This window comes from Adhaeribacter arboris (assembly GCF_003023845.1).
Lineage (GTDB): Bacteria > Bacteroidota > Bacteroidia > Cytophagales > Hymenobacteraceae > Adhaeribacter > Adhaeribacter arboris.
On record NZ_PYFT01000001.1, the window covers coordinates 3,508,658 to 3,970,030 of the forward strand.

Below are 461,373 nucleotides of genomic sequence, written 5' to 3' on the forward strand. Positions count from 1 at the left end.
CTCATTATACACTTTCAATTCTCTAGTTCCAGAGATTTACAAACGTATTTAATATATATTCATTAAGTAGAATATATAAGCAATATATTTATAATTTTTTCAATAAATAATATATTTATAACCTATTACATCATAGAAACAGTTCTAAATAGACTTAAGTGTTGATTTCTCCCTAATGTGAGTTAGAATAATTACGTTAAATACAATGCGGTTATAACAGAACAATCAAATTAACTCTTTATTTCAAAACTGGCCGAACGGCTTCGGCCCAAATACGATAACCTGCGGCTGTCATGTGCAAGCTATCCGCCCGATAAAGCTCTGGATTAAACTTACCCGATGAAAGCAGCATTCGGCTATATACATCTACATAATTAGAATGTTTTTGCTTGGCGAGGTATTTCTGAATGAGGTGGTTCGTTTGGTTAATAACGGGCAATAAATTCTTCCGGGAAGGGCTGGGTTTAATAGAGATAAAGGTTACGTAGGCTTTTCGGTTATTACTCCGAATTTTTTGAAACAGAGCTTTAAAGTCGGTTAACACTTGGTCGGGTGTTTTACCGGCGGCCAAGTCGTTATCACCGACGTAAATCACTACTTGTTTCGGATGGTAGGGTAAAATCAATCGGTCGGCGAAATGCAGCACTTCAAAAGTTTGAGAGCCGCCAAATCCCCGGTTTAAGACTTTTTTATCCGGAAAATCCTGATTCAACGTTTCCCAAAGGCGGATAGACGAGCTACCCGTAAACACAATAGATTTGCGCGGCGGCGGACTTACTTTATCTTGCTGCTCCAAAGCAGAAATTTCTTTTTCCCATTGCTGAAAGTTCTGCGCCCAAAGAGAACTGACTGGCAGAAGTAAACAAAAAGTGAAAGCAACATAACAATTTTTCAGGGAATTCATAAAAGCAGGTATTCTTTAGCAAGTCTTATTTATTCAGGCTTCGGTCGGAAGATTTATTTACTAATAATTTAGTTTCTAATACAATGGTTTGCGGAGTAAAATCTTCGGGTTCTACTTGAATTTGCTCTAAAAACAAGCGAGCCGCCGATCGTCCCATTTCTACCGGGTACTGCATAACCGTAGTTAATGCCGGATCTAGAATAGAAGAAGTAGCTTCGTTGCCAAAACCCACTAACGCAATATCCTGCGGTATACGTAAGCCAGCCGCTTTTATCGCCAGCATGGCTCCAATTGCCACCCGATCGCTAATAGCAAAAATTCCGTCGGGCCGGTTTTCTGATTGTAACCAGTCATTGGTAGCGTCTATCGATTTCTGTCTATCAAAATCAACGTGTTTAATGAAACTTTCATCTACCGGAATATTATTTTGGCGCAAAGCATCGAGGTAGCCGTTTTTACGATTTGCCGTAATTTGTAACTTTTCCGGTCCGGCCAGGTGCGCGATTCGTTTGCAACCTACCGCTACCAAGTGGTTAACGGCCGCCAGCGCTCCCTGGTAATCATCCACAATTACTTTTGAGGCTTCAATATCATCGCGTACCCGGTCGAATAAAATTAAAGGAATACCTTTTCTCCGGAGCATTTTAAAATGTTCGGTGCTAACTGTACTGCCCGACACCGATACAATTAAACCGGCCACCCGGCTCGAAAGTAAGGCTTGAATATTATTAACTTCGGTTTGCTCCGATTCATTCGATTGGCAAATCATAACGTTGTAACCCGCCGCCGAAGCCACCTCCTGAATACCACTGATAGCCGAAGCAAAAAACTGTACCGCCACGTCCGGAATAATGACGCCCAGAATATTGGTGCGACTTTTTACCAAACTTAAAGCAATGGAATTAGGCTGATAATCTAACTCAGCGGCTAAATCTAACACCGCTTTTTTAGTATCCGCATTAATATCCGTTGAACCTCGTAAAGCCCTGGAAACTGTAGAAACCGATATATTTAACTGCTGCGCAATATCTTTAATAGTAACCGGCCTGTTCTTCATACATCATGAGCTTTGTTCTGAGGTCAGAAATCCAAGATTCACTCCTCACAAAAATGAACAAAATTTTGTATAAAAAACAAACTTGTTACGGATAATAACACTAGTTACCAGCAAAAGCAGAATTAATCTTACCCTTAATAATTGTCCGGGAAAGATACAAAAGCTATTCTTCCGACGGACTATTCTGTGGCAACGGAATGCGATCCAGCATACAAGCAGTAGCCGCAGGCAGTTCACTTACCCGCATAATCATCAAACCATCCAGAGCGTTCGAAAATTTAGGGTCGATGTTGAAGCCAATAATACGGGCATTCTGTTTTAGGTACCGCTTCAACAAAATGGGCAAACCCATGTGCTTAGGCTCTATTTCGGCAATTAAGTCGTCGAGACAATGCAAAGTTTGGATATTTTTTTGCAGCAAGGTTTCCGGGTAATATTTAGAGAACCGGTATCTGAACTTCTTGCGGGGTTTTATAAATTGTGCTAGATCGGCATCGTAAAAATGATGGGTGATAAAATCAACCATAAGAGCTTTGGAAACCCGGGAAAAATGATTACTAATACTTACCGGCCCTAGAATATACTGGTAGCTTAATTTACCATTCAGGTACGTAGAAATACCCTTCCAGAGCAACAGTAAAGGCAATGTTTTTTTCTGATACTCCGGCCGGATAAACGACCGCCCTAATTCTATCGACTGTTTGAGAATAGGAATAAATTCGGGCTGCATTTTAAACAGAGAATGCAGGTAAAAGCCTTTTTTTCCATGTTTCCGATATAATTCTTTTCCTTTTCCTAACCGATACGCCCCTACAATTAGCTGAGCTTGGTGATCGAACAAGAATAAGTGATGATAATGCGCATCGTACTGGTCCAAGTCGGTTTCGTGGTTCGTACCCTCGCCTACCTGCCGGAAAGTAAGCTCCCGCAAACGTCCGATTTCGCGCATCACGCAGGGCATTTCCTCTTGCCTGGCCATATAAACGGCGTACTGATGATGCCTTAACAAACAACTAGCAGATTTTAAGTTTTTTATATCGTTTAGAATAGCCGCCCTATCCGTTTCTAACAGCACCGGTTTAGGCACAATCGCGTATTTGAATATGGCTGGTACCGATGGCCGGAAAAACGAAGAACCTAAGGCATACGTTTTAGCGCGCAGGTAAGCCAGTACATCGGCATTAGGTAAACCGTGTAAGGTATCATACGGTACTGGCTTTCCAATCCGGATTTTAATACAAACGCCTTGCTTATTAAATAATTCGGCGGGTAAACGGACTGTCCGCAATAAGGGATGAAGTAACCCTAATAAATTAAAAGAAAGACTATTACTTCCGGAAAAGTAAACGGGCAAAACCGGTACTTTGGCCATGCTGATTAGCCGGCCTACGGCAGGTTGCCAAACTGGATCGCTTATTTTATAATCTTCGTCGGCCTGTACACTCGATACTTCTCCGCCCGGAAAAATACCCAATGCGCTATCATTATGAATTAAATCTATTGCTTTCCGCAAACCAGGTACATTATCCTGATCGTGGGTTTTAAAGGGATTTACCGGAATAAAATAATCCTCGATATTGGTGATTTTCTGCAGTACCTTATTCGCCAGAATCTTAAAATCGGGCCGTACACTGGCCAATATTTTTAAAAGAATAAGGCCATCAATACCGCCGTAAGGATGATTGGCAATAGCAATAAAAGCGCCGTGTGCCGGTATATTTTGCAATTCTTTCGCGTCTACTTCAAACTGAATGCCCAGTTGCGCCAAAACACCATCGATGAACTCTAAACCATTTAAATTTTGAGTGGTCGCATAAACAGCATTAAGCTGATGTAGTTTTAGTACACGCATAAGCAGAGGCGTTAAAAACCTAGTATTGGTTTTATTTAATTTAGCGGCCTGAGCAAAATCGGATGCTGAGATGATATCCATAGTTGAGATAAGGGTAGCCGCAACTTCACTATTTTAATACCAGTGTAATGATTTTAAAACAGAACCGACTTCAGCAAATATGGAAATGCAATATTACTTTTACATTAAGCCCATATTATATAATAGTTAATACCACAACGTTTTGTGGTAAAAACAAGAAGCAATGTATTTATAGATTTGAATTATTTTTATTTGACACTAATAAAAAAGGAGCCCCATCGTGCTCCTTTTTTATTAGTATGTCATTAACCGGCAAGTGTTAAAATGCCAAAAATCTTAATTAATTATTACTTTTCGAATTTCACTAAATTCTTCGGCTTCTATTTTTACGTAATATAAACCACTCGCGAATTTACTTAAATCTAATACTTTAGTAGTTTTGTCTTCCGTTTCGTAAAAGTTTTCGCGCAGAACAACATTACCAATTACATTTAACACGCGCAGTTCGGCACGCTGCCCTTTAAACCCAGATAGCTCTAAAAAAACTTTGCCCGTACTAGGATTAGGAAAAATCATTATATCCTTATCTAATTCCTTAGTTGCTGGAGTGGGAGCCGCAACCATCTTCGCCGTTTCTAAATCAGGTACTTTAACTTGCGCCCCAATGTTCAGGCAGAGCAACCAAGCACCAAACAAAAGTATAATTCTTTTCATATATTTTACTTAGCAAAACCAATCTAAATGAATATCTCTACTTTGTGAAGTAACGCATTGTAAATAAATTAGTTTTTGTATTTTAGCCAGTATTACTTGCTTAAATTCTGAAAATAAGCTTGTACTTAAAAAAGTCAGGTTAAATTACAATCAAGTACTTTGAAAAATATAATTATTATTGGAGGCGGGCTGGCCGGATTAATTACCAGTCTCCAATTACAACTGACGGGTGCCCATATTACCTTAGTTGAGCGGAAACAATATCCGTTTCACCGGGTATGCGGCGAATATATTTCGAACGAAGTAAAACCATTTTTAAACCAAATGGGCGTTGATTTAGAAGCGCTCCGGCCAGCTAATATTAATCAGTTTTTACTTAGTTCACCGGCGGGTAAAACGCTGACAGCTCCCTTAGATTTAGGTGGTTTTGGCGTGAGCCGGTATTGTTTTGACGAGTACTTATATCAACTGGCGCAAGCCCGGGGGTGCAGTTTATTCTGAATACCAGTGTTACCGATGTTACATTTACCGACGATCAGTTTACCGTGTCGTTATCCAATAATCAAAAACTTACTGCTGATTTAGTTATTGGAGCGTACGGCAAGCGGGCCAACCTCGACCGGCAATTGCAACGTTCTTTTTTCCAAAAACGGTCACCGTACTTGGCCGTTAAATATCATATTCGTACCGATTTTCCGCGCAATTTAATCGCGTTACATAATTTTAATGATGGCTACGCCGGATTATCGGCCATCGAAAACGGGAAATATTGTTTTTGTTATCTTACCACCCGGTCTAACCTGAAAAAGCATGGTACTATTGCGCAAATGGAAAAAGCCGTGTTGCAGCAAAATCCATTTTTAAAGCGGGTGTTTCACGAAAGTGATTTTTTGTACGAACAGCCCGAAGTAATTAACGAAATATCTTTTGCGCCGAAAAGCTGTCTGGAAAATCATATTTTAATGTGCGGTGATGCTGCCGGTCTGATTACTCCTTTATGCGGCAACGGAATGGCCATGGCTATTCACGGAGCCAAAATAATAAGTGAGCAGGTTACGCATTATTTGCAGGGCCGCTACTCACGTTTGCAATTAGAACAGGCTTATAGCCACCACTGGCAAAAGCAATTCACTACCCGGTTGCAAGTAGGCCGATTCATACAAGGTTTATTCGGGCGCCCTCTATTATCCGAAGCAACAGTAGCCTTATTACGACCACTACCCCAAGCAGTACAATTTTTAATGAAAAACACGCACGGCAAAGCCTTTAATTAAATTTTTATTTCTGACAAGTCAAGTATTAAAACAATTTCCCGTTTTTTTGCTTATACTACCACGATGAATAGCTTTATCTGTGCGATAGGTACCGCTACGCCCCCCCACAAAATAGCGCAAATGCAAACAGCCGAATTTATGGCTGAAGCTTTGCAATTATCTGCGGATGAAAACCGTAAATTAAAGGCTTTATACCGGGTAACGGGCATTGCGCACCGGTATACCGTATTACCCGACTTTGCTACTACCAATGGTCAATTCACCTTTTTCCCGAATACTCCCGATTTAGAACCTTTTCCGACGGTGCAGCAACGCATGGCAATGTACCAGCAAGAAGCACTACCGCTTTCGGTGGCAGCGGTAGAGGATTGTCTCGTTCAGATAAAACAATTTGACAGAAGTTCCATTACGCATTTAATTACCGTTTCCTGTACGGGCATGTATGCGCCCGGTTTAGATATTGATTTGATACAAGCGTTAAATTTGCCTTCTACTACCCAACGGACCTCGGTCAATTTTATGGGATGTTATGCGGCTTTTAACGCTTTAAAAGTAGCAGATGCTTTTTGCCAAACCGATTCGCAAGCCCGGGTTTTAGTGGTATGTACCGAGTTGTGTACGCTTCATTTTCAGAAATACCGGGAGTATGATCATTTAGTGTCTAACGCTATTTTCGGCGATGGCTCGGCAGCTGTTCTGGTACAAAGCCAACCTTTACCTAAACACATTAATATAGGCTTAGCAGCGTTTCATTGTGAGTTAATTCCTGCTGGCAAAAAAGAAATGGCTTGGCACATTGCCAATCACGGATTTGAGATGACCTTGTCTTCGTACGTACCTGACCTAATCCGGCAAGGAATTAAATGTCTTACGGAACGCTTATTGCAAAATCTAGATTTAGAGTTATCTTCGGTAAATTTATTTGCGATTCATCCGGGCGGACGAAAAATTCTGGAGGCTATTGAAAAAGCCTTAGCTTTACAGCCTGAACATAATTGTTTTGCCTACGAAGTTTTGCGCGATTATGGCAATATGTCGTCGGCTACCGTACTATTTGTTATAAAAGCAATATTGCAGACCCTCTCCCCGGCTAATCATCATCAGCCGATACTGAGTTTTGCTTTTGGTCCTGGATTAACTTTAGAATCAATGCTTTTAAGAGTGCACTATGTTTAAGAACCGTTCTACAACTCCTGAGTTAATGGATGATCCAAAGGTAGATGGATCGGCTTTACGGCGAAACTTAGAAGAGCTGGAATTTATTAATAAATGGCTGGGCGGTAACGAAGTGGTAACTCAGGCTCTAAATACTTTATGGGACAAAGGTCAAATTAGTTCGGAACTGCAAAACACCTTAACTATTGCCGACTTAGGCTGCGGCGGCGGTGATATCTTGCGGGAAGTAGCCGATTGGGCTTTTGAAAAAAATATTAATGCTACTTTAACGGGAGTAGATGCCAACTCAGTAATGATTAAATATGCGCAGCAAAAATGCGCTGGATTATCTAATACTTATTTTTTACAGTCCGATGTTTTTGATTCTGAATTTAGAGAAAACCAATACGATATTGTTATCTGTAGTTTATTCTGCCATCATTTTACCGATGCGCAATTACAGCAATTACTCCAACAACTAAAGCAACAAGCCCGGTTAGCCATTATTATTAACGACATACATCGGCACCCCTTCGCCTATTATTCTATAAAGTGGCTTACCTATTTCTTTTCCCGTTCTTATCTGGTAAAAAATGATGCTCCTCTTTCGGTACTCCGGGCTTTCCGGCGACCGGAACTAATTCAATTATTTAAAGCTTCCGGATTTTTCAAGTACCAATTACGTTGGCAATGGGCTTTTAGGTGGCAAGCGATTCTATACCCTAATCATTAACGCACCTGCCCATAATATTTTCTCTAAATTTTTATTCCTATAATTTTGCTTATTGCCGGGTTGCTTTGTAAGCTTAAAAGTTTGTCGTTAAATCAAAAAAATAAATATTGAGCCAGCCGAAAGGTATTGGTGTGTGCTTCCACAATAGTAGCAATCCGTTCGGAATATCCGCCGCCCATACTAACGGCTACCGGAATCTGGTTTTGTTTACAAGTTTCTAAAACGTAACGATCGCGCATTTTGCAACCTTGCATACTTACTTTTAAACGACCGAGCTTATCTGTATCTAAAATATCTACTCCGGCCTGGTAAAAAATAAAGTCAGGTTTTACCTGATCTAAAAGCCACGGAAGGTGTTGGTATAGTTGCTGCAGGTAAGCAGTGTCTTCTATACCGTCGGGTAATGGTACATCTAGGTCGGATTGTTCTTTGTGCAAAGGGTAATTATGACCACCGTGCATGCTAAAAGTAAATACCCGCGGTTCTGACCGGAAAATTTGTGCCGTTCCGTTGCCTTGGTGTACGTCCAAATCCACAATCAGAATTTGCTTGGCTAATTGCTGTTCCAATAAATAGTTAGCGGCTATTGCCATATCGTTTAAAAGACAAAAACCTTCTCCGCGGTCCGTAAAGGCATGGTGCGTACCACCAGCTACATTCATGGCAATTCCATATTGCAGAGCAAAAAGGGCCGCCTGCACCGTACCGTTCATAATTACAACTTCGCGGTTTACTAATTCCTGGCTCAACGGAAAACCGGTCTTCCGGATTTCCGTTGGCGTTAATTGTAAATTCCTCAGGCGTTCCCAGTATTCAGGATCATGCGTAGTAAGAATAATGCTTTCTGGCAGCGGATCTGGCCGAAATAAATTACCTGATTCGATAGTTCCTTCGTGCAATAACTGCTCGGGCAATAAATCGTACTTAAGCATCGGAAAACGATGACCCGGTGGCAAAGCATGGGCATATTGTTCTGTCCAAGCGATTTTCAGCATTAGTAAAACAAATTTTGGAACTTTAATAAAAAAACTTTTTCAATAACGTATTTTAAAGACTTCTGGCCCACAAATTGTTTATAAGCATAATCTATTATTTAAGCCATTAGATTTAATACAAGCCCTGTAATTTATTGTTTAAGTACTTAAGCAATCTGCTAAGATTTGCGTGCAACTCTTAATTAGATAGTAATGCTATACTCATTTAAATACAATTATGCTAGCTTATATTAATTTAATCAGAATCTAATATAACTTATAAAATATTAGCTGATTTAATGGCTCTAAATAGACTTTATTACCTAATTATACAATTTATTTGTATACAAATTAAATGTACTAGTTACTTAATAAAGTGCTAATATATAGTAAAAATTAAATGTTTTGATATTCTAACTACAAAATCTTTACATATTGTAAAACTTATACTTTCTTATTTACATGAACCAATTTTACGATCCGGAAGAATATTTTTTGGTTGCCGATCTTTCCACCAGAAAACTTTATTTAGTACATACCATTTATAAATTATTATTTAAGCAAAATCGTGCTGGCGATTTAATTTCTTGTTATTTATATGAAGGGCAGGGCGTGATTGCCAGCAACACCCGGGAACATATCTTACGGGAAAACTTGCATATAGCTAAGGAAATAATGCCAAAGCAAAAGCAACAGAAAGAGCAAAAACAACAAAAGCAGCACCGGGAATATATGTACGCTAACTTATAATTACCTGGGCACCCCAAGAATAATCGTAAAAATTTTACATGTAACTAATTCTTGCCAAATAAGAGCAACTTTAAAATGGTTGCTCTTTACCTTGGAACTTAACTCGCTCAGGTAAACGTAAAATCTGCATCAGGTTAGTTTTAAATACCATCTAAGAATTGTAAAGTAATTCCTTTACTTGCTCTAAGCAACAAATAAGTCTTATCCAGTTTTTTAAATCGTTCTAAACATTTTAGTAAAAACTTTTTATCTTTTATTTTATATATTAATTAATTTAAATATATTTAAAACAAAATACTAAATCTAAAATCATGGGTTCCTTGTTAATTTGCTTTACGGTAACATACGTTATTTATTATAATTTAAATTATGGTAAATGGTCCGTTAATAATAAGCCAAAGCCTTTATCAACTAAATTAACACCCCAAGTGAAGGCTCTATACCAGGAACTATCAGCAGCAGGAATGCAGGCAAAACTTGAGAAGTATATTAGCCAGGAGCATATCATGACAATATCTATTCCAGAGCACAAAGTAACAATTGAAATAGACGGTAAAAAGAATATAAATAATGATTTTCTTTCTGATCTTCAGAGAACTCATTACTCCCTGGTAAACGGTTATTATACTATAAGAATACCAAACTCTTATATAAAAAGTAATTTTCCTCAGGCCGTAAATTATATTAACCGGATTATTACTTATAATGAAAAGGCTATAGAAGAAAAGAATGCGCACTTATTGGATTACTCTTTATTATTAGAAAGAGCAAGCTAACAGAATAGTAAGCAGATTTTTATTTTTTGTTGGATTAAAATAAATTATAACTATCTCAGAATCACTCTCACCAGCTTATTCGATTTCTCGGGAATGTTCATAATCCTGGAAGTCGTCCAAGTTTCTATAGCCGGGTAATTGCTTTTCCTTCGGAATCACCATCCAACCTTCCGGAAGAAAAGGTGCTGGCTCAATAGCATTTTCGGTTAACCATTGAGAATGTTGCTCTTCAGGAATATCTTTCAGACTTATAGCTTTAAACTCGTCGTAAGTTAGTTTACTTCCTTCCATTAAAAAATTTTATTGGTTAGCTTTTAAGGGGAATATAATAATTATTTGCACAAGGTGGAGTTAGTATACACTAAGGATTGTTAAATTTCCTTTTTCTTCTTTTCCGATGTCTTCTCCAGAAATACCATTGATCATTATCTAACGGGCTGAAAAAATGCTCGGGTTTTAAATAAAACCATAAGGCACAAACAGCTAGTCCTACCAGTATTACTAACCACTGCATCGCTAGTCCTTCTTTTTCTTAGCTTCTAGTCCGTGTTTAGTCGGCATAAACTTCCGACCGTGCCTTTCTGCACTATTCTCTAAAGCAATTAAGGTTATAACAACAAAAATAACCACTACTGCTAAAAAGACCCAAACCGTGGTTCTATGCAGCTTTAAACTAGGTCTTTTAATAGCCATGGCACTGTTATGAATGTATACTATTCTATTTAATCAGTTATTTACTCCTACAACAGGCTACCTACCCCGCAATACCTACTCCTCTAAAACGTGGATATTAATTTTAATACGGTAAAATAAACAAGAACTTATCTAAATTTCCCTAAATCTGTTGAAGGTTAAGCTTGTATGAAGAAGTACGATTACAGTATAAGCAAGTTGCAAGGTCTGAACTAGTTGACCAACACCGCATCAATTGTACTAATAAACCTTTCAGGCTACCTAGTTAGAAATTAAAATTCAGGTCAAAGGTTTTTCAAGCTTAAAGTTAAAAATGCATTTCAGCAAATTATATTAGCGAAGCTCTAATTACCCATTTTTGATAACCAATTTCTTTATAGCTTAGCCCCGGAACCTTGCATTATAAACGATTAACCTTACACCTATCTCTTAACCAATAATCAAACTTTACCCCTTCTCCGCAATATTACCTTTATTCATTTTTGCCAAGAAGCCAGGAACTGGCAGAATCTAAATCTAAAAAGAATTCCAGGTTAAATCCCAGATTAGGCTTAGCAATCTCGCCAGAGTTATCTAAAATAGGTTGCCTATCTGTCATCATCAACGTTTCTGGCTGCAGTACTATGGCAAACTTCAGAAGCTTTCCTCCTTTTAGTAGAGGCCGCATTTTAGCATACATCCAGTATTGATCGGCCATGTACAGGTATTGGACTTTACGAGAATCAGTTAACCAAAACTTTGTTTTATATTCTAAAGCAATCATAATGGCTTGGCGATAGCCTTGCCGATAAGTTTCGCTAGTAGGGTGTTGCAACCAAGTAAGCCGTAGTAAAGAAGTTTCGGTATTTACACCTATTTTAAGTTTTTCATCCTCAAAAACCAAAAGCGTTGTAGAAGTATCGGTCATAGTTATTGCGCTATAAATTGTTTATTGTTTTAATGGTAATTAGTCAAGCAAATACTAGTTATAATTGTTTTAACTTGAAAATTTGTTACTCTATTATTAGGTTATTCAGTTAAAAACTCGAAGAAAAATCCTGTATAAAACTTGGTTAAATGATGAAAGCAGGGATTTATGGGTAGTATTTGCTATCATCCCGCTGATAACTATAAAAATAAAAAAGCACCCTTTAAGAGGATGCCTTATTAGAAAAAGTGAGGCGTACTGGGTTCGAACCAGTGACCTCTACCCTGTCAAGGTAGCGCTCTGAACCAACTGAGCTAACACCCCATTGGGGTAAGCAAAACTACATAATTTTAGCAGATTTACAATAAAGCAATTTAGGTATCCTAAACTTTCTTAGTCGGCGCAGCATTTTTAAACACCTGCGTAATTTCAGCAATTCGTTTCTGAAAACCTTCGGGTTGATGTTCTACTTCGTTTACCTGAATGGCCGCCAACATTTCCAGCACCTCCGCAGAATGCTCCGTAGAACGCCCCGTTGTACTACTCACATACCGCATAGTAGTCCAAAGCAACGATTTCAGATGCGTTCGGGTCTCGTTATACATAGAAGCTTCGATAACAATACTAGTTTCATCGAAATGAACCAGTTGCGTTTGAATTATAATATTTTCTCCTAAGTCCGCCGGGCGCAAATAGGCAATTTGATGATTCGTAACTACCCAATTGGCCTGGTATTTTTTAGAAAGCTCTAGCAAATTTAAAGCGTAATAGTAGCGTGTATGCTCTTCGCGCGTGTTTAAAAAGTAATCAAAGTACCGGACGTTATTTAAATGCCCCAGTACGTCACAATCCTGAAATCGGACAAAGAGTTTCGTTTCAGGTGATTTAACTATATTTTCAACACTGATTTTCATAGAGGTAAAGTACGTATAAGAGCTTAACTAGATCAGAATTTAAAGGCAAAATAAAAGATCATTATAAACTTGGTTTATATTCTGTCTACAATCAGGCCAGGCAAGTTTTGTTTTACGCTGATACCCTTAGCTTTTAGGTACTTCTTACATTAGGAAAGTTCTGTTTCCGCTTGCCGGGCTTCCACCTCAAATTTGTTCTGATAGTAACCAACTTTAATAGATTCAACTAAATAAAGCCAGAGAAATTTAAAGAAGCCGTACTGCTGGAACTGCCGGATATGACAGCACTCGTGCGCCAACCAAGCCTTATTTTTCAAAAATACCTCTTTTGTTACCCCGCTCAGGTGAATAGATTTACCTAACACCATAGCCACATTATCCGACTTTAAAACCATCCGGGCAACACGGGCGAAACTAGAATTCTCAACAATTTTATAATCCACTGAAAGGCACAATTAAGGGATAAATCCAAAATATGCTAATTATTTAATAGTGTATGAAAACAATAAATATATAGTAAATATTATAGTAGGATTGCACGAAAATAAGAAAATTATCTCCGCAGTATTTGGTAGTTTAAGATTTATGGCTAGTTTTAACCTATAGAAGTAAGGAAATAAACAAATTCTATACTACTTTTTTAGTTTTAAGGTTTCAAAATCAACCGTTTATTAAAAAAATATTTTTTTTGTTTACTAATTAGCGCTAAACGTATTGTATCACTTTAAACCGATTAGATGAAAAACATTATTTTAGGAAGTTGTGCTGTTGCAGCTATGAGTTTGTCCTTTTTCTTCGAACAAGTTCCAACTGATAAAAATGCTAAATTAACTGCAATCGAAACTGCCTCAGTTCTGCCATTAAATCTACCTACTGCCCCCACTATTACACCTGCCATTAATTTTAGAGATACTCTTTACTACAATTATTACGCGCAAACTTTAGGAGTAAAATTAAATTATTCCGAAGATAAACAATTACTGGCTACCGTAGCCGATTGGTTAGGAACGCCTTACCGCAGCGGAGCTGCCTCTAAAAAAGGCACGGATTGTTCCGGGTTTGTTACAAAAGTATACCAAGAAGTTTATGGGATTAAGTTGACACATAGTTCTCGTTCTATGTTTCAGAGTGTAGAACGAATTAAAAAATCAGCGATTAAAGCCGGCGATTTGGTTTTTTTCCGGCGGGGACCAGGAAAACCTATTTACCACGTTGGTATTTACCTGAACAACAATAAATTTATTCATTCGGCCAGTAATGGCGGCGTAATGGTATCTTCTTTAAACCAGGCTTATTATGCCCGTAATTATTATGCGGCCGGTCGGGTGAACATGTAATAAATAGTTTTGCTGAAACGGCCCGGGCGGCAGATACAAACTTAGTATCTGCCGCCCGGGCCGTTTTTATTTAGCACTTATTTAAATTTTGAGCTACCTTTAATAAGTTATCCGTTCTGTTGTTTTGCTTCGTTTAAGTATTAAGTTTGAATTTTCAATTTTAAACTTAATACCTTTTCAAAATTCAAAAATTAATCGGTTTTATTATTTTATAACTATTTCTGCGTATACCAGTATAAAAAAGGCACGTAAAATAAATGTAAAGTAGTGCAAGTATTAACTTATTAAATCGAACGAACTAGTTGACTGATAGCACAAATTATTTTAACTGCAACCTATTTAGTTTCAACAAATAAAACTATGGAAAATCAAATGAATACTGGTCAGAAAATTTCTGAATCAACTATTTTTAAAAACATTTTATCTAAAGCCGAAGAATATTTAAAAAAACCGCTCCGGGTAAAAAAACTTCTGAACGATGCTTACGCAAAAGCCAGCCAGAAAAAAGATGTAGGTACTATTGCGCACGAAGTTTGGGAAAGTCTTCAGATATTATCGCGCATGATTAAAGCTGCGGTTACCGGCGAGTATACCGGCATTCCGACGAGTACCTTAGTGGGAGGCATTGCGGTGTTGCTTTACTTTTTATCGCCTATTGATTTTGTACCGGATTTTATACCGGTGCTGGGCCTTTTAGATGATGCGGCTTTGTTAGCCTGGTTTATGACCAGCATAAAATCTGAAATGGATAAATTTGAAGAATGGGAAAAAGGAAACCAGGCGCAAACCATTCAGAACGCGATGATGAGCAGTAATCAACCGGTAGACACTTCTGCTAATTCGCCTAAGTACAGTTCCACTTATAGTAATACCGATACCGACAATCGGTCTTTTAGCGGTAGCCAGGCTACCGGAGGAGAAATTAACTCTTCCCCGCAAAAACGGAACGAAGATGGTACGCTTAAAAACGATGATGAAAAACTGGTAGTAAAAGATTTTGCTGCCCACGATTTACCTACTGAAAGCAATACTCCGGACGATTCCGCTATCAGAGTTCCCTCGGCAGGAATTGGTGAACCCAACGTGCGAGCTGCCACTACTGATAGTACCCGTTTGCCCAACTCCAACGACGACGACCGGAAAGCGGGAGGCAACGTGCGCTAACCTAAAGAATTTAAAAAATATTTTAAAACCACTTCCTGAACCGAAGTGGTTTTTTTTGTTTCTGATTAGAAACGAGTTCCGACCTTTTAGCTGGAACTTTACTTGTCTTTTTGGGCAGGTTATGTAACTTTGGTAACTAACCATCCTAATAATTGTGCCGTCTTCAAAACCACCTATTTCATCCGTTCGAGTTCATGTAGAAGAAATTGGTACCGTTTTATTCGAACGTAGCGCCAAAGCAAAACGCATTAGTATTCGTATTAAACCTTTAGAGGGAGTGCGGGTAGCCATGCCTCCCTGCGTAAGTTTTGAAAAAGCCCAGGAGTTTTTACTCAGCAAAAAAGAATGGATAAAACACCACCTGCAAAACATAAAAACTCAGGAAAATAAACGCACCATTTACAATCAACAATCGTCTTTCCGCACGTTTAATCACACGTTGCACTTACAAGCAGTACCGGCCAGTTTCCGTCTTAAAGCCCGGATTACGGATAACACCTTACTGGTAACGTACCCGGCGCATAAATCAGAAGAAGAGGAAGAAGTACAGCAATTTATCCGGCAAGCCATAGAAGCCACTTATCGCCTGGAAGCTAAGGCGTATTTACCTGGTCGGGTAGCTTTTTTTGCCCGCAAGTTTGGATTTACCTACAACAAAGTAGTTATAAAAAATACCAGCACCCGTTGGGGCAGTTGCTCCGCCGTAAATAACATAAATTTAAATCTTCACCTGATGCGGCTACCAGAACCTTTGCGCGATTACGTAATTCTACACGAACTAGCCCATACCGTTGAAAAAAACCACGGCCCTCGTTTCTGGGCCTTGCTCGACCGGATCAGTGGCAATGCCCGCTACTTAGACAAACAAATGAAAAACTACCGGGTAGCTATCTTTTAAGCCGGTTTCAAACTATTTCTTGCCTTGGTTATTATTCGACCTAAAAGTCAGGTTAGTACTATAACTACATTCAAATAGGGCTATCTTAATTGGCTTTTAACACCTTCCTGTCCAAACTAAAAGCTTTCTCCTGAATGCTCGATTCTTTAACTTGTAGTGGTACTTGTTGGAAATAAATAGCTGCGCTAGTCCGCAATAATTAGAAAAAGCCGCTGGATCAGCTGCAGCCAAGTTAATCCGGCAAATTCTGGTCGAAAAAGGTGCTGCTAGCATAATTTTGGTTACTGGCACCAGTCAGTTCGAAACTTTGAGTCAATTAATTACCGGGCCGGGTATAGACTGGAGCCAAATAACTAAGCTCCACCTGGATGAGTACATTGGCTTATCCGAATTGTCACCGGCCCGTTTCCGCAAATACCTGAAAGAACGTTTTATAGCCCAAGTTCTTGAATTAAAAACTGCTAACCTGGTAAATGGGGAAGCTGACCCGCAAGCAGAATGTGAACGATTAGGAAATTTAATCCGGAATAACTTGGCGGAGGTAACTTTAATTAGAATTAGAGAAAATAGGTATATTGCTTTTAATGGCCCACCCGCCGATATGGAAACAGATCAGTCCTACCTTATTATATAACTAGATGAGCTTTGCCGCCGGCAACAATTTGGCGAAGGCTGGTTTAAGTCTATGGACGAGGTTCCTCAGCAAGCCATTAGTATGTCGGTAAAGCAAATTATGAAATCGAAATACATTATTTGCTCCGTAGCCGATATCCGGAAAGCAGAAGCCGTTTAGCAATGTATATCCTGCCTCCATTCTGCCAAACCATCCGGATTGTAAACTTTTTCTGGATCGGGCATCGGCAGCTCTGCTTATCTAACAAAGCCGGAAAATCCGGAACAGGCCAGTTAGTTTATCATTAGAAAAGAGTAACTTTAGAATAAAGATTTACAGTCATCTCAACCCTCCATGCAAGAAAATTATAATAGGCGAAAGTTTATAAAATCGGCAACGGCAGCCGGCCTTAGTCTAGGATTCGGATTAAAAACTACATCTGGCTTAAGTTTAGATAATATCGTTCCGAAAGGAAAAAGAGTTGGAATTATTGGTTTAGATACCTCGCACAGTACCGCTTTTACCAAAGCACTGAACAGCCCAAATGCTAAGCCCGAGTTTGAGGGTTACCGGGTAGTTGCCGCCTACCCGAAAGGCAGTAACGATATAGAATCGAGTACCAAACGCATACCGGAATACACCGAAGAAGTTAAAAAATACAACGTTAAAATTGTTGATTCCATTAAAAAACTGTTGCAGGAAGTGGATGTTGTGCTGCTGGAAACCAACGACGGCCGGCCACATCTGGAGCAAGTCCTTCCCGTTCTGAAAGCTGGTAAACGAGTATTTATTGATAAACCGATTGCAGGTTCTTTAAAGGATACTGTTGCCATTTTTGAAGCCGCCAAACAATATAAAGTACCGGTTTTTTCTTCGTCTTCTTTACGGTACTTAGCCAGTGCGCAGGAAGTAGTGCAAGGCAAAATCGGGAAAGTTTTGGGGGCCGATACGTACAGCCCGGCAACTTTAGAAAAAACGCATCCGGATTTATTCTGGTACGGCATTCACGGCGTAGAAACCCTTTTTACCGTTATGGGTACCGGCTGCAAAAGCGTAGTTCGCTACTCTACCGATAGTACCGAATTAGTAGTAGGCACCTGGCAGGACAACCGGATCGGAACTTTCCGGGGTACCCGCACTGGTACCCACGATTACGGCGGCACCGTTTTCGGCGAAAAAGGCAATGTAGCGCTGGGTCCTTACGCCGGCTACGATGGTTTATTGGTTCAGATTATTAAATTCTTCCAGACCGGCCAAGCTCCGGTAACACCCGAAGAAACCATAGAAATTTACGCTTTCATGGAATCGGCCGACGAAAGCAAGCGTCAGGGAGGGCAGTCCGTTACTTTAGAGAGTGTACTGCAAAAAGCAAGAGCGGTTAAAGGTTAAAATCAACCTTTTAGGTGGAGATTTTACTATTTAGTTCTGGCAAATTATATAACTAGTGAGAGCATGTTTAAATTTTAATGTGTGTTGATTCATCCATTTAAGCCTTTTTAGAAATGTTACTAAAATTTAAGCTCTATTAGGGAGATTTATGAAAATATAATCATCAACAAAAATTAACTTACTTCTGATTATCAGCAAGTTAAAAATTTAAACATGCTCTGAAATACATATTAACATTAACTATTTTCTTTACTCCATTTTTCTGTTTTCCGCAAGAAATCTTTATTGAGGAAAAAGCACTGGACTTCTACTTTAAAAATAATCATGAAAAGGGAATCAAATTAAGTCAACAGGAAAATTTAAAACTAAAACAACCCATTTATTGGAGGAGACATTATATCAGATTATTTAATTTGTAAAAAAAATAGTGCAGAAGATACAGCCGAAGCAAACCTTTATCGCAAATCCTATGTGCATTTAATAGAAAGGTATAAGGCATCAGAAATAAACATCCCAAAGATTGACTCAGCGGAAATAAAAACTTTGGAGGTGGATCTACGAGAACCAATTAAAAAGGTAGAAAAGCTAAAACACCAAAAATTAAGAGGCGGCCCGATTGGATTATTTAGAAAAATAACCGGTAAAATATTTGGTGAGCCTTTTAATTTATACTTATATCGATACATTGAATTTGAAGGTAGCTATTATGCTTTTATAGCAATTATTAAGAAAGATGCGGAATACAGTCTTGATTATTGGTTTAAATTATCGAAAGAAAAAGAAGTAATTAATTGGTGTCAAGGTGGTTGGATACAATAAAAACTTACCACAACATAATCTAAAAAAGCATTTTAGCCACGTATCATAGTACAAGTATCATGTTTAAAGAAGAACCCAGTATGAAGAGCACGCGTCGAATATTCCTTAAAAATGCTGTTACCGGAGCGGCAGCCGTTTCTTTTGGGGGCGTTTTGCCTGGTTTTAGCACCAGGAGTTACGGAAACATACTAGGTGCCAATGAGCGCATTAAAGTAGCCACTATGGGGGTTAATTCTCGGGGACTAGCCGTAGCCAGCAATTTTGCCCGGCAAGAAAACTGCGAAGTACTCTATATTTCGGACGTAGATTCCCGGGCAGCCGCTAAATGTATGGCCGCCGTAGAACCCATTCAGAAAAAACGACCAAAAGCTGCTCCCGATTTCAGAAAAGCTCTTGAAGATAAAAACCTGGATGCTTTAGTTGTAACTGCCCCCGACCATTGGCATACCCCGGCGGCTATTCTGGCTTGTAAAGCGGGCAAGCACGTTTACCTCGAAAAACCGGCCAGCCATAATCCCAACGAAGGTGAAATGGTAGTGGAAGCCGCCAAAAAATACAACCGGGTCATTCAATTAGGTAACCAACGGCGGTCTTGGCCCAATGTGGTAGCGGCCATTAAAGAATTACATGCCGGATTAATCGGCCGGCCGTATTTTGCCAAAAGCTGGTACACCAATAACCGTCCTTCCATTGGCAAAGGTAAAGAAGTGCCGGTGCCTTCGTGGCTGAACTATGAATTATGGCAGGGACCAGCTCCGCGTCAACCTTACCGCGATAATTTAATTCACTACAACTGGCATTGGTTCTGGAACTGGGGTACCGGCGAATCTTTGAATAACGGCACCCATATGGTAGATTTAGCCCGCTGGGGCTTAGGCGTGGAGTATCCTACCCGGGTTACCTCCGCTGGTGGCCGCTACCGGTACCAGGACGATTGGCAAACCCCCGATACGCAGGTGATTACCCTGGAGTTTAACAACCAAACCAGCATGGTTTGGGAAGGCCGCAGCTGTAACGGCCGTACTATTGAAGGCAATAGTGCTGGGGTAATGTTTTACGGCGATAACGGCTCTTTATTAATTGAAAGCGGCAACTCGTACATTATTTACGATTTGCAGAATAAAGTGGTGAAAGAAGTAAAGAACAACATGGAAATTGATGCCCGCAACCTGGCCGACCCTGCTCAGGAATTAGATGCATTTCATATCCGCAACTTTTTTGATGGTATCCGGCAAGGCACCAAAGTTAATTCCGATATCCTGAGTGGGCATCAGAGTACTTTATTGGTTCAGTTAGGTAATATAGCCCTGCGGTCGGGTCATACTTTAAACATTAACCCGGAAAATGGCCACATTCTGAATGATAACGAAGCCATGAAGTTCTGGAGCCGCGAGTACCAACCCGGCTGGGAACCGAAGGTATAGTACATTTACCAGTTATCATTTACCATTTACCAGTTTATTTTCCTTAACCGAAGAAATTAAGAGTCACCCCTATTATATATAAAAATTTAATAAAGTATAATCCATAACAACGGTAGCTATTCAAAACAGATAGCAGTTTAGCTAGGGAGAACCTGCAAAGGTTCCGGTGCTTTAGCATTCCGACGTGTAGGGACGTACGGGGCACTTTCCCACCAGAGGAAGCATAGACCCGCCCGGAAGAACCAACCGAGGCTCGCCGGTGCTGGCAAACCGGTTCCAGTTCAAACAAGATAGCACTTGAGCCTGGAAACGGGAACCGGCTCCATAGATAAACCGCCCCAAGTACGACTTTTATAGTTCAAGATAGTATTATTATCAGGTTAGAGCATGTTTAAACAAAAGCAAACTAGATATACGTGCTTTTAGATTAAAATTTACGCAGAAAAGATTCAACCTTACATTTTCACTTGGTTCGAAATTGTTTCTTTATATTCTAAACCTTTCGTTATTTGTATATTTAAACACACACTTTACTAAACAAAAAATCCAGGTAGTACATCTACTACCTGGATTTTGTTTAGTAAAACAAGGAAATAATAATGAAGTGTACTCCCTTCTGGAAATTAAGCTAACTTGGCTCGCGTAGAGAAAACAGATACGCATAATCCCATAATGGCTATTATAAAGAAGGATACGCGTAAACTAGTAGCTCCGGCCACTAAACCGATAAGGGGCGGCCCCATTAAGAAACCTAAAAAACCAATGGTAGAAACCGCGGCTAAGGCGACGCCTGGTGATAATACTTTTGATTTACCCGCCGCACTATATACTAACGGTATTACCGAAGAAACCCCGGCGCCTACCAGTAAAAATCCTGCCATAGCTGTTATTAAATTTGGCAGAAGCACCGCTAATAATAAACCAATAGCAATTAAAATTCCGCTCAGTTGCAAAGTGCGTTTCAAGCCAAACTTACCAGTAAACCAATCGGCCACAAATCTACCCGAAGCCATAGTGGCCATAAACGCAGTGTAACCGGCTCCCACCCAGGCGGCATCGGCTTGCACCACTTTTTTGAAATAAACGCCGCTCCAGTCGAACATAGCGCCTTCACAAATCATGGAACAAAAAGCAATAACCCCCAGCATCAGCAAAGATTTATCCGGTTTAGCAAAAATCGGCTGGTCGGCTTGGCGGTTTGGGTCTTCGGCGATAGTAAAACGGGTACTTATAAGAGCGGCTAATATTACAAAAATGGTAACGGCTAAAAAATGCTGAACCGGCACTATACCGGCACCAATCATCAGGGTACCAATAGCTGCCCCAGAAAAGCCGGCTAAGCTCCACATACCATGAAACATGCCCATAATTGGCTTTTTATACATCGCCTCTACGCCAACGGCTTGTGTATTTACGCCGATATTTAAAAAGTTACCGCCAAATCCGAACAACAATAAGTAGCTAATTAGTTGAAAAGTATTCTGGGCCATACCCAGCGTAATTAAAGTTAAACTATATAAAAACACCCCTAAGGTAACTACTTTTTTACTGCCAAATTTGGCAACTAGCCAGCCTGATACCGGCAACGATATCATGGAACCAACGGGAATAGCTAATAAAACGGCGCCCAATTGGCTCTCATTTAAACCAAGGGTTTGTTGTATAGTCGGAATACGGGAAGCCCAGCTGGCAAAGCACAAACCTTGCAGAAAGAATAAGGTACTTACTGCCCAACGGTGCACTTTCTTCGAAACGGGAAGGCTGGTGGGTAAACTAAGAGAAATCATACTAAAAAATTAAATTAAAAAAACACTCATATTCGTAATTAGCTTTGGTCTAACAATTTCTATTCCAAATCTAAAAAACGATTGTAAAAAATTCTAGCAAATAATATTTTTAATAAATTATATTTAAATATTAGCCATTTACGTTGCAATAATTACAAAGTTACAGGTTTTTTATTAATAAATTATTAAAATAGATGCTTTGTGATTCCTAGCGAAACAATGATATTCCAATAAAGAAGTTTACCCTATTAATATTTATAAGATTAAATTATTCACCATCAGGCTACTAGATAAATTTTAAAAGATAAACTTCATTTATTATTTAGGCTAAAATCAACCGCGCCAGGTATTGGTCTTGCTCATCTTCGTACTGAATAATGGTAAGCCAGCCTTCTTCGCCGGCTATTGTTGCCAGAGTGTCCTGGTCGATGTATAACCATTTAAACCACTCTCCTTTTACCTGGCGGTATTCGTATTGGTAGGTTATTTCGCCGTAGTATTGCTCTTGGTCCGGCAGGTTACCTTCGTAGAGGTAAGTAATATCCGACGAGTCGAATACCAGCTGCCCATTGGGGTTAAGTATTGTTTTGGCGTGCTGTAAAAATAGCCGTAAACCAGCTATATCGCCTACCAGGCCAATTCCATTCATGAGTAAAAGCAGCGTATCGTATTTATCGCCGGAATAAGAAAAAATATCCTGATTAATGATTTTTTTTACGCCCCGCTGCCGCATTATGTCCGCCGCCTGCGACGAAATTTCCAGAGCTGTTACCTCTAAATCTAATTCTTGCAACGCCAAGGCATGACTGCCCACTCCGGCCCCAATATCCAGTACTTTACCGTAGCAGCAATTCAGAGCTTCCAGTTCTACCTCCGACATTTCTTCTTCGTCCCGGAAAAAAATATCCAGGGGCATGACTTCGGGTTCGCCGTAACTAGTGTGCAAGACAAGTTTTTGGGTAAAATTATCGGTATAAAAGTCCCGCAGTGCTTCGCCAAATACATCCATTTTAGTAGGATTTAAAATTTTGAGGGGCAAAAGTAATCTTTCTCAGGCTGGCCGCCAAGTTCATTTCAAAATCATCCGCTGTTATTTGATTCATAATAATTCCATAAACAGAATTAAGCTACTGTTTTTAAGAAATACCATTTAAAACAAGTATCTTTAAGAAAAAGCTTATTAAGCGGGTATTATTTAAAAGGCGACATACAAATGGCCATTAAACTTTAAAAACATGGACTTGATTACCGTTTTAATTCTGGTTTTTATTGGCTTGGTGCTCTTATTGGTGGAGCTAATTTTTCTGCCGGGTACCACTCTGATTGGTATTTTAGGTTTTCTGGTATTAGCCGGCGGGGTTTGGCTGGGATATGAGAAAATGGGAGTTGCCAATGGTCATGTTATTTTAAGTGTAGCGTTGGTTTTGAGTATTGCTATTGTATTTTTTAGTTTTAAGGCCGATGTATGGTCGAAGTTTGCCTTAAAAGATGTAAACCACAGCCGGGTAAACGAAAACGTAAAACCCCAATTGCAGGAAGGCGACACTGGCCGCACCTTATCTGCACTCCGGCCTTCGGGCACGGCCATGTTCCAGGACCAGCATTACGAAGTGCATACGAACGGCGAATTCCTGAATGCCGGTACACCCGTAATTATTACCCGCATTAATCATCATAAAGTAATTGTAAAACAAGCGAGTTAGCTATTAGGCACTAGTATCTAGACGCTAGATATTAGACTTTTTCTTAAGAAAACTAGATGAAAAAGCAGTAAGCAAAAGAAAATAGTCTTTTAGTTATTTTTATTTTATCATTAATTCCTTGGGGAATATTTCTATTTTATTTTAAAAACTACAACATTTCAGAAAGATCAACTGATTGGGCAGACTTTGGATCTTATATAGGAGGAACTGTAACAGCCTTAACAGTTCCTATTACATTTGCTTTATTATTAAGAACCTATAAAAGTCAAAAAGAAGTTGAACGTATCTCAAAACTGACATTTAGAAACCAGAAATTTGAAAAAAGACTCTTCGAACTATTAAAAGTCTTTAATGAATTTAGATTTAATCAATTAAGTATATGGACAAAAGAAGGTGATAAAGAAAAAGAATATTATAATGGTTTAAGATTTTTCATACAAAAACGAAGACTTGTACAAACAAGCATAATTGTATTAGGTTTTGATAATGCTGTTAGTAGATCAATTGAGTCTGCCAACCTTAGCTTTGAATTTTATTTTAGAAGTCTTGAAAATATTATTATTACTTTAGAAGAGATAGATGAAGAAAGCCCTGAAGAAAAAGACAAGCTACTTTTGATGATCGTTAACACCTTAACAAATGATGAGAAATTTTTTATTAAAAATTTTCATAGTTATCAAAAATTCGCCCACTTCAACTATTTAAAAGAATATCAGGACCAGTTAACAGAGAATATACTTTTTTTAATTACAAGGAAGGATAAACAACTCCTAACATATAAATACTTATGGCTCTTTCACCAGCAACCAACAATTAACAACCAACAACTAAAACATGGAGTTATCGCCTATTTTTCTTCTTGCCGGTGGGTTTATATTGCTACTGGTTTTTCTGTATTTCGTACCGATTAACCTGTGGATTACGGCCTTATTTTCGGGCGTGAAGATTAATTTATTTGAATTAGTTTTTATGCGCATCCGCAAAGTGCCGCCCAGTCTGATTGTCAATTCTTTAATTACCGCCACCAAAGCGGGTTTACAAATTACCGGCAGCGAACTGGAAACCCACTATTTAGCTGGTGGCAACGTACCCACCGTTATTAAAGCCCTTATCTCAGCAGATAAAGCCAATATTCCGCTTACGTTTAAGCAAGCCACCGCCATTGATTTGGCTGGCCGCGATGTATTTGAGGCGGTTACTACTTCGGTAAACCCCAAGGTTATTAATACGCCCAACGTAGCCGCCGTGGCCCAGGACGGTATTCAGTTAATTGCCAAAGCCCGCGTTACTGTACGCGCCAATATTGCGCAGTTAGTAGGGGGTGCCGGCGAAGAAACGATTCTGGCCCGGGTGGGCGAAGGTATTGTAACCTCCATTGGTTCCTCTTTATCGCACAAAGAAGTACTCGAAAATCCCGATAAAATTTCAAAATTAGTTTTACAAAAGGGTTTGGATGCCGGTACCGCTTACGAAATTTTATCCATTGATATTGCCGACGTGGACATTGGCGAAAACATTGGCGCTAAACTGCAAATTGACCAGGCCAACGCCGATTTAAAAGTAGCCGAAGCCCGCGCCGAAGAACGCCGGGCCATGGCGGTAGCGGTAGAACAGGAAATGCGCGCCCGCACCCAGGAAGCCAAAGCCTTGGTAGTGCAGGCCGAAGCCGAAATTCCCAAAGCCATGGCCGAAGCTTTCCGGTCGGGTAACCTGGGCATTATGGATTATTACAAAATGCGCAACATCCAGGCCGATACCGATATGCGCGACTCCATTGCGAACCCGAACTCAGGGAACCCGGGTCATCGTGCTGGCCGCGACGAAACAAAATTATCTTGATAAACCAAAACCCGCCAGGTTTTGAAAACGGGCGGGTTTGTATCACTCCGGTCATGAACATTGCCCCTTTAGACCTGATCTTATTACTCGGCAGTTTGCAGGGAATTATTTTGTTCTTTCTGCTGTGGTATAACCCCAAAGGACCACGATTACCCAATAAATTACTAGCCTGGCTGATGGGCTTAATGGGTTTAGCCAGTTTTGCCGTGGGCGTTCCGGTAGCCAATATGTGGATTAGTCATGCGCTGGATTTGCTTCCGTTTATTGTAACCATGCCTATGGGGCCGATTATTTACTTCTACGCGAAGGCTTTGTTGAACCCGGAGTTCCGGATCGGTCGCCGGGGAAAATGGCATTTTTACCCCATTATTATTGATTTTGGGTCGCAACTCATCGGCTGGACTTTCCTATTCGGTATTTTACTAGGGGTATTTAATCCGCAGAATAATTTATCTTGGGCCAACGCCATGGATGCCTACGATACCTACTCGGATATTCCGCGCTGGCTATCCCTTACAACTTACCTGTGGCTCACGCACCGATTGCTTTCGCGCCAGACCAAAACCGAAGCGACCCTGCCCGAAGAACAACAGCACCACATTGGCTGGCTCAAACCGTTGGTACGCGCTTTCTTTATTTTCCAGTTTATCTGGCTGCTGTATTTAATTCCGTACATTATTCCGGCTACCCGCAATGGCTTACTCGATACGTTTGGCTGGTACCCGATTTACATTCCGATTGCCATTTTAATTTATTGGATTGGCTTCCGGGGATATTTTCATACCCAGAAAAACTTCACCCAGAATTACCGGAAAGTTCCGGCTACGCTTTTACCCGAAGAAACCGCCAACGGAACCATTCAATTTTTAAAAAAAGCCATGGCTACCGACCAGCTTTTCCTGGACCCGGAGCTAACCGTAGAAAAAGTAAGTCGGCACGTGGGCATTCCCGCTAAAATTATTTCGGCGGTGCTGAATCAACATTTGCAAAAAAGCTTTAACACCTTCGTGAACGGGTACCGGGTAGCCGAAGTTAAAAAACGCTTGCTCGACCCGGTGAATCAATCGTCCACGTTGGTAGGTATTGCCTTCGATTGCGGTTTTAATTCGCAGGCTACTTTTCAGCGGGCTTTCCGGAGCGAAACCAACCAATCGCCCAAAGAATTTATTGCGGAACAGCTCCAAAATTTAAAAATTAACGCTCAAATCCGGATTTGAGTTGATTTACTATTCCTGATTCGCGTGTATTGCTTTCAAAGCAGTTCACCGCATCATGAAAAAGATTTACTACCCTTCTGTTCTAATTCTTATTTTCTTTCTTCACCAAACCTTCTCCACCTACGCGCAGGAAACAACCCTTACGCTTTCGGGCAGCATTGTAAACGGCGAAACCAACGCGCCGATTCCGTTTGCCAGCGTCGGGATTGGCCAGAGTGGTATCGGCACTAGTTCAAATCAGGAAGGTAAGTTTACGATTAAAATTCCTGCTTCGCAGCAACAAGATACCCTGCGCGTCACTTACGTGGGCTATTCGGTTTTCCGGCAGGCAATCCTCAACATCAAAAATCAGCCTTTACTCATACAATTAAAACCGGCTAGTATAACCTTAACCGAAGTAGTCATTAACGGAAAACGAAAAACTGCCCTGGACATTCTGCACGAAGCAATTGCCGCTATCCCGGTAAATTACGATACCACTTCGGTGCAACTCACGGCTTTTTACCGCGAAGACGTAAAACTCGAAGATTACCCGATTTCGTACAGCGAGTCGGTGTTGGAGGTGCGGAAACCGCCTTACCACACATTAACGGAACAAGAACAAGTAAAAATTATTAAAGGGCGCAAAAAACCTTACGACCATTCCCGTTTAAGGCTGCACGGCTATTTAGATATGCCCAACGGTGCGCATCGTTTACTACGCGATGATTTTGTGAAATACCAACTGGGAGGAGGCGAATTTTCTTTTGTGGGGAAACATCATATGAAGGCATATGAATATAAACTCCGCGGAATTGTACCGGAAGGCGACCGGCAGGTGTATGTTATTCAGCTAATTCCGCGCAAAAATGCCCGCAAAGCCCACGTGGCAGGCAACCTTTACATAGATGTGAACACCCTGGCGTTTACCAAGGCCGAGTGGATTATGACGCAGCGAGGAATTGATTTTGATAATAATCGTAATTTTTTGTTAAAACAGTTGAGTTATAAAGTAGCCAAACTCAGCCACAAATTAACTTATTTAAAAGAAACCACTACTTACAGCAATTACAACAACAAGTGGTACCTGAAAGATAAGCACCGCCATTACGAAATGCGGGTAAACAGTAAATCACGCGGCATCGAAAACAAACTCTGGACAGCCAATACAGATATTACAATCACTAATATTGGAGCTAAAAACATTCCCCCTTTTACGGAAGGCGACATTTATCAATCGGAAGCGTCTATAAGTGGATTAATTAATAACGACAACGACCCCAATTTTTGGGAAAATTACAATATTGTAGAACCAGCCGCTGATTCTGTTTTTATGAAGATGCCGGAAGTAAAATCCCTTGAAAAACCGGTAAATAATGCGCCCATCAAAGTTTCGAACCGCGCCACCGGTTTTACCCGGGCCGATACCTTGCGGGGCAAACTCACTCCTCAGCGCAGCTACGATGTTACTTTTTACCACCTGGATGTAGCCGTAAATATTCCGAATAAATCCATCAGCGGGAGCAACAAAATCCGGTTCCGGGTAACCGATCCCTTGAATAAAATGCAAGTAGATTTATACGCCAATATGACTATCCACTCCGTAAAATACCGCGGACAAGAGTTGAGCTATACCCGGGAATTTGACGCCGTCTTTATTCAGTTGCCGGAAACGTTACCTTCTAATTCGCAGCACGAAATAGAAATTACTTATTCCGGCGCCCCGCAAGTACCCAATTTTAATATTTCTATGCACGGTGGCTTTTTGTGGGAGCAAGACCGCAACGGCAACCCGTGGGTACAGGTAGTCTGCCAGGGCTCCGGGGCCAGTTTGTGGTGGCCCAACAAAGACCACCTCTCCGACGAACCCGACAGCATGCGCCTCAGCGTAACCGTGCCCAGTAACTTAACCGAAATCTCGAACGGCCGCTTGCTCCGGAAAGTACCGCTGGCCAATAACCAAACCCGTTACGACTGGTACGTGAGTTACCCCATTAACAATTACAACGTTACTCTAAACATTGGTCAATACAAGCACCTGCAAGATACTTACGTTACCAATGATACTTTAACGCTGGATTACTACGCTAAACCCGAACACCTGGATAAAGCGCGCTGGTTATTTAACCAGGTTAAACCCATGCTGGCAACGCTGGAAAAACATTACGGCAAATACCCCTTCCCCCGCGATGGCTTTACTTTACTGGAATCGCTGCACCCCATGGAACACCAAAGCGCGGTTACCTTCGGCAAATTGCCCGATGGTGAACTGGATTCAGTGAATACCATGAAATTAGTCTGGCACGAGGTTTCGCATGAGTGGTGGGGTAACAACGTAAGTTGTAAAGATTTGGCCGATATGTGGCTGCACGAAGCCTTTGCTACTTACACCGAAGGCTTATTCTTTAAGACACAATTTGGAGAAGATACGGAATTGGGTTATGCTCAAAGTTTGCAGGAGCGAGCCGTAAACAAAGAACCAATTATTGGCGAGTACGACGTAAATCACATTTTTTACAACACCGAAGATATGTACAGCAAAGGTGCTTTAATGTTGCGAACCTTCCGAAACGTACTGGCTAACGACAATCTTTGGTTTAGTATTCTGAGGGGTATCCAGCAGGAGTTTAAATATCAAACCGTTACTTCCGCGGATATTATCCGGTACATTAACCAGCAAACCCAGAGGGATTACAGTTACTTTTTCAACCAATATTTGAAACACCCAGCCATTCCTACTTTACAAATAAAATTTGGTCAGCAAGGCCAAACCTTGGTGCTGCACTACAAATGGAATACCGATGTTGCTGATTTTAAAATGCCCATAAAAGTTACCAAACTTCCGGGTAAATATAGCTTCATTTATCCTACCACGGCCTGGCAAACCCTGCGTTTACCCAACGTTTCGCCGGAAGATTTTGAAGTAGACCAAAACCGGTTTTATGTAAATGTGACGCAGGAAGATTTTGATTGAACTATTTATCTTTACCTCATTGCATTTTAAAAAATGTTTTAGTTACAGGATAGTTTTTTAATTATGAAAGTACCTGTAAGTGTTTATATTGAAGCGGCTTAAGCTAAAAACGTAAATACTAAAATTTACCTTTTACATGATTTATTCCTTAAAAACCAATTGGTTGGCTTTATTGGGGGCTATACTTTTTATAAGTTTACTTGTACTTTCCTGCCCCGCTACTAAGGCGCAATCCTATCCCATTAAACCTACTGCCAGCGAGAATAGCGTTGGGCAAACCGCCAATATCCAAGCTTTCGAAAATAAGTTAGGAGCCCTGCACCAACAATACCACATTCCGGGTATGTCGCTAGGGATCGTGCATAATAAAAAGCTAGTTTGGAGAAAAGGTTTGGGCTATGCAGATGTGGAGCAAAAAATTATTCCCGACGAAAATACGGTATACCAAATTGCTTCGCTCACCAAAACCTTTGGTTCTGTTATTTTAATGCAGTTAGTAGAAGCCGGAAAAGTTAGTTTAGATGACCCGATTGCTAAATACGGTATTAATCTGGGTGGCCGCTGGGGAAGCGATGAAAGAATTAAGGTAAAGCATTTGCTCACCCATACCGCTATGGGAAACACTTGGAATGGATTTAAACCCGGCTATATTTTTCGGTATAATGGTAACTGGTACCATGAACTGGGTAAAGTGATTGAAAATGGGTCGGGAGAGCCATTCGGTAGATTATTAATGCAGAATATCATCTTACCTCTAAACCTAAAAAACACGGTACCGAGTACGGATGACAGTGCTAATTTTAACTTGACCGGATACAATAGAAACGTATTCATCAGGAAGGTGGCCAAGCCCTATGATTGGCAGAAAAAACGCTTCGTTCCGGTTCAGTTTACGTATGGTTTTGGCCCAGCCGCCGGTTTAATGAGTACTGTTTCGGATTTAGCCACTTACTCCACGGCTATAGACGAACAAAAATTTCTAAATTCGGCTACCTGGCAGCAAATTTTTACTCCTTTTGTAACGCCTAAAGGCAAAACCATTCAGTACGGTTTGGGTTGGTACGTAACGTATTATAAAGGCCTGAAATTATTATGGCATACCGGTTGGTGGACCGGTTACTCGGCTTTATTGGTAAAAATTCCGGCGAAAGATTTAACTTTTATTGCGCTGGCCAACTCTCAGGATTTGAGCCGGCCTTTTTACCACATCATCCACCCGCTCCCCATAATTGGCGTATTTAATCCGCTGCGCAAGAACTTAAATAATGACCTTACGGCCTCCAATTTCGCCAAAGCTTTTCTCGATCATTTTGCCTTGCTATAAGCAGCATTTTTTAAATAATTAGTAAATTCCTTATCAAACAGGTATTCAAACATGATAAACTCAAAGTTTCTTTCCGGATGCCATTAGAGCCATCCGGAAAGAAACAAGAATTAAGCAACTTCTACCGAAACAGCATTAATGGAAAAAGTATAAGAAATAGCAGCTGTTTTATTTAAAATAGCCGATACGGAACAATATTTATCCGTGGATAAATCAATGGCCCGCTTTACTTTTTGTTCGTCCAGATTACCCGATAAAGCATAATGAATGCGGATGTTGGTGAAAACCGATGGGGTGGCATTCGGTTCCCGGTCGCCGTCGATGTGAATCCGGAAATCGGTTATTTCCTGCTTTTGCTTCTTTAAAATCAATATAATATCAATGGCACTGCAACCGCCCAAACCCATCAGCAGCATTTCCATGGGACGGGCGCCGGCATTATGCCCGCCCACATCAGGGTTAGCATCTATGTTTACGGGTACACCTGCCGCACCTACGGCTTCAAAATGGAAGGCGTTATCCACGCGCTTTAATTCAACTTTCATTTTTTAGAAATTAGTATTAAGACAAAGGTATTAAGTACCAGGTATCAAGTAGTAGGATTTTTAATTTACGGTTGTGATTTACGGTTATTAATTTACAAGATAGATAAAACAGCTTTTATATTATTACTTAATACTTGATACCTGTTACTTACTACCTAATACCTGCTACTTTTTTACCGGCGGTTCCATTACGGTGCCGCAGTTTTTACAAGTCCGGTGTTCCTCATTGGCGAAAAAATTATTCATGACAACGGGTAACTGTTGCACAATATCGGTAACTACTAAGTATTCTTCGTAGAGTTTATTGCCACAATTTTCGCAAAACCACAGAAACCCATCCTGCTCGCCTTCGCGGCGATACCGTTCCATTACCAGGCCCACGGTATTAGCCGGGCGACGCGGTGAGTGTGGGGTACCACCGGGCAGTAAAAATATTTCACCTTCCCGGATGGGAATATCTACGGATTTGCCGTCTTCAATTACTTTAAGCACAATATCACCCTCCAGTTGGTAAAAAAATTCTTCACCCTCGTTGTAGTGGTAGTCTTTCCGGGCGTTGGGGCCACCTACCACCATTACAATAAAGTCTTTGTTATCTTTAAATACCTGGGCATTACCAACCGGCGGTTTTAACAAATGCCGGTGTTCTTCAATCCAGGTATGAAAATTTAGTGGTCTGATCATAGTTTTTGCTGATTGTTGTTTAAGCTATGGATAGTTTACGAAAAAATTGTTACTAGTAAACTACTAAGATACTAGCCGATTTTAAACAATAACAATTAAACAAGCTATTTGGATTAACGGCAATTTAATATTGCCGGATAGAGTAATATGTTAAATTATTTAATTTATTGCGTCCAGTATTATTAGGTTGATATTCGCTTATTTAAGCAAATATTTAGTAGCATTAAAAACCATTTACTTTAACTCCTTCCTTTATGGTATTCGAAACAGTTCCAATCCATCCTTTTTATATTATTGGCATTTCCGTTAGAACTACGAACCAAAACGGCCAGGCCCAAGCAGATATCGGTGAACTATGGGGCAGGTTCCTCAGCCAGAATCTTATTAGCCAAATTCCAAACAAAGAAAGCAATGTTATTTATTGCGTTTACACGGATTATGAAAGCGATTATCAAGGACCTTACACTACAATTTTAGGTTGCCGGGTAAGTTCTCTGGAGGCTATTCCTCCCGGATTTACGGGCATTACAATTCCGGCGGCTACTTACCAGGTTTATACGTCGCAGGGAAAATTACCCGAGTGCGTGGGACAAACCTGGAATTACATCTGGCAAAACGCGCAAAATCGTAAATATTCCGCTGATTTCGACGTCTATGACTCTCAATCCCAAACCCCGGAATCAGCCACTGTAAAAACTTACCTTTCCGTTAATTAACAGCTAGCAAATTTAAAAAATACTACGTATACCTGGCCATGGATTTAAATTTAAGTCAAAAACAAGCGATTGTGTGCGGTAGCACGCAAGGCATTGGAAAAGCTATTGCTTTAGAACTGGTGCAAATGGGAGCTTCCGTTACTTTAATAGCCCGCAATGAAACGAAATTACAAGAAGTTCTGCAGGAACTCGACCAAACTGCTGGTCAGCAGCACGATTATGTTTGCGCTGATTTTTCGAACCCAGATGATTTAGCCACGAAGATTCAGGCGTATGTAGCCACTAAACCCGCCGTACATATTTTAATTAATAACACCGGTGGTCCCAGCGGCGGACCGACTATTGATGCCGCTTTAGATGAATTTAAACAAGCTTTTTCCAACCATTTAATTTGTAATCATATCCTGGTCAAGGCGGTAGCGCCGCTCATGAAACAAGCCCAATACGGCCGAATTATAAATATTATTTCTACTTCCGTTAAACAACCCTTGCCGGGTTTAGGAGTTTCTAATACTATTAGGGGAGCGGTAGCGAACTGGGCGAAAACCCTTTCGCTGGAGTTAGCACAATTTGGAATTACCGTCAATAATGTTTTACCCGGAGCTACTGTTACCAGCCGACATACTTCGCTTATCCAAGCCAAGTCGCAGAAAACCGGGCAAAGTATTGAACAAATTGAATCGGAAATGCTGGCCAGTATTCCGGCTAAACGATTTGGCAGTTCTGCGGAAGTTGCAGCAGCGGCGGCTTTCTTAGCTAGTCCGGCTGCGGCTTACATTAATGGAATTAATATTCCGGTTGATGGCGGCAGAACCGGAAATCTGTAACAATTAACTTATCTAAGTGAAATTCAGGCATCAATATTAAACTTACTTTATGTTCCGCTACTACTTGGAGCCTTTTCAAGTCTCCAGATTTTGGTGCTATCTAATTTGAACCGTAACCCGTTTGCCTCCGGCCGGCGAGCACCGTTTGGCTCTTCCGGGCGGGTCTAAGCTTCCTTTCCTCGTTCCTCGGAGTGCTCGCGCACCGGAACCTTAGAAGGCCCTCACTAACTAAATTGGTGTCATTTATTCTTAGCCAATGTTTGATGTTTATTCTTCCTACTTCAGGAAATTTCAAAACTTCCGAATTTTCATTTTAGCGAACTAGGAACATGCCTTTTGACCCGACTAAACAGGAAAGTCCCCCTTTGAAGGGGGTAGGGGGAGGATAAGGATTAGCTGATTAAAACAGTAACTAATATAATAGCCAATAATCAAAGTTAATAGTAACCAATCAAGCTTATTATCAGAAAGGTTTACGGGTGTTTTTTCTTAAACAGAATCGCCTGCTCGTCTTCGTAGATGATTTTAAAATCAGGATTTTGCCGAAGTTGGGTTATTTTATCACTATAAGCTTCGGGCGAAAGAGGATACGTTCCTTCTTTGGTAGTTTTAACCAGAGCAATATATTCGGCATCGCGGATTATGGGGAAATGATAAAGTTTCTCTCTTTCTACTAATCGGGGCGTAAGGCAAGAAGAGGCACTTAGCGGTACCCCGTCCGGAATTAGTCGTAAAATAGAATGTAGCTTTTTGCGGTTGAAAAGGGAGCGATAATGCATGGGCCGTTGAAACTGCACCAGCGGTTTTATAAACCATTTTGATTTTCGTTTTACCAAAGTAACGCTGGTAGCTGCTAAGGTTAACAACAAAAACAGCAACAAGAATCTCTTTTGAATAACGGGCTTAAACCGGGTAGAAGCTTCGAAAGTAGCTAAGGCTAGTACCGGGGCAAACTCAATGGAATACTGATAATTAATGCCCCATAAAGTAAAATCATGCGTTAATAATTTCTGGGCGAAAACCGGCAACAATAAAAACAAATACCAAGGCCGGAAAAGCAGGGATATTCCTCCGGAAAGTAAAATCATACCGTATAATTCAACTTTAATATTATTGAATTCCGGATTGCCCGTGGTATTTAAGAATATGTGCGAGAATATTACTTGCGGATGTTGCAAAATGTATTGAACAATAGAGCCAATAGAGTTACCTAAATGTTGGTACCGGATTAACTGAGCAAACTGATGATGGGTAGTATTTAATTCCGGCATAATTACCGAAGTAACTACGATAAAATAGAAGGTGGTAATAATGGCCAAAGTTATAGCAACCTTTCGAGCAGATTTATCAGAGAAGTATTTACCCAGGCAGGCTACCGCTATAAAAATCCCCCATAACGCCATATTTTCTTTACTAATAACCAGTAATCCATAGAACACCGTAGCCACCAAATATTTTTTCTGGTTAAAGTAATGTAAAAACCAGGGCAGAAACATGGCTCCTACTACATTATCGTGGTAATCAAAAGCTAGGGCCGAGTAAATGCCCCACATTGAGTAAAATTGGGCAGTTATGAATAACGGAATAGTAGGGTGGGAAGAACGATGCCGGCAAAAAACGTATACCCCCACACCACCGAACAAAACCGCAGCAATTTGCACGATTAATAAGGTGTAAGAACCCAAAAACCAGTATAAAGGAGAAAACAGAATGGGTAATAAAGCAAAGTGAGATCCCAGAAAATTCATGGGAGCCGCATCTAGCAACAACGTGGAGTAATTTACCCGAAAGTGGGCGTAATCATAAACAGCCTGATTTACCAAACCCAAATCGAGCGCATAAGTCCGGAAATTATAATGATTTACCAACGAAATAAGCCCGTATATTATCCCGAATACAATAAGGAGAATTATTAAAATTTTGTGGCTTTTAAATGCCGGAGCAATCATTATTTACAACTAGGCTAGGAATAGATGAAATTAAAATTGAGTAAAGATAAGATTTGAAATTAGACTTTAACTTCTAAAATAACCACTATCCAAACCATTGTTCATGCAGCATAACAAAAAAGCCATTCCGGGAACAAGATTAAAAATTGTTCCCAAAATGGCTTCTATGCTAGTACAGAATTGAAATTTAAAAAAACTCCTGTTTTCTCTTACAAGTTCTTCAATAGAAAATCAGTCATCAGAGTGTATAAATGCAGGCGCGTATTGCCGCCGGAAATGCCGTGGTTGCGGTTGGGATAATAAAACGAATCGAACTGTTTATTGGCTTTAATCAAAGCATCTTCCATGGCTACGGCATTTTGAAAATGCACGTTGTCGTCGCCGGTGCCGTGGATGAGCAGGTACTTGCCTTTTAATTTGGTGGCGTGGGTTACCGGTGAGTTCTCGTCGTACCCGGCGGCGTTTTCCTGGGGTCGTTTGAGGTAACGCTCGGTATAAATATTATCGTAGTAACGCCAGTTGGTAACGGGAGCTACGGCAATACCGGCTTTAAAATAATCGGCGCCTTTGGTTAAAGCCAGCGACGACATGTACCCGCCGTAGCTCCAGCCCCAGATACCAATTCGGCTTTTATCGACGTACGGCAAACTCCCAAAATACTTGGCACTTTCTATTTGGTCAATGGTTTCGTAATGGCCTAGATTGGCATAAGTTATTTTCCGGAAAGCGGCTCCTCGACCACCGGTACCCCGGTTATCGACGCAAGCCACCATATACCCTTGCTGCGCCAGCATTTGAAACCAGAAATAATTACCGCTGTTCCAGGAATCCAGCACCTGCTGACTACCCGGCCCGCCGTACACAAATAGCAATAACGGATATTTTTTAGTTGGATCGAAGTTGTTGGGTTTTATGGTATATCCATTCAGTTTCACGTTTTCGCTGGTGTTAAACGATATAAACTGTAAGGGCGATAGATCAAACTGTTTTAAAACATTAACCAATTGCGTGTTTTCTTCGAGGTTTTTTACCAGTTTACCACTGGGAGCAGTGTGTAAACTTACTACCGGCGGGGTATTAGCCGTACTGTGGTAATCAAGATAATACGTAAAATCCGGACTCATGCTTATCCGGTGCGTACCTTTCGTTTCGGTTAACCTTTTTTTATTGCCTCCTTTCAGGTTTACGCTGTATAACTGCTTTTCCATCGGCGATACTTCGGCCGCTAAATAATAGACTAGGCCTTGCTTCTCATCGATTCCTACCACATCGGTTACATCCCAATTACCTTTGGTTAATTGCTGTTGTTGTTTGCCTTGCAAATCATACAAATACAAGTGGTTGTAACCATCCTTGTCGCTGGAGATAATAAATTGCTTGCCATTTTTTAAATATTTTAAATCGTCGGTTATTTCAATGTAAGCTTTATCCGTCAGGCGTAGCGCTACAGAAGTTTTGCCGGTGTTTACGTTGGCGTGGAGTATTTCCAGGGTATTTTGCAGGCGGTTCATGCGCTGAATCCAAAGCAAATCTTTGGTTTCGGTCCAGCCAATGCGGGGAATGTAAATATCGGTTTCCGTACCAATATCCTGGCGGGTAGTTTTGCCGGTATTTAAATCCACCACCGAAATAGTTACCACGGAGTTAGCTTCGCCGGCTTTGGGATATTTAAAGGTATAGTCCTGCGGGTACAAGGGTCCCCACATTTGCAAAGTGTATTGTTTTACCTGGCTTTCGTCGAAAGTATAAAAAGCAATTTTAGCTCCGTCCGGCGACCAGAAAAAGGCTTTCGCAAAACTAAATTCTTCTTCGTACACCCAATCGGTACCGCCATTTATAATTTTATTGCGCTCGCCGCTAGTGGTAATTTGCTTTTCCTGGTTGCTGGCTAAATCCACGTAAAACAAGTTATTATCGCGCACAAAAGCTACCCGGCTGCCGTCCGGCGAAAAAGTAGCAAACAATTGTTTTCCTTTAGTGCTTAAAGGCCGGAGGGTTTTCGTTTTCACGTCGTACACGTAATACTGCGAACGCGAGGAATGCCGGTAAATAGGTTCGGTTTCGGTGGCAAACAATATTTTCTGCTCATCCGCACTAAAAGTGTATTCTTCAAAATCGATGGGTTTGGCACTACCCGCCACCTTTAAATCCTGACCGGCTACTACGGTGGCTATTGGCTGGCCGGTGGTAAGGTTATAACGTATAATATCGGTAGCATTGGTTTGATCATTAGCTACCATGGAGGTATAGTAACGACCATCTTTGGCCCAATCTACGCCGCTTACGGTTTTGGCAGCAAAGGTATTTTTCTGCCAGATATCCTCTAACGTAATTTTTTGTTTTTGTTGGGCCAGGGCCGTGAAGAAGTACCAACTGGCAAAAAAGGTAAGAAGTAGGCTTTTACTAAATTTATTTCGCATAATGAATCTAAAATTCTTAACTCAAAGGTATTTATTTTGACTGAGAAAATGCGAACTCAACAGCTAATAGGAATTACAAAACAATAGCCATTATAAATAATAGATAAGTAAGTATCGACATCCAATACAGAATCCGTAATTTTGATTTGTTCTATCAAAGAATACATTTCTCCTGGTACTTACATGAAAACACTTAATTCGGCGTTTACTCCACTTATTCTATCTCTCTTAATTTTTTTAGCTACTGCATGCAATAACGATCCGGACTCACCCTCTGTTTTACAATTGGTTTCCAGTACGGGGCAAAATTACGTAACGGAAAACCGGACCTTAGCTGGAGGTACTCCCGTAATTACAGGGGTATATGCGCAAGTGCCCGCGGCCGATCAAAATCTAAGCAATTTTAAAGTAAAATTTAACCACGATAGCACCGGAATAAGGCCTTCTGTAATTTATCTGGATTCAACCCTGGCACCTGAAACAAAGTCTTTTGCCATGTTAGTGTCTTATGTACCGCGTAACCAGGTAAACAAAGAAATTTGGGAATTTATTGTTACCGATAGCCAGGGAAAAGAATACAAAAAAACAATTCGTTTAAAAACCACGTCCTCCAACACAAATAAATCTGGTATCTATACTTATGCGAATGTACTATTAAGTCGAATTAAGAACCCCCGCACTTCTTTAGATTCTATTGGTTTCGTTGGTTTTGCTTTTGCTTCTGGTACTTCTTATCCGGCTTACGCGTTAAAACAACCAAATTCCCATATTGATTTGTTTTTTAATAATAATGGCACCTCCAAACCTAGTTTAAGTTTAAATACCACTAAAAATGACTCGCTGCGTTTAACTAATTTAACTAGCCCTCAATTTGATGGCATTACTAGTGTTAGTGGCTTAACTTCGTCGTATTCGGTTATTGATAAACCTTATTCCACCATCGAAAACTTACAGGTCGACCAAGTACTGGCTTATAAAACTTTGAGTAATAAAATAGGATTACTCCGCATCAAAACGGTTACCAGAACGCTTGACTCCTTAATATTTGATGTAAAAGTGGAGAAATAAACTACTGGACTGGTCAATATTAATTTTTTCAGGAGTAGCTACTAATAAAAAAGCGCGACTCCGATAACCGGAAACCGCGCTTTTGATAAAAAGAGTTGATCTTAAAAATTAAATCCTAAAGTAAACAAAACACTATTCGTGGTATTTTTAGTAGTAACTACTGGCTGCAGATTATCTACCAACGAATAAGGCGAATACACACTATTGTATTGCGCGTTTACGACAGCTATATCAAAAAAGTGATTATCCTGTTTAATTCCAACTCCGGCCGTAATATAACGTTTATCGCGGTCGTAATCGCTACTTTTGTAGGGATCGCCGTACAAAGCGTACCCGGCACGCAACCGGAAAATATTATACCGATACTCTCCCCCAACCCGGAAGTTAAGCGCGGATTGATACGTATTTTTTATAATATCATTCTTACCCGAAAAAGAATCGCCGCCATCGTTACTATCAAAGCGAGCGCCGCCATAATTGACGTACTCTACATCAGCTGATAAAAAGCCGTGTTTGCCGGCAAAAAAGGCTACTCCACCATTCGCCCGCAAGGGTGTGGTTAAATTATATTCATAATCGCCGGGAGTCATTTGCGCATCGTAATTACCCGGTGTAGTTCCGCCAAAAGTAGTTGACATAGAAGTTGTATACTGGTCGCGTAAGGTATAGAATGTTGGAGTTTGCACAGAAACTCCAATTCGTACCGCATCAATGGGTCGTGCAATAATACCTACTTTTAAATTTACGCCCGATCCAGTAGTAGTAAACTCGTCAGTTAAAGTTAAATCCTGAAAGTCGGTTTGCGGATCGGCATCTACTTCCCGGTAGATCCGCTTCTGATTATAGCGCAATGTAGTAAGACCTACTGACGCACCCAGGTAAATCTTATCGCGGTAACTGGCCCCATACGCAAAATCCCATTGGTTTTGCGCACCTTTGCTACTCACCGTTTCATTCTGAATGACATTACCCTGCGACTCGACGTATATTTCTTCGCGCAAAGGTGAGTTAGGATTGTTCGGTTCAGTCGGTATCTTATTTACGCCAATCAAGTACGTAGCATACCCCAATCCTTCCAAAGAATAAATACCATCATCGTACTCCTGGTCTAAATTTGCTTCGGTGCGATTATTGGCAATTGCCGTTTCCCCTAAAGATTGCACCAGCGATTCAGTTTGATTTACGGGACCCGAATAACTAAAGCGATTCTGAAAATTATTTAAACGGGTTAAACCAATGCCAAAAGCGCCCGAACGCCAGTCACTTTCATCGGTATCCGATTTACGTTTGGTAAAAACTATACCTAAGCTGGGGATATTAATAATATTGCGCTGATCCGTGGAGCTGCTGCGGCCATTCAAGCTGCTCTCAGTACCAGATAAACTAATTCCGGGGGTAAAAGAAACCTCAGAACGACGATACAATCCCAAACCGGCCGGGTTGGTTGATAAGGTTGAAATATCTGCTCCTAAGGCAGTTTGGGCACCAGCCATGCCTTGTATTCGGGCGGAGCCGCCAAAATCCTGGCGGGAATATCGGAGGGCATCGACCTCGTTTTGGGCCGATACCTTTCCTACCCAGCTTAAAAACACTAAGCTGGTAACCAATAATTTATATGTTTTCATGTGTGAACCTAAAGAAAATTAATTTCGTCTGGGCCGGCCACCACCACTGCTGCTTCCGCCACTATTACCTCCATTGTTTGAAGGAAAGGAAGAAGAACGGCTAGGCTGACTCCAGGAGTCGTTGCGTTGCGGGGAAGGATTCTCATAACGACGAGGCGCTTCGTAACGCGGTGTGGTTTCAAACGTCCGCGGCTGCGATTCAATAACACGCTGTGGACGATTCTGACGTTGAGATTCTGTCGGGAAGCTAGGCCGAGCAGGAGCGCCTTCGTTGGTCGTAATATTACCCTCGTAACGCCGTACCGGACGAGTAGACGGACGGTAGCCTAAATCGGTATTATTAGGGCTGGTTGTAACTCGGGCCGGTTGTCCGGGATTAGAATTAGTATAATTGCTTCCATCCGTTGGGCTAACTACCGGCGTACGTACCCCACGTACCGAGCGACCTGGAGTTACCGCATCGGGAGTGCTAACCCTACCAGGGTTACCGGTATTAGGAGCAACTATGCCACCCCCATTAACAATGCGCGCTGGCCGGCCACCCGGATTGTCTGCTACCCGGTTACCGCCCGTATTAGGAGCTATTCGTCCGCCATTATTGTTCCGGTCGGTAGGCACTACACTCCGCTCTGTACGCGGACCATAATTCCGGGACCGGAAGTTTGGATAACGATCATAATTGCCGCTATTGGCATAGTAACCATTATAGAAGCCGTTATAAAAACCATTGCGGTAACCAGAATTGAAACCACCGTAAGGATTATAAAATCCACTATAGCCACCATAGAATGGGGAATAGAAAGGACTACCCCAACCTAGATTTAAAGATAAACCTGTATAGAACCCCGGACGGTAGAAACCTGGTGAATAAGAGAATGGATCATAAAACGGATTGTACGCGTAAAAGCTGGAACCGTACCAGTACGGATCGGTATACGCAAAATCGTAATACGACATACCCCGATACGGAGCATTAAACCGGCGGATGCGCGAAGCATACGTATAATCTTCAGAATAATAATCGTAATCGCTGTATGAATCGCCGTTGTTGCTACTGTTATTTCGGGCAGTACCGGAATACTCCGGATTGGCTACTTCGTCCGTATTCGCATTTGCTTCAGTAGAAACATTGTTTTCGGGAGCAGTAGCCGCTGGTTTGCTGGCAAAAACAGTTTTATCCGTTGAGGCATAATACAAATCATCGGTTTCAGTAGATGACTGAATGGCAGTCGGACCGCTACAGCCTGCCAAAAGGAGGGCTACTAACGGCACCAAAGATATTTTGTTTGCGTATTTCATGGCCTTGAAAGTATAATTCTTTGAAAGATAAATTTAAGCAGCTCCTGTTAAGGGTTGGCTTTATTATAATTTAACGTAATTTTGAGCAGATTTGATATATTATTTTATTAGTCAAATCTCGTACCAATTAACTACGAATTTTCCAATACAAATATAAAGAAAATTACAAAAAAATGAGCAAAAGCTTACCAAAAAGAAGTGAAGATTATTCCCTGTGGTACAATGAGTTAGTAAAACGTGCTGGCTTGGCGGAGAACTCCCCGGTACGCGGCTGCATGGTGATTAAACCGTATGGATATGCTATCTGGGAAAAGATGCAGCGCATCCTCGATGACATGTTTAAAAAAACCGGTCATTCGAATGCTTATTTCCCATTGTTTATTCCAAAATCTTTCTTCAGCAGGGAAGCTAGCCACGTAGAAGGCTTTGCGAAAGAATGTGCCGTTATTACGCATTACCGCCTGAAAAATGCGGAAGATGGCAGCGGCATTATCGTTGATCCGGAAGCGAAGTTAGAAGAAGAATTAATTGTTAGGCCCACTTCCGAGACTGTTATCTGGAACACGTATAAAGGCTGGATTCAATCTTACCGCGACTTACCGTTATTAATAAACCAATGGGCCAATGTAGTTCGTTGGGAAATGCGCACTCGTTTATTTTTACGTACTTCCGAGTTTCTGTGGCAGGAAGGTCATACCGCTCACGCTACCGCCGAAGAAGCTATTGCCGAAACGGAACAAATGTTGGAAGTATACGCTACTTTCGCCGAAAAATACATGGCGGTGCCCGTAGTAAAAGGCATAAAAAGCCCTAATGAACGCTTTGCCGGTGCGCTGGAAACGTATTGCATTGAAGCCTTGATGCAAGATGGCAAAGCTTTACAGGCAGGTACGTCTCATTTTCTGGGACAAAACTTTGCAAAAGCTTTTGATGTGAAATTTGCCACTAAAGATGGTGGTTTAGAATACGTTTGGGGTACCTCCTGGGGCGTAAGTACCCGTTTAATGGGCGCGCTGATTATGGCCCATTCCGACGATGATGGCTTGGTACTTCCGCCTTTGCTGGCTCCTACGCAAGTAGTGATTATACCAGTATTTTTCAACGAAACCCAATTAGCTCAAATCACGGAAAAAGCCAAACTAATTAAACAAGCTTTGGAAGCCCGGAACATTTCGGTAAAGTTTGATGACCGCGACACGCAAAAACCCGGTTGGAAGTTTGCGGAATACGAATTACAGGGTGTACCCGTGCGGATTGCTATTGGCGCCCGTGACTTAGAGAATGGTACCGCCGAAGTTGCCCGGCGCGATACTAAGACAAAAACTACATTATCACTCGAAAACCTGGATGCGCGAGTAGCGGATTTATTGCAGGAAATTCAAGAAAATATTTACCAGAAAGCGTACCAGTTCCGGGCTAATAATATTACTAAAGCAGATACTTACGAAGAGTTTAAAAATGTGCTTGATACCAAAGGTGGCTTTGTATTAGCGCACTGGGACGGCTCTCCGGAAACCGAAGAACGCATTAAAGAAGAAACCAAAGCTACTATCCGGTGCATTGCTTTAGATGCTGAACCAGAAGAAGGTAAATGCATTTTAACCGGCCGGCCTTCATCCCGTCGCGTACATTTTGCGCGGGCATATTAACTTTAGACACTGGTATCAAGACACAAGTATCAAGATTTTACTTTAAAAATAAACCCGGTAGTTTAAAACTATTGGGTTTATTTTAATCATTTTGCAATTGCCACATTCATCACCAGTTTAGTAAAGTTAATGGCTATTGGTAATAGTTTGCCCGTCTTTTGCTTCTACCTCTAAAATAGTAAGCTACGCTCATTCATTAAAAAAACATCACCTTAAAAGCGAATTGAAGCTAATTTGGCCTGCTAAATTTTTAAAGTGGAGGTTGTAAACCATTTCAATTATTGCTTCCTTTTGCATTGCTTGTATATTTGAGTTTTCCGAGAATTAACAGCAGCAAATTATGACTCTTTCTCAACACGCCCCGATCACGGTGGCTTTAGCTTCTTATGGCATGTCTGGTATGGTTTTTCACGCTCCCTTGCTGGCAGCTAACCCCCACTTTAAACTCACCAAAGTATTGGAACGTAGCAGCGAAAAATCTAAAATTCGTTATCCAGAAGTAGAAGTAGTAAAAGATTTTCCGGCGCTTTTAGAAGATGAGTTGCTAGAATTAATCATAATCAACACGCCGAACGCGCTGCATTTTGAAATGGGCCAGCAAGCTTTACTCGCCGGCAAGCACGTGGTAATGGAAAAGCCTTTTACCGTTACTACCCAGGAAGCCCAAGAATTAACGGCATTAGCCAAAGAAAGAAACCGGATTATAACGGTATTCCAGAACCGGCGTTGGGACGGCGATTTTAAAACGGTGCAGCAAGTGGTGGAGCAGAAACTGCTGGGTAAATTGGTTTATTACGAAGCCCATTACGACCGTTTCCGGAACTACGTGGAAGCCAATACCTGGAAAGAAGAAACCGGCCCGGGCTCCGGCTTACTTTATAATTTAGGCTCGCACATGATTGATCAGGCTTTGGTTTTATTTGGTCGTCCGCAAGCTGTAACGGCCCACATTGGCACGCAACGCCCCGGCGGCAAAATCGATGACTTTTACGATATTACGTTGCACTACCCGGATGTAACCGCTAGTGTAAAATCCAGTTATTTGGTGCGGGAACCCGGCCCGCGGTATATTTTGCACGGCACCGAAGGTTCATTTCTCAAACACGGCCTTGATCCGCAGGAAGAAGCGTTAAAAGCCGGCCAGCTACCAATGGGCCCTACCTGGGGACAGGAACCCGCAACTGAATGGGGCAAGTTAAATACGCAACTCCAAGGGCTGCACTTTACCGGCACCATTGAAACTTTACCCGGCTCGTACCCTACTTTTTACGAAAACGTTTACCAGGCTATCCGGGAAGGCCAGGAATTAAATGTAAAACCCGAAGAAGCCGCTTTAGGTATTCACCTGATTGAATTGGCCCAGCAAAGCAGCGCTGAGAAACGGACGGTTGTAGTTTAGAAAGTTGAAAGGGTGCAGCATAAATAATTTCTAATGCGAGCGTCCTCGCTCGTATTGCTCATCGTCCGGCCTCTGGCCGCTAGTAATTTTTATTTTTGTCAGAAAGCGTTTCTGTCAGATTCATCCTGAATGATAGACGCGAGAAAGAAAGCTCGCGCAAGACAAAGGATTAAGATAAATCAAAACTAACAACAAAGCCACAATTTTATACCAAGCTCCGCAGTCGATCAGCGGCAGTTTCAGGGGTAATATCGCGTTGCGGGTTGCCGAGCATTTCGTAGCCTACCATAAATTTCTTAATAGTGGCCGAACGCAGGAGCGGTGGATAAAAATGCATGTGAAAATGCCAACCCGGATGTTCCTGGCCATCGGTGGGAGTTTGATGAATACCGGCTGAGTACGGAAATGAAATGTTAAATACCTTATCGTAAATTACTGTTAGTTTCTTAATGCTATCCGCAAAAGCATCTTTTTCGGCTTCGGTTATTTGGCTTAAACTACCGAAATGCCTTTTACTGATAATCATGGTTTCGAAGGGCCAAACTGCCCAAAAAGGCACTAACACTGCAAAGTGCTCGTTTTCTACCACAATCCGTTTCTTTTCTTCCAGCTCAATGGCCAAGTAATCGCTGAGCAAGCTGCGGTTATTTTCGGTAAAATAATTTTGCTGTTGCACTAATTCTTTGACCGGTTCAACGGGTATGGAACTCTGCGCCCAAATTTGTCCGTGCGGGTGCGGGTTGCTACAACCCATGATGATGCCTTTATTCTCAAAAATCTGCACGTAATTGATAAAATCCAGCTGGCCCAGTTCTTCGTATTCACGCTGCCATAAATCTACTACTTTACGAATATCCGCTACTTCCATATCGGGTAAGGTAAGGTCATGACGCGGTGAAAAACAGATTACCTTACAAATACCACGTTCACTTTCTGCCTGTAGCAAGCCGCCTTTCGCAAAGCTTCCCGCCGGGGTACTTTCTTGCAAAGCCCCAAAATCGTTATGAAACACAAACGTTGCGGTATAAGACGGATTTTTTTGGCCTCCTGCTCGTTCATTACCAGGACATAAATAACAAGTAGGGTCATATTCCGGACGGGTTTCCTTTTCTACTTCTTCCTGCTGTCCTTGCCAGGGTCGTTTAGCCCGGTGTGGCGATACCAACACCCATTCGCCGGTTAAGGCATTATATCTACGATGCGGATGTTCCGCTAAATCAAAAGCCATAATATTATTTTTAGTCGATGGTCTTTTTCTTTAGTCCATAGTCCACAGACAATAGACCACAGCTTTTTCTTTTAAATTGCTTTGAAATTTCAACTACCTGGAGAATAGCCCTCTTCTGCTGAGAAGGTTTATAGTGGCAAAGCTAAACTACTGGTTAGGTTCCTGATAGTTATTTTCTAGTAATAGCTAAAAGAAAAGCAAACAGATAAACCTTTCTAAGTAAATAAAGGCTCAATTACTAACTACTGCCTTATTCCTCAGCTTTCAATACTTTTAACCTTCTAACCTGCAACTTATAACTTTAAACCTTCTAACTTTTCAACCAAACCCGTACCATCTACAATTTCGGCAACGTAGGTTTTTAAGGTAATGTTAAATTGTTGCTGATAAGCATCGGTCATTTTTTGCGTGAATGCCTCTAAGCCACTTAGTTTCACTAGGTTTATAGTACAACCGCCAAAACCGCCACCCATCATGCGGGCACCTAATACTGCTTCGTCCTGGCGAGCTAAGTCGGCTAAAAAATCGAGCTCGGGGCAGCTTACTTCGTAGTCGTGCTGCAAACCTTGGTGCGAGGCAAACATTTTTTGGCCGAAAGCTGCTAAATCGCTGTTTTCTAAATCCAAACAAGCGGCTTCCACGCGGTTATTTTCCTGTACCACGTAGCGGCAACGTTTATAAATAGTAGGGTCAAACTCTTGCTCGTGGGTAGCGAGCATTTCTTCGGTAACATCCCGCAAACTCTGCACTTCAGGATGATGTTTCTGCAACAATGCCACCCCTGCTTCGCATTCCTGCCGGCGGGTGTTGTATTCCGACGAAGCCAGGGCATGTTTTACCTGAGTATCACAGAGCACAATGCGGTAATCAGAAATATCAAAAGGATAATACTGGTATGCCAGCGATCGGCAGTCGAGTTTTACCACATGGTTTTTCTGGCCAAAAGTGTTCGCAAACTGATCCATGATGCCACTCATTACGCCGGCAAACTCGTGTTCGGCTTTTTGTCCCATTTTTACCAGATCAAATTTATCAATGTTGAGCTGAAAAATATGATTTAAGCCAAAAGCCAACCCGCATTCTACCGCTGCTGACGAAGACAAACCGGCTCCTATTGGAATGTTGCCGCCAAATACTACATCAAAACCAGGCAATGGATAACCAGCTTTTTGTATCTGCGCAATTACGCCCAGCAGGTAATTCGCCCAATCAATATCTGATTTCTTTACCTGATTTAAACTAAACTCCGCGTGTTCGTTTAAGTCGAAGGAATACACCCGGCAAGTATTGCTATTATTCGGCGCTACGGCAAAATAAATTTCTTTATTGATGGCGGCTGGCAACACAAAACCGTTGTTATAATCGGTATGCTCGCCAATTAAATTTACCCGACCCGGTGAGCGTACTACCACCGGTTGAGGCCCGTAGAATTCCTTAAATTTGGCAACGATATCGTGGATCATAGTTTTATTCTTTGATAATTCTATAAGTGAGTTAAGTCACGAGAATGGTAAAAAGGAAACAGGCTTACATTACCCTATTACTCCTGCGTATTATTCCGCACCGAAAATTTATAAACGGTAGATTGCTTAAAAGTTTCACCCGGTTTTAAAATAGTAGAAGGGAAATTCGGCTGATTTGGAGAATCCGGAAAATGTTGCGTTTCCAGGCAAAATCCGTAGTGCTTTTTGTATACTTCTCCTTGATGGCCGGTTAAAGAACCATCTAAGAAATTACCGGAATAAAATTGAATGCCTGGCTGCGTGGTATATACCTCTAATTGCCGGCCGGTTTGAGGCTCGTTTACCATAGCAGCCAATCCTAATTCCTCATTCTGGCTATTGGTGAGCACATAATTGTGATCGTAGCCACCCGTTACCTGATTAATCCGGGAACCAATGGTATGCGGCGAAGAAAAATCCATGGCAGTGCCAGCCACTAAAGGCAGCTCACCGGTAGGAATTAAATTTTCATCTACAATCGTGTATCGCTCGGCGTAAAGCACCACCTCGTGGTTGAGCGCATCCTCGGCCTGACCGGCCGCTAAATTAAAATAACTATGATTAGTTAAATTAATAGGCGTAGCTTTATCGGTAGTAGCCTCGTAATCTATTTTCAGTTCGTTATTGTTGGTGAGCGAATACGTAACCAAAACGGTTAAATTGCCGGGATAACCTTCTTCCCCATCCTTACTGGTATAGGTTAATTCTAGCGCATTCTGCTCCGATAGTTCAGTAACAGTCCAAACCTGCTTATCAAATCCCTTCAGGCCGCCGTGCAAATGGTTAGGTCCATTATTAATAGCTAAAGTATATTCTTTACCATCCAAGGTAAATTTACCTTTGGCAATTCGGTTAGCGCATCGTCCCGCTACTGCCCCGAAATAAGGATGCTCCGCCAGGTAACCCTCCAGGTTATCGAAGCCTAATACTACTTCGCCGGCTTGCCCATTTTTATCGGGTGTTTGAATGGAAGTAATAATAGCCCCGTAATTAATAATTCGGATGGTTATACCATTTTGGTTGGTAAGGGTGTACCGATTTATTTGAGTACCTTCTGGAGTTTTACCAAAGACTTCTTTTTTCATAGTAGCATTATGTTGTTTCACGTACTTAGTGGCTGGCTTTTGGATTAGGAACTTCCCTGGCGCAACTTACTAATCCGGATACGCCAAAGTTGCCTAAATGAAGCAGGATAATCAATAAATTTTAAAGATTTTGCTTTTGCTAAAACAAAAAGTAGGTTTAAAATTCAAGAATTATAAGACTTTTAGCTATGATAGCATTTAACCCGCATTTTTGACCACGTTACCGGATGAATACTCTTGAATTTAATTCCTCAGGAAAAAGTAAAGTTAAATTTTAGAGCAATTTTTTAATTGGTTGTTATAGGGGAAACAGTAACTTCTATCCGCTTAAATAAGTAAGTTTAAAAATAGTAAAATAAAAAGGCCGATAACCCTATGTTACCGGCCTTTTTGCTTACCTAAAGTTTCTATTAACTTTTCTTAGCGGCAGGTTTAGTTGCGGCACCCGCTGGCGCTAACGACAGAATATATTTTACCATTTCGGTAGCATCTGCTTTTGAGATTTGGGGGTGCGGTGCCATTGGAATATCACCCCAGCTGCCGGCTCCACCTTTAATAATTTTTTCGGGCAGCTTGGTTAAGGCTGTTTTATCGGTTTTATATTTTTTGGCAATATCTTTAAAAGCGGGGCCTACTACTTTTACTTCTAACTGATGACAGGCATTACAATCACTTTTATCCATCAGGGCTTTCCCTTTTAAGTTAGCCGAGCCTTGTACCGGTGCGCCAGTTACAGCGTAAGCCGCCGACGAAGCTAATAGCGCTATGGCTAAAGCAGCAGTTTTAAAATAATTGGTTACTTTTTTCATTTTAATTTTTACGTGTATAGAGGTATTAAATTTAAACTTTTAGATAGAACCAATTTAAGTTGGTTGGCATTTATTTAATCAGAAGAATAACCGGCAATTTCTCTTTCCATAAAAAATAGAGCGCTCCTCTTATCTTTTAAAATAATTAACCATTCCATAATATATACCGCTAAGCTTAAAAGTGGTTACATTATTCATTGGTGATGCTGTAAGTAACAACTTTTATACCTTTTTTTCAAATATTTCTCTATTCCGTTTTCTTTTTACGTCTATTTTTTAGTTTCTTTCCATGAGGCAGGTTGAGCGCATGCTGGTTAAATCCAGGACTTGTAGAGGCAGGATATTTTGCTCTGATTTCGCGGTAAGGAACTATTACTAGAAAATACCGTTTAGCATTATTTTAGAAGCATTTAAAAATTTACTTTATTTATAAATTGCATTTTTACTATATTAAAGTAGCAATTTATAACCCGCTAAATCCATTAATCTGTGGTTGAAGTAGCCTAAAACTATACCTTACTTGACTAATCTATTTGTTTAGGACAACCTAAATTGTTTATTATCAATAGTTTTATAATAAGCTCTTATTTACTTTATTTGTTTGTGGTTTTGTAAAATAGAGCAAAATTTTTGCTTAATCAAATACCCACTATTATTTTTCCAAGAACTATTCTAAGCCTATGAATCGCAAGCTTACCTTGTTTTTGTTACTTTTAATTTCGTCTGTAACAGTTAAAGCGCAAATAACAATCAATCAAACCATTACCCATGCTCAAAATCAAACCAAACTTTTATTGCAGCAAGTAGATCAGGCTCAAACTCCCGTCCAGCCCGATTTATTACTACCCCGTTCTCTTACCCCCACCAACGAATTAAAACTTATTCCCACCAAAGACTGGACTAGTGGCTTTTTTCCGGGCAATCTATGGTTTTTGTATGAACATACGCATGACCCTTATTGGCTAAACCAGGCTCAATCTTTTACTTCGCTGCTGGCTCCGGAGCAATTTAATACCGAAACCCACGATGTTGGTTTTAAGATATACAGCAGTTATGGGACGGGCTATCGTTTAACCCAAACGGCCTCATACCGTAATGTTATTATTCAGGCAGCTAAATCACTGGCTACTCGCTTTAACCCCAAGGTAGGCTGCATACAATCCTGGAATTCCTCCAATAAATGGCCTTTCCCGGTTATTATCGATAACATGATGAATCTGGAACTGCTTTTTGCCGCTACCCGCCTGACCGGAGACTCTACTTTCTACCGCATTGCGGATAGCCATGCCAGCACTACGCTCAAGAATCATTTCCGGGCAGATTACAGCTCCTGGCACGTAGTAGATTACGACCCTTTAACCGGGCAAGTTCGCCAGAAAAACACCCATCAGGGGTACAGTGACCAATCGGCCTGGGCCCGCGGCCAAGCCTGGGGATTATACGGTTATACGATGTGCTACCGCGAAACCAAGAACCAAGCTTACTTAACTCAAGCGGAGAGAATTGCCTCTTTTATTTTAAATCATCCCCGTTTACCCGCCGACTTAGTACCCTATTGGGATTTTGATGCACCACTTATTCCGAATGAGCCCCGCGATGCTTCCGCCGCCGCAATAATGGCCTCGGCTCTTTACGAATTAAGTACCTATAGTTCGCAAGGAACCGTTTATCGGGCCGCCGCAGATAAAATTTTAAGTAGTCTGGCAAATTTGTATGCCTCTCCGGCGGGGGAAAACCGGGGTTTTATTCTGCAGCACAGTACTGGCCACAAACCCGCTCAAAGCGAGATGGATGTACCTTTAGTTTACGCGGATTATTACTACCTGGAAGCTTTACTGCGCAAGAAAGAAACGAATATTACCCCTCAATTAAGCGCTATCAGCAATCGAACTATAACTGCTGGCCAGAATTTAAGCTTTACCGCTACAACAACCGATGCTAATGCTAACCAAGTTAAAACCTATTCTTTAGTAAATGCTCCCGCAGGAGCCACCATTGATCCGGTTACAGGAGCTTTTAGCTGGACACCTACCCAGGCGGGAACTTTTACATTTTTCGTGCAGGTAACCGATAATGGCTCGCCAATTTTATCGGATGTACAACCGGTTACGATTATTGTTACCCCTCTTCCAACTTATACTTTAACAGTAACTACCATAGGCAGCGGGACCGTAACAAAAAGCCCTAACCAGGCAAGCTACCCGAGTGGCAGTACGGTTACTTTAACCGCTACTCCTGCTTCAGGTTTTCAGTTTACCGGTTGGAGCAATGATGCAGCAGGAACTACAAATCCGCTCACGGTAAGCGTGACTGGCAATAAAACTATTGTGGCTCAATTTACAGCAGTGGCCGGTCAGCAAGTAGCCAGCTTTAATTTAATGAATGCCGAAACGAATCAGCCATTAGGCACCATTACGAACAATGCCGTTTTGAACCTGGCTAACTTACCCGGCAACTTAAATATTCAGGCCATTACCAATCCTACTGCGGTAGGTAGCGTGGTATTTAACTTAAGCGGCTCGCAATCCACTACCAGAACCGAAACGGGTGCGCCGTACGCTTTATTCGGCGATGTGAACGGTAACTACAACAATTGGGTACCCACACCCGGAAATTACACCTTAAGAGCCACTCCTTATACCTTAGGCAGTGGGGGCGGTGGTGCTGGTACGCCCCTCACTATTAATTTCAGCGTAGTCGATCAAGCGCTTGCTCTGTATAGCCTGAATGTTTCGGCTACGAATGGTACGGTAACAAAAAGCCCGAATCAAACCAGCTATGCTGCTGGTACCAATGTTCAATTAACGGCAAACCCGACAAATGGCTATAAATTTAGTAGCTGGAGCGGCGATGTTACTGGCACTAACAACCCGCTCCCGGTAAGTATGACCGGTAATAAAAATATTACGGCTAATTTTACCCCGGTAACAACTGACCAGCAATTAGCAAGTTTTACTTTGATGAATGCAAGTACCGACCAACCTATCCGAAATCTGGTTTCCGGCGATGTCATTGACGTGAGTATTTTGAAAAGTTTAAACATTCGGGCTAATACTAATCCTAGTACGGTAGGCAGCGTGGTATTTAATTTAAGTGGTACGCAATCCACTTCTAGAACCGAAACGGGTGCGCCGTATGCTTTGTTCGGCGATTCGGGTGGCAATTATAATAGCTGGACGCCCACATCCGGAAATTATACCCTTACGGCAACGCCTTACTCGGCAGCTAGCGGCGGGGGTACGGCTGGTATCCCGTTAACCATTCAATTCAGCGTGATAAGTGGTGCGGCTTCTAGTGCTCTTTCGCAGGTAACCGCTTATCCTACTCCTACCAGCAACGGACACATTCAGGTAAACCAGAAAGCTCTGTGGGAAGGTAAAATAAGGTACATTCTTCGATCAGCAACGGGTAATCAAATATATACTGGCGAAATCAACTTAACGGAACCGACCAATACCTTAAAATTTGATTTTTCAGGTCAAATGGCGGCGAGTGGGGTTTATTATCTACAACTTGTAGCAGATAGGCAAAAAAGTAGTCTGGTATTAATGCGGCTATAGCTATAGTAGCAGAACGCTTCTCATGGCACTATAAAAGGCTAGCCTGTAATCCTTATCATTAATTTAGGAATTAAGAAAGAATAATACGCTGCTTACTTTTTACTGGGTGCCTTTCTGGCTAATTTTTAAAATACGGGGGCTTCTTGCGGGGTAACGGTTGGCTGCCCGGTTTCTATAACGGGCCAGTTACGTTGCCATTTAATTTTATCGAGCAGCATTACTCTGCCGGTCTTCGGGTTATCTTTTCTGAACCCGTGATACAGCATCCAGGTTTGGCCAATTTTATCCTGAATAATATCGCCATTATGCCCGGGCCCCACAAAGCCTATAGAACCGGTATTTTTTTGCAGCAACCGGGTACCGCCATTATCCAGCAGTGACTTGCCTTTTTTATCCTGGTAAGGTCCTTTAAATTTTTTAGCGCGGCCTACTTTTACTTCGTAGGTACTTTTTTCGCCTTCGCAGCAGGTGCCCGTTGAGCCTAAATAGTAATAAAATTTACCTTTTTTATAAATAAGCGAGCCTTCGTAAGCGGCACCCGCCAACTGAAATTTTTCGCCTACTATCTTAGTGCCCTCTTCGGATAGCTGAACCCCATAAATCCCGTGAAAGCTGCCCCAAATTAAATAGGGAACACCTTTATCTTCGAAGAAAAAAGCATCAATAGAATTATCTACTCCTATCTCCTTACTTAAAAATAATTTACCATAATCAGTGAAAGGTCCTTCGGGTTTGTCGGCTACCGCTACCCCAATTCCGGGATTCGGATCGCCCCAGGTAGAAAAAGAATAATACAGGAAATACTTGCCTTTAAAATAAACGGCATCCGGAGCCCAGATTCCGCCTTGCTCTTTCCAATCTGGTTTTTTAGCTAAGGCCGGGCCAACTACTTCCCAGTGTATTAAATCTTTAGAACGCAGAATGGGAATGACAAAAGGCCCTCCCAAATTATCTCTGCGCCAATCAGCTTGGGTAGAGTAAGCATAGTAATACCCATCTGTTGCCTGCACTAAATTGGGATCGGGAAAATCGTGATTAAAAACCGGGTTCTGGTAAGTTGCTTTTGGATTAGCGTTGGTAGCCGCTCCAGACTGCGCGCAAATTACTTCCGGCTTTAATAAAAAGCCTAAAATAAAGGCAACCAGTAAAAGCAAAGATTTAAAGAATAACGAATGCTGCATAGGAAAAGAGTTTTTACTTTTTATTCATACCATACCAGAAACCGTTTGGTAGCTTTTTACTCACCGGATGGTTTTGCGATGGGCGTGGCGGTAGACAAAGGAGTCCCAAAATTAGGCGTACCATCGGTTTTCCAGGTAAATTTCTGAATGCGGGTACTGCGGCCGCTGCACTCGCCATTAGCCACTGATTTGGCATGATATACAATCCAGTCTTCTTTCCCGTCCGGCGATTTCGTGAAGCTGTTATGGCCTGGGCCGAATACGTTGTTTTCTTTGGAGGCTTTAAAAACCGGCTCTGGAGATTTCTGCCAGGCAGTTTTGGATAATAAATCTCTATTATCGGTAGCAGTAAGCATGCCCAAAGCATAGTTATCATCCCAGCAAGCGCTAGCCGAATAAATAATGTGGATGGCACCTTTCTTCCCTTTTAAAAACTGTGGGCCTTCCAGAATTTCGCGTTCCTTAAACTTTTCCCAGTTAAAAGTGGGTTTGGCAATTTCTACCTGCTTTTCACTGATAGTCCAGGGATTTTTCATTCCAGCAATAAACAAACGGCTCTGTGGCCCTACGTACGCTGAGTACATAAAATATCTTTTGCCGCGGTGCTCAAACACCGAGCCATCTAAGCCAGAATAGGTGGTGTTTACTTTGCCTTTATCTAACCAGGTGCCCGCTAAGGGATCTTTCGCCGCATTTTCTAATACAAATACATAACGCGTTTTATCGCCCGGATTTTCCTTGTCGGTGGCAGTATAATAAATGTACCACTTCCCATCTAAGAAATGAATTTCCGGAGCCCATATATCCCGGCTATTTGGCCCGGAGGCAGGTGGTGTCCAGACAATTTTAGGACTAGCCTGTTTAATTCCGCTTAGGGTTTTGGATTTCCAAATAGAGAGTTTATTTCCTCCCGTCGACATAAAGTAATAATTGCCATCAGTATGCTTATAAACCCAGGGGTCGGGCCCTTCCACCACCAGTGGGTTAATAAACGTTTTTTCCTGAGCGAAAGCAGTTATAACGCTAAACTGCCCCCCAAGAATTACCTGAAGCAAGAAAAGGAAGCTTACTTTATTCAAGTTTTTCATGTATGAGATGTAGAATTTTCGGGTAAATCAAGGATAAGACAGTAAACTTACACTTGCTTCTCGCTCATCCTAATTACTTTCATTAATCTTATGAATGCTGTAAAAAAGTTTTTATACTTTCTACCGGCTTTATTTTAAAACTTATTACAGATTAGTTTATTAATTTAAATTCAGGTACAGGAAAGCTGCTACACAAGCTCCTAACACAGGGCCGGCAATTGGAACCCAGGCATAACGCCAGTCGCTGTGGCATTTATTTTTAATGGGAACAAGCGCGTGCACAATACGAGGGCCTAAATCACGGGCCGGATTAATGGCGTAACCCGTAGGTCCGCCCAAACTTAAGCCAATGCCCCAAACTAGAAAAGCAACTGGAATAGCTCCTAAAGACCCCATGCCAATGGGTGTTTTTTCCGGCCCTAGTTCGGGATTAGTTACGTAAAAAATCACAAAAATTAAAACAAAAGTACCCACTGCTTCGCTGAAAAGATTGGCCCACGGATGTCGGAAAGCCGGACTGGTACTAAATACGGCGAGTTGCAGCAAGGGATCTTCGGTATCATCAAAGTGCCTTTTGTAGAGCAGCCACACCAGCAAAGCTCCTAGCATAGCGCCCAATAGCTGCGCCAGCATAAATAAACCTACCTGATCCCAGCTAAACTTACCGGCAATAGCCAAAGCTAGCGTAACCACCGGGTTTAAATGAGCACCACTATACGGGGCCGACACCACCACGCCGGTGAAAACTGCTAAAGCCCAGCCAGTTGTAATTACCAGCCATCCACTGTTGTATCCCTTGGTACCTTTTAATAATACGTTGGCCACTACGCCATCACCTAATAAAATCACAAACATGGTTCCGATTAATTCCGCCGTAAATGGGGTCATGCTATTTTGTTTTGGGGTATAAAATCTTCTTGTTAAATTATTATGGTTTAGTTTTTATTCACGGACATTATTTTTCACTATCTCACTTCAATAATGTTTCTATTTCTGATTTTCATACTGATTATTGTGAGTTCTATAATATTTTTTATAGGTTCAGTTGTAAAAGATAAATGTTGAAAATAGCAGGATTACAAGTGCGATGAAAACTAAGAACATTTTTGTATTTAGCATCTTCATCGACCAGAATATCAAACTTAAAAGCAAAGCGCTTAAGTGGATCAGGAAGATTCCGATACCTAAAATACCGAGTGATTCTCTCTGACCAGAAAATCGTATGGTAATCAATCCTAAAGCTAAGAAAACGATGATCGACAAGACAATACCTATTTTATTTTTAAATTTCCTCTAGACTTATTTGCTAGAAAATGCAAGCAAGTACTCATAAGCTTCGGAAACTTTAAAAATGGCCGTCATGGCCATCGTCTTCGGCCCAGGCTTTCGCTGCTTTAATGGCTCGGTTCCAACCTTTTACAAGCTCAGTAGAATAAAAACCTGGTGCCGGGTCAAAGCGCCGCTCTACTTGCCATTGTTGCTGAATATCGTTTATGCCCGCCCAAAAGCCAACCGCCAGCCCAGCCAGGTAAGCCGCTCCACTGGCAGTTACTTCGGTAATTTCGGGGCGAACTACCTGCGCTCCTAAAATATCTGCCTGAAACTGCATCAGTAAATTATTAACCGTGGCCCCGCCATCTACGCGTAATTCGGAGATTTTTACACTAGCATCGGCCTCCATAGCTTTTAATACTTCGCGGGTTTGAAAAGCAATGCTTTCCAGAGCCGCCCGGGCCAGGTGGGCCGACGTGGTACCGCGCGTCACCCCAACGATAGTGCCGCGTGCGTGTTGATTCCAGTGAGGAGCCCCCAAACCGGCAAAAGCCGGAACCATGTACACACCTTCACTATTTGGTACAGTACTGGCTAAATCCTCCACTTCCGCCGAAGTAGAAATAAGGCCCAATCCATCGCGCAACCATTGCACTACCGCCCCAGCAATAAAAATACTACCTTCTAAAGCATAATTTACCTGCCCGTTAATTTTCCAGGCAATGGTGGTAACCAATTTATGCGTAGAAATAATCGGTTTGGCGCCAATATTCATGAGCATAAAACAACCGGTGCCGTAAGTATTTTTAACCATACCGGGTTGCGTACACATTTGGCCAAATAATGCCGCTTGTTGGTCGCCGGCAATTCCGGCAATCGGAATACGGGTAGCAAACATAGCCGCACTGGTCTCGCCTACTACTTCGCTCGACGATTTTACTTCGGGCAACATACTGGCGGGTATTTGAAATAAATCTAGTAGCTCTTCGTCCCAGGAAAGCGTATGAATATTATACAAAAGGGTACGCGAGGCATTAGTTACATCTGTTACGTGTACCTGACGGCCCGTCATGTTCCAGATTAACCAGGAATCGATGGTACCAAATGCCAACTGACCCGCATCTGCTTTTTCGCGGGCACCGGGCACATTGGCCAGAATCCAATAAATTTTAGTAGCCGAAAAATAAGCATCAATCACCAGTCCGGTTTTTTGCCGGATCAATTCTTCGTAACCCCGTAATTTTAGGTCGTCGCAAAATTCTGCTGTGCGCCGATCCTGCCAGACAATGGCATTGTACAGTACTTTACCGGTTTGGCGGTCCCAAACCACCGTGGTCTCCCGTTGGTTGGTAATACCGATAGCGGCAATATTCGCAGCCTGTAAACCAGCTTTTGAAATGGCTTCGGCAGCTACTCCCACCTGCGTCGACCATATTTCACTAGGGTCGTGCTCTACCCAACCAGGCTGGGGATAAATCTGATTGAACTCTTTTTGGGCGAGAGATATAATGCGACCCTGCCGACTAAATACAATGGCGCGAGAACTGGTAGTACCTTGGTCAAAGGCTAAAATAAATTCTTTCATAAAAAGTGTTATAGCATTAAAGACACAAGTATCAAGATGTTAGACATAAGACTTAATGCATAAGAAAAACTTGATTCCAAACCTTTATCAAATATTCTTTTAATTCATTAGCCACCTAAACAGAAGCGTAGCTTTTTACTAAAAGTCTATGTTTATTCCATTACTTCCATTGAATTCAATTCCGGACCACCCCCGTGATTTCCCGATCCAGCCGCAATAAATATTTTACCCTGGTAAATTATTGCTTGCGTGCCATGTCGGCCCGTTTGCATAGGAGTTAATTTTTGCCAGGTATTTGTTTTCACATCAAAAGCTTCCGTTTCGTTGTGCGATACTTGCTGTGGGCTTTCGCCACCAATAATGACCACCTTACTGCCCAAAGGAACGGCGGTACAACCAGCTCGCTGTGTCGGAATATGTTGCGATGCGGGAGCAGTACGCCACTTATTCGTTTTAAAATCAAAAACATCTACCTGGGCAATTGTTGTATTCAGTACCGAATCAACTCGAGCCGTAGAGCGACGGCCCCCAGCAACGACTAACTGGTTATCGGCTACGGCTATTGAAACGTGGTCGCGGGTGCGAGGGGCATCAGGCAACTTTCGCCAGGTATTGGTAGCGGGATTGTATTCATCGAACCAGCTTACCTGCCCATCCCAATGACCATCGGTAATGCCGCATACCACGTAAATCTTGTTCTGGTACACGGTTACCCCGGCCGAACCGCGCCGCCGGTCCGCCGGAATTTCGGGTCCTTCGCGCCAGGCATCTTGCTTGGGATTGTAGATATAAATGCGGGGAATGGGGGTTTCGTGCGGATAGCCCCCAGTAAAAGCGCCTACTACATAGATTTCGTCTTTAAAAGTTACTGCCTGAAAATGGCTCATCTCCAAGGGTGGGGCGGCTCGTTTTTCCCACCGGTTAGTTTTGGTATCGTATCGCTCTACGGGTTTTATCTGCCTGCCACCCAGCAGGTAAAAGGAATCACCCACACGGGCAAAGGCGTTTTCGTGCCGGGGCAAAGGCAAGTTTTCGGGGGTAACTGCTTTCCAGGTCGCCAGTATTTTGCCGTAAAAGCTAAAGCAGACCAGACTGATAAGCAATAATCCGGAAACCACGGTAATTTTCTTTTTCATAGGAATAAGGCTGAGCCAATTAGTCAAACAGTTGTTAGAATTTATTTCAGAAAAATGAATAAAAATATTGGAAAAGCATAATGTAAATAGAAATTGATGAAAATATTTTGGAGTAGAAGCTGAAAGTATCAAAAGCAAGCCGAAGAAGGATTTTGCAGGAACACAAGCATTATGCCTTAGAATCCGCTTACGGATAAATAGATTATCAGCATTTATAAAAAGAGGATCTAGCACTCGTTACACAATGCCATTTATAGCTGGATACTCCCAGTGTAATTCCGAAGCACCGCTATCGAATCACGCTGCATCTGAATTTTCATCTTCGGGCAAATGCTGGGGCAGGAAGAAAAAAAGAAGACGCCTACATAAATTTTTTGGGCAAAAGTTAGATCCGTAACTTGCTGATTATCCTGGTTAATAAAACTAAAAGCAATGTAGAATCGCCGGGGTAGCCTTGTCTAACACGCTTGTTACAACTTATAACAGGTAAGTAACTTGTTGAAAAAAGCTGCTTTAAAGCATTTAGAGGCATTTTTTATCGGTAACATTTTAAACATGCTCCTTACTGTGGGGCACAAACAGACAACCAAGCCTGCTTGCATAAGGGATTAAAAAGCAATAGGTCTGAAATGAAAAATCCCTTATAAAGAGGGGCTGGCAAGTATTTTAATAATTTACCTGGCGCGCTGTTCGGGCCAAGTGCATATTATTTAACAAACCTCTGGTCAGGCAAACTCCTATATCCTTAACCGGAACAAGCAAGCTTTCTAACACCAATCAGAATGTACAAGGTAACAAGTGCGAACAGGTTTTATTATTTTGTGTATGATAGTTAAAACAAACATTAAGAATTTTGTGCAAAAAAATAACCCGCACGTTTCACCTGCGGGTTATCACACCTAATTTCTTTTTATATTAAATAACTTCATGGGCAGGTTCCATCTCTGGCTCCATTTCTAGAACCGGTTCTTGCCGTTCTTTTTTACGGCTTAATCTCTTTTTCAAGTAATAATAAATACCCGAAGCAGCAGCTGCTACTACTTTCCAAAATTTCAGCAACAACGCAAAGAAACCAACTTTCGCCAATACTTTACCGGCAATTAAACCACCAATCCCGTATTGGGCTACTTCATCTATATCCGGATTAAAGTCGCCGTATTGATTACCAGAGGTAAAATTTACGGCCGCCAACAAACCCGGAATATTCTTCTTAACGGTAGGCAAAACGTTTACTGGAGCAATTACATTAAGTAGTAAATAACCTTTCCGGCCTAATACTCGAACATTGTAGTTTAAAGTATTGGCTTCCTCTTCACCAAATTTTACTTCTTTTGCCCAATGTAGTTTATGGTTTTGCGCATCGTAAAAAGGAGCGCTTGCCCAGCCTACCAACTCCACTGGGGGGTAACCTGCTTGTACTCGTTCCGGATTAGAATCACGGGTATCTTGCTGCATTTCTTTTAATAAATCCGAATAATTTAAATCCTGAGCATCATCGTCTTTAATATATCCTTCTTCGGAATAACTAATTTCCACGGCATAAGTGTTCTCGGTTAGCGGTGAATCGTGCTCCGGAAAAAGCATGCCCAGGGTAGAACTATCCGGCGGATTTCCCCATAACTGATTGAGCACATATTGGCTTTGCTTGGCATTCAGGAATTTGTAGCCTTTGGGTACTTGTAACTTAGCCAGATTTTCCCCCAACGTAATGGTACCCGTTTCGTAAGTGAAAGATTTTTCGAGCTGCTCCCGTTTGATAGCCGTTGAGTCTAGAGTTTGCGCCCCTACTTGAGCCGGTAAAAGTACAATTAGCCAAAGAAAAGTTCTTCGGAGTAAAAAGTGTTTCATGAAATTACTTTATTTTGCTTAATGCTTAATATTATTTTTTACAAATATATAAAAAATTAAATATATTGTATACTGGTACTTGTATCCTGCTAAGAATTTTTAGTTATTCTTCCTAGATAATCATCTTAACGCTTCCCTAGATTAAGATATACCACAACTTCTTTCTCTTAGCGGATACTATCGGCTACTATAAAATAAATTGTCCCTGATTGCCCAATATAATTCCTTAGCCAAAAAGTATGAAAACTATTTACTAGTTAAGGGGTTATTTTACCATGAAAGTTTTGGTAACCGGAGCAACAGGCTACATTGGCAAACGATTGGTCTATTATTTACTAAGCCAAGGGTATGAGGTATATGCTACCGTGCGCGACCGCAATCGCTTTCCCGTACCGGAAAATATTCAGCGCCATACAGAGATACTCGAAGCCGACTTTCTGGAAGTAGCCAGTTTAAAATGCTTACCGCGCGAGGTAGATATTGCTTTTTACCTCATTCACTCGATGAGCGCCTCTTACCAGCACTTTAATGATTTGGAAGCGAAAACCGCCCGTAATTTTGCGCATTATATTAAAACTACTACCTGCCGGCAAATTATTTACCTGGGCGGTATTGCGAACGATTCGGAGCTATCGCGGCATTTAAACTCGCGTAAGCACGTAGAAGAAATATTGGCTACTGCCGGAATACCGGTTACCATACTGCGAGCTGCCATTATAATTGGTTCGGGTAGCGCTTCCTTCGAAATAATCCGGGATTTGGTGGAGAAATTACCGGTAATGATTGCGCCCAAGTGGTTGAAGTCGCGTTGCCAGCCCATTGGCATTCGAAATGTAATTGAATATTTAACCGGTGTTATAGATAAGCCGGAAACGTATAATAAGGTATTTGATATTGGCGGCTCCGAAATTTTAACTTACAAGCAAATGCTGGCTATTTTTGCTCAAGTACGCGGACTGAAACGCTGGATTATTTCGGTACCGGTGCTTTCTCCTAAGTTGTCGTCGTACTGGCTTTATTTTGTTACCGCTACTTCTTTTGCCTTAGCGCGTAGTTTGGTCGATTCCATGAAAAATGAGGTAATCTGCCGTAATCTGGGCATTGCTCAAATTGTGCCGCTATCCTTAATGACGTATAAAGAATCGGTAGAGTTAGCTTTTAATCGCATAGATCAAAACGAAGTGGCTTCCAGTTGGAAAGATTCTTTTTCGAATAGCGATAATCCATTAAAAGTAACCGACTTTATTCAGGTGCCGGAAGAAGGCTGCTTTAAAGACCAACGGGATTTTGTATTTGACCGTTCGCCGGAAGCGGTGGTAAACAATATTTTCCGGATTGGTGGCTTACGGGGTTGGTATTATTTAAACAGCTTATGGCGGCTGCGCGGTTTTATCGATAAGTTATTCGGGGGAGTAGGCTTGCGACGGGGCCGCACCAACCTCGCTACTTTAAACCCCGGCGATGCGCTCGACTTTTGGCGCGTGCTGTACGCAGATAAAGCCGAAAAACGCCTGCTCCTGTACGCCGAAATGAAATTACCCGGCGAAGCCTGGCTCGAATTTAAAATTACTAACCAAAACCAGCAGAACCATTTAATTCAAACGGCTACCTTCCGGCCAAAAGGCATTTTAGGCCGCTTGTACTGGTACGCGGTGCTACCTTTTCATCATTTTATTTTTAACGGCATGGCCCGTAATATTATTCATTTTGGCGAGTAAGCAGGAAGTAATTTTAGGTTACTATTTTGATGTAATAGTATTCTGGCATATGCCCCTTAAATCTAAGAGAACACTACCCGGTACGGAATGAAATGTAACTGTTTAGTTTTACTAGTAACGTTTAGGCTAAAAAGCATTAAAATGCTTTTTAGCTTGTGTTGGGCAAAGTTGTTATTTTATTCCTGTCGCTTTTATTACTTCGTATAAACTTTTCGTAAAATCAGTAAACATAAAAGCCCCCAATGCGTTTCCCACGCTTCCTAATCCGCCTTGTCCAAAAGATAAAGCTCCGGTTCTTTTTAACTTTTCTATTGTTAGTTCTAATGAAGTTTTATCAATCTTGAGAGAAGCCCATCCTTCAACTCCATAAATATCTCTCGTTCTAAATTCAGAATCAAAATCCCAGTAGAATTCAGTATTAACTTTCGGTGAGTTTTCAATCAACTCAATAAAATTAATTAAGTCTATATCATTCATTTGCCTAAGGCTCTCAATGATGATTAAGTCCAATTGATTTAGTTCTTTTTTGTCTTTTATAGTAGCACCTGCTATAGTTCCTTAAATCGAAGAGCATTTAATAGATTTTGCTTGAATTCCATTTTCGATGATTTCTGAAACAAATTGGATGTTTTCACTCTTACTAAAGTAATTTTCTAATTTAGTAATTTCATCTTTATCTATTTCATATCCATTTGAGAGAGAGTTAGCGTAATTAGTAAGGAAAGCTTTTAAAGCAATTCTTCTCCTTAAAGATGCAATGGACAAAAATGCTTTAACAGGACTGGCTAAATCTCCTAAAGTATCTGTGTAATCCTTAATTGGTTCGATTGCTTTGTCGATAAGATTATCTAATTCAGGTAACTTTTCAATAGCTGATTTAGTCATTCTTATTATTTCTGCACCTGAATTATTCATTTTTCAATTTTTGCCCAACTTGCGCATATCCGTTATTATTACGTTTAGCCAACATACATCTGTTATATAAACGTAAGTAACAATATAAAGGGCGCTACGAATAGTCAATTTTAAATTAAAAACCGGTATTACCCGGTTCTTTAATTTTATAGCTCTTAAATTAATAAATAAAGTGGAGCAGTTCTGATACCTAGAGCAATGCTCTACAACTTGGCACTAAAAAAACTTTTCATAGCTTTTCGGTTTTCAGCTAAGCTTCTATCTTACCTTTATATAAATTCCAAACGGGAAATATTAAATCGTAATTATTCCAATTTAAGTTGCCATCAGCAATCTCGAACCTGGCAAATTTACTTTCATCTAAACATTTTTTTATCGATGGATGCAGGGCCTTGAATAAGAAAGGTTTAAAATCAACTAATGTTTCCGTGCTATCATTAAATCGCATTCTTATCGCATAATCAGTAAGGTATTTAGCCGATTCAATTTTTAAATCTTGTCTTTCATTTTGGTTATAATTAACCCAGATTCTCATTTTAGTCGTCTGGTTATTTTGCAAAAATAACTCACTGGTTAATCACACTTACTACTTTTCCGCCGCGGCCGGTGCGGCTAAATGCCCGTAGTTTTACGGTTCCGGTTTCGGTGATAGGTTCCCGGTAAATTCGGCTCCGGAAGGTAGGATCGGTGCCATCGGTAGTATACCGGATGGTTAGTCCCGGCAGTTGTATATTGGCGCTTACCTGGCCGTTCTGCACCACGGCCCCCACGGGAGGTAAGCGGTACTGGTACCCGCCGCTGAAATAATCTAAACGAGGAAGTTCGCGTTTACCTAAAATATTCGCAAACCGCGACCAGGCTTGTTGGTACAAAGCTTCGCTTTTAGTCGTATCTTTTTCTATTGCCCAGTCCGGGTCGGGTGCCCAAGCCCGCTCCGCCAAACCTAACAACTTCGGCAATAGCATGTATTCCATTCGCTCCGGGCTAATTACCGTTTCGGACCAGAGCAAACCTTGAATACCCACAATATTGTTTTTACCAAAATCCGTGAGCCTTTCCTTTCCCACAAACATGGATTTAGGTAAGGGATTGCTAAATTTATCCTTGGTGGTATTTTTATAATAATTATACGGAATAAATTTAAATGGCTTATCTACATCAACAAAGCTGCCCCAGTAAAAACCTGGTTCCTCAAACGTCTTATCGTAAGCCATATCAAAGTACTGATGCGTTACATTGGAAAGGACAACTTTATAACCCGCATTTGCCAAACGATAGGCTAAATCTTCAGACCCGCCCCCCAAAACGTTATTCCAGACATCTACGTGAATATTTTCGTTGACAAAATCCGGATTAGGAATATAATGCTTTTGCCCTTCAATTTCGGTTTTACGCATAGCCACTTCTTCCCAGCCCGATAAGTACAGGTTGCGTAATTTTAAGATTTCATTTACTTTCCGGAAGTAGTAATACCACATATCATCTACGGAAGTGAAGCGTTCATCTTCCTGCAGTAATTTTTGCACTACCGGCGATTTTACCCAAACGCCGGCCGGAACTTCGTCGCCCCCAAAATGAATGGTTTGCAAGGGAGCGCCGGCCTCCTGGTACATATCCCGGACCTCATCCACCACTTTTTCCAGAAAATTATACACCGAAGGCATAGCCACATTAATCACATTGTCGTTCCAGTTTTGCACCGAACGGTAATCTGATTTATCATTTACGTCGCGCAGCAGGTATCTTTCGGCATCTTCTTTCTTACCCGCTGCCATTAGCCGGGCATAACGGACATCCATGGCTTTAATGGCGGCGCGGGCGTGGCCGGGAGTTTCAATTTCCGGAATTACTTTTATGTTGCGGTCGCGGGCATATTTTAAAATTTGAATAAAATCGGAGCGGGTATAAAATCCCGAACCGGGTGCATTGTTTCCTTCCGGACCAGACCCGTAAGAGGGCGGCAGATTAGTACGACTATCTAACGTATGCGCCCGCTTGGCCCCTATTTCGGTTAATTCGGGTATGGGTACAATTTCCACGCGCCAACCTTCATCATCGTTTAAATGGAAATGCAGTACGTTGAGTTTATACAAAGCCATTAAGTCGAGTAACTTAAAAACTTGCTTTTTCGGTTGAAAATTCCGGGCCACATCCAACATTACCGCCCGGTGATCGAAGCGTGGGTAATCCGATACTTCTACGCCGGGCACATTTACACTTTTAAGCTTTAACTCCCAGGCATTAGCCGGCAGCAAAGTTTTTAAAGATTGCATGCCGTAAAACATACCCGCCGGAGTAGCTGCCGTTATGGTAATTTCCTGAGCTGTTACCCGCAGATCATACGCTTCCGGACCTAAATCTTCTTTCTTCACCAACCGGATCGCTTTTCCGGAACCATTACTTTTAAATTCTATTTTCTTTCCAAAAATTGCGGCTAAATCTTCGGCGAGCATTTCTGCCTCCGGGTAATAATCGGTAGCAGTTATAATGGGAATATCAGAGGTTAACGTAAACGAAGCACTTGTTTCCCGGTAACTTACGGGGGTAGGAAATATCTTAGGTAGATTATCGGGAGCAATGTCCTGGATAATTTTATTTTGTTGGTAAAGCACACCGGGTTTAACCAAGGTAATAACCGGGCTGCCAGGGGTTGTACTTGGTTGGGCAGCGGCAGGCACTTTCACCTTTACCGGACTCAGGGCCAAACCTTTTTGGGGAGTTTTATCCCAAACCAGGTAAAATCCCGATGGCGCATCCGTTAGGTTCAGAGCGGCGCCGGTAGTAATAAAGGAGATCCGGAGGGAAGCCCCTTTAGTCATTCTTTTAAAATCTGCCCGGGGCGTTATTTGAAACAAATCGCCGTTCAGGTGCTGTAAGGTAACGGCTCCTCTTACTGAACCCGGAATAATAGAACGATTAAAATTGAAGTAGATCTTCCAGCCGGTAGCCGGCAATGCTTCCGAAGCTCCGTTGTTTAAAGTTATCGTGGATAAAAATTGGGCTTTGTTTTGGTAATTATTCTCGTTTACCTCCCAGCTGACTAAAAGATTTTTGGCATTAAAAGCCGGCGCCTGGCTCCAGGCAGTTAGCGTAATACAAAGCATAGCCGCCGACACGACTAGGAATAATTTGAACTGCTGATTGAGGAATAAAAACATTTTTAGAAACGATAAACTGAACGAAGTAGCAAAATTACAAAATTTTACTTCTATACTTCTATAAAATTAAAAGTCCTACCGGTAGGTACAGGTAGGACTTTTGAATCGAAAAAAAGCCAAATCCTTTTCCATAATCGGCTTACGAGTAGTAAAAGGCAAGCTTACTCATTACTCGTATTTAGGTTTATTCTTTTTTTCCTGCTTTTCGGCTCGCTTCTCTTTTTCGGTTTTAGCAGGTTTTTTCTTTACTTCTTTTTTGGCGTCTTGTGCTTTTCCCATGATTATAAAGTTTAAATTTTATTGAACTACTTATTTATTCTTTAACTTTTATTGCGTTTAAAAGTTACTTTAAAACCGAAGTACGTCCGTATCAGGAGGTGTGTAACCCAGTTGCCGGCTCATCCAAACTACTTGCCCTTTGTGGTGGCACTCGTGGGTAATAACGTGGGTAAAAAGCGCCAGCGGTGTTACTTGCATCGTTGTTTTTCGCCAGGGTATTTCGCCGGTAACTGGCTCCAACCATTTCTCTTCAAAATGTTGCAAAAACTTTTCGGTTAAACTGTTTACTTCCTGAAAAATCCGGCGTACTTCGTTCAGGTTAGTTACAAAAAGCGGCTTCATAAAGGGCAGTTCCTGAGCTTGGGCAAAATTGCCTAACCAGAACTGGTACGTATTAGCCGTATGTACCAGTAAACTACGAATACTGCTCCCGCCAAAAGCCGGAAGTTCCTCAGTAAAGTGGGCTGGTGTAAATGTATCGCCGTAGCTAAACAACGCGGCCCGGGCACTTTGTATTAATTTATACTGCTGCTGTAAAAGGTCCATTTAGCGGCTGTTTTAGAGGCAGAATATAAAATATTTGTATTTACCGCTGTTTTAATTGAATATATTTCTTAACGCTAAGTTACAAATCTTTATTATAAATAAAATAGAAGCTTGGTTAAAGTGCTAAACTTCAATTACCAGAAGATGGAATAATAATAGTTACTTCTTTTTGCGGGATAATTTTTATCTTCGCCTTCTACCCTATTATTTAAAACAGCTTTTATGAAATATTTATTCTTCTTTTGTTTAGCGAGTCTGCTCTATGTAAACACAAATACCGCGTTCGCGCAAACAGCTGCGGCAAAGGCCCAACCGGTTACCTGGCTTAACCACGTAGCGCTTCACGTGAAAAACCTACAAACAACAACTGCTTTCTACGAAAATTTTTTACAGCTTAAAAAAATACCCGAACCTTTTAAAGATGGCTTACACACCTGGTTTAGTGTCGGCGAAAAATCGCATCTGCATTTAATCCAGGGCAAGCCCCACGAAACTCTTTACGACAAAAGCGAGCATTTATGCTTTAGCGTCGCCTCAGTCGAAGATTTTATCAGTCGTTTGAATAAAGCTAATATTAAATTCGAAAACTGGTTGGGTAAACCCCAGGAATATACCCTCCGTACCGACGGCGTAAAGCAAGTTTATTTTCAGGACCCGGATGGCCATTGGATTGAAGTAAACGATGCCAAAGAGTAAGTAGTTACTCGTTGTTCGTTGTTCGGGTAATAGAATAACGAACAACGAACAACTACTTATGATCGCTGTGGCCTAAGGATTTATCAGGCGCAATAACATCCCGAATAAGTTGTTTTAATTCTTTAGCTTCCGGAAACCGGCCGGCTTCTTTCCGCGAAAAAATTAATTCTCCATTCAGACGAATATCTAAAACTCCACCGGTTCCGGGTACCAAAGCCACTTCCCCCATTTCTAATTCAAAAGTGGTTAAAACTTCTTGTGCCAGCCAGGCTGCCCGTAAAAGCCAACGGCATTGCGTACAATAATTAATTTCCAGACGAGGTAGTGGCATATCTTCTTTTAATTTTAATATCTCTTATTCTACGTTCAAGAGCAACTGGCCGATGAAAAGGTTTTTAATTTCAAATTTCTATGTGTCCGTTGAATTTTTCTTAAGAACTGTGGAAGTTACTCATTCCAGATTAAAACTTGAATGGCGGTTATCTGTTATTGCTACACTCAAATAGGGTATATTTGTTAATGCAAATTTGAAATTCGAATTATTTACTAAAAATTAAAATATGGAATCCTTAAAAGGCAAAATTGCTCTGGTTACCGGAGCTGGTAAAGGCATAGGCCGGGCAATAGCTATTGCTTTAGCAAAAGAAGGCGTGCACGTTGGCTTAATGGCTCGTACCTCCAGCCAATTACAAGATACGGCCAATGCCATTCAAGGCCTGGGGGTTAAAACTTCCGTGGTAGTTGCCGATGTAGCTAATATAAATGCCGTAAATGCCGCCGTTGCTCAGATACAGAAAACTCTCGGACCAATTGACATTCTGATTAACAATGCCGGAATTGGCACCTTCGGTAAATTTTTAGAACTGGAACCAGCCGAATGGGAAAAAATTATTCAGGTAAACTTAATGGGCGTGTATTATATGACGCGTGCGGTTTTACCCGCTATGATTGAACGCCAAACCGGCGATATTATTAACATTTCTTCTACGGCGGGCCAGCGGGGAGCAGCCGGTACCAGCGCTTACAGTGCTTCTAAATTTGCCGTAATGGGTTTAACCGAGTCGTTAATGCAAGAAGTTCGCAAACACAACATCCGGGTGAGTGCTTTAACTCCCAGTACTGTAGCCACTGAACTAGCAATTGCAAATAAACTAACCGACGGTAATCCCGATAAAGTAATGCAACCCGAAGATTTAGCCGAATTAATCATTGCCCAGCTTAAGCTCAATCGCCGAGTATTTATTAAAGAAGCCGGTATGTGGTCTACTAATCCTTAATGTAAAAAGCGGCTCGAATAATTAAATTGAGCCGCTTTTTAATTGAAAGTTATCCTATTTTTTATCTGTTGCCGGCAAGCGGTCGCTCATTTGCCGTTCCACCATCCAACCCGGATATCTTCTTTCCGGCTGACTTACCGCATTTAATTCTTCCAACTCGGCTGCCGATAAATTAAAGGATGTAGAATGAATATTAGAGGTAAGCTGGTCCGGAGTTTTAGCGCCGATAATGGTACTGGTAACACCCTTTTGCTGCCGAACCCAAGCCAATGCTATTTCAGCCGCCGAAACATTATAATCCTGCCCTAACCTTATTAAAACATCAATTATATTATAGGCTTTACCTTTATCAATTACCGGAAAGTCAAAAGTATCGCGCCGCGACTGGCCGCCGGTATTGGTTTGGTCACGGGTAAATTTACCCGACAAGAAACCACCGGCCAACGGACTCCAAGGCATAAATCCTAAGCGTTGGTCTTGGGCCAGAGGCAATAGTTCTTGTTCTACGTCGCGGTTAGCGGCGGCATAAAAATACTGCATCCCCACAAACTCGTGCCAACCATGCTGCTTGGCAATACCTAAAGCTTTCATGACCAGCCAGGCCGGCCAGTTACACACGCCTACGTACCGCACTTTCCCGCTTGTTACTACATCGTGCAGGCTATGTACTATCTGCTCTATTGATGTAGCTGCATCTACGCCGTGCACATACAGTAAATCTATATGGTCCATTTGCAGCCGCTGTAAACTTTCTTCTACGGATTGAAAAATATGATACCGCGATAAACCCACCTGGTTAACGCCGGCGCTCATCCGGCCGCGAACTTTGGTAGCAATAAATAATTCGTTGCGGGAAAGCCCAGCTTGCTTTAGCCCTTGTCCGAGAATCTGCTCCGATTGCCCGAACGAATACACGTTAGCGGTATCCATAAAATTAATCCCGGCATCCACCGCCGTTTTAAGTAGTTCATTGGCTTCGTCCTGGGTTTGCCGCCCGATGGCTTCCCAGTAACCTTGGCCGCCAAAAGTCATGGTACCAAAACACAGTTCAGAAACTAACACCCCGGTATTACCTAATAAATTATATTTCATAGTTTATCGTTTTTGAAGTGAATGAAAACAAATATCAAATAAACGTTTGCAGCAACGCAAATTTTTACCTGTTATCTTTTTATAAAGTTCTGTTGGGCAACTGATTTTACCGAAACTACCCCCGATGATATTTACCCTAACCCGTTAGTAAATAAGCATTTTCAGCGCAAAATGTTTTTCGTAAAGTGTACCTAATTCTGAAAATGCGCAACAAGCCTTTCTATAAAAAAAGCCGGCGGAAAAATCCGACCGGCTTGGAACAAAAACAAAGAAAAATTTTAAAATAAATTAAGCTTCCATCTCCGATAAGGCGGGATAGTCTACGTAACCATTAGCGCCACCCGCATAAAAAGTATTTTTGTCGGGGGTAGCTAAATCAGCGTTTTGCGCAAACCGCTCGGGCAAATCCGGATTGGAAATAAATGGTACGCCAAAAGCTACCAGATCCGCTAAACTTTCGGTAATTATCTGATTACCTTTTTCCTGGTTAAACCCTTTGTTGATAATAAGAGTGCCCTTATACAAAGGCCGGAAGTGTTTTGCTATTTCGGCTACGGCGTAAGGCACGTTATCTACGGGTACAAACGGCTCCGATAAATGCAGGTAAGCCAGGTTATACTCGTTTAAACGGTTTACAATGTATTCGAAAGTTGGAATTGTTTCTTCATCTACCGTAATGCCACTCATGCCGTGTAAGGAAGGATTAAGCCGTATGCCTACGCGGGTTAGATCAATTACTTCTTTTAGGGCATCTAAGGTTTCGAACAGAAAACGAGCCCGGTTTTCAATGGAGCCGCCGTATTGGTCAGTACGCTGGTTCGAAACTTTATTAAAAAACTGCTGAAACAAATATCCGTTACTAGCGTGCAGTTCTACCCCATCGAAACCAGCTTTTAAAGCATTAGCGGCAGCCTTTTTAAAATCCTGCACAATGGCTTGTACTTCGTGGGTTTCTAAAGCGCGTGGGGTAACCGTATCTTTAAAACCCAGGGGAGTAAATGATTTATCGTTCGGGTTAATGGCGGAAGGAGCAACCGGCAATTCGCCATTATGGAAATCGGGGTGCGAGATACGACCTACGTGCCATAACTGAGCAAATATTTTTCCTTCTTTCGCGTGCACGGCTTCTGTTACCTGCTGCCAGCCTTTTACCTGGGCTTCGGAGTAAATACCCGGCGTATTAATATAGCCAACCCCTTGCGGGCTTACCTGGGTACCTTCCGAAATTATTAAACCAGCGGAAGCCCGCTGGGCATAGTATTGAGCCGCTAAAGCGGTAGCTGCATTTTCAGGATTATCGGCCCGGCTACGGGTCATGGGAGCCATTACTACCCGATTTTTTAAAGTTAATGAACCTAATTGGTACGAAGTTAAAAGCGGTTGTTTTTCCATTTTTGTTTTATTTTAATTATAAATTGCTACATTATTTGTATATACAAGTATTACGGCAAAAAAAATTTACTCTCTGGCTTTATCTAACAATTGGCCCAGAACGGTAGCTTCTTCCGGAGAAATAGCAGGGAATAATTCTTCAAAAGGTGGCACCTTTTCTTCCATCTGTTTGAGTAAGGTCAAACCTGCTTCTGTTATGGTGATATCAATTTTCCGGCGGTTAGCCGTACATTGACAACGAGCTACTAGTTTTTTCTCGAGTAATTTATCTACCAAGCGAGTAGCGTTACTCATCCGGTCCAGCATGCGCTCTTGAATATCGCCCAGGGAACAAGGATGAGGATGTTGACCACGCAGAATACTTAATACGTTATGCTGCTGCGGCGAAATCCCGTACGAACGCATCATACACAACAACCGTTTCTGTACGTAATTACCCGTAAACATAATGTTTACCATCATCCGGTGGTGCGGTGATTGAAAGCTTTTCTGTTTTATTTCCTCCTCCAATTTCACGACGGCAGCTTATTCTTATTTAATTTCAGCTCAAAAGTAGAACTTATATTTGTATATACAACAATTGTAGCCACAATGTTTTGCATTGGGGAAAATATTTTTAAAAATTTATCCATTTCATATTTACTGAAATAAAAAATTTGCTATCATACTTGGTATACTTAACTGAAAAGTTTGGTGTTCTTGGTAAGTGGATACTGCCGATATCCATCCAGATAGAAAAACAATAGCTCCCGTTCAGAGTAAAAATATATTACATGACAACCTTCGCGGACAAAGTAATTCAATTTAATGCCTCCCTAGAATTTACCGGTCAGTTACCCGTGGGTATTACTATTCTGAATCCATTTAAAGCAGACAAGACTATCATGCCGGTGGTTACAGAGTTTTACCAAAAGTTTTATAACGACACGCATGCGCGACACATGATTTTAGGAATAAACCCAGGCCGGTTTGGCGGCGGCGTTACCGGAGTGCCCTTTACGGATTCGAAGCGGCTAAAACAAGAATGCGGAATCTCTTACTCCGGCAAAGAAACGCATGAACCTTCGTCGGTGTTTGTTTACGATGTTATTCAAGCTTATGGCGGGCCTACTGCGTTTTACCAAAAATTTTATATTAACTCTATTTGTCCGTTGGGCTTTACCGCTCCCGGTAAAAATGGTACTGAGGTAAATTATAATTACTACGATAACTCAGAACTTACCAAGGCGGTTCACGACTTTATTGTGCAAAGCATCCGAAAACAGTTGGATTTTGGCATTAAAACCGATGTGTGTTTTTGTTTTGGCACGGGTAAAAACGAAAAATTTCTCCGGCAACTCAACCAAAAGTATCAGTTTTTTGAAACTATAGTACCCCTGGAACATCCGCGCTTTGTGATGCAATACAAAATTAAATCTAAACAATTTTACATGGATAAATATCTCCTCGCTTTCTATCAGGCAAACTAGATCGCGTTTTGTAAACTTGTGTGTACTCGTTTCCCTAGACAGGTTCTAAAGGAGAAGCAAACCTGTCAGGTTTCAGCCACCATTAAGGCAATTTCTTTATCTGATTGGGTATTACTTAAAACGTAAATCTTTGATAATCAAACTTTACAATGCTACTTTAACTTTGTTCTTAACTGAGCCTAGTTATAAATTTGACTTAATAAAAAGGCCCGTAATCATTTTTACGAGCCTTTTTATTTAAAAAACAATCTTACCAAAGCCTATCTTCCCGAATAGATATTAAACATTTTTCAGCCATTCTCTTGCTACGGGCAAAGAGTAAAAAATATTAATTCGGTTTTTAATAGGCAGGCTAGTAGCTTCTAGAGTTTGTTCCATAGAGTACTGACTATAAGGATTAGGCGATTGTACCCAGGCTAAGTACTTTAAGCCCGCTTCAATTAATTGCGGCAGCAGTTCTTCGGCAGCATAAGAACAGGCATCTAACCACGGACCTTGTACTTGCTGGTTATTATTTAAGATTTTAGCACACTGCTTTTCTTTAAGAAACTGCAAAAGTATCTGTCCATTCCGTTGAACATTATGTAAGTTCAGAGCCCCCATCCATTCAACATAAAGCCAATGAATTTCGGCTTCGTACCAGATTTGGATAGAATCCGATTTATATAATAATTCCTGTGGAATAGCCGTGTTACTACCACGAATAGTATCTAATAAAACAACCATAAGTATAGAATTTAGAGCGTAGATATTTTGTAAGTTATTGGATAAAACTGAAAAAGTCAATTCCTCCTTATTGAATAAAATATATATTATCTTAAATAAAGTATATGCATTATAGTATATACCCATCTAGTATAGCAAATACAAATTTTTTCTATTTACTTCATTTTAAACAATATAGTTCTCTTTATAGACTAATTTCTGTTTCTAATCCACTACAAATAGTATCAGGTGTATTTTACGTAAAATAAATTATGAGTTTAGTACTAAAAAAGCGAAAATTTGAATTGCATTAAGTTAATGACGCGGATTTTTTCATTCTACCGATTAAACTCAAGCCGGGGTGAAGGTTTTATTTACAGCTAAATCTTCGCGGAACGAAAATTCAGAAATGATAAATTAAAACTAGGACTAGATACTTACCCCGTTTCACTTCAGCTATACTACTTACTCTAAAAGTATTTTGTTAGGCATCAGATTTTAAAATTCTTGAGTTCCTGTAAATAAAAATCCCCGCCATCGCCTACCCAGGCAATGACGGGGATTTTATAATTTATAATTATCGGTGTAATAATACTTTTTGCTGGAAATTTTTTGTAGGGGTAACTACCCGCACGAAATAAATACCGGCTACTAACGGCTGAGACGGCTGCCAAGTAAAATTTTGTTGTTCGGCTGCCTGTATTTCGCCTTGGTAAAGTGTTTTTACTACTTGCCCCTGACCATTATAAATTTGCACTTGCACCGCTTGGGTTTTTTCTAAGGTAAAGCTAATCGTTATTTTATCCGCAAAGGGGTTGGGGTAAGCCGTTAAACCAATCGGCAAATTCGAAACTTCTGTGGGGCTAGCCATTCGGGCGGCAATTACCTGATCACTATCTAAGGTTGGAGAGCCCGCTATTGAAGTATCTTTTATTTTAATCATCCAATAATCACTGCCGCCCTGATTATTCTGAGTTCTATCGCCACTAAGTCCCGAATCAGAACGTCCAGCCAGTAAATAGTCGCCATCCGCTGTAATAAGTACATTGCGAAGTTCTTCGGCTCCACGGCCGCCTACCCGGCGATCCCATTGCTTACCGCCCCCGCTCGTCACTTTTACTATCCAGTAATCGGTACCGCCCTGGCTTTCCTGACTTTTATCGCCACTCACGCCCGAAGCAGATTTACCAGCTAACAGGAAACCACCATCCGCTGTTCGCACAATCGAGCGTAGCTCTTCGTCGTTGCTGCCGCCAAAACGCTTGTCCCAAAGTTTAGCCCCGCTGCTGCTTAGTTTCAGCATCCAGAAATCTTTACCACCCTGGCTTTCCTGACTTTTGTCGCCTTCATTGCCCGAGGTACTGTAACCGGCAACAAAAAACTCGCCGGTAGAATAACGACCTATAGAGAAAAGATGATCGTCGTTGCTACCGCCGAAACGCTGATCCCAAAGTTGATTTCCGTCCGCATCGGTACGTACCAGCCAGAAATCTTCTCCACCCCGGCTCAATTGACTTTTATCGCCACTTTGTCCGGAGGCAGAGGCACCGCCCAGCAAGAAACCGCCATCATTGGTAATCAGAAAATTTTCCAGATTATCGGCTAAATTTCCACCGTAGCGTTTATCCCACATTTTATTACCGGCATTGTTCAGTTTTATTAACCAATAATCGGTACCACCTTGGCTAGCCTGGCTTTTATCGCCACCGGCCGGCGAATTGCTGGAGCCGGCCAATATGTATTCTCCGGATGGCAATTGCGTAACCTTGCGCAACTCATCATAGCCGCTGCCCCCAAAACGTTTATCCCATTGTTTCACGCCGGCACTCGATATTTTTACAATCCAGTAATCGCGATCGCCGCGGCTGCTTTGGCTCTTATCGCCGTCTGCACCCGACAAAGAACTACCCGCCAGCAAATAGCCGCCGTCGTGCGTTTGAATGAGGCGATTTAAATAATCGTGCCCGGTACCGCCATAACGCTGGTCCCAAACTTTTTTGCCGTTGGCATCTGTTTTTATTATCCAGAAATCGTTACCGCCGCGGCTATCCTGGGTTTTGTCACCGGTTTGCCCCGAAATAGAGTATCCTGCTATTAAGTAACCCCCATCGGTAGTTTTAATTACTTCCGAAAACGCTTCTGTGTCGGAGCCGCCATAAGCTACATCCCATTCGGTATTCGCTACTGGTTTGCCAATGGTAATGGTATAATCTTCGGTTTCGCCGTATTCAAAAGCTTCGCAGAACTGATCGCTTTTTATAACGGTATTGTATTGGGCCCGAACGCGCATTCGCCGCGCTCCCGGAGTTACTTTGGCCGGAATAGTTATTTTACCGGTATACGTTACGCCTACTATTGCTGTGGGAGATTGATAAATAAACTCGCCGGCATCGCTAAAGTCGTTGTTATTATTATAATCAATCCAGACCCCAAAACCTTCCGGATAATCGGCGCCGGATTTTAAACTCAGATTATACGTCTGACCGGCACTTACCGTAGTAGTGAAGGTACCAGTTGCCGGATAAGTGATGTACCCATTGACTTGTCCGTTACAACCCGAACTATTGTTTACCAGAGTATTAAATTTAATATTATCAATGTAATCGCCGTCGCGGCAACCTTTCGTAACTACCGGAGTGCAGTAGTTGGATTGCAAACTACCCGAAATACTATATTCCCCCAGAGAGCTGTAATCAGAATTCGCCCCGAGCTTACCTCTAACCCCTGTCACGTACAGATAATACGTTCCCGGGGATAAAGTAGGGGTTAACGAAGCCGACATATCATCCGATTCGGCGGTAGCAACAGTAATACCCGCGCTGTTTTTAAGCGTTAGCAAAATATCCAAATTAGGATAATCCGGCGAAGGATTCACATTAAGGGTAATAGCCCCGCTGCCAGCGGTAAAAGAAAAAACATCTACGTCGGCCTGGGTCGTAATAAGGCCTTTGTTGTTCGTGGCTAATACAACGCCCGAGCTATTTACTACTAACGGACGAGCGTTGGCGCTCGTATTGCTATAATCGTCGGAGCGGTAACCAAAGCCATTCTGGGTGGTAATTATTTTAAGATCATTTTCCTGATTATTTGCCTGCGGGTATTCGCCTTTACTCCATTGTACCTGCTCAACGTAATAACCGACACCCATAATGGGAGCCCAGGATTCCTGACCAGCGAAATATTCTTCATGCTGGCTATTTTCTAAGGTCCGGCCATCGTGGCTTAACCCTAAGGTATGGCCGGCTTCGTGCGAACCAGCTTCGCCGGCGCCTTTTATCCCGCTATTAAATACCCAGCAAGGAGTATCATCGCCCCAGGTATAGGAACCTACGTAAGCTACTCCGCCGTAACCCGGGCCGGCATCATCAGTTGGAGTAAAGATTACCCGCATCCGGCGGTTGGCAGGGGCGTTTTTGTAAACGGTTAAGCTGGTGGTTACATTTACGGCAAACGGCCGGAAATCTTCGCTGATTAACTTATAAACTTCTACTATCTCAGCTTCGGATAAATCAGCCGGTTTAGCATTGATCTCATTACCAGCGTTCCAGTAAATACTGTTTACTTTTTCTCCGTCAAAATCAAGGTATATTACTGCTTTCGCACCCGGTAAACTTTGCATGTTCGGAACAGCAAGTGCGGCATTAATAGTCGGGCTTGGGGCAGGAGCAGCTTTACCTTTGGCGGGCACGTAATCTAAACAAAGAACTTTATCAATATTTACTTCCTGCAGATAAACTTCGCCGGAAACAGAAGAGTATTGGTAGGCTTTTTTCTGATCTTTCAAAATAACATATCCCGACAAGGCCGCGCCTTCGGCTTTCAGGAAGAAGTAATTATTTTTCCCGTTATTTGCCTGACCCAGAAATATTTCGCGGGCACCTTCTTTTCGGTTGTTTTTCACGGTAAGCACGAGCGGCGCTTGCCCCGGAATAGCATAACTAATTTTACCTGTACTACCCGTACTACCGGCAGCATTGGTTTTATTGAGGTTTGCTTTATAAGCAGCCATTACATTAGATACCTTGCCTAAATAAAGGCTTTTGTTGTTTTGAGCCCGGAGGCAAAAAGTACTCCCTAAACAGAATACTAACAGGAGTAAAGACTTGTAAAAAGTAGTCATAAAAACTTTAAATCATTTATAGTACTGTAAAAATTTTATTCATAATATTTGAAAAAAGTCTGCCAACACAAGTTGCACCAATACCTTTACAACAAACAATTAAGAAGTTCGGAGAGGAGTAATAGTTAAAATCTGCTAAAATTATAATGTTAACAAAGGCGAAGCAGACACTACAATTTAGGCTTTCTCAAGCATTAACTTTCAACTACAGATAAAACTACCGGCATTGGTTAAGAAGAGCAAAAGCTACCTCGCCAAAAAAACTACTCAAAACTTTGGCGAGCAAAGTATTTACATTCCCTCAAAGATACAAGTTGCCCTTAGCATCCGCAATACTTTTAATCATTTACCAATTACCATTTACCAGTTACCAAATGATATGTCTTAAACCTTTTTTACTTAAATCTGATAATTGATAATTGGTAATTGGTAAATGATTCTTACACTTTCACGCGTTTACCGGCAGCATACGCCGACGGCAATTCGTTAAACTCTTGTTTAAAATATTTAGTAAAGTACTTTGGGTTATTAAAACCTACTTCGTACGCCACTTCGGCTACCGTAAGCTGGCTTTCGGTTAGCAACTGAGCCGCCCGTTTCAAGCGTACCGTCCGGATAAATTCAAGGGGCGCTTTCCCCGTTAAAGCCAATAACTTTTTATACAGATATACCCGGCTCATCCCTAACTCCCGGCTAAGGTCTTCCACCGAAAAGTCCGGATTGGCTATATTTTGCTCGGTAAAAGCAATTGCTTTTTTAATTAATTTTTCATCGAGGGGTGTAATGGCAATGTCCTGCGGCTTCACCTCCATTTTATGTTGCAGAGCCTCCCGGAAAGCCACTTGTTGCGCAATTAAATACTTAAGCCGCGAAAGCAATATTTCAAAATTAAAAGGTTTGGTAATATAATCGCTGGCACCCGTTTCATACCCCAATAATTTCTGCTCTTCGGTGGCATTGGCGGTTAGTAAAATAACCGGAATCGCGGCCGTACGCGGATCTTTTTTTAATTTTCGGCTGAAGGCAATGCCGTCCATCTCGGGCATCAGGATATCGCTCACTATTAAATCGGGAACTAGGGTAATGGCCTGTTGCCAGCCTTGTTTACCATTAGTTGCTTCAACCACCTGGTAAAAGACACTCAGGTTATCTTTTAAATAAAACCGGAAATCTTCGTTATCTTCCACTAATAATATAACGGGTTTCTTAGCGGAACTCTTAGTAGAACCATTAACTTTTTCCACGGGAATAGGAGCCGGTAAAGCGCGCATCTCGCTAACGGCCAAATTAATTTCCGGGGCGGGAAGAACCGCTGGTACAACCGGTAACATTATCGTAAATAAGGTACCTTCGCCGGAAGTACTTTGCACGGTAATTTCCCCCTCGTGTAACTTCACAAACTCTTTCGTAATAGCCAAACCAATGCCACTGCCCTGGTTTACCATGGAGCCGGGTATATCGCTCTGGAAAAACCGCTTAAATACTTTTTCCTGATCTTCCGGCGGAATGCCAATACCCGTATCTTTTACTTGAATGACCAGGTTTTTACGGCTTGAGTCGGTTGTAAAATCGGCCACACTTACTTCTACCGAAACTTTTCCTCCCTCTGGCGTAAATTTAAAGGCATTGGAGAGCAGGTTAAATAAAATCTTTTCCATTTTATCCGGGTCTACATTCGTTACCAAGTGCTCTACGGCGGCGTAAAAAGTAAACTGAATGTTTTTATTTTCGGATATATCCGAAAACGAGAAAGCAATTTCACGAATAAAAGGAATGACATCTATGGGAGATGCGTGTAAAGCAATTTCCTGCACCTCCATTTTGCGAAAGTCGAGCAATTGATTCACCAGGTTCAGCAAGCGGCGGGCATTCCGGTAAACCAGTTTTAATTGAATTATCTTTTCGGCATCAGCACTAGCTTCTTTTAGCATTTTCTCCAAAGGCGCCAGAATCAGCGTTAGTGGCGTACGAAATTCATGGCTGATATTCGTAAAGAACCGGATCTTAAGCATATCTAGCTCCTGGCGGCGATGCGCTTCCTGCCGTTCGTGGGCCAGTTTATATTTAAGCCGTTCCTGCGTCTGCACTATCCGGCGGGCTATTAATAAAGCGGCCAGAAATAAAATTATATAAAAAGCAAAAGCCCAGTTAGTTTTCCAGAAGGGCGGCAGAATTGTTATGCGCAAAGTGGCTCCGGCTTCGTTCCATACTCCATCATTGTTAGAAGCCTTTACCCGGAAGACGTAAGTACCCGGATCCAGGTTGGTAAAGACAGCCTTACGCACCTCGTTATCCACACTAAGCCATTGGTCGTTAAATCCTTCGAGTTTGTAAGCGTATTTATTTTTTTCAGGTTGCAGGAAATTAAGGGCCGCAAAAGCAATCGAAAACATGTTTTCGTGGTGACGTAAAGTAATTTCTTTTGCTTGATTGATATTTTCCTGTAATAATACGCGTCCGTTAAGCGTATCGCCAGCCGCGATTGTTTGATTAAATATTTGAAAATCGGTTAATATTACCGGGGGAACTTGTCTGTTTACTTCTAACTTGCCCGGATGAAAAATATTAAACCCATTACTGCCGCCAAACAACAGGTCGCCGGACCGGGTTTTTAAAAAAGCATTATTATTAAAAGCTTGGTCCTGTAATCCATCAGATACATCGTAATTTTTAAACTGAAGAGTAATATCTGCCGCTGAAGAACCTGGCTGTACTGTTACATTCGAAATACCATTTTGGGTTGCCAACCACATGGTATGCTGATTATCTTCTACAATACCCTGAATAGAATTATCCGGTAATCCATCTTCTTTCCGGAATACGCGGAAAGTATTTTTTTTTCTATCTAATACGTTTAAGCCTTCGTTGGTACCCATCCAGAGGAGTCCCCGGCTGTCTTCCATAACGGTGATAACGTTGTTGTTGCTTAAACCCTGCGCATTATTATTGTTGTTGACGTAATGAACAAACTCCCCCGTTTTATGATCTAGTTTATCTACTCCGTAAGCAGTACCAATCCATAAATTACCGGCTTTGTCTTCTATAATGGAAGAAATATAATCGGAATGGACCGACTTAGGTGCTCCCATGCGATAATGCCGGAATAGTTCCTTTTTTCGATCGAATAGTTCTAACCCGCCGCCCAAAGTACCTACCCACAAATTATTCCGCGAATCTTCAAAAATTTCCCACACCCGATCGTCCGAAATGCTATTTGAATCTTTGGGATTATGCCGGTAATGAGTAAAGGTGGTACCATCGAACTTATCCAGACCGCCGTAATACGTACCAATCCATAAATTTTGCTGTTTATCGAGGTATAAGCCTACAATTACGTTGTTAGTAAGGCTATTCGCATTTTTAGGGTCATGCAGAAACTGTTGAAAACGATTACGCGCCCGATCGAAGTAAAGTAAACCGCCCCCGTTGGTACCCATAAAAATGTTACCCCGGGCATCTTCTACAAACCGGTTTATATCGTTATAAGGCAAGCTATTGGGGTTAGCTGCCTGGTAGCGGTACACCGGAAATTTAATATTATTAGGATGATAATAGCTAATACCGGCTTTATAAGTACCCACCCAGATAATATCGGCCTTGTTGCGGTAAAGAGAATAAATGCTATTCTGGCTAATACTACTTTCATCATCGGGGTTTTGCAGCAAGTACTCCACTGTTCCATGCTTCTTATCAATAATGTTCACGCCGCCATGGTCCGTGCCAATCCAGATTTTGCCGTCGGAGCCTTGCACCACACTCCGCACCAGATCATTATTTAATTTAAGGTTTTTCGATTCGCGGCTGTAATGTTGAAATAATTTAGTGGCGGAATTGAAATAAAAATACCCAAGGGCTGTTCTTCCTGGTATATCCATAAATCGCCGGCATCATCGGCAAAAAGCCGGAAATCTGGTCCGGTTACCGCTTGTTGCTGGCCTAAATTACGGCTACTAAACATTACCTGCCAGGTTTTGCTACTTCTTTTTTCCAGCATGCCATCGCGGTATATCAGCCAAAAATCATTGTTTTTATCCTGCACCAAATCGGACACAGAAGCAGAATGCAAAGTATTGGTTAGCTTTTGAGTTGATTTGGTGCGGGAAGTATATTTAAATAAACCTTGGGTAGCATGCATAAACCAGAAATTGCCGGTTTTATCTTTTACTACCTGGGTAATAGCTGAATCGGGTAAGGCATACCTTTGTAACCAACGAGTGGTATTCGGGTAGAAAGATTCGGTTAAAGGATTGTAAATTGTTAAACCGCTCCGGGTAATTACCCATAATTTTTCTTCTGGTCCGGTAAAAAGCCCGGTTATATAATTATCGCGCAGAGAGGTGGCATGCCGGACGTCGTGCCGGAAAGTTTTAAACGTATACCCATCGTAGCGGTTCAGACCAGTCATAGTACCAAACCACATAAATCCTTGGGTATCTTCTAAAATACAATTTATCTGGTTGTTCGATAAACCTTTATCGTTATCCAGACGAACGAACTTATACCGGTCTGGTTGAGCAGACAGCCGGATAAGATTAAAAATAAAAAGATAAAAAACAGGAAAATCCTAAATTTCATTGTGAATGTACGGTGCAGGCTCAAGGAGCGGTTTCTCGCGCCTTGCTATTAGTAACTTCCTTACTAATCTAATTTAATTATAAGCAAGTTATCATTGAAACGTTAATGGAACCGGGAAAGTGCACGCACGGCTTATATCATTTCCAGCACTTTATTTTCTAAAGATTTCTGGAGATAAACTGTTGTGGCTAGAGAAAGAGGGTTTATTTTAATTTTTCCAGTTCCTGGCGCGTTACTTTAAATACCGTACCGTGCCGCACTCCCGCCGGAAAGTTTATCTTCCCGGAAATATCTGTCCATTTTTTTAAATCCGGCGACGTAACTGCGCCCATTTTGCCTTCGGTATATTTATCAAAATAAACAATCCAATTAATTCCTAATTTTAGAGCAGTTGGTCCTTCGGCCCAGTATTTACCGGTTATAGGCGGTCCGGCGGCCATATAGGGTCCAACTAGGTTTTTGCTTGTGGCTATCCGAATATTTTTCTGCGGCGGTTCGCGGGTTTCGTCTTTCAGAAACATAAGGTATTGGCTTTGGTTTGGGACAATCGTAGCATCGATAACGTTAAAGCCGGGTTCGTATAATAGTTTAGTAGGGCTAAATTTTTTAAAGTCGGCAGTGGTGGTATAGTACATCCGGTGATTATAACTGTTTTCTTCTTTAGATTGCGTTTCCGGATACAGGCCGGTAATGGTAGTGGCCCAATAGATAAGATATACTTTTTGTTTTTTATCGTAGGTTATTTCGGGTGCCCAGCTATTACGCGCGCCTGCTTCGTGTTCCATTACGGGAATATACTGCTGCTCTGACCAATGAATTAAATCCAGCGAGTTCGCGTAACCAATTCCTTTGGCATTCCAACTTACCGTCCAGACCATGTGAAATAAATTATCCGGACCTTTAATAATGCAGGGATCGCGCAAGAGTTTATCTTGACTAACCTGAGGTTTAAGAAATAAACTATCGTTTTTTAAAGGAGACCAATTTAAACCATCGGTGCTGGCAGCCAGGTGCAAGCCATCGCCATTCCCTTTGAAATAAGCAAAAAGTAAAGCTTCGTTTTTTCCGGGCTCCTGAGCTTGCCCCCGAAAAGGAGCCACCAGAGAGAGAACAAAACAAACTATTTGGATTCGTATCAGGATTTTATAGAAGGCAGCCATCTAACAGATTTAGGTAAACGGCAAAATATAAATTATTTATTAGATTTAACAATTGCGGTACCCGCAACTATTTGGTTCCCGCTACGGCCAGTGTACTTACTTTATTATTTACCTTATTTACTACCCACTTGCCAACTTGCAAACCTTGTAAACGGCCGTTATCAATGGCATCGCGAAAGTGAATGCCCCCGTAAAAACGCGAAATACCTGCCTCCTCCGCTGCTTGCTGAAAAGATTTAAATTCCCGGGCCGGTAAACCAAACCGCACTTCCACGGTATCCTTATATTTAAAATTATCTCCCAAGTAGTGCGTTAAAACTACCGCCGCCGCCGATGAAATAGTAGAATGGCCACTTAAGTATTCCGGGAAAGGCGGGGTTTGCAGGAGCGGCTTCCACCGAGGGTCAATATATTTGCGGATAGCGGTCTCCGGACGAATACGGTTACTGCGGAATTTCTCGTCCCAGCACGAAATAAAACCATCCATTAACGAAACAGAAACTAAAGTATTTATTTGCATAGCCTTGGCAAAAGGCACTTTCGCCTGTTGGCAGGCAATACCCGTAATACCTAACCAATGTGCCCCCGGCGATATTTTCTTCATTCCTACCAGCATGTGCCCATTGTCTTGCAAAGCAAAAGGATTACAGTCCCAGAAAGCGGCGATTTCCTGGTGCTCTTTGGGTAATTGAACACCTTCCTGGTAACTTTCCTGCATCAATTTATAGAACTCAGATGCTTTATCTTTGGAAAATGCTACCGGTGGCGCCGGTTTAAACTGAATGCAGGTATCTAAGGTAAACGACCGCACGGTATTAAAATAAGGCTCTACCGGGGCAAAATAGCCGGGCGGAGTCGGATACCAGGTTCCTTCCTGGTTAGCAGGCGTGTAGCGCGGATAATTACTGATGCGGTTGTATTTGTCGGCTTTAGCGTAAGCGAGAATACTTTTACTAATAGCTTGAGCGTACGCCAACGAAGGACTAATTACTTCTTCGGAAACACCCGCGTTCCGGCAAGAATCTAAAAATTGCTGCTCATATTTCTCTAATAAGGTGCCGGAAGGTTGCATTTTTTTAGCAGTCTCCATCATCGCCAATAAGGCACTTAGCTGATAAGAATAACCCGAAACTTGCGGCTTTTCTATTTTAGGATATTTGTTTAAAACACCGTACATGCTCCGGCTCGTACTATCGTTTTGAGCCACCACCTCATAACCGGCCAGACAGGCATAAGAAAAAAAACGGGCAGCTAAAGGCGGATTCGTTACGTCATGTACCATTATATCCGTCATCTTGGACAACACCTGGCTTATTTGCTGGCTTTTGAACGAACCCTCCGACTTTTTACGGCCGCAAGCCATTATTACCATCAGGCTAAAAAGAAAACTTAAAATTTTCTTCATGTATTATTTTAATTTATAAGCTTTAACTGGTTGCTGATTTATTCCTACCAATAAAGTATTTTTCACGGCTATCATACTCCGCACATCCCCTTTCAGCTGAAGCCCGGATTTAGTTTGAGGTACATAGGAAAACTGCCCTTTACCGTTACCCTGCAAAAGCACCCCGTAGTTAGCATCGGCTTTACCAAACCGAAGCCGCGCCTGGTTCTGATTGCCGGCCAGCAGCACATCTAATTGACCGTCGTGGTTATAATCCAGTGCGCTCAGGGCATGCACGGGGGCGTATTGCGCTTCTAAGGGTAGTGGCACTACTTGCATTTTATTTTGATTATTACTCAGAAATAAGCTTGTTCCCAACCAATTAGCAGACAACTTTTTAGCTCCCTGTAGTTCTTCTTTTGTAAAGATATCGGATAATCCGGCATCGGCGTAACTTTTATAATCCGGGAAACGGGTGCGCATCGTACTTATTTGGTCGAGCAGTTCGTCGCGGCTCACGTACGGATAACTTTTGCCTTGCATGTACAGGCACAGAATAGGGTCAACCGAGCCGTTATCGTCGAAATCTTTGTAAATTAAATCAGCTGGTTGTTTGTCGCTAACCTTGCATTGACTATTTAAACCCAAATTACCAATAAGCAAATCAGGTTGATTATCCTGGTTAAAATCTCCTACCAGTAATTTGTTCCACCAACCGCTGTAAGACTTGGCAAAGTAAGCAGAAGTGCTATTGGTTAGCTTATTGCCGGTGTTGCTGAAAACAGTTACGGGCAGCCACTCGCCAATTACTACTAGTTCCTGCTTTTTATCTTGGTTTAAATCTACCCAGGCTGCGTCGGAAACCATACCGATACGTTCCAGTTGAGGTGCCAGATTCCTGGTTTGATCCGTAAATTGTCCGTGGCCATTGTTAATTAACACGTAGCTGCGAGGCGCTTCTGGGTAGCGACCCGGAATAACTCTTCCGCCCACAAATAAATCTATGGCTCCGTCATTATTTATATCGCTGGCCCGCACACAACTGGTACTCGTAAGCATTACCGGCAAAGCAGTGGCGCTTTTCGTGAAATTACCCTGACCATCGCCTAAATAAAGCCGATCCTGCAGCAAAGGGTCGTCGGGCAGGAAATTGCCGTAACCGCCGCTGCACACGTATAAGTCTAAATTTTTATCCTGGTTTACGTCCACAAAAATGGCATCCACGTCTTCGCTGGCTTTATCCGCCACAAAAGCAGGATTAACTTTCGGCAAAAATTTGCCATTTTTCTGCTGCAAGAATAACTGACTGGCCTGCCTGGCACTACCACCGGCAAACACATCCTCTAAGCCATCGTTGTTTACATCTGCTTTTACCAAACAAGGCCCGTCGAAGGACAAAGGATTGACCAGCAGTGGTTGGCGCTTAAAATCGTTAATAGCATTGGGTTGATGCGCAAAAGCAAGGGTGGTTTTTGTTGGCGTGAAAACGGGAGATATATTTTTCTGCACGGGTTTGTATTGGTTATTAGCTGCCTTCTCGTTTAAGGTTACAGTTTGGTCTGCTTTTACCTTCCGTAGAATTTGCTGTTTCCCATTTGGCCAAACCACTCGCAACGAATCCACCATAGCGGAACTACCAAGTCCCACATGCATCACCGGCGATACGCTCGATTGAAAGCCGCGGGTAAGCATTTGCTCCAGGTATTGTTGCTTACCTGCCGCGTACACCATAATCTTAGCCCCAATCCCAAAAGTGTTTTTACCCGCACCTTGCAGGTTTATTCTTAAATAATGGTTTTTCAGGTATTTTTCAGCATGATTTTGATAGATAAAGGCCGGCTGGTTAAGGTTGTTGACAACTAAATCTAAGTCGCCGTCATTATCCAGGTCGGCGTAGGCTGCTCCGTTGCTGTTAGAAGGTTTCGTAATTCCCCAGGCTTGGCTCTGGTTCCGAAACTGCGCTCCACCCGTATTCTGAAACACGTAGTTAACTACGTTAGAGGAAGGCATGCTTTTTATTAGCGCCATCATTTCCGGTTCGCTTACCTTGCCCCCTTTTAGTTGCAAATAACCGCCCCGGTACTTCATAAAATCCATATTGGTAAAATCGCGCAGGAAACCGTTGGTAATGTACATATCCTTCCAGCCATCGTTGTCATAATCAGCAATTAAGGGAGCCCAGCTCCAATCGGTATTAGAAATGCCACTTAACTGCCCCACTTCGCTGAAGGTACCATCGCCATTATTTAACTGTAACATGTTGCGCATGTACTGGTAATAAAAGCCCGCACGCGCATTAATAGCAAACTTCTCGTAATTATCCGGGGCAAATAATAGTTTCTGCCGCCGGTTATCTTCCGGCAACATATCCAGGGTTAAAATATCCGGGCGGGCATCGTTGTTAATATCCGCCACATCGTTACCCATGGAGTAAATGGGAATGTGCCCGAGGCTGGATTTTAATTTATCCGTAAAGGTACCGTTTCCGTTATTATAATAAAGGTAATCGGGCGCGGAGTAATCGTTCGAAATGTAGATATCCGGCCAGCCATCACTATTCATATCGCCAATTCCTGCGCCCAAACCATACGTGAACGCCGATTTAGCCAAGCCTACGCGGTCCGATACGTCTTCGAAATGCCCTTGGTTATTTTTATACAGCTTAACCCGCATGTTCGGCTCTGGTTTTTTTAAAATTTCGGCAATGCTTACTTCGTCCAGGTTGTTGAATATAACCGGATTATGGTTCAACAGAAACATATCCAGGTCGTTGTCGCGATCGTAATCAAAAAAACTGGCATTGGTGCTGTAGGACGAGTCGGCTAGTCCGTATTGGTGGGCTTGTTCCAGAAATTGCGGGTTTCCTTGTTTATTAACTCCCTGGTTGATAAATAACTGATTTACCCGGGCTTCGGATGGCAAGTGGCCGGAGTAACAAACATAAATATCTAATAATTTATCGCCATTTACATCGGCCATAGTTACCCCGGTTTTCCAGGCATTTAACCGCCCGATCACCCCTGCAAACTCGGCCACTTCGGTAAACTGCAGGTTACCTTGGTTTAGGTACAAGCGATTGGGAGTCATGTTGCTAGTGAAATAAATATCCTGTAGCCCATCGTTATTTACGTCGCCCACGGCTACCCCTCCCCCGTTGTAGAAATATTGGTACATGAGCACGTTGCCGTACATGCTTTCCGTTAGGGTATTTGTAAAATTTACCTTTGTTTTTTCGGGAGGCAATAAGGTAAATAAGGTGTTTTTAGGAGTATCTTCCGGCTGATTGGCAGAAAGCTTCTTTTCTGCTTTTCTACAACCACTAAATAAAATAATTCCTGCACCCAGCAGTAAAAACGCGCAACGGCTCAGCAAAGTATTCAAAAATTTAAAAAAATGAATATACAAAGATATTAGGCTCCTAACCAATAAAATACTTTTTTGAGTGAATTAATTCCCTCTGAGATTTATATAAAAATACCCTTAGCTTACCTGAGTAGACCAAGGGCATTATACCAAACAAAACAGTTTATTAGTCTCTTTTTACTTGTTTGCTGCTGTATAACCCATCTGATTTTGTAAAGCTTCTAAAGCTGAAACTAGATAGACGAACGGCGAATTCCAGTTAATGGCAATTTCGTTAGAAGCATAAGAGCAATCCTGGTCCAGGTACACTTCATCCGGCGAAGTAGCGGCATAACCTGGACATTTATCTTGTTCTTTCGCGCGGGCATTGGTGCCGCCGGAAAGTAAACCAGGCACAGGTTCTTCAATACCATCCGCGATGGAAGGCCGGTGGTGCGGGTGCAGGGTAGACTTTTCGCCGAAACCCGTTAAAAAGGAATATCCCACGGCATTGCGACCCAGCAAATAATCCAGGTTTCCTAGTGCTCCCTGCAAATATTTTTTATTGTTTGCCAACTTATAGGCTTGAATAAGAGCAATGCCTTGGTTTGCTGCTACCGCACTGCTGCCCCAGATGTAATCTTTTTCGGATTTACCCATTACCGTGCGGTACGTTCTTTCGGCGGTGCCTGCCAGCAAATCATCCGCAAACTGAATTATTTGCTTTTTAATACCCGGTAAATCTTTCTGCGCTGCAGGCGTTAAATTTTTACCATTACGAGCCAGAGTGTAATAACCTAACGTTTTAACCTGCGCCCACGAAGGCAAAACTAGCTCATTAGCCGTATTAATTTTTGCCGCGGTATAATAGTTATCTTTTTTGGTTGTTACATATAATTCAGCTCCTGCCCAGGTCCACTCGTCGCTTACGTTACGGTCGCCGTAGGTTCCCGTAGTAATTTTGGGGTCAAATTGTTTGTTTATACTTTCTTGTTCGTATAGTATATTCGGATTTTTCTGGGACCACTCCCAGGCTTTCACGGCGGCATTCAGGCAAGAATCCGAAAGGCCCGGAAAATCGCGGTTAAAGTTTTTATAAACCCGGCTGGCCTGAGCCATAACAGCCGCAAAGTCCAGAGCAGCAGCGGTGCTTTTTTGCACCACGTAGCGCGGTTTAACGGCTTTGTCCGGCATTATCATGCCATCGAAAGCGGCATTAGTAAGTTTATGGTAGACGCCTCCATCGTTTGGGTCCTGCATGGTTAGCATCCAGCGTAAATTCCACAACACCTCATCCAGAATATCCGGAACTTGATTTGCACTTTCCGGAATAGTAAGTTTCTGCGCTTTAAAGTATTCCGGGAAATCTTCGTACGCGGCTAACAAGGTTCCCATGGTAATCCCGCTGTTTACAATATACTTATTGTAATCGCCGGCATCGTACCAACCCCGCGGGGCAGAAATCATTGTTCCGGCTGGTCTTTGGGCGGAAGCTGCCGATGGATGAATAAGTACCTGGTTATCCGTGGTAGCATGACCCGCCGGGCGGTGCCATTTACCCGCGTATTTTTCGGGTAAATCCGTAGATACTCTTTGGTAATAAAACCCTTTCAAAGAAGCGGCGGCGGCTTTATGCACATCGCGCTGGATCTGGAAAGGATAAGAGGTACCTATACCTGGTATTTCAACTACGTAAGTCCCATTTGTTTTAAACGAGCTAAAGTCAGCTATACGGATAGGTTTCTGCGAAAATTCGTTTGGTTTGCTGGCCGTTAGCTTACCGGTAAAAACAATCTTTTTTCCGTCAGAAGTTTTCACGTAAAATGTACTTTCTTTTGGTTCGCCTACTACTACGGCTAATTTTTCAACGGATGGATAAAAGCCCACCTGGTTTAATTGAATAGTATTTACGGGCTGTTGGGCTTGTGCACAAAATACCATAACTACCAGAAAAGCACTGTATAAGGATTTAGAGAAAAAATGCATGCTGTTACAATAATCAAGTTTAACTAAATTACTACTTTTTACTTTTTAATGATTTTAATAGTGCGGCTTTGGGTTTTACTCCAGGTGGAAAACAGGTAGGTACCGGGTACTAAATTTTTACTAAGGGTACAATCTCCGGTACAGAACCCAGCTTCTATCTGATGACCTGTTAGCGTATAAATTTTGTAATGAAAGGCGCTGGGCGCTTGTACCCGTAAATTTTTACTAAACGGATTAGGGGCGTATTGTAAAGTCATTTTATTTTTATCTTCCTGTAGGCCGGTTACTACAAAGTAAAAACAAAAAAGTAGAGTCTATTTACAAGAATGAAATCATAGAGGTTTTAAATTAATCCTTAATCTAAGCTCAAAAAGCAAGGCTAATTTTTTGAGAGTACTGTGCCCTGTTGCTCGCTCAACTATTCTTCATATAAATTATCTTGATTTTTTATAGGTGATAAGTTTAATAGCTGCTCATTTTATTTTCAAAGAGCAAAATTTTCTTTAAAGCAGTCGCAAGCGCTTTCTTGCTTTAACTATTGCTTCCAAACTTTTACAGTTTCTAATTTATTAACCACTACCAGGTACATTCCGGCAGGTATGTTCGCGAAGGAAACTACCGCATCTTTCCCCTTTCCTTCTTCTCTTTTCATACAAGCCCCTAGTAAATTGTAGATTTCGATTGTTTTAATGGTTCTATCCGCTTTAATAAATAAATTATCCCGAATGGAAGTAGGATAAGCTATAAAAGACGAGTTTGCTTTTATTCCATCAAAAATACCCGTTACCAGATCCTGGCGCACGTAGGTTTTTAAATCGGGCATTTCATCCAAGGTAATAACATAGTCGTGGGCAAACATTTTTTTCCATAAATCCAGCGAATTATACCGGCTGTCGCGCGTATAGTTACCGTACCAAGGCATATACCACGACCAGGCCGCTCCATCTTTTACTAAATTATCCACGTCCGGAAAAGAACCGACTTCGCTTAATGTCACCATTTTTTTGCCGCCGTAGCGGTTATTCATATCGCTAAATTCCAAGGTTTGCGAACTATGGTCCCCGTCTTTGTAAATATCCCGCCCGACAATATCTACGTACTCCTCCCCTGGGTACCAGTCCTCGTCGTTTGGTTCACGGGTCCAAACCCAAATCAAGTTTCGTAAACCATGATAGTTTACCATCCGGTCGTACATTAGGCGCCACAAAGTTTTTAACGGGGCTCCACCTTTAGCTCCCCACCAAAACCAACCACCCGCTGCTTCGTGCAAGGGCCGCCAGATTACCGGTACGTTCTGGTCTTGTAGTTCTTTCAGCAAGCCGGCGATATAATCGATGTCTGCCAGCATCGCCTTATATTCCGCTGAATTTACATCGGAAACTTTTGAGATATCAAAATCAGTACCTTCCGGTTTAGATGAGGATTTGGTATAAAATTCTTCTGTTTTCCGGGAAGGGTCGCGCCAGTGCCACATGAGAGCCGGAATGCCATTCCGGTTGTACCAGGTCTTAGCATCGTTAATGGGGGTTTTGCTATCGTACCAGCTATACCCGCGTCCGCTATGCATAAAATCAATTCCCAATAAGGCCGGCTCTTTGCCCGTATTTTCCTTTAACCAAGTTGCTTCATCCAGGCTGTTCAGGGTCATTACGCCGGAGATAATCTTATCACCATAATTATCCAATAAGAAATCGTATAAAGATTTGGCTTGAGGAATAGGATTGGCCGTTACTAAGATTTGATTTAATTGAAACCGGCTAGTTGCACTTACTTCTTCCAATTCCAGGTAATCGATGTTAATCCAGCCCCAGGATTTAACAATTTTTACCTGGTGCTGGCCACTCGTTAACTTCTGAGCTCCTACCAGGCGCAAAGTAGTAAACTGGGTTTGCGCTATCGAAAAGTCTAAAGTATTATCATCAATACTAAATTTATTTATTTTACTTCCTCCGGTAGAAGCGGCTACAATGGAGATATTGTAGAAACCTTCTTTGGTAATGGGTACGGTAAAAGTAAGATTTCCTTCGCTTTGGGCTACGTAAAAGCCGCCGGAACAAGTGGTACAGGCTTGCTTAGTTGCACCACCCGTTAAGGTTGCATTTTCGGCTTCAAATTTTTGGGCGTAAAGCTGTGAAGCGAACAATAAAGGCAGTATAATAACGAGAAGATTCCGGTAAATCCTTTTCATAGAAATTCTAAACCTGGCTTTACGATGTAAAATACTTATTTAATTAAACAGGGCACTTTTCAATTTATGTAAGGCTAACCCATAAATTTTTAAGAGTTATATACTTTAGTTTTACCTGCAGCAACTTTAAACAAGAGAAAGAATTTAGACGGATAAGAATAACTTATATTGGATAGAAAATAGCCGAAAAAAGCTAAAAATAGTTAAACAATAAGTTTTGTTGATATTCTATAAACTAAAAAGGAAGAGCGTTATCTCTCTTCCTTTTTAGTTTACATGAAGTTAGTATTACCGCAATCCTAAGTCGTCTATATAAACAGTGTTAGGATTTTCACCATAATTTTTGATGTATACTTCTGCCACTCCGCCAGAAACATCGCCTAAAGCACTAATTGGAATTTCAACTAGTTTATATTCACCTAACTTAACGTCGAAGGGAGCATCACTGGAAGAAGTACCGGCAGCATTTTTAACCTGAACGGCTAAACGGCAATCTTTGGTACCGCCACGTACATAAAGAACCAAATGCGTAAATCCATTGAACGCATTAGCGTTTTTTGGGTGAAGTTGCAAGGCACCATAGGCATCGTTAAAGCTTAATTTAATGGCTTTTGACCCTCTGCTCACTTGCTCTGCATTTTCTAAATCCTGAGTAGTGGTTCCCCAACCACCCCATTTTTCCCAATCTGTACTCAGAGCTTCCTCAAAGATGAACTTAGCTATATTGGGGCCGGTATCACCTTTTATTTGCACTTCTTTATTGGTAATTACATCGAAATTGCGGTGCGTAGTTAATTTTAAGGCACCTTTTTTCGCATTGGCCGGAACAGCTACCACCATTTTAGTAGCTGATTGACTTACAAAGGTAGACGTAGCAATACCACCGCCAAATGTAATAGTTTTAACCAGGTCCAGATTAGTACCATTAACCGTTAGATTTGCGCCAATCTCCACGGGAGTAGGCGCTACACTGGTAATAGCGGGCAAAATAATGTCGAGTTCAATAGGTGTAGTAACTTCCACCAAAGAAGGTACCACTAAGGTAAGTATTCCTTTTTTAGCATTATCTGGTACAGTTATTACTAGCTCTGTTGCGTTTTGGCTCACAAAACTAGTGACCTTCGCCTCTCCTACTGCCGTGAAAATTACTTCTTTTACTAAGTCCAGATCAGTACCGGTAAGTGTTACATTTTCTCCGTGTTTTAAAGGATTAGGCGCTAGGGCTGTTACTTTTGGCAGAGTAACGATAAGTTCCTGCTCCGGTGTTATTACTAATGGTTCGGTACCACCTGTAATAAAAGTTAAAACACCATTTTTAGCGTCCATGGGCACTGTAAGAGTAAGCTCTGTCAAAGTTTGATTTACAAACGTGGTAATAGTATCTTTACTATCACCAAATATTACTCCTTCTACCCAGTTTAGTTTATTACCAGTAACAGTGATGTTCGCCCCCGGTCTGGCCTCTTGCGTAAAAGAGGTAATAGAAACAGGAACCTCAAAATTCAACACCGTTTTAGAGGTTACATCACCCGCAGAGCTTTTAAGTACTACTTTACCCGCCGTTGCTTCATCCGGCACTACTAAGGTAATCAATTCGGAAGTCTGGTTAACAAACTGCGCTTTAGGAACAGTTACTCTGGGTAACTCTATTGCTTCTACTTTATCCAGGTTTAAACCTATAAATTGAATTTGCTCGCCGTGTTTGGCTCCAGTTGGCCCAAAGCTTAGTAACGCTATTTGTCCGTTATTAGGGCTGCTTTCATCTTCATCGTCGCAGGCGGTTAGCAGTCCGAGAGATAGCACCCAACATACCAGGAATACTAATTTCTTATTTAAAAAATATTTCATATTTAACTACTCTAAAAAGCTTAAGGATTTACATTAGGAACTACCCGCACATTGTCCATAGCAAAGTTGCCGGTAAACGCATTGGGGCCACTAAAGAATAAGGATACTCCATAACCGGTTGGCGTATAAGCAAAACTTCCGTTTGCTTTCCAGAAATCTTCCCAAGGAATAGTAACCGTTTCCCATTGTCCTTTGGTATCAATATTTGGGGTCCAAGTATACCGTTTCGTATTCCGGTCCGTTCCCATATCACCCGGTCCCATATGCATCAGGAAGGATGCACCGGAGAAAAGTTCCAGCGTGTTTAATTCAAATTTTAGGCTGTAGTTCTTCGGATTCGTAAAGGCTTCTTCCGGAATGTTGCGGGTTTCCAAACGAACATCACTATCTGTTGGGCCCACGTATAATTCGTACCAGCTCCATTCTCCCAGTTTTTGGTTCATCCGGAGAAATTTATTATTAACAGGCGGTATAGCTGGATCAGAATCTTTAATATTACCCGCCCCGGTCCATAAACCTCCGGTTGTATTATCAAAACCCAGGATAATGTTCCGGTTATCGCGGAACCAGAAGTTTGATTCCGTGGTACCAAAATTAGTAGTAATAGTAATAGGTCCGGGTTGCGCGCCCTCCGGAACTTTCACCTGAATCATATCATCTTCCAAATTTTCGATTACGCCTTCTACCCCGCCGGTAAAAGTAATTTTAACAGGAGCGTAAAAATAGTTACCCCGAATGGTGGCAATACCGCCTGTTGGCACGTATTCACTTAACATATAAGAAACTACCGGTTCGCTCACATCTACCGTAAACGGATGCTCCAGTACTTCGCCATTCGCAAATACAATCCGCATTTTATTGGTTATTTCCTTTGGCAACAAGGCAGGCACTCGGGTAATAATACTGGTGTTTGTAATAAAAGTAGGTACCAATTCTGTTTGCTGGTCATTAATCCAGAGTTCACGGGCTTGACCCAGATTTTGTCCCATGATGGCAATCATTTGGCTCTGACCAGCTTTCACAATCAGAGAATCAGAAGCTTCGGGGCGAGTAACCCGCACATAACTAATCATGGGTTTGCCACCATTCACCAGCTCATCGTCGTCAGAGCAACTTGTTAGTACTCCTCCCGTTACTAAGGCAACAAAAAGGAATAACCATAACTTTATTTGAGATTTCATATAATTCTTTACTTACTTAATGTTAAACTATTCTCCAAAAACGTAATCAACGGCCGGTTGGGTTAAATTAGGCGCCTGACTAATTTCTACCGACGGAATTTGCAAATAGAAATTACCTGAATTCACCACCGCATTTCTATCGGTAAACCAAGCCGTTTTAGTAAAGGTCCAGCCGGTAGGATTTGGGAAACGGTCCGGCTTGGCTACAAAACCTCCTCTATCCTGATTATTGATAATGGCGTAAGCTTTTTCTGGGTTATAATAATGAATCCGAACTAAATCGTACCAGGTCATTCCCTCCATCGCAAACTCTTTTGCCCGTTCTTCTAAAACATCATCTTTATAAACCGTTGGATCGGCGCTCCAGGTGCGGTTCATCCGGATCGGACCAACAATATTCGGCAAACCGGCTCTATTCCGGATAACATTAAAGTAACCAACGGCGGTAGGATCGGTAGTTGATTCATTGTTACCAACGGCGGCCTCTACATAAATCAGGTACATTTCGGCTAAGCGGAGCATGTAATTATTATGCGGGTAACGTTGCTGGGTAGCCGGTACGCCGTTTAAATCGTTACCTACTACATATTTTTTTATGAAAACAGAGCCTAAGTCTGCGGTGCCTGGGTCCGGAACGGTTAATACATCCCCGGCTTTATTCGGGCCGAAAGCTCTTTTAACCTTTATTTCCGGGTACACGGCTCCGGGTAACATGTAAGAAGCTTTTAACCGCTGATCTGTTGTAAAGCCAGGTTTAACCCCATCATCTTCCGGACCCGGGGAAGTACCCCGGTCAATTAACCCATCGTATAAGCTAAGCATCCAATAAGTAGCCCCAAAACTACCACCCCAACCATCGTTATTTACCGCTATTTCGGCGAAAGGAGTAATCTGCGAAGTCTGGGTATTGGAAGCATCGTAATTATTAGTGGTAGCCCATTCTAATTCAAACAAAGACTCACTATTATTATCGTAAGGGTATTTGAACAAATTTTCGTAAGGCCGTACCAGTTGCTTACCGCTCATTTTTATAACCCGGTCGGCGTATTCTTTGGCTTTATCTAATAATGCCTGGTCCCGGTTACCACCCGATTGGCCTACGCCCGCCCGGGTCAGGTAAGTACGGGCCAGCATTCCTTCCGCTGACCATTTGGTTAATCTGCCTGCTTCTGCCACAGTTAATGGTAAATTTTCAGCGGCAAAGAGGTAATCCCGGGTAATGAACTCCCATATACTGGGTATAGTATTCCGTACGATATCGGCATTATTCATTTCCTCGATATTATTCGTGATAATGGGCACTTCGCCAAAATTCATTACCAGGTAGGTATAAGCCGTAGCGCGCATAAAACGCGCCTCCGCGATAGCCTGGTTTTTTACCGCTTCGCTCACCTCCGGACCAGCTAACCGGTTAATGTTATAGATTGCCATGTTGGATTGGCCGATCACATTATAGAAGGCCTGGTACGCATCGAGACTTGATTGGGTAACTCCGGAAGTCCGGAATAAAACGTTTTCTCTAACACCGGTAGTACCCCACGGATACCAGGTAGTACCGCCCCGGACATCGCCTAAGTGAAACGAAGCTTGGTCGTGGTAACTTTTCCAAACGACATTGTACAACGGCGCTGTAGAAGCTAAAACCTGGGCATCGGTATTATAGAACGTGTCAGAGGTTAAAGTATCTAGCGGCGGTCTTTCTAAAAAATCATCGGAACAACCGGAAAATAGGGCAAGGGCCACCAAGGCTCCGGCGAAAATATATTTATGAATCATTGTTATTTTAAGTTTTAAAAATCAATACCGAAATTGAAAGAATAAATAGGAGTAAGCGGATACCGGCCGGTATCTACCCCAATAGGAGCCGTATCATTGCCGATGTTGGGCCCTACATAGGTACCTACTTCCGGGTCGTAGCCCGTATATTTAGTGAAGGTGTACAAGTTTTGAGCGCTAATACCAAACCGGGCTCCTTTTACAAACTTTTGTCTGGCAATGAGCGACGTCGGCAGGTTATAATTGACAGATATGTTTTTAACCCGTACAAATGAACCGTCTTCTACGTATTTAGTAGTATGGCGTCCGTAGTTGTTATTCACACTACCAGTCATCCGGGGAATATTGGTACCCGGATTTTCGAGGGTACCATCAGCCGTAACCCGCGCATAATCTAACGTTTCCAAAAACATATTTTGACCTAAGTTGATGTTATTCGGATTCGAATTGCGCATGCGTACATAGTTGTAAACATCATTCCCGAAAGTGCCGGTTAATAATATACTTAAATCAATGCCTTTGTAAGAGAAAGTATTAGTTAATCCCCCAAAATACGTCGGCCACGGGCTGCCAATATTGGTCTGGTCAGCGGCAGTAATTACGCCGTCACCGTTTAAATCCCGGTATTTTACATCTCCAACCCAAACCTGGTTAGCGGCTACCGGCAGTGGCTTACCGTTGTTATCCGCCGGACGAGGGCTGTTAGTAACTTCTTCTACGGTCTGGAAAATGCCGTCTTCGACGTAGCCAAAAAAGTACCAAGGCGTAGTACCTACTTCGGAACGCTGCGACCACTGCGGCGATATGTACCAAGATGGCGCATTGCGGGCAATAGAACTGCTCTCGGTGTAAAGCTTGGTTATTTTCGGTTTAAAATGCGAAATGTTCAGGTTGGTTTCCCAACGGAAATCGCCTTTATTAATGTTGGTTGAATTAAAGGTAAAGCTCCAGCCCTTATTTTGCAGAGCGCCCACGTTTACCGTAGGCGCCAGAATAGAACCCGCGCCAGTAGTACCCATGTACCAAGGTAAGGAACTCAGAATAATTAAGTTATCAGTATTTTTAACATAGTAGTCCGCTTCTATCTGGAAACGATTCTCCAAAAATCCTAAATTAATACCGATGTTATTAGTCTTAGTCTCTTCCCATTGGAAATTTTCGTTCGGATAGTTGGCCGGTAAAAATCCGTTACCCCATTCGGTAGGGTATAAATTTAATCTGGCGTAGATAGGACCGCTGTTGCCTTGGCTACCCGTTAAACCGGTTTCGACCCGTAATCGCACATCACTAATGGCCGGAATATTAAAAAAAGATTCTTCCGATACTCTCCAAGCAGCTGATACCGATGGGAAATAACCCCATTTGTTGCCAGCCCCAAAGTTACCGGAACCATCGGCCCGGAAATTTGCCTGTAGGATATACCGGTCGCCAAAGTTGTAATTAATCCGGCCCAAGTACGATTCCATGCCCCAGCTATTTTGACCACCCCCGTTGGTTTGGTTCGCATCGCCGCCCGCATTTAAATCAATAATTTCGTTCGTCGGGAAATTTCTTCTACCGGCAACAGTAGCGCGGTAAGTAGATTCCTGCGCTTCGTGCGAACCCATTACAGTAAACCGGTGCTTCCCAATAGTCCGGGTGTATTGCAACAACTGGTTCCAGTTCCAGTAAGAGCTAAATTCATCTCGCACCGTTAAAGTAGATACCCCATTCCGTTGAAAACCAAATTCATAGGTAGGAACGAAGTTGTTACCATTAGAAAAGCCAAAATCTCCGTTAAAAGAAGTCCGGAACTCTAATCCTTCGGTAATGTTTACGGTAGCGTTTAAGCCACCCAGAATACGGCGTCTTCTAATATCGTTGGTAACTAAGTTAGCTAAGCCAATCGGGTTAGGCGGGCTAAACTGTTCCGCGTTGTTCGCACTTCCATCCGGATTTGGCCTGGTCTGGCCGCCGCCGAAAGTACCATTAATGTTTCTAACCGGTACGGCCGGCGAAAGCTGAATAGCATTATTAATAATATCGGATTGGGTAGTGGAAATTTGCTCGTTGGTTTGCGCAAAACTTAAGTTAGCGCCTAAATTAAGCCATTTACGCGCCTTATTATCTAAATTTAATCGAAAAGAGCCCCGGTCAAAGCCGGAACCCATCGCTACCCCTTCCTGATCGAGGTATTCGCCGGATAAATAATAGGTTGTTTTTTCACCACCACCGCTTAAGCTAAGCTGGTGTTTATTCATGGGAGCATTGTTAAATAACTCTTTTTGCCAGTTGGTGCCGGCCCCCAGAATAGTAGGATCTAAAAAGTCTTCGCGAACGGATCCCCCATTTAGAGCTTTGTATTCATTATCCATGCGGGCATATTCCCGCAAATTCATAATGGACAGCTCCTTGGGCGGGGTTTGTAAACTATACAAATACGAATAATTAATTTTTACATCACCCGATTTGCCTCGTTTGGTAGTAATTAACACTACCCCGTTGGTAGCCCGGGAACCATAAATTGCCGTGGCCGAAGGCCCTTGCAAAATATCCATGGTTTCAATGTCTGCCGGGTTCAGACTGGACAAGGGATTACTGCCGGAAGTAGAAGTAGAGCCTTGAATTTGTACCCCATCAATCACGTAAAGAGGTTCGTTGGTACCGTTAATCGAGTTTATACCCCGGATATTTACGGAAATACCTCCTCCCGGTGCACCGGTATTCTGAGTAACATATACCCCGGGCGCCCGACCTTGGATAGCTTGCTCTATTGTAGTATTAACCGTTTTTTCAATGGCTTTCGAACTAATAGTTGTTTGAGCACCCGGCACGTCGGCTTTTCGTAACTCCCCGTAACCGGTAACTACTACCTCGTTTAAAACTTTTTGATCTTCTCTTAGGATTACATTGATGGTAGTCTTGTTACCAACTGCAATTTCCTGACTAGTAAATCCTATGTAAGAAACTACTAGTACATCATTATCAGCCGCTTGAATGGTAAATTTACCATTCACATCAGAAGCAATCCCGTTATTAGTTCCTTTAACCAATATACTAACACCCGGTAACCCTTGGTTGTCGACTGCTGAAGTTACGGTTCCGGTTACACTGCGTTTTCCATTACTTGCAGTTTGGCCAAAGCTGGTAAATACCGGCATTAACATTATAAGAAGTGATAATGTCAATGTTTGCCAAGCCGTTACAGAAGTACATTTTGGATTACACAATAGGTAATCCCCGTATTGGTACTTGTTTTTCATCATAAAATAGTTAATTAAAAATAATTTGGTTTAATGTAGAGTTGTTCATTTTAGAGCAGCTCCTAAGTCTGACTTAGAAGGTTGTTTAATAGTCCAAAGTTTATTTATATGTTTTAGAGTTAAGGATAGAAGTAATTGTTAATGAAAGTTCCGATCCAACAAGTCAACTAAATCAAACAACATATCCGATAAGTTGAGCAACATTCCAATATTTAAAAAGTGATAAAGAGTAACATACCATTGGTATAAACGCGTTTTTATAAGGAAACGCGTTTATAAATTTACCTAAGCTCCCCTTTACAGAAGACTACTAAATGTTTCCAATATGGTTACAGAATGTTAACCTGAGAGGCAGAAATGTTTCTTATGAGGCTATACTTGGTTAATAAGCTGGCTTAAATCGCTATCGCAAAAGCAATAAACGGTTTAAAGTTCATGAAAGAAGACTTTGTATCTTTTACAATATCCAAAAAATAGATCTTATACTTAAATACCCTACTCGCTAATTCTTCATTAACAAACCAAATGTTTCATTAGAAAATACTTAAGCAAATAGGATTTTCAATAAATAAAATACAACGCTTAATTCCATGATTTTACCGAGGCAAATTTCTAGAAATAGTACAATTAACAGAAAATTATTGTACGCTATGTAAATCTTAACAAAATATTTTACAAGCCTATAATTTGCCATTCGTGCGAGCCTTACAAATTTATGCTTCGGCTGGCATTTACAATTATGAGGAATAAAACTCCATTATTGCAGATGCGACCAGGCTTATTTGAAAAAGGGTGAATCGGGAAGAAATTATAAAATAGAGCTGCCCCCTTACCTATCACAATTAAATGAACGCAAGTCGGATGATTAATTTCCCGGTTTAAAAATTACTGGATACTTTATAACCTGAATATTTAATTCAAACAAGTTTTTTGATAGAGTAAACGTAATTAATTAGTATATTTAATTATGCCAACAGCGGTGAACCGTACCTTAGATGCCTACTTTAATAAGTATGCCGAAAGCCACGAGAACAAGGTAAATAAGCTTATTCACTGGATATGCGTGCCCTTGATCGTCTTCAGTTTGCTAGGCTTGGTATGGTCTATTCCTTTCCCTCAACTTAGCTTTTTAGGCGCCGCTCAACGGTATCTAAACTGGGCTACTTTTTTAATTGCTTTTTCTATTATCTATTACTTCCGCTTATCCGTTCCGCTGACCTTAGTCATGTTGGTGATACTAGCTTTGTTTTCGGCTGTTATTATTACCCTGGAAAAACTCCATCGGTTAAACGGCTGGCCACCTCTTTGGCAATTCTGCTTGTATGTCTTTTTTTTGTCTTGGATCGGTCAGTTTATCGGGCATAAAATAGAAGGCAAGAAACCTTCTTTTCTCGACGACTTAAAATTCCTGCTCATTGGCCCTATCTGGCTGCTGCATTTTATTTTTAAAAAAATTGGCGTAAGGTACTAACCAATTCCTGCATCTCTCATAACTTAATTTACCTCCTTCACTCCTAGCCCGGATTGGTTGCTACTTAAGTCGCGGTGCAACTGATTTTCGCCTTTTTTATCTTATAAACTCCTACCAGAAAAGTTTTAGCCGGGGATTTTTCTAATTAAGATCTTGATAGCAAAAAGAAGATAATTTATGGCTTATTCTTAAGCTGAAATGAACTTCCCGTTAGCCTAAAAATGCAAGCCATTCACCTTTCTATTTGCTACCACTCACACCTAAAACCAGCTCAAACAGCTTTAAATGCGCATTTAGCCTGAATTTGTTCTTTAATATTGCGGAAAAAATCTGTAAAAAAAATGCAAACATTAAGTCAGCGAATATTGGTATTAGGCTTGAGTTATCTGGTTAGTACTTCTGTTTTCGCGCAAAAAATTCTTCTGGAAAAGGTTAGCTATTCAGCTAAATTAACGTTTCAAGCGTACGGATTTCCTTTCAAAAATCTGGGCAGCAGTTTTAAAAATATCGGCGGCGCCATCGGGATAGATTATGCTTACAATAAGGCCCGAAATTTACAACAATCCTTTACCTTAGGATACCAAAGCCATAGGCAACACGAAGCGGGTTATTATATAAACACGCAATTTTTTTACCGGCCGCATTTATTTAATATTCTGGAACCGGCTGTAGGCCTGGGTATTGGCCGGTTAATTACGGTAGCTAATTCCAGGAATGCCTTTTACGAAATAGAGAATAATACCTGGAAGAAAAGTAAGCAACAAACTCAAGGACATTGGCAAACTCCTATAAGCCTTAACTTAGGTTTCCGGACACACTTGGCTAATGGCACAATGGTTACGCCATTTGTAGGCTACGATGCTACTCCCATTATTAAATACAACCATTCGTTCGTGGCACTTCCTTACTCCCAGATTAGTGTGGGTACTCGCATCAATTTTTTAAAATAATTCCGAAAAGTTTATTCCTCATGAAATCCGTTAAAATATTACTATTAGCATTTACTATTTTCAGTTTTAGCAGTTGCGAGAAAGAAGCTTTTGAACAGGCAATTTCAAAGGCAGTTTATTCTCAGCCTTTTAAGACGGATCATTCTAAAGCAGCAGCTATTCAAGCTATTATTGATGAATATACCCGCAAAGGATTACCTGGTATTGTTGTGGCTATTAAAGATGCCGAAGGGGTTTGGGAAGGTACTAGTGGCTATGCCCAAATAGAATCTAATACCAAACTCACTCCCGGCTTTGTGCATGCCGGAGCCAGCTTAACCAAAATGTATGCGGCAACTGCCGTAATGCAATTATACGAACAGCATTTAATTGACCTAGATAAATCTATTACCCAGTACTTGCCAGCCACTATTACTTCTAAAATAACTCAATCAGAGGCTATTACGGTTCGTATGCTGCTGAATCATACTTCGGGCATTCCGGATTATTTAGAAAACAACGATAATTTTAAATTAAAATGGTTTAATAATCTCGCCAAAGGCTGGACTACCGAAGAAGCACTAGCCGAAGCTTACCATAAACCTTTCTTATTTGTGCCGGGCACTCAGTTTAGTTATGCCAATATAAATTATGTGCTTTTATCGCTTCTGATAGAACACGTAACTGGCCAACGAGAAGGGGATTACCTGAAAGAACACATTTTAAACAAATTAAACCTGCAGCATACCTTTTACAAAGTGCAACCCGATTATTTAAGTAAGCTAGCCATGCCTAATTATTACTTAGACCGGTACGGCGATGGCCGCTTACAAAATGCCACCTCTATTGCAAAGGCAGAAATCAGGAGCGAACTGGGCGACGGTGGTTTAGTAGCTACAGGTATCGACTTTGTTACTTTTATGGATGCCCTGGCAAATGGCCGGATTGTATCGCAACAGTCTCTTGCTGCCATGAAAACCTTTAACCAAGGGGAATATGGTTTAGGTTTGCAAAATGGTTTTAACTACAAAAACAAATTTCAATACGGCCATATTGGGTCAGTATTGGGCGGAGCGGCCATGATGCTCTACTTCGAAGAGCAAAAAACAGCCTTGTACGTTGGTAGTAACGTGGATGTAAGTTTTGAAGTCGGCAAATCGCTGTTTTTGTACCATGAAATGAAAAACAAAGTCAGCGAATACATTGCCTCTATGGAGTAAATCTGAACGTTAATTCAGGCGGAAAGAAGGGCAGTAATTGTTGTAAATGAAGCAAGATTAAACGGTTACTTCCCGCATCCAAGCCTGAAACTCCGGCGAACGCCGCCGGCTAACGTATACTTCTTCTTTAAAAGTAGGTTCCAAGTGCAGTAACAAACGGCCGGTTCCGTCCGAGGAGAATTTTTTTACCGCGTTCATGTGGGTTAACATCTGGCGATTTAGCCGGAAAAAAGATTTCTCGGGTAAAGAATTTTCAAAATACTCCAAGGTTTCGTCCATGGCGTAATCTTTACCGGCAAAGGTGCGCAAAAAGGTAAGATCTTTTGCTTTGTAAAAGTAAGCCACCTCTTGTAGCGGCACCGGAACTAATGCCTTGCCCTGATAAGCCATTATATTACGAACTGCTGGTTCTGGTTTTTCTTCGGAAGTTTCTATTATCCGCTGCAAAGCCTGCAATTTTGCTTCATACACTTGCCTTATATACAAAAGCGCGTACAAAAGATGAATCGACAAAAAAATTAAAAATGAAACCGGCACGTCGGTTACAAAAAGAATGGTAATATCAAACTCCGGGGTGCGCTGGGGCTTAATAATAAATTCGTTATACACAAACGAAACCATAGTCACCAACAGCAAAGAAACACCTATCCCCAGAAAAAATTGCAAAACAAAGCGCTCGGTAGGCTTGGTTAACCAGGAATACTGTTTATCTAATTGTACAAAAACCCAACGATTATACTGCCATAGTAAACCCAAAACCAAAATACTCACGCCTAAATCTATGTAATATGTAGGGGAGCGAAGTAAGGTAATGAGAGGAGAAGGCTCGCCGATATGCCGGAATATCAATCCCAGAAAGGGAATGGCAATTAACCGGATTTTTTTATCGGGATAAATTACTTGCATAAATTAAAAAGCAGTAGAGTAAAATAACAGCTTCCCAAAAATAAAACTTTTTGTTTATAATTATCTGGAACTGCTAATATTAAGCGGAAAACCACCAACGAAGCTAATAGAAGTTACAAATTGTGCTCCGGTTAGCCCGGGAATACTTTGGTTCTTTCGCGCGTAAATAATGGGCAAAGAGGCTTCGGCCCGGATATTTTTTAACCTTAGAGCTAACAAGAGTTCTCCTCCCATATGAACCGTACTTTTGCTTAACAAAAATTGCTTTCTTAATTGCTCTACTTCGGTAGTATGTCGCCCAATATCGCCCTGAATACTTCTTAAAATTAAATTGGTGCCAAATCGAATAGAATAACCTTTCTGTCGTCTTAGTTCCTGGGGTACAAATTCATGAAATAAACCAGTTCTTAAATAAAGTACGGATACATTGGTTGATTTACTGGTTCTTTCTATACCAGTAGAATCTTTGGTGTAGGCGGCCCAGATTTGATTAGAAGCCGAGGCACTCACTTCAATACCATCAATGTGAAATTTAATTTTCTCGCGGGTAGATAGGCTATCCCATTTAGCGGTGGAGATGGTACCCCGATCAAAATACCACAACGAGTTAATAGTAGTAGCTTGTCCGGAACCAGCCGGCACTAATACATATCGGCCGAATAACCGGTTATCCGTTATAATATTGTTTTGCATCAGCGCCGAAATAGTATCTACCGTAGAAGCTACGTTTACTTTGGCATCTAATTGTAGTTCCAGCCCCGTTTTCCATATCCGCCAGAACAAAACTCCTAAGCCGGTATTTGCCGCTATTCCTTTGCTGTTTTTATCGTTGTTATAGGCTAATTGAATATCACCGGTTCCAACAAAATAAATTTCAGTAATACCATCCTTTCGGTTAGTAGTATCCTTTTCCATATTTAATCGGTAGTTCTCAAAAGCAAACTGAGCCTTAGTTCTAGTGGTGAAGAAAGCCAGAAAAGAAAGCAGGAAAGTTAATTTGTAAATAGTATTCATACAGGCTGATTTTAAGATTTACAACGAAAGGTATTATTTATCCATGGATAGCATCCTGGGTAACGCAGGATACTCTTCCATACATTACTGCAGCAGATTTTGTCCGCAACAATCCTGTTCCTCTCTGCTGGTAAGCCAATAACTACAAACCAAATATTTACAACTAATAAACCTAAGTAATCTAAAATTTTATTACCCTAAGCAGCCCTACTTTTCAAAGAACAACTTTATAAATATTGTTCTACAAAAGCAACTTAAAATACTATAGTTTCTTTTTTATGAAACAAGAAAAGCCAATAGATAAAATCTTAGAATCTGGATTTTTAAAATAAAAAAGCCACTCGTTGGAGTGGCTTTAAATAACTTATAATTTTATAAGGAGTAGTTTACCTAACAAACTTAACTACCAACTGCTTATCAACTTTCAGCAGAACTATTGTTGAGTTTAAGTATCATGCTTTTAGGTTTGCCTGCCATTTAAATAAAATTAGGTAAGTCAAGGCGTTTGGTAATGCGGTAAGCAGCATTCATTAAACCTACGTGGCTGTAAGCTTGCGGGAAATTACCCCATTGGCTGCCAGTGGTAGCATCTACGTCTTCGCTGAGTAAACCTAAATGATTCGTATAAGCCAGCAATCTTTCAAATTCGCGGGCTGCATCCTGCAGACGGCCTACACAAGCCAGCGACTCTACGTACCAAAAAGAACAAATCAGGAAAGTAGTTTCCGGAATACCAAAATCATCCTGGTGGCGGTAGCGGTAAAACAAGCCATTTGGCGTTTTCAATTCCTGCTCCAGGTTGCGCAAATGCGAATGAGCTCTTTCAGAATTTGGATCGAGGTAGCCCATCATTATTAATTGCATGGTACTGGCATCCAAATGCGGCGAACCAATGGCATTGGTGTACACTCCCCGTACCGGATCGTAACAAGCTTCAATTTTACTGGCGGCTTCGTTCATCAGGCGCTCGGCCATTTGCGCCATTTCCTGGTTTTGCAGGTAATTGGCTATTTTTAAGGCCGCTTTGCTACCCGCCCAGTGAAACAAGTAGGTGTAACAATGGTACTGCGCAAAATTACGGAACTCCCACAACCCGGCATCGGGCATATCCATGGTGCGCTGAATGTGGTATAAAGTTTTGTAAATAAGTTTTTCCGATTCTACCCGTTCTTCCCCGATAAATCGGCGGTCGACGTACAAAGGCAGCAAAGCTACCAGAACCTGGCCGTACACATCGTTCTGAATGTGGGTATAGGCATCATTCCCAATACGAACCGGTTTGTTGCCCAAATAGCCATCTAAGTGGTGCAGCTCCTTCTCTATTAGGTCAGTGCCGGTACTTATAGAATAAAGCGGTTGAAATTTATCTTTTGCTTTGGCCGAGACGTTGGCAATGTAATGGAAATACCGTTCCAGTTCCTCAAAGTGACCAATGTTATTAAAAGCCGTAAGAATATAATACGTATCCCGCATCCAGCAAAAACGATAATCCCAGTTGCGGGTACTGTGAGGAGCTTCCGGCAAACTGGTAGTAGTGGCCGCAATAATAGCTCCGGTATCTTCGTATTGGTGCAGTTTTAAAGCTAAGGCCGAACGAATAACTTGAGTTTGATAAAAATTACTGATACTAGTATTCTTTACCCAATTGCGCCAGTATTTAATGGTATTAGTCAGGAAAACTTCGGCGGTACTTTCCAAAGGAGCTTCCAACGGGGCGCCATAAGTTATTACCAAATATTTGGTTTCGTTTAAGACAAAGTATTCCTTATCCAGAATGTAGCTCAAAGAAATATTGGTGGTTAAACGCATTTCCTCTTCTAATCCCAAAAAAGCAATGTGGTTACTGCTGCGGCGCTGATCTAATTTTTGCGCTCCGTATTGTCCAACCGGTTCGCAGCATACTTTCACCCGGGGCGAACCAGTTAAAGGTTCTAATTTACGAATGAACATGAGCGGCTTGTAATAACGATCGTACTGCGAAAAGCGCGGCGCAAAGTCGGTTACCCGGTAACGGCCATCTTCATTTTCTATTTCGGTGCACAGCACGTTCGTATTTTCAATATAATACTGATAACTGTTGTAAGAAGAGGTGCTGGGCTGGATGCTAAAATCACCACCTTTCTTTTCATCGAGCAAATTGCCAAATACAAAGCTCGAATCAAAACGAGGCCAACACAGCCAGGCTACACTGGCATCTTTCCGGATGAGGGCCAGGTAAGCACAGTTACCAATAAGGCCCATGTCATAAGTATGTTTCTGCTGCATCAGGATAGTTTATATAGTTTTTTAAATACCAATAGGTCAGAAATGGGCGCACCACCCAATTTGCTTATAATTTTGACTGATACGCAGGTTAGCCAACAGTCGTTCAGAAATGATGAAAATGAAAGAAATAGAACACCCCGTTTTTACGTACTTACTTCTATAAAACTAAATAGCAATTAAGAGTAAACATTTAATTATGAAGCCTTTTAGAATTTAAACTCGTGTTCTATATCTTTTCAGTGGAATTTAAAAGATTTAAATATCCATCCGGAAGAAGTATCCACTTTTGGGATAGCTTGTTCTTCCGGACAGATATTTTAACGATAAAATTTAATTTAAATAAACGTAGAGCTGTTTAAGTTTTCTCACGAATAAGTTTGGGGATTAGACGGATCTTCGGTTAGTTCCGGACAGAATGTCTCTTTGGAACTACCCAGCGATTGCAACAAATTCCGGACGTCTTTTACGGAACCTAAATGAAACTGCGCTACTGACCTTTGCGATCCAACCTTTATGGTAAAAGTACCCCGGGGCATCAACCGGAACATATCTTCGTCGGTCCGGTCGTCGCCGATGGCCATAATAAAATCCGAAGGATACATTTCGAGCCAGCGAGTGGCGGCCAAACCTTTATTTACTTCTAAATTTTTAATTTCTACAATTTTGTTTCCTTCCATTACCTGGAGGTTAATATTAGAAGCAATGTAACCCAAGTGATGTATTAAATCGCGGGACCGCAACTTACCTAAGCCACTAGGCACGCGCCGGTAATGCCATACCAAAGAATAATCTTTTTCTTCGATAAAAGAACCGGCCGTCCGGTTCACGTAAGCCTCCATGATGGGCCGCACCTCCCGTTTCCAATCGTTTTTTAAGGTAAGAATGGTTTCCCAGTTTACTTCCCGGCGTTTCAGCCACACGCCGTGTTCGGCAATTAAATCTACGGGTAAGTGTCCGAGCCAATTTTCTAAGGTTTGCCGGTCGCGGCCACTGATAATAACCACCCGGTTGCAATTATCGGCGGTAAGCTGCTCTAAAATAGTAAGCAATTCCTGGTCAGGGCCGGCTTTACGCGGATCTTTCGTAAACGGCGCCAGGGTACCATCGTAATCGAGAAAAATCAGGCGCGGAGTTTTTTTCCGGTATTGCTGCTTTAAGTTATCAAGAGCTTCTCCCGTTAAAGGATCGGTAGTGTAAGATTGTTGTTTGATTTTTACGTAACTCAAGCGGTCCATAAATACTTTTACCCATTGGTGAATATCATACGTTTTAATTAAGGCTTGCATCGCACTCATTTGCGTGATCTGCTCTTCTTCCGGCAAGATCAGTGCTTCGTGTATGGCCTCGGCCATCTGGCCTATGTTATTAGGATTTATCTGGATAGCATCGGCTAACTCTTGCGCGGCGCCAGCCATTTCGCTCAAAATTAAAACGCCTTTCTGGTCGTACTTAGAAGCAATGTATTCTTTACTCACCAGGTTCATGCCATCGCGCATTGGGGTAACCAAACCCACATCGGCTAAGCGGTAAAAGGCCGATATTTCGGGCAAAGGAAAAGACCGGTAAAAATACTGAATCGGATTCCAGCTAATGGTACGATGCGAACTGTTTATCCGCCCTACTAATTCATCTATTTCTTCTTTCAGGCGTTTGTATTTCTCAACGGTATCCCGCGAAGGCACCACAATCATAACGAGCGATACTTTTTCCTTAAACTCGGGATAACGTTTTAAGAACATCTCAAAGGCATACAAACGATTCGGAATACCTTTAGAATAATCCAGCCGGTCGATGGATATAATAATGCGGGGCGTGCCTATCGCCGTCCGATATTTTTCCGCTATCCGAATGGTTTCCTCCTCAGATGCCAACGTAGCGTATTTTTCGTAATCAATCCCCATCGGGAAAGCATCTATCAACACGGCTCGCTGGCCGGTATCAATTAACCCATGTAAGTTAGCGAAGCCTAATAAACGATTGGTCGAACTCAAAAAATGGCGCATGTCGTCGTAGGTATGAAAACCAATTAGGTCGGCTCCCAGCATACCTTCTATAATCTCCCGTCGCCAGGGCAGTAACCGAAATATTTCGAAGGAGGGAAACGGAATATGTTGAAAAAACCCGATACTCACGCCGGGGAGCTTTTCCCGGATAAGTTGAGGCACTAAAAGTAACTGGTAATCATGCACCCAAATGGTATCTTCGGGTTGAGCGAACTTTAGAACTTCATCGCAGAATTTCTGATTTACCGCCACGTAGGCTTCCCAGAGCTGCTGCTCGTAAATGGCATACTGGCTGAAATAATGAAAAGTAGGCCATAGGGTTTCGTTACTAAAGCCTTCGTAGTATTCCTTCACTTCGGTTTCGGTCAGAAATACCGGTTGCATGTTTTCCTTTAACAAAGCTCCTCTAACATATTCCTGGTCTTGTTCTTCTTCTAAAACTAAGCCCGGCCAGCCCACCCATAAATTATCCCCTTGTTTATACACCGAGCCTAAGCCCGTGGCTAAGCCGCCTTCACTTGGCTCCAAAGTAATACCTTCTTCTTTTTTCTGTGCTTTTAACGGAAGCCGGTTAGATACAATAATAATTCGTGACATAAGTTTGTTTCGCCTTTTTATCTGATTAACCATCTTATAAAATAAAGCATAACATCTTCTTTATTTCATAAGCATCTACATAGGAATAGCCAAAGCTTTATCCTATATGAATAGTAGACCTTATACGCAGCAAACAAATATTGGCCTTAATTTAACGTAAACTTCATTTTCAATTTTGCGCTTCTATAACTACGAGTTGTTTACAAATAGAGCAACGGCTCATTTCCTTTTGGCGATAAGCAGTTGGCTTAAAAAAGAAGCAGACCGATTAAACCCGAAAGCATGTACTCTGACATACAACTCCGAAGATGTGATTCTCTTCATCCCTAGAAAGAATTTTTACTACCAGTTTCGGAAGGTAGAAACTTAGAAAAGCAACATCCGGGAACAGCTACTTACTCTAGTAACTATAAGTTGCACTTAAAATCGTTAGGCAGCTATTTTCAATTTCTGTGACACGTAGAGCCGTTCCGGTAAGTCCGGCGTAATTACCAGTAAAAACAAACTGGCTACTCGCGTTTCCAGCGGAAAAATTGCGCATAATTTGCGCATTCTCCCATCATTGTTACTCTGTAATGGTAGCCAGCAGCAGGATATCCGTAGCATCTGAGCGTTTAGAAATAGTGGCCGCGGGCAGTTCTTTTCGTAGCCAAATAGTAAATGTAGCCTGATCGGTAACTTGCACCCGGTAACGTTGCCCGGTATTTGGAGGAACTGCCTGCCGCAGAACCGGGGCCAGTTTTGGCGGATTACTTTTTACCGCCGGAGGAAAAACTTGTTGGGCCAGGCCGCTACCCGGTCAAATAAGTAAAAATAAAAGTAGCCAGCTATTCTGCTTGCGGCAATCCTTACTCCCACAAACTGTATTCCTAAATCTAAACCCCCAATTTTAATTTCTGAAGTACCTTATTCAAATATAAAGTAGGGGTGCGTAACAACCTCTTATAACCGCATACCTTTTGCGTAAGATACGGCTCCTTATAGAAAAAGTCGTGTGTTAAAGAAAATGCCTGATATTTTAGCTAATTTTTGCGGATTGAGTATTCACGCGGGTAGATTTTACCAGTGTCTTTCTGTTCTTTTTTTATAATGGTTGGCAAACGGGACAGAAATACGTGGTTCGGCCACCCACTTTTATAATTTCCAAGGGAGTACCGTGCCGGGGACAGATTTGCCGTTCGGAAGCAGTAGTTAGAACCGTATCGTCCCACCCGCGGGCATGAATCAGAAATAGTTTCGGGAAAGTCTGGTAAACTGCTTCGTGTTCGATGGCCGTTTGTAAAACTAATTGGATAGCCTGGTGTAGTTGTTTAAATTCCCGCGAACTTAGTGTATTTGCCGGTTTGGCCGGGTGTATCTTTGCTTGAAATAATACTTCATCGGCAATCCAGTTACCAATCCCCGCCAGTATTTTCTGATCCAGCAACAAAGGTTTTATGGGCGCTTTGCGTTTCTCTAAACTAGTTTGCAATTGTGGTAACGTAATATCCAGAGCATCGGGGCCTAAACCTTTCCTTTGTTGGTATTCTTCCACTGAAGTTGCCAAACCAATTCGTCCGAATTTACGCGAATCGATAAAAGCCAGCCGGAACCCGTTACTGAAATAAAAAACAACCCGGGCAAACCGGGGGGTGTCTTCTTCGTTGCGGTAATAAGCCAAATCGCCAGTCATTCCAAAATGCAGCACCAAAATTTTACCCGAATTTAAAGTAATTAAAAAATGCTTCCCGATGCGGTGCGTACCGATAAACTGAGTTCCTTTTAAGGCTTGAAGTATGGTATCGTAATCCGTAGTTAGTTGGCGACGCGGATCTTCGGCTTTTAGATCTACTACCGTTTGGCCAAGCGCTGTTTCTTCAAAATAACGACGATAAGTTTCTACTTCGGGCAGTTCGGGCATAAAAATTTTTTATTAAATAACCGTGCGGGTTCTAATAAGTTTTCTGGTTTTTCATGAAAATTCCCCTCCTAAGCGTTAGGGTGGTTAATTATGTATCAGAACAGTCCCCCTTTGAAGGAGGTTGGGGATGATTTTATTTTTACTTCTTTCCGTTGAGACTGTGCCAGTCTCAACGGAAAGCAGCGCTGATGCAGCTTCTACGGTCCGTGTTTTGCCTCGTGGCCGGCGGGCCTCGTTTGACTCTCTCGGGCCTTCTAGACTTCCTTTCCTCCTTCGTCGGAATGCCTCGTTCCTCGGCACCGGAATTCTAGAAGGCCCTCTAGAGCCAAACTGGTGTCAGTTATTCTTTGCTCTTGCTTTTACCAAATTTTGCTTCATTTATAACAATTCTATTCATATTTTTTGTAGAGAAGCTTGGTTCATTTAAATAATGAATCAGAAAAGCGAAAGATAAAATTAAGTAAAAAGCTAATCCAGAAACCGGACGGTGATGAAGCTGTTGGTGTTACGGCCTTGATCGTCGAGGCAGGAGATTTTGTAACGGCCGGCTTTTTCGGGAGTAAAAAACAAATTTCGATTAGCAGCGGCGGCCTGGAATAATTTATCATTGATGTACCAGTATACTTGTTTTACCTCGTTGTGGGCATTACAGTGCAGCATGAGTTTTTGCTTTTCGGCGCTTTCCAGTAAATACTCCATATCCGGAGCCGGAGCCGTAATGACCGGGGCAAACTCACTGAAAATGCGCGGACATTGGGGATTATGCGCCGGAATTTTCGCGTACGGAATATGCTCAGCTTCGTAAAAAGTAAGTATTTCGGGCGCATAATTGGGGTACCATTTTCGGAGATAGCCACTCTCGGGCAAGCAAGTAGTACAATACGCAAATTTCTCATCTACGGAAATAGTTACTTCTTTCAAATGTTCGCATTTCTTAACCGGCGAAATGCCGGGTAAGTACGCATCCAATACGCGGTCGGGGCAAAAATCATTAGCGGGTTGGCCACTGACCAGGCAAACGCTGCGCCGGGCTAAGTTAGCGGGAGCCGTAAACCAGTCGTTACTGGAATTATAGTCGATGGTATTAAAAATATCAAATAAAAGCGGGGTCGCTGAGTCCGTGCCATTGAGTTCCGGTACGCCTTCCCCGGAAAAATTTCCTACCCATACACCCACCGTATATTTTTTATTATAGCCAATACTCCAGGCATCTTTGCGGCCGTAGGAAGTACCCGTTTTCCAGGCTATTTTGGGTAAATGGCCGCTATTCTGAAAATTATGTGGTAAATCGGGACGCTGCAATTGGGTTAAAATCTGGTTGACAATGTAACTGGCCGCCGGCGATATTACCTGGCGTTTAAAATTTAATTTTTCGGTTTGCAACCACCGCAAAGGTGTGTACCTACCCTGATTAGCCAATGCCGCATACAAAGCCGTTAATTCTTCGAGCTTTACCCCGCAACCACCCAGTATTAACGACAAACCCAATTGGTTACCGTCTTTTTTAATCTGGGTAAACTCAGCTTGTTTTAGTTTGTCTACAAATGCAGGTACCCCAACCTGGTCGAGAATTTTTACCGCCGGAATATTCAGAGAAGTAGCCAGTGCGTATTCCATGGTGATATTCCCGTTGTAATTACCAAAATAATTTTCGGGTCGGTAGCCGGCGTAATCCACGGGCACATCGCTGATAACCGTGCGCGGAGTAATGAATCCTTTATCGAAAGCAACGGCGTACAAAAACGGCTTTAAAGTACTACCCGGCGATCGGATGGCCCGTACGCCATCTACTTGCCCCCCGTATTCACTGTCGGAAAAATCAGCGGAACCTAAGTACGCTTCCACGGCTTTGGTTTGATTATTAATTACCAGCACCGAAGCATTGCGGATATTTTTAGTACGTAGTTGCGGCAAGTAATTATAGGCGAGTTGGCTTACTTTTTCCTGAATAGTACGATTAAGATTGGTTTTTAGAATAGCTTGATTAGGATACTGCCGTAACAAACGGTAAGCAAATTGGGGCGCTACCTGCGGCGCTTCGGTGCGAACGGCCACTAAGGGTTCGTTTATAGCATCCGTTAGTTCTTTTTCCGGAAACGCTTTTTGCCGGGCAAAATACCGGAGCCACTTGTTCCGGAAAGCAACAATGCGGTTGTTTTGTAACCCAATGCGCAGCGACGAAGGTTTATTCGGGATAACAGTTAAAGTAATTGCTTGCGCCAGATTCAACTCTTGCGGCGATTGCTGAAAATATAAAACGGAAGCGGCTTTTACCCCTTCAATGTTTCCTCCGAAGGGCACCAGATTCAAGTATAAAGTTAGGATTTCGTCTTTGCTGTAAAGCCACTCCAGCTGCAAAGCCCGGAACAATTCTATTACCTTATTTTTGAGCGTTCTTTCTTTAGGATACAGCAAACGCGCCACCTGCATGGTAATGGTAGAAGCACCCGAAGTAGTTTTACCCGAAACAACATTGTTTGCTAGTGCTCGCCCCAGGGCCATCGGGTTTATTCCGGGATGATAGTAGAAATAACGATCTTCTTTCAGCAGGATAGCTTTTTTCAGCAAAGAATTAATTTCGCTGGTTTGCAATTGCATGCGCCATTTATCATCCGGACTCAGAAAAGCATTTATTACGCTGCCATCGCTAGCGGTAATTACCGGCGAATACGCCATTTGAACCCGCAAGGGAAACAGAACATTCAGGAGTAAAAAAATTCCGATTAAACCCGCCAGCGCACCAGCAAACCATTGTAACCAAACCGCAATTTTTCCGGGTTTAAATAGTAAATGAATAATACGAGAATTGATAAATCGGGCTATATTCCGCCACATGTTGCTTCTAACCAGTTTATAAAAAAACGAGGCGTTACTTCAATTATTACGGATAAGTAGGCAAGTAACTTTACGCACTTACCAGTTAGTTTTTAATATACTTAGTATTTACTTAAAAAGTAATCTGGGAAGCTATTACCACCTGCTCGAGTTACCTTAAGTATACTCCCTGAATATTTTGCCTAAGATAAAAATTGTAACAATTAAAAGAAGTTCCGCTGGTGCGAGTGTCCTCACTCGTGTCTACTATCCGGGAGGCCTCTAGCCGGGCGAACGGATAAACTTATAATAAAACCAATTAAATCAAATTCCTAGCGGCCAAAGGCCGGACGATAAACATCACGAGCGAGGACGCTCGCGATAGAATTTTATTACCTTAATTTATCTACTCTGGGCGCTAAGTTAGTTGTTTATATTCCACTCCTATATACACCAGCCTTACTCCATTCATTTTTTATAAAGATAATTTTTTCGTGCTATTTATGCAGAGTTCGGGTAAATACTTATCTTCCTTTTTAACTCTGGTAAAACATGAAAAAATCAGTTGTTTATTTCTTTCTCAGCGCGCTTACTCTGGCGAATTTACCTTTACTAAACGTAAATGCTCAGGAAAATTTTAATTACGACGAAGCAAAAGTAGGCACCTATCTACTACCGTCTCTCCTGCAAACTCCCGACGGGAAAAAAATAACCTCATCTACCCAATGGAACAATCTGCAGCGGCCCGCGCTTTTAAAGTTATTTGCGGATAATGTATACGGCCGATTACCGGGTAAACCCCGAGGCTTGCATTTTAAAGTAAATCTCGAAGATAAAGCCGCCCTGGGTGGCAAAGCTATTCTAAAACAAATTACGATTTACTTTACCCCTGCCGACACCGGAGCGAGCATGGACGTGTTGCTGTATTTACCGAAACAAGTTAAAGGCCCGGTGCCCGTGTTTGCGGGTCTTAATTTTAAAGGTAACCACACGGTGCATACCGATCCGCAGATTAAAATTACGAAACGCTGGGTAGCCGATGATAAAAATGCCGGCATTACAGGTAACCGGGCCAACGAAAATACTCGAGGCTTGCAGGCCAGCCGTTGGGTAGTAGAAGAAATAATAGCGCGTGGTTATGGTTTAGCGACTGCTTATTACGGCGACCTGGAACCCGACCACCCCGAAGGTTGGCAAACCGGCATTCGGAGCCAGCTAAGTAAATCCTTACAAATTCAGCCCAACGAGTGGGGAGCGATTGGCGCCTGGGCCTGGGGCATGAGCCGCATGATGGATTATTTCGAAACCGACCCAGCTATAAACGCTAAAAAAGTAGCTTTACAGGGGCATTCCCGCATTGGCAAGGCCGCTCTTTGGGCCGGAGCCAACGACACGCGTTTTGCCATGGTAATTTCTAACGAATCCGGTGAAGGTGGGGCCGCTTTGGCGCGCCGTTGGTACGGCGAAACGGTTGCCCGGTTAAATTCCGCTTTTCCGCATTGGTTCAGTCCTAATTACAAGAAATTCAACGACAAACCAAATGAGCTTCCGGTAGACCAACATCAGTTATTAGCTCTAATCGCACCCCGCCCTTTGTATGTTGCCAGCGCTCAGGAAGACCAATGGTCGGACCCGAAAGGTGAGTTTTTGAGCGCCCAAGCAGCCTTACCAGCTTATCAGTTATTTGCTAAGAAGGTAATCCATCAAAATGAAATGCCCGGCTTAAATCAGCCCGTCGGGGAAACTGTTCGTTATCACAACCGCAGCGGCAAACACGATGTTACCCTTTATGATTGGCAGCAATACCTAGACTTCGCCGATAAGCATTTTGGTAATAAGCAGTAATTAGAACAGATAAATTTTATTTTTTAAATATGGAAAGCTCCCCGACTTGGATAAGGAGGGGTTGGGGGTGGTAAATTCCAGAACATATTTCCTCCCAATGGCTCTCTGCCCCTGCTAGCAGTTTCTAGTAGTAGATGCCTTTTCTAGTTTCATCCAGAAAGGCACGGAAGTAGCTTCCGCGCCATTAGAATATTTAGTGTAAGACAATGCAGTTAGATTACCTATTTTAAAACTATTAAACCTATATCTATAAAAACTCCCATTCCTTAAAAGTGGCGGCTTGTCCTTGGTAAGTACCGGTACCATCGTACATATTCCAGAGAATAGCCTTTTTGATGATGAACCGTTTGCCGGTACTGGAAATACGCACGCCGTTGTAGTTAGAGATAAAACCTTTTTGTCTGGCTTCCTCCAGCATTGCTTGTCTTTCGGCTACCGCCACGGGTTCAGCCGATAAGCGGGATGGTAGTTGCGTAAAATCGGACCAGGACATTTCCCAAAGGTGCTGGGCCATTTGGTTAGCGTAATTAAATAGGGGGTCAGGTTGTGTGCCGTGCGATAATAGTACAAAAGGAGCAGCATATAAATTTTGCGCCAGTTCTTCAGCAGTAAAACGTCCTTTCAAAAGCGTTTGTCCGGTAACCCGCTTAAAAGAGTGAGCTAATAAGGCGCTGTGCTGAATAAGAATATCGCTCCGTGAAGTCATTTTAGCTAGTTATGCTTTTGGCTATTTGCGCCAGAAAATTAAGTAATTCGACGGATGATTGAAAAATAGTGCGGCAATATTGCGTGGAAACGCTTAACATTGCCGTCAGTTAATTTAGTGCGAATATGTTATGGCGCTCTCTTACCGCAGAATAATTGTAAAAATAGGTTCGAACGTACTCACCCAGGAAAACGGCATGCCCGACACCGCCCGCATGCAACACCTGGTAGAGCAAATAACGCAATTAAAAAAACAAGGCAAAGAGGTAATTGTCGTATCGTCCGGGGCAGTAGCTTCGGGGCGGAGTTTAATTAAAGTTTCGGAGAAAGCCGATGCTGTGACCAGCCGGCAGTTGCTGGCCGCGGTGGGCCAAGTAAAACTCATTAATACGTACTCCGAGCTTTTCAGCCAACACGAACTGGTTTGCGCGCAGGTGCTCGTTACCAAAGAAGATTTCCGCGATCGCCAGCATTACCTCAACATGAAAAACTGTTTTCAGGTATTGCTGCAAAATAATGTTATTCCGATTGTAAACGAGAATGATGTAATATCGGTAACCGAACTCATGTTTACGGATAATGACGAACTGGCCGGTTTAATTGCCTCTATGCTTAACGCCGATGCGTTAATTATTCTGAGCAACGTCAACGGTATTTACAACGGCGATCCCAAAAATCCCGAATCACAAGTAATTACGGAAGTTAAACCGGAGGCAACTGGTTTTGGCGCTTTTGTTACAGCCCAACGGTCGCAGTTTGGCCGGGGCGGCATGCTTACCAAAAGCCACATGGCCCACAAAGTGGCCCAACTGGGTATTGCCGTGCACATTGCAAACGGCAAAACAGAAGATATTTTGCCAAAAGTTTTGCGCGAAGAAGTGGTAAATACCCGCTTTCTGCCGAGTAAAACTACTTCCGGCCGTAAGAAATGGATTGCTCATTCCGAGAATTACGCCAAAGGAGCCGTGCAAATGAATGCCGGTGCTAAAGCTGCCCTTACCTCCGCCAAGGCTACCAGTTTACTCCCCATTGGCATTATTAAAATTTTGGGTGAATTTCAGAAAGGAGATATTATTAAACTGCTCGATGAAAACCAGAAATTGATCGGCCAGGGAATTGCCGAATATGGCTCAGAAAAAGCCCATGAACGACTCGGCCAACAAAACCAAAAACCGCTGGTACACTACGATTACCTATTTTTAAATGCGGAAATTGGGTAAATAACCATAATAAAACCTTTAGGTTATTACTTTTCCTTAATTTCGATTGCAGGATAAAATAACCTAGACCTTTTTAAAACAAGTGAAAAAATAACCGGCAGTAACTAAGAGAAACAGACACCAGTTTGGGCGAGGCGGGCCTTTAGCGAATCCGGTCCCGACAGGTGTTGGGATACCGCAGCGCAGCGAGGAAAGAGCGGCAGCCCGAATGACCAAACGAGGCCCGCCGGCCACGAGGCAATCAGGTTACGGCTCAAACAAGATAGCACCAGAGCCTGGAGACTGGAAAAGGCTCCACAGAAAAGCAGTTGTTAAAAAATATAGTACCATCATAATGTACCTTAAAACAAATTCATCATTTGTTTTATTTCAAATACCATGACCTTACAAGACACCTTTAAAAATACCCAAAAAGCCAGTCAGAACCTGGGGCTATTACCAGCCGAAAAAATTAATACCATTCTGCTAGACTTAGCCGATGCGGCCGTTGCCCAAACGCCTTTCATCCTCACCGAAAACGAGAAAGATTTGGCCCGCATGGATATAAACGATCCCAAGTACGATCGGCTGAAACTAACCGCTGCCCGCCTGGAAGATATTGCCCAAGACCTCCGCAATGTAGCCGGTTTACCCTCTCCGCTTGGTCATATTTTGTTGCAGAAAGACTTACCGAATGGTCTGGAAATATCCAAAATAAGTGTGCCTCTAGGCGTAATTGGCATTATTTACGAAGCCCGGCCTAACGTAACTTTCGATGTGTTTTCGCTGTGCCTGAAAACCGGTAATGCCTGTATTTTAAAAGGGGGCAGCGATGCCGCCGCTTCTAACGCGGCTATTTTATCGGTTATTCACCAGGTATTATCCCAGCACCAGGTAGATACCAATATAGTAGCTTTGCTGCCGACCGACCGCCAGGCTACCGAAGCTTTGCTGCAAGCCCGCGGGTACGTAGATGTACTTATTCCCCGGGGCAGTCAGGCTTTAATTGATTTTGTGCGGCAAAATGCCAAAATACCGGTAATTGAAACCGGGGCAGGTATTGTGCATACTTTCTTTGATGAAACCGGCAACCTCGAAAGAGGCAAAGCCATTATTGCCAATGCCAAAACCCGCCGGGTAAGCGTTTGCAACGCCTTAGATTGCCTGCTGGTTCACCAAAACCGCTTAAACGATTTGCCCGCCTTAACCGCTCCGCTGGCCGAGAAGCAAGTAGAAATTTTTGCCGATGAAGCGGCCTACGCGGTATTAAAAGAAAATTACCCAACGGAATTACTCAAACCGGCCCAGGAAGAACATTTTGGCACCGAGTTTCTGTCGTTAAAACTAGCTTTGAAAACCGTTACTAATTTAGAGGAAGCCTTGGCCCACATTGCCGCTTATTCTTCTAAACACAGCGAAGCCATTATTTCGGAGGATGCCGCGAATGTGGCGCAGTTTTTAAACAGCGTAGATGCTGCCGCGGTATACGCCAATACCTCAACGGCCTTTACCGACGGAGCCCAGTTTGGCTTGGGTGCCGAAATTGGCATTAGTACCCAAAAACTGCACGCCCGCGGCCCTATGGGTTTAGAAGAACTCACCAGCTACAAATGGGTAGTAAAAGGTAATGGCCAAATAAGGGCGTAAGGAAAATAAAGGCCTTTTGGGTAGAGCAGTAGCGCTGGATAAATGGTAAAGTCTATACAAAAATTTATGCAACTGTATGACGTATTTTGTATTGTTGCTGCGTCGACCATACAAAAAAGCGTAGGGCGCATTTTGTATGGTCGTATTCTTAAATTCTATGCAATAAATTGCTTCTAATTCTCCATTTGCATAAAATCGGGTAAATACATGCGGCAATACAACTTTTTGCCAGTATTTAAAACATGCGTATATTTAAGAGTTAGCAGCAACAATATGACGACATTGAAAAAGAAAATATTAGCATTGATATTTGCAGTTTTCAGTCTGACGGCTTGCAACAATTCAAACAGACAGAACAATCTTGTAAATGAAACTTCAACGGTTGACACTTTAGCGAATACTAAAGAAGGTTCAAATGTAAATGCCATCGACACTGTTTCCTACGACTACTCTTACTTCCCTATTGACAGCCTTTTTACGACCAAAGTTTTGACAGTTGGAACGTTTCACGATGACGAAGTTTGGGAAAGTGCAGACAAAGAAAAATGGTTCGGACTTTTTAAAAGAAAAGCAGGTTTTTACCTTCAAGAAACTAAACTGAAAACAAAAAGAGTTTATGACCAAATCGTGGACGAGAATGAAAATGAAAAAACTGGTTGGGGAGTTCAAACAATGAATAAAGACACTTCAATTATTTTAATTGAGGCTTCAAAATTTTTGACACCTCATAGTGTTCAACAAGCTATTTTATCAAAAGAACAAGTATTTCCTGGCGACACTTTACGAATTAACTATTTAGGTATTGACTATAAAATATTTGCGACAGGACGAAAAAAGAAAGTGCAAGACGACCCAGAATGGTTTGATGTTTGGAATTACAAACTTTATTTGACAGCTAAAATCAAAGGACAACAAAAAACAAGCCTTCTTGCTGCCCAACCTAATTTTGACGACCAAATGATAAACATAATTTTTGCAGGCGACATTGACGGGGACGGAATTTTAGATTTCATAATTGATACTTCAAGACATTACAATGCAACAAGTCCGACAATTTATTTGTCAACACCTGCTGACAATGGAGAAGTAGTAAAACCAATTGGAGGACATACAAGTGTTGGATGCTGAAAGAATTGCTGCTGCTAACATGGTATTGCCGAAAGCGGGGCTGAACGGCTTCGATTGAACTTTTTTACTATATTTAAACTGTGGTATTTCTGTTGAGCGTCAGTGCTAAAACTCCCCGCCTTCGGCAATACCCGAAACGTTGTAGGCAATTTTTATGGACGACACACTCAATAATTTTAAAGTTACAGACAGACAAACTTTCATTAAGTTCCTTGACTTATTGCGTCAAGACTATTTGAATAATCCTGACAGTTGGGAAAACAAAACACTGCCTGACTTTTTAGAATCGTTAAGTAATTATGCAGAAGATATTCAGGGCTACTATGACAATATGAAATAAGACGTAAATGCTGACCAACCAAACTGGCAAACTTTCGCCGACATTTTTAAAGGTGCGACAATCTACGAGTGAAATAATAACAATATGCGGACAGATGACCTGATAATCGTGAAAGCAAAAACTACAATGAAGACGACAGCAGAAGGTGGCAGACAACACGGCTTCAAATCAGGTTATAGACCTAACCATGTACTTGAACTTCCAGACGATTTACGAAACTTAACAACTTATATTGGCGACATTCAATTTGACGACCAAGAATTAATAGAACCTGGTGAAACCAAAATTGTGACAGTTAGATTTTTAAAAATGCCGCAAGTTGAAAAATATATTAAGGTTGGACAAAAATGGTACATCAATGAGGCTGCAAGGAAATTAGGCTTCGGAGAAATTTTGGAGGTCTAAAACTGCTTACAACATTGGGTTTTATGCAAGTTGGGCATGACCAGCAAACATCAGCCAATTGCAAATCCAAGCTGCGGTTCGGGCTGGACAAATTACTTTCATTAATACCAATGTGCTGAGGGAACACTTACTTTCGGTACTTTGCCAAGGTTCGTTTCTCACCTTAGGCAGAAAGGACTAATAGCTCATCTAATATATCTTAATCCGGTTAAATATTTAAAAAGGTCCTTTCGCATTTATTCTATCCGCGTGCAGGGCGGCTCCTGGCATTTCCCCACGAGTATCTTTCGCCGGCAAAGGCTGCCCAGTTTCGCGGTGATACCAGTCAGGAGTAAGTTTTTCCGGGGCAGTATCGCAGGTTTGTTTTTGCCATTGCTGGAGGATGCTTTTTAAAGAACTAAATTGTTTCGCGTAAGCCGGGTTGTTTATTTCATTATGCTGCTGCAAAGAATCCGGGGCATTTACAAAAAATTCTTCCGCTGGTCGGGGTTTTACCAGGGCTTCGTTTTGCAAGGGGGTTAAAGTACCTTTTGTTTTTGCCAGTTTCAGGGCCTTACTCGCCGGGCTTTGATTCGCGTCAATAGGTCCGCCATTATTAAATTCGGGCCTTAAGTTTAGTATGTACAGAAAATCTTTACTGCGTACGGCGCGTTCGTACGCTTCGTAGTCGTGCCAGTTGTGCTCCGCAAAAATATAGTTCCGGAAGGCAGCTTGCGGGTGATCGAGCAATTTCACAAAGCTTTTACCTTGGATAGTTGGCGACGAAGGCGCCCCCGCCAGTGCGAATAAAGTAGGCGCAATATCTATACTGCTTACCAGGGCCTCTACTTCTACTCCTTTGTTTTTGATTGCCGCGGGCCATTTCATCAGAAATGGGCTTTTAATGCCCCGGTCATACAAAAGAGTTTTACTACCCGGAAAAGGCCGGCCATTATCCGCCATAAAAATAATAATGGTATTCTGCGCTACCCCTTGTCGCTGGAGCTCTTTTTCCAATTCGCCCAGGTAATAATCAATCCGGCTGATTTCATTGTAATAAGAAGCTAAATCCTGGCGTGTTTCTTTGGTATCTACCAAGGTGGGCGGAATGGTAACTTCCGTATCCGGGTTATGCGGTTGCCGGAAATTATCTGCCGACCATTCGCGGTGCGCATCAAAAGGAGCGAGCCACAAAAAGAAAGGCTTCTTTTTGGGCCGGTTTCGTAGTAAGTTCAGCCATTGTTCTTCGCCACCAGGCCCGTTCATTTGCTCACCAGCCAGCAAGGTATCGTAAGCCCGACGGCTAACGGGTCCTTCGTGCCATTTACCGGCCTGGGCGGTGTAATAACCCGCCTTTCGGAGTTGCTCCGGGAATAGCGTTAAATGCGCGGGTACCGGTGAATGCAATTCGGCGGCACCGGTATTATGCGGGTAGCGCCCGGTTAAAACACTCACCCGGCTCGGGCTGCAAGAGCTCGACGTAACGTACATATTCCGAAATTTTAAACCGTCTTTCGCCAGCTTATTCAGGTTAGGAGTCCGGATTTTAGAATTACCGTAGGCGCCGATATCTTCCGGACTAATATCATCGCCAATAATGAAAACAATATTGGGTTTGGCTGGTAGTTTTTTTGCTTGAGCCGGTAAGAAACAAAATAAAATATGGCTTATCAGTACTATCCATTTTTTCATAATTGTAAACTAGCTTTCATCTTTCCTACTCCGGGCAAGAACATGAAAATTAAAATGTTGAAAGTACCTTTTAAATAAAAGTTTATTTTTAATTTATTAATTAATCCCGAAAACAATCTATAACCAATAGCAGCTTTTCCTTAATTTTTTCTTTCCTTAACACGAAATCTTATATATGCATAAGATTATTTAATACATGTATATTTTTTTAACCTGAGGCTCCCATATACTTTACTATTATGAAACAACTTCTACTTTCGCTATTTATTTTCCAGCTGTTTGCCTTTCTAAATTCTGCATCCGCTCAAGCCGTGGACCCGTGGGTGATAAAGGCCGATAAGATTGAACCGGCAAATTATTATGGCATAACGGTAGCCAACGGCATGATTGGGATTGTATCGTCGCCGGAGCCGTTTAAAGTAAAAGATGTGGTGCTGGCCGGGGCTTACGATTTATATGGCCGCGGCCGGGTAAGTAATTTCCTGCGCAGTTTTAATTTGCTGAACATGTATTTAGACATCGATGGCCGCCGTATAGATGCCAAAAGCGCGACGAACCTAAAGCAAGAGTTAAACATGCGCGAGTCAAAATTTACGACCACCTTTGATTACGCCGATAAAGCTACCGTTACTTACACCTATTATTCGCTGCGGCATTTGCCGTTTACGGTTTTAATGGATATTAGCATTAGGGCCAAGAAAAATATTAGCTTTACCGGTAGTAGCGTTATGGAAGCGCCCGACGCCTTAAAAGAAGCACAAAATTATTATAACGAAATCGACCGACCCCACGTGGTTATCAGTTTATTAACTTCTGAAGCCAAAAGCCCGACCGGTAAGTTACTTATGGCTGCCAGCAATACTTTTCTGTTCTCGGAACCCCACGGTCAGGAACCGCGCGTCATTCATGAAATGTGGGACAATAATCTACATCTAATGAAATTTACCCGGCAGTTGAAAGCCGGACAAACCTACACTTTTTCTGTGGCCGGCTCGTCTATTACTTCGGCCCACCACGACGACCCTCTGAACGAAGCCGAGCGTTTAACTATTTACGCCAAACTGGAAGGCCGCGACCGATTATTACAATTTCATAAAAAAGCCTGGGACGAACTCTGGAGCAGTGATATTAAAATAGAAGGCGACCCGCAATCGCAGCAGGATGTGCATAGCATGTTGTACCATTTGTATTCTTTTGTGCGCGAAAATACGGCGCTCTCTCCTTCGCCGATGGGTTTGAGTGGTTTAGGCTATAACGGGCACGTATTCTGGGATACCGAAATCTGGATGTACCCGGCTTTACTGGTCATGCACCCGGAATTAGGCAAAAGTATGGTGGAGTACCGTTTCCAGCGCTTGGAAGCCGCTAAACGCAATGCTTTTTCCAAAGGCTTTAAAGGCGCCATGTTCCCGTGGGAAAGTGCTGATACTGGCGTAGAAGAAACACCGGTTTGGGCATTAAGCGGCCCGTTCGAGCACCATATTACCGCTGATGTAGCCCTTGCCGCTTGGAATTATTACTTAGTAACCCAGGATAAACAATGGTTGCGCGAAAAAGGCTGGCCCATTTTAAAAGAAACCGCCGATTTCTGGGCAAGTCGGGTAGAACGAAATGGCCCCGGCAAATACGACATTAAAAACGTAGTAGCCGCCGACGAATGGGCCGAGAATGTAGATAATAATGCTTTTACCAACGCCGCCGCCAAGGCCAATTTGCAATATAGTACGCAAGCGGCTCAGTTACTGGGTCTCACTCCTAACCCCGATTGGCTGCACGTGGCCCAAAATATTCCGATTTTAAAAATGGAAAATGGCGTTACTCGGGAACACGCTACCTATAAGGGAGAGGGCATTAAACAAGCTGACGTCAACTTACTGGCTTATCCGCTTAAAGAAATAACTAACCCCGAGCAAATCAAAAAAGACTTAGCTTATTACGAAACCCGCGTACCTAATGAGGGCACTCCCGCTATGACGCAAGGCGTATTTGCCTTATTGTACGCCCGTGTGGGTAATGCCGACAAAGCTTATCATTGGTTTAAAGATGCCTATCTGCCAAACTTAAATCCGCCTTTCCGGGTAATTGCCGAAACCAAAGGCGGCACCAATCCTTATTTTGCCACCGGGGCCGGCGGTATTTTACAAGCGGTTATTATGGGCTTTGGCGGGGTAGAAATTACGCCGGAAGGAATAAAGCAAGTAAGATCGGTATTACCCAAAAACTGGAAGAGTTTGACAATAACGGGTGTTGGTCCGGAAAAGAAGACGTTTTCGGTGAAGTAAAAGTGCTACAGGATGGAAATTTTGCAGATGTACTAAGTGCTATTTGTCTTTGGAGCCGGTTCCCGTCTCCATTCTACTGTGCTGATGCGGTTTGAAAAGTAACCAGTTTGCCTCGTGACCGGCGGGCCTCGTCGGTGCACTCGGACGGGCTACTTTTCCTTTTCTCCTTTCGTCGAAATGCCTGATGGCACCGGAAAACTAGCAGGTCCTCGTTGCACCGACTGCTGTCTGTTCTGCTAACCTCCGCTTTTAGGAATTCTATTTTTTTGTTAACTTTTTGTTTCCTTATTATAGCGGCAATGTATACTTAAAAAATCTAAGTTATCTTTCCTTCTTTCGTCTGAATTCAAAAGCTCCAGAATTTTAGAAGGCAACATAGTTAAACGGGTGTCGTTTTTCTTAACTAACCGGTTCTACTAGATAGTTCTACTAAATAACAGCTTGAAAATAAAGTAAGCTTATGGATAATAATTTTAGGTTAAAAGTTCCCCTCCTAAGCTTAGGAGGGGCAGGGGTGGTTGATTTTTAAAGACAGCATCCTATACCTTATTATGTTCTAGTTCTTATTTTTAATAGAACCAGGTAGCTACGCATTATTTATTGAGTATTTCCATTATTCTGCCTTGTTCCGGAGAATCGTTTTTCTGCATTTTGATAGTAAATTTTATCAACTACTTCCCGGGGTACCTTTAAGCCGGTAAAGGTACCTTCTATGCTGGGTACGCTCATATTTTCGTCCGAAGTAAAAAATTTCCAGTCGCGCGACCAAGTTTCGTGGGCTTGTTTTCTGATCTCAGCTGAGCTTTTATCTTTATTAAAAACCAAATCCGTGGCGTAAATCAACCGGTCCTGGTATTTAATAAAGAAATCGCGGACTTTTTGCCGCTCTTTTACCGCTTGGTATTGGAAGTGCGGAATCCGGGCCGCCATATCTACGGCCATATTCGGAAACTTATCCAGGCGCTTTGCCAGTTCGTCCACGCTCCATTCCAGGCTGCCTAAGTGAGCGCCTACAAAAGTTACATCCGGATGTTTTGTCACCATGTGGTCTCGGGCCTGAATGTGCTGCTCGTAAGAAGGATATTCCGGGTGCCGGTACATGTGGTACTGCGGATGCTCCCGGTAATAATTTTTATCTCCGTTAACCGTCATTTTTTCCAGGGGTAACCAGCAGTTACGGGGCTCGCCTAAATGAGCAATGAGCGTTTTTTTATTTTGGGTGATATAATCAACAATGGGGTCAAACTGCGGATTGTCGACCATTACAAACTTGTTCTTATTATCTTTTAACTCCATGCCGATATTTTTCCAAAATTTAACGGCAACGGCGCCTTTGGCAAAAGAATCTTTTAAATAGGCGATGGTTTTATTCTGCCAATCGGGAGCATTAAAATTCTGCACCGAGATAGTAGTAGCATAGGCAATTCGTTCCGGGAAAGCTTTCACGTGGATTAAGGCTAACTGTTGCTGTTCGGCAATTTCGGGATAGTGCGGCGCATCTACATTAATCGTCAGCAGCCGGAAATTATCTTCTTCCGCTTGTTTTATCAAAGCAGGGTCGGTGGTATTGATGTGCACGTGCGTATCAAACTTTTTCACCGATTTAAAATCATCTAAAGCATAATAAGTCTCAGGAGTGGTTTGTTTAGTAGTTGTTGCGGCTGCTGTTGCGGCTGCGTTTTGCTTTTTTGGCGAGCAAGCCTGTAAAAAAATTAAAAATAAAAAAGTTAGCAGACTCCAGTAACGGGTATTCTTTTTCATGGGCTTATAAGTAAACAGGTACTATTTGGCAGAGAGTGGTTATAAGAAATCAATATAAAAAAGAAGCCAGATATTTACTAAGGTTCGAAGGCAAATTGGGAATGAACTTGCCCAAACCAAGGTTCATTTATGTAATTTTAGAGATGCCTGCATCCTTCTTTTACAGAAAACAGCGTATAAATAAAGTTGTGTGTTAAAATAAATAGTTTCGTACTTAAATATAAATGTAGTTTTGTACGCCATGAAAGCAATAATTTTAATTTTTAGCTTTTTACTGGCTTCTTCTCCATTTGTCCAAAAGCCAGTTTACGCGCAATCAAAAACCAAAGCCTTTTCTTTAATAGGTGAGTGGGAAAGAACCGATAATCTAACCGAAGGCAACAGCAGCAAATTAATTTTTTACCCCGACGGAAAGCTGAACATCTTAAATAAAAAACGCTCCGAAATGCGGTTAGTCCGGTATCGCCTACTTTCTGAAAAGGAGCCTCTGAAAGGAGAAATTTTATTAGTGCCATTTGGCGAAGGTCAACCCCAGGATAGGATTCCTTTCACCGTTACATTTACCGACTCTCAAAGTATCAACTTTACTTACCTGCCGGGCAATATTCTTCAGACGCTTCTATTTAAAAAGGTGAAAGATATTGAACAAGGCATTGTGCCGCTGTCCGATTAAGCCTATCAGAATCTTTTGGCAGATTTTCTTTGCTCGCCAATCAGGCAACTACTGGCAGCAAAGATTCTGGGTAAAACCCGTAAGTTCTTGACCTACTAAATATCGGCGGGCTTTTACTTCAACCGCCATTGCATTTTGGGATGTTGCTTATTCTTTCTTCGGTAAATAATTGTTCAGGTTAAAAGTATTTAAATCTCGGCAGTAACTCCTATATTGGCCGTTATATCCACTCCATAAAAAATATACTTTATGAAAAACAAACAGGTAAAAATGAGTTTGTTCGTGCTTGCCCTGGCAGCAGCGGGTTGCAACCAAAACGCCAAAACTGATACCGCCACTTCCACTGAAACCGCCACTCCAACTGACTCCGCTGCTACCGATTCAGCGGCTACGGCCAGCGCTTCTAAGCCGGAGGTAGATTTGTTCGATGGCAAATCGCTGGCCGGCTGGCACGGTTTTAACAAAACCGGCGAAGTAAAAAACTGGACCGTGCAGGACGGGGCGCTGGTTTGTATGGGAGCCGCGAAAGATGCGCACGGCGGCGATTTAGTATCGGATAAACAATACAGTAATTTTGAATTAAGCTGGGAATGGAAAGTGGATAAAGGCAGTAATAGCGGGGTAATGTATCATGTAATCGAAGATAAGAAGTATCAATCGCCGTACGAAACCGGCCCCGAATACCAGGTAATGGATGACATCGGCTTCCCGGAAAAACTGGAAAATTGGCAACTGGCTGGCGCCGATTACGCCATTGCCCCCGCCAACGAAAAGAAAAAACTGAAACCCGTGGGCGAATGGAACAGCAGCAAAATTATTTATAACAACGGCCACGTGGAACATTGGCTGAACGGCGAAAAAATTGTAGAGTTTGACCGCAACAGCGAGTTCTGGAAAAAACAACGCGCCGAAGGCAAATGGAAAGACTATCCGGACTACGCAAAAGCAACTACCGGTTTTATCGCCCTGCAAGACCACGGCAACAAAGCGTATTACCGCAACATAAAAATTAAGGAGTTATAAGTTATAGATTTAAAATTTGCCTAAGTCGGTCTTACGCTGGTCGGAATTTTATAAAGATTTCCGACCAGCGTATTTTTATTTAAAGGGTATTGTTTATAGTTAATAGTTAGCAGTTATTTTATAATGACCGATATTACAATTAAAAAACGGATGATTATTACGACAGTTATTTGTGTCACTTATCTCCTACTGACAATTTTTTACCATCATATTGATAAGCATCTAACTGGGCCAGTTTTTATTATCCTGACACTTCTCATTCCGACAACTTTTGTTGCCATTGTAGTTTACACCATCAGCGGAATAATTAAAGTTTTTAATAACAGACAAAATTTAACTTTAAGGCTGTGCTTGCCTACAGTCATTCTCTTGGTCACTTTAACGTATACTATTTTTAGTCCTTACCGGCTTGACTCAGAAATATTAGAAAGTAAAGTAGCAATTAGAGCTTGTTACGAAGGGACACAAAATCAAGCATACATCAAGTTCCGAAAAGACAAATCGTTTGAATTAAATTGGACCGGTGTTTTCGGCTAGGATGAATGGCGGACTGAGCAATGGAGCCAAAAGGGGGATACGTTATTTCTAAAATATGACGGTAAAGAGGTTAAACAACTTGGCGACACAATTTTAATGGCAAATGGTTACTTAAACCCAATTGGCAAGTCAGTTGACACGTCAAAATATGCACGACCCATGTTTTACCTTGGATATTGCAGACACGAAAATTAGGATAGCTAGCAAGCAGCAAAGAAAAACTACTTCTAACCGCACTTAAAATGCATTAAAGTGCTTTTTAGTTACCTACCTTATCCTGCCACTGCCGGAATATCGGCCAGATCATAAAAAATAAGTTTTCCTTTTGCCTGCCCAACCGTTACCATTTCATCCGCCCCCGCCGATGAACCGCCAATCCGCAACACGGCATCGCACTTACCCAGTAAGCGAATGGCTACCGGGTGAAAGATAGCATTAAATACTTCGTCGCCGGTTTGTTTGGAGCCGGCCGCTTCTACTAGCGGTAAAGCAAACCACTCCCCTAGCACCGGCAGGTGCCCGCGTTGGTAAAGCTCCAGGGCTACGCTGGTCATGTGCTGCACGTTGGCGGCTATTTTGGCGGGTTCATCGTTGGTGCCGGAGCGGTACGGACCGGCCACTAATATTAATAAAGGTTTTTCGGTTTTCATGCGAGCAAGTTTTCGAGTTTGGCGTATTGCAGCAGCATTATGGTTTTAGCGTCTTTTATTTCGCCGGTTTTTATCATTTGCAGGGCTTCGTCTAAAGGTAATTCCAGCACCTCAATGTTTTCCTGTTCGTGATCTACGCCGCCGCCTTCGTTTACTTTCATGTCCTTGGCGTATTCGGCCACGAAGAAATACAGGATTTCGGTTACGGAGCCCGGCGACATGTACGCTTCAAAAATCTTGCGCACTTCCGATACTTTATAACCCGTTTCTTCTTCGGTTTCCCGCTTAATGCAATCTTCGGCGTTGTCTTTGTCCAGCAAGCCGGCGCAGGCTTCAATGAGCATACCCGTAGGATTGCCGTTTACGTAGGTGGGTAACCGAAACTGCCGGGTTAAGATCACTGTTTTCTGGGCTTTATTGTACAATAAAATTGTAGCGCCATTGCCCCGGTCGTAGGCTTCGCGGCTTTGGGTTTGCCACTTACCTTCATCGGTTAAGTACTCGTAGGTAACTTTGCGTAGGGTATACCAATTATCGGACAATACTTCGGTTTGCCGGATTTTTATCTTTTCATTCATAATTTAAGTGGATTGAAATTGCTGATTATTATGCCTTTACCAATAGTGCAGCAAATTACAGATTTTTAATAACATCTACTTGGTTCGACTGAACAGCATACGCCTTTAAATTGGCTTTGATATGAAAAATAAAACACCCATCGAAACAGTCCGGAATTATAAAACTAAAATTAATACAGGGTTCAGCTAGAATTTTTGTTTTTCCAGACATTGATTCCTAAACTTGTAGAGCTCTATTTTTTAAGGTAAAAGATAGACTAACTGGTTTTAGGAGCGGTTTACCTAGTGAGTTAGGAAACTAAAACGTTAGAAAATCAAATAAAAAACACCCCTGAAAATGCGTAATAAAACTTTATTCCTGTTATTAAGTCTTTTCCTATTTAGCAACACTGTCTTGCTGGCGCAAAAAAAACTAAAAACCGAAAATGTTATTTTAATTACTTTGGATGGCTTTCGGTGGCGCGAACTGTTTAATGGCGCGGATGCGGATTTAATTTCGGAAAAGGATTTTGTATCCGATGAAAAAGCTTTAAAAAGCAAGTTCTGGGACGATGATGCGCTCGTTCGACGCAAAAAATTACTGCCTTTTATCTGGACTACCATGGCTACCGAAGGCCAGATTTATGGCAATCGGCAACACAATAATAAGGTGAACGTGGATAATAAACACCGGTTTTCCTATCCTGGTTATAACGAAATCCTGACGGGTTTTGCCGACGATCGCCGGGTAGATAGTAACGATAAAAAAGACAACCCTAACAAAACCATCCTGGAATTTATTAACCAGCAGAAAGGGTTCCGGAAGAAAGTAGCGGCTTTTGGCTCCTGGGATGTTTTCCCGTATATCTTAAACGTAAAACGGTCGGGTTTGCCGGTGAATGCCGGTTTTGATACCGCCAGTGGACCGCATCTTTCCCAGCGCGAAAAGTTCCTGAACCGGTTACAAGCCGAAGTTCCCAGCCCGTGGTCGAGTGTGCGCTTAGATGCTTTTACGCATCATTACGCCCTGGAATACCTTAAAAAAGCGTCGCCGCGGGTTCTTTATATGGCTTACGGCGAAACCGACGATTTTGCGCACAACGGCAACTACGAAGCCTACTTAAAATCGGCACACCAAACCGATGCCTTTATGAAAGATCTTTGGACTTGGTTGCAGCGCACCCCGAAATACCGCAACAAAACCACTCTCATCATTACTACCGATCACGGCCGGGGAAATACCAGAAAATCCTGGCAAGAACATGGCTCGAACGTAGGAGAAGCCGATGAAACCTGGTTTATGGCGCTAGGACCGGATACCGAGGCCCTCGGGGAAGTAAAACAACCTGCCCAGTACTATACCAAACAACTTGCCCAAACCATTACCACTTTATTAGGTCTTTCTTACACTTCTGATCACCCGGCTGGAGAACCCGTAAAAACCGTTATTAATCAGTAAAGAAAAATAACTAGGTTTTGTATTTTGAGTTAGTTTATTCCTATTTCTTCTATGATTTCAATTTTAGATAAAAGCTTTAGTGCCTACCATCAACCGAAAGTAGCTTTACCTTTTATGGACTACTTTAAAGAAAATCTTTAACAGTGAATGACATTAACCTTCTTGTTACCAGATAAATATAAATTTACGGGTAAAGCTAAATAGTGAACAGATAAATTTCTTACTTATATTTTAGGGTAGGTTTATTAAAATAATTAAATAATTACTCTATTTTTCAAATCTTTATTTAAAAAATAGAGTAAAAGGATAAAACGCGAAACAACTAAAATATGGCATTATTTCTCTTGTGGAGCATTCCTTTTTTAGGTTTATTAATTTGTCTTTATTTAGCTGCGTATTATTACATTTATCAGGAAAAGTTAAAAAAGAAAAAGCGTCATCTTGCTAAGACCCAAAAGGCGAAGAGTTATAAAATAGCGGTAGATAAAACTTTTTCGACCGGAAGTCTTTCTCTTCCGGAACATGAACCAAGATAATTTTTAGTAGCTTGTAAACAAAAAACCGTACAGGTAGCTTCACTTTCCGGACCTGTAATAAGCAAAACCTAAAGTCATTTTATTTAGGTTCAGTACTACTCGTCGCCTTTTCTTTATACGAAATAGGTTAAAAAAAACAGTTAGCCGGTACGAACAAAAGTTCTTTCCGGCCAACTGTTTTATCTCTACTTTAACTTACGGTTTCTGTTTAAAATTTCGGAATTATCCTTTTTATAAACTATATCTTTTACTAGCACTTACGCTTTTGCGGTTTGTACTTAGGCATTTTGTTATTCATTGGAAAAGAGCATAGCAAAGGTTTTGCTGTTTCTACCTTCGTTTCGTAAGCATTAAAAATAAAATTTTAATAATATTAAGCATATTATATATCTAATTTTAATAATATTCGTATATTCGTTTGAACTTAATGCTTAATACTATGCTTTCTACCTTTTCTATAACTGTAATTTTGATTTTACCGGCTGTACTTTTAACCATCGCAGTAGTAGCCTCTGATATTCTAAGTAGCCGGATGAAGTAAACCAACTTTACCTTTTACACTTATTTTAACGCCTCGTTAACTAGCACCTGCCTTGGGTATTTCGTTTGTTCGACGATAGTCTGATTTTTCCTAACTAGTTACCTATACAATTAGGCAAAACGGCTGACTGGTTTTTCTGCTCTTTACACCATCCAACTTAATGGAAGTAACTACAACAAAAACCCTGTTACCAGGAAAGTAACAGGGTTTTTAAAATCTTAACCAAAAAGATTATTCGTAAATTTTAGCTTTATTCCCGCCTGAAAATCCTTGATGGTTTTAAATATTTCAATAATAGTTACTTGTTCGATTTTGGTGAGGCTCCGGACGTCCATGTAATTTTCGGGTTCCGTTTTGTCGCGGATAATCTGATTGGCCTGTTTTTTCAGGCGAACACTCATCAGGTAGTAATACGACTGAATAAGTTCTAAATACTGCGTATCGGAAAAGATGCCTTTCTCTTTTAAAGCAGCCAGGCGTTCCCCGGTATTAGTTACAAAAATCCGGTTCTGCAAAGCGTATACCCGTACCAAATCCACAATAGGGGTCATGGCTTTTTTAATGTTAAAAACTTCTTGACTACCTACAGTAAACGTTCTGATGTTCCGAAAGAAGGTAAGAGGCGGTTCGTATTGCAGCGCGTTGTTGGCCATATGAAAAAAGAGCTTCTCATTGGGTTTTTGTAGTTCCTGGTCTAAGAAAGCTTGCAGTTCGTCCATAATGGCTTTTTCGCCGTACAGATAGCGGCAATCAAAGAAAGTGGAGAAATTCATAACCGTTTCGGGTACAATCTCCTGCATCCAGCTTTCGTAATTGCGTTTCCAGTGCGATAATGAATGCGTCCATTTCGGATTTTTTGCCATAAAGCCGCCTGAACAATAACTAAAACCAATCTGATTTAGGCGTTCCGAAATTAAATCGGCAAATTTTAAAAAATATTCGCGTACCAGTTCGCGCTGCTCATTGGCTTTGTCTTCGTAGATAATGGCATTATCCTGGTCGGTTTTTAGAGTTTGTTCTTTCCGGCCTTCGCTGCCTAACACCATAAATACAAACTTAGCCGGTGGTGTGCCCAGTTCATCCAGTACTCCTTGAATTACTTTTAATGCGATAGAATCGGCAACGGTAGTAATTACCTGGTTTACAATTTCGGCGTTAACCCCTCTGCTGAGTAGTTGCGTAACTATTTCCGGCACCTTTTGCCATTTACTTTTTAACTCATCTAACGACAAGGCTAGTTTTACCGACTGAATGAACATAAAAGGCGATTGGGCCTGTTCACTTAATAAGCGGTTCCGGCTCAGAAAACCCTTAAATTTCCCGTTTTGCTCCACCAGTAAATAGCGGATGTTTGTCTGAAACATCAACAAGATGGCTTCATAGATATAAGCCTGCGCATTAATTGTAACAATGGGATTGTCCATAACCGTACGAATGGGTTGCCCGGCATCTGCTTGCTTAGCTACCACGTTATCGCGCAAAGTAATATCGGTAACAAAACCAATAATTTTTCCGGGTTCTTCTTCTACAAACGAGCAACTGACTTTATATTCCGCCATTATTTGGGCTACCTGGTAGATGGGCGTTTGGCTGGGACAAGCCACTATTTCGCGGTACTCCAGACTTTCGATTTTGCGGGAATATAATTGTTCGGAAGCAATGTAACTTTCCTCGAAAGTGGCCGGTTGTTTGGCAAAATGCGCAAACTCATCGTTCAGCATGCGCTTGCCGTAATCGGTCGTAAAAAAATGGAAAAAAGCATCGTAGGCCTGGCAGAGCGCCCGAAAATCGCGGCGGTGCAGAAAATAAACAGTGGTTCCCTTTTTGGCAATAACCGTCCGGAGCGATTTGCGGCGATTAAGCAGCACCGAAATACCGCCGTAGCAATAACCCGCGTGGTGGTATTCGATTAAACGTTTATTCTGGGTACTATCGTAGAAGAAAGATTCGTATTCGCCGGCCGCAATAATATCCACCCCGCGCATTTTACTTGTTTCCTGAAGATAAACCGTCGTATCTTTGGTATATTTTATTTCTTCCAGCAAGTCAACTACCCCCCACAATACCTCGTCGGGCAAAAGATTAAAGGGCACTGCGGTTTTAAGAAATTGAAATCGATCCGTCATAACCAATAATAAAGTAAAAGAACCAATAAGAACAAGATAAAACCAACAATACCGTACTTTGCTTTTTTGGGCGAAATTTTAATCTCCTGACTAGCTGGTATGCGGGGTTGATTTATTTCCTGCTGCAGAATTTTTTCCAGGTCAATTTCGTATCTTTTTACCAATTCAAAAAAACAATCGGCCGTCGCCCGCGCATCTACCAGGGCATTATGCTGCTGTTCCAAGGAATTATTAAAAAGTATGTGGTATAAGTCGCCGAGTCGCAGGTATTTTATACGAGGATTCCGCACATAATGTGTAGTTGCCTCCATAGTACAAAAGGTAGGCAAATTATCTATTGGGTTCTCTAACCCTGTCCGGTAAAAATCAGCTCCTAAAACCAAGGCGTCAAACTTCATAAAATGGCCCACCACCAACGGTTGGTATTGCTGCAGGTCTTTGGCCAGAAGGGTTAAAATCTTTTTCCGGCTCTCGCCTTGCTCACGTAAAAATTCGTGGGTAATGCCATGCACTCTAAAAGCCGAAGGAGTAATCTGGAAATCGTCTTCGTGGACGTAATGATTTTCAAATTTTAGTTGCTGACCATCGCGGGTATAAATTAACCAGGATACCTGCACGGCATACGGCCAGTTACCAGCCAACGAAAAGGGGGCATTCCAATTTTTCGGCAGTCCGGAAGCTTCGGTATCAATAAATAGTATGTATTCTCTCACCCCGGAATTTTAAACTGAATTCTCCCACTTTGCTTTTGCAAATATCTTTACTAATCTCTATTACCTAGTACTTTGGTTTTGTTTTATTTGTTAAGTCAGTTCCCGGTTTCAGTCAATGTTTTCAGGTTAAGTTAATCAGGTACAAAAGTCCCCTTCGGAGGGGGTAGGATTTTCATTTTTGTTACTCTGCTATTACTTGGAGCCGGTTCCCGCCTCCAGGCTGTGGTATTAACTACTGTGACAAGTCTCTATTTGCCTCGTGGCCAGCGGGCTTCGTTTGGCTCTCTGGAGCGGTTTAGCGAACCTTGGCTCACCCCGTTGCGCCATGCCTCCTACGTCGGCACCGGAACGCTAAAAGGCACTCCGCAGCCAAACTGGTAACAGTTACTTTAATTACCAGCTATTCAGAAGCAATTTGTTTGTATGTCGGCTCTCCGTTTTTAGAACTGGGTAAAAGTATAAAATTTGGTTAAGCGGTTAATACATGTTTCACTTGTTTTTTTCTGGCGTACTCACTGGGTGCCATTCCAACTACAGTATCATGGGGTCGTTTATGGTTGTAATCCTCTAACCAAGTAGAAGTAATTTCCCGGACTTCCTGGAGGTTGTCCAACAAGTAAGCATCCAGTACATGCCGGCGGAAAGTACCATTAAACCGTTCTACAAAAGCATTTTGGGTCGGCTTGCCGGGTTGGATATACGCAAATTCAATGCCCTGTATCTGGCTCCATTCCGGCATTAAGCTGGCGATAAACTCGGGTCTATTATCTCTCCGGATGCGTTTTGGTTTTTCCCGGCGCTGGATTAAATGATTGAGCACCCAAACTACCCGGTTGCTCTTCAACGAAAAATCTACCTCCATTTTGCCGCAAATGGCCCCGTAGAAAGTCGCATCTACCCTCTCGTTCGACCACTTAAATAAGTGATATTGCAACCTAAACTAATTTTGAAAAATGAGAAAGATAATTTCATTTATGCACATATCGCTGGACGGTTTTGTGGCAGGACCGAACGGAGAAATGAACTGGATAAAAGTGGATGAAGAAATTTTTGATCATGTGGGCAAGCGGATAAGCGAAGGCGACACTGCCTTATATGGTCGGGTAACTCATCAAATGATGGAAAATTACTGGCCTACCGCAGGAGATGAGCCAGACGCGAGCAAGCACGACATCGAACATTCAAAGTGGTATAACAAAGTTCACAAAGTTGTTTTATCAAGAACAATGCAAGACGCGGATTTGACGAACACAACAATTATTAGCGACAACCTTTCGGAGAGAATAAATAAAATGAAACAACAGGAAGGTAAAGAAATCTTACTTTTTGGTAGCCCAACCGCAACCCATTCCCTTATGCAACAGAACCTAATTGATGGCTACTGGCTATTTGTTAATCCAATTATTCTCGGTCAAGGCATTCCGTTGTTTGTAGACATCAAAGACAAAATAAAACTTAAACTATTGACGACAAAGCCATTTACTTCCGGAGTAACTGAACTGAACTACACCGTAGATAGACAATAAAAACGCCCCGCGAACCGCATTTTGCCAAAAACGGGGCAGAAGTAGATAATTTAATAGTTGAGCTTTTAATAAATTGAATTGCCGCTTGACAGTTTGAGCTTATAAGCCTCGCCTTCAGCAAGCCGCAAAATGTTAGCGGCCATTGTAGGATGGTCGCTAATAACCAACAATGAATGATAGATATGAGAAAGCTAATTTCAGCCATTAATATGACACTGGACGGGTTTTGCGATCATACGGCAATAACTCCTGATGACGAAATACATCAACATTATGCGGAACTAATAACTGGCGCAGATGCGATTCTTTACGGCAGAATAACATATGAGCTTATGCAATTCTGGCAACCTCTGGTAAAAAATCCTTCTGGTGAAAAATCAATGGATGACTTTGCCGTAGCTATGGACAAAATTCCAAAGATTGTTTTTTCCCATACGCTGCATAATGTTGATTGGGAAAGTGCTAGAATAGCAAAGCAAGATTTAAAAGAAGAAGTTTCAGAACTCAAACAACAAGCGGGTAAAGACATTTTAGTTGGCAGCAGAAGTTTAATTATGCAGCTAATGAAACTTAATTTAATTGATGAATTTCAACTTTGTGTTCACCCTGTTATAGCGGGAGCAGGTTTGCCATTATTTGAGAATATAAACGATAGAACTATTATTAAACTCATAAAGACTAAAACCTTTAAAGGTGGTGCCGTAATCCATTACTATGAACCGAAAAAAGAATAAAAAACGCTGCCTTACAATGAAGAATTACTTTAATATAAAAATAACAAAGCCTCTAAATTGTATAAGTTTAATACCTTACAATTTTACCGCCTGTACAATACCGTAAACGCCAATAGCCAGAATAGTTATGCAGCTTAGCCAAAAGGCAGCGTCGTACCAGATGGTGGGTTTTAAATTGCTGGGCAAGCGACGGTAACGGAAATAAATAGCCGCATACACTACCAATAAAAGTAATATCGAAGTCATAAATCCGCCCAGCAGAATCATGCTCATGGGCAGTTTAATAAAAAGAAAAAGCAGGCACCAACTTATCGGAAACACCCAGGCCAATACCGCGATTGCTTTTTTGCGGGTAACATAATCCGTAAAAGAAATCCAACCCAACTGCCCGAAAGCATCGGAGAAGATACGCGTAAAACTGGCGGCGGCCGTAAACATGGTCGAGTACAAAACCATAAAAGCACTGATCATAAATATTGTTTCGGCCCAGGGGCCCAGGGTTTTGGTGTACATGCCGGATAAAACTTTTACCATGGCGTAACCTTCGGGTACCAGCCCCTGGTTATGCAGCACCGCCGCTCCCAAAATGTAAAAGGCGGCCGTTACTACGGTATATATTACCATCGCTAAAAAAGCATCATAATACATAATTCTTATCCAGCCGCGGGCTCTTTTTTCCCATTCCGGGTTATTTTGCCGAGGACCGGTAAAGCCGGCGTAACCTTTCTCGATGCACCAGTAATTGTAGTACATAATCTCGTCGCTGCCTACCCCGGTAATGCCAAAGGCCGCAATAGCTACGGCTACGGTACTGGGTGGCAGCTTAAATTGTAATCCTTCCTGAATATCCGACCACGAAATGGCATAAGGCGTATACTGCAGAAAAAACACCGAAGCCAGGGTAAAAACGGTAAAAAACACCATCATTACCAGCGAAAATTGCTCGACTACCTTGTAGTACCCTTTGTAAACCAGCAGAGCGGTAATTAAAGTGATGAGAATAGCCCAAACAGGAATGCTGATAAATGGCGCTACCATGTTTAAAGTTATGGCCACGCCGCCCACAATGCCTCCCACTTGCAAAAGCTTGAACAGTTGAATAAATAACCATAACCAAATACTCCAGTTAGCCTGACCTATTTTAAAGCCGGGCAATTTGTTTAACGAAGTCATGGAAGTTTCGCCGGAGTGGATAACGTGCTTGCCCCACTCTAGCTGGAGCGCTACTTTTACTAAACAACTTAAAATAATTACCCAAAACGTAACAAAACCCGCTTGCGCTCCGAGTGCCGTAGTCGCAATCAATTCCCCGGAACCCACAATAGCTGCCGAAAGCACGAATCCAGGCCCTAAATGCCGTATAATTCCTTTTAAAGAAACGGGAGGCTCCTGAATATTTCGGTCGGCAATAACGTATGGGTCCTGGAACTCCGGCTGTTTTTCGGAGGGTGTGCCTTCTACTTTAAGGGTTTGCATAAGGGTAGGCTTTTATGTTAACCGCTTAAATTAAGATTTTATCTGGTATGAAGTATATATTTTGGGTGTTTAAAATGTAAATCTTTGGAGCCTTTTCAAGTCTCCATACTGCGGTGCTGATGCGTTTGACAAGTAGCCTGTTTGCCTCCTGGCCGGCAGGCCTCGTTTGGCTCTTTCGGGCGGTCTAAGCTTCCTTTTTCCTCCTTCGTCGGAATGCTAAAGCACCGGAACCTTAGAAGGCCCTCGATAGCCAAACAGGTGAAGTTTACTAATAGCTACGGCTTTTACCAGTAATCGTGTTCCTTAATAAAGTTATTTTAACGAAGAGCAATAGAAAAATAGCAGACTTGATTTTACCCTTTTGAAGTCTTTATACCAAATCGCCTAAACTAACTGCCATAGTGAAGAAGATTAAACCCAGCGGGTTTTGGAAACCCGCCGGGTTTAGTGCTTTTAAGGCAACCTTATGGAAGATAGCTAATACTATTTGGTATTATTTCCTAAAATGAAAACGGCTCCACTGTTGGAGCGGAGCCATTTTTGAGCATGATTCTATTATCAAATAGATTACTACCTCTGGAGAAATAAAAATTTAAATTTAAGCAATCAGGAAAGTAATTAGGTCCTGGTTTAATCTTTCTTTGTGGGTGTAAAAAAGGCCATGGGGAGCGCCTTCGTAGACAACATATTGAGCCGCCGGAATCATTACAGCGGTGCGATGGCCACTGGCTTCAATGGGTACGGTTTTATCGTCGTCGCCGTGAATGATTAAGGTTGGTACCGTAATAGCTTGTAGGTCGCTTCTAAAATCGGTTTGACTAAAAGCCAGGGCGCATTGCTCCGTAGCTCGCGGCGAGGCTACTGCGGCCAGCATGCGGTAATAGTCCAGCAAAGGCGTACTCACCGGGTGATTTACTAGGTTTACCCCGAAGAATTTCTTCCCAAAATCATCTAAAAAGTCAATCCGGTCTTTTTTCAGGCCCTCCAGAATTTCAGCAAAAACGCTTTGGTCCACTCCGTCGGGGTTATCTTCCGTTTTACCCAGGAAAGGGGTAACCGCTGATATTAGTACAATTTTAGATACCCGGGTACTACCATAACGGCTTAAATAACGCACTACTTCGCCCCCGCCCATGGAAAAGCCTACCAGTGCTACATCGGTTAAATCTAATTCTTCCATCAAAGAATTTAAATCGCTGGCTAAGGTATCGTAATCGTAACCGCTCCAGGGCTTTTCGGAATGGCCGAAACCCCGCCGGTCGTATTTAATTACTCGTAAGCCGGCTTGTACCAAATCGCTTACCTGGTATTCCCACATTTCTTTACTTAATGGCCAGCCATGAATTAAAATAACGGGTCGGCCGCTGCCGTAATCAGCATACGCTAAGTTTACTTCCTGGCCGGAAACGGCATCTGTCTTCGAAATAAATTTCATAGTTTGTTTTAGTTGGTTAAAGCAATATGGTAGAAACCAGAAAAGCAAAGTTTTGTTCCGCACAATTTTTAGCTACTAATTAAATAGTGATTGTTTCAGCGGTTATGGCTAATCGCATTAAATTATTCTGTATTATTATGGTCGAAAAATAATTAACCGAACTCTTTTTACTTTTTTTTCCTCTTTTCGTTTTATGAGAAAAATTCACCTTTTACTGCTTTATCTTTTTACCACCTTTACTTCTTACAGTCAGGCTACTAAACCGGAGGTCGCCATTATTCCGGAACCGGTCTCCCTGAAAATAAATACCGGTCAGTTTGTATTACCGCGCAACGTAGTCATTGCCGCCAGTGCGCACCCTCAGTTGAAAAGTACGGTTGCTTTTCTGCGGGAGCGTTTATCGGTGCCCACCGGCCGCAACGTTACCGTGAGTAAACCTTCTACTACCGCTACTATCCGTTTAATTTTACTGCCAACCCCCGATAATAGTATCGGGAAAGAAGGCTATCATTTAGCAGTTACGCCGCAGAATATCGTGATTAGAGCCAACCAGCCGGCGGGTTTATTTTACGGGGCGCAAACGCTGGTGCAGTTATTTCCGAATGAGATTGAAAGCGCCGAATTAGTAAAAAAAACCAGCTGGCTGGTTCCCTGCGTGGAAGTTACGGATTACCCCCGGTTTGGCTGGCGCGGCTTAATGTTCGATGTGTCGCGGCATTTCTTTACCAAGCAAGAAGTAAAACAATACATTGATGACATGGTGCGCTATAAATACAATTTGCTGCACCTGCATTTAACCGACGACGAAGGCTGGCGGATAGAAATTAAAAGCTTACCTAAATTAACCCAGGTAGGCGCCTGGAATGTAAAAAAAGAAGGTTATTTCGGCAATTTCTCTCCCCCACAACCCAACGAGCCGCGTACTTACGGCGGTTTTTATACCCAAGCCGACATTAAAGAATTGGTGCTATACGCGAAAGAACGTTTCGTAAATATTCTGCCGGAAATAGACGTACCGGGGCATAGCCTGGCGGCCGTAGTTTCTTATCCGGAGTTATCCTGCACGCCCGGCGTGGAAAATTACCGGGTGCGCTCCGGCGAACAAATTATGGACTGGTCGCACGGGGCGCCGCCCATTGCTTTGGTAGATAATACCTTGTGCCCGGCTAACGAAAAAGTATACGAGTTTCTGGATAAAGTAATTACTGAGGTAGCCCAACTTTTTCCGTTTGAATACATTCACGTAGGCGGCGACGAAACGCCGCAGAATTTTTGGGAGAAAAGCGATGCCATTAAAAGCCTGATGAAAAAAGAAAATTTAAAAAACCTGCACGAAGTACAAGGCTATTTTGAAAGAAGGCTGGAAAAAATAGTACTCTCCAAAGGTAAAAAGTTTATGGGCTGGGACGAAATTCTGGAAGGTGGCTTGGCGCCAAGTGCCGCCGTAATGAGCTGGCGCGGCATGAAAGGCGGCATTCAGGCGGCCCGCCTGAAACACGAAGTAGTCATGAGCCCAACGGACTTTGCTTACATTGATTACATGCAGGGCGATGTCAGCATTGAACCGCGCATTTACGCCACGCTTCGCTTAAGTAAAGCTTACCAGTTTGAGCCTATGCCCGACAGCGTAGACGCCCAGTACATTAAAGGCGGTCAGGCTAATTTATGGACCGAACAGGTGTACAACATGCGCCACGCCCAGTACATGACCTGGCCCCGGGGTTTTGCCATTGCCGAATCGTTGTGGTCACCGAAAGAAAGTAAAGACTGGAAAGATTTCATTAACCGGGTAGAAAACCACTTTAATCGCTTTAAAATTGCCGAAAAAAATTACGCTCCCAGCATGTACGAGCCTATTTTTAACGTTACTAAAACACCGGATAATAATGTAAAAATTGCTTTAAGCACCGAGATAGAAGGGTTAGACATTTACTATACTTTTGATAATTCGTTCCCCGACCGGTTTTACCCGAAATATACCGAAGCCCTGGTACCGCCTAAAGATGCCGTTATGCTGAAGGTGGTAACGTATCGGGGAAAGGAACCGGTAGGTCGCCTTATTACCATGCCGGTTACAGAATGGAAAGCCCGCGCTGGCATAAAGTAGTTTTTTAACGCGATTTCTTCAAATTTTTAAACACCTCTGTGTTAGCTTCTTCTGGAAGGCCTAATCCAGAGGTGTTTTTGTATAAGGCTATTTTGAAACGATAGCTAAATTAACTTTTTTTGTCCTTAGTTTTTAACCTAAAGCTTAAACCTAATTGAGCTGCCTGGTTATGGCTTTGTTTAGGCAAATACGTATTTCCCTGCGCATCCGTAACCTCGTATTGCAGAATTGTACTAAAACCATAAGTGTACCGGAGATCAGCACTTAGTTTAGCGTTTAGGTTGTACCTGAAACCGGCAGTAAGTCCCATATCAAGGCCATTATATCTTAAAATGTGCTTCATATTATGTGCCTTTCCCCCATCTTCCCTGTTGAGCGGAACTATTAATAAACTAAATTCCGGGCCAAGAAATACGGCTGTTTTGCTGTTAAGTTGATAGCCAAGTAGCAAGGGGAGGGTAAGATAGTTATAAATGAGCGTTCCATTAATTCGGCTAGTTTCACTGGCAAAAGGTAGGGTAAGCGTATCGGAATACCTCCCTCCTTTTAGGGTGTAAAATAATTCTGTGCGTAAAAAGACCTTAGGCGAAAAGGTAGATTCTTTCCAGACACCCAGATGATAACCTAACCGATTTTTGATTTTTAAAGTGTAGGCTTCGTTTACCTCCAGGCGGGTTACATTAATTCCTGCCTTTACGCCAAAATTTTTCTGGCTATAGCAAACCGGTGAAATCAGGAAAAACAAGCACGCAATAAAAATTACTTTTCTCATAAACTTAATTCGCGTAAAGATTTATATAAAGTTAGAAGCCGCTAAACGGTTGTAAATCTTACTAAGCTAAAGCCTAAGCCAGAAGTTACTGGTTTAATAGCCTTAAAATAATTAAAAAGTAGAGTGAGGATAAAAGTACCACTTGGGCCAGGTTATAATGGATAACCTTCTTGGATGATGGTTCTTAATATTGCTATAACGCCGGAACTTAATTTTATTTTGTTGGTTAGCAGAGATTTTTTAAATTTTTCAAAATTCTAGCCGTTTATTATCACAACTTTGATTAGGAATGAAAAAAGTGAGAAAACTTTCAGGTAGTTAGCACGTGCAGAAACTCAGCATGAACTAGGCCCGTGAGCCATACTTGGTTCTCGGATAAATAAAATACAAGTCCAGCAGCGTGCATGGCAGCGGCATCTACTTGTAAAATTACGGGCTTGCCGTGCCGTTGGCCTACGGTTAAGGCGGTGCTTTTATCCGGAGAAAGATGCACCTGATGCCGGTTTCTTTTTTGAATTCCTTCCGCCAGAATCGAAGCTAGATTTTTCTCGCTGGTGCCGTGGTAAAGTACAGCGGGCGGGGTTTGCGGCGGATAGCCCAGTTTTATCTCCACGGAATGCCCTTGATGGGCCCGGATTTTAGTTTTATCGGGGTTAAAAGCAAACCGCTTTTTATTATTGTTGGCTACCACAAAATCCAGAATTTCAAACGAAAGCCTACTGCCGCTTTTATTTACCTGCTGGATGAGGGTAGCTACATCCGTCCAACCGTTTTCGTCTAAAGTTATATTTATCTTTTCGGGCTGATGCCGCAGCACCAAACTCAAAAACTTACTTATCCGCGTTATTTCTTTCTCCGGCAGCATACGCACGAGTTCTTGTTTATTTTATGTAAGCAAATTTTTGAAAGCTAAAAATCCGGTGGCCACTTTCCTCGGCTGGAAATTACCTAATTACCATTTGATGATAGAAATTACAGGCATTAGTTTATAATCTTACCACTGTAGAGAATCCTTCCCAAAAAATACAATTCTAAAAAACCTCTGTTAGATGGGTACGCCAATCTTTCGACTAAATAGTTAATAAGCAGATAATTCGCCCAAATACTTTCTATCATTCAGGAATTAAGTAGAATAATATAGTTTACCTGCAATAAACCTGAACTACTCGTGGCACATTGTTCCTAAATAATTAGACTTCAAGCATTTAACTTTGTATATTTAGGTTCCTTCCTTTCCTTAACTCTTAACCTAAAATGAAAAGCGTATACTTTTTACTCGGATTAACCCTGTTGAACCTGGCGGTATATGCTCAAAACGGAAACAGCCAGCGTGGATTAAACAGTGGGGTTAAAATTAATTTTAATTACGTTGGCGCTACGGAACTTCAAACTATTATGAATCGCTACACCGCGAAAGATTTGCCGGGTATCGCTCTTGCAGTGTATAAAGAAGGACAAGAATGGTGGTCCGGAGCCAGCGGCTTTGCCCGGGTAGAATCTAAAACGCCCATGACCATTCAGAACCTGCAATACCTGCAGAGTGTAACAAAAACCTACATGGCGGTGGCCGCTCTAAAATTATCTGAAGAAGGTAAACTAAACCTGGATGCCGTTATTTCCAAATACCTCCCTCAAGAATATAATCATCTGATAAAAAATATCGACCAAATTACCGTGCGGATGCTGCTGAATCATACTTCGGGCATTGCCGAATACAACTCCGACCCGGAATATACGGCCGCCGTTATTTTGCATCCCACCGAAATACTGCCCATGGAAGAGGTAATTAGATGCCTCGCCAACGAAGAGCCGCAATTTGCTCCGGGCACTCACTACCGCTACACCAATACCAATTATTTTCTGCTCACCGTTATCGCCGACGTTATTACGGGTAACCATGCCCAATACCTAGAAGAAAAGATTTTTAAGCCGCTGCAATTACATAATACTTTTTACCGCAGTAGTCCGGGTTACCTTAAGTATCCGCTTTTACCGGATTGCTACTGGGATATCCTGAATAGTGGGCGACCGGCGAACATAACCCCTATGCAAGTAGCCAACGTAGCCGCCCTAAGAGGCGATGATGGTATAGTAGCCACGCCAATTGATGCAATTAAATTTCTGAAAGGGCTCGTGGAAGGCAAATTAATAAAAGCCGCTTCGTTGGCCCAAATGCAGCAGTGGGTAAAGAATGATGCTGGTAAACCCGCTTACGGTATGGGACTGCATTACATCGAAGAAGGGGGTATAATTGGCTTCGGGCACGGCGGCGGGGGCTTGGGAGCTGGTTGTTTATTGTTATACGTACCGGCCAAAAAGACTTACGTTTTTCTGGCTACCAATATCGGCTTAGTTATCGATGGGCCAGTAGGCCTAAAAGTTAATGATATGAAAAATGAGGTTCTGGCCGTAGTTCTTCGGTAAGGTATTTCCTTTCTTATTTTACTAGAATAATAGCGTGATACTAATTTATAAATGACTTATTGAAATCGGGTTAAAAGATGACGAAAGAAAACAACACTGCAAAGGAACAAGCGCCAAATCCAACCTCTCTCCCTGATAGTACAGAAGAGCCAGCCAAAGGGGAAAATCCGGATAAAAACCTTACTCTCCCTCCTTCAACGGAAAAATATCAGCCTCCCCCCGAACTTTCTACTTCTCTTGATTTATCTACAACAGCCACTACTCCTGAACAAAATTCAACTGCTCTAAAACCAGAAAATACGCCACAGGAAACTACCCCTCCTAAACCGGATAATTATATGGATGCGCATCATTCCCACCATATCCATCACGATAAAAAATGGAAAGATTATTTGTTTGAATTTTTAATGCTTTTCCTGGCTGTTACCGCTGGCTTTTTTGTAGAAAATCAGAGAGAACACTACATTGAAAATAAACGGGCCACGCAATTTTCGAAACAATTATTGGCCGATTTGCGCTTAGATTCTTTATTTTTTGAAACCCGGGAAAAAGATTTGCAATCGAAGCAAGCCGGCCATGACCAATTGCTGCGCCTGCTTACCCAGAAACCCGATGCTACAGATAAAGAAATTCTGGAAACCTTACTCCCCATTACATTCGCTTACGACTTACCGGTTACTACCACCACGTATAACCAAATGAAATCGTCCGGCTCTTTGCGCTACATTAAAAACCCCGCCTTAACCGCCAGCCTGCAAAATTACTACGATGTTTTACTGCCCCGTTGCAACCGATTAACCGAAGCCTCTCTTGCTTATTTCACCGAATACATTAATCCCTTTTATTTAAAGCATATCCGCATTCAGGATTATGATCCGTTTAATGATTCCTTGATTACCACGCACCCCGTAATCCTAAATCGGAGCAAGCAAACCGACCAGGAACTGGCCAATATTATGGGAAGTTTCCGGTCGTTGTTAAAAATTCAGGAAATAACCATGAATGATCCGGCCCTCAAGAAAATTAAAGAAACCATGACTTTATTAAAAGAAGAATACCATCTTAAATAAAACCCGTGGTTTTCTGCAGCTGTTACCCAGCCTTACGTATGGCAGTGCTCTAAAAAATAGCAAACCTTACTCTTTATATAAACCTTAATAGTATTATAATTACTTATCGGTAAGCCCTTAACTTTTCTTGATTTCGTAAAACTTACTATTACTTTTACTAGAGCAAATAAATGCTTATATTTAACGAAGTCGCATTTACTACGATTTGTACTATCAAGAAAGATGCTATACGGATTGCTGTATAATTACTAAATTGTTTAAGAGCCATGGGTCAGCAGATCCCTCCGTCTGTAGTCTTACCCGACCCGGTGAAATTAGATTTCCGGGCCTGGCTTGGAACAACTTACCAGTTCGAATGGAAAAACCCGGGTAACTTAAAGTGGATGGAATCTATTAGTGATTGGTTTTACGCCCTGCCTTACCTGCTGCAATCCGGAGTATACCGGGCTTATTTGCGGGATTCCGGTATTAGAGCCTACACTAAGTTCGACGTTAAATCGCAGACCTGGGAAGCTTGTGTGGGTATTAACGGAGAACGCCGGGCAGACTCGGATAAAGATCATGATACGGCTGAAGTACTAGCTATTAACGAAGGCCTTGCTCTACGTAACCTGCAGCTAGCCAATTCTTCTACGCACTAGTCACGTACAGATACTTTTATTTGTATAAACTCCATTCTTTCCGTTTATCCATTTAGCTAAGCAGGAATTAAAAACAGGAGGTTCCTCTAATAGTCACCAATGACTTGTGCCTGATACAGGTTACCGGAAGTAGCCCGGTTAACACCGCAAGGTATAGGGTAACTGTTACTGGCGGCTATTGGAAAACGTACCGGAACAGAATGCTTTTAAATTACAGCACTTGCTTTCTGTTTAAGTTTAGCCGGAAACAGAGTATTTTTTACTCCAGGTAAATTTCTCCCTGTAAATACAATTTTGCCTGGCCACTAATTTCAACGCGGTCGTTTAAATGTTTGCATTGCAAATAACCTTTGCGCTCGGATAGCTGAATGGCCGTTAATTCTGATTTGCCCAATTCTCCGGCCCAATAGGGCGTTAAAGTGGTATGCGCCGAACCGGTTACCGGATCTTCGTTTATTCCCGATTGCGGACCAAAAAATCGGGACACAAAATCAACTTCATTACCTTTAGCCGTGATAATTACACCCCGGGCGTTTAATTTAGAAATTGCCCCCAGCTGAGGAGTGATGTTCCTTATTTGCTCTTCGGTATCGAACACGAGTAAATAATCAGTTTTCCCTTTAAAAGCGAAGCTGGGTTTAAGATCAAAGCCGGCGGTTATTTCTTCCGTTAATTCTATTGGCGCTACTAAATCGGTCGGAAAATTTAAGGTGAGTACTTCCCCGTTTCGGGTAACTGATAAAGGTCCGCTGCGAGGAGAATAAAAGTGTACTATATCTCCCGGGTGATTTTCGTGGTGAAATAAAACATAAGCCGTCGCTAAAGTAGCATGCCCGCACAGGTCTACTTCCACGGTTGGCGTGAACCACCGGAGGTGGTACTCCCCATCTTGCTTCACGTAAAAGGCCGTTTCGGCCAGATTATTTTCGTTCGCAATTTTCTGCATTAATTCGTCGCTCAGCCATTCTTCCAAGGGGCAAACTGCCGCCGGATTTCCCGAAAAAACTTTGTCGGTAAACGCATCTACCTGATATATTTTCTGTTTCATTGCTTGCTTTTATGTATTAGAATGAATGACTAAACTTTTCTGCTAAAAAATTAAATTCAGGAAAGAGCAAATATAAAATTATCCTAAATGAATCCATCTCTCTGCGTTTATCTGTTCCAGAAAATATTCGTCGTGCGATACTACCAGCAAGGTTCCCTGATAATCGTTAATGGCGGCGGTTAAAATTTTAGTGTTTTGAATATCTAAATTATTGGTGGGCTCGTCCAGCACAATTATGTCCGGGGCTTTATTACTGATGGTGAGGCAGCACAGCATAAGGCGCATTTTCTCCCCGCCGCTTAGGTCCCGGCCATACTTTTCCCAATCATCTTTGGTAAACAAAAAGCGGTTAAGCCGTACTTTTATTTCGTGCTCCTGTAAGCCCGAGGAATTAAATTGCTGGGCCTGCTCGTAAATTTTTAATTGGTTGTTAATCAGGGAATAATCCTGATCGATGTGCACTGCTTTATTGTCGGCTCTTTGCACGGTACCGGTTTGGGGTTCGATTTCCCCTAAAACAATCCGGATTAACGTAGTTTTGCCGGAGCCGTTCATGCCTTTAAGAGCAATGCGCTCCCCGCTGGTAATCTGAAAAGTTAAGGCTTCCGGCCAAAGCTTTGCTTGCCCATAGCTGTAGTTAATTTCCCGGGCACTAAATAGAATTTTGCCTTTGTGCAGGCCAGATTGATCAAAGCCGAATTTTATTTTGTCGGTATCGGGCAATTTTTGGCGCAGCTCGTGCAATTCCTGCGAAATAGCTCCCACTTTTTCCGCGTGAATTCCTTTTAGCCGCGACGTGCTGTTTTCCGCGTTGTTTTTCATGATGTTCATCATGATTTTGGGCATACCGGCTTTTTCCTGCTTTTTCTTGCCCCGAACGTCCAGTTTTTGTTCTTGTTCGGCGGTTTTCCGTTCCAGCTCTTTGGCTTTGCGCAAAGCTTTTTCTTTGCTGCGTACTTCTTGGTTCAGAGACTCGCTTTCAGTGGCTTTCTGTTCGGCGTAAAAACTGTAATTGCCCCCGTACAGGGTTATGCCGCGTTTGCTTAATTCTAATACCATACCGAGCAGGTTCAGCAATTTCCGGTCGTGGCTCACTACCAGCATGGTGCTGGAGCTGGATCGAATAAATTGATACAATAAGCTCCGTCCGGCGGTATCCAGGTGGTTACTGGGTTCGTCGAGTAAAACCAGTTCGGGTTGATGAATGGAAATACCGGCCAGGAAAACCTTGGTTTTTTGCCCGCCGCTCAGGGTATGCAGGGCCTGGTTTAAATTTAAATGGGTCAGACCCCAATAAGCCAAGGCTTCGTTGCAACGTTCTTCCAGGTTCCAGTCGTCGTTTAATAAGGTCAGGTTGGTTTCGGTTATATTTCCCGCCAGAATCTGGTAAAAAGCGTTTAGCTTTTCTTCTATCTGCAGCGCCTGAGCAACTGTAAGGTAATTATATTGCCCGAGAAGCTGGGGAACGTAATACGGCATGGCGCCGGTTTGCACTGTGCCGCCGGAAGGGAGTAAAACTCCCGCAATAATTTTTAGTAAGGTAGATTTACCCGCCCCGTTATTCCCAATTAAGGCGGCTTTCTCGGGTTTATTTAAGGTAAGATTTATGTTATCGAACAATAAATCTTTATTCGGATGACTATAAATGAGGTTTTGAATAGTAAGCATTATTTCTTCCTTTAAAAAATTGAGTAATCCAGCCAACCTTCAAGCGGTTGCCCTATCTATTTTTCCGGAAAGAAATTTTATCTCACATAAAGAAGTGTATCAGGCTTATGCCGGCAAATTTAAGAAAATTTAAAAAACTAACTATTCAGAAGTGGACAAGTTAACCGAGCAAGTAGCATATACTCAATAAACGTTATTAAGCCAGAACAGCAAGCGTTTAAAAAATAAAAAAATGCTGTCGGAACTAAATACTTGTTAGGTATTACCAGCAACATTTTGCTTATAGCGTTGGGGAGCAATCCGCCGGTCCTGAATAAATGAGTCATTCGAAAATCACATAAGGCTACTCCTTAATGCCTTTTGGTCTTATTCCATTTACTCAGACGCTAACCAGCTACGGCTATACAACGGGGAAGGCCGAAAGCTGTTATTTATGCCTTGTTTGGCGGCTGGTGTAGTTATTTGCCCGGATATAACGTTTTTAAAAGATTATTCAGTTTATCAAAATTCTCTTCGTTTTTTTCAAGAGCAAAACGTTTGATCTTGTTACACTCTTCCACTGAATCGAAGATCATTCGAAAGGTTACTCTGGTCCTTTCACTTTCCATTTCTTCGAAGGTTGCACCAACGTGGAAAAGTGGTTGTGTGAGCCGTTTCCAGTATATTAAATTTGGTTCATCTATTTGAATAAATTCACATTCATTTTTATAGTTGCCTTTTTCCGGACCATGCATGACAAACTTCCAGCGACCTCCCGGCCGAAAATCAAATATTTCAAAAGTGTTTGAAAAACCGTTGGGTCCCCACCAAACTTTCAGTTGGTCAGGATTGGACCAAGCCGTGTAAACTCTCTCTTTAGGAAAGTCTAAAGCTCTTACAGTAACTATTTCTTGGTCAGGTTTTGGTGATGCAATCATTTGTTCTATTTAGTTTGCTAATTTCTTTTGCTTATGGCCTCGTATAAACAACGTGCCAGGCTGTTGGCCGAAGGGTGACGTTTATACAATGTTAGCTATCGTATTTTTATAGTGCTTCTGCAATCCTTTTTATCCATTGTTTGCCAAAGACTCTCAACACTAGGATTGGCCTTCTTTCTGCCTTTCCGTCCAGATACCACCATTCCGTATATAAATCTATGTAAAACCCGCTACTATAGTCAAGAAGGTAAAGGTAAATGCTATCCCCGTCCAAGTCGATTAACTTCTGGAAGTTCATTAGAACGAAGTCCGTCTTCACCCTCAATACTGCTATGTCTGACCATTTTGACAGTATTAAATAGTTTTCTTCTTCTAAATCTTTGGCAAAAACCTGCAAAATCTTAAATAGCTCATCCGCTTTTTGCTGCGGGAAGCTAATATTAAGGTAATTAAAGTCAAAGTCAGTGCTGTTTATTGATATTCTGTGGTTATCGATTTCTTCCAGCGTCAGAACATTATTTTCTGTTAAATCTTTGTTGGCTATAATTGAAGTCTGTTGTAGAAGGGACGGAAGTTGATTCTTCCTTTCTTGTTGACGCCTCAAAAGCTTAACCCGTTCTTTTCTTTCTTCTTTATCATCCATTATCTAATTCAATATGGTAGCTAACTTGTTTGTATCCGTCATTATGACGTATATATCACCAATATATTAGTAAAAACTTACTAATTATACCTTTGAGCCGAATACTACCCGAGTACAACACGGTTCCTCTTTTTCAGAAAACAATTAATTAAATAGCTTAGTCTTTATGTTTCCTTCAGCGGGGTAAACCAGGCAACTAGATTTCCCACTTATTTCATTGAAATCACAAACTGTTATAAACGCTGCTGCGGTAACAATTTTTCAGTGGCAAGGTTGAGGTTGTAAAATTTCATTACTATCAGTTAACCGTAAAGTTTATGAAAGGTGCTATTTTCAATTTAAGTAGTAAGCCTGCATTTGGCCTAACCAGTAATGGATTTAGAGATTATTTTCCGTTTCTTAAACCTCCATAAATTTCTGGCATTTTATCACCTTAGGTCTTTTTAACGGATGGCCTGATTGGTTCTATTAAAAAAATTTAAGTTCTTTAATAAGTTGGTTGGTAATGTTGTAACGTTTTGGGCGTGAGCAGATAAAATTTTTAATAATATATTAGTTATTAAATGTTGAATTACTTGTCTGTATAATTATCTTAGTGTAGTTTTGCAACTAGAATGACAAAGGCAGTACTTAAATATCTCCTAAGCCTGGGTATACTCTTGTTGAGCGTATATGGTCAGTTGTATGCCCATACCTTTCAGGAGTGTATTTGCCATTCTTCTAAAAGAACCCTGCTAAAGTCTGAGCATGCCAGTTTTGGCACCGTGCAAAATAGCCAGACGAAAATCATTAAAGCTACCTTTTCCGGTACCGAAAACGAAAACTGTAAATTAGTTGCTTCGGAAATTGAGGAAGAGAAACATGAATGGACTTCTCTCAAAAAGTTTTTAGCGAACAGTAACTACTTTACCACTCTTTTTTACACCCTGGCATTCGGCTATTCCGGCCTCTTCCTAAAAAACCACTTACCGTCCTGTAAGCATTCTATTTATTTCTCTGCTTATAAGTGGTATCTCCTATTCCGGGTTATCCGGATATGATCTTAAATTTCTCCTGTAGGCAAATCCAAATTGCCTAACCTTTTCTAATCCTATTATTTTTATTATCAAATATTCTAGCATTAAGCTAAAGAGAATATGCATGTGTATTGTGTTGCATAACTCTAAAATAGTATTAATCAAACCTTTCGTTTAAAAATCTAAATTATCATGAAGAGAATTCTCATGCTCTTGAGCTTGTGTGCCTTATTCTGTCATACAAGTTGTGAATCAAAAAAGGAAGAAAAAGAAGAGAAAACTAAATTTTTAGTTACCAGCCCTCTAAAAAAAGATACCTTAATCACTAAGGAATACGTCAGTCAAATCCGCGCCATCAGTCACATTGAAATAAGAGCTTTGGAAAAGGGCTACTTACAGAAGATTTTTGTAGACGAAGGCCAGTCGGTAAAAAAAGGGCAGCTCATGTTCCAAATTATGCCGGTTATGTACCAGGCGGAACTGCAGAAAGCCCAGGCAGAAGCCAGTTTCGCGGAAATCGAATACCAAAACACCAGTAAGCTGGCCCAAAGCAATATAGTGGCTCCCAATGAACTCGCTATGGCGAAAGCTAAATTAAACAAAGCCAAAGCGGAAGTATCTTTAGCCCAGGTTCATTTAGGATTTACGCAAATTAAAGCTCCTTTTGATGGTATCATGGACCATTTCCAGGTGAGACTGGGTAGTTTGGTAGACGAGGGCGATTTGCTTACCACTTTATCCGACAACAGTAAAATGTGGGTATATTTTAATGTACCGGAAGCCGAGTACCTGGATTATAAAACCACCCAGAAAAAGAATAACATCACGAAGGTAAAGCTCCAAATGGCCAATCAGCAGGTGTTTGAATATCCGGGCGAAGTGCAAACTATTGAAGCAGATTTTAATAACGAAACTGGGAATATTGCTTTCCGGGCCACCTTCCCCAACCCCAAAGGCCTGTTACGGCACGGCGAAACAGGTAATGTAATAATGGCGGTGCCAATGAAAAATGCGTTGTTAATTCCGCAAAAAGCCACTTTCGAAGTTCTGGAGAAAAAGTATGTGTATGTTTTAGATAAAAACAACGTGATCCGGTCAAGGGAAATTACCACTGCGGCAGAATTGCCGCACATTTATGTGGTTCAGAAGGGTCTGGCAGAAACGGATAAAATCTTATTGGAAGGTTTACGCCTGGTTCGGGAGAACGAAAAAATAGAAACCAAATTCGTAGAGCCTCAGGCTGCCCTATCGCAATTAGAGTTATATGCGGAATAATAAATTATCCTAAAAAGCAGAAGACATGTTTAGTAAGTTCATACATAGACCCGTATTTGCGATTATAATATCGGTCATTATTGTTTTTGTGGGTGGCTTGGCTATCAAGCAATTACCTATTTCCCAATTTCCGGATATTGCTCCCACCACCGTCAATATCTTTATTGCTTACCCCGGATCCAGTGCCGATGTACTGGTAAAATCTACACTGATTACCCTGGAACAGGCTATTAACGGGGTAGAAGGTATGCGGTATATTGCGACGGATGCCACCAGTGCCGGTGAAGCTACTCTCCGCATCATTTTTGAACCGGGAACTAACCCCAACGATGCGGTTATTCGAGTCAAGACCAGGGTGGACCAGGTAATGCCGCTCTTGCCCGAATTAGTACAACGGGAAGGGGTGGTGATTACCCCCATCCAGCCGAGTATGTTGATGTACGTTAACCTCTATTCCAAGACCAAGAGTATAGACGAAAAATTCTTATTCAACTACGCTACCGTTAAAATGATCCCGGAAATACAGCGGACCAAAGGGGTAGCCCGGGCCCAAATATTGGGTAGCCGCCGGTACGCCATGCGCGTTTGGCTAAACCCGGACCGGATGCGGGCCTATAAAATATCGGTGGAAGAAGTAATGGAGGCTTTAGGCGAGCAAAGTATTATCGGGCGTCCGGGCCGGTTAGGCCAAAGCTCCGGTATAGCTGCTCAGTCCCTGGAATATGTGCTCACCTACAAAGGCCGGTACAACAAACCGGAAGAGTATGAAAGTATTATTATCCGGGCCAATGCCGAAGGGGAAAGCATCCACCTAAAGGATATTGCCACGGTAGAGCTGGGAAGTGAGTTTTTTGATATTTATTCTAACCTCGATGGCCAACCTTCGGCCGCTATTGTGTTAAAGCAGAACTACGGCAGTAATGCCAGCGATGTAATTGCCGAAGTAAAAGCCAAGCTGGAGGACATGAAAACTTCCTTTCCTCCGGGCATGGATTATAAAATTAGCTATGACGTTTCTCAATTTCTGGATGCATCTATCGAGCAGGTAATTGATACGTTGCGCGATGCGTTTATTTTGGTGGCCATTGTAGTTTTTATATTCCTGGGCGATTGGCGCTCTACCCTAATCCCGATTCTGGCGGTGCCGGTATCCTTAATCGGGGCGTTTTTTGTTATTCAGTTTTTTGGGCTATCTATCAACCTGATTACTTTATTCGCGCTGGTACTGGCCATTGGTATCGTAGTAGATAATGCGATTGTGGTAGTGGAGGCGGTACACGCCAAAATGGAAGAAAAGCATCTTTCGCCTTATAAAGCTACCGTAGAAGTACTGCGGGAAATTGGGGGTGCTATTATCGCCATTACATTGGTTATGACGGCGGTATTTGTGCCGTTGGTATTCATGACCGGCCCGGTGGGTATATTCTACCGGCAGTTCTCTATTACTATGGCCAGTTCCATTGTTATTTCAGCCGTGATCGCGCTTACGCTTACCCCGGTATTGTGCGCCATGTTATTAAAAAATAACCATGGTAAACCCAAAAAGACGAACCTACTATCCAGAGCGCTTGATGGTTTTAATAGTTGGTTTGAAAGACTTACCGGAAGGTACGTGAACCTTTTAAGATCAATCGTGAGCAGAAGATGGCTTACTTTCGGTATTTTACTGGCATTTGGAGTAGGAATATTCTACGAGAATAAAATTTTACCGGCAGGATTTATTCCGAATGAAGACCAAGGAACTATCTATGCCATTATCCAGACCCCACCCGGTTCTACCCTCGAAAAAACCAACCAGGTGTCGCAAAGACTGCAGAAAATCTGCGAAGAAATTGATGGGGTAGAATCGGTATCTTCTTTGGCCGGTTACGAGATTATGACCGAAGGACGGGGATCCAATGCCGGTACTTGTCTGATTAACCTGAAAAGCTGGTCGGATCGGAAACATACCGTGAAAGAAATCATGGAAGAATTAGAGGAGAAATCGAAAGGCCTGGGGGCTGTGGTAGAATTCTTTGAACCACCAGCCATCCCGGGTTTTGGTTCTTCCGGCGGTTTTTCTATGCGTTTACTGGATAAAAATACCGATACCGACTACCACGAGTTTGATAAAATAAATCAACAATTCATGGATAATCTGCGCAAGCGGCCAGAGCTTACGGGCTTGTTCACCTTTTTCGCCGCTAATTATCCGCAATACGATTTAGAGATTGACAATAATCTGGCGATGCAAAAAGGAGTATCTATCGGCAAAGCGATGGAAAACCTTAATATTTTAATTGGTAGTACCTACGAACAAGGGTTTATTAAATTTAACCAGTTTTTCAAAGTGTACGTGCAGTCCGATCCTAAATTCAGAAGGCTCCCGACTGACCTTTTAAACCTTTTTGTTAAAAATGACCACGGCGATATGGTGCCCTATTCGGCGTTTATGAAGCTTAAAAAAACGCAGGGCCCCAACGAAGTTACCCGTTTTAATTTGTACAACTCAGCTGCTATTCAGGGCCTTCCGGCCGGGGGGTATACTACGGCCGATGCCATACAAGCCATTCAGGAGGTTGCCGCTAAGACATTACCTAAAGGATACGACATTGCCTGGGAAGGTCTTTCTTACGACGAATCCATCCGGGGGAATGAGTCGCTGTATGTATTTATTGTGGTATTGCTGTTTGTCTACTTTGTGTTGGCAGCTCAGTACGAGAGCTTTATTATTCCGTTTGCGGTAGTGCTGTCGCTGCCGGTGGGAGTATTTGGTTCGTTTTTGTTGCTGAAATTAATGGGGCTGGAAAATAACATTTATGCCCAGATCGGACTCATTATGTTGGTTGGTTTATTGGGTAAAAATGCCGTGTTGATTGTAGAATTTGCCGTTCAGAAGCGCCAGCAAGGAGCCACCATACTCAACGCTGCCATAGAAGGGGCTAAGGTACGTTTCCGTCCTATCTTAATGACCTCTTTTGCCTTTGTGGCCGGGTTGATTCCGTTGATTAGTGCTACCGGTGCCGGCGCCATTGGTAACCGCACCATTGGAGCTTCTGCTCTGGGTGGTATGTTATTCGGAACCATTTTCGGGGTTATCATTATCCCGGGATTGTACTACATATTCGCCCGAATGGCAGATGGCCGTCATTTGATTAAAGATGAACACGAAACGCCTTTAACCGAAGAGTATGTTTATGTCATTGACAGTGTTGCCCAAGTTGAAGAAAGTGAAAACCATGTATAAGAAAAGTATATTAAAATGGGTGGGGTTAGCTTTCGTTTCCCTAACCTACACAGCTTGTAGTTTGCCGAATTTGGTTCAAAGAACAGCAAACACGGCGGTACCTGCGACTTTTAACAACTCACAGGATACCACCAATACGGCAAAAATGAAGTGGAAAGAATTTTTTACCGATCCCAACCTGACGGCCCTGATTGATACTGCCCTGCAGCATAACCAGGAGTTGAATATTACTTTACAGGAAATTCAGATTGCCCAAAATGAAGTAAGGGCCAGAAAGGGAGAGTATTTACCTTTTGTTGGTTTAAGAGGCGGAGCCGGCGTGGATAAAGTAGCCAGATACACCAACATAGGCGCTATGGAAGCGACCACCGACATTAAACCGGAAAAAGAAATACCGGAGCCACTACCGGATTTTATGGTAGGAGCCTATGCTACCTGGGAGGTGGATATCTGGCATAAGCTGCACAATGCCAAAAGAGCCGCCTTAAGCCGGTACCTGTCTAGTGTGGAAGGGAAAAATTTTATGGTTACCAACCTGATTGCCGAAATTGCTAATTCTTACTTTGAATTATTGGCTCTCGATAATCAGTTGGCGATTGTAAAACAGAACATTGAGATTCAAAACAATGCCCTGCAAATTGTGAAACTGCAGAAAGAAGCAACCCGGGTTACGGAGTTAGCCGTCCGCCGGTTTCAGGCCCAGGTACTCAACACCCAAAGCCTGCAGTACAACATTCAACAAAGAATCACCGAAACCGAAAACAGAATTAACTTTCTGGTGGGCCGTTACCCGCAGCCCGTTCAAAGGAACAACCAAGCTTTTGATAATTTAATACCGAAACCCATACAGGCCGGTATTCCAGCACAGTTATTATCTAACCGGCCGGACATTAAACAGGCCGAACTGGAATTGGCCGCTGCCAAGTTAGATGTAAAAGTGGCGAAAGCCATGTTTTATCCTTCATTAGGTATTTCGGCGGGCATTGGTTACCAGGCATTTAATCCAACATATTTGCTAAAACCTGAATCGTTGCTGTATACGCTTGCCGGAGATTTGGCGGCTCCCTTGGTTAATAAAAATGCGATTAAATCCGTTTTTAATAGCGCTAACGCCAAACAGATACAGGCGGTGTACAACTATGAGCGTACTATTTTAAACGCGAACATGGAGGTGGCTAATCAACTGGCAAAAATCAGTAATCTGGAAAAAAGCTTTAATTTAAAATCGCAGGAAGTGGAGGCTCTAACTCAATCCATTGATATTTCTAATAACCTTTTCCGCTCGGCCCGCGCCGATTATATGGAAGTATTACTCACCCAACGGGATGCCTTGGAATCCAGATTTGATCTGGTAGAAACCAGAATGCAGCAAATGAATGCGATGGTAGATATTTACCGGGCATTAGGCGGCGGCTGGAATTAAACACTTCACTTACCAATTAATTAATAAGTTTGTTATAAAAAGAGAATCAGCTCCATAAATAAAAAAAGCCAGCTTACAAATATGTAAGCTGGCTTTTTTTATTTCTCTGTTCTAACCTTTTTCCATTCTTTACGGCTTAATGGCAACTTGAGTCTCGAGACTCCGGTGAATAATAAATTTAATAAATTGTTGACACTACCATTTTACGGAACCTTTTTGGTAGTTGCTTTCCTGTAATCCAGTTCCGGGTGGTTGGTAATGTAGCTCCATTCATCCGGCAAAAGCTCAAACCATTCGCTGTCTGGAAAAGATTGTTTTTCGTCCGTTAAAGTAATTTGAGAGTAAAATCCACCGTCGAAGGGGGTACGCCAGTATTTTAACTGATTTTTATCCGGCACTTGAAAACTTTTCACATATTGCACTTTTAAGCCAGCTTCCTGCAACCGGGTGTACCAAGGCCAGTCTGTTTCCGAAGGTGGAGGCAAACTTATTTGGAGCAAGCCTCCACCCGCCTGAATGTATCGTTCCAATTCGGTACGTTGCCGGTAATTCAGAAGTCTATTCGCTGGGTTAATAAATACCAGCGCACTGTATTTTTTTAAATATTGCTCGGAGAATTTAGCGTTGATCTGGGTAGTATCCAGGGTATATTTATTTTCTTTTGCTACTTTTTGTAATGCCTGAATGCGCGCAATTGACAGAGTTGGGTCCGACTCGTTTTTCGCATACACGAGCAAAAGCTTTTTAGGAGCCGGCTTTGTTACCGTTTGCAGTAAGGAAAAGAAAGATAAAAAAATTAAAATCCGGTACATGTTTCAACTATTTCGGTGCGACGGATTTTGAATAGCACAATAGAGCAAACTCCAAATTAGAAGCAGGACAATCTCTGCACTAATAACCGGGCAAATAAATAACGTAATATTACTTACCTGCCGCTTCTTGCCGGGTTTTTTGGAAAAACAACATATGATAGGGCAACGCATTGCCCCAGTAAGGCCAGGTATGCGCCCCAGGTCGTTCAATATATTCATGAGGCACTTTTTCAATTACTAAACGCCGGTGTAATTCACGGTTACTTTCAATCAAAAAATCATCTACACCACAATCAAATAGTATTTTAACCGGACTGGCTTTTAGCTGCGGAACCATATTTACCACGGAGTTCTGAACAAATTTTTCGTAATTCTGTGTCTTTGGTCCCAGCAAACTTTCCATACTCTTCATTAAATCACCACCTTGAATAGAGGCAATATCCAAAGCTCCGCTCATACTAGCCGCGGCTAAGTATAAATCGGGGTGGCGGGCCGATAAATACAAGGCACCGTGGCCTCCCATACTTAAACCCGAAATAAACCGTCCTTCGCGTGAAGTTAGAGTACGGTATTTATTTTGAACTTCCTGCACCAGTTCTTCTGTAATAAAAGTTTCGTACTGACTGGTTTTATCCAACGGGCTATCCAGGTACCAACTGCTAAATCCCCCATCCGGAGTAACAATAATCATCTGGTATTGGTCCGCAAGATTTGTTAACACCGTTTTATCCGGCACTTTGGTCAACCAATCCCGGAAATCTCCACTGTAGCCATGAAGTAGATAAAGCACCGGATAAATAGTTTTCTTTTGCTTTTTATAACTCTCAGGCACTACTATACCGGCGTGAAGCTTCGTGTTCATGGCGACACTGTTAATTTCTAAGGTATCTACTTTAGCAGCTTGGGCAGTATAAAAAGTAAACAGGGTAAAAAATAAAAGCAGGTATTTGGTAAGCATAAGGAGATAAAATTTAAGAAATAAGCATCAAAATGATTTAACTATAAGGATATATTATAAAAAGCCGGTAAATTTTAAAATCTACCGGCTTTTTAGTTATGATAATGTAATAAGCAGACTTATTTCGGTAACACTTTCATGGTGCCTTGCATGGAGTAAAAATGGCCAGGTACGGAGCATTCGTAATTGTAGTTACCGGGTTTTTCGGGCGCAATAAAGTAAATGGTTTCCGTGGACTGCGGCTGCAATAGGTTGGTATGGTACAACACTTTATTTGTAGACGGAATATAATTCTTTTGTTGGCCTTCCAGGCCTAACTTCATTGCTAAGGTACCTACTTCAATGGCTGTTCCGGGCAGAACTACCACAAAATTATGCAGCATGTCGTCGTCGTTCTGAAATACCACTCGTATTTTGCTACCGGCTTTTACCTGAAACTGCGACGGTTCAAATTTAAGTCCGGGCTTCGTGCCCATGTTAATGGTGTAATCCGCGGTACCATTCCAAGCGGCGGGCATTTCGGTTACGCGCTTGGCCATTTTAGTTCCGGCTGTTGTATTAGCCGAAGTTGATTCGGTGGCGCTGGCTTTGGTGGTTGTTTTTGTACTACCTGCTGCTTTACTTGCGGAGGCCATCATGGCTGCATGGTCGTGAGCGGGAGCAGCTGCCCGAGCAATATTCAGCTTTTCGCCGTCTGGTAAATTATTTAAGGTGTAATAACCTACATTATGCAGTAAGGGCTGACCCGTAGCAGAACGAACGCCATCGGTATTAATTTCGTGAATATAGCCTAAGCGTAAATCATCTACTACCAAACGTGCTTTCATCCCGTCCGGCGAAACCACTACTCCCCGAATAGAACATTCCTTGTTGTTGATTACGGGACTGCCGTAGGTAGCGTGGTATTTATAGTTAAAACCGGTTACTTTGTAAGAAGTTAAAGCAGCAGCTATAGCTTTATCTACGGGTTGAGTAAACTCAATTTCAAAACCATCGGGCATGGCGTGAATAGTTTTCATTTCGAAAGGTGTTCTACCAGTCCAGACTAAACGTTGCAGACTGAATAATTCTTTACCCGTCGAAGACCATCCACGGCTGGTCATACCCACGAACATAGAACCATCGTGGCCCCATACCTGCCGCAAAATACCCGACGAAAATCCTTCCCGAAAGCCGAAAGCAACGCCCTGGTACTCACCTTTTACTTTTTCCAAGTCAACGCGCATAATTTTGCTTTGGCCCTGGTCACCCACAAATATTTGATTCTGGAACGGACCGAATTTACCGTTGGTGTTATCATTTAAGAAGGCAGAGGTAGAAATACCAAAAATCCCGTGCGGCATCCAAATAGCGGGCGCTTTTAATTCCGGTACCCGCTTGGCTACATCGTATAAAGGCTCCCCGGTATTAGGTACATCCTGTGGTTTTAATTTTAATGGTGAACCGGGCAAACCGGACCAGTTTAAACTTTCTGCATTGCCTAAAAAGTCACCTTTTTCTACGTGCGAAATACGACCAGAACCTACCCAGTCCCCTTGGTTTTCGGTATAGAAGAAGTCGCCGGCCGCATTAAAACCGTAACCAGCCGGGGAACGCATACCGGCCGCAAAGGGAGTCATTTTACCATCCGGAGTAATTTCTAAAGTCCAACCGCGCCAAGGAACCAAACTCACCCCGTGGCCTAAACTATTGCTCCAGCCTACGTTAAGGGTAACTAGCATATTGCCGTTGGGCAAAAAGGTAGGGCCATAGGAATACTCGTGGTAATTACCGGATAAAGGCCAGGAATATATTTTATCGTAAGAATCCGCTTTGCCATCCCCGTCGGCATCGCGTAAACGGGTTAGTTCACTGCGTTGAGTTACATAAATATCGCCGTCTTTGTAAGCCAGACCTAACGGCTCATGCAAACCTTGCGCGAAGCGCTTGTAAGTAGGCCGGTCCTCCCCGGAAACAGTGGGGTTCGATACTATCCAGACTTCGCCGCGGCGGGTACAAACTGCTAAGCTGCCATCGGGTAAAGTAGCCATACCACCTACTTCCAGAATTACATCTTCCGGAACCGGCAGTGAAATTAAGGTATAATAATCGTCTTCTTTCGCCGGAGCGGCCTCTACTTTGGTTAAGCCTTTAGGAGCCGGAGCCGGTTGTTTACTGCCGGTAGCTGGATTTACCTTGGTTTGCGCCCAGCCGGTATTTTGTAAAAATAAAAGTCCCGCTGCTACCAAGGTAGCTTTGACTACATAGTTTATTTTATTTATTCTTTTCATGATGTTCTTAATCTTTTTAAACTACTGTTCAGTCAATCATAACCTAACGAGTTGTTCCACCTAAAATAAGCTGCACACAGAAATTTATAACTGTGGACTATCGTTTATCGACCATAGACTAAACACTACCACACAATAGCATATTTTACTACGCCAGTTGCCTCTTTCGCTTTCACCGGTAGCAACATTTCTTCGGTGTTCTGGGCAGTTTTCCGGATTACCGGTTTTTCTTTGTCGATTAGCTGAACAAAATACTCTTTATCGCCGATAGCGTAAAGGCCATTTGGTAGTTTGGTAATGGTGCTGCCTTCGGCTACCCGACACCAGATAGCTTGTTTTTCCTGACCGGGTGTTACGGTAAAAGTATGCGTTAATTTGCGGCCGTTATCTTCTGGTTCTAAAGTTTCCCGAATAGTGGCATTACCTAAAGTATATTTAAAAACCGGACGACCGGCTTTGCTTATATCATACCCTAAATTATTATACGCCGCATTCGAGTCCGGCCAAGCCGCATTTTGATCAGCTAAAAAAGTGAGCGAAGGTTTAGCCGGAAATGGAGTTACACTGCCCATTGGAACTTCTAATTGGGTTTCGCCGCGACCGTACCACATTGGCGTAGTTTCCAGAAAATTGCCGCGCCAAACTTGCAAAAACTGTCCCCGGCTCACATCAACGGCGTAATTCGCGCCGCCCGGCTCACCCACGGATAGCACGTGCGTTCTCTTTTTACCCATATGCTCCAGAAAACCCCGTTGCATAACTGGTTCGTCTTCTACGGCTACAGTAATGGCTCCTACTGGTTCCACCACCTTTAAGGGAGATTTCAGAGTAGTCAGGGCCACACCCGGGCCACTCACCGAAAGAATAATATCGTTGCGGCGAGCATACCAGTACGAAGAGCTCTTAAAGTAAAATAATGTAAGCGGGTATGTACCAGCCGCTAGTTTTACAGTACCAGTCGCCACTCCGGTCTTACCAGTTACGGTTAATACTTTCTTATCGCCAATGGTTAATTCGCCGGCACCGTTAATGTAGTTTGGATTGGTATCCATGGGAATCCAGGCCAGATTTAAATTAAAATTATAATCGCCGGATGTTGGTACCTGAATGGTACCGGTAATTTTGCCGGCAAACTGGTCGCGGGTAGCGGGAGCGAGATGTGCCAGCACATCTATATCCATTTCAGCGGTGGGTGCCTGGGTGGTAAAATCGGTTAAGGCTTTGATATTGTCGTAAGAGGTTAATTTCAGGTCAATTAATTTAACTTCTTCGGTGCCGTATGATTGGTATTTAATATTGCGGATAGCCACCGCGCCGTGGTCGCCCTGAATCATAAGTGGACCTAAGGGTTTTTCGTCTTCGAAAGCGGCGGCCCGGGTTGGGCCGGTTACTTCAATGTTCTTCTGCACCAAAACGCCGTTTTGATACACTTCCACAAAGCGGGCATTTTCAATTTTTTGTCCTTGGGCGTTAAAACGAGGAGCTCGGAATATAATTCTATAATGCTGCCATAGTCCGGGGGCTTTGCTTACGTTTACCAAAGGGGGATGGCCTTCGTATCCTTCGCGGCCAGGGCCACGTTTTTCGTCCCAGCGTTGGTAAATAGCACCGGCATCCGAATATTTCGGGTCTTTCTCTCCCCAGGAATCAAACATTTGCACCTCGTAGCGGCCTTGCAGGTAAACGCCCGCATTAGAGCCTTTGGCCATCATAAAGTCCAGTTCCAGTTCTATATCGCCGTGCTCCATGGTAGTAAACAAGTGGCCATTGTTACTTTTGCCGGGGGTGTTCACCAGAATGCCAGTTCCAGCGGTTGTTTTGCCATTCCCCCCTTTTATTGGATCAAAAAATACATCCTTCGCCAGTTTCCAGTTATTACTTACCGGTTTAAAGGCACTTAAGTCCGTTAAAGCAATGGGAGTTAAAGTTGCGGCATTAGTACTGGTCTGGGCAGTTCCTTCGTACTGCCACCATAAGGAGCACAAAAGAGGAAGAATGATTTTTAAATTAATTTTAAATTTCATGCGATAAAGTAAAGAGAATAAAATGGTTAGTATTTACAAATATAGTTATTGTTTTTATAACAATAAGGCTAAATTCTGGATTAGTAGTGCCTGTTAATATAAGATTATGTTGGCATAGCCTCTGCTATAGCTTTATTTATTATTAAGTTGTTGCATTACTCAATTTCTGTTCTTTTTGTCTTAACACAAAGTAAGAGGGCCCCTTCCCTCAGAACCCAAAAAACGCAAGACGATTTTCAACTCACTGGCGCTCAAACACAAAATCGTCAGGTTTTACACCTGGAACGGTTCACTGTTAGATAGCCGTTATTGGTAATCTTAAATCACATCCAGCATCTAGTATCTAGATACTTGTGTCTAATTTCTTACTCATTAAATGTAATAGCCGATAAGGCGGCAAGTTTATCATTAGGCTTTTCGCGTTTTACAATAATAAAATACAAGTCGTGCTTACCGGTGATAGGCTTGTCTAAGGTGCCAGTAACTTGTTTAGGCCCTTTACCGCCACCATTCGCCTGGAAAGTTGTTCGGCTAATAACAGGACCCGCAAAGGAACCAATGCGCAATTCTATCTCGCCGTTTTTATCCGGGGCCGAATAGTCGTAGGTAAACCCTTTGATATTGGTTAAATCGGTGTTTTTGAGTAAAATAAATGCCTTATGGTCGCCGGTACTCAAATTGTTGCCGAACCGCCGGAAACCGGTATACCCATCGGCATCAATGCTTCTTACTTTGGCGTTGCGCAACGTTACTACCTCCGTGCCAGTAAGCGGACCTACGGCTTTACCACCTTTATCGGTGTAAGTAGCTAGTAAAGTGTACATTCCTCGCGGTTCGGTTTCTTTGTGTTCTTTTAAGGCAACGGTACCTTTAGCCGGCAAGTTAATTTTTTGTTTTTTAGCATCGGTGAGCGAGAAAATGTAATTCACCATTTCCTGCGCATCTTTCTCGGCAATTTGCGGGTGAGCGCTCATGACGTGCTCCGTTCCCCAGTTACCCCCGCCGCCCGCAATGATTTTCTTAGCTAATAGCTCTACCGCCCCGCTTTGCTTCTTATAACGAGTTGCCACGGCTACAAAAGCGGGTCCCACCGAAACTTTATCAATAGTATGACAGGCTTTACAATCACTATTGGTAATCAGCGTTTTACCTAGCGAATTTGTTTCGATGGTAGTAACTACCTGGTGCCCCGCACTTGGTTCTTTGTTGGAAGTACTAGGTTCCGGATTGTAATCGAAATACACTTTTAAGTTTTTAGGATCAATGGTTTTATCTTCTTTATCCTTTATTTGAACGTTGTATGTAAAAGGCTTATTCTCCCAGTAAAAAGATTTGTTGCCGGTGGTGGCAATCGTTACTTCCGGCGACGCATTACCTACTTTTACTATTATTGTATCCGTAGAAGATAAGCCGGAATTATCTGTAACTTTTAAAACTGTCTGGTAAATACCCGGCTCTTTGTAAGTGTATGTTGGATTAGGGGAAGTAGCGCCAACTGTTTTGCCGTCGAACAGCCATTGGTAGGTTAACTTATCGTTATCGTCCAGGTCGCGGGTACCCCGGCTAGCAAACTTTACCCGGAGCGGTGCCGGGCCGGTTACTTCCGTTAACTCTGGTCCCATGCGTGGGTCGGAAGTTAAGTAAGAACGGGCACTGGCCTGCGCCATTGCTATAGAATCCGTGGCGTACGCTTTCGCAATAGGTGGTCGGTTACTAGTATTATATTCAATTTTTACCAACCGAGCGTCTTCGTTATCAGCGCCATAAACCGAGCCATATTCAAGCATATACATCACCCCATCTTTGCCAAAAGCTAAATCAATTGGTCGCCGGAAATCGCCGTTTAAAGCCATAAAAGGTTCAGCCCGGACAAAATTTTCGTTGGCATCAAATCGTAAGGCCATTACCCAATTGCGCATCCAGTCCATCACGAATAAAGTACCATCGTAAAACTCTGGAAACTTAGATTTAGAAGTTGAATTTTTATCGTAAGTGTAAAATTCTCCGGCCATGGCGCTACGGCCGCCAATGCCTAATTCCGGAAACTCTTTGGAAGCATCGTAGGGGTACCAAATCATGGCCGGTACTGCCGGAGGTAATTTATTTAACCCGGTATTATTAGGAGAGTTATTGATGGGAGCTTTAGCATCGTAGAGTGCTCCGGCTTTTTTAGTGGCAAAATTCCATTCGGGATAGGCAATACTGTTACCCACAAAATAAGGCCAACCATAATTACCTGCTTTTTTGGCCTGATTAAATTCATCATAGCCTTTCGGGCCGCGCAAACTATCTACCCCGGCATCCGGACCAATTTCTCCCCAGTACAAAACCGAAGTTTTTGGATTTAAAGCAATCCGGTACGGATTACGGCAACCCATTACGTAAATCTCGGGCTTGGTTTTAGGCGTTCCTTTTGCAAATAAATTTCCTTCCGGAATAGTATAGGAACCATCCGGCTCCGGATGAATGCGCAATATTTTACCTTTAAAATCATTCGTATTAGAAGCCGAACGCTGAGCATCTTCGCTGTAATGCTCCGGCTCGGGCCTTTCATCAATAGGCGCATAACCCAAAGACGGGAAAGGAGTAGTTCCATCACCAGTAGATAAATACAAATTACCTTCTTTATCCCAGGCCAGAGAACCACCGTGGTGGGCACCGCTTTTTTCCTGCACCGGCACTTGCAACAATACTTTTTCCGAACCAGCATCCAGGGTATTATCGGGTTTTAAAGTAAACCGGGACAAATGAAACAAGTACGGCTCCTCGGCTTTTGGTGGGCTATAGTACACGTATAGCTGTTTGTTAGTAGCAAAATTAGGATCTAAAGTTAAACCAATTAAACCGGTACCGCCTTTCTGCACTACCTCAAATTTATGGACCTGGTTTAGCTGCTTGGTTTGAGGATCGTAAACCGATAACTTACCCGCAAATTCCGTAAAAAACACCCGACCATCTGGTGCTACGGCCAGTTCCATGGGTACCGCTAAGTCGTTTACCAAAATGGTTTTTACAAAACGGTTTTCCTCGGGCACTACCACGGCGTATGATTTAGTATAATCCAATGGCTTGCCATTGCCCATCGCGTATTTAATACCGCCCAGTAAATGATGTAAGAATAAAGGATCACTGTAACTTTCGGGAGTATGGCCACAGCCGGTATAAAAAGCTCGACCGCCATCGAACTCGTGGTACCAAATAATTGGGTGATTGGCGCCATTAGTACCACCTTCGTAAGAATTTTCGTCGAGTGAAGCCAACACTTTAATTCCCGGGTAAAAAGAACGGTAATTATACCACTCGTCGGTTCGTTCCCACTTATCGGGCAAACCGGTAGTAGCTAGGTGGGTTTTATCGGTTACTTCTACAATGGCTTTGCGCTCACCTGGCTGCAGCGGATGACTGGAAAAATGGGCGCCCATTAATTTATCGTACCAGGGCCATTCGTATTCAGTATCTGCGGCGGAGTGGATACCCAAATAACCACCACCCGCCTGAATATAGCGCTCGAAAGCGGCTTGTTGTTCAGGGTTGAGTACGTTTCCGGTAGTACAGTTAAAAATTACGGCTTGATACTGTTTTAAACTATCATCGGTGAAATAAGCGGCGTTACGGGTGGTATCAACCCGCCAGTTATTTTCTATTCCCATTTTATAAATAGCCTTGTTGGCGTATGGGATAGAAGTATGCTTCCAACCCATAGTTTTTGAAAACACTAAAACACGGGCTGGTTGTTTAAGCTGACTTGCCGTTTGCTTTTTACCGTTTAAACAGGAATACAATCCTAAGCTTACAAGCAATACACTAAGTAAGCCAAGCCAATGCCGGCGGATAGTTGTAAAATTGATCATGCTGATAAATGCTGTTCCAGATGAAATTTTGAAATTCTTAAATGTACTATTTTTTAAGGAATTTTAGCTAGTACTTTTATTCAAATAAAACCACGAAAAAAGAATGACCTGAATTATTGCAGTTAAATTATTTCAATTACAACTTACCCTTAAAATACCAGTACTAAAGCCAATAACTAATTACATTTTACTAACTCCACATGAAAATTCTAACAGCCGCTCAGACGCGTGCGGCCGATGCTTTTACGGTGAAGCAGGAAAATATTCCTTCCCTTACTTTAATGGAGCGGGCAGCACGCGCATTTGTCGGCTGGTTCGAAAATAAATTTTCAGCCAGTCCGGCTCAGCCAATTTTAATTTTTTGTGGACCTGGTAATAATGGTGGGGATGGCTTAGCCATTGCGCGGCTTTTGTACCAACATAATTATTTAGTGCGGGTTTATATTTTACCCACTACTAACTCGTATGCCCCTGATTTTACCGCTAATCTGGAACGTTTATCCGAAGAAATTAAAAAAATGTATTTGCATCAGCTAGCTGATCTACCAAATTCTCTAGATAATGCTATTGTAGTGGATGCACTTTTTGGTACAGGTCTCAACCGCCCGCTTACCGGTTTCATTGCCGAGCTTATTGAGCAAATAAATAAGAGTTCCGCCACTGTAATAGCGGTAGATATACCTTCCGGATTATTTACCGATGCTCCTAATGCAGCGACAGACAGAATTATACAAGCTGATTATACTTTGTCATTTGAGTTACCGAAACTGGCTTTTCTTTTACCTGCTAATGCGCCTTATGTAGGTGAATGGGCCATAGCACCAATTGGCTTAAACGCCAACTTTATTGCAGAAACAGAGTCATCTTATTTTTTTATTTCTCCGGATGTGCCAGTTGCTATTTTAAAACCTCGTCCGAAGTATGCGCATAAAGGCACGTTTGGTCACGCTTTGCTTATTAGTGGGAGTTACGGTAAAATGGGGGCTACCGTATTATCGGCGCGAGCTTGTTTGCGGAGCGGCGTAGGCTTACTTACCGTGCATTGCCCAGCAGTTGGCTATACTATTTTACAAACGGCAGTACCAGAAGCCATGACCTTAACCGATACAGAAAATAATTTTATTTCCCAATTACCAGATTTAAGTACTTATACTGCTATTGGCATTGGACCGGGCTTAGGTAAAAACCCAGCCACTCGCCAAATGGTAAAACAATTATTAGCTACTGCCCGTGTGCCACTCGTAATAGATGCTGATGCCTTAAATATAATGGCTGAAGATGAGAGTTTGAAAAACGCTTTACTTCCCGATAGCATTTTAACCCCGCATCCTAAAGAATTTGAACGCTTAGCCGGTTCAGCCGAAAACGATTATCACCGCTTAGAATTATTGAAAGAATTTTGTCAGAAACATACGTGTTATGTAGTTTTAAAAGGAGCACATACTTGCATTGGTACTCCGGCGGGCACCTGTTATTTTAATAGCACTGGTAATCCGGGGATGGCTACTGGTGGCACCGGCGATGTATTAACCGGCATTATTACCGCTTTAGTGGCGCAACAATATTCTGCTTTGGATGCTTGTATTTTAGGAGTTTACCTCCACGGCTTAGCCGGTGATTTAGCTAAGATTGAAAATGGCGAACAAGCTTTATTAGCATCAGATATTATCCAATACTTGGGCAAATCGTTTTTAAAAGGCTCTTACTTAGATTGACATTCCGTATTTATTCTTCCTGAACCTAGCCATTAGATGGCGATAGTTGCGGCCAGATAAACGAGTAAAAACTGCAGCAACATCATACCATCCGCCAAAATCAGGAAATAATAATCGTTGCGTTTCTCGTGGCTGAACCATACCACCATTGCTGCTATCGCTGCTGATAATTCTAAGTTGAATAGCATGAGTCCGCTTTCTGTAAACCAGGTAAGTTCCGCAAAAATTAATAAGAGAACTAAAGAAAGAATTTTGGTGAACCGCACTCCAACTAAACCCGGAAAGGTAAGCGTACGGGCAAGCCGGTCTTTTTCAAAATCGCGAATATCGAATAACAAGGTAAGAGCAAACAAAAAGAAAAAACGCCGCAGCAACAGTAAAACATTTTCTGTAGATAAAATCGATATGTTCCCAGCTAGTAAAGGTAATATAACTGTTACGCAACTCCAGACATAAGCCACTAGAAACACTTTTACTAAAGGCACATTTCGTAGCGGCATGTACATTCCGTTTTTCTGCGGAATAATTCTGGAAGAGTATAAAATTGAAATAGCTACTAAGTGGGCTATAAACCAAATGTGATGCGTTTGTCCGTGCCGGGCAAATAAGTACAAGGAGCTTAAACCAGCAATGCTCATACAAAATAATAGAATTGGCCGGTTTCGGGTCAACCAATTCTTTCGCTCAGAAATGAGTACGTTCTGGTTAAATTTATATGGTAGCAAGCCATCTAAATTATAAATAAAAAAAGTAGCTAAAAATGCCAATTCCGCTAACCATAACCTTACCGGAAGTTGTAACAACAAGTACGTTTGCCACACTAATCCGAAAGCGCATGCCGCAATGAAAGTATTACTGAACAAAATACAACGCCCTACGTCCCGGAAAAAAGATTGCATTCGCAGTTTTATAAAAGTAAAAATTAGCTAAAAATAAGGGGAATTGACGATTTTAAGATTGACTCGTTTTCTGCACGTAAGTATTACTGAAATAATGGATGATGCGCTAAGCAAACTTATTTGTTTTTAAAGGTGCAAAAATAAAAACCGGTTATTCTGAAGAACAACCGGTTTTACGTAAAATACTGTGTATTTCTAATTTTGGTAAAAAATATAAGCACATCAAGTATAAACTCTAATCTAACTTTTAAGCTTATAGCTTTTATAACTATCCCTTCACAAATTATCTTTCGGTAAGCTCCGGTTTATTCCGGAAGGTTGTATTGTATAATTCAATGCTTTTATTAATAATTTCGTAGGCTTGCTCTCTTCCTAAAAATTGCTCTACCACAACTTCTTTGTTTTCCAGTTTTTTGTAATCTTCAAAAAAGCGACGAATTTCTAGCAGGGTATGAGGTGGTAATTCCGAAATATCATTTATGTGGTTTACCGACATATCATTTTTAGCTACCGCAATGACTTTATCATCTTCTTCGTTGTTATCAATCATTTGCATTACCCCAATTACTTTTGCTTCAATAATGCACATCGGGTGTACATCAATGGAACAAATTACCAGGATATCCAGAGGGTCACTATCGTCGCAATAAGTTTGCGGAATAAAACCATAGTTTGCCGGGTAATGAACCGAGGAAAACAATACACGGTCCAGTTTCAACAGACCGCTTTCTTTATCGAGTTCGTATTTAGCTTTCGAGCCTTTCGGAATCTCGATAATTCCGGTAACTACTGCTGGCGCGTTTTCGCCATACTTTACACTATGCCAGGGGTTATTTTTTCTTGTCATTTATAATCTTCTTTTAAATAGTAAATTTTCGTACAAAATTTCGTAAAAGTACGACTTATCGCGGATTGGTTTACTATTTCAACATACAACTTCAGTATCGTTCAATTTTTTAATAGCGTAAAATCAGTAACAATGGTTACTTAATATGAGCGCTCTATTCGAAATTGACAGTTGATGAATGAATATGGGTCAGATAAAACGCAGGAATTTATTCGGCTAAAGATAATTCCTTTTTATTACCCTGTTCTAAATTGTTGTAAGGCCGGAGATAATAAACCAAAATAACTTACTTTTATAACTTTAAACCATAAAAAAGCATTACAAAAGTTGGTTTAACAACTTTATCTAAAATGTAAGTTTTGCTCTTTTCGCATGAATTTAAAAGAAATTATATTAGTATTTATTGGAGGTGGCTCTGGTAGTCTGGTTCGTTATAGTTTAAGTAAACTTATCACTACTATCTACCCTACTTTATTTCCGTTAGCTACTTTGGTAATTAATAGTTTAGCCAGCTTAATTTTAGGTTTGTTTTTAGGTTTAACTTTTAAATCATTTCAGAACTCTGATCTTAAACTATTAGTTGCAGTAGGTTTTTGCGGTGGGTTTAGTACCTTTTCTACTTTCAGTAACGAAACCCTGATTTTATTTCGGATAGGTCAAAGCCAAATGGCTGTACTCAATATTATCCTAAGTTTAGTTATTTGTATTGGAGCAACTTATTTGGGCTATCTTCTTACTGAATAATAAAATAAAGATTATATAAAGAACTTTTCAGCTATTTAAATTGACCTATTAAGTTGAATTCTTATTAAGTTCAAGGGTCTAACCTTTATAAATGAAAAAGGCTCCAATATGCTGAAGCCTTTTTCATTATAAGAAATAGTTCTCTATATCACCTGCTTGCGGCTAATGCTTCTGCACCACCTACAATCTCCAGAATTTCCGTTGTAATAGCCGCTTGACGAGAACGGTTATACGTTAACTTTAACTGCTTTAATAATTCACCGGCATTATCCGTTGCCTTATCCATGGCCGTCATACGGGCACCGTGTTCTGAAGCGTTTGACTCCAATATTGCTTTATAAAACTGAATTTTAAGTGATTTTGGAATTAACTCCTCAATAATCTGCTCTTTGGATGGCTCAAAAATATAATCAGTATTTGTTGTAACGGCAGAAGTTGATGTAGCCGAGGCTTGCTCCTGAATAGGTAAAAATTGCTCTACCCGGATTATCTGAGTGGCTACGTTTTTAAATTCATTATACACTATATCCACCTGGTCGTACTCACCCGCCTGGAAAGCATTCATGGCATATTCTGCTGCTACCCGCACTGTATCAAATGATAGCTGAGTAAAAACATGCGTATAATTACCAATTAGCTTAGAGCCTCGCTTCGTTAAATAATCATGACCACGCTTACCAATAGCTAAAAATTCTACTCGGCCTGCGGCCATTTGCCGGCTATAACGCTCCTCTATTAAATTATTTACTGCTTTAAGAACATTACTGTTAAAGGCGCCGGCTAATCCCCGGTCAGAAGTAACTACAACAACTAATACACGATTAATTTCCCGTTGTTCTGCATACACATTCGCCGTTGAATCATTGGTTAACCGGGATAAATTAGTTAAGATGCTGCTTAATCGCTGGGCATAAGGCCGCATCCGGATAATATTGTCCTGAGCCCGGCGCAACTTAGCCGCCGCCACCATTTTCATGGCTTTGGTAATTTGTTGGGTCGAGGTTACGGAAGTTATTCGGCTACGTACTTCTTTTAAACTGGCCATTTAGTTTGTATAATTTTGAAAAGATAAAAACACAAATGTGAAAAATTCTTGATTTGCCTCTATCTTACTTTTATTAGAAAAAGTGTTTACCAGCATATAACTAGTAAACACTTTTTTACCTTATTACTTTCTATATCTGGATGATACTTCTTTCGCTACTTGTTTAATAGCACTGATAGCAGTATCCTCTAACTTACCTACACGCAATAAATCCAAGGCATCTTTGTGATTCAATTCCATACTGCGCAAGAATTCTTGTTCAAAGTTTCTTACTTCATTTACCGGAACATCGTCAATTAAACCGTTGGTGCAGCAATAAATAATGGCTACTTGTTGCGCTACTGGCACTGGGGAGAACTGTGGCTGCTTTAATACTTCCAGGTTCCGACGACCACGTTCAATCGTTAACTTAGTAGAAGCATCCAAATCTGAACCAAATTTAGCAAATGCCTCCAATTCCCGGAACTGAGCTTGATCCAGTTTTAGAGTACCGGCCACTTTCTTCATTGACTTGATCTGAGCGTTACCTCCTACCCGTGATACCGAAATACCTACGTTAATGGCCGGACGAATACCAGAGTTAAATAAGTTAGTTTCCAAGAATATTTGACCATCTGTAATTGAAATTACGTTGGTTGGGATGTAAGCCGAAACGTCACCTGCTTGGGTTTCAATTAATGGTAAAGCGGTTAATGATCCCCCTCCTTTTACCAAATGCTTAATAGAATCTGGCAAGTCATTCATATTACGGGCAATCTCGTCGGATGCGTTAATTTTTGCGGCCCGCTCTAACAAACGAGAGTGCAAATAGAACACATCACCTGGGTAAGCTTCCCGTCCTGGAGGACGACGTAACAATAAAGAAACTTCCCGGTAAGCCACTGCTTGCTTCGACAAATCGTCATAAACAACCAAAGCTGGACGACCCGTATCGCGGAAGAATTCACCAATAGCTGCTCCGGTAAAAGGAGCGAAAAACTGCATTGGTGCCGGATCGGATGCCGAAGCAGATACCACAATAGTGTAATCCATTGCACCACCTTGCGTAAGAGCATTTACTACCTGCGCTACCGTAGATGCTTTCTGACCTACTGCCACGTAAATACAATAAACCGGCTCGCCACGCTGATAGAATTCTTTTTGATTGATAATAGTATCAATAGCTACGGCAGATTTACCTGTTTGACGGTCACCAATGATTAACTCGCGCTGTCCACGTCCGATCGGAATCATGGAATCAATCGCTTTAATACCGGTTTGCATCGGCTCATTTACCGGCTGACGATAAATTACCCCAGGAGCTTTTCTTTCCAGCGGCATGTCGTACAAAGGACCAGCAATAGGGCCTTTACCATCTATCGGCTGACCTAAAGTATTCACTACGCGACCCACCATAGCATCGCCTACCTGAATACTGGCAATTTTATTAGTGCGTTTTACTGTCGCACCTTCTTTTATTTCGCTATAGTCGCCGAGCATTACGGCTCCTACATTATCTTCTTCTAAATTTAAAACGAGAGCTTGCAGACCATTGGCAAATTCCAATAACTCACCGGACTGGGCTTTAGATAAGCCGTAAATACGAGCAACCCCGTCCCCTACCTGCAATACTGTTCCTACTTCCTCTAATTCGGCTTCGGTGCGGAAATTGGATAACTGTTCTCTTAATATCGCTGATACCTCATCAGGTCTAACTTCTGCCATAATTATAATTTACTAGTGTAAGAATTATCTTTTAATTGATTTTTTAAGCGCAACAAGCTGGCACGAATAGAATCATCCATCTGTATATCGCCAATACGTAAAATATATCCGCCAATTATAGCTGGGTCTACTATTTCATCCAGTACAACTGAATTCATACCGGTACGATTAATTACTATTCGCTTAAACTCCTCCTGCAAAACTGGAGTAAGTGGAGTAGCCGTAGTAATTTGCGCTTTTTGTACTTTTTTTAACAAATTATACTGGGCTAAAAATTCCGTGGCCATACTACTAAGTACAGCTTCCCGGTTTTTTTCAGTAATAATGGTAAAAAACGATAAAGTTAAATCACTTACTTTACCTTTAAATATTGCTTTTAATACCGCTAATTTTTTATCATGCTTCACAATAGGGTTCCGAAGCATTAAACCTAAATCACGGCTAGAGGCTACTGTTTTCGAAAAAAGTAGCATATCCTGGTAAATATCTTCTAATACACCTTTTTCTTGTGCTAACTCAATTAATGATTTAGCATAACGCGAAGCAATTCTATAGTCGGACATAATTAATTTATAATGGTAAGTTATTAGCTGCTGGGTGTAGTTAAACTAGGTCTAGCAACTAACAATTGGTAACTGCCAACTAATTTAGTTTTATATCTTTTAAATAATCTTGTACTAAAGCCTGCTGGGTGCCCGCATCGCGTAGTTCGTGTTTTAAGATACGCTCGGCAATTTCAATAGAAACACTAGCTGCTACATTTTTCACCTCTGCTAAAGCAGATTTTTTCTCGTTTTCGATTTCTTCTTTAGCTTGCGTAAAAATGCGATTACTTTCAGCCGCCGCCCGATTTTTGGCATCTTCCACTATCGCCCGGCCATTATCGGCTGCTTCTTTTAAAATGCGATCACGTTCGATACGGGCTTCCTGCAATAATTTTTCGTTGTCTGCCTTTAATGCCTGCATTTCTAACTTGGCTCTTTCGGCCATGCTAAGAGCTGATTCAATTGATTGTTCCCGTTCGCGCAAAGAGGCCATGATTGGCCGCCAGGCAAATTTAGAAAGCAAAAACAGAACAAGAATAAAAGTAATGGTCTGCCAAAAAATAAGTCCGATACCAGGGGTTACTAATTCCATGTGGTAATAAAAAATTTTAAAATAGTGGTTTAAACCAAAAAACTACAATTTCACTTTATGGCATATAATTTAAGTCCTTGTTGCACTAATCATTCAATTTCCAGCTGCCCGCGCTAAAAGGCATGCCCTAAGAGCCGGACAGCCGGAAATAAAAGGTTTTAACCTTTGAATGAAATAAGCAGACAAACTACCACACCAAACAGAGCCACCCCTTCAATAAGAGCGGCGGCGATAATCATCGCTGTTTGAATACGAGCAGTAGCTTCTGGCTGACGCGCGATAGATTCCATGGCGGAGCCACCAATTCTACCAATACCTAAACCGGCACCTAAAGCAACTAAACCAGCACCAATACCGGCACCCATAATTGCTAAACCCGTACCTTCGGAAAGGCCTTGTACAACTTGAAGCAATAATGCTAACAACATAGAGATAAATTATATAGTGAAAAAAAGTAAAAAAATTCTTATTAATGTGCGCCGTGTCCCATGTCATCGGCGTGGTCGTGCTCTTCCACAGCTCCACCAAAATACATAGACGTTAGCAAGGTAAATACATAGGCTTGTAACAAGGCTACGAATAACTCCAGAAAGTTCATGAATATGGCAAATGCTACGCTTATGGGGCCAATAGCAAAGCTTTTAAATATGAATATGAGAGAAAACAAGCTTAAAATAATAATGTGCCCCGCGGTGATATTAGCAAATAACCGGACCATTAAAGAGAAAGGCTTTGTTAAAATACCTACCAGTTCAATCGGAATCATAATCGGCAATAAAGCAACCGGCACCCCAGGGGTTTTAAAAATGTGCGCCCAATAAGCTTTATTAGAACTAAATAAGGTAATAACTAACGTAAATACAGCCAGAACTAAAGTAACAGCTATATTACCAGTTAAGTTAGCTCCGCCTGGCATTAAGCCTAACAAGTTATTAAACCAGATAAAAAAGAAAATGGTAAGCAAATAAGGCAAGTACCGCTCGTATTTAGGACCAATATTAGGTTTAGCAATGTCGTCGCGGATAAATATTATAATTGGTTCAAAAAAAGACTGGATACCACGAGGCGCTTTACCCCGGTTAGATTTATAACGACCTGCTACGGTAAAGAAAATTCCTAACAGCAAGGCAACACTCAAAAATAAAGAAGCCACATTTTTGGTGATGGAGAAATCCAAAGGTCCAACGTGCTTTTCTTTTCCATCGGCAGTGGCTTGCGTTAAAGGTTCACCTTCTTCGTTTGCGTAATAAATATGGCCATGCTCCATCACATAGCCCTTGTAGGGTACTATCTGATGATGCTCGTTATAAAAATTGCTGGATGAAAATACCTCTAAACCATTTTTACCGTACACAATCACCGGCAAATGCACCACAAAGTTATCCGCGAAATGCCAGGAGTAATCATCGGTAATGTGATGGGTAATCATACTACCCGGGTCAAAATTAGTTTCTTCGTGCGCGGGTTCAGCCGCAGTAGCAGCAAAAGTAAAGAAGGAAAAGAGTAAAATAAGTAACTTATTCATCAAGAGTGCTTTATGTAAGAACCCATTAAAATTGATTATGGATTATAGCTGCGTTTTTGAATTTCGGCGCAAGTTAGTCAGAATGTGATAAATTTCAAACCCAGTATAAATAAAATAAAGTAAAAAGAAATTTAAGGTAAATTGTAATTCCCGCTCGGTAGCAAAGTATACATATACAAAGATAACTCCCATACACATTAGCACCCGGAATAAAGTAGACCCGAGATAGTACATTTGAAAATTGCCCGGATCATTTTTACTACCTGCATTTACTATATAATAAGTAAATCCTGTAACTATCAGGAAGAAAAGCATGATGTACCAGATATACGGATGAACCCAATTGTATCCTTGTAGGTAAACCAGAACGCCTAAAATCAAACCGATAACTCCGGTAATTAAAATCAAACTTTTAAAAAAAGGCATAATACTGATTACATATTTTTATGATTGCAAAACCGAGCTTTAAAGATTAAAAGTTAAATCTGGGTACTGCAACCTGAAATTATTAAATACAAACACTTTTTAATTTCTTGTCCGGATAACTTTATGAATATTCTGCCTATAGCAAATAAAAGCTTACTTCATTACCGAAACAATAATTTTATAAATAGAGCCAATTACTCCTAAAAGCATAAAAACAATAGTAAACCATGGATTTTTATTGCTTACATAAGCGTCTAGCCGCATTCCGGCGTAGGCAGCTATTCCTAATACCAAGAGCATCTGGAAAGCTAGGCCAGAGTATTTGAGGTACGATTGCAATTTTCCTTTCTCTGGATCGGAAGTTTTTCGAAAATCGTCTGGCATCATAGAACAAAGGACTTCCTCAAAAGTACAACTTAATTTTATTAATTTCCGGAAACTACCTAACCGGTTTAGTGGTTTATTTTGACAATTTTCTAAAGTAGTTTCTCTAATAATGCGGTAGCCTGTATTAAACGTTAAAATTGTTTAATTTTAACGTTTAACCATGGGCGTTCGAAACAATCCATAAATTGCCGTTAAAATGGCTAAATACTTTTTACGGGATGAATTATGTTTGGATAGTCAGAAAAATCGTTATAAAAAAAACACCTAAAATCAGTTCCTTATTTACCTTTGTTATTCATACTCTTTGCGCCTTGAAGAAAAAACAGCTAAATATTCTTTTTTTATTTGTCCTTGCCTTTTCTTTTTGGCAATGTGCCAGCAGCGAAAAGTCCGGGTTGCTGGGCCAAGTTTATCATAATACTACTGCTCAATACAATGCTTATTATTTAGGTAGCGAACGTTTAACCGCCGCGGAAGCTAAACTTACCACCGCTACCATCGATGATTATAATCAAATTTTAACCTTTTTCCCTAGTACGGATACAAGTATTACTTCTCCATTTCGGCCAGAAATGGAAGAGGTTATTAAAAAGGCTTCGTTTGCCATTAAAAAGCACCCTAAAAGCCGTTGGACCGGCGATAGCTATATTTTGGTTGGTAAAGCGCGGTATTACATGGGCGACTATGACGAAGCCATTAGAACCTTCCGGTTTGTTAATACTGGTACCAAAAAAGACCAAGTTCGTTTTCGATCGCAAGTATGGTTGATGCGTTGTTTTATAGCACAGCGGGATTTTGAAAGTGCCGATGCCGTATCTGATTTACTTAAAAAAGTTAGACTAAATAAAAACAATGCGGTTCATTTGTTTTTGAACCGCGCCGATTATTACCTATTACAAAAAGATACCAGTTTAGCCATTACCAACCTGAAACTGGCTATCCCTATAATGAGGAACAAAGATTACCAAGCTCGGGCACGTTTTATTCTGGCGCAGCTATATCAGAAAACCAATAATAATAAGCAGGCCTACGAAGTATACTCAAAAATTTTAAAAAAGAATCCACCTTATGAACTGGGTTTCCATAGCAAATTAAATTTGGGTCAGGTAACCGAATTATCAGATCCGAACGATAAAGCACGCATTGAAAAATATTATACCAAATTACTCAAGGATTCTAAGAATGTTGATTTCAGAGATAAAATCTACTACGAAATGGCGCAGTTCGCGCTTAAACAAAAGCAATACGAACCGGCACTGGATAATTTAAAGAAATCTACGAAAGCTTCTGGTAACGAAATCCAAAAAGCCTATTCTTATTTACTGGCAGGTAAAATTTACTACGAAAACCTACAAAAATTTTCTTTGGCGGCGGCTTATTACGACAGCGCGGTACAGGTTATGCCACCTAATAGCGTTGAATACTTAGCTGCCTCCGAGCGGCGTGATATACTAAAAGAATTTTCTACTCATTTTACTACTATTCAAACGCAGGATAGCCTCCAAGCTTTAGCCCGGCTCGATTCCGCTAGTTTAAATAAGCGAATCAATGCTATTTTGGAAATGGCTGCTAAAAAAGCCCAGCAAGCGCAGCAAGACCAACAACGCCAGCAAAATAATGGTGGCCAACCCCGAAGCCCATTCAACTTAATTCCTGGTCAAAATGGGCAAACCAACAGACCGGGAGGCTTTAATACTAATTCTGGCGGAACCTGGTATTTTGATAATCCCACTTCTGTAGCCAGGGCACGGGCTGAATTTACGCAACGTTGGGGCAACCGCCAATTGCAGGATAATTGGCGGGTTTCAGATAAGGAAGCCTCCGCCGTTGCTCAAAATCCTAATAATCTTATTGGCATAGATTCAACCGGAGTTAGCCCCGACTCAGCAACTGCTATTAACCCGAAAGCTGCCCGGCAGGATTTATTACAAAATATTCCAATTGGAGCAGAGCGAATGAAAGCTTCTAACAATCAAGTGGAAGAAGCCATGTTTAGCTTAGCGGGTATTTATCAGCAACAACTAAATGAGCCAACCCGAGCCGCTGAAACGTACGAAAAGCTTTTACAACGTTTCCCTGCTACTAAACATAAGTCGGAAGTATATTATAGTTTGTATTTGATTAACCATGAACAAAAGAATGAGCGGGCTAAAACGTACGCTGATTTAGTAAAACGGGAATTTCCGGGCAGCAAATACGCCAAGCTTATCGACCAGCCGGATTATTTACAACAAGTTTCGGCCAACAACCAAAAAGCGCGGCAATTATATGATTCTGCATTTGTTAATTACCATCGCGAACAGTATCCCGTAGCTATTACTTTAATAAACCAGGTACAAAAACAATATCCGGATAGTGAATTATCCGATCGAGCTGCTTTTTTACAAGTTCTAATTACAGGCCGCACCCAAAAGCCGGCGGTTTTTAAAACAGCGGTACGGCAATTCATGGAACAGTATCCCTCCAGTACGCTGCTACCTAAAGCCGAGGAAATATTAACTTCGTTTGAAGCTTATGAAAGCGGACAATTATCGGAAGCAGAATTTAACAAAACTCACCCTAAAAAAACAATTGAGCCCTTTGCTCCTGAAGCACAAGCAGTGGCGGAGCAAACGGAAGAGCCCCCCGTTTCGACGGAAGCAGAAGTGCAACCTAACCGCAGAAGGCGGCCGCGAAAAGAAGTGGTTCCCGAGGTAACATCGGAACCTTCCGATCCAGAAATAACTAACGACTCAACTGCTACTGATCCGGTTGCGGTTGCGCAGGAACCTGTTGCTGATCAGGATACAACCCAAGCAGACCAGCAACAAGAATCTTCCGTAGAACCTGCGTCAAATACGCCAAAGCCAGAAACTTCTCCTGCAGGTACGGTTAGCTCGCCCACAACCACTGCTGCTCCAGTTGCCGCCGCGCCTGTTTATGCTACTAATTTAGCTTTACCGCACGTAGTGGTTATTGCGTATCCTAAAACCCACCCGGCATTTAAGAATGTTTACACTAAAATGATTAATTACAACGCTAAGTATAATCAGATTGATAAACTAAGTATTGATTCCGCTACTTTCAGCGGCGCTACTAACATTTTAGTAATTAAAGAATTTGGTACTGGTAAAAAGGCGGTTAATTACGCCACTAAACAAAAAGCTCCCCAATCACCGTTAAGTAAGATCAGAGGAATAGAATTTACTACCTTTGCTATTTCTTCCGAAAATTTACCAATTCTGTTAAAAGAAGGGAAACTGGAAGATTATCTTACTTTCTACAAAAACAATTATTTTTAATACATGGCTTCGCCTAAATCGAGTAACTATTATCCCAAAATTATTTCGGCAATCTGGTTAGTATTTGTGGCCGGTTTACTGGCACTGATATTATACGTTTACGCTGTTAGTATTAATTTTTTAAACTTGTTCGGCGAGTTACCGGACTTTCGCGCCTTAGAAAACCCTAGAAGTATTTTAGCCTCGGAAGTTTACTCCGAAGACAACGTACTAATGGGCAAGTATTTTCTGGAGAACCGCTCCCCGGTATATGATAGACGCGATTTATCGCAGAATTTAATAGACGCGCTGATTGCGACCGAAGACATCCGTTTTGAAGAACATTCCGGCATTGATTTTAAGGGTTCTTTTGCGGTAATCTATTATAAACTTACCGGTAAACAAGACCGGGGTTCCAGTACCCTTACGCAGCAGTTAGCCCGCAACTTATTTCGTACCCGCACCGATTTAAATAAAGGATTATTAAGTTCTGTGCCGGGTCTGCGGATGCTCATTATTAAAACCAAAGAATGGATTATGGCTATCCGGCTGGAGCGTTCTTATTCAAAAAGAGAAGTACTACTCATGTATTTAAATACCGTTGACTTTGGCTCAGGGGCATTTGGGATAAAATCGGCGGCTAAAACTTTTTTTAACAAAGCTCCTAAGGATTTAAAGCTCGAAGAATCGGCGGTATTAGTGGGTTTACTGAAAGGTCCTTCTTATTTCAGCCCGGTAAAAAATCCGCAACGCTCATTGGCACGTCGCAATACAGTTATTGACCAAATGCAGAAATACGGCTTTATTCAGCCGGAAGAAGCGGAGCAGGCAAAAAATACTCAAATTGCGCTTAATTACCACGTCGAAAACCAGAATACCGGAATGGCTCCGTATTTTCGGACGGAATTAGGCAAGTTTTTGCTGCGCTGGTGCAAAGAGAATGGATATAACCTGTATGAGGATGGTCTGAAAATCTATACTACCATTGATTCGCGTATGCAGCGTTACGCCGAACAAGCCGTGCAGGAACACATGAGTAAACAGCAAAAATTATTTACCAGTTACTGGAAAGGCCGCCAACCTTGGACGAACAAGGATGGAACTACCATTAAAGGATTCCTGGAAACTCAAATTAAATTAACCGACCGCTACAAGAGCCTTGATAGTCGTTTTGAAGGCAACCAAGATTCGATTAATTACTATCTGCACAAAAAAATACCCATGAAAGTATTTACCTGGGAAGCTCCCGGGGAAAAAGAAGTAAAGATGAGTCCTTTGGATTCATTGGCTTACTATAAACGCTTTCTAAATACGGGTTTTATGGCCATGAACCCGCTTAACGGACACATTAAAGCGTGGGTAGGCGGTAATAATTATAAATACTTTAAGTACGATCACGTGAAGCAAGGCCGCCGTCAACCTGGTTCTACGTTTAAACCAGTGGTTTACTTAGCTGCTATTGATAATGGCTACTCGCCTTGCTACGAAGTAATGGATGTTCCGGTAACATTTGCCAGCTCAGACGGACAACCACCCTATACTCCGGATAATGACGATAAAGTTTTTTCTGGCCGTTCTTTTAACTTGCGCGAAGCTTTAGCTTTTTCCAAGAATACCGTTACCGCTCATTTAGTACAAAAGCTTACTCCTCAAAAAATAGTAGATTATGCGAAGCGTCTCGGATTCTCTTCGGAAATTGATCCGGTGCCCGCAGTAGGTTTCGGTACGAGCGACGTATCCTTGTACGAAATGTGCGGCGCGTACGGCACCTTTGTTAATAATGGAAAATGGACCGAACCGGTTTATTTAACTCGCATTGAAGATAAGAACGGTAATTTACTCTTGAATTTTGTAACGAAATCCCGGGATGTTATTAGCGAAGAAACTGCCTATTTAATGGTGCATTTACTTAAGGGCGGAACCGAAATAAAAGGCGGTACCTCTTACTACGGTTTACGCTTCCGGCATAAACTTAAAAATGAAATCGGGGCTAAAACTGGTACCACCAGTAATTTTTCTGATGCCTGGTTCATGGCCATCACTCCTGATTTAGTTTGTGGCGTTTGGGTAGGCGGCGAAAACCGTAGTATTCACTTCCGGAGTGCGGCTTACGGACAAGGTAATAAACTGGCCTTGCCCGCCTATGGTTTGTTTATGCAAAAAGTACTTGCCGATAAGAGTGTGCCTATTAATACTGGCCCTTTTCCGAAACCTACTGCGCCTCTTTCAGTAGAAATTGATTGTGCCAAATACAATAATGCCGGTATTGCCAGCGATTCTGTTAACCAGGAGCAAATGCTTAATCCGGACATAAAGCTGGATGAAGGAATCTAAACGCTCGATTTTAGATACTTGCTATTATATTTTCTTTATCAAGCCTGATAAATTTGGTTTGAAGAGTGCTGCTTTTTTGGCTTTGCTTTTATTATAAAAGGCAAACACGTAAATTAAAATTCAGCCTCAAGTGTTTATAATCTAAAGAAGTATGCCTGCGGACGAATTAATACGAGAGAAGATAAAGCACTTGCCTAACCGGCCAGGTATTTACAAATTTTTCGATGAGAAAGAAGAAATTATTTACGTTGGGAAAGCCGTGGATATCCGGAAACGGGTAAGCAGCTACTTTAATAAATCTACTCAGCACAATAAGAAAACCCAAAAATTAGTTTCCCACATCCGTAATATTCAATTTACTATTGTAGATACGGAAGGAGATGCCTTTCTGCTCGAAAACAATTTAATTAAACAATATCAGCCTAAGTATAATATTTTACTTAAGGATGGTAAAACGTATCCGTTTATCTGCATTACTAATGAGCGTTTTCCTCGGGTAATTAGTACGCGTAATAAAATCAATGATGGTTCTAAATATTATGGCCCTTATGCCAGCGTAACCAATATGAACGTGGTACTAGAAATGATTCGGGCCTTATATCCGCTACGTACCTGTACCTATAATTTATCGCCGGAAAACATAGAACGGGGTAAGTTTAAAGTTTGCCTGGAATACCACATTGGTAATTGCAAAGGTCCTTGCGAAAATCTCTACGACGAAGAATCATATAACCAGCATATTTTACAAATCCGCAGTATTTTATCGGGCAATTTAGGCATTGCTAAAACTTATTTTAAAGATAAAATGCTTGCGGCCGCCCAGGAAACGCAGTACGAACTGGCTCATAGCTATAAGCAGAAATTAGATGTACTAGAAGACTTTCAGGCTAAATCGACGGTGGTAAGTAATACGCTTACTAATATTGATGTCTTTACTATTTCTTCGAACGAAAAATGCGCCTTTATTAATTACTTAAAAGTAATGAACGGAGCCATTATTCAAACACAATCGCTGGAAATAACCAAAAAGCTCGACGAAACAGATGCGGAAATCTTGGCTACCATTATCATACAGTTGCGCCACGATTTTGAAAGCGAATCGAAAGAAATACTCACCAACGTTGAACTGGAATTGCCCTTAGATAACGTAACTATTACGGTTCCACAAATCGGTGATAAGCGCAAATTATTAAATCTATCGCTTAAAAATGTGCTTTACCTGCGCAAGGAAAAGGAAAGTATGACAGAAAAGTCTAAGGATACGAATGAGGTGCGGATTATGGAAACCCTTAAAAAGATTTGCGCCTTACCGAGCTGCCTAAACACATTGAATGTTTTGATAATTCCAATATTCAGGGTACAACCCCGGTGGCTTCTATGGTTTGTTTCCGGAATGCCAAGCCCAGCAAAAGAGATTATCGGCACTTTCACATAAAAACGGTAATTGGTCCGGACGATTTTGCCTCTATGTACGAGATTGTAACGCGGCGCTACCGTCGTTTGCTTAATGAGGGTACTCCTTTGCCCCAATTAATTGTAATTGATGGGGGTAAGGGTCAGTTAGGTATGGCGGTAAAAGCCTTAAAAGATTTAGGCATTTATAATAAAGTTGCTGTAATAAGTATTGCGAAGCGCCTGGAAGAAATATTTTATCCGGGAGACACTTTACCCCTTTATATTGATAAAAAATCGGAATCTTTACGTTTGCTGCAACGTATTCGCAACGAAGCCCACCGTTTCGGTATAACTTTTCATCGCGATCGTCGGGATGCGGGCACTTTAAAAACAGAAATCACCGACATTAAAGGTTTAGGGCCAACTACCGCCCAAAAATTACTCTTAAAATATAAGTCGGTGAAAAAAATAAAAGAATTATCCGAAACGGAACTAGAAGCAGAAATTGGTAAGGCTAAGACTAAAATTTTACTCGATTATTTTAATCAGGAAAGTAACGCTTAATTTTTATAATTAAAAATATAATTTGTTTAAGATACCAAAGCCAAGTAATTCTTACCGAAAATATTTAAATAAAAAATACTATTCTCTGCTTTAACTGTTTTATTAATACAGCGTAGCTTATAATTGAAAACGGAGCATGGTATTCGAAAAATTCATAATTAAATTACGCTCTTTTCTCCGCCAGGAATATTTTGACCCAGATGTTCTACGAGCCTTACTGGTTACCAGTGGTTTGCTGGTTCCGCTGGTAGTTTCACACGCTCTTGAAGTTCCTGCTTACGGTAGTTTTGCCGCCATAACTGCCCAGTTACTTCTTAGCGCTAGAATACAGACAACTTATCCCCGGGAAGCATTTATTCTTGTTTTCAGCCTTATTTTTATCAGTTTAGCTCCCTTCATTGGCACCTTAGTAGGTAATAATATTTGGTGGGCAGTCATAGCTATGGCTCTTATTGCCGGAATATCCTCGCTAGCAAAAGAACTGGGCACCCACGGACAATCACTAAGTTTGTGTGCCGTTATTGTATTTTTACTTTCTTTAAGTGGCCCTCATGAGCTGGAAACTGGCTTATACCGGATGGTAGCTACTTGGTGTGGTGGTATTTGGGCGTCAATGGTTATTCTGTTTTTCTGGCCGTTCCGCCCTGATTTGCCCTACTACACCAATTTAGCTTTACCTTGGGAGTTAAGTGGCAATTTAGCTGCCTTGTTAGCCAATAGTACCAGTAAGGCATTAGAAGAGAAGATTCAGAAGAAAGAAATAGCACTTCGGAATGCTATCAATAATGTTTTACCCTTTCTTCGTAAAAATAACCGTCGCTTTTTTTATATTCGCCGCGATCTACTTAAAACTGTAAGGGCATCTTCGCGTCTTGGTGCGACCATGTTGGCTATGTTTACCAACCTGGAAACTATATACCGGCAAAACCTTAGTGGGCCTTGGTTAACTGATTTACAAATATGTTTTACCAATGCATCCAAAGCAGCAAAAGCAGTAGCCAATGTCTTAGTTATAGGTCGTAAAAAAGATATTGAACATCTAAAAAACTGCATAAGCCAATTAGTGCTCACTACCCAACAATTAGAGCAACACCTTGATACAAATGACCTGGATATAGTAATCCGATTAGATTTGCACCGAATTTTAATTTTATTTCAGTCAGCTATTCATTATTTAGAGGATGCTCATCTGTTACTTAACCGAATAGAAGAAAAGAAGGCAAATTCTCCTGATGAATTAATACCAGTACGTTTCCAACCTTTATCTAAGCTACTCTCCATTCACCGGCTTTTCAATTTTCGTAAAGTGCCGCTTAGGCACACCTTGAGACTTATGTTACTCACTTCCTTATCTATAGGATTATTTTATGGTTTTGAAATACCTCGGGGATATTGGATTGCTCTAACCATTATGGTGGTTCTACAACCGGACTATGGAACGACCCAGCAGAAAGCCTTGCAACGTGTAACGGGTACAACTATCGGTGCTGCGATAAGTACTTTGCTACTTATTCAGCCACTTAATACCAGTTATTACATATTGCTTATTGCTATTTTCTGCTTCGCGTTCATTTATCTGCAGCAACGCAACTATACTATATCGGTTGTTTTTGTTACCATGATGTTGGTTGCTATGTTTGAAGTTTCGGGGGCTATTGATTGGCATTATGCCGCTTATCGTTTATTCGCTACCAGTTTAGGCGGGATTTTAGCTATAATGGGAGCGTTTTTACTTTGGCCGGATTGGGAACGTTCGCAGGTGCGCAGCATTTTAGCAAAAGGTTTTTTAGCTAACCGAGATTTGCTTTTACAATTGCAACACGAACTTACGGCTCAAACCGGCTTTCATGCCCGCATTATTGCCGATCGTAGAAAAGCGGAAATTGCTAACCTCTCCATTGCCGATTCTGTTGTCCGTTTACAATTAGAGCCCGGCACCAAAAAACAGAAGCTCCAGATAGCGCAAAATATTAGTTTTCATAATAAACGTTTAACCCGAGAACTTACTTCCTTCGCTGCACTTTTACCTAGTATGGATACCAATGAGTCTTACGCGGAACTTATTCTAATTCTTGAACAGTATTCTCAATTAATAACCGATTATGCCGAATATTTAAAAACAGAACTACTTTTTACTAATTCTATTCCAGCAGAACCACCATTTCCCGATGTGAAAAGCACTCTGAAACTTTCGCCTAGTCATGTAGTATCTACTAAAACTAGAGATCAACTGCATATGAATACTGGTACTCTTAAAGAAGAACTTATACACGAACAGGTAAATAAAATAGCACTTACAATTCATGATTTAGGGAAATCTGTTCAAGCTTTAAATGCTTTAAAGAATATCTGATAAAACAAAAAAGGAGGCAATTGCCTCCTTTTTTGTTTTATCAGATAGAAAACTTAGTAACTCCACAAGCTTGATTCCCATTCTATCAGTTCTTCTAATGCTTTTTGAGAAGCTAGCAAACCTTTTTGAGAACCTTCATTTATTGTAGCTAAATCATCATCGGTCGCATTTGACACTTTCTTGATATACGAGCTAAATAACCTTAAATCAAAAGCATCCGCTAAATTTTTATGTTGCGCATCATTCTGTTCGTTATACCAGATAGCATCATTGGGATGCGCCCGGAAAACCTTCACTAAATCACTGTACTTGAAAGAAGCAATTCGCTCTTCTACCCCTTTGATAGAGTATTTAACCGGTATTACCAAAGTAATAGCCTGAATGTCGTAATACATACGAGAGCGTTTCTTATCAAAAACAATGTTTTCTTTCATTTCAAGCTGATAAAGCTCTTTCGGAAAAAATTCATTCAAATTGGCTGCTGGAGCAGCGGCAGCTGCTCCTTTTTTACCTTTGTTATTTAATTTAGCGAAAACATCATCTTCTTCCGCTGCCGGAGCATTACCAAATATTTTCTTTTCCTCTTCCGACATGGCATCGCCACTTTCATCCGGCTTCGTTAATTTAACACTAAAATCATTACCAGACAAAGGAGTAGTTAACGAGTCATTTTTATAAGGCACTAATTCCCCACGCTTTACGGCATCAATAATTACCTTAGTAATTTCTTTATTCACCGAAAACATTGGTTTATTTTGCTTTTCGCGTAAATCCAGGCCCCGCCAAACTACTTTTTTATACATTAAATCCGTTTCTGGTATTGGCCTGGCGGAAGCATTACCACTTGTTACAGTAGTGGATGGCTGATCTGCTCCCCCATTTGCTGAACCACCAGCCGCTGATTGCTGGTTTCCCTGTGAGGCAGCCGGTTTAGTTTTAGTCGGAGTACCGGTACCAGAAGCTTTTGGAAGCGCAGGTTGTGTTTGAGCAGGTTTCGTAGAAGTACCTGTTGCTTTTTTTTGTTGAGCATAGGCACTCACTGATATACCAACACTCAAAACCAATATCAGAAGCTTATTCATATTTTATAAATTAATTCAATGCGATAACAAATGATTTAGCACCTACTGGCACATCCTCAAACTGATCTTTGTAATTAGCACGTTTTAAATCTTTTACTGTTACAATTAATCGGTCTCCAGGTCTGGCCTGAGCTGCCATAGAAGTTATATTTGCTGATTTACTACTAAATTGTTGTTCAGCCACAATGTTTCTGCCACGGGCTAAAGTTACTTCAAATTCCGTTACCCGGAAGCGAGCATCTTGCGGTAACATATTTTTAAAACTTTCTTCTGCAATTGCTTCTACTGAGATTTGTCTTGGGCCAGGAGCAGGCAACCCTCTTTTTTCATCAATCGGGCGACCATTTGCTAAGCAAACAATATCCGGACGAGGAACCGGGCGTACTTGGAACGTTTGGTTACCAATAGCTGCTCCACCACTGCTCACGTTTAAGGTTACTTGGCGGGCTGTTGGTAAAACCATTACTTCTCCTTTTTTAGTTCCTTTAGAAACTTGGGCTCCAGAGGCAGTGAAAGATGGATCATACAAAGCGCCTAAAGCGGGCACCTGTACATCTAATTTATTACCGCAGTTTAAGTAAAGAGCTTGTACCGAAGCTGATTGAATAGACATTACGGGTTTAGCCACTGTATACTCACCAGAAACATTAAAAGTAGTATCCCGGCCATTCTGAGCCATTTTAATCTGACCTCTCCAGGTTTTCTTGGCATTGCCATCTTTATCGTAAGCTCCAGCTGAGGCTAAAAACTCAACTTTACCCCGACCATTCTCTACTTTCACTGGCCGGCCTTCAAAAAACATACGCGGCGTAATAGCACTGGAAGTAGCTGCAATAAACATTTCGGCTGAATATTTGGTACCAGCAGCTACTGTGTTAGACGCAGCGCTGTAATTCCCAAAAATATTATCAAATTTAATTATATCGGCCCCTACCCGGCTAGCTAATTCTTGCAAAACGTCAGCTTCATACTTCAGAATTTCTGTTTCTTTTTGAGCCAGAACGGCTAAAGCAGCGGTTAAAGGTGTTGCTTCAAAATTTAACTCGGCAAAATCTTTACTACGCTGAATCCGGTCTCTTTTAGCAACAGGATCATCTTTTGCATCCACAGCCAATTGTGGTATATTGGGGTTATAAACCCGCATCTCATTCGCATACTTATTCAACCGGTCTTTTAACTCGTAAGCCTTTCCTTTGCCTTTGTTAGCACCAATCATATAAGTAGCTACTGCATCTTCTGCACTAGGGTCTTTGTAGTTGTTCTCGGCATCAGTGCCACCGGCTCTTCTGATTAATTCAGTGCGTAAACCTTCTACATAATTAATGATTTCGGTGGTTTTAGCCCGTACATTTGATGCTTGGTCTAATACTTTCTTATCATTAGGACGGTTTCCGCCTTTTGCTACAGTGCTTTCAATCGATTTCCGGACACCATCGTTATCAGCTTTGGTTTTGTTGTTAACAGTCATTAAACTGTCGTCCAGAAATTTAAATTTTAAAATGATAGCAGAACTTACTTGTAACGCTAATAGCGCTGTAAGTACCAAGTACATCATACCAATAAGTTTCTGCCTTGGGGTTTCTTTTGCTCCAGCCATTTCTTATATTAAACTATTTCTTTCGGATTGTTAATTTAAGATTAAATAAATTTATAGTTGGATCAGCATTAAGAACGCATAGCATTTAACATATTACCATACACGTTATTTAAAGAATGCAGGTTTTTAGTTAAGGTGCCTACCTCGTTTTTAAACTGTTCCGTATCTTTAGAAGCATCCGTAAGGTTTTGCATGGCTACGGTTAAACTACCATAGAACCTGTTCATTGACTTCAGGTGGTTATTGGCGTCCTGCAATTCCATTTCGTAAACTGCATTTAAGGCGCCTAAATTTTTAGTAATGTTTTGCACTTGTTCGTGGTACTCCCGGGTGTTAGAAGTAGCACTTGTCATTTGCTTAATGGCATCAACAGTAGTAGCATAAGCTTCGTTAATTTTTTCCAGAGAGCCGGCAGCTGTTCTTACTTTAGTTGTATACTCTTTTGTGGCAACAGTAGCATCGCTTAAATCAGCCATTTGAGCAGTGGTTTCGCTTAAACGGTTCAACCCTTGACCCAAAGTACTAATAGTAGCAGGAGTAACATTAGCATCCCGTAACATTTTATCTAGGTCACCGGTAACAGATGGTGCATTAGGAATTAGAGCAGCTTTCGGGCCGGTATAATCATCTGCTAATTGCGGATAAACACGGGTCCAGTCTACATCATGACTTTGTGGTTGAAAGGCACTCAAGAAGAAAATTATGGCCTCGGTTAAAAGACCTACGGTGAGCATTGCGCCCGCTCCTTCCCAGTGTTGAATCTTAAAAAGAGCTCCTACAATTACAACTGCGGCACCAATACCGTATACTTTTGGCATTATCACATCGAATAGGAAATTGCCACCTTTAGCTTTACTCATTTTGTTTTGATAATTTGTTTTTGTGGATGATTAATTAACTAGTTAATTTAAAATTGAATAAGTGGTTTTATAAATTTTGTAGGTAATACATTAATTATTTAGTACGCTGACGATCCCCTAACATGATCATGGAGTTACGAAACCCAATGTAAGAGCGGGCAGAATCTTCAAATTCAAAGTTTCGAGTACCTGTTTCGAGGAAGTAAGCAACATCTTTCCAAGAGCCGCCTCTTACAACTTTACGTGGTTCATTATCATTATTATACACCGGGTTTAAATCCCATACTACCGGTACCGAAGCATCATAATAAGCATCGGCGCACCATTCGGCTACGTTACCTGCCATATCGTATAAACCAAAATCGTTCGGAAAATATTGCCCTACGGGTCCGGTATAAGAATAACCATCACTATAGTAGTCGCCCCGACCGGGTTTGAAGTTAGCTAACATACAACCTTTCGCATTCCGCAAGTAAGGACCACCCCACGGATAAGTAACCATATCCCTGCCACCCCGGGCAGCGTACTCCCATTCTGCTTCGGATGGTAACCGGAAATCGGGCATTGCTGCCTGACCATCTTCCACTAAGAAAGCATTTTTACGTTTGGTACGCCAGTCAGAAAAATATTTGGCTGCATTCCAATCTACTCCCACCACCGGGTAATTATCAAAAGCCGGGTGCGTATAGTAATACTGCATCATAGGATCGCCCATTGAATAAGTAAAATCCCGCATCCAAACAGTCGTATCCGGATATAGTTGGGTCATTACAAATTCTTCACCCAATACATCTAATGAATCTTCCCGGATAGCGTTTACAAATTCGCGATATTCGTTGTTAGTTATCTCGGTTTCATCCATGTAAAACCCCCGAATGGTTACTTGTTTATTTAAATTAGACATAGTAGCTGCAATATCCTGATCGGTTTGCCCCATGTGAAAAGTTCCACCTGGGCATGGCACCATCCCATAAGGAACTTCCTGCGGATTAAATTCAGGGCGATCTTGTACCCCTATTACGTCTCCTTCAGGTCCGCCGCGCATACCACAGCCGCCTAAAACTATTACTGATACAGCAATAAAAGACAATTTTAGAAATTTATTCATAACGAAGGTAAAAAAAGAAGTAATATCAAATATAACTATTACAATTTTAGTACTTGGCAAAGGTACTGAAGAGAAATATCAAAAACAATACCTATTATTTAGTATTTCTCCAATTTTTCAACGTACAAGCAAAGTATTTATTACAAAGACGTTAATTTATTTATCTTACTGATAACCACATTTTTAATATTCAAGTTTATAATCTCAGATTTTTTTGTATATATCCTAGAAACTATACCTTGGAGTTTTAATTATTGGTTTTATAATATTCGCAGGCCGGGGAATCGAGTACGAAAGAATTATTTCGTGCGAAGTAAGTGCTTTTGCCTCAGGATTAAAAGTTGTTAAATCAAAGGCGTATCCTAACTGCAAAGCATTATTTCTGAGTAAATATATTCCTGCCATACCAGTAACCGCTTCCTGGTGTCGATATCCAACACCAGCATAGTACTTTTCGTTCAAAATAGCTCTACCTCCTGCTTCTACCGACAACTTATTTAAATCATATTTTATAATAGCTGTTGGCACTACAGTTACGGACGGAGAAACGGTGAGGTAATATCCCGCTGTAAAATAAGCGTGATTGCGTGCCGTAAACAAACCAAAACCGGCTGTTTCATTGCGGGCACTATCTTCGAATTTAAATTTTGATTGCAGCAAATTATTTATCCCTCCGCCAATATACAATTTTGACGACTGATACCAGACTCCGGCACCAATATCATATTTACTATCTGAACTGTTCTCCGGAACACTTGGATCATCCGGATCGTTCGGTCGATAATTACCTTTTTTTATGTTGGTTAAATTTCCTTGTATACCAATACTAATTTTACCGGCACCTGCTTTAAAGTGTGCTGAATAAGCTAACGAGGCACTACTGGATTCTGTTGCCCCCAATCGATCATTAGTAGCATAAAGTCCTATTCCACCGCCTAAAAACCGAACCGGAAGAGAAATAGAAACTAACCCAGTTTTAGGCGCTCCACCTCCATCAAAGCTCGCTTGATATCCGGCCCATTGGTAACGGTAAAGCATATTTATTTCTGTTTTATCTGTAATGCCGGCATAAGCAGGGCTCAGATACATCCCATTAAAGCTGTAATGACTAAATTGGGGTTGTTGCTGCGCAAAAGCACCTATGCGAACAGTAAATAAAATTATTAAAACGTAGAAATATTTCCTCATAGTACGGTTTACAGATAAATCAGGTATACAGGATACCGTTTGAAATTACAGCATCCAACCAAAAATAGATAAAAATATAATGCAAAAACAAAGCAACACAAAATCATAACGATTTTTTGCTCGCTTCTTATATTTTCAACTGTACGTTTTTTTACTAAAGAAAGGCTATTTTTTACCGGCTTGTTTTTGAATGTATAATTCAATCGCTCCCGTCATAGAAGGAGCATTAGGCATAGGAGCAACAATATCTAGTTCTAGATTAGCATCCAGAACAGCCTGCGCTGTGGTGGGACCAAAGGCAGCAATGCGAGTGTTATTTTGCTTAAAATCCGGGAAGTTAATAAATAAGGAGCTAATTCCGGATGGACTAAAAAAGGCAATACAATCGTATTTCACTTCGGCCAAATCAGATAAATCGGCCGGAACGGTTTTATAAATAACTGCCTCAGTAAAATTAAAATTATTAGCCCGCATAAACTCCGGGATATCATCTTTGCGGATATTAGAGCAAGGATATAGGAATTTCTCGTTTTTATGCTTTTTAATAACCTCAAATAAATCAGAAGCCGTTTTTTCGCCGGTAAATAATTTCCGTTTACGGAGAACTATATATTTCTGCAAATAATAAGCGGTTTGCTCAGAAATACAGAAGTACTTCATTTCGGCGGGCATTTCAATTTTACTCTCCGCACAAATCCGAAAGAAATGGTCAACGGCGTTGCGACTAGTAAAAATAATAGCAGTATGCTCGAGAATATTAACTTTATCTTTGCGGAATTCTTTATAAGGTACCGGTTCTACTTGAATGAATTCGCGGAAGTCAACCTTAATACCATATTTTTGGGCTAATGTTAAATATGGTGAATTATCGTTGGTTGGTTTCGGCTGGGTAACTAAAATACTTTTAATTTTGATGGAATGTTTATCAGTACCCGGCTTTTCTGTACTCTCGGCCATAAATTACTCCTATTAAGCTAATATATTTTAAGGTAGTTTGTAGTAAAAACAGCTTATTAATAGGTAAAAACAATCAACTTAATAAGTATAATAAGCGGTATCACTTCAGTGGCGCAAATGTACGAAAACAAATGAAGATTACGAAGAGAGACTTTTTTATTTAGCGTGTAAAATATTCTTAAAACCGTAAATACCAGAATACTGGCCACCGCTATATTCGAAACTAGTAACACGGCCTTTGAATTAACTGTATTAAGCCCTAAGTAGAGCAACATTATCACCGGAAAAAATAAACCCATAAACAATATGGTACGCAGAAACTCCCGGTATTGCGTTAATACCAATGACTTTAAGCCAAATATTACTCCCATCACCCGCAGAAATATATACTTCAACAAAATAAAAATGAAAATCAAAAAAGTATAGAAGAAAATCTTAGAGGTAATATCCGCTTCAGAAACTAAAAACAAGCGATTAAATATCACATTATTTTGCACATTAGTATGGATAGCAACAATTACTAGGGCAAAAGACAAGGAAAAAGAAAGCACAAATAAAATGCTCGACCAACTACTAATTGGTTTAGCCAGAAAGCCTTCATCCAGAGCTGTTCGACGTAAAAAAGTATTTAACCGGAATATACTGTAAAAATCGGCGGTGTAATTGGTGCGCAGGCTACCGTAAATAAAGCCTATTAAGAGCAAAAAAATAATAAACACGTTTTGATTAGGCAGGTTTTTCGGTTTGATCGCTAATCCGGCACTTACAGGCTTTATATCAATTTGAATGTTGGAAGCTTCTTCCGGGGTGAGTACAGCATTCCGAAACGTTTGGTAATTTAACAATCCTAGTGGATGCCAGATGCACAATAGATAACGATGCTGAGTATCCGGATTCGCTATTAATTTAGCTAAATCCAACTCGTAACTGGCAACCGAATCGGCGGTAAATATTAGCTGATTATCCACAAATACACATAAATCCTGGCGAGCGGTAAAAGAAACTCTGAAGGGTTGGCCCGGCCGAATGCTTATCCATTGGTATAAGGCATTGACGGGTCCGTGGTAATCGGGTAAATAAAGGGTAAGACGATTTTGATTGGGTTTAAAAACCAGCCAGTCGGAAGTTAACTGATTTTTGTTTTTCAGGTTAATACTTCGTCCATCCTGCGCAAGTAAATTGCCAGGCTGCAGGAACATCCACAATACTAACCCGCTAATAAAAGCCTGATGTAATCCGTTAAGCTGAAATACGAGCCGGGCTTTTAGTTTTATATACACCTAAAATAAAACTTAACAGAACCGAAAAAAATACCAGCGAGCTTAACAGGTACAAGTTACCCATCTCATCGAGCAGGACAACGTAACCGATAACTGCAAGGTTAATGAAACCTAAAATAAGTACCGTATTTATTTGCCGAAATCCCATGGCCAATAACCGGTGGTGAATATGATTTTTATCGGGCGAAAACGGCGATATCCCTTTTGAGATCCGAATAATGAAAACGCGTACTGTATCAAACAAAGGCACAAACAAAATACCCAAGGTAATGGCCGGCGATGAATTTACGACTCGCATTTCAATGAATTGAATGGCAAGTACAGATATAATAAACCCACAAAGCAGAGAACCAGTATCGCCCATAAAAATGGTTGCCTTATGAAAATTATAGCGTAGAAATCCTAAAATACCTCCTATCAGGCAAACGGCCACAAAAGCGTAATTACTATTGTACATAAAAAAGAACCAACCAAACGTACTGGTTATAATTAATACAATAGTGCCCGCTAATCCATCTAAACCATCAATTAAATTAATGGCGTTGGTAATTCCTACAATCATTACAAAAGTAAAAGCGAAGCTAACTCCTATCGGCAACACATCAATGCTAAATATACCCTGGAAACTGGTAATCCGGATATCAGCCATTACCATTACAATACCACTGGCCAGTAATTGTACTGCAAATTTTTTAAAAGGTGAGATAGTTACTAAGTCATCTTTTAAGCCAATAAAGAAAAGGATTATACAACCAGCTAAGAGTTGCTGTACACCATTGCTCAAATCTCCGAATATAGTTAAAGCCGACATAAAACCGGCAAATACCGCTAAACCACCCAAACGAGGAGTTAAAGATTCGTGTACGGTCCGAAGATTGGGTTGATCCAGAATATTCTTTAAATGCGCGACATAAATAATAGAAGGAACGGCAAATAAAGCAATCAGAAACGACCAACTAAAAGAAAGCAACAATGGGATCATAAAGTGTTTGCAAAAAGTAATATTATTACTTTTAGAATATTTAATCTTAAAGTTTGCGGTAAAAGTTAGTTAAATTATACAAAAATCAGGCTAACAGCATTCAAAACTATCCTTTTATTACCTGCTATTAGTTAAGGCATTAAATTAACTATGTAAAACTCCCTTTCGGCCGAGTAGAGGTATATAGATAAGATTATCTTCCACGATAGAGTCTGGTACAAAAACGAATTTTTTATCGTAAATCTTTCGGCCGATGTAGTAACTGACCCAGTATTCATTATAAATATGAAAAATGGCAGGATCAATAGGCTCAATCTTGGCGTAGCTTTTCGGTTGTATTTGTTCAAACATATGCCGAAGAATAGAAGTTTTTATTTCTTCGCCTTTATACTCCCCGTAGCCCTTTGAAGAAACTAATACATTGTCGAGGTAAACATTGTTCTGATTTATCAGATAAACGTTCCAAACCGGTACATTTATTTCGTTTGGTTCATTAACAACGGCGATGGAAACTCCTTCTACCGGATCAAAATTGATATCTTCTCTCATGAGACAATATATGGCAGGTGGCCCCAAAAAGTTGTGCAAAATAGAACACCAGTTTTTCCTCTACTTCCGCTATTGAAACTGTTCTACCCAGTTCCTGCTGCATAGAGGTAACTGCTTTATCCGGGATACCGCAAGGTATAATATGATTAAAATAACTTAAATCGGTATTTACGTTTAAGGCTAAACCATGCATGGTTACCCATCGGCTACACTTAACTCCCATAGCGCATATTTTTCGGGAATTTTTCTGTTTTTCAAAATCAAGCCACACGCCGGTTAATCCGGCAATCCGGCCGGCCACAATGCCAAAATCTTTTAAAGTTAAAATAACAGCTTCCTCTAAAAACCGCAGGTATTGATGAATATCCGTAAAAAAATTATCTAGATCCAGAATGGGATAAGCTACTAATTGTCCCGGTCCATGATATGTTATATCACCGCCCCGGTTTATTTTGTAAAACTGTGCCTGATAATCGTATAAACCTTGCTCATTAAGCAACAGGTGGCTCTCTTTCCCGCTTTTACCTAAAGTATATACATGCGGGTGCTGACACAATAGTAAGTAATTGGGAGTGGTTCGGTGTTCCGATGGCGCAAGGTTCCGGTTAGCTGTTTTAATAGCAATTGTATCGGCAAATAATCTTTCCTGATAATCCCAGGCTTGCTGGTAATCAATAGTGCCCAACGAAATTAGCGCAACTTCTTTATTCATCACAGGTTTACCAGATTATTAATAAGTAATGCAATTCAATTAGCTTGTTTCAAAATTCCTGAAAATTGCAACTAACTATTTAACCTCAGATTAACTAAGAATATTCGTTTATAACAATACTATCTGCACCAGAATGAGAATAGTAGTTTTTACTAATAGCTACCATCCTTCTGGTATTTAACAATTCACCATTACTTAAAAGTTTATTTTCTGGATTGATGCAAGCTTCTTCTACCAGTTTTAAACTATAGCTTCATCTACAATCAGCTTTCGAAAAATTGATTGCACATGTTTTTATAAGCGTTTATAAGGCCATTGGTAGAACTATCGTGCGAGGTAACCTCTTCGGTATTTTGTAATTCCGGCAGAACCTTTTTTGCCAGTTGTTTACCTAATTCCACGCCCCACTGATCAAAACTAAATATATTCCAGATAACGCCTTGCACAAATATTTTATGCTCGTACATAGCAATTAAACTACCCAGCGTACGTGGATCAAGTATCTTAAATAAGATAGAATTTGTTGGTTTATTGCCTGAAAATACCTTTACCGGTGCTAATTCTTTTATTTCATCCTCATTTAAGCCTTCATTTTTTAACTCTTCTATTACTTCCTGCAAGGTTTTGCCATTCATTAAGGCCTCTGTTTGCGCAAAGAAGTTAGATAACAATTTCACGTGATGATCGCCGGTAGGATTGTGGCTAATAGCCGGAGCTAAAAAATCGCAGGGAATAATTTGGGTGCCTTGGTGAATAAGTTGATAAAAAGCATGTTGCCCGTTTGTACCAGGTTCTCCCCAGATAACCGGTCCGGTTTGGTAAGTTACCCGGTCGCCATTACGGTCAACGGACTTACCATTGCTTTCCATGTTTCCCTGCTGAAAATAGGCCGGAAAGCGGTGCATGTATTGATCGTAAGGTAAAATTGCTTCGGTTTGAGCCCCAAAAAAGTTAATATACCAAATGCTAATTAAGGCTAGCAGTACCGGAATGTTTTTCTCAAAATGCGTCATCCGGAAATGCTTGTCCATGGTGTGGGCACCTTCCAGTAATTGAATGTAATTTTCGTAACCAATGGCACAGGCAATAGATAAACCAATAGACGACCAAAGCGAGTAACGTCCTCCTACCCAATCCCAGAAAACAAACATATTTTCTTCGGCTATCCCAAACTCTTTAACGGCTTTCAGGTTAGTAGAAATAGCCACAAAATGTTTGGCTACTTCAGCGGCACTAGGCGCATGCTCTAAAAACCAGCTTTTAGCAGTTTCGGCATTCGTCATCGTTTCTTGAGTGGTAAAGGTTTTAGAAGCAATCATGAATAGGGTAGTTTCCGAGTCTACTTGCTTCAGTGTTTCCACTATGTGCGTTCCATCTATGTTCGAGACAAAATGCACTTGCAAATGGGGCTTCTGATAAGGCTTAAGTGCTTCTGTTACCATGTAAGGACCTAAATCAGAACCGCCAATACCAATGTTTACTATATGCGTAATGGGTTTACCCGTGTAACCTAACCACTGACCGGAGATTACTTTATCTGAAAAGATTTTTATTTGCTCCAGTACATGATTTATTTCGGGCATTACATCTTCGCCATCTTCGTAAATCGGCTCGTTCGAACGGTTACGCAAAGCGATGTGCAGTACCGCGCGGTTCTCGCGCAGATTTATTTTATCGCCGCTAAACATTTGCTCAATAGCATCTTTTAACTGTGCCTCGTTGGCTAACTCCAATAACGTTTCTAATGTCTGATCATTGATAATATTTTTTGAAAAATCAAATAATATTTCTTCAAATTGTAACGAGAATTTAGAAAAACGACTGGGATCTACGGCAAACATATCTATCATGTGATTATCTTTCATGATAGTGTAGTGCTGCTCTAGTTTTCTCCAAGCATTAGTGGTAACCGGATTAATGTTCTGTAGCATAACGTTTATAGTTTGACCTTGGGCGAAATTAATAACATTCGCTAAAAGAAAGGTTAGGAAAAATTAAAATATTAGTATTTATTATTTAATTTCTGTTAAAAGATAAGATTTCTGAAGCAAGCGAGCGTACATGGCAGAACATAACCGTACCGGCGAAACCGGCGAAAAAATGGCCGCTACTTATTTAATAGAACAAGGCTTTACTATTTTGGCTCAAAATTATCGTTACCGACGGGCCGAAATTGATATTATTGCTCAAAAAGCAACCCTGTTACTATTTGTGGAAGTTAAAACGCGTACGAGCAACCACCATGGTTTCCCGGAAGAAGCTATCACCCAAAAGAAAATAGATTTGTTTTTATTGGCTGCCGAAGAATTTATTCACCAACTAAACTGGCAATACGAGATTCGGTTTGATATTATTGCTATCAGTGGCTGCCCGCCCGCACCTTTTCAAATTCATCATATTGAGGATGCATTTCATTAGTCGATAGTCATTAGACCATAGACCACAGTCCACAGACTATCAGGTAAATAGAAATCTTAAAACTGGCAACTTACAAATAAGAATTAATCTAATAACTTTCTAACTATTAACTAAAAACTATCAACTGTGGACCGTGGTCTATGGTCTATCGACTAACCTACATTTTCGGCCGTTTATCGAACTTGCCTTTTTCGTAGATAACAGTGCCGTGCCGATCGTATTCTTTAATTACATACGCTTCAAATGGCTCATCATCGGCTGACTCGGGATACTGGTATTCAAAATGTTTCCGGTTCCGGAAATCATAAAATTCTATCCAAATGCCTACTTTTTTGCCTTTCTCGTACTGACCTTCCCAAGCTAATAAGCCATTTTGGTGAAACATTACGTAATCGCCTTCCACCTTATTATTTACGTAAGGAATTACTTCCTTCATTTTCTTCTGGCCGGCATCGTAGTAATTAATAACGGCATCGCGCGGAAAACCTTTCTCGAAATGCGATTTACTTAGCAGAATACCATCTTTGTTGTACGACTCCCAACGCAAATGCCGGGTACCAATGTAAAAATAACCTTCGGCTACTACCTTCCCTCCTACCATTTTCTTGTAAGGTCCATGCACAATACGGGCTCTTTTTGGGTCGATGGTACGCGCTTTGAAAATGCGGTGACGTTTGGTATCGTAATAGTATTTGGCTGGAGCGTATACACTTGGTTCGATATACTCCTTCAGATACGAAAACTTTTCTACCGTCGCTCTATTTCCTTTACCGGATTTTACATATCCTCTGCGAACAGGATAACCCAGAAATTCATTTTTTTTCCGTTTGTGTTTCTTGCGCTTTTTGGTGCCTAGTTGTACTGTATCCGGAACAGGAGTAGTAGCCAAGGAAGGGCTAGTCGTATCAATAGCCGCGGTAGTTACTGGTTCCATTATTTTTCTTTTAAATAAACCAGTTTTAGGAGCTGCTAAAGGTGCCGTTTCGGCATCTACGTTATAATTGCGTTTGCTGCAACTAGTAGTTTCTATTATTAAAAACAGACCTACTAATCCCAGACATAATTTAAATCGGCGCATTAGTAAATAGCTAGATAAAGAAGACTTCTCCATCAGAAAACAATAATCACAAATTTTAAACCCATATTACTTTGGAGGAAAGACCGCATTAACTTAAACAGAATTTCTTTTTTAACGATTCTAACATTTAATTTCTTATCCGCCAACACTTAAATTCTATTCGTATCGTATAGTAGATAAGGCATTATTTACTAAAACAAATTGTACCTGTTCTCCTTTATAATTATTTAATTTCTCAGTAAAGAACTTTTATTTCCTTGTAAATTACTAAATATCCGAAATGTAATTATTTTATCCAGCCTAATTGATAGATTAATATTCCGTTAAAACAGATTAAATTATTCTAAATGCATGTAACTTTGTCGTGTTAACTACTGTTATTGTGAGTCCGTTCCGCAAAATTACCGTTTACTTTATGCTCCTGCTCTTCTGCCGGATCATGATCCCCGACGAGTTAATTCTGGCCTTGCACGCGCATCAGCATACTATTCATAAGCAAACCGCTAAAACCAACGCGGTAAAACTAGAGCAAAAACATACGCATTGCCCTACGGAGCATTTATTTAACACTTCTTTTTATTTCACCCAAACTCCTTTGCGGGTGCAAATAGTTTCCTTACCCATAACTTACCGGGTAGCATTTGCTTCTGTATGGAAGTTTACCTTCCCCAATACACAGCCCCATCGCGGTCCGCCGGTAGCTTAATTTATCTATTTTGCCTTCTTCGCGCCTGCTATCTTTTAATAGCAGTTTCATTCATTGATAAGATAAATTATGTCCAATTCATTTGCCGGTAGGCTCTTTTTCGGGCAAACCGTCGATTTTACCATACTTTTATGACAAAGCTCTTTATATATATATTTTTTGTTTTAGGAACAGTACCCGCTCTGGCTCAAAATACTTTATCCGGTAAAGTTGTGGACCAGGCTACTCAGGAGCCTTTAATTGGCGCTACCGTTTACCTGCCAGACCTTAGAAAAGGCGCTGCTACTAATGAGGTGGGTAGTTTTCAAATCAGGAATTTACCGCGTGGTCGGTTTTTGGTGCAAATCAGTTATGTAGGATACGTAAGTGCCGCGCGTACTATTACCCTTAATGGCGCCACCACACTTGATTTTCCGCTGGCTGCTTCCGCTACCGAAATAAATACCGTTGTTATTACAGGCGTATCAGCTTCCACGGAAATGCGTCGTAATCCAGTACCTACATCCGTTATAGAGGCAGCTCAACTTCGGCAGCGCTCCACCAGTAATATTATTGATGCTATTGCGCATGCCCCCGGCATTTCTCAAATTTCTACGGGAGCAGCTATTTCCAAACCGGTAATCCGGGGACTAAGCGCCAACCGCGTTGTAACGCTTAACAATGGCATGCGGCAAGAAGGGCAACAATGGGGCGATGAACACGGCATTGAAATCGACGAAGCATCCGTGGACCGGGCCGAGATTGTAAAAGGGCCGGGCAGCATTATGTACGGCTCCGATGCCATGGCTGGGGTGATTAACTTTCTGGCTGCCGATCCTGTAGAAGATGGCCGTATAGTAGGCAGTGTAAGTGCTGGTTATCAGACTAACAATCGATTGCAGGCTTATTCTTTATTTAACGCGGGTAATATAAATGGCTTTAACTGGCAGGCTCGTTTAAGTAGCAAGCAGGCCGGAAATTACCGCAACCGTTACGATGGACCCGTATATAACTCCGGCTTTAACGAATTAAATGCTAGCGGTTACATTGGCTTGAATAAAAGCTGGGGATTTTCACACTTAAACTTCAGTACATTTAATCAAGAAGTTGGTTTGGTAGAAGGGGAACGCGATGCCAATGGTAATTTCCTAAAATTAGTGCCTGCGTCTGATACCAGTTTTACAGAACAGGCTGTTACACCAGCCGACCTTAAAGGATACCACTTAGATATTCCAAAACAAAGCATTAACCATCGTCGGGTTGCTTCACAAAATAATTTTATTATTGGTGCTTCGCGACTAAACGTGAACGTAGACTGGCAGCAAAATTTACGCAAAGAATACGGCAACATTTTAAACGAGAGCGAAAAGTCTTTATTCTTCGATTTGCAAACTATTAGCTACGATGCCAAATATTTCCTACCCGAGATGCACGGCTGGGAAACCACTTTTGGTGTAAGCGGCATGCAGCAGCGAAACAAAAATAAAGGAGTTGAATTTTTAATTCCAGAATACCAGATGCGCGATGCCGGAGTATTTGGTTTTACCCGGAAAACAATTGGTGCTTTAAATGTAAGCGGCGGCTTGCGCCTGGACGAACGTTGGCTTACTGCCGATGCGCTTTATTTAAACGAACAAGACGTACCTGTATCTAACCCCTCTGATGCCACTACCACAAAATTTGCTGGCTTTAAAACCCGTTTCTCTAATATATCCGGTAGCATAGGTAGTACTTATGCCTTCTCCGAAAAAGTATCTGCTAAAGTAAATACTGCCCGGGGTTTTCGGGCTCCCAACATTTCAGAATTAGCGGCTAACGGTATTCACGAAGGTACTATCCGCTACGAAGTAGGCAATCCTGACTTAAATCCGGAAACCAGCTTTCAGGTAGATGTTGGCCTTAACGTAAACACCGAACATATAACATTGGACATAAGCGGCTTTCATAATTCTGTGCAACAATACATTTTTGCTCAAAAGCTGGAAAGCAAGTTAGGCGGCGACTCGCTCAGTGGCGACCCTAACGATTTGGCCTCTACTTTTAAATATGTACAAGGTAATGCCCAGCTAGTAGGTGGCGAGATAAGCCTGGATATACATCCGCATCCACTCGATTGGCTACATTTTGAAAATTCTTTCTCGCTGGTACGCGCCCATCAGGCGAACCAACCTGATTCTACCCGTAATCTACCTTTTATCCCTGCTCCCCGTTTGCAGTCTGAAATACGTGTTAACTTTAAGAAAGCCGGTCAACTGTTTCGTAATGTATATGCCCGCCTGGAGTTAGAACATAATTTCCGGCAGAACCGTTTTTACAGCGCCTTTGGCACTGAAACCGCAACTTCTGCTTATTCGCTGGTAAATGGTGGCTTAGGTACTGATATTACCAATGGTAAGCGTAAATTAGCTACCTTTTATATTACAGCCAGCAATCTGTTTGACGTAGCCTACCAAAACCATTTAAGTCGGTTAAAATACGCTGCTCTGAACGAGGCTACCGGCCGACGGGGAGTGTATAATATGGGGCGTAACTTTGGGGTCCGTTTAGTAATTCCCGTTACTTTTACCAGTCACCGTTAGTATTTGCACTCCGTCTATAATTTTGACGGAATTATAGATGGGGTAAATCTTCTTAATAGAACTTACAGTTTCTCTACAAGGTCATAAAATAAAAAAGCAGCCCAAGAGGCTGCTCCTTTATAGTATACTTATTGGTTGTTGTTACAATTTAAGTAGTCCTTTAAAGATACAAAATATTCTTTAAATTCCCGAAAATTTCAGCCTTAAAAACCACATTGCAGCGGCCAAAATTTTAAAAAATCAAAATAATAGAAGTTGTTTTAAGGTTCTTTTTAATCTTTCTTTAATGATATAGCTAAAAATATTTAGCATCATTTTCCTTATTTTATTTAAAACAATCTCTTTCGATTATCTTGATGTACAAATATAAAGCAATTTAATCTTCTTGAATTTAGATTTTCGGTGAGTACCAGCTTTCGCCAGTTTAATAAACATCTCCACACGCCGAATGATTATTTATATATATTTATTCTCTAATAAAAAATCAGCCGCCAGCTGTCTTTATTTTTCCGAACGTATGAAACGTAAATTCATTATTTTTACGTATGATTTTATATAATGTAACCATAAACATAGATAACACTGTTGCTGAGGATTGGCTAACGTGGATGAAGGAAGTGCATATACCCGAGGTAATGGCTACCACTTATTTTATCAAGTATCAAATTTGTAAAATGCTCACGGAGTACGAAGATAATGGCGGCACTACTTACGCCGTACAATACTTTGCCCGCCACTTGGCCGATTTAGAAGAATTTCAACGTGATTTTGAAACAGAGTTGCAAGAGAAACACCACGCCCGCTACCTGAATAAATATGTTACGTTTCATTCTATTCTGGAAATAATGGATTGTTGAATGATTGGATTGTTAAATAATTTTAATATTATATTGTTATTGTAACTTAGAGTATTGGTTGAAGTAAAAGCTTTCAATAATCTAAGGAAGCTTTTACTTCACCTGAAATATTAACTTTAATTTCATCAGGTTTATCTATATTAACTGCCGGTTGAGATGAAAGCATTAATAATCTAGCTATTCAACAATTTAACCATCACCGGCTATATAGGCCGCTATTTGTTCAGCGGTCATGTTGCAGTTAATCCATTCACTATCGAGATTAGCGTTTAGTTTGCGGTAGAATCGAATAGCCGGTTCATTCCATTCCAGTACCTGCCATTTCAAACGTTTTACTTTAAGTTCTAAAGCCCGGCGAGCAAAAGCGTCGAACAACTTTTTACCTACTCCGTAGCGGCGGTAAGCCTCGGTTATCACTAAATCTTCTAGGTATAACATCCGGCCTTTCCAGGTAGAATACGCCATGTAATATAAACAAAGGCCAATTACTGTATCATTAGCTTCTGCCACAATAAATTCAAATACAGGATTAGACCCAAAACCATCTTCCTGCATGTCCGCAAGGGTATTGGTTACTTCATGGGGAGCTTTCTCATAAACGGCTAACTCTTGAATTAAAGCATAAACCTGCGGCAAATCGGCTGGAGTACCCCGACGGATGGAAATATTCATTAAAAAGAAAATTCGTTCGAAGCGGCAAGTTAAATTTTTAGCTCGAATAAGAAAAATAATGAACTAAGAGGTGGAGGTGCTAGTGCCAAAAGCCATTTTTCATCAGGCACATCTTTTTAATAGGGACTACAATGTTATTGAAATTTCACTGCTACCATTTCCGGCGGTAAACAGATGAATGCTCCGGTGCGGCTAGTATATAAATAAGTACTCCAAATAAGGATACGGTTAAACTTATTTGATCATCGGGCAAGTTATATATCCGCATAAAAATGCCACCTACCACCAGCAGGCCAGCGAATACATTTACCAGAGTAGCGGTGAGTTTCATAGGCGCAAATTTAACTTACCTAAATATATAGGTAAGTTAATAAAAAATAAATAATGCGCAAATAAATATTAGAAAATTTACACCTTTTTACCTGAATACGGATTTATCCCCATATTATAATAAATAAACGACCAAGTATCGGCGGCTTCGTTTATGAGCAAAGACGTAGCTTTACCCGCACCGTGACCCGCATTCACATCTACCCGAATTAAGTACGGATTGGGGCCGGCACCTTTCTCTTGCAGCGTAGCCATGTATTTAAAAGAGTGCGCCGGCACTACCCGGTCGTCGTGGTCGGCGGTAGTAACCAGCGTAGCCGGATAACTCACTCCTTCTTTAATGTTATGCAGCGGCGAGATAGCTAGTAAGTTTTTAAACTGTTCGGGGTTGTCGCTGGAGCCATACTCTTCTACCCAAGCCCAGCCAATGGTAAATTTATGAAACCGCAGCATATCCATAACCCCAACCGCCGGTATGGCTACTTTAAATAATTCCGGACGTTGATTACTAACGGCTCCCACCAGTAAACCTCCATTTGAGCCCCCGGCAATAGCTAGTCGGGATGGGCTGGTATATTTTTCGTTAATTAAATATTCCGCTGCTGCGATAAAATCGTCGAATACGTTTTGCTTGTTGGGTGTCATACCGGCTTTGTGCCAATCTTCGCCGAACTCGCCGCCGCCCCGGATATTCGGTATAGCCAATACCCCATTGTTTTCGAGCCATAACATTCGCGAAATGCTAAAGGCAGGCAGGATAGAAACATTAAATCCGCCGTAAGCATACAAGTACGTGGGGTTTTTACCATCTAGGATTAAGCCTTTTTTATGCACAATAAACATGGGAATTTTGGTACCATCCTTACTCGTATAAAATATCTGTTTGGTTTCGTAATTATCCATCTGCACAGCTACCTGGGGCTTCCGGTATAACTCCGATTTATTGGTAGCCACTGTGTAGCGGTAAATAGTACTGGGATAAGTGAAAGAATTAAAAGTGTAAAAAATATCTTTATCGGTTTTCTTGCCTCTAAAGCCGGTTACGGTACCCAAGGTAGGTAATTTTACCTGACTCAGTAATTTACCTTTGGTATCGTATACCAATAAATGGCTGGAAGCATTTCGCATGTAGGTAACCAACAATTTATTATTTACCAGTGATACTTCGTCCATTACATCCTCTGACTCCGGAATAACTATTTTCCAGTTGTCGGGCTGGGGTTTCTCCGGATCAATCAGTACTAACTGATAATGCGGCGCATTTTTATTCGTGCGTACCAATAACTTATCGCCTAAATTTTCTACTAAAACATATTCGGCTTCAAAATTATTGACTAGAGGTTCTATTTGGGCTTTTTCTTTCGTGAGGTCTTTGTAAAATAAGGAATTAAAAGAACTGGCCCCTTCGGAGACACTCATTATTAAAAATCGTTCATCTTCGGTAGTCTGAGCAAAAAATGTACGGTTGGAATGTCCTTTATCTTCGTAAATTAACAGGTCCTCGGCTTGCGGCGTACCTACTTTATGGTAGTACACTTTTTGGTTTTCGTTTTTATTGGCCATTTTAGAACCCGTTTTTGGCTCGTCGTAACGGCTATAAAAAAAGCCATCTTTAAACCAAGCAGCATCCGAAAACTTAATCCATTGCAAAGAATCATCAAGCTTTTTGCGGGTAGCGGTTTCCATTACGTAAAAGGTATTCCAGTCAGAACCGCCGCCCGAAGTTCCGTAGGCCATGTAATCCCCGTTAGCCGAAAAACTTATGGCGCTGATGGCCGTGGTACCATCTTCAGAAAATTTATTGGGGTCCAGAAAAACAGTGGGGATGCCTTTCAGACCTTCCTGCACGTAGAGTACTTTCTGATTTTGTAAGCCGTTATTCTTAAAGAAATAATATTTACCTCCTTCTTTAAACGGAGCCTCAAACCTCGGGTAATTCCAGATTTTAGTTAATCGTTGTTTAATTTTCTGCCGGAACGGGATTTTAGCTAAGTACCCAAAAGTAAGTTCGTTTTGGGCTTCTACCCATTCTTTTACCACTTTCGCCGTATCGTTTTCCAGCCACCGGTACGGATCCGCTACTGTTGTACCATGATACATATCTACCTGATTTACTTTAGCGGAAACGGTATGCGGAAAGCTTAATTTGCGCATGGGCTCACCAATTTCCTGCACGGGAGTTTCAGTAACCATTTCGGTTTTTATATTTTGGTTATTATTTTCGGAAGATTTACAGGCAATCAGCAAGCTAAGTCCGCTAGCAATTACCATTAAGGTTATTTTATTCATATTACGCCAATCGAAAATACGACTACTTTAAGGTAACGAAAAATCAAAAGAATTAGTAATGGCCACCCTTGATTTACCAGCATAAATTACCGCATTACTTTTATTACGTTATGGTGTTACCTTACCTACGTAAACCTTTACTCAGGCAGTTCTATATTAAATAATTTGCTACTTAGTTGCAGTTACGGTACGACGCTCTATTTTCCCGATTTTAGGAATTACCTGAATTAAAAAGCGTTTATTATCGTATTCGCGGGAGCCTTTGTACCGGCCGGTACCGTAAAAACCACTGCCCGCAATAATTACTTCAAAACGTTTTTCGTCGAAAGTAATGTTACGGCTCTGCCAAAGGTTAAGTAGCGCCAAGGCCCGGTTATAACTGAGTTGGTACCCATAATCGCGTTGCCGGATATGAAAGTTGGGATTATACGGGTCGCGGGCGGCCATCCCTTCTATAATTACCAGGTATTTTACGCCGTGGTCTTGTTTTATATCGTCGATTATTTTTTTCAGGGTAAGACCGGCGGCGTATAAATCTTTCTTGTCTGATTCTTTAATTACCCAGCTATTTGGGTCAAATTTAGTTTGCACTTTTAATTCGTGCCGCTTATTTACCGGGTCGAACCGGAAATATTTTCCTTCCAGACCTTTTAAAGCGGCTTCAATTTCCCGGATTTTATTAAGTTGCTCTACCTGCACGAGCAGTTCGCTTTCTTTATCCTTGAAAAGTTTATAGCTGAGCACAAATAACACGAGCATCACGATGAACAAACTCGTCATCAAGTCTACGTAACTCGGCCAGAAAAAATCTTCTTTATTCGTATTCAAAAATGTTGGAAAGTTAAATGTGTTTGCAGAGGTTAATTAAATACGTTTCTGATAGGCTTCAAAAATTTTTCAAATTCACTTAAACATTTTATCCATCAGTTTTTTAAGCATTCCGGGTTGCGTTACTTTGTCGAGGTTTTGGTTCATGTGTTCGAGTTGGCGTAACAGGCGAGCTTGCGTTTCGGCATCGCGGTCCATTTTCTGAAGCAACGTGCGTTGGGTTTGGTTTATTTCGCGGCTTAGCTCGTCTTGCTGCGTGTTCAACTTTTTAAATGGCTCCAGGTACTGCACCACTCTTTCGTAAATATTGTCCCGGTTCAAGGCTTCAAAATGATTCGACCAGCGTTCGTAAGCATTTTGCGCATCCTGCTCCAGGTAACGCATGCGGGCATCCATCAGCTCGGTTAAACGGCCGGCGGCTTGGTCGAAGTATTGTTCTATTTTCGCGGAAATATCAGCCATTTCTTTTTCGTGGGTGCCAAAAAAATCGAGTTGTTTTTGAATTAAATTATCGTGCTGACCAATGTATTGCCCTACATTATTTATTCCCCGTTCAAAACCAGTTAAGCGCTCCAAGATACTTTGCACGGAAGCAGCCGCACCGGCTCCGGCTTCTAAAGATTGGTTTAAAGCTTGTTGGTAGCCCAGGAACTTCTGAAACTCTTCGGTGCTTTGGGTAACTTTATCGAAAACTTGCAAACTGGCCTTCGCCATTTGGTCGTAACCAATTTCTTCGAGCTTTTGCAGGAAATTTTTCTGAACTTCAATGTTGGCGGTAATACCCGCAATAATAGGTTTAAAATCGGCTACTTTATCCAGAAACTCCCGGTTAAAGGCATCCAGTACGGCTTTTAAGCTGCTCAAACTACCCGCCATATCCGAATGCAAACGGGGCAGCAGTTGGGCTTGCAAAAAAGTATAATAATCGTTCTGGTGGCGGTCTCTTATAAAGCGGGCGTTTTTAAATAAAGTATTTCCCCATAAAGTGAGCAGCAAGCCAAAAAACGAACCCACCATGGCCACAACTACTCCGGTAATAAAAGTTTGAATGGCCTCGTTGGTAACACCACCCCCCAGAATTATGCCCGATAAACCAAAAATTACGCCCAGAAAGGTACCTAGTAAACCCACGTACAGCGGCGTAGCTACTATCGCGTTAATTTCCTTTTCTAATACTTCCGATTGCCTTTCCGAAATATCTTTGAGGATATTGAAATCAGCCGCCGCACCTTTGTTATTGCGTAAGTAATTGTTTGTATCGTTTAAAATCTCCAAGAACTCCCGCGAGCAATTCCCAGCCGCTATTAAGTCAAGTTCTATTTCAGGGGCAGTATTTCTTTTCCGTTCCGGAAGTGGAGGGCCCGATGTTTCAGGTTCAGTTTTAAGACCAACAAATTCAATCTCGTTATCCGTAGCCAGATTAACCAGGCGAATGTAAGGAATGTAATAAGTTTCGGAGTTAGAGGCAAAACCATCGTAAACTGTCCGACGTATTTCTACCTGTTCCCCGCGGTTATTCAAATTTGTTACCCGGTGTATTTCCGAGGGTGTATGCAGAAACAAAAACTTCTTACCCTGTTCCAGTAATTGCAACTTTTCGGCTTGAGCCGGGAGCAAATTATTTTTAACCTCTTGAGCAGTATTCCCGCTAGCATTCAAAAATTCTTTACTAATCCATAACTGTTTTTTATCCGGATAAAGAGAGACCACGCGGTTAATTTTCTGCCGGTTTTGTAAAAAAACATAACCTTGAAAACAAACAATCCCGATAATAATGGCAGCCTCTAAAAGTATTTCGAACATAATTGGCGTATTCGTCTAAAAAACAATTAACCGACACAGTGGCCGGTTAATTTGGTAATAAGTATTTCTACGTTTCCTAAATTTAATAAATTTTGAACTTTCGAATTAGGGGTAAGTAGTGGTTTCAATTCCTAACTGAAAACAAAGCGCATTTAAAATTTCTGCTTGTTTACTGAGGTTGGTTACTCTATTATACTCTAAAGATAATCGTTGCTTATCTAAGGTTCTTGTTTGGTGACATAATACAACAGAGTCGTTGGGTAAACCGTACTCATTCTTCGCTAATAATACTTCGTTTGGGTAAATATGTCGACCGGCTTTTCTAGTAGTTAAAGGTAGAACGTTTACGATATTTAATAAATCATTAGTACTGTCATCGCTGATAATCAAAACCGGCCGTGACTTACCTTGTTCGGAACCTATTACCGTATCTAAGCTATCCCGGTAAATTCCCCAGCGTTTAACAATCATATTGTTTCCGAGTCAATAAAATTAAAATCTTCTTTAACTTCTTGAATATCGGCCAGAAACAATGGGTCGTTGGTAGCTTGTTTCAAAAGCAGTAGTTTTTCATTTACTTCATCAATATCATCATCAATTATAACTAATACCCGCCTCTTATTACTAAAACTCTCCGGCAGATTAATTATAAGTTGATTATTTGACACATCATATATTTGTTTAAGCTTCATATTACCAAAGCCTTTATGTATTCAAACGAAGTTTTTAATCAGAAGTAGTTATAGCCTAACTAACGAGCTTCCATTAATCACCTAATTCTTTTATTCTACTTACTCAAAATGTATCTGCGCTTTGCGGTCAATCTTCCAGAAGCCGTTTACCTGCGTTAAAACGCCGGGTTCATCATTTACAATGCGGGTAGCATTGGTGTTATTCATTTGGTACGTACAAGCATCTTTTAAAGATAAATAAGCACTCTCAATGGCGCTGCGGTGTACATTGGTATTGGTTACAATCCGGAACATGGCGCGGTTCGGGTCTTTCCGGCTAATGCGAATTTCGTAAATGCTATCGTGCTGCGGTGTATCGTATAAGTCTTGCTCGTGAAAACCACCATTTACCGGAATACGGGCGTATTTACTTTGTGGCTTGTCGGTGGGAGGCGGCGTATGATTAGCAGCTGTTACCAATTCTTCAATGCCTTGCGGTTCTACTCTAGGTTGCTGGCTTACATTAGCTTGGGAGGCAGGTGGCACAACCGCAGCCGCCTTAACTGGTTGCGACGAGATTGGCGCTGGTGTTGGAGCAGCCTGTAAATTTTCGCGTTCTTTCGCCATTGCCCGATTAATTAAGTTTTCGACAGCAGCCATGGTAATTTTGCCCGCTCCATCAGAGCCAACCCGGCCTGGCAAATTAACCATTTGAGCTAAATTATCAATATCAATGCGCCGTTGGTCGATGCGTTTGCTTTGTTTTTTAATTTCTTTGTTGAGCAGGTAAATCAAAACCAGGTTGATTAAGCCTAAAGCAATGGCAAGGATAGTCATAGAGTTGGTTCCAGTTATAGTAGTATTTTCTTCCCGTTTAGCAAGAGAACTTAGCTTTTCCTCGGCGGTAGCATCCGTCGTGGTGCCATCGGGGTCGGTAAAAGTTTCTTGCTGCTGTGCACTATCAGGGTTCTGTAAGGCAGCATCCTGCACAATAGGAGCGCCCGTGGCAGCCGGGGCGCCGTAATCCGCCGCAATTTGCTGTAATTGTTTATGTAAATCCTCGAGTTTACGCCGGCGTTTAATGTCATTCATGCGCTGGTCATTGTTCCGTAGTCGAGCGTAAATACTTTTTACAAGCGTATTTAACTGGGCTTTTGGGTCTTTGGGTAATTTGTAGAAACCACCATCTTCAATGGGTTTATACAGTTTAGAATAGATGGAAGAATTAGCATCTTCTTTCTTTATCAAATTTACAAATTCATTCATACTGGACACATTCGCAAATTGACCGGCATTCGTCAAATTTGCATCGCGATAAACAAAATCGGCTGTTTCCGTCCAGATGTCCAGCTTAGCCAGTTCCATTTCGGATTGCGCCCAACCAGCAGGCGCTACTCCTAAAAATAGCCAGATAATTAAAATGGCAAGCTTATTCTTCATTGTACTTTATTTTAAAATTCTCCGCAAAGATAAGGCTTAAAGGTTTTTGCATTCTGATTCCCTCCAAAAAGAACTGCCGAACCCTAACTTTTAAGGCATGTTTATCTTTTTAAGTCTCCGGATTTAATACTTAAACCACTGCTTTACTGGCATAATGGCGTTCGTACAAATCACGCGAAAGTTGATACAAAGTTTGCTTAAACGAATAAAAAAACAGCGTTTCGGCTAGTACTTCGTCGGTGCGCAGAGTTTGGTGGGTTTGGTTCAGGCCAATGCTTAAACTGTCTTCCACTTCGTTTTGCAGGTACGGCAACAAGAAATTCGGATCGATTTGTACGCCCAAATCCGGCAGCATCGACGTTATTTCAGGGTCTTGCAGCGCCAGCTTTAAGTAAGCCTTCGCGTTTTCTACCACCGATTGCCGCATGGATGAATCAATTTGCTCGGTGGTGATAAAATTACTCCGGATGTCCTGTAGCTCCTGATCACCCACTAATTTCACTTCCTGGATATGCTCGTAATCGGCTTGCTGCGCCGAGCCTTGGAAAAGTACGCCACCATTGGCAGTAGCTTCTTTCGGGTTATTGGCCAGAATAATTTTAAAATTTTGCTTCGGTTCTTTACCAGTTACTTTGCGCAGAATGGTTTTAGTTAAGCGCTCCACCACTAGCATATTCGAGCCGCCGCTGAGTAATTTTATGTATAAACTACCTTTACCGCTAAAACAAAAATACCGGGGTGTTTCCATTTCCAGGTGCTTAATTAACTGCGCTACGTGGTAGATGATACTCGTGTAGTGCAGGTAAAAAATAATCCGCAGATGCCGGGCTTTCATTAGTTGGTGACTGAATTTTAGCTCGTTGTCGTAGCTAAAGAGCAAACTTACTACATCCGCCGACCGGAACTGGTCGTTGTTCACAGCCAATTCAAAGGCGGTGCGGGCTTCCTGCTCCGAGCCGGAAATGGGTACATTGCGGCTTTCCTGGCGGTATAGTTGCAAAAAGCCGTTGTGTTTCCCGCTGCCGTGCAAACGACTATAGCCTTCGCCCCACAAATCATCGCCGGCAAACCGGAACGAGGTGCTGTACGCGGGTTGCTGGCCTTTCAGGAATAATAAATCGGTAGTTCCGCCTCCTATATCAATGTTTACCACGTTTTCGTCGCGGTTGGGCACAACCTGGTTGGTGGCGGTGAGGTAATAATAAGGCGCTACCGATTCGGTAAGCGATACAGTAAACTCCGTAGTTTTAAAAATATCCTGGTAGGCTTCGTCCCATTTTTGTTTAAACTGGTTCAGCGAGAATAAATCGAAACTCAGCGGTCGGAACCAAATTAGGCGGGTATTTTCGATGATACCGTTGTTAAGCGCTACTTTGTGCTTGATAAGGTACAATAACTCCCGGAAGAACGCTTCTACCCGCGCTTCGCCCTGCGTATCTAGTTCCAATGACCATTTTAAATTGGTTTCGTAACGAGCCTGCTGTACCATCGATACTTCGGCGTTAATGGCAAAACCAATATTAATGTTGCCCAGTACATTTTTCGGTTCATTCGGGAAATTAGGGGTTTCACAAGTAGCCGTACGAATTGGGAATTCAAAAATACCGCCCTGCTCCCCGATAAACGACGGTACAAACTCGCGGTTCTGAATAAGCAATACCGGAAATAATTCGCCAAAACCAGCGCGGTAACGTTCGTACACCGTTTTATTTACATCCGCCGATGGACTGTTGAGCAACACCACCTGCATATCGTTCTGGCCGATGGTAAAAGTTTTCGGGTGCGCTCCTTGCGCGTTATTATAAGCGACGTGCGTGTTGGTGGTACCAAAATCAACGGAAAAAGTAAAATTTTGGGTGCCGCGGTCCAGTTCCGTCCACTTCGGTACAATCAAACCTTTCACCTCCTGCCCTTGCGGGCAAACTAATTCCACATAATCAAAATGGGTATGTTTTACTTCGTAATAAGTAGAACCAGCTCCAACCGAAGTTTTACTGGTGCGTTCGGTTCTAGTAGCACTGCGGCTACCTCCTTGCCCCTCAATGCGGTGGTTGCCTACGTAAAAACGCAGGTCGTAACTTTTATTCACCAACGAGGGGGCGGTATCATCGTCCACGAGCATTATTTTGTACAAATCGTTATGCTGCGGTTGGTTGCGCATTTTGTAGAACGGGAATATTCCCAAACCTACTTTCGCCCGGATAATGGCACCTTTTTCCGGAATTTCCCGCCCAAACTCGTCTTTTACGTTCTGCGGATTCTGGTAATAGCTACGCTCATAGGTTACAAACTGTCCATTCTGCACCGGTATTTTCAGGCTTACCTTTACGTGGTTAATGTCGATGGTAAACGTCAGAAATTCGTACAGGTCGCGGACTTCAAAATAATCGAAGAAAGTACGTTTTATCGGCAGCAGGTACGGAAATTTGTGCTTGACGCGGGTATCAGCCCCGTAGCTATAAGCAATTTGTCCCACCTGAAAACGGTCGGTATTTACTTCGTAAGGCAGTTCTACCAAGTATTCTTCTAAAAAATCACCGATGGTGAGGAACGGATATTTGTATTTTTTACCCGGTAACACGCGGTTTTCGAGCGGTAATGGGTCAGCCCAAGGTACAGTGGTAGCGTTATCCCAGCGCTGCCCGTTAATATAATTGGCTTCAATTTTTAAATTTGGCTTCAGCACAATCGGCAAAGTACCCGGGTTCGGAACCCCCGGACTTATCCGTACGAATAAATCGCTGTTAATTTCGATGCGATTGGAACGGGTAGGCAAAGCCGCGTTTTTTACCAATACCGGGTTTCCATTAACATCGGCCAACGGAATATATTGCGCCTCAAAGCTGGGCTGCGACACTTCCCCCCGCAACTCCATAGCATTAAACCGTTCGATTTGCAAGTTGGCAAACACACTGCCGCAGAAGTATTTGCTCCGCAGTTCCGGTTTTACCATAAACAGGCCATACACAAAATCCTGAAAAGCCTTATCCCGCTCGTGTAGCAACACAATATGTTTATCGAAATAATGCCCCCGCGCCTGCGGCCGCTCTATATCAAGAGGCTGCACGGTAGGTGCAGTAAAAAACAAAGTAAACGGTGAGGTACCACCAATTAAACGCTCCGCCGCTTCGCCATTAGGTAAATGGTATTCGTAGTAAATCAGGTATAAATCGGAAAAACCAGTAAAGCGGTCATCATTTAGAAATAGCCGCAGCGTATCGCCCAAAATTTTAGTAGCTGGGCTGTTCCGTAAGACTTGCAACTCACTATCAATATTCCAGCGACGAAGGATAATTTTTTTACCGGCCTGGGCATACTGATGGTAATTAAAAATTAGCTCGAACAAATCCCAATAATGGGATACCAACTCGTGGTAAATCGAGTGCCGGTTCCCGCTTTTATCGGTATTCACAAAATCGAACGCCGTCTCGAACAAATGCATCCTCGCAAACGGGGTCGGGATGGAGGTAACAATTTTACTAGCTTTCGCCCCCGTCGGGTCGGTAATATCGTTGAGTTCAATGTGCGTAATCGGCGAAGATTGCTGCCAGCCTTCTATTTGCTGTTTTCCTTTATCGTGCAAGCGCAGTACTTTCGGCATATGTTTTAGTTTTAGTCCATAGTCCACGGTCAATAGACCACGGATGTAATTGTTAATTAGTTGAATTGGTAAATGGTACTTGGTAAATGTTAAGAAAGCTCCCCTCCTGTTTTAGGAGGGGTTGGGGGTGGTAAACTGGGCAGTAATTTCTGCTAAAACACCTTCCAATTGCTCAAACACTTCCTTGTTCTCAAACCGTAGCACCTTTATATGTAAATTTTTTAAAAACTTTGTTCTGTCCTCATCCCGTTCATAACCATTTTCAGTGAAATGATCTCTTCCATCTAATTCAATCGCAAGCTTCTCTTGCGGGCAATAGAAATCAAGTATGTAATTACCAACACTGTGTTGTCTTCTGAATTTACGTCCTATTTGGCTATTCTTTAAATGTTTCCATAACTCGGCTTCAGCAGGAGTTAAGTTGCTGCGGTTTTGTTGACGCAGATTTTTTAAGTTTTGCTGGTTATGAATACGTTCTTGCATCTTCAACTGCTTTTGTCAACCACCCCTAACCCCTCCTTATCCAAGGAGGGGAATTTTGTTAATCTTCATTTTAAACATTTTAACAAATAACTACTTGCATAAAATATACTTCTTTGTGAATTCAGTATGGATATAGGCTCCCCTCCTTGGATAAGGAGGGGCAGGGGTGGTTGATTTTTAGCTATCCATTGTTATATCTGTGTAATCAATTTATATAGTCGTAACCTACCCTTAAACTGTCTTCACTTTCTCCGTAAACGCTTTTTCGGTTACGCGGTCGAAGAGTTGGATGAATTTTCGGAAGCGATCGCGTTCGGGTATTTGCTTTTCGGCGGCGTCGAGTTCGTTGCGGAAGAATCCATGACTAATGCCTTTGTCGAATATATTCCATGATTTAGTAATAATTTCTTTACCCCGGATGAGTTGGTTAAAGTCGTCGGTGCTCAGGTTAAAAGGGGCGAAGCTGCGCTGGTTACTGTTAAGTTCGCGGAGCCAGTTCAGAAAGCCGTAATCCGGGCTGTTAATAATTTTATCTAAATCTTTAAATAAACTGTCCTTGCCGAGTAAATTCTGCAGTTCCAGGTTTTTATAATAAGGCGAATCTTTGTCGTCTTTTAACAGGCTGTTAAAATATTTGGCGAAATACAGAAATCGGCTCAAGCTTCCGGCAATCTTTTCTTTCGACTCAGGAGCCAAATGGCCAAATTGTACCTCACGGGTATCTTCGGTAAAGCCGTATTCGTGGTAGAGAGTGCCCGAACTAAAATCGGCGGCATTATAATCCATAAAATCCAACACTGCCATGGCACTGAGTAACTCTACTAAATGCGCTTTGTTTTGCTGACTGCTGCCGCCCGGCTGGTTCTGGTACGGAGCATCGGGCGTATCGGCAATATAATACAAGGCCTCCAATCCTTTCAGGTGATGCTCATAATAAGAAAGTGCCGCGCGGGTTTTGGTTATGAAGGTATTGGAGTCGATGACGCTGCCGTCTTCGGCTTGTAAGGCAAAATAAGGCAGCACGGTAATAGCCCCGGTTAAAGCATCCTGAATATAGCCCGCATTGGCCAAAGGTGCTTGCTGGTCTTTCAGGTTTTTGAGCAGCAACGGAAAACCGGCGGCCCCGGTACCGCCAAAAATAGAGCTGATAAAAAAAATACGGTCACCTTTCTGGAAATTCTTGGCGAAATATTGAATCTCAGGCGAATCTACAATTTTATTCAAAACCACGCTGCCTACGTTCGGGCTGCCCCGGAAACCAATGGTCAGCGGACTTTCCAGGTTATCGTCGGTAAACAGTAATTCAATCACACTTTTCGTACCCGGCGATAAGGAATTATAATGGATGTAATCGCGGAATCGCTGGTTAATGCCGCCAAAATCGTACACAAAGGTATCCTGTACTACGCCGTCGGTATCGTTGGCAATGTTGGATAAAGTACTAATGTCCGTTTTAAAAAAACCTTTGTCGCGCAAGCCCAAGTGTTTCTGAATGCGCTTGTACGTTTTTAGAAGCTCTACCGTACGGTTCATGTCACCGTTCTGCGCGTCCGGGTCAATGATGATGGGCACCACGCGTTCACAGTTTTTAATTTCGACCCCGGCCGCCAGCAACATGGTCAGCGACCGGATTACCCGCGAACCCGTGCCGCCAATACCGAATATGAATAATTTTGCCATTATTTAGATGTTAGATATTGGATGTTAGATAGTAGACTTTCAAGCCTCATCTAATCATCAATACACGCTTATTTTAAATTCCTCCCTGCTATAAGCCGGACTTTCTTATTCTTATTTCTATTTTATCGCGAGCACGCCTCGCTCGTGCTACTTATCGTCTGGCCTCTGGCCGGTAGGCTATTTACTAAATTGCTTTTATTAACTGTTTATCGGTTCGCCCGGCCGGAGGCCTCCCAGATAGTAGACACGAGCGAAGACGCTCGCGCCAGCAGGTAGTAACTTATTAATTGGTAACAACTTTTAAACTTTCCAACCTTACAACTTTATAACCTTTCAACCTTCAAACCTTTCAACTTTCCAACCAACCTAAAACCTAACCGGAGTGGTGCTGGCTCCCCGGGACCAGCGCCGAAGTAAGAACGAAAAAATCAGGTAAAATAAGGCCCCGTACAAGGCATTTACGGCCGCAAAATTATAAACATAGTCGCCTTCTACTTCTTTGCCGTGGGCGTAATTTACGGCGTAAGCAAAACCAATAACGGCGCTAATAACCATAAACAACACCCAATGCCAAGCCTTCCGGAAAAACGCAATCGGTAGCCAATGATTAATGACGTAGTAAAAAATCAGCATCATGGCTAAGGCCGACAGCACCGTTACTAACCCGACCGTCGGGAAAATCTCGTTCCAGTAAACAGGCCGGGATTGCGGCGGCTGCGGCGCCGATAAAAATAATTGATAAATAAATTTAAAAAATCCGGGTAGCATATTTTTAGCTTATATAAAATCAACATTTAGAAAATCAGCAATAAATAATGTATTCTCAAAATAAAGAAAAACTTACTTCTCTTTTTTAGCCTGAATAGTAGCCGTAAAAATATTTTTATTACCTACCTCATAGGCTCGTTCCACACCCGCTACAATACCGGCTAATTGAAAGGTTTTGGCGCCTTCGTTGTTCATTTGGCTATCGTCGGTGGTGGTGCGGTTTTGCACCCAGGCTGGCCGCTGATTTTGTAAAATTAATTGCATCTCTATTTCGGGAGCAGCCATTTTGGTGAGCTTTACTTTAATGAAATGCGAGTACGGTTTTAAAGGATTGCTATTCTGGCCGGCAACTCCTTTCTGGCTTCTAAATTGAGCGGCCGTGTACAAACCGGTAATTTGAGCATCGGAGTTTTCGGCTTCTAATTTTAAGTTCTTTTTTAAATAAGCTTCGTTGGTATAGGAGGCGGGCAATTCCGTTAAATTTAAACCTACTACCATTTCGAGCGGTGTTTTCAGGTCGCTGACGATAATTTCGTGGCAGGCGTTATCCTTACTGTTGCAGTACCAGTTGCCCACGGGTAAATATTTATCCAGCACCGAATATGCCGGTGCCGGAAATTCAAAACCAATGTGTAGTTCGTCGGCAAACTTACCGGCCATTAACTGGCGGTTAAATACCTGTACTTGCTCCGGTTTACCTATCACCCACAAGTAATAAGGTACTTCGTTGGGGCAGCAATTAGGAATAGTTTTGCGGTTAGTTTTTACCGCCGGGTAAAAGGTGCCTTTAAAATCGGAAGTGGCGCTAAAAATAGAAACGGCCTGGCCTTGTTGCTGCGCTTTCGCAATTACCTGGTAAATATCGGTGGTAACAAAATTAACGGCCTGGCCATTAGCCGGCGCATAAATAAAATCCGAAATAAACACGTTAACCCCGTTTGGCGGACTGTAATTGGAAATAATAGAATCTAGCATTACCGGAATAGTGCTGCTGCTGGCCGTTGCTTCTAAACCGTAGCGCAAATGCTTCGATACCTGGTTATAATTGGCCGGGGTTATTTTTTCGCTTACTTCGTAGAATTGCTTCTTTCCTAGTTGATTATTTTGCTGCACGGTAGCCAGTAAAGCATCCAGGGTTTCCTGAAACTGGGTAATCTGTCCCCCGTTGCTCGCCGGCATAAAACCTTTCATGCTCCCCGATATTTCCAAAAACACATTCACTTGGCCCACCTTAGTGGCAGTTGCACCTGCGGCTTTGGGTTTAGTTGTTCCGGTTTCTTCAACAGTTTCATTTCCTGAGGTAGTAGTTTCTTTTTTAGCATCATCCCCACAGGCACTTAAACTTAGTAATACCAGAAAGACAAACGTCCGAATTAATTCTTTAAAAATTTGCCAGCTACTATTCGACGACATGGACTGAGTTTAAGATTATTGGATTACCGATAAAAATAAGGTACCTGTTTACGCACTAACGAATATAGGTGTTCTGATATTTTTTGAAGGCAACAGGAAAACAAAAAAAGAAAATTTGCTTTCTTCCTCTAATACAGTTAAAAGTTAGAACTACCCATAAGTAACGCTAAATGTAAAGGTTTTTACTTACTTCCTGCATATTTCCCTTCCTTCCAGGTTCTCCGACAACCCACCACTAAAGGTAACCTATATAACTGCTACCGATTAAATTCGTACGATGTATTGCCGGATAACAAGCGCCCTATTGCAAATAAATAACGGGTAACGGCAATTCAATTATTTTTAATTACTATTGTTTAATAAAAATACTCGGAACCGAAATTAAACTAGAAAAAACTATGAAACGATTATTGCTTTACTTCTTTGGCTTCATCATTCTGGCTTCTCAAACTTCGTGCGGCTACAACGAAATGGTAGCCAAAGATGAGAATGTGGCCGCAAAATGGGCCCAGGTACAAAACGCTTACCAGCGCCGCGCCGACTTAGTACCTAACCTGGTGAATACGGTAAAAGGCGCCGCTAATTTCGAGCAAAAAACCTTAACCGACGTTATTGAAGCGCGTTCCCGCGCCACGAGTATTCAGCTAAGTCCGGAGAACCTGACACCGGAAAATATTCAGAAATTTCAGGAAGCGCAAGGTCAATTAAGTGGTTCTTTGTCGCGGTTACTAGCTACCGTCGAGAGTTATCCTCAGCTAAAAGCCAACCAAAACTTTTTAGAGTTGCAGGCACAGCTAGAAGGCACCGAAAACCGAATCTCCGTGGAACGCATGAATTTTAACAACTCCGTGCAGGACTATAATACCTACATCCGGTCGTTTCCGCGCAACTTTTTTGCCGGCTGGTTTGGCTTCGAACGTAAAACACCTTTCGCCGCCGACCCTAACGCCCAACGCGCTCCTACGGTTACTTTTTAGGAGTTGAAAGGTTGGAAAGTTAAAAAGTTAGAAGGTTATAAAGTTGAAACTCATAGCTTAAAAGGTTTTAGTTGGCAGTAAATAAGGTATATACTGCCAACTTTTTCATCGATAAAAATGATTTAAACAGTAACTTTCTTCTCCAACTTTCCAACCTTCTAACTTTTTAACTTTCCAACTCACCATGAAAGATACCATTACGGCGGAAGACGAGGCTCGGATTGTGGCGGCCATTGCCGAAGCGGAAAAAAATACTTCCGGCGAAATCCGCGTACACATCGAAAATACGTGCCAAGGCAATGTGCTCGACCGGGCCACCCAGGTATTTGCACATTTGCACATGCATCAAACCAAATTGCGTAACGGGGTTTTGTTTTACGTAGCGCTTAAAAGTCGGCAGTTTGCGGTACTCGGCGATGCGGGTATTAACGCGCGGGTTCCTCCTAATTTCTGGCAGGAAATAACGGCTTTGGTTGTTCAGCATTTTAAGGAAGGGCGCTACGCCGAAGGGTTAAGTAAAGGCGTTTTAATGGCCGGCGAACAGCTAAAAGTTTATTTTCCTTATTCCGGCGATGCCACCGACACCAACGAATTACAAAATGATATTTCTTTCGGGAAAGATTGAATTAAAGTATCCGGTAGTAAGTAGCAGGAATCAGAATTAAAATTTTGGCTGAATTTTGCTCGCTACTAACTCTTGCTACTGGATACCTGCTACTTGATACCCATTATGAAAAAATACTTTTTTCTGTTTTTATATCTTTTTAGCTTCTACCTGGCCCAAAGTCAGGACAATGCCGGTATTCCGCCCCGGCCCAATCCACCGCGTTTGGTAAACGATTTGGCTGGCATTCTGAGCCCGGACGAAGTACAGGCGCTGGAGCAAAAACTAAATAACTACAACGATACTACCTCTACTCAGATTGCCGTAGTTACGGTTAAGTCTATTGGCCCCTACGAAGTGAATGACTTTTCTGTAAAATTGGCTCAAAGTTGGGGGATCGGCCAACAAGGCAAGAATAACGGCATTTTAATTCTGACTTCCTTAAACGATCGCAAAGTTTATATCACCACTGGCTATGGCATGGAAGCGCTATTACCCGATGCGCTGGCGAAACGTATTACCGAGTACACTCTAAAACCTAATTACAAAGCGGGCAATTATTACCAAGGCCTCGACGAAGCTACTAATTTAATTATCGATATTTTTAGCGGCCAGTATAAAGGCGATCCTCGCAGCAGCGGCGATGATAGCGGCTCTGGTTTACCGTTTTGGCTCATTATAGGCGTTTTAGCGATAATTATTATCATTAGTTTACGCCGACGGGGTGGCGGCGGTGGCCGGGGTGGTGGCATGCGTACTTTAGGGGGAGGTGGTTTCTTTCCACCGGTTATATTTGGTGATTTTTCTTCCGGACGTGGACCATTTGGCGGTGGCTTTGGGGGAGGTGGCGGCGGTGGTGGCGGATTCGGCGGTTTTGGCGGAGGTTCCTTCGGCGGCGGCGGAGCTGGCAGCGATTGGTAAAAATATAATTACCTCAACTGAATAGTCTAAAAAAAGAGAATCCCGTTACCTATTGCGATATTATTCAGAATACAATCTTTTCACTTAAAAGAAGAGAAGTAAAGGTGGTTGTTTCACTAGGAAATTTATTGATAAAAGGTAATGCCTTTTAAAACAAGTACCTCATTTTACCCATTAATTAAATGCCTACTATTTTAAAAACGTATGGATTGCGCTTTTTCTTTTTTAGCAACGAAACCACAGATTTGCCGCACATTCACGTAGAAAAAAACAATGCCTACGCTATGTATTATTTATCGCCCGTCGAGCATGCTACTTCTTATGCCTTTAACGCCAAAGATTTAAGCCAGATTCGGGCCTTAGTACAGCAGCACCAAACTTTATTTTTAACGAAGTGGAATGAATTTAACAGCCAATAAAAAAATTTTGGTTACTGCTAACCAGGTTTGGTTTACGGAAGATAAGCTGTACGTATTACTCAACGACGGCCGGGAATTGGGCATTCCACTGGAATGGTTTCCCAAGTTGAGCAGCTGCTCTGAGGCAGACCGCCAAAAATACCGGCTTATTGGCAACGGCATTGGCATTTGCTGGGAAGGCATTGACGAAGATTTATCGGTGCTAGCTTTGTTGTAAGCAACTGTAGCAAACCTTGAACTATCTCCTGCGGTTATTCTTAATTTTTGCGCTGGTATTTATCTGGTCGGCTATTCAGCCGAAAGATTATTTTACCTGGTTGCTCGAAGTATTCCCGGCTATTCTCGGCGTATTGGTGCTATTTTTCACGCGCAAAACTTTTCCGCTGACCCGGCTAACGTACTGGCTTATTTTACTGCATGGCTGCATTTTACTAGTAGGTGGCCATTATACCTACGCCGAGGTGCCGCTCTTTAACTGGCTAAAAGAAGTACTCCATCAAACCCGGAATAACTACGATAAAGTAGGCCATTTTGCGCAAAGTTTTGTACCCGCTCTAATTGCCCGCGAAATCCTGATTCGCAAGCAGGTTATTTACCGCCCCAATTGGTTACCGTTTCTAGTGCTTACTATTTGCGTTTTTATTAGTGTTTTGTACGAGTTCTTGGAATGGCTGGTAGCCGAGCTTTCCGGCGAGTCGGCAGATGCATTTTTAGGAGCGCAAGGTTATGTTTGGGATACCCAATCGGATATGCTTTTTGCCACGTTAGGCGCTATTCTAGCTTTCATAACTTTAAGTAAACTTCACGATAAACAGCTGACCAATTTCAAATAAAAGTAAAGAAGCTGCGGCAATTTAATGAAAACATGAGATGGGGGTACAGTTTAAAAATGAAAGCAATTTTACCTTAACATTATTTCTAGTAGGATTAGTAATAATCCCCTGCATAGCTCTTTAAGGTATTCTGGTTTTACTTTGACCAAATGGTACCGTTAAACCTAAAAACGGGATAGCGATAAAAGTATCTATATCGGAGCCAGCCGGAATAACTAAGCCGAAATCCAGCCCCACTCGTTTAATAATCCGACGCCCACCTAGTGTTATTAAGCCAATGGAACCATCGCCGGTACCAATCAAATAATTTTCGGTTAATAGATAACCCCGGTTGCCGGTCCGAAGCATACCATTTAACGTAAAAGTAGGAGCAGTAGCCCAATCGCCGGCAGCATAGCCGTACCCTAAACCCAAACTTATATTCTTATCGCGGGAGCCGAAAGTAGAAATGCCGTACACAATACCAAACCCCTCCGAGTCTTCTCCCAATACCGAACCTACCAATGCTCCGGCTCCCACGTTAAACTTATCTTTAACTACCGGAAAAGAAACTTTTGGCAATAACCAAACTGGGGTTGAGGTACCAAACAAAAACAACGGCACGGTACCTGCTCCAATCGAAATATTATTCGTAATGCCCACGCTTATCTGGTTCACAAAAACCAACACGTTCTGATAATAACCTTCGCCTCGTTTTAATCCGTAGCCATTCGGCGCGAATAAATAACGCGTACTTTGCGGATTTTCGAACCAGTAATTTCCATTTTTCAACTTCGCTGCGGTTATAACGGTCAGGCTTTTAATATCCGGCCGTGGAATTCGGATAACACCAAGTTTAGCGGTTTTTAACTGAATAGATCCGGTATCTTCCGCTACTATATTACCGATATACTCATTCCCGTCGCTTGTTTCTACCCGGTAAATCGCGGTAGTATCGGGAGTTGTTTGCGCCAAAGCCTGGTTGGCAGTAATTCCCAAGAGCAGCAACCAAAAGCTAATGAATACTATTTTTAAATGGCGCCTCATAAATACTTTACTATTTAAAAACTTACGGAAATTAGCAGAAAAGAAACCGTTAAAGGCTAAAATGCTTCACCCAATGGTATGGGTAAACATCTGGCAATTAAAAAGTAGTATTAATATATCAAACTATTTATAATTTATAATCAAAACTAACCAAGACTTTAGCGTTATAACAAAAGTTGCAGACAGCAAAGCTTCTATCTTTATTTTAGCAAAGTTTTCAATCCTTTATTCTCATAAAATAATCATCGTTCCGGCCTTCAATAAACCAAATCAGAGAAATATAAAAATGGCATTTTTGTCAACCACTACGCCGGATTAGCGTTTTATAAGTACGTTTTCGATGTATCATTATTAAGATAACTTAGCTTTGAACAGAAGAGAAGAAGAGCCATATCAGCCAGGAAGACAGGAATACCGCAACGATAGTAATCGGCGGGACGACAGTAATTACCGGGGAGCTTACCGGTTTGAGGACCATCGTACTGCCCACGACGATTACCAGCCCTACCCGGATAACGCCAATAATAATCGCAGCCGCGGCCAAAATTACGCCGATGAACGTGAAAACCGCAGTCGGGCCGATCAGCATAATACCAGAGGTCACTCAAACAATTATGGTAACATGGGCAGTTACGGCGGTGCCCAAGGCTGGCAAGAAGAGCACGGCCGTGGTCAGGCTCCTAATCGCCAACTATATGGTGCTTACCGCGACCAAAATAGCTACTCCAGCAATGAGGGCCCTAACCGCAATAACTACCACGATCAGCAACACCGCGGCAACTGGCGCGATTACCAAGATGACCAGAACCGTCGCCGGGAAGACGATAGCCGTTATGAAATTTATGATTCGGGTCAAAGTCAGTATAACCGGGGCAATTACGGCAAGCCTAGCGGCGGCTCCGTTAGCCAGCATCCTAACCAACGTACGCACATCGACGATCCGCGGGAGAACTTATGGCTCCCGGCAACGGCCCCGATACCGCCAGGGCTCTGGAAACGACCAGGAACATAATGTCGGCAACGAAATGGATTATACCAATGTGGCGGGTTCTTTAAGCAATGGTTACGATGGTTACCGTGGTCCCGCCGAACCACTATTACGGCACTACGATCCTATGAGTGGACGAACTCGGGAACAAGATAATTCTCGCCGGAATCGGCCAAACGAAAGAGGCTTTAATCGATAAAATTTAAAAAATAGACATAAAAGAAGGCTACCCGACGGTGGCCTTCTTTGTTAGGTTTAAGGGTTCTTTTTGCAAAAGCTGCAAGCCCAATAGTAATGTTTGGTGCACAGCAAAAGCAAATACATTATTGATCGAACCGGAAACCAGCTCCGAAAGAAAACAATAAAAGTTCTTCGCGCGAATGCTGTAACAACATCGAGAAAGCAAAGCGCTCTGCTATTGGTGCCACGTAAAAGCCCCATCCATACCCGTCGTGCCAGTTACCAGCACTTTTGCCCTGGTACCACACCCGGCCCCGATCAAAAAAAACAATTCCGCCGTACTTGAAAGGCAAAAAGGCATTCTCAACCTCGCCCAAGTGAAAACGTAATTCGGTGTTCAGGTAAAGGCTGGCATCGCCGGCAAAGCGGTTGATAACGTAGCCCCGCAAATTAGGGCGCATTCCTAAAGTAGTGTACTTATAGTAAGGCAAATTCTGTCCGTAGTTCCTGCCGCCGCCCAGCCGTAAAGCTAGTGTAACCGGTAAAACCACCTTGCCCGTGCCGTAATAATCTATAAAACCTTCCGTTAAGCCAAAGGCTTTACCGTTGTTTTGGGTGGGTTTATACGTGTTATGGCGCACAAAAAGGCGCAGGCCTCGTTCGGTAAAAACCAGTTTATCGCGTAAATCCAGCACAAAATCAGAATTAAAACCAATTAATTGCTGCTGAGTAGTATTTATCAATGGGAACCCTGCTTCGGGCTTATCTAAAAAAGAATTATCCCGGTAATTAGTAGTAAGTCTTTCAAATAAAGGTCCAATCCTAAAGTAACTTTTTTGAAAAAACTGGCGCTGCAGAAATACCGCCGACATAATACCGCCGTAACGCGCTTTGTAGAATTTATCGTCGTAAAGTTCTTCGTTTTTCCGGGTATCGTTGCCTAAGCCAAAGAAATCGTAAGTCCGGAAATAATAGCCTAAATCAAGGTAAGCGCCTAAATCCCACTGTTTCCAAACGTGGCGCCATAGTGTATTAGTGGTTAGTTGCCGGTTGCCAAACTGAGTAGCCCGGACGTTAAAAGCGTAAATGGCGCTAAAATCTTTTTTCCGGAAGTGCTGCTGTTTATACGTAATCCCGAAGGCCAGCCCTACCCCATCGCTCTGGTTGTAAATAATGCTACCATTCGGACTAAAAGTATTATATGCAAAAGAAGTAGGACTATAAAAATTTACGTCCGGAGCATTGGAAGTTAAGTTGCGGGCTTCCGGCCCTAAGTCTAGTTTCGTATTGGTACTATCATACACCAGGGTATATCGCCGGTAATTTTTAACCGCCGATACATCGCGGATACTATCCTGACCGTTGCCGCCAATAATCCGGACCCGGATACTGGCATCGGCCTGGCCGCTAACATCTACTACATCTTCCCCATCTAAGCCGTATAAGCGAATTTCTTTAGTTTCGTTCCGGAAGAAAGTCCGATCGAAGAAGGAAGTACCCTGCGGTAAGTTTGTTTCTTTATCTTTTTAAAAATTTGTACCCGCACCTGGGCTTCGGGCAGGCGCTCTACCTTAAAGTACTCATTTTTATTGGAACCCACTATATCTACGTATTGAGCCAGCTGTTCGTAATACTCCTGCAACACAAGGGGTAAACGTGTTCGGCGTGCTTTTAAGGTAGCGCTTATTTCCTTTCCTTCCTGAGCGGCAATTTCGGGGGGAAGTTCGGCAATGGCTTTATCGATAACCGCATCAGTAAAGGTTTGCTGAAGATATTGCGCCAGGTTAATCCAATCTTGGCGATTAAGGGAGATGAGTAGAAAACGATCGAGGTAACGAGCCGGCCAGGTAAGACTCCGCAGACCGCTTAATTCCTTGTCAAAGTTTTGAATATTGGGTAAAGCCCATTTTCGGTCTGCTAACCAGGGAATGATTCCGTCCCAGCGGGAAAAAGCATGATCGCGGTCCCGCGGAATAGGCCGGTATACAGTTTGCGAATCCGTTTGAAAGCCCGCCCATCGCCAATTATCCGGTTGACGGCCCCAATCGCCGATGAAAATATCAAAAGCCCGGGCTTTGCCATAGCCTAGGGCATCTATCCGGTTATTATTGTCCTGGTACAGTGCCTGGTATAAATTAAAACTATTTTTCACGTTGGTCGATCCGGCAAAACCAGGCTGCTCGCTCCGGGCATCTCCTGGTCGCTCTTCCAGCAGGCCAAACATTTCCTGGTAATTTTTGCGGAATGGCCCTAAGGCCCGGTCGTCGGCGAGGACAAATAATTTAGGCTGCGCATGTAAGATGTCCGTGGAGTCTAGCAAGCTGCTTACTACTAAGGCCCCGTAGGGCTGCTCGGTAGGAGTAATCTGGCGCAGCACGTCCGTCACAATGGTATTACGCAGTTCGATAGGGATAGTACCAATGGGATCTTTATCCACCGACCGGAAAACAAACTGCCGGCCATCAGCCGCTTTTAATCGCAGCGAAGTAGTTTGTCCGCCTCCTGTTTTTTCCGGACGGAGTTTTTCTTTGGTTCGGCTCAAATACAGCAAGGGCACCTGCACGGGTTGGGTCCAGCTTTTGCGGTATAAATGCCCAAAAAATTTAACTTTCAATCCTCTGGCAGCGTACTGCGGACCGGCAATTAAGGTTGCTTTATTACCATTGGTCGTTACTTCTTCGGTGGTTACCGGCTCCGGAACTTCGGGTTTTACGCATGGCCCTACCTGCTTATTTACCGGAATATTTTTAACCGGAGCAGGATCGCAGGCCGATTGAAAAAGGGTTTGTTCGGCTACGGCTACGGTTGTACCTGGTTTGGCAAATTGGTAAAAAGTAGTGGTTACTTTCCCGTTTTTGTAAATTGTTAGTTTCACGTAACCATTTATGGCTTGGTTAAAAAGACTTGCCGGGTTTTTAGCCACAAACCTTTTTTGAGAAAAGCTACCGGAAACAATATGATAATTACTATCGAGCGTATTTAGTTGGAGCGAATAATCGTGAGCAGCGGCATAAATAAGCTGATCGTGTATTTGAAAAACCCGGTTTAAGTTGGTAATAAAATTCTGATAACCGGGATTCGACATGTCGCGCGGCACACCTACATTTTGCCGGTAAGAGGCGTACAAACTGCCTAAACCAGGCAAGGGCAACCAATTAAGAACTTTAAACCGGGTGTCGGAAAAAGGGAATAAATGTTTTTTCAGCGACATGTGTCCGCCGTAGTAGCCGTTAGATAATATGGGGTGGTGCCCTACAATTAAAATTTGTCGACCATTCGCGTTTTCAATGGCGTCTTCTAATGCTTCCAGAAATTCGGAATCCGATAATACGCCACAATCAGTATCCGGCTCGGCGGGTTTCCGGTAAGGGTGCATCCACCATTGGGAGTTAATGGCGATCAAACGTAAATTACTGCCTATGTCCTTTACCTCTGGTCCGGGACATCCCCTCCCGGGGAAGAGTACCTGGGCGCGGGTCTGGTGGGTTTTAATGTAATTTTCCAGCCGTCGTACATCGTCCAAGCCTTCTTTACCGGAGTTATCCCAATCTTTGTCGCCGGGCACCAAGTAAAGGTTTCCCCGGGTTTTGGTTAGTTGCAGCAACTGGTCTATTTTCCGGTTAGCGCCCAGGTTCACTCTTTTACCCATTCCCCGGTTAGCGGCAATATCGCCTAAATGCACGATGGTAAACGGGTGGTGCTCTGCTTGCAAAGCTTGTTGAAAAGCCCGTAAATGGTTAGGAGCAATGATAGTGGTAGCGGTATTGCCCAACAAGTACACCACTTGCGCAATAGAATCGGGTGCCTGAGCCATTACCTGCCGGGAAATTCCCCAACTGAGTAATCCTAACAGGAGTATTTTTTTCAGCATATTATATTTTGCGGGTGGCTTAGAGGGTAGCTAACTAATATTTTCGTTATTTAGGAAATCAGCAATCGTCTAAATTTTGGTTGCTTTCATACTTTTTAGCTCCAGTAAATCTTTGTCTCCCGTTAATAAGTAATCTGCTTTACCGTCTACGGCAAGTGAAAGTAAAAAATTATCTTTACTGTCGCGGCATTCTTCTACGCTGGAAGTAATGGTAATTAATTCAGCATGGATACCAAGAACTTCGATTAATAGCTGAACATCCTTTTGTTTAAAGAACTTCTTAAATTTGGGACGTTGCGTAACTTGCAGGAATTCATCTACAAGCTCCTGACTAAATAATAATTGCACTTTTTCCGTAGCAATTAAATTATCGATGTTATTAAAACTCTTGGTAATGAGAAAGCTAATCCAAAGATTGGTATCTATGATAATCCTCTTTGGCTTATTGACCATAACGCTTGCTTCGAACTACTTCTACTTCTTTGGTTATTTCTTCTAAGCTGGGAGCCTGGTTAGATTTATTTCTTGATTTTTCAAGAACTTCCGTAAAGCTATTCTTCTTTTCATTGTCGATAGCAATAAGATTTAAGTCAGCCAAGTTTTTTAAAATTCGTAAAGCTTTAGGGTTTAATATTTCTACTCTTAATCTTTCCATAATCTAAATATACGAAATAGTGGTGTAGCTCCGATACGTCTCTTACAAGTACACGTAACGTATGAATTAAAAAAACACGGCTTTAAGCCAGTAACTTACCGTAATCCGCATTCTGCTTACTGTTATGGCTGGCAATTTTATTTTAAAGCAAACCCAGATGTTAGCATTTTCGTGTATATCTGCTCGGAATCTACTTCCATTCTATACGGAATTTGCATACCTAATAGATACACAATACCTTTATAGCATGAGCGAACGAAGCAAAAAATTATTTCTCCTGGATGCCATGGCCTTGATTTTTCGGGCCCATTTCGCGTTTAGTAAAAACCCGCGCATTAATTCTAAAGGCATGAACACCGGGGCCGCCCTGGGCTTTACCAATACTTTATTCGAAGTCTTGTCGAAAGAAAAACCGACGCACATTGGGGTAGCCATTGACGGACCAACCAAAACCTTTCGGCACGATAATTTTGTGGAATACAAGGCCAACCGGCAAGCCATGCCCGAGGATATTGGGATAGCTATTCCGTACGTAAAAAAAATAATCGAAGCCTTTAATATACCCTTGTTATTAATTCCCGGTTACGAAGCCGACGATGTAATTGGCACGCTTTCCTGCAAAGCCGAAAAAGCCGACTTCGACGTGTACATGATGAGTCCGGATAAAGATTTCTGCCAATTGGTAACCGACCACGTGTATTTATACAAACCGGCTTTTTTAGGCAATGGCGTGGATATTTTGGACGTAAAAAAAGTTTGCGAGCGCTGGGAAATCAGCAATGTAAAACAAGTAATTGATATTTTAGGTTTGCAGGGCGATGCGGTCGATAACATACCCGGAATTCCGGGCATTGGCGAAAAAACCGCCAAATCACTCATCCAAAAATACGGTTCCGTCGAGAATCTTATCGCCAACGCCGACGAATTAAAAGGCAAACAACGCGAAAACATCCTTCAGTACGCCGAACAAGGTTTACTTTCGAAAGAACTCGCTACCATTCATTTAGATGTACCCATCGACTTCGACGAGAGCCTTTTTGAATACCGCGGGCCGGATGTGGAAAAACTGCGGGCTTTGTTCGATGAGTTAGAATTCCGGCAATTAGCAACGCGGATTTTAGGTACTCCTTCTCCTACGGCTGCTAAGGCTCCTGCGGCTAAAGCCACTTTGGTAAAAGGTAAAAAATCGGACCAGCAGTCGTCGCTTTTTGAGGAAATGGACGAATTATTTACGGGTAATGGCACCGATACAATCGAGGAAGTAAAACCACCAACCGCCCGGAAGAATATTACCAGCACCTTGCACGAGTACCACTTAATTAACACGCCGGAACTGCGCGCCAGCCTGGTTTCTTACCTGGAAAAACAAAAAGAATTCTCGTTCGATACCGAGACCAACAGCATTGATGCGATTACGGCTAAATTAATTGGTATGTCGTTCTGCTACCTTCCCGGCGAGGCGTATTACGTACCGGTGCCATTAGATAACGAAACCGAAAAGCAAGCTATTCTAAACCAATTCCGGGGCGTGCTGGAAAACGAGAAAATTAGCAAAATCGGCCAAAACATTAAGTACGATATCCTGGTAATGAAGAGCCACGGTGTTGCCGTAAAAGGCCAATTATTCGATACTATGCTCGCGCATTATTTACTGGAACCGGATATGCGCCACAACATGGATTTGCTCGCCGAAACGTATCTGCATTATACGCCTATTTCTATTACCGAGCTCATTGGCAAAAGAGGCAAAAAGCAGATGAACATGAGCGACCTAAGTCCGGAAGAAATTTACGAGTACGCCTGCGAAGATGCCGATATTACCTTGCAACTAAAGAATTATTTTGCTCCGCTTTTAGAAAAAAACAAAGTCCGCAAATTATTCGACGAAGTAGAAAATCCCCTTATTCCGGTTTTAGCTACTATTGAGTACGAAGGCATTTCCATTGATGGCAACGCCATGGCGGAATCGTCGAAAGAACTGGCCGGTTATATTGCTGACCTGGAAAAGCAAATTTACGCTATTGCCGGCACTACTTTTAACATTGGCTCCCCCAAACAACTCGGCGAAATTTTATTTGAAAAATTAAATTTAACCGGCGATAAAACGAAAAAAACCAAAACCGGCCAGCACGCTACCGGCGAAGAAATATTATCGAAATTGGCCGGACAACACGAAATTGCGCAGTTAATTCTAGACCACCGGCAGCTCACCAAATTAAAGTCCACGTACATCGATGCCTTGCCCCAGTTAATTTGTGCCCGCGATGGCCGCGTGCATACTTCGTTTAATCAGGCCGTAGCCGCTACGGGCCGCTTGAGTTCCACTAACCCGAACCTGCAGAATATTCCTATCCGGACGGAAAAAGGCCGGGAAATCCGGAAAGCGTTTGTACCCCGCGATAGCAGCCATGCACTGGTGTCCGCGGATTATTCGCAAATTGAACTACGCATTATGGCCGATTTTAGCGGCGACGCCACCATGAAAGAAGCCTTCCAGAAAGGTTTAGATATTCACGCTTCTACCGCGGCTAAGGTGTACCACGTAGGTTTAAACGAAGTGGACCCGGAAATGCGCCGCAAAGCCAAGACCATTAATTTCGGAATTATCTACGGTATTTCGGCCTTTGGTTTAGCCGAACGTTTGCGTATTCCGCGCCGCGAAGCGGTAGAAATTATTGATGCTTACTGGCAGGAATTTCCGGCGGTAAAACAATACATGGACAGCGCCATTAACAGCGCCCGGGAAAAAGAATACGCCGAAACCAAACTGGGTCGCCGCCGCTATTTGCGGGATATTAACTCTCGCAACGCCAATATCCGGGGTTACGCCGAGCGAAATGCCATAAATGCTCCTATCCAGGGCACCGCTGCGGACATTATCAAAATTGCCATGATTAACATTCATAACTGGATAGAAGCCGAAAAACTACAAACCCGCATGGTGCTGCAAGTACACGACGAATTGGTTTTTGATGCGCCCAAAGAGGAACTAGAAATTATACGGCCTAAGATTGAAGAATTAATGAAAAATGCTCTGGCGTTGAGTGTTCCTATGGAAGTAGGTATGGGAGTAGGTGATAACTGGTTAGCGGCTCACTAGATTTAACCTTATCTTTATTTGAATATGGCAAGATGTAAATTAAGAAAGCTTCTAATTATTTGCTAGTGGAGCCTTTTCCAGTCTCCAGGCTGCGGTGCTGATGCGATTTGACAAGTACCCTGTTTACCTCGTGGCCGGCGGGCCTCGTTTGGCTCTTCCGGCTGGTCTAAGCTTCTTTTGTTCGTCCCTCACAATGCCTCGTACCTCGGCACCAGAACCTGAGAAGGCCCTCCATATCCAAACTGATGTCGTTTATTCTTAGCTAACTGATTCTTAAGATTTAAAATAATTGAATTTATAAATACTTCATTCTCATTTTCTGAGAGTAGCACAACAGTTCACAAGTAATTTAGAAACACTAGTTCATTCTTCCAACTTCTTCCTTTTCTCAGCAATGCACAATAGTTTAAATCAAAAAAGCAGACCATCTGGTCTGCTTTTCTTTTATTATGTCTTTTCGTTTTACTTACGCTACATCGCAAATTTTAACACCTTGGTTCAGGGAAGCAATGACATCGGTTCGTTTGGGAATAAATTCCTGGGCTACAAAACCTTTAAACCCAATATCGACAATGGCTTTCATAATGGCCGGGTAATTTAACTCCTGCGTTTCATCTATTTCGTTGCGGCCGGGTACGCCGCCGGTGTGGTAATGCGAAATATATTCGTGGTGCTTTTTAATGGTGGCGATTACGTCGCCTTCCATAATCTGCATGTGGTAAATATCGTAAAGCAGTTTAAAGCGGTCAGAACCTACCAGTTTGCACAATCCTACGCCCCACTCGGTATGGTCGCACATATAATCTTTGTGGTTTACCTTGCTGTTGAGCAATTCCATTACTACGGTTACCTTGTACTTTTCGGCGGTAGGCATCAAACGTTTTAAACCAACGGCACAATTTTTCATTCCTTCTTCATCCGACATTCCCCGGCGGTTACCCGAGAAACAGATAATTTGGTTGTAACCCGCCGCGGCTACTTTCGGAATAACTTCTTCATAGCTTTTTACCAGTTCGTCGTGCAGTTTAAGGTCGTTAAAGCCTTGTTCAATACCTTTACCGGCACCATTGGGTAAAGCACAGGTTAAACCGTGTTTCTTGAGAGTGGGCCAATCATCAGGGCCTAGCAACTCAATCGATTTAAGCCCTATTTTTTTAGCTTCCTGGCAGAATTGGTCGAGCGGCACTTTGTCGTAGCACCATTTACACACCGAGTGGTTGATTTTACCTTTTAATTCGTTTCCCATAGCTTGTTCGGCCGCAGCCACCCGGGCAGCTAACGTAGAGCCAACTGTTACGAATGCGGCACTACCAGCAATTTTTTTTAACGCTGCGCGCCGAGAAGATGCTTTTTTCATACTAGTAACAATAATATTTAGGAGTGAAATTCTTTACCGGCGAAAATACCAGACGGATTTGCCGATACGCAATGTAGAAAATACTTTGCTTAAAACTCCTATACTTATTTAGATATTTATTATTGGTTCCGGTAACAGATAAAACACAAGCGCTACCCTTAGGTTCATCCAAAAAATCTAAAACAGTTTTAGGTAAGCAACTATAAACAAACTATTTATAATTGCTTACTTAGAGCATGTTTCCGTTAGCGGACAGAATAAATTTAGAGTTTTATTTCGACTAATAGTCTGAATTATAGAAGTTAATAAAACAAACAACGAACAACTATTCGCCCACCATTACTTAATAGAACTGTTAATCTACTGTAACTCTTCCGTCATCCTTTTAATTGTATTCGGTAGGTTCAGTAACTACTTAAAATACATTTCGCCAAAGTTGATTAAATAGTATAATTCCTTTATATTACTCAGCAATCATTCCTAGCTAATTATGGCCTTAACGCAAACCCATCCTGTAACCGACGCTCCGGAGTTAAAACCTGTTTCTGCGGCACAAACTTCTCCTAACCGGTTAGTATCCATTGATATTTTACGCGCCCTAACCATGGTGCTCATGATATTTGTCAATGACCTTTGGTCGTTGACAAATATTCTGGCCTGGTTAGAACACGTTCCTCGCGGAGTAGATGGAATGGGATTGGCTGATACTATTTTCCCCGCTTTTTTATTTATTGTAGGAATGTCGCTGCCCTTAGCAATCGCTAACCGGAAATCTAAAGGCGATACTAATTCTACTTTGGTTTGGCACATTATAGCCCGTACCATAGGATTGCTGGTTATGGGTTTATTTTTGGTAAACGGAGAATATATTAATGCCGGTGCAACGGGCATGCCCCGCGTAGTGTGGTACACTCTTTCCTGTATTTCTTTTATTCTTATCTGGAACATTTATCCTGCCGCAATTAAAACTCAAATGGCTAGAATTTTACAAGCTGCCGGAGTAGCGATATTGTTAGTACTGGCATTTTTGTACCGAGGCGGAGAAGATGCGGAAGCCACTAACCGTTTCTCTATTTATTGGTGGGGCATTTTGGGGTTAATTGGCTGGTCGTACTTCACCAGTGCACTTATTACTTTATTTGCCGGTAAAAGAACGGCGATAATTGTGGCTGCCTGGGTTGTATTTTGCGGATTAAGTATGGTGGCCGCTGCTAAATTAATGCCGGAGAGTAGCTTACTGCAACTTCTGCCTAGTCCTATTCTGGGTGGTACTCTGGTTGCGTTAACGCTGGGTGGCGTACTAACCACTTTGCTCTTTCAGTACCTGCAAAAACAAAATTCTCCGGGTAAAATAACCCTGGCTTTTTTAGCTATTGCTTTAGGTTTAATTTTGCTCGGGTTTTACACCCGCACTTTCTGGATTATTGCTAAATTAGGGGCTACTCCGCCTTGGTTATTTATTTGTAGCGCTTTAACTATTCTTACTTTTTTAGCCATTTACTGGATAGCCGATGTTCGCGGCAAAGCCCGCTGGTTTGGGTTTATTAAGCCCGCCGGTACCGACACGTTATTGTGCTACTTAATGCCCTACTTTGCTTATGCCGGAGTACAGTTTTTAAATATTCATTGGCCCACCTTTATGCTTACCGGAGGAGTTGGCCTTTTAAAATCTTTCGGGTTTGCTTTGTTATGCGTTTGGGTAGCCGGCTTACTCAGTCGTAAAGGTATCCGGTTGAAACTTTAGCTACTACTTTTTTAATTTTGGCCGGTTGTTCACCCCGGCCTTGCCTTCGTGTGTCTATATTTTAGTATCCATACTGCTGCTTAACCTGTTTTCTATCCTATTTTTCTAAAACAAATTATTAAGCATGAAAAACTACGCTTGTAGCCTGCTATTTCTTTGGTTAAGTTTATTTATAATGCAAACTCCGGCCCTGGCTCAACAAAAATTAGATACGTTGCTGGTTGTCCGGGGATTTTGTATCGGCGCTCCTAAACCCCAAGGCGTAGATGCATTTGTTACTTTTATCAACGAAGAACTGGCTCCCCGCAAAGTAAATACGCTTATTCTACGAGTGGATTTTAATTATCAATACGAAAGCCATCCGGAATTGCGCGATACGGTTGCTTTATCCAAAGCCGACGTGAAAAAGCTGGTAAATGCCTGCAAAACCAATAACATCCGGATTATTCCTCAAATTAATTTACTGGGCCATCAATCCTGGGCCAATAATACCTATAATTTATTGCGGGTGTACCCTACTTTCGACGAAACGCCCCACGTAAAAATGCCGGTTAAATACGAATGGCCGAACCCGGATAATTTATATTGTAAAAGCTACTGTCCGCTGCACCCGGGAGTACACCCGGTGGTATTTGCCTTGGTTGACGAGATTACGGAAGTTTTTGAAACGGATGCTTTTCACGCCGGCATGGATGAGGTTTTTTACCTTGGCGATGATAAATGCCCGCGTTGCTCCGGGCGCGACAAAGCCGAACTTTTTGCCGGAGAAGTGCAGAAAATCCTCGACCACCTGGCGCAAAATAAAAAAGAATTATGGATTTGGGGCGACCGCTTACTAGACGGCAAAACGACGGGCATGGGCATTTGGGAAGCTAGTTTTAACAACACGCACCGGGCAATTGATTTGATTCCGAAAGACGTAGTAATTTGCGACTGGCACTACGAACGCCCCGACCAAACCGCTGTTTATTTTGCCATGAAAGGTTTGCGGGTAATTACCTGCCCCTGGCGGCAGCCCAATGTAGCTTTGGCCCAGGTAGATGACATGCTAAAATTCCGGGCAGCGGCCACTAGAGAAATGAAAGACCGCTACCAGGGTATGATGCAAACCGTTTGGTCAGGAGCCGAGGCATTTCTGGATGGTTTTTACGGCCGCAAAATAGATACCGAAGCCGGCGAAAATACGCCTTGGAATACCTTTCGGACGATGTATGCTAAAATTATTGACTTAAATGCACCCACTAAAAAAGAACGAAAAGCGAAAAAGAAAAAGCAGGTTAGTTAGTAGGGTTACTATTATTCATTCCTCCTAAGTACCTAAACATTAGCTTAATCTTGTCCGAATACACATTAACCTAGGAACAAAGTAAGTAAAGGTTTCAAGAAATGATATTATAGCTAGGCAAAGGTATTTTCCTCCCCCTACCCCCTCCAAAGGGGGACTTTTCACTAATAGTTCTTTTCTTAACCTATTTTATTCACAGTGTACTCATTTTTGATTATTGGAGATTATCGTTTAAAATATAGGGGCCACCGGTTTCGCCCCAACCCCACTTCGGCATTGGGGCATCATAATCCATTGGATTCTCGGTTAGATGAGAATTAATTACGGCAAGGCGAGTTCCCCATTCTATATAACCCACAAACGCAGAACGAAATTCAGGATCACTTTTTAGACCAACTTCATCTGCCGATTGCAATAAAAGCTGGACCCAACGTTGCCGCTTTTGTTCGGTCAACATTTTGCCAATATGGTGTCCGATCATGGCGGCGTGGCTTCCACCGTCTTCAACGGTATAAAGTTTATCGCCGCCAAAAACTTCAGCTACAAAATGGGAAACGTGTTTTACATGCTCCGAAGACATATTTTTAAACACTTCCCCCAATAAGTTATCTTTCAAAACTTTGTCGTAGAATGTGGTAAACAAAGTTTCAAAGGTTTGAATATCGCCTGCCCATTCGTATAAAGTTGGTATATTCTGCATTTTTTCTGTTTATAAGAATTGGTAAAATGACGCACAACTATTTTATAGGCGAAGTGTAATTGCTTTTTATATTATGAATGGTCTGCAATAACCCCTCGGTATAGGTATCACTTCCCAATTGCCAGAACATAATGCCGCCCAACTTTTTATCCAGCACATATTTTGTTTTAAGTTCCATGGAGCGTTTATCATCGTAAGTAAAAAACAGCTTTTTGGCAGGGTTATATAAGTAAGGCGCTTTGGCAGTCTCATCCCAAAAAGATACATATCCACTATCGGCTGGTAATTGAGTGGCAAGATCTTTAAAGTCTACGGCGCCTTTAAACTTACCGGGTTGAGAAAGGCCATTATTTACATTTTCTACGTTTTGGAACATTCTTCCGTAAAAAGCAGCTCCTACTATTAGCTGTTCCCGGGGTATACCTAAGTTAATCAGATAATTTACCGCAAAGTCTGTGGAGCTTTCCTGATTGGGGGTAGAATACAAACCTGTATGGTGGCCGGTAACCTTAGAATAGCCATTTATCAGGTCGTAGGTCATCAGGTTTACGTAATCTACCTGGCGCATTACTTTCTTCCATTCAACGGCCTTATCCAGAAATTCCTTAAAACCACCTGCCGCAAAGCTCAACTCATAATTAGAGCCCAGTTTTCTTAGGGTTTTTACCAGCTTGGTAAAATTCTGTTTATCGGCTGGGGTATATTTATGACCCGGGAAGCCTTCTACTGCCGGATATTCCCAATCCAAATCTAACCCATCGGTACCAAAATATTGGTGGAGTTCTTTAATAGATTGGGCAAATTCTTTTCTTCCTTTTTTAGTAGAAAAAACACTAGAGCAGGTTTCGCAACCGCCCCAACCACCTAAGGATACAATTACTTTTAACTGCGGATTTTTCTTTTTTAAGGATACCATTTTTTGAATAGTAGCGGTATCCTGAGCGCTTCTCACTTTAAAGCGGTTGCCTTCTAAGTGGCCAAAGCAAAAAATAATATGCGTCATTTGGTTAACATCATAATTATCTAACTCGGCCGGGCTACCCGCATAATAAGCCAGTACCCGCATGTTATTGGTTGACTGTCCAAAACCAACACTAGTGATTAGGCACAGCATCAGTACAGGTAAAAGCTTTCTTGTAGCAATATTCTTCATCCTATTTTAATAAGTACTTAAATAAATATAATTCCCCATTCAGGGGAGAGAAAACAAAGATATTTTTAATGTCTAAACCGGACAAAGCATTCAATTCCTCAATTTGGCCTACCCAATTTAAAAACTTTTATAATAAGCTTGCTATAATGCATTTGATAACTCAGCAGGGTTGGTATTTGGGAGAGCCTGGTAGAACACAAAAGTACCTTTGTCATCTTTTTCTGGCTGAACTTCTTTCTCCTTTGTGCCTTGTTTCACCTTTATGGTTTTCCAATCGGTGGGCACGTAGGTTTTTAAGGTAAGCGGCAAGTCATACAGATTCTTATCCAGGGAGTGCGTTAAATTAACAATAATAACGTTTTCTTTTTGCTGGCCTTGTACTTTGGCGTTCATTCGTTGCCGCATGTACTTGGTAACATCGGCAAAAGTAGCTACCCATAGTTTATCTTCCCGGGCTTTCATGTACCTGAAATATTCGTCGAGTAAGGTGGCGGGCAAGGCTTCCCAACCAATACCCTCTACCCCGTGGATTACCAGCACCAGCCAATTATTATCGTGCGCGGCGACGGTATCTACCCAGGATTTCATTAAAGGCAAAGGCGTTTTAGTAGTAGCGCCCCGTTGCCATTGCACATACTCTTTTTTAAAATTACCCGGCTGTTCATCGCTGCTGCGGTTTATTTCGGCTAAGAAGGGTTCGGGCATGCGGTTTCTTAAAGCGGGATATATTTTTTTAGCGTATTCCACTACCCGTTCGTTTTCGGTTCCGTAAGGTCCTTCGGCGGAAAATGTATATTTAGGGCCCAGTTGTTTTAAAATATCTTCCTTACTCTTTTCCAGTTCATATAACAGATTAGGCTCATCTAAAGCGGCCAAACGCGGGTGCGTAACCGTATGACTGGCAAACTCATGGCCTTGGGCGGCATAACTCCGGATTTTATCCCAGGTAACTCCCCGGGCTTCAGCTACTTCTTTATTAGCGAGGTAACCGGGTTTAAAGGCACCTGCTCTTACTTTTTTATAAACTTCATCCATTACCTTATAAGCTTCTTCTGGTTTACCGGCATCTACCAGGGCGCCCGCCTGGGTATGATAATCGATAGTTCCCTGGTAGCCTAAAAAGCCAACGGCCGAGGCTCTTTCGAAAAAGTTTTCTTTGTTAGTAGGCTGCGTAGCCGTTTCGGCGATTATTTCTTTTACCGACCGGCCAATAAATCGGCCCTGGTACTGAGAACCTGGTATTTGCCCGGTAATAATAAAAAAGGTAGCCGGAAAACCCAGTTGGTTCATTATCGGTAAAGCTTTGGCAAACTGGTTGGTAGAGCCATCGTCGTAGGTAAGCGAAACCGCGGCTTTTTTGCCGTATTGCCACTTGGTAATTTCGGTTTTCCCTATAATTTCTTCCTTACGGTTACAGGCAATAACTATCGAAACAATAACTGTTAATAAAACAAATCTTTTCAGCATATTCAGAATGAATGGTGAAACAAAATGGGTTTAAATTTAAGGCAATACCCGGTGGATAGTGGAGATTAGATATTCTTTCGGGTCGCGAAAATATTCCCAGAAAAATATTCCGGCTAAGTTATTTTTTTGGATGTACTTACACTTTTGCTTAATAGATTTTTCGTCGTCGTAGGTAATAAATATTTTACTATCCGAATTAAACAAATAAGGCGCTTTGGCTTTCCGGTCCCAGTAACGCTTATAACCCTGTTGGTTAATTAGGGCATCTTTAATATCGGAATAGCCACCGCCTTGGGTTGATTTTACACGGGGCTGGTTTAAACCTCTGTTCTTGGTGCTGCCGGCTTCCCAACCTTTCCCGTAAAAAGCAGCGCCTAAACCTAACTTGTGCGCCGGAACGCCAGCGGCTATAAAATTTTTAACGGATTGATCGGCCGATGAACCCGGTACCTCGCTTTTAGCCGGGTACAAATTGGTATGGTGCCCAACGGTATTGTTTTTACCGGAGTAGTCGTAAGTCATTAAATAAATATAATCGAGGTATTGCTGCACCTTATCCATTTCGGTGTTTTGAATGAAGGATTTAGACCCACCTACAGCCGCCGTTAATTCGTAGTGCTTACCGGTTTCGGTTTCGAACTTATCCAGTTCTTCCCGCACGGCTTTAAACATTAAGGTATAGTTCTGTTTATCCTCGGGCCGGAAAATATTCCCTTCTTCGCCTTTCATGGCGGGGTATTCCCAATCAATATCTACCCCATCCAATTTATACTGTCGGATTATATCTACGCTGGTGCGGGCAAATAAAGCGCGGGAAGTGGGCGTTAAAACGGCATCCGAAAAAAAATCGCTCCAGCCCCAACCGCCAATGGATATTAAAATTTTTAAGTTTGGATTTTTAAGTTTCAGCGCATTCAGCTTCCGGAAATTAATGGAATCGGTAGCCAGATTGGTGAGCACTGCCATGCTGTCTTGGCAGTTCACAAAGGCGTAAATAATGTGCGTTAATTTTTCGGCGTCAATTTCCTCGGCGGCTACTAAACCGCGGAAACCTCCCACATAACCCGTTACCACGTACTTTTTGGGCTTGGGTGTTTCTGTTAATTTGGGATTAGCGAAAACGGTTACAAAAGTAAAAAAAGCCAGACAAACTAAGCGGAGTTGTTTATTTATCATAACTAATGAAGTAATCTGCTAGCGTGAATCTTAAATGTAATTACATAAAAGGTAATAGGCACTATTCGTCCTATTTTTCGGCCTTTTAAAATTTGTTGATGAAAGTAACATAGGTATTTAGCCTACTTTCTTCATCGGCATCAAACGGCGTGGCAATCTTTTGCAGTCAATCTTTTTACCTGCCTTTTAAATGAGCGTGGCGGGCAAGGATGAGCAATTGATTTAATTAACACTTTTAAATATAAACTTATTATTAATAAAGACACCAATCCTGTAAAACCGGGCTACTTAGTCAAGTTCTTTTTCTGGTTAGCACTAATATTTTAGTTGCGTTTTCTTAAGAAATATGTAGCAAAAACAAGTTAGTCGGATGAGTAATCTGAGCAAATCGTTTGGGCTAATTTTAGAATCTTAGATTATTCTATTATATTAAAACTTCTATTTACTTGGTTAAAAGTTTATATGTACCCCTTCGTCCTGAAAAATTTAAAAAAACTCACCTATTCCTCTTTATTCTTTATCGGTTTAGCTGTTTTACTTATTCTAGGAAGTTGCGCTCCCAAGAAAAAACAAAGTAGTTTGGTCTGGGATAAAAACCTCTATACCATTGGTTCGCAATCGTCGCCGCGAGCCGAAGATTTAAATAAGGACGGCATTTTGGATATTGTAATGGGTGGAGGGAAAAACGAATTTCAGCAAAGTGACCAAGGCGTATTGGCTCTGAATGGCAAAACCGGTGAGGTATTGTGGCAACAGGAATCCCCGGATCAGGTATACGGCTCCGCTACTTTTTATGATATTTCCGGGGATGGGATAAAAGATATTTTTATTGGCGGAAGATCCCCCAACTTAAAGGCGCTGGATGGGAAAACCGGTAAAGTTATCTGGAAGTACCAATACCAGTACGAGAAAGATCCAGTATTACGCTATGCCCGTTTTAATTTTTATAATATTGCCTTAGTTCCTGACCAAAATAAAGATGGTTCACCGGATTTACTGGTCCTTAATGGCGGTAATGCCCAAGCAAAACCTAATTCCGAAGCGGATCGGTTTCCGGGGGTATTAATGGTGATGGATGCGAAAACGGGGTTGGTTTTAGCTGCCGACACCATGCCCGACGGCAAAGAATCGTATATGTCGCCACTGTGCTTTAAACAGCCCGATAGCCCGGATTACAACATTATTTTTGGTACCGGCGGCGAAACCATTCCGGGTAGTTTGTATACCGCGAAGCTCTCCGATTTAATGGCCCGGAAATTAAGCCGAGCCAAAGTACTCGCTTCGGAGCAAGGCCACGGCTTTATTGCCCCTCCCGTTTTAGCCGACATAACCCAGGATGGGAATTACGATATTGTAGCCATTTCGCACGGCAGCAGCATTTTTGCCATTGATGGAAAAAACCAGCAACAATTATGGAAACAAAATATTCCTGGTACCGAATCGAGTAATAGTTTTGCGGTAGGCTATTTCACCGACGATGCTATTCCGGATTTTTTCACTTTCGTAAGTAAAGGCGCTTGGCCCGCTAACACCGGCACGATGCAAATTTTACTGGATGGCAAACACGGGAGAATAACTTACCAGAATTCTTTAGGTTGTTCCGGATTTTCTTCGCCGGTAGTTTATGATTTAAACAACGATGGCCAGGACGAAGTAATTATCAGCATCAACGAATACGATTGTTCGCGCGATTTAATTAATCAAGCTTCTTTCCCGATAGAAAACAAACTTTTAGCCATTAACTTTAAAGACAAATCCATTAATACCATTGATCAAACCAAAGGCTTTAAAAATATTTTCTCCACTCCCTGGATTGGCGATATGGATAATGACGGCTACCTGGATATTGTCCATTGTCAGTACTTCAGTCATTCCGATATTCTCTCTTTTTTGGGTATGCGGGTGAAACGCATTGATACGCCCATTAAAATCAAAGAAAAACCTTTGTGGGGTTCTTACATGGGTTCTGACGGCAACGGCTTGTTTTCGGCGGTTCGGTAGGTGATGATAAACAAGTAGTAGGTGGTAGGTTTTAAGTTTTACGTTGAATCTGTTTCGGATTTCAAATTATTAAGAGAAAATTCCCTTTCTCAAGAACAATAAGCTTCTTTTAAGGTAAATGGTTACAACAAAGTCGGACTAAATTGAAAATTTAAATTTACTCCTGCGTAAAAAAGCCATTACCTTCGTTCTTATTCTTATAAGTATTCCTACTTCTGCAAAGCACCATGAAATTACACTACCGCGATTTAGGTCAGGGTACTCCGTTCGTAATCTTACACGGTTTATTTGGTATTTCGGATAACTGGCAAACCTTAGCTAAATACTGGAGTCAGAAATACCACGTGTACTTACTCGATTTGCGTAACCACGGCCGTTCGCCGCAAAGCACCGATTTTAATTACGACTTAATGGTCGAAGATTTATCCGAATTTATAACGGAACATAACTTAGTTAATCCGGTTATTATGGGCCATTCCATGGGTGGTAAGGTTGCCATGAACTTTGCTCTTAGTCATCCCAATCAGGTGAGTAAGTTAATAGTGGTGGACATTGCGCCCCGCCCCTACCCGGTACACCACCAGGATATCATTAACGGCTTAAATGCCATTGATATTAGCACCATGACCAGCCGCACCGAAGCGGAAACGGCTTTGGAACCTTACATTCCGGAAACCGATGTCCGCTTATTCCTGCTGAAGAATTTGTACCGCAAAGAAGATAATTCGTTTGGCTGGCGCATGAATTTAGCCGCCATTGAGCGTAACATTGCAGAAGTTGGCCGCGAAACTATTGCGGATGTTCCTTTTACCAAGCCTACTTTATTTGTAAAAGGAGGCAATTCCCGCTACATTCAGGAAAAAGATGTACCCTCCATTCAACGATTATTCCCGAACGTACAACTTGTTACCATCGAGAATGTTGGCCACTGGGTACACGCCGAAGCGCCCGAAAAGTTTTACCAGTTGGTTGTAGATTTTATCGGTTAATTACATGGCTGCTTCTGGTACCGTTTACCTCATTCCCACCGTTCTCGCTGAAGATACCGCGACAGCCGTCATCCCGGCCCAGGTAGCCCAATGCATTTCCGGATTGTCGTACTTTATCGTGGAAAATGCCCGTACGGCCCGGCGTTACATTAAAACCATGGCTCCGGAGAAAGTGATTGAATTGTTGCAGATTATGGTAATTGATAAAAATTCTTCGGAAGCCGAGGTTAAAAAAGCTTTAGATCCGATTTTAAAAGGGCAAAACGCCGGTATTATTTCGGAAGCCGGCTGCCCCGGCGTAGCTGATCCGGGTGCTGAAGTAGTGAAATTGGCGCATCGCGCCGGAATAAAAGTGGTGCCTTTAGTGGGTCCATCGTCGATATTAATGGCTTTGATGAGCTCGGGCTTTAATGGGCAGTCGTTTGCCTTTCACGGGTATTTGCCCATTGAAAAAAAGACCGGGTGCAAGCCATCCTAAATTTAGAAAAAGAAATGCTGCAGCGCGACCAAACGCAAATTTTCATGGAAACGCCTTACCGCAATAACCAAATGCTCACTGATTTATTGCAACAACTTCATCCTACTACCCGCCTTTGCATCGCCGCCAATATTACCGGTCCGAACGAATTTATTAAAACCAATACCATCGCCAACTGGCAAGGCCACTTACCCGATATTCATAAGCAGCCCACGATTTTTTTAATTTACCGCCCGTAGTTTACTATTTTTGGTAATGCCCATCTGCCGCTGGTTATTCTTTTTTCTGATTTGGTTTATACCGGTTTTTAGCTCTGCCTACCCGCAAGTGGCACGTAAAAAACTGCCCTTGCAACGCTATGAATACAGCCACCCCCAAATGGGCACCATTTTCCGGATTGTTCTTTATGCTCGTTCCGTACCCCAAGCTCAGGCGGCCGCCCAAGCCGCTTTTAACCGCGTAGATCAACTAAACCAAATAATGAGCGACTATATTCCGGATAGCGAACTGAATCAGCTTTCGGCTTCGGCAGGTACTGGTAAAGAGGTAAAACTAAGTCCGGATTTATGGCAGGTATTGCAAATATCGCAAGAAGTTGCCCGAAAAACGCAGGGTGCTTTTGATGTAACGGTAGGCCCATTGGTGCAACTTTGGCGCCGTTCCCGCCGACAGCAGCAACTACCCAGCCCGGAAGTTCTGGCTAAAGCAAAAGCCGCAACCGGCTACCAACATCTGCATTTAAATAAGAAAAATCAGACAGCAAAATTACTGGTATCGGGTATGCAATTGGATTTAGGCGCTATTGGCAAAGGCTACGCCGTAGATGAAGCCATGGAAGTGCTGCGGCAAAAAGGGATAAAAATAGCGCTCGTGGATGGCGGAGGAAATATCCGGGTAAGTAAAGCTCCACCGGGTACCAAAGGCTGGGTGCTTGATTTAAGCATTAGCAACGAAACCGACCACATTGGCGGAAAACAAATTTATTTGAAACACGGCGGAGTGGCTACTTCCGGTGATTTATACCAATTTGTAGAATTAAACGGCTTGCGCTACTCGCACATTATCAATCCTTTTACCGGTTTAGGCCTTACCGATCAGCGTCGGGTAACTATTGTGGCTAAAAACGGCACCAATGCCGACTGGCTCTCCACCGCCTTAAGTGTATTGCCCATAAAGCAAGCCCTGACTTTAGCTAACCGCACTCCTAAAGCGGGTGCTGCTATTGTGAGTAACATTAATGGCACTACTCAGCAGCAATCGCGCCGCTTCCGGCAATTGAAATGGGTAAAGTAATACAGGCAGCTGCATGGAAAAGACCTAAATAGAACGGATTTCCTGTTTCTTTCATTTCTACTTTCCCTACTCTCTCTAAAATTTATTCTAATTAAAATAGTATTCTCAAATACCCGGTAACAACTTATCTATTAGCCGGATATAAGAGTAAACTTTTAAAAGGAAAATACCTATACCCAGATGTAGAATAACGTTGTTATGAAAAAAGAATTTATCCCGCAGACACCTAAAATATTACTAAGATCCCACTCTCTTCTAAAAAAGTATCACCAAAAAGTACAACTAAATTGAAGAAGTAAGAATACCTTTTTAATTCCCTAATTTACCTTCCTATAGCTTAAAAATACCCAATTTTAGGTATAGGACAAAGGCTATCAACTGCTTACATTTACTAGTTTCCTGGCTGGTTTCTTCAAAGGTGAGGTTCAGGTATGTTTTTTCAAGGTCTTTCATTTTTACACTCATTCGTATTTTTTACACTTTCTCATTTATGAAAATACATGTATCTCTTGGTTACCCGATTCAATTGAATCGGGTATTTAATAATTGGTGGATTTACCTTTGTCCATGCTTTTTGCTGCATTTTACTTTCCCCACCCAAACATTCGCTCAGAATAAAGTTTGGGATAAAACATTGGGAGGAGAAAAACTAGAAATATTAACCGTAGTAAAACAAACCAGCGACGGCGGCTATATCTTGGGGGGTAGCTCCGCCTCCGGAATTAGTGGAGATAAATCGGAGCCTAATAAAGGTGAAAAGGATGAATTTGGCGCTTACCCAAATGATTACTGGGTAGTAAAATTAAACGCTGATGGTTCCAAGGCTTGGGACAAAACTATTGGCGGGAGGGAAGAAGATGTTTTAAATTCCATTCAATTGACCAGTGATGGCGGTTATCTGCTGGGGGGCACTTCCACTTCCGGCGTTAGCGGCAACAAAAAGGATATTAATTATGGCGCCTCCGATTACTGGCTGGTGAAATTAGATGCGAAGGGAAACAAGCTCTGGGATAAAAGTTACGGCGGTAAAGGTTCCGATAATTTAGTCTCGCTGCAGCCAAGCAGCGACGGTGGTTATCTCTTAGGAGGTTCTTCTACTTCTGGCATTAACGGCAATAAAACCCATCCCAAAATAGGCCGCAGTGATTTCTGGATCGTGAAGTTACAGGCCGATGGCACTATGATTTGGGACAGAACCTTTGGCGGCACGAACGATGATTTTCTTAGCACTTTTGTAAGTACTCCGGATGGGGGCTGTTTACTCTCTGGTCAGATTTATGAAATAGGTACTAAATTGATTAAAGTTAAAGCCGATGGCTCTCAAGATTGGGAAAAAACAGTAGGATACCCCGAAATAATTGCTTTACAAACAATTAAGGAGGGAGGATTTATAGCGGGCTATTCAGTAAGTACTTCTTCCGCATCTTTTAATTACGGAATACGGAAATTAAAATCGGATGGCACTCCGGTTTGGGAGAAAAGTTTTGGCGGTAATGATTCTGATTATTTAAAGTTCCTGCAGGTTACTACGGACGGTGGTTATATCTTGGGAGGCACTTCTTATTCGGATAGCAGTGGCGTAAAAACGGAGCATAAAAGAGGCACTTGTCTGGGTGAAAATTTCTTCCTGTCATCTTGTGGCACGGATTACTGGGTACTAAAATTAAACGCGGATGGCACGCAAGAATGGGACCGGACCATTGGCAGTGAAGAGTACGATGATTTAACCTTTTTGCAGCAAACCAAAGAAGGGGGCTATATTCTGGGGGGTACCGCTTCCTCTGGTAGTAGTTACGACAAAACCCAAACTAGTAGAGGGAGTAACGATTACTGGGTAGTACAACTGGATAATACTGTTCGGCAGAATCAAACAATAACCTTTGCTCCTATTGTATTAACGAAAATCGTAGGTGATGCGCCTTTTGCTTTAGAAGCCAAAGCTAGCTCCGGCCTGCCGATTGCTTTTCGGGTATTATCCGGACCCGCTACCGTAAAAGGCAATATAGTAACTCTTACCGGGGTGGGGGAAGTTCGCGTGCAAGCCTATCAGGCGGGTAATGCCACGTATAATTCAGCGGCTACCGACCAAACTTTTGTCGTAGATGAACGCAAGTATATTACCAAACAATGGGACAAAACCTACGGTGGCTTTAACCAAGAGACGCTTTCGGCTTTAATCCCCACTCCGGATGGCGGTTACCTGGCAGGTGGTTATTCTAACTCGGGTAATACCGGAGATAAAAGTAGCCCTGGTAAAGGACGAAATGATTATTGGCTAACCAAACTAAATAATCAGGGACAAAAGGAATGGGATAAAGCTTATGGCGGAAATAATGGAGATAGCCTAATGGCACTTGTTGCTACCCCTGACGGCGGTTTTTTACTCGGCGGTACTTCCTATTCCGGCAAAAGTGGCGACAAGAGCCAGGAAATCAGGGGTTCCGGGCAAGGAATATACGGACATGGAGATTACTGGCTGGTGAAGATAGATGCCCAAGGCACCAAGCTCTGGGACAAAACTTACGGTGGCAATGCCGCCGATGAATTGATGGCCTTAATGACTACCCCCGACGGCGGTTTCTTACTCGGAGGCACTTCGTATTCCGGTAAAAGCGGGGATAAGAGTCAGGCCAGTAAAGATACCGAGCAAGAAGCTTACTTAAGAGGAGACTACTGGCTAGTAAAAGTAGACGCGAAGGGCACCAAGCTTTGGGATAAAACTTTCGGCGGGGGTGGTTCGGATAAGCTAATGGCCCTAGTAGTTGCTCCGGAAGGAGGCTACTTAGTAGGAGGTTCATCAACTTCTGGAATATCCGGGGATAAAAGTGAGGTTAACCGCAGTCTGGAAGATTATTGGGTAGTGCGTTTAAAAGAAGATGGCAGTAAAATATGGGATAAAACCTTGGGCGGCCTACCGGAAACCGTTTACTATGATGAGTGTAATGAAAATTGCGAGATGAAGGTAGGACGTTCCATCTTAACGGCTTTAGTGGCTACCCCAGACGGAAGCTTCTTATTAGGTGGTTATTCCAACGCGGAGAAGGGAGCCGATAAAACGGACGGCAATTTGGTTGGCTCTTACAGTTCTTCTATATTAAATGATTATTGGATAGTAAAAATAGATAGTAAAGGCAAGAAAATGTGGGACAAAACTTACGGCGGCATTTTTTCGGAAAAAGTATTAGATTATGATATCGGCACATATTTTACCGGTAATTCCCAGCTTAGCTCTATTATTGCTACCCCGGATGGCAATTACTTACTTGCCGGCACCTCAGATTCGGATAAAGGCCGCGATAGGAGTGAAAATGCCCGGGGAGGCGGCGAACTCTATATTTACCTTTTCCGGGGAGAAATTCCGGACGACTACCGCATTGGACGAAGAAGCGAAAGAGACTATTGGGTAGTGAAGATAGATGAAGAAGGTACAAAAAAATGGGATAGAACTATCGGCAGCCGCGATTTTGATGTACTCAAGGCCGTTGTACCAACGGCGGATGGCAGCTATGTTTTAGGCGGTACTTCTAACGGCTTAATTGGGGGAGATAAAACAGAAGCCACCCGCGATACTACCCAATTTGCGGCTGGCGCGAGCACCGACTTCTGGCTCGTAAAAGTAAAAGACGAAACTTCCACCCCATCGGCTGTCTGGAATATGCGATACGGGGGTACGGGAACTGATAATTTTACGGTTGCAATCCCCACTTCCGATGGCGGTTACTTAGCGGGTGGTTATACGAACTCAGGTTCAAGCAAAGATAAAAGCCAGACCAACCAGGGTAAGAACGATTATTGGATTGTGAAGAGTGACCAGAACGGCAAAAAGCTCTGGGATAAACGCTACGGTGGCTCCGGGGATGATTACCTGAACCGCGTTATTCCAACTCAGGATGGGGGTTACTTATTGGCCGGTTCTTCGCTTTCCGGTAAAAACGGGGATAAATCGGACGCTAACTTGGGTGAGCGGGACTACTGGGTAGTAAAAGTAGACGCTGCAGGCAATAAACAATGGGATAAAACTTTTGGAGGTACGGGTTACGATGAACTTAAGAAAGTAATTCAGCTCGCATCCGGCGAGTACGTACTGGGAGGCTACAGTAACTCGCCCGTGAGTGGCGACAAAAGCCAGGCCAGCCAGGGCGATCACGATTATTGGCTGGTGAAAATTAGCGCAAACGGAGCCAAAATCTGGGACAAAACCTATGGGGGCAACCAGGCAGAAACGCTTAGTAGTTTCACCCCGACCAGCGATGGTGGCTTTTTACTTACTGGCAGCTCGCTCTCCGGGGCAAGTGGAAATAAAAGCCAGCCTAGCCAGGGCAGCAGTGATTATTGGATCGTAAAAACAGATAAAGACGGCAATTTACTTTGGGATAAAACGTACGGCGGCAGCGACCAGGACGAAGTGTATTCGGTAGCTTGGAATGGCAAGGAGTACTTAATCTCTGGTACCAGTTCTTCGGGGAAATCGGGCGACAAGACCCAGTCCAGTCAGGGTGGAAAAGATTACTGGGTAATAAAATTAGATGAAAAAGGCACGAAGCTGTGGGATAGAACTTTTGGCGGTAACCAGGACGATGAGCTAAGAGCCAGTACCTTCACCACGGAAGGCCATTACGTGTTAGCGGGTAAATCTTACTCCGAAGGAAGCGGAGATAAAAGCCAGCCTGGTCAGGGTTTAAGCGATTACTGGGTAGTGCAAATAGAGGAAGACGGGGATAAAGTAGCCGACCAGCGTTTTGGCGGCAGTAGCCAGGAAGAACTGCGCACCGTATTTCAAACCAATGATGGCGGCCTATTACTTGGGGGTCGGTCCGATTCAGGCGTAAGCGGCGATAGAACGCAGCCTAGCCAGGGAGGCACGGATTACTGGTTGGTGAAAATAGCGCCTATAACCACTTCCATAATAGCCGCCAGAATTACTACTCCGGCAACAGAGCCAGTGGTTTCGCTGGAACAGTTAAGAGCTTATCCAAATCCATTCTCCGCGCAAGTAACTATTCGCTTTGCTTTACCCGAAACGCAAACCGCACAGGTAAAAGTATACGATAGTCAAGGGAGAGAAATAGCTACTTTATTTAGAGCAACAGCGCAAGCGCACCAAATATACCAGATAGAATGGCGCGCTTATAATAATGTTAGTGGTATGTATCTGTTGCAATTGCAAACCCCTACCAAGCGTTATCAGCAAAAACTTTTGCTAGCTAGGTAACCTAAACTAGTATAAAATCAGAAAGTCGGATAATATATTTCTATCCGACTTTCTGATTTTATACAGGGTAAATTATTTCTTTAAACAGACTGCGTCAATAGCAAAATTTGTTCTCTAGTATACCTACTTGAAATCTGCCGTTACCGGTAAGCAAGAATACAAACCTCACTGATGAATAAAAAATTAACTAATGGGCACCTTGCGCAGAATGGCTTCGATAAAATCTTTGGTTTTAATATCGTCGGCTTCGGCTTCGTAGTTTAAAATAATGCGGTGGTTTAATACGTCGGAGGCTACCTCTTTAATATCTTCCGGTAATACATAGTCGCGGTCATCGAAAAAAGCCACTGCTTTAGCCGCTAAATTTAAAGCAATACTCGCTCTTGGCGACACGCCAAACTGAATGTAATCAGCAAACTCGTTCAGGTCGTACTCGGCAGGACGGCGCGTAGCAAATACCAGTTCAATAATGTACTTTTCAAGCACTTCCGAAATTTGCACCTGATTAATCTCATTGCGAATAGCAAAAATATCTTCTTTGGTTAGAATAGTGTTAACCACGCCGGCAAACGACATATTGGCCATACGGCGCATTACTTCCAGTTCATCCGATTTTTTGAGGTAATTGACGTACACCTTCATCATAAACCGGTCTACCTGTGCCTCGGGCAAAGGATAAGTTCCTTCGTGCTCCACCGGGTTTTGCGTAGCCAGTACTAAAAAAGGCAGATCCAGTTTAAAAGTATGATCGCCAATAGTTACCTGCTTTTCCTGCATGGCTTCGAGCAGCGCCGATTGCACCTTAGCCGGCGAACGGTTTACCTCATCGGCCAAAATCAAATTGGCAAAAATAGGCCCTTTTTTTACTTCAAACGCCGAAGCGTTTTGGTTATAAATCATGGTTCCGATCAGGTCGGATGGTAGTAAATCGGGCGTAAACTGGATGCGCTGAAAATTTAGATGCAGCACGCGGCTAAGCGTGTTTATCGTAAGTGTTTTGGCTAAACCCGGTACTCCTTCGAGTAAAATATGGCCGCCGGTAAATAAACCAATCAGTAGGCGGTTTACCATGTATTGCTGACCCACCACCACTTTGCCTACTTCGGCAAAAACCTGCTTAATCTTATTCTGATGTTCCTGGATGCGCTCCTGGTAGGATATCTGCGATTCAATTTCCATTACAATACAATAACTGTTTTATGCTTTAACGATGAAACAGAAGTTCGTTGTGTTTCTTTTATTATTTTTTAAAGATAAAGTAAACGGCCAGAACCATAAATATAAAGCCAACAGCGTGGTTCCAAGCCAATTTATCCGTCCGAAAAATAAAGACCGTTATTAAAGTAAATACGAGTAAAGAAATTACCTCCTGAATAATTTTTAATTCGAACATGGAAAACGGCCCTCCATTTTCTTCGAACCCAATTTTATTAGCCGGTACCTGAAACACATATTCAAATAAAGCCAATCCCCAACTAATTAAAATTACGGCTACCAAGCCCATCTGCTGCAACCAGCTTATTTTCTTAAACTGCAAGTGCCCGTACCAGGCAAACGTCATGAATATATTAGAAAATAGCAGTAAAACAACGGTGTAAATACCTTTCCAAGCCATAGAATTTAAATAATTTTTAAAATTACATAAAAGGACCGGAATATCAGGAAACTTAACCCGGGGTTTTTGACCAGTAATGCTTACTCCTACCCGCAAGAATTAGGATAAAGTTATCCCACAGGTAAGCAACTGCTCCTAGAAGTACTAAGGGCAGAACTTAAACATTTAAACTTACAAACAACAATAAAAACCAATGTTCAGCACTATTTAAATTTTATATTATAAATTTTATATACTAAAATATATAATTGGTAATATATTTGCTATTTTTATAGCGAAATCAATATACTTATATGGTTGAGGCAGTTCAAAGCTTGTTACACATGCGAGAAATAAAGAAAACAGCTTTCCAAGCGGCCACTACTAATTACCGACAAAATCTATATTCTAACAATAAAATTAAAAGCGTTATTCCTGGTCTAATATATATTCTGGATATTTCCTGCAATAGAAATACCTACTGTAGCCACGGAGTAACCCAAATTTTGGGTTATTCGGTGGCAGATAGTATGGCTATGGACAACAGTTTCCCGCTAAGTATTATTCATCCCGCGGATAAAGTACTATTACAGGAATACCGCCAGAGACTAATAACAATACCCGGCGAAGAAGCTTTTGAATTAGAATGCCGGGTGCAGCATAAAAACGGTAATTGGCAACGGTTGCTTACCCAAGAAAGTATTTTCAGCCGGCACGAAGACGGCACGGTACGGGAAATAATTGGCTCCGCGCAAGTGCTTGACCTAGCCGATGAATTTCTTCAAGAAGAAAATACAATCCGAGCGAAAGCTTCGCACAACGATGAATTATACCGCCTCATCTCCGAAAACTTAACGGATCTCATCAGCCTGCACTACCCAAATGGAACCGCTATTTATTATTCACCCAGTTGTAAAGATTTGCTGGGCTATGAGGCCGAGGAACTGGTACGCATAAAACCCTCTAATTTAATTCATCCGGATGAGGCAGTACAGGTAAAACATGCTATTGAAGAGGCTCTGCTTACCGGTAAAACTACCATCCACACGCAATACCGCATTCGTAAAAAAACCGGCGAGTACATTTGGTTCGAAAGTACTACCAAAGCCATAAAAGATGAATCTGGTCAGGTAATTCGTTTACAGAGTTCTTCGCGGGACATTACCGAAAGAAAAAAAGCGGAAGTAGCCTTAGAAAAAAGCGAAAGAAAATACCGCGACCTGGTATTATACAGCCAGGTTATTATTTATACCCATACGCTGGATGGCACTATCTTATCCACAAACCCTATTTTACAGAACTTACTGGGGTACTCTGAATTTGAATTAATTGGCTTACCCTTTACCGAGCTTCTGCGCGGCCGCGAGCGCCTCCGTTATCAGGAATATTTAAAAGACATTCAACAAAACAATAAAGTAGTAGGCGTAATTACCGTGCTGGACAAAAAAGGCCGGCCCAAGCACCTGCTTTACCATAACATAAAAGTAAACGAGCCCGAAGTAGAACCTTACGTTATTGCCTTTGCTCAGGATATTACGGAACGTTTAGAAGCTGAAAACGAGCTGAAAAAAGCTAAAATTAAAGCAGAGCAATCCGCTAAATCAAAAGAGCTTTTTCTGGCTAATATGAGCCACGAAATCCGTACGCCCATGAACGGTATATTAGGAATGGCCGCCTTGCTGAAGAAAACTGACCTGAATGATACCCAGCAAAACTACTTAAAATTAATTAAGGAGTCAGCCCAAAACCTGCTCGTTATTATTAACGACGTGCTGGATGTCGCCAAAATTGAATCAGGTAAACTTAAATTAGAAAAAATACCTTTTAACGTCAACGAAATCCTGCAATCGGCGCATCAATCGCTTACTTACAAAGCCGAAGAAAAAGATATTTTATTGCGGCTTAAACCTTTATCCTTGGCCACTCCTTTGGTTGCCGGCGACCCCTACCGCCTTACTCAAATCTTGATTAATCTGCTTAGCAATGCCATAAAGTTCACGGAAGAGGGAAAAGTAGAATTAGCGGCTGAGATAGTTAAAGAAACAATTTTTGATTACACGCTTTGCTTTTCTGTTACAGATACCGGTATTGGCATTCCGGTCAATAAACTAGATAAAATTTTCGAAAGTTTTGTGCAGGCCAACAGCGATACTACCCGGAAATACGGTGGCACGGGTTTAGGTCTTTCTATTTGCAAAAACTTAGTAGAGTTACAAGGAGGACGCATCTGGGTAAAAAGTAAACCCCGTCAGGGCACCACTTTTACTTTCGAACTTACTTATCCCAAAGCACACCTGGCAGAAGATTTAAACAATATTGCACCTTCAAATAATGACTATACTAGTCTGCAATCTTTAAAAATATTACTGGCGGAAGATAATGCTATCAATAGATTTATGGCCGAATCTATTTTAATTAATTGGGGAGTACAGCTGTCTATTGCCAATAACGGAAAAGAGGCCGTTAAATTGCACCAGGAGCATACCTTCGACATAATTTTAATGGATATTCAAATGCCCGAAATGGGAGGTGTGGAAGCAACCCGCATTATTCGGCAAATGCCAGATCCGGTTAAGGCGCAAATTCCTATTATTGCCCTTACCGCTAATGCTTTAAAAGGCGATAGCGATACCTACCTAAAAGCCGGCATGAATGATTATATGTCGAAGCCGTACGAAGAAGAAAAATTATTTTATAAAATATCCCAAAACGTTCACCCGAATAAGCCTATTATGAAATTACCGGATGATCCTGCCAAAGATGATGCGGTTCCTAACCTACCTGCAAAAAATCTTTACAGCCTGGAAATGGTGCAAAAATTAGCCAAAGGCGACCATAGTTTCACCAATCAGATGATTGACATGTTTGTGACTCTGATTCCGGAAGCTATCCAGAACATGAAGGCGCACGTTACCGCCGGCGAATGGCATCAGTTAAGTCAGGTGGCCCATAGCATCAAGCCAGCAATAGATACCCTCCTGATTACCTCTATTCAAGAGCAATTACTTAAAGTGGAACTAGATGCCAAGAACGCTCAAAACGTAGCGGATTTGCCGCAACTCGTTGCCAACATCTCTCATACCTTACAGGCAGTTATTATTCATTTAAAAGAAGAATTTAAAAGTTAAAATTAACGTAAGTAAAAACTCCTTGCTCGCTGACCAGCGTTCCTGATTAATGCCCGTGAGCCGAGGCTTCGGTTTGCGAGGTTACCTGAAGTTGTTTCACTTTGCCTTGCTCCCAGGCATTAGCCCCCGGCACGGGTTTTGGCATAGGAATATCGGCCCTTTGTTCCCGTTTTTGCTTATTATTTACTTTAAACCGGGCATCGCGGTCGGTGAGTAGTTTTGGATGTAACTGGCCATCTTTGGTAAAACCCATCATAATTTGCGGAATGCCCATGGGCAACTCTAAATCCCGGTCGGTGTGCCAGGTATGAATTACTTTGCCGTAGGTAGATACAATCTGTTCCATTAATTCGTGTTCCGCTACATCGGGTATGCCAGGAGCAATTAGTTCGCCGGATTTTACCTCGTAGGCGTGGCTGTGCCATAATTCCCGTTCCGCCATAGGTAGGGTTTTAAAGAGTTTTTCGGAAACAATATATTCTACGCCCATTATTTTTGCATTTTCGCCATTGCCATCGAACATGACACACTGGGTTAAATCTTCGTTTATTTTAGTACAGTAATGGTGAGCTTCCATCTGACCTTTTAAATTACCGTTGTAAAAATGAAACCCATCCAGGTACATATTCATTCTTTTCAAAGGGGTTTTATCTTGCAGTACATCGGCGCCCGTTTCCAGTATCTTAGTTTTCGGCGTTTTCTCCTGACCCGGGGATTTTACATACGAACTGGTATTTTCGCCGCCGCAACTCAGCAGCCAGCATACAGGTGCTATTAAAATAAATTTTGCAACTCTCATAAGCAACGGGCTTTTACTTCTTGTTTCAGCTAATCGGTTTGGTTAATAAAATTTAACGGTTGTTTGCTAACCAAGTTTATCTACCCTCTATTAATTTTATTTAATGAGAACTTATACGGATAGGGAAATCCGTAGAAAATCAAAAACTTGTTTCTTCTTAATCAGTAAGTAAAGTGCTTGTTAGTTGATGATTAAGAAAGAATATGAAAGATTTTGTAATAGCAATTCACGGTGGAGCAGAAAATAAAACTCGTCGGGATATTGGTCCTGATATGGAAGCCGCTTACCGCCGGAGTTTGGAAGAAGCCTTGCTAGCCGGATGGTCAATTTTGAATGATGGAGGATCTGCGGTAGATGCGGTAGAAGCCGCCGTAAAGGTTATGGAAAATAATTATTTGTTTAATGCGGGTAAAGGAGGGGCTTATACCGAAAAGTACAAAAACCAGTTTGATGCTTCAATTATGTGCGGCAAAACTTTAAAGGCTGGTACCGTTGCGGGAGTACATCGGGTAAAAAATCCTATCACTTTGGCCAAAACTATAAAAGATAAATCGAAGCATGTGTTTTTAACCAGTGATGGTGCCGAAGAATTTGCGCTGGAACATCATTTAGAATTTAAGCCGGCGGAATATTTCCGGACTAAAAAGCAATTGGATGAACTAGAAGAAACTAAGAAAGAAGAAAAGGTAAAGGAATTTGATACCGTAGGTGCCGTAGCTCTCGATAAAAACGGGAACCTGGCCGCGGCTACTTCTACTGGTGGGTTGGTGAATCAGCATAATGGCCGGGTAGGCGACACTCCTATTATTGGCAGCGGCACCTACGCGAATAATGAAGTATGCGCCATTTCCTGTACCGGCGATGGCGAAGGTATTATGCGGGCAGTAGTTGGGCACGAGGTGTACGCTTTGGTAAAATATCAGAAATTACCTATTCAGGAAGCTTGCGAGCGGGCAGCTACTGTTTACAAAGATAAAATTGAAGGTGATAAAAATTTGATTGCTCTCGACCCACAAGGGAATGTTGGTATTTATTACGAAACCGACTTAATGTTCCGGGCTTATAAGAAAGGGCAGCAACCACATACCGTTGCCATTTGGGAAGATTAAATTATCATTCAGAAGTCTTACAGAACGGAATAAGCTTTTGGAGCAAACTTTAAAGTTATTTTTCCCTGTTTATAGAGTTTATTAGTGGCTATATTGATTTAATGAGAAGAATCTATTTTTACTAACCTACCCGAATATACTTTACTGTTTACCGCAATGTGATAATAGTATAAACCAGAACTCGTTGGTTGGCCTTGGCTAGTGAGCCCATTCCAAGGTAACACATATGTTCCTGCCAAGAACTTAGCCGGTGCTATTTCATAAATTTTCTGGCCCATTTCCGAATAAATACTTATCTGAACGATCGCTGATTCAGCTAAAGTAAGTCCAAAGCTGCTGCTACGGCTAAAAGGATTGGGGTAAGTTGTTACCTGTGTTGGTACTATTTGTATTGATTCGGCCACCATGCTCTTACTGGCAAGTGGTGGTGCTGGGGCGACGGAAACGGCGGATGAAGTTACTTTAAAAGGCAAATCGCTGGTAGCCTGCCCGCCACCGGTTAGTAGAATACGAACTGAACCGGTAACTGCTTTTTCCGGCACAGTCACTTTTATAAAAATTCCATAATAAACTTTAACGTTTGATGCCGGCACACCATTAAAAAAAACATTTTTTACGGTAGTTAAATGAGTACCCATAATAAGAACAGTAGAACCTATGGCCCCCTCATTGGGCGCCATTGCCAGAATGCTCGGTTGTACTACTGTAAATAAATGAGAGCTGGTAGTTTTTCCGGCTATTGTTTCTACTTCTATGTAACCCGAACTTGCTGAGCCTGGCACAACCGCTTTTATGTAAGAATTATTAATTACTTGATAGGTAGCTTTAACGCCATTAAACCGGACAAAACGTGTAAACTGCAAATGGTTGCCCTTTATAGTAACTGTAGTTCCAGGTAAACCTTGTTCGGGAGTAAAAGAAGTAATTTGCGGAGGAAGTACTACTTGAACGAGCCAATAATCGACAAAGCCTTTTGTACTTTCGCTTTTACTCCCACTTTTGTCGGAGTCTGAATAGCCAGCAAGTAGGTAACCCCCAGGTGCGGGAACCACGCTCCGCAGATAATCGTACTGTTGCCCGCCAAAGCTTTTGTCCCAAATTTTTTGACCCAGATTATTTACTTTTAGCAGCCAATAATCTGACCCTCCTTGGCTGACTTCACTTTTTTGTCCGCTGATACCGGAGTTAGAAAAACCACCTATTATAAATGTACCATCCGATAACGGTAAAATATCCGTCAGTTCATCGTTATTGCTACCTCCTAAAGTCCGATCCCATAACTGTTGGCCATTCTCATCAATCTTAATTACCCATTGGTCGGCACCGCCCCGGCTAGAGCCGTGTTTATCGCCACCGGAGCCGGATAACGAAGTACCCCCTAGTAAGTAACCGCCGCCAGCCGCTTTTACTATTGTTTGCAGATTATCAACATTACTCGAGCCAAAAGTTCGATCCCATTGTTTAATGCCGGTGCTGGTTATTTTTACAATCCAATAATCATCTTTACCGCGGGTGCGGTTTTGTTTATCGCCGCTGATACCGGAGTTAGAAGTTCCCCCGAGTAGATAACCGCCATCTGACGTAGCTACTATTGTTTGCAGATTGTCGTACCCTTTTCCTCCATAAGTTTGGTCCCATAAAGGGTTCCCGGTTGCATCCATCCTTACTATCCAATAATCAGCACTCCCTCGACTACCACCGTGCTTGTCGCCGCTCATCGCCGACGACGACGTACCACCCAGTAGGAAACCGCCATCGGGGGTTTTTACGGCGGCACGAAGATTATCGTATTTATCTCCCCCAAAGGTTCGGTCCCAAAGTTTATTTCCACTAGTATCTAACTTTACTACCCAAAAATCGGCTACCCCTCGCAATGCATCACTTTTATCGTCACCCGTTTCCGAATCAGAAGTACCTGCCAGTAAATAGCCATCGGAAGTAGCAACCAAGGCGGCTAAGTCATCGCCTTCAGTTCCGCCGATAGTTTTATCCCACTTTTTCTTACCGCTTTCATCTATCTTTACTACCCAATAATCGATGCTGCCTTTGCCAGGTTCACTTTTGTCGCCGCCTTTCTCTGAATCACTATACCCCCCTAGTAAATAGCCCCCATCGGGGGTGGGCACCATATCTTGCAATAATGACGAGCCGTGGGTTATCGGATTACTACTGTCGTAGGGCACATAGGTTTTCGTGCCCCCGTAGGTTTTATCCCATTGTTTTATTTGCCCTGCTACTTTAAAGGTAAACGTATTTAAGAGCAAGTATAGCAACCAACATAAGTGTTTGCCGGAGATTGTGTACTCGAAATAATTTTTACTAGCAGGCCAAATTAATTTCATAGCAGATTTTAAAATAAAACTAGTGCCCAATACATGCAACATTACTTCGAATTACACTCGTAATCAAATATAAGGTATTACTAATTAATATCTTATAGAAAATAATTAGTAATACCTTTAGAATAAAACGCTGCGAAATCAGAAAAATAAGCGAAATAGAAGGTCTTCTTATTTACCCCATCCAGATAGAGTGTCTCTGGCAAATAAATGCAATCAGATAGGAAAAGTATTTTAGTTAAACTGAACTTGATATATAAGCGACTGCCTTACAGAACGAATAACTTGTCGTTGTAACTTCTCTAACTTACACCCTCATTCCTACGTTAGAAAGAGGCGAACATCAACCCTAAAACGAATGGAACAAGAACAAACAACTTTGCTGAAGGATTATTCGCTAGAAGAGCGTGGCGCTTACCTGGGAGCTTTGGCTACTATTGCCTCCGCTGACGGCAACGCGAGTGCCGAGGAATTAGAATTTTTAAAAATGATGGCCGAAGCCGCCGAGTTACCGGATAACTTGCAGCAGGAGATTACGCAAATCGCTCAAAGTCCCTCAAAGATAAGCTTGCAAAAATGCCTGGATACTTTAAAACAAAGTAATCTACGGTTCTCGTTTGTAACGGATATCATTAGTTTTGCCAAATCCGACGGGCAATATTCGCCGGAAGAACAACAACGCATTCAGGATATTTCAAATTATCTGGGCATCGATCAAAAACAGTTTAGTATTTTAGACCAGTTTGTGGATAAAGCCAACGATGCCAAACAACAAGGCGAAGACCCTACCTCACAAGCTTTTATGCACAAGAGTGGCTTTGGCGACATGTTTAAAAACGTAGGCATTTCCCCGCAAATGGTAACCGGGATGTTGGGTATTCTGGCTCCGATTGTTATTAGCCGGATGATGAGTGGCGGCCGGCGACAGTACGGCGGTGGTATGATGGGCGGCTTGGGTGGCGGCTTACTGGGAGGTTTACTAGGTGGCGGCATGGGTATGGGCGGCGGCATGTACAACAGCGGCGGTGGCCTGGGCTCCATTATTTCGATCTTGGGCGGTTTAAATGGTCGTCGCGGTTACGGCGGTATGGGCAGCGGTGGCTTAGGTGGTTTGCTCGGTGGCATTTTAGGCGGTGGCCGGCGGGGCTGGTAAATACAACCGGCAGCCCGTAAAAAAATTTTTATTAATCTTGCTTTATTTATCAATCTACAGTTCTACATTTCCGGAGCCAGGGATTTAGGGGTTGGGCTGGATTCATTATTTAAAGTGTATAAAATATACATACAAATAAGCAGTACAATTCCGCAGCTAAATCCCAGCACCGGCGCTGGTAGCGCCAGCAAGGCCCAACCACTAATGTACGACCCGATCACCTCGCTTAAATTAATAAAAGCCATATATGCCGTAAACTGAGAACCGGCCGTATATTCTGTACAGAGTGTCATGAGAATAGGAAAGGCGGCTACACTGAACAGCGGATCAGCTAAATTCCAGAATAGCAGGCCGGAGATGGTGAAAGGCCGGATATCCCACAAAAAAGCCAATAAATTAAAAATAATTAAAAAAGCCGCCAGCACGGCCATTACTTTCACTTGTAGTTTTTTCGGACCCAGCCAATCGGCTAAAATACCACCGCCCAACACTACGCTAAGGGTTATTAAGCTCCCCCAGCCGCCCTGTAACACCGAAACATCTTGGTCGGGCCAGTGCAGCACTTGAATCAGGTGAAAAGCAAACGAGCGGATAAAAATACTAAAGCATAAGTACACCACGAATATAACTCCAAAAGTCCGTAAACTAGTGGTGGCCGTTAGATTGCGCCATAAATATTGAAATACAATCTTTAATTTCGGATTCTCTTCGGAGCTTACTTTTTTTGCTTGATTCCTTCGGGTGGGTAATAACTGGTCGCCAGGTTCTAATTTAATAAAGAAGGTAAACACGGTAAACAGCAGCAACAAACCCGATTGAACCAGCACCGCTGCTCTAAAACCAAACTGATGCATGATATAAGCTAAAGCGGCCGCACCAAAAGAAATTCCCAGCAGCAAGCCGCCCCGCATACAAGCGTTTAACCGCCCCCGCTCCGCAAACGGAACTACCGAAATCGCCATGGCATCTACGCTCGCATCCTGCACCGAAGCAAACAAACTGTGCGTAAAAAATACCAAGCCTAAAAGCGAAAGTTGCGTTAAGGGTTCAGTAACGAGTAATAGGGTAAGGGAGGCCAGAAAAGCCGCTAACTGGGTAAGCACTACCCATTGCTTGCGGTGCCCGATTACAGAATACTGATACCGGTCGATGATTGGTCCCCAAAAAAATTGAATAATCCAGGGTATACCTACAATACTGACAAACGTACCAATACTCGCCGGATTAACGCCCCGGCCATTTAAATAATTAGCAATGGCCGTAAGAGCAAAACCCGAAGGAATACCCTGCATGACATATAAATAGAAAAAAGTACTATACCGCATGCGGGCACTTTGGCTTAAAGCAGGTAAAGGCATTAATAGCGCTTTGGGGTTTAAAAACAGCTTCGTCTCTACCTGAGATCAACAACTATGGCGGCACTTTGTTTTACGTACTTTTATAAGTTTTTCTGAAGCATTTTTTTTTACGGATGCTTCATCTATTATTCTAAGGTAGTGATTGGTTGTTCGTTGTTTAGTGAATAAACTTGTATCCTTCTACGTATTAACTTAAAGTAAACATTGGTTATTCAGGAAGTAGTTGTCTGCAGTTTTGCTTCAATCAGTTCGAGTATTTATAGTGCATCCATTATTGATTTTAAAAAAACCGCCGCTACAAGCGCCTTCTTTGTCAGCGTTTATAACGACGGTTTCCTTCGCATTCGTTGATTCACCGGAACATTATTCTTTCATAAACTTCAGAATTTGGTGTCCTTGTTCGGTTTGCAATTGTAATAAATACAACCCTGCCTGGAGTGATGCCACATTTATTTGCAATTTATCCCGGCCTAACTGTTCATGCGCGTTTAGTAATACTTCCCGACCTGTGGCATCTACTACGGCTGTTTGCAGCTTATCTGCCGGAGCCGTAAGTTGCACGGTTAAATTAGTTTTAACCGGATTAGGATACAAACTAGTTACTAGCTCGCCTTCTTCCGCTGGTTCTACTTCCATTTCCAGGCGTTCGGCTCCGGCAACGGGTACCACTTCAATGGCAGCGACACACGCTTTATCCACAGTGGAGGTAAATCTTAGATTTAAGGTACCATCAGAAACGTTAATGGTTTTGGAAACAATAAGCGCTCTTTTTGCTCCCCCCGCAGCGGTATAAATATCGTAGTTGCTTAACCAACTGGCTCCTTCGGCGGTTACGTTAAATTTACGCTGCCCGGCAGCTGTATGAAAAATTTCCGCAAAATGCAGTTTCACGGTATACGAGCCATTACTTACCGGAATGTTGTATTGGAAGCTTCCTCCGTTGTTAGTAGCCCGGCGATTATCCTGATAAAGCGCGTCATTGGTGGTATTGGCAATGGCCGCAGCCGTAGTAGAAACACTCGTGGTGCCACTAAAGTAGTTATCCGCACTAAAACTACCCAAAGAAGTAGCAACCGCACTGCCGCCCGTATTCAGGCGCACTGTGCTAGCCGTACCAACATTAATGGTAACAGTTTTGGAAGTAGAACTCTGGCAACCCCAGATTACCCGGAAATTAAACGAGTCGGTACCCGTAAAACCAGGGTCAGGCGTGTAGACGCGGTTAGCATTGGAGCCGGTTAAAGTGCCGTGTTGGGGTTGAGCCGCCACTTTAAAGGTAAGCGGAGTACCGCCTGAACCGGTAAGCGTGATGGCTTTGGGCGTATTAACGGCAGTAGTTACGTTTTGAGCATTGGCAACAGGGTTAGCTTTCTGGATAATTAAATTGCCTAAGGGTACACTGCCATCGGTAGCTGGGTTTAAATGGCGCAGCACATTAAAAGTGCCACCCGTACTAATTCTAAAAATAGTTCCTCCTCCGTTCATACCGCCTTCGCTAGTCATACCGTACAACCTACCATCGGTACCTTGCACTAAGTCTCCCCGTGGGTTACCGCCATCCGTGGCTAAATCAAAATCACGCAGCACAATGTACGGGTTGCCGCTCGGCGCTATTTTAAAAATGACGCCCCGACCCGTCGCTCCGCCACCTTGGGTCATCCCATAAAAGTTACCGTCGCTGCCTTGTATCAGGCTATTGTTATAAGAATATCCTCCATTCGTATTATCTAAGTTTTTAATTACGGTAAGCGTACCAGTGGGTGTAATTTTAAAAATGGTGCCGTAGCCTATTGTACCTCCCTGGTAGGTTATACCATAAAAGTTATTATCCTTCCCGCGCACCAGGCTGCCAAACGGCGAACCACCCGTAGTAGCAAAATCCAGGTGACGCAATACCGTAAAAACACTGCCCGAAGTTGTTATTTTAAAAATAGTACCGTAGCCATTTGTACCGCCATATGAAGCTGTTCCGTATAAATTACCATCGGTGCCCCGCACCAAGCTGGCACTGGGATAGGCGCCATCGTTTGTATAATCCAAGTTCCAGAGTACGGTTAGGGTACCGCCAGGGGAAATTTTGAAAATTGTACCGTAGCCGTACGTTCCGCCCACTTGGCTAGTGCCATAAAAATTACCATCCGGCGCTTGCACTAAACTGCCCTGGGGATTGCTGCCCGTAGTAGTAGCATCCAAAGATTTGATAGTAGAAAAAGTACCCGTGCAAAACTTAAATACCGTGCCGTAATCATTAATACCACCCAGACCAGTCATCCCGTAGAAATTACCATCAGCGGCCTGAACAACGCTAGCAACTGGTTGAATGCCCTGTCCCGTTTCAGGAAATTTCACGAGCACCGATAAGGTACCGCCAGGCGTTATTTTAAAAATAGTACCCAACCCGCTGCCATCACTGCCGCCGAAAGAAGTCATACCGTAGAAATTACCATCGGTACTGTTGCGCACTAAACTACCTTGTGGGTTACCCCCGGTAACCGTTTCATCTAAATTTTTGAGCACCGTATAAGTGCCGCCGGGAGTCATTTTAAATACGGTTCCATAACCTACACTACCCCCTGATTGCATCATACCATAAAAATTGCCGTCAGGCTGTTGCGTTAAACTGCCTTTGGGATAACTACCTTGCGTCGTATAATCCAGATTTTTGAGTACGGTAAACGTACCGCCGGGAGTCATTTTAAATATAGTACCGTACCCGAAGGTCCCGCCCTGGTAGATCATCCCATAAAAGTTGCCGTCCGCCGCTTTTATTAAATTGTTCCGGTTTGGATAGCCTCCGTCGGTGGAATAATCTAAATGCCGCCGGACCGTATAAGTGCCGGCCGGGGTAATTCGGAAGATCGTGCCATAGCCGTAGATTCCACCCGTTAAAGTCATGCCGTAAAAGTTACCATCGCCCCCCAGCACTAAATCACCTTGCGGGTAAGCGCCATCTGCTGAGCTATTTAAGTGACGCAGAACAGTATAGGTTCCGGTTGGCGTAATACGAAAGATAGTGCCGTAATTATTAGCACCGCCCGTGCCGGTCATGCCGTAAAAGTTGTTATCGGTACCTTTAATTAAGCTGCCGTATGGATGCGCCCCGTCGGCTGTGTAATCTAAATCGTGCAGAACAGTATAAGTGCCGGTTTGGGTTATTTTAAAAATGGTGCCGTTGCCAGAACTACCCCCCTCGTAGGTCATTCCATAAAAATTACCATCCGGCGCCTGAAATAAACTACCAAAGGGCCTACTGCCCTCGCTGGTACCGTTAAAAGAATGCAGTACCGTAAGGTCGCCGGCAGCAGTCATTTTAAACACCGTGCCAAAACCAAATCCGCCGCCCGAAGTCATCCCGTAGAAATTACCGTCCGAAGCTTTAATTAAATCGCCGTAAGGCTCACTACCCGAACGGGCAAACTCCCGGTGGATGGTATAACCGGTACCATCGCTTTTCATGGTAAAAGCAGTACCCCCCTGCAGCTTACCGCCCGAAGATGTTAATCCTACCAGAACATCCTGCGCTCGGGTATCCAGTACCGATAAAATAAAAAAGGAAGTAAGCAGCCAAATCCAAACCCGGCAAAATTGTAAGGAAGGCGAAACCAGGCGTTTAAGTAACGGGGGAGTAATAGAAAATGAATTTCCGTGGATAGGTAAAAGTAAGTCTTTTTTCATGATGGAATAGTTTAGAGTTGGTTAAGGTTGGAGGTGTGTTTTTACAGTAAAAAGCGAAACATCTTCGCTGCGCAGAATAGCATTGGCTAGATTAAGAAAATAGGCCTACAGCTTAATTACAGGTAATAGAAATGATTTACTTATATCAGTACACTACCAGTGCCTCTCTCTGCCCCAGCATTCATAATTAGAAATTGAACACAAGCGTAAAAGCGGTAGATAATAGCATTTTCTGTAAATGCAGCAGGAACCAGCTACTATTGAATCATAATTCAGTAGATGATAACACTATTGCTACTTTAAACCAATAAGTAACTATTTTGCCAGTATAACACCCTTATTGGGCCAGCTTAATACCGATATGGAAGAGAAACACATAACACACTGACGATCAAAAGGTAGGCATTAATTTTACCCAACGCAATACTTATTTTTAAGTATTTTTATTTGGGCTGGTAACTTAATTAGGTAAGAGCTTATTACTTATTAGAGCATTTTAGTTTTTGAAGTAAATAAAGGAGCCTGCTCCTGGAATACCTTAATCCCGATATTCTAGGAGCAGGCTCCTTTATTTCATGTATTCCCGAATACGGCCTTTTTTGGAATGCCGATGCCTGTTACTCTTTTCTAAACTTAAGCATTTGGCAGCCTTGCCGAGTTTGTATCTGCAATAAATACATACCCGCTGGAAGTAGCGCTACCTGTATTTTCAGTTTATCCCGGTCTATTACTTGATGGGAATTGTGCAGCACTTCTCTGCCCCTTACATCTAAAACAGCGGTTAACAAGTTATCAGTCGGAGTATTCAGTTGCACGATTAAATTAGTTTGAACCGGATTGGGATACAGCCTCGAAACTAAATAACTTACATCTGTTTCGTCATTTTGAGATCGACGTTCCGGCCCAGCTACCGGCAATACTTCCATCGCCGACACACACGCTTTATCTACCGTAGAAACAAAATTTACATTTAGTATACCATCGGCTACATCTATGTTCTTGGTCGCAATTACCGCTTTGCGGGCTCCTCCCGCCACGGCTACAATATCGTAATTGGTTAACCAACTCACTCCTTCGGCCATAACGTTAAACTTACGACTACCGGTTGTATTATAATAAATTTCTGCAAAGTGCAGCTTTACCGTATATAAACCGTTTGCTACCGGAATAGCGTACTGGAAACTACCTCCGGCCACACTCGCCCGACGATTGTTCTGATATAATACATCATCAGTGGTGTTGGCAATGGACGAAGCTGTAGTAGAAACGTTGGTGACACCGCTAAAGTAATTATCGGCAGTAAAGCTGCCCAGCGAAGTATTTAACGTTTCTCCTCCAGCATTGATTCGTATCGTACTAGCTACCGGCGTGCCCACCTGAATGCTGACGGTTTTAGTAGTAGAACTTTGGCAACCCCAGCTTACCCGGTAACTGAACGCATCCGTACCAGTAAAACCAGCATTAGGCGTGTAGGTGCGCTTGGCACCGGAACCACTTAACGAACCATTTTTGGGTTGGGAAACAATCTCGTAGACTAACGGACTGCTACCGCTACCTTTTAAAGTAATTGGTTTTAGTGTATTCACGGTTGTAGTTACACTTTGCGCATATGCCATGGGATTTGTCTTCTGGATAATCAAACTACCTATTGGCCCCCTTCCATCAGTAAAAGGATTTAAATGCCGCAAAACGGTAATATCACCAGAAGAAATCATTTTAAAAATGGTACCTGCGCCATATTTTCCACCCCGAAAATTAAGTCCGTAGAAGGAACCATCACCACCTTGAACTAAACTACCCATAGAATTAAAACCTGTAGAAGTAACATCAAAATTTTGTAAAATAGTAAAATCGCCGGCAGAGTTAATTTTAAAAATTGTACCGCGATTATTTTTTCCTCCATTTTCCGTCATACCATATAAGTTTCCGTCCGTAGCTTGTAGTAAACTTCCTAATGGCTGTCCACCATCCAAACTCTTGTTCAAATGCCGCAAAACGGTAAAACTACCGGTTAAAGAAACTTTAAATATGGTACCGGCCTCATAGTTACCACCACCCGAAGCCAAGCCGTATAAATTTCCATCCTTTCCTTGAATGAGATTACCTTCTGGGTAGGTGCCGTCAGCAGATTCCAAATTTCGAACGATAGAAAACATACCAACCGATGTAATTTTATAAATAATACCAAATCCCTTCACTCCGCCGCGGTTAGTCATGCCATAATAGTTACCATCCGAGGCCTGAATTAAACTACGAGGATTATAACCAGTATTTTCTGTATTAAAATGGTGCAAAACGGTAAGCCGACCTGATTGGCTCAATTTATAAATGGTACCCCAACCATTTTGCCCACCTGAGGCAGTAGTGCCATAGAAATTACCCTCTTTATCTTGGATCACACTGCTTAATGGACCACCACCGGTAGTTTTACTTTCGAAGGAGAAAAAAGTACGATAACTGCCATCGGTACAAAGCTTGAAAATTGTACCCGAGCTATAAGTTCCACCAAATTGAGTAGTGCCGTAATAAAAACCGTCTTTCGCCTGAATTAAGGTGGCTTGCGGGTAAGTATCTTTGGTAGAATCAGGTAAGCGAGCTAAAACTGTATATGCGCCTGCCAAGTTCACTTTAAATATAGTTCCTTTACCGAAAGTAGTACCACCTGCTGAGGTCATGCCGTACAAATAACCATCGTTGTTTTTATAAAAACTGCCAAACGAATTGGCCCCGTCTTCATTATTTCTTAAATGACGAATAACCATTAATTCACCAGTTGGCGTGACTTTAAAAATAGTGCCATCGCCGTAAAAGCCCCCATAGAAAGTAATGCCGTAGAAATTACCATCATTTTCCAAAGTTAAATTGCCGTATGGTCCGCCGCCTGTTGCTCTGAAATCAAAATTTTTAATAACTGTAAAAACACCTGCGGAAGAAATTTTAAAAACGGTACCAGCATTATTATAACCACCGGAAGAAGTCATACCGTAGAAATAACCATCTTTTCCTTTAGTTAAGCTGCCATGAGTGGCATAACCATCAGTAAAACTAAAATCATGCAGAACAGTTAGAATGCCCGTAGTAGTTATTTTAATGATAGTACCCAGTTTACCAGTACTATTGCCGTAACTAGTCATACCATAAAAAGTACCATCCTCTCCTTCAATCAAGTTACCTTCCGGATAACCACCTGTACTCGTATTTTCTAAGTTATGTAAAACAGTATACGTACCGGCGGGCGTAATTTTAAAGATAGTACCCTGCAAGTAAATGCCCCCCGAATAGGTCATGCCATAAAAATTACCGTCGCGACCTTTGGTCAGGCTACCCCGTGGGTACGCCCCGTCCGTTGCAAACTCTAAATGACGCAAAACGGTAAGTTTGCCAGTTGGTGTAATCTTAAAAATGGTACCGGAATTGTTAATTCCGCCGTTCTTCGTCATGCCGTAAAAATTACCATCATTTCCAACTACTAAGCTGCCTTGCGGGTGAACTCCATCTTCCGGAAGCAGATAGTGAAGAACAGTTATAACTCCACTTGTTGTCATTTTAAAGATAATGCCATTATCAGAAATACCACCCTCCGGAGTCATGCCGTACAAGTTGCCCTCTGCTCCCTTAATTAAATCGCCATGCGGACTATGACCCGTTTTCACAAAATTTCGATGAACTTTAAAATTCTCTCCAGTAGTATTAATACTAAAAGCGGTTCCTCCTCCGGTTGGCCCATCACCGGCAGTTAACCCCAACAAAATATCCTGGGCATTTAAGTTGGAAAAAGGGAGCAAACATCCCAGAGCAATAAGTAAGCTCCGCCTTATCATTTTTAAACAAAAAGCAGAAAAATTTAAGTTTTTAATCCGAGTTATTCCTTTTGTCTGAAAAAGAGAAAGCGTTACGAAAAAGGGTAAAGTTTTAGGCATAAATAAGCAGATCAAAAATTTAGCAGTATTCAGAAAGTAAATAGAAACAGATATAAAATGTAGTTAAATATACAGCTACTTCAAAGGTGTTTACAAATTTATCTAAATATATTATTATTCTACTATTTCGTGAGTTGCTTTTTTGATTCTCCGAAGGCTAAACCGCACCGAGAAAAATTTTGCCGGTTCTCTTTATTCTTTTATATTTAATTTACCAGTTAAGTAATCCGCCTTATCGGGTATGGATTAAAACCGGCGGATGTTATTACTTCTTAAAAACCGAATGAAAAAATTTCTACTTCCAGCCCTGGTGCTGGGTATTACCGGATGCTTAACGAGCCGGATGCTACCGGAAAACTCCCCGGCCACTGCTTCGGGGCGCAATTGGCGCGAGTACCTCGGCGGGCCCGACCGCAACCATTATTCCACTTTAAAACAAATTACCGCCGAAAATGTAGCTAACTTAAAGGTAGCTTGGGAGTACCATACCCTTGACTCGGGCCAGATTCAGTGTAATCCTATTATTGTGGATGGCGTCCTCTACGGCATGACGGCTACTACCCAACCTTTTGCCGTGGATGCAGCTACGGGGCAAGAACGCTGGAAATTAAAACCTAACGCCGAAACCAACGGGTTAAGCACCAGCCGGGGAGTAACGTATTGGGAAAGTGGCGACGATAAGCGCATTTTATATACCAACGGTCCTTGGCTCTACGCTTTAGATGCCCGTACCGGCAAGGCTATTCCGTCTTTCGGCGAAAACGGCCGTACCAGCCTGAAAGCAGGGTTGGGCGAAACCGCAAAAGATAAGTTCGTGATTTCGAATACACCGGGTACTGTTTACCAGGATTTAATAATTATGCCCATGCGCTTATCCGAAGGCGCCGACGCCGCTTTAGGTCATATTCAAGCGTTTGATATCCGGACGGGTAAATTGGCTTGGGTTTTCCGAACCATCCCGCAACCCGGGGAGTTTGGCTATGAAACCTGGCCGCCTGATACGTATAAAAACACCGATGTGGGTGCCGGCAATAACTGGTCGGGCATGTCCGTAGATCGGGAACGCGGTATTTTGTACGTACCAACGGGCTCGGCTGCTTTTGATTTTTACGGCGGCAACCGCAAAGGTCAGAACCTATTTGCCAACTGCTTATTGGCCCTGGATGCTAAAACCGGCAAACGACTCTGGCATTTTCAATTGGTGCACCACGATGTGCTGGACCGCGATCCCCCGGCGCCGCCCAACTTAATTACCGTAAAACAAAATGGCAAAAAAATCGATGCGGTGGCGCAGGTTACCAAGCAAGGCTACATTTTTGTATTTGACCGCGTAACCGGCCAGCCTTTGTTCCCGATTGAAGAACGACCCGTACCCACCACCGACGTAGCCGAAGAACAAACTTGGCCTACTCAGCCCTTCCCTACCAAGCCGGCACCTTATGCCCGGCAATCGCTTACCGAAGCCGATCTGAACCCCTACGCCGAAAATTTAGAAGAATTAAAAACTACTCTGAAAGCCTCCAGAAGCGAAGCCGGACCTTTTACCCCGTTGAGTAAACGAGGAACCATTATTTTCCCGGGGCTGGATGGTGGAGCAGAATGGGGTGGCACCGCCGCGGACCCCGATGGCATTCTGTATATAAACAGTAATGAGATGGCCTGGCTGCTGGCTTTAAAATCAACGGCACCCGATGCGAGTTTAGCTAGCCTGAGTTCCGGCGAACGGCTTTATGCCACCAATTGTACTGCTTGCCACGGTACCGAGCGAAAGGGCAATCCGGCAAGTGGCTATCCAGCTTTAGTAGATATTCAAAAGCACCGCACTACCGATTACGTAACTACTGTGGTTTCAAAAGGAAAAGGAATGATGCCCGCGTTTACTAAGTTTTCGGCCGAAGAGAAAAAAGCCCTCGTATCTTTTCTGTTCGGGACGGAGAAAATAGAGCCGGGCATTACCAAACTGAAAGAACCAGGTTTAGAAAATAAAAAAGGAATGCCCGATGTACCTTACCGTATTTCCGGTTACACCAAGTTCTTAGACAAAAAAGGTTACCCGGCTATTAGTCCACCTTGGGGAACATTGAATGCCATTGACATGAACACCGGCGAATATCTTTGGAAAATACCTTACGGCGAAACGCCCGAATTAGCGGCCAAAGGTTTGCCGCAAACCGGCTCCGAAAGCTACGGTGGCCCGGTAGTAACGGCTAGCGGCTTGCTGTTTATTGCCGGGACCAAAGACAAAAAATTCCGGGCGTACGATAAGAAAAATGGCAAATTGCTTTGGGAAACCACCTTACCAGCCGCCGCATTTGCTACACCTAGCACGTACGAAGTAAACGGAAAACAGTATATCGTTTTAGCCTGTGGCGGTACCAAACTGGGTGCTCCTAAAGGCGATAGCTACGTAGCTTTTGCCTTGCCGGATAAGTAGCAGATTAAATTTAATAAACAAGAAAGTTAAGAAACAGGGCAGCTTAGTTTTTTATCTACACTGTTTGATTTACTTAGTAAATAAATGAAATAAAAAAGGTGAACCCGTAAGTTCACCTTTTTTATTTTTTGGCTACATCCTTAATTTAACGAGTAGCCAAGGTTTTTGTTTGAGGTAGTGGTTTGGCATTTAAGTACGATAACTCGGAGTATACCACGTATCCTACTTTATCATTTACCCTTACCAAAGCCCAATGTGTATTCCATTTCTTAATTAATTCTACCCGGTCAGCCGTAGTAATGGTTTCGATAATGGGAGTAGAAGTACCAGGTTGCATAAACATTTTAATGTTTTCGTATCGGGCTTGCACAACCATTACAGGATTTTTGTTGTCGGCCATCGCGAAACCTAGTTGGGCGATCAGCACAAGGGAAAGGAAAATCTTTTTCATAGTTTTATTTTGTTAGAGTGCGTTTTTTTGTCTTTTCTTTTGATAATCAGTCACTTTGTGAATTGATTTCGTTAATAGGATTTGCAACGGTTATGCCAGAATTAAAAAAACTAGAAAAAGGCCCTAAAAATGCTATTTAAGAGGTTTTTACACTAGTTCATTGTTCGTTTCCGGACGAAACTGTTCGTTTTACTGTCCGGTTATAGCACAATTTGGAAATGCTATTTGAAAATAAATTCCTGTATTAGTAATATTCCTTTTAACACTAAGTAATACTTCACGTAATGAAGTAACTACCCCCACCATATGGAAGAATACTTCGAAATACCGGTAACTTATAAAGGCGAGCAGCTTTCCTTTACTTCCCGACTCTTACTAACTGGCTACACGCACAAAATTGAAGTCGAAGCAGATGGTCAGTTACTCTTATTTGAACCGGATGAAGACCAGAATTACCGTGCTCTGGTGGACGAAGCTCAAGTGAAGAGTTTCAAAATAGATTTAGGATTGCTAAAAGCCATTGCGGAGGTAATTGAATCTACCCGCAAATAAGGGTATGTTTATAAGTAGGATTGCGCTCTTGAAGGTAGAAAAATACCGCGGGTGAAATATACCAGGAGAATTTAAAAAAAATCTAAAGAGTATAGTACTTCAGATGATAAAGGGTTGAAAACGCATAAAATAAAAAAGGTGAACCCGTAAGTTCACCTTTTCTTTTGCTGATAGCCCAATACTCTGTTTAACGAGTAGCTAAGGTTAACGAGTAGCCAAAGCTCTTGACTGTGGCTGCGATTTCAGATTAGTTAATTCCGAAAACAACACGTAACCTACTTTGTCATTCACTTTAACTAAAGCCCAGTGATTATTCCATTTCCGAATCAACTCTACCCGGTCGGCAATAGTAATGGTTTCGATAATGGGAGTGGAAGTACCGGCTTGCTGGAACATTTTTACATTATTGTTCCGAACCTGAACAGCCATTGTAGGAGTTTTGTTGTCGGCCATTGCAAAACCTAATTGAGCGAACAGCACGAGGGAAAGAACAAGCTTTTTCATAGTTTTATTTCTTAAATTTTAGTTTTTCTTTTTGATAATCAGGTGGTTTAAAATTGATCTCGTAAAACAGTTTTGCAACGGTTGTGCCAGGATTCTAAAAACCGGAAATAGGGCCTAAAAACGCCGTTTGCTAGGATTTTATTTAAAAAAGCTGTTCGTTTTCGGACGAAACTGTCCGTTTTACTGTTCGATTCTAGCACAATTCGCAAAACTTTGGTAAGGCAATCCGTTAAATCCTATTTGTTTGAAGAGGTTTAATGCCGAGCGATCAAAAAAGAATTCTTTCCCGAACCGAAATATTTCAAGTTTTTGCTCCAGATTTATTTTTTTAGATAAATTAACCAGATAAATTGAACAAACAGTTTAATAAAACCTTCCTGAACCAAGACTAAGGTGAATGTAGCATAAAGCACTTATCCGGTTAAAACAAAACAGCCGCTCCTTAAGGAGCGGCTGTTTTGTTTTAACCGGATAACACGATATTACTGACTTATTTTATTAAAATGACTAACAATCAACACCAAGTCACGGGCGTTATCATAATCTAATTTATTCGCCGAAATAAAGGCTTTCATTTCTTTATTTTTCTTGGCAAAAATATCTTCCAGGTCGCGTTTGGGCTTACGTAACGCAATAATATTATTGTCGGGAGTGTGCAAGTAAAATAACTCCTGCACTTGCTCTACGTAACGCGAGTAATTGCCGTAACCGTAAGGATCGTAATACCGTCCGTAGCCGGCGTACATGGGTCCCGTATTCATGTTGCGGCGCACAATGGTTTCGCGTTTTACCAAACTGTAATTGCCTTCGTTTAATTGCTCAAAAAAAGCGGGCGCTTTGTAATCGCTGTAATCATTTCCCCGGTTCCACATGTAAGGTTTAAACGTTTGCGAAAAACGACCATCCGACACAGTAAAACTAGCTACGTTTACCGGTGCAAATGCCTGAATAGAACCATCTTTTAACGTAACGCGCACAATATCTTCCGTTCGATGATAGGCTAGAGGGCCACTCAAGGTGTCGCCGGAAGTTAAAACTACCCGCCCTTTCGGCCATTCCTGCGTATCCACTCGCTGCGCTTGAGCAGGAGCATGTATCATGGATAAACTTACTAATATTAAAATGCCAAAAATTGATTTTGTTGTTTTCAACATAGCCTCTTTTCGTTACAACCAACTATATTCTATTACTCTATTATAACGTTTTTTTATCAAAATATGGCATTTAAGCGCTATAATTTTTATTAAAATTTGAATATGTATAAGATAGAAAGTTTTGAAAAGAATTGAATTAGTTCAGGGAATTATATTACGAAAATGTTTAAAGCCTTCTCCATTTTATTATAAGCCGATAGAAGTAGTATACCAAATAAGAGAAATGCTTATAAAATAATAAGGCGCTTACTGTTTTGCTTTGTAATATTTCTTTTCAGCGGCTTTAGAAGTGAAAAAAGTAATGGGTAAATAATAGTTGGCTGAAACTTTATTGCCATTCTTGGTAGCAGGCGACCATAGATTATTGGATAAGGTAACAATTCGGATGGCTTCTTGATCTAAATCCGGACGTAAAGATTTAGCCACTTCGATGTTACTTAAATTTCCGTCCTTTCTTACGACAAATTTTACCACTACTAAGCCACTGATGTTATCTGCTAAAGCCTGCTTTGGGTAAATCGTATTATTTTTAATAAACTTACTTAACTCGTTTATTCCGCCCTTAAACTCAGGTTGTTTTTCCATCTTTTCCTCCACCCTCATCTGTGTAGAGTCGTTCTCTAGTACGCTATTTTGACTAAAAGCAAATGGGCAGATTAGATTAAATACAAAAACAACAAGTATTTTTTTCATTTTAAAAGATTACCTATCTACCCGGAAATAATTAACCACTTTTGTAGTAGTTTAAATACCTTCCGGCAAACTATCGTTCAGCTTTTCTAGTAATTGATCCGTAGAAACAGAATCAGTTTTGGGAGCGGAATAACGCGGCGTCGGGCAATAATAATCTTTCCGGATTTTTACGGTAGGTTTCGGGAAACGGCCCATTTTGTAGCCCAGTTCTTTTTCTTTGTAGAGTTTTTCCATAAACAAGCCGTAAATGGGCAAGGCCGTCTTAGAACCTTCGCCGGTAGAAGAGGTCCGGAAGTGGATGCTGCGATCTTCGCCGCCTACCCATACGCCCGAAACTAAATCCCGGGTAATACCCATGTACCAGCCGTCGGAGTAATTAGAAGTAGTACCGGTTTTGCCGCCAATTTCGTTGCCGTTTTTCCAGAGGTCGTATTCCCATAAAGCCTGCGAGGTACCACCTGGTTCTTCCATACCGCCTTTAAGCATGTGCACCATTAAAAAAGCTGTTTCCTCGCTAATAACCTTTTTTTGCTTAGGGCTGAACTGGTGAATCACGTTGCCATTCCGGTCTTCAATGCGGGTAACAAACATAGGATCGCTCCGGAAACCGTTATTCACGAAAGTAGCGTACGCACTTACCATATCGTATACCGATACGTCGCCCCCCGAACCTAAACCAATGGAAGGTACGGCTTGCAGGGGCGTAGTAATCCCTAATTTATGGGCATATTGCGCTACTTTATCCCAACCCACTTGCTCGGTTAACTGAGCCGTAACCGAATTTACCGACCGAGCCATGGCTTGGCGTAATGTCATGTTAATACCGGTATACGAACGAGTTACGTTATCGGGCTGCCACTCCATGGGTTTGCCGTTTTCCACGTATTTTATGGTAATCCGCTGGTCGCGAATGCGGTCACAGGGCGAATATCCGTTATCGAGGGCAGTTAAATAAACGAAAGGTTTAAACGTAGAACCGGCCTGGCGTTTAGCTTGCCGCACGTGGTCGTATTTAAAATATTTAAAATTAATGCCGCCCACCCAGGTTTTGATTTGCCCGGTAAAAGGGTCCATGGTCATCATGCCGGCGTGCAGGAAATGCTTGTAATGGCGCAATGAATCTAAGGGGCTTAAGGTAGTATCTTTCTCGCCTTGCCAGGTAAATACGGTCATCTTGCGCGGCGTATTCATTAGCTTGTTAATCTTGGCCTGATCGTTCCCATAAAGCTTTTTTAGTTTATGGTAATATTCGGTGCGCTGGGCAATGGTCTGAATGAAGTTAGGAATTTCGTTATGTTTCTCGTCCGTCCAAGGGTTTTTGCCTTTCCAGTGCCGGTAAAACTTTTTCTGCAGATCGCGCATTTTTTCTTCTACGGCGGCTTCGGCTAAGGCTTGCATACGCGAATCAATGGTAGTGTAAATTTTTAAACCGCTGGTATAAATATCGTATTTCTCGTAACCCGCTTTTTTATTTTCTTCTTCGCACCACTTTTTCACGAAATCGTTTACCGCGCCTTTAAAATAAGTAGCGGGCCCTTCGTAATGTTTTTCTACTTTATACTTTAAAGTAATAGGTAAAGCTTTTAGAGAATCGGCTGCCGCCTTAGTTACAATGCGGTATTTCGCCATTTTATCAATCACAAAATTACGTTTAGCCAGCGCATTTTTTGGATTAAATTTAGGACTGTACCGCGAAGGCGCATTTACCAAGCCTACCATCATCGCCGCTTCTTCGGGTTTTAAACTATCCGGCGAGGTGCTGAAAAACGTTTTAGCGGCTACTTTTATCCCGTAAGAATTAGAGCCAAAATCTACCGTATTCAGGTACATGGTTAAAATCTCTTCTTTGGTGTAATTGCGCTCGAGCTGCACCGCCAAGGTCCACTCTTTGGTTTTACTGATAAGCGTGTTGAGTACCGGAATATGCCCCAGAGCTCCTTGCGAATCGTCGGTGCGGGTTTTATAAAGATTTTTGGCTAATTGTTGCGTAATAGTACTACCACCTCGTTTCTCGCCGCGCAAAGTAAAATAAAAAACTGAACCGAGCGCCTGCGGGTCGATGCCGGAATGCTGATAAAAGCGTACGTCTTCGGTGGCTACCAGCGCTTTAATAAGAATCGGGGAAATTTTGGCGTAAGGTACCGGACTGCGGTTTTCGGTAAAATATTTACCAATCAATAAGCCATCGGCGGTGTACAATTCCGAAGCAATTTCGCTGCTGGGGTTTTCTAATTTTTCCAGGCCCGGCGAAGAACCGAATAAATACAGAAAATTAACCGAAACAAATACGACGTAAATAATCAGGAAAGCCAAACCTACCAGAAAACCTCGCCAAAGAAAATTGACACTCTTTTGATATATAGATCTTTGTTGCTTTTCAGCCATTCTATCCAAACAAAATCAACAATAAGAACCTCTTTTACCCTCGCGGAAAAATCGGACGTAAATATACTCTATCCAGCTTACATAAACGGACTTGGGCTAAAAAATAATGCACCAACTGCCCTTTTTACCGTACGCACCTGCCCAACCAACGATTAGTTTCATTAAAAAAGTTCTTGTTTTCCTTCCATTTACTTGGTCCTATTTAGTACTCCGGCCTCTATCTTGCCGGTTATAGCGAGCGTAAAAACCTTTGCATAAAAGCTTTGAAAGGCACATTTTATATGTTTTACTTATGTTAGTAGCGCAAATTTTTGATATACTTTTCACCCGATTTAGAAGTTATTAGAGGCAAGTAGTACTAAAAATGAGTTACTGTTGCTGGTACATTTTTTCGCAGAGGCTTTTTAAGTTTAACAACGACCTACCCAAAAATAGCTTCATCCGGCGGCGCATGTAAAAGTAGAAAAAGCGGTTTTTTACTACCCGGCTGTAATGAAATTTAATAGAAAGCTCCGTATGCTGCGAATCGACTACGGTCAGGTAAAAAAACAGAAGTGCGTTGGGAAATACCCGAAAATTATAAATTTTTTCTACGTACTCAATGTAATCTTCCCCAATAAAACTTTGTACTGTTTGAATATCAATCTGGCCGCGGTTCAGGTTACATTTATAGGCCATACCCATGCGGTTCGCCTTGGTAGTATCGTAGTACACGTTGGTCATTCCTTTTACCCAGGCAGGCTTCAGCCGGAAATTACTAATAATCCGCAGCACAAAGCGGGCTGGTGCCTTAATAGTAACGCTACTCGAAAAAGTATTTGGATATTTTTTACTACTATCCAAGCTGCGATGATTGGTAACCAGTAAGCGCAAGGGAGTTAAGTACGCGTACCGATACTGGATTTCGCCGAGGTGCTCGTAGTGCGTGGAGCCGGTCCGGAGTTGGGTCCAGTTGCTGAAGCTTTGCCGGATGGCTTCTTCGGTTTGCGTTTGTAAGAAACTTTCCGATAGCAGCACGTATTCGTTGCTGTCCACATTATTTTTTAACAGCCGGTGCGCAATAATTACGTCTTTCCCCATTAATTTTATGTGATCGCGAATTAAAGTAACGCTCAACTGACCATAGTGCACAACTACTTTTAAGGTAAGGCTGCTGCCCGCTAAAGAAGCACTCAGCGACGAGCCCCGGTCGCGCTCCACAATTCGGAGGTAATTCTGGAAATCAAGAAAAATTTGTTTGCATTGGTTTATTACTTCCTGCACAGAAGGCGGCGGACCGGGCCGGTAAAACAAAACGGCATCGCCCTGAATTTCGCTCAGCTTCATATCCAGGATATTCGCCTCAATAATAATTTCGAGTAAATCGGCGATGAGCGTGCGGCTTTGCTGAATACCGGTTTCGTTCACAAATTTGGTAAACCCACTAATATCCGGAATAAAAATCAGGGCGGGCTGGGTGTCGTCATCATCACTGTAAGCGTCCGGCGTAGCGGCGGTAGTGCTTCTTTTGTCTAACAAACCCATCTTGTATCGTAACTATCAGGCGATTAAATTTTGGTTAAGATTACCGGATAAACGGTAAGCCGGCTGGCAAGCCAGTTAAAGTAAAGCAATTTATTTTTATGCCCGTCGGCAACCAAGGTTTCCTTGCCAGAAATGCTTTCGTCTATTACACGGAGGCAAGGTAATAAGGGTTTCTTTAACCGGATAATTTATAGCGTTTATCTGGGTTTGTATAACGCGATATTTCCGCTAAATTTGCAAACTGCCCATTTATTCAGGTCTCATAGTTCAACGGATAGAATAGAAGTTTCCTAAACTTTTGATCCCAGTTCGATTCTGGGTGGGACCACTTAAAAGCCCCTTCATTATTACATGGAGGGGCTTTTTTATTTTCTTCGGAGATGTTTTAAACACCAAGCAAAAATATTAAGATCTTTTTAGACAAATATATTTAACTAATATTAAAAGGTCGATCCCCAAATGTAAAAAGGAGTGATACTTACTTAAGTGCACGTATTAGCATAACATAAAATACCAGATGTTATCCTACTATAAATACAGGTAAGAACCAGGTAAGTAAACCTAGCAATACTTATAGTAAAAGGAAATAGGGCCACAAGTGACCAGACAGCAACCAGCTGGAGTTAACTACTTTTAAAGGTTATGCTGTGTTAACGTCTGTATTTTTTCCGTTGTCAAACAGCTACATTTCATTAAAGATAGCAAGCTGACAGGTTATCTACCGCCAACATAGCTTAATACAATGTCGGCGATGTGGTGTTTTGTAGCAGGTAATTTACATGGTGAACAATTTAAGTATTAAATTGCCTGAGATGATGGTCGCTATGTTTATACGCTATGCGACCGGCTTGCTCGGGGTTAGTTTTCCAAAAAAGGGATGGACAAATCCGGAATTTTCCTTTAATGCATGTTCCGCCATAAGCTTAATCCATTCAGCCTTTGCAGCCGCGACATCGCCGTTACCGCTGATTTTAAAAGACGGAACAGTCGGCAAATTGGGTTTCAAAGGTTCATCTTTTAGTATATCTTTCAGGGCCATTTTACCAAACAGGTGCCCAAGAAACGATTGCCGGTATTGCTTTTTGCCCAGCAACATTTCTTCCCATAAAATGCCATGTTTCAGCATTTGATAAACATTCATTTTGCCCCATTGAGCTTTGCTATTTTCATTAAGGGTATTAATTCGGTTAATTAATTCTTCTCTGGTAGTTTCATCCAATATAGACTTCATAACGCAATTTGTTATAAATAATACACGGCTGGTGTTACTGATTAAGTTAAATGCTGTGCGATAACCATAAAGCGAGTAGTTGATTACGCCGAATTTAATTAGGCAGTTTTTATTCATTTAATTTGGCATCTTGCTCTTATCCAGGTAAAGCACGTTCCATTTATGCCCATCTAAATCGGTGAAAACACAACCATACATCCATCCTTGCATTTCCTTAGGTTTATGGTTACTGCTGCCACCAGCGGCAATTGCTTTCTTTGCTAATTCATCTACTTCTTCTTTGCTTTCTACTCCCAGGGAAAGTAATACTTCGTTTCCCTTGTCGGCTGAAGCAATATTACTGTTGGTAAAGCCTTTAAAAGTTGGTTCATCAAAAAGCATGACCACCACATTTTTTTGCCCAATTAATAAGCAAGCAGAATGGTCGGTATTACCCTGTTGTTGGTTAAAGGTAAATCCAAGTTGGGTGAAAAATTCTTTTGATTGAGCAAGGTTTTTTACTGGCAGGTTAATCCAAAGATCGGTCATCATTTTTATTGTTCTTAAGTAATTTAAATCGTAGGCAAACCTACCATCAATAAGCGAATATCAAACGGTGTAACAGCGACTAATTAAGGGGGAAATGCGACAACTAGCAGGTAGCACCAGTTCACCCGTAAAATTTTACTAATTTTGGGCAAAAGAATTAGCAACCTCATTATTTTCTCTGAAAATCAATTTATACAATAATATAAAAAGCCCTGCTTCAGCGGTTTAGTTTCGGCACCGATTATTGTTTTCAGATGTTGGTGCTAGTGTATTAGACACTGCCGGCACATAGCAGGCAATAGGCCGCCATGACGGAAAATACGTTGATTCAATTATAAAACTACTCCACTTGCAAGGTATCTTCGCTACTTTTAGTGAAAATTTCGAACAACTTTTAAAATATAGGTACTCGCACAGAATTAGTACAGAGAATTATTTTTATAACTATCCTGAATTCTTGTAGTTTATCACTCCAACAACGAACAACTGATAACCAACAACTACATTCGCATGTATTTTTCCAACCAAGATATTCAATTACGCCGGCAGAAACTTGCCTCTAAGTGGGATTCCTTGTTAAAGCCAGATGAAGCAGTACTGGTATACTCCGGTGAACCCCTTGCGAAGCCAGGCGGATTAGACCAAACCTACCCTTTTTTACCGCACCCGGCTTATTATTGGCTTACCGGCAGGCGCCGGGAAGAAGAAGTAATACTTTATAACAAAAATGAAGGCTGGTTAGAATTTCAGAAAGCAATTCCGGCGGAAGAAGCAGTTTGGGAAGGAGCTAGAAAAGACCTTTTAGTTTCCGGACCCGGGTATAATTTACTCGAATTAGGTAGCTTTCTAGAAAAAAATAAGTTCTCCCAGATTTATAAATTAGGCCAGGTTGCTGGTGTTGCCGGTAAAGCTTTTGATTTGCGGACCGCCTTAGACCAAACCCGACGGGTAAAGGACAGTTCAGAAATTAAACTTATTAAGCATTTAGCTCAAATAGCTACTTACGGTTATCAGAAAATTCAGGAAGCTGTGCATCCGGGAATTACCGAAAAAGAAATCCAGATTGTATACGAAGGCGAAATTTTAAGACGCGGCGCCCATACTGTTCCCTACGACACCATTATTGGAAGCGGAACAAATTCGGCGATTCTGCACGCTTTACCCACTCAAAAAAATGTTCAGGAAAATGAGTTTGTATTGGTAGATGCCGGCTGCGATATCTATGATTATTGCGTGGATATAACCCGCATGTTTCCATCGTCCGGAAAAATTTCTTCTCAACACCGCGCATTGTACCAATTAGTTTTAAAAGCCCACCATGAATGTATGGCTATGTCTAAACCGGGAGTATTCTGGCGCGATGTACATAACCACGCTGCCAAGGTAATAACGGAAGGTTTGTTACAATTCGGAATTTTAAAGGGTAATTTAAGCACGTTGCTGGAGAAAGAAGTTGTTTCTGTTTTCTTCCCGCACGGCTTAGGGCATTTGGTTGGCTTACGGGTGCGCGATACTGGTCAGGAAGAAAACGTAAACCCTAAAACTTACTTTGGTGCCCGGCTACGGGTAGATATTGAACTGGAGGAAAACCATTTGATTACCGTTGAACCAGGGTGTTATTTTATACAAGCGTTATTAGAAAACCCCACTATTAAAAGCAAATACTCGGACGATATTGCCTGGAACGAAGTAGAAAAGTGGAAACACATTGGTGGCGTACGGATGGAAGATAATATCCTGATAACCCGGGAAGGTAATGACAATTTAACCATCGGGGTGCCTAAGAGTACGGAATTTTAGACTAATTACGGTTCATTTTTATTACCAGTGAGGTAAGGAAATAGAAATACGTTATTAAAAAAATATCCTGCCCTTTAATGCTTTTGGCATTAAAGGGCAGGATAAATAAGTAATTGTAAATAATTGGTTTTACGCACCTAGTGGGAAGTTAAATACAAAACCGGTACCATCGGGAGTAATGCCATCAATGCGCACCATCCGGCTACGGGTCGATCCAATGGCTGCATCCAGATCGGCTAAGCTGTTTACGGGCCGGCCATTAATGCTGGTAATTATGGTACCTTTCGGAATGCCGGCGGAATCGAAAAAGCCGCCGCTTTGTACTTCGGTAATAATTACGCCGGAACGTAACCGGTACCGCTCTTTAATATTGGCCGGAATGGGGGCAAAGGCAGCTCCCAATTTGCTTTGCAGACCCGCCGCCCCATTGTTGCTGGCTATTTCCCGGTTTGCTTCTTCGCCCTTTAAAGTTATGCTGGCAGTGTTCGTACGACCGCCGCGTAAATAGGTAACTTCTACTTTATCTCCCGGACGATGCCGGGCAATTCTTTCCGAAAATTCAGCGGATGAAGCAACTTTTACTCCATCAATACTCTGAATAATATCACCGGCTTTTATTCCGGCCGCTGCGGCTCCGCTGCCGGATTGAATTCCGGTTATATACACTCCTTTAATGGAAGCCGGGTCAATGCCTTGTTCCCGCAAAATCTGATCTTCTACGGCCGGAGCCGGGAAACTTACGCCCAAATAGCCGCGTTTTACTTCGCCGTATTTCCGGAAGTCGCTGACCACTTTTTTCACCAAATTCACGGGTATGGCAAACCCATAACCGGCGTAACTTCCGGTTTGGGAAGCTATAGCCGCGTTAATACCTACTAATTGTCCGGTGGCATTTATTAAAGCGCCGCCACTGTTACCCGGATTAATGGCGGCATCGGTTTGAATAAAAGATTCGATAGCCGAGTTATTAGCCGCTTGCCTTCCACTGAAACCTTCCTGACTTTGGCGATTCAGAATACCGATACTCCGGCCTTTGGCACTCACAATACCGGCGGTAACCGTAGAATTAAGCGATAAGGGATACCCTACCGCCAATACCCACTCTCCTACCTGTACTTCGTCGGAATTACCGAGTTCTACTATTGGCAAATTAGCGGCATCCACTTTTACTAAAGCCAAGTCAGTGCTGGGGTCCCGGCCAATTAATTTAGCCTTGTACGAACGTTTATCCGGTAAAACAACCTCTATTTGCGAAGCATCTTCTATCACGTGATTATTCGTAACAATATACCCATCCGGAGTAATGAGCACTCCGGAACCGGAAGCCATAGCGGGCGCCGTAGATTGGGGAGAACCAAAAAAGTCTTCTAAAGGGTTACCGCTTCCACTTCTGGTACTGGCATACGTGGTTTTAATATGCACCACGGCCGGCGAAACCGCACTGGCGGCCTGCACAAAATTGGGGTTAACGGCCGGTGCTGCATTTCCATTCACCGAATAATTGGTTAGTCGAACGGGCTGTTCTTCTGATGAGTAATAATAAGGACTTTCTCTCTTGTCCAGGTATTTGAATCCTGCTACCGCTAAAACAGCGGAAATAAGTGCAGTTATCAAAATAAGGCCTGCTGTCTTCATGATAATTAAATAATAAGAGACGAATTTTAATTATAACTTTAGTTAATACACGAATAAGCTTATTTGCTTCAAAAATATAAATAAGAAGGTTTTTAGAAAAGCTTGCCGTTCCTGTTTTTAAGTACTGACGTGTCCGGAAAAAGTTTGTTAATTTTAATCTATAATTTCCTTTTAAGTAGTTGTACGGAGTTGTGTTAAGCCAAGTCTTTCGTTAATGATAACGGATTAGGTCTGGATAGCTATTCATTTTAAATTCGATTGTTCTTAACTTTCCTGACGGTTTAATTATACTAAAAATTCAAGATAAAGGTCAATCCTTATTGACAGTCCAAAATTCTATTCTTTATTCCTATTGCAAATTTAATGAGTACAAAAATTTATTTAACTCCTCGTTCGGTTACCACGATTTAAATGAATCGGATAGGTAAAAAATTAATTTACGATAAGCTTTAAGAAAATTAAAAAACAAAGTTTTGAAGTCAAAAAACTACTTACTCCTTCTGTTTTTACATTCCGGGGTAATTACCATCCGGAATTATTCAAATAACATTTAAAACTTCTTTTCCCTAATTATTTCAGGCCCTAGTAGCAGGCTTGCCCTGAAAAGCTAATTTTTGAAAAAGACTTTGTACCTACTCTTTAAAAAATAAATTGCCCTGATCTGATTTTTACCAGTATGGATACTCCTTATTATTCGCTTGACTTTGCCAAGAAAATTAGTTTTAGGAAATTAAAATTTTGGGCAATGAAAATAAAACGTGAACAGAAATAAAAATAACTTTTACAGGCAATGTTTATTTATAGCAGACGATAAAATTGCTTTTAAGTATTCGGACAGAAATAAATTAAAATATTTTGTTCTGCCGGAGGAATTTATACAGTTACGTAGCCAAGTAATTTCCTTTTTAAAGGATATAATATTGTTTGTCTTCTTGCAACTATTTATGGCCGGTTACTTAGTTAAAACACCCCAATATCTTTCAAAAATTTATAGACTTCCTTCACTAGTTCAAAGACAGCGCTTAAAAAAGCAATAGCTTTAATACCAGTAAGGATTATTTCTCTCCAATATGCAGAAGGCTTTTCTCGAGTTTTTCTAGTTTTCATGACACAACAACCTGTTTAGATAACTATATACGGGAATATGGTGCTAATATATTTGGTAAAAATCAACAATTTTTCCACAATTCAAAGATAAAAACTAATATTTTTAGTTTAATAAATAATAACATACCCCTATTTAAATAAATTCTAAAAAATTTAGTTAAATTCTACTAAAATATAAAAGATATAAAAGCCGCCCGTTTCATCACTCATCAAAAATAAAAGCCAGTTAGCAGGGCGACTAGCTGGCTTTAGTTAGGGTAGTTATTAATCTTATTACTTAATCAAAAGCACTTTTTGCTGGTAGTGTTGCGTTGGGGTTTGTAGCTGCAGGAGGTACATACCGACGGCTTGCAACGAGGCTTGCCACTTTACCCGGTAAGGTTGTTTGCCTTGCGCTTCTCCCTGAAACAAAGTTGCTATTTGCCTGCCTTGAAGATCATATACTCCAAGACTTGTTAGTTGCGTGTGCTCCAAAGTAAAGCTTACCGTTAGCTGTTCTTTGGCCGGATTAGGAGCCACCCAAAACCGGCTGTTCTCAGGTTGGAGAATTGGCTCGATTACGGCTACTGCTTCTCGGGCCTTATCAGCAGTACTGCTCAGCGGCGCTACCTTTACCAGCCAGTAATCGGCTCCGCCTTGACTGGGCTGGGTTCGGTCGCCGCTTACTCCCGAATCAGACTTCCCGCCTAAGAGCAATCCCCCATCTTTCGTCTGAAATATGGTGCGTAACTCTTCCGTGCCACTGCCGCCAAACCGCTGGTCAGCTACTTTCTCCCCGTTTTCATCTGCTTCTACTATCCAGTAATCACTACTGCCCTGGCTGGCTTGGCTCTTGTCCCCACCGATTCCAGAGTTCGAGAATCCGGCTAAAATGTAATGCCCGCCCACCGCATACTCACTAAACCGTAGTTCATCGTCCTGGTTGCCTCCGAAAGTTTTATCCCAGAGCTTCGTACCTTTGGCATCTAGCTTCACTAACCAGTAGTCTTTCCCGCCCCTACTTGCCTGGCTCTTATCGCCCCTTTTCCCCGAAGTACTCGTGCCCGCCACAAACAAGTTAGTGCCGTTGCTCCTTCCCAAAGTGTATACTTCTTCCTGCCCGTTTCCGCCCAAGGTTTTCTCCCATAGTAAGTTGCCTTTTTGATCAATTTGTACCAGCCAGTAGTCGCTTCCTCCCTGGCTGACCTGGCTTTTATCGCCGCTGATGCCGGAGTAAGAACTACCTGCCAGCAAAAAGCCTCCGCCCTGTGTATCGCTGAAGCTACCCAGCTTTTCTTCCAGGTTGCCGCCGTATTGTTTATCCCAGAGCTTTTCGCCGGTGCTGCTAATTTTAATGATCCAGTAATCGCTACTGCCCCAACTCACCTGACTTTTATCGCCGCTTTTGGGGGAACTGCTGTTTCCTCCCAGCACGTACTCCCCGGAAGGTAGTTGCAGCACTTTCCGAAGATTATCCGCACTCGAGCCGCCAAAAGTTTTATCCCATTGTTTGTTACCTTGCTTGTCTACTTTTACGATCCAGTAATCCCAATTTCCCCTACTAGCTTCCGTTTTATCGCCACTTTTTCCCGAAAGCGAACTACCACCGAGTAAATACCCGCCGTCTTTGGTGGGATAGACCCGATTGAGAAAATCATCTTCGCGGCCGCCGTAGCGTTTGTCCCAGAGTTTTTTGCCGTTCTTATCACTTTTCACGATCCAGTAATCGTAATTACCTTGGCTCGGCTGGCTTACCTCGCCGCCCACGCCGGAGTTAGTGTAACCGCCACTTAAGTATCCTCCATCCGAAGTTTTGATAACCGAAGTGAGATTATCGTTACCCGAGCCGCCGTAGCGCCTATCCCATTGCGCCATAAACGGCAGCGCTTCTTTTATTTTTATTATCCAATAATCCATAAAGCCTCTACTACCTTCACTTTTGTCTCCCCCCGTTTCTGACCAGGAATTTCCGCCTAACAAGTAACTACCATCCGGAGCTGTTATCAGGGAATACAATGCATCGGTACCAGTACCGCCAATGGTTTTATCCCAGAGCTTATTGCCGGTACTGTTTAGTTTAATTACCCAGAAATCAGAAGCACCCCGGCTCAACTGGCTTTTATCGCCGCTTATTTTTGAATCAGACTCGCCGCCCAGTAAGTAACCCCCATCCCGAGTAGTTATAAGAGTATTTAGTTTATCTCTGCCGTTTCCTCCGTAAGTTTTATCCCACAGTTTATTTCCTTTTTCATCAATCTGCAATATCCAATAATCTTTGCCCCCATAGCTGTGCTGCGTTTTATCACTACTTATTTTTGAGTCCGAAGAACCACTTAACAAATAGCCTCCGCTGGCTAGCTCCAGCAGGCCATCCAGTTCATCTATGCCGGTGCCACCAAAGGTTTTATCCCAGATTTTATTGCCAGTACCATCTGTTTTTACCACCCAATAATCTGCCGTTGATTGGCCTTTATTGGCTTCCGACTTATCCCCGCTTTTTCCTGAATTGGAAAAACCGCCTAGCAAATAACCGCCATCGTGGGTAGAAATAATAGTGGTTAGATTATCATCGAGAGCACCGCCTAATGTTTTATCCCATTGTTTATCACCAGTACCATCTATCTTTACCAACCAGTAGTCGCGCGAACGGTCCCCTTGGTTCGTTTCTGTTTTATCGCCCTCATTATCCGAGTTAGAAGAACCACCTAATAAATAGCCTCCATCGGCGGTAGGAATAATTGTAGTAAGAAATTCGGAAAAAGTACTACCAAAGGTTTTATCCCACAATTTATTACCATTGGCATCTATTTTTACAATCCAATAGTCAGTAGATCCGGAGTAACCTTTATTTGGTTGGGTTTTATCGCCATTTTTGCCGGTATTGGAAAAGCCGCCCAGCAAATAACCGCCGTCGGGGGTAGCGATCGAGCTGACTAAATTTTCAATACCATTTCCGCCAAAGCGCTTATCCCAGAGCTTTATGCCTTTACTGTCTGTCTTGAGTACCCAGAAGTCACTACGGCCCCGACTAGCTTGGCTTTTATCACCACTAGTTTCCGAATCCGAATCTCCCGCTAATAAATAACCACCTTCCGGAGTAGCCACTATGGTTTCAAAGTAATCGTAAAAATTACCCCCGTAACGTTTGTCCCAGAGTTTAGAAATAGAAGAATTATTCTCTACCAGAAAAGTGCGGTAAACATCAACGGCCGGAAAATAGCTATTATCCCCGGCTTGTGAAGCTTTAATGGTAACCGTACCCGTTCCGGTGAGAGTTAGAATAGTATCTTTAAGAGTAGCCGGTCCGGAAACAATGCTCAAATTAACGGGTAACTTTGAACTAGAGGAGACGGAAAGCGGGAAAGATTTGTCCTGTAGGGTTTTATTCAGGACTGGTTCAAAGGTGATGCCTTGCCATTTTTTGCCACTTTCCTGTAGGTTTACCATCCAATAATCGTACTCTCTTTCGGGTTCACTTTTTTCCCCGCTCTTAGCTGACCCGGAAGTTCCTGCCAGTAAGTAACCCTCCGGAGACTTGGCTAAGCCGACTAATTCATCATTTAAATCGCCCCCAACGGTTTTGTCCCAGCCTCTGTTACCGTTTTCGTCCATTTTTATAACCCAATAATCAACGGTCTGGTAATTTTCTCTACCCCGATTAACTTCTAACTTATCGCCTCCTTTACCAGAAAACGACCAACCGCCCAGCAAATAGCCATAACCCGGGATAGGTAATAGGGAAGTAAGTTGTTCGTTATTATCGCCCCCGAAGGTTTTATCCCATACTTTTTTGCCGCTAGCATTTATTTTCACCACCCAATAATCGGTACTACCCTGGCGACCAGCTTCCGTTTTGTCGCCGCTAATACTCGAACCAGAGGAACCGCCCAGCAAATAACCGCCATCCGGGGTAGGCACCATAGCATTTAAGTTATCGTGCTGTTGGCCGCCGAAAGTTTTGTCCCAAATTTTAGTGCCATTGGCATTTATCTTCACGACCCAGTAATCAGGAGTGTCGTAAGCTCCTCTATTAACTGTACCTCTGTTGTTTTCACTCTTATCGCCACTAATTTTAGAGAAAGAATGCCCGCCCAGTAAATAACCGCCATCGGGAGTAGTAACCATCGATAATAACTCGTCTTCATCGTTGCCGCCGTAAGTCTTATCCCAGAGTTTATTTCCTTTACCATCCACTTTTATCACCCAGTAGTCAATCCAACCCTTATTGGCCGACGTCTTATCGCCACTTATGCCGCTGGCTTGCGAAGAACCGCCTAACAAGTAACCGCCGTCGGGGGTAGCTACCAGGGTTTTTAATTTATCAAAATCCTCGCTGCCAAAGGTTTTATCCCACTGCTTAGTGCCACTGGCATTAATTTTTACCACCCAGTAATCGTAAGTGCCGCTACCGCGGTTTGCTTCACTTTTCTCGCCGCTTTTATCCGAAGAAGACCAGCCACCCAACAAATAACCACCATCCGGAGTAGCTATCATTGTTTGTAATTCATCCTGGCCGCTTCCGCCGAAACTTTTATCCCATTCCTTTATTCCGTTTTTATCTGTCTTTATTATCCAATAATCCGTTGCTCCTCTTCTGCTCGTACTCTTTTCGCCGCTTTTTCCGGACCAGGAAGTACCGCCCAGTAAATAACCCCCATCAGTGGTTGCCGCCAAGGCCTTCAGTTCATCAGACTGAAATCCGCCCAAAGTATTATCCCAAATCTTATCTTGCGCATTAACCACACGTAAAAAGCTACTCCACCATACTAGAAAGGCTAGCAGCCACCGAGAAGAAACAAAATTCAATAATTTTGAACAATGGGTAGAAAAAGGGGCTTTCATCTAATTAGGTTTTAAGAAACAAAGGAATAAATTGCAGTAACGGGATATATTTAGCTAATCGAAACTTTACATTAACCAACCAAATAGCAGGAGTAAGTAGTAAGTAATTAAAAGAAGGTGCAGGTTTATTTTAATTACCCTATAAATTAAGAAATTTCTGGAATTAATCTAAGTATTTTTGTTTAAATATCCAGGAGCATTAACCCGTGAGAAGGCTTTCCATAAAGTGGGTATTATACAACTGACGTCAGCCGGGCGAGCACGTTATTATCAGATGTACTGGGACTATCGACTTTAAAAAATTAAAAATTTTTAGAGTTGACCGGCATCTTTGCCGGCTAATTTTTCTTTATTAATTAACCTTATTTAGTTAAAAGTAATTTCTGCTGCTACTGATTAGCCGTTCGCCATTACAGTAAATGAATATCCGCTGATAGACGCCTAGCTTGTCCCGCTACTTGGTAGGTTTGCCTGGCTTTAGTTCTCCCTGAAACAAGGTAATAATTTCTCTTTTAACCACAATGGAGATAGCTTTAATGCAACTTTCACCAGCCAATAATCTAACCCTTCCTGATTATCTTGCGTCTTATACCAAATCGTACTATTGGTTTCCATAAAGTACGATTTGGGATTATTAAGCAGTTTACCTATTCTACCTTAAAAATCAGCAGACAACAATAATGTTACTTTAATAAGTATTACCGGCTACATCTGGCATTATAGTACTACTTTTAAACTTTTACATTTTACTGTTTTTACCGGCAAATTTTTGATATTCAGCATTCACCTGGTCGTCGGTGAGAGTATTGCCGGAATGAATAATCAGGCGGTGGTGGAAAGTTATTGATTTACCGGCCGGTAGCTTAAAGTTTAGTTCTTCTTTACCGTCGCTTAAGGCTTTTTGGCCTAGCGGGTTAGCCGCGAACAAACCATAGCCCCGGGCGTGCCAATACGTAGGAAAACCAACATTCTGTGGATTATCCAGCATTACCACGGATATAGGTTCCTGGTTGATTTTTCCCGTCAGGTTTACCCATCGGCCGCGCGTGCCCCATACGGCATCACCTTCTTTGCCTTCGGAGCTGCGGTATTTTCCGGTTACTCCTTCGTTATTTAATTTGGCCACCGGAGTAGCTTTGCCACTGGCATCGGTAAATACTTCTGGTTTATCGGATGGGTGCTCCAGTTCCCGGGCCAACCCGAGGCCAATTACGCCTTCTTTGTTATCTTTAAAAGTTACATCTTCCTTTAGAGCAGTAAGGGTGGTAATGCGATCGATGTAGCGATCATTGTTTTTCCCGCTGAACACAAAACGGGTATCTTCGCGCAGCAGGTTGGTACCATCCGGTTTTTGCCAGTCCATGGTTACGGCAAGTTCGGCCTGATTTTCTCCATTGGTCATTTTTGTTACTTTCCGGTGCTTAATGGTACCGTAGCCGTTTTTTTTATCCGCTTCTATAGCCGTGGAATTATTCCAGAAATCCAAACCGTTTACATCGCCGTAATTAAACCACAAACCCACGTGGTGCGGATGATCTACGCGCTCACCCAGCCTCGGATCGTAAGGCCAGCCGCGGGTTATAAGGGTACCTTTGGAAGTCCGCAAGGGATACAAAACCGGCTTCATTAAATCATCCGGGTAAAAATAAGACGTAAACGGCTTCCCATCAACCAGAACATCTACCCGCTTATTTTTCTCATCAGCTACCAGGGTAAATCTCTGGTTTTTAGATTTAGTTGAGTTTTGAGATTTCACATTAAAATTTACACCGAAAAGCAGAACGGTTAAAAACCCAATTGACAATAACAGAAAAAAGATTTTTTGTTTCATGGTTAACGTACTAGTAATTGAGAGGCATTATTCTTCATAAAGTAAGCGGTTGCAAGAAAAAGGGATGATAAAACTCTCGTATTACCATCCCTTCTTACGGTGAATCAATTAAAAAGAATTTAACTAGTGTTCAGTAAATTATAATATAACGAGTTGTTTAACCTAAAACAAGCTGATACGCAAATAATCAAACCTTTGGACTATCGTCTATCGACTACGGACTAAATACTAGCTAATAGTTAAATCTTGTTTGGCATCGTCGAAAGTAATTTTTTTACCGGTAGTTAAAGCCGCATAGGTCATTTGGTTAGCTACCGAGTGGTTGTAACCGGCCCTAACCGAAGCATTCGGGGTTTTACGGCTTCTTACGCATTCCATCCAGTTGCGCATGTGCAACGAAGTCATGGGGTCACCGCCGGTATTCGCCGCCGTTTCCATCTTAGCCGCGTTGGGCAAGGTAAATTCTTGCAGCAAGTTGGCTTTCATACCCATTTCGTCGGCCATTTTCTGGGTTAAACCACCTTCCGAAGTTATTTTGTTCGTATCCAGATTCATCATACCGCCGTTGGAGTAATACAATTCTTTGGTGCCGCCCGCCCCGTTATGGAACCGCGACGAGAACACCACCTGGAAGCCTCTGCTCATATCGTCTTTCGGACCATAATCAAACACGGCGGTCATGGTATCGGCATTTTTACGACCATCTTTCCACATGTAAATACCACCATTAGCCGATACGCTCCGTGGGTGTTCTAAACCGGTAAACCAATGCACCGTATCAATCTGGTGCGACATCCACTGGCCGGGAATACCGGTTGAATACGGATAAAATAAACGGAATTCCAAATACTTCCGCGGATCCCAAGCTTCTTTCGGCCGGTTCATCAGGAAGCGATCCCAATCGGTATCTTCTTTGCGGATTTCTTTGGTAAGCGGTACCCGCCAACGGCCGGGTTGGTTTACGTTCCAGCACATTTCTACCATAGTAATATCGCCGAATTTACCCGAGCGGATAAACTCGTTAGCAGCAATATAATTGGGTGCACTCCTACGCTGCGAGCCAATCTGCACAATTTTATCTGATTCTTCTACTGCTTTTAAAATGGCGCGAGCATCTTCCATGCTTTCCGCCATGGGCTTTTCGATGTAAGCATCCCGGCCCGCTTTTACGGCCTCTACGCCCATTAAAGCGTGCTGAAAATCGGCGGTAGAAATAATTACGGCATCAATATTTTTATTGGCGTATAACTCATCGTTGTTCCGGTATTTCTTTATTTTCATCCCGGCTTTTTCTTTTATAAAAGCTTCGGCTTCGTCGCGACGCCGGTTCCAGATATCCGATACCGCTACAAAATCGAAGTTCATTTCTTTTTGATGGTCCAGGAAAGAAGGAACCAGGGAGCTGCGGAACCGGTTCGAAAAACCAACAATACCCACGTTCACGCGGTCGTTAGCGCCCAAAATGCGGCCGTAACTTTTGGCACTGATGCCCATAGCGGCTACACTAAGGGTACCTAATGCAGCTTTTTTAATAAAATCTCGCCGGGAGTTTTCGTTATAATTTTCCATTATTCATTAAAGTTTGATAGCACTATTTAATATATCTGCCGATTAAAGCGTTCTGATTTTGATGTTCCGGTAATACACCGTATTGCCGTGATCTTGCAGTAAAATACGACCTTGGGCGGCTTCCCCGAAATTAGGGTAATCTTTGTATTTGCTTTGCGCTACCAGGGCGCGGTACTCCGGACTGGCACGGGTATATTCTACTACTTTGGTGCCGTTGAGCCAATGTTCCACATGGTTATTCTTGGATACAATGCGAACCTGGTTCCATTCGCCGATAGGTTTTGCTTTTTTATTCTCGGCCGGAATTAGATCGTACAACGACCCAATGGTTCGGTTTCCGTTTTTACCCATTTTAGCATCTGGATGGCGGTCATCGTCTAAAATCTGATACTCCAGGCCAATGGCAGAACCCGGATGCGGCGGTTCTTTTTCGGTAACAAAATACTTGACGCCGCTATTGGCGCCTTCGGTAAGTTTGGCCTCGAGGGTTAGTTCAAAATTGCCATACTCTTGATTGGTTACAATATCGCCACCGTTCCGAGATTCAGCTCCATCCGATTGCAGCACCACTAATTCACCCTTTTCAATTTGCCAGCCTTGGGTGGGGAAAGCATCTTTGTGCGCCCCGCGCCAACCATTAGTCGTTTTGCCATCGAAGAGCAATTGCCAGCCTTGTTTTTTTTCAGTGGCCGTTAGCGTGTTTACCGGCTGATTTTTCGCTAAATTTTTACTTGCGTTTTCTTGGGCCAAACCAGTACCCCAAAAGCTGAAAACAACAAAACCAGTAAGAATACATTTTTTCAACTCCTTCATTATTAATTATTCTGTTATACTTAAGTTAATGAAAATCAGATGCTAAACTTCAACTGATTTTTCAAATAATTTCGGCTTATCTGGCCACTTTCCAGGGGAGTGCGGTTTTTCTCGGGCACGGCATCGAGCTCAATAATGGCGTACCCTTTAAAATTAACTTCTTTTAAGGCGGCAAAAACTTCGGGGAAGTTTACCCGGCCCTGCCCTAATTCCACGAACTGATAAGCCTTACTCGGATCTAAAGCATTTTTATCGCGCACATCTTTAATATGTAAGGCTTTCAAGCGTTTTTGGTATTGCCGAATGGCCTTAGCCGGATCACCGCCGCCTTGCTGGTAATGCGCTACATCCAATAAAAAACTTACGTATTTCGGATCAGCATTTTTCAGAATTACTTCTACTTCTCCCGGCGTTTCGCCGAGTTGGTGCATGTGGTTGTGGTAAGTAGTTTCTATGCCCAGTGGTTGTGTGCGCTTGCCTACTTCCGTGAGCAACCGGCCATATTTTACTAAATCTTCTTCCGTAGGAGCACCGCTTTTTGGCCGCGACGAATTGGTTACCTGAATAAATTTATCGCCTAAGGCTTTCACAAACTTAGCGTGCGTTACGTGCTTGCTGATTTCGGTTTCGTCGTTACCAGTATCAATATTGGCGTTGCCGCTCGAAAACATGGCCAGTTCTAATTTAGCCTCGTCTAAGAGCTTTTTAAGTTCCGCCGGCTTTTGGCCGTATTCCGAATAGGCATTTGCCCGTAACTGAATACCGGTAAAGCCCAATTGGGAGATTTCTTTAATAGCCTGTACATCCTTGCCGCCCCAGGTAATAGCCGAATAACCAAACTTAATTCCGGATGCCGCCAAACCAGCCGCAAAAGCTTGCGGCGAATTCACTACAAGGGAAATGGCAGCCGTACCAAGACCAAAACGACTTAAAAACTGGCGGCGATTTACTTTTTCTGACATGCTATTTAGTTGAACACTTCTGATAATTTATCTAAAAATTAAAAATTTAGATAAACTGGTAAAAACACATCCTCATAAGCTTTAAAACTGAAAATACGAAACTTACGCTTCTTAAACTTATATTATTTTACCGGCACATACTAGTAAAAAAGTAATAAATTTTTCGGTAACGTTTCCGTTAATGTTATCGGAATACGAAAACAGAACCTTATTTGGTAAAACTGCTGGCTCTGTTTTCGTAATAATAACTATTTGCTTAATAACCCGGATTTTGCGGGAAAGAAGCGGCGCCGCCTTCGGTTCGGTCAATCTGGTCGTTTGGTATCGGACGCAGCACATGGAACGGCTGAATATTGGGAGCACCATCCGGATTATATTTTTTAACCCGATCCACGAGCGTACCGGTTCTTACCAAATCAAACCAGCGGTCCATTTCTCCCAATAGTTCGCGAGCCCGCTCATCTAAAATAAAATCCATATTCAGTTGGTCGGCCGTTATTTCCATTTCTAATTCTTTACCCGGTATAGCCGCCCGCCGCCGCACCGCGTTTATATGTTGTACGGCTTCGTCGATGTTGCCAATTTTATACAGTGCTTCCGCCGCAATAAGGTACGTTTCCGCTAAACGGGCCACCATAAAGTCGCGGGAACCGGGTTCGTGTTGTACGGAAGGCCGCAGTGGATCTAAAAATTTACTTAAAGAAGGAAAATACCGGTAATTTCCCGGAGCTAATACCGCCGTCCGATCAATGATTTCATAATTTTTAGATGCTTTAAATTCAGGCGAAATATCAGTGGGAGCTACCCAAATAGCGGTATCGCCTAATTTCATCCCGGGAGCCAAAGTAGCTGGATTATTCGCGTAAAACACTTGTTTAAAGGAGCCATTATAGCGCGAATCTTTGGTGCGATCAAATAAGTCGAGGGTGTACAAGGTAGGCTTAAACCGTTTAAACGGACGACCATTGGCGATATCGCGCTGCGTTCCTTTATGACCGGCATCGTACTCCATCAGAAAGTAAAGGTGCCCGCTGTTACCCGTACCGTTGGTTATTAAATCCTGGGTATATTGCACGGCCCAGATAACTTCGGAGTGCTGCTGGTTTCCCTGATCAAATACGGCCGTAAAAGTAGGTAATAAAGCAAAATCATAATTAGAAATAACGCCTTTTGCCAACTCTGCTGCCCTTTGGTTATCATCCGGTTTAGCGGCATCCGGGATGCTTGCCCGCGTTAACAGTACTTTAGCCAGCAAGTGTTCCGCGGCGGGCTTCGTTGCGCGACCGTAATCGTTTTGTTTGGCCGGCAATACCGCAATGGCACTTTCCAGATCGGATACAATTACATCATACACATCTTTTACCGGCGAGCGGCTGGCGGTGGTCTGCACTTGGGTGTTTTCTTTTAATGCCAGGTGTAAAGGACCGTAGGTTTGTACCAGTACAAAATAATAATGAGCCCGCAAGAATCTGGCTTCGGCTACCCGAACCGCTTTGAGAGTTTCATCTATTTGAATATTAGGAGCCCGGTCGATTACCGTATTAGTAGTATTAATAGCCCGGTAAAAATCATTCCATAGGTCCCGGATATAATCTACCTGCGAATTTAAATTAGGGGTATAATCGTTTACGTATTTGTAATCGCCATCGGCCCCTTTGGTATACGTATCGGTGCCGAAAACCGTGAGCGTAAAACCTCGTTGGGTTCCGTACCACGTCCGTAAAGGTTCGTACGATGCTTTAACCGCATCCTCAAAACCGGCCGTTGTTAGATAATAATCCGGGGTAACATTAGATACTACTTGTTCGTCCAGAACATCTTTACAGGCTTGGCTAAAAAAAGCCAGGCTGCCTATTAAAAATAATAATTTTTTCATAAAATAAATGCTTTCGGTAACTTAAAATTTAGCGTTTAACCCAAACATAATCAGTCGGGCGGATGGCGTTCCAATACTAATCAGGTTCGATTGTTCCCGGTCGTTGCTGCGCCCCCGGGCTTGTTCGGGATCCAGATTATTGCCATAATTAGAGAAGATAAAAGGATTTTGCGCACTGGCATACACCCGTAAAGAGGACATTTTAAATTTATTACTGATTGCAGTGGGTATATTATACCCTAAGCTTATATTTCTAACTTTTGTGAAAGAGCCATCAAAATAAGACATGGTCGTATTATATAAGGGGCGCTCCTGGTTCTGATTAGGCCGTGGATAGGCATTGGTCGGGTTGTTCGGGGTCCAGTAGTCCACGTCCATATTGTTGTAACGGCCCGCTAAGAAATTCAGGTTATTGTATAAATCACTTTGGATCATACTACCTTGGCGGGTAAAAATAAAGAAAGAAAAGTCTATTCCTTTATAGCTGAAACGGTTGGTAATACCGCCGGACCAATCCGGAATATCGGAGCCTAATATTACCCGGTCTAAAGCATTAATAGCGCCATCGTTATTCTGATCTTTTACTTTTATCTCGCCGGGCGCCTGCTTGTACAATAGAGCTTGATCCTTTTCATTGGTTTGCCAAATTCCTAATTTTTCATAATCATAATAAACGGTTAAGGGTTGACCAATAAAGTACAAGCTGCCTACATCGTCTTTTTTGGCGTTATAGATTTCTACAATTTGTTCTTTGTTGGAATTAAAGTTTATATCGGTGGTCCATTTAAAACCATTTCCTCCCATGTCCACATTTACCGTAGAAATTGCTATCTCTATTCCGGAATTTTTGCTTTTCCCTACGTTCTGCAGTACACTGCCATAACCACTGGTGAAAGGCAGGTATCTGAGCATCAGCAAATCAAAGGTATTCTGCTGATATACCTCAATTGAGCCCGATACTCGGTTATTGATAAAACCAAAATCTAAGCCCACGTTAGCGGTAGCGGTAGTTTCCCAGCGTAAATCAGGATTTACCAAAGTCCGGGGAGAATACCCAAAAGCGCCGGTAGTACCAAAAGCATAAGTAGTCCGGTTTAAAGAACCTTGGGTAGCATAAGCTCCTATCCCTTGATTTCCGGTAAGGCCATAGCTGGCTCTTAACTTTAAATTATCGATAAAGGCAATACTTTTGATGAAAGGCTCTTCACTAATGCGCCAGCCAATAGCCGCCGATGGAAAGAAACCGTATTTTTTAGTACTTCCGAACAATCCAGTTTCGCCGGCAAATTTAGAAGAACCATCAATCCGGGTAGTTAAAGTTAAGAGATATTTATCCTGGAAGCCGTAATTTACCCGACCCATATAAGATAATAAACCACTTTCGTTCAGATCGCTGTCTATTCCTTCTATATTGGGCGCATGCGACAATTTATAAAATAATTGACTAGCAGAAGTTAAACCACTTGCCTTAATCTGATAAAATTCGCGACGTTCTTTTTGGATGGAAAATAACCCGGTAATATTTAAATCGTGAGCCTCATTAAACTTTTTGCTGTAGTTCAAGATATTCTCCAGGGTATAAGAGAACAAATAATTATTATCGTTCTGAGCGAATGGAGTACCGCCCGAACGAGCATTGGTAAGACTTGCTATAAACTGACCACTTCTACGAGCCGAGTAATCCGGCCCGAAATTTAAACGGTACGATAAGCCTTTCGCAATTTGGTACTCGCCAAATAAGCTGGCAAAAATACGGCCCCGACGGTTTTCATTAATAACGGCATTGGGTAGTACTTCTAACAAAGGATTCGTTTGAGCGCCATCCGATGTATTCCGGAAAAGGAGTTTCCCGTTTGCATCATACGGCGAGCCCAATGGATTTTCGCGCAGCGTAACGCCAAAAGGATTTGGGCCGATATTTAACTTACCCAAGCTTCCCATCATGGTTACGCCAAATTTTAACTTATCGCTGATCTGCTGATCCAAGGAAATCCGAATATTGTCGCGGGTAAAATCCTGCCCGATGGTTACTCCTTTCTCAAAGAAATGATTAAATGAAACAGAATAACGCGTTTTCTCGGTACCACCCGAGATACCTAATTGGTGGCTTTGCTGCGTACCGGTACGGGTAATGTAATCCTGGTAATTAGTTGAGCGGCCTTGTGCAATACCGGCTAATTCTACTGCATCAAATATAAGTTTGTCGGCTGCCGGATCGGCCGGCCCGGCAGGATATCTACCAACTGTCCGGCGCGATTCCCGTTTGTATTCGGCAAACTCCGGCCCGTTCATTACATCATACTGGTTAATAATTTTATTTACTCCAAAATACCCATCATAGGTAATATTTACTTTTCCGGGAACTCCCCTTTTGGTGGTAATAATTACTACTCCATTGGCGCCCCTGGAACCATAAATAGCCGTGGAAGAAGCATCTTTTAATACCTCCATCGATTCAATATCCTGCGGATTGATATCGTTAATATCGCCAGAAAGCGGAATACCATCTACCACATAAAGCGGATCATTACCCGCATTAAACGAACGGCGGCCACGGATACGCACGTTTACGCCTCCTCCCGGGCTATTGCCCTGGCTTAAAACTTCTACCCCAGCCGCTCTTCCTTGCAAAGCTTGCTGCGGGTTGGTAATAGGCAGTTCCGATATTTCTTTGGCTGAAACAGAAGAAATGGCGCCGGTTACCTGGCTCTTCTTTTGCGTACCATAGCCCACTACCACTACTTCCTGTAAAGCTTTGGTATCGTCGGCAAGGGTAATGTTTACGGTTCCCGGACCAGTTATTTCTTTCTCTTGGGTAGTGTAACCAATAAAAGAAAACACCAGCGTAGCTGCTTTTTCCGGCACATTTAAGGAGTACGTTCCATCGGGAGCAGTAGTAGCGCCAACAGTTGTACCTTTTACCAAAACTGTTACCCCTGGCAAAGCCTCGCCATTGGCGGTAGTTACTTTACCAGTTACCTGCCAATCAAACACAGATACTTTTGTAGTGCTGCTAATAGATTTAAGCTTGGGCGAGTAGCTACTTGCTAATAAAGGTTTAGCATAAGCTTTGAGCGAAGCCGTGGAACTTATTAGTAAAATGCAAATTAATAAGTTGTTTTTAAGAGTAAAATATTTCATACTGACAATTATTAAGATTGTAACTTTTCTAAAAAACCAGATTACAAGAAATTAAATCAAATGTAGTGTTGACAGACAAACACTGAATCTAAAGAAGAGTTTAACTAAATAATTGGCACTTAAAACCAACATTTGTTAAAAATTACATAATACAGCAGCTGAAAGAAATTTAAAACTAGCTAAAATTAAAATTTGCCTTATTTGCAGCTTAACTTCGATGCTACTAGCATATATGGTCATTTTAAGATTAGGCTATAACAATCATACAAAATTTATAAATAATTATCAAGCAATTAAATACCGAAAAAATAATATTTTTCGCGCAAACGTTACCGACAACGTTATCACTAAAAAGTATTTTTATAAAATCTTGAAAAATGAGGACTATTCAAGAAATTTATTGATAAAGACTAAGGCAATAAAGTTTTCTCTAAATAGTTTTACTAGTGTAGAAATTTAGTTTTACTAGTGTAGAAATTATTTATGTTCCGGAATCCGGAATGGATAGTATAAGCGCTGCCTTCAGAAAAGATAATAATGAATAAGGCGAGATTCGGGCCAGCAGTAATTAAATTGTAAACTCTAGTATGCTTGAACTTTGTTTAGTAAAGTATTTTTTTAAATAATCCCCCCGAAATTTAATTTTAAACAGAGTGGACCATTGTAACTATTTACGCTTTAATAACGGATAGTTAATTCTTCGGGTGATTCTGTTCCTACTTCCGGAATGAAATAGCCACCAATTATAATACCGGTTCGCGGTTTACGGGTAAAACAATTACCTACTACGTCCGTCAGGATAAGAGCATCCGCAGAAAGCCCCGCATCTTTTTTCATCGGCCGGAGGTCACGATAAATAAAAGCCTTACATACTTCGAAAACTTTTAAGTACGAAACTTTGGTCATAAAATAATGCTGTTTCCTTAATTTACCCAGTAGCAGCTGAGCTTTACAGTACAATAGTAACAGCTATTTTATGCTTCAAAAAAGAAAATATACTAGTATCGGTAACATGCATCTGCGTTCTTCTTTTTCCTGTATTATTTTTTACAACTAGCTGCAACATGAAAATTACTTCTTAAAAATATCAGCACAAATACTTTATAATCAATCAGTTGAGTTCAATCCAATACTTTTATTTATTATTATTCCTGTTTCCAAAATAATTTTTCCCCGGAACAAAAAACCAGTATTTATAACATATTTATTTTAATTATTACGGGTAGGGCTCATCCATTTTAAGACCCGCTGAGCTATTACCTGTAGAGACAGAATGGTACAACATAGCGTAAATGCCGGGAAAAACAATAACCACCAGGCTTCCGAATTTGCTTTAATGCCCTTTATCATTCTTCCCCAACTAGCAACATCCGCCGGAATACCTACTTCTAAAAAAGAAAGAGTGGCTTCCAGACTCATTAAGTTACCTAAACCAAAAGCCACGGCTACCACAACGGGCGGTAAAGCATTGGGTAAAGCTTCCCGGAAAAGAATGCGGCTTTCGGATAAACCGGCAACCCGGGCCGCCTGAACATAAGGTAATTCCTTTACTTGCAACAGCTCGCTCCGCACTAAACGGGCAATACTCGCCCAGTAAGTAAGCGTAGCTAGTAAAACAATATTCCGTAACGCGGGCTGAGTAAAAGCCACCAAACACATAATAAGTAACAACCGCGGAACGGATCCTATCACCTCTATAGTTTTAAGAACTATTTGATCAAGAGGCAAAGTTATTTGTCTTTTTAAACCAAGCCTTTTTAATACTTTCACTAAAAGCCAGCCGCAGAAACTTAAAAAAACAAAAATTAACAGCGCATTGCCTAATTTCCCTAAAACTGACCTGGAACCACTTTGGAAGGCGTGTACCCAATGAAATTGTTGGATATAAAAACCGTAATAAATTGCTAAAAACAATAAAACTAGACTGACTATAAAGGAAATCAAGGAAATGCGAAAGCCAGTATCGCCCCAAAACCCAGCTAAACTACCTAAGGTTATTCCAATAAGAGTAGCCAACGCCATAGCAGGTACACTCACAAGTAACGCTGTTTGAGCCCCTACTACCAAATTAGCCAAAACATCTCGCCCTAACTGATCGGTGCCTAACCAATGAATGGTTTCCTGGCCCACCATTTTAGAAAAGCTAAAAGGCGGATAATATACTTGCGCTAAATTTATTTTATTGGGGTCGGGCAGCCAGCCTGCTGGCAGACCAAATAAAACAGTTAGTAAAAAAATAAGTAAATATCCCGTTGCCAGTTTTTCCTGCCAATGCCATTTTACCGTTCGCCTTGGTTTTGTATTTTCTTTAATTTTACTCATGACGGTACCCGTATGCGTGGGTCGGCCAGGAAGTAGAAGCCATCGGCCAAAATGTTTGCACTTATTTTTATAAAGCCTAAGTAAAGCACTATTCCCATTAACACCGGAAAATCGCGGGCCAGTACTGTCTCCACCAGCAAACGGCCCATGCCCGGAATGGAAAAAATATTTTCTATTACGGCTGACCCCGTTACTAAAGCCGGCAGAAAGCCGGTGAAAAGAGTAATAACGGGCAGCAAAGCATTACGCAACACGTGCCGCCTTAGAACCACACTTTCCGAAAGCCCCTTGGCTTTGGCCGTTAAAATAAATTCGCGATTTTGTAATTGCTGCACTGCCTGATGTATTTGACCCGTAACGTAAGGTAAATTAGCTATGGTTAAACTTATTACAGGTAGAGCCAAGTAGGGTAGCTGGTAAATCCAGGTTACATAAGAGGGCGTTTCAGAGGCAACAATCCTTCCGGAACCATAAGGCGGAAAAATATTAAAATAAGCATCGCTCGCCAATAAAGTAAGCAGCGCCAAAGCCATTATAAAAAGCGGCACGCTATCTAAGGCGTACAAGATGCCTAATGTAAACCGGCGCCACTTATTCTGACTCGCTTTATTTAACCAAATGCTTATTTCAAAAGCCAAGAAAAATAATAACCCTAAACTTAAAACGGTGATAAAAAAGGTATTGGAAAACGCTTCGGCAATCTTATCATTAACCGAAATCTGATCACGACAGGAAACTCCTAAATCGCCCAGAATAAAGGCTTTGAGCCACAAATAATACTGATTGTTGCTCCCATGCCAGGTAAGAGCAGGAATTAGAGCCCGGACGGGTTGTGCCTGAATATTTTTTAACTGGTGCTGCGCGAAAGTAAGCTGGCGAATAAAATGAGTTGGTAATTGTTGGCGTTTTGCTTGCCGTTCTACTTGTTCTAAAGTTTGCTGCATTTGCTTTGCTTCCGTTAGCGTAAAAACGGATTCGAGTTGCTGCTTAAGTTCTTGCTTATTGGTTAGGGCTGTCTCCGGCATTAGCTGGAGGCGCTTTTGCAAAGTGGTAAGAGCCTGGTAAAATGCTGCTATTGCCGCCCAATTACCGGATGTTAGAACGAAAGATTTTAAAAACAAGCGGTGTGATTCTGGTTGTACCCGGAATAAAGTATCTGGTTCCGCCGAAGAACGGAGCGAGAAGTAAAAAAGAGGAACAATTGGTTCCAAATTGTTGGAGCTACGGGCCGGCTCCAACCGGCTAAAGGTTTGGCCAATTTCGCCTTGCTGCCAATCCTGACAAGTACCCGAAACGGTTTTGCTTAATAAAAAAACTAAGGAACATATTATCCAGAGGGTAGGCAGTACCAATAACAAACGTTTAAGTACATACCGCAGCATTGCTTAATTGCTTTTTAAAGTAAAAGCGCTAATATCATAACCGGGTTTAACCGCCGAAACTTTTAAATTAGTGAAGTGCTTATGAATAGCCAGTCGGTCGATATTAAAGTAAAGGAAAATAAGATTACTTTCTTCGTGCATTACTTCCTGGAATTTACGCAGCAATTTAGCCCGTTGGGTATTATCTTTGGTTTGACTAATAGCTTCAATTAACTTATCGCTCTGGGTAGTACCAAAACCAGTAAAATTAAGTCCGCCGGGAACAGCGCTTTCTGAGTGCAGAATGGGTTTATAATTAAAGGCTCCCGGGTTCCCCATAGAGTAGCGTATAGTTACTTCAAAATCCTGGGCTCTTAGCTTATTACTTAATAAAACGCTTTCCAGGGGCTCAATAGTTACCGGAATATGAATTTTAGCGGCCGCTTCCTGAAAAATTACAGCAATATTCTCAAACTCATTATTGCCCGCCCGGTAATTAAATTTAATGGCTAGAGGAATTACCTGACCATTTATTTGCTTTTGCCAGCCATTGTTTTTTTGTTGCCAACCGGCAAGTCGCAGCAAATGTTCCGCTTCTTGTAAGTTTAGGGAATACGGCTGAATGCTATCATTGTAAAATTGTTTGTCGATGGGGTTTACTATTCCAACGGTAGGCTTCGCAAAATTATGCTGGGTTATAGTAATTATTTTAGGAATATCGAGCAAATGCGCTAATGCTTGGCGCGTGCGCTTATCCGCAAACTTCTTGTTACGGCCATTTATGCCGATATAGGTGAAATCGTAAGTAGCAGGAGTAAACAGAGCGTATCTTTCTAAAAAAGATTTATCTCGTTTTAATTTTACAAAGTTAGTGGGAGGTATTCCGGAGAAAACATCTAACTGGCCATTATTTAGTGCTACTAAAGCCGAGTAATTTTCAGGAATAATTTGGAAGTTAATATTGGCAGGCTGCGCCGTAATATAAGATAGTTGAGGCTTCAGACGAGTTGCCCACCAGTTTTCTTTTTGCTTTAGTCGTACGTATTGCCCGGTTTTCCAATCTACCAGTTCGTAGCCACCACTCCCTTTTAAAAATTGTTTATCTCTGGTAAATCGGGCACTGTTAAACCAATCCGCAAAGGTTTTTATTTTAGGGTGATTGCTAAGTGAATCATACTGGTTTATTAAATCCGGCACCGAAAATTCGTCTAAAAGATGCTGCGGATCAACCAGATGGACAGGAAGTATTGCAAAATCACCCGTTTCCCAACCCATTTCGGGCACATACCCCTCGCATTCAATTGTAAATTTTCGGGGATCCCGCGGGTCCAACTTTATATCCTGAACATAATCCAGGGCTATTCGCAATTTATTATTTTTTACCAGTGGGGCTTTAATAACTTTTAACGTAAAAGCTACATCGCGGCCAGTAATTGGATTCTGATCGTCCCAAACAGCTTCTTTACGTAGTTGGTAAGTAAAGTACGACTTACCTTTTTCCTGCCGCACTGCCGGTAGCTTTTCTACCAGTAGCGGTTTCAGTTGTTGGTCTTGTAAATCTATCGTTAAAAGCGACTGGTACAGTAAAGCTATAATTTGCACCGCATTTGCCGAACTAAACCCAATGGGGTTTAAAGTTTCCGGATCGGCTACGGCTCTAACCACTACCTCTTCCTTTTTATTAGCAGGCTGGCAAGCGTTAAAAAAAAATAAAAGTAGTAGAAAAAAGAAAAGCTTCTTAGCGCTCATCGAACAATGCTATTAACTTATTTGAAGTTAAACAAAACTAAAATAAGTTAGCAATAAATCTACTACCCGGAGTAAAATATAAGCTTATAATGCTTACACTTCCTGTTTACCATGTATTTATTACTGTATTATATATTTATTTACGGCGTACCAGCACCTCATCAATAACATAGATTATTAAATAAGTTTAAGGGATGAATTAAATAGAAAGAGGAGCTTGTCCTTATTCTAACTTTATCCTTGCTGATTTTTAATTAGGTAGCCGTTAGTTTCTGTCGTCCCAGCCGGAAGTACCAATATTAGTAGAAACAGTAGGAGCCGAAGATGCTTTAATTGCAGGATTGTTAGTAGAAGTTGGGGCAGTTGGGGCAGAACCGCTGGTTAAAACAGATACTTGAATAAGGGCGGCGATTAATAATTCTAACATGATTTTATGGCTTTAAATTGTTTTACAAGTTTGGTTATTTTGTTGAAACAAAGTTGGCACATAAAATAGGACTAGAAAAGGAAAAAGTGCCATTAAACATAACAATTAAAATTCCAAGGAAGCATATAAATAAACACATATAATTATTTATATATCTTTAATTGGAATAAATGGCTCAAGATTGCTTTACAAAGATTTTACTAATTATTTTGCTATAAGTAACAAAAACAAGACAATTACACTATACAAATATCTAACTAATTGTTCGATTTATAAAGGAATATTTATGGCAAAAAGTAACGCCACTTTTTTGCGGTTTATAAATCATTTCCTATTATTGGTAATGATTTAAATACACTTTTTAGTAGTTTTTCTGATGGAGGATTTGCGTAGATTAGTTAGAATAGTAACAAACCGGGGACAAAAAAATTTCCCTTTGTTAGAAATAAAAAGTAAATCTAAGAACAAGGAAGTAGATTTATTTATTAAAATTAAAACAAATCAATGCGAAACCGATCAGCAGGCAGCTGCATTAATGTATAATGCGCAACCAAATGATCCTCGCATAAAGATGCTAAAATCCAGGCTGCGCAAAAAATTATTAAACCACTTATTTTTCTTAGATTTTACCGATCAGAGCTTAAAAATTTCGCATCGCTACGAACAGCAAAGTCTTACCTTATTGTACCAGGCCCGGACTTTAATGAACGAAGGCGAAAATATTACCTCTGCCGGTCTTCTACGCTCCGCTTTGGATTTGGCGCAAGAAGCAGAGTTTACCTCCATTATAATTGACTGTTACCAATTACTGCTGGAAAATTATTCGTTAAGCTCTTCCAGTAAGGATTTTTATAAAATCAAGAATATTCTGGCCAAATACCGTAGTTTAGCGACTTTAGAGCACGATGCCGCTGACTTATATTATACCTCCCGTTTAGAATTAAATAAGTCCGTTTCGGCGAAGAATAAGTATTTAGAAAAACTGAAAGATGTGGTACAGAAATTAGAAGAACTCTGGAAAAAAACGTATTCGGCTAATATTTTTGACTACTACTATAAACTTAGTATCTCTTTACACGAACTAACCGGCAACTTTGCCGAAATCCTTAAAACAACGGCTCTTTCCGAAGATCTTTTACAGAAAGGCAAAATTAATAAAAAACGCTTCGACGACCGGTATAATAAGTTTATCAACGTGTATGCTTATTTACGGGTAAAGGAGTACGAGAAAGGCCTCCAGGCTGCGGCTTCGTTCGTTCAGGTTTTTAATCGCTCTACTAACAATTGGTTTGCTTTCATGGAAAATTATTTTCTGCTGGCCATGCATGCCGGAGAATATGGGCAGGCTTCTAAGTTGTACGCCGAGGTAACGCGAAATACATTTTTTAAAAAAATTTCCCGTTCAGCGCAGGAACGTTGGTCGCTGTACGGCACCTATCTTTATTTTGTAAATCCTTCGGATGAATTATTAAAACAATCTAATTATCGGCGTTTAATGTCGCAGGTACCCGAATACAGTAAGGATAAGCAAGGCTTTAATGTTGCAATTTTGATTTTGCAGTACATGTATTTTGTGCGGGCTCAAGATATCGACGCATTAGGTTACCGAATTGAATCGCTTAAAAAGTACGCTGACCGCCACTTATCGCACCTTAGTAAACGCAACTTGCTGTTTTTTAAAATGCTGGTTTTGCTGGTAAAAGAAGACCTGGATTATACGCAAGCGAAAAAGAAAGCCGAACGTTTGTTACAATTGCTTAAAACTACACCCGTTCCCGGTGATGCTTACGCCGAAATTGAAATTATTCCGTACGAGCATCTTTGGGCATTGATTTTAGAAATGTTAAAGGAATAATTTACGAGTTAACCGCAGAGCAGATCTGTTATTTAGTTACTATTCGACGGCTGCTGATTGGCATTTACCAAAGCTTCCATTTTAGGTTTGCCAATTACTTTATAAGGGCCTTGCCCTTTCAGGATAGCCACATACTTATTTCTATCCGATAGTACTTTAATGGCTTCTTTTACGTCCGCATCGGTTTTAAAAGAAGCTTCTAAGCGGCCTTTCTGAAAATAATAACGCGATACAATTTCGTTTTCTATAATTTCTTTTATTTCGTCTTGGCAACGGCTTAAATCATCTTTTTTATTCCGGACTAATTTACTTTTCAGGGCGTTGTATTCTAATTTAATATCCTCGAAATACTTTTCCTTTTCCGCAATGCTTTTAAGTTCTTCTAAGTTCTTTTCGCTCTTGGTCGTATAATTATAATCTTTGTCGGCTAGGTACTTAGTAAATTCCTGGTAATCCGCATTGTTGAGGGTAAAGGAGCGCGCCGACGGAATAGAAGCATGGGTCATGCGGTAGTGGGTAGCATAATCAAAATGTAACGACTTGCTAATGAGGCTATACGCAATGTTGTGGTAGCTTTTTTCTTTGGTAACTAAATCTGGGTAAATACCATTGCCATCGTAAACAGAGCGGCCATTGGCGGTTTTATATTCGGCCATTAACGAATCTGATACTCGGCGAACGCTGCCATCGGGATTGCGGTGCGCATAATCAAGCGCCTGGATGCACCGTCCGCTGGGAGTATAATATTTGGCTACCGTTACTTTTAACAGTGAATTATAAGGTAAATTAATGGTTTGCTGTACCAGGCCTTTCCCAAAAGTACGATTACCAATAATAGTACCCCGATCCAAATCCTGAATAGCCCCGGCTACAATTTCCGAGGCGGAGGCAGAGCCCCGATCCACAAGTACCACCAACGGAATTAACGGATCTACCGGCGACAGGGTAGCCTGGTAAATGATATCTTTGTCTTTTATTTTGGCTTTTTGCGTTACTATTTTCTTTCCTTTCTCTACAAACAAATTCACAATGTCCACCGACTCCTGCACAATTCCACCCCCGTTACCCCGTAAATCTAGTACCAAGGCATTTATTTGGTGCTGTCGTTTTAAGTTTTGGAAAGATTGTTTTACCTCCTGAGCGGAATTTTCTAAAAATTTATCGAGCTTAATGTACCCAATACTATCTTGCAGCAAGCCCGCGTAGGATACATTACTAAAGGTTATTACTTCCCGCAAAACTGTTTTTTCTAATGGCTGTTTTTCGCCGTAACGCTTTATAGTAAGTTTAACGGGAGTATCCTTTTGCCCTTTTAACATTTCGCTAACAGCGCTACTCCCCCGACCTTTCACCGGAACTCCGTTAATGGTTACTATTTCATCGCCGGCCCGGATATCGGCCCGTTGAGCCGAAAAGCCTTCGTAAGGTTCTGATACGATAATTTTATCTTTTCGGGTAAACACCGATATGCCAATACCCGCGTACTGCTTACTCACGTAATTCATTTTAAAATCTTCGATGTCAGCTTCTGGAATGTATTCGGTGTACGGGTCCAGGGAGGCTAGCATGGCATCAATGCCTTCGCGTACTAAGTCGGCGGGGTTCACTTCATCTACGTAATGGCTATTTAACTGCCGGTAGATAGAGGCAAAAGTATCCAGGTTTTTCGCTATTTCGAAGTACCGATCGGTGAATCCAAAAGAAAATGCCAGTAAGAATAAGATCAGACAACTATAAACAACCTTATGGTACGGAGAGAATACATATTTTTTCATAACCCGAACAAATGCCGCAGCATAAATAAAAACAACCCTGGTGTAAAGAGTGATTTTACAGATAAAAAACGAAGGTAAAACAGATACGCTTAAAATTACACGATTTTGTTTAAAAGTGTCTTTTTTACCTTTATTAACTTATTGTTATCTTTCTTATATAGACACCCAATTGGCTCATTTATACCCTACTCTTAAAGCATTTTTTTACAAGTCACTTAAAGACTTAGTTCTGAAAATTATATAACCTACTAAAAATAAGCAATTTACTGAAAAAATAGAGGCTAAAAACAATCCTTCCTGAGCAATAGCTATTTATTTGCTTGCGTTCGACAACTCTTCCAGTTTATACCCAACTCCGTGAATAGTAGAAATGCGCAGCGATTGGTCAGGGCGTAAATACTTGCGAAGTTTGGAAATAAAAACATCCATGCTCCGGGCTACAAAATAGCCGTTGTCTTCCCAAATGGTTTTTAAAATAAGCTCGCGTTTCACAATCGTATTCAATTGCAAGCACAGCATCCGGAGCACATCTGCTTCTTTTTGCGTGAGTTGTAGTTTCTGGTTTTGTACCCACAACAAAAGATTAGGATAATCGAGCCGGCTCTGGCCAAAAGTAATAATAGTATTGGGGATAGGTGAAATAAAGGTACGTTTCAGAATGGCTTTCAGGCGTAGATTTAATTCTTCCAGGCGGAATGGTTTGGTAAGATAATCATCGGCGCCTAAGCGTAAGCCGTGAATCCGGTCGTCGGGCTGCGATTTTGCCGTAAGAAAAATAAGCGGAACCGAAGTATTTATTTTCCGGATTTCCTGCGCCAGGGTAAAGCCATCGACAACGGGCAACATTACATCCAGAATACATAAATCAAAAGTTTGCTGCCCAAATACCCGCAATCCGGTAAGGCCATCGGCACACAACTGCACTGCGTAACCTTCGCTTTCCAGGTTATCCTGCACCAGAAAACCCAGGTTTTCGTCGTCTTCTACCAGTAATATGCGTACCAATTTGTTTAGTCGTAAATATTTCTCTATTAAGCGGTAATTGTGCTTAAGCTCTAAACGGTAAATAAAGCTCAAAGCAGCTACCTTGGTTCTCCTGACTTTTTACCCGAATAGATCCCTGGTGGGCTTGAATAATAGTTTTAACATAGCTTAACCCCAGGCCAAAACCGCGTACATTGTGAATGTTTCCGGTAGGCACCCGGTAAAAAGTATCGAAAATAAACCGTTGCACTTCTTTCCGGATACCCTGGCCTTTATCGGCAATGGAAATTAGAATACCCTGCTGGTAGTTGCGGGTCGAAACCTGGATATTGGGAGTTTGCGGAGAATATTTCTCGGCGTTATCGAGTAAGTTATACAAAGCATTGGTCAGATGCTGGCTGTCGGCTTCAATGGTAGCTTTTTCGGCGTTTAAATAACAGGTAATCTGGCCCGAACGTTTTTGTAACCGCAAGCTAAGGCGTTGCAAACTATCTGCGAGTAACTGGTGCACGTTGATACTGGTTTTGGTAAGACGCATGGCTTTTTTATCTAACTCAGCCATTTGCAGTACCTGTTCTACCTGTGATTTTAAGCGCTCGTTTTCCTGAAAAATAATCTGGTGGTAACGTTGGGATTTAGCCGCTGGCAAGTTAGAATCGGCTTTTCTTAAAATTTCGCTGGCAATGGCAATATTGGTAATAGGGGTTTGCAGTTCATGGGTCATGTTATTAATGAAATCGGCTTTTAATTCGGATAGTCGTTTTTCCTGCAGAATAGAATAAAGGATATAAGCAAAAAATAGTATAACTACCAGTAGCGCCAAAGTAGAGTAAACCCATAACTGCATTTCGCTGAGGATGTGCGTAGTTCTAGTGGGGAAAACTACCACAAAATTGTAATAACCATTCGGGGCTGCCTGGATAGTATTTTTGAGGAAAGCTTCTGTTTTAGTTACTTTTATGGTTGCCGGCACGTAATTTCCAAAAACCAAGGTATCATCTTCGGCATTTAAAATGCCATACTCATAAGGAATACTTAAATGCCGGCGGGCAAATTCCTGGCGAAGTAAAGTATCCAGTTCCTGCGCTTTTATCGGCGCATTTACTTCGGCCAGAAAAAAACTGGAAGTCAGGTGTTTAACCGGTTTAGCTGTTTCTACCGGGTTGGCTTTTGCCAGTAATTGCTGCACCGTTTGGCTCATGGCTACCTGCACCGCCAGATTAAATTCTTTTTCTTCGGATTTAAAAGCTTTATTTAACCATAGCAGCTGCACGGTTAGCAAACCTCCTAAAGCTACCGTAGCCAGTATAATAATCATCCTGATTTTTCTGCGGCTCATACATTTCAATTTTTATTATTCAATAAAATAGCTCCCGTAGCGAATAAAGGAAAATAAGCTAGTAATACCAGCAGTGCCGTTGCAGCAAATTTCAGAACTAAGCCATCTACTTTCATAACTACCAATTAGTTAGACTACCTAACAGCGCTATTTTTCTCCATTTCTCATCAAAAATAAACGATAAAACCAGATTCTGATTTTTTTTAACATTTCATTAACATCTTTTTACAAATCATTAACCTGGGTGCTTGCTTTTGCCGGGTATGTTTGCCGGAACAAGATAAATACTAAAGCACATGCAACCGGCAATTTTATTCGGCAAACGCAATTACCTGATTTTACTAGTAGGGCTAAGCATTTTGGTTTTGGGTTTTATACTCATGTGCCTGGATGATAAACCCTATGGATTTGGTGTGTTAGGTTTAACCATTGGTCCTGCCTTAGTTGTAATTGGTTTACTTATTCCGTTTGGTTCTATTCTGCTTGGAAATAGAAATGCTGAAAAGAAAACTGATAAAACCCGCTTTGATAAAATCAATTACGGGGTAGGTTGGCTCGTATTTACTTTAAGCTTGGGAGTTTATTTTTTCACTCTGGAACCTACGGCCAGCTTTTGGGATTGCGGCGAATTTATTGCGGCGGCTTACAAGTTGCAGGTACCGCACGCTCCCGGAGCACCTTTGTTCTTGCTTTTAGGCCGAATGTTTTCTTTACTAGCTTTAGGAGAGGTAGCCAAAGTAGCTTTTTGGATAAACAGCATTTCGGCTTTGGCCAGCGCCTTTACCGTTCTGTTTTTGTTCTGGACCATTACTATCTTAACCAGAAAAGCAGTCTTAAAATTAGGTACCACTCCTACCAACTGGCAAATATTTTTAATTATTAGCAGCGGCGTTATTGGTTCTTTCAGTTTTGCTTTTTCCGATTCGTTCTGGTTTTCAGCCGTCGAAGCGGAGGTATATGCCTTATCCTCTTTCTTTACCGCTTTTGTGGTTTGGGCCATGCTGAAATGGGAAAGCAGTTCTTCTTCGGCAGTGGGTTACCGTTGGCTCTTGCTGATTGCCTATATGATGGGGCTTTCCATCGGGGTACACTTATTAAATCTACTCGCTATTCCGGCCATGGCTTTTATCTACTATTACCGACATTATTCTTTTACCTGGCGAGGAGCTACAATTACTTTTGTTATTAGTCTGCTGCTGATTGGTGTATTTATGGCCGGCATCATCACGGGTTTACCTACTTTAGCCGGCGCTTTCGAGTTGTTTTTTGTTAATTCAATTGGCTTACCCTTTCGGAGCGGATTATTAATTTTTGGGTTGCTATTTGTGAGTCTGCTGTTGTACGGCTTACGCCGGGCGCATCAGAAACAAAAACCAGTAGGTCAACTGCTACTTCTGAGTTTTATTTTTATCCTGGTAGGCTATTCTTCTTACCTGATTATTCCTATTCGCTCCAACTACAATCCTTTACTCGACGAAAATAATCCAGAAGATATTATTAGTTTCATTGCCTATCTCAAACGGGAACAATACGAACAACGTCCTTTATTCTACGGACCACAATACGCCACCGAGTTAATCGACCAGAAACAAGGCAAACCCGAATATGTAAAAGGAAGAAATCGCTACGAAGTGGCCGATTATAAAATTGTACCGGTTTACGACCCCAAAGGCTTGCAGCTTTTGCCCCGGCTCTACAGCAAAGAACCCAGCCATTTAAACGAATACCAGAAGTGGGTAGCCATTGATAAAAATAATCCGCCTACTTTCCGGCAAAACATATTGTACCTGTTGCGTTACCAGTTAGGCCACATGTACGGCCGGTATTTTCTGTGGAATTTTGTGGGTCGCGACAGCGATATTCAGCATGCAGGCGTGAACTGGCCCTGGAAAAGCAACCAGCCACTACCTCATCGTATTGCCACAAATAAAGCCCAAAATGCTTACTATGCCTTACCCTTACTTTTAGGACTTCTCGGTTTTTGGTACCATTACCGCCGCCAGCGGAAAGATGCAACCATGGTGGGCTTATTGTTTCTATTTACCGGGGCCGCCATTGCTTTTTACCTTAATCAACCACCCATTGAACCTCGGGAGCGGGATTACGCTTTTGTGGGTTCGTTTTATGCCTTTGCTATTTGGATTGGTCTGGGCGTACCGGCACTGGCGCAGGTTTTTCAGCGAATAAGTAAATCTTTACTGGTTCCGGTTACCGTAGCGGTCGGTTTAAGCCTGTTGGTACCCATTCTTCTCTTCCAACAAAACTGGGACGACCACGACCGCTCCGACCGGTATTTTGCCACGGATATGGCTCATAACATTCTTTCTTCCTGCGCACCAAATGCCATATTATTTACGAACGGCGATAACGATACTTTCCCGCTGTGGTACGCCCAGGAAGTAGAAGGTTTCCGGACGGATGTGCGCGTTATTGTATTGAGTTACTTGAACACCGATTGGTATATTAGTCAGATGAAGCGGCCTGCCTATACCTCGGCTCCCTTGCCTATTTCGCTGGAAAAAGAACAGTACCAGTTTAGCACTAACAGCTATTTACCTTACGTTGCCCAACCGCAAGTTGCCGCCGGTATGGATGTAACCCAATTCATTTCCCTGGTAAAGCAAAACCACCCCGCCTTGCAAGTTCAGGCCCAGGATGGACGAATGTTTTTATCCTTTCCGACCAAAAAATTCTTTTTACCGGTTAATAAAGCGGCCGTATTGCCAAAAGGCATTGTTCCGGCAAACCGCAAGGCGCAGGTAGTTGACCAAATAACTTGGGAAATTTCGCCAAATGGAATGGAGAAAAAGCAATTAATAATTTTTGATATTCTGGCCTCTAACAATTGGCAGCGCCCGGTTTATTTTTCTTCGACGCTGAACCAGGACGATTTTATGTACTTTAAACCTTACCTGCAAAACGAAGGCATGACTTACCGCTTGCTCCCCGCTTTAAATCCTAATCCGGGTCCGGAGCCTTACGTAGCCAAAGAGATTATGTACCAAAACCTGATGCAGAAATTCCGGTGGCGTAATTTACAAAACCCGCGTATTTTTTACGACGAAACTTACCAGGCCACTATTGTTACGAATTACCGCCAGCAATTTTACGCTTTAGCCGAAGCTTATTTTATAGCTGGTGATGCTGTTCAAGCCCGGAATATTATTAATCGTTGCTTAACCGTTTTGCCCGACCAATCCTTGCCTTACGATTACCAAACGGTACAATTAGCCGAATTACTGGCGAAAACCGGTGAAAAAGAAAAAAGCGAAGCCATCCGGGATACAATTACCCAGCGGGCTACTCAGGCACTACAATATTATTTAACCGATAACAATTCTGTATTTACCCGCGAAATTCAAATAAACCTGCTCACTTTGCAACAACTAACGGTAACAGCCCAAAACCTGAACCAAAAGCAAAAAGCAGCTGAACTGGAGAATTTGTTTATGACGTATTATAACCGATTATGAGAGATTTGAAAAGTAGAAGAAATTACACTAATTCCTTTTTAAATTTTTATTACTTATATTTTGACTAACGATAGATAATTTCCAATTTTCCTCTTTTATAAAATTTCTTACTTTAACTCAGTATACTAATATAATTTTCTGATCAAAAGTATAAATGCTAATGGTTATATAAGCCCAGAGCGCAGCAAACCTATCTACTCAGAATCTTAACCTCAGTGCGGCGGTTAATTTGGTGTTCGAGTTCGGAGCAGGCAACGCCGTCTTTACAACCGTTGAGCAATTGGGTTTCGCCGTAGCCTTTGGCAATTAAACGGCTGGAATCTATACCGCGGGAAATAATGTAATTCACGGCCGCTTCGGCGCGCAATTGGGATAATTTCTTATTGTACTCTCCGGTTTGGCGACTATCCGTATGGGAGCCTAATTCAATCCGGATGGTAGGGTTATCCTGTAAAATGCGCACCAGTTTATCTAATTCCGGCTTGGCTTCGGGTCGGATGTCGTACTTATCAAAATCGTAGTAAATATTTTCCAGAATAATAGTGGTATTGAGCGTGTTCCGATCCAAAACAACGCTTAATTTTACTTGATCTACTTCCGGTGGACAATCGGGAGTGAGGTCGGTAGTTTTAACTAAATAGCCTTCTTTACTGGCTTGTAGTGCGTAGGCAAGACCGGATTTAACCGGAAAAGTGAAATTACCTTGAGCATCTGAATAGATATTGCTTGCCGTGGTATCACCCGGCAGATACAAACGAAGTCGCGCTCCTGCTACCGGCTTTTCCGTGAACTCTCCTTTTGTCTGCAGAACCCGTTCAATAACTCTACCGGCTAACAAACACGGCGAACGCACCCGTTTAAAAGCGTAGATGTCGTCGGTGCCATTGTCGCTGTTGCGATTAGAAGATAAAAAACCGGCTTCTTTCGTTTCGTCGAAGACTATCCCAAAATCGTCGGCAGAAGAGTTAAGCGGATATTTTAGATTTTTTACATTTTTCCAGGTAGCGCCTTTTCCTTCGGCCGAGAAAATATCCAGACCACCCATTCCTATATGTCCTTCGGAAGAAAAATACAGCTTATTGGGTGCCGCTACCACCGGGAACACTTCTTTACCGGCCGTATTAATTTCTTTACCTGCATTAACCGGCTTACTCCAGGAGCCATCTACTTGCCGCGCGCAATAATATATATCCGTGTCGCCAAACCCTCCCGGCATATCCGATACAAAATAAAGCAGGTCGCCATCCGGGGAAATAGCCGGATGCCCGACCGAATAAGCACTAGCTTTGTTATGAGCAAATGGTTTTGGTTCGCCCCAATTTTCACCCTGTTTTTGGGATATATAAATCTCGAGACGATTGACAGTAGGTTTGGGCGCATCAAACTTCACCCAGCTAAACGGATCGGTATTCCCATTTTTAATTTCGGTTTTTACCTGATTAATGCGGGTAAAATACAAGGTTTGCCCATCCGGAGAAAAAGCGGCCGAACCATTATGATATTGGTTATTAATGGGCGATCCCAAAGCTATTGGCGTCCCAAACTGCCCATTGATTTGTTTAGGAGCCCAATAAATTTTAGGATAGGGATTGCCCGTCCAACCAGAAACTTTCTTGCTCTTAGCCGTTGGCCGGTCAGAGGTGAATACCAGGCTATTTTGAAATAAAGCCGGGCTAAAATCAGAATTTTTAGAATTAATATTTTCTGCTTTTTGCAATTCGTATGGCTCCGGCTTTACCAGCCATTGCTGGGCACTATCGCAACCAGCGGCAAGTTGGCTCGCCAGATTTGCATGTGCCGGAACTCGTTGGGCAAATTGTTCATACCACTGCCGAGCACGATCGTATTTACCGTTTTTGCGCGCCGCATCTGCTGCGTATCTCAGGGCTTCAGGGTCAAAATCCGGAAATTGAATTACCCGGGTGTACCATTGTTCGGCTTCTTTGGAATTATTTAATTGGCGGTAGCAATCAGCAATCCGTTGAGTGAGGTATAAATTGGAGTTTTGGTCTTTTACTATTTTTTGGTACGCAGGTAAAGCTAAGGCATACTGAAACCGGTTAAACAAAGCGTCTGCTTCTTTTATAGACATTTTTTGTGCTCGTACCGGGTTATGAACCCAGACAAACAGGATATAACAAGTTAAAGTAATTCTGAAATATAGGTTCATGTAAGCTGTCCTGTTCAAGCACCGGACTAATGATTAAAAATAACGGATACTCTGCGTTCTGCGTTCCTCTTTCTGGAAAAAGTAAAAACCTAATGAAAGTTCGTGTCCGGCATAATCTCGTAGAGTAGTTAAGGTAAAATCGTGCGCATAGCCTACTTTAATTTTTTCGGTAAGGTAAATTTCAGCGGCCAGCGCCCAGGCATTAGCTACGTCCAAATTTTGATAATTGTTTTTAAAGAGCTTAGTACCAGTTCGATAAGATCCACCCAACCAAATACGATCGCCGATTAACATAAATGCATTTACATCAAGGTTCGTCGGGCTTTTAAAATCTTCTTTAATTAAAAAACTGGGTTTAAAAGTAAGCCAATCGTTTAACGGGATGATATAACCGGAAGAAAGATAAAAATGCCGGGCCGGGGTAACTATAAAATCATTTTTAAACCGGATTAGGTTAGAAGCCGACAAACCCGCGTAAAAACGGTCGGTATTAAAGAATAAACCAGCTCTGGTATCCGGCAAAACAGTACTAACCTTAGTAGTAGGAATAGTAGGATCATAATTCTGGTCGTTAGGGTGTAATTGGGTACCGTCGGTATAATATTGCGAAATTCCCGCCGCAATGCCTAAAGCAATACGGGCATTCTCGCTGATACTTACCCGGAAAGCAGAATTAGCTAAGGCGCTTTTTTGGCCCTGAGCTCCAATTTTGTCGTTGATTAAGAGCAAACCTAAACCTACTTTTTGATTGGCTATTGCTCCGTCTACACTAATGGTTTGAGTACTGGGCGCTCCCTCCAAGCCTACCCATTGCGTGCGGTAAATACCATTTACATTAATGATACCTTTGCTGCCCGCATAAGCCGGATTTATACCTAACCCGTTAAAGATGTACTGAGTATATTGGGCATTTTGCTGCGCCCAGACGCCATTGCTTGCCAACCAAGCAGTTATTATAAGTAAAATTTTCCGCATGATTTAAGTAATTTTAAACTGAATTTCCGCTATTCTTTTAATTATTACTGTTTTATCAAAAAAAGGTATAACCCGGAAAGAGCAAAATCATGAGCCGTTTTTTATTTCTTTCCGGGCTATAAACTTAGTTTTAGCGCATAATCATGACGTAACCTTTTTGGGTGGTATAAGCACCATCGCAGATTTTTACCTTTAATATGTAGTAGTAGGTTCCATCCGTTAAATTGCCGCCATTCCAATTATTCTGATACGATTTTGTTTTATACACTTCGCTGCCCCAGCGATTTATCAGTACAATTTCATTTTCCGAATAATTTTGAATATTGGTAATGGTCCAGGTATCGTTTACACCATCTCCGTTTGGCGAAAACACGTTTGCTACCTGTAAATTACTGAGACCTAAGTTAGGATTAACGGTTAAGCTAGTAAGCGCACTCGTGCAGGTGCTGGTTTGCGTCGCAACTTTTATTATTCCTTCTTTACTTCCTTCCGGAGCTCGCACTTTAATACGCACAGTTCCCTGGCCTTCGGTAATATTCCAGCCTTCTGGCACTAACCAGTTATAACCCGTAGCTCCTACTACCGCATCAATTGAATAGACTAAGCCCGTACAAGCCGAGCTTTCGTCTTTTATAGATAATGGAGCAGTAGGCGCCGAACTAATGGAAACCAGTAAAGTACTGGGAATACTGCTTGCACAAGAATTAAATGCCACAACTGAAATTGTTCCCGCTGTTGATCCTGCTGTTACCGTAATTTTATTTGTATTTTCTCCGGCCATTATTTTCCATCCAGCGGGTAAGCTCCAGGTATAACCGGTCGCCCCGCTTACGGCGGCTACGGAATAAGTTAGTTCCGTTTGGTTAGCACAAACAACCGCGGGACCCGCAATAGAATCAACAGGCACTTCCGCTGAACTACCTGGATGAACTGTTATAGTAGAAGCATCGCTAATTCCACAGCCATTAATAGCTTGTACAGAAATAGTAGCCGGTTGCGCCCCAACTGTTACCTGAATACTGGTTGTACCCTGACCACCCGTAATCACCCAATCAGTTGCTGCTTCTAAATTCCAACGGTAAGCTATTGCTCCCGGAACGGGTTCAATGGTATACGTAATATTTTGCTGCCCACTGCAAATTAAGGCTTTACTATCGCCGCCAATTACACCGGGCACCAAGGCGGTCTCCAAAGCGGCAGTAACAGCTAAAGTACCCGTTAGTCCATTTCCGCAAGCAGTAGCAACTGTTACTTCTACATTACCGGACTCCTGACCGGCGGTTACCCGAATGATGTTGGTTCCTTGCCCGGATTCAATTTGCCAATCTTGCGGCACTTTCCAATTATAACTCTCCGCCCCATTTACGGCTGCAACTTGGTAAATTTGACTGGAACTACCAGCACACTGCTCCCGGGTGCCAATGATTCGCAGAGGTTCAGTAGGCAAGCTGACCAGGTTCACCGCAAAAGAACTTGCCGGACCGGACCCGCAACCATTAACTGCTTTTACAGTTATGTTGCCACTCTTAGAGCCAGCTTGTATGGTTATATCAGTTGTTCCCTGACCCGAAATTATACGCCAACCATCTGCCTCTGGCACCTCCCAAATATAGCTGGCCGCACCACTCACCGCATCGATAGAATAGTTTAAATTTGTTTCTCCGGCGCAAACCTGCTGGTCGCCGCTGATAGTTCCCGCAGCAACAGCAGCTTCGTTGGTAACAATTACCGCTAAACTAGTGGCGCTTGCCGCTGCTCCGCAACCATTTCTAGGCAGAACGGAGATAGTACCCGAATTGGTTTTGGCATTCACTCGTATGCTGGATGTTCCTTGACCGGCGGTAATTTCCCAACCACTTGGCACCGTCCAAACGTAATTAGAGACATTAGGCACAGGTGTTACGTTGTAAATTAAATCTGTTTGATTCCGGCAAACATTAGAGCTTCCCGTTATTTCTCCTAAAACAATTGGTTCTGAAGAGCTGGGAGTAATCGTTAAAGTAGTCGGATCACTTTCAAAGCAATCGTTTTTTGCTTTAACTGATAAAGCGCCCCCAGAGGTAGAAGTAGTTACGGTAATTTCGGCGGTTCCGGCTCCCGCGGTAATAGTCCAACCCTCGGGCAATTCCCAGAGGTAACCAGTTGCGCCGGGCACAGCCGTTGCCGTATATTTAATTCCGGTGCTGCCATTACATGGAATGGTTTCACCTGTGATAGCCGTTGGAGCAGCAGGTTTAGAAGTAACGGAAACTGGTAGCGGCACACTGGCAGGTCCAGGTCCGCAATTATTATAAGCTACCACGTAAATAATACCGCTCTTAGCGCCGGCGGTTACCGTTATAGTATTAGTAGTTTGACCAGCGGTAATTATCCAGCCTTCCGGTACTGTCCAGTTGTAGATCGTAACTCCTGGTATAGCGGCTACAGAATAGCTAAGATTGGCTTCATTAACGCATACCGTGCTTTTACCAGCGGTTATATTACCGGGCGAAGAAGGCCGGCTAGTAGATGGCACCACTTTTTTCTGGCTCGCCAAAGAGCTTTCACCGCAGATATTTTTGGATTTAACCGTAATAAAACCTTCGGTGGCTCCTGCTTTTACCGTTATTTGCGTTGTTCCCTGTCCCGCCGTAATTGACCAGCCAGTAGGCACGGTCCAGACGTAAGAAGTTGCTCCAGAAACTGTTTTAATTGAATAACGAAGATTAATGCTGCCCGCACAAACGTTAGTATTACCGGTAATAGCTCCAGGTACCAACGGTGGGGTTTTAATTGGAGTAACAAGTATAGTCCGGACTTCGCTGTTACCGCAGTTGTTCGTTGCTGTTACGGAAATATTTACAAGTTCGCTACCGGCAGTTACCGTAATAGTTTTCTGGTCCGGACTAACGGCGGTAATTTCCCATTCTGCGGCTGGTTGGCCATTTACTCCCAAAATCTGCCAATTATAACCACTGGCTCCGGTTACCTGCGTTACAGTAAACGTTAATCCGGAAGTGCCTGCACAAGGCGCTATAGAAGCTGCCTGAATACTTGTTGGCGCTGTTAATTTAATTTGGGGAGTAATATTTAAAGATTGTTCCTGACTAGAACCACACGCGTTGCTTAAACTAACACTTAGTGTACCTCCGCCAGGTTTTATCAGCACCGAAACCGAATCGCGGGTTGTATTCCCGACTAATTCCAGATTACCAGTTACTTTCCAGGCAAAAGAAGTGGCCCCCGTAGCATTTACCCGATACGTTACCGTTGTACTACTACACGGCGTAAGTAAACCAGTAATTGGCCCCGAAGAGATTACGCCAACAGCATTTACCACAATTGCAATTGCCTCGGAAGTGCCACAATTATTTACGGCCGCTACAGTAATGGTACCTTGCGTATTAACGGCCGCTACCGGAGCTATTACCTGAATTTGGTTAGTTCCTTGTCCGGTTAAAGTCCAACCAGCTGGCACTGTCCAATTGTACCGGTCACTGGCCGCACCCGTAACGGTAAATAAAGTACTTTGCGAACCAACGCAAACGGAACTTGGCCCTGTAATGGCAGTCGGCTTAGCCGGATTGCCTAAGCTTGGCTTTATTCGTAATGTTCTGGCTGGGCTAGTACCACAAGAATTCTTCGCTCTTACTGAAATAATTACTTCTTCCTGACCAGCTTTTACTCTTATCTGCGGAGTATTTTGCCCAGTTACAATTTCCCAACCTCCATTATCCGTTGAATCGCCGGGAGTACCAACAACCCATTCATAAGCTGAGGCATTAGCTACTGGGTCTATTTGGTAGGTAAAATAAGTTTCTGTATCACGAATGCAGGGGTTAAGGCCATTGGGATCTGCTGTTGTAATTGAGCCCGGTGCTAAAGTAATTAAAGTGGTAGCGGCAACTTCTAAGGTACTTGGTTCACTATCGCCGCACCCATTATTTACCGTTACAGAAATTATACCCTCCGATGCTACGGGATTGCCGGGCGTACTAACGGGCAGTTCTACCGTAATAGAGTTAGCAGGGGGTTCGCCATCAGCAGTAGGGAGAATTTTCCAACCAGACGGAACAATCCAAGTATACGATTGTACCCCGGGAATAGCAACTACACTAAAAACACTGGTGTTGCTGCCAACACATACTTGAGCAGGCCCTGTGATTTCGCCGGGGTTAGAAATTTTAGCACAAATAGCCGGAACTATACTAGCAGAATTATTTTCAAAATTATCGTCGGTTACCGTACCTAATATCGTGGCGGTATTCCCGATACCTCCGGGATTTTTAATTCTTACTTTAAGGGTAAGCGTAATAACTTCCCCATTTTTAAATTCACTCGTAGTCCATTGAAAGATCCGGGAATCTCTATTAAAAGTAAAAGTATTTACTTGTTTTCCGGCAATAGAACTACGCGCGGTAGCTCCAATGTAATCCAGATCTATATCTAATTGGTCTACAATTTTTACATTATAATCGTTAATCGGGCCATAGTTACGGGCTACAATAGTAAAGGTAACTTCTTCCCCAACAGAGTAAGGATTGACACCATTCTGCCCTAAACTTTTTGTTTTAGTAATCCCTAAATCGGTAGATGTAGTAACCGGATTATTTTTATTCAGAACGACTTTACTTTCTAAAGATAGCAAACGCCCCCCATTAACAACGGCATCTTTCCCGAGCCGGATGGAGTTTTTTGCCAAAATACTGCCCGCCATATTGCTTCTGGTTCCAATATTAACCGTATCGGCTACCTGCCAGAAAATATTCATGCGCCGGGCATTATTTAATAATTTTATGGTTGTACTGGCCGCCGTTAACAAACCTCCCCTAACCTGAAAAATAAACACGGCATTAGGATCGTTGGCAGCATCCAGGTTTATAGTACCGCTAAGGGTAGTCGTATTATCAAATGTATATACCCCTGGACCTAAAATCTGACCGCTCAGGCTAGTACCTGTAAGATTTTTACCCGGTGTAGTAGCTAAATCGTTAATGTTAGCATAGGCTCTTTGCAAATCTTCCTGGGCCTTCTGCGCCGTAGCATCACCCGAATATTGCGTGCCGTTAATCATACCCGCAGTAAACCCTTGAATGATATTTCCTGGCCATACGCCAACATTACCACTTACTTTAGTAGCATCTTTGTTATAAATACCCGTACCAGCTAAAATAGTAAAATCAGCAGCAGTACCCAAGTTAGGTTTTGTTTGAGCGCTACTAGAAACAGATAAGCCGATGAATAAGAAAAATAAAAGTATAATTTTTTTCATTTCATCCTTCCAAAAAACAAAATATATGGCTGATCTTTCATTAATCAACTTAAAAATAAATACAATTTCAATATTTACAAATCTATTCAAATAGTTTGTTTATTAATAACAATTATTAAATAAAAAACTGATTTTAAACCAAATAGAAGAACTTGCAATAAAAATATTAGCAGTATTAGTTAAAAACAACAACTACAATACTTTATTTATATACCTGTATAATACAACCAACTAGATTCAGGGCAAATTCAATTTAAGTAAAATTATTTTTGTAATTATTTTTATATTAATATTAAAATAATTAATATGTTTTATTAAGCAGGTCCTTACAGCAGTAACTGTTTGAGTAAGCTATAAAACACACTCGTTCGAGTTTGATTTTAAAAAAATTCCGTTTAACAGAATACGATGGCATTTAGCAGGAACACTCCACTATATTGAATATGCAGGAAAGATTTTGTTTTGATTCAAAATGAAAAAAATCACCAAGGCTGAAAAAAACTTATCTATTTAGGGAAATTCTTTATTTAAGACTATTTAAGGCGCACAAATAGATTCAAGATGAGTTAAAACCAACCGGAACGCTACAGGAAGATTACCAGAAACACCTTGCTGTTTATAAATCTACAAGGTAAGGTGCAGCGTTGCGGCGGTTTGTTCAATTAATTGACGGGCATATTCTTTTTTAACTTCTAAGGGCTTGCCATCCGTGTACTCATTTACCATACCAGGGGATAAAATCATATTTACGACATTTTCCCCTACCTCTTGGGCAATGTGTGCCTGCACCGCCTGAATTCGCTGCCGTCGCAGCATGGCTTCATCGGCTCCTACTAAGGGTTCAGGTCGCCGGGAACGGAAAGGACGTTGGTGCGTGAGTTGCAATTGTTCTGCTGCTTGCTCCGCTTTATCCAACACATAACGGTATTCCTTAAAGGTATGATTATCTTTTAGCTGCCCCATTAAACCTTTGGTATTTTGCCAGCTTCTAAAATCGGTAACCGGCTGTAAGGCAAGCGCTACTAATGTTTCGTTGGCGATAACCATTGCCGGTGGTCGGTTGTACTGTTGGGCTATTTGATTTCGAAATTCAAATAATTGCTTTAATAAAAATTGTTGAAAATAAGTTAATCGTTCCGAGCCTTTTAATTTTAAGTGCCGGTCCGATTGCTCTTTAATTTCTAAATCTTCCAACAACCGGCATTCTTCGGCGAGCCAACGTCCACGGCCTAAAGCTACTAATTCCTGCCAAAGTACATCTTTTAATTCGTGCAGGTGCAGCACATCCGTAGCCGCATACGTAAGCTGGTCCTCGGAAAGCGGCCGGGTATTCCAGTTACTTACCTGGTTAGTTTTATCTACTTCAATCCCAAAAAGTACCTGCAAAATATTGGCGTACGACGTGCGCAGATGATTCAATAACCGGGCTGCTATTTCAGTATCAAAAATTCCCCGTGGCCGGCAACCCAGTTTTTTTAAAAGTAATATATCATTTGTGGAGGAATGAATAATTTTCGTAATACTAGGATCGTCCACCAATTCCCACAAAGGTTCCAGGTTTTTAATTGTAAAAGGATCGATTAAATAACATTGCTCCCGATCGGCAATTTGCACCAAGCATAAGTTTAAACCGTATGTGTAGCGGTTATCGTCAAATTCTAAATCTAACGCTAGTTCCCGCGACTGAGCTAATTGCGTAACGGCCGCCAAAAAATTGGTTTGAGTAGAAATATAAGAAAAATAACGGCCAGTCGACCACAGAGCCTGCCTCATACTTACGGGTTTATCATAACAAGCAGCAATTTACAATTATAATACGTAAGGCAAATTTTAGCTACTATTTACAATACATCTTTTAAGATTTCCCAAGTATTTTTTGCCAGAATCTGCTGCCCCTTAGCCGTTGGGTGCACGCCATCGCCCTGATTCAGGCTGCGCTCACCGGCTACGCCCTCAAGTAAAAACGGAATAAAAGCAAGATTATTTTTTTCGGCCAGTTGCCGGAAAACCACCCGGAACTGAGCCGCGTAAGCCCCACCCATGCTCGGGGGAATTTCCATACCGGCCAATACAATTTTAACCTCCGGATATTTAGCTTTTACCTTATCAATAATGGCCTGTAAGTTTTCTTTCGTGGATTGCGGAGGAATGCCGCGCAGCCCGTCATTCGCGCCCAGTTCCAGCACAAACACATCTACTGGTTGTTTTAAAATCCAGTCGATGCGGTTTTTACCACCCGCTGTAGTTTCTCCGCTTAAGCCGGCATTAATAACTTTATAAGGTAAATTGAGGGAATCTATTTTCTTTTGAATAAGAGCTGGAAAAGCTTCTGAAGGTTGCAAGCCGTAACCGGCCGTTAAACTATTACCAAAAAATAAAATTGTCTTCATAACCACAGGTTTCTTCTCATCCGGAGCAGTTGATTGTTGCACAACAGCTTTTGTGTCTTCGGGGTTGCCTGAATTACAGCCAACTGCCACTAGTACGAAAAAAGAAGCAAAAAGAAAGTTTAAATAAGTGCGCACAGGTATTTATTTTTAATTTATTTCCTTAAATTCTTAAACATGTACAACCGTTTACTGGTTTTTCCGGAGGCATGTTAGCATGTATAAACTTTGCTAATTACGCTAAAAATAATTCCTTGGCTAGCTGTATTCCCGAAACAAGCGTAAGTAGTAGTTAAAAAATATCTTTCAATCTATATGCGAACGATTTTTTAATCGTTTCAGAAATAATTATTTAATCAGAAATTATAAACTGTGGCTATATTACGCGTGGAGCAACTCGGTAAATCTTACCGGAGTGGCGGTAAAGAACTTACCGTTTTACATAATATTTCCTTTACCCTTAACGCGGGTGATACCTTTGCTATTGTTGGACCATCGGGCAGTGGTAAAACTACGTTATTGGGTTTATGCGCCGGCTTAGACGCCGCTACTACCGGTTCGGTGGAATTAAATGGCATCCGGCTGGAACGCCTTTCCGAAGACGAGCGGGCGCAGGTTCGCAATCAGTACGTCGGGTTTATTTTTCAGAATTTTCAGCTGATTCCTACCCTAACAGCCCTGGAAAATGTAATGGTACCATTGGAACTGCGGGGGGAAAAACAGGTAGGCAAACAAGCATTAGAACTACTCGAACGCGTAGGGTTGCAACATCGGCACCATCATTATCCAACCCAACTTTCCGGGGGCGAGCAGCAGCGGGTAGCTTTGGCCCGGGCTTTCTCCAATCAACCGAAAATTTTGTTCGCCGACGAACCAACGGGTAATCTCGACGCGGAAACCAGCGAAAAAGTAGTCAACTTGCTCTTTGATCTTAACCGGGAACGGGGAACAACCTTGGTACTGGTAACCCACGACCTGGAACTAGCGGGTAAAACCCAGCGCCTCATCCGGATAAAAGGCGGCCACGTTATCTCGGATTCCGTTATGGCTTGAGCTTGGAATCAGGTAATAAGATTCATAAACCAAGTTATCTTTAATCAGAAAGTTTAGAATATAACATGGCTCTTGATTTTTATCAACTGAATAACAAGGAGTATTTCTTTGCACTGGAAGACAAAGAACTTCAAGATTTAGGGGAAATACTCCAGGAGTTTCGATATCGTACGGGCTTTGTTATAGACCAGTATAGCGATTATAAGCTGACCATAGAAAATCAAGCAGCTATCATTAAAATTATTGATGATTATATTGATAAAACAGATTTAAATAAGAATAAATCTAAAATATTCGCACGAAAAAAAGAATGAATTACTGTTGAAAGGTGATTAAGCAAATCATCATTAAAAATTCTCGCCTACTAGCTACCTAATACCTGATACTTCACCAACATGGATAGAACTCTTATAAAACCAACACTGCAACCAAAATGGCTTTTAACAATGGCCTGGCGCGATAGTCGCCGAAACCGTTCGCGGTTGTTGCTCTTTGTTTCGTCTATTATTTTAGGAATTGCGGCTTTGGTAGCTATTCAATCGTTCAGTGAAAATCTTCGCGACGATATTGACGATCAGGCCAAAACCTTACTAGGTGCTGATTTAGGTATTTACACGAACCAACCCGTAACTAAGACTATGCAGAAAACCTTGCATAATTTAGGCGGACGTCAGGCTCGGGAATACTACTTTGCTTCCATGATTTTGTTTCCTAAAAACAGCGGTAGCCGTCTGGTTCAGATTCGGGCCTTGCAAGGAGATTATCCATTTTACGGAGCTATCGAAACTACTCCGGCGGCAGCTAGTCGCACCTTTCGGAATGGCCGGAATGCTTTAGTAGACAAAACGGTATTATTGCAATTTAATGCACGTCCGGGTGATTCCGTTAAAATCGGGAACCTTACCTTCCGGATTGTTGGAGAATTAAATAAAATACCTGGCCAGGCAGGCATTGCTGCCAGCATGGCCCCAGCCGTTTATATCCCGATGCAATATTTAAATCAAACGGGTTTAATGCAAAAAGGCAGTCGCATTAATTACCGATTTTACTATCAATTTCCACCGCAAACAGATGTAGAAAAGCTGGTAAAAGGAATTGAGCCCCGACTTGAAAAAGACGGACTAAGTTACGAAACCATTGCTTCTAAAAAAGAAAATACCGGCAAAGCCTTTAGCGACTTAACCCGCTTTTTAACCTTAGTAGGGTTTATTGCCCTTTTATTAGGTTGTGTAGGGGTAGCAAGTTCCGTGCATATTTACATTAAAGAAAAAATTCAGACCATCGCTATTTTGCGTTGTTTGGGAACCCAAAGCCGACAAGCATTCTTTATTTACCTGATCCAGATTCTGGCCATGGGTTTATTGGGTTCGATTATCGGAGTAATGGCAGGCACCTTAGTACAACGTGTTTTGCCGGTCGTTTTAGCTGATTTTTTGCCCGTAGCTATAACCGTAAGTATTTCCTGGAAAGCTATTTTATTAGGTATTGGTACGGGGCTTTTTATCTCTCTTTTATTTGCTTTGCTGCCGTTGGTTTCTATCCGGAACATATCTCCCCTTAATACCTTACGGATTTCATTTGAAACAGAAAAACTACAATCGGATCCTTGGCGATGGGCAGTTTATGCCTTAATTATTCTTTTCATTTTAAGTTTTGCTGCCTTGCAGATGGATACCTGGAGACAGGCGGCTTACTTTACCGGGGGTTTAGCAGTGGCTTTTTTGGTATTGGCTGGTATGGCGAGTTTGCTTACCTGGCTCGTACGCAGATTTTTTCCCGTATCGTGGAGTTATTTGTGGCGACAAAGCATTGCCAATTTATACCGGCCAAACAACCAGACTTTAATTTTAATTGTAGCCATCGGTTTGGGTACGGGCTTAATTGCCACACTGTTTTTCGTTCAGAACTTGCTTATCGGTCAGGTAACCCTTTCAGGTAGCGGCAACCAACCTAATATGGTATTGTTTGATATCCAGACGAGCCAGAAAGACCAGGTAGCGGCTTTAGCGCGCCAATATAAATTACCCCTGATGCAACAGGTACCGATTGTAACCATGCGCCTGGTGCAAGTAAATGGCCACACCGATGAAGAAGTGAGAAAAGATAGCACCTTAGATATACCGAAAGGGGCTTTTACCCGGGAGTATCGGGTTACTTACCGCGATACCCTGATTAGTTCCGAGAAAATTAGTAAAGGTCAATGGCACGGTACCGCAACAAGCCTGGAGGATACTATTTACGTTTCGCTGGATGAGAATTTTGCTGAACGAATGAAATTAAAGCTAGGCGACACATTATTATTTAACGTGCAAGGTGCCCCGATACAAACCGTAGTGGGCAGTTTCCGAAAAGTAGATTGGAACCGCATTCAAAGTAATTTCCTAGTTTTATTCCCGACGGGGATTCTGGAAGAAGCACCGCAGTTTCATGTGATCGCCACGCAGGTACGCTCTAATAAAAACTCTGCTGATTTTCAGCGAGCTTTAGTAACCAGGTTTCCTAATGTATCGGTGATTGATTTGGCCCTGATTCTTACCACACTGGATGATATTTTAAGCAAAATTGCTTTTGTAATCCGGTTTATGGCCGGATTTAGTATTGCAACTGGTATATTGGTGCTAATCGGATCGGTTTTGATCAGCAAATTTCAACGGGTACAAGAAAGCGTTCTGCTACGTACTTTAGGAGCCAGCAGTCGGCAGATATTACTTATTACCGCTCTGGAGTATTTCTTTTTAGGAGCTTTAGCTGCTGCTACCGGTTTAACTCTGGCAATTGGAGGAAGTTGGGCCTTAGCTTATTACTCTTTTGAGATTCCTTTTGCGCCAGCCTGGTTACCGGTTATAATTTTATTTACTGCAGTTACTCTCCTAACCGTTATTATTGGTTTGTTGAACAGCCGCAGTATTTTAAACCGGCCACCATTAGAAGTATTGCGTAGCGAAGTAGTTTAGTTTCAGCTTACCCAAAAATTGGTTTGGTTATTACTAACGTCATAATTTCTGTTAGTAATTCATCCGCATTAATTGGTTTAGAAATAAAAGTATTTGCCCCCAACAATAAAGATTTAACGTGCTCCTGCCGGTCACTGGGGCTGGTAACTACAATAATAGGAATATTGCTTTTTTCCCCCATATTTTCCCGGATATGTTTAGTTGCGGTGTAGCCATCCATCTCCGGCATATTTACATCCATCAGAATAAGATCATAATGCTGCATGGCAAGTTTTTCAACGGCTTCTTTACCGGTTTCTACTATATCTAAAGCAAAACCAAAATCCTCCACTACTTTTTTTATCATCAACTGATTAAGTTTGTTATCCTCGGCCAGCAGAATCTGTAACTCATTCATTATTATCCGGTTTGTATTTTGTATTATTAATTATTTACAAAGATAGTTGTATAAATAACTCTTGGTTATGGATAGCTAGATTATAAGAAATCTTAATATAGATATCCAATTCTTTTCCCGTTTATATACAAAATATTCTACCTTACTATAAATTTTATTATCATACAAACACAAAAGAAATAGCAGAAAAATCCAAATTATACCATCTAAATTTTTCAATATTAATAATGCTCAAAAACGTAATATTTGCTCGCTATGCCTTGCAACTAATTACTTAACCTCTTACCTTAGGCAATTGGCAAAGATTATATGTTCTTTTTATTACTGTAACTATTTACTATGAAATATACCCGTAACGATTTTCTGAAAGCAGCTGGTTTAGGCTTAGCGGCTAGTATGACCCCTGTTTCTTTTCATAAACTTGCGGCACAAATTCCGGGTAATCCAAAACCCGAACGCTTGAAATTAGGCTTAGCCTCTTACACTTTACATAAATTTAGCCTCGACGAGACCATTAAAATTTTGCAACGCTTAGAGTTGAAAGAAGTATCGTTAAAAGATATGCATTTACCATTCGATGCCTCGCCCACTCAGTTGCAGGAAATGACGGCAAAAGTTAAGCAGGCGGGTATTAATCTGTACGGCGTGGGGGTTGTTTACATGAAATCGGAGCAGGAAATAGATCGGGCATTTACCTACGCCAAAAATGCCGGCGTAAAAATGATTGTGGGTGTACCTAACCACGAGTTATTACCTTACACCGAAAAAAAGGTAAAAGAATACGACATACGCGTTGCTATTCATAACCACGGTCCCGGAGACAAAGTGTACCCCAGCCCGGAAAGTGTGTACGAAAAGATAAGAAATCTGGATAAACGTATTGGCTTGTGCATTGACATTGGCCACACCCAACGTATTGGTTTAGACCCGATAAAAGACACCCTGCGCTTTGCCGATCGCTTGTATGATATTCATATAAAAGACGTTACAGGCAGCACTGAGAAAGATACGCCTACCGAAATTGGACGTGGTGTAATTGATATCCCTGGTTTTCTGAGAGCCTTGCTAAAAATTAAATATGCCGGCAGTGTATCCATCGAATACGAGAAAAATGCCGACGATCCTGTTCCAGGTTTAGCAGAGTCGGTTGGATATACCAGAGGCGTGCTGCGGTTAGTATAACAAGGAAGTGCCGTATCATTTTCTAAGCTAAATTTCCTTTTTAAAAATTGGGCTACAGCAGGCAGTTGGTGAAGCAAATAGAAAGAGGATTGCCAATTAAGCGGGCACTTTATTTAAAAAAATATACTAATTGTACTCTGTTTAAACCTAGTTCTTTTTGAAAGCAGAAATATAATTTAACTTTCAATAAGGTTACTTTATACCGTTAACTTTTCCGGCCATTTCAGGTAAAATACGTTTAAGGCTTGGATATACTTTACTAGTTACCAAGCTACTATTTTTATGCTGAAAGGGATGGTAATTACAGGAGCGGTTGTAGTAAGTATTGTACTCATTTTATTAGGGGTTATTTATAGCTTGCAGGATCGGCTTATTTTCTTTCCCGAAAAGTTACCGCGCGATTATGTATTCCCGTTTAATAATCCCTTTCAGGAAGTATTTCTAGAAACTTTGGATGGAGCAGAGATTCATGCTTTGCACTTCCGGGCTAAAGAACCCAAAGGTGTAATTTTATATTTTCATGGTAATGCGGGCAACTTGCGTAGTTGGGGTTACTTAGCGGAAGAGTATTTAGCTTATAACTACGATGTATTTATGGTGGATTACCGGGGTTTTGGAAAAAGCACCGGAATTCGTACCGAAGCCGCTTTGCACCAGGATGCCCAATTAGCTTACCAGCATGTAGTTAAGGAATATCCCGAAAATAAAATAATAGTCTTTGGGCGTTCTATCGGCACTGGAATGGCTGTACCAGTGGCCGCCCGGAATAAACCCAAATGCTTATTACTAGAAACTCCTTTTTATAATTTTGCCGATGTAGCGAAAACGCATTACTCGTTTCTGCCGGTTACTTTATTATTAAAATACAGCTTCCGGTCGGATGAGTGGATTCAAAAAGTAAATTGCCCCATTTATATTTTTCATGGCACCGCGGATAAGGTAGTACTCTACTCTTCCGGAGAAAAATTAGCCCAGGTGGCCGATTCTGCTAAAACAAGGCTTATCACCATCCCAAATAGCGGGCATAACGATCTAAGCAATTTCCACCAGTATCGGCAAGCGCTACAAACCATTCTACAATAAAAAAATAGCTTAAGCGCCATAAGCACCTAAGCTATCAGATAAACTCTGTATGAAATATTGCTACGTACTACGGTACACGTAAAACGCTAAATTATAAAATGATAAAACTCCGGCCGGTTATTAATGTACTCGCAATTGAAGTTGCGTTCAGCCATCCGCTGCACCAAGGCATCAAAGTCGGTGCGGTTTTTCAATTCGATACCAACTAAAGCTGGTCCTTTCTCGCGGCTGTTCTTTTTGGTGTATTCAAAGTGCGTAATATCATCGGTAGGGCCTAAAATATAATTTACAAATTCTTTCAAAGCCCCGGCACGTTGCGGAAAGTTGACGATAAAGTAATGCTTCAGGCCTTCGTACAACAGTGAGCGCTCTTTAATTTCTTCGGTGCGGGTAATATCGTTATTTCCCCCACTCACTATGCACACTACTGTTTTACCAATAATTTGCTCTTGCAGAAAATCCAAAGCGGCAATACTTAACGCTCCAGCTGGCTCTACCACCATAGCTTCTTCGTTGTAAAGCTGCAGAATAGTTGAACAAACTTTACCTTCCGGCACCGTTATTACTTCATCCAGGTTTTCTTGGCAAATTTGTAGCGTTAAATCTCCTACTGCTTTTACGGCAGCGCCATCCACAAATTTATCAATGTGCTCCAGCGTTATTTTTTTACCCGCTTCAATGGATTTTTGCATGGCAGGAGCACCTTCCGGCTCAATACCAATAAGAGTAGTTTTCGGACTTACTTCCCGAAAATAACTGGAGACACCAGCGGCTAAACCACCGCCACCAATTGGTAATAAAAGTACATCTACCGGTTCATTTATGGTTTCCAGTATTTCCAAACCAACCGTACCTTGGCCGGCAATAACTTGCGGATCGTCGAAAGGGTGAATAAAGACAGTATTATTTTTATTCGAGAACTCTAATGCCTGGAGGTAAGAATCATCGAAAGTATCGCCGGTGAGAACTATCTCTACATGTTCTTTCCCGAACAATTGTACTTGCTTTAATTTTTGCTGCGGCGTAGTTACCGGCATAAAAATATGGCCTTTAATGCCCATTTTGTGGCACGAATACGCTACCCCTTGTGCATGATTACCCGCACTGGCACATACAATACCATTTATTAATTGCTCCGGCGCTAAACTCCTAATTTTATTATAAGCACCCCGCAGTTTATAGGATCGCACTACCTGTAAATCTTCGCGCTTCAGGTAAATATTAGCCTGATATTTCTCCGATAAATTTATGCTTCGCAGCAAAGGAGTATGGTTCACCACATTTTGCAACCGGGCAGCAGCTATTCTAACCTCTTCGGCGCTAACCAGAGTTGCCTTTTCTACCTCAACTTCTTCTTCCGACATGATATTATTTAGTTGTTTGTTGTTCGTTGCTCGTTATTCGTTTAAATAAAGACCCGGTAACAACATTACTAATGCTAAGAAGTATATTCATCAACACTACTAATTGCTATTTCTGATCCTAGCCACGAACAACGAGTAACTAACAACTACTATTAATTATTCTGTGGGCGCAGTTTCCGAACCTGGGCACCGGCTTGCCACATTTCTGAATTGCGCAGTTCCGCTAATTCTGCATCCAGTTTCTCGCGGTAATCTGGCTGACTGTTGGTATCAATTGAGCGTTGAGCTTCCTTACCAGTTGCTACACTTTCGTATAATTCTTCGAAAACGGGCGTTACGGCATCACGGAATTTGTTTTTCCAATCCAAGGCTCCTCGTTGCGCAGTAGTAGAGCAGTTAGCATACATCCAGTCCATACCATTTTCGGCTACCAGCAAAATCAAACTTTCAGTTAATTCTTCTACGGTTTCGTTGAATGATTCAGAAGGTGAATGACCTTTTTTGCGTAGCAGGTTATATTGTGCTTCCAGAATACCAGCTAAAGCTCCCATTAAAGTACCGCGCTCACCGGTTAAATCAGAATATACTTCTTTTTTGAAATCAGTTTCGAATAAATAACCAGAACCTACGCCAATACCCAAAGCAATTACTTTTTCGCGGGCTTTACCCGTAGCGTCCTGAAAAATAGCGAAGCTGGAGTTTAAACCTTTACCTTCCAGAAACATGCGGCGCAAACTGGTACCAGAACCTTTGGGAGCTACCAGAATTACATCTACATCAGTTGGTGGAATAATACCGGTACGCTCTTTAAAAGTAACCCCGAAACCATGCGAGAAATACAAGGTTTTACCTGGCTTTAAATGGCTTTTTACCATTGGCCAAGCGGCAATCTGGCCGGCATCCGAAAGTAAGAATTGCAGAATAGTACCACGTTCACAGGCTTCTTCCAGTTCGAATAAAGTTTCGCCGGGTACCCAGCCATCATTCACAGCTTTATCCCAGGTTTTGGAATCCTTTCGCTGACCAACAATTACGTTGAAGCCATTATCGCGCAGGTTTAACGCCTGTCCGGGACCTTGCACGCCATAACCGAGTACCGCAATTGTTTCATTTTTTAAAATTTCTCTTGCTTGCTCCAAAGGAAATTCTTCCCGGGTTACAACACTTTCTTCGGTTCCGCCAAAATTGATTTTTGCCATTGTTTTTAAATAGTTTATGTTAGTTTTTAGTCGATAGTCCATGGTCCATAGACCACAGTGTGCTGTTCTTAATAATTAATTATTATCACTGATAGATTTTTATTATGCTCTTTTTAAATGAAAACGAGAAACGATTATAGTTTTATAGTATTCTTAGTCCTATAATTTTATATAAAAATTATGGACCATCGTCCGTGGACTATGGACTATAAACTATAAATAAGCTTCTTCCTGTTCGCGCAGGTAAGTGCTCAGGTCTTTCATGTGTTTGGTGATAGCAATACGGCCACTGCGGGTAAATTGCAGGATACCAAAAGGCGCTAGCTTCTCAAACAAGGCCCGGGTTTCTTCGCTGTGGCCCGTTTTTTCAATAATAATGTAATGCGGATCTACCGTAAGAATTCGCGCATTGCTGTCCCGGACAATACCTTCTACCTGGCTACCATTAATCATCGAACTCATCGGGATTTTATACATCGCGATTTCCTGAAAAATGGTTTCTTCTTCCGGATAAAACGAAGCCCGCAGCACATCTACCTGCTTCGCAATTTGTTTTACGAGCTTTTCTACCTGGGCGTAAGTAGTTTTAATAATGATAGTGTAGCGATACACATTTTTTACTTCAGATTCTGAGACGGTGATACTTTCAATATTAATGTGCCGTCGGGTAAAAACGATGGTGATGCGGTTAAGTAGACCTACTTTATTTTCGGTAAAAGCAAATATGGTGTACGTTTTTTCTTCGCCTAAATCTATCTGGTAATCTTCTATCGCCATTGTTGTTGGTAAATACTAAATGCTGTGTTCGTTTATTTTCTTGCCTGACAATCTGTTTTATAATCTTCCTTCAAATTTCTTGCTGCCGAGAGACTTGCCAATTTTATATTATGGCTCTCTTCTCCGGAGAGAAGGAGCCAGGAGAAGAGGAACTATGATAACCGAATATTAGATACGGAATCGCCGGCGGGTACCATCGGGAATACGTTATCTTCTTTTTCCACTACTACTTCTAACACATAAGGCCCTTCGTGGTCGAGCATGGCTTGGATAGAACTTTCTAAAGTCTCGCGTTGCGTTACTTTATTGGCAGTTATACCATAAGCTTTAGCAATACCTACAAAATCAGGGTTTACCATTTCCGTAAAAGAATACCGTTTCTGGTGGAACAGTTGCTGCCATTGACGCACCATACCCAGGAAGTTGTTATTTAAAATTAACACCTTCACTCCAATCTGGTACTGAAAAATACAGCCTAACTCTTGCAAGGTCATCTGGAAACCACCATCGCCAATTACCGCAATTACTTGCCGGTCCGGGGCACCCACTTTGGCACCCATAGCGGCTGGCAAACAAAAGCCCATGGTACCTAAACCACCCGAAGTAATGTTGCTGCGGCGGGTATCTTTAAAATTATAATAACGCATAGCTACCATCTGGTGCTGCCCTACGTCAGTTACAATTACAGCTTTGCCTTCTGATAATTCGGAAACCAAATGCATAACTTCCGCCATTTTTAATTTTCCTTCAGTAGGCAATATTTCGGGTGCAATTACTTTTTCGTATTCTATTTTAGCACAATCTCTAAATTTCTGCAGCCAGGCTTCGTGCTTGTTCTCGTTAATTAAAGGCAATAATGCTTGTAAAGCGACTTTTGCATCGGCGTTAACGGCTACATCTGCCCGTACATTCTTGTTTATTTCGGCCGGGTCAATTTCTATGTGAATAATTTTGGCTTGTCGGGCATAGCACTTTAAATCGCCAGTTACCCGGTCATCGAAGCGCATGCCAACAGCAATGAGTACGTCGCACTCGTTCGTTAATAAATTTGGCCCGTAATTACCATGCATGCCCAACATACCCACATTAAGCGGATGGTCAGTAGGCAAACCCGCTAACCCAAGAATGGTCCAGGCAGCCGGAATACCAGCTTTTTCAATAAATGCTTTTAAGTCTTCCTGCGCGTTTGATAATAAAACACCTTGTCCCCAAAGTACATAGGGTTTTTTGGCATTATTAATTAATTCGGCCGCTGCTGCAATAGCTTTTTCATTAAGCTTAGGTACCGGATAATAGCTCGAAATGCGCTTACATTTCTTATATTCAAACTCGAACTTGGCATTCTGAGCATCCTTGGTAATATCAATTAAAACCGGACCAGGTCGGCCAGAAGTAGCAATGTAAAAAGCCTTAGCGATAGCTTCGGGTATTTCATCTGCTCGGGTAACCTGGTAATTCCATTTTGTTACCGGCATGGTAACACCCAGTACATCCGTTTCCTGAAAAGCATCTGTACCCAGCAAGTGGGAAGCTACCTGACCGGTAATGCACACCAAAGGAGTAGAGTCAATCTGGGCATCGGCAATACCCGTAATTAAATTAGTAGCGCCCGGACCAGATGTAGCAAAACAAACTCCTGGTTTACCAGTAATACGGGCGTAACCTTGAGCGGCATGTGCACCACCTTGTTCGTGACGCACTAAATGATGTTTTAGTTGATCTGCAAAGTCGTATAGGGCATCATAAATGGGCATAATGGCTCCGCCCGGATATCCGAATATAGTATCGACACCTTCTTCGAGCAAGGACAGCAGAAGCCCCTGAGCTCCGGTTACCATTTTCTTTTCCGTTATTATTACCTTTTCCTTTTCTGATGCCTCGGCTACTAATGCGTTCATGACTTTTAGACTTTAGAATTTGGATTTATCTCTTTGGTTTATATTACTATATAAGCCATTTTTAATGCAAAAAATTTCACTATTCTTTAATTTCCGTTGAGTAAAACGGAATAAGTTTTTTTTATCTATCCGTTACACAACCTTCGGAGGCCGACGAAACAGATTTAGCGTATTTATATAATATACCGGAGGTTTTCCGTAACGGTCGTGGCTGCCAAGCTGCTTTGCGTTTAGCAATTTCTTCGTCGGTTAAAGCCACTTCCAGTTTATTATTCACGGCATCAATAATAATTTTGTCACCATCCTGTAATAAAGCAATGGTACCGCCTTCCTGGGCTTCCGGGGTAATATGGCCTACTACAAAACCATGGGTACCGCCTGAGAAACGGCCATCCGTAATTAACGCCACCGATTTACCTAAACCTGCACCCATTATTAAAGAAGTAGGCTTCAGCATCTCCGGCATACCTGGGCCACCTTTCGGACCTTCGTACCGGATAACAATTACATCACCTTCTTTTACTTTACCCGCTAAAATACCGTCATTCGCTTCAAACTCTCCGTCGAATACTTTGGCGGTGCCTTCAAAACGCTCACCTTCCTTACCGGTAATTTTGGCTACCGCTCCTTGCTCCGCTAAGTTACCGTATAAAATACGCAGGTGACCTGTTTCTTTGATAGGATTACTAAGAGGCATAATAACATCCTGGCCAGGAGTTAAACCCGGCAAGTCAGCTAAATTTTCAGCTATGGTTTTGCCAGTTACGGTTAAGCAGTCGCCGTGGAGCAATCCTTCTTTCAGTAACATTTTCATTACTGCCGGTATGCCACCCACTTTATGCACAGCTTCCATGTGGTATTTCCCGCTTGGTTTCATATCGCCTAATAGCGGGGTTTTATTGCTGATGCGCTGAAAATCGTCGATGGTAATATCTACCCCCAAAGTATTGGCAATAGCTAATAAGTGTAATACTGCATTGGTAGAACCACCTAATACCGTAATTACCACCATAGCATTTTCAAAAGCCTTTTTGGTTAAGATATCTTTAGGCTTGATATCTTTTTCGAGCAGTTGGCGAATAGCAATACCCGCCTGAATACATTCTTCGCTTTTTTCGGGGCTAACAGCCGGATTAGAAGAACTATAAGGCAAGCTCATACCCATGGCTTCAATCGCCGACGACATGGTATTGGCCGTATACATACCCCCACAAGCTCCAGCGCCGGGGCAAGCATGTTCAATGACGCCTTTAAAATCTTCCGGCGAAATGGTACCGGCATATTTTTCACCTAATGCTTCGAACGCTGATACAATGTCTAATTTCTTATCGGTGAACTTACCCGCTGCATCGCAATAATTACCTGGAGCAATAGTACCCCCGTAAACCAGAATGGCCGGCCGGTTTAGCCGGGCAAAACCAATCATAGCGCCCGGCATATTCTTATCGCAACCTACAACGGCAATAACCCCGTCGTAGCTTTGGGCGTTTACTACGGTTTCAATAGAGTCAGCAATAATATCGCGGGAAGGCAAAGAATAGCGCATGCCGGGGGTTCCCATGGAAATTCCATCGCTAACGCCAATGGCATGAAATATTAAACCAATTACATCTTCGGTGCTGTTCGTACCTTTCTTTACCAGTTGGGCCAGGTCGTTGAGGTGCATATTACACGGGTTGCCCTCAAAACCAGTACTCACAATACCAATCTGAGCTTTTTTCAGGTCATCGTCGCTTAAGCCAATGGCGTGCAACATAGCCTGCGCCGCTGGGTTAGTTTCTTCCTGGGTAACGAGGTAACTGTAACGGTTTAATTTAGTACTCATTTTTTTAGTTAAAAAGTTAAAAGTTGAAAGGTTAGAAGGTTGTTACCAAACGGCAACATTACCTTTCTTTTAAAACAAATAAATTTTTAATAATTGAAATTTATCGTTCCGCCAAGCATGAATATTTTCGGCATTACGGTAAAAAAAAGCGCCACTCTTGTTGAAGGAATGGCGCTGATTATATTTTATCAAAACAGATTACACCATCCATCGTTTAGCGTCGATAATGACGCTAAAAATAATTCGGCTCAATACAGAAGATGTAAATAACATATGTTTCTCTTTCGGATAACAGTGTTGCTTAAAGCGTCGCTAATGTAAAGAACAATTTTTAAAAACCAAAAATTAAGATTTCAATTTTGTTTGAATATTTCAAACTTGGTTTAGAAATTATAAAATCAAAAACGTTATTTCTTAGAATATTTTCAGTAAAAAAGCATTAAAAAGATAATCGTTGATAATTATTAAATAATTAGCCTTCATTTTTGCAAAACAATAAAAAGTGAAACAAAAAACTGCATTACTCAATTTGGTTATAGCTGATTATCAGATAATAATATTATATTTTTACTATTAATTACTTCTTTTTAGATGCCAACCCTATCCGGAACAGGAAATTTTAGTCCTTTATTCTACTATTTACTTATTAAATGTTAGATAAGACTTAATAAAATAGGTAAGTAACTGAAAGTTTTATTCATTTTGTTTTGAGATTTTGAAAATTATCGAGTTTCTTTCGCCGCGCAAAATTTTAAGGTTATTCAGGTAAGTACGAAAATCTTAAATCTATGCCACCCTAATATGGCGCAGTAAGTGTCGTTTCAGGAAAATATAATCTGTTTTTATTTTAAGTTTCACATGATAGTTTTAAAGTTTGGTGGGTCTTCGGTGAGCACTCCGGAGAATATTTTAAAAGTACTGGCGGTGGTAAAATCGCATTCGTCGGTGCATGAGTTAGCAGTGGTGGTTTCTGCTTTTGGTGGGGTTACGGATAGCTTAATTAATACGAGCCGGTTAGCTGAGAAAGGTGATTTAGCTTATAAACAAGAACTCAAAAAACTGGAAGAACGCCACTTGGCTGCCGTTAAAGAACTTATCCACGCTACCCGCCAAAGCGCTATTATTGCCAACGTAAAGTTTTTATTGAACGAGCTCGAAGATATTCTGCAAGGTGTATTTCTGGTAAAAGAACTGAGCTTAAAAACCCTGGATTTTATTTCGAGTTTTGGGGAGCGTTTATCGTCGTACCTCATTGCGGAAGCATTTAAAGAAAACGGTTTACCTGCCTTCGCTGCCGATTACCGGCAGTTGATTGTTACCGACCGAACTTACGGTAATGCCAAAGTACAGTTCGAAGTAACCAATGCTCGCATTAAACAATATTTAACCAACAATCGCGAGTTACCGGTTATCCCGGGTTTTGTAGCTACTACCGAACATGGTGAAACCACTACTTTGGGCCGGGGCGGCTCCGACTATACGGCTGCTATCGTGGCTGCCGCTCTGGACTCGGCTAGTTTAGAAATCTGGACCGATGTAAACGGCATGATGACTGCTGACCCACGCCGGGTAAAAAACGCTATTCCGATTGAGGAGTTATCGTACGAAGAAGCCTTAGAGTTATCTTACTTTGGGGCAAAAATTATTTATCCGCCTACCATTCAGCCGGCATTAAGTAAAAAAATTCCGATTCGGTTAAAAAACACGTTCGAACCGGATGCGCCCGGTACGCTTATTTCCCAAAATCCGCGGAAGAGCGAAGCCCCGGTAAAAGGGATTGCTTCCATCGAAAATATCTCTTTGCTTACTATTTCGGGCAGCGGTATGGTGGGTGCCAGTGGTATTGCCATGCGTTTTTTTGGCGCCTTAGCCACCCAAAAGATAAACGTAATTTTAATTACCCAAGCCTCCTCGGAGCACTCCATTAGCGTAGGTATTAACCAGCGCGACGCTACCCGGGCCCAACTGGCAATTGAACAAGAGTTTCAACTGGAAATGCAGGCTGGCATTGTGGATAAAGTAAATATCCAGAACGATTTAGCGATTTTGGCTTTAGTAGGTCTGAATATGAAAAACACTCCCGGTATTGCTGGTAAATTATTTAGTTCGCTGGGCCGTAATGGTATTAATATTATTGCCATTGCTCAAGGCACTTCTGAGCTTAATATTTCCTGCGTTATCCAGAAAAAAGACGAAGAAAAAGCTTTAAATACTATTCACGAAGCTTTCTTCCTTTCGGATATAAAAACCTTACATTTATTTGTGGTGGGTACCGGTACCGTGGGCGCTACTTTGCTCAAACAAATTAAGAACCAAGCCCCTAACCTTTACAAAACCTTATCTATCGATATTAAACTGATTGGCCTTACCAACAGCAAAAAAGCGGTATTTAACGAGGCGGGAATTCCTTGGCCGAATTGGGAAGAAGTTTTTGAAAATAATAGCCGGGAGTCGAATATAGAAGTATTTGTCGAGCGTATGGCCGAGCTTAACTTACCGAATGCCATATTTGTGGATTGCACCGCTAATCCGGAAGTAGCCGCCACTTATAAATTTTTGTTGGAACGAAGTATTTCCATTGTAACGCCGAATAAAATTGCGGCTTCGAGTAATTACCATACGTACAAAGAATTAAAGAGCCTGGCGGCGAAGCGCGGGGTAAAATATTTGTACGAAACTAACGTAGGGGCTGGCTTACCAATTATTAGCACCTTAAACGATTTAATCCGGAGCGGCGATAAGGTTCTCAAAATTGAAGGTATTTTCTCGGGAACGATGAATTACCTGTTTAATACCGTAAGTGCGGACAAAAAGCTGAGTACCGTGGTGCAGGAAGCCATGGATTTAGGTTACGCCGAACCTGACCCGCGCATTGACTTAAGCGGCAAAGATGTGGCCCGTAAAATTATGATTCTGGCCCGCGAAACGGGTGATAATTTAGAATTGGAGGATGTGCACATTAATCCGTTTTTACCAACCAATTGTTTACAAGACTCCCCAATGGACGAATTCTGGCAAAACCTGCGTTCGTACGAAGACACCTTCGAAACACAACGAGCTGAAGTAGAAAAACAAAACAAAGGCTACCGCTTAGTAGCGTCCTGGGAAGATGGTAAAGCCCGCATAGAACTGCGCGAAGTAGATAAAAGCCATCCGTTTTACTCTGTTTCTGGTTCTGATAATATTATCTTATTTACCACCGAACGCTACAAAATGCAGCCACTGATTGTGAAAGGTTCCGGGGCCGGTGCCGAAGTAACCGCCGCCGGTGTATTTGCCGATATTATCCGGATTGCAAGTTAGGTATTAGTCCATGGTCGATGGTCCATAGTCCATCGACCATGATAAAAAATATATAAAGATTTGTCTGTGGACTATGGACCATGGACTATCGACTAATCTATGAGTAACAGTATTAAAATATTTTCCCCGGCCACCGTTGCGAACGTGGCCTGTGGATTCGACATATTGGGATTTGCGCTCGACCATCCGGGCGATGAAATTCAGGTAAGTTTAAAAGATTCACCGGGTATTACGGTATTAAATCAAACCAAGGACACGGTTTTCCCGGCAGACGTTAATAAAAATACAGCGGTAGTTTCGTTGCAAGCTTATTTATCGCACATGGGTTCGGAACAAGGGTTTGAAATTACTTTTACCAAAAAAATTAAACCCGGCAGTGGTATTGGTTCCAGTTCGGCCAGCGCTGCGGCTAGTGTTTTTGCGGCTAACGAATTATTAGGCAATCCTATCAACAAGGAAAACCTGGTACAATTTGCCATGCAGGGCGAAAAAGCCGCTTGTGGCGTAGCGCACGCCGATAACGTAGCTCCTGCTCTGCTGGGAGGATTTGTGCTGGTTCGCTCCTACGACCCACTGGATATTATTTCTATCCCTTACCCGGAAGAGTTATACTGTACTATTATTCATCCACAAATAGAGGTAAAAACCGAAGATGCCCGCAAAATTTTACGCCAGGGAATTTCGCTGAAAGACGCCGTGAAACAATGGGGCAACGTAGGTGGCTTAATTGCTGGTTTAATGAAAGGTGATTACGCACTTATAGGCCGTTCGCTGGAAGATGCTATTATCGAACCTATTCGTTCTATTTTAATTCCGGGGTATGATGCCGTGAAAGAAGCTGCTTTAGAAGCAGGCGCTTTGGGTTGCTGCATTTCTGGTTCCGGTCCCAGCATGTTCGCCTTAAGTCGTTCTTTAGAAGAAGCAACTCAGATTGCCGCCGCTATGAAAAAAGCCTTTACTCACTACGAAATTGATAATATCGATTATGTATCTAAGGTAAACAGCCAAGGGCCAAAGGTTATTTAGTTGCTGGTTGTTCGTTGTTGGTTATTAGCTAACTTAATCTATAATGTTATGACATATGGAGAATTATTAAGTACCGAAAACTGGCATCTTAAACGAAATAATATTATTAGACGAGATAAGGCTAAATGTACAATATGCGCTAATTTTAGATTATATGATAAAAAGGAATTTGGTTTAGTAAGTGGTATTTCATCATTTAATAAAGGCACTAAACTTTATATTGAATCAAAGTTTAGAGAGGAATTCTTTGTATTCACTTCTAAAAGAAATATTGAGCCTAGCGCAACAATAATAGTCTATGAATACTTACTAAAAGAAGATAAGATAATCAGCTTGATAATTCACAAGTAACATTAGATAAGGATTTTGTATCAATAATAGCTTTAGGCTATTTTAAGGAGGATAATCAAACTGTGTACTTCTTTGATAATAATGTAGATGACGATGTAAAAGCATGTTTTTTAATAAAAGATTTTAATACTATTGATTACAACTCTTTAAAAAATTTGGAAATTATACACATTAAAGGGTTACATGTCCATCATAAGTATTACCAAGATGAATTACTTCCTTGGGAGTATCCAAATGATGCTTTAACAACATTATGTTGGCATTGTCATAAAGAATTACATGAAAATGGGAAATTAAGGTGGTTAGATAAGAATGGCTTAGAAAAAGGCGTTTTAACTAATTGTTCCCGTTGTCATGGTGCGGGAGTGTTCCCCGAATATAAACACGTTAATAGTGGCATTTGCTTTCAATGTCACGGAGCAAAGTATAAAGAATTGGCTTAAATCATTTAAAGCTAACCTACATGAGCACCTTTAGCATAAGAGAACAATTGATAGAAATAGTAAACAAGCTGTTTGTATACACCGACTCCCGGGAATGGCAGAAGATTCAAGAAGAAATTTTTGCCAAAAAAGTTCTGTTTGATATGTCATCATTAGGAGCCGGAGACCCGGCGGAGAAAACATCACAGGAAATTTGCGCTATGTGGAATACCGGCTTTCAGGGAATTGATGCGATTCATCACCAGAGCGGCAACTTTTTAGTAACCGCTACGGAGAATACCGCCACCGTATTTTGTTATGCTATTGCCAACCATTATAAGGAAGCTGCCACGTAAGGCAAAACCCGCGAATTTGTCGGGAGTTACGATATAGGTTTATCTTTAACCGGAAATGGTTGGCGGATTACTGCTTTTAAATATACCGTAAAGTATACCAGCGGAAATGCTTCTTTCGAGTAGAAAGAAATTTTCCAACACTACGACCTTCCGAAAAACTAATAATAAAAATTGATTAAATATTACCTGTGGCCCATTGACTGTGGTCCGTGGACTAAAAACTAGAAATATGTCTTATTACAGTACCAATCAGCAAACCCCGCACGTCAGTTTGCGCGAAGCCGTTACCAAAGGTTTAGCCGATGATAACGGTCTTTTTATGCCTTTAATTATTCCGGAATTGCCGCATAGCTATTTCGAAATTATTCAGGAAAAATCATTACCCGAAATTGCCCTGGATGTATCGGCCACGTTGCTGCGGGGCCAGATTGAAAGAGGTATATTGCAGGAAATTGTGGAAGAAAGTTTGAACTTCCCGATTCCGGTGGTGCCGGTGCACGGCCGCATTCATACCCTGGAATTATTTCACGGACCAACCTCCGCGTTTAAAGATGTGGGCGCCCGGTTTATGGCCCGTTTGCTGGCGCACTTTGTAAAAAACAGCGATAAAGAATTAACTATTTTGGTAGCTACTTCCGGCGATACCGGTAGTGCGGTGGCTAATGGATTTTTAGGGGTACCCGGTATTAAGGTAGTTATTTTATATCCGCACGGTAAGGTCAGCGACATTCAGGAGAAACAATTAACTACTCTGGGCCAAAATATAACGGCTTTAGAAATTGACGGCACTTTTGATGATTGCCAGCGTTTGGTAAAACAAGCATTCCTCGACCAGGAACTGAACCAGCGCATGCAGTTAACCTCGGCTAACTCTATTAACATTGCCCGACTTATTCCGCAATCGTTTTATTATTTTCACGCGTATGCCCAGGTAAAACACTTGAGCGAACGAGTAATATTTGCTACCCCTAGCGGTAATTTCGGCAACTTAACCGGTGGTTTATTGGCTAAACGCATGGGTTTGCCGGTAGCTAAATTTATTGCGGCCACTAACATTAACGACATTGTACCAGAATTTTTAACCAGCGGTATTTTTAATCCGAGGGCTTCTACCCAAACTATTTCCAACGCGATGGATGTAGGCAACCCAAGTAACTTTGTGCGTTTGATGGAATTATACAACCAGTCTGGTGATGCTTTGCGCGAAGATGTAATTGGTTACCGTTTTACCGATGAGCAAACCAAAATGCTGATGCGCGAAGTTTACGAAAACTACGGCTATATTCTGGACCCGCACGGCGCTATTGGCTACGGGGCTATCCGCGATTACCTGGCCACTGACCCAGAGGCTATTGGTTTATTCCTGGAAACCGCACATCCGGCCAAATTTATGGATGTGGTAGAAGACGTAATTGGGCAAAAAGTAATAATCCCGGAAAATCTGCAAGCCGTTATGCAAAAAACGAAGCAATCTACCCGCATGGGTAATAAGTATGAAGACCTAAAAGCCTGGTTACTAGCCCAAGCTTAAGAAAGATTTTAATTTAATTTTGCTCTATGACAAGTAGCTTAAAAATCTTCTCTTGTCTTTATGCCTTGTTTTCTTTTTGGCCATGAGAGAAGGGCAAGGAATAAGACAACTTTCCTGAAGATTATAAATTTTACAAAAACTCAGCGAATAAATTTAAATTTTTCAACGAACCAGAAAGAGTAAATTATTTTTACTAGGTGCGCTTGGATATTTTTAAAAAATTTCCCCATCTTTAGTGAACGGCTTTATTTAAGAATTACGGAAGAGGAGTAAGAAAGCAACAGACCAGCCGTTTAGCAGAATAAAACTGGTTCGTCCAGCGGTATTTTCTGCAATAAAAATTCCTGGCCCTACTGGAATTTCCCGGCACGGCAGGTAAAGTCTGGCAACGTGCCGGCTTTTTGTTGTTTGGATACATTTAATCATTTTCTACCATGAGCGACAAGGTCCATATTTTCGACACGACGTTACGCGACGGCGAGCAGGTTCCCGGCTGCCAGTTAAATACTAAAGAAAAAATTGAAGTAGCGAAGGCCCTGGAAGAACTAGGCGTAGACATTATTGAAGCGGGTTTTCCCATTTCCAGTCCCGGTGATTTTACTTCTATTATTGAAATATCAAAAGCAGTTTCGGAGCCGGTAATTTGCGCGCTAACCCGGGCGAAAAAAGAAGATATTGACTGCGCCGTAGAATCGCTGAAGCATGCCAAACGTAAACGCATCCATACGGGTATCGGCGCTTCGGATATGCATATTCAATACAAATTTAATACCTCGCGCGAAGATGTACTGGAACGGGGGGTGTGGGCGGTAAAATACGCCAAGCAATTTGTAGAAGATATTGAATTTTACGCCGAAGATGCTGGTCGGGCTGATTTACCTTTCCTGGCCCAAATGATTGAAGAAGTAATTGCTGCCGGTGCTACCGTAGTCAATATTCCGGATACTACCGGCTATTGCTTACCCTGGGATTATGGCGCTAAAATTAAATACCTGAAAGAAAACGTAAAAAATATTGATAAAGCCATTATTTCGGTGCATTGCCACAACGATTTAGGTTTAGCTACGGCCAACTCTATTGCCGGAGTAATTAACGGTGCCCGCCAAATTGAGTGTACTATTAACGGTATTGGCGAACGCGCTGGTAACACCTCTCTGGAAGAAGTGGTTATGATTATGAAAAGCCACAAAGAACTGGAATTACTAAACCGTATTAACACACCGCGTATTTACCCGACCAGCCGTTTAGTATCGCGCTTAATGCGTATGCGCGTACAGCCAAATAAGGCTATAGTGGGCGATAACGCATTTGCGCACTCTTCCGGTATCCACCAGGACGGCTTTCTGAAACACCGCGAAACGTACGAGGTAATTGACCCGCACGATGTAGGGGTAGCTGATTCCTCTATTGTGTTAACCGCTCGTAGTGGCCGGGCAGCTTTAAAGCATCGCTTAGAAAATCTGGGTTATTTTGTGTCGAAAGAAGACATTGACGAAATATATCCTGATTACCTAATTATGGCCGACGAGCTGAAAGTTATTCAGGATGAGCATTTAACGGTACTTTTTCAAAAATTGGAAACTAAACGGGAACAAGCCACTGTTAAAACCAACAGCTAATTTCACAGATGAGTATCTCCGATAAGAAAACTTTATTCCAAAAAATCTGGGATGCCCACGTGGTAACCAGTATTCCGGACGGCCCCGATGTATTATACATCGACCGCCATTTGGTGCACGAAGTAACCAGTCCGCAAGCTTTTGCCGGTTTGGAGAAAAGAGGGATTGGCGTATTCCGGACCCAAAATACCGTTGCTACCGCCGACCATAACGTACCTACCATTAACCAGCATCTGCCTATTGTAGAGCCGCTGAGTAAATTTCAGGTAGATAAACTAACGGAGAACTGCGCTAAATTTGGCGTGAACCTGTATGGCTTAGGTCATCCATTCCAAGGTATTGTACACGTTATTGGTCCGGAATTGGGTATTACCTTACCCGGTATGACGATGGTATGCGGCGATAGCCATACTTCTACGCACGGCGCTTTTGGTACTATTGCTTTTGGTATTGGTACCAGCGAGGTGGAGCAGGTTTTAGCCACGCAATGCCTGATGCAGAACAAACCCAAAACCATGCGCATCAACATGGAAGGTGAACTGACAAAGGGCGTACTATCCAAAGATATAATCTTATACATTATTTCGAAGCTCACGATGGGTGGTGCTACCGGTTATTTTGTAGAATATGCTGGTTCGGCCATTCGCAGCCTGAGCATGGAGGCCCGGATGACCATCTGCAACATGAGCATTGAAATGGGTGCCCGGGGTGGTTTAATTGCGCCGGACGATACTACTTTTGAGTATATCCGGGGTCGTGAATTTGCGCCTAAAGGCGATAAGTTTGAAGAAGCCGTAGCTTACTGGCGCACTCTTTATACTGACGAAGGTGCTACTTTTGATGTAGAATATACCTACGATGCCGCTGATATTGCCCCCATGATTACTTATGGCACTAACCCAGGTATGGGTATTAAAATTGACGAAACTGTACCCACGCTGGCCGATATTAAAGAAGAAAGCAACCGTACTTCTTTCGATAAATCTTTGGCTTATATGGGTTTGCATCCTGGCGAATCGTTACTGGGCAAGGAAATAAATTACGTATTTATCGGCTCCTGCACCAACTCGCGCATCGAAGACTTACGTCTGGTAGCCAAATTTGTAAAGGGCAAACACAAAGCACCTAATATTAACGCTTTGATTGTACCAGGCTCGAAACAAGTAGAACAACAAGCCCGCGAAGAAGGCATTGATGTAATTTTCAGGGAAGCCGGTTTTGAGTTACGTGAACCAGGCTGCTCTGCTTGCCTGGGCATGAACGAAGACAAAGTTCCGAAAGGCGAATACTGTATTTCTACTTCTAACCGTAACTTCGAAGGCCGCCAGGGACCTGGTGCCCGTACGTTACTGGCTAGTCCGCTTACGGCGGCGGCTACAGCTATTGCGGGTAAAATAACGGATGTTCGGGAATTAATTTAAAGGCTGCGACTCATGGAAAAATTTGTAAAAATAACTTCAACTGCAGTTCCCTTACCGATTGAAGACATTGACACCGACCAGATTATTCCGGCCCGGTTCCTGAAAGCCACTACCCGCGATGGTTTCGGCGATAACTTATTTCGCGACTGGCGTTACGATAACCAAAATAACCCAAAATCGGACTTTGTACTAAACAATCCGCAGTATAATGGTAAGATATTGGTAGCCGGTAAAAACTTTGGTTGCGGCTCTAGCCGCGAGCACGCGGCCTGGGCCATTAACGATTACGGTTTTAAAGTAGTTATTTCCAGCTTTTTCGCCGATATCTTCAAAGGCAACGCTCTGAACAATGGTTTGTTACCTGTGCAGGTGTCTGAGGATTTCCTAGCCAATGTTTTTGCGCATATTTTCGAAAATAAAGATACTCAACTGGAAGTAGACCTGGAAACCCAAACCGTACGGATTGTCGGGACTGACATAGTAGAGAAATTTGATATTAACCAGTATAAAAAAACCTGTCTGATTAATGGTTATGATGATATCGATTACCTTTTAAGCCTGAAAGATAAAATTGAAGCCTACGAGAAAACCAGTAAATACTTAAGCCTGGTAGATTTAAAGCAAGAAGTAGAAGCGTAAAATTTAAAAGTTTACTTACAGTACAAAGCCAGTTCTGCGGAACTGGCTTTTTTGTTGACTGATAGCAGAAACTAGCGGCTAGGCCGGCAGTATTTTATTACCCGTTAAGCGACCGTGAAAAAGAAGTTTTACATTGGCTTGTCAATGGCTACAACTACAAAATGGTGGTCACCCAACTTTTTATTTCTTTGGAAACCGTACGGATCCACGTAAAAAAATTTACGAAAAACTACAAGTCAACTCTAAATCAGAAGCGGTAACTAAAGCTTTTAAGGATAATATTCTTTAATATTTACGCAAAAGCCGTTTCGGGCGGGTATAAACAGCGGCACTAACTCGTATCACTGTACTTACCTGTATCACTGTACTACTTGGCAGCTTTGGTGTAGTTCTATTCTTTAACTAACCGTTTCATTATTTAACCATTTATCCTCTTTGATTCTTGTCTCAGTCTTCTTTTCCTACTACCGCTAGATAGACTCAAACCAATCACCCTTATAAATCGTTTATCCTGGTAAACTAATATTAAATAATAGCAACAATCCAGACGTAGCTGTTAGTCGGCAGCAAAGAGTAATGAATACCTGTTTAGCCGTGGAGGGCCTTTAAGGCCCTTATGCAAAGCCTTATTTTAGAAGTAAGAAATAAGAAACAGTCGCTTTTTTGCTTCTAGAAACTACGATTAGTACGCCAAAACAGAAATAAAAAAGAAGCTAGAAAAGCCGTAGCTAAAAAGAACAGATACCAGTCGGGACAACGAGGACCTGCTAGTTTTCCGGTGGCATAGCCATTCTGACGATAGGAGGAAAGGAAAAGTAGCCCGTCCGAGTGTCCCGACGAGGCCCGCCGGCCACGAGGCAAACAGGTTACTTCTCAAACCGTATTAGCACCAGACCCTGGAAACTTAAAAAGGCTTCACGAAACAAAACTTAATTTAAAATAACCCTAGGTTATCCTCGTTAAAAAACAGAGCACCTAACCAGAAAAATTCACATTATTAAAGAGAGCCATGAAGAAGTTGCGAATACTAATTAGCCTGAGTTTACTTATTAGCCTACTAAGCTGCGAAGTAAATAAATCAGATGATAACACTCCCGATCCTAACGTAATCGTTCCGGCTCCAGCTGATTATACCCTGGCAGAAGCCTTTCCGACCCTTCGGTTTGAAATGCCCGTAGAATTAACCAGTCCCGCAGATGAAACAAATCGAATCTTTGTAGTTTCGCAGAAGGGTAAAATTCATGTATTCCCTAACCAGGAAACAGTTGCTAATGCGCCGGTATTTCTGGACTTAAGTACGAAAATAGTTTCCGGCGGCGAACGGGGCTTACTCGGGTTAGCCTTCCATCCGGATTTTAAAACCAATGGCTACTTCTACGTGAACTATACGCGCGGCAACCCTCTGGAAACGGTAATATCCCAGTTTAAAGTAAGTGCTGCCGACCCGAACATAGCCGACCCGAACAGCGAACAAGTTTTGTTAACCTACGCGCAACCTTACGATAACCACAACGGCGGTAAAATTGCCTTTGGTAACGATGGCTATTTATACATTGCTTCCGGCGACGGCGGCAGTGGCGGTGACCCGCAAAATAACGCTCAGAACCGCCAAAAGCTATTAGGCAAAATTCTACGAATTGATGTGAACGCGACTTCCGGCAACCTACCCTACGCTATTCCCGCCGACAATCCCTATAAAGGCAACACTGAAGGTTTTCGGGAAGAAATCTATGCGTATGGTTTGCGAAATCCCTGGCGTTTCAGTTTCGACCGGCCAACGGGAACCTTGTGGGCCGGCGATGTAGGGCAAAATAACATAGAAGAAATCTCCATTATTAAAAAAGGCGGGAATTACGGCTGGAAAATCCGGGAAGGTAATACTTGTTACGGAGCGGCTACTTGCGACTCAACCGGCCTGGAAGAGCCTATCTGGAGCTACCCGCAAAATACCGAAAACGGGCGCTCCATAACGGGTGGCTTTGTTTGCCGCGACAAAAATTTAACCGGCCTAGAGGGAAAATATATTTACGGTGATTATGTATCGGGGAATATCTGGGCTTTAACTTTTGATAACAATACGGCGGTTAAAAATGAATTAATTACGAAAGTTGCGGATGGCATTTCTTCCTTTGGCGAAGATAGTCAGCAAGGGCTTTACGTGGTAGGGCATGCCAACGGTAAAATCTATAAGTTTACCAAGAAAATGTAAAGAAACCTTAACCGTAAAAAAGTTATACCCTCTTTGGGCTAGTATAAACTTTAAGTTAGTATAAAAAAGGAAAGTGCCGGTTTTTAAATTGGCGCTTTCCTTTTTTATACCTAGTTTTTTCATTCTTTCTAGCTGAAAACCTTTTGGCCTTAATTTCTAATTAGGCCAGGCACTAATTACTATTATCTGTTCTGATGTATAGTTTATTTATTTCTTCACATTCATAGCATTTAGCAAAAAGTTCTGTACGAGATAGTTAAAAACTCTTACTTGTTACTATAAAACAGTAATATTCTTGCCTTATTAACGTTTTTTTGGATAGCTGAGCTAAAGTACAGTAAAACTTCTTTGAATTTCTTCTTAATTTTGCCGGCAGCATTCGGAATAAGTTTTACCAGAACCTATCTTATTCTGCGAATGTTTTAATCTACTATATAGTATTTAATATCAGAAAGTGCTTTTTTAATTATGATATATCCGATTACGGCTTACGGTGACCCGGTTTTACGCTCCAAAACCAAAGAAATTACAGATGATTACTCGGACCTGAAAAAACTGGTAACCGATATGTATGATACAATGTACCATGCCCATGGAGTAGGCTTGGCTGCTCCCCAGATTAGTAAAGGTCTGCGTTTATTTGTTATTGATTCGGCGCCGTTTGAAGAAGATGAAGAGAAGAAAAAATTAGCCGTGAAACAAGCCTTTATTAATCCGCAAATTTTAGAAGAAAACGGCGACGAATGGGCTTTTGAAGAAGGGTGTTTAAGTATTCCGGGCATCCGGGAAGACGTTATCCGGCCGGCGAATGTCATTATCCGGTATTTTGATGAAGATTGGAATAAACACGAAAAAACCTTTAACGGCATGGTAGCCCGCATTATCCAGCACGAATACGACCACATTGAAGGCGTTTTATTTACCGACCATTTATCCGGTTTCCGGAAACGGCTGCTAAAAAGTAAGCTTACCAAAATAAGCAAAGGCGACGTAGATGCCGATTACGTGATGCGCTTTTACAACGGCAAAAAACTTTAAATTTTACTCCGGCCAAAACCATTTTAGTAACCACTCCATTTCTATCATTCTGAAAGTATTTATTTATTTTAAATCTCGCTTTGATCAGGTTCTTTTTGAATGACGTAAGAGAAAGTTTTTTATTATTGCTGTATAAGCACTTCGACGCAATTAGTGTAGACTATAATTTGTTATAAATTCTTAATTTTCGAAAGCTTACCCATCGAGCAACAAGCCACTACTAACGAATAACCACTTATTGAAATTTAACTATTAGTATCAGTAACTTGCCGGGGAATAGGTTGTAATCTTCTGTCGGATAAAGAATAGCAGTGCCCTTCTACGAGTAAGTGCATAACCAAATGCTCCACCGCAATAGGTGAACCGTAGGCTACTTCATCAATATTGCAATACTCAATCTGGCTGCCGTCGATAATGGTTACTACGCCCGGCCCGAATACCTCTACCAGATCACCTTCTTTAATAATAACCCCGGTTTCCTCGCCGAGCCCAATGCCGATATAATCCGGCCATTTAGCAATGGCCACCGCTAAGCGGCCAAACCGGCCCCGTTCCGTAAAATGCGAATCAATGTATACTTTCTGCACGAACGATAAGCCGGAACAAGTTTTCGTTTCTCCTTTTACTAACGAATTTGAACCATAGCCTTCGTAAATCATGCGATTTGAAATAGCACTAGCCCCAGCGCTGGTACCGGCAATTACAATTTCTTCTTCGCGGTAACGCTGCTGCATTATTCGTTGCACCTCGGTATCCAGCAAAAACTGGTTAATGCGGCGCTGGTCACCGCCGGTAAAAAAGAATACATCCGCCCGGCGAATCCGTTCTAAATACTCCGGCTTATCGGCTTCGTTCTCTTCATCAATGTGCATTACATTCGCATTTTTTAAGCCTAACTCCACAAATGCTTCCTGATACGCTACGCCTGATTCCTGAGGAGAAGGAGCAGCGGTAGTAATTACTTCCACTACTGAACGGGCGTGGCAATAGTCGGCCCGGATGAGTTGCAGCAAGCCATCATCGTCGCCGCCGCCAAGAGCAATTAAAGTACCTTTGGGTTTTACCATGCGCTATTTTTCTAAAAATTCCTAAGAAACCTTTTTTGCATACTTGTTCCGGGAGCAACAGGTTATCTATAGCTGCAAAATATAGTTCAAGAAATTTTAGTTCTGATTATCAACTAGCTTACGGACAGTATTTAGGGAGAAATCAGCATTGGTTTGCTTACTGCCAATCCTTGTATGCCCACTAATTATTATAGGCATAAACACTTATTAATACCAGAGAAAATTACTTTACTAGAGCCTTGTTCACCGGTGTAGGACTATTAAAAAGATCACTGTTTACATTCTGACTCACCACAATATCTTTCATATTCATTTTTTCGTCGCCGCGGCCGGAAGAAATCATTATTTTGCCGTACTTCTGATAATTTGTCCAAGGCCGGGTAAATCCAGGTTTTTCGTCGGTAGCATTCTTAAAATAAGACCACTCCGTAACCAGACCTGATTTTTTATCGACGGCTATAATGTAGCGGTTATTCGTGGTAACGCCCACGTTTTGAAAAGTAAGTTCTATTAAATCGGCATCGGCGCCGGCTTGGGTTTTTCCTTCACCTTTATATTTAAGCGTAACGCCATTATCCCGGAGCTTAAACGGCATGAGAAACCAATACGAATTGTTTGCCCAAACGGCATATTGCTTATTCAATATTTCCTGGCGTTTCGCTTCATCGGCCAACACTTTACCTTTACTATAAACGGTTCCTTGTTTGATATTTAAATCCGAAATAACTACCAAGGTATCTTTTTCATAGCGAAACTTATTTTCGTATTTATCCCAGATGTGGTATTGATCCCGCCAGCTCCAGGCAATAAACCGGGTGTTGTTCCAATTCTTTGCGCCCCCCATATTTTTAATTACTTTGTCGGCAAGCGTAATGGCTTGGTCGTCGGAACCATTGTTCGGGTTTTGGGCCATTATAAAGCCGGGTAGTAAAAGAAAGACTCCGATGAGGTAAAACCAGTTGTTCGTTTTCTGAAGCATATAGTTGAAGCGTTTTATTTCAGAACTTTTAACCGAATAAAGATAGAAAAACGAATGGGAAATCGAGCATTAGAGTATTCCCTCTTTTATGAACACTAAGTATTTACCTTCACTCCGGAACACTTCTGTTCTTATTTATACTTCAGATGTAATGGAAAAGGCTTTCTTTTTCATAATAGAGGAACAAAAATTAACCCAAGTAGCGTGGCTTGCGTAAGGGTGCAAGGATAAGGTAAGCCCTCAGAAGGAAAAAATGTTCCGTTAAATGTTTTTTGAAATAAATAAAACAATTAACGGCCATTTAACTTTAGGGTGGATAAAAGGGCAAAGCCGACTCATTGATTTGAATAATTTATTTTTTACTAAAATGGCAAAATATACTTTTAAAGATATACTGGATATAGGTAAGCATTCAGTATCAGAGTTCATGGAGAATAATTCTTTCCGATTAGCCGCTGCTCTGTCCTATAACACTATTTTTGCTTTACCACCTTTGTTATTGATTATTATAACTGCGGCCAGCACCTTTTTAGGCGATGTAGATTGGTCGGGTAAATTGGCGCTTCAAATTCAGGGAATGATTGGAAAAGACGGTGCCGCCGAAGTACAGAATATGGTGAATAATATTAACCGGAACGATGCGAAAGGGATTATGGGAGCGGTTGGTATTGCGGCGCTTATTTTTACAGCTACAACTTTTTTCATAACGCTGCAAGATTCCCTTAATACCATCTGGAACGTAAAAGCCAAGCCCAAAAACAATATTATGAAAGTAGTAAAGGACCGGTTTTTATCTTTCGGATTAATAATAAGTATATCCATACTTATGTTAATATCTTTTGTAATAAGCGCTGTTTTAACTATTATGATGGATTTTCTGACCCGGTTCCTTCCGGATGTAGCGGTTATTGTGATGCAGTTGGTTGATATTGCTTTTTCAACGGGTTTTATTACCTGCTTATTTGCGTTAACTTTTAAATACTTACCCGATGCTGTTATCCGGTGGAAAGATGTTTGGGTAGGTTCATTTTTAACGGCGCTGCTTTTTGTATTGGGCAAATATTTAATCGGCTTTTATTTAGGAAATAGCGATGTTGCTTCGGCTTATGGGGCAGCTGGTTCGGTTATTATTATATTGGTTTGGATTTATTATTCTTCGTTGATCATCTTTTTTGGCGCTGAGTTTACCCAGGAGTACGCCAACCGATTTGGTGAAAGGGTACGCCCTAAATCGCATGCCGTTGAAGTAGAACTCCGGGAAGTAACGCACGAAGATAGCTACGACAGCCAAGCCGGACGGCCACCGGCTCAAGGCCGCTTTCGCAAAGAATAGAGCATTGTAATTAAACAAAACTACTTTTACTTTAGAAAAAAGGAAACCCGGTTTAAACCGGGTTTCCTTTTTTTATGCTTGCTATATTTCATTTACCGGCAGAGGCGGTTAAACAACTACTCATAAAAAACTCTTTACCAGAACGCACCTAAATATCCCACTATTTTTAAAGCACCCAATTTACAATCCATATAATAGCTTCTAAAAAGTGCGTATTCAGCTTGTTTTAAAATTAATATAAAATTCATTATATAAAAAGCAACAAATATATACTTTTTAAAATAATTGGCATGATTATTCTTGCTTTAGCCTTGTATTATCAGGTTTTCTGTTGATGAAAGATAAAGACCTTCCATTTAAGTTTTAACATAAAATTTATTAGCTCTCCTACTCCATAAATTACTTATTCGTTATAGCCTATGTTATGTAAACCTTTACACGATTTAACCAGAAATAATTTTTATTCCACTTTAGTAGGTCTAATTAGTCTTTTCTGTTCTCTTTTAGCTTTTTTGCCTTCTGGTCAGGCTCAAAATGTAGACCCGAATTTTAAACCATCGGTATACAGCAAGTATGAAATGGATGGGCAAATTTTGGCAAGTGCGCTACAAACTGCTGATCGTAAGCTGATCATTTCCGGTGATTTTACGGTAATTGATGGTTCCAGCCGAAAGTCATTAGCCCGTTTAAATGCTGATGGCAGCCTGGATTTAAGTTTTAATCCGGGTACTAGTGTGAATGATAATATTTATTCTATTGCCTTGCAACCTGACGGTAAAATTCTTATTGGTGGTTTATTCACCGAATACAATGGCCGGCTGCAAAATAAAATAGCCCGCTTAAATAAAAATGGCACCTTAGATACTACTTTTCATTCAGGTCAAGCGGCGGCAAATAATTTTGCTATTGGTACCGGCCCTGATAACTACATTAATGCCATTGAACTGCAAGCCGATGGTAAAATTATAGTAGGTGGCTATTTTACTACTACAAATGGCTTTTACTTAAGCAAAATTGCCCGCCTTAACCCCGATGGTACTATTGATACTACTTTTAACCCCGGTTACGGCGTAAACAATACGGTAAATACCGTGGCAGTGCAGCCAGATGGTAAAATAATAATTGGTGGTTCTTTTACGGCTGTAAACAAGATTAGCCGTGTCCGGATTGCCCGTCTTAATTCCGACGGAAGTTTAGATACTTCCTTTGATGTGGGTATGGAAGTAAGTTCCGATGCTACTACCAAATTAGATAAAGTAGTGCTGCAGCCGGATGGCAAAGTATTAATTGCCGGAGATTTTGTTTCGGTAAAAGGTTCGCCGCAGCGTTATTTTGCCCGCATTAACGCCGATGGCAGCTTAGATCCTGAATTTAACGCAGGTAGTGGTGCCGATGGTGTGGTAAACTATCTACTCCAGCAACCCGATGGTAAAATAGTGCTGGCCGGCGAATTTACTACCATTAACAATACTTCCAGCCAGCATATTGCCCGGTTAAACCCGGATGGTACCATAGATGGGAGCTTTAATCCAGGTACCGGGGCTGATGGTAAAATCGTTACGTTGGCTTTATTTCCGGATGGCAGCATTGCAGCGGCTGGCAGCTTTACTTCTTATTCCGATGTAGAATGCCAGAATATAGTGCAGGTAACTTCGGTGGGAAAACTGAATACGCAGTACAACATCGCTAAAGGTAATCGCAGTAAAGTAAAAACCATGTTAATTCAACCGGATGGGAAAGTACTTATTGGGGGCAACTTTGCTACGGTAACGGGATTCTCTCGTAATTTTGTGGCCCGGTTAAACTCGAACGGTACTTTAGATAGATCTTTTAATGCTGGCAAAGGACCTAATGATTTTGTGAATGCTTTGGCTTTACAAGCGGATGGTAAAGTAATAGTAGCTGGTAATTTTATTGCCGTTAACGACGACAGCAGTTATACTTACCTTGCCCGATATAATGCTAACGGTAGCTTGGATAACACATTTTCTCCCCAGATAGATGCGGTAATTGAAGCAGTGGCTGTACAACCCGACGGCCGTATTTTAATTGGTGGCAATTTCACGAAGGTAAATAATCAAACCCGGTCCCGGATTGCGCGCTTAAATGCTGATGGCTCTCTGGACGAAAGCTTCACGTTTGCTACCGGAATAAATAATGCTGTAACCGCTATCCTAGTGGATGCTGACGGTAAAATTGTGATAGGTGGTACTTTTACCAAGGTAAATAATAGCAACCGCAAATACCTCGCTCGTCTTTCTTCGGATGGGCATCTGGATGCAGATTTTTATTCCGGTACTGGTCCGGATGGTGCCGTGAAAGCTCTGGTACAGCAACCCGATGGTAAAATCATCTTTGCCGGATTATTTTCTAATTTTAATGGGGAGAGTAAGAAAAATATTGCCCGTTTAAATACTGATGGCTCCCTGGATGCTACTTTTAATACTAAAACCGGTATTAATAATGCCATTTATACTGTATTACTCCGTTCGGATGGCCGGATAATGGTAGGTGGTATGTTTACCGAGGTGGATGGCGTGGTTAGGAACCGTGTGGCCCGGTTAAAAGCTAATGGCAACCTGGATCCTACTTTTGATCCGCGGGTAAAAAGTAATATTGGCACTAATCGGGAAGTAAATACTTTGGCTCTTCTGCCCGATAATCGCCTGTTATTAGGTGGATACTTCACTTCTATTGCAGGAAAAGGCCGTACCCGAATTGCAATGCTATCGGCAAAAGCATCCCAAATGATCAATATGCCTGTTATAGAAAGCATGACAGAACAAAGCAACCCTTTAACTATCACCGCCACTGCTTCATCCGGTTTAACCGTAAATTTAGCAGTAGTTTCCGGTCCGGCCGTTATAGAAGGAAATACATTAGTAGTTACGGGCCCGGGTGAAGTTAAAGTGAAAGCCACTCAACCCGGTAACGAGGATTTTGAAGCTGCCCCAGCAGTGGAACGTTCTTTCTGCGTAAGCCCAGCCAAACCATCTATTACCGTAAATGAAAATGTATTTACTTCCAGCAGTGATACGGGTAATCAATGGTATTATAATGGGGAACCTATTGCTAATGCTACTGGTAAAACTTATACTGCCACAAAAGCAGGAGGATACACAGTTGTAGTAGCTGCTGGCAGTTGTGCTTCCGTAGCTGCGGATGGTCAGACTATAAGTGAAGAATTATTAGAAGAGTTAAAACCTATTACGGCTCTTACGGCTTATCCAAATCCTGCAACCAATTATTTAAAGTTAAAAGGCAGCAACATCGGACCTGGACAAATAGCTATAACTTTTTACGATGCCGCTGGCCGTAGAGTAGGACAAGAACAAGTTGTAAGCTCTACTAAAAATTTAAATTTAACTGTATCGGTGGCACATTTACCCCGCGGATACATGATTTTACAAGTAATTACCCCCAATGGAGTTATTCGCACGCCGTTTGTATTAAAGTAAATTACCTAAACCAAAAAGAAAAGCCGCTCATCATGAATCTGATGGGCGGCTTTTCTTTTTTGGCTTAAATCCTGAATTATAGGACATACTGCAAACCACGAAAACAACTAACTATTTAGGGCAAAATTTATTCTTTTAAGCTTGCAACCAAACCATCTTCAGATGGGTCATTTATCTGAAAACCTGTTTTTTGTAAAAATCCTGAATTACCATAATTCAATCATTAAGTTCTTAGTCAAGCTGGTTTACCATGCTACTATTATCCTGAAAATGGATGTATACAGGATTATCTTTTTTTACTACTGGTTACGGATTATTGAACCATTGTTGTTGATCAGTTAAGGCGCCTTACTCCTTTTGTATTATTGTAATTTTCTGCAGATGTTGAAACGTTATCTACTTTCCCTGATTTTTAGCCAACCTACTATATATGGTTTGTTTATTCTGGCTACTTGGCTCTTAGCTGGTTGTACCGACCAATGCGAAGGCACTTACACGTACAAAGTATACGAACCTGTTTACCAAACCCGGGCTGAATTGTTGGCGACAATTGGTTCCCGGCCGGCTGAACCGCTCCAAAATACAGGCAAAATTTACGCCATAGGTGACTATATTTTAGTGAATGAGGTAAACAGAGGCATCCATGTAATTGATAACAGTAACCCCAGCAAACCGCAAAATAGTAGCTTTATTTCTATACCCGGTAATGTAGATATGGCTGTCCGGAACCAGGTGCTGTACGCCGATGCTGCTTCTGATTTAGTAGTTTTTGATTTTAGTAACCCTATTACCGTAAAACTTAAAAAACACATAGAAAATGTTTTTGAACCTGCCCCAATCTTTTCCTCTTCGGGAGCTATAATACCCCTTGATCCAAGTAAAGGTTTGATAATTGATTATAAGGAGAGAGTAATAACGGAAAAGCGCAAGTGTGATGAGATAGTGCCAAATAACAATGTATTAGTGAACGATGGTGCGGTAAACTTCCTGAACAATAATGTAAAATCTAACTACACCAGCGGTTCCACAGGGCAAGGAGGCTCTATGGCTCGATTTACCATTAATGGTAATTACCTCTATACAGTAGGTTCCAGTAAAATGGATATTTTTAACCTAGCCGATCCCGGTAATCCACAGAAGGGAACTCCGGTCATTTTGGGCGGTGGCATTGAGACTATTTTCCCGTATCAAAATAAGTTATTTATTGGTTCAAACGCTGGTATGCTTATTTATAGTCTGGCAAACCCTGCTATTCCTACTTATCTTGGTAGCTACTCGCATCTAAAAGCTTGCGACCCCGTGGTAGTAGAAGGGAATTACGCCTACGTTACCTTACGCACCAACACTACCAATTGGTGCGGCAGCACAAATACCAACCAATTAGATGTAGTAGATATAAGTAATACGGCAATGCCTCAAATCCGGAAAACGTATCCAATGCAAAACCCCCACGGACTGGGTATTGATAAAAGCACGCTATTTATTTGTGAAGGCAGTTACGGCTTGAAAGTGTTTGATGCTAGTAACCCAGATAAAATAACCGCAAATCAATTAAGTTATCTGAAAGATTGGCATGCTTTTGATGTAGTTCCTTTAGGCAAAAATTTGCTGGTTGTAGGCGAAGATGGTTTCCGGCAATACGAGTATTCTGACCCAAAAAATTTAAAGTTTTTGAGCAAGATTTCAGTAGTAAAAAAATAATTATTTAAAGCTTTGTATTCCTAAAATACTGCTACTAATGTAAACAAAAGGCCTAAATTGACGATAATTAGTTTTAATCAATTACAAATAAATACTAAACATTTAATAATAAATTAACAATTTAATTATAAATTATTTATAAATATTTGTTTTTTATTGCGTCAATTTAATATCTTTGCATCCACTCAGAAGTACAGAAAACCTCAGAAGTTAGATTTCAGATTTATAAAGATTTTGCTTTACTTGTTCACTGTTCAAATGAAAGCGCCTGGTAAAATTACCAGGCGTTTCCTTTTATATAAAGCTAGAGAATTCTAAATTAAACTGCTTGTTCTTCTTTAGTAGCTAATTGCCCGCAGGCAGCATCTATATCTTTACCCCGACTGCGGCGCACATTCACTTGTACACCTCTATCGGCCAGATAATACACAAACTTAGATAAATGGTCGTCGTCGGTATTTTTAAACAAGGCCGCTGCAATAGGATTGTATTCGATAATATTTACTTTACACGGAATGACTTTCGTAAAGCGATATAATTCTTCGGCATCTGCTAAGGTATCGTTAAAGTTTTCGAACACGATATACTCGTAAGTAACTTTCCGGCCGGTAACTTGATGATAATATTGAAGCGCTTCCGTTAACGCAGCCAGCGAATTGGTTTCGTTTATCGGCATTATTTCGTTGCGTTTTGTATCGTTAGCCGCGTGTAAGGACAAAGCTAAATTAGCTTTAATATCATCATCGGCCATTTTTTTGATCATTTTGGCAATCCCCGCGGTACTTACGGTTATCCGCCGGGCAGCCATATTCAAACCATCTGCCGATGAAGTAATCCGGTCAACAGCTTTCATTACGTTGGCATAATTGAGTAATGGTTCACCCATACCCATAAATACAATATTCGTTAATGGAATACCGTATGCATCCAAACTCTGTTGATTAATTAATACTACCTGATCGTAAATTTCGGCGGCCTCCAGATTACGTTTACGCTCCATGTAGCCGGTAGCGCAAAATTTACAGGTTAACGAGCAACCAACCTGGCTCGATACGCAAGCGGTTTTCCGCTCGTCGTGCGGTATTAAAACGCCCTCAACTATATTACCATCATACAATTGAAAAGCAGATTTAATAGTACCATCCTTGCTGCGCTGTTGTTTAGCTACCCGCACCGTATTAATGGCAAAATAAGCATCTAATTTTTCGCGCAGAGGCAACGAGATATTGTTCATCTCACTAAACGACCGGGCAGCATGCTTCCAAAGCCATTCGTACACTTGTTTGGCCCGAAAAGGTTTTTCGCCGTTTTCGGTAAACCAATTTTTAAGTTCGTCCAGCGAAAGTTTACGGATATCGTTCTTTTTACTCGTGGTTATCATGCTACAAAAATATAAAATATATCAGGCTTTTACTCAAAAGGTTGTAATTGCCAATTTAAAACAACTATCCAACCAAACGCTTTTACCCGATATATAAGCCAAACAAAACCCGGAAGCCAATAGTTGCAGGCGCAAATTTGTTTTCGGTTAAACTAAAATATAAACAGAAACTCCCTTGCCAGCAATTAGAAAACTTCCATTCTAGCTCGTACTTCCGTCGATACCGACATTACCTTACGGGTAGTATAGTTAAAGCACAGCATACCAGTTTTAGCGTACGCGATAGGTTTACTATTTTGGTTCGTTACGTGGTATATTAAATCAAAGCCGTATTTTGTAAAGTCACGAGGAGCTATTTGCACGATAAGCGTATCGCCTAGGAAACCTTCGCCTTTATATTCAATGGCTACATCGGCCATAATTAAAAAACTGCCGCCAATTGCTAATTCAGAATAACCCATTGATTGCAGGTATTGTAGCCGGGCATCGTGCAGAATACTTAATAAAGCATCGTTTCCCAGATGTCCGCCGTAGTTAATGTCCGAAACCCGTACCTTTATTTCGGTTAAAAAGGAGTACGTAGGGGGTAAATCAATTTTTATTCTGGCCATGGTGTTAGTTGCAAGTTGCAGGTTGCAAGTTATAAGTTGCAGGCTGAAAAAGCAGATAGTTAATTGAGGTTTAACGATTGAAAATTATCCAGTAAAACTAATTTGAGTAAGAACCAAGCGCCTTTTATTGTAGCTACACAACTTAAAACTCATAATAGATAACCTGTAACTTGCAACCTATCACTAACTCCATGAAAACAGAGATCCGGCTCACGAAAGATGGTTCTGTTACCTTATACGTACCAGAATTAAACGAGCATTATCATTCTATAAACGGGGCTTTACAGGAATCGATGCACGTATTTATCCGGGCCGGTTTAGAATATGCCTGGCAAAACCAATCGGAAGTAAGCATTCTGGAAGTAGGTTTTGGTACGGGTTTAAATGCCTTACTTACTTTAGAGCAAACGTTGCTAAATTCTAAAAAAGTTTATTACCATACCCTGGAAAAGTATCCCTTAGCGCCGGATTTGATAAAACAAATGCATTTTGAGCAATTTATCTTTAATGTTCCCTTATTACATTTTTTACCCGTATTACATACTTCTCCCTGGAACGAACCTGTAATTATTACCCCCGATTTTACCCTTTTAAAATCGGAAGCCGACCTGCGGCCCTACCTTTTGCCACCTAACCGTTATACAATTATTTATTTCGATGCTTTTGCTCCCGAAAAGCAGCCCGACCTCTGGACAGATGAAATTTTTAAAAAACTATATGCTGCCTTAAAAACTAATGGTTGCCTGGTAAGTTATTGCGCGAAGGGCAGTTTTAAACGCAGTTTAAAAGCCGCTGGCTTTACCGTAGAAGCATTAGCTGGTCCCGCCGGAAAACGCGAAATGACCCGGGCTTTAAAAAATAACTTTTCTTAAAACAAGTTTCCAGCTTCTAATAACTCTAAAACTTGTACCACTACTATCCGTTTGATACGAGAAATTAACGTATACCTGTTACCCGCTCGTCCTGGCATTTCACCTAAAAAAACATAACTATGTCTAAGAATAAAAATAAACCGCAGAAAGGAAATAAGAAGAAAAAAGGTAAAAATAAAGTTTCTGATCTAATCGCCGATGCCATTGCTGATTTAGTCCGCAAGAGCACAAAAAAAATCATTAAATCGTTAGAGAAGAAAGGCAGTAATTTGGCAGGTGCGTTAACTCCGGCTATCTTAAAAATATACAATGGAGGCGAAACCGCACTGAAAGAAAAAGCTTCTTCCGGACAAGAAGCGCAACCCGACAAAGAATGATCAACGGATAAAAAGCCCTGAGTTAAAAAATAAAAAGCTATTTTACGGAAAGTTATAACCTTATAATTTTCTGCTGAAACGCGACTTGTTGGTTTTTACCGGAAGCTTATTATTTTATCCTTTGAAACAACCATATTTCTATACAACCGTTTATCCATCTAATTAAAATTGTTCTAGTTATAGAGGTATCATTCAACAAAATAAAGCTATGCCAAGCACTAAAAAAAACCAAAAAGATTCAGAATCTATTTTACCGGAGGCAGTAACCAAAATGGTAAAAAAGTTACCCAAACGGCCGAAGAGTTAATAGACAAAATAACCCCGAATACGACTAAAAATACTCCTACTCGCAAAACACCCGCTCCCCAAAAAACAAGTAGTACTAAAACCAGCACTACTGCCAAATCAGTGGAAACAGCTCCCACCGCTAAAAAGTCGGCTGCTGGCAAAACAAAGGCCGAACCTAAAGCAAAAACCAGTAAAACAACCGTTAAGAAATCGGCTGCTATCGAATAATTAACTACCTAAAGTCTCTTTATATCATAAACAAAAGGAAAAGACATTTTAAGTGAGATTATGATATAGCTTTGGCAAACTTTAAATAAAGCAGAGAAAAGATAGTTTATAAAAACCGAAGCTTTAATTCGGGCGTGGGTACTAAGCAACTTTCCTGTTTCCCAAACCATCGGTACCGGTTCTTGGCCAGACCTACGTATAGAAGATCGCGTATAAAAGCAGGCAAAATAATAGCCGCGTAAAGTAATGACCACCCCCCGTTTAAATGGCGCAAAATACGTAACGCCGCGGTAGAACGGGTATAATAGGTGCTGCCCTCGACTAAAACTACCGTATCAAGCGCATAGTTATGGAACTGAACTTGCTGCAAAATCTCACGCCCAACTTCCGACTGCAATGCTGCAAATCGAAAGTAGCTTTGGTGGTCGTGCCGAATAACAAATTGCACAAATCCATTGCATAAATTACAAACGCCATCGAACAAGATAATGGCAGGTGGGTAAGCAGGCATATTCTTTAATTTAGCTGGTTTTGCTTACGAATATAAATTTTTCTGGTTTGTATAAAGCAGGTTACCAGTTATTAAGTTTAACAAAATTTACTTTACCCTCGTATCTTAGTTTCTATGAGGGTTACCTTTTAAATAAAACCAGTATTAATGGTTTAGTTAGCCTGAGTACAATTTTTTTTTATGAATTGTTAACCTTAAAAGAATACCAAACGTATAGCAGGCAACTAATAAAATTATATTTACTACTAAAAATTATAACATTAGTTAAAGTAAAACTATGAAAAAGACGTATTTAAGCATTTTAGCAGCAGCTTTTGTAGCAACAACCACCTTTACTTCTTGCTCAAGCACTAACACCGACTCAGGTACTTCAACCGGTACTTCTACCACCGATGATGCTACCGGAACTACTTCTGGTACCACTTCCGGCACAACCAGCGGCACTACCGATGGTAGCACTACTGGCACCACAGCTGGAGGAACTACTGCTGGAACTACCAGCGGTACTACTGATGGTACAACTACTTCTGGTACAACCAGTGGTACTACCACAACCGGAACAACTAGTGGCACTACTTCCGGTACTACAAGTGGCACCACATCTGGTACTACTGCCGGTGGAACTACTGCTGGTACCACTTCTGGAACTACCAGCGGTACTACAGCTGGTGGAACTACTGCTGGAACTACAACCGGAGGCACTACTGCAGGAGGTACTACTTCTGGCGGCACCACTACAAGTGGTTCTACAACCGGCAATTAATTTATAATAAATAAATCTGCGAAAGCAAGGAAAGGCATAAACCACTTTGGTTTTTGCCTTTTTTCTTTTTAAGTATTGAAGCAAATCAGTCTTCTCTTACATGCACTATCTTTTACTTTATTTAAAAAAAGTTTTTACGGTAGATGTCCGAGCGCTCGCTCTTATGCGCATTGGCGTTGGATTTGTTTTATTACTTGATTTAGGAATACGCGCCACCGACTTGGAAGCCCATTATGCCAATATGGGTGTTTTGCCGCTGTATGTGCTTTTTCAGAATATCTGGGATCCTTATTTTATCTCGCTTCATACCATTAGCGGTTTGTGGCAAGTACAGGCGGTGTTGTTTTTAATAGCCGCCCTGTTTGCTTTTTTATTGTTGATTGGTTATCGTACCCGTTTAGTAACTATAATTTCCTGGTTTTTACTATTATCTCTGCAGAATCGTAATTTACTTATTGGACAAGCCGGCGATGACTTGCTGCGCATGATTTTATTTTGGGCTATTTTTTTACCTTGGGGTCGATTTTATAGCCTGGATGCCCAAAGAGCTAACAATCCGCATCCAGATAAATTACATTTTGGTGCCGCTTCGGCGGCGTTTGTGGTGCAGATTATGCTGGTTTACGTGTGTACCGCTTTACTTAAAAACTCCCCCGAATGGCACACTACCGGTACAGCATTGTACTATGCTCTTAGTCTGGACCAAGTATTAATGCCGGGAGGTAAACTTATTTATCCTTACTCCGACTTACTCCAATTTTTAACGCTCACCACGTACCACATCGAGCTATATCTACCTTTTGTTTTGCTGATACCGGTTTATACCTCTTTTTTCCGGATTTTGGTAGTAGGTGTTTTAACGGGCTTTCATTTAGGCATTAGTATTACCCTTTTCGTAGGATTATTTTACCTGATTAATCTGGTTTCCTTCCTGGGTTTATTACCTGCGCCGGCCATGAATTGGTTCGATGCGAAGGTATTACCATACATTCAAAATTTAGGTTACCATTTGCGGCGGTTTTCTTTTAAAATTCCGAGCCCGATTCAGGTACGATTTAACTGGCCGTTTTCTAGTGCTGGCAAAGAAGGATTAATCGCTATAAAAGAAGGATTAGTTATCTCCATTTTGCTTTATGTAATCTGGTGGAACCTGGCCGATGTACCTCAAATAAATCGGTCACTTCCCACCAACGCTCGTTGGCCTGGTATGCTACTGCGGGTAGATCAACATTGGGGAATGTTTGCGCCCGAAGTTTTTAAAGATGATGGCTGGTATATTCTGGAAGGCGTAACTGCCACTAACAAACGAATCGACCTAAACCGGAATGGTCAACCAGAAACGGAAAGAAAACCAGAATCGGTAGTGGCTTTATTTAAAAACGACCGTTGGCGCAAATACGGAGAAAACTTTTTATTCGTAAATAATACTTTTATGCGGCCTTATTTTTGTCATTATCGTCTTCGCATCTGGAACGAAGCTCATCATCCGGAAGATAGAGTGCAAGAACTGCGGGTTATTTACATGAAAGAACGTACCTTACCCAATTACCAACCCGTAAAACCTAAGCGCGAAGTGCTGTGCATTTGCCGGCCGTAATTAGTAAATGCGAGTTTTAAGGTAATCTTCCAAAATCCAGATGTAATCGGTTTTTGAATAGCTACGTATATTAGAGATACTTAGTAATCTTATACGTTCCACTTACTTAAAAATAAAACTATGCCAAGAGGAGATAAATCAGCCTACACCGATAAACAAAAGAGGCGGGCAGAACACATTGAGGAGAGCTATGAAAAACGAGGAATTAGCGAAGAAGAAGCAGAAAAACGAGCCTGGGCAACTGTAAACAAACAAGATCACGGCGGCAAGAAAAGTGGCTCCGGACGCGGTGCTAGTAAAAGCAAATAAAGCGAATTTATAAATTTACATTTTATTAAATCTACTTGGAGCGAAGAACCCGGGCTATAAAACCAGATTCTTCGCTTTTATTTTGCTTTACATTGCCCAGTCATCGGGTAAACGGTGCTTTCTATTAACACTGCTAATGGCCTGAGCCGTGGCTGCGGTAACCAGGCCACCTAAAAGGTACCAGGCTACGGTCATGGCTTTTGTTTGGGGAGTGCGTCCACTTGGTTCTTCGCCCAAACCCATTGGGCCGGGCAAAACTACTCCTCCAATACCCGCCAGGGAACCTAACAATACACCTTTCACCCATGGTTGCTGACCGTTCGCGCCTAAGGCGTAATACAAGGTATTGGAAACTAAATCTCCTACAATCGACAAATTAAACAATTGGTTTGCTTCGGGCGGTTGCTCATCCATTTTATACATGCCTTTCGCAATGGCACGCATACCCAATACATCCATTCGGGGAGCGTTAGGAATAAAACGTCGGGCTGTTTCATGAATAAGCGTTACAGCAACTGCGCCAGCTAAGCCACTACCCAATGCCTGCCAAATGCTATTCTGGCTGCGGTTTTTATGCTTTTGTTTTTTTAATCTGGTTTTCATAGTTTCTTTTGGTTATGCGTAAGAAGTACGGAGTAGAATATACCTTTTACGTTTATTATAAATAAAGCCGTAAATTTTTAAATAATAAACTATACAGTATCTGTACAGCCTCAATCTGCTTTTTGAATTCAAAGTCAGGGTTTTAAGCCTTAACCAATTCCTAGAATAATCCTCAGCACAATATCAAAAGTAGCATTCTTACTAAAAATTAGGTGATACCCGAGGCGCACCATAGCTATTGCTAAACAAAATACTAGTATACCCCGGATACTCATTTGCCACCCATTTATTGCATTAGAGTCCGGACCTATAATATGGCGCAAGGTTTCTTCCATGTATCTTCTAGCGTTGTATACCGATTTAATGAACGATACGCACTTGGTAAAGTTATAAAATGCAAGTTGTTAGAAGCAAAAAACGATTTAAAAATTCGTAGCTAAAATGGTGATTAGCTTATCCGACACGGGCAGAGCAGTAAATCTTTTTATAAAAAAAGTTATTTTTAAAACAGTATAAAAACAAAAACGCCTGGCATTTTAAATACCAAGCGTTTCGATATTTGTTTTATTAGTATGTACGGGTAGAGTGAATTACGTTCCGGAAGTTCAGACCAGAACGTCTGGAAAGATACGCAGCACCTAATACTAGCAGCGCTCCACCTACTACTTTTTGGGTAGTGCTTAAGCCCTTTACTTTGCTAGCTGCAACAGTACCAAATTGCTTTAGTTGATCGGGTACTTTATTAAAATCAATGTTTTTTAAGTAAGAAGTAGCATTACCTAAAATGTTATTTACATTGGCGCTATCTGAAGGCTGATTTACATTATTTGTGTTATTTTCCATAGTTGTAAAATTTAAAGTTGAGTGTAAATTTATGGCTATCCGTTTTATCTATAATTGGTTTTAAAAGATTAGCCGGAATGATTTTATCGGAAAACAGCTCGTTTTGTTACATAATCGTTCAACTTTATTTATGTAGTCTAATAAGTAATATTTTTACTTACCTAGTTTAATCGGGTTGCGGTAAATAGCCAAGTTGCTGTCGCATTAAAAAACAATTGCTAAATTGCCAGCTTATTTTCCAGGTTAACCTTACCATGACGTACGCCGATTTTGTAAAAAATATTTCGTTCCGTTTTATCAAACCTACCACTAAACAGCCTATTGGTTTTGGTACTTTAAAGCGTACCTTACCTAAGTTCGGCCTTTCGTTGGATGTACTTAATACGGTACTGCCCGAAAATCACGCCGAAATGAAAGAAAGACTAAAAACGGTCTGCAAAATCCCGCGCATGTCTACGTTTGCCGTAGGTGCCATGATTAACCGGGGGGTGGCCGAAATGAAACCCGGCGAAGCGTTCGTGAATGTAGGGGTCTGGAATGGTTTTACTTTTTTATCGGGAGTGGCGCATAATCCTACCAAAACCTGTATTGGCGTAGATAATTTTTCGCAGTTTGGCGGCCCGCGCGAAGCTTTCCTGAAACGGTTCAACGCCCTTAAAAGTACCAACCACCATTTTTTCGATATGGATTACCTGGAGTATTTTAACCGGCTCCATACCACCAATATCGGCTTTTATATTTACGACGGCGACCACAAATACGAGGACCAACTGAAAGGCTTGCAAGTAGCCGAACCTTACTTTTCGGATAACTGCCTGATTTTAGTAGACGACACTAATTGGCCGGATCCGCGCCAGGCTACCTACGATTTTATAGAAACCAGCGCAAATAAATACCAGGTTTTACTGGATGTAAAAACTTACCGCAATGGCCATATTACCTACCATAATGGTATTATCTTGTTTCAACGGGTAGGCAAAAAGTAAAGCCTTACCTTTAAATATTTTATAAATCCAGCTCCATCTGAATATCAGCGCGTTTGTATTCGCTGGGGGTGCAGGGAACTTGCCGGAAACCCATTTTCTGATATACGTGCAAAGCCGGAACCAACGAGCGATGACTTAATAAAATCAGTTTTTTTGCTCCCATTTCCCGGGCTTTGTCAATGGCAGCAGCTACTAGTTGCTGGCCTATCTTTTTTCCTTGCATAGTTGGCGTAACCGCCATTTTACCCAGCTCGTACTCCGTATCGTTCATTTTTAACAAGGCACAGGTGCCTACCGTCTGTCCCTCGTACCGAGCCATTAAAATAGCCCCGCCTTTGGCCAGAATATAACTCTCCGGATTATTTAAAATTTGATTATCAATGTCTTCGAGCGTGAAATACTTAGTAATCCATTCGTGGTTCAACGCCCGGAAACTGCTCCTGTCAGTTGGAGTATAAGAATCAATCTGAAGCATAATTTTTTACTTAACTTAAAACGCGTACAAATCTGCCAGCACATCATTTTCATTTACTTTCCGCTCTTCCGTTGGGCTATCAAAAACAATAATGGCGTGGTGCGGGTCGTAAACCGTTAACCCTTCGGCTTTGTCCTGACCAGTTGTATCACTACTGCCGTGAGGCACCTCAAACAAACGCATTAAATCTTTGCGATGCGTTATGGTCTGGCCGGTTTGCCGTAAAGCCTGAGGCCAACGGTACAAGGCAATGGTTCCGTCCAAATCCATAGAAGGGCCAGCCAAAATTAAAAGATCCTCGCCGGATACACTTAATTCCCGGATTCCCATGCCTTCCAGGTGCAAAAAATGTTTTATATACAGCTCTCCTTTTGGCCCAACAGGTTTTAACTCAAAATAACCTTCGTGCGTATCCTGCACGGCCACTTCGAAAATAATAGCCCAGCCCCGCAATACGGGTCCGCGCAAACCAATAAAAATGCGTTCGCCGTGTACGGCCAAACCTTCAATATCAAAGCCATTATCTTTACCGGGAATTTTCAGAAAATCCTGCACGTGGATGTCATGGGTAAGTGCTTCCAGCAATTGGTTAGATCCCGCGTGATTACCGATTAACTGAGCTGCCGTTAACATAAATTGATGTTCGTACGGATGCGTCGAATGCTTGGCTAAACTAATTTCGCCGGTATTTTTATGGCGGATTAAAGGAATACGGGCGAGTAAATAGCGGTTAGGATCGGTTTTGAGTTTAGCCAAGCGTTTAATCTGGTCGTCCGAATCCTGGCTTTTTTTAGGTTTGCGCCGGGCTAAACTGTGCGAGCCCACTAACCACAAGTAATGTTCTTCTGACGCGATGCCTTCGATATCAATTTCGTTATTGGTACCTGCGGGTAGTTTCAGGAACTGACTCAAATCAAAAGAATGATGCTCGCCAAAAGTATCTTCGTTTATTTTTTTCAGGCGTTCCAGAGTACAGCGTTCATCGCAACTCACCCACAGGTAATCACCAGTCCGTAATATTGTAGACAATCCTTCGCGTACGTGTTTGCCGTCGGCATTTAAACTTAGCTCCGGATTAAATTGCAAGGTTACTGTACTTTTTTTCATAGCCGTACTTTAATTAAAAATGTTTTTTGCCCAAATTGTGGGTTTTGTATTTGAAGCAAATTGGCTTCAAATCTAATAACTTAAAAATTATAAAACATTTAAAACGGAAAAGCTCCTGCTGGCAGGAGCTTTTCCGTTTTAAAACTAAGAAGTACGCTTAATTTTTTCACAAACTGCAGCCGGATGAATTCAATGCCAATATGCGCTTCCAACATATCAATACCGGCCGACAAATTTTCTAGCGGCACCTGGTATTCCAGCACAGTTAGCGGCTTGGTTGTATTTTGTTCTTTACTTTTCTCTTATCTTAAGCAATACTACTTTGAGTACGCTTAACTATTCTTTTTTTCGGTCTTTTCCGGGGCTTCCGGCTCCTTTACTTTTATTTTGTTATCCTTCGAAACACCCGAAACAACTTCAATGTTAATACCATCCGAAATGCCGGTTTTAACCAGTTGCTTTTTGAATTGTTGCGGACCGGTTTCTATTTCCACGTAAGTACTATCCTTACCTTTGCCAAATTGCAATAAGCTTTCTTTTAGAGCCAATACGTTTTCTTTCTGGTCGAGCACAATATCGGCATTCGCGCTGTAACCGGCCCGGATAAAGTCTTTGGGGTCTAACAATACTTTGGCGCGTACCTGAAATTTAATGGCGCCTTCTTCGGTAACTCCTTTGGGCGCAATGTACTCCAGTTTGGCTTTAAAGGTACGGTCTTCAATAGCGCCAATGGTTAAGTTCAGGTTCATACCTTCCCGTACTTTGCCTACTTCCGACTCGTCAATTTTTCCTTCAAAAATCAAATCTTTCATATCGGCCACAGTAGCAATGGAGGTACCTTCGTTGAAGTTATTACGCTCAATTACCGAGGTTCCTACTTTTACCGGCACATCGAGCAGCATGCCACTAATGGTAGAGTACACTAAGGTAGAACCGCCGCCGGTTCGTTGGGAAGCACCTTTTAAAGCAATTTGCAGGTTATTCTCGGCGGAGGTAAGAGCCTCTTTTTTCAGGCTGGCATCCAAGCGAATGCGATTAAACTCTTGTTCGGCAATTACTTTCTGGTCAAATAACTGTTGCTGCCGGGCTAGTTCGCGTTGCGCTTCGGCGTAATTAATGCGAGCGGTTTGCAAAGTTGACTGGGCGTTGTTCACGTTGGCTACGTTGGGCACAATTTTTATTTTTGCCAATAATTGACCAGCTTTTACAATCTGACCAGCTTCTACATACAACTGCTCCACAATACCTGAAACCTGCGATTTTACCTGCACTTCTTTACGCGGCACAATAGAACCGGTAGCTACCGTTTTTTTAACAATATTGGTGTAAAAAGGCTTTTCGGTTTTATAAACTATCGGATCGGTATTTGCTTTTTTGTAAAAGTAATAACCCAGCCAGCCCGAAAGCCCCAGAAAAACTACTACCACTAAACCTAAAAATACTTTTTTCATATATTAGATACTAGATGTTAGATATTAGATTGATGGTAGAGTAAATAGTCATGCTACCATCAACCACCCCCTCCTTATCCAAGGCGGGGAACTTATAGTATTTTGAAATCTACTTTTCAACCTTTCAACTTTCCAACCTGCAACTTGTAACCTGTAACTATCTCACTCATCGCGCAAAGCTTCCACCGGATTTACCCGGGCGGCTTTGGTAGCGGGAATCAAACCGGCTAGCGCACCGGAAAATACCAATAGTAGCACCGCTGTAAGGGCAATTGGTACGTTTACTTCGGGATTGGAGAAATAGCCCGCATCTACGTTCAGGCGCGTCATGAGGTAGTCAATTAAAGCAATTATGCCGGTACCGGCAATTAAACCTAACCAACCCGCCACGCTGGTAATAACAATAGATTCCTGAATAATTAAACTGATAATAGACCAAGGCGTTGCTCCCAAAGATTTTCGAATACCAATTTCTTTGGTGCGCTCTTTTACCACAATCAGCATAATATTACCTACCCCAATAATGCCCGCGATAATGGTACCGATGCTCACAATCCAGCTAAAAGTAGCAATGCCGGTAAACAAACCTTGTATGTCTTGAAATTCTTTCTCGATATTGGCGGAGCCAAAAGCCTTTAGATCATCGGGAGCCACAGAATGCCGTTTCATGAGCATTTGCTTTACTTTATCTTCCACCAAGGCAGCGGGTACGCCGGGTTTTGGCGTCATAGCAAAGTAACCTACTTCGTTTACTTTATTATAGGTTTGCTGCAAGGTAGTAAGCGGCAGAAAAATCGTTTGAGCATCCTGGGTTAATTCTTCGCCTTTACCCACTCCCCGGAAAATTCCGACAATCTGAAAATAAATGCCTTTAATCCGGATGTATTGCCCAATCGGGTTTTCGTCTTTCCCAAACAGCACCTCTACAATGCGTTCTCCTACCACGGCTATTTTGCGTTTTTCCCGCATGTCAATATCATTTAGAAAACGCCCTTTTAGAATATGCATGGGCTTTACTTCCCGAAAATCAGGGTTATCGCCGCGTACTGTAAACGAAGAGCTTTTAGTCAGACGGTTTACCGTAAACGTACCATCCAGTTCGTTGCTGGGCGCAATTATGGCTACTTCCGGCACTTCGGTCATTACCGCAGCCATATCGTCGTTGGTAAGCTGAATAAACCGGCCCGCTTTTAATCCTTTGTAAGGCACCGCCGTACGCTGCGTCCAGACGAAAACAGTATTTTTGGCAATATTGAAATCTTTAATCACGCCATTTTCCAGACCTTTGCCGGCTCCTAGCAAAACAATTAGCATAAATATTCCCCAGAACACGCCAAAAGCTGTTAAGCCCGTCCGCAGTTTATGTTTGCGCACTGTCGCGTAAATCTCCGCCCATTTATCTATGTCAATCATAGTTGTTAGTTGCTGGTTATTAGTTGCTAGCTGAAGAAAAACAAGCTAAACCTTAAGGCTAATGAAATATTTAATAAAGCCATGTAGCAATTTTTTACATTCTGTTACCAAGGCTAAAGATTCATTTAATGTATTTTCATCTACATAATTTAAATCGAAAGAGATAAATAGTTGCGTTTCTAGTTCATACAGGGAACCCCGAGCGATATAAAAGAATTGAATAGAATCTTTAGCGGAACTCCTACCACAGCCTTCAGCAATGTTAGACGGGATTGAAACTGCACTTCTTCTTAACTGGCTCGTTAAGGCAAATATTTCTTCTTTCGGGAAAGTAGCAGTTAATCGATAAATCAATCCGGCTAATTTTCTACTTTTCTGCCAAACTTCTAATTCCGTGTATGATTTCATATTTTTAATTATTCAGAAAACTAACAACCAGCAACTAACAACCAACAACTAATCCGCTCGAAGGGCCTCAATGGGTTTAATGTGGGCGGCTTTTAGGGCGGGGACTAAACCGGCTAAAGCACCGGCTAAAACCAGCAAAATAGTAGCGGAAATAGCTACCCCCAAGTCTACTTCGGGATGCGCGAAGAAAGGCAGTTCTACTCCGTTAGATTCGAGTAAATACCGGATAATATCCAAAAGTCCGGCTCCGGCCAGTAAACCTAAATAACCCGAGAACGCCGTAATGACGATAGATTCTTGCAGGATAAGACTTACAATGGAGAAAGGAGTAGCGCCTAAGGCTTTGCGCACCCCAATTTCGCGGGTTCGTTCTTTCACGATAATCAGCATGATGTTGCTTACGCCCACAATACCGGCAATGAGCGTACCGATACCCACAATCCAGACGAAAATTTCAATGCCCCGGAACAAGCCGTTTATTTGGTTCAGTTCCGTTTCGTTGTTATTCACGTATAAGGCCATGGAATCATCGGTGGAGAATTTGTGGCGTTTAGCCAATACTTTTTTTACTTTATCCTCAATTTGCTTGGCCGGTATTCCATTCTGCCCCACCATCGCCATTACCTGTACCTGGTTGGGTTGGTTAAACGTTATTTGCAGCGTAGAAAACGGAATGTAGGCTCGTTCTTCGCGGCGGGCGCCATCGTTTCCCTTAATATTAAAAATACCTACCACCTTGAAATATATGCCCCGGATATTTACGTATTCGCCAATGGCATTCTGGTCACCGAAAAGTACTTTTTTAGCTGCTTCGCCGAGTATTACTACTTTGCGTTTCTCCTTAGCATCCATAGCATTTAATAACCGACCTTTATTCAAACGTTCGCCGTTGAGTAGCAGAAAATCGTCGGTAGAACCGAAAACCTGGTACGAGCCATTTTGCTTTTTGTAATTGATTGTAAATTCCCCAAATAGCCGGTTACGCGGAGCAATAATTTTGATATTATTTACTTCCCGCATAATCGCCGTAAGATCATCGTTCGTAAACTTTATTTCCCGGCCCGGCGCTAACCCTTGGTGAGCGACCGAAGTGCGGCCGGTAAAAAAGAAAATGCTATTTTTAGCGCCCTCGCCAAACCGGTTATAAATACCATTCTGTAATCCTTTACCCATGCCCAGCAACAATACCAGCATAAAAATGCCCCAGAATACGCCAAAGGCCGTCAGGAAAGAACGCAGTTTATTCTTGCGTAATGTGCCTAATATTTCCTGCCATTTATCAAGGTCGAACATGCTTTTAGTCCATAGTCCACAGACCATCGTCTATGGCGGTTAAATAGTTATTAGTTGCTGGTTATTGGTTGGTAGATGCTAATTGCAATTGGCAAATGGTAACTGGTAACTGCTAACTGGTAATTGGTACATGAACCGGTTCGTTTACAATCAAGCCGTCTTTTAACCGAATGATGCGGCTGGTTTGGGCGGCAATATCGTTTTCGTGGGTGACAATAATGACGGTGATGCCTTCGCGGTTTACTTCTTTAAAAAGTTCCATTACTTCATAGGAAGTTTGTGTATCGAGGGCTCCGGTGGGTTCATCGGCTAAAATTAATTTGGGCTTGCTGATAAGCGCCCGGGCAATGGCTACCCGCTGGCGCTGCCCGCCCGATAATTCATTCGGCGAATGCTCGGCCCAATCGAGTAAACCTACCCGCTCCAGGTATTCCAAGGCTAGTTTGTTACGTTCCCGGCGGCCAACTTTTTGGTAGTAAAGCGGCAAGGCAACGTTTTCCATCGCATTTTTAAAAGAAAGCAGGTTAAACGACTGAAAAACAAATCCTAAAAATCTGTTGCGGTAATAGGCAGCTTTGGTTTGCGACAAATTACGAATGTGCGCACCGGCTAAGTAATAATCACCGGCATCATAATCATCCAGAATACCCAGAATATTGAGCAGCGTAGATTTACCGGAGCCCGAAGAACCCATAATCGAAACCAGTTCTCCTTCCTCGATGGTAGTGTCAATACCCTTTAATACGTGCAGTTTGTTATGACCGACAGCGTAGTATTTATGAATATTCTGCAGTTTAATCATAACTGTTTTGCACGAGGCGTAGCTTAGGCCTAAAATTAAGGCATTGATATATAAAACGTTAACTTACTGGCAAAATAATACATTTAGCTGCAAAAGATAAATGTATCTGATATTTTACCTATTAAGCCGTAATAGACAGATGCGGTTTTAAGATTAAGAGTTGCCTCCTACAAAAGTAATTTTACTTAAATTTAAGTTTTCTAATAAAAGTAAGGATAAAAGAACTGCTCTTCAGGACAAAACTACTTATTACGTTGTTAATTGATTCCTTTTACAGAACAAGAGGTTAGATGCTGCTGCCACTTACAATAATTTCTATACTGATTTAAATATAAGATACAGGATCATACATTTATCCATAAAAAAGTAATTGCTTTTTATTACAATCTCATTTTAGCTCCATAAAAAAGCCATCTACTGAAAAAGTTGATGGCTTTTTTATGGAGCTAAAATGGGGTTAAGTTCAGTTGGTGGAGTATAGGAAGTACCTGCAACCTACCCAGTTGAACGTATCTCCTTAAATATGAATTGGCCGATTTTCTGATGCGGCTAAGCAAGCTTCTTTCATAGCTTCGGTGTAAGTAGGATGCGCGTGGCTCATACGAGCTACATCTTCGGCGGAAGCCCGGAACTCCATGGCCACTACCGCTTCGGCAATTAAATCGGCAATGCGCGGGCCAATCATGTGTACACCCAGAATTTCGTCGGTTTCCTTATCGGCCAGTACTTTCACAAAACCATCCGTATCCATCGAGGCTTTCGCTCGCCCGGAGGCTTTAAACGGAAAGGAACCAGATTTGTAAGCCCGGCCTTGTTCTTTTAGTTGTTCCTCGGTAAAGCCTACCCCGGCAACTTCCGGCCAGGTATACACCACTCCCGGAATCAGGTTGTAATTGATATGCGGCTTTTGACCGACAATTTGTTCAGCTACTAATACGCCTTCTTCTTCGGCTTTATGGGCCAGCATGGCGCCCCGAATAACATCGCCGATCGCGTAAATTCCCGGCACATTGGTTCGTAAATGGTCATCCACCGCAATCATACCGCGCTCGCCCATTTGCACCCCGGCATTTTCTAAGCCTAGTCCTTCGGTATACGGCTTACGGCCAATTGACACTAAGCAATAATCGCCTTCGAAAGTAACGGTTTCGCCTTTGGGATTTTGGGCGGTTACGGTAACCCCTTCGCCGGTGTTAGTAGCGCCGGTTACTTTGTGTTGGAAGTAAAAATCAAAACCTAAAGTCTTCTTAAGCACCCGCTGCAATTCTTTACCCAAGGATTTATCCATAGTAGGAATAATGCTGTCGAGGAACTCAATAACAGTTATTTTAGCACCTAAGCGTGCGTACACCGAACCTAATTCTAAACCAATTACCCCGCCACCGATTATGACCATGTGCTTCGGTACTTCTTTCAGTTCCAAGGCTTCGGTAGAGGTAATAATGCGTTGCTTATCTACCGGAATAAAAGGTAGTACCGTGGGTTTAGAACCAGTGGCAATAATAGTGTTGGTCGTTTCAATTTCCTGGGAAGTGCCATCCTGGGCGGTAATTTTAATCCGGTTTTTATCCACGAAAGAACCCAAACCGAAATACGTATCGATTTTGTTCTTTTTCATCAGATAGGTAATGCCATCGTTGTTCGATTTTACCACTTCGGCTTTGCGCTTTATCATTTGTTCCAGATTTACCTTTAGGTTATCCAGTTCAATGCCGTGGGTTTTAAACGTATGCGCCGCATTATGAAAATGCTCCGAAGAATCCAGCAAAGCTTTCGACGGGATACAGCCTACGTTTAAGCAAGTGCCACCTAACACGTTATATTTTTCAATAATCGCGGTTTTCAGGCCAACTTGCGCACATCGTATAGCGGCCACATATCCCCCGGGACCCGAGCCAATCACTACAACATCGTATTTCACGTCTTGTTTAGTTAAAAGTTGAAAGTTAAGAGTTAAGAGTTATTCTTCTTTGAGGTTAGAATGCTGCTGCTTAACATTTTTTGTAATTCCAAACAATCTGCATAAATACTTTTATAACCATCATCATCCAAATAATTAGCATCTTTTAATAACCGTAGCCAATAACTTGTTTCTCTGGTTTCCTTTAAAGAGATGTGTAGTTTATGTATAAAATCAGCTTTAGATTGTGCGGCTACTGCCTCCTCCACATTTGCGCCGATAGAAGTACCACTACGCAGTAATTGTTTGGCTAAAATATATTCCTTTTTTTGTTCTTTTAAGTGCTGATATAACTTAACTATTCGTAAAGCAAACTGATAAGATTTCTGTGCTACCAAGCTATCAGCCATAAGTTTAGTTAAGTGTTAAAAGTTGAAAGTTAAAATTTGCTACGCAGAAAATTTAAAAGTATTTGAATCAACTCATAACTTTTAACTTACTAATAGGCGTTACACGCCTATTAGTAGACGCATTGGGTCTTCCAGCAACTCTTTCACGCGCACCAGGAAGCTTACCGATTCACGTCCGTCGATGATGCGGTGATCGTAGGATAGGGCGACGTACATCATGGGGCGGATAACTACCTGGTCGTTAATGGCGATGGGCCGGTTCACAATATTATGCATACCCAGAATGGCTGATTGCGGGGCATTTATAATGGGGGTAGACATCATAGAACCGAAGACACCGCCGTTGGTAATAGTAAAGGTACCCCCGGTCATCTCTTCGATGGATATTTTGTTTTCGCGGGCTTTTTTAGCTAAACGAACTACTTCTTTCTCGATACCATCCAGCGATAAACTCTCCGCGTTGCGAATTACGGGTACTACCAAACCTTTCGGAGCGGACACCGCAATGGAAATATCGCAGAAATCATTATATACTAGTTCGTTTTCTTCGATTTGAGCGTTCACGGCGGGCCATTCCTGCAAGGCTACGGTACAAGCCTTCACGAAGAACGACATAAAGCCCAGGTTCACTTCAAATTTTTCCTTGAACTTGTCTTTGTACTTTGCCCGGATGTCCATAATTGGCTTCATATCCACCTCATTAAAGGTAGTAAGCATAGCCGTTTCGTTTTTCACGGCTACCAGGCGACGAGCCACTGTTTTCCGCAAACTCGACATTCGTTCGCGGCGCTGGTTACGGCTTCCCGGAGCAGCCACTGGTCCAGATGCTGTTTGTGGTGCCGTTGGCGCAGCTGCTGGGACTGGTGGCGGTGCAGGAGCAGCCGGTTTAGTCTGAGCTCCTACAGCATCTTCTTTCGTAATGCGGCCATCTCTTCCGGAGCCTACCACATCCGTCACGTTAATACCTTTTTCGGCGAGTATTTTACCGGCAGCTGGTGAGGGAGTGCCACTGGCATACGTTTGAGCGCCTCCATTGGTAGCAGCGGCCGCTTGCGCGGGCTGAGGTGCGGCAGCTGGTGCAGAAGTAGCAGGTGCGCCGGAAACAGCTCCGGTAGTACTTTCAATGGTACAAATTACGGCGCCTACTGGTACGGTTGCTCCTTCCTGAGCCACAATGTGTAAGGTTCCAGCAACTTCGGCGGGTAGTTCAAAAGTAGCTTTATCGGATTCTAATTCGCAGATAACTTCATCGAGAGCCACTAATTCGCCATCTTTTTTGAGCCACTTGGCAATAGTTACCTCCGTAATAGATTCACCTACAGTTGGAATTTTGATTTCTTTTGTCCCACCCTTGGCAGTAACTGCCGCATTGCCGGCTTGCGGATTATTATTCGTTGACACTGGATTGTAAGAACTCTCAGCTACTGGTGCTTTCTCGGCAGCAGGTGTGCCTTGCGGGTCGGTAATAGTTTGGGCTTCTGCCGGCTGCGATTCTGCTACTGCTCCACCATAACCAGAGCCACTGCCTTTACTTTCAGCGGTAGTGCCAGCAGCAGCAGGGCCGGTACCATTACTGCTAGCACCATCCTCAATGCTGCACAGTACTGTACCAATCGGAATGGTTTCGCCTTCGCCTACTTTTATCCGTAGTATTCCGGCTCCTTCAGCGGGCAGTTCAAAGGTAGCTTTATCAGACTCCAGTTCACAAATAACTTCGTCCATAGCTACCTGGTCACCGTCTTTTTTCAGCCATTTGGCAATAGTTACTTCGGTTATCGACTCGCCCACCACGGGCACTTTTACTTCCAATGACATATTTTTAGAGTTATGAGTTAAAAGTTATGAGTTATGAGTTAAAATTATAAAAATTTAGAGTTGATGCAGGTTAAAAGCAGCTAAGATTTACACTTAATTTACTTTTAGCCTACATCAACTCATAACTTTTAACTCATAACTCTAAACTATATCGCGAATGCTTTTTCGACGAGTTCGCGTTGTTCTTTGTTATGGATTTTAAGGTAACCGGTAGCCGGCGACGAACTTGCCTTGCGGGCAATAAAGTCCTGCAGAATATTTTTAAGCCGCAAGGCCCGCAAAATATACGCCCAATAACCCATATTCGAAGGTTCTTCCTGGGCCCAGTAAACTTTCGGATTATTGTATTTACTTAATTCCGCTTCCAGTTGCGGATGCGGGAAAGGATGTAATTGCTCTATCCGGATAACCGCTACATCTTTCCGGTTGTTTTTCTGCTGTTCGTCGAATAAATCGTAATAGAATTTGCCAGAACACAAAATAACCTTTTTCACTTCTTTGGCTTCGGCGTACGTATCACCAATTACTTCTTTAAAAGAACCGGAAGTAAAATCAGATAATGGCGAAACAGCTAAGGGGTGACGCAGCATTGATTTCGGCGCCATGTTAATTAACGGTTTCCGGAAGGGCAATGCTAATTGCCGGCGCAATACGTGGAAGAAGTTAGCCGGTAAAGTAATGTTGGTGACAAAAATATTGTATTCAGCCGCTAGCTGTAAAAATCTTTCCGGCCGGGCATTGGAGTGTTCCGGTCCCTGGCCTTCGTAACCGTGCGGTAATAACATTACCACGCCGTTCATGCGTTGCCATTTTGATTCGGATGGCGTAATAAACTGGTCAATCATTACCTGGGCCCCGTTGGCAAAGTCCCCGAATTGAGCTTCCCAAATAGCTAAGGCATTGGGGTTAGCCATAGCATAGCCAAATTCAAAACCTAACGCCCCAAATTCCGAAAGCAGGGAATTATAAATACGCATTTTCTCCTGCTTCTCGTCGATGTAGTTCAAACTATTATAACCTTGGCTCGTTTCAGCGTCGTGCAATACCGCATGCCGGTGCGAGAAGGTTCCACGCTGCACATCCTGACCACCCAAACGTACAATTTTATTCTCCAGCAACAACGAACCGTAAGCTAACAATTCAGCCGCCGCCCAGTTTAAAGTCTGGGTAGTGAAAAACATCTCCTGGCGTTCTTTCAGGAGTTTTTCTATTTGCTTTAAGGGTTTAAAACCTTCCGGAATAGTAGAAAGCGCTTTTCCAACTTTTTCTACCACTTCCTGGCTAATACTGGTATCCGGTGATTGGTCAAAATCTTCGGGTTTAGACCGGCGCAGTACCTGCCATTCTTTTTCCAGCACCTGGTAATTGTACGGCAACGGCTTTTGTTTCACCAGGTTCAAGCGGTCTTGTAGTAAATCACGGAACTCTTTGTCCATATTTTCGGCCAGTTGCGCGTCTACTTCGCCCCGGTTAATTAATACTTTATTGTAGATTTCCCGTGGGTTCGGATGCTTGGAAATCAGGTTATATAACTGCGGTTGCGTGAATTTAGGCTCATCGCTCTCGTTATGACCATGACGACGGTAACAAACCATATCTACAAAAATATCGGCGTGGAACCGCTGGCGGTATTCGGTAGCTACCTGTACGGCATAAACTACAGCCTCGGGGTCGTCACCATTCACGTGCAGTACCGGAGCATCAATAATTTTCGCCACATCCGTAGAGTAAATTGATGAGCGGGCATCCTCAAAATCGGTAGTAAAGCCAACCTGGTTATTAATTACAAAGTGAATAGTACCCCCCGTTTTATAACCTTCCAACTGCGACATTTGCGTCACTTCGTATACAATGCCTTGTCCTGCTAAAGCTGCATCCCCATGAATTAAAATAGGTAATATTTTGTGGTAATCGTTATTGTACATGCTATCGATTTTAGCCCGTACAAAACCTTCTACCACTGGGTTTACTGCTTCTAAGTGCGAGGGGTTAGGCGCTAATTTCAGGTTTACTTTTTTACCCGAAGCAGTAGTTACCTCACTGGAATAACCCATGTGGTATTTTACGTCGCCATCGCCCATAGTTAAATCCGGCACGGCGGTACCTTCAAACTCGCTAAAGATTTGTTCGTAGGTTTTACCTAAGGTGTTCGCCAACACGTTTAAACGGCCGCGGTGAGCCATCCCGATCATTACTTCCTCTACGCCCAATTCCGAGGCTTTATCGATAATAGCATCTAAAGCCGGAATAGTAGTTTCGCCACCTTCCAGAGAGAAACGCTTTTGGCCTAAGAATTTGGTATGCAAAAAGTTTTCGAAAACAACGGCCTCGTTTAACTTTCTAAGAATGCGTTTTTTATATTCTAAAGGCGGATTAAAATCTAAGAATTCTTTTTCTATTTTATCTCTAAACCAATCTAGTACTTCCGGGTCGCGGATGTACATATATTCGAAGCCGATGGTTTGGGTATAAATTTTATTCAGAGCCGCAACAATATCGCGCAGCGAAGAAGCACCAATACCAATTGCCTCCCCCGCCTGAAAAACAATATCCAAGTCTGCTTCGGATAAACCGAAATCTTTTAAATCCAGAAGAGCTTTGCGGTCTTTGCGCGGACGCACCGGGTTAGTCTTGGAAAGCAAATGAGCCCGGCTCCGGTAAGCCTGGATAAGATTGCGTACTTTTAACTCCCGATCAATATCCGAAGTAGAAGTTGTTAAGGGAGCTGTTGTTGGAGTAGCCGTTTTAGCCGTTCCATTAACAGATGGAGTAGATTTGCCGTTTTCTGAGGCATACTTTACAGAGAAATCGTATCCTTCAAAAAACTTGCGCCAACCAAAATCTACCGATTCCGGATTTTGTTGATAGGCTTTATACAACTCATCAATATACGATGCGTCTGCATTAGCGATATACGAAAAATTACTCATGAAAAACGGTTGTTAAAAATTTGGTTTCAAATGTAAATACTTTAACAATAATAACGAAATATTAATTCGCATAAGCGAATATAACTAATTATCAGGGCCATAAATCTATTTCTTGTTCTTGTTCAGAATAGAATAGATAATAAATTACTGTAGTTAAGATTAATATTTGTGTATTAAACACCTCATATCCAGTAGATAAATAGTATTTTAAGTTTTCGATAATACCTTATTAACTATTTTCTAATAAATGATAGCTTAATATTAGAAACATTACGTCATTTATTGAAAGGTTTTTAATAAAAATTCTGCTATCTAGTACCCTTAGATTCCTGTTAAAGTTTCGTTTAATCTGCTTAATCTATTATCCGGTACATTATCCTGGCTATTTCCGTAACAGTATTTATCTTACGGAAAAATTAAATTTGAAACTGCATGAAAAGAAATTATTTTCTTCTGTTGGTCATAGTAAGTATTTTTTGTGGGCTAAGTTGCCAAAATAAAAATAAAGAGCAGCAAGCCGAACAAACCGTACTAAATACGCAACAACCTACTGATACTACCAAAACAACCCCAATTTATGCCCGCTTAAGTAAGTACGTACAAGTAAAGCTAGCTGCTGATTTAAATACGCTTACGGCGAAAGAAAAGCAGATGCTGCCCTTATTAATAGATGCCGCTAAAATTATGGATGACATTTTCTGGTATGAAGCTTACGGCAACCGGGACTCTTTGCTTAATGCCATTCAAGACGGCGCTACCCGCAAATTTGTAGAAATAAATTATGGTCCTTGGGATCGCTTAGAAAATAATGAGCCTTTTATTCCGGGTGTAAAATCAAAACCAGAAACAGCTAATTTTTACCCCCAGAACATGACTAAAGCTGAGTTTGAAAAAGCAAATATTAAAGATAAAAAAAGCCAGTATACTCTGTTGCGCCGCGATGCCAAGGGTAAACTTATAACCGTACCGTATCATGTTCAGTTTAAAGCTCAGGTAGAAAAAGCTGCTGATTTATTGAAGCAAGCCGCCACCCTAGCCGAAGATGCGGGGCTTAAAAAGTACCTTGCTTTACGAGCCGAAGCGCTGCTCACCGACAAGTACCAACCCAGCGACTTAGCCTGGATGGACATGAAAACCAATAATATTGATTTTGTAATTGGTCCTATTGAAGTATACGAAGACAAATTATATAATTATAAAGCTGCCCATGAAGCTTATTTATTAGTTAAAGACCAGGCCTGGAGCCAGCGTTTGGCAAAATATGCTGCTCTCTTGCCTGAATTACAAAAGGGTTTACCCGTATCAGCTCCATACAAAAAAGAAACGCCGGGTACTGATTCGGATTTAAATGCCTATGATGTAATTTATTATGCCGGCGATTGCAATGCGGGCAGCAAAACCATTGCCATAAATTTACCTAACGACGAAGAAGTACAACTCAAAAAAGGCACCCGCCGGTTACAGTTAAAGAATGCCATGCGGGCCAAGTTTGATAAAATTATGGTACCGGTAGCCAACACTTTAATTGCTGCGGACCAACGGCAGTTTATAACTTTTGATGCTTTTTTCGCTACCACCATGTTTCACGAAGTAGCGCATGGCTTAGGCATTAAGAACACCATTAATAAAAAAGGAACGGTACGCGATGCCTTAAAAGAACAAGGCTCAGCTCTGGAAGAAGGTAAAGCAGATATTCTGGGTTTGTACATGATTACTCAACTTCATAAAAAAGGCCAGATAGAAGGCGATTTAAAAAATTTCTATACTACTTTTTTAGCGGGTATTTTCCGGTCGGTGCGGTTTGGCGCAGCCAGTGCGCACGGGCAAGCCAATATGGTACGTTTTAATTTTTTCGCTCAAAACGGCGCCTTCGTGCGCGATGCGGCTACGGGCACCTACCGCGTAGATTTTGCCAAAATGGAGCAGGCCATGAATAAACTATCAGAAACAATACTTACTCTGCAAGGCAACGGCGATTATACCGGGGTGAAACAATTACTCACCAAACAAGGAAAAATTAGTCCGGAACTGCAAAGCGATTTAGCTCGCTTGACTAAAGCGGAAATTCCGGTAGATGTGGTATTTGAGCAAGGCAAAGCAGTACTGGGGCTTCCATAAGTTTTTTCCTGGCTGGTTGTACGGGTAAAAGTAAAATTTTTACTCTGGCTTTCTATTAATTCACTTTAAGTAACCCAGCTAAATCTTATTTCATTTAGTACCTGCCCTCTTTCTTAGTAAACTTGGCTAAATTGTTATTTTTCTGATATTTACAACCGAAAACCTGGCCCACAGTAGCGTAATCTACTTAGTTAAATACGTAACTTTTACCGAGAGCAGTCAGTACATATAACATTAAATGATGTACTTCGGGCAGCTTTACGCCATCCGTATGCTGGGCTGCAAGGCAAAGCGTACTTTTATCTTTTATGACTTCAACCAAAGCTGGGGCAACTATCGATTTAGCATTGCTCTTTCATTCTCTCCCGGGTTTATACCTTATTCTGAATACCGATTTAAACATTATAGCGGTTAGCAATGCTTATTTAAAAGCCACTTTAACCAAGCGGGAAGATATTGTTAATCGATACGTTTTCGATGTATTCCCGGAAAACCCAGCGGCTTCGGATGTTCACGCAGTGGGAAATTTACATGAATCGCTCCAAAAAGTTATTCAGCAGAAAAAAACGCATCGGATGGGGACGCAACGCTACGATATTCAAAGACCAGCGGAACGAGGAGGTGGGTTTGATAAGCGGTATTGGAAAGTTCGGAATAAACCAGTTGTAAATGCCAACGGCGAATTGCAGTACATTGTTCATCAGGTAAAAGACGTAACCCGTTACCACTTAGAAATGCAAGCGCATTGGCGGAACGAAGAATTACTGCACGTAGCCCTGCAAATGATTAATGACGTTATCTGGGATTGGAATTTACTGAATAATAAACTTAAATGGAGTGAAGGTTTTAACACCCGGTTTGGTTACCATAAAGAAGAAATTGAAACTACTATAGACTCTTGGTACTCCCGCGTTCATCCGGAAGATGCAGCGCGCGTTGAGCACAGCGTACAAAACGTCATTCAACATGGTCTGGAAGTCTGGAGCGATGTATACCGCTTTAAACGGAAAGATGGTTCCTACGCCGAAATTCTGGACCGGGGCTTTGTACTGCGCGATGGCAACCAGAAACCCTATCGTATGATTGGGGCCATGATTGATATGAGCGAAGCCAAACAAGCAGAGCAAGAAGCCCGGCAAAATGCGACCCGCTTTAATAGCTTAATGGAAGCATTGCCCATCATGACCTGGACTGCTCTGCCTACCGGCGAAGTAAACTATTATAATCAACGTTGGTCGGAATATCTGGGCGTATCGCAACAAAAAATATTAGAACTTGGCTGGGAAAATTACATCCATCCGGATGATAAAGCTATCACGCATAGTAAATGGCAGCATGCCCTAGCTACCGGCACTAACTTAGAGATAGAAAACCGTTGGCGGTCCGCTAACAGCAATGAGTACCGTTGGTTTTTGGTTCGGGCTGTACCCATCCACGACGAAAAAGACCAGATTACTCTTTGGGTTGGCTCCCACACTGACATTGAGGTACACAAGCGATTTCAGGAAGAGCTACAAATTCGCGACGAAAAATTACAACGTATCCTAAGCCAGGCCCCCGCGCATTTCTGTTTAGTAAAAGGACCGGATCAGATTATTGACCTGGCAACGCCCGGAATTCAGCAACTTTTTGGCAACCGCGAATGCCTTGGATTACCCATTGCCACTGCCTGGCCCGAGATCGAGGAACAAGGTTTAACCCGGCTAATGAAGCAAGTTTACTCTAGTGGCGAGGCCCTAATTTTTCGGGAAACCAAAGTAATGGTAGATCGCCATAACGAAGGCCAATTACAAGAAGGATATTTTAGCTTTACTTATCAGCCTTTCCGGGACAGCCATGGTACCATTGAGGGAGTATTAATTTTAGCTATTGAAGTAACCGGCCAAGTACTGGCGAAACAGCAAGCCGAATTGTTAACGGAACAGCTGCGGACGGAAAAAGAACGTTTTGAATTTCTGGCCGAAACCATCCCGCAATTTATCTGGACAACGGACGCACAAGGTTACCACGAGTATTTTAACCAACGCTGGATTGATTATACGGGCTACAATGTAGAAGACAGTAAAGGCACCGAAATGTGGAACAATTTACTGCATCCTGATGACCGAGAACGGTCGCGGATTCGCTGGGAACATTCGCTGCGCACCGGCGAATTTTACGAAGTGGAGTACCGCTTTAAAAGTAAAACCGGAAACTACCGCTGGTTCTTAGGTCAGGCTACTCCCATGTACGATGCCAATGGTACCATTACCAAATGGTTTGGCACCTGCACCGATATAGAAGAAAAAAAACGAGCCGAAGAAGAATTACTGGCTATTAACCAGGAACTGCGCAAGACAAACGAAGATTTAGATAGTTTTGTCTATACCGCTTCGCACGATTTAAAACTACCCATTATTAGTATGTCGCGCATTTTTAGTGAACTTACCCAGTCAGCCCAGTTTACCGCCCCGGATGCCGAACTTTTAATAACCATGTTTCATAAATCGCTGGATCAGCTTCATACAACTATCCGGGACTTAGCTGATATCGTACAGGTACAAAAAAATTTAGATCAACATCAGGAAATTACCTCGCTGGCTGAAATTACCCAAGAGGTTCAACTAAGCATTCAGGATATGATTAAAGAATCGGATGCCCAAATTATTAGTCATTTTGCTACCGTTCCAACTATTTACTTTTCGCGCGTTAATCTTAAAAGTATTATTTATAACCTGCTGAGCAACGCAATAAAATACCGTTCTCCGCACCGGAATCCCATAATTACCATTAAATCAGATAAAGAAAATGAATTTACCGTGCTAACCGTACAGGATAATGGTTTAGGTATTAACTTAGAGCGGCACAAAGGCAAATTATTTCAAATGTTTAAGCGCTTTCACAACCACGTAACCGGTTCCGGAATTGGCTTATACATCATAAACCGGATTGTCCAGAACAATGGCGGACGCATAGAAGTAACCAGCGAAGTAGATGCCGGCACCACGTTTAAAGTATACTTAAAGAACCAGGATAGAACCCATAGCACATGAGAAAAATTATACCTTTAAATTTAATAATGCTGGTGGATGACGACGATACCACCAATTACTTAAATCATCGTCTGCTAACTCAAATGAATGCTGCTCGCCATATTAAGGTGGTGAAAGACGGGGAAAAAGCTTTCGAATACTTGACTCATGCTTGCGATAAAGCGAACCATGCCACCCACCCCTGCCCGGACTTAATTTTTATGGATATTAAAATGCCGGTAATGGATGGTTTTGAGTTTCTGGAAATGTACGAACAAGCAGATCTGGCGCTTAAAAATAAGGTTACCATTTTAATGTTAACTTCCTCGGCTAGTTTTTACGACTTGGAGCGTTTAAAAAAATACGAGGCCGTTAAAAAGCATTATTCTAAAGCTCTTACCGAAGCCGACGTTAAAGAAATATTAACCGAGTATTTCCCGAACCACATTACCGTTGCAGAAAACTAACCAAAGCCGGGCGGTTCTTTCTGCGCTTGGTTACCAATTTGTACCAGCAATAAACTTTTTCCTTCACCTTTTATTTAGATCTGTTTTATTATAATTTAATTGGTAAATGGATCTAGAACAAAATACCTACCTGCAAATTGTATATCGGGCGGTAGCGGTGTATGTATTTATTATTCTGGCTATCCGGTTATTCGGCAAAAAAGAACTTAGCCAGTTATCCGTCATCGACCTGGTATTTATTTTACTCATCAGCAATGCCGTACAAAATGCCATGGTCGGTCCCGATACTACTCTAAGCGGTGGACTAATGGCTGCTGGCGCCTTGTTTTTAACCAATTATATCTTAAAGCTAGTAGTTTACCAATCGAAGACCTGGAGTAAATTTTTACAAGGCGAACCGGTAATGCTTATTTACAAAGGCCGGGTAAAAGAAGCTAATCTGCGTAAAGTGCATCTGTCGAAAGCCGAATTAGAGGGCGCGGCCCGGGAGCACGGCGTGGAAGACCTTAGCGAAGTGGATTTAGCGGTTTTAGAAATTGATGGTAATATTAGCATTCTGACGCACGATTTCCGGCAGAAGCATATTACCCAGCGTAAAATTGCCGCGAAGCAAACCCAAAATAATTCCGACGGTTAAAATTACTAGCACCCTAAAGAAATAATGCTTCTATTAAATTTTACCAGAATTTATGCATGTGGCTCGTTAAGTTTATGACTTAAAACGGTATTACGAGCTGGCAACAAGCCGGTCAGGCCATGGTAAAGCAGCGTAATTTTTATTTTAATTTTGCTCTGTAGCGTTTAGTATTACGTAGATCTTTTTAACCAGTTTATGAAAAAAATCTTTCTTTTAACGATTGCTGGCTTACCGTTATTATTTAGCTGCAGCGAAAATAATCGTCAACCCACTGCCGAAACTAATACTGCCATCACGGAAGCCATTCAGCCGGCTCTTACCAGTTTTACCGCTGATGCTATTCTAAAACATACGAAAGTATTAGCATCTGATGCCTACGAAGGCCGGGCTCCGGGTACTAAAGGCGAAGATTCTACGGTGGCTTACCTGACCCGCCAGTTTAAACAACTTGGATTAGCGCCCGGCAACCCGAATGGTACTTACATCCAGGATGTACCGCTTTACGGTTTTGCCGCGCAGCCTACCGCTTCTTTTACGGCGAATGGCAAGAAAATTAATCTTTCTTTTCCCAACGATTACGTGGCTTTTTCGCACCAATACAAACCCCGCGTTACCGTTACTAACTCCGATATGGTATTTGTGGGTTACGGGATTGTAGCCCTCGAATACGGTTGGGACGATTACAAAGGCGTGGATGTAAAAGGCAAAACTATTGTGATGTTAATTAACGACCCACCTATTCCGGATGGCAGTGATACCTCGAAACTGGATGGGAAGCTGTTTGGCGGCCGGGCCATGACGTATTACGGCCGCTGGACCTACAAATACGAAATTGCCTCGGAAAAAGGAGCGGCCGCCGCCATTATTATTCACGAAACTGGTCCGGCTGGTTACCCTTATGAAGTAGTATCGGGCAGTAACAGCCGCGAAAACGTCGATATTCAGACTCCCGATAAAAATGCCGGGCAGGTAGCGGTAAAAAGCTGGATTACCACCGATAAAGCAAAAGAGTTATTGGCCGCTTCGGGGCAGGATTTTGCCGCGCTTAAAAAAATGGCTCTTCAAAAAGATTTTAAACCGGTAGCTTTACCGGCCAAAGCCAACTTCGATTTAAAACTGACCTTGCGCGAGCTGAAAAGCCGGAATGTGATTGCTAAATTAGAAGGCTCCGATCCAAAGTTAAAAAACGAATTCGTGGTTTATACCGCCCACTGGGACCACCTGGGCAAAGACCCTAAACTTACCGGCGACCAGATTTACAATGGCGCTCTCGATAATGCTACCGGTACGGCTGGCTTACTCGAATTGGCCGAAGCGTATAAAAAATTACCGGAAACGCCTAAACGCAGCATCTTGTTTTTGGCGGTAACCTCCGAAGAAAAAGGTTTATTAGGCTCTAAGTATTACGCGGCCAACCCTTTGTACCCCCTTAATAAAACTTTGGCGGATATTAACATGGATGTACTCAACGCGTACGGCCGTACTAAAGATGTGATTATTATTGGCTATGGTAATTCTACTTTAGATGATATTTTGGCCCAGGCGGCGCAAACCCAAAGCCGGAAAATAGTGCCAGAAGCCACCCCGGAAAAAGGCTCTTTCTACCGTTCGGATCATTTCGAGTTTGCCAAACAAGGCGTACCGGCGCTTTATGCTGAATCCGGCGAAGAAGCGGTAGATAAGCCGCAAGATTATTTCCGGAAAAAAGCCGAAGCTTATACTGCCAACGATTACCATAAAGTAACGGACGATGTTAAAACGGATTGGGATTTTTCCGGCGCCATCCAAGATTTACAACTGTACTTTATAGTAGGCTACGACGTAGCGCAAGGCAATACTTACCCCGAATGGAAACCTGGTACCGAATTTAAAGCTAAACGCGAAGCCACGTTAAAAGTACAGTAAGACTGTTATTAATAAATCTAAAATGCAGTTAAACCCAGCAGGCTTTGGAAACATTATTGTCCGAAACCGGGGTCTGGAGAATTAAAATAAAATTTATCCCACTCTCTCAAGTTATCCTGGAAGGATCTAACCAGTTAAAAGCAATGGCCGTAGCTAAACCAGTCCCGCCATTATTTACTTTTAGCAAGTAATGCCCGATTTTACGGCGGGCCTTTCTTCTTTTCTGCCGGTTAGATTCTTCCAGGATAACGGAAGAGAGAATAGATCATACAGCAGTTTGTAAGGTTTCGGATAATCCTGATTTGATTATATAAATTAAAATTGCTATAGCCTAAAAATCTTTCCTTAAAAGAATCTTTTCTATTATAAAATAAAAAGAACTCCCTAAGACCAGGCAAGCTACCGTGCCCACCCAATTAATACCATTCTGAAATAAAAAGTTGTCGTTGCTCAGGTAACCGGCTCCGGTCATGTAATTAAAAATATTGAACGGCTTAAAAAACGGGAATTTAGAAACAAAGAAAAGAGTAACCATAATACCTACTCCTACGGTGGGCACTACTAGTTCCTTCGAGATAAACAAAGACAGAAATACGCCTAAAATCATAAACAAAACCCCACCGGTGCTCATCAAGAAACTAAATAACAAAGCATCTTTTAACGGATAAGTAAAATGATAAATCGTGGCTAAACCTGGAATGAGTACAACCGGAACGAATGCCAAAAGAACCATCTCGATTATTGCCACAATAATTTTAGAGCGGAATAATAATTTGCGATGCAAAGGCAAGGCCAGGGTAAACAACGCACTACCATTTTGTTTTTCGTGCATTAAGCCCCCCAACCCAAAAATAAAACACGAGAAAATAAACATGGTTAATAAATAACCTTTGTATAAAAGCACCCACACGTATTGGGTAAAAACCAGGTGCTTCGCAGGATAGTTGGCGGAATAGTCCGAAATAAATTTTTCGGAACGATTGATAGTAAAAAAAATAATCACCGCAATAATCAGAACCGACGAAAAAAATTTCGTCCGGCTTTCCAACCAGTTCTTATATAACAGGATGCCTAAATAATTCTGCATAATCAAAAGTCCCGTTTTTTAATAATCTGAAAGGATAGCAACAGTAAACTACTTCCCGCAAAAAAACAACCGATTAATGCCTGCCAGGTGAAAAATGCGGGTTTGTTACTTTTTCCGGCCATCAGGGATTGTAGATCGAAAAGGCGGAGCCAGTAAGCTTTGGGAATATTTTCGGTATCCGGCGGATAAACGACATAAAAAACAATGATTAACCCTAACATAATCAAAAAAGGTAAAACATCGGTTTTTATAATGGTATTCATAAATACACCTAAAGCGTAGAATACCATGCCGCCTAAAATAAAATAACAAGCATGAACTAAAGCCTCTTCCAAAGGGTAACTCCTACCCGTAAAAAATGAAAAAAACGGAATAATAAAAACGGGTACCAACGCTAATACCACTATTTCAGAGAAGCTGACGGCAATTCTTTGCAGAAAAAGTTGCTTCCGGGTTACCGGCAACGCAAGCGTGAATAAAGAGCTTCCTTGCTCATACTCATTCTTGATACCGCCCAGCGATAAGATTACGGCAAAAATTACCCAGATATTCTGCAAAAGGTAATTATAAAGAAAGTGCCAGATAAAGTAACGATAATCGGCTATGGCCAGGGGCATCCACCAGGGATCTTCCCACTCCGGATGCAATTGCTTATCAAGCGCCCATTGCGCAAGAATCATGGGTTGCCCCAGAACAAAAAACATACTCACCGCTACTACGAAAACTAAACCAATAAAAAAGCGGGTTTTAGTTTCAAGCCAAATCTTGTAGAGCAACATCTTCTTCAATAGCTTTTAAATTTTCTAAAAAAATATCTTTCAGACTTAAGTCGATGATTTCCAAAGAAAGTGGTTGCAGTTTGCTTATTTGGGCTATAATTGGACCGGTTGGTCCTTTTACCAACAACATCACCCAATTGCCTTCCTGAGTTACACTTTTAATGCCGGGCAGGTTAAAAAGAGCCCGAGGTGGTGAAAAAGTAAAGTAAAGTTTGATTTGCTTGTAATTACTTTTTAATTCATCTAATGGAGCTAATTCGATCCGTTTTCCGCGGTGAAGCATTAGAATGGTATCGGCTACTTGTTCTACTTCGTAAACCTGATGGGAGGAAAAAAGTACGGTTTTTCCTTCTGCGGCCAGGGTAACCAAGAGCTTTAACACTTTTTCGTTATTTACCGGGTCTAATCCTTCCGAAGGTTCATCCAGAATAAGTATTTCTGCGTTCCGGCAAACTCCTAGAATGAGAGCCGTTTGGGTGCGCATGCCTTTCGATAATTTGCTTATTTTTCGGTCAATCGGTAACCTAAACTCCTGTAGTAAATGCTTTTCTAAATCTTCGCGCCAGTTCGGAAAAAATGATTTGGTAAAGCGGATAATTTGGCCCACGGTCATGTAATCGTATAAGCGTTTATCTTCGGCTACGTAGGCTACTCGTTTTCTTATTTCTAAGCTATCTTCTTCTTTATCTATGGCGTAACCTAAAATATTTCCACTGCCTTCGGTTGGTTTTACCATACCCAATAACATTTTAATAGTAGTACTTTTACCGGCCCCATTTTGCCCTAAGAACCCACAAATACTGCCCCGTTGTACGGAGAAGCTTAAATGATCGACAGCCGAAACATTTTGATAGAGCTTGGTTAAATTTTTAACGGTAATTACTTCTTCCATGCGGCTTCTTTTAAATAGTTGGTTTCTTTTTTAAGCAGTTCGGCTTCCATTATTCTTCTAATTTCAGGAGTACTTAATCCTTTGCTGAGCAACCGCTCAATAATTTTTTGGATAGACAGCGCTCCCTGAGAAATTATTTCGGCTTTGGAAATACTAGCTCGCTTACCGGTGATAAAAGCGCCGGTACCGTGATGAATTTCAATTACTCCTTCGGTTTCTAATTCTTTGTAAATTTTAATAACCGTATTTGGATTAATTACCAGCTGTTCTGCCAAAACCCGAACACTAGGCAATTGATCGCCGGCTTGAATAGCTCCTAATTCAACAGCATGAATAATTTGTTCTTTCACCTGTACATAAATAGGAATACCCGAAGTAAGATTAGGTTTGGTAAACATCAACTGTTCTATTGTTATATAACAGTATAAATGTAGAAGTAAAATTGAATAAAAAAAGTATTCCGAAATATTTTTTTATTTAGCCGAGAAAGTTGTCTAAATCAGACTTCTAAGAAGCCTATTTATAAAATCCGAAGTTTGCCTGTTAGTATATGTTTGATAGTTTTGTCCGCACTTTAAAATAAAATTCCTGGAGTGTTCGGGTTACTTTTTGGGCAATAAAGTATTAAGTACAACAATTGAAAATCATTACTTTTAATAAAGGATTATGAAAAATCTATCAAAAATCACGGTTTTAGCGTTTGCCGCTCTTTCCTTTACTTTTGCTTCCTGCGATTCTAAAAAAGCAGAGAATGCCGAAACTACTACTGAAAGCGCAGTTGATGCGGCGGGCGCTGAATTAGATTCGGCCACTACCCCAAGTGAAGGTGATACGGCTGTAGTACAAGACCAACCTGTACAAGATGGCGTAGTTGATTCTACTGGCACAAAATAAGGAAATGTACTATTTTGGAGAGCCTTGCTTCTTACCGGGAGCAAGGCTTTTTTGTTTTTACCCCAACTTTAAAAGCGATAGTACCAAGCAGAAAATGATTCATAATTGTTATAAAAATAAGTCAGGAGAAATACTTATTTTACGATAAATTTTACCCAGAGAACGTACAATATAATTTGTCAAATACGCGCAGAATATTATTTAGAATTTATTTTCTCTTCGGTATCCCTTTTACTAATTATAAAATTTCGCTGCTTACTGCAACATACTTTATGGTATCAGGTAGTCGTTTTAATAGAAAGTATTTTTCACTAAATCTTTATCAGCCATGCTTTTATTCCGGAATAGTTTTGTTGCTTTTATTCTTTTAGTAATTACTTCTTTCACCCTTTACCACCACGGTTGGGCCGATTACGATCAGGATAAAGTAATTGATTTTACGGGTCCGATTCAGGAATTTACTTTCGAGAACCCACACGCTATAGCCAAGGTAAAACAAGACAAAAAAGTCTGGACGGTAGTTTTGGCCCCCACCAGCCGCATGCAGGAACGGGGAGTGCCCACAGCTAAACTAGTTAAAGGCAGTCAACTGCACGTGGTAGGCTATCCGCACAAAGAAAAGAAAGAGGAAATGCGGGCCGAGCGAATTTTCGTAAACGGGACAAAATACGAGCTGCGCCGCTAAAATATGATACACTGGCTAACCTGGTTGGAGCATAGTGCCTTCGCTGTTGTTATTCGCCGGTCGTCGTGGTTGTACCCTGCTCTCGAAATAGTCCATATTGTAGGTATTGCTTTGCTGGTCGGGGCAGCTTTCCTTTTCGACTTGCGGTTACTAGGCTTCTCCCGGCATTTACCGGTAAGGGGGTTAGCCAATCACCTGCTTACCTGGTCCCGGCGCGGACTTATCTTAATCATACCTTCCGGATTTCTCCTTTTTAGTACCAACGCCATTGCCTTGGGCCAGGATATTACATTTTATATAAAAATGGCATTGCTAGGGCTGGCCGGGGTAAATGCCTGGGCGTTTCATGCCTATTTTCCTAAAATAAGAAATCCGGATAAAAACTATTTTCTTCCCTTTCGCGCCAAACTGGCGGCCGTTTGTTCTATTATTCTCTGGATCGCTGTTATTGCCTGCGGCCGTTTGCTGGCTTATTAAACAATATCGTTTGACTGCTAGTGGGAGCTAGTTAAGTAAGTAAACTATTGTATCTAAGTATGAGACTAAATAAAGATTAAAACGTATGGAAACCATTTTAAAACGTATAAGATATTCCTTTTATCAATAGACCGAACTAAAGCTACTTTATGAACAACACGCGCATTGAGCACGACTTTATTGGCGAAAAAGAAATTCCAGCCGAAGTTTATTATGGGGTACAAACCCTTCGCGCCCTCGAAAATTTTAATATTACCGGCCAGCGTATTTCGCAGGAACCGTTTTTTGTGCAGGCCTTGGCTTACGTAAAAAAAGGAGCCGCTCTGGCTAACCGCGACTTAGGCGTACTGGACCCGCAAATTGCCGAATTTATTAGTAAAGCCTGCGATCAACTGATTGCCGGTAAGTATTTAGATCAGTTTCCTTCGGATATGATTCAGGGCGGCGCCGGTACGTCTGTAAACATGAACGCCAACGAAGTTATCGCCAACGTGGCGTTGGAAATGATGGGACACGCCAAAGGCGAATACCAATATTGCCATCCCAATAACCACGTTAATTTTTCGCAATCTACCAACGATGCCTACCCAACGGCTTTCCGGATTGCCTTACTGAATAAACTAACGGCCTATACGCAATCTCTTACCGCTTTATCGGCGGCCTTTGAAGCCAAAGGCGTGGAATTTAAAAATGTGCTGAAGATGGGTCGCACGCAACTCCAGGACGCGGTTCCCATGTCGATGGGCGACGAGTTTAAAGGTTTTGCCAATACGCTCGCCGAAGAAGTAGGCCGCCTGGAAGATGCCAAGCAACTGATTGCCGAAATTAACATGGGCGCTACCGCCATTGGCACCGCGGTAAATGCGCCGGCCGGTTACCCCGAGCTGGTAACCAAATACTTAGCCGAAATAACCGGCCTGCCTCTGTATCTGGCTCCCGATTTAATTGAAGCTACTTCCGACACGGGCGCGTACGTACAACTTTCCGGGGTTTTAAAGCGCACGGCCGTAAAAATATCTAAAATCTGCAACGATTTACGCTTGCTTTCGTCGGGCCCGCGCACCGGTTTGTTCGAGATTAGTTTGCCGCAAATGCAGCCGGGTTCTTCTATTATGCCGGGCAAAGTAAATCCGGTCATTCCGGAGGTGGTAAATCAAACCGCTTATTACGTTATTGGGGCGGACCTTACTATTACCTTAGCTGCCGAAGCGGGCCAGCTGCAATTAAACGTGATGGAGCCGGTAATTTCTTTCTCCTTGTTCACTTCTATTACTTACATGACGAACGCCTGCTATACGCTGCGCGAAAAGTGCGTATTGGGTATTGTCGCTAACAGCGCCCGCACCCAGGAAATGGTGATGCATAGCATCGGTATCGTTACTTTACTCAACCCCATTATTGGTTACGAAGCCGCTGCGGCTACCGCCAAAGAAGCCTTACAAACCGGTAAGTCTATCTACCAGATTGTGGTAAAAGAAAGGCAATTGGTTACTCAGGAAAAATGGGATGAGTTGTATTCTTTCGAGAATTTAATCCGGCCGAAATTTGTGCAGGGGTAAAAAACCCGGTAGGTTTTACAAATCTACCGGGTTTGGGGCAATTGAGTGCGTAGTTCTATTCTTTAAAAATACTTATATTCAAAGCTTGAGTAGATCTCACCTTACTTCCCCAAGATGCGCTTTAAATTAGAGTTACGCTTACCCGCTAAAAATAACCTACTTCCACTAAATTATCAATACGAACTCTCCGCCTGGATTTATAAAGTTCTTAATTTAGGCGATGCTTCTTTTAGTACCTGGCTGCATAACCAAGGTTATTTAACGAAGGGCAAGCCTTACAAACTATTTACTTTTTCCCGGCTGCAAGTATCCCAATTTAAAATTCAGCAAGACCGGCTGCAAATCTTAAGCGGTTCGGTTTCGTTGCTCCTTTCTTTTTATACGCCCGTTTCTGCCGAAACTTTTATTACCGGTTTATTTCGGCAGCAGCAATTTTCGTTGGGCGATGCCCAAAGCCGGGTGCCTTTTGAAGTAAGTACCATTCAGGCAGAATCTGGGCCGGAGTTCAACGGTAAGGCCCGGTTCCGGCTGCTTTCGCCGGCTTGCGTGAGTACGTCGCGGTTACAGAACGGTAGAAATATGCCCCTTTACCTCGCGCCGGATGAGGTTAACTTTGCCCCGATCTTTATTCAAAATTTACTACACAAAATAGAAGCCGGGCAGTTAGTCAACAGCGCTTCGGTAACTTTACCTGCCTTAGAGGAAGTACGTTTTACTTTATTAAGTAAGCCCGTTTCTAAGCTTGTTACCATTAAAGCGGGCACCCCGCAGCAAACCAAAGTACGCGGCTATTTATTTGATTTTGCCTTACAAGCGCCCCAAGAACTACTGGAAGCGGGTTATTACGCCGGATTTGGGGAGAAAAACAGTTTGGGATTTGGCTGCGCGGAGGTGCTACCATAAACCGGCGAAGATGAAAAAACCCGGTAGGTTTTGAAAACCTACCGGGTTTGAGGGGGTTATTATATTAAATGTAAATGATATTTTTTATATTTTGTAATATACCTAAAGGATAATTATTCCTAGTCTCAGGTAAATTTTAGCTAAAATGCCGAATGGATTTTTCAAAAATAATTACGCTTGAACCAGGTAAAAGAAGCGGTAAGCCCTGTATTAGAGGAATACGCATTACCGTTTACGATGTTTTAAGTTACTTAGCCTCCGGTATGACCACCGAAGAAATCTTAGAAGATTTTCCGGACTTGAAGAAAGAAGATGTTTTGGCTTGTCTGTCCTATGTAGCTCAAGCCGGCCAGCAAGAAATTAACTAAAGAATTAGTCTTTATCATCCACTGTATTCTTTTTCTTGCCATTCTCTTCTCGTATCTGTTTTATCATTTCCTCACGCGGAAGTGGTTCCGAAATGGCTAAAAGCTCTTTCCAAACTTCATCAGCATTACGGCCTTCAAAGGGGTGAATCAAATTCTGCTTACTGGTAAATTGGATGTATAGTTATAGTAGTCAAATTTTAATATTTTGCTTTAGTGGCCTCTATCTTTATGAGCAAGCGCCCGCAGCTTTTTTAAGGCTTCCTTGCGCCTTAAAGGTTTAGAATATGTATCTAATTCCTGCCAAACTTCTTCTTTGTTTTTGTTTTTAAAGGGATTATTTAGTGGACTGTTCCTTATTAGTTTCCAATATAGGCGGGTCGCATTGCCAACATTTTAAATTTACTTCTTTTTGCAAAATACCCAAAATTAGGTATTGTTAACGAATTGTTTTTTACTCATCTTCAAACCCGGTAGGTTTTCAAAACCTACCGGGTTTATACGCTTACGCAACTTTTACATGATAAGAGAACTAACTAATTTAGTCCATGATTTAGACGACATGAAAAATCATGGACTTAAACCACGGGAAGGACTACATATTTTAGTCGGATTAAATGAGAGCGGAAATTTAGAGATTAAACGTGTCGAGACGTTTAAAAAGAAAGATGACCCTGGTTTGGAGTTTTGGCAAATGTGTGCGGTACGCGACCAGAATGCGTGGTGTATTAATACCGATAAATGTTTGGATTTGCCAGCTAAGGGCATTCAATCGGCCTCTCCTTATTGTTTCGGCCTAAAGAAGGATTCTTTAAAAGGAGGCGAGAAATACCAGAAAGATAAAGTTAAAGTATATGACCGCCTTAATCAATATTTTGATAATGCTATAAAATTCCTGCAAGAGGAGAAAGAAAAGAAGTTAGCTGTTGCTTTCAAAGATTTTTGCAGGCGTTACTTGTCTGCGGAAATTGAAACAACGGAACACTTTGTCAGTCTAAAAGACAATGACTATATCATTTTTTACCTGGATATACCTTTAGAGATATACCAGAAGCCGCACCAGCAATATTTAAAAAAACGGCTATTTAATACAGAGCAGTATAATGTGCCGGGCTTAAACGAAGAAATATTGGGTACTAGTAATTTTTTTAACGGTTATAATTCAAAAAAACTGTTTCTAATGCACCAAACGGCTCCTTTTGAAATTAATGGGCGTATATCGGGTTCAGAAGCTCAGGCCTTATTTCAGTTTGAGAAATTAATTGAACGCGGAGTTTTACCTAACCCGGTACCTATATTTATTCACAAAGAAGAACTTAACCTGAATTTTGGAACTGTTAAGCTTTTTCACGATCAGGATAAAAAAATCGGTTACCGCGAAATTATTCAAAGCATAAAACCCACCGACCGGCAAAATTATTACTTGTTGTTTGTGACGAGAGGCGAAATCAAAGACTTTGATTTTGTAAGCAGCTTTGAATACAATTTAAAAGATGCCAAAACCGGTGACCCCTTCTGGACTATTTACAATTTATTTCACCTGAAGGAAAAAAATAGTAAAGAAGATAAACGCTATCCGGATATAAAAAACATATTTCAGTTTCAAAGCGAAGTAGTACAATATATTTTTAATCGGGCTTTAGTCCGAGAAGATGAGGGGAAATTAGTGATTAAATATTTTGATGAGATTGATGCCAAATATTATTCTGCCGCCACATACTTATTAGTTATGAAATACCGTCAGGCTTTTTACAACTATATTTATAAGTCTAGGCGTGAAGTTATTTCGGGATTAATATTCAAGGATATCATGCTGACCGGTATCCGTGATGACGTAAAGCAGAACAAAGAATTCGGAGCTAAAGAAAAACTAAATATTTACTTCAGCCTCAATCACCATTTTGATAATACCAATTCAAACTTCAATGGGAATTATATGCCAGATAAATTAGACGAACTGTTTCAGAAAACCATGGAAATTGCCGATAGTAAAGAACGCGTGGCTTTAAGCGACGAGACCGAATTTGCTTATATCTCCGGGCAGATGATAAATTTTTTGCTTGACCAAAGTGAATCGGCGAATCCTACGCATGCTTTGCTGGAGCCATTTCTACAAAAAACCAGCCGCGAGCTGTTCGTGGATGAAATTGTAAAAGTTTTTAATCGCTACAAACATAACATTGACCGGAAAGGAACAGGCAGGGTGAGCCGCTTACTACGGGAAATCTTAGGCTTTGACCGCCCGGTTGATATAAAGAAATATATGTCTTTTATTCTGGCGGGCTATTTCAGCCCATCATTCCGCTTTACTAAATCTGTAGAAAAACAACCTGACACCATAGAAAAATAACCTTCATGAGTAACTCCTATACCCGCCGCGCTTATGGCTGCACCATCATCAAAAGTATTAATTCTAATTTTAATGCTGATTTCTCCCATCAGCCCCGCACGTTACCTGATGGAGTTGTTTATGCTACGGACAAAGCCTTAAAATACACGGTGAAAAATTACCTGAAAAACAATTATTCTGGTGATAAGATATTTTACTTTAAAACTTTTAATGACAATATGAATCCGCGCACGTTGGATGAAACATATGAAAGCTTGTTAGAAAAGTACCCGGAAACAAAAGGCAAAGAAAAGGATAATACTTTAAGGTTAACGGTATTAGGTAATCTCTTAAAATGCTTAGACATTCGTTTGTTCGGCGCAACCTTTGCGGGTAAAACTAATATTTCCATTCACGGTCCTTTGCAAATAACTCATGGCATTAATCGATTTCCTAAGAATGATATATATTCCGAACAAATCATGTCGCCGTTCCGGAACCCCGGCGAAGAAGGTAAAGATGAAAAAGGTGCGGCTACTTTAGGTTCACAATCTAAACTAAGGGAAGGACATTATGTTTTTCATTTTTCGGTAAACCCGCAGAATATTGCCGAACACGTGAAAAGGCTTAACGGCAGCGGAACGGAACTCAGCACCGATGATATTGCCAAAGCTAAAGAAGCTCTACGGCGTGGCGCTACTTATTATGATTCGGCTTCTAAAGCCGGCTCGGAGAACGAGTTGCTGCTTTGGGTAGAATTAAAAGAAAAATCCAAAGCAGTGCTGCCCTCTTTTATAGATTTAGTAACTGTTGGCGAAGATGGCACCATAGATTTAAGCGGTGTAACTACCTTATTAAACTCCGAACATATTCAGGACGAAGTGGAAACCGTAGAACTTTATTTTAATCCAGGCACAAAGCTTACTGGTCTTCCGCAAAACGCCAATACAGCTAATTTATAAGTTTATCTTCCCAAACCCGGTAGGTTTTAAAAACCTACCGGGTTTTACCTCTTCGCTAACCTACCATCAAGCTTATGCAAACAGTTCTATCTTTCGATTTGGAAAGTAATTTTGGTTTTTTTAAGAAGCCGGATATTAACGATAACAAGCGGGCGCCTTACTTAACCTACAACATATTGCATAAACCCGCCCTGTTGGGAATATTAGGCGCTATTATCGGGCTGAAAGGTTTTGAGCGGCGCGGCGAATTACCGGAATACTATCAGCAGTTAAAGCACCTACAAACTGGAATCCAGCCTCTTAACCACCAACAAGGTAATTTTACCAAAACCCTGGTAAAGTATAATAATAGCGTAGGCTATGCAAGCCAAGAAGAAGGAGGCAATCTAATTGTAACCGAAACCATGCTTATCCGGCCAGCGTACCGGTGTTACGTTGCCCTTAATACCGCCCACGAGCCGGAGGCAAAGCTGCACAAATATTTACTAAACCAACAAGCAGAGTTTATTCCCTATTTAGGCAAAAACGAATTTACGGCTTGGTGGCAAAACGTGCAGGAATATCCTTACCAACCTTTTAACGCCCAAGCAAATTTCAAGTTACTGAACCTGTTCCAAAAACCGGTTTTGGATTCGGCAGTCAGCAAAATCATCATTCAGGCTTCGGGGCGAAATTACAGCGAAACCAGGGATTTATTTCTTTATTTCGAGCGACTGCCTAGTGCCTACGATGAAATTTTGTTGCAGTACACATTATCAGATTATGTATTTACTAACGCATTATTTCCGAAAGAAACTTCTTTTCCTGGTTTATTTGCGCTATCCGCTACAGAAGCTGTTCAACTTAATTAAATCTTATAATGAAAAGTTTCCGAGAGATAGCCACTGCTATTTCGCCGCTATCCCAGGTTTTAGATAAAGCGCCTTATTATTATGCGCACTTACCAAAACAAGATGAAAACCGGGCCCCGGAGACCTTAGAACAGCATCTGCAATGTGTATTGCACTATTTTCTAGAATTATGCGAACAGCACCAGTTAGATGAAGTAGTTAATAATCTGATTCATGATTTGATTCCGGTGCATCTTATTCAAAGCGCCGAAGTTGAAAATTACCTCAAAACTGTTTTTCTGGATGTTATCTGGTTTCATGATTTTGGCAAAGTCAATCATTTTTTCCAACAAGAAAAAATGAAGAACTCCTATCCTAACTTCCTGAAAGTAAAGCACACACTAGGTTCTGACCATGCCCGAATTGGTGCTTACTTGTTTTTAATGTATCATTTCAAACAATCGAGCCGGTTTGAGTTAGAAGTAACTAATTTCCTGGACGCTTTTCTAATAGCAAGCTCTTACAGCATTATTAAACATCATGCTGCCACGTTAAGTAACTTGCCCGATTATGACTTTTTTTCTTCTAAACATAAAGTTCTCTCGCAATATCTTATCCTTCTTGATTGGCAAATTACAGCAGATGACTTAGCCTGTTTTCATAATTTGTTAAGCGTGGATAAGCAGGACGTTTTTATGAGATATTATAATGAGACTGCTAATCAGACTGCATCATCGTTTCCGTTATTTGCTTTATTAAAATTGAATTTCTCGTTGCTTACGGCTGCCGATTACTACGCAACGGCGCATTATATGAATGATTGGCAACAGCCTTTTAATGGCTTTGGCATAGTAAAGCAAGAACTCCGGGAACGTATTATTTATAATGCCGGCACATTACAGCCATACAACCAAAACACTTACCGCCGTTTAGAGGAGCTACTGCAAAAAGATGAGCAAACTTTGATTGAACCCACTCCGAATAACCTGAACGAACTCCGGGCCAAAATGGCTGCCGAAGTAATTACTACTATCCGGAGCCAAGCGCAGAATAACCTGTTTTATTTAGAAGCGCCTACGGGGGGCGGTAAAACGAACATGTCTATGCTGGCAGTAGCGGAACTGCTGAAAGCTAACCCAACGTTAAACAAAATATTTTATGTTTTCCCGTTTACTACGCTTATTACCCAAACGTACACAGCCATTGCCGAAACATTGGGTTTGCAGCCCGACGAATTAACTCAATTACATAGCAAAGCCGGCTGGCAAACTAAAAACACCGCCGAAGATGCTGATGCCGAATACGGGAAAGACAGGAAAAACTTCATCGATAATCTGTTTGTCAATTACCCAATTACCTTACTATCGCACGTACTCTTTTTTGATGTTATCAAAACCAATAAAAAAGAACGCAACTATTTGTTGCACCGGCTGGCTAATGCTGTTGTAGTAATTGACGAATTGCAATCGTATAATCCGGAGCATTGGGATAAATTAGCTTATTTTACTCAGCAGTATGCCCACGCTTTTAATATAAAGTTTATTTTAATGTCCGCTACGTTGCCCAAATTAGGCGACTTGCAATCTGTGATACCTCAAAAGATAACGTTTACTCCATTGGTGCAAGATGCCATTCCACGTTTCTTCAAAAACCCCAACTTCGGCAAGCGGGTAAGTTTTAATTTTGATTTGCTGGAAAACCCCGATTTTAAAACGCCGGAACTTAAAGACAAAGATGGCAGGGAGGCTTATTTAAATTGTTTGTATACTTTCTTAATTGAAAAAACAAAAGAAAGGAAAGCCGCATTTACAGACTATCCCGTGCGTACCGTTATTGAGTTTATTTTTAAGAAAACCGCTTCAGAATTTTATAAAATTGCTTCTCAAGAGTTAGGCAAACAGTATGAACATATTCTGGTGCTTTCGGGCACTATCCTGGAGCCTCGCCGCAAGCAAATTATCAACTTCTTAAAAAGTAAAAACACAGAAAGTGTTCTTTTAATTACAACTCAAGTAGTTGAAGCCGGCGTAGATATTGATATGGATTTAGGCTTTAAAGATACCTCGCTATTAGACAGTGAAGAACAGTTAGCCGGGCGCATTAACCGCAACGTCACCAAAGAAGATTGCCAGCTTTTTCTGTTTAATCTCGACGATGCTAAAGTGATTTACGGGAAAGACAAACGTTATCAACAGCAAAAACAGGAAAGTTTCCAGCCACATTTCAAACGCATCTTAGCCGATAAGGCATTTGACGAACTATATAAAAAAGTATACGCCATTATAGATAAAAACAATAGCCAGGAATACATAAAAAATTTTAGAGATTATAAAAGCTATTTGCAGCAACTAAACTTTCCCGAAGCTGATAAAAAATTTAGATTAATCGAAGAAGACAGCATCTCTGTGTTCGTACCAATACCAGTACCGATAGCAGTAGCAGGAAAGGAGCTGGAAAAACCAGATAAAATATTTACTAATGATGAGCTCAATTTTTTAAAAAGTAAAGATATACTTCCGAAAAAGCATTTATTCGGAGAAGAGTATTTAGATTCTATTGATGGTGTTGAAGTTTTTCAGCTTTATCGTGATTTGATAAATGAGCGCAAACCCAAAAGCAAAGAGCGGGATTTTATTACCGAAAAGCTAATGGGAAAACGCATGCAAGGCATTATGTCGAAGTATATTTTTTCTATGCTAAATTATAGCAAAGATTATAAAGATTTACAAACTTATGGTTTGCGGAACAAAGACAAAGACGGAAATGAGTACGGCTACTTTTATTTGGAGAACACAGATGTCTATGACTACTTAAGTGGCATAAAAGATGAGGTTGTGATAAATTCTAATTTTATTTAATTAGCCACTGCCAAACCCGGTAGGTTTTAAAAACCTACCGGGTTTTAAGCGTATTACCCATCCAGTTGCTTTCGAATGGATAATAAATGCATCTAAATTGTTCTAAAGTAGTATTGAAATCACCTTGCATATAAGTTTTTGCAATCAACGGGAGCAAAGCCACTGCCAAACCCGGTAGGTCTTGAAAACCTACCGGGTTTACTTCGAACCAAAGCATTAAACTAATGGCGAACAAGCGCATTCCATTTGAGCCGGATAAAATGTACCACGTGTACAACCAGGGGAACGGGGGCGAATCTATCTTTAGGAGTGACGAAAATTATTATTATTTTCTAAAAAAATACGCGCAGTACATTTACCCAATAGCCGAAACGTTTGCTTACTGTCTGATGCCAAATCATTTTCACCTGCTTATCCGAATCAGATCGGCAGAAGAACTTTTGAAGCTGGTTAAAAACCCGGTGGGTTTTGAAAACCTACCGGGTTTTATTTCCCGCCAATTTAGCCACTTTTTTAATGCGTATGCGAAAGCTTTTAACGCGCAGTACCATCGAAAAGGCAGCTTATTCCGGGGCGATGTAAACCGAAAATTAGTTTCTCAGGAAAGTTATTATACCAAGTTAATTGCCTATATTCATCTTAACCCGGTACGGCATGGTTTCGTGGAACAACCCGCGGACTGGTCACATACTTCTTACCATAGTTTTTTGGTCTCCAAACCAACTTTACTCCAACGGCAAGAGGTTCTGGATTGGTTTGGCGGCCAGGAGGTTTACTTAAGCTTTCATCAAAAACCACCGGATAGTAGTATCGCTCATTTAAACCTATAACTCATTCAATGCCTATTACTGCTACCCACGTAAACTTGTACCACGTTTGCCATCGGGAACTCTGGTTGCACGCCAATGAAGTAAGGATGGAACATACTTCTGACACGGTAAGCGAGGGCAAACTCATCCACGAAACCGCTTATCCGCAACGGGCCGAACGTTACCGCGAAATAGTGCTGGACGGTGTAAAAATTGATTTTTACGATCCTAAGGCCAAAGTAGTACATGAGATTAAAAAGTCGAATAAGGCCGAAGCCGCGCACTTGGCTCAAATAAAGTATTATCTCTACATTCTGGAGCAAAATGGGATAGAAGGAGCTACCGGTATCCTGGAATATCCCACGCTCCGAATAACTGAAACGGTAACGCTTACTCCCACCGACCGCTCCGAAATGGTAAAATGGTTAACTAATATAACCGTTATCTTAAATTCGCTGACTTGTCCCCCGCTTTTGCACGCGCCTATCTGCAAACGCTGCAGTTATTATGATTTTTGTTATGTAGGAGAATAATGAAAGAAACGTACGAAATCCGGTAAGTTTTAAAAACCTACCGGGTTTAATTAACCTCACTTATGAAGAAAAGCTACTACTTGTTTAATCCCGTCCGCCTGAGCCGCAAAGATAATACTTTGCAATTTACCCCCTTCGACGAACAAGGCAACGAGGCAGGCCCTTGCCGGTACATTCCCGTCGAAACGGTGTCGGATTTATACGTATTTGGCAGCTTGGATGCGAATAGCGCCTTGTATAACTTTTTAGGAAAACACGGCATTTCGGCGCATTTTTTTGATTATTACGAGCATTATACCGGCTCTTTCTTTGCCAAAGAATATTTACTGGCCGGCAAAATGCAGGTGGCCCAAACCCGGCATTATACCCTCCGGAACAAGCGCGTAGCATTAGCCCAAAAGTTTATAGAAGGCGCCGCTTTTAATATTTTAAAAAACCTGCGTTACTACCATAACCGCGAGAAAGATCTGGCCGCCAGCATCAGCCAAATCGAAAAATACGCCACCCAAATTTCAGCTACTACCGAAGTTCCCGAGCTCATGGGCCTGGAAGGAAATATCCGGCAAACGTATTACGCGGCCTTTGATACGATTGTGGCTGGCTTTACGATGGAAAACCGCAGCAAACGCCCGCCGAAAAACGAGTTAAACGTGCTGATTTCGTTCGGCAACATGATGTGCTACGCCGCTTGTCTGGATATGATTTACCACACGCAGCTAAATCCTACGATTAGTTTTTTGCACGAACCGGGTACCCGGCGCTTCTCGCTGGCCTTGGATTTAGCCGAAATTTTTAAACCTATCTTGGTTGACCGGACTATTTTCCGGGTGCTGAACAAGCGGGAAGTGCAGCCGTCGGATTTTGCCACCGACTTGAACGGTTGCGTTCTAAAAGAAAGCGGCAAGAAAACCTTCGTAAAAGCTTTTGAAGAACGCCTAAAAGAAACGGTAAAACACCGCACCTTAAACAAATCGGTGAGCTACAAACACTTAATTAAATTAGAGTGCTATAAACTCAGCAAACACGTAATGGGCATAGAAGAGTACAAACCTTTTAAAATCTGGTGGTAATTTGTAAATGCGGGAAGGAGTGCGTTTTTGCATGAGCGAAGGAGTAAATATTAGTAAAAAGATGAAACAGGAAACAGATGAAAGAAGAAAAAGAAAGAATTTTGTATTCAAAAATAGCCACCTATTTGTGCTGCTTCCAACAAATTCACTCATGCAAAAACGCACGCATTAAAAAATGTACGTAATATTGGTGTACGATATAGGGGAAATGCGGGTAGCTCGCATGCTCAAACTTTGCCGCAAGTACCTGAACTGGATTCAGAATTCGGTATTTGAAGGCGAAATTACCGAAGTAAAACTGAAGGAGTTCATGGGCAAAGCTCATACCATTATGGACCTGGATAACGACAGTATTATTTTGTTTAAAAGCCGGGAGCAACGTTGGCTCGATAAGCAGATTATTGGGGTAGAACGCGGCCCAGTTACTAACTTCTTATGACAAGCTGGGTCGTCGATCGGTTAATTGCTGGGCGTATAGCTTAACTTTTTTAACTGCTAAAAGTTAATTTTTTGCTTTCTGATTGATAGAAAGGAGGTTGTCGAAGGGCCGGCTAAATCTTATTACTCCTCATCGACGACTTTTAGCTTGTTTTTACCGTAGTATTTTCTTTGAATTTATTATCTATAGGCCGTTTCTGCTATTCATTCAGAACGGCTTTTAATCGCACTATGATAGAATTGAAATTTATTTTGGTGGTTTATTGTGTCTTTCACTCGCCGACTTTTAATCGCACTATGATAGAATTGAAATTTTACGATCCGGGTCTTTTTGCCTATCCCCAGGAACTTTTAATCGCACTATGATAGAATTGAAATAATATGAGGGAAATAACAATTAGAGCTTTAGCGATTCTTTTAATCGCACTATGATAGAATTGAAATACGTGGAAAACATGCTTTACCCAAAGCCTTCGCAGCTTTTAATCGCACTATGATAGAATTGAAATCAAGCTTTTTCTATTTCTTGTTCCGTGGCATCATCCTTTTAATCGCACTATGATAGAATTGAAATTACATGTGCAAATCTCCTTGCAGCATAAAGGCTTTTCTTTTAATCGCACTATGATAGAATTGAAATTTTTCAAAGTGGCTATTATCCGTACTTAGTAATAAAACTTTTAATCGCACTATGATAGAATTGAAATAAAAGTCCATTGATGGAACCGCCAGCCGATACAGCTCTTTTAATCGCACTATGATAGAATTGAAATATATGGTTACCCGAAGGTAGATAATTGAAATCTACAGCTTTTAATCGCACTATGATAGAATTGAAATATATTCTTAATAAATCTATTGTTCAGTCCCGCATACTTTTAATCGCACTATGATAGAATTGAAATGGAAATACTTGCTATTATGGCTAACTATCCGGAAGCTTTTAATCGCACTATGATAGAATTGAAATGGAAATACTTGCTATTATGGCTAACTATCCGGAAGCTTTTAATCGCACTATGATAGAATTGAAATTTGTTAAAGGAACAAACATACTTTGACTACTTACTACTTTTAATCGCACTATGATAGAATTGAAATAGCACTTATTAGACCACGACACTAGTAAAGCCATTGCTTTTAATCGCACTATGATAGAATTGAAATTATCCATGCGGCCGTGCTTTTCAACCTTAGGCTTCTCTTTTAATCGCACTATGATAGAATTGAAATTGTACTACGGGGGGCAATTGAAGGTACTTTTTCTTACTTTTAATCGCACTATGATAGAATTGAAATAGTTTGGTTACCGCTCTTTATCCTTCCACGAACAGAAGCTTTTAATCGCACTATGATAGAATTGAAATTTAAATAACTTTACGCGGCCTGCCCCAGGCTTTTTTCTTTTAATCGCACTATGATAGAATTGAAATATTACCCGGAGCGCGGCCATTTCTATTACCCGGTCCTTTTAATCGCACTATGATAGAATTGAAATTTCGAGTAAAAGCCTTCTATTTTGCGGGTTAGGCTACTTTTAATCGCACTATGATAGAATTGAAATAAACATAACCGGTAGAATGCCTAGCGGCTAGTTCTTCTTTTAATCGCACTATGATAGAATTGAAATATAAATAAAAGGTATTGATTTTTGGTGCTCATTGGCTTTTAATCGCACTATGATAGAATTGAAATGCCCTTGAATGTGGCCTCCAGCTTGCAGAATATTACCTTTTAATCGCACTATGATAGAATTGAAATAACACATTAAGTAATCGAATAGTTTTTGCATCGGAACTTTTAATCGCACTATGATAGAATTGAAATTCTTCCCATACAATCCGGATTTCGTAGTCCTCTACACTTTTAATCGCACTATGATAGAATGGAAGGATTAAAAGGGAAGGCATCACTTTTAACCAAGGTATTAATTAAAGGGATGCCTTTCATTTAACCAGACCAATTATAATTTAACTAATTGGCCGTTTTTACGGGTTTTTAATTTGTGGTAAACTAGGTTGCCTACTTCTTTGCCTTCTTCTGCGCCCAGCTCGTTTGCCGGCCGGAAGTGAATACCGCCGTACATCCGGCTCATGCCAGCTTCCTTAGAGGCGGCGTAGAAAGAGGTAAACTTCCGGATGGGTAAGCCAATTGCCAATTGGGTAGAATCGGTGAAAGCAAAATGATCGCCGAATAAGTTGGTAAGAGCCGTAGCCGCTGCCGCCGAAATAACACTGTGCCCGCTCGGAAATTCGGGAAAAGGCGGGGTTTGCAACAGCGGGTCCCATTCCGGGTCAATGTACTTTTCGATGTACGTTTCGGGGCGAATATGAACGTATTTAAATTTGGCATCCCAGCAGCTAATAAATCCGTCGGCCAGGGAAGCAGTTACCAACACAAAAGCTTCGGCCTGTTCCATTGGGTTTAATTTTTTAGCTTTACACACATTAGAAGTAATGGTTATCCAATGCCCGCCGGGAGTTAATTTTTGTTTAAAATAAGTAATATGGCCTTTGGTGTAAGAAACGTTGGGGTTATCGTCCCAGAATTTGGCAATTAATTGCTTTTCTGGGTCCGAGTTTTCTCCCAGCCTATAAATTTCTTTGGCTTCTTTATAAAACTTAGAGCCCGGTAAAGTATCAAAGGGAGTCGGCTTTTGTGGCTTGCATTGTGCCGCCGAATCCATTACGAAAGGCCGGATAGTGTTCCAGTGCGGTTCTACGGCCGGCATGTAATCGGGAGGCGTGGGCTGCCATTCGTCTAGTTTCTGCGATAACATGTGCCGCTGCATCGCTCTCGACTCCAGATAATTATCTTTCATGGCCCAGGCAATAATGTGCTCGCCCACTTTTTTCCCGTACGCCAATGAGTTTTCCAGCACCTCGGGTTTAATGCCAATTTTTTTAATTCTTTCCAGATAATCCGTCTCGAACTTCTCGGTATTAGCGGGCACTAACGTTAATTTTTTCATTACCGTGGCAAACGCTTCGGCACTGGCCACCGGGAAATAATATTCTTTCCCCTTCTCGGGGGCAGGTACGTTTTCCAATCCGTTTAGCTGGCCACTCAACGATTGACAGGCCGGGTAACCCGGAACTAATGCCTCGTAAGCGGCAATGTTGGTATACGCATAAATCCGGCTGGCTACGGGTGGGGTAAAAATATCCGTAATAATAATATGGCTCAAATTTTTGTTCCAATCCGCTAATTGAAACCGGGTAAATTCATCGAGGCCGGCGGGGTTGGGTTTTGGTTGGCAGGCGCTAAAACCAACCAGAACAAGGGAGAAAAAAATACGGGTAAATCGTTTCATTGTAAACACATCGAATGATAAATTTACACAAAAATCCGGAAATAAATCAAGTAAAATACCGCTTCAATATTAAAAAAGATATATTTTACAATTTAATTGGTTGTGCTTGTTGCTGGGCTTTTAAGGCTAATTCTGTTGCTAACAAACAATGTTCCTGAAGCATAGCGGTTTCGGTGCGGTTTAAAACATCGTTCACTAATTGTTCTCCGTAAGGTAAAGGTACCTGGCTGCACTCTATGTAACGGGTTTCTTTCTGGTCCGTCAGGAAAAGATGGTTTCCTCCTTCCCGGCCGGCTATATCAATATTTTTCCGGATTTCGATAAAACCCTCGGTTCCTAAAATAGTTAGCCGTCCGTCACCCCAGGTTTTAAGACCATCCGGGGTAAACCAATCTACCCGGATGTAACCCGTACCGCCATTACCCCGCAACATTACATCGCCAAAATCTTCAAATTTGGGGTACTGCGGATGATTAACATTGCCTACCTGCGCGGCAACGATGTCGGCTGTAGTAGAACCCGTAAAGAAAAGATACTGGTCAAATTGATGCGAGCCAATATCACAAATAATGCCTCCGAAACGGTTACGATCGAAAAACCAATCCGGACGGGTTTGGGGAGTCATGCGGTGTGGCCCCAGGCCAATAGTTTGAATAACTTTACCAATGGCTCCGGCTTTTACTAATTCGCCCGCCTTTACGGTGGCCCGGTTTTCTAAGCGTTCGCTGTACATAATAGAATAAATCCGACGCGTTTCCTTTTGTACCCGTCTTACCTCAGCCAATTGAGTCAAGGTAGTAACACCCGGTTTATCCACCATAAAATCTTTACCGTGCTGCATTACCCGGATGCCCAAAGGTGCCCGCTCGTCCGGAATAGAAGCGCTCACTACCAGTTGAATGGAACGGTCTTCCAGAATTTCTTTTTCGCTGCGGGCGAGTTTTACCTGCGGATATTTTTTCTGAAAAGCGGCGGCTAAATCCGGCTCTTTCGCGAAGAAAGCGATTAGTTGCCCCCCGCCCCGTATTACGGCCTCCACCTGCGAATTTATGTGCCCGTGATTTAGTCCAATAACCGCGAATTTTATTCTGGGAACTGCCCAGGTTTTAGAATTTGCCTTAACTGACTTGCTAACGAATTGTTCGGAAGCGAGCACGATATTAGCCGGGAAAGTTGCCCATCCGGCAATACCGGCAGCTCCGGTAACAGTATCTTTTAAAAACTTGCGACGGTTAACCTGTAGTTTTTTCATAATTTATTTTCTTTATATCGTAGCTCAACTTACTATATAAAAACCAGGGAGTAACTCTAATTTTTCAGTTGCAGCCCCAAACTTTATAGCTTTCATTCTCAAGTAGGAGTATAAATCCAAGCCGCACCTAACGCGGCAATTAATCTTACATCCGTAAGATTTCCCTCATCAGAATTATTATCCAATTTAAATTTAAGTTTTTTATCTAATATTTTAATGTAACAGTCTCCATGCTCAGGAAAAAGTGAATAAAATAAAAACCTTTAGAAAATTTTCTAAAGGTTTTCCCTGTTAAATTGAATCTATCAAATTCTTGTAATTCCTACAAGGTATAAATTCTTAATTACTCGTTTACTCTTGATTTAAGACAGACTCATTTCCGCATAATTTTTACTACTCCATTTACTTTATTACTTTTTAAATGCAGATAATACAACCCTGCTGCCTTCATCTGCCGCGAAAAATCAAATGCTACAACCGAGGTTGGTTGCGTTAGAGAAAGTTCTCCGGTTGTTAATTTAGCTCCGGTTGCCGACACTAAGGTATACATTAATGGCCCTTCTATTCTATCGGTTAACTTTACTTGCAGGCGACCAAAGGGCGAAGGAGAAGGATAGGCTATTAAGTGTTTGGGAACATCCATTTGTTCGGCAGCAGCAACCACGGTCCTGCTACCAACCGCTCCAGCCTTATTTACTACACTAAATGAAATAGTAAGAGAGGCACCCGCCGTACCACCACCATTGCTTGAAGAATATGGCGTTGCTTTTAACGTATAACTACCAACTGCTGGGGTCCAGTTATTATAGTTACTGTTGTTATCGCCAAATAAAGCATAAGGCGCTTGCGTTTCGGTGGAAGTTTTGGTTTGTTTCCCGGTTAACGCAAATTTTACACTGCCTACAGTAGCCGGAGTGGTGTTAGCCCGGATATTTAAATTTTTGACCGAAGCAATATTTATTACTTCGCCGGGTGCCATCGTTCGGATAGGCTGATCGGTACTCGCATTAATTAAAGTAAAGCTTGTCACTTGTTGCTGCCCACTCGTATTCGTAAAGGTAGCCGTGATGCTCTTATTACTAGTCATGCTTACCGTTATTGGATTTGCCGTGCCACTAGCCGCTCCGCTCCAGCTGCTAAATTTATACCCGGAAGCCGGCGAAGCCGTTAAAGTTACATTGGTACCACTGGCATAACTAGTTTGGTTAGGATTTTTTGTAACCATACCGCTCCCTACTATTGCAACGGAAAGGCTGTACTGCCCTGGAGTCGATTGATTTACTACGCTAAAACTTATGCTTAGCGGAGTACCGGCAGTTCCTCCTCCGCTGGAAGCCGAATAGGGCGTTGCGGTTAAATTATAATTTCCTACGGCCGGTACCCAAGCACTATAATTGCCATTACTCTCGCCGAACAAGGCATAAGGAGCGGTGTTTTCGGTTTGAGTTTTAGTTTGCTGGCCGCTTATCGCTAGTTTAACACTACCAACAGTGGCCGGATCTGTATTGGCCCGGATATTTAAATTTGTGGTTGTTAAAGCAGCTAAATTAATAGTTTCTCCGGGCACTATGTCTCTGATAGGCTGATCGGTATTCGCATTAATCAAAGTAAAACTTACTACTTTTTGCGTTGGATTGGAACCTGGATAGTAGCCCTGGGCAACCAGCGCATTAATAAAACGATTTACGTTACCGTTCATTAGCCCATCTACCCGGTTTATTTCGGGTATCCAATGGGTATCACGGGTACGTGTCACTCCATCTTCCAGAGCATCGCCCCATCTGGCTGATTCTCCGATAATAGCCGTGTTAATGTAATTATTGATGGTGGCCCAACGAGCCCGCGAATTAGCATCGGTAAGCGGACCATTATTGAAGCAATTTTTATTTACCCGATCAACAAATACCTTCATAAATTCACTGCTTTTACGAGCCGAATGCCAGATGCTAGCAATGGTAGAGGAACCAGTAGTATTATTTTGGAATTGCGGATGCACCCAAGCTCCCTGATTTGAACCAAAGGTATTATCCCAGGACCACTCATTGTCCCAGGCAAAGTACATAAATGGTTGGGCGGGATTGTTGCGGTTACCCCCATGGAAATTATTATTCGGCCAGTCGGTCATACCCGTCATCCAGGTTACGATCAGGTAATCGCAAAATTTTTCTACATCCAGGTATTCTTTTAATTGCGCGTAATTAGCCGCATTACTCATATCCTGGTTAATTAAAGTAGTAGTTAAGTAATTAAACCGGGTAGGATCGCCGTGCCGGATACCATCGTGGTCTAAAGCCATCCAATCTTCAAACACACCTCCAAAATAATTAGACAACATGCCTGCATCTGAGCGCTCTACCGGGTTATAAAGTCCCCAATACAATCCGTTTACGTACAAATGCACAAAATTACCTCTTCCGCCTACTCCCGACACAGCAAGTTGGGAGGCGCGATACCATTCATCGCGGGTGTAGCAGGTACGGTCTTGATTGAAGGAGCGGGCCCAGGAACGGTTATTGCCGGCCCTAAGTACAATTTTGGTACTTTTAAAAGTATTTACCGCGTTTGCCCCATTTAATGGCGCTTTTTTAAAGATATTAGAAGTAATCTCTGACTTAATATTTAATTTTAAGGAGCGTTTTAAGCGGTTATGACTATGTGACTCCAAACCAGTATTAAACTGCTCTTTTGTGTTATCCGGATAAAAAATTTCCACCGAAGCCTGGAAAGTTTTATCTCCTTCGTATAAAGTCCAGAACTCATCTTTATCTAAAACCAGCGACATAGTTGGAATAGACTTCATGCCCTGTTTAATAATACCGCTGTAAGCGGAGTTGTTTACTACGTTCGGGTCCATTTCGTAGTCATGCGTCGCCATATCGGTACCCGAATTAATGGCATAATCGTGGTTTGGCCAACCATCAATGGTTGCTGGCTGGTGCAGTACGTCGTTTAAAAAAATGTACGAATGGGTAACCACCGGAGTAACTGTTTCGCCGCTATACCCAATGGCCCGAATAACACTAGTAGTAGTTACAGGAATAGCTCCGGAATAAATAGTACCAGTAGCAGTAGTTGGGACTGTACCATTAGTAGTATACCGGATAGTGGCCTCCCCTAAATTAGTACTAATAGTAAGCTGAAACGGACTATCATAAAATCCGCGTTCAGTTGAAAAAGTTAGACTTTGGCTTATGGCCAACAGGGGCAAAGCCAGAAAAAAGAATAGAATGGGTAAATTCTTTTTCATGAGTGCAAGAATATTTATTGTGGAATAGATATTTCATTCTCATTCGTATTTTTCTTTTCACAAAGGCTGTTTCCGTTTAATCAATTTTCTGATTAAACTTCTAAATACAACCCAGAACGTAGCTTAAACAGTCTTAACTTTAATATTATGAATAACAATAGGAGAGCTTAAGGCTGTCTTTACACAATCAAACGGCAGGGGATGACGGGGAAATTTGCGAATCAACAATACAGCCGGGGAGATCGGAGCATTTTGTCAAAAAGGCAAGATTAATTCAGTAGAAATGCGGCAATACAGGAGTAATCAATGCTTTATCGCGCCAACTGTTCTTGACTTTATTCAACGATAGAGTTCGAGAATTTTTTCACTAAAAACGCTCTTGATTGCAACTAAAGAACTTACTTTATTGCAATAAAGGTGGAAGGCTATTAACTAAAATGAGGTGAATTTGTAAGCTAGAAAATTGATTATTCCGAACTGTAAAGAAAGGCTTAAAATATAAAAATATCTTAATTAAAGCAAATAATTACCAAGTAATATTTATAAGTTCTGTTCTTAAACTAAACCTCATTGCTCACACAAACAGTAATGCAAAACAGAACTTACAAAGTATTGTATAAGTCACTTAAAGCTCCTATTTCAAGCTTAGGTAAAGTATATTTTTGGACTGTACTGGACTATACTACACCTATTATTTTATTTCAATTCTTAGTTCTACAACTTGCCTGCAAATTCCCTTTTGCAAATAATAAAGTATTCGGCACGTTTGGCTTTGTTTTTGTAAAACTATTACCAGAGCAAATAAACTGCTTTGTTATAGAAGAAGAAGCGATTGCTACTCAAACATGCATAATTAAATTTAAGATCTCGTGGGCATGATACAATATATAATTTTTAACCAGAAAGAAGAAGTGGAAGCTTTCGGTAAAACAGTAGATACCGAGCTTGGCTTTCCGAAGGTAGTAGCTTTTACCGAAACTGGTCAAGTAAACCCAACCGCCAATTTAAAAACGTACGCTACTTTCGCTACTCCCATAAAAAAGTACAACGCTGAAAAGTATGCTTACCCTATTACAGAAAATATCGTTCACCTGGTACCATCCCAGAAAGAAATGAAATTTGATCTGGAAAATTGGTACTGCGATGCTATTATTTAGTTATAGTATTATTGGCTGATAAGGTAAACATCAGCTTCTTTTAACAACTGCTCTGAGTTTGTTCTTAAAACAATAAATGCCCGGTAAATCTTAATTTACTGGGCATTTATTGTTTTAAACAGAGTAGTCCGTTCCACTTTCTTTTAATAAATCCAGAGCTCTTACTGTGCGTTAATTGAACATTAAAAAGATGAGATTGATACCGCTTGAATTAAACCGTTTTTTACTCTAATTTTTTCCGAACCAATTCAATCTAAACAAATCCTAAACTGGAATGACCGCTTATTCTACTGCAAATTATTTATCCTACGATTTTTTAAAACTAACACGCTCGGGCTGTTTTTAATCCATTGTTCCTGCAACGGTGTTGGAACGGGGGTTGTAGCAAAAATAAAAGAACCCAGCATTATATCGTCGTCCCCGTCCTGGTCCACGTCGCCGGCATCCAGAGTTAACCAACGACCGGTTTTAGCCTCCGGTAAAGTTTTACTGGTAAAGGTGTTATTTCCTCTGTTTTCGTAATACACAAACCCTGCGGTAGGTTGCCGGTCAAAATCGGCGAAGTAAGAAATTGCGGCAATATCTAAATCACCATCCTGGTCAAAGTCGCGGGTTCTCGTTTGGGATGCTCCGGGCAGCGGCAAAAAAGTAGCTTCCCGAAACTCATTCTGCTTATTATTTACATATAACCGGATTCCGTGATACGGTTTCAACAGAAACGAATAATCACCGTTATCCCCGTTAGAAATTAAAATATCCGGAGCTCCGTCTTTGTTAAAATCAACTAATTCAAAATAGCTGGCGCCATAAACCGGGGGCAATTGCAGTACTTTTTCTTCTTTAAAATGACCCTCGCCCTGGTTATAAAACACAAAAATGCTTTCGGTAGCCTGGGCAAACAAAGCTACTATATCCGGACGGTCATCGAGGTTCATGTCCTGAATAACTACTTGCCGGCTACCGGGCAATTTTTTCAGAATATGCTCCTGGTACGTTCCATCTGGTTTACCTTCCAACCAACTTAATTTGCCGAGCTGATTTCCGTACTCGCATATAATTAAGTCTTGGTGGCTATCTTGATTTAAATCCCCGGAAGTTAGCTTTACCGGGCGCTGCAAATCAGTTAATTGTGGCACCGGAGCGGCCGCTTTTGCAGCCGTAGTCAATTGCCAGGAATACAGCCGCCCATAAGCCGCATCGGATGGATTTAAAGTACCAATGGTTACTACTTGGTACTGTCCTTCTTTCCCTTTTACTACGGATACCGGTGGCGTATCGAACTGAATAGAATCGAAGGCTTGTAATTGCGCATTTACCCGGAATAATTTATTCCGCCGATCTCCAACGAGTAATTCTTTGGTAGTTGGCTCGTACTGCAGCAAGGAGGTGAGCGCATACCGGCCTTTATTTAAGGTTAACGGAATGGCTTTAAACGAATCTAATTTTTCTAACGACAGTAATGTAAGCTCGGGCAACTTTTCGGGGGCTTTGCTTTTGTAATAAGATAAAATTTTTATCCAATCTTTTTTAGCAATTAAAGCTTTATCCGGGTAAATATTAGCCTTTAATAAGGCCGTTATCTCCTGCGGATCCATCCGGGTGTACATAGCTAAATCGGCGCCAATACCTAAACGCCGTCCCATGGCCGGTAACACTCTATCTGCCCAAACTGCTTTCGGCAGAAGTGCTGGTTCCGGAAACTGATGACACGTTGAGCAATAAACATGCGCTAAGTTATTTCCATCGAGAGCAGTTGTTTCAGTAGAATCAGGTAAAACAGCTTGTAGATTCACTGGTTCTATCCCCACCTCGGTGGTATTTTTTTTAACGGAACAACTTAATACTACCCAAGCTCCGAAGCAACACAAAAAGATTAATCGCATTTCCAGATTTTAGAAGGTAAGTTTCCGGCTCCGGCCCGAAAAATCTTTCATTTCTATTGCCGCCATATCAGGCTGCCACCTTAACTTGCGGGCCGACTGCGATAAATAGGTATGTCCGTAATAAAACTCCACGCGTTGTTTTCTGCCATTCCGGTAGGTTATTTCCGCTACGGCATCCATTGGTTGCAGAGTAATAATTTTGCCGGTTGGCTTATTTGTAGTTTTAGTTACCTGCCATACTTTTAAACTATCCTGATTTTGCGTAACTAAAGTTAATTTTTCACCTTGCCCGGTATACAATTGCGCCATACCCTTGGCATCGCCGTTCACAAAAAAACCACTTTCCGAAACGGTCATTGGTTTAAATTTACCTTTTCCGTTGCCTTGCAGATAAAGTCCGATAAGCGCGTCGTAGTTGCCGGTAAATACTTCGGTGCTGTAATCGTTACCTACCAGCAATAAGTCTAGGTTACCATCCTGGTTTACATCTTCGGCCACCATGCCGTAAACCGGCGCAAACTGGGCAGCCTGCGGCAGTTCGGATATTTTAAACTTTCCCTGGCCTAAGTTCTCCAGATAGCTACTGGCAAAATGAGTGGCTTGCATGATCGTGGCTCCTTCCCGTTCCTGCGCCGGAATAATTTCGTCGATGGTAGCCATGGCGTATTTTCCGTAACGGGCAAAAATACTGCGGGTGCGAGGCATTTGGGCATTTAAGTCGTCGCGGGTATGCATCGGATAAGGCCGCATTTGCCCGTCTTCGGACTTTAAATAACAAGAAAGTACCGGGTCGATGCTGCCGTTTTTATCAAAATCTTTCGCAATAACCTGTAAAGGCTGATTGGGTCTTGCGCAATAATTGCTGTTTAAGCCTAAGTTACCGGCTACGTAATCCATATCGCCATCGTTATCGAAATCACCGGCAGTTAAGCTGTTCCACCAACCGGTCTGATTTTGCACGCCGCTTGTATTGGTTACATTTTGTAATTTTCCTTTCGTATTTTTCAGGAAAGTTACCGGCATCCACTCTCCCGCAATTACTAAATCTACCTGGCCATCGTTGTCAAAATCCGACCACAATGCATCGCTGATCATACCCAACTGAGTAAGGGCCGGACAAACCTGCGGGGTAGCATCGATAAAGCGTCCCCCTTCGTTGCGTAAGATATAACTAGGCGGCGCCAAAGGATATTTACCTGGTATTACTCTACCGCCCACAAACAAATCTAAATCGCCGTCGCGGTCAAAATCAGCGGCTTTTACGCAAGACTTGCTGGTGCGTAAAGCCGGCAAAGCCTCACTATCGAGGGTAAACTGGCCTTTGCCGTTATTTAGATAAAGCCGGTCTTGCAGCTTGGGGGAGTTTTCCGGAAATTCGTAGCTGCCGCTGGCTACGTACAAATCCAAATCCGAATCGTTATCTACATCTAAAAACAACATTCCCATATCTTCTTCCACCTTAGGCGTTGGATAGTTGGTGGTAGAAGCTTTAAATTTTCCCGTTGGTTGCTGCAAAAAGAAGGTGCCGTTCTTACCCGCGGAGCCCCCTACGTAAAAGTCGTCGAGGTTATCGCCGTTAATATCGCCTACGGCAAGGCCGGGGCCCGCTTGCGTGTATTTATGCGGTAAGGTTTTTTGAATATTAAAGTCTATTTTGTCGTCTTCCTGGTGCCGGTATTGAATGCCGTGCAGAGCGGCTGTTTCCTGAAAAATAAGAGAATTCGTCGGATTAATGATAGGCTCGTTAGCAGTCGGCCGAGCCTGGTTTTGTTTTAAGGTTAGTACCTGGTCGGTTTTAACGTTACGCAGCACTTGTACTTTTCCGTCTGGCCAGGTTACTTTTAAAGAATCAATGTGGGTAGCATTCCCCAAGCCAAAATGCGCTTTATTTTCCACGGATGACAAAAAGCCCCGGTAAACGGTGTTCTCGTAATATTGCTTTTTCCCTTGATTATAAAACAGGCTTACTTTGGCATCTACGCCTTGCCAATTAGGTTTTTCACCTTCAAATTTTAACCGGAGATAATGGCTCTTACCCGTGGATTTTTTAGCGGTATATAATTGATTTTGGTAAACAAAAGCGCTGTCGTTGATATTGTTCACCACTAAATCCAGATCACCGTCATTATCTAAATCGGCGTAGGCCGCTCCGTTAGAAAAAGAAGGGGTACCTAATCCCCAGTCTTTGGTTTTATCCGCGAAAGTTAAATTTCCGTTGTTTTGGTAGGCATAGTTCGGAATTTTTATCACCGGAATAGAATCGACAATGGCTTGTAAATTGGCTACCTGGCTCACCGGGCCACTCCGGTAAATAGCAAAATCGCGGTCGGTTACGTCTTTGGGAAATCCATTGGTAATGATAATATCCCGTAAACCATCGTTATCAAAATCAGCCAACAGGGGTGTCCAGCTCCAATCGGTTTGGTATACGCCGGATAATTGCCCAATCTCACTGAACGAAGGCGCTCCGTTTGGCCCGGGGCCGTTGTTTAATTGCAAGGTATTCCGGACGTACTGAAAATCGTAATTGTATTGCTTGTTATAGAAGTAAACCGCATAATTGTTGTCTTTCATTAACAACTTTTTACGCTTGTTATTCTCGGGCAGCATATCTACGGCTAAAATATCTACTAAGCCATCGTTGTTAATATCGGCTACGCTATTGCCCATAGCCGAAAAACTGGTATGCTTTATATATTCGTGCTTGCGGTTAGTAAAAGTACCGTTGTGGTTATTGATGTATAATACATCATCCGACAAGTAATCGTTGGTAACGTAAATATCCGGCCAGCCATCTAAATTTAGATCACTAATAGCTAAGCCTAGGCCATAACCTTCGTAAACAATACCGGCGGCTTGGGATACATTGGTAAACGTACCATTGCCATTGTTGCGATAAAGCCGGTCATTATTAGGCGAAGTGCCATCGTTTACTTTGGGACGATAAACCGTTGGAATACTGGCATTCTGCACATTCGTTAACACGTATAAGTCCAGGTCTCCGTCGCGGTCGTAATCGAAGAAGGCGGCGTTGGTGCTGTAGCCAGTATCGGCAATGCCGTATTGCGAAGCTAAATCTTTAAAAACCGGCTCTCCGTTCGCATTGTTGCCTTGATTCACAAACAACATATTCGCCCGGTCTCTCGGATTTTTTTTAATGGTAGCGCAAACGTATAAATCTAAACGGCCGTCCTGGTTAATATCCACCACGGCAATCCCCGACGACCATTTACCATTGCCGGTAACTCCTGCCGTTGCGGTTATATCTTTAAATTTAAAATTACCCTGGTTCAGGTATAGTTTATTCGGCACCATGTTACCGGTAAAGTACACATCGTCTAAGCCATCGCTGTTAAAATCCCCGATCGCCACTCCGCCGCCATTGTAAATGTATTCTTCGGTTAAAATATTAAGAGAATCGCTCTCAAAAATGCGGTTAGAGAAGGTAATGCCCGTGTCTTCGGGGGATAGTTGAGAAAATAAGGTCTCGGCCTTTTTTTGGCAACTACTGGCTGTTAAACAAAAAATAGCCAGTACCCATATTGATACTTTATTCATTTAAAAAAGGTAAGCGGATTTCATTAATAAGCGGCAGCCAGAAGCAGATTATCTGTTTTATAAGTTAACTAAGGTACAAAAATAAAGGCAAGATTATAAAATCTTGCCTTTATAATTCTAATTTAAAAGTAATACTTAGTAACCAGGATTTTGCTTCAGGTTAAAGGTTCCACTTGCCGTGCGGCTGGTTTGAATAACGTTTTGCGGCACTGGCTGGTACTCATCTTGCCCTTTGGTAAATTTAGCATTGACAAACTTAACAATGTAATTTTTCTCAAAGTTAACGTAAGCATTTAATACTACATCGGCAATTCCCCAACGCACTAAGTCAAACTTACGATGACCTTCCATACCTAATTCTAACTGACGTTCCTTCAAGATAGCAGCCAAAGCAGCTTCTTTGCTGGCAAATGTAGGGTAAAGACCTACTTTGTAATTAGCAGCTGGAGTTCCGTCCGGTTTTTTAACTACGCTGGCTGCACTACCTGCCCGTTCGCGTACAGCATTTACTAACGTTAAAGCGTTTGTTAAACTACCGGATTGTACTTCTGCTTCGGCGGCCATTAACATTAAATCAGAATAACGCATTAATGGGAAGCTCAATGCATTAGCAGGTTGCCCCCAATCTCCAGTACCAGCTGTACCAGCAGCTAACTCAGCCCGGGAATGCACGTTTTTCTTCGGACTATACGGCCCACCATTCGTTACATCCCTTACCCAATCCCGGCCAGGATGCGGCCCCCAATCTAGGTATTGGATACCCCTGCGGCCAACGGTATGATCTAAACGTGGATCTACAGTACCAGTATAAGGAGTAAATGCCTGAGCCGAAGTAAGCAGGCGATCATTAGTAATACCATTGTCGATTAAAGGATTAGCAATTGGTAAACCTTCTGCATCCGTAATAAACGAATTCACAAAAGCTTGAGATGGCTGGAAAAAACCGCAGCAGCCACCTGGCTTATCACCAGAACCATGCGGGAAGTTCAGGTTATTTTCGTAGTTCGCGTTAGCGTTGTTGGCAGCCCCGTCTTTATTTGTGTACTGAACAGCAAAAATTGTTTCGGTGCTGTTTTTAGTTGCAATCCGGAAATTATCGCCATAGTTTGCGTTCAAAGCATATTTTTGACCTTGTGCATTGGTACCATTTGCCATTACATCATTAAAAATGGTTAAAGCTTCTGGGTATTTGGCCTGAAACAACATTGCTTTGGCTAAAAACGCACCGGCTGCCCACTTGTTTGCTCTACCTTTTTGAGCCTGCTTTCCAGGTAAGTTATCATAGGCAAACTTAAGGTCAGCTTCAATTTGGGGCCAAATTTCTACCTGATTCGTAATAGCTTTGTAATCATCGTTTGATATGGCTGTTTCTGGAATCCATGGAAAGCCAGTCCCAAAAACTTTTCTACCTTCCATATGATAAAAACCTCTCAAAAAGCGAGCCTCGCCTTCGATTCGGGTTCTATCTGCTTCAGATATATCGGTAGCAGCAACAAGGGTTCGTAGCACCTGGTTAGCCATACCAATACCATCTACTACACCTAACCACTTATCGCTAGCTGGCTGAGCACTAGGCAACTGTAAGTAGAGTTCGGTATCGTTGATACTGTTAAAGTCAGATGGTTCCGTACCTTTATTTGCATCATCGGCGGCTACGCTTCCAACTACCCAGTTAGTAGAACCCGTTAATTGAGTTTCTGGTCGGCCATCTAAAGCAGCATAAGCGGCAATCAGCATACCTTCTGCCCCTTTTAAATTAGTCAAAGCTTCCTCTGAATACACGCCCGTAGGGTCTATTTCTAGAAACTCGTCTTTACATGCACCCAATAAACCGGATAGAAGTAAAGTAGTAAGAGATAATTTTATAAATAATCGATTCTTTTTCATGTTATAATAACATTTAAAATTTATTTTTTTATTAGCCAGAAATTAGAATCCTAAGTTTACTCCAATAATAAATTGTCGAGAGTTAGGATAATTTGCCTGGTCAACACCCATAAACTGGTCGTTAGTGGTTGAGTTATTATCACCCACAATACTTATATCTGGATCAGCACCTGTATATTTTGTAATGGTAAACAAGTTTTGACCTTGCAAATACACTCTAAAGTTATTTAAGTGCAGCTTATTAGCAGCAGCAGCCGGCAATTTATAACCAATTTGCAAGGTTCTCATTCTGAAATAAGATCCTTTTTCTATAAAATAATCAGTAGAAATAGAAGAAGAATAAGTATCTGTTGACTTGATAAGCGGCAACTTGGCTCCACGGTTTTCAGGAGTCCAAGAGTCTTCTAATACGCGGGTACTTACGCCACCCACAAAGCCTCTTAAATCAGTAAACCAGCGCGTAAAGTTAAACAAATCGTTACCATAATTCCAGAACAAGAAAGTAGAAATGTCAAAGTTTTTGTAAGCTAATGATAAATTACCGCCTAACTGAAACTTCGGAATTGGATTACCAATGTGTGTTCTGTCCGCATCATCAATTTTACCGTCTTGGTTAACGTCTTTTATTCTCCAGGAGCCCACAGCATTAGCAACGCTGGTAGCATCGTCTTTATTAATACGGTTATCAATCGGGCCACTTACTACTTCTTCTGGACTTTGATAAATACCATCTATCTTATAACCAAAGAAAGAAGACATTGGATGTCCTTCTTCAATAGCAATAACGTTTCCTAAACGGCTAGCACCTAAATAAATGATATCACCTTTTTCAGCCAGTTTAGTAATTTCGTTAGTATAGCGGGTAAAGTTCAGGCTGGCATCGTACCGGAAATCCCCGGCAAAGTTGCCCGTAGTACCTAGGTTAATGTCGAACCCGCGGTTACGCATGTTACCAATGTTAATTCTAGGTTGCTCAATTGCTGGTGATAAGTTGTTGCGTACTTGTTGCACCAACAAATCCCTAGTTTCGATGTTGTAACCTTCTAAGGTAACAGTGAAACGGCCATTTAATAAAGTTGCGTCGATACCAATGTTAGTGGTCTCAGTTGTTTCCCACTTACTGGTTAAATTCCCTAACCGCGACTGACGATATCCCACGGTAGAAGCGTTATTTTGGCCATCAACGGCATACCACGACTCTCTAGGACCAGAAGCGAAAGTAGAAAACTGGTTAGCTGCGTTTACGTTACGCTGGCTACCCATCTGCCCCCAACCACCGCGTATTTTCAACTCTGTGAAAACAGGCAGACCTTGCATAAAAGCTTCATCCGATACACGCCAAGCAGCACCAAAAGCTGGGAAAACAGCAACCCGAGCCAATGGGCCGAATTTAGACGACTCATCACGCCGAATAGTAGCATTAAATAAGTACTTGTCGCGGAAAGCATAATCTAACCTACCGAATAAAGAATAGAGAGATGAACGGTCGGTATTGTAGGTACTCGCCGATCTGATACCTGTTCCGGATTGGATGGTACGGAAATCTACAAGATTATCTAAGTCATAATTTTGGTTGGCACCAGTAACACCCCGACCTCCTGCTTTAATTGCCTCAATACCACCTAAAAGCTTTATAGAATGGTTTTCACCTAATTTCTGGTTATAAGTAAGGGTATTAGTCCAGGTCCAGGTATTTAAAAAACCAAAACTTTCCGTAAAGGCATTCTGGCTTACGTTTTCGGAACGCTCGTAGGTAATAGTATTGAACGAGTTAGTATACTCATTACTGTAATCAATCCCAAAAGAAGTCCGAGCAGTTAAATTTTTCAAAATATCTACTTCCCCGAAAACATTACCGAATATTTTATAACCATACCGCTTATTATTTCGATTACGAATTAAATTAGCTACCGGGCTACTACCATTTCCTGATTCGCCTACACCATTACCAGCAAAACCACCGTTAATGTCATAAACTGGTAAATAGGGTACCATCCGGTAAGCTTGCGCCCAGGCCCCACCTTCCCCAGCTTCCCCGCCGCCTAATCTGTCTTCGTAAGAAACTTGTAGATTTTCGCCTACTCTAATTCTTTTAACCGGGTTAAAGGTAGTATTTGCTCGAACGGTAATCCTATCGTAAGCCGTGTTAATAATGGTTCCTTCCTGGTTAAAGTAGTTTACTCCCAAAGCATACGTACCTTTTTCAGAACCTCCACTTGCTGAAATTTGGTGGCTTTGAATACGAGCTGGCTTAGTAATTTCTTTAAACCAATTGGTTCCCGGACTAGCTTGCAGAATTTGATAGAACGTATTTGGGTTACCAATGGATAGGTTATATTTGCTAGGATCTGCGCGCGGATCACCAACTGGTACACCACCTTTAAAGGTAGGACTGATAATTAAATAACCAGGTGCTACAGGAGATGTTCCATTACCAAAAATAACCGAACCTTTAATGTTTCCTTTATCGTCCGGAACTCCGTAGGGAACTCCTGCATTAGCCGCCGATCTAAATAAATATTGGCCGTATTGGTCCGTATTTAACATTTCCGGCATGGAACTTTCCGGAATTACTTGTACTCCGGCGTAAGAATCAACAGTAATGCTGGAAGTTCCTGCTTTACCCCGTTTGGTGGTAACAATAATTACCCCGTTCGCCGCCCGTGAACCGTAGATAGATGCCGAAGTGGCATCTTTTAACACCTGCAACGATTCAATATCCTGTGGATTTAAAGTTGCCGGGTTTTCGGTAGGTACACCGTCAATCACGTACAGAGGATCGTTATTACCAAAAGAGGCAAAACCCCGGATACGAACTTTGGCACCGGCACCTGGTTGACCGTTACCGCTAACGGTTACACCAGATGCACGGCCCTGTAACTGCGCTTGTAAGTTAGCGGCTGGTGTCTGCAACAACTCAGTTGGTTTAACCACGGATACAGAACCAATAATATCTCTTTTCTTTTCGGTAGTATAACCCGTTACCACAACTTCTTCTAAAGCGGTTGCATCTTCGGCTAAGGTTACGTTAACCGTACCTGGACCAGTAAAGGCTTTTTCCTGAGTAGTAAAGCCAATGAAAGAGAAAACCAGCGTACCCGGGGCTTCCGGTACCGATAAAGTGAAATTACCATCCGGCGAGGTAGTAGCACCCGTAGACGTTCCTTTTAACAGAACGGTAACTCCCGGCATGCCTTCTCCGGTATTAGAAACAACTTTACCGGTAATTTGCCATACCGGAGCAGTTTTAGCCCGGTAGTTAATTACGTCGGGGCGCTTATTTTTATTAAAATCAACGAACAGAATATTAAAGTAATTCTGTTTATTCGTTTCGCTTTTGGCAGCTAGTTTGTCGGTACTGGTTGTTTCTGAGCTAGCCTCGCTGCTTACAATGGCGTACGTTTTATTATTAATTTTTTCGTAGGTGAGCTCTGCCGCTGGCAGTAATTTACCTAGTGCTTTTTCAATTTTATCGGAGTAAGCTATCTGGGAAGTTTGAATATACTTTCCTTCCAGATTCTTTTTCTCATATAAAAAAGAAACATTGTACTCGGCTTGTAAATCTTGCAGCACTTCGGTTAGCGCGACTGTCTTTTTCAGTTCAGCCCGGCTAAGTTGCTGCCCGGAGGGTTGGTTGTTAGCCAGCACAATGGTTTGTGCCTGGGATTGCTCCTGCACAAAGGACATGGCGACGGCACAACACACGCTCCGGAAAATCAACTTTGTTCGTTTTGTAGTCATTTTCGATAGCAAACTTTGGTTAATGGTTTATTTAAATTATTTAGTATTGGTATTCAAATTATTTACCTTTTATAATCAGGGTATTGCCTTTTTGAATCATTTCTAACTGAAAAGATTTAGACAAGGCCGTTAATAAGGTTTCTACATCCTCCACGTACACTTCGCCGGTTAATCTCCGGTTCATCAGGGCCGGATCGGCAAGCTTTACTCGGAACCCATAGTTATCTTGCAGCAAGCCAGCAATTTCTTGAATAGAGGTATCATCAAACAATAATTTTTTGTGTATCCAGGAAGAATAAACCAAAGGGTTAACTTTCTTTTTTACAAACTCTTTATTGTCGGCCGTTAGCTCGGCCAATTCGCCTGGCTGCATAATAGTAGATTTACCCGGCGCCAGTTTACCCGCGCTGAGCTGTACTTTGCCGGAGTTAAGCACTACCCGGGTGCGGGTCTTACGGCTGTTTACATTAAACTTGGTACCCAGCACTTTCACATCCATAGTTCCGGTATGCACTAAAAAACGGGCATCGCCCCGACCAGTCTTTTTCACGACGCTAAAAAAAGCTTCGCCTGCCAGCCACACTTCCCGGTCTTTAAGGGAGCTCCAATTATTTTTTAAAACCAACTTAGAATTACTGTTTAAAACCACCGTCGATTTATCGGGTAATACAATAGTGGCAGTTTCGCCGAATCCCGTTTGATAGCGCAGTTCTTTGGTTTTCTGATGAAAATAAAAACCCGCTGCCGTTACGAATAAAAAACCCAGCCAAACCGCCGCTAATTGCCATACTTGCTGGCGTTGGTACCATTTTACCGGGGTTACCACCCACTGCTTCTGCTCCGTTTGCGATAGATACTGCGTTAACTTTTGCCAACCAGCGTCTATGGTATGCCGCGGAACTTGCTGTTGCTTAAAATTAATACCCCGAATAATTGCCGCTGCTTCATTAGCCAATGCCTTCTTATCAGAGTTATTTTCTAACCAGGCATCCCATTGTATTACATCATCCGGAAAAGATTTATTTACCCAATGCTGAAAGGATTCATCCTGTATAAAATCTTTCAGTTCGTAATCAGAAAATTTCATGTCTAGTAAATCCCTTTAATGTAAAGCGCTTACTTTTATGGTCATCTTGCTTTGCTGTTTATCAGGAAAAAGCAACCATCCATAACCTTTTTAACAAGCACCTATAATCCAGAGCCGCCTAATTAAAGTGGATACTCTATTTTTATAATTTTTTTTTATTTTTTATTAAAAATTATATTCACGAACCTAGAGCAGAACCAACCCGAATGAAGAAGTATTTTTAAATATACAGAGTATAATTCAGGAAGAAAAATCCGTAACCTGAATATTTTTGTTGGAAAAGCAAATTTGAAGTTTATCCTGACTTTTGATTTAAATCATTGCCGAAAATCAATTAATAATAAGCAATACTCATTGCAAATTTGAATACAAAATTACCATATCGTTAATAATTTTAAATTAAACCCCGCTAAAAAGTGTTATTAGTATAAATCTTCTAAAAAGTATATTCGCAAATTTGATTATTTTAAACGCATTCTGTAATATCGTAGTAGTATTATTTGTATCTGCAATTATACTTTTGTCTTTTGCCTATTTAAAACGAATACAACTCTGTGGCCATTCATATGCATTTGGTAGTTAATCAGCCAAAAGAAATTTTTATTGTAGATTATTCCAGTCAGACGGATGCCGAAATTTGGAACGATTTCAAGAAAGGGGAAGAATTAGCCTTTTCGTATATTTACTACAAGTTTTTTAACGATTTGTACTATTATGGTATTAAAATTACAAATTCCGAGGAGATAGTACAGGATTCTATTCAGGAATTGTTTGCTTCTATCTGGAAAAATAAAGATCAGTTAGGTCACGTCCATTCTATCAAATTTTATTTATTAAAATCGCTCCGCCGAGGTATTATCCGGCACCTGGAACGGGATAAAAAACAATACTTGCGCCTGAGCATTTTTGGCAGTAGGCAACCGGATATAGCGTTTTCGGAAGAAGAAATTACTATTCAGGAAGAAGCCAGTTCCGAAAAAAAACAACATATTTCTAACTTGCTTAATACTTTATCGAAGCGCCAGAAAGAAGTAATCTACCTGAAATACTACGAAAATCTGGAGTTCGACGAAATTGCCGAATTAATGGTTTTGAATTACCAATCGGTAATTAACCATGTTCATAAAGCCTTTAAGAAATTGCGCAAAGATCAGGATTTTGCCCGCTTGTATATAGCCGGCAAGTAAGATATACATTGAAGATTATCTGAAATTTTGATTAATTTTAACACTAGTCTTTTCATATCTCACTCATCCAAGACTTGGCACAAAAGTAAATCCATGTTGTGGCTAATGAGGTAAGTTAGTTTTATTGTTGTAGCCTTTTTTATCCTGTAACCAGATCCTATTATTTTTTTACTTGCTGGCCGCTAGTCTTAAACCTGGTGTAAAGGCTTGCTTCGGATTAGTTTCTAAAAGTTGTTTTACTTCGGCCTTTGTAAAACCGGCCGCTCGTAAGGCTGGTAAAAAAGCAGTAAAAACGGTTTCATAGCCACGAAACTCGCCTCCTTGTTTTTCACCCACGTGGTACCAACCCGCATCCTGCGAAATAAGCACTTGCTTTAATAAGCCAGCTGACTTCATATTCTGAAGAAATTGCACGTATTCCGGAATATTATCGGGACTAATGCCATCAAACTCCACCCAGGCTCCGGATTTTGCGGCTTGTTGGTGTAGCTGCGCATTTTTCTCGTTTTGAGCGTGTACCCAGATAAATGCTTTTTCGGCCACTCCGTTCTCTTGCAAAAGTTTAAGTTGAGCCAAAGCCGCTTCGCCATTACCGGTATGCGAGGCAATAGTTAAACCGGTTTTTAAATGCGTGAGCGCGGCTGCTTTTACTAATTTTTCGTTTACCGTGGAAAGTGGGCCAGCATCTACGCTGATTTTCATAAAACCTGGCCGGATATCCGTGCTATCAATTCCTTGTTCAACTTCCTTTACCCAACGCGCCGAAAGTTGCTCGGCGGTTTCGGAAAAAGCATGCTGCGGCAAAAATTTACCTTGTCCGGCACCATAGTAACCCGTATTGGTGAGAATGGTAAGTCCGCTGGCCTGACTTAAGCGTTGCAGCAAAAGAGCATCGCGACCTAAATAAGCCGGGGTACATTCAATTAATGTTTCACAGCCTTGTTGCCGTAACTTCTGGAGGTAGGGCATTACTTTTACAAAAACCTCGTCGGGATTATACCGGTTAGGATTAACCTGATCGGCACCGATAAAATCAACCAGTACGTGTTCATGAGATAAAGTAACCCCCAGCTTACCCGAAACAGGTCCGGTTACCGACATAATTACAGGCGAAGGAACGGCAACTTTTTTCTCCTTCATTATCCAACTCATTGCTAGTCCGGCTAGCAGCGATAGAATTAATAAATAACAGTTTGGCTTTAGCAGCATGAAAATAGATAAGCGACAATTAAAATTATTTAAGATGTATCTTTTCCAGAATAGATCAAGCAGTAAAGTAACAGAATTTAGAAATCGGCAATCACACTACGGAGCCGTTTCTTCATCCGGTAGTACCTCAATATCTTGTATCAGGACCTTTTTTTCGATGGCGCGGCCAGTCGGAGTATTGGCTAAACCGCCTAAAGCCGTTTCTTTGTAGCGGGTTTCCATACTTTGCCCCACTTCTCCGAGCGCCAGCACACATTGGTCCACGGGAATAACCGGATTTACCCCGGCAATAGCAATTTGCGCCGATGAAAAAGCAATAGCCGCCGCACTGGCATTGCGCACAATACACGGTACTTCTACTAAACCCGCCACCGGATCGCAGATTAAACCCAGCATACATTGAATGGTAATAGCTACCGCGGCAAAAACCTGCTCTACGGGGCCGCCCAAGCAATAAACAATAGCTCCGGCTCCCATAGCGGCTGCGCTACCGGTTTCGGCCTGGCACCCACCCACTGCTCCGGCCAACGAAGCATTTTGTTCAATAATTAAGGCAATGCCGGCCGCTATTAATAAACCTTCGTGAATTTTGCGATCGGGTAAGTGATGTAAATCTTGCAAAGTAGTTAATATCCCCGGTAAAATACCCGACGCGCCCGCCGTGGGAGCTGCCACTATCCGGCCCATGCAGGAATTTACTTCTTTGGCCCCTAAGGTCCGGGAAATTAAAGTTTTAAATTCTTCGGATAAAGTAGTTACCGGGGAAGCCGCTACTTTTTTGGCGCCGTTGTTTACCATCCCTGACCTTGAAACCATATCCGCCGAAAGGCCGGTCTTTACGGCTTCTTGCATTACTTGGTAAGCGCGGGCAATATTTTGCCAGATAAATTCTTCGGTTCGCCCTCTTAACTCTATTTCGTAAGCTAATACAGGCTCATACAAGGCTTCGCCCGTGGTAGCGCAGTGCTTTTCCCAACTAACAAAATCTTCAAAAAGCAAAGCCATTTTGTGAAGTATGAAGTTTTACGTGATAGGGTATACTTTTTTTTGAATATTTCTTCCAACTCTACTCTGGCTATTTGCCAAAATTTAAAAAATAGAAGTAAACAAACTCTTCGGTTTCGGGCCAAACAAGCAATGTTTCTACTAAATATAACACTTTCTAAGCAGCTTTCCGCTATTACTCCTTTACTATTTGCGCTGTTTTATTAAAGAAAGTTCCTCTATTCTGCTTGCGCCTCCATCGTTACGGGCACCAAAAATTTCTCACCGGTGGTAAGATCTACTTTTAACAGTTGGTGATGGTTGGTATCCGTAATCCACAGGATAGTATCTATTAATTTTACGTCGTTTGGTTCGTCCAGACCAGCGACAAGAGTCTGTACCCGGTTTGTTTCCAGGTTTAGTACTTTTATTTTACCGTTATAGGTGTCGGCGATGTACAACTGATTTTGGTATACCGCAAGTCCCATGGTATGTTGCAGCAGAGCGGCATCCGCGTCGCCATCTACATCGCCGAAATCAAATAATCCGGTTCCGATTAAAGTTTGTACCGTTCCTTTATTTAAATCAATGGCCCGGATGGCGCTGGCTTCGGCATCGGCTACGTACAAAATACCAGCCTGTAAGGCTAAACCACTCGGCTGGTTAAAGGCAGCTTCCAGAAGAGAGCCATCGGCAAGAGCTTCGCGGCCCGTTCCGGCAAATCGCCGCACCGTTTGGGTGGCCAGGTCCATTATCAGAATCTGGTGATTACCGGCACTGGCAATATACAGCGTGTTACCCTCCAGGACCAGATCCCAGGGACTATTTGGGTTTACCGGCTCATCCAGGCTTTCTGCAAAGAAATAATAATCCAGTTCGCCGGTTCCCGCAACGGTAGTAACTTCGTTGGTAGTTAGGTTTACTTTCCGGATAGCATTGTTTTTGGCATCCGCCACGTACAAATTCTCATCCTGCAAGGCAAGACCGTGGGGTTCGTTAAAGGTGGCTTCGTTAAAAGAACCATTGCTAAAACCCCGCTGACCGCTACCAATTACCTGAAGTATCTTTCCTTCCTGGTTTATTTTTAAAATTCGATGATTGCCGCTATCGGAGAGGTAAATAGCACCAGTGGCATCCGTAATAAATTTAGAGGGAAACTGCAATATACCCGCGGCTTGCTCTTCCGGTTGAAAAGAAAAAAGGGTACGGTTTATTTTATCGCCAAAATCCTGAATTAACAAGTCGATGTTGGGCTTTACCACGTCGTAAATTCCTTCACCGGCCCTTTGCCCAATTACTTTACCGGCCGGGTCAATCAAAACAATGGTAGGCCAGGCGTTTACCGCATAATGTTTCCAAACCTCAAAACCGGCGTCGTTTACTACCGGGTGCGTAATCCCGAACTTAAGAATGGCTTTCCGGATAGCATTATGGATTTTTTCGTTATCGAACTTGGCCGAATGTACCCCAATTACTACTAACTCTGCGGGATATTCCGCTTCCAGGCGGTGCAAGTCGGGTAAAATGTGCTGGCAATTAATACAACCTAACGTCCAAAAGTCCAGCAATACAATTTTCCCTCTGAAATCATTAACAGAGTAAGATTTACCGTTGGTGTTAAGCCAACCGTATTTGGTATCTATTTCAGGAGCATTTACGCGACCGGTAATCATGAAGTAGTTGTTAGTTGTTCGTTATTAGTTGTTCGGGTAATATAGTCGATAGACGATAGTCTACAGTTATGAAAAATTTTATATCAGGTTATTTTAGGTTTAAAAAACCGGCTTTTTAAAATAGACGGAATACTAACACTCGCCGGAACATACAGGAATTATACGCAAAACTACTTTCATTTAAGTCCTCCGTCTTATCTAGGTATAAGGTTAGGCTAATATATCCGAAGCAAATTGCTAGTTGAACCGAACATGCGTCGAAAAAGTTACAACCCATCCCCAAGCTTTTTGTTTTAGCATTACCCAATCTTTAGGCGTAACTTTCGTCTTTAAATAGCTAATTGTAGCCGGAGAAACGCGATGAAATAAAGAAAATAGATTGAAAAGCCGGGTTAGCGTAAACTTTAGAATATACGTATTCCGACGAAATGAATTTAGATTATAATTTACAACCAGTTAGTGCTTATCCGCAGTTGGTTAGTCGAACAACGAATAACTATTTATGAACGAACTATATTTATCTGATTTCGGCACCATTCTGCTCTTTCTTATTGGAGGAGCGGTGTTTATTATGATTGGTCTGCTTACGGCCCGGTTTATCCGGCCGGCAAAACCAAACCCTGAGAAATTAGCCTCGTACGAATGCGGCGAAGAATCAATGGGAAGTTCGTGGGTACAGTTTAATCCGCGTTTCTACGTGATTGCGTTAATTTTTATCATTTTCGATGTAGAGCTTGCCTTCTTATTTCCGTGGGCGGTGGTATTTGGGCAGCGTTCGTTAATAGAAGAAACCAATGGTTTGTGGGGTTGGTTTGCTCTCACCGAAATGTTTATTTTTATTGGTATTCTGGCTTTAGGTTTAGCATACGCCTGGGTTAAAGGCCACCTGGATTGGGTAAAACAAAAACCCGTTATTCCGCGGAGCATTTCTAAAGTACCGCTATCCGTTTACGCCAAAATCAACGCTCAGCAGTACGAGATAAAGAAAGAAAAAGTAGAATCGTTGTAATAATTAACCTAATATGATAGAAGACTCCAAAGCACATTCACTAGATACAATTGAAGATGTAGAAACAAAGTTGAAGCGTTTTGAATCTTCTGATTTCATATATCAAGAAGATCTTACGAAAGAATTAGATCTGTTAGATGGTGATTTTGACGAAAGAATAATCAGTAAGATTGTTCTTTGGAAAGTTAATCGTGCACCTTTGTTAGACAATAAAACGATTGATTTATTAAATAAAATTAAAAAAGACGATAAACAGATTGACGAAGACTTAACGAAAGAAATTCTCACAAGACTTTTAGATAAGAAGAATAGAGGTTTCGATTTACCGATGGCTTCTACTTTGTTAAGATTCAAAAATCCATCTATTTACCAAATAATTGATCAACGCGCTTACCGAATCTTAAAGAAAAATCAAATTTTAAGAATTCCTTATTCTATTGAGAAAAAGATTAACCTCTACTTAGCATACCTAGCCGACTTAAGAGCTTTAACTGATAAATATAACCTCAAATTTGAGTGGTTAGATCGTACTCTTTACAAAATGGATAAAGAAATAAATAAAAATATAAAGTTGAAAAATTACGGAAAATAAAATGACCAATATACCGAGCAGAGAGAAAACCGGGGAAGGCAGTATTATAATAGGTAAGTTAGATGATTTTTTAAATTACGCGCGCTTATCGGCCTTGTGGCCCATGCAATTCGGACTAGCCTGCTGCGCTATTGAAATGATGGGAGCCTGGTCGTCGGCGTATGATATTGACCGAATGGGAGTTATTCCGCGGGCTTCTCCCCGTCAGTCGGATGTTATTATTATTGCCGGCACCGTTACTTTTAAAATGGCGGATCGTATCCGGCGGTTATACGAACAAATGGCTGAACCGCGCTACGTTATTTCGATGGGATCTTGCTCTAACTGCGGTGGCCCTTATTGGGAACACGGTTACCACGTAGTGAAAGGCGTTGACCGCATTATTCCGGTAGATGTTTACGTACCTGGTTGCCCACCCCGCCCGGAAGCTTTAATTGGTGGTTTTCTGCAATTGCAGGAAAAAATCCGGCAGGAAAGCTTACTCACCGCGCCCAAAGCCGTGCAAAGATTGATGGGGGTTAGTCCATAGATCACTGATTGTTATGGTTGAATGGTTAGATGGTTAAAGGATTGATTAACTTAAAACCCGGTAGGTTTTAAAAACCTACCGGGTTTAAATACAGGAAGATGTCTTTCGACGAAATTAAAAATATTATTACCGGAATTTTTGGCGATACTGTGATTGTACGGGAAAACCGCCAGGAATTAATGCCTTATTTGGTTATTCAAACAAACCAGATAGCCGAAGTTTGCGCCGAATTGCACGCGAATGAACAATTGTATTTCGATGTATTATCTTGCCAGACAGGCATTGATAATGGTCCGGACGCAGGCACTTTAGAGGTAGCGTATAATTTGTATTCTATTCCTTACAACCACCATTTGTGCCTGAAGGTTACTGTGCCGCGTAATGCCGAGAATGCACCTTTACCAATCATTTCTACGGTAAGCCACATCTGGCGCACCGCCGATTGGCACGAACGCGAAATTTTTGACCTAGTAGGAATTCAGTTTTCAAATCACCCGGACATGCGCCGGATTTTATGCGCCGCCGACTGGGAAGGCCATCCGCTCCGGAAAGATTACAAAGCCCAGGAATATTACCACGGCATCCGGGTAGCTTTCGACGAACACAACCGCAACAACGGCTTTAAAGGCGAAAACTGGCGAGAGAATTAAATAATTTTAAAGGTACTTTTGATTTCCAAACTATCGGGTAACAATTCTACTGCAAGAGTTGATCACAAAAAATATTGTATTTGAGGACACAGCGACATGCCCATTTTCAAAGAAGATAGCGGACAACTAAAAAAATTGAAGATTAATTCATTGAGTAAGGAGAAAAGCCTTCAATTACTTATTGAAAATAATTTATTGGAAGTTTTGGATATGCATCTTTTAGCTAGTGAATACTCCACTACTTTTGGTGGGCGGATTGATACACTCGCTGTGGATATGGATGGAGCGCCGGTGATTATAGAGTATAAATTAAATAAAAACGATAATGTAATTAATCAGGCATTATCTTATCTGCGGTGGCTGAAAGCTCAAAAAGTTGAATTTTTTGAAATGCTAGTAATCAAAAAATTAGGTAAAGAAGTATCGGATAAATTAAAGATAGATTGGAATAACCCACGGGTAATTTGCATTGCCGAAAATTACAGCAAGTTTGATATTGACACCGTAGAAGTAATTCCGATGCGTTTAGAACTTTTTAAATACCGCTATTACGAGAATGGTATTTTTAGTTTAGAATCTTTAAATACTAATTCACCCACTAGTGAAAAGTCAGAAAACCTTAAAGTAAACAGTATTCTTGAAAATATAAGCCTTATCAACGAGGATACGAACAATATCAAAAAGGGTCTTATAAAAGCGCCATCTTCTATCCAAAACCTTTTCGAAGAACTACGCAGCAGAATATTACAGCTAGATGAAAATATAGTAGAAAAGAAAACAGCAATTTACATTGCTTACAGAGTTTCAAAAAACTTTGCTGAAGTCCATTTGGGTAAACAGCAGATAAAATTATATCTGCGCTCCGTTAACTATGAAGATCCGTTAAATAAAATCGAGAAAGTACCAGAAACTTATCAATATACGATGGATTGCCGAACTTATATTAGAAATACAGAAGATCTTGATTATGTAATGAAATTGGTAGAACAATCTTATAATGATGTTATATAAACTTAACATGCATGCATAAAACCATTCAACCATCTTACAATTTAGCACTACAACAAATAAAAATTCGTGGACTATTGACCATGGACTATCGACTAAAAAATGACCAGCCGTTATACCGAATATTTACTGCAAGCCGAACCGAATAAGTTTGACGTGGCCGATTTAAAAGCCGGTGAAATGCTCTTGAACATGGGACCGCAGCACCCGGCTACCCACGGCGTTTTACGGCTCGAACTAATCACCGATGGCGAAATAGTAGTAGATGTAGTACCGCATATTGGCTATTTGCATCGCTGCTTCGAAAAACACGCTGAATCGCTGGCTTATAACCAAACGCTGCCTTACGTAGACCGCATGGATTACCTGGCCGCCATGAACTCGGAACACGTTTGGTGCATGGGCGTGGAAAAAATGCTGGGTCTTACGGGTCAGTTACCGAAGCGGGTAGAATACATTCGGGTGCTGGTAGCCGAGTTAAACCGCATTGCTTCCCATTTAGTAGCTATTGGCACCTACGCCATTGATATTGGCGCGTTTACGCCGTTTTTGTGGTTACTCCGCGATCGCGAACACATTCAACGCTTGCTCGAATGGGCTTCCGGCGCCCGGATGCTGTACAATTACATCTGGATCGGGGGCTTATACTACGATTTACCCATTGGGTTTGAAGAACGCTGCCGGGAGTTTGTGGAGTATTTTTTACCCAAGCTGGAAGAATTAGATCAGATTTTAATTAATAACAAAATTTTTATTGATCGTACGGCGCACGTAGGAGTTTTGCCCTTGGATGTGGCGATTAATTACGGTTGCTCCGGGCCAATGCTGCGCTCTTCAGGTTTAAAGTTCGATTTACGGCGCGTAGATGGGTATTCGGTTTACCCCGAACTGGAATTTGATATTCCGGTAGGGCAAGGCTTAATGGGTACTACCGGCGATTGCTGGGATCGGAATTACGTGCGGGCGCAGGAAATGCGCGAATCGCTTAAAATTATTCGCCAATGCCTGGAACGCCTGACTACCGATTATAAACGTTCGCCCGATTTTGATCCGCAGGCTATGTGCCCGAAAAAAATTAGGCCGAAAGAACAGGAATTCTATTTCCGGGCCGAGACTCCACGCGGCGAGTTAGGTTACTATTTCCGGGCTACCGGTAAATCAGACATTCCTTTCCGGTGCAAAGGCCGTTCGCCTTGTTTTTCTAACTTGTCGGTTCTGCCCGAAATTGCGAAAGGCTGTATGGTAGCGGATTTAATTGCTATTGTAGGTTCGGTGGATATTGTATTGGGAGAGTTAGATCGGTAATTCTTCAGGTTTCTTTGGAGCCTTTTCCAGTCTCCAGGTATTGGCGCTAATGCGGTTTTAAGAGTACCCAGTTTGCCTCGTGGCCGGTGGGTCTCGTTTGGCTCTTCCGGGCTGGTCTAAGCTTCTTTTGTTCGTGCCTCACAATGCCTTGTACCTCGGCACCAGAACCTTAGAAGGCCCTCCACAGCCAAACTGCTGTCGTTTATTCTTGGCTACTTGGTTCTACCACTTAGCCGAATTAGAATAAATAAGTCTCAAATACTTTAATTCTCTTTATGGCTTTCTGACGGTTATAATACCCAATAGTATGAGTTACCTTCCATCAGGTTGATTTAAAAAATTGCTCTAACCCGGCGGGTTTCATATCCTGCGTTATGGCAGCTACTTGAAGCGATTTAGTATAAATAATAGTAATTGCAATAAAAAAGAGCCGCTACTTAAAAAGTGACGGCTCTTTTATTAATTATCATCTTGTTTATTTTTTAAACTCAATCGTTTCTAAGGCAATTAAGTTTTGATCGGGTCGGGAATCTTTGGCGACTACGATGTATAAATCGTGGCGGCCGGTAGTTGGCTGCACCGGAGCCGAAACGTTTATTTTCTTATCCCAATTGCCGGTAGGCTGATACTCAATGGTACTAACAACCGGACCACCCGGCGAATCTAAATGCACTTCTAAGCGGGCCGTTTGATCTTTGGAAGCCAACCGGTAAGAAAGTTCTTTAATATTAGTTAAGTCGATGTTTTTAAACAGTAAATAAGAACCATTGCTGGCATTACCCAAAGAATTTCCCCAACGATCAATCCGGTAAATTTCATCGGCATCTACGGCTGCTAATTTTGGACTCCGGAAGGTAAGCAGCGCGCTATTGGTTAAAGGACCTACTTGCTTGCCACCTTTATCGGTGTAAGCCGCCAGTAAGGTATACATGCCTTTTGCCTCTTTCGGATTATGCTCTTTAAATGTTAGAGCTCCCTGCAAAGGCAAGTTCGCTTTTTGCTTTTTCACTTCTGCTAAAGACAAGATGTATTTCACCATTTCCGAGGCATCGGATTTAGAAAGCTGCGGGTGCGCGCTCATGGCGTGTTCGCCCCAATTGCCGCCACCCCCATTGATAATTTTAGCGGCTAATTTATCTACCGCGCCCGCCTGATTTTTGTAGCGTTGGGCTACCATTACAAAAGCTGGCCCTACCGATTTCTTCTCTATTTGGTGACAAGCTTTGCAATCGGAACCGGCAATTAAGGTTTTACCTAAAGTATTGGTCTCAACGGTAGTTAAAATCTGGTGTCCCATCTGGGCTTGGTTCTTAACCGGCTGGGCCACGTAATCAAAAAACACCTTAACATTTTTCGGGTCTACTTTCTGGTCTTCTTTATCCGCAATTTTAACGGCGTATTTTACCGGAGTATTATCCCAGAAAAAAGTTTGGTTACCCGGCAAATCAATGGTTACTTCCGGTAAAGAATTACCCACTTTTATCTGCACCGTGTCGGCATTAATTAAACCAGCCTGATCTTTTACCCGCAAGATAGCGTGATACACGCCCTCCTGGGCATACGTAAAAGTCGGATTGGGTTCCGTAGAACCTACGGTTTTGCCGTCGAATAACCACTCATAGCTGATTTTATCGTTTTCATCGAGGTCTTTGGTGCCGCGGCTGTAAAACGCCACTTTTAACGGGGCCACCCCCACGCTGTCTCTGGTTCCGGCAACTACCAGCGGTGCGCGGTTTCCTTCGTTAAACTCAATTTTTACTACCCGGGCATCGTCGTTGTCAATGCCGTATACCGAACCGTATTCGAGTACATAAAGCGCGCCATCCGGACCTAATTCCATATCAACCGGCCGTTTAAAATCGCCGGTAGCGGGTAAGAAAGGCTCCATCCGGACAAAATTGTTACTGTTATCTAAACGAATGACCATTACCCAGTTACGCATCCAGTCAAAAACGAACAAACCTTTATCGTAAAACTTAGGTAACTTAACCGGGGAGTTCAGGTTCGGATCAAAATGATAAACGGGTCCGGCCATAGCACTACGTCCTCCAGTACCCACAATCGGGAATTCTTTGGAGGCATTGTACGGATACCACACCATGGCTTTCGTAGCCGGAGGCAAGGTTTTAGCGCCCGTATTATTTGGGGAATTATTTACCGGGGCGTTTACATTAAAGAAATCACCGGATTTTTTGGTAGCAAAATCGTAGTCGCGGTAGGGTTTGCTATCGCCCACAAAATACGGCCAACCGTAGTTACCGGCTTTTTTGGCTTGGTTAAATTCATCGTAACCGCGCGGCCCGAAAACATCCAGGCTATCTTTGCCGGAATCCGGACCAATTTCGCCCCAATAAACAATAGAGTTAGCCGGATCAACGGAAATGCGGTAAGGATTGCGACAACCCATAGTATAGATTTCAGGACGAGTGCCCGGCGTACCTTTCGGAAATAAGTTTCCTTCCGGAATGGTGTACGTACCATCAGCTAAAGGATGAATGCGCAGAATTTTACCGCGTAAATCGTTCGGGTTACCGGCCGAGCGCTGGGCATCAAAAGTATGCCGACCCGGAATTTCGTCGATAGGCGCAAAACCATCCGATTTAAATGGTACGGTATTATCGCCTACCGATATAAACAAGTCTTTCTTTTATCAAAAGTTAAAGAACCACCGGTATGGGCACTCGATTCTAAATCAATCGGAATTTCCAGTAATACTTTTTCGGAGGCTACATCCAGACCGCTATCCGTTAAGGTAAACCGCGATACGTGCTGTCTCAGTTTGCTTTTATCTTTCGGGATGGGGGTATGAAAGAAATAGAGCCAATGATTTTGGGTAAAATCCGGATCAAAAGTTATTCCCAACAAACCATTACCCTCGTCGGTAAATACCGGAAACTCTCTTAATAAGGTATTTTTCTTAGTTTTTGGATCATACACTGAGAATTTACCGGTTCGTTCCACGTAAAACACGCGGCCATCCGGCGTAACGGTTAATTCCATGGGCTCGTTCAGGTCGTTGGCCAGAATGGTGCGGGTAAACCGGTTTTCTTCGGGCGTAACAATGCTGTACGATTTGCTGTAATCCAAGGCCTTACCATCGCCCATCGCGTACTGAATACCCGCCCACAAATGATTTAAAAACAAAGGCTCACTGAAAGATTCTTTGGTGTGACCGCCACCGGTATAAAACGAGCGTCCGCCGTCGTACTCCTGGTACCAGGCAATCGGGTGGTTGCGGCCCATTTTACCCACGTTACCGTAAGTGGTTTCGTCGAGGTTGGCTAATACTTTAATGTTTGAACTAACGGATTTGTAATCGTACCATTCGTCGGTGCGTTCCCAACGGGCCGGAATCCCGGCCATTAGGGGGCTATTGGGTTCCAGTACATCAATGGCACCGGCCCGCACATTGGGATTACCCGGGTGACTTAAAAACCAACCTCCTACTAACTTGCCGTACCAAGGCCAATCGTATTCCGTATCGGCGGCGGCGTGCACACCGGCATAACCTCCACCCGCCTGAATGTAGCGTTCAAAAGCTATTTGCTGTTCGTTGTTTAAAACGTCTTGCGTCGTACTCAGAAAAATGACGGCCCGATAATTCTTCAGGCTGTCTTCGGTAAAATAAGCTGCGTTTTTGGTCGTATCTACGCGTATTTTATTAGCAAGACCCATTTTTTGAATAGCCGCCGTACCCTCCGGAATGGAGTTGTGGTAAAAACCTTTGGTTTTAGAAAAAATTAAAATGCGCGGCACTTGCGGTTTGCCAGCGGTATTGGGTTCTACGCCGTTCGACGTTTTGCAGGAATAAAGAGCACTGCCCATGCTTACGAAGCAGCAAAGCCCTAACCAGAGTTTTGAAGAAAACTTTTTAAATAACATATCAACGATTAAAGAATTTTAGCTGTAATAATAGCTTATTGTTACCATTATAATTTTCAAAAATAAGGTTTTTCGGGTACTCTGGCAACCTACAACCGAAGAATAAAATACATTTCGCTCCTACTAATAAAATTTAAAAATTATCTCATTTTCAACGAGTTATGACGGTAGAGCTATTTCTTTTTTCGGTTTACAAAATAACTAAGGCTGGTAACTAAGGATTGGCGCTGAGAAATAGAGAAAAGCTGATTGGTAAATAAATTTCCTAAACCAAAGTAAAACCGGGTATCTAGTTGAAAATTGCCGAGTTTGGTTTTACGCATAAAACCCAGGCCAATAGTAAGCCCATAATCAAAAAACTGAGGTACTACTTTAAAATCCGCCAGATCAGCTCTTTCTTTAAAAAGGAGCGTGTCGCGTTTCGAAAGCAAAAAGGAAGCGTAAGGACCAATATTAAGAAGAAAAGCAGATTTTTTAGAAGAAAATGCTACTTGCGTTAACACGGGCAATTCCAGATAACTTAACTGTTTACGCGTATTACTGATTGTATCCGCCAGCGTCCAACCGTTTCTGATGTAATTTAATTCTACCTGAACACCGAGTTTAGGTTGAGCAACATGCTTTACCAGCACTCCCATCATAATGGTTTTATTAATTTCCTGCGCCACCGCCGGCGTAAAACTTGTTTGGGAAAACATTAGTCCGGCTTTTACCCCGAAAGAAGTTTCCGGGGAAAACGGGGGCTTGGCTACTTCCTTATTACTCTGGGCAACTGTTGTATGGCAAATAAGCAGAAGCAGGCCTAGCACGCCTACATTTTTGAGAACCATAGTTGTTAACTTTCCTTACGGGTGGGGGATAAATATAACGGATATAGCTAGGGATAAAAAACAAAATACCTGAGCAAAACCCAGGTATTTTTATAATAAGTGAAAATAAATATTAAAGTTCTTTGATGCGCATATTACGAAAATAAATAGGGGCGCCGGCGTGCTTTCCTTGTAAACCTACGTAACCTTTTAAGGGCAGCGTTGCCAAAGGTTTATTCAGCCAGGCCGGTATTTCGGAGCCATCCGGATTTTTCTTCGGGTCGGTCCAAAGATTCATATCTATTTCATTTACCAATTCGCCGTTTAGTACTACCCATATTTTTTTGCCTTTGCAGGTAACCGTATAGTGGTTCCACTCTCCCGGCTTTTTTACGTTGCTTTTTTTAGGTGCCAGGCGGCCAAAAATAGCTCCGCATTGCCAGGTTTTGGGGGCCTTCGACCATTCCTCGCTGTAATCATCGGCAATTTGAATTTCTACGCTGTTCGGAATCCAATTTTTAATATCGCTGGCGTGTACCACTACGCCGCTATTGGTGCCGGATGCCGTTTTAAATTCCAGATCCAACATAAAGTTGTTGTATTCTTTATCCGACCAAATGCTGTTATCTTCCGAAGCCGTTAAAACGCCATTTTCAAAGGTCCAGACTTTATCGGGTTTAATAGCATTGGCTAAATCTTTCTCAAATAAATCGCGCCAGCCCGCTTGTTTGGTATTCGGGTGAGTCTTCGTCCCTTCTTGGGCTTGCATGTTCGTGAATAAAATACTAATAAATAGTAAGGATAATAGCTTTTTCATGATTTTAGGAAACTCTGTAACAACTAAGGAGATAAAAGACAAAAAGAAAGCATTAAAGAATACTTTATTCTCTAATGCTTTCTGTAACTACATTTTATTACTATTTCGCCAAACTTAAAGCAAACAAACCTACCCTATATTTCTGTGGACTGTGATTTATCGACTATGGACTATGGACGAAACACTAATTATTAGGATCATCTGAATTTTTAACGCTGGCCTTGGAAGCCGATTGATTACCCCCGTTCAGGGAGTTAATCCAGGCGGCAATTTTTAAAGCATCGGCTTTAGGTACCTGCGGCATAGGCGGCATTTCAGTGGCATATTCCGGCCAATTTTTAGGCTGCGGATTGTAAATTAACTGCACAATCTGCTCGTTGGTGTAATTGCGTTTCGCTACATCTTTGTAAGCCGGACCTACCTGGCGTTTTTCCGGATTATGGCAAGCCAAACAGTTGTGTTTCGCTAATAAAGGTTTTACCTGGTCGAAAGTAAGGACTTGCTGCACAGCGGGCACACTGCCTTTGGCCACAATACCCGTTCCCCTGGCACTACCTTTCGCGCCTCCTTTCGCCGCCGTTTTGTTATTGTTTTTCAGGCCGCTTTCTACTACCGCCGATTGTAGTTTAAAATTAAACCGGTCTTCCATTATCTCGGTAGGTACCGTTTTCATGGCCACTGCTTTACCTGAATTTTTGGTACTAGCCTGAGCTAAAGGCAATTTAGCGCCGTCCGGAATATTATTGAGAGTGTAAAAAGCGTTGGTGTGTAAAAGCGGGGAAGAATTCTCCCGGTCGCGTACGCCTTCCAAGGAAATATTATGCACGTAATACTGGCGTAAGCCATCCACAATAATGCGGGCTTTTAAACCATCTTCCGATACTTTCACGCCTTTTACCTTTGGGTTTTCGATATTTACGGGTGGGCTACCATAAACTGGGTGGTATTTGTAAGTAAAGCTTTCCACGGCGTAAGAAGCTAAATCTTCGGCAGAGCTGCGGTTAACGGGTTTCGTAAATTCAACTTCGAAACCATCGGGCATGGCACGTACATTCAGCATTTCAAAAGGAACCTGCTTGTTCCACACCAAACGCTGCAAGCCTTGGTTAGCTTCACCGGCCGAACCCCAACCCCGATTGGTTTCGCCCACAAATAAGGAGTTATCCGGCGCCCAAGCCATCCGCATTACTCCGGATTGAAAATCGTTCCGGAACTCAATGGCAGCGCCCTGGAATTCGCCTTTCACTTTTTCCATCATGACGCGCGAAATTTTACTTTGCCCCTGGTCGCCTACCAATATCTGACCGGCAAAAGGTCCGAAAGCTCCTTCCGGAATTTTAACAATCTCGGAATTTGAAATACCTAAAATAGTGTGCGGTAATATTACCGATTGTAATTGCAGCTGCGGAAAATCCTTTTTCAAATCGGCTTTCGTTACGAACTTCTCGTCTACTACGTTTTCTGGTTTAATGGCCCGATCATTGGCATCGCGTTTATCGCGCGGATCTAACTTAGCGTTGAACTGTTCGGTGGTGTATTTAACCGGTGAACCGGGCAAATTTGTCCAGCGCAAACCAGCCGGGTGACCGGCAAATATACCTTTTTTCACGTGCCAGATACCGCCGGAACCTACGTATTCCCCTTGATTATCGGAGTAAAATAATTCGCCATCGATCATACCTAAACCAGCCGGCGAACGCATACCGGTTGCCCAGGGCTCTACTTTACCATCCGGGCTGATTTTCAGGGTCCAGCCCCGCCACGGCACCCGGCTTTCGCCTCGCCACCATTGCTCATCGCCGAAGGCTACGTTACCGGTAACAAAGAACGAACCGTCCGGCGCAATCTTCGGCCCGAAAGAATACTCGTGGTAATGGCCGGAAAGAGGCCAGGCATAAACGGTTTCGAACACATCGGCTTTGCCATCTTTATTGGTATCTACCAGTTTGGTTAGCTCACCGCGCTGCGCGCAGTAAAGAGCGCCATCCTTATAAGCTAAGCCTAAGACCTCGTGCAAACCCGAAGCAAACTTACGGAAATAAGGCCGGGCGCTAGTGGGGTTTTCTACGATAAAAATATCGCCCCGCCGGGTAGAAATACCCAGGTCGCCGTTGGGCAGCATGGCTAAACCACCTACTTCCAGAACCGTACCTTCCGGGGCGGTAACCTTCATTATTTTAAAAAAATCTTCTTCTTTAGGCGCTTGCTGCGCCTGAGCCGGAGCAATTCCGGCTAAAGAAAAAGCACTCAGCAGTAAGGGCAAGGCCGCCCGGCGCAAAAATTTATTTCGAATATTATGACTAGAATACTTCATGAACACTATAAATATTAAAATCTAAAAAAGAATAGAATAACCCACTTTGCCTTTTACCGGCACCACTAATTCTTTGCGGCCATTGGCATCGCGTACTACTGGTTTGGTTCCTTTGGCATCATCGAGGCGCAGGTAATACGACTTACCATCCACTAAATACGTACCATTTGCTTTATCTTCAATGGTAGCTCCTTCGGCTAAACGGGCGTATAATTCGCCGCCGACCGGATTTTGCACGGTAATTTCCCGGTGTACTCCTTGTCCGTTATCCAGCACCCGAATAGCATCGGAAACGGTAGCGCCGTACATCCGGTACCTAAAAGTAGGTTGGTCGTTTTCGTCGAGGGTATATCCTTTCGGACGGTAGCTGGTACCCGCGCTATCGGCCACCCAGGCCGCTTGGGACGAACCCAATTTGGCCAGAGAAAACACCGGCGGGCCAAAACGTTGTACCATACCGGCCGGTCGCGAAGAACCATCGCCGCGATCGTGCCACATGGGAGTAGCATCCAGGAAATCGCCCCGCCATACCTGAATAACGGTGCCTTTATCCAGATCGTAAGTATAATGTATTTTTTGCGGACTGCCTACGGATACAGCGTGCACCACGCGGGTACGAGGCTGACCCGGTAAATCCATGAAGCTGCGTAAAATAGTATTGGTGGGAGCATCTACTAAAATGGGATCTACGGTATTGCGGCGACCGGAACTTGCATCCGCATCCCCTACCATAAAATCCCGAATACCTGGTCCGCTAATCGTTAAACCAATTCCCGGCCGCTCATCGGCCTCCATTTTAGCGTATAATAACTCGAAAGGCAAATCGCCGGCGGTTAAAGTTGCCTCGCCCCCGCCCCGGTTGGGCGATCCTACGGGTTTGTTATTGATTTTTAATAAACCACCGCCCCCATTGCCATTCACGTTAAAGGTATACGTTCCCGGCTCTTTCACGCGCATGGTACCCGTGTACCGGATAATAAACTCATTCTGCAAGCTGTTAACGGCCGCATTTAAATTAGTTAAAGAACCTTCGGCCGATGCGGTTAATTTAGAAAAATCGGGCTCGTTATTAAACTTACCTTTATATACCTGGTATTTTATATTGGTCAGTTCGGGCCGGGGTTTATCGTAAGAAGTTAGCTTTATATTCCGGAAGGCTACCGCGCCGTGATCGCCCTGGAAGCGCAGCGGGCCGGTGGCTCTTTCGTCGTTAGCCATGGCACCGCGGGTAGGTCCCAGCAATTCCACGTCTTCGTGAATCGTTACTCCGTTTAACTCCACGCGCAGCATCCGGGCATTCTCGATTTTCTTACCGCTGCCATCAAATTTTGGCGCCTGGAAAGCTACTTTTACATGTTGCCATAACCCGGGCGCGCGGCTGGCATTCTGGCGCGGCGGATACCCTTCGTATCCTTTCTGGCCTTCGGGTTTGCTTTCGTCCCAACGTTCGTAAATGCCGCCATTATCGCCGGCTTTAGGGGTTTTCACACCCCAGCTATCGAGTAGTTGTAATTCGTAACGGCCTTGCAGGTAAATACCGGAATTAGAGCCTTTGGCCATCATGTAATCTAACTCCAGTTCGGCGTCGCCGTGTTCGGCATTGGTGTATAAATCCGCGCCGTGATTTTTTTGTCTGGTAAATTAACCAGTACTCCCGTCCCTTTAGCGGTAGAGAGGGTATTGTCTTTGCCCAAATCGGCGGATACATCACTTATAATCTGCCAGCTTTTAGCGGGATTTTTAAAAGCCGAAAAATCAGTAAGCGGCACGGTACCCGACTGATTGTTAGCAGCCGTTTGCGCCTGCAGGTAAAGAGGAGCCAGAAAACCGGCGCACAGAAGTGCTGCCTTTTGCCGCATACTCTTCACTGAAATAGTCATTGTCATAAGAAAAAGGGATTAATTTGAATATATACTTAAAAGACTTTGCGCGCTAAAATTAGGCTTTTATCGTGAAACAACCTGTATGAAAAGAGTATATAGTTGCGACGGGTAAATGACTCTTGTAGTTTCTTAAAAAAAGCAATCTGCTAGTAACGACTAAACAATAACTTTACTTGAATAACAAATTTCAGAAGCTAAGTAAAGTTTGGGATTAACGCACGTGAAACTAAGGAAAAGCAGGCTCTAGAAACTAAAGCCTGTTTTTGTTAACAACAAGGTTATTTGATGTAGGAAACTGCTTAGATAAAGTAAACAAAGAAGATAGCTTTCAGTACAAGTAAAGCCGCCATCTTCTTTACCAGTTCATGTTTAAAGTAGCTAAGATGTTTTAGAACATCTTAGCTACGGAAGGATTATTTGTAATCCGGATTCTGAGTTAGATTCGAATTATTTCT

General features: G+C 41.9%; 351 protein-coding genes, 2 tRNA genes, 4 pseudogenes and 1 CRISPR repeat array (1 of these 358 running past the window's edge). Of the genes and pseudogenes, 143 read left to right on the top strand and 214 right to left on the bottom strand.

Translation table 11 applies throughout. From position 1 onward, the window contains the following. Window positions 1-238: 238 nt before the first annotated feature. From AHMF7605_RS14640 to AHMF7605_RS14655, 4 genes are all read right to left on the bottom strand, one after another. Complete coding sequence (locus AHMF7605_RS14640) at window positions 239-904, bottom strand: SGNH/GDSL hydrolase family protein (RefSeq protein WP_106930520.1); 666 nt, start codon at window positions 902-904, stop codon at window positions 239-241. A gap of 25 nt (window positions 905-929) precedes the next feature. Then, complete coding sequence (locus AHMF7605_RS14645) at window positions 930-1,961, bottom strand: LacI family DNA-binding transcriptional regulator (RefSeq protein WP_106930522.1); 1,032 nt, start codon at window positions 1,959-1,961, stop codon at window positions 930-932. A gap of 163 nt (window positions 1,962-2,124) precedes the next feature. Then, window positions 2,125-3,894 (bottom strand): lysophospholipid acyltransferase family protein, encoded by a 1,770-nt coding sequence (locus tag AHMF7605_RS14650; RefSeq protein WP_106930524.1) that lies wholly within the window; start codon window positions 3,892-3,894, stop codon window positions 2,125-2,127. A gap of 276 nt (window positions 3,895-4,170) precedes the next feature. Then, window positions 4,171-4,548: a T9SS type A sorting domain-containing protein gene (locus AHMF7605_RS14655; protein ID WP_106930526.1), complete on the bottom strand. Its 378-nt coding sequence runs from the start codon at window positions 4,546-4,548 to the stop codon at window positions 4,171-4,173. 159 nt (window positions 4,549-4,707) lie between these two features. Here AHMF7605_RS14655 and AHMF7605_RS30950 point away from each other — a divergent pair, with 159 nt between their 5' ends. From AHMF7605_RS30950 to AHMF7605_RS14670, 4 genes are all read left to right on the top strand, one after another. Further along, on the top strand, window positions 4,708-5,049 hold the full coding sequence (locus AHMF7605_RS30950) for an NAD(P)/FAD-dependent oxidoreductase (protein ID WP_317046535.1): 342 nt from the start codon (window positions 4,708-4,710) through the stop codon (window positions 5,047-5,049). Next, window positions 5,034-5,822 carry an NAD(P)/FAD-dependent oxidoreductase gene (locus tag AHMF7605_RS14660; protein WP_317046536.1) on the top strand — a complete coding sequence of 263 codons (789 nt, stop codon included), beginning with the start codon at window positions 5,034-5,036 and terminating at the stop codon, window positions 5,820-5,822. The genes AHMF7605_RS30950 and AHMF7605_RS14660 overlap by 16 nt, the downstream gene beginning before the upstream one ends. Before the next feature lie 63 nt (window positions 5,823-5,885). Further along, window positions 5,886-6,998, top strand: coding sequence for a type III polyketide synthase (locus AHMF7605_RS14665; protein WP_106930528.1), 1,113 nt, complete (start codon window positions 5,886-5,888; stop codon window positions 6,996-6,998). Then, window positions 6,991-7,710, top strand: a complete 720-nt coding sequence (locus AHMF7605_RS14670) for a methyltransferase domain-containing protein (RefSeq protein ID WP_106930530.1) — start codon at window positions 6,991-6,993, stop codon at window positions 7,708-7,710. Before AHMF7605_RS14665 ends, AHMF7605_RS14670 begins: the two co-directional genes overlap by 8 nt. Window positions 7,711-7,802: 92 nt before the next feature. Here AHMF7605_RS14670 and AHMF7605_RS14675 read toward each other — a convergent pair whose 3' ends face one another. Then, window positions 7,803-8,705 carry a histone deacetylase family protein gene (locus tag AHMF7605_RS14675; protein WP_106930532.1) on the bottom strand — a complete coding sequence of 301 codons (903 nt, stop codon included), beginning with the start codon at window positions 8,703-8,705 and terminating at the stop codon, window positions 7,803-7,805. Between the two features lie 441 nt (window positions 8,706-9,146). Between AHMF7605_RS14675 and AHMF7605_RS14680 the strand changes: the two genes are divergently transcribed. Continuing rightward, window positions 9,147-9,434, top strand: a complete 288-nt coding sequence (locus AHMF7605_RS14680) for a hypothetical protein (protein ID WP_106930534.1) — start codon at window positions 9,147-9,149, stop codon at window positions 9,432-9,434. A gap of 311 nt (window positions 9,435-9,745) precedes the next feature. Further along, on the top strand, window positions 9,746-10,210 hold the full coding sequence (locus AHMF7605_RS14685; RefSeq protein ID WP_106930536.1) for a DUF559 domain-containing protein: 465 nt from the start codon (window positions 9,746-9,748) through the stop codon (window positions 10,208-10,210). 75 nt (window positions 10,211-10,285) lie between these two features. On the opposite strand, the gene AHMF7605_RS14690 is transcribed toward AHMF7605_RS14685, so the two are convergent. The 5 genes from AHMF7605_RS14690 to AHMF7605_RS14710 form a co-directional block, all read right to left on the bottom strand. Then, window positions 10,286-10,501 carry a hypothetical protein gene (locus tag AHMF7605_RS14690; protein WP_106930538.1) on the bottom strand — a complete coding sequence of 72 codons (216 nt, stop codon included), beginning with the start codon at window positions 10,499-10,501 and terminating at the stop codon, window positions 10,286-10,288. 874 nt (window positions 10,502-11,375) lie between these two features. Further along, window positions 11,376-11,810: a hypothetical protein gene (locus AHMF7605_RS14695; protein ID WP_106930540.1), complete on the bottom strand. Its 435-nt coding sequence runs from the start codon at window positions 11,808-11,810 to the stop codon at window positions 11,376-11,378. A 249-nt stretch (window positions 11,811-12,059) separates the two neighbouring features. Further along, window positions 12,060-12,134 (bottom strand) — tRNA-Val (locus tag AHMF7605_RS14700). Window positions 12,135-12,193: 59 nt separating this feature from the next. Continuing rightward, window positions 12,194-12,724: an acyl-CoA thioesterase gene (locus AHMF7605_RS14705; RefSeq protein ID WP_106930543.1), complete on the bottom strand. Its 531-nt coding sequence runs from the start codon at window positions 12,722-12,724 to the stop codon at window positions 12,194-12,196. A gap of 149 nt (window positions 12,725-12,873) precedes the next feature. Beyond that, window positions 12,874-13,167 carry a hypothetical protein gene (locus AHMF7605_RS14710; protein ID WP_106930545.1) on the bottom strand — a complete coding sequence of 98 codons (294 nt, stop codon included), beginning with the start codon at window positions 13,165-13,167 and terminating at the stop codon, window positions 12,874-12,876. 294 nt (window positions 13,168-13,461) lie between these two features. Between AHMF7605_RS14710 and AHMF7605_RS14715 the strand changes: the two genes are divergently transcribed. From AHMF7605_RS14715 to AHMF7605_RS14745, 7 genes are all read left to right on the top strand, one after another. Beyond that, complete coding sequence (locus AHMF7605_RS14715) at window positions 13,462-14,061, top strand: C40 family peptidase (RefSeq protein ID WP_106930547.1); 600 nt, start codon at window positions 13,462-13,464, stop codon at window positions 14,059-14,061. A 360-nt stretch (window positions 14,062-14,421) separates the two neighbouring features. Next, the gene (locus AHMF7605_RS14720; protein ID WP_106930549.1) at window positions 14,422-15,225 is read left to right on the top strand and encodes a YkvA family protein; all 804 of its coding nucleotides are present in this window, start codon (window positions 14,422-14,424) and stop codon (window positions 15,223-15,225) included. 154 nt (window positions 15,226-15,379) lie between these two features. Next, a complete protein-coding gene (locus tag AHMF7605_RS14725) occupies window positions 15,380-16,123 on the top strand; it encodes a M48 family metallopeptidase (RefSeq protein WP_106930551.1) in 744 nt (247 codons plus the stop codon). Between the two features lie 307 nt (window positions 16,124-16,430). Then, window positions 16,431-16,757: a hypothetical protein gene (locus AHMF7605_RS30955; protein WP_317046538.1), complete on the top strand. Its 327-nt coding sequence runs from the start codon at window positions 16,431-16,433 to the stop codon at window positions 16,755-16,757. A 333-nt stretch (window positions 16,758-17,090) separates the two neighbouring features. Continuing rightward, complete coding sequence (locus tag AHMF7605_RS14735) at window positions 17,091-18,125, top strand: Gfo/Idh/MocA family protein (protein WP_106930553.1); 1,035 nt, start codon at window positions 17,091-17,093, stop codon at window positions 18,123-18,125. Window positions 18,126-18,596: 471 nt separating this feature from the next. Next, complete coding sequence (locus AHMF7605_RS14740; protein ID WP_106930555.1) at window positions 18,597-18,944, top strand: hypothetical protein; 348 nt, start codon at window positions 18,597-18,599, stop codon at window positions 18,942-18,944. Between the two features lie 80 nt (window positions 18,945-19,024). Further along, window positions 19,025-20,368, top strand: coding sequence for a Gfo/Idh/MocA family protein (locus AHMF7605_RS14745; RefSeq protein WP_199200240.1), 1,344 nt, complete (start codon window positions 19,025-19,027; stop codon window positions 20,366-20,368). Between the two features lie 623 nt (window positions 20,369-20,991). Here the strand turns inward: AHMF7605_RS14745 and AHMF7605_RS14750 are convergent. Together AHMF7605_RS14750 and AHMF7605_RS14755 are read right to left on the bottom strand one after the other, a co-directional pair. Beyond that, a complete protein-coding gene (locus AHMF7605_RS14750) occupies window positions 20,992-22,155 on the bottom strand; it encodes an MFS transporter (protein WP_106930559.1) in 1,164 nt (387 codons plus the stop codon). Between the two features lie 322 nt (window positions 22,156-22,477). Further along, window positions 22,478-23,164, bottom strand: coding sequence for a class I SAM-dependent methyltransferase (locus AHMF7605_RS14755; RefSeq protein ID WP_106930561.1), 687 nt, complete (start codon window positions 23,162-23,164; stop codon window positions 22,478-22,480). A 226-nt stretch (window positions 23,165-23,390) separates the two neighbouring features. Here AHMF7605_RS14755 and AHMF7605_RS14760 point away from each other — a divergent pair, with 226 nt between their 5' ends. The 5 genes from AHMF7605_RS14760 (at window position 23,391) to AHMF7605_RS14780 (ending at window position 31,191) form a co-directional block, all read left to right on the top strand. Beyond that, complete coding sequence (locus AHMF7605_RS14760) at window positions 23,391-23,858, top strand: NfeD family protein (protein WP_106930563.1); 468 nt, start codon at window positions 23,391-23,393, stop codon at window positions 23,856-23,858. An 834-nt stretch (window positions 23,859-24,692) separates the two neighbouring features. After that, window positions 24,693-25,697 carry a flotillin-like protein FloA gene (gene floA, locus AHMF7605_RS14765; RefSeq protein WP_106930565.1) on the top strand — a complete coding sequence of 335 codons (1,005 nt, stop codon included), beginning with the start codon at window positions 24,693-24,695 and terminating at the stop codon, window positions 25,695-25,697. Further along, window positions 25,694-26,914, top strand: a complete 1,221-nt coding sequence (locus tag AHMF7605_RS14770; protein WP_233219113.1) for a helix-turn-helix domain-containing protein — start codon at window positions 25,694-25,696, stop codon at window positions 26,912-26,914. Before floA ends, AHMF7605_RS14770 begins: the two co-directional genes overlap by 4 nt. Before the next feature lie 55 nt (window positions 26,915-26,969). Beyond that, window positions 26,970-29,867, top strand: coding sequence for a M1 family aminopeptidase (locus AHMF7605_RS14775; RefSeq protein WP_106930567.1), 2,898 nt, complete (start codon window positions 26,970-26,972; stop codon window positions 29,865-29,867). A gap of 136 nt (window positions 29,868-30,003) precedes the next feature. After that, window positions 30,004-31,191 (top strand): serine hydrolase domain-containing protein, encoded by a 1,188-nt coding sequence (locus AHMF7605_RS14780; protein ID WP_106930569.1) that lies wholly within the window; start codon window positions 30,004-30,006, stop codon window positions 31,189-31,191. A 110-nt stretch (window positions 31,192-31,301) separates the two neighbouring features. Here AHMF7605_RS14780 and AHMF7605_RS14785 read toward each other — a convergent pair whose 3' ends face one another. Then, window positions 31,302-31,736 carry an OsmC family protein gene (locus tag AHMF7605_RS14785; RefSeq protein ID WP_106930571.1) on the bottom strand — a complete coding sequence of 145 codons (435 nt, stop codon included), beginning with the start codon at window positions 31,734-31,736 and terminating at the stop codon, window positions 31,302-31,304. Window positions 31,737-31,901: 165 nt separating this feature from the next. Next, complete coding sequence (locus tag AHMF7605_RS14790; protein WP_106930573.1) at window positions 31,902-32,420, bottom strand: 3-hydroxyanthranilate 3,4-dioxygenase; 519 nt, start codon at window positions 32,418-32,420, stop codon at window positions 31,902-31,904. A 254-nt stretch (window positions 32,421-32,674) separates the two neighbouring features. Here AHMF7605_RS14790 and AHMF7605_RS14795 point away from each other — a divergent pair, with 254 nt between their 5' ends. Further along, the gene (locus tag AHMF7605_RS14795; RefSeq protein WP_106930575.1) at window positions 32,675-33,136 is read left to right on the top strand and encodes a GyrI-like domain-containing protein; all 462 of its coding nucleotides are present in this window, start codon (window positions 32,675-32,677) and stop codon (window positions 33,134-33,136) included. A gap of 38 nt (window positions 33,137-33,174) precedes the next feature. Continuing rightward, entirely contained in the window at window positions 33,175-33,963 is a 789-nt protein-coding gene (locus AHMF7605_RS14800; protein WP_106930577.1) for an SDR family oxidoreductase, read from the top strand. Between the two features lie 473 nt (window positions 33,964-34,436). On the opposite strand, the gene AHMF7605_RS14805 is transcribed toward AHMF7605_RS14800, so the two are convergent. Together AHMF7605_RS14805 and AHMF7605_RS14810 are read right to left on the bottom strand one after the other, a co-directional pair. Continuing rightward, complete coding sequence (locus AHMF7605_RS14805) at window positions 34,437-35,912, bottom strand: DUF2079 domain-containing protein (RefSeq protein WP_106930579.1); 1,476 nt, start codon at window positions 35,910-35,912, stop codon at window positions 34,437-34,439. A 209-nt stretch (window positions 35,913-36,121) separates the two neighbouring features. Beyond that, window positions 36,122-38,332, bottom strand: coding sequence for a S9 family peptidase (locus AHMF7605_RS14810; RefSeq protein WP_106930581.1), 2,211 nt, complete (start codon window positions 38,330-38,332; stop codon window positions 36,122-36,124). 183 nt (window positions 38,333-38,515) lie between these two features. On the opposite strand from AHMF7605_RS14810, the gene AHMF7605_RS14815 reads away from it, so the two are divergent. Next, window positions 38,516-39,400 (top strand): hypothetical protein, encoded by an 885-nt coding sequence (locus AHMF7605_RS14815; protein ID WP_106930583.1) that lies wholly within the window; start codon window positions 38,516-38,518, stop codon window positions 39,398-39,400. Between the two features lie 101 nt (window positions 39,401-39,501). Here AHMF7605_RS14815 and AHMF7605_RS14820 read toward each other — a convergent pair whose 3' ends face one another. Next, window positions 39,502-41,025: an OmpP1/FadL family transporter gene (locus tag AHMF7605_RS14820; RefSeq protein ID WP_106930585.1), complete on the bottom strand. Its 1,524-nt coding sequence runs from the start codon at window positions 41,023-41,025 to the stop codon at window positions 39,502-39,504. A gap of 18 nt (window positions 41,026-41,043) precedes the next feature. Beyond that, window positions 41,044-42,324 (bottom strand): hypothetical protein, encoded by a 1,281-nt coding sequence (locus AHMF7605_RS14825; RefSeq protein ID WP_106930587.1) that lies wholly within the window; start codon window positions 42,322-42,324, stop codon window positions 41,044-41,046. A 173-nt stretch (window positions 42,325-42,497) separates the two neighbouring features. On the opposite strand from AHMF7605_RS14825, the gene proS reads away from it, so the two are divergent. Continuing rightward, a complete protein-coding gene (gene proS / locus AHMF7605_RS14830) occupies window positions 42,498-43,973 on the top strand; it encodes a proline--tRNA ligase (RefSeq protein ID WP_106930589.1) in 1,476 nt (491 codons plus the stop codon). 340 nt (window positions 43,974-44,313) lie between these two features. Then, on the top strand, window positions 44,314-45,372 hold the full coding sequence (locus AHMF7605_RS14835) for an oxidoreductase (protein WP_106930591.1): 1,059 nt from the start codon (window positions 44,314-44,316) through the stop codon (window positions 45,370-45,372). 205 nt (window positions 45,373-45,577) lie between these two features. On the opposite strand, the gene AHMF7605_RS14840 is transcribed toward AHMF7605_RS14835, so the two are convergent. The 4 genes from AHMF7605_RS14840 to AHMF7605_RS14855 form a co-directional block, all read right to left on the bottom strand. Beyond that, the gene (locus AHMF7605_RS14840) at window positions 45,578-46,600 is read right to left on the bottom strand and encodes a UDP-glucose--hexose-1-phosphate uridylyltransferase (RefSeq protein ID WP_317046539.1); all 1,023 of its coding nucleotides are present in this window, start codon (window positions 46,598-46,600) and stop codon (window positions 45,578-45,580) included. Window positions 46,601-46,893: 293 nt separating this feature from the next. Then, window positions 46,894-48,063 (bottom strand): galactokinase, encoded by a 1,170-nt coding sequence (locus AHMF7605_RS14845; RefSeq protein WP_106930595.1) that lies wholly within the window; start codon window positions 48,061-48,063, stop codon window positions 46,894-46,896. Between the two features lie 77 nt (window positions 48,064-48,140). Next, window positions 48,141-49,187, bottom strand: a complete 1,047-nt coding sequence (locus AHMF7605_RS14850) for an aldose epimerase family protein (RefSeq protein ID WP_106930597.1) — start codon at window positions 49,185-49,187, stop codon at window positions 48,141-48,143. Window positions 49,188-49,597: 410 nt separating this feature from the next. Beyond that, window positions 49,598-49,996 carry a c-type cytochrome gene (locus tag AHMF7605_RS14855; protein WP_106930599.1) on the bottom strand — a complete coding sequence of 133 codons (399 nt, stop codon included), beginning with the start codon at window positions 49,994-49,996 and terminating at the stop codon, window positions 49,598-49,600. Between the two features lie 680 nt (window positions 49,997-50,676). Here AHMF7605_RS14855 and AHMF7605_RS14860 point away from each other — a divergent pair. Next, window positions 50,677-53,556 carry an InlB B-repeat-containing protein gene (locus AHMF7605_RS14860; RefSeq protein WP_106930601.1) on the top strand — a complete coding sequence of 960 codons (2,880 nt, stop codon included), beginning with the start codon at window positions 50,677-50,679 and terminating at the stop codon, window positions 53,554-53,556. Between the two features lie 125 nt (window positions 53,557-53,681). Here the strand turns inward: AHMF7605_RS14860 and AHMF7605_RS14865 are convergent, their stop codons facing one another. The 7 genes from AHMF7605_RS14865 to AHMF7605_RS14895 all read right to left on the bottom strand — a co-directional run bounded on the left by AHMF7605_RS14865 (window position 53,682) and on the right by AHMF7605_RS14895 (window position 61,666). Beyond that, window positions 53,682-54,737 (bottom strand): family 43 glycosylhydrolase, encoded by a 1,056-nt coding sequence (locus AHMF7605_RS14865; RefSeq protein ID WP_106930603.1) that lies wholly within the window; start codon window positions 54,735-54,737, stop codon window positions 53,682-53,684. Between the two features lie 56 nt (window positions 54,738-54,793). After that, the gene (locus AHMF7605_RS14870; RefSeq protein ID WP_106930605.1) at window positions 54,794-55,825 is read right to left on the bottom strand and encodes a glycoside hydrolase family 43 protein; all 1,032 of its coding nucleotides are present in this window, start codon (window positions 55,823-55,825) and stop codon (window positions 54,794-54,796) included. Window positions 55,826-55,984: 159 nt separating this feature from the next. Further along, window positions 55,985-56,713: an MIP/aquaporin family protein gene (locus tag AHMF7605_RS14875; RefSeq protein ID WP_106930607.1), complete on the bottom strand. Its 729-nt coding sequence runs from the start codon at window positions 56,711-56,713 to the stop codon at window positions 55,985-55,987. Window positions 56,714-57,170: 457 nt separating this feature from the next. Beyond that, on the bottom strand, window positions 57,171-58,682 hold the full coding sequence (glpK, locus tag AHMF7605_RS14880; protein WP_106930609.1) for a glycerol kinase GlpK: 1,512 nt from the start codon (window positions 58,680-58,682) through the stop codon (window positions 57,171-57,173). A gap of 152 nt (window positions 58,683-58,834) precedes the next feature. Further along, a complete protein-coding gene (locus AHMF7605_RS14885) occupies window positions 58,835-59,818 on the bottom strand; it encodes a Kelch repeat-containing protein (RefSeq protein WP_106930611.1) in 984 nt (327 codons plus the stop codon). 251 nt (window positions 59,819-60,069) lie between these two features. Next, window positions 60,070-60,252: an SCO family protein gene (locus AHMF7605_RS30535; protein ID WP_317046577.1), complete on the bottom strand. Its 183-nt coding sequence runs from the start codon at window positions 60,250-60,252 to the stop codon at window positions 60,070-60,072. A 481-nt stretch (window positions 60,253-60,733) separates the two neighbouring features. Further along, the gene (locus tag AHMF7605_RS14895) at window positions 60,734-61,666 is read right to left on the bottom strand and encodes a DUF2167 domain-containing protein (RefSeq protein ID WP_106930613.1); all 933 of its coding nucleotides are present in this window, start codon (window positions 61,664-61,666) and stop codon (window positions 60,734-60,736) included. Window positions 61,667-61,941: 275 nt separating this feature from the next. Between AHMF7605_RS14895 and AHMF7605_RS14900 the strand changes: the two genes are divergently transcribed. Further along, entirely contained in the window at window positions 61,942-63,384 is a 1,443-nt protein-coding gene (locus tag AHMF7605_RS14900; RefSeq protein ID WP_106930615.1) for an SDR family oxidoreductase, read from the top strand. Window positions 63,385-63,555: 171 nt separating this feature from the next. On the opposite strand, the gene AHMF7605_RS14905 is transcribed toward AHMF7605_RS14900, so the two are convergent. The 5 genes from AHMF7605_RS14905 to AHMF7605_RS14925 all read right to left on the bottom strand — a co-directional run bounded on the left by AHMF7605_RS14905 (window position 63,556) and on the right by AHMF7605_RS14925 (window position 68,282). After that, window positions 63,556-63,861: a hypothetical protein gene (locus tag AHMF7605_RS14905; RefSeq protein WP_146153593.1), complete on the bottom strand. Its 306-nt coding sequence runs from the start codon at window positions 63,859-63,861 to the stop codon at window positions 63,556-63,558. 81 nt (window positions 63,862-63,942) lie between these two features. Further along, window positions 63,943-64,299 (bottom strand): hypothetical protein, encoded by a 357-nt coding sequence (locus tag AHMF7605_RS14910; RefSeq protein ID WP_106930619.1) that lies wholly within the window; start codon window positions 64,297-64,299, stop codon window positions 63,943-63,945. 250 nt (window positions 64,300-64,549) lie between these two features. After that, window positions 64,550-64,834 (bottom strand): DUF2442 domain-containing protein, encoded by a 285-nt coding sequence (locus tag AHMF7605_RS14915; protein WP_106930621.1) that lies wholly within the window; start codon window positions 64,832-64,834, stop codon window positions 64,550-64,552. 31 nt (window positions 64,835-64,865) lie between these two features. Beyond that, window positions 64,866-67,457 (bottom strand): family 20 glycosylhydrolase, encoded by a 2,592-nt coding sequence (locus tag AHMF7605_RS14920; protein WP_106930623.1) that lies wholly within the window; start codon window positions 67,455-67,457, stop codon window positions 64,866-64,868. A gap of 348 nt (window positions 67,458-67,805) precedes the next feature. Further along, window positions 67,806-68,282 carry a DinB family protein gene (locus AHMF7605_RS14925; RefSeq protein WP_106930625.1) on the bottom strand — a complete coding sequence of 159 codons (477 nt, stop codon included), beginning with the start codon at window positions 68,280-68,282 and terminating at the stop codon, window positions 67,806-67,808. A gap of 222 nt (window positions 68,283-68,504) precedes the next feature. Here AHMF7605_RS14925 and AHMF7605_RS14930 point away from each other — a divergent pair, with 222 nt between their 5' ends. Further along, window positions 68,505-68,978, top strand: coding sequence for a VOC family protein (locus AHMF7605_RS14930; protein WP_106930627.1), 474 nt, complete (start codon window positions 68,505-68,507; stop codon window positions 68,976-68,978). A 52-nt stretch (window positions 68,979-69,030) separates the two neighbouring features. Here AHMF7605_RS14930 and AHMF7605_RS14935 read toward each other — a convergent pair whose 3' ends face one another. After that, window positions 69,031-69,309: a SelT/SelW/SelH family protein gene (locus AHMF7605_RS14935; protein WP_106930629.1), complete on the bottom strand. Its 279-nt coding sequence runs from the start codon at window positions 69,307-69,309 to the stop codon at window positions 69,031-69,033. 229 nt (window positions 69,310-69,538) lie between these two features. Here AHMF7605_RS14935 and AHMF7605_RS14940 point away from each other — a divergent pair, with 229 nt between their 5' ends. After that, the gene (locus tag AHMF7605_RS14940; RefSeq protein WP_106930631.1) at window positions 69,539-70,255 is read left to right on the top strand and encodes a 3-ketoacyl-ACP reductase; all 717 of its coding nucleotides are present in this window, start codon (window positions 69,539-69,541) and stop codon (window positions 70,253-70,255) included. 54 nt (window positions 70,256-70,309) lie between these two features. On the opposite strand, the gene AHMF7605_RS14945 is transcribed toward AHMF7605_RS14940, so the two are convergent. The 3 genes from AHMF7605_RS14945 to AHMF7605_RS14955 form a co-directional block, all read right to left on the bottom strand. Further along, complete coding sequence (locus tag AHMF7605_RS14945; protein ID WP_106930633.1) at window positions 70,310-71,347, bottom strand: aldo/keto reductase; 1,038 nt, start codon at window positions 71,345-71,347, stop codon at window positions 70,310-70,312. 288 nt (window positions 71,348-71,635) lie between these two features. Further along, complete coding sequence (locus AHMF7605_RS14950; protein ID WP_106930635.1) at window positions 71,636-72,739, bottom strand: alkene reductase; 1,104 nt, start codon at window positions 72,737-72,739, stop codon at window positions 71,636-71,638. Between the two features lie 66 nt (window positions 72,740-72,805). After that, complete coding sequence (locus AHMF7605_RS14955) at window positions 72,806-73,255, bottom strand: MarR family winged helix-turn-helix transcriptional regulator (RefSeq protein WP_233219121.1); 450 nt, start codon at window positions 73,253-73,255, stop codon at window positions 72,806-72,808. A gap of 257 nt (window positions 73,256-73,512) precedes the next feature. Here AHMF7605_RS14955 and AHMF7605_RS14960 point away from each other — a divergent pair, with 257 nt between their 5' ends. Beyond that, complete coding sequence (locus AHMF7605_RS14960; RefSeq protein WP_106930637.1) at window positions 73,513-74,208, top strand: uracil-DNA glycosylase family protein; 696 nt, start codon at window positions 73,513-73,515, stop codon at window positions 74,206-74,208. A gap of 279 nt (window positions 74,209-74,487) precedes the next feature. On the opposite strand, the gene AHMF7605_RS14965 is transcribed toward AHMF7605_RS14960, so the two are convergent. From AHMF7605_RS14965 to AHMF7605_RS15025, 15 genes and pseudogenes are all read right to left on the bottom strand, one after another. Beyond that, window positions 74,488-74,934 carry a hypothetical protein gene (locus AHMF7605_RS14965; RefSeq protein ID WP_106930639.1) on the bottom strand — a complete coding sequence of 149 codons (447 nt, stop codon included), beginning with the start codon at window positions 74,932-74,934 and terminating at the stop codon, window positions 74,488-74,490. A gap of 556 nt (window positions 74,935-75,490) precedes the next feature. Further along, window positions 75,491-79,033 (bottom strand): GEVED domain-containing protein, encoded by a 3,543-nt coding sequence (locus tag AHMF7605_RS14970; RefSeq protein WP_106930641.1) that lies wholly within the window; start codon window positions 79,031-79,033, stop codon window positions 75,491-75,493. A gap of 440 nt (window positions 79,034-79,473) precedes the next feature. Then, entirely contained in the window at window positions 79,474-82,797 is a 3,324-nt protein-coding gene (locus AHMF7605_RS14975) for a two-component regulator propeller domain-containing protein (RefSeq protein ID WP_199200241.1), read from the bottom strand. An 11-nt stretch (window positions 82,798-82,808) separates the two neighbouring features. Continuing rightward, window positions 82,809-83,453 carry a ligand-binding sensor domain-containing protein gene (locus AHMF7605_RS30180; RefSeq protein WP_233219124.1) on the bottom strand — a complete coding sequence of 215 codons (645 nt, stop codon included), beginning with the start codon at window positions 83,451-83,453 and terminating at the stop codon, window positions 82,809-82,811. Between the two features lie 12 nt (window positions 83,454-83,465). Further along, window positions 83,466-83,573, bottom strand: a pseudogene (locus AHMF7605_RS31120) (hypothetical protein); the annotation flags it as partial. Between the two features lie 238 nt (window positions 83,574-83,811). Further along, window positions 83,812-84,768 carry a glycoside hydrolase family 43 protein gene (locus tag AHMF7605_RS14980; protein ID WP_233219131.1) on the bottom strand — a complete coding sequence of 319 codons (957 nt, stop codon included), beginning with the start codon at window positions 84,766-84,768 and terminating at the stop codon, window positions 83,812-83,814. A 67-nt stretch (window positions 84,769-84,835) separates the two neighbouring features. Continuing rightward, a complete protein-coding gene (locus AHMF7605_RS14985) occupies window positions 84,836-86,173 on the bottom strand; it encodes a vanadium-dependent haloperoxidase (RefSeq protein ID WP_106930643.1) in 1,338 nt (445 codons plus the stop codon). 3 nt (window positions 86,174-86,176) lie between these two features. Continuing rightward, window positions 86,177-89,524 carry a VCBS repeat-containing protein gene (locus AHMF7605_RS14990; protein WP_106933486.1) on the bottom strand — a complete coding sequence of 1,116 codons (3,348 nt, stop codon included), beginning with the start codon at window positions 89,522-89,524 and terminating at the stop codon, window positions 86,177-86,179. Window positions 89,525-89,692: 168 nt separating this feature from the next. Further along, window positions 89,693-91,480 (bottom strand): glycoside hydrolase family 9 protein, encoded by a 1,788-nt coding sequence (locus AHMF7605_RS14995; RefSeq protein ID WP_106930645.1) that lies wholly within the window; start codon window positions 91,478-91,480, stop codon window positions 89,693-89,695. Window positions 91,481-91,518: 38 nt separating this feature from the next. Continuing rightward, window positions 91,519-91,737 (bottom strand): T9SS type A sorting domain-containing protein, encoded by a 219-nt coding sequence (locus AHMF7605_RS15000; RefSeq protein ID WP_106930647.1) that lies wholly within the window; start codon window positions 91,735-91,737, stop codon window positions 91,519-91,521. Window positions 91,738-92,015: 278 nt separating this feature from the next. Further along, window positions 92,016-93,668 (bottom strand): glycosyl hydrolase, encoded by a 1,653-nt coding sequence (locus tag AHMF7605_RS15005; protein ID WP_106930649.1) that lies wholly within the window; start codon window positions 93,666-93,668, stop codon window positions 92,016-92,018. Window positions 93,669-93,956: 288 nt separating this feature from the next. After that, window positions 93,957-95,516, bottom strand: a complete 1,560-nt coding sequence (locus AHMF7605_RS15010; protein ID WP_106930652.1) for an IPT/TIG domain-containing protein — start codon at window positions 95,514-95,516, stop codon at window positions 93,957-93,959. A 20-nt stretch (window positions 95,517-95,536) separates the two neighbouring features. Beyond that, a complete protein-coding gene (locus AHMF7605_RS15015) occupies window positions 95,537-96,697 on the bottom strand; it encodes a glycan-binding surface protein (protein ID WP_106930654.1) in 1,161 nt (386 codons plus the stop codon). A 27-nt stretch (window positions 96,698-96,724) separates the two neighbouring features. Continuing rightward, window positions 96,725-98,473 carry a RagB/SusD family nutrient uptake outer membrane protein gene (locus AHMF7605_RS15020; protein ID WP_106930656.1) on the bottom strand — a complete coding sequence of 583 codons (1,749 nt, stop codon included), beginning with the start codon at window positions 98,471-98,473 and terminating at the stop codon, window positions 96,725-96,727. A gap of 14 nt (window positions 98,474-98,487) precedes the next feature. After that, window positions 98,488-101,718 (bottom strand): SusC/RagA family TonB-linked outer membrane protein, encoded by a 3,231-nt coding sequence (locus tag AHMF7605_RS15025; RefSeq protein ID WP_106930657.1) that lies wholly within the window; start codon window positions 101,716-101,718, stop codon window positions 98,488-98,490. A 964-nt stretch (window positions 101,719-102,682) separates the two neighbouring features. On the opposite strand from AHMF7605_RS15025, the gene AHMF7605_RS15030 reads away from it, so the two are divergent. From AHMF7605_RS15030 to AHMF7605_RS15040, 3 genes are all read left to right on the top strand, one after another. Then, window positions 102,683-103,186 carry an Mpo1 family 2-hydroxy fatty acid dioxygenase gene (locus AHMF7605_RS15030; protein ID WP_106930658.1) on the top strand — a complete coding sequence of 168 codons (504 nt, stop codon included), beginning with the start codon at window positions 102,683-102,685 and terminating at the stop codon, window positions 103,184-103,186. A 341-nt stretch (window positions 103,187-103,527) separates the two neighbouring features. After that, window positions 103,528-104,136 (top strand): hypothetical protein, encoded by a 609-nt coding sequence (locus AHMF7605_RS15035; protein ID WP_146153594.1) that lies wholly within the window; start codon window positions 103,528-103,530, stop codon window positions 104,134-104,136. A gap of 20 nt (window positions 104,137-104,156) precedes the next feature. After that, window positions 104,157-105,335, top strand: coding sequence for a serine hydrolase domain-containing protein (locus tag AHMF7605_RS15040; protein ID WP_106930660.1), 1,179 nt, complete (start codon window positions 104,157-104,159; stop codon window positions 105,333-105,335). Window positions 105,336-105,392: 57 nt separating this feature from the next. Here AHMF7605_RS15040 and AHMF7605_RS15045 read toward each other — a convergent pair whose 3' ends face one another. The 7 genes from AHMF7605_RS15045 to pbpC form a co-directional block, all read right to left on the bottom strand. Next, window positions 105,393-106,241, bottom strand: a complete 849-nt coding sequence (locus AHMF7605_RS15045) for a LytR/AlgR family response regulator transcription factor (RefSeq protein WP_106930661.1) — start codon at window positions 106,239-106,241, stop codon at window positions 105,393-105,395. A gap of 60 nt (window positions 106,242-106,301) precedes the next feature. After that, entirely contained in the window at window positions 106,302-107,255 is a 954-nt protein-coding gene (locus tag AHMF7605_RS15050) for a hypothetical protein (RefSeq protein ID WP_106930663.1), read from the bottom strand. 477 nt (window positions 107,256-107,732) lie between these two features. Further along, on the bottom strand, window positions 107,733-109,520 hold the full coding sequence (locus AHMF7605_RS15055; protein ID WP_106930665.1) for a glycoside hydrolase family 15 protein: 1,788 nt from the start codon (window positions 109,518-109,520) through the stop codon (window positions 107,733-107,735). A 365-nt stretch (window positions 109,521-109,885) separates the two neighbouring features. Then, window positions 109,886-112,120 carry a bifunctional alpha,alpha-trehalose-phosphate synthase (UDP-forming)/trehalose-phosphatase gene (locus tag AHMF7605_RS15060; protein ID WP_106930667.1) on the bottom strand — a complete coding sequence of 745 codons (2,235 nt, stop codon included), beginning with the start codon at window positions 112,118-112,120 and terminating at the stop codon, window positions 109,886-109,888. A 429-nt stretch (window positions 112,121-112,549) separates the two neighbouring features. After that, the gene (locus AHMF7605_RS30805; RefSeq protein ID WP_262512344.1) at window positions 112,550-112,672 is read right to left on the bottom strand and encodes a hypothetical protein; all 123 of its coding nucleotides are present in this window, start codon (window positions 112,670-112,672) and stop codon (window positions 112,550-112,552) included. 532 nt (window positions 112,673-113,204) lie between these two features. Beyond that, window positions 113,205-114,020 carry a DNA-formamidopyrimidine glycosylase gene (gene mutM / locus AHMF7605_RS15065; RefSeq protein ID WP_106930669.1) on the bottom strand — a complete coding sequence of 272 codons (816 nt, stop codon included), beginning with the start codon at window positions 114,018-114,020 and terminating at the stop codon, window positions 113,205-113,207. A gap of 468 nt (window positions 114,021-114,488) precedes the next feature. Continuing rightward, a complete protein-coding gene (pbpC, locus tag AHMF7605_RS15070) occupies window positions 114,489-116,855 on the bottom strand; it encodes a penicillin-binding protein 1C (protein ID WP_106930671.1) in 2,367 nt (788 codons plus the stop codon). 531 nt (window positions 116,856-117,386) lie between these two features. Here pbpC and AHMF7605_RS15075 point away from each other — a divergent pair. Continuing rightward, window positions 117,387-118,679, top strand: a complete 1,293-nt coding sequence (locus tag AHMF7605_RS15075) for a glucuronyl esterase domain-containing protein (protein WP_199200242.1) — start codon at window positions 117,387-117,389, stop codon at window positions 118,677-118,679. A gap of 247 nt (window positions 118,680-118,926) precedes the next feature. Here AHMF7605_RS15075 and AHMF7605_RS15080 read toward each other — a convergent pair whose 3' ends face one another. Then, a complete protein-coding gene (locus AHMF7605_RS15080; RefSeq protein ID WP_106930673.1) occupies window positions 118,927-119,385 on the bottom strand; it encodes an MEKHLA domain-containing protein in 459 nt (152 codons plus the stop codon). A 130-nt stretch (window positions 119,386-119,515) separates the two neighbouring features. On the opposite strand from AHMF7605_RS15080, the gene proB reads away from it, so the two are divergent. The 5 genes from proB to AHMF7605_RS15105 all read left to right on the top strand — a co-directional run bounded on the left by proB (window position 119,516) and on the right by AHMF7605_RS15105 (window position 124,103). Next, window positions 119,516-120,604 carry a glutamate 5-kinase gene (proB, locus tag AHMF7605_RS15085; protein WP_106930675.1) on the top strand — a complete coding sequence of 363 codons (1,089 nt, stop codon included), beginning with the start codon at window positions 119,516-119,518 and terminating at the stop codon, window positions 120,602-120,604. A 378-nt stretch (window positions 120,605-120,982) separates the two neighbouring features. Beyond that, window positions 120,983-122,230 (top strand): glutamate-5-semialdehyde dehydrogenase, encoded by a 1,248-nt coding sequence (locus AHMF7605_RS15090; protein ID WP_106930677.1) that lies wholly within the window; start codon window positions 120,983-120,985, stop codon window positions 122,228-122,230. 273 nt (window positions 122,231-122,503) lie between these two features. Continuing rightward, window positions 122,504-123,358 carry a hypothetical protein gene (locus AHMF7605_RS15095; RefSeq protein WP_106930679.1) on the top strand — a complete coding sequence of 285 codons (855 nt, stop codon included), beginning with the start codon at window positions 122,504-122,506 and terminating at the stop codon, window positions 123,356-123,358. Window positions 123,359-123,593: 235 nt separating this feature from the next. Continuing rightward, a complete protein-coding gene (locus AHMF7605_RS31275; protein ID WP_449369329.1) occupies window positions 123,594-123,698 on the top strand; it encodes a DUF7660 family protein in 105 nt (34 codons plus the stop codon). An 84-nt stretch (window positions 123,699-123,782) separates the two neighbouring features. Then, window positions 123,783-124,103: a hypothetical protein gene (locus tag AHMF7605_RS15105; protein ID WP_106930681.1), complete on the top strand. Its 321-nt coding sequence runs from the start codon at window positions 123,783-123,785 to the stop codon at window positions 124,101-124,103. Between the two features lie 216 nt (window positions 124,104-124,319). Here AHMF7605_RS15105 and AHMF7605_RS15110 read toward each other — a convergent pair whose 3' ends face one another. Beyond that, the gene (locus AHMF7605_RS15110; protein ID WP_106930683.1) at window positions 124,320-125,774 is read right to left on the bottom strand and encodes a sulfatase family protein; all 1,455 of its coding nucleotides are present in this window, start codon (window positions 125,772-125,774) and stop codon (window positions 124,320-124,322) included. A gap of 239 nt (window positions 125,775-126,013) precedes the next feature. Here AHMF7605_RS15110 and AHMF7605_RS15115 point away from each other — a divergent pair, with 239 nt between their 5' ends. Then, window positions 126,014-128,056, top strand: coding sequence for a glycoside hydrolase family 65 protein (locus AHMF7605_RS15115; protein WP_106930685.1), 2,043 nt, complete (start codon window positions 126,014-126,016; stop codon window positions 128,054-128,056). Between the two features lie 597 nt (window positions 128,057-128,653). Here AHMF7605_RS15115 and AHMF7605_RS15120 read toward each other — a convergent pair. Further along, a complete protein-coding gene (locus tag AHMF7605_RS15120) occupies window positions 128,654-129,817 on the bottom strand; it encodes an amidohydrolase family protein (RefSeq protein ID WP_106930687.1) in 1,164 nt (387 codons plus the stop codon). A gap of 241 nt (window positions 129,818-130,058) precedes the next feature. Between AHMF7605_RS15120 and AHMF7605_RS15125 the strand changes: the two genes are divergently transcribed. The 3 genes from AHMF7605_RS15125 (at window position 130,059) to AHMF7605_RS15135 (ending at window position 132,050) form a co-directional block, all read left to right on the top strand. Further along, a complete protein-coding gene (locus AHMF7605_RS15125; RefSeq protein ID WP_106930689.1) occupies window positions 130,059-130,490 on the top strand; it encodes a hypothetical protein in 432 nt (143 codons plus the stop codon). A gap of 249 nt (window positions 130,491-130,739) precedes the next feature. Beyond that, the gene (locus AHMF7605_RS15130) at window positions 130,740-131,513 is read left to right on the top strand and encodes a 3-keto-disaccharide hydrolase (RefSeq protein ID WP_199200243.1); all 774 of its coding nucleotides are present in this window, start codon (window positions 130,740-130,742) and stop codon (window positions 131,511-131,513) included. Between the two features lie 123 nt (window positions 131,514-131,636). Further along, the gene (locus tag AHMF7605_RS15135; RefSeq protein ID WP_106930691.1) at window positions 131,637-132,050 is read left to right on the top strand and encodes a hypothetical protein; all 414 of its coding nucleotides are present in this window, start codon (window positions 131,637-131,639) and stop codon (window positions 132,048-132,050) included. Between the two features lie 272 nt (window positions 132,051-132,322). Here the strand turns inward: AHMF7605_RS15135 and AHMF7605_RS15140 are convergent, their stop codons facing one another. Continuing rightward, window positions 132,323-132,700: a DUF4406 domain-containing protein gene (locus AHMF7605_RS15140; protein ID WP_106930693.1), complete on the bottom strand. Its 378-nt coding sequence runs from the start codon at window positions 132,698-132,700 to the stop codon at window positions 132,323-132,325. Continuing rightward, window positions 132,697-133,278, bottom strand: a complete 582-nt coding sequence (gene nudK / locus AHMF7605_RS15145) for a GDP-mannose pyrophosphatase NudK (protein ID WP_106930695.1) — start codon at window positions 133,276-133,278, stop codon at window positions 132,697-132,699. Before nudK ends, AHMF7605_RS15140 begins: the two co-directional genes overlap by 4 nt. A gap of 337 nt (window positions 133,279-133,615) precedes the next feature. On the opposite strand from nudK, the gene AHMF7605_RS15150 reads away from it, so the two are divergent. Together AHMF7605_RS15150 and AHMF7605_RS15155 are read left to right on the top strand one after the other, a co-directional pair. Continuing rightward, window positions 133,616-134,716, top strand: coding sequence for an alkaline phosphatase family protein (locus AHMF7605_RS15150; RefSeq protein ID WP_106930697.1), 1,101 nt, complete (start codon window positions 133,616-133,618; stop codon window positions 134,714-134,716). A 329-nt stretch (window positions 134,717-135,045) separates the two neighbouring features. Beyond that, on the top strand, window positions 135,046-135,252 hold the full coding sequence (locus AHMF7605_RS15155; protein WP_106930699.1) for a hypothetical protein: 207 nt from the start codon (window positions 135,046-135,048) through the stop codon (window positions 135,250-135,252). 759 nt (window positions 135,253-136,011) lie between these two features. On the opposite strand, the gene AHMF7605_RS15160 is transcribed toward AHMF7605_RS15155, so the two are convergent. Both AHMF7605_RS15160 and AHMF7605_RS15165 read right to left on the bottom strand, forming a co-directional pair. Further along, a complete protein-coding gene (locus AHMF7605_RS15160) occupies window positions 136,012-137,919 on the bottom strand; it encodes a DUF294 nucleotidyltransferase-like domain-containing protein (RefSeq protein WP_106930701.1) in 1,908 nt (635 codons plus the stop codon). After that, window positions 137,916-138,632 carry a 3'-5' exonuclease gene (locus AHMF7605_RS15165; protein ID WP_106930703.1) on the bottom strand — a complete coding sequence of 239 codons (717 nt, stop codon included), beginning with the start codon at window positions 138,630-138,632 and terminating at the stop codon, window positions 137,916-137,918. Before AHMF7605_RS15165 ends, AHMF7605_RS15160 begins: the two co-directional genes overlap by 4 nt. Before the next feature lie 237 nt (window positions 138,633-138,869). On the opposite strand from AHMF7605_RS15165, the gene AHMF7605_RS29750 reads away from it, so the two are divergent. Next, entirely contained in the window at window positions 138,870-139,013 is a 144-nt protein-coding gene (locus AHMF7605_RS29750; RefSeq protein WP_158267516.1) for a hypothetical protein, read from the top strand. Between the two features lie 121 nt (window positions 139,014-139,134). Here AHMF7605_RS29750 and AHMF7605_RS15170 read toward each other — a convergent pair. Further along, window positions 139,135-139,494 (bottom strand): annotated as a pseudogene (locus AHMF7605_RS15170) (integrase core domain-containing protein); the annotation flags it as partial. A 91-nt stretch (window positions 139,495-139,585) separates the two neighbouring features. Between AHMF7605_RS15170 and AHMF7605_RS15175 the strand changes: the two are divergent. After that, entirely contained in the window at window positions 139,586-140,158 is a 573-nt protein-coding gene (locus tag AHMF7605_RS15175; protein ID WP_106930707.1) for a dihydrofolate reductase family protein, read from the top strand. Between the two features lie 173 nt (window positions 140,159-140,331). Then, window positions 140,332-140,892 (top strand): dihydrofolate reductase family protein, encoded by a 561-nt coding sequence (locus tag AHMF7605_RS15180; RefSeq protein WP_233219133.1) that lies wholly within the window; start codon window positions 140,332-140,334, stop codon window positions 140,890-140,892. Between the two features lie 75 nt (window positions 140,893-140,967). Here the strand turns inward: AHMF7605_RS15180 and AHMF7605_RS15185 are convergent, their stop codons facing one another. Both AHMF7605_RS15185 and AHMF7605_RS15190 read right to left on the bottom strand, forming a co-directional pair. Continuing rightward, window positions 140,968-142,368 carry an Nramp family divalent metal transporter gene (locus AHMF7605_RS15185; RefSeq protein ID WP_199200244.1) on the bottom strand — a complete coding sequence of 467 codons (1,401 nt, stop codon included), beginning with the start codon at window positions 142,366-142,368 and terminating at the stop codon, window positions 140,968-140,970. Window positions 142,369-142,966: 598 nt separating this feature from the next. After that, window positions 142,967-143,803: an alpha/beta fold hydrolase gene (locus AHMF7605_RS15190; RefSeq protein ID WP_106930709.1), complete on the bottom strand. Its 837-nt coding sequence runs from the start codon at window positions 143,801-143,803 to the stop codon at window positions 142,967-142,969. Window positions 143,804-143,996: 193 nt separating this feature from the next. Here AHMF7605_RS15190 and AHMF7605_RS15195 point away from each other — a divergent pair, with 193 nt between their 5' ends. Next, window positions 143,997-145,910 (top strand): beta-N-acetylhexosaminidase, encoded by a 1,914-nt coding sequence (locus AHMF7605_RS15195; RefSeq protein ID WP_106930711.1) that lies wholly within the window; start codon window positions 143,997-143,999, stop codon window positions 145,908-145,910. A gap of 109 nt (window positions 145,911-146,019) precedes the next feature. Here AHMF7605_RS15195 and AHMF7605_RS15200 read toward each other — a convergent pair whose 3' ends face one another. Both AHMF7605_RS15200 and AHMF7605_RS15205 read right to left on the bottom strand, forming a co-directional pair. After that, window positions 146,020-146,682 (bottom strand): porin family protein, encoded by a 663-nt coding sequence (locus AHMF7605_RS15200; protein WP_106930713.1) that lies wholly within the window; start codon window positions 146,680-146,682, stop codon window positions 146,020-146,022. 310 nt (window positions 146,683-146,992) lie between these two features. Then, entirely contained in the window at window positions 146,993-147,547 is a 555-nt protein-coding gene (locus AHMF7605_RS15205; protein ID WP_199200245.1) for an RNA 2'-phosphotransferase, read from the bottom strand. A 389-nt stretch (window positions 147,548-147,936) separates the two neighbouring features. Between AHMF7605_RS15205 and AHMF7605_RS15210 the strand changes: the two genes are divergently transcribed. The 3 genes from AHMF7605_RS15210 (at window position 147,937) to AHMF7605_RS15220 (ending at window position 150,817) form a co-directional block, all read left to right on the top strand. Then, a complete protein-coding gene (locus tag AHMF7605_RS15210; RefSeq protein WP_106930715.1) occupies window positions 147,937-149,106 on the top strand; it encodes a serine hydrolase domain-containing protein in 1,170 nt (389 codons plus the stop codon). Between the two features lie 77 nt (window positions 149,107-149,183). Further along, complete coding sequence (locus AHMF7605_RS15215; protein ID WP_106930717.1) at window positions 149,184-150,176, top strand: hypothetical protein; 993 nt, start codon at window positions 149,184-149,186, stop codon at window positions 150,174-150,176. 266 nt (window positions 150,177-150,442) lie between these two features. Beyond that, a complete protein-coding gene (locus AHMF7605_RS15220; protein WP_106930719.1) occupies window positions 150,443-150,817 on the top strand; it encodes a hypothetical protein in 375 nt (124 codons plus the stop codon). Window positions 150,818-151,076: 259 nt separating this feature from the next. Here AHMF7605_RS15220 and AHMF7605_RS15225 read toward each other — a convergent pair whose 3' ends face one another. The 4 genes from AHMF7605_RS15225 to AHMF7605_RS15240 form a co-directional block, all read right to left on the bottom strand. Further along, a complete protein-coding gene (locus tag AHMF7605_RS15225) occupies window positions 151,077-151,865 on the bottom strand; it encodes a PhzF family phenazine biosynthesis protein (RefSeq protein WP_106930722.1) in 789 nt (262 codons plus the stop codon). A 78-nt stretch (window positions 151,866-151,943) separates the two neighbouring features. After that, window positions 151,944-153,533 (bottom strand): ABC-F family ATP-binding cassette domain-containing protein, encoded by a 1,590-nt coding sequence (locus AHMF7605_RS15230; RefSeq protein WP_106930724.1) that lies wholly within the window; start codon window positions 153,531-153,533, stop codon window positions 151,944-151,946. 458 nt (window positions 153,534-153,991) lie between these two features. Next, window positions 153,992-154,450: an SRPBCC family protein gene (locus AHMF7605_RS15235; RefSeq protein ID WP_106930726.1), complete on the bottom strand. Its 459-nt coding sequence runs from the start codon at window positions 154,448-154,450 to the stop codon at window positions 153,992-153,994. A 106-nt stretch (window positions 154,451-154,556) separates the two neighbouring features. Next, entirely contained in the window at window positions 154,557-155,093 is a 537-nt protein-coding gene (locus AHMF7605_RS15240) for a hypothetical protein (protein WP_106930728.1), read from the bottom strand. A gap of 614 nt (window positions 155,094-155,707) precedes the next feature. On the opposite strand from AHMF7605_RS15240, the gene AHMF7605_RS15245 reads away from it, so the two are divergent. From AHMF7605_RS15245 to AHMF7605_RS15260, 4 genes are all read left to right on the top strand, one after another. Continuing rightward, window positions 155,708-156,133: a hypothetical protein gene (locus AHMF7605_RS15245; RefSeq protein WP_146153595.1), complete on the top strand. Its 426-nt coding sequence runs from the start codon at window positions 155,708-155,710 to the stop codon at window positions 156,131-156,133. 168 nt (window positions 156,134-156,301) lie between these two features. Next, on the top strand, window positions 156,302-157,384 hold the full coding sequence (locus tag AHMF7605_RS15250; protein ID WP_106930732.1) for an efflux RND transporter periplasmic adaptor subunit: 1,083 nt from the start codon (window positions 156,302-156,304) through the stop codon (window positions 157,382-157,384). Between the two features lie 25 nt (window positions 157,385-157,409). Further along, complete coding sequence (locus tag AHMF7605_RS15255) at window positions 157,410-160,610, top strand: efflux RND transporter permease subunit (RefSeq protein ID WP_106930734.1); 3,201 nt, start codon at window positions 157,410-157,412, stop codon at window positions 160,608-160,610. Continuing rightward, window positions 160,603-162,033 (top strand): TolC family protein, encoded by a 1,431-nt coding sequence (locus AHMF7605_RS15260; protein ID WP_106930736.1) that lies wholly within the window; start codon window positions 160,603-160,605, stop codon window positions 162,031-162,033. The genes AHMF7605_RS15255 and AHMF7605_RS15260 overlap by 8 nt, the downstream gene beginning before the upstream one ends. A 203-nt stretch (window positions 162,034-162,236) precedes the next feature. Here the strand turns inward: AHMF7605_RS15260 and AHMF7605_RS15265 are convergent, their stop codons facing one another. The 5 genes from AHMF7605_RS15265 to AHMF7605_RS15285 all read right to left on the bottom strand — a co-directional run bounded on the left by AHMF7605_RS15265 (window position 162,237) and on the right by AHMF7605_RS15285 (window position 171,948). Next, window positions 162,237-162,845: a ThuA domain-containing protein gene (locus AHMF7605_RS15265; RefSeq protein WP_106930738.1), complete on the bottom strand. Its 609-nt coding sequence runs from the start codon at window positions 162,843-162,845 to the stop codon at window positions 162,237-162,239. A gap of 109 nt (window positions 162,846-162,954) precedes the next feature. After that, entirely contained in the window at window positions 162,955-163,803 is an 849-nt protein-coding gene (locus AHMF7605_RS15270) for an alpha/beta hydrolase (RefSeq protein ID WP_106930740.1), read from the bottom strand. A 119-nt stretch (window positions 163,804-163,922) separates the two neighbouring features. Continuing rightward, window positions 163,923-166,073, bottom strand: a complete 2,151-nt coding sequence (locus AHMF7605_RS15275; RefSeq protein WP_106930742.1) for a plastocyanin/azurin family copper-binding protein — start codon at window positions 166,071-166,073, stop codon at window positions 163,923-163,925. Window positions 166,074-166,198: 125 nt separating this feature from the next. Further along, window positions 166,199-168,097, bottom strand: a complete 1,899-nt coding sequence (locus tag AHMF7605_RS15280; protein ID WP_106930744.1) for a 3-keto-disaccharide hydrolase — start codon at window positions 168,095-168,097, stop codon at window positions 166,199-166,201. A gap of 365 nt (window positions 168,098-168,462) precedes the next feature. Then, window positions 168,463-171,948 carry a ThuA domain-containing protein gene (locus tag AHMF7605_RS15285; protein ID WP_106930746.1) on the bottom strand — a complete coding sequence of 1,162 codons (3,486 nt, stop codon included), beginning with the start codon at window positions 171,946-171,948 and terminating at the stop codon, window positions 168,463-168,465. Window positions 171,949-172,148: 200 nt separating this feature from the next. Between AHMF7605_RS15285 and AHMF7605_RS15290 the strand changes: the two genes are divergently transcribed. After that, window positions 172,149-173,663 carry an NAD(P)H-hydrate dehydratase gene (locus tag AHMF7605_RS15290; RefSeq protein ID WP_106930748.1) on the top strand — a complete coding sequence of 505 codons (1,515 nt, stop codon included), beginning with the start codon at window positions 172,149-172,151 and terminating at the stop codon, window positions 173,661-173,663. A gap of 32 nt (window positions 173,664-173,695) precedes the next feature. On the opposite strand, the gene AHMF7605_RS15295 is transcribed toward AHMF7605_RS15290, so the two are convergent. Then, on the bottom strand, window positions 173,696-174,562 hold the full coding sequence (locus AHMF7605_RS15295) for a UbiA prenyltransferase family protein (RefSeq protein WP_106930750.1): 867 nt from the start codon (window positions 174,560-174,562) through the stop codon (window positions 173,696-173,698). Window positions 174,563-174,845: 283 nt separating this feature from the next. Next, a complete protein-coding gene (locus tag AHMF7605_RS15300; RefSeq protein ID WP_106930752.1) occupies window positions 174,846-175,409 on the bottom strand; it encodes an inorganic diphosphatase in 564 nt (187 codons plus the stop codon). 372 nt (window positions 175,410-175,781) lie between these two features. Between AHMF7605_RS15300 and crcB the strand changes: the two genes are divergently transcribed. Further along, the gene (gene crcB, locus AHMF7605_RS15305; protein ID WP_106930754.1) at window positions 175,782-176,153 is read left to right on the top strand and encodes a fluoride efflux transporter CrcB; all 372 of its coding nucleotides are present in this window, start codon (window positions 175,782-175,784) and stop codon (window positions 176,151-176,153) included. A gap of 148 nt (window positions 176,154-176,301) precedes the next feature. On the opposite strand, the gene atpG is transcribed toward crcB, so the two are convergent. From atpG to AHMF7605_RS15345, 8 genes are all read right to left on the bottom strand, one after another. Further along, window positions 176,302-177,198, bottom strand: a complete 897-nt coding sequence (gene atpG / locus AHMF7605_RS15310) for an ATP synthase F1 subunit gamma (protein ID WP_106930756.1) — start codon at window positions 177,196-177,198, stop codon at window positions 176,302-176,304. Between the two features lie 123 nt (window positions 177,199-177,321). After that, window positions 177,322-178,902: a F0F1 ATP synthase subunit alpha gene (gene atpA / locus AHMF7605_RS15315; RefSeq protein WP_106930758.1), complete on the bottom strand. Its 1,581-nt coding sequence runs from the start codon at window positions 178,900-178,902 to the stop codon at window positions 177,322-177,324. 2 nt (window positions 178,903-178,904) lie between these two features. Then, window positions 178,905-179,465 carry an ATP synthase F1 subunit delta gene (gene atpH / locus AHMF7605_RS15320; protein WP_106930760.1) on the bottom strand — a complete coding sequence of 187 codons (561 nt, stop codon included), beginning with the start codon at window positions 179,463-179,465 and terminating at the stop codon, window positions 178,905-178,907. A 79-nt stretch (window positions 179,466-179,544) separates the two neighbouring features. Continuing rightward, window positions 179,545-180,039 (bottom strand): F0F1 ATP synthase subunit B, encoded by a 495-nt coding sequence (locus tag AHMF7605_RS15325; protein WP_106930762.1) that lies wholly within the window; start codon window positions 180,037-180,039, stop codon window positions 179,545-179,547. A gap of 158 nt (window positions 180,040-180,197) precedes the next feature. Next, window positions 180,198-180,467, bottom strand: a complete 270-nt coding sequence (gene atpE / locus AHMF7605_RS15330; RefSeq protein WP_182414102.1) for an ATP synthase F0 subunit C — start codon at window positions 180,465-180,467, stop codon at window positions 180,198-180,200. Window positions 180,468-180,508: 41 nt separating this feature from the next. Continuing rightward, on the bottom strand, window positions 180,509-181,564 hold the full coding sequence (atpB, locus tag AHMF7605_RS15335; protein WP_106930764.1) for a F0F1 ATP synthase subunit A: 1,056 nt from the start codon (window positions 181,562-181,564) through the stop codon (window positions 180,509-180,511). 42 nt (window positions 181,565-181,606) lie between these two features. Beyond that, window positions 181,607-181,990 carry a hypothetical protein gene (locus AHMF7605_RS15340; RefSeq protein WP_106930766.1) on the bottom strand — a complete coding sequence of 128 codons (384 nt, stop codon included), beginning with the start codon at window positions 181,988-181,990 and terminating at the stop codon, window positions 181,607-181,609. A gap of 153 nt (window positions 181,991-182,143) precedes the next feature. After that, window positions 182,144-182,377, bottom strand: coding sequence for an AtpZ/AtpI family protein (locus AHMF7605_RS15345; protein ID WP_233219137.1), 234 nt, complete (start codon window positions 182,375-182,377; stop codon window positions 182,144-182,146). Window positions 182,378-182,688: 311 nt separating this feature from the next. On the opposite strand from AHMF7605_RS15345, the gene porW reads away from it, so the two are divergent. The 4 genes and pseudogenes from porW (at window position 182,689) to AHMF7605_RS15365 (ending at window position 192,283) form a co-directional block, all read left to right on the top strand. Next, complete coding sequence (porW, locus tag AHMF7605_RS15350; protein ID WP_158267517.1) at window positions 182,689-185,658, top strand: type IX secretion system periplasmic lipoprotein PorW/SprE; 2,970 nt, start codon at window positions 182,689-182,691, stop codon at window positions 185,656-185,658. Between the two features lie 3 nt (window positions 185,659-185,661). Next, complete coding sequence (locus AHMF7605_RS15355) at window positions 185,662-187,971, top strand: penicillin-binding protein 1A (protein WP_106930770.1); 2,310 nt, start codon at window positions 185,662-185,664, stop codon at window positions 187,969-187,971. Window positions 187,972-188,122: 151 nt separating this feature from the next. Next, window positions 188,123-189,930 (top strand): annotated as a pseudogene (uvrC, locus tag AHMF7605_RS15360) (excinuclease ABC subunit UvrC). A gap of 136 nt (window positions 189,931-190,066) precedes the next feature. Continuing rightward, window positions 190,067-192,283, top strand: coding sequence for an FUSC family protein (locus tag AHMF7605_RS15365; RefSeq protein WP_106930772.1), 2,217 nt, complete (start codon window positions 190,067-190,069; stop codon window positions 192,281-192,283). A 53-nt stretch (window positions 192,284-192,336) separates the two neighbouring features. On the opposite strand, the gene porN is transcribed toward AHMF7605_RS15365, so the two are convergent. From porN to pgi, 11 genes are all read right to left on the bottom strand, one after another. Continuing rightward, on the bottom strand, window positions 192,337-193,365 hold the full coding sequence (gene porN, locus AHMF7605_RS15370; protein WP_106930774.1) for a type IX secretion system ring subunit PorN/GldN: 1,029 nt from the start codon (window positions 193,363-193,365) through the stop codon (window positions 192,337-192,339). 10 nt (window positions 193,366-193,375) lie between these two features. Then, window positions 193,376-194,962, bottom strand: a complete 1,587-nt coding sequence (gene porM, locus AHMF7605_RS15375) for a type IX secretion system motor protein PorM/GldM (RefSeq protein ID WP_106930776.1) — start codon at window positions 194,960-194,962, stop codon at window positions 193,376-193,378. A 68-nt stretch (window positions 194,963-195,030) separates the two neighbouring features. Further along, entirely contained in the window at window positions 195,031-195,822 is a 792-nt protein-coding gene (porL, locus tag AHMF7605_RS15380) for a type IX secretion system motor protein PorL/GldL (RefSeq protein WP_106930778.1), read from the bottom strand. 94 nt (window positions 195,823-195,916) lie between these two features. Further along, window positions 195,917-196,930, bottom strand: coding sequence for a T9SS ring complex lipoprotein PorK/GldK (gene porK / locus AHMF7605_RS15385; RefSeq protein WP_106930780.1), 1,014 nt, complete (start codon window positions 196,928-196,930; stop codon window positions 195,917-195,919). Between the two features lie 225 nt (window positions 196,931-197,155). After that, entirely contained in the window at window positions 197,156-198,118 is a 963-nt protein-coding gene (locus AHMF7605_RS15390; protein WP_106930782.1) for a PorP/SprF family type IX secretion system membrane protein, read from the bottom strand. A gap of 165 nt (window positions 198,119-198,283) precedes the next feature. Continuing rightward, on the bottom strand, window positions 198,284-199,075 hold the full coding sequence (locus tag AHMF7605_RS15395; protein ID WP_106930784.1) for a uroporphyrinogen-III synthase: 792 nt from the start codon (window positions 199,073-199,075) through the stop codon (window positions 198,284-198,286). A gap of 56 nt (window positions 199,076-199,131) precedes the next feature. Then, window positions 199,132-200,355 (bottom strand): DUF4271 domain-containing protein, encoded by a 1,224-nt coding sequence (locus tag AHMF7605_RS15400; protein ID WP_233219138.1) that lies wholly within the window; start codon window positions 200,353-200,355, stop codon window positions 199,132-199,134. Beyond that, on the bottom strand, window positions 200,315-201,337 hold the full coding sequence (locus AHMF7605_RS15405) for an MraY family glycosyltransferase (RefSeq protein WP_106930786.1): 1,023 nt from the start codon (window positions 201,335-201,337) through the stop codon (window positions 200,315-200,317). The genes AHMF7605_RS15400 and AHMF7605_RS15405 overlap by 41 nt, the downstream gene beginning before the upstream one ends. Window positions 201,338-201,481: 144 nt before the next feature. Then, complete coding sequence (locus AHMF7605_RS15410) at window positions 201,482-201,886, bottom strand: hypothetical protein (protein ID WP_106930788.1); 405 nt, start codon at window positions 201,884-201,886, stop codon at window positions 201,482-201,484. Then, complete coding sequence (gene lipB, locus AHMF7605_RS15415; protein WP_106930790.1) at window positions 201,864-202,598, bottom strand: lipoyl(octanoyl) transferase LipB; 735 nt, start codon at window positions 202,596-202,598, stop codon at window positions 201,864-201,866. Before lipB ends, AHMF7605_RS15410 begins: the two co-directional genes overlap by 23 nt. A gap of 263 nt (window positions 202,599-202,861) precedes the next feature. After that, the gene (pgi, locus tag AHMF7605_RS15420) at window positions 202,862-204,529 is read right to left on the bottom strand and encodes a glucose-6-phosphate isomerase (protein ID WP_106930792.1); all 1,668 of its coding nucleotides are present in this window, start codon (window positions 204,527-204,529) and stop codon (window positions 202,862-202,864) included. 130 nt (window positions 204,530-204,659) lie between these two features. Here pgi and AHMF7605_RS15425 point away from each other — a divergent pair, with 130 nt between their 5' ends. Beyond that, entirely contained in the window at window positions 204,660-205,016 is a 357-nt protein-coding gene (locus AHMF7605_RS15425) for a YraN family protein (protein ID WP_106930794.1), read from the top strand. A 157-nt stretch (window positions 205,017-205,173) separates the two neighbouring features. Here AHMF7605_RS15425 and AHMF7605_RS15430 read toward each other — a convergent pair whose 3' ends face one another. Then, entirely contained in the window at window positions 205,174-206,094 is a 921-nt protein-coding gene (locus AHMF7605_RS15430) for a toxin-antitoxin system YwqK family antitoxin (RefSeq protein ID WP_146153597.1), read from the bottom strand. Between the two features lie 364 nt (window positions 206,095-206,458). On the opposite strand from AHMF7605_RS15430, the gene AHMF7605_RS15435 reads away from it, so the two are divergent. From AHMF7605_RS15435 to AHMF7605_RS15445, 3 genes are all read left to right on the top strand, one after another. Then, window positions 206,459-206,800 (top strand): hypothetical protein, encoded by a 342-nt coding sequence (locus AHMF7605_RS15435; RefSeq protein WP_106930798.1) that lies wholly within the window; start codon window positions 206,459-206,461, stop codon window positions 206,798-206,800. Window positions 206,801-206,931: 131 nt separating this feature from the next. Beyond that, on the top strand, window positions 206,932-209,358 hold the full coding sequence (locus AHMF7605_RS15440; RefSeq protein ID WP_106930800.1) for a TonB-dependent receptor: 2,427 nt from the start codon (window positions 206,932-206,934) through the stop codon (window positions 209,356-209,358). Window positions 209,359-209,903: 545 nt separating this feature from the next. Next, window positions 209,904-210,215, top strand: a complete 312-nt coding sequence (locus AHMF7605_RS15445; RefSeq protein WP_106930802.1) for a DUF4286 family protein — start codon at window positions 209,904-209,906, stop codon at window positions 210,213-210,215. 189 nt (window positions 210,216-210,404) lie between these two features. Here the strand turns inward: AHMF7605_RS15445 and AHMF7605_RS15450 are convergent, their stop codons facing one another. The 13 genes from AHMF7605_RS15450 to AHMF7605_RS15510 all read right to left on the bottom strand — a co-directional run bounded on the left by AHMF7605_RS15450 (window position 210,405) and on the right by AHMF7605_RS15510 (window position 226,193). Then, a complete protein-coding gene (locus tag AHMF7605_RS15450; RefSeq protein WP_106930804.1) occupies window positions 210,405-210,887 on the bottom strand; it encodes a GNAT family N-acetyltransferase in 483 nt (160 codons plus the stop codon). Between the two features lie 151 nt (window positions 210,888-211,038). Beyond that, window positions 211,039-211,218, bottom strand: a complete 180-nt coding sequence (locus AHMF7605_RS15455; RefSeq protein WP_106930806.1) for a hypothetical protein — start codon at window positions 211,216-211,218, stop codon at window positions 211,039-211,041. Between the two features lie 77 nt (window positions 211,219-211,295). Further along, window positions 211,296-213,506 carry a prolyl oligopeptidase family serine peptidase gene (locus AHMF7605_RS15460; protein WP_106930808.1) on the bottom strand — a complete coding sequence of 737 codons (2,211 nt, stop codon included), beginning with the start codon at window positions 213,504-213,506 and terminating at the stop codon, window positions 211,296-211,298. A 168-nt stretch (window positions 213,507-213,674) separates the two neighbouring features. Beyond that, window positions 213,675-214,334, bottom strand: coding sequence for a hypothetical protein (locus AHMF7605_RS15465; RefSeq protein ID WP_233219140.1), 660 nt, complete (start codon window positions 214,332-214,334; stop codon window positions 213,675-213,677). Window positions 214,335-214,409: 75 nt separating this feature from the next. Further along, window positions 214,410-216,137, bottom strand: coding sequence for a coiled-coil domain-containing protein (locus AHMF7605_RS15470; protein ID WP_106930810.1), 1,728 nt, complete (start codon window positions 216,135-216,137; stop codon window positions 214,410-214,412). A gap of 105 nt (window positions 216,138-216,242) precedes the next feature. After that, window positions 216,243-216,608: a type II toxin-antitoxin system PemK/MazF family toxin gene (locus tag AHMF7605_RS15475; RefSeq protein ID WP_106930812.1), complete on the bottom strand. Its 366-nt coding sequence runs from the start codon at window positions 216,606-216,608 to the stop codon at window positions 216,243-216,245. Beyond that, on the bottom strand, window positions 216,605-216,805 hold the full coding sequence (locus AHMF7605_RS15480) for a hypothetical protein (RefSeq protein ID WP_146153599.1): 201 nt from the start codon (window positions 216,803-216,805) through the stop codon (window positions 216,605-216,607). Before AHMF7605_RS15480 ends, AHMF7605_RS15475 begins: the two co-directional genes overlap by 4 nt. A gap of 123 nt (window positions 216,806-216,928) precedes the next feature. Then, window positions 216,929-218,248, bottom strand: a complete 1,320-nt coding sequence (locus AHMF7605_RS15485; RefSeq protein ID WP_106930816.1) for a hypothetical protein — start codon at window positions 218,246-218,248, stop codon at window positions 216,929-216,931. A gap of 130 nt (window positions 218,249-218,378) precedes the next feature. Beyond that, complete coding sequence (locus tag AHMF7605_RS15490) at window positions 218,379-221,849, bottom strand: hypothetical protein (RefSeq protein ID WP_106930818.1); 3,471 nt, start codon at window positions 221,847-221,849, stop codon at window positions 218,379-218,381. 111 nt (window positions 221,850-221,960) lie between these two features. Next, the gene (locus tag AHMF7605_RS15495) at window positions 221,961-222,332 is read right to left on the bottom strand and encodes an endonuclease domain-containing protein (protein WP_106930820.1); all 372 of its coding nucleotides are present in this window, start codon (window positions 222,330-222,332) and stop codon (window positions 221,961-221,963) included. 231 nt (window positions 222,333-222,563) lie between these two features. Further along, on the bottom strand, window positions 222,564-224,012 hold the full coding sequence (locus AHMF7605_RS15500; RefSeq protein WP_106930822.1) for a hypothetical protein: 1,449 nt from the start codon (window positions 224,010-224,012) through the stop codon (window positions 222,564-222,566). A gap of 366 nt (window positions 224,013-224,378) precedes the next feature. Continuing rightward, the gene (locus AHMF7605_RS15505) at window positions 224,379-224,780 is read right to left on the bottom strand and encodes a hypothetical protein (protein WP_106930824.1); all 402 of its coding nucleotides are present in this window, start codon (window positions 224,778-224,780) and stop codon (window positions 224,379-224,381) included. Between the two features lie 72 nt (window positions 224,781-224,852). Continuing rightward, window positions 224,853-226,193, bottom strand: a complete 1,341-nt coding sequence (locus AHMF7605_RS15510; protein ID WP_106930826.1) for a hypothetical protein — start codon at window positions 226,191-226,193, stop codon at window positions 224,853-224,855. 398 nt (window positions 226,194-226,591) lie between these two features. On the opposite strand from AHMF7605_RS15510, the gene AHMF7605_RS15515 reads away from it, so the two are divergent. The 6 genes from AHMF7605_RS15515 to AHMF7605_RS15540 all read left to right on the top strand — a co-directional run bounded on the left by AHMF7605_RS15515 (window position 226,592) and on the right by AHMF7605_RS15540 (window position 229,947). Then, window positions 226,592-227,170: a LemA family protein gene (locus tag AHMF7605_RS15515; RefSeq protein ID WP_106930828.1), complete on the top strand. Its 579-nt coding sequence runs from the start codon at window positions 226,592-226,594 to the stop codon at window positions 227,168-227,170. A gap of 184 nt (window positions 227,171-227,354) precedes the next feature. Continuing rightward, window positions 227,355-227,795, top strand: a complete 441-nt coding sequence (locus tag AHMF7605_RS15520; RefSeq protein ID WP_106930830.1) for a TPM domain-containing protein — start codon at window positions 227,355-227,357, stop codon at window positions 227,793-227,795. A gap of 105 nt (window positions 227,796-227,900) precedes the next feature. After that, on the top strand, window positions 227,901-228,695 hold the full coding sequence (locus AHMF7605_RS30810; RefSeq protein WP_106933496.1) for a TPM domain-containing protein: 795 nt from the start codon (window positions 227,901-227,903) through the stop codon (window positions 228,693-228,695). A 182-nt stretch (window positions 228,696-228,877) separates the two neighbouring features. Next, complete coding sequence (locus AHMF7605_RS15530) at window positions 228,878-229,114, top strand: DUF4160 domain-containing protein (RefSeq protein WP_106930831.1); 237 nt, start codon at window positions 228,878-228,880, stop codon at window positions 229,112-229,114. Then, window positions 229,095-229,331, top strand: coding sequence for a DUF2442 domain-containing protein (locus AHMF7605_RS15535; RefSeq protein ID WP_106930833.1), 237 nt, complete (start codon window positions 229,095-229,097; stop codon window positions 229,329-229,331). The genes AHMF7605_RS15530 and AHMF7605_RS15535 overlap by 20 nt, the downstream gene beginning before the upstream one ends. A gap of 16 nt (window positions 229,332-229,347) precedes the next feature. Continuing rightward, window positions 229,348-229,947: a DUF2238 domain-containing protein gene (locus AHMF7605_RS15540; protein ID WP_199200246.1), complete on the top strand. Its 600-nt coding sequence runs from the start codon at window positions 229,348-229,350 to the stop codon at window positions 229,945-229,947. Between the two features lie 120 nt (window positions 229,948-230,067). On the opposite strand, the gene AHMF7605_RS15545 is transcribed toward AHMF7605_RS15540, so the two are convergent. Further along, complete coding sequence (locus tag AHMF7605_RS15545) at window positions 230,068-230,973, bottom strand: hypothetical protein (RefSeq protein WP_199200247.1); 906 nt, start codon at window positions 230,971-230,973, stop codon at window positions 230,068-230,070. Between the two features lie 367 nt (window positions 230,974-231,340). Between AHMF7605_RS15545 and AHMF7605_RS15550 the strand changes: the two genes are divergently transcribed. Both AHMF7605_RS15550 and AHMF7605_RS29755 read left to right on the top strand, forming a co-directional pair. Then, window positions 231,341-231,985 (top strand): hypothetical protein, encoded by a 645-nt coding sequence (locus AHMF7605_RS15550; RefSeq protein WP_106930835.1) that lies wholly within the window; start codon window positions 231,341-231,343, stop codon window positions 231,983-231,985. A gap of 13 nt (window positions 231,986-231,998) precedes the next feature. Beyond that, window positions 231,999-232,160, top strand: coding sequence for a hypothetical protein (locus AHMF7605_RS29755; protein ID WP_158267518.1), 162 nt, complete (start codon window positions 231,999-232,001; stop codon window positions 232,158-232,160). 124 nt (window positions 232,161-232,284) lie between these two features. Here AHMF7605_RS29755 and AHMF7605_RS15555 read toward each other — a convergent pair whose 3' ends face one another. From AHMF7605_RS15555 to AHMF7605_RS15570, 4 genes are all read right to left on the bottom strand, one after another. Next, entirely contained in the window at window positions 232,285-233,445 is a 1,161-nt protein-coding gene (locus AHMF7605_RS15555) for a BamA/TamA family outer membrane protein (protein WP_106930837.1), read from the bottom strand. Between the two features lie 128 nt (window positions 233,446-233,573). Then, window positions 233,574-236,012: a metallophosphoesterase family protein gene (locus tag AHMF7605_RS15560; protein ID WP_106930839.1), complete on the bottom strand. Its 2,439-nt coding sequence runs from the start codon at window positions 236,010-236,012 to the stop codon at window positions 233,574-233,576. Between the two features lie 69 nt (window positions 236,013-236,081). After that, window positions 236,082-236,465, bottom strand: a complete 384-nt coding sequence (locus tag AHMF7605_RS15565) for a putative toxin-antitoxin system toxin component, PIN family (protein WP_106930841.1) — start codon at window positions 236,463-236,465, stop codon at window positions 236,082-236,084. Beyond that, complete coding sequence (locus AHMF7605_RS15570) at window positions 236,455-236,667, bottom strand: hypothetical protein (RefSeq protein ID WP_106930843.1); 213 nt, start codon at window positions 236,665-236,667, stop codon at window positions 236,455-236,457. Before AHMF7605_RS15570 ends, AHMF7605_RS15565 begins: the two co-directional genes overlap by 11 nt. 247 nt (window positions 236,668-236,914) lie before the next feature. Between AHMF7605_RS15570 and polA the strand changes: the two genes are divergently transcribed. Next, entirely contained in the window at window positions 236,915-239,767 is a 2,853-nt protein-coding gene (gene polA / locus AHMF7605_RS15575) for a DNA polymerase I (RefSeq protein ID WP_106930845.1), read from the top strand. A 466-nt stretch (window positions 239,768-240,233) separates the two neighbouring features. Here the strand turns inward: polA and AHMF7605_RS15580 are convergent, their stop codons facing one another. Beyond that, complete coding sequence (locus AHMF7605_RS15580; RefSeq protein WP_106930847.1) at window positions 240,234-241,124, bottom strand: hydroxypyruvate isomerase family protein; 891 nt, start codon at window positions 241,122-241,124, stop codon at window positions 240,234-240,236. Window positions 241,125-241,614: 490 nt separating this feature from the next. Between AHMF7605_RS15580 and AHMF7605_RS15585 the strand changes: the two genes are divergently transcribed. Continuing rightward, window positions 241,615-242,868, top strand: a complete 1,254-nt coding sequence (locus AHMF7605_RS15585; RefSeq protein WP_106930849.1) for a heparan-alpha-glucosaminide N-acetyltransferase domain-containing protein — start codon at window positions 241,615-241,617, stop codon at window positions 242,866-242,868. 124 nt (window positions 242,869-242,992) lie between these two features. Beyond that, entirely contained in the window at window positions 242,993-244,153 is a 1,161-nt protein-coding gene (locus tag AHMF7605_RS15590; protein WP_106930851.1) for a family 20 glycosylhydrolase, read from the top strand. 214 nt (window positions 244,154-244,367) lie between these two features. Here AHMF7605_RS15590 and AHMF7605_RS15595 read toward each other — a convergent pair whose 3' ends face one another. From AHMF7605_RS15595 to AHMF7605_RS15610, 4 genes are all read right to left on the bottom strand, one after another. Further along, window positions 244,368-244,853 carry a group II truncated hemoglobin gene (locus AHMF7605_RS15595; RefSeq protein WP_106930853.1) on the bottom strand — a complete coding sequence of 162 codons (486 nt, stop codon included), beginning with the start codon at window positions 244,851-244,853 and terminating at the stop codon, window positions 244,368-244,370. Window positions 244,854-244,890: 37 nt separating this feature from the next. Further along, a complete protein-coding gene (locus AHMF7605_RS15600; protein ID WP_199200248.1) occupies window positions 244,891-245,967 on the bottom strand; it encodes a glycoside hydrolase family 18 protein in 1,077 nt (358 codons plus the stop codon). Between the two features lie 180 nt (window positions 245,968-246,147). After that, on the bottom strand, window positions 246,148-247,473 hold the full coding sequence (locus tag AHMF7605_RS15605) for a polysaccharide deacetylase family protein (protein WP_106930857.1): 1,326 nt from the start codon (window positions 247,471-247,473) through the stop codon (window positions 246,148-246,150). A gap of 36 nt (window positions 247,474-247,509) precedes the next feature. After that, on the bottom strand, window positions 247,510-248,649 hold the full coding sequence (locus AHMF7605_RS15610; RefSeq protein WP_106930859.1) for a glycoside hydrolase family 18 protein: 1,140 nt from the start codon (window positions 248,647-248,649) through the stop codon (window positions 247,510-247,512). Window positions 248,650-249,111: 462 nt separating this feature from the next. Here AHMF7605_RS15610 and AHMF7605_RS15615 point away from each other — a divergent pair, with 462 nt between their 5' ends. The 6 genes from AHMF7605_RS15615 (at window position 249,112) to AHMF7605_RS15635 (ending at window position 258,622) form a co-directional block, all read left to right on the top strand. Beyond that, a complete protein-coding gene (locus AHMF7605_RS15615; protein ID WP_106930861.1) occupies window positions 249,112-250,650 on the top strand; it encodes an outer membrane protein assembly factor BamB family protein in 1,539 nt (512 codons plus the stop codon). A gap of 227 nt (window positions 250,651-250,877) precedes the next feature. Next, window positions 250,878-251,639, top strand: coding sequence for an alpha/beta fold hydrolase (locus AHMF7605_RS15620; protein ID WP_106930863.1), 762 nt, complete (start codon window positions 250,878-250,880; stop codon window positions 251,637-251,639). Between the two features lie 4 nt (window positions 251,640-251,643). Next, window positions 251,644-252,117, top strand: a complete 474-nt coding sequence (locus tag AHMF7605_RS15625; RefSeq protein ID WP_317046542.1) for an SAM-dependent methyltransferase — start codon at window positions 251,644-251,646, stop codon at window positions 252,115-252,117. Then, window positions 252,102-252,356: a hypothetical protein gene (locus AHMF7605_RS30965; protein WP_317046543.1), complete on the top strand. Its 255-nt coding sequence runs from the start codon at window positions 252,102-252,104 to the stop codon at window positions 252,354-252,356. The genes AHMF7605_RS15625 and AHMF7605_RS30965 overlap by 16 nt, the downstream gene beginning before the upstream one ends. A gap of 88 nt (window positions 252,357-252,444) precedes the next feature. Next, a complete protein-coding gene (locus AHMF7605_RS15630) occupies window positions 252,445-253,410 on the top strand; it encodes an FAD:protein FMN transferase (protein WP_158267519.1) in 966 nt (321 codons plus the stop codon). Window positions 253,411-253,900: 490 nt separating this feature from the next. Further along, entirely contained in the window at window positions 253,901-258,622 is a 4,722-nt protein-coding gene (locus tag AHMF7605_RS15635; protein ID WP_106930867.1) for a T9SS type A sorting domain-containing protein, read from the top strand. Window positions 258,623-258,805: 183 nt separating this feature from the next. Here AHMF7605_RS15635 and AHMF7605_RS15640 read toward each other — a convergent pair whose 3' ends face one another. Both AHMF7605_RS15640 and AHMF7605_RS15645 read right to left on the bottom strand, forming a co-directional pair. After that, the gene (locus AHMF7605_RS15640) at window positions 258,806-259,801 is read right to left on the bottom strand and encodes an AAA family ATPase (RefSeq protein ID WP_106930869.1); all 996 of its coding nucleotides are present in this window, start codon (window positions 259,799-259,801) and stop codon (window positions 258,806-258,808) included. Window positions 259,802-259,862: 61 nt separating this feature from the next. After that, the gene (locus AHMF7605_RS15645; RefSeq protein WP_106933499.1) at window positions 259,863-260,237 is read right to left on the bottom strand and encodes a DMT family protein; all 375 of its coding nucleotides are present in this window, start codon (window positions 260,235-260,237) and stop codon (window positions 259,863-259,865) included. Window positions 260,238-260,530: 293 nt separating this feature from the next. Between AHMF7605_RS15645 and AHMF7605_RS15650 the strand changes: the two genes are divergently transcribed. Then, a complete protein-coding gene (locus AHMF7605_RS15650; RefSeq protein ID WP_106930871.1) occupies window positions 260,531-263,344 on the top strand; it encodes a PAS domain S-box protein in 2,814 nt (937 codons plus the stop codon). Between the two features lie 46 nt (window positions 263,345-263,390). Here the strand turns inward: AHMF7605_RS15650 and AHMF7605_RS15655 are convergent, their stop codons facing one another. After that, complete coding sequence (locus tag AHMF7605_RS15655; RefSeq protein ID WP_106930873.1) at window positions 263,391-264,143, bottom strand: OBAP family protein; 753 nt, start codon at window positions 264,141-264,143, stop codon at window positions 263,391-263,393. A 203-nt stretch (window positions 264,144-264,346) separates the two neighbouring features. On the opposite strand from AHMF7605_RS15655, the gene AHMF7605_RS15660 reads away from it, so the two are divergent. Then, window positions 264,347-265,252, top strand: coding sequence for an isoaspartyl peptidase/L-asparaginase family protein (locus AHMF7605_RS15660; RefSeq protein ID WP_106930875.1), 906 nt, complete (start codon window positions 264,347-264,349; stop codon window positions 265,250-265,252). A 98-nt stretch (window positions 265,253-265,350) separates the two neighbouring features. Here AHMF7605_RS15660 and AHMF7605_RS15665 read toward each other — a convergent pair whose 3' ends face one another. Further along, window positions 265,351-267,594, bottom strand: a complete 2,244-nt coding sequence (locus AHMF7605_RS15665) for an IPT/TIG domain-containing protein (protein WP_158267520.1) — start codon at window positions 267,592-267,594, stop codon at window positions 265,351-265,353. Window positions 267,595-267,949: 355 nt separating this feature from the next. On the opposite strand from AHMF7605_RS15665, the gene AHMF7605_RS15670 reads away from it, so the two are divergent. After that, window positions 267,950-268,744 (top strand): tellurite resistance TerB family protein, encoded by a 795-nt coding sequence (locus AHMF7605_RS15670; protein WP_106930879.1) that lies wholly within the window; start codon window positions 267,950-267,952, stop codon window positions 268,742-268,744. Window positions 268,745-268,806: 62 nt separating this feature from the next. Here AHMF7605_RS15670 and AHMF7605_RS15675 read toward each other — a convergent pair whose 3' ends face one another. From AHMF7605_RS15675 to AHMF7605_RS15685, 3 genes are all read right to left on the bottom strand, one after another. Continuing rightward, window positions 268,807-270,102 (bottom strand): MFS transporter, encoded by a 1,296-nt coding sequence (locus AHMF7605_RS15675; protein WP_106930881.1) that lies wholly within the window; start codon window positions 270,100-270,102, stop codon window positions 268,807-268,809. Window positions 270,103-270,465: 363 nt separating this feature from the next. Further along, complete coding sequence (locus AHMF7605_RS15680; RefSeq protein ID WP_106930883.1) at window positions 270,466-273,777, bottom strand: choice-of-anchor tandem repeat GloVer-containing protein; 3,312 nt, start codon at window positions 273,775-273,777, stop codon at window positions 270,466-270,468. A 617-nt stretch (window positions 273,778-274,394) separates the two neighbouring features. Beyond that, complete coding sequence (locus AHMF7605_RS15685; protein WP_158267521.1) at window positions 274,395-277,598, bottom strand: choice-of-anchor tandem repeat GloVer-containing protein; 3,204 nt, start codon at window positions 277,596-277,598, stop codon at window positions 274,395-274,397. 382 nt (window positions 277,599-277,980) lie between these two features. Between AHMF7605_RS15685 and AHMF7605_RS15690 the strand changes: the two genes are divergently transcribed. Next, a complete protein-coding gene (locus AHMF7605_RS15690) occupies window positions 277,981-280,131 on the top strand; it encodes an outer membrane protein assembly factor BamB family protein (protein ID WP_106930888.1) in 2,151 nt (716 codons plus the stop codon). 145 nt (window positions 280,132-280,276) lie between these two features. Here AHMF7605_RS15690 and AHMF7605_RS15695 read toward each other — a convergent pair whose 3' ends face one another. Further along, window positions 280,277-280,582, bottom strand: coding sequence for an SH3 domain-containing protein (locus AHMF7605_RS15695; RefSeq protein ID WP_106930890.1), 306 nt, complete (start codon window positions 280,580-280,582; stop codon window positions 280,277-280,279). A 306-nt stretch (window positions 280,583-280,888) separates the two neighbouring features. On the opposite strand from AHMF7605_RS15695, the gene AHMF7605_RS15700 reads away from it, so the two are divergent. Next, entirely contained in the window at window positions 280,889-281,134 is a 246-nt protein-coding gene (locus tag AHMF7605_RS15700; RefSeq protein WP_106930892.1) for a hypothetical protein, read from the top strand. Window positions 281,135-281,338: 204 nt separating this feature from the next. Here the strand turns inward: AHMF7605_RS15700 and AHMF7605_RS15705 are convergent, their stop codons facing one another. The 5 genes from AHMF7605_RS15705 to AHMF7605_RS15725 form a co-directional block, all read right to left on the bottom strand. After that, window positions 281,339-281,638: an SH3 domain-containing protein gene (locus tag AHMF7605_RS15705; protein WP_106930894.1), complete on the bottom strand. Its 300-nt coding sequence runs from the start codon at window positions 281,636-281,638 to the stop codon at window positions 281,339-281,341. 482 nt (window positions 281,639-282,120) lie between these two features. Further along, window positions 282,121-282,792 (bottom strand): hypothetical protein, encoded by a 672-nt coding sequence (locus AHMF7605_RS15710; protein ID WP_106930896.1) that lies wholly within the window; start codon window positions 282,790-282,792, stop codon window positions 282,121-282,123. Between the two features lie 246 nt (window positions 282,793-283,038). Then, the gene (locus tag AHMF7605_RS15715) at window positions 283,039-283,395 is read right to left on the bottom strand and encodes an energy transducer TonB (RefSeq protein ID WP_158267522.1); all 357 of its coding nucleotides are present in this window, start codon (window positions 283,393-283,395) and stop codon (window positions 283,039-283,041) included. 141 nt (window positions 283,396-283,536) lie between these two features. After that, window positions 283,537-285,870: a transglycosylase domain-containing protein gene (locus AHMF7605_RS15720; RefSeq protein WP_106930900.1), complete on the bottom strand. Its 2,334-nt coding sequence runs from the start codon at window positions 285,868-285,870 to the stop codon at window positions 283,537-283,539. A gap of 369 nt (window positions 285,871-286,239) precedes the next feature. After that, entirely contained in the window at window positions 286,240-287,394 is a 1,155-nt protein-coding gene (locus AHMF7605_RS15725; protein ID WP_106930902.1) for a DUF2652 domain-containing protein, read from the bottom strand. A gap of 256 nt (window positions 287,395-287,650) precedes the next feature. Here AHMF7605_RS15725 and AHMF7605_RS15730 point away from each other — a divergent pair. Next, window positions 287,651-287,722 (top strand) — tRNA-Arg (locus tag AHMF7605_RS15730). Between the two features lie 507 nt (window positions 287,723-288,229). Here the strand turns inward: AHMF7605_RS15730 and AHMF7605_RS15735 are convergent. Next, window positions 288,230-288,742, bottom strand: coding sequence for a hypothetical protein (locus AHMF7605_RS15735; protein ID WP_233219142.1), 513 nt, complete (start codon window positions 288,740-288,742; stop codon window positions 288,230-288,232). Beyond that, the gene (locus tag AHMF7605_RS15740; protein WP_106930904.1) at window positions 288,743-289,156 is read right to left on the bottom strand and encodes a VOC family protein; all 414 of its coding nucleotides are present in this window, start codon (window positions 289,154-289,156) and stop codon (window positions 288,743-288,745) included. It abuts the gene before it with no gap. Window positions 289,157-289,663: 507 nt separating this feature from the next. On the opposite strand from AHMF7605_RS15740, the gene AHMF7605_RS15745 reads away from it, so the two are divergent. Beyond that, on the top strand, window positions 289,664-290,953 hold the full coding sequence (locus tag AHMF7605_RS15745) for an aminopeptidase P family protein (RefSeq protein WP_106930906.1): 1,290 nt from the start codon (window positions 289,664-289,666) through the stop codon (window positions 290,951-290,953). 129 nt (window positions 290,954-291,082) lie between these two features. On the opposite strand, the gene AHMF7605_RS15750 is transcribed toward AHMF7605_RS15745, so the two are convergent. The 14 genes from AHMF7605_RS15750 to AHMF7605_RS29765 form a co-directional block, all read right to left on the bottom strand. Beyond that, window positions 291,083-292,588, bottom strand: a complete 1,506-nt coding sequence (locus tag AHMF7605_RS15750; RefSeq protein ID WP_106930908.1) for a trypsin-like peptidase domain-containing protein — start codon at window positions 292,586-292,588, stop codon at window positions 291,083-291,085. Between the two features lie 960 nt (window positions 292,589-293,548). Continuing rightward, window positions 293,549-293,695: a hypothetical protein gene (locus AHMF7605_RS29760; RefSeq protein WP_158267523.1), complete on the bottom strand. Its 147-nt coding sequence runs from the start codon at window positions 293,693-293,695 to the stop codon at window positions 293,549-293,551. Window positions 293,696-293,968: 273 nt separating this feature from the next. Next, window positions 293,969-298,516 (bottom strand): T9SS type A sorting domain-containing protein, encoded by a 4,548-nt coding sequence (locus tag AHMF7605_RS15755; protein ID WP_106930910.1) that lies wholly within the window; start codon window positions 298,514-298,516, stop codon window positions 293,969-293,971. 739 nt (window positions 298,517-299,255) lie between these two features. Then, window positions 299,256-300,347, bottom strand: a complete 1,092-nt coding sequence (locus AHMF7605_RS15760; RefSeq protein WP_106930912.1) for a DUF6807 family protein — start codon at window positions 300,345-300,347, stop codon at window positions 299,256-299,258. A gap of 228 nt (window positions 300,348-300,575) precedes the next feature. Then, on the bottom strand, window positions 300,576-301,916 hold the full coding sequence (locus AHMF7605_RS15765) for a Gfo/Idh/MocA family protein (RefSeq protein WP_106930914.1): 1,341 nt from the start codon (window positions 301,914-301,916) through the stop codon (window positions 300,576-300,578). Window positions 301,917-301,958: 42 nt separating this feature from the next. After that, on the bottom strand, window positions 301,959-302,729 hold the full coding sequence (locus AHMF7605_RS15770; RefSeq protein ID WP_106930916.1) for a 3-keto-disaccharide hydrolase: 771 nt from the start codon (window positions 302,727-302,729) through the stop codon (window positions 301,959-301,961). Between the two features lie 35 nt (window positions 302,730-302,764). Further along, entirely contained in the window at window positions 302,765-303,691 is a 927-nt protein-coding gene (locus AHMF7605_RS15775) for a sugar phosphate isomerase/epimerase family protein (protein WP_106930918.1), read from the bottom strand. A 256-nt stretch (window positions 303,692-303,947) separates the two neighbouring features. Then, window positions 303,948-305,567 (bottom strand): RagB/SusD family nutrient uptake outer membrane protein, encoded by a 1,620-nt coding sequence (locus AHMF7605_RS15780; RefSeq protein ID WP_106930920.1) that lies wholly within the window; start codon window positions 305,565-305,567, stop codon window positions 303,948-303,950. 21 nt (window positions 305,568-305,588) lie between these two features. Continuing rightward, window positions 305,589-308,708 carry a SusC/RagA family TonB-linked outer membrane protein gene (locus AHMF7605_RS15785; protein ID WP_106930922.1) on the bottom strand — a complete coding sequence of 1,040 codons (3,120 nt, stop codon included), beginning with the start codon at window positions 308,706-308,708 and terminating at the stop codon, window positions 305,589-305,591. Between the two features lie 678 nt (window positions 308,709-309,386). Further along, entirely contained in the window at window positions 309,387-309,614 is a 228-nt protein-coding gene (locus AHMF7605_RS15795; RefSeq protein ID WP_146153600.1) for a hypothetical protein, read from the bottom strand. 303 nt (window positions 309,615-309,917) lie between these two features. Then, window positions 309,918-311,030, bottom strand: a complete 1,113-nt coding sequence (locus AHMF7605_RS15800; protein WP_106930928.1) for an ABC transporter permease — start codon at window positions 311,028-311,030, stop codon at window positions 309,918-309,920. Continuing rightward, window positions 311,027-312,412, bottom strand: coding sequence for an ABC transporter permease (locus AHMF7605_RS15805; RefSeq protein ID WP_106930930.1), 1,386 nt, complete (start codon window positions 312,410-312,412; stop codon window positions 311,027-311,029). Before AHMF7605_RS15805 ends, AHMF7605_RS15800 begins: the two co-directional genes overlap by 4 nt. 3 nt (window positions 312,413-312,415) lie before the next feature. Beyond that, complete coding sequence (locus AHMF7605_RS15810) at window positions 312,416-314,140, bottom strand: ABC transporter substrate-binding protein (protein WP_106930932.1); 1,725 nt, start codon at window positions 314,138-314,140, stop codon at window positions 312,416-312,418. A 265-nt stretch (window positions 314,141-314,405) separates the two neighbouring features. Next, window positions 314,406-314,567 (bottom strand): hypothetical protein, encoded by a 162-nt coding sequence (locus AHMF7605_RS29765; RefSeq protein ID WP_158267524.1) that lies wholly within the window; start codon window positions 314,565-314,567, stop codon window positions 314,406-314,408. Window positions 314,568-315,003: 436 nt separating this feature from the next. Here AHMF7605_RS29765 and AHMF7605_RS15815 point away from each other — a divergent pair, with 436 nt between their 5' ends. Further along, the gene (locus AHMF7605_RS15815; RefSeq protein WP_146153601.1) at window positions 315,004-316,422 is read left to right on the top strand and encodes a hypothetical protein; all 1,419 of its coding nucleotides are present in this window, start codon (window positions 315,004-315,006) and stop codon (window positions 316,420-316,422) included. A gap of 32 nt (window positions 316,423-316,454) precedes the next feature. Here the strand turns inward: AHMF7605_RS15815 and AHMF7605_RS15820 are convergent, their stop codons facing one another. The 3 genes from AHMF7605_RS15820 to AHMF7605_RS15830 form a co-directional block, all read right to left on the bottom strand. After that, window positions 316,455-318,197 carry a S41 family peptidase gene (locus AHMF7605_RS15820; protein WP_106930936.1) on the bottom strand — a complete coding sequence of 581 codons (1,743 nt, stop codon included), beginning with the start codon at window positions 318,195-318,197 and terminating at the stop codon, window positions 316,455-316,457. Window positions 318,198-318,509: 312 nt separating this feature from the next. Beyond that, on the bottom strand, window positions 318,510-319,202 hold the full coding sequence (locus AHMF7605_RS15825; protein WP_106933500.1) for a response regulator transcription factor: 693 nt from the start codon (window positions 319,200-319,202) through the stop codon (window positions 318,510-318,512). 43 nt (window positions 319,203-319,245) lie between these two features. Next, on the bottom strand, window positions 319,246-320,520 hold the full coding sequence (locus AHMF7605_RS15830) for a sensor histidine kinase (RefSeq protein WP_106930938.1): 1,275 nt from the start codon (window positions 320,518-320,520) through the stop codon (window positions 319,246-319,248). Window positions 320,521-320,816: 296 nt separating this feature from the next. Between AHMF7605_RS15830 and AHMF7605_RS15835 the strand changes: the two genes are divergently transcribed. Continuing rightward, a complete protein-coding gene (locus tag AHMF7605_RS15835; RefSeq protein WP_233219144.1) occupies window positions 320,817-323,993 on the top strand; it encodes a protein O-mannosyl-transferase family in 3,177 nt (1,058 codons plus the stop codon). A 190-nt stretch (window positions 323,994-324,183) separates the two neighbouring features. On the opposite strand, the gene AHMF7605_RS15840 is transcribed toward AHMF7605_RS15835, so the two are convergent. From AHMF7605_RS15840 to AHMF7605_RS15860, 5 genes are all read right to left on the bottom strand, one after another. After that, window positions 324,184-326,085 (bottom strand): OmpA family protein, encoded by a 1,902-nt coding sequence (locus AHMF7605_RS15840; RefSeq protein WP_233219150.1) that lies wholly within the window; start codon window positions 326,083-326,085, stop codon window positions 324,184-324,186. Window positions 326,086-326,196: 111 nt separating this feature from the next. After that, window positions 326,197-327,138, bottom strand: a complete 942-nt coding sequence (locus AHMF7605_RS15845) for a PorP/SprF family type IX secretion system membrane protein (RefSeq protein ID WP_106930942.1) — start codon at window positions 327,136-327,138, stop codon at window positions 326,197-326,199. 130 nt (window positions 327,139-327,268) lie between these two features. Next, window positions 327,269-332,389: an ice-binding family protein gene (locus AHMF7605_RS15850; protein ID WP_146153602.1), complete on the bottom strand. Its 5,121-nt coding sequence runs from the start codon at window positions 332,387-332,389 to the stop codon at window positions 327,269-327,271. 624 nt (window positions 332,390-333,013) lie between these two features. Then, the gene (locus AHMF7605_RS15855) at window positions 333,014-334,162 is read right to left on the bottom strand and encodes a ribonuclease D (RefSeq protein WP_106930946.1); all 1,149 of its coding nucleotides are present in this window, start codon (window positions 334,160-334,162) and stop codon (window positions 333,014-333,016) included. 68 nt (window positions 334,163-334,230) lie between these two features. Then, complete coding sequence (locus tag AHMF7605_RS15860; RefSeq protein WP_233219151.1) at window positions 334,231-334,914, bottom strand: arylesterase; 684 nt, start codon at window positions 334,912-334,914, stop codon at window positions 334,231-334,233. Between the two features lie 234 nt (window positions 334,915-335,148). Here AHMF7605_RS15860 and AHMF7605_RS15865 point away from each other — a divergent pair, with 234 nt between their 5' ends. The 3 genes from AHMF7605_RS15865 to AHMF7605_RS15875 all read left to right on the top strand — a co-directional run bounded on the left by AHMF7605_RS15865 (window position 335,149) and on the right by AHMF7605_RS15875 (window position 338,783). Beyond that, window positions 335,149-335,829, top strand: coding sequence for an ABC transporter ATP-binding protein (locus AHMF7605_RS15865; protein WP_106930948.1), 681 nt, complete (start codon window positions 335,149-335,151; stop codon window positions 335,827-335,829). Between the two features lie 65 nt (window positions 335,830-335,894). Beyond that, window positions 335,895-336,143 carry a hypothetical protein gene (locus tag AHMF7605_RS15870; protein ID WP_106930950.1) on the top strand — a complete coding sequence of 83 codons (249 nt, stop codon included), beginning with the start codon at window positions 335,895-335,897 and terminating at the stop codon, window positions 336,141-336,143. A gap of 81 nt (window positions 336,144-336,224) precedes the next feature. Then, entirely contained in the window at window positions 336,225-338,783 is a 2,559-nt protein-coding gene (locus tag AHMF7605_RS15875; RefSeq protein WP_233219153.1) for an ABC transporter permease, read from the top strand. Between the two features lie 7 nt (window positions 338,784-338,790). Here AHMF7605_RS15875 and AHMF7605_RS15880 read toward each other — a convergent pair whose 3' ends face one another. Next, window positions 338,791-339,180: a response regulator gene (locus tag AHMF7605_RS15880; protein ID WP_106930954.1), complete on the bottom strand. Its 390-nt coding sequence runs from the start codon at window positions 339,178-339,180 to the stop codon at window positions 338,791-338,793. Window positions 339,181-339,519: 339 nt separating this feature from the next. Here AHMF7605_RS15880 and AHMF7605_RS15885 point away from each other — a divergent pair, with 339 nt between their 5' ends. Continuing rightward, entirely contained in the window at window positions 339,520-340,362 is an 843-nt protein-coding gene (locus AHMF7605_RS15885) for a sugar phosphate isomerase/epimerase family protein (protein WP_106930956.1), read from the top strand. Window positions 340,363-340,644: 282 nt separating this feature from the next. After that, window positions 340,645-341,445 carry an alpha/beta hydrolase gene (locus AHMF7605_RS15890; protein WP_106930958.1) on the top strand — a complete coding sequence of 267 codons (801 nt, stop codon included), beginning with the start codon at window positions 340,645-340,647 and terminating at the stop codon, window positions 341,443-341,445. An 86-nt stretch (window positions 341,446-341,531) separates the two neighbouring features. On the opposite strand, the gene ilvA is transcribed toward AHMF7605_RS15890, so the two are convergent. The 5 genes from ilvA to ilvD all read right to left on the bottom strand — a co-directional run bounded on the left by ilvA (window position 341,532) and on the right by ilvD (window position 348,508). Further along, window positions 341,532-342,809 carry a threonine ammonia-lyase IlvA gene (gene ilvA, locus AHMF7605_RS15895; protein WP_106930960.1) on the bottom strand — a complete coding sequence of 426 codons (1,278 nt, stop codon included), beginning with the start codon at window positions 342,807-342,809 and terminating at the stop codon, window positions 341,532-341,534. A gap of 152 nt (window positions 342,810-342,961) precedes the next feature. Further along, on the bottom strand, window positions 342,962-344,008 hold the full coding sequence (gene ilvC / locus AHMF7605_RS15900) for a ketol-acid reductoisomerase (protein ID WP_106930962.1): 1,047 nt from the start codon (window positions 344,006-344,008) through the stop codon (window positions 342,962-342,964). A 213-nt stretch (window positions 344,009-344,221) separates the two neighbouring features. Further along, complete coding sequence (gene ilvN, locus AHMF7605_RS15905; RefSeq protein ID WP_106930964.1) at window positions 344,222-344,785, bottom strand: acetolactate synthase small subunit; 564 nt, start codon at window positions 344,783-344,785, stop codon at window positions 344,222-344,224. A 152-nt stretch (window positions 344,786-344,937) separates the two neighbouring features. Beyond that, complete coding sequence (ilvB, locus tag AHMF7605_RS15910) at window positions 344,938-346,683, bottom strand: biosynthetic-type acetolactate synthase large subunit (RefSeq protein WP_233219158.1); 1,746 nt, start codon at window positions 346,681-346,683, stop codon at window positions 344,938-344,940. Window positions 346,684-346,804: 121 nt separating this feature from the next. Continuing rightward, window positions 346,805-348,508, bottom strand: a complete 1,704-nt coding sequence (gene ilvD / locus AHMF7605_RS15915) for a dihydroxy-acid dehydratase (RefSeq protein WP_106930966.1) — start codon at window positions 348,506-348,508, stop codon at window positions 346,805-346,807. An 858-nt stretch (window positions 348,509-349,366) separates the two neighbouring features. On the opposite strand from ilvD, the gene thrA reads away from it, so the two are divergent. The 12 genes and pseudogenes from thrA to def all read left to right on the top strand — a co-directional run bounded on the left by thrA (window position 349,367) and on the right by def (window position 362,423). Further along, complete coding sequence (gene thrA, locus AHMF7605_RS15920) at window positions 349,367-351,811, top strand: bifunctional aspartate kinase/homoserine dehydrogenase I (RefSeq protein WP_106930968.1); 2,445 nt, start codon at window positions 349,367-349,369, stop codon at window positions 351,809-351,811. A gap of 99 nt (window positions 351,812-351,910) precedes the next feature. Further along, complete coding sequence (locus tag AHMF7605_RS15925) at window positions 351,911-352,837, top strand: homoserine kinase (protein ID WP_106930970.1); 927 nt, start codon at window positions 351,911-351,913, stop codon at window positions 352,835-352,837. Window positions 352,838-352,885: 48 nt separating this feature from the next. Next, window positions 352,886-353,188 carry a hypothetical protein gene (locus tag AHMF7605_RS15930; RefSeq protein ID WP_106930972.1) on the top strand — a complete coding sequence of 101 codons (303 nt, stop codon included), beginning with the start codon at window positions 352,886-352,888 and terminating at the stop codon, window positions 353,186-353,188. Window positions 353,189-353,250: 62 nt separating this feature from the next. Continuing rightward, window positions 353,251-353,631 (top strand): hypothetical protein, encoded by a 381-nt coding sequence (locus AHMF7605_RS15935; protein ID WP_106930974.1) that lies wholly within the window; start codon window positions 353,251-353,253, stop codon window positions 353,629-353,631. A 20-nt stretch (window positions 353,632-353,651) separates the two neighbouring features. After that, window positions 353,652-353,966, top strand: a complete 315-nt coding sequence (locus AHMF7605_RS15940) for a nuclear transport factor 2 family protein (protein ID WP_199200249.1) — start codon at window positions 353,652-353,654, stop codon at window positions 353,964-353,966. 229 nt (window positions 353,967-354,195) lie between these two features. Continuing rightward, entirely contained in the window at window positions 354,196-355,497 is a 1,302-nt protein-coding gene (gene thrC / locus AHMF7605_RS15945) for a threonine synthase (protein ID WP_106930976.1), read from the top strand. 434 nt (window positions 355,498-355,931) lie between these two features. Continuing rightward, a complete protein-coding gene (locus tag AHMF7605_RS15950; protein WP_106930978.1) occupies window positions 355,932-357,116 on the top strand; it encodes a 2-isopropylmalate synthase in 1,185 nt (394 codons plus the stop codon). Between the two features lie 8 nt (window positions 357,117-357,124). After that, the gene (gene leuC / locus AHMF7605_RS15955) at window positions 357,125-358,537 is read left to right on the top strand and encodes a 3-isopropylmalate dehydratase large subunit (protein WP_106930980.1); all 1,413 of its coding nucleotides are present in this window, start codon (window positions 357,125-357,127) and stop codon (window positions 358,535-358,537) included. Between the two features lie 12 nt (window positions 358,538-358,549). After that, window positions 358,550-359,176 carry a 3-isopropylmalate dehydratase small subunit gene (gene leuD / locus AHMF7605_RS15960; protein ID WP_106930982.1) on the top strand — a complete coding sequence of 209 codons (627 nt, stop codon included), beginning with the start codon at window positions 358,550-358,552 and terminating at the stop codon, window positions 359,174-359,176. A gap of 155 nt (window positions 359,177-359,331) precedes the next feature. Beyond that, a pseudogene (locus AHMF7605_RS30550) lies at window positions 359,332-359,436 on the top strand (hypothetical protein); the annotation flags it as partial. Window positions 359,437-360,185: 749 nt separating this feature from the next. Continuing rightward, complete coding sequence (locus AHMF7605_RS15970) at window positions 360,186-361,385, top strand: PQQ-dependent sugar dehydrogenase (RefSeq protein WP_106930984.1); 1,200 nt, start codon at window positions 360,186-360,188, stop codon at window positions 361,383-361,385. Between the two features lie 468 nt (window positions 361,386-361,853). Then, a complete protein-coding gene (def, locus tag AHMF7605_RS15975) occupies window positions 361,854-362,423 on the top strand; it encodes a peptide deformylase (protein ID WP_106930986.1) in 570 nt (189 codons plus the stop codon). Between the two features lie 245 nt (window positions 362,424-362,668). Here the strand turns inward: def and AHMF7605_RS15980 are convergent, their stop codons facing one another. Together AHMF7605_RS15980 and AHMF7605_RS15985 are read right to left on the bottom strand one after the other, a co-directional pair. Further along, complete coding sequence (locus AHMF7605_RS15980) at window positions 362,669-363,490, bottom strand: cyanophycinase (RefSeq protein WP_106930988.1); 822 nt, start codon at window positions 363,488-363,490, stop codon at window positions 362,669-362,671. Between the two features lie 223 nt (window positions 363,491-363,713). Then, window positions 363,714-364,469 carry a hypothetical protein gene (locus AHMF7605_RS15985; protein ID WP_106930990.1) on the bottom strand — a complete coding sequence of 252 codons (756 nt, stop codon included), beginning with the start codon at window positions 364,467-364,469 and terminating at the stop codon, window positions 363,714-363,716. A gap of 367 nt (window positions 364,470-364,836) precedes the next feature. On the opposite strand from AHMF7605_RS15985, the gene AHMF7605_RS15990 reads away from it, so the two are divergent. From AHMF7605_RS15990 to AHMF7605_RS16000, 3 genes are all read left to right on the top strand, one after another. Beyond that, window positions 364,837-365,802 carry a YihY/virulence factor BrkB family protein gene (locus AHMF7605_RS15990; RefSeq protein ID WP_106933504.1) on the top strand — a complete coding sequence of 322 codons (966 nt, stop codon included), beginning with the start codon at window positions 364,837-364,839 and terminating at the stop codon, window positions 365,800-365,802. A 419-nt stretch (window positions 365,803-366,221) separates the two neighbouring features. Beyond that, window positions 366,222-369,260, top strand: a complete 3,039-nt coding sequence (locus AHMF7605_RS15995) for a T9SS type A sorting domain-containing protein (RefSeq protein ID WP_106930992.1) — start codon at window positions 366,222-366,224, stop codon at window positions 369,258-369,260. 381 nt (window positions 369,261-369,641) lie between these two features. Next, a complete protein-coding gene (locus AHMF7605_RS16000) occupies window positions 369,642-370,961 on the top strand; it encodes an LVIVD repeat-containing protein (RefSeq protein WP_106930994.1) in 1,320 nt (439 codons plus the stop codon). Between the two features lie 319 nt (window positions 370,962-371,280). On the opposite strand, the gene rlmN is transcribed toward AHMF7605_RS16000, so the two are convergent. Both rlmN and AHMF7605_RS16010 read right to left on the bottom strand, forming a co-directional pair. After that, on the bottom strand, window positions 371,281-372,342 hold the full coding sequence (rlmN, locus tag AHMF7605_RS16005) for a 23S rRNA (adenine(2503)-C(2))-methyltransferase RlmN (protein WP_106930996.1): 1,062 nt from the start codon (window positions 372,340-372,342) through the stop codon (window positions 371,281-371,283). A gap of 185 nt (window positions 372,343-372,527) precedes the next feature. Then, complete coding sequence (locus AHMF7605_RS16010; RefSeq protein ID WP_106930998.1) at window positions 372,528-372,953, bottom strand: acyl-CoA thioesterase; 426 nt, start codon at window positions 372,951-372,953, stop codon at window positions 372,528-372,530. Window positions 372,954-373,144: 191 nt separating this feature from the next. Here AHMF7605_RS16010 and mnmD point away from each other — a divergent pair, with 191 nt between their 5' ends. Together mnmD and AHMF7605_RS16020 are read left to right on the top strand one after the other, a co-directional pair. Then, window positions 373,145-373,825 (top strand): tRNA (5-methylaminomethyl-2-thiouridine)(34)-methyltransferase MnmD, encoded by a 681-nt coding sequence (mnmD, locus tag AHMF7605_RS16015; RefSeq protein WP_106931000.1) that lies wholly within the window; start codon window positions 373,145-373,147, stop codon window positions 373,823-373,825. 119 nt (window positions 373,826-373,944) lie between these two features. After that, entirely contained in the window at window positions 373,945-374,202 is a 258-nt protein-coding gene (locus AHMF7605_RS16020) for a hypothetical protein (protein ID WP_106931002.1), read from the top strand. Window positions 374,203-374,447: 245 nt separating this feature from the next. Here AHMF7605_RS16020 and AHMF7605_RS29485 read toward each other — a convergent pair whose 3' ends face one another. Continuing rightward, on the bottom strand, window positions 374,448-374,651 hold the full coding sequence (locus AHMF7605_RS29485) for a hypothetical protein (protein WP_146153603.1): 204 nt from the start codon (window positions 374,649-374,651) through the stop codon (window positions 374,448-374,450). A 173-nt stretch (window positions 374,652-374,824) separates the two neighbouring features. After that, the gene (locus tag AHMF7605_RS16025; RefSeq protein WP_106931004.1) at window positions 374,825-375,229 is read right to left on the bottom strand and encodes a thiol-disulfide oxidoreductase DCC family protein; all 405 of its coding nucleotides are present in this window, start codon (window positions 375,227-375,229) and stop codon (window positions 374,825-374,827) included. 277 nt (window positions 375,230-375,506) lie between these two features. Between AHMF7605_RS16025 and AHMF7605_RS16035 the strand changes: the two genes are divergently transcribed. The 3 genes from AHMF7605_RS16035 (at window position 375,507) to AHMF7605_RS16045 (ending at window position 377,898) form a co-directional block, all read left to right on the top strand. Continuing rightward, window positions 375,507-375,992, top strand: coding sequence for a hypothetical protein (locus AHMF7605_RS16035; RefSeq protein ID WP_199200250.1), 486 nt, complete (start codon window positions 375,507-375,509; stop codon window positions 375,990-375,992). A 100-nt stretch (window positions 375,993-376,092) separates the two neighbouring features. Next, the gene (locus AHMF7605_RS16040; RefSeq protein WP_106931008.1) at window positions 376,093-377,589 is read left to right on the top strand and encodes an HTTM domain-containing protein; all 1,497 of its coding nucleotides are present in this window, start codon (window positions 376,093-376,095) and stop codon (window positions 377,587-377,589) included. Between the two features lie 120 nt (window positions 377,590-377,709). Then, on the top strand, window positions 377,710-377,898 hold the full coding sequence (locus AHMF7605_RS16045; RefSeq protein ID WP_106931010.1) for a hypothetical protein: 189 nt from the start codon (window positions 377,710-377,712) through the stop codon (window positions 377,896-377,898). 87 nt (window positions 377,899-377,985) lie between these two features. Here AHMF7605_RS16045 and AHMF7605_RS16050 read toward each other — a convergent pair whose 3' ends face one another. From AHMF7605_RS16050 to AHMF7605_RS16060, 3 genes are all read right to left on the bottom strand, one after another. Beyond that, the gene (locus tag AHMF7605_RS16050; protein WP_106931012.1) at window positions 377,986-378,501 is read right to left on the bottom strand and encodes a hypothetical protein; all 516 of its coding nucleotides are present in this window, start codon (window positions 378,499-378,501) and stop codon (window positions 377,986-377,988) included. 149 nt (window positions 378,502-378,650) lie between these two features. Beyond that, window positions 378,651-378,836: a hypothetical protein gene (locus AHMF7605_RS16055; protein WP_106931014.1), complete on the bottom strand. Its 186-nt coding sequence runs from the start codon at window positions 378,834-378,836 to the stop codon at window positions 378,651-378,653. Window positions 378,837-379,068: 232 nt separating this feature from the next. Beyond that, on the bottom strand, window positions 379,069-379,344 hold the full coding sequence (locus AHMF7605_RS16060; protein WP_106931016.1) for a hypothetical protein: 276 nt from the start codon (window positions 379,342-379,344) through the stop codon (window positions 379,069-379,071). Window positions 379,345-379,598: 254 nt separating this feature from the next. Between AHMF7605_RS16060 and AHMF7605_RS16065 the strand changes: the two genes are divergently transcribed. Next, the gene (locus tag AHMF7605_RS16065; protein ID WP_106931018.1) at window positions 379,599-380,330 is read left to right on the top strand and encodes a class I SAM-dependent methyltransferase; all 732 of its coding nucleotides are present in this window, start codon (window positions 379,599-379,601) and stop codon (window positions 380,328-380,330) included. Between the two features lie 19 nt (window positions 380,331-380,349). On the opposite strand, the gene AHMF7605_RS16070 is transcribed toward AHMF7605_RS16065, so the two are convergent. The 12 genes from AHMF7605_RS16070 to AHMF7605_RS16120 form a co-directional block, all read right to left on the bottom strand. Continuing rightward, the gene (locus AHMF7605_RS16070) at window positions 380,350-380,805 is read right to left on the bottom strand and encodes a GNAT family N-acetyltransferase (protein WP_106931020.1); all 456 of its coding nucleotides are present in this window, start codon (window positions 380,803-380,805) and stop codon (window positions 380,350-380,352) included. A gap of 15 nt (window positions 380,806-380,820) precedes the next feature. Further along, window positions 380,821-381,912, bottom strand: a complete 1,092-nt coding sequence (locus AHMF7605_RS16075) for a DUF3616 domain-containing protein (RefSeq protein WP_106931022.1) — start codon at window positions 381,910-381,912, stop codon at window positions 380,821-380,823. Between the two features lie 98 nt (window positions 381,913-382,010). Further along, on the bottom strand, window positions 382,011-382,175 hold the full coding sequence (locus tag AHMF7605_RS29770) for a hypothetical protein (RefSeq protein ID WP_158267525.1): 165 nt from the start codon (window positions 382,173-382,175) through the stop codon (window positions 382,011-382,013). A gap of 69 nt (window positions 382,176-382,244) precedes the next feature. Next, the gene (locus AHMF7605_RS16080) at window positions 382,245-383,363 is read right to left on the bottom strand and encodes an efflux RND transporter periplasmic adaptor subunit (protein WP_106931024.1); all 1,119 of its coding nucleotides are present in this window, start codon (window positions 383,361-383,363) and stop codon (window positions 382,245-382,247) included. Window positions 383,364-383,525: 162 nt separating this feature from the next. Further along, a complete protein-coding gene (locus tag AHMF7605_RS16085; RefSeq protein WP_106931026.1) occupies window positions 383,526-384,776 on the bottom strand; it encodes an ABC transporter permease in 1,251 nt (416 codons plus the stop codon). Window positions 384,777-384,821: 45 nt separating this feature from the next. Beyond that, on the bottom strand, window positions 384,822-385,184 hold the full coding sequence (locus AHMF7605_RS16090) for a four helix bundle protein (protein WP_106931029.1): 363 nt from the start codon (window positions 385,182-385,184) through the stop codon (window positions 384,822-384,824). A gap of 48 nt (window positions 385,185-385,232) precedes the next feature. Beyond that, window positions 385,233-386,477: an ABC transporter permease gene (locus AHMF7605_RS16095; protein ID WP_106931031.1), complete on the bottom strand. Its 1,245-nt coding sequence runs from the start codon at window positions 386,475-386,477 to the stop codon at window positions 385,233-385,235. Window positions 386,478-386,589: 112 nt separating this feature from the next. Next, window positions 386,590-387,279, bottom strand: a complete 690-nt coding sequence (locus AHMF7605_RS16100; protein ID WP_106931033.1) for an ABC transporter ATP-binding protein — start codon at window positions 387,277-387,279, stop codon at window positions 386,590-386,592. A 517-nt stretch (window positions 387,280-387,796) separates the two neighbouring features. Next, window positions 387,797-389,200 carry a dihydrolipoyl dehydrogenase gene (gene lpdA, locus AHMF7605_RS16105; RefSeq protein WP_106931035.1) on the bottom strand — a complete coding sequence of 468 codons (1,404 nt, stop codon included), beginning with the start codon at window positions 389,198-389,200 and terminating at the stop codon, window positions 387,797-387,799. Window positions 389,201-389,232: 32 nt separating this feature from the next. After that, complete coding sequence (locus tag AHMF7605_RS16110) at window positions 389,233-389,589, bottom strand: four helix bundle protein (RefSeq protein WP_106931037.1); 357 nt, start codon at window positions 389,587-389,589, stop codon at window positions 389,233-389,235. A gap of 99 nt (window positions 389,590-389,688) precedes the next feature. Further along, complete coding sequence (odhB, locus tag AHMF7605_RS16115) at window positions 389,689-391,404, bottom strand: 2-oxoglutarate dehydrogenase complex dihydrolipoyllysine-residue succinyltransferase (protein WP_106931039.1); 1,716 nt, start codon at window positions 391,402-391,404, stop codon at window positions 389,689-389,691. 146 nt (window positions 391,405-391,550) lie between these two features. Beyond that, complete coding sequence (locus AHMF7605_RS16120) at window positions 391,551-394,334, bottom strand: 2-oxoglutarate dehydrogenase E1 component (protein ID WP_106931041.1); 2,784 nt, start codon at window positions 394,332-394,334, stop codon at window positions 391,551-391,553. Window positions 394,335-394,766: 432 nt separating this feature from the next. Between AHMF7605_RS16120 and AHMF7605_RS16125 the strand changes: the two genes are divergently transcribed. The 5 genes from AHMF7605_RS16125 to AHMF7605_RS16145 all read left to right on the top strand — a co-directional run bounded on the left by AHMF7605_RS16125 (window position 394,767) and on the right by AHMF7605_RS16145 (window position 402,472). Further along, on the top strand, window positions 394,767-396,452 hold the full coding sequence (locus AHMF7605_RS16125) for a dipeptidyl-peptidase 3 family protein (protein WP_106931043.1): 1,686 nt from the start codon (window positions 394,767-394,769) through the stop codon (window positions 396,450-396,452). 308 nt (window positions 396,453-396,760) lie between these two features. After that, window positions 396,761-399,484 carry a PAS domain-containing protein gene (locus AHMF7605_RS16130; protein ID WP_106931045.1) on the top strand — a complete coding sequence of 908 codons (2,724 nt, stop codon included), beginning with the start codon at window positions 396,761-396,763 and terminating at the stop codon, window positions 399,482-399,484. Next, complete coding sequence (locus AHMF7605_RS16135; protein WP_106931047.1) at window positions 399,481-399,930, top strand: response regulator; 450 nt, start codon at window positions 399,481-399,483, stop codon at window positions 399,928-399,930. Before AHMF7605_RS16130 ends, AHMF7605_RS16135 begins: the two co-directional genes overlap by 4 nt. Before the next feature lie 106 nt (window positions 399,931-400,036). Continuing rightward, window positions 400,037-400,567, top strand: coding sequence for a DUF421 domain-containing protein (locus AHMF7605_RS16140; protein WP_106931049.1), 531 nt, complete (start codon window positions 400,037-400,039; stop codon window positions 400,565-400,567). Window positions 400,568-400,762: 195 nt separating this feature from the next. Then, entirely contained in the window at window positions 400,763-402,472 is a 1,710-nt protein-coding gene (locus tag AHMF7605_RS16145; RefSeq protein ID WP_106931051.1) for a M28 family metallopeptidase, read from the top strand. A 331-nt stretch (window positions 402,473-402,803) separates the two neighbouring features. Here AHMF7605_RS16145 and AHMF7605_RS16150 read toward each other — a convergent pair whose 3' ends face one another. Genes AHMF7605_RS16150 through AHMF7605_RS16165 form a run of 4 tightly spaced genes read right to left on the bottom strand, consistent with a single transcriptional unit; the run spans window position 402,804 to window position 405,628 of the window. Next, window positions 402,804-403,559, bottom strand: a complete 756-nt coding sequence (locus AHMF7605_RS16150) for a hypothetical protein (RefSeq protein ID WP_106931053.1) — start codon at window positions 403,557-403,559, stop codon at window positions 402,804-402,806. A gap of 2 nt (window positions 403,560-403,561) precedes the next feature. After that, window positions 403,562-404,338 (bottom strand): ABC transporter permease subunit, encoded by a 777-nt coding sequence (locus AHMF7605_RS16155; RefSeq protein ID WP_106931055.1) that lies wholly within the window; start codon window positions 404,336-404,338, stop codon window positions 403,562-403,564. Beyond that, window positions 404,313-405,230, bottom strand: a complete 918-nt coding sequence (locus AHMF7605_RS16160) for an ABC transporter ATP-binding protein (RefSeq protein WP_106931057.1) — start codon at window positions 405,228-405,230, stop codon at window positions 404,313-404,315. Before AHMF7605_RS16160 ends, AHMF7605_RS16155 begins: the two co-directional genes overlap by 26 nt. Continuing rightward, entirely contained in the window at window positions 405,218-405,628 is a 411-nt protein-coding gene (locus AHMF7605_RS16165) for a GntR family transcriptional regulator (RefSeq protein WP_106931059.1), read from the bottom strand. The genes AHMF7605_RS16160 and AHMF7605_RS16165 overlap by 13 nt, the downstream gene beginning before the upstream one ends. Window positions 405,629-405,896: 268 nt before the next feature. On the opposite strand from AHMF7605_RS16165, the gene AHMF7605_RS16170 reads away from it, so the two are divergent. From AHMF7605_RS16170 to AHMF7605_RS16195, 6 genes are all read left to right on the top strand, one after another. Further along, window positions 405,897-406,124: a hypothetical protein gene (locus AHMF7605_RS16170; RefSeq protein ID WP_106931061.1), complete on the top strand. Its 228-nt coding sequence runs from the start codon at window positions 405,897-405,899 to the stop codon at window positions 406,122-406,124. Between the two features lie 328 nt (window positions 406,125-406,452). Then, window positions 406,453-406,809, top strand: a complete 357-nt coding sequence (locus tag AHMF7605_RS16175) for a DUF6152 family protein (protein WP_106931063.1) — start codon at window positions 406,453-406,455, stop codon at window positions 406,807-406,809. Window positions 406,810-406,812: 3 nt separating this feature from the next. Beyond that, window positions 406,813-407,286 carry a DUF6644 family protein gene (locus tag AHMF7605_RS16180; protein WP_106931065.1) on the top strand — a complete coding sequence of 158 codons (474 nt, stop codon included), beginning with the start codon at window positions 406,813-406,815 and terminating at the stop codon, window positions 407,284-407,286. A gap of 149 nt (window positions 407,287-407,435) precedes the next feature. Next, window positions 407,436-408,845, top strand: a complete 1,410-nt coding sequence (gene aspA, locus AHMF7605_RS16185) for an aspartate ammonia-lyase (RefSeq protein ID WP_106931068.1) — start codon at window positions 407,436-407,438, stop codon at window positions 408,843-408,845. 114 nt (window positions 408,846-408,959) lie between these two features. Next, a complete protein-coding gene (gene cas6, locus AHMF7605_RS16190) occupies window positions 408,960-409,748 on the top strand; it encodes a CRISPR-associated endoribonuclease Cas6 (protein WP_106931070.1) in 789 nt (262 codons plus the stop codon). 152 nt (window positions 409,749-409,900) lie between these two features. Further along, entirely contained in the window at window positions 409,901-410,116 is a 216-nt protein-coding gene (locus AHMF7605_RS16195; protein WP_106931072.1) for a DUF433 domain-containing protein, read from the top strand. A 4-nt stretch (window positions 410,117-410,120) separates the two neighbouring features. On the opposite strand, the gene AHMF7605_RS29775 is transcribed toward AHMF7605_RS16195, so the two are convergent. Further along, entirely contained in the window at window positions 410,121-410,267 is a 147-nt protein-coding gene (locus tag AHMF7605_RS29775; RefSeq protein WP_158267526.1) for a hypothetical protein, read from the bottom strand. A 366-nt stretch (window positions 410,268-410,633) separates the two neighbouring features. On the opposite strand from AHMF7605_RS29775, the gene AHMF7605_RS16200 reads away from it, so the two are divergent. The 8 genes from AHMF7605_RS16200 to cas2 all read left to right on the top strand — a co-directional run bounded on the left by AHMF7605_RS16200 (window position 410,634) and on the right by cas2 (window position 419,943). Then, complete coding sequence (locus AHMF7605_RS16200; protein ID WP_146153605.1) at window positions 410,634-412,463, top strand: hypothetical protein; 1,830 nt, start codon at window positions 410,634-410,636, stop codon at window positions 412,461-412,463. A gap of 5 nt (window positions 412,464-412,468) precedes the next feature. Continuing rightward, window positions 412,469-413,404 carry a type I CRISPR-associated protein Cas7 gene (locus tag AHMF7605_RS16205; RefSeq protein WP_106931076.1) on the top strand — a complete coding sequence of 312 codons (936 nt, stop codon included), beginning with the start codon at window positions 412,469-412,471 and terminating at the stop codon, window positions 413,402-413,404. A 74-nt stretch (window positions 413,405-413,478) separates the two neighbouring features. After that, window positions 413,479-414,255, top strand: coding sequence for a type I-B CRISPR-associated protein Cas5b (gene cas5b / locus AHMF7605_RS16210; RefSeq protein WP_106931078.1), 777 nt, complete (start codon window positions 413,479-413,481; stop codon window positions 414,253-414,255). A gap of 8 nt (window positions 414,256-414,263) precedes the next feature. Further along, complete coding sequence (gene cas3, locus AHMF7605_RS16215; protein ID WP_106931080.1) at window positions 414,264-417,092, top strand: CRISPR-associated helicase Cas3'; 2,829 nt, start codon at window positions 414,264-414,266, stop codon at window positions 417,090-417,092. Between the two features lie 224 nt (window positions 417,093-417,316). Further along, window positions 417,317-417,922 carry a hypothetical protein gene (locus tag AHMF7605_RS16225; RefSeq protein WP_106931084.1) on the top strand — a complete coding sequence of 202 codons (606 nt, stop codon included), beginning with the start codon at window positions 417,317-417,319 and terminating at the stop codon, window positions 417,920-417,922. 8 nt (window positions 417,923-417,930) lie between these two features. Then, window positions 417,931-418,434 (top strand): CRISPR-associated protein Cas4, encoded by a 504-nt coding sequence (cas4, locus tag AHMF7605_RS16230; protein WP_106931086.1) that lies wholly within the window; start codon window positions 417,931-417,933, stop codon window positions 418,432-418,434. A gap of 62 nt (window positions 418,435-418,496) precedes the next feature. Continuing rightward, window positions 418,497-419,504, top strand: a complete 1,008-nt coding sequence (gene cas1b, locus AHMF7605_RS16235) for a type I-B CRISPR-associated endonuclease Cas1b (RefSeq protein ID WP_106931088.1) — start codon at window positions 418,497-418,499, stop codon at window positions 419,502-419,504. 175 nt (window positions 419,505-419,679) lie between these two features. Beyond that, window positions 419,680-419,943 (top strand): CRISPR-associated endonuclease Cas2, encoded by a 264-nt coding sequence (gene cas2, locus AHMF7605_RS16240; protein ID WP_106931090.1) that lies wholly within the window; start codon window positions 419,680-419,682, stop codon window positions 419,941-419,943. 216 nt (window positions 419,944-420,159) lie between these two features. Next, a CRISPR array of direct repeats spans window positions 420,160-421,835; the repeat unit is 30 nt; unit sequence CTTTTAATCGCACTATGATAGAATTGAAAT. 70 nt (window positions 421,836-421,905) lie between these two features. On the opposite strand, the gene AHMF7605_RS16245 is transcribed toward cas2, so the two are convergent. From AHMF7605_RS16245 to AHMF7605_RS16255, 3 genes are all read right to left on the bottom strand, one after another. Continuing rightward, complete coding sequence (locus AHMF7605_RS16245) at window positions 421,906-423,255, bottom strand: vanadium-dependent haloperoxidase (RefSeq protein ID WP_106931093.1); 1,350 nt, start codon at window positions 423,253-423,255, stop codon at window positions 421,906-421,908. Between the two features lie 85 nt (window positions 423,256-423,340). Next, the gene (locus AHMF7605_RS16250; RefSeq protein ID WP_106931096.1) at window positions 423,341-424,507 is read right to left on the bottom strand and encodes a Gfo/Idh/MocA family protein; all 1,167 of its coding nucleotides are present in this window, start codon (window positions 424,505-424,507) and stop codon (window positions 423,341-423,343) included. A 373-nt stretch (window positions 424,508-424,880) separates the two neighbouring features. Continuing rightward, window positions 424,881-427,754, bottom strand: a complete 2,874-nt coding sequence (locus AHMF7605_RS16255; protein WP_106931098.1) for an InlB B-repeat-containing protein — start codon at window positions 427,752-427,754, stop codon at window positions 424,881-424,883. Between the two features lie 875 nt (window positions 427,755-428,629). On the opposite strand from AHMF7605_RS16255, the gene AHMF7605_RS16265 reads away from it, so the two are divergent. Continuing rightward, window positions 428,630-428,911 (top strand): hypothetical protein, encoded by a 282-nt coding sequence (locus AHMF7605_RS16265; RefSeq protein ID WP_106931102.1) that lies wholly within the window; start codon window positions 428,630-428,632, stop codon window positions 428,909-428,911. Window positions 428,912-429,198: 287 nt separating this feature from the next. On the opposite strand, the gene AHMF7605_RS16270 is transcribed toward AHMF7605_RS16265, so the two are convergent. The 5 genes from AHMF7605_RS16270 to AHMF7605_RS16290 form a co-directional block, all read right to left on the bottom strand. Beyond that, on the bottom strand, window positions 429,199-430,794 hold the full coding sequence (locus AHMF7605_RS16270) for an FG-GAP repeat domain-containing protein (RefSeq protein WP_106931104.1): 1,596 nt from the start codon (window positions 430,792-430,794) through the stop codon (window positions 429,199-429,201). A gap of 9 nt (window positions 430,795-430,803) precedes the next feature. Beyond that, on the bottom strand, window positions 430,804-434,352 hold the full coding sequence (locus tag AHMF7605_RS16275; RefSeq protein ID WP_106931106.1) for a VCBS repeat-containing protein: 3,549 nt from the start codon (window positions 434,350-434,352) through the stop codon (window positions 430,804-430,806). A 135-nt stretch (window positions 434,353-434,487) separates the two neighbouring features. Next, window positions 434,488-436,239: a RagB/SusD family nutrient uptake outer membrane protein gene (locus AHMF7605_RS16280; protein ID WP_106931108.1), complete on the bottom strand. Its 1,752-nt coding sequence runs from the start codon at window positions 436,237-436,239 to the stop codon at window positions 434,488-434,490. A gap of 42 nt (window positions 436,240-436,281) precedes the next feature. Beyond that, the gene (locus AHMF7605_RS16285) at window positions 436,282-439,980 is read right to left on the bottom strand and encodes a SusC/RagA family TonB-linked outer membrane protein (RefSeq protein WP_106931110.1); all 3,699 of its coding nucleotides are present in this window, start codon (window positions 439,978-439,980) and stop codon (window positions 436,282-436,284) included. Window positions 439,981-440,038: 58 nt separating this feature from the next. Then, complete coding sequence (locus tag AHMF7605_RS16290; RefSeq protein ID WP_106931112.1) at window positions 440,039-441,067, bottom strand: FecR family protein; 1,029 nt, start codon at window positions 441,065-441,067, stop codon at window positions 440,039-440,041. 554 nt (window positions 441,068-441,621) lie between these two features. Between AHMF7605_RS16290 and AHMF7605_RS16295 the strand changes: the two genes are divergently transcribed. After that, the gene (locus AHMF7605_RS16295) at window positions 441,622-442,254 is read left to right on the top strand and encodes an RNA polymerase sigma factor (protein WP_146153606.1); all 633 of its coding nucleotides are present in this window, start codon (window positions 441,622-441,624) and stop codon (window positions 442,252-442,254) included. 168 nt (window positions 442,255-442,422) lie between these two features. On the opposite strand, the gene AHMF7605_RS16300 is transcribed toward AHMF7605_RS16295, so the two are convergent. From AHMF7605_RS16300 to AHMF7605_RS16310, 3 genes are all read right to left on the bottom strand, one after another. After that, complete coding sequence (locus AHMF7605_RS16300; RefSeq protein ID WP_158267527.1) at window positions 442,423-443,394, bottom strand: phosphotriesterase family protein; 972 nt, start codon at window positions 443,392-443,394, stop codon at window positions 442,423-442,425. A gap of 165 nt (window positions 443,395-443,559) precedes the next feature. Next, window positions 443,560-444,468, bottom strand: coding sequence for an L-serine ammonia-lyase, iron-sulfur-dependent, subunit alpha (gene sdaAA, locus AHMF7605_RS16305; RefSeq protein WP_106931118.1), 909 nt, complete (start codon window positions 444,466-444,468; stop codon window positions 443,560-443,562). A gap of 218 nt (window positions 444,469-444,686) precedes the next feature. After that, window positions 444,687-446,120, bottom strand: a complete 1,434-nt coding sequence (locus AHMF7605_RS16310; RefSeq protein WP_106931120.1) for a thioredoxin-like domain-containing protein — start codon at window positions 446,118-446,120, stop codon at window positions 444,687-444,689. A gap of 502 nt (window positions 446,121-446,622) precedes the next feature. Between AHMF7605_RS16310 and AHMF7605_RS16315 the strand changes: the two genes are divergently transcribed. The 6 genes from AHMF7605_RS16315 (at window position 446,623) to AHMF7605_RS16340 (ending at window position 451,213) form a co-directional block, all read left to right on the top strand. Next, entirely contained in the window at window positions 446,623-447,129 is a 507-nt protein-coding gene (locus AHMF7605_RS16315; protein ID WP_106931122.1) for an NADH-quinone oxidoreductase subunit A, read from the top strand. Between the two features lie 13 nt (window positions 447,130-447,142). Further along, entirely contained in the window at window positions 447,143-447,721 is a 579-nt protein-coding gene (locus tag AHMF7605_RS16320; RefSeq protein WP_106931124.1) for a hypothetical protein, read from the top strand. Window position 447,722: 1 nt separating this feature from the next. Then, entirely contained in the window at window positions 447,723-448,250 is a 528-nt protein-coding gene (locus tag AHMF7605_RS16325; RefSeq protein ID WP_106931126.1) for an NADH-quinone oxidoreductase subunit B, read from the top strand. A gap of 98 nt (window positions 448,251-448,348) precedes the next feature. Further along, on the top strand, window positions 448,349-448,900 hold the full coding sequence (locus AHMF7605_RS16330; protein WP_106931128.1) for an NADH-quinone oxidoreductase subunit C: 552 nt from the start codon (window positions 448,349-448,351) through the stop codon (window positions 448,898-448,900). A gap of 96 nt (window positions 448,901-448,996) precedes the next feature. Further along, window positions 448,997-449,911 (top strand): DUF5655 domain-containing protein, encoded by a 915-nt coding sequence (locus AHMF7605_RS16335; protein ID WP_106931130.1) that lies wholly within the window; start codon window positions 448,997-448,999, stop codon window positions 449,909-449,911. Window positions 449,912-450,010: 99 nt separating this feature from the next. Further along, window positions 450,011-451,213 (top strand): NADH-quinone oxidoreductase subunit D, encoded by a 1,203-nt coding sequence (locus AHMF7605_RS16340; RefSeq protein WP_106931132.1) that lies wholly within the window; start codon window positions 450,011-450,013, stop codon window positions 451,211-451,213. A 475-nt stretch (window positions 451,214-451,688) separates the two neighbouring features. Here the strand turns inward: AHMF7605_RS16340 and AHMF7605_RS30815 are convergent, their stop codons facing one another. The 8 genes from AHMF7605_RS30815 to AHMF7605_RS16370 form a co-directional block, all read right to left on the bottom strand. Further along, window positions 451,689-453,851, bottom strand: coding sequence for a carbohydrate-binding protein (locus AHMF7605_RS30815; protein WP_262512359.1), 2,163 nt, complete (start codon window positions 453,849-453,851; stop codon window positions 451,689-451,691). Beyond that, window positions 453,836-455,038: a ThuA domain-containing protein gene (locus AHMF7605_RS30820; RefSeq protein ID WP_262512360.1), complete on the bottom strand. Its 1,203-nt coding sequence runs from the start codon at window positions 455,036-455,038 to the stop codon at window positions 453,836-453,838. Before AHMF7605_RS30820 ends, AHMF7605_RS30815 begins: the two co-directional genes overlap by 16 nt. Before the next feature lie 230 nt (window positions 455,039-455,268). Continuing rightward, window positions 455,269-455,925 (bottom strand): porin family protein, encoded by a 657-nt coding sequence (locus tag AHMF7605_RS16350; RefSeq protein WP_106931135.1) that lies wholly within the window; start codon window positions 455,923-455,925, stop codon window positions 455,269-455,271. Window positions 455,926-456,037: 112 nt separating this feature from the next. Continuing rightward, window positions 456,038-456,721 (bottom strand): 3-keto-disaccharide hydrolase, encoded by a 684-nt coding sequence (locus tag AHMF7605_RS16355; protein WP_106931137.1) that lies wholly within the window; start codon window positions 456,719-456,721, stop codon window positions 456,038-456,040. 184 nt (window positions 456,722-456,905) lie between these two features. Beyond that, entirely contained in the window at window positions 456,906-459,035 is a 2,130-nt protein-coding gene (locus AHMF7605_RS16360; RefSeq protein ID WP_394336202.1) for a c-type cytochrome, read from the bottom strand. Between the two features lie 21 nt (window positions 459,036-459,056). Further along, window positions 459,057-460,613, bottom strand: a complete 1,557-nt coding sequence (locus AHMF7605_RS16365) for a 3-keto-disaccharide hydrolase (RefSeq protein ID WP_317046579.1) — start codon at window positions 460,611-460,613, stop codon at window positions 459,057-459,059. Beyond that, the gene (locus AHMF7605_RS30970; protein ID WP_317046546.1) at window positions 460,604-460,921 is read right to left on the bottom strand and encodes a hypothetical protein; all 318 of its coding nucleotides are present in this window, start codon (window positions 460,919-460,921) and stop codon (window positions 460,604-460,606) included. Before AHMF7605_RS30970 ends, AHMF7605_RS16365 begins: the two co-directional genes overlap by 10 nt. Window positions 460,922-461,331: 410 nt before the next feature. Then, a protein-coding gene (locus tag AHMF7605_RS16370) for a RagB/SusD family nutrient uptake outer membrane protein (protein WP_106931138.1) crosses the window boundary here: on the bottom strand, window positions 461,332-461,373 show its 3' end. Its footprint extends 1,548 nt past the window's final position; only the last 42 of its 1,590 coding nucleotides appear in the window; its start codon lies beyond the right edge, outside the window; it ends in the stop codon at window positions 461,332-461,334.

Coding starts and splice junctions, on each gene's coding strand:
- AHMF7605_RS14640 (WP_106930520.1), bottom strand. CDS start 904: ATGAATTCCCTGAAAAATTGTTATGTTGCTTTCACTTTTTGTTTACTT.
- AHMF7605_RS14645 (WP_106930522.1), bottom strand. CDS start 1,961: ATGAAGAACAGGCCGGTTACTATTAAAGATATTGCGCAGCAGTTAAAT.
- AHMF7605_RS14650 (WP_106930524.1), bottom strand. CDS start 3,894: ATGGATATCATCTCAGCATCCGATTTTGCTCAGGCCGCTAAATTAAAT.
- AHMF7605_RS14655 (WP_106930526.1), bottom strand. CDS start 4,548: ATGAAAAGAATTATACTTTTGTTTGGTGCTTGGTTGCTCTGCCTGAAC.
- AHMF7605_RS14665 (WP_106930528.1), top strand. CDS start 5,886: ATGAATAGCTTTATCTGTGCGATAGGTACCGCTACGCCCCCCCACAAA.
- AHMF7605_RS14670 (WP_106930530.1), top strand. CDS start 6,991: ATGTTTAAGAACCGTTCTACAACTCCTGAGTTAATGGATGATCCAAAG.
- AHMF7605_RS14675 (WP_106930532.1), bottom strand. CDS start 8,705: ATGCTGAAAATCGCTTGGACAGAACAATATGCCCATGCTTTGCCACCG.
- AHMF7605_RS14680 (WP_106930534.1), top strand. CDS start 9,147: ATGAACCAATTTTACGATCCGGAAGAATATTTTTTGGTTGCCGATCTT.
- AHMF7605_RS14685 (WP_106930536.1), top strand. CDS start 9,746: ATGGGTTCCTTGTTAATTTGCTTTACGGTAACATACGTTATTTATTAT.
- AHMF7605_RS14690 (WP_106930538.1), bottom strand. CDS start 10,501: ATGGAAGGAAGTAAACTAACTTACGACGAGTTTAAAGCTATAAGTCTG.
- AHMF7605_RS14695 (WP_106930540.1), bottom strand. CDS start 11,810: ATGACCGATACTTCTACAACGCTTTTGGTTTTTGAGGATGAAAAACTT.
- AHMF7605_RS14705 (WP_106930543.1), bottom strand. CDS start 12,724: ATGAAAATCAGTGTTGAAAATATAGTTAAATCACCTGAAACGAAACTC.
- AHMF7605_RS14715 (WP_106930547.1), top strand. CDS start 13,462: ATGAAAAACATTATTTTAGGAAGTTGTGCTGTTGCAGCTATGAGTTTG.
- AHMF7605_RS14720 (WP_106930549.1), top strand. CDS start 14,422: ATGGAAAATCAAATGAATACTGGTCAGAAAATTTCTGAATCAACTATT.
- AHMF7605_RS14735 (WP_106930553.1), top strand. CDS start 17,091: ATGCAAGAAAATTATAATAGGCGAAAGTTTATAAAATCGGCAACGGCA.
- AHMF7605_RS14745 (WP_199200240.1), top strand. CDS start 19,025: ATGAAGAGCACGCGTCGAATATTCCTTAAAAATGCTGTTACCGGAGCG.
- AHMF7605_RS14750 (WP_106930559.1), bottom strand. CDS start 22,155: ATGATTTCTCTTAGTTTACCCACCAGCCTTCCCGTTTCGAAGAAAGTG.
- AHMF7605_RS14755 (WP_106930561.1), bottom strand. CDS start 23,164: ATGGATGTATTTGGCGAAGCACTGCGGGACTTTTATACCGATAATTTT.
- AHMF7605_RS14760 (WP_106930563.1), top strand. CDS start 23,391: ATGGACTTGATTACCGTTTTAATTCTGGTTTTTATTGGCTTGGTGCTC.
- floA (WP_106930565.1), top strand. CDS start 24,693: ATGGAGTTATCGCCTATTTTTCTTCTTGCCGGTGGGTTTATATTGCTA.
- AHMF7605_RS14775 (WP_106930567.1), top strand. CDS start 26,970: ATGAAAAAGATTTACTACCCTTCTGTTCTAATTCTTATTTTCTTTCTT.
- AHMF7605_RS14780 (WP_106930569.1), top strand. CDS start 30,004: ATGATTTATTCCTTAAAAACCAATTGGTTGGCTTTATTGGGGGCTATA.
- AHMF7605_RS14785 (WP_106930571.1), bottom strand. CDS start 31,736: ATGAAAGTTGAATTAAAGCGCGTGGATAACGCCTTCCATTTTGAAGCC.
- AHMF7605_RS14790 (WP_106930573.1), bottom strand. CDS start 32,420: ATGATCAGACCACTAAATTTTCATACCTGGATTGAAGAACACCGGCAT.
- AHMF7605_RS14795 (WP_106930575.1), top strand. CDS start 32,675: ATGGTATTCGAAACAGTTCCAATCCATCCTTTTTATATTATTGGCATT.
- AHMF7605_RS14800 (WP_106930577.1), top strand. CDS start 33,175: ATGGATTTAAATTTAAGTCAAAAACAAGCGATTGTGTGCGGTAGCACG.
- AHMF7605_RS14805 (WP_106930579.1), bottom strand. CDS start 35,912: ATGATTGCTCCGGCATTTAAAAGCCACAAAATTTTAATAATTCTCCTT.
- AHMF7605_RS14810 (WP_106930581.1), bottom strand. CDS start 38,332: ATGCGAAATAAATTTAGTAAAAGCCTACTTCTTACCTTTTTTGCCAGT.
- AHMF7605_RS14815 (WP_106930583.1), top strand. CDS start 38,516: ATGAAAACACTTAATTCGGCGTTTACTCCACTTATTCTATCTCTCTTA.
- AHMF7605_RS14820 (WP_106930585.1), bottom strand. CDS start 41,025: ATGAAAACATATAAATTATTGGTTACCAGCTTAGTGTTTTTAAGCTGG.
- AHMF7605_RS14825 (WP_106930587.1), bottom strand. CDS start 42,324: ATGAAATACGCAAACAAAATATCTTTGGTGCCGTTAGTAGCCCTCCTT.
- proS (WP_106930589.1), top strand. CDS start 42,498: ATGAGCAAAAGCTTACCAAAAAGAAGTGAAGATTATTCCCTGTGGTAC.
- AHMF7605_RS14835 (WP_106930591.1), top strand. CDS start 44,314: ATGACTCTTTCTCAACACGCCCCGATCACGGTGGCTTTAGCTTCTTAT.
- AHMF7605_RS14840 (WP_317046539.1), bottom strand. CDS start 46,600: ATGGCTTTTGATTTAGCGGAACATCCGCATCGTAGATATAATGCCTTA.
- AHMF7605_RS14845 (WP_106930595.1), bottom strand. CDS start 48,063: ATGATCCACGATATCGTTGCCAAATTTAAGGAATTCTACGGGCCTCAA.
- AHMF7605_RS14850 (WP_106930597.1), bottom strand. CDS start 49,187: ATGAAAAAAGAAGTCTTTGGTAAAACTCCAGAAGGTACTCAAATAAAT.
- AHMF7605_RS14855 (WP_106930599.1), bottom strand. CDS start 49,996: ATGAAAAAAGTAACCAATTATTTTAAAACTGCTGCTTTAGCCATAGCG.
- AHMF7605_RS14860 (WP_106930601.1), top strand. CDS start 50,677: ATGAATCGCAAGCTTACCTTGTTTTTGTTACTTTTAATTTCGTCTGTA.
- AHMF7605_RS14865 (WP_106930603.1), bottom strand. CDS start 54,737: ATGCAGCATTCGTTATTCTTTAAATCTTTGCTTTTACTGGTTGCCTTT.
- AHMF7605_RS14870 (WP_106930605.1), bottom strand. CDS start 55,825: ATGAAAAACTTGAATAAAGTAAGCTTCCTTTTCTTGCTTCAGGTAATT.
- AHMF7605_RS14875 (WP_106930607.1), bottom strand. CDS start 56,713: ATGACCCCATTTACGGCGGAATTAATCGGAACCATGTTTGTGATTTTA.
- glpK (WP_106930609.1), bottom strand. CDS start 58,682: ATGAAAGAATTTATTTTAGCCTTTGACCAAGGTACTACCAGTTCTCGC.
- AHMF7605_RS14885 (WP_106930611.1), bottom strand. CDS start 59,818: ATGAAAAAGAAAATTACCGTGGTTTCCGGATTATTGCTTATCAGTCTG.
- AHMF7605_RS14895 (WP_106930613.1), bottom strand. CDS start 61,666: ATGAAACACTTTTTACTCCGAAGAACTTTTCTTTGGCTAATTGTACTT.
- AHMF7605_RS14900 (WP_106930615.1), top strand. CDS start 61,942: ATGAAAGTTTTGGTAACCGGAGCAACAGGCTACATTGGCAAACGATTG.
- AHMF7605_RS14905 (WP_146153593.1), bottom strand. CDS start 63,861: ATGAATGATATAGACTTAATTAATTTTATTGAGTTGATTGAAAACTCA.
- AHMF7605_RS14910 (WP_106930619.1), bottom strand. CDS start 64,299: ATGAATAATTCAGGTGCAGAAATAATAAGAATGACTAAATCAGCTATT.
- AHMF7605_RS14915 (WP_106930621.1), bottom strand. CDS start 64,834: ATGAGAATCTGGGTTAATTATAACCAAAATGAAAGACAAGATTTAAAA.
- AHMF7605_RS14920 (WP_106930623.1), bottom strand. CDS start 67,457: ATGTTTTTATTCCTCAATCAGCAGTTCAAATTATTCCTAGTCGTGTCG.
- AHMF7605_RS14925 (WP_106930625.1), bottom strand. CDS start 68,282: ATGGACCTTTTACAGCAGCAGTATAAATTAATACAAAGTGCCCGGGCC.
- AHMF7605_RS14930 (WP_106930627.1), top strand. CDS start 68,505: ATGAAATATTTATTCTTCTTTTGTTTAGCGAGTCTGCTCTATGTAAAC.
- AHMF7605_RS14935 (WP_106930629.1), bottom strand. CDS start 69,309: ATGCCACTACCTCGTCTGGAAATTAATTATTGTACGCAATGCCGTTGG.
- AHMF7605_RS14940 (WP_106930631.1), top strand. CDS start 69,539: ATGGAATCCTTAAAAGGCAAAATTGCTCTGGTTACCGGAGCTGGTAAA.
- AHMF7605_RS14945 (WP_106930633.1), bottom strand. CDS start 71,347: ATGAAATATAATTTATTAGGTAATACCGGGGTGTTAGTTTCTGAACTG.
- AHMF7605_RS14950 (WP_106930635.1), bottom strand. CDS start 72,739: ATGGAAAAACAACCGCTTTTAACTTCGTACCAATTAGGTTCATTAACT.
- AHMF7605_RS14960 (WP_106930637.1), top strand. CDS start 73,513: ATGACAACCTTCGCGGACAAAGTAATTCAATTTAATGCCTCCCTAGAA.
- AHMF7605_RS14965 (WP_106930639.1), bottom strand. CDS start 74,934: ATGGTTGTTTTATTAGATACTATTCGTGGTAGTAACACGGCTATTCCA.
- AHMF7605_RS14970 (WP_106930641.1), bottom strand. CDS start 79,033: ATGACTACTTTTTACAAGTCTTTACTCCTGTTAGTATTCTGTTTAGGG.
- AHMF7605_RS30180 (WP_233219124.1), bottom strand. CDS start 83,453: ATGTGGTTTGGTACTATGACTGGTCTGAACCGCTACGATGGGTATACG.
- AHMF7605_RS14980 (WP_233219131.1), bottom strand. CDS start 84,768: ATGGCTGCCTTCTATAAAATCCTGATACGAATCCAAATAGTTTGTTTT.
- AHMF7605_RS14985 (WP_106930643.1), bottom strand. CDS start 86,173: ATGAAGAAAATTTTAAGTTTTCTTTTTAGCCTGATGGTAATAATGGCT.
- AHMF7605_RS14995 (WP_106930645.1), bottom strand. CDS start 91,480: ATGCATTTTTTCTCTAAATCCTTATACAGTGCTTTTCTGGTAGTTATG.
- AHMF7605_RS15000 (WP_106930647.1), bottom strand. CDS start 91,737: ATGACTTTACAATACGCCCCTAATCCGTTTAGTAAAAATTTACGGGTA.
- AHMF7605_RS15005 (WP_106930649.1), bottom strand. CDS start 93,668: ATGAAAAGGATTTACCGGAATCTTCTCGTTATTATACTGCCTTTATTG.
- AHMF7605_RS15010 (WP_106930652.1), bottom strand. CDS start 95,516: ATGAAATATTTTTTAAATAAGAAATTAGTATTCCTGGTATGTTGGGTG.
- AHMF7605_RS15015 (WP_106930654.1), bottom strand. CDS start 96,697: ATGAAATCTCAAATAAAGTTATGGTTATTCCTTTTTGTTGCCTTAGTA.
- AHMF7605_RS15020 (WP_106930656.1), bottom strand. CDS start 98,473: ATGATTCATAAATATATTTTCGCCGGAGCCTTGGTGGCCCTTGCCCTA.
- AHMF7605_RS15025 (WP_106930657.1), bottom strand. CDS start 101,718: ATGATGAAAAACAAGTACCAATACGGGGATTACCTATTGTGTAATCCA.
- AHMF7605_RS15030 (WP_106930658.1), top strand. CDS start 102,683: ATGCCAACAGCGGTGAACCGTACCTTAGATGCCTACTTTAATAAGTAT.
- AHMF7605_RS15035 (WP_146153594.1), top strand. CDS start 103,528: ATGCAAACATTAAGTCAGCGAATATTGGTATTAGGCTTGAGTTATCTG.
- AHMF7605_RS15040 (WP_106930660.1), top strand. CDS start 104,157: ATGAAATCCGTTAAAATATTACTATTAGCATTTACTATTTTCAGTTTT.
- AHMF7605_RS15045 (WP_106930661.1), bottom strand. CDS start 106,241: ATGCAAGTAATTTATCCCGATAAAAAAATCCGGTTAATTGCCATTCCC.
- AHMF7605_RS15050 (WP_106930663.1), bottom strand. CDS start 107,255: ATGAATACTATTTACAAATTAACTTTCCTGCTTTCTTTTCTGGCTTTC.
- AHMF7605_RS15055 (WP_106930665.1), bottom strand. CDS start 109,520: ATGCAGCAGAAACATACTTATGACATGGGCCTTATTGGTAACTGTGCT.
- AHMF7605_RS15060 (WP_106930667.1), bottom strand. CDS start 112,120: ATGTCACGAATTATTATTGTATCTAACCGGCTTCCGTTAAAAGCACAG.
- AHMF7605_RS30805 (WP_262512344.1), bottom strand. CDS start 112,672: ATGCGCAAATTATGCGCAATTTTTCCGCTGGAAACGCGAGTAGCCAGT.
- mutM (WP_106930669.1), bottom strand. CDS start 114,020: ATGCCCGAACTGCCCGAAGTAGAAACTTATCGTCGTTATTTTGAAGAA.
- pbpC (WP_106930671.1), bottom strand. CDS start 116,855: ATGTGGCGGAATATAGCCCGATTTATCAATTCTCGTATTATTCATTTA.
- AHMF7605_RS15075 (WP_199200242.1), top strand. CDS start 117,387: ATGAAAAAATCAGTTGTTTATTTCTTTCTCAGCGCGCTTACTCTGGCG.
- AHMF7605_RS15080 (WP_106930673.1), bottom strand. CDS start 119,385: ATGACTTCACGGAGCGATATTCTTATTCAGCACAGCGCCTTATTAGCT.
- proB (WP_106930675.1), top strand. CDS start 119,516: ATGGCGCTCTCTTACCGCAGAATAATTGTAAAAATAGGTTCGAACGTA.
- AHMF7605_RS15090 (WP_106930677.1), top strand. CDS start 120,983: ATGACCTTACAAGACACCTTTAAAAATACCCAAAAAGCCAGTCAGAAC.
- AHMF7605_RS15095 (WP_106930679.1), top strand. CDS start 122,504: ATGACGACATTGAAAAAGAAAATATTAGCATTGATATTTGCAGTTTTC.
- AHMF7605_RS15105 (WP_106930681.1), top strand. CDS start 123,783: ATGCGGACAGATGACCTGATAATCGTGAAAGCAAAAACTACAATGAAG.
- AHMF7605_RS15110 (WP_106930683.1), bottom strand. CDS start 125,774: ATGAAAAAATGGATAGTACTGATAAGCCATATTTTATTTTGTTTCTTA.
- AHMF7605_RS15115 (WP_106930685.1), top strand. CDS start 126,014: ATGAAACAACTTCTACTTTCGCTATTTATTTTCCAGCTGTTTGCCTTT.
- AHMF7605_RS15120 (WP_106930687.1), bottom strand. CDS start 129,817: ATGAAAAAGAATACCCGTTACTGGAGTCTGCTAACTTTTTTATTTTTA.
- AHMF7605_RS15125 (WP_106930689.1), top strand. CDS start 130,059: ATGAAAGCAATAATTTTAATTTTTAGCTTTTTACTGGCTTCTTCTCCA.
- AHMF7605_RS15130 (WP_199200243.1), top strand. CDS start 130,740: ATGAAAAACAAACAGGTAAAAATGAGTTTGTTCGTGCTTGCCCTGGCA.
- AHMF7605_RS15135 (WP_106930691.1), top strand. CDS start 131,637: ATGACCGATATTACAATTAAAAAACGGATGATTATTACGACAGTTATT.
- AHMF7605_RS15140 (WP_106930693.1), bottom strand. CDS start 132,700: ATGAAAACCGAAAAACCTTTATTAATATTAGTGGCCGGTCCGTACCGC.
- nudK (WP_106930695.1), bottom strand. CDS start 133,278: ATGAATGAAAAGATAAAAATCCGGCAAACCGAAGTATTGTCCGATAAT.
- AHMF7605_RS15150 (WP_106930697.1), top strand. CDS start 133,616: ATGCGTAATAAAACTTTATTCCTGTTATTAAGTCTTTTCCTATTTAGC.
- AHMF7605_RS15155 (WP_106930699.1), top strand. CDS start 135,046: ATGGCATTATTTCTCTTGTGGAGCATTCCTTTTTTAGGTTTATTAATT.
- AHMF7605_RS15160 (WP_106930701.1), bottom strand. CDS start 137,919: ATGACGGATCGATTTCAATTTCTTAAAACCGCAGTGCCCTTTAATCTT.
- AHMF7605_RS15175 (WP_106930707.1), top strand. CDS start 139,586: ATGAGAAAGATAATTTCATTTATGCACATATCGCTGGACGGTTTTGTG.
- AHMF7605_RS15180 (WP_233219133.1), top strand. CDS start 140,332: ATGATAGATATGAGAAAGCTAATTTCAGCCATTAATATGACACTGGAC.
- AHMF7605_RS15185 (WP_199200244.1), bottom strand. CDS start 142,368: ATGCAAACCCTTAAAGTAGAAGGCACACCCTCCGAAAAACAGCCGGAG.
- AHMF7605_RS15190 (WP_106930709.1), bottom strand. CDS start 143,803: ATGAAATTTATTTCGAAGACAGATGCCGTTTCCGGCCAGGAAGTAAAC.
- AHMF7605_RS15195 (WP_106930711.1), top strand. CDS start 143,997: ATGAGAAAAATTCACCTTTTACTGCTTTATCTTTTTACCACCTTTACT.
- AHMF7605_RS15200 (WP_106930713.1), bottom strand. CDS start 146,682: ATGAGAAAAGTAATTTTTATTGCGTGCTTGTTTTTCCTGATTTCACCG.
- AHMF7605_RS15205 (WP_199200245.1), bottom strand. CDS start 147,547: ATGCTGCCGGAGAAAGAAATAACGCGGATAAGTAAGTTTTTGAGTTTG.
- AHMF7605_RS15210 (WP_106930715.1), top strand. CDS start 147,937: ATGAAAAGCGTATACTTTTTACTCGGATTAACCCTGTTGAACCTGGCG.
- AHMF7605_RS15215 (WP_106930717.1), top strand. CDS start 149,184: ATGACGAAAGAAAACAACACTGCAAAGGAACAAGCGCCAAATCCAACC.
- AHMF7605_RS15220 (WP_106930719.1), top strand. CDS start 150,443: ATGGGTCAGCAGATCCCTCCGTCTGTAGTCTTACCCGACCCGGTGAAA.
- AHMF7605_RS15225 (WP_106930722.1), bottom strand. CDS start 151,865: ATGAAACAGAAAATATATCAGGTAGATGCGTTTACCGACAAAGTTTTT.
- AHMF7605_RS15230 (WP_106930724.1), bottom strand. CDS start 153,533: ATGCTTACTATTCAAAACCTCATTTATAGTCATCCGAATAAAGATTTA.
- AHMF7605_RS15235 (WP_106930726.1), bottom strand. CDS start 154,450: ATGATTGCATCACCAAAACCTGACCAAGAAATAGTTACTGTAAGAGCT.
- AHMF7605_RS15240 (WP_106930728.1), bottom strand. CDS start 155,093: ATGGATGATAAAGAAGAAAGAAAAGAACGGGTTAAGCTTTTGAGGCGT.
- AHMF7605_RS15245 (WP_146153595.1), top strand. CDS start 155,708: ATGACAAAGGCAGTACTTAAATATCTCCTAAGCCTGGGTATACTCTTG.
- AHMF7605_RS15250 (WP_106930732.1), top strand. CDS start 156,302: ATGAAGAGAATTCTCATGCTCTTGAGCTTGTGTGCCTTATTCTGTCAT.
- AHMF7605_RS15255 (WP_106930734.1), top strand. CDS start 157,410: ATGTTTAGTAAGTTCATACATAGACCCGTATTTGCGATTATAATATCG.
- AHMF7605_RS15260 (WP_106930736.1), top strand. CDS start 160,603: ATGTATAAGAAAAGTATATTAAAATGGGTGGGGTTAGCTTTCGTTTCC.
- AHMF7605_RS15265 (WP_106930738.1), bottom strand. CDS start 162,845: ATGTACCGGATTTTAATTTTTTTATCTTTCTTTTCCTTACTGCAAACG.
- AHMF7605_RS15270 (WP_106930740.1), bottom strand. CDS start 163,803: ATGCTTACCAAATACCTGCTTTTATTTTTTACCCTGTTTACTTTTTAT.
- AHMF7605_RS15275 (WP_106930742.1), bottom strand. CDS start 166,073: ATGAAAAGAATAAATAAAATAAACTATGTAGTCAAAGCTACCTTGGTA.
- AHMF7605_RS15280 (WP_106930744.1), bottom strand. CDS start 168,097: ATGAAATTTAAAATTAATTTAAAAATCATTCTTCCTCTTTTGTGCTCC.
- AHMF7605_RS15285 (WP_106930746.1), bottom strand. CDS start 171,948: ATGATCAATTTTACAACTATCCGCCGGCATTGGCTTGGCTTACTTAGT.
- AHMF7605_RS15290 (WP_106930748.1), top strand. CDS start 172,149: ATGAAAATTCTAACAGCCGCTCAGACGCGTGCGGCCGATGCTTTTACG.
- AHMF7605_RS15295 (WP_106930750.1), bottom strand. CDS start 174,562: ATGCAATCTTTTTTCCGGGACGTAGGGCGTTGTATTTTGTTCAGTAAT.
- AHMF7605_RS15300 (WP_106930752.1), bottom strand. CDS start 175,409: ATGACAAGAAAAAATAACCCCTGGCATAGTGTAAAGTATGGCGAAAAC.
- crcB (WP_106930754.1), top strand. CDS start 175,782: ATGAATTTAAAAGAAATTATATTAGTATTTATTGGAGGTGGCTCTGGT.
- atpG (WP_106930756.1), bottom strand. CDS start 177,198: ATGGCCAGTTTAAAAGAAGTACGTAGCCGAATAACTTCCGTAACCTCG.
- atpA (WP_106930758.1), bottom strand. CDS start 178,902: ATGGCAGAAGTTAGACCTGATGAGGTATCAGCGATATTAAGAGAACAG.
- atpH (WP_106930760.1), bottom strand. CDS start 179,465: ATGTCCGACTATAGAATTGCTTCGCGTTATGCTAAATCATTAATTGAG.
- AHMF7605_RS15325 (WP_106930762.1), bottom strand. CDS start 180,039: ATGGAATTAGTAACCCCTGGTATCGGACTTATTTTTTGGCAGACCATT.
- atpE (WP_182414102.1), bottom strand. CDS start 180,467: ATGTTGTTAGCATTATTGCTTCAAGTTGTACAAGGCCTTTCCGAAGGT.
- atpB (WP_106930764.1), bottom strand. CDS start 181,564: ATGAATAAGTTACTTATTTTACTCTTTTCCTTCTTTACTTTTGCTGCT.
- AHMF7605_RS15340 (WP_106930766.1), bottom strand. CDS start 181,990: ATGCCTTTTTTTAAAAGTTTGATTTTAATTACCGGAGTTATCGGTTTG.
- AHMF7605_RS15345 (WP_233219137.1), bottom strand. CDS start 182,377: ATGATGCCAGACGATTTTCGAAAAACTTCCGATCCAGAGAAAGGAAAA.
- AHMF7605_RS15355 (WP_106930770.1), top strand. CDS start 185,662: ATGGCTTCGCCTAAATCGAGTAACTATTATCCCAAAATTATTTCGGCA.
- AHMF7605_RS15365 (WP_106930772.1), top strand. CDS start 190,067: ATGGTATTCGAAAAATTCATAATTAAATTACGCTCTTTTCTCCGCCAG.
- porN (WP_106930774.1), bottom strand. CDS start 193,365: ATGAATAAGCTTCTGATATTGGTTTTGAGTGTTGGTATATCAGTGAGT.
- porM (WP_106930776.1), bottom strand. CDS start 194,962: ATGGCTGGAGCAAAAGAAACCCCAAGGCAGAAACTTATTGGTATGATG.
- porL (WP_106930778.1), bottom strand. CDS start 195,822: ATGAGTAAAGCTAAAGGTGGCAATTTCCTATTCGATGTGATAATGCCA.
- porK (WP_106930780.1), bottom strand. CDS start 196,930: ATGAATAAATTTCTAAAATTGTCTTTTATTGCTGTATCAGTAATAGTT.
- AHMF7605_RS15390 (WP_106930782.1), bottom strand. CDS start 198,118: ATGAGGAAATATTTCTACGTTTTAATAATTTTATTTACTGTTCGCATA.
- AHMF7605_RS15395 (WP_106930784.1), bottom strand. CDS start 199,075: ATGGCCGAGAGTACAGAAAAGCCGGGTACTGATAAACATTCCATCAAA.
- AHMF7605_RS15405 (WP_106930786.1), bottom strand. CDS start 201,337: ATGATCCCATTGTTGCTTTCTTTTAGTTGGTCGTTTCTGATTGCTTTA.
- AHMF7605_RS15410 (WP_106930788.1), bottom strand. CDS start 201,886: ATGAGAGAAGATATCAATTTTGATCCGGTAGAAGGAGTTTCCATCGCC.
- lipB (WP_106930790.1), bottom strand. CDS start 202,598: ATGAATAAAGAAGTTGCGCTAATTTCGTTGGGCACTATTGATTACCAG.
- pgi (WP_106930792.1), bottom strand. CDS start 204,529: ATGCTACAGAACATTAATCCGGTTACCACTAATGCTTGGAGAAAACTA.
- AHMF7605_RS15425 (WP_106930794.1), top strand. CDS start 204,660: ATGGCAGAACATAACCGTACCGGCGAAACCGGCGAAAAAATGGCCGCT.
- AHMF7605_RS15430 (WP_146153597.1), bottom strand. CDS start 206,094: ATGCGCCGATTTAAATTATGTCTGGGATTAGTAGGTCTGTTTTTAATA.
- AHMF7605_RS15440 (WP_106930800.1), top strand. CDS start 206,932: ATGACAAAGCTCTTTATATATATATTTTTTGTTTTAGGAACAGTACCC.
- AHMF7605_RS15445 (WP_106930802.1), top strand. CDS start 209,904: ATGATTTTATATAATGTAACCATAAACATAGATAACACTGTTGCTGAG.
- AHMF7605_RS15450 (WP_106930804.1), bottom strand. CDS start 210,887: ATGAATATTTCCATCCGTCGGGGTACTCCAGCCGATTTGCCGCAGGTT.
- AHMF7605_RS15455 (WP_106930806.1), bottom strand. CDS start 211,218: ATGAAACTCACCGCTACTCTGGTAAATGTATTCGCTGGCCTGCTGGTG.
- AHMF7605_RS15460 (WP_106930808.1), bottom strand. CDS start 213,506: ATGAATAAAATAACCTTAATGGTAATTGCTAGCGGACTTAGCTTGCTG.
- AHMF7605_RS15470 (WP_106930810.1), bottom strand. CDS start 216,137: ATGTTCGAAATACTTTTAGAGGCTGCCATTATTATCGGGATTGTTTGT.
- AHMF7605_RS15475 (WP_106930812.1), bottom strand. CDS start 216,608: ATGATTGTTAAACGCTGGGGAATTTACCGGGATAGCTTAGATACGGTA.
- AHMF7605_RS15485 (WP_106930816.1), bottom strand. CDS start 218,248: ATGAAGAATAAGCTTGCCATTTTAATTATCTGGCTATTTTTAGGAGTA.
- AHMF7605_RS15490 (WP_106930818.1), bottom strand. CDS start 221,849: ATGCCGAAAGTACTGCGCTTGCACGATAAAGGAAAACAGCAAATAGAA.
- AHMF7605_RS15495 (WP_106930820.1), bottom strand. CDS start 222,332: ATGCAAGAACGTATTCATAACCAGCAAAACTTAAAAAATCTGCGTCAA.
- AHMF7605_RS15500 (WP_106930822.1), bottom strand. CDS start 224,012: ATGGCAAAATTATTCATATTCGGTATTGGCGGCACGGGTTCGCGGGTA.
- AHMF7605_RS15505 (WP_106930824.1), bottom strand. CDS start 224,780: ATGCTACCCGGATTTTTTAAATTTATTTATCAATTATTTTTATCGGCG.
- AHMF7605_RS15510 (WP_106930826.1), bottom strand. CDS start 226,193: ATGTCGTCGAATAGTAGCTGGCAAATTTTTAAAGAATTAATTCGGACG.
- AHMF7605_RS15515 (WP_106930828.1), top strand. CDS start 226,592: ATGAAACGATTATTGCTTTACTTCTTTGGCTTCATCATTCTGGCTTCT.
- AHMF7605_RS15520 (WP_106930830.1), top strand. CDS start 227,355: ATGAAAGATACCATTACGGCGGAAGACGAGGCTCGGATTGTGGCGGCC.
- AHMF7605_RS30810 (WP_106933496.1), top strand. CDS start 227,901: ATGAAAAAATACTTTTTTCTGTTTTTATATCTTTTTAGCTTCTACCTG.
- AHMF7605_RS15530 (WP_106930831.1), top strand. CDS start 228,878: ATGCCTACTATTTTAAAAACGTATGGATTGCGCTTTTTCTTTTTTAGC.
- AHMF7605_RS15535 (WP_106930833.1), top strand. CDS start 229,095: ATGAATTTAACAGCCAATAAAAAAATTTTGGTTACTGCTAACCAGGTT.
- AHMF7605_RS15545 (WP_199200247.1), bottom strand. CDS start 230,973: ATGAGGCGCCATTTAAAAATAGTATTCATTAGCTTTTGGTTGCTGCTC.
- AHMF7605_RS29755 (WP_158267518.1), top strand. CDS start 231,999: ATGGATTATACCAATGTGGCGGGTTCTTTAAGCAATGGTTACGATGGT.
- AHMF7605_RS15560 (WP_106930839.1), bottom strand. CDS start 236,012: ATGCTGAAAAAAATACTCCTGTTAGGATTACTCAGTTGGGGAATTTCC.
- AHMF7605_RS15565 (WP_106930841.1), bottom strand. CDS start 236,465: ATGGTCAATAAGCCAAAGAGGATTATCATAGATACCAATCTTTGGATT.
- AHMF7605_RS15570 (WP_106930843.1), bottom strand. CDS start 236,667: ATGGAAAGATTAAGAGTAGAAATATTAAACCCTAAAGCTTTACGAATT.
- polA (WP_106930845.1), top strand. CDS start 236,915: ATGAGCGAACGAAGCAAAAAATTATTTCTCCTGGATGCCATGGCCTTG.
- AHMF7605_RS15580 (WP_106930847.1), bottom strand. CDS start 241,124: ATGAAAAAAGCATCTTCTCGGCGCGCAGCGTTAAAAAAAATTGCTGGT.
- AHMF7605_RS15585 (WP_106930849.1), top strand. CDS start 241,615: ATGGCCTTAACGCAAACCCATCCTGTAACCGACGCTCCGGAGTTAAAA.
- AHMF7605_RS15590 (WP_106930851.1), top strand. CDS start 242,993: ATGAAAAACTACGCTTGTAGCCTGCTATTTCTTTGGTTAAGTTTATTT.
- AHMF7605_RS15595 (WP_106930853.1), bottom strand. CDS start 244,853: ATGCAGAATATACCAACTTTATACGAATGGGCAGGCGATATTCAAACC.
- AHMF7605_RS15600 (WP_199200248.1), bottom strand. CDS start 245,967: ATGCTGTGCCTAATCACTAGTGTTGGTTTTGGACAGTCAACCAATAAC.
- AHMF7605_RS15605 (WP_106930857.1), bottom strand. CDS start 247,473: ATGCTGAAAAGATTTGTTTTATTAACAGTTATTGTTTCGATAGTTATT.
- AHMF7605_RS15610 (WP_106930859.1), bottom strand. CDS start 248,649: ATGATAAATAAACAACTCCGCTTAGTTTGTCTGGCTTTTTTTACTTTT.
- AHMF7605_RS15615 (WP_106930861.1), top strand. CDS start 249,112: ATGTACCCCTTCGTCCTGAAAAATTTAAAAAAACTCACCTATTCCTCT.
- AHMF7605_RS15620 (WP_106930863.1), top strand. CDS start 250,878: ATGAAATTACACTACCGCGATTTAGGTCAGGGTACTCCGTTCGTAATC.
- AHMF7605_RS15625 (WP_317046542.1), top strand. CDS start 251,644: ATGGCTGCTTCTGGTACCGTTTACCTCATTCCCACCGTTCTCGCTGAA.
- AHMF7605_RS15635 (WP_106930867.1), top strand. CDS start 253,901: ATGAAAATACATGTATCTCTTGGTTACCCGATTCAATTGAATCGGGTA.
- AHMF7605_RS15640 (WP_106930869.1), bottom strand. CDS start 259,801: ATGGAAATTGAATCGCAGATATCCTACCAGGAGCGCATCCAGGAACAT.
- AHMF7605_RS15645 (WP_106933499.1), bottom strand. CDS start 260,237: ATGGCTTGGAAAGGTATTTACACCGTTGTTTTACTGCTATTTTCTAAT.
- AHMF7605_RS15650 (WP_106930871.1), top strand. CDS start 260,531: ATGGTTGAGGCAGTTCAAAGCTTGTTACACATGCGAGAAATAAAGAAA.
- AHMF7605_RS15655 (WP_106930873.1), bottom strand. CDS start 264,143: ATGAGAGTTGCAAAATTTATTTTAATAGCACCTGTATGCTGGCTGCTG.
- AHMF7605_RS15660 (WP_106930875.1), top strand. CDS start 264,347: ATGAAAGATTTTGTAATAGCAATTCACGGTGGAGCAGAAAATAAAACT.
- AHMF7605_RS15665 (WP_158267520.1), bottom strand. CDS start 267,594: ATGAAATTAATTTGGCCTGCTAGTAAAAATTATTTCGAGTACACAATC.
- AHMF7605_RS15670 (WP_106930879.1), top strand. CDS start 267,950: ATGGAACAAGAACAAACAACTTTGCTGAAGGATTATTCGCTAGAAGAG.
- AHMF7605_RS15675 (WP_106930881.1), bottom strand. CDS start 270,102: ATGCCTTTACCTGCTTTAAGCCAAAGTGCCCGCATGCGGTATAGTACT.
- AHMF7605_RS15680 (WP_106930883.1), bottom strand. CDS start 273,777: ATGAAAAAAGACTTACTTTTACCTATCCACGGAAATTCATTTTCTATT.
- AHMF7605_RS15685 (WP_158267521.1), bottom strand. CDS start 277,598: ATGATAAGGCGGAGCTTACTTATTGCTCTGGGATGTTTGCTCCCTTTT.
- AHMF7605_RS15690 (WP_106930888.1), top strand. CDS start 277,981: ATGAAAAAATTTCTACTTCCAGCCCTGGTGCTGGGTATTACCGGATGC.
- AHMF7605_RS15695 (WP_106930890.1), bottom strand. CDS start 280,582: ATGAAAAAGATTTTCCTTTCCCTTGTGCTGATCGCCCAACTAGGTTTC.
- AHMF7605_RS15700 (WP_106930892.1), top strand. CDS start 280,889: ATGGAAGAATACTTCGAAATACCGGTAACTTATAAAGGCGAGCAGCTT.
- AHMF7605_RS15705 (WP_106930894.1), bottom strand. CDS start 281,638: ATGAAAAAGCTTGTTCTTTCCCTCGTGCTGTTCGCTCAATTAGGTTTT.
- AHMF7605_RS15710 (WP_106930896.1), bottom strand. CDS start 282,792: ATGTTGAAAACAACAAAATCAATTTTTGGCATTTTAATATTAGTAAGT.
- AHMF7605_RS15715 (WP_158267522.1), bottom strand. CDS start 283,395: ATGAGGGTGGAGGAAAAGATGGAAAAACAACCTGAGTTTAAGGGCGGA.
- AHMF7605_RS15720 (WP_106930900.1), bottom strand. CDS start 285,870: ATGGCTGAAAAGCAACAAAGATCTATATATCAAAAGAGTGTCAATTTT.
- AHMF7605_RS15725 (WP_106930902.1), bottom strand. CDS start 287,394: ATGGGTTTGTTAGACAAAAGAAGCACTACCGCCGCTACGCCGGACGCT.
- AHMF7605_RS15735 (WP_233219142.1), bottom strand. CDS start 288,742: ATGAATAAAAACTGCCTAATTAAATTCGGCGTAATCAACTACTCGCTT.
- AHMF7605_RS15740 (WP_106930904.1), bottom strand. CDS start 289,156: ATGATGACCGATCTTTGGATTAACCTGCCAGTAAAAAACCTTGCTCAA.
- AHMF7605_RS15745 (WP_106930906.1), top strand. CDS start 289,664: ATGTATTTTTCCAACCAAGATATTCAATTACGCCGGCAGAAACTTGCC.
- AHMF7605_RS15750 (WP_106930908.1), bottom strand. CDS start 292,588: ATGAAGACAGCAGGCCTTATTTTGATAACTGCACTTATTTCCGCTGTT.
- AHMF7605_RS29760 (WP_158267523.1), bottom strand. CDS start 293,695: ATGAAAACTAGAAAAACTCGAGAAAAGCCTTCTGCATATTGGAGAGAA.
- AHMF7605_RS15755 (WP_106930910.1), bottom strand. CDS start 298,516: ATGAAAGCCCCTTTTTCTACCCATTGTTCAAAATTATTGAATTTTGTT.
- AHMF7605_RS15760 (WP_106930912.1), bottom strand. CDS start 300,347: ATGAAACAAAAAATCTTTTTTCTGTTATTGTCAATTGGGTTTTTAACC.
- AHMF7605_RS15765 (WP_106930914.1), bottom strand. CDS start 301,916: ATGGAAAATTATAACGAAAACTCCCGGCGAGATTTTATTAAAAAAGCT.
- AHMF7605_RS15770 (WP_106930916.1), bottom strand. CDS start 302,729: ATGAAGGAGTTGAAAAAATGTATTCTTACTGGTTTTGTTGTTTTCAGC.
- AHMF7605_RS15775 (WP_106930918.1), bottom strand. CDS start 303,691: ATGTCAGAAAAAGTAAATCGCCGCCAGTTTTTAAGTCGTTTTGGTCTT.
- AHMF7605_RS15780 (WP_106930920.1), bottom strand. CDS start 305,567: ATGAAAAAATTATTATTTTTAATAGGCAGCCTGGCTTTTTTTAGCCAA.
- AHMF7605_RS15785 (WP_106930922.1), bottom strand. CDS start 308,708: ATGAAATATTTTACTCTTAAAAACAACTTATTAATTTGCATTTTACTA.
- AHMF7605_RS15795 (WP_146153600.1), bottom strand. CDS start 309,614: ATGACCAAAGTTTCGTACTTAAAAGTTTTCGAAGTATGTAAGGCTTTT.
- AHMF7605_RS15800 (WP_106930928.1), bottom strand. CDS start 311,030: ATGAGTAAAATTAAAGAAAATACAAAACCAAGGCGAACGGTAAAATGG.
- AHMF7605_RS15805 (WP_106930930.1), bottom strand. CDS start 312,412: ATGCTGCGGTATGTACTTAAACGTTTGTTATTGGTACTGCCTACCCTC.
- AHMF7605_RS15810 (WP_106930932.1), bottom strand. CDS start 314,140: ATGAGCGCTAAGAAGCTTTTCTTTTTTCTACTACTTTTATTTTTTTTT.
- AHMF7605_RS29765 (WP_158267524.1), bottom strand. CDS start 314,567: ATGTTAGAATTATTAATCGCCGCCCTTATTCAAGTATCTGTTTTAACC.
- AHMF7605_RS15820 (WP_106930936.1), bottom strand. CDS start 318,197: ATGAAAAAATATGTATTCTCTCCGTACCATAAGGTTGTTTATAGTTGT.
- AHMF7605_RS15830 (WP_106930938.1), bottom strand. CDS start 320,520: ATGAGCCGCAGAAAAATCAGGATGATTATTATACTGGCTACGGTAGCT.
- AHMF7605_RS15835 (WP_233219144.1), top strand. CDS start 320,817: ATGCAACCGGCAATTTTATTCGGCAAACGCAATTACCTGATTTTACTA.
- AHMF7605_RS15840 (WP_233219150.1), bottom strand. CDS start 326,085: ATGTCTATAAAAGAAGCAGACGCTTTGTTTAACCGGTTTCAGTATGCC.
- AHMF7605_RS15845 (WP_106930942.1), bottom strand. CDS start 327,138: ATGCGGAAAATTTTACTTATAATAACTGCTTGGTTGGCAAGCAATGGC.
- AHMF7605_RS15850 (WP_146153602.1), bottom strand. CDS start 332,389: ATGAAAAAAATTATACTTTTATTTTTCTTATTCATCGGCTTATCTGTT.
- AHMF7605_RS15855 (WP_106930946.1), bottom strand. CDS start 334,162: ATGAGGCAGGCTCTGTGGTCGACTGGCCGTTATTTTTCTTATATTTCT.
- AHMF7605_RS15870 (WP_106930950.1), top strand. CDS start 335,895: ATGGCTCTTGATTTTTATCAACTGAATAACAAGGAGTATTTCTTTGCA.
- AHMF7605_RS15875 (WP_233219153.1), top strand. CDS start 336,225: ATGGATAGAACTCTTATAAAACCAACACTGCAACCAAAATGGCTTTTA.
- AHMF7605_RS15880 (WP_106930954.1), bottom strand. CDS start 339,180: ATGAATGAGTTACAGATTCTGCTGGCCGAGGATAACAAACTTAATCAG.
- AHMF7605_RS15885 (WP_106930956.1), top strand. CDS start 339,520: ATGAAATATACCCGTAACGATTTTCTGAAAGCAGCTGGTTTAGGCTTA.
- AHMF7605_RS15890 (WP_106930958.1), top strand. CDS start 340,645: ATGCTGAAAGGGATGGTAATTACAGGAGCGGTTGTAGTAAGTATTGTA.
- ilvA (WP_106930960.1), bottom strand. CDS start 342,809: ATGTCGGAAGAAGAAGTTGAGGTAGAAAAGGCAACTCTGGTTAGCGCC.
- ilvC (WP_106930962.1), bottom strand. CDS start 344,008: ATGGCAAAAATCAATTTTGGCGGAACCGAAGAAAGTGTTGTAACCCGG.
- ilvN (WP_106930964.1), bottom strand. CDS start 344,785: ATGGCGATAGAAGATTACCAGATAGATTTAGGCGAAGAAAAAACGTAC.
- ilvB (WP_233219158.1), bottom strand. CDS start 346,683: ATGAACGCATTAGTAGCCGAGGCATCAGAAAAGGAAAAGGTAATAATA.
- ilvD (WP_106930966.1), bottom strand. CDS start 348,508: ATGAGTACTAAATTAAACCGTTACAGTTACCTCGTTACCCAGGAAGAA.
- thrA (WP_106930968.1), top strand. CDS start 349,367: ATGATAGTTTTAAAGTTTGGTGGGTCTTCGGTGAGCACTCCGGAGAAT.
- AHMF7605_RS15925 (WP_106930970.1), top strand. CDS start 351,911: ATGAGTAACAGTATTAAAATATTTTCCCCGGCCACCGTTGCGAACGTG.
- AHMF7605_RS15930 (WP_106930972.1), top strand. CDS start 352,886: ATGACATATGGAGAATTATTAAGTACCGAAAACTGGCATCTTAAACGA.
- AHMF7605_RS15940 (WP_199200249.1), top strand. CDS start 353,652: ATGAGCACCTTTAGCATAAGAGAACAATTGATAGAAATAGTAAACAAG.
- thrC (WP_106930976.1), top strand. CDS start 354,196: ATGTCTTATTACAGTACCAATCAGCAAACCCCGCACGTCAGTTTGCGC.
- AHMF7605_RS15950 (WP_106930978.1), top strand. CDS start 355,932: ATGAGCGACAAGGTCCATATTTTCGACACGACGTTACGCGACGGCGAG.
- leuC (WP_106930980.1), top strand. CDS start 357,125: ATGAGTATCTCCGATAAGAAAACTTTATTCCAAAAAATCTGGGATGCC.
- leuD (WP_106930982.1), top strand. CDS start 358,550: ATGGAAAAATTTGTAAAAATAACTTCAACTGCAGTTCCCTTACCGATT.
- AHMF7605_RS15970 (WP_106930984.1), top strand. CDS start 360,186: ATGAAGAAGTTGCGAATACTAATTAGCCTGAGTTTACTTATTAGCCTA.
- def (WP_106930986.1), top strand. CDS start 361,854: ATGATATATCCGATTACGGCTTACGGTGACCCGGTTTTACGCTCCAAA.
- AHMF7605_RS15980 (WP_106930988.1), bottom strand. CDS start 363,490: ATGGTAAAACCCAAAGGTACTTTAATTGCTCTTGGCGGCGGCGACGAT.
- AHMF7605_RS15985 (WP_106930990.1), bottom strand. CDS start 364,469: ATGCTTCAGAAAACGAACAACTGGTTTTACCTCATCGGAGTCTTTCTT.
- AHMF7605_RS15990 (WP_106933504.1), top strand. CDS start 364,837: ATGGCAAAATATACTTTTAAAGATATACTGGATATAGGTAAGCATTCA.
- AHMF7605_RS15995 (WP_106930992.1), top strand. CDS start 366,222: ATGTTATGTAAACCTTTACACGATTTAACCAGAAATAATTTTTATTCC.
- AHMF7605_RS16000 (WP_106930994.1), top strand. CDS start 369,642: ATGTTGAAACGTTATCTACTTTCCCTGATTTTTAGCCAACCTACTATA.
- rlmN (WP_106930996.1), bottom strand. CDS start 372,342: ATGATAACCACGAGTAAAAAGAACGATATCCGTAAACTTTCGCTGGAC.
- AHMF7605_RS16010 (WP_106930998.1), bottom strand. CDS start 372,953: ATGGCCAGAATAAAAATTGATTTACCCCCTACGTACTCCTTTTTAACC.
- mnmD (WP_106931000.1), top strand. CDS start 373,145: ATGAAAACAGAGATCCGGCTCACGAAAGATGGTTCTGTTACCTTATAC.
- AHMF7605_RS16020 (WP_106931002.1), top strand. CDS start 373,945: ATGTCTAAGAATAAAAATAAACCGCAGAAAGGAAATAAGAAGAAAAAA.
- AHMF7605_RS16025 (WP_106931004.1), bottom strand. CDS start 375,229: ATGCCTGCTTACCCACCTGCCATTATCTTGTTCGATGGCGTTTGTAAT.
- AHMF7605_RS16035 (WP_199200250.1), top strand. CDS start 375,507: ATGAAAAAGACGTATTTAAGCATTTTAGCAGCAGCTTTTGTAGCAACA.
- AHMF7605_RS16040 (WP_106931008.1), top strand. CDS start 376,093: ATGCACTATCTTTTACTTTATTTAAAAAAAGTTTTTACGGTAGATGTC.
- AHMF7605_RS16045 (WP_106931010.1), top strand. CDS start 377,710: ATGCCAAGAGGAGATAAATCAGCCTACACCGATAAACAAAAGAGGCGG.
- AHMF7605_RS16050 (WP_106931012.1), bottom strand. CDS start 378,501: ATGAAAACCAGATTAAAAAAACAAAAGCATAAAAACCGCAGCCAGAAT.
- AHMF7605_RS16055 (WP_106931014.1), bottom strand. CDS start 378,836: ATGGAAGAAACCTTGCGCCATATTATAGGTCCGGACTCTAATGCAATA.
- AHMF7605_RS16060 (WP_106931016.1), bottom strand. CDS start 379,344: ATGGAAAATAACACAAATAATGTAAATCAGCCTTCAGATAGCGCCAAT.
- AHMF7605_RS16065 (WP_106931018.1), top strand. CDS start 379,599: ATGACGTACGCCGATTTTGTAAAAAATATTTCGTTCCGTTTTATCAAA.
- AHMF7605_RS16070 (WP_106931020.1), bottom strand. CDS start 380,805: ATGCTTCAGATTGATTCTTATACTCCAACTGACAGGAGCAGTTTCCGG.
- AHMF7605_RS16075 (WP_106931022.1), bottom strand. CDS start 381,912: ATGAAAAAAAGTACAGTAACCTTGCAATTTAATCCGGAGCTAAGTTTA.
- AHMF7605_RS16080 (WP_106931024.1), bottom strand. CDS start 383,363: ATGAAAAAAGTATTTTTAGGTTTAGTGGTAGTAGTTTTTCTGGGGCTT.
- AHMF7605_RS16085 (WP_106931026.1), bottom strand. CDS start 384,776: ATGATTGACATAGATAAATGGGCGGAGATTTACGCGACAGTGCGCAAA.
- AHMF7605_RS16090 (WP_106931029.1), bottom strand. CDS start 385,184: ATGAAATCATACACGGAATTAGAAGTTTGGCAGAAAAGTAGAAAATTA.
- AHMF7605_RS16095 (WP_106931031.1), bottom strand. CDS start 386,477: ATGTTCGACCTTGATAAATGGCAGGAAATATTAGGCACATTACGCAAG.
- AHMF7605_RS16100 (WP_106931033.1), bottom strand. CDS start 387,279: ATGATTAAACTGCAGAATATTCATAAATACTACGCTGTCGGTCATAAC.
- AHMF7605_RS16110 (WP_106931037.1), bottom strand. CDS start 389,589: ATGGCTGATAGCTTGGTAGCACAGAAATCTTATCAGTTTGCTTTACGA.
- odhB (WP_106931039.1), bottom strand. CDS start 391,404: ATGTCATTGGAAGTAAAAGTGCCCGTGGTGGGCGAGTCGATAACCGAA.
- AHMF7605_RS16120 (WP_106931041.1), bottom strand. CDS start 394,334: ATGAGTAATTTTTCGTATATCGCTAATGCAGACGCATCGTATATTGAT.
- AHMF7605_RS16125 (WP_106931043.1), top strand. CDS start 394,767: ATGAAAAGAAATTATTTTCTTCTGTTGGTCATAGTAAGTATTTTTTGT.
- AHMF7605_RS16130 (WP_106931045.1), top strand. CDS start 396,761: ATGACTTCAACCAAAGCTGGGGCAACTATCGATTTAGCATTGCTCTTT.
- AHMF7605_RS16135 (WP_106931047.1), top strand. CDS start 399,481: ATGAGAAAAATTATACCTTTAAATTTAATAATGCTGGTGGATGACGAC.
- AHMF7605_RS16140 (WP_106931049.1), top strand. CDS start 400,037: ATGGATCTAGAACAAAATACCTACCTGCAAATTGTATATCGGGCGGTA.
- AHMF7605_RS16145 (WP_106931051.1), top strand. CDS start 400,763: ATGAAAAAAATCTTTCTTTTAACGATTGCTGGCTTACCGTTATTATTT.
- AHMF7605_RS16150 (WP_106931053.1), bottom strand. CDS start 403,559: ATGCAGAATTATTTAGGCATCCTGTTATATAAGAACTGGTTGGAAAGC.
- AHMF7605_RS16155 (WP_106931055.1), bottom strand. CDS start 404,338: ATGTTGCTCTACAAGATTTGGCTTGAAACTAAAACCCGCTTTTTTATT.
- AHMF7605_RS16160 (WP_106931057.1), bottom strand. CDS start 405,230: ATGGAAGAAGTAATTACCGTTAAAAATTTAACCAAGCTCTATCAAAAT.
- AHMF7605_RS16165 (WP_106931059.1), bottom strand. CDS start 405,628: ATGTTTACCAAACCTAATCTTACTTCGGGTATTCCTATTTATGTACAG.
- AHMF7605_RS16170 (WP_106931061.1), top strand. CDS start 405,897: ATGAAAAATCTATCAAAAATCACGGTTTTAGCGTTTGCCGCTCTTTCC.
- AHMF7605_RS16175 (WP_106931063.1), top strand. CDS start 406,453: ATGCTTTTATTCCGGAATAGTTTTGTTGCTTTTATTCTTTTAGTAATT.
- AHMF7605_RS16180 (WP_106931065.1), top strand. CDS start 406,813: ATGATACACTGGCTAACCTGGTTGGAGCATAGTGCCTTCGCTGTTGTT.
- aspA (WP_106931068.1), top strand. CDS start 407,436: ATGAACAACACGCGCATTGAGCACGACTTTATTGGCGAAAAAGAAATT.
- cas6 (WP_106931070.1), top strand. CDS start 408,960: ATGCGCTTTAAATTAGAGTTACGCTTACCCGCTAAAAATAACCTACTT.
- AHMF7605_RS16195 (WP_106931072.1), top strand. CDS start 409,901: ATGGATTTTTCAAAAATAATTACGCTTGAACCAGGTAAAAGAAGCGGT.
- AHMF7605_RS16200 (WP_146153605.1), top strand. CDS start 410,634: ATGATAAGAGAACTAACTAATTTAGTCCATGATTTAGACGACATGAAA.
- AHMF7605_RS16205 (WP_106931076.1), top strand. CDS start 412,469: ATGAGTAACTCCTATACCCGCCGCGCTTATGGCTGCACCATCATCAAA.
- cas5b (WP_106931078.1), top strand. CDS start 413,479: ATGCAAACAGTTCTATCTTTCGATTTGGAAAGTAATTTTGGTTTTTTT.
- cas3 (WP_106931080.1), top strand. CDS start 414,264: ATGAAAAGTTTCCGAGAGATAGCCACTGCTATTTCGCCGCTATCCCAG.
- AHMF7605_RS16225 (WP_106931084.1), top strand. CDS start 417,317: ATGGCGAACAAGCGCATTCCATTTGAGCCGGATAAAATGTACCACGTG.
- cas4 (WP_106931086.1), top strand. CDS start 417,931: ATGCCTATTACTGCTACCCACGTAAACTTGTACCACGTTTGCCATCGG.
- cas1b (WP_106931088.1), top strand. CDS start 418,497: ATGAAGAAAAGCTACTACTTGTTTAATCCCGTCCGCCTGAGCCGCAAA.
- cas2 (WP_106931090.1), top strand. CDS start 419,680: ATGTACGTAATATTGGTGTACGATATAGGGGAAATGCGGGTAGCTCGC.
- AHMF7605_RS16245 (WP_106931093.1), bottom strand. CDS start 423,255: ATGAAACGATTTACCCGTATTTTTTTCTCCCTTGTTCTGGTTGGTTTT.
- AHMF7605_RS16250 (WP_106931096.1), bottom strand. CDS start 424,507: ATGAAAAAACTACAGGTTAACCGTCGCAAGTTTTTAAAAGATACTGTT.
- AHMF7605_RS16255 (WP_106931098.1), bottom strand. CDS start 427,754: ATGAAAAAGAATTTACCCATTCTATTCTTTTTTCTGGCTTTGCCCCTG.
- AHMF7605_RS16265 (WP_106931102.1), top strand. CDS start 428,630: ATGATACAATATATAATTTTTAACCAGAAAGAAGAAGTGGAAGCTTTC.
- AHMF7605_RS16270 (WP_106931104.1), bottom strand. CDS start 430,794: ATGCGATTAATCTTTTTGTGTTGCTTCGGAGCTTGGGTAGTATTAAGT.
- AHMF7605_RS16275 (WP_106931106.1), bottom strand. CDS start 434,352: ATGAATAAAGTATCAATATGGGTACTGGCTATTTTTTGTTTAACAGCC.
- AHMF7605_RS16280 (WP_106931108.1), bottom strand. CDS start 436,239: ATGAAAAAGAATCGATTATTTATAAAATTATCTCTTACTACTTTACTT.
- AHMF7605_RS16285 (WP_106931110.1), bottom strand. CDS start 439,980: ATGACTACAAAACGAACAAAGTTGATTTTCCGGAGCGTGTGTTGTGCC.
- AHMF7605_RS16290 (WP_106931112.1), bottom strand. CDS start 441,067: ATGAAATTTTCTGATTACGAACTGAAAGATTTTATACAGGATGAATCC.
- AHMF7605_RS16300 (WP_158267527.1), bottom strand. CDS start 443,394: ATGAAGGAGAAAAAAGTTGCCGTTCCTTCGCCTGTAATTATGTCGGTA.
- sdaAA (WP_106931118.1), bottom strand. CDS start 444,468: ATGGCTTTGCTTTTTGAAGATTTTGTTAGTTGGGAAAAGCACTGCGCT.
- AHMF7605_RS16310 (WP_106931120.1), bottom strand. CDS start 446,120: ATGATTACCGGTCGCGTAAATGCTCCTGAAATAGATACCAAATACGGT.
- AHMF7605_RS16315 (WP_106931122.1), top strand. CDS start 446,623: ATGAACGAACTATATTTATCTGATTTCGGCACCATTCTGCTCTTTCTT.
- AHMF7605_RS16320 (WP_106931124.1), top strand. CDS start 447,143: ATGATAGAAGACTCCAAAGCACATTCACTAGATACAATTGAAGATGTA.
- AHMF7605_RS16325 (WP_106931126.1), top strand. CDS start 447,723: ATGACCAATATACCGAGCAGAGAGAAAACCGGGGAAGGCAGTATTATA.
- AHMF7605_RS16330 (WP_106931128.1), top strand. CDS start 448,349: ATGTCTTTCGACGAAATTAAAAATATTATTACCGGAATTTTTGGCGAT.
- AHMF7605_RS16335 (WP_106931130.1), top strand. CDS start 448,997: ATGCCCATTTTCAAAGAAGATAGCGGACAACTAAAAAAATTGAAGATT.
- AHMF7605_RS16340 (WP_106931132.1), top strand. CDS start 450,011: ATGACCAGCCGTTATACCGAATATTTACTGCAAGCCGAACCGAATAAG.
- AHMF7605_RS30820 (WP_262512360.1), bottom strand. CDS start 455,038: ATGGGCAGTGCTCTTTATTCCTGCAAAACGTCGAACGGCGTAGAACCC.
- AHMF7605_RS16350 (WP_106931135.1), bottom strand. CDS start 455,925: ATGGTTCTCAAAAATGTAGGCGTGCTAGGCCTGCTTCTGCTTATTTGC.
- AHMF7605_RS16355 (WP_106931137.1), bottom strand. CDS start 456,721: ATGAAAAAGCTATTATCCTTACTATTTATTAGTATTTTATTCACGAAC.
- AHMF7605_RS16360 (WP_394336202.1), bottom strand. CDS start 459,035: ATGAAGTATTCTAGTCATAATATTCGAAATAAATTTTTGCGCCGGGCG.
- AHMF7605_RS30970 (WP_317046546.1), bottom strand. CDS start 460,921: ATGACAATGACTATTTCAGTGAAGAGTATGCGGCAAAAGGCAGCACTT.